At 36.5% G+C, this 461373-nt stretch carries 403 protein-coding genes, 5 tRNA genes, 12 pseudogenes and 2 riboswitches (2 of these 422 only partly in view); of the genes and pseudogenes, 225 read left to right on the top strand and 195 right to left on the bottom strand.

Going from position 1 to position 461373, the window contains the following annotated elements:
* The 7 genes from KBP46_RS12920 to KBP46_RS12950 all read left to right on the top strand — a co-directional run.
* Nucleotides 1-155, top strand: partial view of a hypothetical protein gene (locus tag KBP46_RS12920; RefSeq protein WP_034694584.1) — the final stretch only. Its footprint begins 166 nt before the window's first position; 155 of the gene's 321 nt are visible here — the last part of the coding sequence; its start codon lies off the left edge, out of view; it ends in the stop codon at nt 153-155.
* Between the two features lie 66 nt (nt 156-221).
* Nucleotides 222-476 (top strand): 30S ribosomal protein S20, encoded by a 255-nt coding sequence (gene rpsT, locus KBP46_RS12925; RefSeq protein ID WP_002983073.1) that lies wholly within the window; start codon nt 222-224, stop codon nt 474-476.
* A 10-nt stretch (nt 477-486) separates the two neighbouring features.
* Nucleotides 487-558 (top strand) — tRNA-Glu (locus KBP46_RS12930).
* 82 nt (nt 559-640) lie between these two features.
* Nucleotides 641-712 (top strand) — tRNA-Glu (locus KBP46_RS12935).
* A 63-nt stretch (nt 713-775) separates the two neighbouring features.
* A tRNA-Glu gene (locus tag KBP46_RS12940) sits at nt 776-847 on the top strand.
* A gap of 297 nt (nt 848-1144) precedes the next feature.
* Nucleotides 1145-1918 (top strand): T9SS type A sorting domain-containing protein, encoded by a 774-nt coding sequence (locus KBP46_RS12945; RefSeq protein ID WP_216443427.1) that lies wholly within the window; start codon nt 1145-1147, stop codon nt 1916-1918.
* A gap of 224 nt (nt 1919-2142) precedes the next feature.
* Nucleotides 2143-2931, top strand: coding sequence for a T9SS type A sorting domain-containing protein (locus KBP46_RS12950; RefSeq protein ID WP_082798770.1), 789 nt, complete (start codon nt 2143-2145; stop codon nt 2929-2931).
* 165 nt (nt 2932-3096) lie between these two features.
* Here the strand turns inward: KBP46_RS12950 and KBP46_RS12955 are convergent, their stop codons facing one another.
* The 19 genes and pseudogenes from KBP46_RS12955 to KBP46_RS13045 all read right to left on the bottom strand — a co-directional run bounded on the left by KBP46_RS12955 (nt 3097) and on the right by KBP46_RS13045 (nt 26866).
* A complete protein-coding gene (locus KBP46_RS12955) occupies nt 3097-5355 on the bottom strand; it encodes a DUF5074 domain-containing protein (RefSeq protein WP_062673509.1) in 2259 nt (752 codons plus the stop codon).
* A 28-nt stretch (nt 5356-5383) separates the two neighbouring features.
* Nucleotides 5384-6577 (bottom strand): hypothetical protein, encoded by a 1194-nt coding sequence (locus KBP46_RS12960; protein ID WP_062673507.1) that lies wholly within the window; start codon nt 6575-6577, stop codon nt 5384-5386.
* Nucleotides 6578-6591: 14 nt separating this feature from the next.
* Nucleotides 6592-7725, bottom strand: coding sequence for a YncE family protein (locus tag KBP46_RS12965; RefSeq protein ID WP_216443428.1), 1134 nt, complete (start codon nt 7723-7725; stop codon nt 6592-6594).
* Nucleotides 7722-9755, bottom strand: coding sequence for a TonB-dependent siderophore receptor (locus tag KBP46_RS12970; RefSeq protein ID WP_123278536.1), 2034 nt, complete (start codon nt 9753-9755; stop codon nt 7722-7724). Before KBP46_RS12970 ends, KBP46_RS12965 begins: the two co-directional genes overlap by 4 nt.
* A gap of 109 nt (nt 9756-9864) precedes the next feature.
* Nucleotides 9865-10050: riboswitch (cobalamin riboswitch) on the bottom strand.
* A 91-nt stretch (nt 10051-10141) separates the two neighbouring features.
* Nucleotides 10142-11089, bottom strand: a complete 948-nt coding sequence (locus KBP46_RS12975) for a transporter (RefSeq protein ID WP_216443429.1) — start codon at nt 11087-11089, stop codon at nt 10142-10144.
* Between the two features lie 12 nt (nt 11090-11101).
* Nucleotides 11102-12151 (bottom strand): cytochrome-c peroxidase, encoded by a 1050-nt coding sequence (locus KBP46_RS12980; RefSeq protein ID WP_062673498.1) that lies wholly within the window; start codon nt 12149-12151, stop codon nt 11102-11104.
* Nucleotides 12144-12974: an MbnP family protein gene (locus KBP46_RS12985; protein ID WP_216443430.1), complete on the bottom strand. Its 831-nt coding sequence runs from the start codon at nt 12972-12974 to the stop codon at nt 12144-12146. The genes KBP46_RS12980 and KBP46_RS12985 overlap by 8 nt, the downstream gene beginning before the upstream one ends.
* 200 nt (nt 12975-13174) lie before the next feature.
* A complete protein-coding gene (locus tag KBP46_RS12990) occupies nt 13175-13543 on the bottom strand; it encodes a hypothetical protein (protein WP_065119602.1) in 369 nt (122 codons plus the stop codon).
* Nucleotides 13544-13547: 4 nt separating this feature from the next.
* A complete protein-coding gene (locus KBP46_RS12995) occupies nt 13548-14222 on the bottom strand; it encodes a superoxide dismutase (RefSeq protein WP_120232558.1) in 675 nt (224 codons plus the stop codon).
* A 190-nt stretch (nt 14223-14412) separates the two neighbouring features.
* Nucleotides 14413-15090, bottom strand: coding sequence for an SCO family protein (locus KBP46_RS13000; RefSeq protein WP_216443431.1), 678 nt, complete (start codon nt 15088-15090; stop codon nt 14413-14415).
* Nucleotides 15077-15352 carry a YHS domain-containing protein gene (locus KBP46_RS13005; RefSeq protein WP_216443432.1) on the bottom strand — a complete coding sequence of 92 codons (276 nt, stop codon included), beginning with the start codon at nt 15350-15352 and terminating at the stop codon, nt 15077-15079. The genes KBP46_RS13000 and KBP46_RS13005 overlap by 14 nt, the downstream gene beginning before the upstream one ends.
* A 211-nt stretch (nt 15353-15563) precedes the next feature.
* Nucleotides 15564-15926, bottom strand: a complete 363-nt coding sequence (locus KBP46_RS13010) for a hypothetical protein (protein ID WP_062673489.1) — start codon at nt 15924-15926, stop codon at nt 15564-15566.
* Between the two features lie 405 nt (nt 15927-16331).
* Nucleotides 16332-18314 carry a heavy metal translocating P-type ATPase gene (locus KBP46_RS13015; protein ID WP_216443433.1) on the bottom strand — a complete coding sequence of 661 codons (1983 nt, stop codon included), beginning with the start codon at nt 18312-18314 and terminating at the stop codon, nt 16332-16334.
* A gap of 45 nt (nt 18315-18359) precedes the next feature.
* Nucleotides 18360-18779, bottom strand: a complete 420-nt coding sequence (locus tag KBP46_RS13020) for a Fur family transcriptional regulator (RefSeq protein ID WP_216443434.1) — start codon at nt 18777-18779, stop codon at nt 18360-18362.
* 17 nt (nt 18780-18796) lie between these two features.
* On the bottom strand, nt 18797-19693 hold the full coding sequence (locus tag KBP46_RS13025; protein ID WP_120232556.1) for a cation diffusion facilitator family transporter: 897 nt from the start codon (nt 19691-19693) through the stop codon (nt 18797-18799).
* A gap of 16 nt (nt 19694-19709) precedes the next feature.
* Nucleotides 19710-20591, bottom strand: coding sequence for a bestrophin family protein (locus tag KBP46_RS13030; protein WP_216443435.1), 882 nt, complete (start codon nt 20589-20591; stop codon nt 19710-19712).
* A gap of 131 nt (nt 20592-20722) precedes the next feature.
* Nucleotides 20723-21952, bottom strand: a complete 1230-nt coding sequence (locus KBP46_RS13035) for an efflux RND transporter periplasmic adaptor subunit (protein ID WP_062673799.1) — start codon at nt 21950-21952, stop codon at nt 20723-20725.
* Between the two features lie 82 nt (nt 21953-22034).
* A pseudogene (locus tag KBP46_RS13040) lies at nt 22035-26395 on the bottom strand (CusA/CzcA family heavy metal efflux RND transporter).
* A gap of 147 nt (nt 26396-26542) precedes the next feature.
* Nucleotides 26543-26866 carry a DUF6660 family protein gene (locus KBP46_RS13045; protein ID WP_216443436.1) on the bottom strand — a complete coding sequence of 108 codons (324 nt, stop codon included), beginning with the start codon at nt 26864-26866 and terminating at the stop codon, nt 26543-26545.
* 358 nt (nt 26867-27224) lie between these two features.
* Here KBP46_RS13045 and KBP46_RS23760 point away from each other — a divergent pair, with 358 nt between their 5' ends.
* From KBP46_RS23760 to KBP46_RS13070, 5 genes are read left to right on the top strand one after another with little or no spacing between them, the layout of a single operon-like run.
* Nucleotides 27225-28235 (top strand): hypothetical protein, encoded by a 1011-nt coding sequence (locus tag KBP46_RS23760; protein ID WP_253297036.1) that lies wholly within the window; start codon nt 27225-27227, stop codon nt 28233-28235.
* A 6-nt stretch (nt 28236-28241) separates the two neighbouring features.
* Nucleotides 28242-28709, top strand: a complete 468-nt coding sequence (locus tag KBP46_RS13055; protein WP_216443437.1) for a hypothetical protein — start codon at nt 28242-28244, stop codon at nt 28707-28709.
* A 6-nt stretch (nt 28710-28715) separates the two neighbouring features.
* Nucleotides 28716-35627 carry a SpvB/TcaC N-terminal domain-containing protein gene (locus KBP46_RS13060; RefSeq protein WP_216443438.1) on the top strand — a complete coding sequence of 2304 codons (6912 nt, stop codon included), beginning with the start codon at nt 28716-28718 and terminating at the stop codon, nt 35625-35627.
* Nucleotides 35618-36229 (top strand): hypothetical protein, encoded by a 612-nt coding sequence (locus KBP46_RS13065; protein ID WP_216443439.1) that lies wholly within the window; start codon nt 35618-35620, stop codon nt 36227-36229. The genes KBP46_RS13060 and KBP46_RS13065 overlap by 10 nt, the downstream gene beginning before the upstream one ends.
* 21 nt (nt 36230-36250) lie before the next feature.
* Nucleotides 36251-36463, top strand: a complete 213-nt coding sequence (locus KBP46_RS13070) for a hypothetical protein (protein WP_216443440.1) — start codon at nt 36251-36253, stop codon at nt 36461-36463.
* 295 nt (nt 36464-36758) lie between these two features.
* Here KBP46_RS13070 and KBP46_RS23765 read toward each other — a convergent pair whose 3' ends face one another.
* Genes KBP46_RS23765 through KBP46_RS13080 form a run of 3 tightly spaced genes read right to left on the bottom strand, consistent with a single transcriptional unit; the run spans nt 36759 to nt 41203 of the window.
* Entirely contained in the window at nt 36759-37280 is a 522-nt protein-coding gene (locus tag KBP46_RS23765) for a RagB/SusD family nutrient uptake outer membrane protein (protein ID WP_253297037.1), read from the bottom strand.
* Nucleotides 37238-38251, bottom strand: coding sequence for a RagB/SusD family nutrient uptake outer membrane protein (locus tag KBP46_RS13075; RefSeq protein ID WP_253297038.1), 1014 nt, complete (start codon nt 38249-38251; stop codon nt 37238-37240). The genes KBP46_RS23765 and KBP46_RS13075 overlap by 43 nt, the downstream gene beginning before the upstream one ends.
* 18 nt (nt 38252-38269) lie before the next feature.
* Complete coding sequence (locus tag KBP46_RS13080; RefSeq protein ID WP_216443441.1) at nt 38270-41203, bottom strand: TonB-dependent receptor; 2934 nt, start codon at nt 41201-41203, stop codon at nt 38270-38272.
* 83 nt (nt 41204-41286) lie between these two features.
* Nucleotides 41287-41385: riboswitch (SAM riboswitch) on the bottom strand.
* A gap of 243 nt (nt 41386-41628) precedes the next feature.
* Between KBP46_RS13080 and KBP46_RS13085 the strand changes: the two genes are divergently transcribed.
* Nucleotides 41629-42036, top strand: a complete 408-nt coding sequence (locus tag KBP46_RS13085; protein WP_120232549.1) for a type II 3-dehydroquinate dehydratase — start codon at nt 41629-41631, stop codon at nt 42034-42036.
* A 74-nt stretch (nt 42037-42110) separates the two neighbouring features.
* Nucleotides 42111-42551 (top strand): hypothetical protein, encoded by a 441-nt coding sequence (locus KBP46_RS13090; protein ID WP_062673466.1) that lies wholly within the window; start codon nt 42111-42113, stop codon nt 42549-42551.
* 50 nt (nt 42552-42601) lie between these two features.
* Here KBP46_RS13090 and pckA read toward each other — a convergent pair whose 3' ends face one another.
* The 11 genes and pseudogenes from pckA to rimP form a co-directional block, all read right to left on the bottom strand.
* The gene (pckA, locus tag KBP46_RS13095) at nt 42602-44218 is read right to left on the bottom strand and encodes a phosphoenolpyruvate carboxykinase (ATP) (protein ID WP_062673465.1); all 1617 of its coding nucleotides are present in this window, start codon (nt 44216-44218) and stop codon (nt 42602-42604) included.
* Nucleotides 44219-44344: 126 nt separating this feature from the next.
* Nucleotides 44345-45249: pseudogene (locus KBP46_RS13100) on the bottom strand (GYDIA family GHMP kinase).
* Nucleotides 45250-45258: 9 nt separating this feature from the next.
* On the bottom strand, nt 45259-46134 hold the full coding sequence (gene fabD, locus KBP46_RS13105) for an ACP S-malonyltransferase (RefSeq protein WP_079240177.1): 876 nt from the start codon (nt 46132-46134) through the stop codon (nt 45259-45261).
* Nucleotides 46135-46204: 70 nt separating this feature from the next.
* Nucleotides 46205-48178, bottom strand: coding sequence for a LysM peptidoglycan-binding domain-containing protein (locus KBP46_RS13110; RefSeq protein ID WP_253297039.1), 1974 nt, complete (start codon nt 48176-48178; stop codon nt 46205-46207).
* 38 nt (nt 48179-48216) lie between these two features.
* A complete protein-coding gene (gene bshC / locus KBP46_RS13115) occupies nt 48217-49803 on the bottom strand; it encodes a bacillithiol biosynthesis cysteine-adding enzyme BshC (RefSeq protein WP_120232545.1) in 1587 nt (528 codons plus the stop codon).
* Between the two features lie 12 nt (nt 49804-49815).
* Nucleotides 49816-51753 carry a putative porin gene (locus tag KBP46_RS13120; RefSeq protein WP_123278552.1) on the bottom strand — a complete coding sequence of 646 codons (1938 nt, stop codon included), beginning with the start codon at nt 51751-51753 and terminating at the stop codon, nt 49816-49818.
* A 289-nt stretch (nt 51754-52042) separates the two neighbouring features.
* Nucleotides 52043-53506, bottom strand: coding sequence for a RagB/SusD family nutrient uptake outer membrane protein (locus tag KBP46_RS13125; RefSeq protein ID WP_216443442.1), 1464 nt, complete (start codon nt 53504-53506; stop codon nt 52043-52045).
* Between the two features lie 12 nt (nt 53507-53518).
* Nucleotides 53519-56353: a SusC/RagA family TonB-linked outer membrane protein gene (locus KBP46_RS13130; protein WP_216443443.1), complete on the bottom strand. Its 2835-nt coding sequence runs from the start codon at nt 56351-56353 to the stop codon at nt 53519-53521.
* A gap of 304 nt (nt 56354-56657) precedes the next feature.
* The gene (gene infB, locus KBP46_RS13135; RefSeq protein ID WP_062673450.1) at nt 56658-59645 is read right to left on the bottom strand and encodes a translation initiation factor IF-2; all 2988 of its coding nucleotides are present in this window, start codon (nt 59643-59645) and stop codon (nt 56658-56660) included.
* A 76-nt stretch (nt 59646-59721) separates the two neighbouring features.
* Nucleotides 59722-60957, bottom strand: coding sequence for a transcription termination factor NusA (gene nusA, locus KBP46_RS13140; protein WP_002982960.1), 1236 nt, complete (start codon nt 60955-60957; stop codon nt 59722-59724).
* A 16-nt stretch (nt 60958-60973) separates the two neighbouring features.
* Complete coding sequence (rimP, locus tag KBP46_RS13145; protein WP_034691441.1) at nt 60974-61441, bottom strand: ribosome assembly cofactor RimP; 468 nt, start codon at nt 61439-61441, stop codon at nt 60974-60976.
* A gap of 214 nt (nt 61442-61655) precedes the next feature.
* Here rimP and KBP46_RS13150 point away from each other — a divergent pair, with 214 nt between their 5' ends.
* The 21 genes from KBP46_RS13150 (at nt 61656) to KBP46_RS13250 (ending at nt 82515) form a co-directional block, all read left to right on the top strand.
* The gene (locus tag KBP46_RS13150) at nt 61656-62969 is read left to right on the top strand and encodes a UDP-glucose/GDP-mannose dehydrogenase family protein (RefSeq protein ID WP_216443444.1); all 1314 of its coding nucleotides are present in this window, start codon (nt 61656-61658) and stop codon (nt 62967-62969) included.
* 4 nt (nt 62970-62973) lie between these two features.
* Nucleotides 62974-64053, top strand: a complete 1080-nt coding sequence (gene rfbB / locus KBP46_RS13155; protein WP_216443445.1) for a dTDP-glucose 4,6-dehydratase — start codon at nt 62974-62976, stop codon at nt 64051-64053.
* Between the two features lie 127 nt (nt 64054-64180).
* Nucleotides 64181-65044 (top strand): glucose-1-phosphate thymidylyltransferase RfbA, encoded by an 864-nt coding sequence (gene rfbA / locus KBP46_RS13160; protein WP_216443446.1) that lies wholly within the window; start codon nt 64181-64183, stop codon nt 65042-65044.
* A gap of 174 nt (nt 65045-65218) precedes the next feature.
* Nucleotides 65219-66067: an ABC transporter permease gene (locus KBP46_RS13165; RefSeq protein ID WP_062673443.1), complete on the top strand. Its 849-nt coding sequence runs from the start codon at nt 65219-65221 to the stop codon at nt 66065-66067.
* A 44-nt stretch (nt 66068-66111) separates the two neighbouring features.
* Nucleotides 66112-67371 carry a polysaccharide ABC transporter ATP-binding protein gene (locus tag KBP46_RS13170; protein ID WP_062673440.1) on the top strand — a complete coding sequence of 420 codons (1260 nt, stop codon included), beginning with the start codon at nt 66112-66114 and terminating at the stop codon, nt 67369-67371.
* Complete coding sequence (locus KBP46_RS13175; RefSeq protein ID WP_062673439.1) at nt 67368-67769, top strand: FdtA/QdtA family cupin domain-containing protein; 402 nt, start codon at nt 67368-67370, stop codon at nt 67767-67769. The genes KBP46_RS13170 and KBP46_RS13175 overlap by 4 nt, the downstream gene beginning before the upstream one ends.
* Nucleotides 67759-68625, top strand: a complete 867-nt coding sequence (locus KBP46_RS24130) for a GNAT family N-acetyltransferase (RefSeq protein ID WP_123278559.1) — start codon at nt 67759-67761, stop codon at nt 68623-68625. The genes KBP46_RS13175 and KBP46_RS24130 overlap by 11 nt, the downstream gene beginning before the upstream one ends.
* A gap of 1 nt (nt 68626) precedes the next feature.
* A complete protein-coding gene (locus tag KBP46_RS13185) occupies nt 68627-69559 on the top strand; it encodes a hypothetical protein (RefSeq protein ID WP_062673437.1) in 933 nt (310 codons plus the stop codon).
* Nucleotides 69560-69562: 3 nt separating this feature from the next.
* Nucleotides 69563-70666, top strand: a complete 1104-nt coding sequence (locus KBP46_RS13190; RefSeq protein ID WP_062673435.1) for a DegT/DnrJ/EryC1/StrS aminotransferase family protein — start codon at nt 69563-69565, stop codon at nt 70664-70666.
* A gap of 159 nt (nt 70667-70825) precedes the next feature.
* Complete coding sequence (locus KBP46_RS13195) at nt 70826-72163, top strand: glycosyltransferase family 4 protein (RefSeq protein ID WP_216443447.1); 1338 nt, start codon at nt 70826-70828, stop codon at nt 72161-72163.
* The gene (locus KBP46_RS13200; protein ID WP_216443448.1) at nt 72160-72765 is read left to right on the top strand and encodes a DapH/DapD/GlmU-related protein; all 606 of its coding nucleotides are present in this window, start codon (nt 72160-72162) and stop codon (nt 72763-72765) included. Before KBP46_RS13195 ends, KBP46_RS13200 begins: the two co-directional genes overlap by 4 nt.
* A 9-nt stretch (nt 72766-72774) precedes the next feature.
* Nucleotides 72775-73875 (top strand): glycoside hydrolase family 99-like domain-containing protein, encoded by a 1101-nt coding sequence (locus KBP46_RS13205; RefSeq protein WP_216443449.1) that lies wholly within the window; start codon nt 72775-72777, stop codon nt 73873-73875.
* Between the two features lie 15 nt (nt 73876-73890).
* Nucleotides 73891-74736 (top strand): glycosyltransferase, encoded by an 846-nt coding sequence (locus KBP46_RS13210; RefSeq protein ID WP_120232530.1) that lies wholly within the window; start codon nt 73891-73893, stop codon nt 74734-74736.
* Between the two features lie 66 nt (nt 74737-74802).
* Nucleotides 74803-75471 carry an NAD-dependent epimerase/dehydratase family protein gene (locus KBP46_RS13215; protein ID WP_123278562.1) on the top strand — a complete coding sequence of 223 codons (669 nt, stop codon included), beginning with the start codon at nt 74803-74805 and terminating at the stop codon, nt 75469-75471.
* Between the two features lie 126 nt (nt 75472-75597).
* Complete coding sequence (locus KBP46_RS13220) at nt 75598-76506, top strand: glycosyltransferase family 2 protein (RefSeq protein WP_228432333.1); 909 nt, start codon at nt 75598-75600, stop codon at nt 76504-76506.
* Between the two features lie 113 nt (nt 76507-76619).
* The gene (locus tag KBP46_RS13225) at nt 76620-77651 is read left to right on the top strand and encodes a hypothetical protein (RefSeq protein ID WP_062673419.1); all 1032 of its coding nucleotides are present in this window, start codon (nt 76620-76622) and stop codon (nt 77649-77651) included.
* Nucleotides 77635-78561, top strand: coding sequence for a GDP-L-fucose synthase (locus KBP46_RS13230; RefSeq protein ID WP_062673417.1), 927 nt, complete (start codon nt 77635-77637; stop codon nt 78559-78561). The genes KBP46_RS13225 and KBP46_RS13230 overlap by 17 nt, the downstream gene beginning before the upstream one ends.
* Nucleotides 78561-79634, top strand: coding sequence for a GDP-mannose 4,6-dehydratase (gene gmd / locus KBP46_RS13235; protein ID WP_062673796.1), 1074 nt, complete (start codon nt 78561-78563; stop codon nt 79632-79634). Before KBP46_RS13230 ends, gmd begins: the two co-directional genes overlap by 1 nt.
* A gap of 77 nt (nt 79635-79711) precedes the next feature.
* Entirely contained in the window at nt 79712-80536 is an 825-nt protein-coding gene (locus KBP46_RS13240) for a glycosyltransferase family 2 protein (protein WP_062673415.1), read from the top strand.
* A 31-nt stretch (nt 80537-80567) separates the two neighbouring features.
* The gene (locus KBP46_RS13245; protein WP_216443450.1) at nt 80568-81566 is read left to right on the top strand and encodes an acyltransferase; all 999 of its coding nucleotides are present in this window, start codon (nt 80568-80570) and stop codon (nt 81564-81566) included.
* Between the two features lie 10 nt (nt 81567-81576).
* Entirely contained in the window at nt 81577-82515 is a 939-nt protein-coding gene (locus KBP46_RS13250) for a glycosyltransferase family 2 protein (protein WP_062673411.1), read from the top strand.
* A gap of 46 nt (nt 82516-82561) precedes the next feature.
* Here the strand turns inward: KBP46_RS13250 and KBP46_RS13255 are convergent, their stop codons facing one another.
* Entirely contained in the window at nt 82562-83596 is a 1035-nt protein-coding gene (locus KBP46_RS13255; RefSeq protein ID WP_131797503.1) for an acyltransferase, read from the bottom strand.
* A gap of 148 nt (nt 83597-83744) precedes the next feature.
* On the opposite strand from KBP46_RS13255, the gene KBP46_RS13260 reads away from it, so the two are divergent.
* Genes KBP46_RS13260 through KBP46_RS13270 form a run of 3 tightly spaced genes read left to right on the top strand, consistent with a single transcriptional unit; the run spans nt 83745 to nt 86298 of the window.
* On the top strand, nt 83745-84305 hold the full coding sequence (locus KBP46_RS13260) for an acyltransferase (RefSeq protein WP_228432335.1): 561 nt from the start codon (nt 83745-83747) through the stop codon (nt 84303-84305).
* The gene (locus KBP46_RS13265) at nt 84305-85144 is read left to right on the top strand and encodes a glycosyltransferase (RefSeq protein ID WP_216443451.1); all 840 of its coding nucleotides are present in this window, start codon (nt 84305-84307) and stop codon (nt 85142-85144) included. Before KBP46_RS13260 ends, KBP46_RS13265 begins: the two co-directional genes overlap by 1 nt.
* Nucleotides 85144-86298 carry a glycosyltransferase gene (locus KBP46_RS13270; protein ID WP_216443452.1) on the top strand — a complete coding sequence of 385 codons (1155 nt, stop codon included), beginning with the start codon at nt 85144-85146 and terminating at the stop codon, nt 86296-86298. Before KBP46_RS13265 ends, KBP46_RS13270 begins: the two co-directional genes overlap by 1 nt.
* Before the next feature lies 1 nt (nt 86299).
* On the opposite strand, the gene KBP46_RS13275 is transcribed toward KBP46_RS13270, so the two are convergent.
* From KBP46_RS13275 to KBP46_RS13285, 3 genes are read right to left on the bottom strand one after another with little or no spacing between them, the layout of a single operon-like run.
* Entirely contained in the window at nt 86300-87058 is a 759-nt protein-coding gene (locus KBP46_RS13275) for an SDR family NAD(P)-dependent oxidoreductase (protein WP_123278569.1), read from the bottom strand.
* The gene (locus tag KBP46_RS13280) at nt 87058-87291 is read right to left on the bottom strand and encodes a phosphopantetheine-binding protein (protein WP_047380387.1); all 234 of its coding nucleotides are present in this window, start codon (nt 87289-87291) and stop codon (nt 87058-87060) included. Before KBP46_RS13280 ends, KBP46_RS13275 begins: the two co-directional genes overlap by 1 nt.
* 28 nt (nt 87292-87319) lie before the next feature.
* Nucleotides 87320-88291, bottom strand: a complete 972-nt coding sequence (locus KBP46_RS13285; RefSeq protein ID WP_216443453.1) for a 3-oxoacyl-ACP synthase III family protein — start codon at nt 88289-88291, stop codon at nt 87320-87322.
* Nucleotides 88292-88344: 53 nt separating this feature from the next.
* Here KBP46_RS13285 and KBP46_RS13290 point away from each other — a divergent pair, with 53 nt between their 5' ends.
* From KBP46_RS13290 to KBP46_RS13310, 5 genes are all read left to right on the top strand, one after another.
* Nucleotides 88345-88914, top strand: coding sequence for a DapH/DapD/GlmU-related protein (locus tag KBP46_RS13290; protein ID WP_062673399.1), 570 nt, complete (start codon nt 88345-88347; stop codon nt 88912-88914).
* Between the two features lie 37 nt (nt 88915-88951).
* Nucleotides 88952-90100: a glycosyltransferase gene (locus KBP46_RS13295; RefSeq protein WP_062673397.1), complete on the top strand. Its 1149-nt coding sequence runs from the start codon at nt 88952-88954 to the stop codon at nt 90098-90100.
* Nucleotides 90101-90111: 11 nt separating this feature from the next.
* Entirely contained in the window at nt 90112-90666 is a 555-nt protein-coding gene (locus KBP46_RS13300) for a serine O-acetyltransferase (RefSeq protein WP_123278571.1), read from the top strand.
* A gap of 504 nt (nt 90667-91170) precedes the next feature.
* Nucleotides 91171-91593 (top strand): hypothetical protein, encoded by a 423-nt coding sequence (locus KBP46_RS13305; RefSeq protein WP_216443454.1) that lies wholly within the window; start codon nt 91171-91173, stop codon nt 91591-91593.
* Between the two features lie 104 nt (nt 91594-91697).
* Nucleotides 91698-92663 (top strand): phosphoethanolamine transferase, encoded by a 966-nt coding sequence (locus KBP46_RS13310; protein ID WP_216443455.1) that lies wholly within the window; start codon nt 91698-91700, stop codon nt 92661-92663.
* Nucleotides 92664-92674: 11 nt separating this feature from the next.
* On the opposite strand, the gene KBP46_RS13315 is transcribed toward KBP46_RS13310, so the two are convergent.
* Nucleotides 92675-93259, bottom strand: a complete 585-nt coding sequence (locus KBP46_RS13315; RefSeq protein WP_216443456.1) for a DUF2306 domain-containing protein — start codon at nt 93257-93259, stop codon at nt 92675-92677.
* A gap of 140 nt (nt 93260-93399) precedes the next feature.
* The gene (locus KBP46_RS13320; protein WP_216443457.1) at nt 93400-94533 is read right to left on the bottom strand and encodes a helix-turn-helix domain-containing protein; all 1134 of its coding nucleotides are present in this window, start codon (nt 94531-94533) and stop codon (nt 93400-93402) included.
* 377 nt (nt 94534-94910) lie between these two features.
* On the opposite strand from KBP46_RS13320, the gene KBP46_RS13325 reads away from it, so the two are divergent.
* From KBP46_RS13325 to KBP46_RS13345, 5 genes are all read left to right on the top strand, one after another.
* Nucleotides 94911-95579 (top strand): carbonic anhydrase, encoded by a 669-nt coding sequence (locus KBP46_RS13325; protein ID WP_216443458.1) that lies wholly within the window; start codon nt 94911-94913, stop codon nt 95577-95579.
* Nucleotides 95580-95600: 21 nt separating this feature from the next.
* Nucleotides 95601-95900: a hypothetical protein gene (locus KBP46_RS13330; protein ID WP_062673384.1), complete on the top strand. Its 300-nt coding sequence runs from the start codon at nt 95601-95603 to the stop codon at nt 95898-95900.
* Nucleotides 95901-96048: 148 nt separating this feature from the next.
* Nucleotides 96049-97641 carry a SulP family inorganic anion transporter gene (locus tag KBP46_RS13335; RefSeq protein WP_062673382.1) on the top strand — a complete coding sequence of 531 codons (1593 nt, stop codon included), beginning with the start codon at nt 96049-96051 and terminating at the stop codon, nt 97639-97641.
* Nucleotides 97642-97692: 51 nt separating this feature from the next.
* Nucleotides 97693-98328, top strand: coding sequence for a carbonic anhydrase (locus tag KBP46_RS13340; RefSeq protein WP_034691487.1), 636 nt, complete (start codon nt 97693-97695; stop codon nt 98326-98328).
* A 245-nt stretch (nt 98329-98573) separates the two neighbouring features.
* Nucleotides 98574-99497: a hypothetical protein gene (locus KBP46_RS13345; protein WP_216443459.1), complete on the top strand. Its 924-nt coding sequence runs from the start codon at nt 98574-98576 to the stop codon at nt 99495-99497.
* 96 nt (nt 99498-99593) lie between these two features.
* Here the strand turns inward: KBP46_RS13345 and pth are convergent, their stop codons facing one another.
* The 7 genes from pth to mfd all read right to left on the bottom strand — a co-directional run bounded on the left by pth (nt 99594) and on the right by mfd (nt 108439).
* On the bottom strand, nt 99594-100157 hold the full coding sequence (pth, locus tag KBP46_RS13350) for an aminoacyl-tRNA hydrolase (RefSeq protein WP_062673378.1): 564 nt from the start codon (nt 100155-100157) through the stop codon (nt 99594-99596).
* Nucleotides 100158-100245: 88 nt separating this feature from the next.
* Nucleotides 100246-101178, bottom strand: coding sequence for a hypothetical protein (locus KBP46_RS13355; RefSeq protein WP_216443460.1), 933 nt, complete (start codon nt 101176-101178; stop codon nt 100246-100248).
* 99 nt (nt 101179-101277) lie between these two features.
* Nucleotides 101278-102153 carry a hypothetical protein gene (locus tag KBP46_RS13360; protein ID WP_120232514.1) on the bottom strand — a complete coding sequence of 292 codons (876 nt, stop codon included), beginning with the start codon at nt 102151-102153 and terminating at the stop codon, nt 101278-101280.
* Between the two features lie 151 nt (nt 102154-102304).
* Nucleotides 102305-103042 carry a hypothetical protein gene (locus KBP46_RS13365; RefSeq protein WP_062673372.1) on the bottom strand — a complete coding sequence of 246 codons (738 nt, stop codon included), beginning with the start codon at nt 103040-103042 and terminating at the stop codon, nt 102305-102307.
* Nucleotides 103043-103050: 8 nt separating this feature from the next.
* Nucleotides 103051-103878, bottom strand: a complete 828-nt coding sequence (locus KBP46_RS13370; RefSeq protein WP_062673370.1) for a hypothetical protein — start codon at nt 103876-103878, stop codon at nt 103051-103053.
* On the bottom strand, nt 103878-104699 hold the full coding sequence (locus KBP46_RS13375) for a hypothetical protein (RefSeq protein ID WP_062673368.1): 822 nt from the start codon (nt 104697-104699) through the stop codon (nt 103878-103880). The genes KBP46_RS13370 and KBP46_RS13375 overlap by 1 nt, the downstream gene beginning before the upstream one ends.
* Nucleotides 104700-105070: 371 nt before the next feature.
* On the bottom strand, nt 105071-108439 hold the full coding sequence (mfd, locus tag KBP46_RS13380) for a transcription-repair coupling factor (protein ID WP_216443461.1): 3369 nt from the start codon (nt 108437-108439) through the stop codon (nt 105071-105073).
* A 250-nt stretch (nt 108440-108689) separates the two neighbouring features.
* Between mfd and KBP46_RS13385 the strand changes: the two genes are divergently transcribed.
* The 19 genes and pseudogenes from KBP46_RS13385 (at nt 108690) to KBP46_RS13475 (ending at nt 134147) form a co-directional block, all read left to right on the top strand.
* A complete protein-coding gene (locus KBP46_RS13385) occupies nt 108690-109085 on the top strand; it encodes a hypothetical protein (protein ID WP_062673364.1) in 396 nt (131 codons plus the stop codon).
* Nucleotides 109086-109266: 181 nt separating this feature from the next.
* Nucleotides 109267-109563, top strand: a complete 297-nt coding sequence (locus KBP46_RS13390; RefSeq protein WP_034691510.1) for a hypothetical protein — start codon at nt 109267-109269, stop codon at nt 109561-109563.
* 134 nt (nt 109564-109697) lie between these two features.
* Nucleotides 109698-111197, top strand: coding sequence for a GH3 auxin-responsive promoter family protein (locus tag KBP46_RS13395; RefSeq protein ID WP_216443462.1), 1500 nt, complete (start codon nt 109698-109700; stop codon nt 111195-111197).
* A 69-nt stretch (nt 111198-111266) separates the two neighbouring features.
* Complete coding sequence (locus KBP46_RS13400) at nt 111267-111629, top strand: hypothetical protein (protein WP_216443463.1); 363 nt, start codon at nt 111267-111269, stop codon at nt 111627-111629.
* A 92-nt stretch (nt 111630-111721) separates the two neighbouring features.
* A complete protein-coding gene (locus KBP46_RS13405; protein WP_216443464.1) occupies nt 111722-112957 on the top strand; it encodes an MFS transporter in 1236 nt (411 codons plus the stop codon).
* Between the two features lie 303 nt (nt 112958-113260).
* Complete coding sequence (locus KBP46_RS13410; RefSeq protein WP_216443465.1) at nt 113261-113866, top strand: M48 family metallopeptidase; 606 nt, start codon at nt 113261-113263, stop codon at nt 113864-113866.
* Nucleotides 113867-114033: 167 nt separating this feature from the next.
* Nucleotides 114034-116106: a T9SS type B sorting domain-containing protein gene (locus KBP46_RS13415; protein ID WP_062673354.1), complete on the top strand. Its 2073-nt coding sequence runs from the start codon at nt 114034-114036 to the stop codon at nt 116104-116106.
* 99 nt (nt 116107-116205) lie between these two features.
* On the top strand, nt 116206-118353 hold the full coding sequence (locus tag KBP46_RS13420) for a T9SS type B sorting domain-containing protein (protein ID WP_228432337.1): 2148 nt from the start codon (nt 116206-116208) through the stop codon (nt 118351-118353).
* A gap of 154 nt (nt 118354-118507) precedes the next feature.
* A complete protein-coding gene (dnaB, locus tag KBP46_RS13425) occupies nt 118508-120097 on the top strand; it encodes a replicative DNA helicase (RefSeq protein WP_062673350.1) in 1590 nt (529 codons plus the stop codon).
* Between the two features lie 69 nt (nt 120098-120166).
* Complete coding sequence (gene rnhA / locus KBP46_RS13430; RefSeq protein WP_062673348.1) at nt 120167-120643, top strand: ribonuclease HI; 477 nt, start codon at nt 120167-120169, stop codon at nt 120641-120643.
* 165 nt (nt 120644-120808) lie between these two features.
* Nucleotides 120809-123067: a T9SS type B sorting domain-containing protein gene (locus tag KBP46_RS13435; RefSeq protein WP_216443466.1), complete on the top strand. Its 2259-nt coding sequence runs from the start codon at nt 120809-120811 to the stop codon at nt 123065-123067.
* Nucleotides 123068-123222: 155 nt separating this feature from the next.
* Nucleotides 123223-125481, top strand: a complete 2259-nt coding sequence (locus KBP46_RS13440; protein WP_062673343.1) for a T9SS type B sorting domain-containing protein — start codon at nt 123223-123225, stop codon at nt 125479-125481.
* A gap of 122 nt (nt 125482-125603) precedes the next feature.
* A complete protein-coding gene (locus KBP46_RS13445; RefSeq protein ID WP_034691525.1) occupies nt 125604-126230 on the top strand; it encodes an NAD(P)H-dependent oxidoreductase in 627 nt (208 codons plus the stop codon).
* A gap of 29 nt (nt 126231-126259) precedes the next feature.
* The gene (gene nadB / locus KBP46_RS13450; RefSeq protein WP_062673341.1) at nt 126260-127831 is read left to right on the top strand and encodes an L-aspartate oxidase; all 1572 of its coding nucleotides are present in this window, start codon (nt 126260-126262) and stop codon (nt 127829-127831) included.
* Between the two features lie 12 nt (nt 127832-127843).
* Nucleotides 127844-128704, top strand: a complete 861-nt coding sequence (gene nadC, locus KBP46_RS13455; protein WP_216443467.1) for a carboxylating nicotinate-nucleotide diphosphorylase — start codon at nt 127844-127846, stop codon at nt 128702-128704.
* 208 nt (nt 128705-128912) lie between these two features.
* On the top strand, nt 128913-131504 hold the full coding sequence (locus KBP46_RS13460) for a TonB-dependent receptor (RefSeq protein ID WP_216443468.1): 2592 nt from the start codon (nt 128913-128915) through the stop codon (nt 131502-131504).
* An 86-nt stretch (nt 131505-131590) separates the two neighbouring features.
* On the top strand, nt 131591-132022 hold the full coding sequence (locus KBP46_RS13465) for a hypothetical protein (protein ID WP_034691532.1): 432 nt from the start codon (nt 131591-131593) through the stop codon (nt 132020-132022).
* 67 nt (nt 132023-132089) lie between these two features.
* Nucleotides 132090-133082 carry an aspartate-semialdehyde dehydrogenase gene (locus KBP46_RS13470; protein ID WP_062673335.1) on the top strand — a complete coding sequence of 331 codons (993 nt, stop codon included), beginning with the start codon at nt 132090-132092 and terminating at the stop codon, nt 133080-133082.
* Between the two features lie 58 nt (nt 133083-133140).
* A pseudogene (locus KBP46_RS13475) lies at nt 133141-134147 on the top strand (cation diffusion facilitator family transporter).
* Nucleotides 134148-134165: 18 nt separating this feature from the next.
* On the opposite strand, the pseudogene KBP46_RS13480 reads toward KBP46_RS13475, so the two are convergent.
* Together KBP46_RS13480 and xrtF are read right to left on the bottom strand one after the other, a co-directional pair.
* Nucleotides 134166-134602 (bottom strand): annotated as a pseudogene (locus KBP46_RS13480) (exosortase F system-associated protein).
* The gene (gene xrtF / locus KBP46_RS13485) at nt 134589-135119 is read right to left on the bottom strand and encodes an exosortase family protein XrtF (protein WP_062673329.1); all 531 of its coding nucleotides are present in this window, start codon (nt 135117-135119) and stop codon (nt 134589-134591) included. The pseudogene KBP46_RS13480 and the gene xrtF overlap by 14 nt, the downstream one beginning before the upstream one ends.
* A gap of 229 nt (nt 135120-135348) precedes the next feature.
* Here xrtF and KBP46_RS13490 point away from each other — a divergent pair, with 229 nt between their 5' ends.
* The 7 genes from KBP46_RS13490 (at nt 135349) to KBP46_RS13515 (ending at nt 139800) form a co-directional block, all read left to right on the top strand.
* Nucleotides 135349-136368: an aminoglycoside phosphotransferase family protein gene (locus KBP46_RS13490; protein WP_216443469.1), complete on the top strand. Its 1020-nt coding sequence runs from the start codon at nt 135349-135351 to the stop codon at nt 136366-136368.
* A 101-nt stretch (nt 136369-136469) separates the two neighbouring features.
* Nucleotides 136470-136877 (top strand): RNase adapter RapZ, encoded by a 408-nt coding sequence (locus KBP46_RS13495; RefSeq protein ID WP_062673324.1) that lies wholly within the window; start codon nt 136470-136472, stop codon nt 136875-136877.
* 92 nt (nt 136878-136969) lie between these two features.
* Nucleotides 136970-137683, top strand: coding sequence for a nucleotidyltransferase family protein (locus tag KBP46_RS13500; protein WP_062673322.1), 714 nt, complete (start codon nt 136970-136972; stop codon nt 137681-137683).
* A 9-nt stretch (nt 137684-137692) separates the two neighbouring features.
* Nucleotides 137693-138445, top strand: coding sequence for a TIGR00730 family Rossman fold protein (locus KBP46_RS13505; RefSeq protein ID WP_062673320.1), 753 nt, complete (start codon nt 137693-137695; stop codon nt 138443-138445).
* 58 nt (nt 138446-138503) lie between these two features.
* Nucleotides 138504-138719, top strand: a complete 216-nt coding sequence (locus KBP46_RS23785; RefSeq protein WP_253297042.1) for a hypothetical protein — start codon at nt 138504-138506, stop codon at nt 138717-138719.
* The gene (locus KBP46_RS23790; RefSeq protein WP_253297043.1) at nt 138716-138973 is read left to right on the top strand and encodes a DUF6702 family protein; all 258 of its coding nucleotides are present in this window, start codon (nt 138716-138718) and stop codon (nt 138971-138973) included. Before KBP46_RS23785 ends, KBP46_RS23790 begins: the two co-directional genes overlap by 4 nt.
* 275 nt (nt 138974-139248) lie before the next feature.
* Nucleotides 139249-139800, top strand: a complete 552-nt coding sequence (locus KBP46_RS13515; RefSeq protein ID WP_034691547.1) for an inclusion body family protein — start codon at nt 139249-139251, stop codon at nt 139798-139800.
* A gap of 93 nt (nt 139801-139893) precedes the next feature.
* On the opposite strand, the gene KBP46_RS13520 is transcribed toward KBP46_RS13515, so the two are convergent.
* Both KBP46_RS13520 and KBP46_RS13525 read right to left on the bottom strand, forming a co-directional pair.
* Complete coding sequence (locus KBP46_RS13520; protein WP_216443470.1) at nt 139894-141300, bottom strand: DUF5689 domain-containing protein; 1407 nt, start codon at nt 141298-141300, stop codon at nt 139894-139896.
* A 25-nt stretch (nt 141301-141325) separates the two neighbouring features.
* A complete protein-coding gene (locus tag KBP46_RS13525) occupies nt 141326-144205 on the bottom strand; it encodes a carboxypeptidase-like regulatory domain-containing protein (protein WP_062673315.1) in 2880 nt (959 codons plus the stop codon).
* A gap of 246 nt (nt 144206-144451) precedes the next feature.
* On the opposite strand from KBP46_RS13525, the gene KBP46_RS13530 reads away from it, so the two are divergent.
* Both KBP46_RS13530 and KBP46_RS13535 read left to right on the top strand, forming a co-directional pair.
* Nucleotides 144452-145642: an endonuclease gene (locus KBP46_RS13530; RefSeq protein WP_216443471.1), complete on the top strand. Its 1191-nt coding sequence runs from the start codon at nt 144452-144454 to the stop codon at nt 145640-145642.
* Between the two features lie 50 nt (nt 145643-145692).
* The gene (locus tag KBP46_RS13535) at nt 145693-146112 is read left to right on the top strand and encodes a DUF6146 family protein (protein WP_062673311.1); all 420 of its coding nucleotides are present in this window, start codon (nt 145693-145695) and stop codon (nt 146110-146112) included.
* A gap of 70 nt (nt 146113-146182) precedes the next feature.
* Here KBP46_RS13535 and KBP46_RS13540 read toward each other — a convergent pair whose 3' ends face one another.
* Together KBP46_RS13540 and rho are read right to left on the bottom strand one after the other, a co-directional pair.
* Nucleotides 146183-146779, bottom strand: coding sequence for a superoxide dismutase (locus tag KBP46_RS13540; protein WP_062673307.1), 597 nt, complete (start codon nt 146777-146779; stop codon nt 146183-146185).
* Between the two features lie 195 nt (nt 146780-146974).
* Nucleotides 146975-148810: a transcription termination factor Rho gene (gene rho / locus KBP46_RS13545; RefSeq protein WP_216443472.1), complete on the bottom strand. Its 1836-nt coding sequence runs from the start codon at nt 148808-148810 to the stop codon at nt 146975-146977.
* A gap of 144 nt (nt 148811-148954) precedes the next feature.
* Between rho and KBP46_RS13550 the strand changes: the two genes are divergently transcribed.
* The 4 genes from KBP46_RS13550 (at nt 148955) to KBP46_RS13565 (ending at nt 152847) form a co-directional block, all read left to right on the top strand.
* Nucleotides 148955-149344 (top strand): DUF4293 family protein, encoded by a 390-nt coding sequence (locus tag KBP46_RS13550; protein ID WP_216443473.1) that lies wholly within the window; start codon nt 148955-148957, stop codon nt 149342-149344.
* A gap of 142 nt (nt 149345-149486) precedes the next feature.
* Nucleotides 149487-150407, top strand: a complete 921-nt coding sequence (locus tag KBP46_RS13555) for a M28 family peptidase (RefSeq protein ID WP_216443474.1) — start codon at nt 149487-149489, stop codon at nt 150405-150407.
* Nucleotides 150408-150642: 235 nt separating this feature from the next.
* Nucleotides 150643-152481, top strand: a complete 1839-nt coding sequence (locus KBP46_RS13560) for an ABC transporter ATP-binding protein (protein WP_120232495.1) — start codon at nt 150643-150645, stop codon at nt 152479-152481.
* 18 nt (nt 152482-152499) lie between these two features.
* Nucleotides 152500-152847 (top strand): DUF1801 domain-containing protein, encoded by a 348-nt coding sequence (locus tag KBP46_RS13565; protein WP_062673297.1) that lies wholly within the window; start codon nt 152500-152502, stop codon nt 152845-152847.
* A 49-nt stretch (nt 152848-152896) separates the two neighbouring features.
* Here KBP46_RS13565 and KBP46_RS13570 read toward each other — a convergent pair whose 3' ends face one another.
* The 9 genes from KBP46_RS13570 to rsfS all read right to left on the bottom strand — a co-directional run bounded on the left by KBP46_RS13570 (nt 152897) and on the right by rsfS (nt 161888).
* Complete coding sequence (locus KBP46_RS13570) at nt 152897-154699, bottom strand: hypothetical protein (protein ID WP_120232493.1); 1803 nt, start codon at nt 154697-154699, stop codon at nt 152897-152899.
* Between the two features lie 292 nt (nt 154700-154991).
* A complete protein-coding gene (locus KBP46_RS13575) occupies nt 154992-155312 on the bottom strand; it encodes a helix-turn-helix domain-containing protein (RefSeq protein WP_216443475.1) in 321 nt (106 codons plus the stop codon).
* A 1-nt stretch (nt 155313) separates the two neighbouring features.
* Nucleotides 155314-155727: a transposase gene (locus KBP46_RS13580; protein WP_120232491.1), complete on the bottom strand. Its 414-nt coding sequence runs from the start codon at nt 155725-155727 to the stop codon at nt 155314-155316.
* A 97-nt stretch (nt 155728-155824) separates the two neighbouring features.
* Nucleotides 155825-156817: a hypothetical protein gene (locus KBP46_RS13585; RefSeq protein ID WP_062673288.1), complete on the bottom strand. Its 993-nt coding sequence runs from the start codon at nt 156815-156817 to the stop codon at nt 155825-155827.
* A gap of 387 nt (nt 156818-157204) precedes the next feature.
* Nucleotides 157205-157861, bottom strand: a complete 657-nt coding sequence (locus KBP46_RS13590; protein ID WP_062673286.1) for a phosphatidylserine decarboxylase family protein — start codon at nt 157859-157861, stop codon at nt 157205-157207.
* Between the two features lie 4 nt (nt 157862-157865).
* Nucleotides 157866-158738 (bottom strand): phosphatidate cytidylyltransferase, encoded by an 873-nt coding sequence (locus KBP46_RS13595; RefSeq protein ID WP_062673285.1) that lies wholly within the window; start codon nt 158736-158738, stop codon nt 157866-157868.
* Nucleotides 158739-158762: 24 nt separating this feature from the next.
* A complete protein-coding gene (locus tag KBP46_RS13600; RefSeq protein WP_034691583.1) occupies nt 158763-159344 on the bottom strand; it encodes an LUD domain-containing protein in 582 nt (193 codons plus the stop codon).
* A 135-nt stretch (nt 159345-159479) separates the two neighbouring features.
* Nucleotides 159480-161501, bottom strand: a complete 2022-nt coding sequence (gene ftsH / locus KBP46_RS13605) for an ATP-dependent zinc metalloprotease FtsH (protein ID WP_216443476.1) — start codon at nt 161499-161501, stop codon at nt 159480-159482.
* A gap of 21 nt (nt 161502-161522) precedes the next feature.
* Complete coding sequence (rsfS, locus tag KBP46_RS13610; RefSeq protein WP_047097448.1) at nt 161523-161888, bottom strand: ribosome silencing factor; 366 nt, start codon at nt 161886-161888, stop codon at nt 161523-161525.
* An 87-nt stretch (nt 161889-161975) separates the two neighbouring features.
* Here rsfS and KBP46_RS13615 point away from each other — a divergent pair, with 87 nt between their 5' ends.
* Nucleotides 161976-162689, top strand: a complete 714-nt coding sequence (locus KBP46_RS13615) for a biotin--[acetyl-CoA-carboxylase] ligase (protein ID WP_216443477.1) — start codon at nt 161976-161978, stop codon at nt 162687-162689.
* Here the strand turns inward: KBP46_RS13615 and KBP46_RS13620 are convergent.
* The 4 genes from KBP46_RS13620 to KBP46_RS13635 form a co-directional block, all read right to left on the bottom strand.
* Entirely contained in the window at nt 162683-163795 is a 1113-nt protein-coding gene (locus tag KBP46_RS13620; RefSeq protein WP_034691587.1) for an LptF/LptG family permease, read from the bottom strand. The two genes, KBP46_RS13615 and KBP46_RS13620, sit on opposite strands and share 7 nt — an antisense overlap.
* Before the next feature lie 6 nt (nt 163796-163801).
* Nucleotides 163802-164932, bottom strand: a complete 1131-nt coding sequence (gene tgt, locus KBP46_RS13625) for a tRNA guanosine(34) transglycosylase Tgt (protein WP_047427159.1) — start codon at nt 164930-164932, stop codon at nt 163802-163804.
* Nucleotides 164933-164998: 66 nt separating this feature from the next.
* Nucleotides 164999-165367, bottom strand: coding sequence for a DUF4296 domain-containing protein (locus KBP46_RS13630; RefSeq protein WP_228432339.1), 369 nt, complete (start codon nt 165365-165367; stop codon nt 164999-165001).
* 5 nt (nt 165368-165372) lie between these two features.
* Complete coding sequence (locus KBP46_RS13635; protein ID WP_034691591.1) at nt 165373-166089, bottom strand: polyprenol monophosphomannose synthase; 717 nt, start codon at nt 166087-166089, stop codon at nt 165373-165375.
* A gap of 243 nt (nt 166090-166332) precedes the next feature.
* On the opposite strand from KBP46_RS13635, the gene KBP46_RS13640 reads away from it, so the two are divergent.
* The 5 genes from KBP46_RS13640 to KBP46_RS13660 all read left to right on the top strand — a co-directional run bounded on the left by KBP46_RS13640 (nt 166333) and on the right by KBP46_RS13660 (nt 170721).
* A complete protein-coding gene (locus tag KBP46_RS13640) occupies nt 166333-167001 on the top strand; it encodes a DUF4271 domain-containing protein (protein ID WP_051934165.1) in 669 nt (222 codons plus the stop codon).
* Between the two features lie 12 nt (nt 167002-167013).
* Nucleotides 167014-167754: a uroporphyrinogen-III synthase gene (locus tag KBP46_RS13645; protein ID WP_034691594.1), complete on the top strand. Its 741-nt coding sequence runs from the start codon at nt 167014-167016 to the stop codon at nt 167752-167754.
* A gap of 171 nt (nt 167755-167925) precedes the next feature.
* A complete protein-coding gene (locus KBP46_RS13650) occupies nt 167926-169971 on the top strand; it encodes a S9 family peptidase (protein ID WP_216443478.1) in 2046 nt (681 codons plus the stop codon).
* Nucleotides 169972-169978: 7 nt separating this feature from the next.
* On the top strand, nt 169979-170341 hold the full coding sequence (locus KBP46_RS13655; protein WP_228432341.1) for a four helix bundle protein: 363 nt from the start codon (nt 169979-169981) through the stop codon (nt 170339-170341).
* A gap of 41 nt (nt 170342-170382) precedes the next feature.
* Complete coding sequence (locus tag KBP46_RS13660; protein WP_120232485.1) at nt 170383-170721, top strand: hypothetical protein; 339 nt, start codon at nt 170383-170385, stop codon at nt 170719-170721.
* 103 nt (nt 170722-170824) lie between these two features.
* Here KBP46_RS13660 and KBP46_RS13665 read toward each other — a convergent pair whose 3' ends face one another.
* Nucleotides 170825-171316 carry an SRPBCC domain-containing protein gene (locus KBP46_RS13665; protein WP_216443479.1) on the bottom strand — a complete coding sequence of 164 codons (492 nt, stop codon included), beginning with the start codon at nt 171314-171316 and terminating at the stop codon, nt 170825-170827.
* Between the two features lie 200 nt (nt 171317-171516).
* On the opposite strand from KBP46_RS13665, the pseudogene KBP46_RS13670 reads away from it, so the two are divergent.
* From KBP46_RS13670 to KBP46_RS13720, 12 genes and pseudogenes are all read left to right on the top strand, one after another.
* Nucleotides 171517-173054: pseudogene (locus KBP46_RS13670) on the top strand (sensor histidine kinase).
* A gap of 167 nt (nt 173055-173221) precedes the next feature.
* Nucleotides 173222-173908: a response regulator transcription factor gene (locus tag KBP46_RS13675; protein WP_002982671.1), complete on the top strand. Its 687-nt coding sequence runs from the start codon at nt 173222-173224 to the stop codon at nt 173906-173908.
* A 78-nt stretch (nt 173909-173986) separates the two neighbouring features.
* On the top strand, nt 173987-174631 hold the full coding sequence (locus tag KBP46_RS13680) for a hypothetical protein (RefSeq protein ID WP_253297044.1): 645 nt from the start codon (nt 173987-173989) through the stop codon (nt 174629-174631).
* Between the two features lie 733 nt (nt 174632-175364).
* A complete protein-coding gene (locus KBP46_RS13685) occupies nt 175365-175877 on the top strand; it encodes a cysteine peptidase family C39 domain-containing protein (protein WP_216443481.1) in 513 nt (170 codons plus the stop codon).
* 56 nt (nt 175878-175933) lie between these two features.
* A complete protein-coding gene (locus KBP46_RS13690; protein WP_216443482.1) occupies nt 175934-177016 on the top strand; it encodes a vitamin K epoxide reductase family protein in 1083 nt (360 codons plus the stop codon).
* Nucleotides 177017-177242: 226 nt separating this feature from the next.
* On the top strand, nt 177243-177368 hold the full coding sequence (locus tag KBP46_RS24045) for a hypothetical protein (RefSeq protein ID WP_301285795.1): 126 nt from the start codon (nt 177243-177245) through the stop codon (nt 177366-177368).
* A gap of 59 nt (nt 177369-177427) precedes the next feature.
* Entirely contained in the window at nt 177428-178534 is a 1107-nt protein-coding gene (locus tag KBP46_RS13695; RefSeq protein ID WP_216443483.1) for a TlpA disulfide reductase family protein, read from the top strand.
* A 25-nt stretch (nt 178535-178559) separates the two neighbouring features.
* Nucleotides 178560-179939 (top strand): hypothetical protein, encoded by a 1380-nt coding sequence (locus tag KBP46_RS13700; protein WP_216443484.1) that lies wholly within the window; start codon nt 178560-178562, stop codon nt 179937-179939.
* On the top strand, nt 179936-180787 hold the full coding sequence (locus tag KBP46_RS13705) for a hypothetical protein (RefSeq protein ID WP_216443485.1): 852 nt from the start codon (nt 179936-179938) through the stop codon (nt 180785-180787). Before KBP46_RS13700 ends, KBP46_RS13705 begins: the two co-directional genes overlap by 4 nt.
* Before the next feature lie 14 nt (nt 180788-180801).
* Nucleotides 180802-181581: a glycosyltransferase family 2 protein gene (locus tag KBP46_RS13710; RefSeq protein WP_216443486.1), complete on the top strand. Its 780-nt coding sequence runs from the start codon at nt 180802-180804 to the stop codon at nt 181579-181581.
* A gap of 119 nt (nt 181582-181700) precedes the next feature.
* Nucleotides 181701-182063 (top strand): hypothetical protein, encoded by a 363-nt coding sequence (locus KBP46_RS13715; protein WP_183037425.1) that lies wholly within the window; start codon nt 181701-181703, stop codon nt 182061-182063.
* Between the two features lie 69 nt (nt 182064-182132).
* Nucleotides 182133-184838: a TonB-dependent receptor gene (locus tag KBP46_RS13720; RefSeq protein ID WP_216443487.1), complete on the top strand. Its 2706-nt coding sequence runs from the start codon at nt 182133-182135 to the stop codon at nt 184836-184838.
* Nucleotides 184839-185000: 162 nt separating this feature from the next.
* On the opposite strand, the gene KBP46_RS13725 is transcribed toward KBP46_RS13720, so the two are convergent.
* The 12 genes and pseudogenes from KBP46_RS13725 to KBP46_RS13780 all read right to left on the bottom strand — a co-directional run bounded on the left by KBP46_RS13725 (nt 185001) and on the right by KBP46_RS13780 (nt 205708).
* A complete protein-coding gene (locus KBP46_RS13725) occupies nt 185001-185498 on the bottom strand; it encodes a phosphoheptose isomerase (protein WP_062673259.1) in 498 nt (165 codons plus the stop codon).
* Between the two features lie 24 nt (nt 185499-185522).
* Nucleotides 185523-187805, bottom strand: a complete 2283-nt coding sequence (locus tag KBP46_RS13730; RefSeq protein ID WP_216443488.1) for a GH92 family glycosyl hydrolase — start codon at nt 187803-187805, stop codon at nt 185523-185525.
* A gap of 21 nt (nt 187806-187826) precedes the next feature.
* Nucleotides 187827-188687: an ROK family protein gene (locus tag KBP46_RS13735; RefSeq protein ID WP_216443489.1), complete on the bottom strand. Its 861-nt coding sequence runs from the start codon at nt 188685-188687 to the stop codon at nt 187827-187829.
* A gap of 132 nt (nt 188688-188819) precedes the next feature.
* Nucleotides 188820-191228 carry an endo-beta-N-acetylglucosaminidase H gene (locus tag KBP46_RS13740; protein WP_216443490.1) on the bottom strand — a complete coding sequence of 803 codons (2409 nt, stop codon included), beginning with the start codon at nt 191226-191228 and terminating at the stop codon, nt 188820-188822.
* A gap of 58 nt (nt 191229-191286) precedes the next feature.
* On the bottom strand, nt 191287-193437 hold the full coding sequence (locus tag KBP46_RS13745; RefSeq protein WP_216443491.1) for an endo-beta-N-acetylglucosaminidase H: 2151 nt from the start codon (nt 193435-193437) through the stop codon (nt 191287-191289).
* 109 nt (nt 193438-193546) lie between these two features.
* Nucleotides 193547-194973: pseudogene (locus tag KBP46_RS13750) on the bottom strand (glycoside hydrolase family 125 protein).
* Between the two features lie 31 nt (nt 194974-195004).
* Complete coding sequence (locus KBP46_RS13755) at nt 195005-197236, bottom strand: GH92 family glycosyl hydrolase (RefSeq protein ID WP_216443492.1); 2232 nt, start codon at nt 197234-197236, stop codon at nt 195005-195007.
* Nucleotides 197237-197363: 127 nt separating this feature from the next.
* Complete coding sequence (locus tag KBP46_RS13760; RefSeq protein ID WP_047376309.1) at nt 197364-198335, bottom strand: glycoside hydrolase family 130 protein; 972 nt, start codon at nt 198333-198335, stop codon at nt 197364-197366.
* A 30-nt stretch (nt 198336-198365) separates the two neighbouring features.
* Nucleotides 198366-199667 (bottom strand): MFS transporter, encoded by a 1302-nt coding sequence (locus tag KBP46_RS13765; RefSeq protein WP_216443493.1) that lies wholly within the window; start codon nt 199665-199667, stop codon nt 198366-198368.
* A 172-nt stretch (nt 199668-199839) separates the two neighbouring features.
* The gene (locus KBP46_RS13770; RefSeq protein WP_216443494.1) at nt 199840-201465 is read right to left on the bottom strand and encodes a SusD/RagB family nutrient-binding outer membrane lipoprotein; all 1626 of its coding nucleotides are present in this window, start codon (nt 201463-201465) and stop codon (nt 199840-199842) included.
* Nucleotides 201466-201482: 17 nt separating this feature from the next.
* Nucleotides 201483-204443, bottom strand: coding sequence for a SusC/RagA family TonB-linked outer membrane protein (locus KBP46_RS13775; protein WP_082798760.1), 2961 nt, complete (start codon nt 204441-204443; stop codon nt 201483-201485).
* Between the two features lie 386 nt (nt 204444-204829).
* Nucleotides 204830-205708 carry an AraC family transcriptional regulator gene (locus KBP46_RS13780; protein ID WP_062673244.1) on the bottom strand — a complete coding sequence of 293 codons (879 nt, stop codon included), beginning with the start codon at nt 205706-205708 and terminating at the stop codon, nt 204830-204832.
* A gap of 201 nt (nt 205709-205909) precedes the next feature.
* Here KBP46_RS13780 and KBP46_RS13785 point away from each other — a divergent pair, with 201 nt between their 5' ends.
* From KBP46_RS13785 to KBP46_RS13815, 7 genes are all read left to right on the top strand, one after another.
* On the top strand, nt 205910-206776 hold the full coding sequence (locus tag KBP46_RS13785) for an AraC family transcriptional regulator (protein WP_062673242.1): 867 nt from the start codon (nt 205910-205912) through the stop codon (nt 206774-206776).
* A gap of 89 nt (nt 206777-206865) precedes the next feature.
* Nucleotides 206866-207285, top strand: coding sequence for an OsmC family protein (locus KBP46_RS13790; protein ID WP_002982623.1), 420 nt, complete (start codon nt 206866-206868; stop codon nt 207283-207285).
* A gap of 178 nt (nt 207286-207463) precedes the next feature.
* Nucleotides 207464-208069, top strand: a complete 606-nt coding sequence (locus tag KBP46_RS13795; protein ID WP_062673240.1) for a TetR/AcrR family transcriptional regulator — start codon at nt 207464-207466, stop codon at nt 208067-208069.
* 10 nt (nt 208070-208079) lie between these two features.
* The gene (locus KBP46_RS13800; RefSeq protein WP_216443495.1) at nt 208080-209348 is read left to right on the top strand and encodes an acetyl-CoA C-acetyltransferase; all 1269 of its coding nucleotides are present in this window, start codon (nt 208080-208082) and stop codon (nt 209346-209348) included.
* A gap of 10 nt (nt 209349-209358) precedes the next feature.
* Nucleotides 209359-209784, top strand: a complete 426-nt coding sequence (locus KBP46_RS13805) for a PaaI family thioesterase (protein ID WP_062673236.1) — start codon at nt 209359-209361, stop codon at nt 209782-209784.
* A 2-nt stretch (nt 209785-209786) separates the two neighbouring features.
* Nucleotides 209787-211028, top strand: coding sequence for a beta-ketoacyl-ACP synthase II (fabF, locus tag KBP46_RS13810; protein ID WP_062673235.1), 1242 nt, complete (start codon nt 209787-209789; stop codon nt 211026-211028).
* A gap of 179 nt (nt 211029-211207) precedes the next feature.
* Nucleotides 211208-212332 (top strand): TlpA disulfide reductase family protein, encoded by a 1125-nt coding sequence (locus KBP46_RS13815; protein WP_216443496.1) that lies wholly within the window; start codon nt 211208-211210, stop codon nt 212330-212332.
* Nucleotides 212333-212415: 83 nt separating this feature from the next.
* Here the strand turns inward: KBP46_RS13815 and KBP46_RS13820 are convergent, their stop codons facing one another.
* From KBP46_RS13820 to KBP46_RS13830, 3 genes are all read right to left on the bottom strand, one after another.
* The gene (locus KBP46_RS13820) at nt 212416-212895 is read right to left on the bottom strand and encodes a hypothetical protein (protein ID WP_253297045.1); all 480 of its coding nucleotides are present in this window, start codon (nt 212893-212895) and stop codon (nt 212416-212418) included.
* 21 nt (nt 212896-212916) lie between these two features.
* On the bottom strand, nt 212917-213222 hold the full coding sequence (locus KBP46_RS13825) for a Dabb family protein (RefSeq protein WP_216443497.1): 306 nt from the start codon (nt 213220-213222) through the stop codon (nt 212917-212919).
* Nucleotides 213223-213346: 124 nt separating this feature from the next.
* Complete coding sequence (locus tag KBP46_RS13830) at nt 213347-214675, bottom strand: porin (protein WP_216443498.1); 1329 nt, start codon at nt 214673-214675, stop codon at nt 213347-213349.
* 239 nt (nt 214676-214914) lie between these two features.
* On the opposite strand from KBP46_RS13830, the gene KBP46_RS13835 reads away from it, so the two are divergent.
* Genes KBP46_RS13835 through KBP46_RS13845 form a run of 3 tightly spaced genes read left to right on the top strand, consistent with a single transcriptional unit; the run spans nt 214915 to nt 216970 of the window.
* Nucleotides 214915-215601 (top strand): response regulator transcription factor, encoded by a 687-nt coding sequence (locus KBP46_RS13835; protein ID WP_062673226.1) that lies wholly within the window; start codon nt 214915-214917, stop codon nt 215599-215601.
* A complete protein-coding gene (locus KBP46_RS13840; protein WP_216443499.1) occupies nt 215598-215915 on the top strand; it encodes a hypothetical protein in 318 nt (105 codons plus the stop codon). The genes KBP46_RS13835 and KBP46_RS13840 overlap by 4 nt, the downstream gene beginning before the upstream one ends.
* Complete coding sequence (locus tag KBP46_RS13845) at nt 215912-216970, top strand: HAMP domain-containing sensor histidine kinase (RefSeq protein WP_216443500.1); 1059 nt, start codon at nt 215912-215914, stop codon at nt 216968-216970. Before KBP46_RS13840 ends, KBP46_RS13845 begins: the two co-directional genes overlap by 4 nt.
* A 31-nt stretch (nt 216971-217001) precedes the next feature.
* On the opposite strand, the gene KBP46_RS13850 is transcribed toward KBP46_RS13845, so the two are convergent.
* Together KBP46_RS13850 and msrB are read right to left on the bottom strand one after the other, a co-directional pair.
* Nucleotides 217002-217757: a murein L,D-transpeptidase catalytic domain family protein gene (locus KBP46_RS13850; RefSeq protein WP_120232464.1), complete on the bottom strand. Its 756-nt coding sequence runs from the start codon at nt 217755-217757 to the stop codon at nt 217002-217004.
* Nucleotides 217758-217884: 127 nt separating this feature from the next.
* Nucleotides 217885-218331, bottom strand: a complete 447-nt coding sequence (msrB, locus tag KBP46_RS13855) for a peptide-methionine (R)-S-oxide reductase MsrB (RefSeq protein WP_228432348.1) — start codon at nt 218329-218331, stop codon at nt 217885-217887.
* A gap of 142 nt (nt 218332-218473) precedes the next feature.
* Here msrB and KBP46_RS13860 point away from each other — a divergent pair, with 142 nt between their 5' ends.
* The 3 genes from KBP46_RS13860 to KBP46_RS13870 are packed head-to-tail and all read left to right on the top strand — an operon-like array spanning nt 218474 to nt 220636.
* On the top strand, nt 218474-219718 hold the full coding sequence (locus KBP46_RS13860) for a DUF445 domain-containing protein (protein ID WP_123278613.1): 1245 nt from the start codon (nt 218474-218476) through the stop codon (nt 219716-219718).
* Between the two features lie 28 nt (nt 219719-219746).
* The gene (locus KBP46_RS13865; protein WP_216443501.1) at nt 219747-220319 is read left to right on the top strand and encodes a hypothetical protein; all 573 of its coding nucleotides are present in this window, start codon (nt 219747-219749) and stop codon (nt 220317-220319) included.
* Nucleotides 220320-220357: 38 nt separating this feature from the next.
* A complete protein-coding gene (locus KBP46_RS13870) occupies nt 220358-220636 on the top strand; it encodes a hypothetical protein (protein ID WP_216443502.1) in 279 nt (92 codons plus the stop codon).
* Nucleotides 220637-220666: 30 nt separating this feature from the next.
* Here the strand turns inward: KBP46_RS13870 and KBP46_RS13875 are convergent, their stop codons facing one another.
* Nucleotides 220667-221704, bottom strand: coding sequence for a quinone-dependent dihydroorotate dehydrogenase (locus KBP46_RS13875; RefSeq protein WP_123278614.1), 1038 nt, complete (start codon nt 221702-221704; stop codon nt 220667-220669).
* A 332-nt stretch (nt 221705-222036) separates the two neighbouring features.
* On the bottom strand, nt 222037-222744 hold the full coding sequence (locus KBP46_RS13880) for a pseudouridine synthase (protein ID WP_062673214.1): 708 nt from the start codon (nt 222742-222744) through the stop codon (nt 222037-222039).
* Between the two features lie 285 nt (nt 222745-223029).
* On the opposite strand from KBP46_RS13880, the gene KBP46_RS13885 reads away from it, so the two are divergent.
* The 3 genes from KBP46_RS13885 (at nt 223030) to KBP46_RS13895 (ending at nt 227151) form a co-directional block, all read left to right on the top strand.
* Nucleotides 223030-224571, top strand: a complete 1542-nt coding sequence (locus KBP46_RS13885) for a glycine--tRNA ligase (RefSeq protein ID WP_062673212.1) — start codon at nt 223030-223032, stop codon at nt 224569-224571.
* Between the two features lie 108 nt (nt 224572-224679).
* A complete protein-coding gene (locus KBP46_RS13890) occupies nt 224680-225513 on the top strand; it encodes a hypothetical protein (protein WP_216443503.1) in 834 nt (277 codons plus the stop codon).
* Nucleotides 225514-225621: 108 nt separating this feature from the next.
* Nucleotides 225622-227151 carry a hypothetical protein gene (locus tag KBP46_RS13895; RefSeq protein WP_120232460.1) on the top strand — a complete coding sequence of 510 codons (1530 nt, stop codon included), beginning with the start codon at nt 225622-225624 and terminating at the stop codon, nt 227149-227151.
* Nucleotides 227152-227241: 90 nt separating this feature from the next.
* Here KBP46_RS13895 and KBP46_RS13900 read toward each other — a convergent pair whose 3' ends face one another.
* Together KBP46_RS13900 and KBP46_RS13905 are read right to left on the bottom strand one after the other, a co-directional pair.
* Nucleotides 227242-227877: a hypothetical protein gene (locus KBP46_RS13900; protein ID WP_062673206.1), complete on the bottom strand. Its 636-nt coding sequence runs from the start codon at nt 227875-227877 to the stop codon at nt 227242-227244.
* Between the two features lie 201 nt (nt 227878-228078).
* Entirely contained in the window at nt 228079-229407 is a 1329-nt protein-coding gene (locus tag KBP46_RS13905; protein WP_216443504.1) for a M48 family metalloprotease, read from the bottom strand.
* A 99-nt stretch (nt 229408-229506) separates the two neighbouring features.
* Between KBP46_RS13905 and KBP46_RS13910 the strand changes: the two genes are divergently transcribed.
* Nucleotides 229507-230640 (top strand): serine hydrolase, encoded by a 1134-nt coding sequence (locus KBP46_RS13910; protein ID WP_216443505.1) that lies wholly within the window; start codon nt 229507-229509, stop codon nt 230638-230640.
* A gap of 5 nt (nt 230641-230645) precedes the next feature.
* Nucleotides 230646-231257, top strand: a complete 612-nt coding sequence (locus tag KBP46_RS13915; protein ID WP_216443506.1) for a YdeI family protein — start codon at nt 230646-230648, stop codon at nt 231255-231257.
* Nucleotides 231258-231278: 21 nt separating this feature from the next.
* On the opposite strand, the gene KBP46_RS13920 is transcribed toward KBP46_RS13915, so the two are convergent.
* The 3 genes from KBP46_RS13920 to dinB form a co-directional block, all read right to left on the bottom strand.
* Nucleotides 231279-231554, bottom strand: a complete 276-nt coding sequence (locus KBP46_RS13920; RefSeq protein WP_062673200.1) for a hypothetical protein — start codon at nt 231552-231554, stop codon at nt 231279-231281.
* A gap of 87 nt (nt 231555-231641) precedes the next feature.
* Complete coding sequence (locus tag KBP46_RS13925) at nt 231642-234698, bottom strand: DNA polymerase III subunit alpha (protein WP_216443507.1); 3057 nt, start codon at nt 234696-234698, stop codon at nt 231642-231644.
* 18 nt (nt 234699-234716) lie between these two features.
* Nucleotides 234717-235865 (bottom strand): DNA polymerase IV, encoded by a 1149-nt coding sequence (gene dinB / locus KBP46_RS13930; protein WP_062673196.1) that lies wholly within the window; start codon nt 235863-235865, stop codon nt 234717-234719.
* Nucleotides 235866-235926: 61 nt separating this feature from the next.
* Here dinB and KBP46_RS13935 point away from each other — a divergent pair, with 61 nt between their 5' ends.
* Nucleotides 235927-236715 (top strand): LexA family transcriptional regulator, encoded by a 789-nt coding sequence (locus tag KBP46_RS13935; RefSeq protein WP_120232454.1) that lies wholly within the window; start codon nt 235927-235929, stop codon nt 236713-236715.
* Nucleotides 236716-236806: 91 nt separating this feature from the next.
* Here the strand turns inward: KBP46_RS13935 and KBP46_RS13940 are convergent, their stop codons facing one another.
* On the bottom strand, nt 236807-238390 hold the full coding sequence (locus KBP46_RS13940; RefSeq protein ID WP_123278622.1) for a Na+/H+ antiporter: 1584 nt from the start codon (nt 238388-238390) through the stop codon (nt 236807-236809).
* A gap of 225 nt (nt 238391-238615) precedes the next feature.
* Between KBP46_RS13940 and KBP46_RS13945 the strand changes: the two genes are divergently transcribed.
* The 11 genes from KBP46_RS13945 to KBP46_RS13995 all read left to right on the top strand — a co-directional run bounded on the left by KBP46_RS13945 (nt 238616) and on the right by KBP46_RS13995 (nt 253229).
* Nucleotides 238616-239116, top strand: a complete 501-nt coding sequence (locus tag KBP46_RS13945; RefSeq protein WP_062673190.1) for a M15 family metallopeptidase — start codon at nt 238616-238618, stop codon at nt 239114-239116.
* A 190-nt stretch (nt 239117-239306) separates the two neighbouring features.
* Nucleotides 239307-240344 (top strand): patatin-like phospholipase family protein, encoded by a 1038-nt coding sequence (locus KBP46_RS13950; RefSeq protein WP_062673188.1) that lies wholly within the window; start codon nt 239307-239309, stop codon nt 240342-240344.
* A 231-nt stretch (nt 240345-240575) separates the two neighbouring features.
* Nucleotides 240576-240746 carry a hypothetical protein gene (locus KBP46_RS13955; RefSeq protein ID WP_157885767.1) on the top strand — a complete coding sequence of 57 codons (171 nt, stop codon included), beginning with the start codon at nt 240576-240578 and terminating at the stop codon, nt 240744-240746.
* A gap of 226 nt (nt 240747-240972) precedes the next feature.
* On the top strand, nt 240973-241731 hold the full coding sequence (locus tag KBP46_RS13960) for a leucine-rich repeat domain-containing protein (RefSeq protein ID WP_120232451.1): 759 nt from the start codon (nt 240973-240975) through the stop codon (nt 241729-241731).
* 13 nt (nt 241732-241744) lie between these two features.
* Nucleotides 241745-243928: a hypothetical protein gene (locus KBP46_RS13965; RefSeq protein WP_216443508.1), complete on the top strand. Its 2184-nt coding sequence runs from the start codon at nt 241745-241747 to the stop codon at nt 243926-243928.
* A 7-nt stretch (nt 243929-243935) separates the two neighbouring features.
* Complete coding sequence (locus KBP46_RS23795) at nt 243936-247745, top strand: hypothetical protein (RefSeq protein ID WP_253297046.1); 3810 nt, start codon at nt 243936-243938, stop codon at nt 247743-247745.
* A 62-nt stretch (nt 247746-247807) separates the two neighbouring features.
* Nucleotides 247808-250540, top strand: coding sequence for a hypothetical protein (locus KBP46_RS13975; protein WP_216443509.1), 2733 nt, complete (start codon nt 247808-247810; stop codon nt 250538-250540).
* A 9-nt stretch (nt 250541-250549) separates the two neighbouring features.
* Nucleotides 250550-251092, top strand: a complete 543-nt coding sequence (locus KBP46_RS13980; protein WP_216443510.1) for a hypothetical protein — start codon at nt 250550-250552, stop codon at nt 251090-251092.
* Nucleotides 251093-251206: 114 nt separating this feature from the next.
* Nucleotides 251207-252127: a YafY family protein gene (locus tag KBP46_RS13985; protein WP_123278802.1), complete on the top strand. Its 921-nt coding sequence runs from the start codon at nt 251207-251209 to the stop codon at nt 252125-252127.
* 53 nt (nt 252128-252180) lie between these two features.
* Nucleotides 252181-252798 carry a hypothetical protein gene (locus KBP46_RS13990; RefSeq protein ID WP_227941181.1) on the top strand — a complete coding sequence of 206 codons (618 nt, stop codon included), beginning with the start codon at nt 252181-252183 and terminating at the stop codon, nt 252796-252798.
* Nucleotides 252798-253229, top strand: a complete 432-nt coding sequence (locus KBP46_RS13995; protein WP_216443511.1) for a nucleoside deaminase — start codon at nt 252798-252800, stop codon at nt 253227-253229. Before KBP46_RS13990 ends, KBP46_RS13995 begins: the two co-directional genes overlap by 1 nt.
* Nucleotides 253230-253298: 69 nt before the next feature.
* Here the strand turns inward: KBP46_RS13995 and KBP46_RS14000 are convergent, their stop codons facing one another.
* The gene (locus KBP46_RS14000) at nt 253299-253826 is read right to left on the bottom strand and encodes a GNAT family N-acetyltransferase (protein ID WP_216443512.1); all 528 of its coding nucleotides are present in this window, start codon (nt 253824-253826) and stop codon (nt 253299-253301) included.
* A gap of 68 nt (nt 253827-253894) precedes the next feature.
* Complete coding sequence (locus KBP46_RS14005; RefSeq protein WP_120232445.1) at nt 253895-254653, bottom strand: type III pantothenate kinase; 759 nt, start codon at nt 254651-254653, stop codon at nt 253895-253897.
* Nucleotides 254654-254844: 191 nt separating this feature from the next.
* Here KBP46_RS14005 and KBP46_RS14010 point away from each other — a divergent pair, with 191 nt between their 5' ends.
* Complete coding sequence (locus KBP46_RS14010; protein WP_148045371.1) at nt 254845-255447, top strand: hypothetical protein; 603 nt, start codon at nt 254845-254847, stop codon at nt 255445-255447.
* A gap of 48 nt (nt 255448-255495) precedes the next feature.
* On the opposite strand, the gene KBP46_RS14015 is transcribed toward KBP46_RS14010, so the two are convergent.
* The 3 genes from KBP46_RS14015 to KBP46_RS14025 form a co-directional block, all read right to left on the bottom strand.
* Complete coding sequence (locus KBP46_RS14015; RefSeq protein ID WP_216443513.1) at nt 255496-257334, bottom strand: M1 family metallopeptidase; 1839 nt, start codon at nt 257332-257334, stop codon at nt 255496-255498.
* 177 nt (nt 257335-257511) lie between these two features.
* On the bottom strand, nt 257512-257982 hold the full coding sequence (locus KBP46_RS14020) for a DinB family protein (protein ID WP_123278628.1): 471 nt from the start codon (nt 257980-257982) through the stop codon (nt 257512-257514).
* Nucleotides 257983-258175: 193 nt separating this feature from the next.
* The gene (locus tag KBP46_RS14025; protein WP_062673162.1) at nt 258176-259867 is read right to left on the bottom strand and encodes a hypothetical protein; all 1692 of its coding nucleotides are present in this window, start codon (nt 259865-259867) and stop codon (nt 258176-258178) included.
* Nucleotides 259868-260170: 303 nt separating this feature from the next.
* Here KBP46_RS14025 and KBP46_RS14030 point away from each other — a divergent pair, with 303 nt between their 5' ends.
* Together KBP46_RS14030 and KBP46_RS14035 are read left to right on the top strand one after the other, a co-directional pair.
* A complete protein-coding gene (locus KBP46_RS14030; RefSeq protein ID WP_062673160.1) occupies nt 260171-262366 on the top strand; it encodes a glutamine synthetase III in 2196 nt (731 codons plus the stop codon).
* Between the two features lie 339 nt (nt 262367-262705).
* Entirely contained in the window at nt 262706-263416 is a 711-nt protein-coding gene (locus KBP46_RS14035) for a C40 family peptidase (RefSeq protein ID WP_062673158.1), read from the top strand.
* A 187-nt stretch (nt 263417-263603) separates the two neighbouring features.
* Here KBP46_RS14035 and KBP46_RS14040 read toward each other — a convergent pair whose 3' ends face one another.
* The 6 genes from KBP46_RS14040 to KBP46_RS14065 form a co-directional block, all read right to left on the bottom strand.
* A complete protein-coding gene (locus KBP46_RS14040; RefSeq protein ID WP_123278630.1) occupies nt 263604-264185 on the bottom strand; it encodes a pentapeptide repeat-containing protein in 582 nt (193 codons plus the stop codon).
* A gap of 89 nt (nt 264186-264274) precedes the next feature.
* On the bottom strand, nt 264275-265504 hold the full coding sequence (gene rodA, locus KBP46_RS14045; RefSeq protein WP_062673155.1) for a rod shape-determining protein RodA: 1230 nt from the start codon (nt 265502-265504) through the stop codon (nt 264275-264277).
* On the bottom strand, nt 265501-267546 hold the full coding sequence (locus KBP46_RS14050) for a penicillin-binding protein 2 (RefSeq protein ID WP_062673153.1): 2046 nt from the start codon (nt 267544-267546) through the stop codon (nt 265501-265503). The genes rodA and KBP46_RS14050 overlap by 4 nt, the downstream gene beginning before the upstream one ends.
* Nucleotides 267543-268049 (bottom strand): hypothetical protein, encoded by a 507-nt coding sequence (locus KBP46_RS14055; protein WP_002982456.1) that lies wholly within the window; start codon nt 268047-268049, stop codon nt 267543-267545. The genes KBP46_RS14050 and KBP46_RS14055 overlap by 4 nt, the downstream gene beginning before the upstream one ends.
* Nucleotides 268042-268896, bottom strand: coding sequence for a rod shape-determining protein MreC (mreC, locus tag KBP46_RS14060; RefSeq protein WP_062673151.1), 855 nt, complete (start codon nt 268894-268896; stop codon nt 268042-268044). Before mreC ends, KBP46_RS14055 begins: the two co-directional genes overlap by 8 nt.
* Nucleotides 268897-268924: 28 nt before the next feature.
* Nucleotides 268925-269950: a rod shape-determining protein gene (locus KBP46_RS14065; protein ID WP_002982450.1), complete on the bottom strand. Its 1026-nt coding sequence runs from the start codon at nt 269948-269950 to the stop codon at nt 268925-268927.
* A 403-nt stretch (nt 269951-270353) separates the two neighbouring features.
* Between KBP46_RS14065 and hemA the strand changes: the two are divergent.
* From hemA to hemE, 4 genes and pseudogenes are all read left to right on the top strand, one after another.
* Nucleotides 270354-271627 (top strand): annotated as a pseudogene (gene hemA, locus KBP46_RS14070) (glutamyl-tRNA reductase).
* Complete coding sequence (gene hemC / locus KBP46_RS14075) at nt 271614-272522, top strand: hydroxymethylbilane synthase (RefSeq protein ID WP_062673145.1); 909 nt, start codon at nt 271614-271616, stop codon at nt 272520-272522. The pseudogene hemA and the gene hemC overlap by 14 nt, the downstream one beginning before the upstream one ends.
* A gap of 64 nt (nt 272523-272586) precedes the next feature.
* Nucleotides 272587-273270, top strand: coding sequence for a uroporphyrinogen-III synthase (locus KBP46_RS14080; RefSeq protein WP_216443514.1), 684 nt, complete (start codon nt 272587-272589; stop codon nt 273268-273270).
* Nucleotides 273271-273315: 45 nt separating this feature from the next.
* A complete protein-coding gene (gene hemE, locus KBP46_RS14085) occupies nt 273316-274347 on the top strand; it encodes a uroporphyrinogen decarboxylase (RefSeq protein ID WP_047376227.1) in 1032 nt (343 codons plus the stop codon).
* A gap of 295 nt (nt 274348-274642) precedes the next feature.
* Here hemE and KBP46_RS14090 read toward each other — a convergent pair whose 3' ends face one another.
* The 5 genes from KBP46_RS14090 to KBP46_RS14110 form a co-directional block, all read right to left on the bottom strand.
* Nucleotides 274643-275863 (bottom strand): aminotransferase class V-fold PLP-dependent enzyme, encoded by a 1221-nt coding sequence (locus KBP46_RS14090; RefSeq protein WP_216443515.1) that lies wholly within the window; start codon nt 275861-275863, stop codon nt 274643-274645.
* Between the two features lie 266 nt (nt 275864-276129).
* Nucleotides 276130-276777 (bottom strand): 50S ribosomal protein L25/general stress protein Ctc, encoded by a 648-nt coding sequence (locus KBP46_RS14095; protein WP_062673138.1) that lies wholly within the window; start codon nt 276775-276777, stop codon nt 276130-276132.
* 56 nt (nt 276778-276833) lie between these two features.
* Nucleotides 276834-277772 (bottom strand): ribose-phosphate pyrophosphokinase, encoded by a 939-nt coding sequence (locus KBP46_RS14100; RefSeq protein WP_062673136.1) that lies wholly within the window; start codon nt 277770-277772, stop codon nt 276834-276836.
* A gap of 85 nt (nt 277773-277857) precedes the next feature.
* Nucleotides 277858-279318 (bottom strand): G-D-S-L family lipolytic protein, encoded by a 1461-nt coding sequence (locus KBP46_RS14105; protein WP_120232431.1) that lies wholly within the window; start codon nt 279316-279318, stop codon nt 277858-277860.
* A 12-nt stretch (nt 279319-279330) separates the two neighbouring features.
* Nucleotides 279331-280539 carry an OmpP1/FadL family transporter gene (locus KBP46_RS14110; protein WP_253297047.1) on the bottom strand — a complete coding sequence of 403 codons (1209 nt, stop codon included), beginning with the start codon at nt 280537-280539 and terminating at the stop codon, nt 279331-279333.
* Between the two features lie 485 nt (nt 280540-281024).
* Here KBP46_RS14110 and KBP46_RS14115 point away from each other — a divergent pair.
* The 6 genes and pseudogenes from KBP46_RS14115 (at nt 281025) to KBP46_RS14140 (ending at nt 289145) form a co-directional block, all read left to right on the top strand.
* Nucleotides 281025-282433, top strand: a pseudogene (locus tag KBP46_RS14115) (stage 0 sporulation family protein).
* A complete protein-coding gene (locus KBP46_RS14120) occupies nt 282426-282890 on the top strand; it encodes a gliding motility lipoprotein GldH (RefSeq protein ID WP_062673130.1) in 465 nt (154 codons plus the stop codon). Before KBP46_RS14115 ends, KBP46_RS14120 begins: the two are co-directional and overlap by 8 nt.
* Before the next feature lie 6 nt (nt 282891-282896).
* Nucleotides 282897-285274 (top strand): annotated as a pseudogene (locus KBP46_RS14125) (transglycosylase domain-containing protein).
* 75 nt (nt 285275-285349) lie between these two features.
* Nucleotides 285350-286891, top strand: a complete 1542-nt coding sequence (locus tag KBP46_RS14130; protein ID WP_216443516.1) for a YdiU family protein — start codon at nt 285350-285352, stop codon at nt 286889-286891.
* 86 nt (nt 286892-286977) lie between these two features.
* Nucleotides 286978-287793: a T9SS type A sorting domain-containing protein gene (locus tag KBP46_RS14135; protein WP_123278636.1), complete on the top strand. Its 816-nt coding sequence runs from the start codon at nt 286978-286980 to the stop codon at nt 287791-287793.
* Nucleotides 287794-287867: 74 nt separating this feature from the next.
* Entirely contained in the window at nt 287868-289145 is a 1278-nt protein-coding gene (locus tag KBP46_RS14140; RefSeq protein WP_253297048.1) for a DUF6080 domain-containing protein, read from the top strand.
* A gap of 54 nt (nt 289146-289199) precedes the next feature.
* Here the strand turns inward: KBP46_RS14140 and KBP46_RS14145 are convergent, their stop codons facing one another.
* Complete coding sequence (locus KBP46_RS14145) at nt 289200-289757, bottom strand: hypothetical protein (RefSeq protein ID WP_062673122.1); 558 nt, start codon at nt 289755-289757, stop codon at nt 289200-289202.
* 184 nt (nt 289758-289941) lie between these two features.
* Between KBP46_RS14145 and KBP46_RS14150 the strand changes: the two genes are divergently transcribed.
* The 13 genes from KBP46_RS14150 (at nt 289942) to KBP46_RS14210 (ending at nt 305970) form a co-directional block, all read left to right on the top strand.
* Nucleotides 289942-291300: a c-type cytochrome gene (locus KBP46_RS14150; protein WP_047426932.1), complete on the top strand. Its 1359-nt coding sequence runs from the start codon at nt 289942-289944 to the stop codon at nt 291298-291300.
* Between the two features lie 23 nt (nt 291301-291323).
* Entirely contained in the window at nt 291324-294386 is a 3063-nt protein-coding gene (locus tag KBP46_RS14155; protein WP_123278637.1) for a TAT-variant-translocated molybdopterin oxidoreductase, read from the top strand.
* Nucleotides 294387-294411: 25 nt separating this feature from the next.
* Nucleotides 294412-295809 carry an NrfD/PsrC family molybdoenzyme membrane anchor subunit gene (gene nrfD, locus KBP46_RS14160; RefSeq protein WP_034691792.1) on the top strand — a complete coding sequence of 466 codons (1398 nt, stop codon included), beginning with the start codon at nt 294412-294414 and terminating at the stop codon, nt 295807-295809.
* A complete protein-coding gene (locus KBP46_RS14165; protein ID WP_027371993.1) occupies nt 295796-296317 on the top strand; it encodes a DUF3341 domain-containing protein in 522 nt (173 codons plus the stop codon). The genes nrfD and KBP46_RS14165 overlap by 14 nt, the downstream gene beginning before the upstream one ends.
* A 1-nt stretch (nt 296318) precedes the next feature.
* On the top strand, nt 296319-297008 hold the full coding sequence (locus KBP46_RS14170) for a cytochrome c (RefSeq protein WP_034691797.1): 690 nt from the start codon (nt 296319-296321) through the stop codon (nt 297006-297008).
* A gap of 8 nt (nt 297009-297016) precedes the next feature.
* Complete coding sequence (locus KBP46_RS14175; RefSeq protein ID WP_034691800.1) at nt 297017-298348, top strand: hypothetical protein; 1332 nt, start codon at nt 297017-297019, stop codon at nt 298346-298348.
* 87 nt (nt 298349-298435) lie between these two features.
* Nucleotides 298436-299479 (top strand): hypothetical protein, encoded by a 1044-nt coding sequence (locus KBP46_RS14180; RefSeq protein WP_216443517.1) that lies wholly within the window; start codon nt 298436-298438, stop codon nt 299477-299479.
* 116 nt (nt 299480-299595) lie between these two features.
* Entirely contained in the window at nt 299596-300795 is a 1200-nt protein-coding gene (locus tag KBP46_RS14185; protein WP_062673114.1) for an NTF2-like N-terminal transpeptidase, read from the top strand.
* 3 nt (nt 300796-300798) lie between these two features.
* Entirely contained in the window at nt 300799-301335 is a 537-nt protein-coding gene (locus KBP46_RS14190) for an adenine phosphoribosyltransferase (RefSeq protein WP_216443518.1), read from the top strand.
* Between the two features lie 229 nt (nt 301336-301564).
* The gene (locus KBP46_RS14195; protein WP_062673110.1) at nt 301565-302272 is read left to right on the top strand and encodes a hypothetical protein; all 708 of its coding nucleotides are present in this window, start codon (nt 301565-301567) and stop codon (nt 302270-302272) included.
* A gap of 3 nt (nt 302273-302275) precedes the next feature.
* Nucleotides 302276-302794, top strand: coding sequence for a 6,7-dimethyl-8-ribityllumazine synthase (gene ribH, locus KBP46_RS14200; protein ID WP_034691815.1), 519 nt, complete (start codon nt 302276-302278; stop codon nt 302792-302794).
* 168 nt (nt 302795-302962) lie between these two features.
* Nucleotides 302963-305041, top strand: a complete 2079-nt coding sequence (locus KBP46_RS14205; protein WP_216445489.1) for an alkaline phosphatase family protein — start codon at nt 302963-302965, stop codon at nt 305039-305041.
* A gap of 65 nt (nt 305042-305106) precedes the next feature.
* The gene (locus KBP46_RS14210) at nt 305107-305970 is read left to right on the top strand and encodes a neutral zinc metallopeptidase (RefSeq protein ID WP_216443519.1); all 864 of its coding nucleotides are present in this window, start codon (nt 305107-305109) and stop codon (nt 305968-305970) included.
* Between the two features lie 60 nt (nt 305971-306030).
* Here KBP46_RS14210 and KBP46_RS14215 read toward each other — a convergent pair whose 3' ends face one another.
* Entirely contained in the window at nt 306031-306891 is an 861-nt protein-coding gene (locus KBP46_RS14215; protein ID WP_120232422.1) for a GLPGLI family protein, read from the bottom strand.
* Nucleotides 306892-307187: 296 nt separating this feature from the next.
* Here KBP46_RS14215 and KBP46_RS14220 point away from each other — a divergent pair, with 296 nt between their 5' ends.
* The 4 genes from KBP46_RS14220 to sufD all read left to right on the top strand — a co-directional run bounded on the left by KBP46_RS14220 (nt 307188) and on the right by sufD (nt 311506).
* The gene (locus KBP46_RS14220; protein WP_062673099.1) at nt 307188-307517 is read left to right on the top strand and encodes an iron-sulfur cluster assembly accessory protein; all 330 of its coding nucleotides are present in this window, start codon (nt 307188-307190) and stop codon (nt 307515-307517) included.
* Between the two features lie 83 nt (nt 307518-307600).
* Entirely contained in the window at nt 307601-309049 is a 1449-nt protein-coding gene (sufB, locus tag KBP46_RS14225) for a Fe-S cluster assembly protein SufB (protein WP_062673097.1), read from the top strand.
* Between the two features lie 241 nt (nt 309050-309290).
* The gene (gene sufC / locus KBP46_RS14230) at nt 309291-310034 is read left to right on the top strand and encodes a Fe-S cluster assembly ATPase SufC (RefSeq protein WP_034691829.1); all 744 of its coding nucleotides are present in this window, start codon (nt 309291-309293) and stop codon (nt 310032-310034) included.
* A gap of 164 nt (nt 310035-310198) precedes the next feature.
* Nucleotides 310199-311506 carry a Fe-S cluster assembly protein SufD gene (gene sufD, locus KBP46_RS14235; RefSeq protein WP_123278805.1) on the top strand — a complete coding sequence of 436 codons (1308 nt, stop codon included), beginning with the start codon at nt 310199-310201 and terminating at the stop codon, nt 311504-311506.
* A gap of 73 nt (nt 311507-311579) precedes the next feature.
* Here sufD and KBP46_RS14240 read toward each other — a convergent pair whose 3' ends face one another.
* Together KBP46_RS14240 and KBP46_RS14245 are read right to left on the bottom strand one after the other, a co-directional pair.
* A complete protein-coding gene (locus tag KBP46_RS14240) occupies nt 311580-312503 on the bottom strand; it encodes a DUF3078 domain-containing protein (RefSeq protein ID WP_062673095.1) in 924 nt (307 codons plus the stop codon).
* 228 nt (nt 312504-312731) lie between these two features.
* On the bottom strand, nt 312732-313658 hold the full coding sequence (locus KBP46_RS14245) for a DUF3078 domain-containing protein (protein ID WP_062673093.1): 927 nt from the start codon (nt 313656-313658) through the stop codon (nt 312732-312734).
* A 249-nt stretch (nt 313659-313907) separates the two neighbouring features.
* On the opposite strand from KBP46_RS14245, the gene KBP46_RS14250 reads away from it, so the two are divergent.
* From KBP46_RS14250 to KBP46_RS14265, 4 genes are all read left to right on the top strand, one after another.
* On the top strand, nt 313908-314675 hold the full coding sequence (locus KBP46_RS14250; protein ID WP_062673091.1) for a rhomboid family intramembrane serine protease: 768 nt from the start codon (nt 313908-313910) through the stop codon (nt 314673-314675).
* A gap of 33 nt (nt 314676-314708) precedes the next feature.
* Nucleotides 314709-315818 carry a DNA-processing protein DprA gene (gene dprA / locus KBP46_RS14255; protein WP_062673089.1) on the top strand — a complete coding sequence of 370 codons (1110 nt, stop codon included), beginning with the start codon at nt 314709-314711 and terminating at the stop codon, nt 315816-315818.
* A gap of 190 nt (nt 315819-316008) precedes the next feature.
* A complete protein-coding gene (gene gdhA / locus KBP46_RS14260) occupies nt 316009-317367 on the top strand; it encodes an NADP-specific glutamate dehydrogenase (RefSeq protein WP_062673086.1) in 1359 nt (452 codons plus the stop codon).
* 101 nt (nt 317368-317468) lie between these two features.
* Nucleotides 317469-317864 carry an iron chaperone gene (locus KBP46_RS14265; protein WP_253297049.1) on the top strand — a complete coding sequence of 132 codons (396 nt, stop codon included), beginning with the start codon at nt 317469-317471 and terminating at the stop codon, nt 317862-317864.
* A 42-nt stretch (nt 317865-317906) separates the two neighbouring features.
* Here KBP46_RS14265 and KBP46_RS14270 read toward each other — a convergent pair whose 3' ends face one another.
* From KBP46_RS14270 to KBP46_RS14290, 6 genes and pseudogenes are all read right to left on the bottom strand, one after another.
* Nucleotides 317907-318209: a hypothetical protein gene (locus KBP46_RS14270; RefSeq protein ID WP_216443520.1), complete on the bottom strand. Its 303-nt coding sequence runs from the start codon at nt 318207-318209 to the stop codon at nt 317907-317909.
* A 237-nt stretch (nt 318210-318446) separates the two neighbouring features.
* Complete coding sequence (locus tag KBP46_RS14275; RefSeq protein ID WP_216445491.1) at nt 318447-318905, bottom strand: YkgJ family cysteine cluster protein; 459 nt, start codon at nt 318903-318905, stop codon at nt 318447-318449.
* Between the two features lie 29 nt (nt 318906-318934).
* On the bottom strand, nt 318935-319906 hold the full coding sequence (locus KBP46_RS14280; RefSeq protein WP_216443521.1) for an ion channel: 972 nt from the start codon (nt 319904-319906) through the stop codon (nt 318935-318937).
* A 347-nt stretch (nt 319907-320253) separates the two neighbouring features.
* Nucleotides 320254-323373, bottom strand: a complete 3120-nt coding sequence (locus KBP46_RS14285) for a M60 family metallopeptidase (RefSeq protein ID WP_216443522.1) — start codon at nt 323371-323373, stop codon at nt 320254-320256.
* A gap of 17 nt (nt 323374-323390) precedes the next feature.
* Nucleotides 323391-323522: pseudogene (locus tag KBP46_RS23800) on the bottom strand (IS5 family transposase); the annotation flags it as partial.
* A gap of 293 nt (nt 323523-323815) precedes the next feature.
* Nucleotides 323816-324808 carry a hypothetical protein gene (locus KBP46_RS14290; protein ID WP_216443523.1) on the bottom strand — a complete coding sequence of 331 codons (993 nt, stop codon included), beginning with the start codon at nt 324806-324808 and terminating at the stop codon, nt 323816-323818.
* A 200-nt stretch (nt 324809-325008) separates the two neighbouring features.
* On the opposite strand from KBP46_RS14290, the gene KBP46_RS14295 reads away from it, so the two are divergent.
* A complete protein-coding gene (locus tag KBP46_RS14295) occupies nt 325009-325389 on the top strand; it encodes a group III truncated hemoglobin (protein ID WP_216443524.1) in 381 nt (126 codons plus the stop codon).
* Between the two features lie 97 nt (nt 325390-325486).
* Here the strand turns inward: KBP46_RS14295 and KBP46_RS14300 are convergent, their stop codons facing one another.
* The 9 genes from KBP46_RS14300 to hflX all read right to left on the bottom strand — a co-directional run bounded on the left by KBP46_RS14300 (nt 325487) and on the right by hflX (nt 334954).
* The gene (locus KBP46_RS14300) at nt 325487-326557 is read right to left on the bottom strand and encodes a calcium:proton antiporter (RefSeq protein ID WP_062673070.1); all 1071 of its coding nucleotides are present in this window, start codon (nt 326555-326557) and stop codon (nt 325487-325489) included.
* 66 nt (nt 326558-326623) lie between these two features.
* Nucleotides 326624-326962 carry a DUF6122 family protein gene (locus tag KBP46_RS14305; protein WP_062673068.1) on the bottom strand — a complete coding sequence of 113 codons (339 nt, stop codon included), beginning with the start codon at nt 326960-326962 and terminating at the stop codon, nt 326624-326626.
* 27 nt (nt 326963-326989) lie between these two features.
* Nucleotides 326990-328228 carry a hypothetical protein gene (locus KBP46_RS14310; RefSeq protein ID WP_216443525.1) on the bottom strand — a complete coding sequence of 413 codons (1239 nt, stop codon included), beginning with the start codon at nt 328226-328228 and terminating at the stop codon, nt 326990-326992.
* 134 nt (nt 328229-328362) lie between these two features.
* Nucleotides 328363-330246, bottom strand: coding sequence for a hypothetical protein (locus tag KBP46_RS14315; protein ID WP_253297050.1), 1884 nt, complete (start codon nt 330244-330246; stop codon nt 328363-328365).
* Nucleotides 330247-330263: 17 nt separating this feature from the next.
* On the bottom strand, nt 330264-330932 hold the full coding sequence (locus tag KBP46_RS14320; RefSeq protein WP_216443526.1) for a hypothetical protein: 669 nt from the start codon (nt 330930-330932) through the stop codon (nt 330264-330266).
* 133 nt (nt 330933-331065) lie between these two features.
* A complete protein-coding gene (locus KBP46_RS14325) occupies nt 331066-331782 on the bottom strand; it encodes a DNA alkylation repair protein (RefSeq protein ID WP_216443527.1) in 717 nt (238 codons plus the stop codon).
* Nucleotides 331783-331788: 6 nt separating this feature from the next.
* Entirely contained in the window at nt 331789-333075 is a 1287-nt protein-coding gene (locus KBP46_RS14330) for a sodium:proton antiporter (protein ID WP_062673058.1), read from the bottom strand.
* 20 nt (nt 333076-333095) lie between these two features.
* Nucleotides 333096-333731 (bottom strand): DUF4919 domain-containing protein, encoded by a 636-nt coding sequence (locus KBP46_RS14335; protein WP_216443528.1) that lies wholly within the window; start codon nt 333729-333731, stop codon nt 333096-333098.
* Complete coding sequence (gene hflX, locus KBP46_RS14340) at nt 333731-334954, bottom strand: GTPase HflX (RefSeq protein ID WP_062673053.1); 1224 nt, start codon at nt 334952-334954, stop codon at nt 333731-333733. The genes KBP46_RS14335 and hflX overlap by 1 nt, the downstream gene beginning before the upstream one ends.
* Nucleotides 334955-335185: 231 nt before the next feature.
* Here hflX and KBP46_RS14345 point away from each other — a divergent pair, with 231 nt between their 5' ends.
* The 4 genes from KBP46_RS14345 (at nt 335186) to KBP46_RS14360 (ending at nt 339469) form a co-directional block, all read left to right on the top strand.
* Nucleotides 335186-335893: a LytTR family DNA-binding domain-containing protein gene (locus KBP46_RS14345; RefSeq protein ID WP_253297051.1), complete on the top strand. Its 708-nt coding sequence runs from the start codon at nt 335186-335188 to the stop codon at nt 335891-335893.
* 147 nt (nt 335894-336040) lie between these two features.
* Complete coding sequence (locus tag KBP46_RS14350; protein ID WP_062673051.1) at nt 336041-336514, top strand: T9SS type A sorting domain-containing protein; 474 nt, start codon at nt 336041-336043, stop codon at nt 336512-336514.
* Nucleotides 336515-336520: 6 nt separating this feature from the next.
* The gene (locus tag KBP46_RS14355) at nt 336521-339043 is read left to right on the top strand and encodes a collagen-like protein (protein WP_216443529.1); all 2523 of its coding nucleotides are present in this window, start codon (nt 336521-336523) and stop codon (nt 339041-339043) included.
* 6 nt (nt 339044-339049) lie between these two features.
* Nucleotides 339050-339469, top strand: coding sequence for a hypothetical protein (locus tag KBP46_RS14360; RefSeq protein ID WP_062673047.1), 420 nt, complete (start codon nt 339050-339052; stop codon nt 339467-339469).
* Nucleotides 339470-339580: 111 nt separating this feature from the next.
* Here the strand turns inward: KBP46_RS14360 and KBP46_RS14365 are convergent, their stop codons facing one another.
* The gene (locus KBP46_RS14365; RefSeq protein ID WP_253297052.1) at nt 339581-339949 is read right to left on the bottom strand and encodes an META domain-containing protein; all 369 of its coding nucleotides are present in this window, start codon (nt 339947-339949) and stop codon (nt 339581-339583) included.
* A gap of 152 nt (nt 339950-340101) precedes the next feature.
* On the opposite strand from KBP46_RS14365, the gene KBP46_RS14370 reads away from it, so the two are divergent.
* From KBP46_RS14370 to KBP46_RS14380, 3 genes are all read left to right on the top strand, one after another.
* Nucleotides 340102-342306 carry a S46 family peptidase gene (locus KBP46_RS14370; RefSeq protein WP_216443530.1) on the top strand — a complete coding sequence of 735 codons (2205 nt, stop codon included), beginning with the start codon at nt 340102-340104 and terminating at the stop codon, nt 342304-342306.
* 79 nt (nt 342307-342385) lie between these two features.
* Nucleotides 342386-342862: a YdeI/OmpD-associated family protein gene (locus tag KBP46_RS14375; protein WP_216443531.1), complete on the top strand. Its 477-nt coding sequence runs from the start codon at nt 342386-342388 to the stop codon at nt 342860-342862.
* Nucleotides 342863-342995: 133 nt separating this feature from the next.
* Nucleotides 342996-344219 (top strand): spondin domain-containing protein, encoded by a 1224-nt coding sequence (locus tag KBP46_RS14380; RefSeq protein ID WP_216443532.1) that lies wholly within the window; start codon nt 342996-342998, stop codon nt 344217-344219.
* 82 nt (nt 344220-344301) lie between these two features.
* On the opposite strand, the gene KBP46_RS14385 is transcribed toward KBP46_RS14380, so the two are convergent.
* On the bottom strand, nt 344302-344592 hold the full coding sequence (locus KBP46_RS14385) for a hypothetical protein (RefSeq protein WP_120232405.1): 291 nt from the start codon (nt 344590-344592) through the stop codon (nt 344302-344304).
* Nucleotides 344593-344751: 159 nt separating this feature from the next.
* Nucleotides 344752-347859 (bottom strand): non-ribosomal peptide synthetase, encoded by a 3108-nt coding sequence (locus tag KBP46_RS14390; protein WP_216443533.1) that lies wholly within the window; start codon nt 347857-347859, stop codon nt 344752-344754.
* 551 nt (nt 347860-348410) lie between these two features.
* Between KBP46_RS14390 and KBP46_RS14395 the strand changes: the two genes are divergently transcribed.
* On the top strand, nt 348411-349343 hold the full coding sequence (locus KBP46_RS14395) for an MBL fold metallo-hydrolase (protein WP_216443534.1): 933 nt from the start codon (nt 348411-348413) through the stop codon (nt 349341-349343).
* A 29-nt stretch (nt 349344-349372) separates the two neighbouring features.
* Here the strand turns inward: KBP46_RS14395 and KBP46_RS14400 are convergent, their stop codons facing one another.
* From KBP46_RS14400 to KBP46_RS14465, 14 genes are all read right to left on the bottom strand, one after another.
* On the bottom strand, nt 349373-350908 hold the full coding sequence (locus tag KBP46_RS14400) for a YifB family Mg chelatase-like AAA ATPase (RefSeq protein ID WP_216443535.1): 1536 nt from the start codon (nt 350906-350908) through the stop codon (nt 349373-349375).
* Nucleotides 350909-351590: 682 nt separating this feature from the next.
* Entirely contained in the window at nt 351591-353873 is a 2283-nt protein-coding gene (locus KBP46_RS14405) for a multicopper oxidase family protein (RefSeq protein WP_216443536.1), read from the bottom strand.
* 10 nt (nt 353874-353883) lie between these two features.
* Nucleotides 353884-354345 (bottom strand): heme-binding domain-containing protein, encoded by a 462-nt coding sequence (locus tag KBP46_RS14410; RefSeq protein WP_216443537.1) that lies wholly within the window; start codon nt 354343-354345, stop codon nt 353884-353886.
* Nucleotides 354346-354347: 2 nt separating this feature from the next.
* Nucleotides 354348-354989 carry a DUF3347 domain-containing protein gene (locus tag KBP46_RS14415; RefSeq protein WP_216443538.1) on the bottom strand — a complete coding sequence of 214 codons (642 nt, stop codon included), beginning with the start codon at nt 354987-354989 and terminating at the stop codon, nt 354348-354350.
* Between the two features lie 31 nt (nt 354990-355020).
* Nucleotides 355021-355905, bottom strand: a complete 885-nt coding sequence (locus KBP46_RS14420; RefSeq protein WP_062673027.1) for a DUF3347 domain-containing protein — start codon at nt 355903-355905, stop codon at nt 355021-355023.
* Nucleotides 355906-356857: 952 nt separating this feature from the next.
* Nucleotides 356858-357820: a T9SS type A sorting domain-containing protein gene (locus KBP46_RS14425; protein WP_123278662.1), complete on the bottom strand. Its 963-nt coding sequence runs from the start codon at nt 357818-357820 to the stop codon at nt 356858-356860.
* A gap of 42 nt (nt 357821-357862) precedes the next feature.
* Complete coding sequence (locus tag KBP46_RS14430; protein WP_216443539.1) at nt 357863-359260, bottom strand: outer membrane beta-barrel protein; 1398 nt, start codon at nt 359258-359260, stop codon at nt 357863-357865.
* Nucleotides 359253-359819, bottom strand: coding sequence for an RNA polymerase sigma factor (locus KBP46_RS14435; protein WP_216443540.1), 567 nt, complete (start codon nt 359817-359819; stop codon nt 359253-359255). The genes KBP46_RS14430 and KBP46_RS14435 overlap by 8 nt, the downstream gene beginning before the upstream one ends.
* A 106-nt stretch (nt 359820-359925) precedes the next feature.
* The gene (locus KBP46_RS14440) at nt 359926-360504 is read right to left on the bottom strand and encodes a DUF4840 domain-containing protein (RefSeq protein ID WP_062673018.1); all 579 of its coding nucleotides are present in this window, start codon (nt 360502-360504) and stop codon (nt 359926-359928) included.
* 254 nt (nt 360505-360758) lie between these two features.
* Nucleotides 360759-362174, bottom strand: coding sequence for an efflux transporter outer membrane subunit (locus tag KBP46_RS14445; RefSeq protein WP_062673016.1), 1416 nt, complete (start codon nt 362172-362174; stop codon nt 360759-360761).
* On the bottom strand, nt 362161-365319 hold the full coding sequence (locus KBP46_RS14450; protein ID WP_216443541.1) for an efflux RND transporter permease subunit: 3159 nt from the start codon (nt 365317-365319) through the stop codon (nt 362161-362163). Before KBP46_RS14450 ends, KBP46_RS14445 begins: the two co-directional genes overlap by 14 nt.
* A gap of 29 nt (nt 365320-365348) precedes the next feature.
* Nucleotides 365349-366470: an efflux RND transporter periplasmic adaptor subunit gene (locus KBP46_RS14455; protein WP_216443542.1), complete on the bottom strand. Its 1122-nt coding sequence runs from the start codon at nt 366468-366470 to the stop codon at nt 365349-365351.
* 270 nt (nt 366471-366740) lie between these two features.
* Entirely contained in the window at nt 366741-367505 is a 765-nt protein-coding gene (locus KBP46_RS14460) for a LytTR family DNA-binding domain-containing protein (protein ID WP_216443543.1), read from the bottom strand.
* The gene (locus tag KBP46_RS14465; RefSeq protein WP_216443544.1) at nt 367502-368620 is read right to left on the bottom strand and encodes a sensor histidine kinase; all 1119 of its coding nucleotides are present in this window, start codon (nt 368618-368620) and stop codon (nt 367502-367504) included. Before KBP46_RS14465 ends, KBP46_RS14460 begins: the two co-directional genes overlap by 4 nt.
* Nucleotides 368621-368849: 229 nt before the next feature.
* On the opposite strand from KBP46_RS14465, the gene KBP46_RS14470 reads away from it, so the two are divergent.
* Complete coding sequence (locus KBP46_RS14470) at nt 368850-369674, top strand: universal stress protein (RefSeq protein ID WP_216443545.1); 825 nt, start codon at nt 368850-368852, stop codon at nt 369672-369674.
* A gap of 114 nt (nt 369675-369788) precedes the next feature.
* On the opposite strand, the gene KBP46_RS14475 is transcribed toward KBP46_RS14470, so the two are convergent.
* Nucleotides 369789-370736: an NADP-dependent oxidoreductase gene (locus KBP46_RS14475; RefSeq protein WP_216443546.1), complete on the bottom strand. Its 948-nt coding sequence runs from the start codon at nt 370734-370736 to the stop codon at nt 369789-369791.
* A gap of 120 nt (nt 370737-370856) precedes the next feature.
* Here KBP46_RS14475 and KBP46_RS14480 point away from each other — a divergent pair, with 120 nt between their 5' ends.
* The 9 genes from KBP46_RS14480 to KBP46_RS14520 all read left to right on the top strand — a co-directional run bounded on the left by KBP46_RS14480 (nt 370857) and on the right by KBP46_RS14520 (nt 376903).
* Nucleotides 370857-371204: a helix-turn-helix domain-containing protein gene (locus KBP46_RS14480; RefSeq protein ID WP_062673001.1), complete on the top strand. Its 348-nt coding sequence runs from the start codon at nt 370857-370859 to the stop codon at nt 371202-371204.
* Between the two features lie 217 nt (nt 371205-371421).
* Entirely contained in the window at nt 371422-371967 is a 546-nt protein-coding gene (locus KBP46_RS14485) for a hypothetical protein (protein ID WP_216443547.1), read from the top strand.
* Between the two features lie 13 nt (nt 371968-371980).
* A complete protein-coding gene (locus KBP46_RS14490; RefSeq protein ID WP_123278671.1) occupies nt 371981-372619 on the top strand; it encodes a hypothetical protein in 639 nt (212 codons plus the stop codon).
* An 18-nt stretch (nt 372620-372637) separates the two neighbouring features.
* Entirely contained in the window at nt 372638-372802 is a 165-nt protein-coding gene (locus KBP46_RS14495) for a hypothetical protein (protein ID WP_216443548.1), read from the top strand.
* A 2-nt stretch (nt 372803-372804) separates the two neighbouring features.
* Complete coding sequence (locus KBP46_RS14500; RefSeq protein ID WP_216443549.1) at nt 372805-373407, top strand: sensor histidine kinase; 603 nt, start codon at nt 372805-372807, stop codon at nt 373405-373407.
* Nucleotides 373404-374048 (top strand): response regulator transcription factor, encoded by a 645-nt coding sequence (locus KBP46_RS14505; RefSeq protein ID WP_216443550.1) that lies wholly within the window; start codon nt 373404-373406, stop codon nt 374046-374048. Before KBP46_RS14500 ends, KBP46_RS14505 begins: the two co-directional genes overlap by 4 nt.
* Nucleotides 374049-374313: 265 nt before the next feature.
* Nucleotides 374314-375159 carry a caspase family protein gene (locus KBP46_RS14510; protein ID WP_123278674.1) on the top strand — a complete coding sequence of 282 codons (846 nt, stop codon included), beginning with the start codon at nt 374314-374316 and terminating at the stop codon, nt 375157-375159.
* Between the two features lie 73 nt (nt 375160-375232).
* The gene (locus tag KBP46_RS14515) at nt 375233-376243 is read left to right on the top strand and encodes a serine protease (protein WP_216443551.1); all 1011 of its coding nucleotides are present in this window, start codon (nt 375233-375235) and stop codon (nt 376241-376243) included.
* A 225-nt stretch (nt 376244-376468) separates the two neighbouring features.
* Entirely contained in the window at nt 376469-376903 is a 435-nt protein-coding gene (locus KBP46_RS14520; RefSeq protein ID WP_110009055.1) for a hypothetical protein, read from the top strand.
* 127 nt (nt 376904-377030) lie between these two features.
* Here KBP46_RS14520 and KBP46_RS14525 read toward each other — a convergent pair whose 3' ends face one another.
* The 13 genes from KBP46_RS14525 to KBP46_RS14585 all read right to left on the bottom strand — a co-directional run bounded on the left by KBP46_RS14525 (nt 377031) and on the right by KBP46_RS14585 (nt 392986).
* Nucleotides 377031-377474, bottom strand: a complete 444-nt coding sequence (locus KBP46_RS14525) for a hypothetical protein (protein WP_216443552.1) — start codon at nt 377472-377474, stop codon at nt 377031-377033.
* A gap of 1 nt (nt 377475) precedes the next feature.
* On the bottom strand, nt 377476-377820 hold the full coding sequence (locus KBP46_RS14530) for a hypothetical protein (protein ID WP_216443553.1): 345 nt from the start codon (nt 377818-377820) through the stop codon (nt 377476-377478).
* Nucleotides 377821-378001: 181 nt separating this feature from the next.
* Complete coding sequence (locus tag KBP46_RS14535; RefSeq protein WP_123278677.1) at nt 378002-378532, bottom strand: hypothetical protein; 531 nt, start codon at nt 378530-378532, stop codon at nt 378002-378004.
* A 77-nt stretch (nt 378533-378609) separates the two neighbouring features.
* Nucleotides 378610-378999, bottom strand: coding sequence for a hypothetical protein (locus KBP46_RS14540; protein WP_216443554.1), 390 nt, complete (start codon nt 378997-378999; stop codon nt 378610-378612).
* A 142-nt stretch (nt 379000-379141) separates the two neighbouring features.
* Nucleotides 379142-379675, bottom strand: a complete 534-nt coding sequence (locus KBP46_RS14545) for a hypothetical protein (protein WP_216443555.1) — start codon at nt 379673-379675, stop codon at nt 379142-379144.
* A gap of 5 nt (nt 379676-379680) precedes the next feature.
* Entirely contained in the window at nt 379681-382071 is a 2391-nt protein-coding gene (locus tag KBP46_RS14550; protein ID WP_216443556.1) for a hypothetical protein, read from the bottom strand.
* 84 nt (nt 382072-382155) lie between these two features.
* Nucleotides 382156-382662 carry a hypothetical protein gene (locus KBP46_RS14555; RefSeq protein ID WP_123278680.1) on the bottom strand — a complete coding sequence of 169 codons (507 nt, stop codon included), beginning with the start codon at nt 382660-382662 and terminating at the stop codon, nt 382156-382158.
* A 122-nt stretch (nt 382663-382784) separates the two neighbouring features.
* The gene (locus KBP46_RS14560) at nt 382785-384362 is read right to left on the bottom strand and encodes a hypothetical protein (RefSeq protein ID WP_216443557.1); all 1578 of its coding nucleotides are present in this window, start codon (nt 384360-384362) and stop codon (nt 382785-382787) included.
* A gap of 29 nt (nt 384363-384391) precedes the next feature.
* Nucleotides 384392-388312, bottom strand: a complete 3921-nt coding sequence (locus KBP46_RS14565) for a hypothetical protein (RefSeq protein WP_216443558.1) — start codon at nt 388310-388312, stop codon at nt 384392-384394.
* A gap of 408 nt (nt 388313-388720) precedes the next feature.
* Nucleotides 388721-389329, bottom strand: a complete 609-nt coding sequence (locus KBP46_RS14570; protein ID WP_216443559.1) for a hypothetical protein — start codon at nt 389327-389329, stop codon at nt 388721-388723.
* A 141-nt stretch (nt 389330-389470) separates the two neighbouring features.
* Nucleotides 389471-389839, bottom strand: coding sequence for a hypothetical protein (locus KBP46_RS14575; protein ID WP_216443560.1), 369 nt, complete (start codon nt 389837-389839; stop codon nt 389471-389473).
* 77 nt (nt 389840-389916) lie between these two features.
* Nucleotides 389917-390477, bottom strand: a complete 561-nt coding sequence (locus tag KBP46_RS14580; protein WP_216443561.1) for a hypothetical protein — start codon at nt 390475-390477, stop codon at nt 389917-389919.
* Between the two features lie 10 nt (nt 390478-390487).
* Nucleotides 390488-392986: a hypothetical protein gene (locus tag KBP46_RS14585; protein WP_216443562.1), complete on the bottom strand. Its 2499-nt coding sequence runs from the start codon at nt 392984-392986 to the stop codon at nt 390488-390490.
* Between the two features lie 473 nt (nt 392987-393459).
* Between KBP46_RS14585 and KBP46_RS14590 the strand changes: the two genes are divergently transcribed.
* The 4 genes from KBP46_RS14590 to KBP46_RS14605 are packed head-to-tail and all read left to right on the top strand — an operon-like array spanning nt 393460 to nt 395363.
* Nucleotides 393460-393969: a hypothetical protein gene (locus KBP46_RS14590; RefSeq protein WP_123278683.1), complete on the top strand. Its 510-nt coding sequence runs from the start codon at nt 393460-393462 to the stop codon at nt 393967-393969.
* A complete protein-coding gene (locus KBP46_RS14595; protein WP_123278684.1) occupies nt 393966-394313 on the top strand; it encodes a tRNA-binding protein in 348 nt (115 codons plus the stop codon). The genes KBP46_RS14590 and KBP46_RS14595 overlap by 4 nt, the downstream gene beginning before the upstream one ends.
* Nucleotides 394314-394331: 18 nt before the next feature.
* The gene (locus KBP46_RS14600; protein WP_123278685.1) at nt 394332-395033 is read left to right on the top strand and encodes a 3'-5' exonuclease; all 702 of its coding nucleotides are present in this window, start codon (nt 394332-394334) and stop codon (nt 395031-395033) included.
* A gap of 3 nt (nt 395034-395036) precedes the next feature.
* On the top strand, nt 395037-395363 hold the full coding sequence (locus KBP46_RS14605; RefSeq protein ID WP_047422116.1) for an SUF system Fe-S cluster assembly protein: 327 nt from the start codon (nt 395037-395039) through the stop codon (nt 395361-395363).
* 52 nt (nt 395364-395415) lie between these two features.
* Here the strand turns inward: KBP46_RS14605 and KBP46_RS14610 are convergent, their stop codons facing one another.
* Together KBP46_RS14610 and KBP46_RS14615 are read right to left on the bottom strand one after the other, a co-directional pair.
* Nucleotides 395416-396252 (bottom strand): sulfurtransferase, encoded by an 837-nt coding sequence (locus KBP46_RS14610; RefSeq protein ID WP_216443563.1) that lies wholly within the window; start codon nt 396250-396252, stop codon nt 395416-395418.
* Nucleotides 396253-396427: 175 nt separating this feature from the next.
* On the bottom strand, nt 396428-397276 hold the full coding sequence (locus KBP46_RS14615) for a hydroxymethylglutaryl-CoA lyase (RefSeq protein ID WP_062672973.1): 849 nt from the start codon (nt 397274-397276) through the stop codon (nt 396428-396430).
* Nucleotides 397277-397463: 187 nt separating this feature from the next.
* On the opposite strand from KBP46_RS14615, the gene pepT reads away from it, so the two are divergent.
* From pepT to KBP46_RS14650, 7 genes are all read left to right on the top strand, one after another.
* Nucleotides 397464-398711, top strand: a complete 1248-nt coding sequence (gene pepT / locus KBP46_RS14620; protein ID WP_216443564.1) for a peptidase T — start codon at nt 397464-397466, stop codon at nt 398709-398711.
* A gap of 5 nt (nt 398712-398716) precedes the next feature.
* Complete coding sequence (locus KBP46_RS14625) at nt 398717-399283, top strand: hypothetical protein (protein WP_062672969.1); 567 nt, start codon at nt 398717-398719, stop codon at nt 399281-399283.
* 155 nt (nt 399284-399438) lie between these two features.
* Nucleotides 399439-400746 (top strand): hypothetical protein, encoded by a 1308-nt coding sequence (locus KBP46_RS14630; protein ID WP_216443565.1) that lies wholly within the window; start codon nt 399439-399441, stop codon nt 400744-400746.
* Between the two features lie 156 nt (nt 400747-400902).
* Nucleotides 400903-401145, top strand: a complete 243-nt coding sequence (locus KBP46_RS14635) for a hypothetical protein (protein WP_047426682.1) — start codon at nt 400903-400905, stop codon at nt 401143-401145.
* A gap of 157 nt (nt 401146-401302) precedes the next feature.
* Nucleotides 401303-401896, top strand: coding sequence for a porin family protein (locus tag KBP46_RS14640; protein WP_123278688.1), 594 nt, complete (start codon nt 401303-401305; stop codon nt 401894-401896).
* Between the two features lie 78 nt (nt 401897-401974).
* Nucleotides 401975-403036, top strand: a complete 1062-nt coding sequence (locus KBP46_RS14645; protein ID WP_123278689.1) for a sensor histidine kinase — start codon at nt 401975-401977, stop codon at nt 403034-403036.
* Complete coding sequence (locus KBP46_RS14650; protein ID WP_120232368.1) at nt 403026-403760, top strand: LytTR family DNA-binding domain-containing protein; 735 nt, start codon at nt 403026-403028, stop codon at nt 403758-403760. Before KBP46_RS14645 ends, KBP46_RS14650 begins: the two co-directional genes overlap by 11 nt.
* Before the next feature lie 51 nt (nt 403761-403811).
* On the opposite strand, the gene KBP46_RS14655 is transcribed toward KBP46_RS14650, so the two are convergent.
* The 5 genes from KBP46_RS14655 to KBP46_RS14675 all read right to left on the bottom strand — a co-directional run bounded on the left by KBP46_RS14655 (nt 403812) and on the right by KBP46_RS14675 (nt 408756).
* Nucleotides 403812-404720 (bottom strand): DUF6268 family outer membrane beta-barrel protein, encoded by a 909-nt coding sequence (locus KBP46_RS14655; protein ID WP_062672958.1) that lies wholly within the window; start codon nt 404718-404720, stop codon nt 403812-403814.
* An 84-nt stretch (nt 404721-404804) separates the two neighbouring features.
* Nucleotides 404805-406040 carry a multidrug effflux MFS transporter gene (locus KBP46_RS14660; protein WP_216443566.1) on the bottom strand — a complete coding sequence of 412 codons (1236 nt, stop codon included), beginning with the start codon at nt 406038-406040 and terminating at the stop codon, nt 404805-404807.
* A gap of 169 nt (nt 406041-406209) precedes the next feature.
* Complete coding sequence (locus KBP46_RS14665; protein WP_062672954.1) at nt 406210-407028, bottom strand: helix-turn-helix domain-containing protein; 819 nt, start codon at nt 407026-407028, stop codon at nt 406210-406212.
* Between the two features lie 92 nt (nt 407029-407120).
* Entirely contained in the window at nt 407121-408173 is a 1053-nt protein-coding gene (thiL, locus tag KBP46_RS14670) for a thiamine-phosphate kinase (protein ID WP_062672952.1), read from the bottom strand.
* 88 nt (nt 408174-408261) lie between these two features.
* Nucleotides 408262-408756, bottom strand: a complete 495-nt coding sequence (locus tag KBP46_RS14675) for a thioesterase family protein (protein WP_062673764.1) — start codon at nt 408754-408756, stop codon at nt 408262-408264.
* Between the two features lie 114 nt (nt 408757-408870).
* On the opposite strand from KBP46_RS14675, the gene KBP46_RS14680 reads away from it, so the two are divergent.
* The 5 genes from KBP46_RS14680 to KBP46_RS14700 are packed head-to-tail and all read left to right on the top strand — an operon-like array spanning nt 408871 to nt 413395.
* Nucleotides 408871-410073 carry an NAD(P)/FAD-dependent oxidoreductase gene (locus KBP46_RS14680; RefSeq protein WP_216443567.1) on the top strand — a complete coding sequence of 401 codons (1203 nt, stop codon included), beginning with the start codon at nt 408871-408873 and terminating at the stop codon, nt 410071-410073.
* 31 nt (nt 410074-410104) lie between these two features.
* The gene (locus KBP46_RS14685; protein WP_216443568.1) at nt 410105-411403 is read left to right on the top strand and encodes an alpha/beta fold hydrolase; all 1299 of its coding nucleotides are present in this window, start codon (nt 410105-410107) and stop codon (nt 411401-411403) included.
* A gap of 19 nt (nt 411404-411422) precedes the next feature.
* Nucleotides 411423-411833: an energy transducer TonB gene (locus KBP46_RS14690; protein WP_216443569.1), complete on the top strand. Its 411-nt coding sequence runs from the start codon at nt 411423-411425 to the stop codon at nt 411831-411833.
* A gap of 6 nt (nt 411834-411839) precedes the next feature.
* Complete coding sequence (locus KBP46_RS14695; RefSeq protein WP_123278692.1) at nt 411840-412478, top strand: DUF2306 domain-containing protein; 639 nt, start codon at nt 411840-411842, stop codon at nt 412476-412478.
* Nucleotides 412475-413395, top strand: a complete 921-nt coding sequence (locus tag KBP46_RS14700; RefSeq protein ID WP_062672941.1) for a YARHG domain-containing protein — start codon at nt 412475-412477, stop codon at nt 413393-413395. The genes KBP46_RS14695 and KBP46_RS14700 overlap by 4 nt, the downstream gene beginning before the upstream one ends.
* 25 nt (nt 413396-413420) lie before the next feature.
* Here the strand turns inward: KBP46_RS14700 and KBP46_RS14705 are convergent, their stop codons facing one another.
* The 3 genes from KBP46_RS14705 to KBP46_RS14715 all read right to left on the bottom strand — a co-directional run bounded on the left by KBP46_RS14705 (nt 413421) and on the right by KBP46_RS14715 (nt 415048).
* Nucleotides 413421-413816 carry a DUF2809 domain-containing protein gene (locus tag KBP46_RS14705; RefSeq protein WP_216443570.1) on the bottom strand — a complete coding sequence of 132 codons (396 nt, stop codon included), beginning with the start codon at nt 413814-413816 and terminating at the stop codon, nt 413421-413423.
* A gap of 75 nt (nt 413817-413891) precedes the next feature.
* Nucleotides 413892-414548, bottom strand: coding sequence for a thioredoxin family protein (locus tag KBP46_RS14710; protein WP_216443571.1), 657 nt, complete (start codon nt 414546-414548; stop codon nt 413892-413894).
* A gap of 11 nt (nt 414549-414559) precedes the next feature.
* Nucleotides 414560-415048 carry a TlpA disulfide reductase family protein gene (locus tag KBP46_RS14715; protein WP_216443572.1) on the bottom strand — a complete coding sequence of 163 codons (489 nt, stop codon included), beginning with the start codon at nt 415046-415048 and terminating at the stop codon, nt 414560-414562.
* A 135-nt stretch (nt 415049-415183) separates the two neighbouring features.
* Between KBP46_RS14715 and KBP46_RS14720 the strand changes: the two genes are divergently transcribed.
* From KBP46_RS14720 to KBP46_RS14735, 4 genes are all read left to right on the top strand, one after another.
* The gene (locus KBP46_RS14720) at nt 415184-416032 is read left to right on the top strand and encodes a hypothetical protein (protein ID WP_120232358.1); all 849 of its coding nucleotides are present in this window, start codon (nt 415184-415186) and stop codon (nt 416030-416032) included.
* Nucleotides 416033-416145: 113 nt separating this feature from the next.
* The gene (locus KBP46_RS14725; protein ID WP_117753098.1) at nt 416146-416307 is read left to right on the top strand and encodes a bacteriocin; all 162 of its coding nucleotides are present in this window, start codon (nt 416146-416148) and stop codon (nt 416305-416307) included.
* A 38-nt stretch (nt 416308-416345) separates the two neighbouring features.
* Complete coding sequence (locus KBP46_RS14730; protein ID WP_156106405.1) at nt 416346-416501, top strand: hypothetical protein; 156 nt, start codon at nt 416346-416348, stop codon at nt 416499-416501.
* A gap of 156 nt (nt 416502-416657) precedes the next feature.
* Complete coding sequence (locus KBP46_RS14735) at nt 416658-416825, top strand: hypothetical protein (protein WP_157885766.1); 168 nt, start codon at nt 416658-416660, stop codon at nt 416823-416825.
* Nucleotides 416826-416854: 29 nt separating this feature from the next.
* Here the strand turns inward: KBP46_RS14735 and mutS are convergent, their stop codons facing one another.
* Entirely contained in the window at nt 416855-419446 is a 2592-nt protein-coding gene (mutS, locus tag KBP46_RS14740) for a DNA mismatch repair protein MutS (protein WP_216443573.1), read from the bottom strand.
* 126 nt (nt 419447-419572) lie between these two features.
* Here mutS and KBP46_RS14745 point away from each other — a divergent pair, with 126 nt between their 5' ends.
* Nucleotides 419573-420103: a GNAT family N-acetyltransferase gene (locus KBP46_RS14745; protein WP_216443574.1), complete on the top strand. Its 531-nt coding sequence runs from the start codon at nt 419573-419575 to the stop codon at nt 420101-420103.
* 188 nt (nt 420104-420291) lie between these two features.
* Here the strand turns inward: KBP46_RS14745 and KBP46_RS14750 are convergent, their stop codons facing one another.
* Complete coding sequence (locus tag KBP46_RS14750) at nt 420292-421164, bottom strand: cupin-like domain-containing protein (protein ID WP_216443575.1); 873 nt, start codon at nt 421162-421164, stop codon at nt 420292-420294.
* 264 nt (nt 421165-421428) lie between these two features.
* Here KBP46_RS14750 and KBP46_RS14755 point away from each other — a divergent pair, with 264 nt between their 5' ends.
* Nucleotides 421429-422307, top strand: coding sequence for a bestrophin family protein (locus tag KBP46_RS14755; protein ID WP_062672924.1), 879 nt, complete (start codon nt 421429-421431; stop codon nt 422305-422307).
* A gap of 12 nt (nt 422308-422319) precedes the next feature.
* Here the strand turns inward: KBP46_RS14755 and KBP46_RS14760 are convergent, their stop codons facing one another.
* Nucleotides 422320-422919 carry a hypothetical protein gene (locus KBP46_RS14760; protein WP_238590600.1) on the bottom strand — a complete coding sequence of 200 codons (600 nt, stop codon included), beginning with the start codon at nt 422917-422919 and terminating at the stop codon, nt 422320-422322.
* A gap of 55 nt (nt 422920-422974) precedes the next feature.
* Between KBP46_RS14760 and KBP46_RS14765 the strand changes: the two genes are divergently transcribed.
* From KBP46_RS14765 to KBP46_RS14805, 9 genes are all read left to right on the top strand, one after another.
* On the top strand, nt 422975-423595 hold the full coding sequence (locus tag KBP46_RS14765) for a toxin-antitoxin system YwqK family antitoxin (RefSeq protein WP_062672921.1): 621 nt from the start codon (nt 422975-422977) through the stop codon (nt 423593-423595).
* A gap of 5 nt (nt 423596-423600) precedes the next feature.
* Entirely contained in the window at nt 423601-424131 is a 531-nt protein-coding gene (locus KBP46_RS14770; protein WP_062672919.1) for an RNA methyltransferase, read from the top strand.
* A 187-nt stretch (nt 424132-424318) separates the two neighbouring features.
* Entirely contained in the window at nt 424319-424972 is a 654-nt protein-coding gene (locus tag KBP46_RS14775; RefSeq protein ID WP_062672917.1) for a CBS domain-containing protein, read from the top strand.
* Nucleotide 424973: 1 nt separating this feature from the next.
* Nucleotides 424974-425840 (top strand): NAD kinase, encoded by an 867-nt coding sequence (locus tag KBP46_RS14780; RefSeq protein ID WP_062672914.1) that lies wholly within the window; start codon nt 424974-424976, stop codon nt 425838-425840.
* Between the two features lie 70 nt (nt 425841-425910).
* Complete coding sequence (gene fbaA, locus KBP46_RS14785; protein ID WP_062672913.1) at nt 425911-426981, top strand: class II fructose-bisphosphate aldolase; 1071 nt, start codon at nt 425911-425913, stop codon at nt 426979-426981.
* Nucleotides 426982-427070: 89 nt separating this feature from the next.
* Nucleotides 427071-427925, top strand: a complete 855-nt coding sequence (accD, locus tag KBP46_RS14790; protein WP_002982142.1) for an acetyl-CoA carboxylase, carboxyltransferase subunit beta — start codon at nt 427071-427073, stop codon at nt 427923-427925.
* Nucleotides 427926-427979: 54 nt separating this feature from the next.
* A complete protein-coding gene (locus tag KBP46_RS14795) occupies nt 427980-428489 on the top strand; it encodes a hypothetical protein (RefSeq protein WP_123278701.1) in 510 nt (169 codons plus the stop codon).
* Between the two features lie 308 nt (nt 428490-428797).
* Entirely contained in the window at nt 428798-430201 is a 1404-nt protein-coding gene (locus tag KBP46_RS14800; RefSeq protein WP_216443576.1) for a nucleoside recognition domain-containing protein, read from the top strand.
* A 65-nt stretch (nt 430202-430266) separates the two neighbouring features.
* Nucleotides 430267-430659: a hypothetical protein gene (locus KBP46_RS14805; protein ID WP_062672909.1), complete on the top strand. Its 393-nt coding sequence runs from the start codon at nt 430267-430269 to the stop codon at nt 430657-430659.
* A gap of 15 nt (nt 430660-430674) precedes the next feature.
* On the opposite strand, the gene KBP46_RS14810 is transcribed toward KBP46_RS14805, so the two are convergent.
* The 4 genes from KBP46_RS14810 to KBP46_RS14825 all read right to left on the bottom strand — a co-directional run bounded on the left by KBP46_RS14810 (nt 430675) and on the right by KBP46_RS14825 (nt 433351).
* Complete coding sequence (locus KBP46_RS14810) at nt 430675-431565, bottom strand: ferric siderophore ABC transporter substrate-binding protein (RefSeq protein ID WP_216443577.1); 891 nt, start codon at nt 431563-431565, stop codon at nt 430675-430677.
* Between the two features lie 35 nt (nt 431566-431600).
* Nucleotides 431601-431999 (bottom strand): biopolymer transporter ExbD, encoded by a 399-nt coding sequence (locus KBP46_RS14815; protein ID WP_062672905.1) that lies wholly within the window; start codon nt 431997-431999, stop codon nt 431601-431603.
* Nucleotides 432000-432011: 12 nt separating this feature from the next.
* On the bottom strand, nt 432012-432716 hold the full coding sequence (locus KBP46_RS14820; RefSeq protein ID WP_047426580.1) for a MotA/TolQ/ExbB proton channel family protein: 705 nt from the start codon (nt 432714-432716) through the stop codon (nt 432012-432014).
* 173 nt (nt 432717-432889) lie between these two features.
* Nucleotides 432890-433351 carry a hypothetical protein gene (locus KBP46_RS14825; protein ID WP_062672903.1) on the bottom strand — a complete coding sequence of 154 codons (462 nt, stop codon included), beginning with the start codon at nt 433349-433351 and terminating at the stop codon, nt 432890-432892.
* Nucleotides 433352-433520: 169 nt separating this feature from the next.
* Between KBP46_RS14825 and KBP46_RS14830 the strand changes: the two genes are divergently transcribed.
* The 3 genes and pseudogenes from KBP46_RS14830 to KBP46_RS14840 all read left to right on the top strand — a co-directional run bounded on the left by KBP46_RS14830 (nt 433521) and on the right by KBP46_RS14840 (nt 436337).
* Nucleotides 433521-435317: a DUF885 family protein gene (locus KBP46_RS14830; RefSeq protein ID WP_062672901.1), complete on the top strand. Its 1797-nt coding sequence runs from the start codon at nt 433521-433523 to the stop codon at nt 435315-435317.
* 8 nt (nt 435318-435325) lie between these two features.
* A complete protein-coding gene (locus tag KBP46_RS14835) occupies nt 435326-435883 on the top strand; it encodes a hypothetical protein (RefSeq protein WP_062672900.1) in 558 nt (185 codons plus the stop codon).
* An 8-nt stretch (nt 435884-435891) separates the two neighbouring features.
* A pseudogene (locus tag KBP46_RS14840) lies at nt 435892-436337 on the top strand (DinB family protein).
* A 224-nt stretch (nt 436338-436561) separates the two neighbouring features.
* Here KBP46_RS14840 and nth read toward each other — a convergent pair.
* A complete protein-coding gene (gene nth / locus KBP46_RS14845) occupies nt 436562-437182 on the bottom strand; it encodes an endonuclease III (RefSeq protein WP_062672899.1) in 621 nt (206 codons plus the stop codon).
* Nucleotides 437183-437215: 33 nt separating this feature from the next.
* Between nth and bcp the strand changes: the two are divergent.
* A pseudogene (gene bcp, locus KBP46_RS14850) lies at nt 437216-437664 on the top strand (thioredoxin-dependent thiol peroxidase).
* 90 nt (nt 437665-437754) lie between these two features.
* Here bcp and KBP46_RS14855 read toward each other — a convergent pair.
* The 5 genes from KBP46_RS14855 to KBP46_RS14875 are packed head-to-tail and all read right to left on the bottom strand — an operon-like array spanning nt 437755 to nt 441951.
* The gene (locus tag KBP46_RS14855; RefSeq protein ID WP_120232348.1) at nt 437755-438288 is read right to left on the bottom strand and encodes a GNAT family N-acetyltransferase; all 534 of its coding nucleotides are present in this window, start codon (nt 438286-438288) and stop codon (nt 437755-437757) included.
* Nucleotides 438257-438919, bottom strand: coding sequence for a hypothetical protein (locus tag KBP46_RS14860; protein ID WP_216443578.1), 663 nt, complete (start codon nt 438917-438919; stop codon nt 438257-438259). The genes KBP46_RS14855 and KBP46_RS14860 overlap by 32 nt, the downstream gene beginning before the upstream one ends.
* Nucleotides 438920-438951: 32 nt before the next feature.
* Complete coding sequence (locus tag KBP46_RS14865) at nt 438952-440034, bottom strand: mannose-1-phosphate guanylyltransferase (protein WP_228432360.1); 1083 nt, start codon at nt 440032-440034, stop codon at nt 438952-438954.
* 2 nt (nt 440035-440036) lie between these two features.
* Complete coding sequence (locus tag KBP46_RS14870; RefSeq protein ID WP_062672894.1) at nt 440037-440627, bottom strand: SprT-like domain-containing protein; 591 nt, start codon at nt 440625-440627, stop codon at nt 440037-440039.
* A 1-nt stretch (nt 440628) separates the two neighbouring features.
* A complete protein-coding gene (locus KBP46_RS14875; protein ID WP_062672892.1) occupies nt 440629-441951 on the bottom strand; it encodes a TolC family protein in 1323 nt (440 codons plus the stop codon).
* A gap of 182 nt (nt 441952-442133) precedes the next feature.
* Between KBP46_RS14875 and KBP46_RS14880 the strand changes: the two genes are divergently transcribed.
* From KBP46_RS14880 to KBP46_RS14895, 4 genes are all read left to right on the top strand, one after another.
* The gene (locus KBP46_RS14880) at nt 442134-443378 is read left to right on the top strand and encodes a folylpolyglutamate synthase/dihydrofolate synthase family protein (protein ID WP_216443579.1); all 1245 of its coding nucleotides are present in this window, start codon (nt 442134-442136) and stop codon (nt 443376-443378) included.
* Between the two features lie 42 nt (nt 443379-443420).
* A tRNA-Val gene (locus KBP46_RS14885) sits at nt 443421-443495 on the top strand.
* A 33-nt stretch (nt 443496-443528) separates the two neighbouring features.
* Nucleotides 443529-443603: transfer RNA gene (locus KBP46_RS14890), tRNA-Val, on the top strand.
* A gap of 120 nt (nt 443604-443723) precedes the next feature.
* Entirely contained in the window at nt 443724-444845 is a 1122-nt protein-coding gene (locus KBP46_RS14895; RefSeq protein WP_216443580.1) for a hypothetical protein, read from the top strand.
* On the opposite strand, the gene KBP46_RS14900 is transcribed toward KBP46_RS14895, so the two are convergent.
* The 4 genes from KBP46_RS14900 to KBP46_RS23805 are packed head-to-tail and all read right to left on the bottom strand — an operon-like array spanning nt 444835 to nt 447594.
* On the bottom strand, nt 444835-445806 hold the full coding sequence (locus tag KBP46_RS14900) for a glycosyltransferase family 9 protein (RefSeq protein ID WP_228436783.1): 972 nt from the start codon (nt 445804-445806) through the stop codon (nt 444835-444837). The genes KBP46_RS14895 and KBP46_RS14900 overlap by 11 nt on opposite strands.
* 2 nt (nt 445807-445808) lie before the next feature.
* Nucleotides 445809-446228, bottom strand: a complete 420-nt coding sequence (locus KBP46_RS14905) for a SufE family protein (protein WP_062672886.1) — start codon at nt 446226-446228, stop codon at nt 445809-445811.
* A gap of 44 nt (nt 446229-446272) precedes the next feature.
* Complete coding sequence (locus tag KBP46_RS14910; RefSeq protein WP_216443581.1) at nt 446273-447370, bottom strand: glycosyltransferase; 1098 nt, start codon at nt 447368-447370, stop codon at nt 446273-446275.
* Nucleotides 447370-447594, bottom strand: coding sequence for a hypothetical protein (locus KBP46_RS23805; protein ID WP_062672881.1), 225 nt, complete (start codon nt 447592-447594; stop codon nt 447370-447372). The genes KBP46_RS14910 and KBP46_RS23805 overlap by 1 nt, the downstream gene beginning before the upstream one ends.
* A gap of 150 nt (nt 447595-447744) precedes the next feature.
* On the opposite strand from KBP46_RS23805, the gene KBP46_RS14915 reads away from it, so the two are divergent.
* Entirely contained in the window at nt 447745-450279 is a 2535-nt protein-coding gene (locus tag KBP46_RS14915; protein ID WP_216443582.1) for an ATP-dependent Clp protease ATP-binding subunit, read from the top strand.
* 137 nt (nt 450280-450416) lie between these two features.
* Here KBP46_RS14915 and KBP46_RS14920 read toward each other — a convergent pair whose 3' ends face one another.
* A complete protein-coding gene (locus KBP46_RS14920; RefSeq protein WP_216443583.1) occupies nt 450417-450944 on the bottom strand; it encodes a hypothetical protein in 528 nt (175 codons plus the stop codon).
* 189 nt (nt 450945-451133) lie between these two features.
* Here KBP46_RS14920 and mnmA point away from each other — a divergent pair, with 189 nt between their 5' ends.
* Nucleotides 451134-452321, top strand: a complete 1188-nt coding sequence (gene mnmA, locus KBP46_RS14925; RefSeq protein WP_120232343.1) for a tRNA 2-thiouridine(34) synthase MnmA — start codon at nt 451134-451136, stop codon at nt 452319-452321.
* A 125-nt stretch (nt 452322-452446) separates the two neighbouring features.
* A complete protein-coding gene (locus tag KBP46_RS14930; RefSeq protein WP_062672875.1) occupies nt 452447-452656 on the top strand; it encodes a hypothetical protein in 210 nt (69 codons plus the stop codon).
* Nucleotides 452657-452719: 63 nt separating this feature from the next.
* Here KBP46_RS14930 and KBP46_RS14935 read toward each other — a convergent pair whose 3' ends face one another.
* Together KBP46_RS14935 and KBP46_RS14940 are read right to left on the bottom strand one after the other, a co-directional pair.
* Nucleotides 452720-453070, bottom strand: coding sequence for a hypothetical protein (locus tag KBP46_RS14935; protein WP_062672873.1), 351 nt, complete (start codon nt 453068-453070; stop codon nt 452720-452722).
* 14 nt (nt 453071-453084) lie between these two features.
* The gene (locus KBP46_RS14940; RefSeq protein WP_216443584.1) at nt 453085-453822 is read right to left on the bottom strand and encodes a hypothetical protein; all 738 of its coding nucleotides are present in this window, start codon (nt 453820-453822) and stop codon (nt 453085-453087) included.
* A gap of 114 nt (nt 453823-453936) precedes the next feature.
* Here KBP46_RS14940 and KBP46_RS14945 point away from each other — a divergent pair, with 114 nt between their 5' ends.
* Complete coding sequence (locus KBP46_RS14945; RefSeq protein ID WP_216443585.1) at nt 453937-454833, top strand: hypothetical protein; 897 nt, start codon at nt 453937-453939, stop codon at nt 454831-454833.
* A 209-nt stretch (nt 454834-455042) separates the two neighbouring features.
* Nucleotides 455043-456269, top strand: coding sequence for a DUF6051 family protein (locus tag KBP46_RS14950; RefSeq protein ID WP_216443586.1), 1227 nt, complete (start codon nt 455043-455045; stop codon nt 456267-456269).
* A 91-nt stretch (nt 456270-456360) separates the two neighbouring features.
* Here the strand turns inward: KBP46_RS14950 and KBP46_RS14955 are convergent, their stop codons facing one another.
* From KBP46_RS14955 to KBP46_RS14990, 8 genes are all read right to left on the bottom strand, one after another.
* Nucleotides 456361-457104, bottom strand: a complete 744-nt coding sequence (locus tag KBP46_RS14955) for a LytTR family DNA-binding domain-containing protein (protein ID WP_120232338.1) — start codon at nt 457102-457104, stop codon at nt 456361-456363.
* A 60-nt stretch (nt 457105-457164) separates the two neighbouring features.
* Entirely contained in the window at nt 457165-457440 is a 276-nt protein-coding gene (locus KBP46_RS14960; RefSeq protein WP_216443587.1) for a 2TM domain-containing protein, read from the bottom strand.
* A 26-nt stretch (nt 457441-457466) separates the two neighbouring features.
* Nucleotides 457467-457763, bottom strand: a complete 297-nt coding sequence (locus KBP46_RS14965) for a 2TM domain-containing protein (RefSeq protein WP_216443588.1) — start codon at nt 457761-457763, stop codon at nt 457467-457469.
* 121 nt (nt 457764-457884) lie between these two features.
* Nucleotides 457885-458454: an isoprenylcysteine carboxylmethyltransferase family protein gene (locus KBP46_RS14970; protein ID WP_216443589.1), complete on the bottom strand. Its 570-nt coding sequence runs from the start codon at nt 458452-458454 to the stop codon at nt 457885-457887.
* A gap of 46 nt (nt 458455-458500) precedes the next feature.
* Nucleotides 458501-458806, bottom strand: coding sequence for a 2TM domain-containing protein (locus tag KBP46_RS14975; RefSeq protein ID WP_123278714.1), 306 nt, complete (start codon nt 458804-458806; stop codon nt 458501-458503).
* Between the two features lie 4 nt (nt 458807-458810).
* Nucleotides 458811-460124, bottom strand: coding sequence for a 2TM domain-containing protein (locus tag KBP46_RS14980; protein ID WP_123278715.1), 1314 nt, complete (start codon nt 460122-460124; stop codon nt 458811-458813).
* Between the two features lie 139 nt (nt 460125-460263).
* A complete protein-coding gene (locus KBP46_RS14985) occupies nt 460264-460923 on the bottom strand; it encodes a hypothetical protein (protein ID WP_123278716.1) in 660 nt (219 codons plus the stop codon).
* A 47-nt stretch (nt 460924-460970) separates the two neighbouring features.
* A protein-coding gene (locus KBP46_RS14990; protein ID WP_123278717.1) for a TonB-dependent receptor crosses the window boundary here: on the bottom strand, nt 460971-461373 show its 3' end. Its footprint extends 1844 nt past the window's final position; the window shows 403 of its 2247 coding nt (coding positions 1845-2247); its start codon lies off the right edge, out of view — the gene reads right to left on this strand; its stop codon occupies nt 460971-460973.

Consider the following 461373-nt stretch of genomic DNA (forward strand, 5'->3'; position numbering starts at 1 on the left):
TTGACGAACTTACTTTCACCAATACCACTGGAGAATGGAATAATGCACTGATCATGCTGGGAAATACGATCAAAAAAATAGAGAAAGAACAAGAAAATTTAAAAATAGAACAAGCAATAAATAAACTGAGAAAGTACCTATCAGAAGAAAATTAAAATTTTTAAAAATAAATTTGGTAGTTTAAAAAAAAGTTTATAGTTTTGCACTCACATTTAAACGATATGGCAAATCATAAATCAGCACTAAAGAGAATCAGACAAAACGAAACTAGAAGACTTCGTAACAGATATTACCACAAGACTGCTAGAACAGCTTTAAAAGCTTTAAGAAATGAAGAGAACAAAGCTGCTGCTACAGAACAATTGCCAAAAGTTATCGCTTTATTGGATAAATTAGCTAAGAAAAACATTATCCACAAAAACAAAGCAGCTAACTTGAAAAGCAAATTAACAAAGCACGTTAATAAATTAGCGTAACAATATAGCTGGCCCGTTCGTCTATCGGTTAGGACCTCAGATTTTCATTCTGGTAAGAGGGGTTCGATTCCCCTACGGGCTACTTACATCTTATAAGACCACTGTAATAACGGTGGTTTTATAAAGATCGACTTAGAAAAAGCTATATTTAAATAAATCTAACCGGCCCGTTCGTCTATCGGTTAGGACCTCAGATTTTCATTCTGGTAAGAGGGGTTCGATTCCCCTACGGGCTACAATAAGAGTTGATACTTATAAAAACAAAAGCTAACACATTACTTCAGTAATGGAAGATAGAAGGCCCGTTCGTCTATCGGTTAGGACCTCAGATTTTCATTCTGGTAAGAGGGGTTCGATTCCCCTACGGGCTACAAAAGGACTTTTTCGAAAGTCCTTTTTTCGTTTCTATATACATTACTATTTCAGCAATTTCTTCCCAAAAGAATCAACAGGTTTAAGCTTTCTATAGTTATTACACCTACTCTATCGAGCGAAAACGTTTTTTTCAGTCAACATATCTCACCGACAAAACTTCTTATGTCATTCATCACAGCCAGTGAAGTCATATTAAATTTTATTAAAAATATCACCAATAATGGAAATATTATTTCATACTTCTTTATTAATCCTTAAATTTGAATAAAACTATTCATTCTAAAATATATAACATGAAATTCAATTTATTTTCGGGAAGTTCTTCTTCTTTAAAAGCCGGATTGATGGCTTTATTTTTATTTTCTGCCAGCGCCATGTCATTGGCACAAAACAGAATTTATGCCCATGCACAAAGCTCAGGGGTATTCGGTGTAGCCTGCCTTGGATGTCGTATAGATAATCCGCTTAATGCAGTAGGAGACAATGAAGACGACTATTCAACAATGGTATTGGGCACAGTACTATTGGGAGGAATCCATCAAACGTTGATTTTCCCAGATCTGAGATCAGATACTAGGCTGGTAGTAGGAATCGGAACAGATAATATCCCATTATCAGTACAGTTATTAAGCGGAGTAACGCTTGAAACCATGAATGGAGGCACTTCTAATGACGACCGAAGAACAATTGATGTAAGTCTTCTTAAACTGGGTGCAACTCCTAACAGAGGTACGGTAGAATTCAAACCTACAAAACCTTATGATGGGATAAGAATCGGATTAACAGGTGGCGTTCTCAGCCTTGGTGGTGGTTTCAGAATCTATTACGCTTACCAGGATCCCTTAATGAACATTATGGCTCATAGTCAAAACGGCCAGATTATTCTTGGCGGGAATGTTCCTCTAGATGGTTCGGAAATTACTTTGTTCAACACTTCGGGAAAAGAAGTATTCCGTTCCACATTGAGATCAAATACATTTGAGTCAAAACAACCGGAGGGTGTTTATATTATGAATATACAAACCAAAGAAGGGAAAACGTATTCCAGAAAAATTTTAATCAAATAATATTCAGTAAGCGATACAAGAAATACGGTAGACTTTTAAAGCTGCCGTATTTTTTTAATTCATTCTCAGACAAATACAACCTGTAATTAGTAAATAAAATTAAATCCATAATTACAAATATCAATAAATTATTAACAAATCACATAATTATGAAATAAAATAATCAACATAATCATTTTATTTATAAATTTACAAAAAAGCTAAAACCCAAAATTTTTCTACATATGAAAACTTATTTATTATTTGGCCAACGCACAATGAAAGCTGCAATCCTGGCATCATTCCTATTTTTAACAAGCGCAATGTCTTCTGCACAAATTGTAAAAACTTATGCAAGCAGCCAAACCAATCAGGTTCTTGGAGTATGCCTGGGTTGTGGTGTATTAAATCCTCAAAATGCTGTAGGAAGCAACGAGAATGACTACTCTACTTTACAGGTTTCAGTGGGTCTTCTTGCAAGAACAGAACAGACATTGATTTTCCCTACAACCAATATTGCGAACAATACCAATAAACTTGTTCTTGCGATAGGTTCAAATGGAACTCCTCTATCTGCACAGCTATTGGGCGGGGTATCTATTGAAACATTTAATGGAGATGTTTCCAATAATGATTACACAAGTCTTGCTACAAAACTGATCAATCTTGGAGCGGGCGATCCTAGCAAAGGTGAAATTGAGATGACCATGAACATTCCTTTTGACCGTATCAAAATTAATGTTAACTCAGGATTATTGAATATTGGTGGAGAGCTTAGAGTATACTATGCTTACCAATACAAAGATCCTTTCATCAATTTCATGGCTCATAGCAAGGATGGACAATTTACTTTGGATAAAAATGTTTCTGCTGAAGGTTCAGAGGTTACTCTTACCAATACTTCAGGAAAAGAAGTATTCCGTTCTAAACTGACATCCAATTCTTTTGAAACCAAACAACCACAGGGAGTATATATTATGAAACTTCAGACAAAAGAAGGAAAAACATACTCTAAAAAAGTGATTATCAAATAAAAAAGATACATAAGAGAACGAACCCGGCAAGCTTTCCAAGCTTGCCGGGTTTTTATATCCCATTAATGAACCTATCCCATATAAAATCATACTGAAGGACAAATAAAAACCTCTGATCAACATTGACCAGAGGTTTATTTAACAAGATTACGATCTAAACTCTTATTAGTTTTTAATTAATTTTTGCTGATAAACGGCTTTATCCGTCGTAGCTTTTAAAATATAAATACCTTTTGGAAGTGCGCTTACATTGATCTGTCCGTTGTTCAACTGAGCATTAACAATTCTTCCTGATGCATCATAAATAGAAACATTTTGGATTTTCTCCTTGGTTTTAATAGTAAGAATATCAGTAACCGGATTTGGATAAATACCAAATTCAAGTTTCTTCACCTCAGCGGTTGCCAAAGTGGAAGCTGTGCTGTTTACTGTAAGTGTTTTTTCCACAAGCTTACCATTTGAGTTAAAACTGATCACAATGTCAGATGTGCCTGAAACAAGCGGCGTCAAAACCAGCTCATCATTATCATTAATTACAGCAGAAACTGTTGTAGGATTGCTGTTTGATTTGATTGACTTTACTACTGACACAGCCAAATTATCAGCATCAGAAACGATTGCTTTCAGATCAATTGTTGTTGTGTTTCCGGCAGTAACCTGTGAAGGGAAAACACTACTAACAACAGGAACTGAATTGTTGGTAAATACCGTCAATGAAGGGAACCAATAATAGTCATTAAGTGTTTTTGTATTGATAAGCGAACCGGTCATATCATACGTATGAATCCAGTTTTTCTGGTAGTGTGCACCATATCCGCTTTCTGTGGTATTCAGAACCAATTCTCCGGTAACAGGGTTTACACGAAGAGCTGCTCCGTACGGAATTTGTTTAAACTGACCTGTTTGTCCAGGAATGGCAGCAAAATTTTCATTAAATGTTTTCGTAGTTACATCGAATCTTACGATCTGTGTTCCTGAGCTCCAGCTGCTTATTGAATTGATCCAGTATAAAGCATTCTCTTTATTACTTGCTGTGAATCTTCCGGCATTCCATGCGCCCCAGTCTCCGATATACTTTGTAGTTGGGATATTGTAAGCTTGTGTTGCAAAAGTGGTAGGATTGATGCTGATCAGCTTCTGATCCTGAATTCCCCATACGCTTCCGTCTTTAGCCTGAGTAACTGAATAGAAACCTCCGGCAACAGTACTCACAATCGTATCAGTATTAGGATTAATCACTAAAATTCCTACTCCTTGCTTCACAGCAAAAACATATTGTGAAGTACGGATCATATTTCCGATCTGCCCGTTTCCACCTGTACCGGTAATTAGAGAACCTACCTGTAAATTATCAATATTAAAAGTAACAATTCCAGTGGAAGTTCCGATATATCCTTTATGTTCATTTACTCCGACAAATGATCTACCATCACCACCTCCGATATTATTGAAACCGGCAAGTTTCTGCATGGTCTGCGCATTGGCTACGACCAATCTACCTCCAGGAGTATATTGAGTATCTCCTCCATCAGCAGCTTGTTTTGAAACGAAATAGAATTTATCACCATAGATCGTTCCGTATTGTGTAGTTGCACCGAAAGCCTGATTATTGTTTGCATTACTGTAGACACGGTAATTAATCTGGCCGTTATTATCAATGAAGTTTACGGAACCGTTGGTGTGTCCGTACCATTCTTCATTTACCATGAAATATCCATTGGTAAAGTTATTGGAAGCAACATACGGAGAAACAGGAGTAATAGTGGAAGAAACCGGAGTTTGATTAAATCCTACGTTGAAATTCCAGACATCCCAGGAACCGTTTTCCAATACACGTGAAGAAGCTCCAACACTGGAATACCCGAAATCAGCATCTGCAGGATTCTTTACCCAATATGACCAATACCCGTTAACCGTCCATCCGGACTGCCAGTGATCATTAGCCGCATCTACAATCGTGTAGCTGTCAAAATCATAAGCAGTTGTATTCACAAAACCATTTACCGGATATAAAGGATAAGTGGTATTTCCGCTTTTGATCAGTGCATTAGTTCCCTGACCGTTCAGATCAAATCCAATTCCTCCAACTGCTGATCCAAACTGTGTTCCCTGATACAACAAAGTGTATAATCTATGATCTGCTTTAGCAATAGCTTTCAGCATATCTTCTCCAGTAGCATTCCCGTTCCATTTGAATCCCCAAACCATGGCATCAGGATTCTTACTGTCATTCCACTGTACTACAAAAGCAGCCTGATTGGTTCCTGATCCTACCCAATACTGAATATCAGAAAAACTAATGGTAGTGGTATTAAGCTTGCTGATCCCTGAAATATCATTTCTGGGTACACCCTGAACTTTTATCTGTGCATTCGATACGCATGCGAACAGAAAAAGCATCATAAAAAGATAAAACTTTTTCATTTTTTATTAATTTAAATAGATTGTATTATTATTTGAAATGTAAATCGTAAGCTCCTGCCACTTCTGTAGAAACTTCTCCCAGCCATCCTGCTTCCTGATTAACTCCCGTATATATTTTCATAAAGTCTACTCCCGGAAGTTTCACGTATTTCCCACTTCTGTCTACCGCCCAGGAAATATCGATATTGGAGGCTTCATCATTATTCGGAGCATTGTCTGCATATCCGAACTCATATGATTTTCCTACCCAATAGGATCCGTCCCCGTTCTGATCGTAGAAATTATTTGCCAGTCTTGTTCCAGAAAACCCGTAAGAACTTTCGGTAAACCATAAAGGATAATAGCTTTGCGCATGGAACGTATTTTTTGTTTTAAAGCCCTGATTCCCCAGATTGTCACTCCATTTTATATATTCCACGTCGGTCTGCCAGAATTCAGTTCCGGGTACAGGTATTTTATTTTCGTTAGGTTTATGATAGGTTATGCTGTAGTCTTTCACTGTAGCATTTTTGAAATATTCACTGCCAGCAATTTCGTACCATTCATCATTATCAGGCTTCCCATTTTTATTTCTGTCGTAGGCCACCATAATAATTCCCGGTTCACAAGATCCTGAACGTTGATCCGCAGCATCATTTCCAAAGAATGCATTTCCCAGTACTTTAAAATCACGTCCATTCAGATTGGGAATCGTATGATCAAAACCAAACACTACATATCCGCCATAGCCACCAAGACTGATCATGGTGGAATTACCTCCTACCAACGATTCGTTGGCTTTCTGAAGCATATTCGCGGTAGTATTTCCTGGTAGATATTCCGGAATTTCGTTCATGAACTGCCCTACGGCAGGACGGAACTCCAATACTTTAGAAATATATTTACTGTAAGGTGTTTTTTCTTTGGTAACGATTATTTTAGAATGAAAAACCTGCTCGTTTCCTTTATTGTTAATCTTCAAAGTCAAAGGATAAGCATCTGCAGTAGGACTGATGAATTCAAGTTCTGAATTCTGAGAGATAATAGAGTCATTAATACTCCATGTAACCGATCCTGAAGCATTGGTAGGAATACTCAAAACCTTTAAACGTTCAATGGTATAGGAATCATCAAGTCCATTAAATGTAAATTCATTTTCATCATCATGTTTACAGGCTATCACTCCTACAAGGAAGCAGGATAGAAATCCGATTTTCAAATAAGTAAAGCTATTTCTGTTCATTTTTTAAAGTTTGGTTATTTGTATAAAAAAGCGAAGTGGGCAGGGATATTTCCCCCTTCCGTTTTCCATTTAAAGTGTCCGTTTTTATCAAAGCAATACAAAAATCCCATGGATACATAATTTCTGGCATCTGTCATGTAGATATCTTCTGTGATGGGATTTACGGCAATGCCGTAAGGGGTTTTAATGGCATCTTCATATTCTTTATCAAAAATTCTGTTGGCAATGATCTGTTCTGTTTTTACATCAATGATTCCAAATGTCTTTTTATAGCTGTGGGTGTTGTAATTGAATTCATTTCCATAGAAATAGAGTTTATCATTTACGATTGTCATTTCACTCACAGAGAGATGGAAATCTTTCTTGACTGTTCCCGTGGCTGCATCTATGAGATAAAGACTGGAAGGAACATTATAATAATCTCCTCTTGAGGTTACATAGAGATCACCGTAATTATCTTTTTTAATGTGATGAAGATTGATGGCAACATTTATTTTTTTGAGTTCGGTAAAAGTATTCAGATCAATTACCGAAACAGTATTGTCATAATCGGGAGCTTTATATCCTCCGGAGTTGGCCACAAACAACTGATTACCCACAATTTCCATTTCTTCCGGCTGATATCCTACCACTACCTCACGCTGGATGGAAAGAGAAGCCGTATCAATTTCCACTACTTTCCCCTTCGGTGCTTTCGGGTTAATCGCTACAGGTCCGGCGTAGCTGCTGGCATAAGCTTTTCCGTTTTTGAAAGCAAGGTATCGGCAGTTTTGTAATGGAATAGAAGTAATACGTTTGGCCGTTTTAGCATCCAGCACTTCAATTTTATTGGAAACATTGACAACGATATAGAGCTTGCTTCCATAAACTTTGATATCATTTCCTACATCCCCCAACTCTTTTACGACATTGGGATTGATTTCTGCGTAGATATTCCGGTAATAGGTCCCTTTGATGTAATCAAAAAAATCAAGGGTACATTTATTACTCCCCATATTCCCTTCATTGAGCATATAGAAGCCTTTTATTGCTGTATTTTCTGAAGGAAGCCCTTCTACCACTTCCTGACGGACAATAATTTCATCTGTACGGCATGAAGTAAGAAAAGCTAATACAAGAAATAAAAAATAAAAGTTTAGTTTTCTCATAGGGTGAAGTTTAGAATAAGTTTAAAGTTTCTTCCGGGCATCGGATAATTGAGGACAACATCATAGTATTGATTGAAAATATTATTCATCTCAAGGCTTATTTTAAACTGATGATTCGCCCAGTTGAATTTTTTCTGAACAGACAAATCGTGCGTATACCAGGGCTGCACATAATTGTATTGAATGTTATCCTGATTCACGTCATATCTTTCTCCTACGTACATTGCACTGTAATTGAAACTCCAGTCTTTATAATCTGCCATAAGACTGAAAGATCCACTATGCCATGGGGTATAAGGAATCTGATTGCGATAAAACGTGTCTTCCGGATCACTTATATCTCTCGCGCTTTGATAGGTGTAGGAAAGCAAAGGTCGGAGGGTTACTTTTCCAAGCTGCATTTCAGTCTGTACATTCACATCTGCACCAATGATTTCAACCAGTCCAAGGTTCATCATCAGCCAGCGGAACATGCTTCCGTTCGGAGCTGCCACAATTTTATCCTGTACTTTATTGTAGTAACCGTCTACTTTAGCATAAAATGTTTTAAAGAAACGGTTGTTATAATTCTTCTGATAAGTAAATCCTAAATCATATTGATTGGTGAATTCCGGTTTCAGATAGGTATTTCCGATATTGGTATAATACAAATCATTGAAGGTCGGAAGTCTGAAAATTCTTTTATAGAAAGCCCTTAGAGTAATCTCCGGAATTTTTTCCGGCTGATAGCTCATAAACACCGCAGGTGTCCACTCTCTGGCATCTCCCGGTCTTTTATTTTTTCTTACTTCTTCAAAAGTAAAGGTTCCTAAAAGGCTTCCCAAAATTTTGAATCTGTTCCACTGATAGGTTGTTGCCAATGCTACCAAGGTAGTGTAACGTGTAGGATAAGAAAAATTATCCAGATTGGCATCCAGGTTATTATACTGAAAATCTCCACTCAGGCTGACATCCCAATTGGGAGTGATTGAGTAAATATTGGAAGAGGAAAGATAAAGTTCCCTTTGGATGTAGGTATTATCGGTATAAATAATAGACTGCGAACGAACTGTGTCCATGAAATGGGTGTAATCGTAAGCAAATTTTGCTTTAAGCTGTGTTTCAAATTTCGGGAACAGTTTTTTTCTCAGATTAGCCTGTACAAAATAATTCTCATCGGAAAGCCTCGCTCCTCTTCCTTCAAAGCGCCCGTTAACAATAGGTGCCGGCATTCCGCGGTTTGAAATATAACCGTAGCCACGGATATTCCAACTTCCGTTATTTAAAGTTCCGTTGAGAGAAGTTTCAAAACGTTTTGCTTTGATATCTGAGTCCTGTCTTTTTGCAATGGTATCATAGGCTTGTTGCCCATCAGGATATTTCTTGGCATAACGAAATCTGTAAATTCCGTCACTCTGCATAAATTCGCCACTGAAACTGGCAGAAACCCTGTCTGAAATTTTCTGTTCCAATCGGAATGAAGGATTAAAGAGATCAATAGATGCACTTTTTGCTCTTATCACCAAATTGGTTTTTCTATTTCCTTTAAATACGGGTGTTTTAGGCTGTAAATAGATAGACCCAGAAGAGCCAAAGTCCTTTGCTGGCTGAAAAATTTCACTTTTCTGTCCGTTATACAACGATATTTCTTCCAGATCATCCAAAGAGTACCTTCCCAGATCCACCAGTCCGTTTTGAGCATTTCCTAATTGAATTCCATCATAAAAAACCCCTACATGCTGGCTTCCCATGCTTCGGATGTTGATGGTTTTCAAACCACCCAATCCTCCGTAATCTTTAATCTGAACGCCTGAAAAATACCGCAGTGCATCTGCAACGGAATGACTGTTTAGTCTTTCCAGCTGTTCTCCCTGCAGCGTTTGTGCCGGAAGGATTTCTTTAAAATTCTTTTTGTAAAGATTAATTCCTTTAATCGTCTCTTCCTGAAGACTGTCCTTCTTCTTGGTTTGAGAAGATAAAAGTTGAGATGTAATCACCAATATTGTGAAAACAGCTTTATGAATTGCAGAAGTAATTAGTTTTGCTGCCATTAGCTCATTTAGGGTAATGAAGACGCTAATGGGGTATAAGAATACAACGACAAAGCACAGCTGTCACTGCACAGAATCATTGATGTCCTAAGCTTTATTCCACGAAAGCGTCAAACGATTATTGTCTGGCAGGTCTTCTGACTTACTCCATTTTTGAAATCCTTCCCATTAAAAAACAGTGGATATATTCTTCAAAAACTTTGGTGCGGAGCTTACAGCAGCGGGTCTGTCCCGGATTTTCACCGGATTCCCTTTTAAGAGCTTTTTACGGCTCACCAAATTCCGGCAAAGATAAATAATTATTCCTAATCCCCAACTAAAATCATGATTTATAAACAATTAAAGCTCCCGAAGGAGCTTTAACATCATTTATTGGGGGTTTCGCTTTAAATGCCAATATTCAGGAAAACACTGAATCTCGATTTGGCTTCAATATCTCCTCCCGCCAGATGCGTGTACATGGGAAGCATGATTTCACTTCCCAGGCTCAGCTTTTTGTAAGAGGCTTCAAATCCCAGTTTTCCGTACAAAGCACTACCAGCAGTATTCGGCAGTGCCTCATCAAACTGTTTGTTCTGGGCGTAGACTTCACCCTGAACTCCAGTTTTTACAGAGAATATAGATTTTTCATTTCCTGCAACCTGATAAAAACCTGTTGCTGCATAGTTCCATTGGTTTCCAAAACGGTAATTTTTCCTGTTCTCTGTTTTAATGGTGTAATCTGTATTAACCAGTACGGCTACTTTATTTTTCTGAAACTTATAATTCAAAGCCGCCTGATAATCCCAGCTTCCGGTTCCCAGCTGAAAGCTTGGGTTGACACCGGATGCCCCTTTTTCATCAAACTTCCCGAGTGGAATTTTCAAGCCCAAACCTCCGCTCAGATGATGGAAATTATCTTTAGAGCTCATCAGCTGGTAAATTCCCATCAGGTTTAAATCTCCTATTCCATTGATTCTGATATCTCCCTGCATCGTTTTCTTTTCATGGAAATGGAAGGGCAGACTTGCATAAACACTTAGTTTTTTAGTCAGTGGAATCTTCCCCCACAGCTGCAACGTATTGAAATACTGATCCTGCGTGAGGTCTTTTACAAATAAGTTTTCCTTGGCTTTGTAATGCTGTGCAAAGTATTTGATTCCGATAAACTGTGGATTCAGCAAAGATTCAAAGCCGGAAGATCCATTTCCTGCTGCACAGCCACAGGCATCACAATCATCATCAAAATCGAATCTGTTAAGCGCTTCGGGAGCAACATAAGCACTGTCTCTGATGGTTTTTGCCTGATACTGATTCAACAGGATCAAACTTACTATCAATATAATCTTCTTCATGTTTTTTATAAATTATTCTGCAAATTTTGGATTGGATATAAAACTTTTATCCGATAATGTTTTCAGGAACGCAATGATGGATTGTTTTTCCTGGCTGTTCATAGCAATTCCTATGTGACCATTCTGTTTAAGCTGTGGATCAAGATTAACATTATCTTCCACCTGATCCGAATAGAAATTGAGTACCGCATCTAATGTATAAAACCTTCCGTCATGCATATAAGGTGCGGTATATTCTACATTTCTCAGACTCGGAACACGGAATTTCATCCAATCTACCTGATTCAGGCTCACTCTGTATCTACCTGCATCCTTGAATTCTGTATTGTAATACATTCCGGTATTTCTGAAACTCTCATCCGTAAACAGCTCTCCGCTATGACAGGAAGCACATTTCTGATTGAATAATGTCATTCCCTGGGATTCTATTGAAGTCAACTGTTCTTTTCCCTGTCTGAACCGGTCATATTTTGAATCTGCAGAAATTAAAGAAGCCATAAACTGTGATAATGCTTTTAAAATTCTTTCGCCGGTAATGGTTTCGTCTCCATAAGCTTCTCTGAACAGTTTTTTATACTTCTGATCATCTTTTATTTTCGAAATAGCTTCCGGTATGGAGCTGTCCATTTCATTCACATCAGTAATCGGGCTGATGGGCTGCTCATTCAGATTGTGAATCACTCCGTCCCACATATATCTTTTCAAAAAAGCCATATTCTGGATGGGCGGTGCATTCCTGATTCCGATTCTGTCGTCTACCCCATGGCTTACCGTATGACCGTGATGGGTAAAAGCATTTTCCTGTATATGGCAGAAACCGCATGAAATGGTATTATTTCTTGAAAGTCTGCCTTCATAGAATAATTTTCGTCCCAGCTCCACTCCATTTTTGGTCACCGGATTAATGGATGTATCAAAAGTCATTTCCGGAAAATAAGAAGGAAACTCAAGATTGTAGGCTTCATCTTTTTCCAATGGCTGAATCACCTCATCAGAACATGAAATGCAACTCAATACAAATACAAGCAGAACCAGTATCGTTTTAACAAAAAAATTAATCATTGTGAACGTGGTCTACTTTAAACATTTTTGTAAGATTATTGGTAACATCTACCAGGTGCTGGTTTGAACCCATCAGCATATCATTGGCTGTGCTAAGTGTAAGTGTCCTATCTCCGCTCAAAAATTGGTTCAGGTCTGCAAGAATATGGACAGAAGGACGAATTTTTGCCGTTACCCTTGCTGTTGTCGGAAGATTCAGTGTAATTTCGCAATACAGATCAGGTGTATTGTTGGCTGCAGTATTTCCCATATTTCCTGTGTGATTCATAAATTCTTTTGAAGGAGAATCTGTACCGTATTTCCCTTCCAGTTTTACAAATACATAACCGGCAGCCCATGACCAGGACATTCCCTTCTGCTTGGCTTTTGTCCAGAATTCAGCCTGTCCGTCCTGTCCCAGCAAATACGCTTTTTGACTCACACCTAATCCAAATCTTATTTTTTTGTAATTGTTTTTCGGAACGCCATCCAGATTAAGATAAACAATTCCGGCTACCGCATCTGCCTGATCTACGATAAAAGCACCTTTGTCAGGATTATTTTCGTTGTATTTAAATTCGTTTCCGTTCTCGTCTATCAATGCGATATTACTGATGACGTATTTCAAAGCAGAAAAGTTATGTTTCTGTCCGTTAGCAGAAGTCTGAACCGTCTGATTTAGAACGATATCTCCCACATTGTTAAATCCGTTTTCAAATTTGATCTGAAGTTTTCCAGGCGTAGTATCCTGTGGGTTCTCATCATCCCTGCTGCTTTCGCAGGCTGTAAAAGAGAATACAGTAAAGGCAATAAAGAATAGTGATAAAAATTGAGAAATTTTCATTGTTGATTTTTTAAGTTAAATTAATTTGAATGGCTGTAACAGCATTGTTTTTTTACCACAAAAAGCACAAAAGTTCTTACACTTAAGTTTATTAAGTGATACGTATTATGTTCAGAAGAGCACTTAAACTTTTTAAAAATCTTTGATTTTTAATTGAGTAAGCTTTTGTGACTTTTTTGGTTGAATAGTGATAGTTTAACTTAAAAAACCGGTGGTTTGAAAATATGGGTAAGAAACAGAAAAGAATAAGCTGTTTCGTAAGTGAAATTGAAACTGAAAAACTGACGTCTTTCCGTAGTGTTGACCGTTGTAGTTTCAGGAAGAATATAGGTATCAAGAATTTTCTGTCCTGAGTTTTTTATTTTTTGAAAAGGTGAAGATTCTGAATCATTGGCTTTGGCGAGCTCTTTACTCAGGTAACATTTTCCGTTACAGTGAACCTCCGGCCTGGTTTTATTGATACAGAGAACTTTAACGATATAATCATAATTTACAGCATACTCTACCACGGGCACTAAAGGTCTTAGCACCATATAGAAGGTAAAAAGTATGCTGTACAATATTTTCATCAGATTATTTCTTGCTTATCGCTTCATCATATCTTCTGCTGATTTCTTTCCAGTTGGTAACATTCCAGATCGCGGTAAGATAATCTGCTCTTTTATTCTGATATTTTAAATAATAAGCATGCTCCCATACATCAATGCCGAAGATTGGAGTTCCTTTTTCTTCTACAACATCCATCAAAGGATTGTCCTGATTAGGAGTAGAGGAAACAAACAGTTTTCCATCTTTCCCTACAGAAAGCCAGGCCCATCCTGAACCAAAACGGTCTGCACCTGCCTTAGACATTTTTTCCTTAAAAGCATCCATACTTCCGAAAGTTTCAGTGATAGCTTTTGCTAATTTTGCTGAAGGCTGTGTATTTTTCTGAGGTGTAAGGACCGTCCAGAACAATTCGTGGTTGTAGTGTCCTCCTGCATTATTTCTTACTGCAGCAGGCAATTTTGAAACATTGGAAAGAATCTGAAACAAAGTTTCTTTTTCCTGTGGAGTTCCAGCAATGGCTTTATTCAAGTTAGCAGCATATGCTGCACCGTGTTTTGAATAATGAATTTCCATCGTTTGGGCATCAATATTTCCTTCCAAAGCATTATAAGCATAAGGAAGAGGCGTCTGCTTAAACTGAGCCATTGTAAATTGGGCTGCGAAAACTGCAGTTAGAGCAGCTATTTTCAAAATCTTCATAATTTTTTTGTTTATGGTTGAACAATGTTTTCTTTTTAAGTGGGAGGATGGGTGATCGATGCTGGAAGTAATTGATGTTATAGCCTAACTTCTTCAACTTCTATTTCCTTTTACAGCCATCTCAAAAAACTGCTAGAGCTTCATAGTCTGGAATAACTTCCAGTTTCAGACATCCGGCTTCCCCCCTTCCCTATTTCAATAATTTTTTAATATCCTCAATAAGAATTTCTCTGTCTGGGTGATATTTTCCTGTCAGCATAGGTGTTTTACCTTCCGGATCTCCATAATTCAGTCCTGAATAATAGAGAATAGGCATATTTTCCTTGTTGTATCTGCATCGGATATTTCCTTCCTGATCTACCAGCGCAATCATTCCGCTGTGGTTCAGGCTTTCTCCTTCATCTTCTTTATCACCTACGTAGATATTAAACTGATCCGCAAGTTTTCCAATATAGGTACGGTCTCCGGTCAGGAAATGCCAGTTCGGAGATTTTGCACCAATTCTTTGCGCATGTTCTTTCAAAGCTTCAGGCGTGTCATTTTCCGGATCAATACTGATGGAGATAATGCCGAAGTTGGGATCATTAATCTGGTTCTGAATCGCTTTCATATTGGTATTCATCACCGGGCATATCGTAGGACATTTGCTGAAGAAAAATTCTACGAGATATACCTTTCCCAGCATATCTTTATTGGTAACTTTTTTACTGTTCTGATCTGTCAGTTCAAAGTCCGGAACTTTCATCACAGTATAAAGGTTCTTTTTAAAATACCCCATTCCCACACCTATTCCCAGGAAAAGCAATGCAAATACCGCAATGGGTATGATCACTTTACTTTTATTTGCGGTCTTTTTATTTTTGGGCATATCTTTCAGGACTTTTTTTGAATTCACCTTTGCAGGAGACACTGCAAAAACCGTACGTTTTATTTTTATACACAGCAGTATCTTTTATAGATCCGGCAGTTTTCATGTGGCAGACAGGATCTTCTTCGTTCACTATCTGTACATTTTCTATTTTCTTCCCCGAGGAGTCCATGTGGCTTGCATGCTTTACCTGAGGAGTTTCCTTGGCACACGACAGTAATGATACTGACAGCAAGGCAGTCAAAATTATAGGAGATTTCATTTTAATGTTAAATTGAAATTAATAATGTTAAATAAAGTTATGATACCATATACAAGTCTGAAAAAAGCACAACAATTCTCAAGAAGAACTGATGTATTTCTTATTGCTTACAATGGTTCATTTGAATTATAGAATGCATCTTTAATGGTTTACTAATGAAAGCTTTATAAACTTCCATCTTACAAACTAAAAATATAGTTTATAATAAAAATTAAACCAACGGAGGATGGAAAATCCTTGAAAAGTATTCTGAAGAATGAGAATTAAAATAACTTGAATCGGGAATTTCAGAAAGTGATTCCGAATTCAAATGAGCGGAGAAGGAAAGGATATCGTGAGAAATAAAAACATCTAATCCAGCAATCTTTATGGTTTGGGAGCTATTGGACTGTTTTTCTGTTTTAGCCAGCTCTTTTTCCACGTAGCATTTTCCTTTACAGGTTGACTGTGGTACATTTCTCTTCTCACAAAGGTTTTTCACAATATAATCATAATTCACGGCATAATTTACCAATGGCAAAACAGGACGTAATGCAACGGTAAAAATGATGAATATGGAAATGAATAACCTCAACGATTTTGTTCTCTGTTACAAATATACTACTTCAAAACTGTTTTATAACAGATTTATGATGAATGTCATTATGCTTATCTACTGTTACCTATAAAAATCACAAAACTGTGCCTGTCACCGGAATAATTTTATCCCGAACTTTGAGTAAGACTTTAGACCTAAATAAAAATTTAGTTCTTTATATACAATTTAATCTTGTTGATAAAAGCTTTGCTGATGTTTTTGGCAGAGCTTTTTTATATTCTTTGTTTTGTTGGAAATCGCCAAGTCTCAAGTTCTTTTTAAAATGCTTACTGTTTTAAGACGCAAGGATTTTATCTCCGATAAAGTTTAAAAACAAAAGCCCTACTGAGATTCAGCAGAGCTTTTATTGAATATAATTGAGTTGTGTTTATTATTTGCTTGTTAAAATTTCATTCTTTGGATTCTCACCGCATTTAAAATAGCCAGCAATGCTACTCCTACATCGGCAAACACAGCTTCCCACATGGTTGCCAATCCACCGGCTCCCAGGATGAGAACAACAGCTTTTACAGCAAAGGCAAGGACAATATTCTGCCAAACGATCTTTTTAGTTTGTTTTCCGATATTGATGGCCATTGGGATCTTACTTGGTTTATCATCCTGAATTACTACATCTGCAGTTTCAATGGTGGCATCACTTCCCAAACCTCCCATTGCAATTCCAACATCGCTTAAAGCCACTACAGGCGCATCATTCACTCCGTCTCCTACGAAAGCTACCGTCTGGTTTCTGGCTTTGATTTCTTTAACCTTGTTTACTTTGTCTTCAGGTAACAGGTCCCCGAATGCATTGTCGATACCCAGTTGATCTGCTACATATTTCACAACGGTACTTTTGTCACCGCTCAGCATTGTTGCCTTCACATTCATTTTATGCAGCTTGTCTACGGTTTCCTTAGCATCTTCTTTGATGCTGTCTGCAATAGTGATATAGCCTGCAAACTTTTTATCATAAGCCACCGCAATTACCGTATATACAATATTGGAGTGGTTAAGATCATAACGAATGTTGAACTTATCCATCAGCTTAAAGTTCCCAACCAGAAGTTCTTTTCCGTTAATAGTCGCTTTCAATCCGTGACCAGCTATCTCTTCTACATTTTCCAAAGGAATGCTGTGATTGATTTCTCCAACATAATTGTGAATTGCTGTTGCCACCGGATGGGTACTTTTACTTTCAAGAACATTAACCAGCTGAAGAATTTCTTCTTTATTAAATTCAGGGCTCATACTTACTTCCTGAACTTTGAATACGCCTTCCGTCATGGTTCCTGTTTTATCCATTACCACATTCTGAATCTCTGCAATACTGTCCAGGAAATTACTTCCTTTGAATAAGATTCCGTTTCGGCTAGCAGCACCAATTCCTCCGAAATATCCTAATGGAATGGAAATAACAAGGGCGCAAGGACAGGAAATCACAAGGAATATCAATGCTCTGTACAGCCAGTCTCTAAACTGATAATCGCTCACGAAGAAATAGGGCAGTAAACAGATTCCAATGGCAAGAAATACCACGATGGGCGTGTATACTTTCGCAAATTTTCTGATGAACAATTCTGTCGGTGCTTTTTGGGCTGTGGCATTCTGAACCAATTCCAGGATTTTACTCAGTTTACTGTCTTCATATGCGGTATTTACTTTTACCAGAGCAATACTGTTCATATTGATCATTCCGGCAAGGACTATTTCTCCTTTATTTTTGGTATCGGGTTTACTTTCTCCCGTTAAAGCTGCCGTGTTGAATGAAGCCGAATCTGAAAGCAATTCCCCATCCAGCGCCAGTTTTTCACCGGGTTTCAGCTGTATGACGTCTCCAATTTTAGCTTCTTTAGCCTTCATAGTCTTGGGCTGATTATTTTCCATAACCGTTACCTCATCAGGACGCTGATCCAATAATGCTTTTATATTTCCTTTGGCTCTGGTAACCGCCATAGACTGAAATACTTCTCCTACCGCATAAAAAAGCATTACTGCTACTCCTTCAGGATATTCTCCGATGGCAAAAGCACCAATGGTTGCAATGCTCATCAGAAAGAATTCTGAAAACACATCTCCCTTAATGATACTTTTATAAGCATCTTTCAATACCGGAAATCCTACAGGAATATAAGCTGCCAGGAACCATACTAACCGTACCCAGCCTGTAAACCATGCAGGTTTTATATAGTTATCAAAGGCAATTCCCAATAATAAGATGATAAAGGATATAATGGCCGGCAGAAACATCTGAAAGACCGTCTGATCTCCGGAGTCATGAGAGTGACCATGTCCGTCATGGTCATGTCCGTCTCCTTCTGCATGGTTATGTTTGTGTCCTTTTGTATCTGGTTTTTCCGGGGTTGTACTACAGCATTTTTCCATAACTGAATATTTTTATACAAATGTAAAGATGAGACTGATGCAATGCTATTGCAAACTTTCAAGACAGTTTTCGCAGATTCCTTTGGCAAAGAGTCTTATTTCGTCAATCCTGAAATTGGTCTGGATATTTTCAGGGAAAGAAATATCTTCTTTGCAGGTAGTCTGCTTGCATATTTTACAGTAAAAATGCAGATGCCAGTCTTTGTGTCTTTTTTCATCACAATCGTCTTCGCAGAGTTTGTATTTTGTGGTTGTATTTTCCTGAATGCTGTGAACAATTCCTTTTTCTTCAAAGGTTTTCAAGGTTCTGTAGATGGTGATTCTGTCAGCATTATCAAAATGATTTTCTATTTCAGAAAGGGATAAAGCAGCTTCCTGAGAACTTAAAAAATCATATACCAAAATCCTCATACTGGTGGGTTTGGTATTTTTATCAATGAGTTTGTGTTCTATATCTTTTTTCATTGTAAGCTTTTAAATGGTTACAGATGGGCTTCAGTTTCTTCATAGCCTTCTTCTTCAATCTGAAAAGTGGTATGACTGATTTTAAAGTTACTAACCGTAGTATCTGTCAATGTTTTTAATAATTGATTCTGGGAATATCCATTCTCTTTTACAACATGCGCGCTCATCGCATTGACACTGGATGTTAGCGACCAGACATGCAGATCATGAACATCTTTCACTCCGGGAGTGCTCTCCAATGATTGGCGAAGTGCATGAATATCCACATCTTTAGGTGTTCCTTCCAGCAAAACATTAATGGCTTCTTTCAACAGCCTCCATGTTCTTGGAAAGATTAATAATCCGATGGCAGCTGAGATTAACGGGTCGGCATAGTACCAGCCTGTTGTCAGCATAATTACTCCGGCTATCATTACTCCTACTGAAGTTAGCATGTCTGAAAGTACTTCAAAGTATGCACCTTTCATATTGAGACTACCTTCTGAATCTTTTCTGAGAATCATCATTCCGACAATATTAACGATCAATCCGATTCCGGCTACAATCAGCATTGATTTACTTTGTACTTCCGGCGGATTCTGAAAACGCTGATAGGCTTCAAACAAAACATAGATCGAAATGGCCAATAACACCACTGCATTGATTACGGCTGCTAATATTTCTGTCCGATAATAACCATATGTTCTGGAAGGATCTGCTTTTCTTTCTCCTATTTTAATGGCAATATATGCCAGCAATAATCCTACCACGTCGGTCAGCATATGAGCTGCATCAGCCAACAATGCAAGACTGTTGGTAATGATTCCTCCTATTACCTCAGCAATGAGATAGGTTCCGCTAAGGCAGAGAACAATCAGAAGGTTCTTTTTATGTCTGCTTCCTGCAGAAACGGTTTGTGTTGGTTTACTTTCCATATTGTGTATGGTTTAATTACATTTCATAATAAGATGTATTTTCTTTTTTTGGGGGAACATTCTGCTCACCGATCATCTGTCTGATATTGATCTCTATGGTCTGTGCCAGAGAAGTCATGGGTGTATCTACAGGACTATTTTCAAACGGATCCTGCATAATGATGGATGTTTTTTCAATGGCAATGAATGTCACCGGAACCAGGAAAGTAATGGCAATTTCTACCAACAGCTGCGAATCATCGAGTCCAAACGGAAGGATGGCGGCAAAAACATAGATCAGAATATGAACTAAAACACTGTATGAGCGTGGAAAGACTGTATTCTTCAGTCTTTCACATTTTCCCATACTGTCGCATAGTCTTGTAATGATATCATTGAGTTGCATCTGTTGAAAATCGGTAAGTCCTTTGGAAGCTGCAATTTCTTTCAGCTGTCTGGAGTGTTCGTCCAGAATTGCGTTGGGAATGTTGGCTGCTTTGATCTGATGTTGATCCAGATACTGCTGAACTTTTTCAGAAAATGGAAGTTTTCTCAGTGATTCTCCAAGTGCATAAGTCCAGATGATCTGTCTTTCGGCAAACTTTTTTATTACTTTATTTTCTCCTGCCGGCATAAACTGAATGATCAGTCTCACAAAAGTTCTGGAATCGTTGACAACAGCACCCCAAACTGTTCTTGCCTCCCACCATCTTTCGTAGGATTGGGAAGTACGGAAGGCCAGCAGTAATGATACTGCTGTTCCCAGGAGTGCCGGAATATTTAAAGGCAGTGAGATCTTGCGAAACCATGGCAATTCGTCCAAAAGACCAATAGTGACGGAAAATATTCCGATGAACAGAATTTGGGTTTTTATTTCACGGATGAAATACCAGACTGATATTTTTTTGTTTAATAACATAATCGGGTTATTTATTAAAATTCGGTGAGATCATTTTCACTTTTCCAGCCGTTTTCATTCAATAAAAAATTACGTAAACAGCTCTAATGTAAGGATTAAAATCGACAATTTACTGGTTCCGGTAACTTTCATTAATGTTCGTGTTCGCCGGAATTTACCAGTTTTGCATTCACAAAAAATGCTCCTTTCACTACTATTTTTGCATTGTCAGGAATATTTCCTACCGGAGTTATCGCGGTATATCCCATATCGGAAGTTCCTTTTACCACTTCTATTTTCTCAAAGTTTAAGGTTTTCGGATGAGGTTTTCCTTTTTCTTTGTGTTCTTCCTCCGCTTTTTTATCGGTCTGGACAAATACAAAATATTTCCCATCTGCTTCTACAATGGCCTCTGTAGGAACTGCAGGAGTTGTGCTTTTATCAAGGCTTACAATTCCGGTGATATTCATTCCATCAATCAGACCGGATTTGTTTCCGATTACTTCACAATGCATAGAGATGGTTTTACTTTCGTTTTCAAAAGAAGATCCTATGCTGTAAATTCTTGCATCATATTCGGTTTCCGGATTGTTCGTCAGTTTAAAATGAACAATCTGCCCTACTCTCATTTTAGGAAGATCTTTTTCAAAAACCTGAAGATCGAGATGAATAGAACCGTTATCGATCACTGTAGCAACGGGAGAAGAGATATCCACATAACTTCCGATCTGTGCGGTAATACTGCTGATTGTTCCGCTGATGGGTGCTGTAATCACCAAACCGGATTTCATATTTCCATTGCTGACTTTTCCAGGGCTTATTCCCATCATCTGAAGCTGTTTCAAAAGAGATGCTCTTTTTGTTCTTAAGGTTTTAAGTTCCGCATCGGCACTCTGAAGATTTTTCTTCGCCCCAGCATCATTATCAAAAAGCTCTCTCTGTCTTCTGTATTCCTGTTCTGCATAGGTTATTCTACTGTTGGTAGTCAGATAATCTTCCTGAAGCTGGATATATTCCGGATTGGCAATGGTGGCAATGACCTGTCCTTTCTTTACGATACTTCCCACCTGAATATTGATGGTTTTGATGATTCCTCCATACAGAGAAGTGATGGTTGCTTTATTGCTGTTGGGTACACTCAGCAAACCATTAGCTTTTATGGTAGATGTCAACTCTTTCATTTCTACATTTCCTAAAGCCACTCCTACAGACTTCATCTGCTCTTCTGTAAGGGAAGCTATTGTTTGTGGAGCTTCTTCGTGAGCCTGTTCTTTCTGTTCTGTTTTTTCAGGAGCTTTTTCTTCCGAAGCTTCTTTTTTTCCACAGCTTGTTAGTAAGATTGAGATCAGGGCGAGAGGGATGATATTATATTTGAGTTTCATAAGTAAAAATGTATTTTGTCTGATGCTGTATACCATTGTTTTTATTGATACGGTATAAAGTTTTATAAGCAGCGACTTCATATTATTTGTTTATAATGGAGTTAATAGTAACTACAGATTGGTTCACCTGCTGGATGGATTCCAGATATTTCAGCTGGATATTTGTGGCAGTCTGCAGGGCAAAAAGATATTCCACATAGGAAATTTCTCCTGTTTTATATCCTAGCTGAGCTGCTTTTACAATTTTCTCTGCGTTAGGCAATGCCTGGCTTGTATAGTAATCATACTGCTGTAAATCCTGCTGATACTGGCTGAAGGCATTTTCCAACTGAGCAGAAAGCTGTTTCTGCTGCATTTTAGCATTGGTTTCAGCGACCTGTTTTTCATATTCGAGCGCCTGAATTCTTGCTTTCGTCGCTCCAAATGTTAACGGTATTGCTACTCCTACTGTTGCTGACTGAAAACGTTTTCCTGAATTATAAAAATTCTCCTGTCCGTTAATGGTATGCAGACCTATCAAAGACTGATTGGTGTATCCCAAACTGAAATCTGGCAGCCCCAGTGATTTTTCAACTTTCTTGTTTTTTTCGGCGATTTCCATTTCCTGGTAAAAAGCTTTTACCGTAGGATTGTTGGCAACCACAGCACTGTCGAGGACATTTTCTGCTTTTAAAGGAGCATAATCTTTGTTAAACGGAACCTCAATATCTTCCGAAGTATTCATCAGAGTTTTTAAATTCTTATAGGCATTATTCAGATAGACTTCATTTTGTCTGAGCAGCAGATCAATTTCCCCTTTCTGGGTTTCTGCAGTACTGATCTCAATTTTCTTGATATCCCCTGCTTTAAATCTCACGGTTGCAATTCTGATAAACTCTTCATAATATTGATCAAGACTGGTCAGCTGGGCTTTATTATACTGAAGATATTCAATCTGGTAATAATAGGTACGAACCTGCTTTATCAGCTCATTGGCTGTAATTTCCTTATCAATCTGCTTGCTTTTGATATTCTCACTGATTAAATCTTTTCTTGCTTTAAAAAGTGTTGGAAAAGGAATACTCTGTGAGATCGCAAACGATTGGTCAAACTTTGGGCTGTTGTACTGACCAAGCTGAGCTTCAAAACTTAATTTCGGGAGTTCTTTTGCAGTTGCCCTTAATGCTTCAGCGGATTTAATGCTTAAGTCTTTTGACTGCAGGGTTAAATTATTGTTCACTGCCTGTTCTACCGCCTGTTCTATGGAAATTGGTCTGGACTGTGCGTTAAAAGTCTGTCCCACCATCATGAATCCTACCACCAAAACGGCAGTAATCATTCCCGTATTATTATTCTTTCTTTTCAAAATCTTTGTGTTAAAAATAATGTACAGCATCGGCAAAACGAATAATGTTAGGAATGTTGCAGTTACCAAACCACCAATCACTACCGTAGCTAAAGGTTTCTGTACCTCAGCTCCGGCTCCGGTGGAAATAGCCATTGGTAAAAATCCTAGTGAAGCTACAGTAGCCGTCATCAATACAGGCCTTAATCTGGTTTTTGTTCCTTCAAATACTCTTTCCAGAATATCCGTTTCGCCTTCTTTTTCTAACTGATTGAATGTTCCGATCAAAACAATTCCGTTAAGAACTGCTACTCCAAAAAGGGCAATAAATCCGATTCCGGCACTGATACTGAAAGGCATATCTCTTACCAGAAGGGCAAATACACCACCAATCGCACTCATAGGAATAGCTGTAAAGATCAATGCAGCCTGCTTGAATGAGCGGAAAGTAAAATACAGAAGCATAAAAATCAGAAGCAATGATACCGGAACAGCGATCATCAGACGTTGGCTTGCTTCCTGCAGGTTTTCAAACTGACCTCCGTAGGTAAAGTAGTATCCTGAAGGCAGTTTCACTTTCTCCAGTTTTGCCTGAATATCTTTCACTACACTTTCCACGTCACGGTCTTTCACATTGAAGCCAATAACGATTCTACGTTTTCCCTGTTCACGGCTGATCTGTGCCGGCCCTAATTTGTAGCTTATATTCGCCACCTGCGAGAGTGGAATCTGGGCTCCGGTAGCAGAAGTGATCATCAGATTATTCACATCTGAAATATCTGTTCTGTGAAGACTGTCCAGGCGGACAACCAGATCAAAACGTCTTTCATTTTCAAATACCTGTCCGGCAGCTTTTCCTGCAAAGGCTGTACTTACTGCATTGTTGACATCTTCGATATTCAATCCGTAATTGGCTATTCTTGTTCTGTCATACTGAACATTGATTTGTGGAAGACCACTTACTCTTTCAATCTGAGGCGTCGTAGCTCCATCTACCGTCTGAATGATTTTTCCTACTTTATCAGCATACACTGCCAAAGAATCCAGATTTTCTCCAAAGATTTTTACCGCCACATCCTGTCTGATCCCGGTCATCAACTCATTGAAACGCATCTGAATAGGCTGGTTTTTCTCAAAAAATACTCCTGGAATGGTTTCCAGTTTTTCACTGATCTCATCCGCGAGTTCGTTGTAGGATTTCTTGGTTTTCCATTCACTTTGCGGTTTTAATACTACGATCATATCGGTTGCTTCAGGAGGCATAGGATCTGTAGGAACCTCAGCAGAACCGGTTTTCCCAACTACCATTTTCACCTCATCAAACTGTTTGATAATTCTTGATGCCTGCATGGAGGTTTCTATACTCTGACTCAGTGAGCTTCCCTGCGGTAAAATACAATGGAATGCAAAATCTCCTTCCTGCAGCTGCGGGATAAACTCCCCACCCATATTTTTAAAGATAAAAGCAGAGATAAGGAACACTACAGCCGTTGCTGACACGATAATATATTTTACTTTGATAGCTTTCTGCAATAAGGGCTGATATACCTTTTGCAGACGGTTCATCATTTTATCAGAGAAGGTTTCTTTGTGGGATATTTTCTTAGATAAAAACAAAGCGCTGATCATCGGAATATAAGTCAGAGAAAGAATCAATGCTCCCAGAATGGCGAATCCTACTGTTTTTGCCATTGGAGTAAACATTTTTCCTTCTACGCCTGCAAGAGTAAGAATCGGGATGTATACGATAAGAATGATGATTTCTCCGAAGGCCGCACTGCTTCTGATCTTTGAGGCAGAAAGAAATACTTCTTCATCCATTTCAGACTGTGTCAAAGCACGGGTAGATTTCCTTACGCCTAAATGATGCAGGGTTGCTTCTACAATAATCACGGCACCATCTACAATCAACCCGAAGTCTATGGCTCCAAGGCTCATCAGATTGGCGCTTACCCCGAAAACATTCATCATTCCTAAAGCAAATAACAAAGAAAGCGGAATGGCCGAAGCCACGATAAGTCCCGCTCTCAGGTTTCCAAGAAAATCACAAGAACGAAAATAACGATCAGAGCTCCTTCGATGAGGTTTTTCTCAACAGTATTGATCGCTCTGTCCACAAGATCTGTTCTGTCGAGAAATGGCTCTATAATGACATCATCCGGAAGGGATTTCTGTATTGTCGGAATTTTTGCTTTGATATTGCTGACCACTTCATTACTATTGGCCCCTTTCAGCATCATGACTACTCCACCTACAGCATCTACTTTTCCGTCATAGGTTAATGCCCCGTAGCGAACGGCACTTCCTAAACGAACATCAGCAACATCTTTTATAAAAATCGGAACGCTTCCTGTTTCATTTTTAACCGCAATGTTTTTAATGTCTTCCAAAGAGGTAACCAGACCAATTCCACGGATGAAATAGGCGTTGGGTTTTTTATCAATATAAGCTCCTCCTGTATTCTGATTGTTTTTTTCAAGCGCTGTAAAAATTTCGGTGATGCTTGTTCCCATTGCCTTTAAGCGATTGGGATCAATAGCCACTTCATATTGTTTTAATTCACCACCAAAACTGTTGATCTCCGCTACTCCCGGTGTTCCGTTCAGTTGTCTGCGAACGATCCAGTCCTGCATGGTACGGAGCTCTTTGGCATTGTATTTCTTTTCGCTTCCTTTTTTAGGGTGAAGAATATACTGATAGACTTCTCCAAGACCCGTACTTACAGGAGCCAGCTCGGGAGTTCCTACGCCTTTGGGAATTTCTTCTACAGCATTTTTAAGCTGTTCATTGATAAGCTGTCTCGCAAAGTAAACATCTACATTTTCTTTGAACACTACTGTAATCACAGAAAGCCCAAATCTTGAAATACTTCTTGTTTCCTGAATATCGGGAACATTGGCAATACTCTGTTCAATAGGAAAGGTCACCAGCTGTTCCACTTCCTGTCCTGCCAATGTAGGACATACGGTAATAATCTGTACCTGGTTATTGGTGATATCCGGTACAGCATCTATCGGTAATCTGGTGGCACTCCATGTTCCCCAGATGATCAGCACCAACGTCATCAATCCAATGATCACCTTGTTTTTGATACTGAATTTTATAATTTTATCTAACACGATTTGTATTTAATTTTTATTGAAAAGTGAATGCACACAGTATAAAATACTGCAGCAAAAATATCCTGAAAAACTCTGCAATGGTATTGCAAAGTTTCAAGCACGAATAAGTATTAGAAAGCATAACTTTCTGAAAATCAATAAAAATTAAATTTTAGGAGGCTGCCAGATAGGATCGTAAACCTGATAAGCAAAGTCGTTTTTGTGGAATAAAATCTTCTTTGAAAAGTAAGCAGGAGCCTGCTCAGGAATTTCCAATAAAGGATCCATTTTAAATGCTGAAACCGTTATCTGACAACAACTGCATGCACACAGCGGAGAACAGATATCTCCTTTTTCTTTTGAATGGTTTTCCTGAACACTCAGGGAAACTATTTTATTCCCGGAATTCTGTGGATGAGACACATCAGCACATGGCATCAATGATAGCGCCATGAAATAAATTGCCAGTATCCATCTTAAGAGGTTCATGGTACAAAGGTAGAGATTTTTTGTAAAATTGAGATCCGTCTTCATATAACTTGCCTATAAAACCATAATTTTTAGCTTCATTTCCATTTTCAATAAGGAATTTCAGCTAAAAAAATTCATCAAATAAGTAATTACTATAACAAAAAACAACAAAACAGAATTCACACCAAACAAAACACAAAATTAAACACTTTTTATTAAAAAATATTAATATTAAAAAATATAACCAAAACAAGATTGCTTTTTTTATAAATTTGCAAATAACAAATAGCTTTTTTTTGAAAACAATAAAACTATTATTAAACACGACGCAATTTGTCGCTTCCTGATTATAGTTTTACTAAAAATAAATTTAATTATGAAAACAAAATTATTCTCATTAGCCATATTGGCTTCATCTTTTGCATTTGCACAGCAACAGCAAACATTTTCTGAGGTGACTATACAGGCCTACTCACCTACCTTATACTTAAAAAGAAGCATCAATGATGGTGGTTTTATAAGAGGTATTCAAACACAAGCTCTTAACGGAGAAAATGGATGGTTTTTTGGAGACGTGCATGGCAGCCAATGGGTCGTTTCTAAAGGAGACTATACAGGTCGAAAGCTTGTTATTAATGATAGTAACGGATATGTTGGAATCGGGACAGACTCTCCTTTAGCTAAACTTGATGTAGCTGGAAATATTATAACTGGAGCAGGGGATTCTGTAGTAGGAATTAATGCTTTTTCGATACGATATGCTGATGGTTCTATGAACAATTGGGGAGCTTTGCGAAGTTCCAATTCAACTTATATGAGTTTCGGTGTAAAAGCAAATGATGTAAGTCCCGGATGGCTATCTAGTACAGGATTACTAAATTTAGAAAAAAGTGCAATTACTTTAGATGAGACTGGATTTAGCTTTCTTGCTACTCCAAAGCAGAAAGTAGCATTAAATTCACCTGTTACTATGAATGAAATAATGAAGATTTCCCTTACAGGAAATGCATTATTACAGGGTAAATTTGAGGCAAAAGAAGTAAAAGTGACATTAACTCCTACTGCCGATTTTGTATTTGATGAAAAATACGATCTCCCAAAATTAGAAGAAGTTGAAAAACACATCAAAGAGAAGAAACACCTTCCTGAAATTGCTTCTGCTAAAGTAATGGAAAAGGAGGGTGTAAATGTAGGCGAATTCCAGATCAAACTATTACAAAAAATAGAAGAACTTACATTATACTCAATTGATCAGAATAAACAAATAAAGCAACAGTCAGATCAACTGAAACATCTTAAGGATGAAAATGAAGCTTTAAAAGCCCAATCTGCTAAAATTGAAAAACTTGAGCAGCAGGTTCAGCAACTCTTATCAACACAAAAATAACCATAAATGAAAAGAAAATTACTCTCACTATCATCGCTGATGATAGGATTCTTCGGCTTTTCCCAAACCGAAGTGTATTTCAAATATGATGAGGCCGGAAACCAGCGATACAGGGGAATCGACGCTGCTGGCAAACAAGCCGAAGGAATGGTTTTAAAAGAGTCAAAGGTAGCAGCTGTTACCCGACAAACTCCTGTTATTGATGAAAAAACATTCCTAAAACAAATACGCCTGTACCCGGTTCCTGTTAATGACTATCTTACCATAGACTGGACAGAGGAAGTGGATGGGCTTATAGAATCCGTTTCATTGTATCAGCACAGTACAATTCACTGGAAATTCCAGCAACAGAATATCCCGGACTTAAACCGTCAGGTTAAAATCAATATGACTGGTTATGACTGGGGAGTGTATGTTGTGCGCTTTACCCTAAAAGACGGCAGAGTTTTTAGTAAAAACATCACCAAACGATAGATAACCATGAAACTTTACGATAAGAAAATACAAGTATTTTCATCATTCATACTGTCCTTATGTTCGGTATTGGGCTTTTCACAGACCATACTGTATCAGGCAGAGAGTACCTCAAGAACGGTTCAGGATCCACAAACAGTGGTACTGGCACCAGGATTTCGAGCCTCTTCCAGCTCATCAAATCCATTTATAGCTAAAATTGGTCCAGCAACGGAGAATCCGGGCGGTGGTCCTACCGATTCAAATGCAGGAGCAACTAATCCATCGGGAACGACAGCACCGGATGGAAAGAGTTTTCATGATACAAAGGGGAATATTGAAGTTAACGGAGCTGGACAATTACAATTTACTTTACCTATTGCTTTACCTCCCGGGGTGAAAAGCATTGCTCCACAAATTAATTTGATGTATACCAGCGGTTCTTCCAATGGAATTGCAGGTTATGGCTGGAATATTTCAGGTCTTACCTCTATTTCAAGAACCGGAAAAACAATTGATAAAGATGCAGAAGCTAAAGGAATACAAATGGATTATTCTGATTATTACAGCTTTAATGGTCAAAGATTAATTTTAAAATCAGGTGAATATGGTAAAGATGGAGCTGAATATATAACGGAGAAGTATTCCAATATTAAGATAAAATCTTTTGGTTCCATATCAGGACAAGCATGGAAAGGGCCTGAATATTGGGAGGTAACTTTTGAGGATGGTTCTCAGTCATGGTATGGGACAATCGCTTCCGGAAATGGTACAGCAAGAACGCCATTGGAATATAATATTGTAAAATGGAAAGATGCGCAGGGAAATTATATTACCTATAATTACACTCAGAACAACTCTAATAATGTGGCAGTAATTTCAAGTATTACTTGGGGTGGAAATGAAACTTTGAATAAACCTCATTTCAATACCATTGAATTTACTTATTTACCAAGAAAGATTATCGAAACATCTTATTTGAAAGGAATATTATTCAAACAAGATAAAATATTAGATCAAATAAAAGTTAAAGCTAACGGTTCTCCGTTTAAAAGTTATTCAATTCAATATTCCGAAACACAAAATATAGTTAATAATGATTCTAATAATAAAGTTAATTATAATTTTGTTGAAAAGATTATTGAATATAACTCAGAAGGGAAAGAAGCCAATCCTATAGTTTTTTCTTCAGCCACAATGGGTACAAGCTCTAATGAATATGATTTTGGGGATTATAATAATGTTATTACAACAGGGGATTATAATGGAGACGGTTTAGTGGATTTCATTGTAATGCAACCTGCACAAAATGGAAGACCTGAAGGATATTATATTTATTTTGATGCTATCAACAACAGCAGCCCTTCTTTTGTTTATTTGGGGCCATCAAGCACTTATTGGCCAGGCAGTAGCTTTACAACATTTAACATAAAATCGGCAGACAATTACATTAAAACAAAGCAGGGGCTTATAATTTCAAAAAATAATGCAGGATATAACCCTCCTTCTTCAGGGGATATAGAACTTAAATATTATTCAATCAAAACTGACGGATCAGTTCTCAATACTTATAATAATCCTCTTGTTTTAGAATATGCTAAAACAATACAATCAGGAAGCTATGGGTATGCTGATTCTTTATATCCACCTGAAACTGACCCCGAATATATAGGGGGAATGAATGTCGCTCATCCTTCAAATATGAGGGAAGTGGATATTGATTCTGATGGAGTGTCTGAATTACTTTTGTCATTAAACGATAAAAAATGTAAATATGTGGTCATTGTACCTGACCCACCTAAAGGAAGATGGCAATGTAAGACATTGGGTTATAGATATGTAGTTATAGATAATAATAATATACAAAATAATACAATCAGCATTATTCCGGAGACAACTCCTAAAAATATTTTAAGTAAAGGGGGAATTGTAGATTTTGATAATGATGGAAAACAGGATGTGATGTTTGTTGATCCAGTCAATACCAATGTTAGTGTTAGCTATTATACAAAAGACTATACGCAACCTTCTCCTGTTGTCAAGACCGTTGACACTCCACTCAATAATTTACATCAGTATGAATTAAAGAAAGTAAATAATAATTATACGCTCAATTTAAAAAAGACATATTCCATAAAGGGAATAATTGATGGGATTCAATTTGGGGATTTAAATGGTGATAAGAATATTGAAGTATTATTACCAGTACATAATTTTGTCGGAGTTACTGTTCTTGCGGGGTGGTCAATTTACTTGAATACAGGAAATGCCTTGGAAGAAAGTATTCAGGGGCTTATGTTTTACAGACCCTTTGATGTAACTGCTGTTGGGGCCAATTCTTTTTCTACCCCGAAATTGCTTGATTTAGACAATGATGGAAAAAGTGAGATTGTTAACTCTGTTGTAACTTTCTATCCAAATAATCAACCTTATACAAACTGGTATGTTCAAAGTTATAATGAAGCCAAATATGATCCTAATAATACACAATTCAAATGGTCATTTACGGAAAAAACACTTTATAATTCTACAAGAAATGAGGCTATAATTAGTCCTATATTTGGAGATTTTAGGATTAATAGTACTTCTTCCAAAATATTATTTCTTGTAAAGGGAATTAATGGTAATTATGAGAGAAAAATCATAAGTTATAAACATTATAGTCTCAATCCTGATAAAAATGTTTCATTAATATCACAGGGATCGCAAGATTATTATATAGATTATAAAGAACTTGATCCTTCTGTTAATTCTAGTATTTATGCTCCGGTAAAAAAAGAACAATATCCATTTGTCGAAATGGACAGGTTATCCCAGGCTTTTGGTGTTTCCCAAATTCGTCAAACTGATGGGCAGACTGTTCGAAAACAAGATTTCAGATACAGGGGATATATAGCTAATTTACACGGAAAGGGAGTAATCGGTTTTCGTCAAGCTGCCCGATCTTCATGGTATGCCGATGGGTTTGAGAAGACCAAAATATGGTCAGGAACAGAAATGGATCCTTTAAAGGAAGGAGCTCCGGTAAAAGAATGGTCTATCAGAACGAATAATGAAAACCAGATATTTCCTGCGGATATTTCAGAGAATAATACCCAGTTGTTAAGTTTTAAATCTACTAACTATCAAATAGATAAATTACTAAATGGTCAGGTGGTGAGCACAGTTGCTGATTCAGATAAGCCTAAAGTGGTAACTGTTGTTGCTCCTAAGATCAGTAGAGTTAAAGACTTTTTAACAGGTACAATTACCGAAAGTACTATAACTTATGGAAATTATTATCTTCCATCACAAAGTGTATCGAACGTCAATAATGGATATGCTATTACAACTTCAACATCTGAATACATCCACAACCCTTCAGGAATTGGGTCAGATTATTATATTGGGCGACCAAAATCAAAGATTAATGTAGTACAGGCATATGGCGATACCAAATCATCGAAGGAAGAATATATTTATGAAAATAACCTTGTAAAAACTCTAAAAACCTGGAATCGTGATAACACCCGATACTTGCTTGAAACATATAATTATGATGGATTTGGAAATGTTACCGGAAAAGTAATAAGCAACAGTATTGATTCTCAAACTCAGACTACCACGAGTAGTTATGATCCTAAAGGAAGATTTGTAGTGAAAAAAACTGATAACTTAGGGTTAGAGACCAATATTACTTATAATGATTGGGGGCAGATTTTAACTCAAACTGATCCATTAGGAAATGTTCTTACCAATACATATGATGGGTGGGGCAAAATATTAACTTCTAAAACTAATTTATCAGGAACAATTACTTACCAGTACGAAAAAGATAATAATTCCAATATTATTGTTACTCAAAATGACCCTGATGGAGATATTTCGAAAAAGTTTACCAATAAATTGGGACAAGAATATAAAACATCCACTAAAGCTTTTGGACAAGGGCAATATATTACCAAAACTATTTTATATGATGCTTTGGGAAGAAAAACCTCTGAATCCGAATTTACCTTTAGTCCTGATGGCTTAGGTGGTCCGTGGAATCTCATTGCTTATGACGACACAGTATTCCCTACAAAAGTGACTGCCACATCATTCAATGGAAAGAAAATGGAAACTTCTGTTTCTGGGTTTACTACAAACATAAAGGAATTAAACGGTTATGGAAGAACCTTCTCCAAGACCACCGATGCTTTAGGTAATGTAGTTTCTTCAACAGATAAAGGAGGAACAATTCAGTTTACTTATAATGCGGCAGGCGAACAAATAAAAGCGCAATATGGTGAGAATATTGTAACCAACAAGTATGACTCTTGGGGTAGAAAATCAGAGTTTAATGATCCATCCAATGGTACGTATAAGTATGAATATGATGGCTTTGGACAAGCAAAGAAAATTACAAGCCCTAAAGGAACTAAAGAATATACCTACAATAATTTAGGACAGTTAATTTCCCAAAAAGAAATTTCAACGGCAGACGGAGGACAGGCAACTAACAAATTGATTTCATATTCATACGATAATAAAGGTAGACTTATTTCTAAATCAGGAACTTCCAAAGGACAGGCTTACAGCTCTAATATTTCTTATGATCTACAAGGAAGATTATTATCATCTTCAGAAAGCAGCAACGGAAAATATTTTATCCAAAATGGAATCAGCTATGATGATAAAGCCAGAGTAACCTCTTATGAAAAGCAACTCTATTCTTCCGGAGTTCTTACTAAAGTTCAGATTGAGAATATTTACAGCGCATGGAGTGGTGAGTTATATCAGGTTAAAGATAAGTCATCAGGCAAGATATTGTGGGAACTTAAAGAAACCAATGCTAAAGGGCAGGTACTTAAATCTAAATTAGGGGCAGCAGATATTAACAATATCTATGATGTCAATGGTTTCCTGACAAATGTGAATCATTCATCGGCTATAAAGCCTTCTATTCTGCAACTCTCCTATTCATTCGATGCGATCAAAAACGAACTGAAAAACAGAACTACAGGAGGAGATTTCAATATTGTAGAGTCTTTTGATTATGATGATAATAATCGTTTGGTCAACTGGACAAATCCGGTTACCGGAATCAAACCTACAACCAACAGAAATGTTTATGACGTTAAAGGAAGAATTACTCAAAACGATCAGGTAGGAACGATCAAGTTTGAGAATTCAACCAAAATCTACCAACCGACAGGAATGACGTTGAATGCTGCCGGAGAACAGAACTATAATAATGATTTAATACAAAGCATTATCTATAATGAGAACAACGACCCTGTTTTCATCGACGGAATGAAAGGAGATGTGGCCTTCCAGTATGGCTTAACGAGTATGAGACAAAGAGTAACCTATGGAGGTAATTTTAGTAATGATGGTGAAGGAAAGTTCACGAAATATTACAGTGAAGATGGGAGTTATGAAGTAATAAAAGATAATACAACCGGAAAGGAAAAACACATTCTTTATATTGGAGGTACTCCTTATGAATCAAATATTGTATATTTAAAAAACTTTACAGAGAATAGCGGTTCTTACAAATTTTTGCATAAAGATTATATTGGAAGCATTTTAGCAATCAGTGATGAAGCCGGAAATAAGCTGGAACAAAGGCATTTTGATGCATGGGGTAATTTCACCCATCTTCAAATAGGAAACGGAGCCATTATCACCGATAAAAATATAATTGACAATGCCTCGTTATTATTAGAAAGAGGCTATACAAGTCATGAGCATTTTGCAGAAGTAGGAATTATTCATATGAACGGAAGACTGTATGATCCGTTATTAAGAAGGTTCTTAAATGCAGATGAGAATATTCAGGATCCGACAAATACCCAAAACTACAACAAGTATGGATATGTGATGAATAATCCGCTAATGTATAGCGATCCGAATGGAGAGGTTTTTGTTTTTGCATTTGTTGCAGCGTGGGGAGTAAGTCTTTTCTGGGGAGGAGTAATTACAGCAGCAATTATTGGTACAGCTGTTGGTTTGGCAGCCTATTCTTTAGGAGTCGCTATAAGTGGTGGTAAATGGCAGTTGGGTGGAGCGTTGAAATCTATGTTCTGGGGAGGTGTAAGCGGAGCGGTCACCTTTGGAATAGGTAGTGCATTTACCCCTGCCGCAGGAACTGTACTCACTTTAACAGATAAAGTGGCAAATGCGATGGCTCAGGGATTAGTACATGGTTTTGCACAAGGTACTTTATCTTTAATGCAGGGAGCAAACTTTGCTCATGGTTTTGCGAGTGGAGCATCAGGAAGTTGGGGAGCTTCTTTGTTTGGAGGGCTTGCAGGTAGTTTTGCTAATAGTGCCGCAGGAACAGTAGTATCAGGTATGGTGTTGGGAGGTGTAGCTTCTGAATTGACTGGAGGAAACTTCTGGGAAGGAGTTGCTATTGGAGGTTTTGTCGCCGGGTTAAACCACGGGATGCACTTGATGGGTGACCCTACAAAGAAAACTTATACAATAAATGGTAAAACTTATGATTACGAGGGAATGCAAGAATATTACGCTACTGTCATAGGAGAATCTTCAAATAATGTTTCTGAAGCTCAAGGAATTGGCGAAGTCATTTTGAATAGACTTGATCATAAAGGAGCAGATTTGACAGGCGGGTTCATTGATAATGTTGGAGGCGCAGATCAGTATGATGCTATAGGAGGAAGTATTTATAATAAAATAATGGATATGAAATTTTCCGATCTACTTCATATGAAATCTGATAATATTTATTATTCTCGATTTTTAGGAGCTTCTAAGGCACTTTCTAATTGGTGGCATTTAAGACCAGGTATAACAAATGGTGCTTATATGTGGAACGCAACTTGGCAAAAAGACAGGAGTGATATTGGTTATAATTGGCGACAATACAACCGTGGCATATATGTAATTGCGGCTGAGATTGGACAAACAACTTTTTTTAAATACGCAAATCCTAATAAAAAATGGCCTTAAAAAAAATAATCTTAATAATCTTTGTGTATTCATTTATTAATAGTTGTAAAACCACTTCTACAGGATATAATTTTTACACTAAATTCGATGAATTAAATAGAAAATCAACATTATTTCTAACTAAAAATGATGTGATTATTGATAGTATCAAGAATATCGGAAGTTATTATGGCAAAGATAGCATTGTAAAAAAAAATGAAAATCAATGGGATTACTTTTACAATGGACGGTGTGGAACAGGATGTTCCGTTGTATATTATATGAATGTTTCTCCAATTAATAATAAAATTAAAGTTAAACTTAATATTTTATACAAATCTAAAGAATCAAACTATGGCAATCAAACTACTTTGACTAAAGAGTATGTTCCATATTTTTCTTCTGAAAAAAACTATATTTCAAAGATCACTAAAAAAAATGGAGTTCTGAAAAATAAAATTATTTGTCAAATTAATTATGATAAAAAAAATGATATTTACTATAATGAAGTTTTTGAAAACAACAAAGGGATTAAAACAGATTCTCTTGAGTATATATTAATAGATGGAAATAATTGGAAATTCTATGATTCAAAATCAAAAAAAATAAATGACTTACAATAGTTGCCGGGTTTTAATCATGCAATGAATAACAATAATGAGTATTATGATATTACAGATTTCGCAAAAATTAATCAAAAGGCAAAGTCTGAAACTTTAAAATATTTGGAAAAAGGAGCTAATTTAAATGATATTAATTATATGTCTAAACTTCAAGAGATTTATAGGAATGGAATTGGAGTTGAAAAAGATGTTAGGAAGGTAGATGAAATTAAGAAAAAAATAGGAAAAATGTGAACCTATACAGTTGATAATTAAATCATTCTTAATAGATATTTATTGTTTGGAATTGATACTTTTTTGAGACAAAAGTTTATACTTTATATTATATGCTAATTTTAATATTTCTTAAAATCCTGTGTCCATTGACACAGGATTTTTTTATTGTATTTGGGGGGTATAAGTGATTATAACATTCCGAAATGCTTTTGAAATTATGATTTATGGAGATAATATTTTTTGAAAAAAATACTGAAAAAAAACCACCGCAAAAGCAGTGGCTTAAAAAATCAATCTAATTATGGACTATATCTCATAAATTCGGATTATTCTCAAATTCCCTTTGTGGAATATTGAATAAGTAATAATTGCTGTTCGGTACAAAAGCAGATTTATCCGGGAAATCAAGAACAGAATGCCCTTTACCGTCTACTGTTTTCACAGTTCCGTCCGGTGTAGTAATCTGAACTTTTATAGGTTTTCCATCAGCATCTACAAACGGTTTTCTTACTACTGTACCCTGCGTTCTGATAATATCTGAAAGAGAGAAACCTTCTCCAAACAATTCTTTTCTTCTTTCAATCAACACTGCATCTACCACGGCATTCTGTGCTAATGAACCATTATAAACATTGGCATTTCTTGCTGATTTCAACTGATTCAGCGCTGCTACAGCCTGGGAGACATTTCCGTTTCTGGCTTCAGCTTCAGCTTCAATCAGATACATTTCCGCAGCTCTCATGTAGACGATATCAGCAATAAGAGTTGGTTTAAACTTAAACTTTGCATACCTCAGCAATCCTTCTCTTCCTTTCTGTCCATCCCATGAAAACAATTGAGATCTGATATCATTAGTATCAAAAAGTCTTTAAAATAAGGATCCGCCATAAAGCTATAATAATAACTTCCTGATGAATATACATCAAGATAGTGGAAGGCATAGCTCGCATCAGATTGCTCCTGAGTCTGACCGTGTCCCCAGATCCATTCTGCATTGTTGATATCATTGAATCCATCCTTATATTTTTCCGGAGCCATCAAAGGGAAACCTTCTCTTGCAATTTTCGCAGATGCTGAAGCTTTACTCCACTCACCTGTATTCAGGTAAGTTCTTGCTAAAAGCCCGTTCACTACAGCACGGTTGATCTTATCCTTATTATTTCTTGTATAATTTTTCAACAGGTTATCGGCGTCGGTAAGATCACTTTTAATCAAAGTATAAATTTCTTCAAGGCTTGCTCTCTTCTTCCCTACTGTGCTTGTTGTGGAAGGTTCTGTATAAATCGGGGCTGTCAACGCTGATTTGTCTTTAAGATAGCTGAACTGATAAAAGCTCGCCAGATTCAGGTAACAGAAAGCACGTAAGGCTTTTGCCTGTCCTTTCACCTGATCCTTTTTCTCTTGGCTGCCTTCCGTTCCATCAATTCTTGTAATCACATTATTCATATTATTGATAGTAGAATACAACATCGTCCAGATAAATAGCGGGCGGCTTGCTGTACTGTTCACCATTTCTGTAAAGGCATAGGTAGAAGCGAAACCATATTTGTTGGTCAATACTGCCACATCACTTCCCATGGCATCACTGGCTCTCAACACAGTGGAATACCCGATATTGGCATAGGTTGTTCCGTCATTATTAAATTTTGCCCAGGTACCGTTCACTACCGTCTCAGCACTTTCGGCTGTTTTGAAAACTTCTACACTACTGGCCTGATCAGTAGGAGCTGTATCCAGCTCGCTTTCGCAGCTTGCCAACGACAAAAATCCGATAAGTACAAATGATATGTATTTTAATTTTTTCATTGTTTCAATTTTAAAAGGTTAAAGAGTTGCCTGAAGACCAAAAGTGATGGTTCTCATGGCAGGATATCTGTAATACGTGGTTCCGTCCAAAGCCTGCTCAGGATCCATTCCTTTATGTTTATAGAAGGTCAGAAGGTTTTCTGCCTGAATATAAATTCTGAATTTTTTCAATCCTATTTTCTCAAAATAATCCTCAGGAAGTGTATATCCCAAGCTTACATTTTTAAGTCTTGCATAAGTACCTGAATACAGGAATCTTGAAGACGTTGAAGTCCAGTTATTCGTTGTTGTGCTCAATGCGGGAACATCTGTATATGGATTATCCGGTGTCCATCTGTTCAGTATTTCAGAACTCCACGCACGTCCTCCCGCACTTCCGTTATGCATGATGGAAGTATAATCTGTATCTAAAATTTTACCCCCGATTTTGAATGTCAGTAATCCTGAAAAGTCAAAATTCTTATAGGTAATGCTTGTACTGATTCCTCCTGTCAGTTTCGGCAATGCGGAACCTTGTAATAGTTTTGTTGCTTTTGAGTATTCCGAAGTAGTTCCTTCCACTGAATTTCCACTAGCATCGGTAGAAACTGTTTTCCACAATGGCTTTCCATTGCCTGGATCTACACCCACCCATTCCGGAATAAAGAAATCATATACAGAACCTCCTACCGTTAATAACTTTGTTCCCACCACAAGAGAACCTCCCGGTAATTTGGTTACTTTGTTGTTTAAAGTGCTTAGGTTAACATCAACATTCCATTGGAAATCCTCAGTTTTAACAGGGGTTGTGAATAGTGAAAATTCAAATCCTGTATTCTGAATGGTTCCGATATTGGCAGGATAATCACTGATACCCAACGATGGTGCCACCGGCATATTAAACAGAAGATCCTGGCTTTTTCTTTTGAAGTATTCGATATTCCCTTTAACTCTGTTATTCAAAATAGCGAATTCCAATCCTACGTTTAAATTAAGGTTGGTTTCCCATTTCACATTATTAGTGGAAGTCTTTTCAAGAGTTGTACCCGGTTCTCCGCCAAGGCTGATAAATCTGTACAGCTCCTGATAAGCATAATAAAGCGGTTGTCCGTTAGGTCTAAGTAATTTATCATTTCCTTGTCCTCCATAGCTGGCACGCAATGTCAATTGATTGAATACATTCAGGCTTTTAATAAATTCCTCATTGGATATTTTCCATGAACCTCCTACTGACCAGAATCTCCCCCATCTGTTATCTTTTTCAAATCTCGAAGAGCTGTCTGCTCTTCCCGATGCAGATAAAAAGTAAGTATTATTGTAGTCATACTCTACTTTTCCAAGGAAACTCAATAAGCTTAATTTATTACTGTTTCCACTGAAACTTCCCAGCAGAGAAGCAGCATCCGGCTCATAGTAATAAGGCAGTGAAAACTGACTTCTTGTTCCTGAAATCGTCTGATAATCGTATTTGTAGAATTCGTGTCCTGCCAGTGCATTAACGTGATGCTTTCCAAACTTTTTATCGTACGTAAGGATATTACTGGTTGTATAAGATAGTGTTCTGGTATTGGTTTTCGTCACTGAACCTCCAATTTCCGCTCCTTGCCCAAGTAATGGATTTGAATAATAATGACCGTTATAATTCACCAAATCAACTGAGAAGCTTGTTTTGAATTTCAGTTCCGGCAGGAAAGTGAATTCCATGAATCCTTTTCCTGAAAAGTTATCTTCTTTATTTTCGTTTTTGTCTAATGGTAAAGTTGCAGCCGCATTCTGATTTTGAAGTGCATTTGTGGGCCTGTACTTTCCAAAATCATAAATCGGATTTCCGTCAGCATCTAAAACGTAAGTTCCGTCAGCATTTCTTTCATAATAAGGATAGAAAGAAGGAATAAACCTTGCGGCATTGATGATATTGCTCGCCTTGGAATCTGAAGAAGTTGGTGCCTGCTGAATACTGTTGGTATAGCTTAAGTTGACTCCAACATTTAACCATTTCTTCACTTCCGAATTGATTTTTAATCTGGTATTATATCTTTTAAAACCGGATTCAATCGCCATCCCTTTATCATCCAGATACCCTAGTGAAAAGAAGTAATTACTTTTATCACTACCTCCGCTGATATCAAGATCCATCTGGTTTCTTGATGCCACTCTCTGTAAAACATCTCTCCAATCGTCATTCCAGAGTGGCGATGCACCAGGCAATAGTTTTCCATCTGTTCCCACCGGTTTTGGATAAGCAGTTCCATATGGATTAATTCCAAGGGTAGAAACAAGATTATCCGTTGCCATCTGAGCAGCCTGCTGAGAGGAAACTTTGCCGGATTGATATCCGTTTCTTAATGCTTCCCAATATAATTGAAAGTATTGATCTGTGTTTACCTGTTCATAATCTTTGACAGCTCTTCCTGAGAATCCCTGGCTGATATTAAAATTAACTCTGGCTTCTCCTTTTTTTCCTGATTTTGTAGTGATGATAATAATCCCGTTTGCTCCTCTTGAACCATACAAAGCACTTGCTGTAGCGTCTTTCAAAACACTTATAGATTCAATATCGCTTGGGCTGATGGAGTTCAGGTTTCCATCAAAAGGAATTCCGTCCACTACGTATAAAGGATCACTGGAAGCACTGATGGAACCAATACCTCTGATTCTGATGGTAGAAACCGCACCTGGCTGTCCTGACGCACTGGTGGTCTGAATCCCTGCAACCTGCCCTTCCAATGCTTTGGTGATATTGGTTACAGGTCTGTTATTAATCTTATCACTTGAAATGGTAGCTACAGAGCCGGTATAGCTGTTTCTTTTAGCTTTTCCGTAAGCCACCACTACTACTTCATCAATCTCCTTTTCATGAAGGCTATCTTTTTTCGGTCTGGAATTCTGTGCACTTACACTGGTTACTCCCAGAAAAAAAGCGGCAACCGGAGGTATCCAGGCTTTAGAATTGAATAAATTTTTGCTAATCATAATCAATTTTATTTATCATATATTAAAATTTAGCCCTTTGCAGAAAAACCAGCAAAGGGCATCGATAAATACGATAAACCAAATGCTTATTTTTCCTTAAAAGGCTGAACGTAACACCTTGCCCCACGGGTAGGTTGTCAAGACTTCACAGGGTCAGTTCCCTCCATCTTTCTTTATAAGCCGATCGAAATATGGTTGCAAAGCTAAAAACTTTTAGTCTACAAAACAAGTAGACTTATTTATTTTTCATGATAAATTTTCAAAAATTAACGTAATTTTTTAATAAAATCCATCACAGTAAAGAGTTACAAGCTTTACCACTTTCTTAAACATGACAAATATCATTATCAATAATTCAATACAACAAATTAAATCTGTCCAGAAATTTTTAATCTTTAATTGAAAAAAGTTTTTAATTTTATGGTATGAAAGTTTTGATCATCAACGGCCCTAACCTCAATCTGTTAGGCACAAGAGAACCGGAAATCTATGGAAATGTTTCTATGGAAAGCTATTTGGAAAATTTAAGATCCGAGTTCCAGACCCATGAATTAAAATATTACCAGTCTAATATTGAAGGAGAACTTATCAACAGACTTCAGGAGGATGATTTTGATGCCTTAGTAATTAACCCCGGAGCTTTTACTCATTATTCTTATGCTATTGCTGATTGCTTGAAAAACATTCGCAAGCCAAAAGTAGAAGTACATATCAGTAACATTTATAAAAGAGAGGAATTCCGACAGAAATCTGTAACGGCAGCCAATACAGATGCCGTTTTATCAGGCTTTGGAATGGATGGATATAGGCTGGCTTTATTAAGCTTGAAGTAATTTTGTTACTTATCCTTTTCCCATGAATTGCACAGATTTCTACAGATAATTATGGATAAGTATCAGAGTAATTTATGAAGATAAAAGATAAGGTTTATTGCAAAGACATTGGAATATATTCCGGGCAATTGACGAAAAGAAAAAACTATATCGTTGAAGAAAAAAATGCGGAAAATATAAGAATCTGGAATGACGAAGGAAGACTGAGGTGGTATTCTGATTTTTATTTTAGTTTAAACAATGAACCGGAAATAACTTCTATTCATATTGATGATGAAATTGAAAATATTAAATCTGATGCTATAGAAGTAACCATTGAATTTTCCGACAAAACAAAATATTGGATGACCTTCACTACCCCTCAGTATTTAGATAAAATATTGGACAAAGAGTCTTACTTTTCTTCAAAACACTTTATGATTATAAAATACCTCACTGAAGAATCAATCAAATCAACCGTTCTAAAACTGGATGAACAGAACGAGCTGATTGAAAACTGTAAAAAATATGAATAAAAAAAAAGCCTCATCACTGATGAGGCTTTTTGTATGTTGATTGGTAACTATTAGATAGTTTGTTCCTGCAATTGAGGTCCTGAAGCTACTAATTTTTTACCTTCTTCAGTATCACAATACTGCTCAAAGTTCTTGATATATCTTGAAGCAAGATCTTTTGCTTTTTCTTCCCATTCTGAAGCGCTCTCATAAGTATCTCTAGGATCTAGAATACCTGTAGAAACGTTTGGCAATTCAGTAGGAATTTCAAGGTTCATAATTGGAACCTGAGTTTTAGGAGCATTATCAATAGAACCGTCAATGATGGCATCAATGATTGCTCTGGTATCTTTAAGAGAAATTCTCTTTCCGGTACCATTCCAACCTGTGTTTACCAAATAAGCCTTAGCTCCGTGCTCTTTCATTTTGCCGATTAATGTTTTAGAATACATTGTCGGGTGTAAGGTAAGGAATGCTTCACCAAATGCAGGTGAGAAAGATGGTTGAGGTTCTGTAATTCCTCTTTCAGTTCCTGCCAATTTTGAGGTATAACCGCAAAGGAAGTGGTACTGCGCCTGATCTTCATTCAGGATAGAAACCGGAGGAAGTACTCCGAATGCATCTGCTGAAAGATAAACGATCTTTTTCGCATGACCTGCTTTAGACGGCAATACAATTTTGTTGATATGATAGATTGGATAAGAAACTCTTGTGTTCTCAGTGATAGATCCGTCTGTATAATCTGCTACTCCATTGTTAACAACAACGTTTTCAAGAAGAGCATCTCTCTTGATGGCAGCGAAGATATCCGGTTCTTTTTCTGCAGATAAGTCGATAACTTTAGCGTAGCATCCACCTTCATAGTTGAATACTCCGTTGTTATCCCATCCGTGCTCATCGTCACCGATAAGGTATCTTTTAGGATCTGCCGATAAAGTTGTTTTACCAGTTCCTGAAAGACCAAAGAATAAAGCTACATCACCTTTTTCTCCTACGTTAGCAGAACAGTGCATAGAAGCCATACCTTTTAATGGAAGATAGTAGTTCATCATAGCAAACATCCCTTTCTTCATTTCACCTCCGTACCATGTACCTCCGATAATCTGTAGTTTTTCAGTAAGGTTGAACATAATGAAGTTTTCAGAGTTTAATCCCTGAGCTTCCCAATTCGGGTTGGTAGTCTTTGATCCGTTGATTACTGTGAAATCCGGCTCACCGAAGTTTTCAAGTTCGTAATGAGAAGGACGAATAAACATATTAGTAACAAAATGCGCCTGCCATGCCACTTCAACGATAAATCTTACTTTAAGTCTCGTATCCGCATTCGTTCCGCAGAATGTATCTACTACATAAATCTTTTTAGATTCTGCAAGCTGGTTCAGCACTAGTTCTTTACAAGACCCGAAAATTTCTGCTGTTGTAGGTAAGTTTACTTTACCATCCCAGAAAATTGTGTCTCTTGTAACATCATCCTGAACAATATATCTGTCTTTAGGTGAACGACCTGTGAAAATTCCTGTTTTTACTGATACTGCGCCTGATTCTGTAAGCTCAGCTTTCTCAAACCCCTGATTTTCAGGAGAAACTTCAGCCTGATATAATTCTTCATAAGAAGGATTATACACTACTTCATAGTTTCCTTTAATCCCTAATTTCTCTAAATCCTGGATGATTTTAGTGTTTTTCATTTTACTTATATTTTCTATTTCTTTATTGCTTTCAACAAAATAATATTAATTATTTGTTAAAGGTGGTTTAAATATACTGATATAAGTCAGAATGGCAAATAAAAAAACAGGATTATAACTACCTGATTACAAATCAATTATATTTTCCCATTCAAAAATTGTTGTAAAACCTTTCTCCCAAAAATAGTTCTTATAGTCCCCAAATTTGGCACTCATTACAAAATCTCCCCCCCATGCGCCTAAACTTTTGACAAATGAAGGGCAATCTGAGAATAACCTTTCCTTAACTGTGAGAATTTCAAGAAAATCGGCAATTTTATATTCATGAGTCATCATTAATTCGGAAAAATTTTCCAATTCATGACATAACAATATTTTTTTGTAAGATCTGAAAATTCGTCAACCAATTTCGGAGACTTCTTTTTGGACTTGTAAAAATTGATTCCCTCTCTGCTATCCTGCTTCTGATTTAAATGAATAAAAATCAGTTCATTTTTAAAGGACGGACTAAAATCTACTTTCTCATATTTTATCTCAGGCTTACTTTGGAAAAGCACTGCGGACTTTTCTTTTGCAACTGCAATGTCATATCCACTTCCTCCCAAGCTGATAGAGTTAAGATGGAAAGGATTAATCTCTGCCCATTCCGCAAGATTATTCATCAGCGTAGAACTGCTTCCAAGCCCATAATCCGCTGGAAACTGAAGATTGGTTTTTAAATGGTAAGTAAGATCAGTTTTGAATTTACTATTAGAAAGCAGCTGAACATTCTGTAATGTTTTGGTAATAAATTCAGCACTTGATGGAATATTGGTTTCTAAGACCTGCCAGGTTTTATAATCAATGACAGCCTTCAACCATAGTTTATTCTGATGATAGGCTTCCCAAAGAACAAGGGATTTTCCATCTTGTTTTTCTTCAAAGAAAAACTCTTGTCCCAGCCTGGTAGGTACCGCTAAGACAAGAGCTCCATCTATTGCGAAATATTCTGAAGTAAGCATAAGCTTGCCCGGTGAAAATATCGCGTTCATATTTTTTGTTTAGATTGCAGAAGTAGCTTCTACTGATCCGTCAATTTTTTTGATCAATCCCTGAAGGGTTTTTCCCGGTCCTACTTCCACGAAGTTAGAGGCACCATCTTTAATCATATTCTGAACAGACTGTGTCCATTTTACTGGACCGGTAAGCTGAGCGATCAGGTTTTGTTTGATCTCATCAGGATTGGTTACCGCTGTTGTCGTGATATTCTGGTATACAGGAATAGTTGCTTTTCTAAATTTTGTCTTTTCGATAGCTGCGGCCAGTCTTTCCTGTGCAGGCTGCATCAATGGTGAGTGGAAAGCTCCGTTTACTGGCAATAGCAACGCTCTTTTAGCTCCTGCTTCTTTCAGTTTTGCGCAAGCTTCTTCTACTGCAGGAGTTTCTCCTGAAATAACCAATTGCCCCGGGCAGTTATAATTTGCAGGAACAACAATTCCGCTGATCTGTGCACAGATTTCTTCAACCTTAGCATCGTCTAATCCTAAGATAGCTGCCATAGAACTTGGATTTGCATCACAAGCTTCCTGCATTGCTTTCGCTCTTTCAGAAACTAATTTCAAACCATCATCGAAGGATAAAACTCCGTTGGCAACCAAAGCTGAAAACTCTCCTAAAGAGTGTCCTGCTACCATTTCGGCACCAAGACCATTTACTGCTTTTAATGCTGCTACTGAATGTATAAATATTGAAGGCTGGGTAACCTCTGTTTTCTTAAGATCCGCATCCGTACCGTTAAACATAATGGAAAGAATGTCGAAACCTAAAATTTCATTGGCAGATTCCATCAGATCTTTAATATCTTTTCTAGAATCATACAATTCTTTTCCCATTCCTACGAACTGAGAACCCTGCCCTGGAAATACAAGTGCTTTCATGTATTGAATTAAATATTATGCAAATATAACTATAATGTTAACAATATTCGTTCTAAGTGCTATAAATCATTTATGGTACTAACCTGATTACTCTGTAACCCGTATTTACATATGCACCGTTAGCTTTAGATTTTACAAACTCAAATTTGGTAGCAAGCTGAGTCTGAACTTTATTCATCTGCTTAAAGATTTCTCCTTTTTTATTCTCTCTGGTCAACATGTCATTTACCACATCAAACCCTACAATAGCATATTTTGGTGGGGTTTTGCAGTATTTAGTTTTATAAGCTGCCAGAATTTCTTTCTCAAAGCTACCGTCTGTGTTAATCTTTCTATCCATCAGATATACAAGACTTGCCTGGCTCAGCTCATCCACTTTCTTCTCAAAAACAGGAGAATAGAACATACTGAACGCTTTGATACCCTGTACTTCTTTAGAAATAGCAATCATTCTGTTGGCAAAAGCATCTCCTGCAGCATTATCATCATTCGCTAAAATGGCAATAACCGGTGCAGACTGCCCTGTCATCATATTCTGATCCGGCTGAATATCTGCCGGGGAATTAACAATAATAATATTAGGGTTTTTTACTGCTTTTTCAAGTCCTGCTTTGATATAGTTGGCATCTTCTTTTTTAGCATCCGCCACTATATATATCTTCTGATCTGAGTACACACCTTTTACTTCTTCTACAATCTTATCAGCATAGGTCTGATTATTGGTTTCGACAATAATCAAGTTGCTGTAGTTATAGAGTTCCGGAGAGTTAGCAAATGGTGCTACAACCGGGATTTTCTGATTTTTGGTAAAATCAAGAACATCAATTACATTGGACTTAAAGAAAGGTCCGATAATAAGATCTGTATTATCAGGATTAATCTGTGTCAAAGAGTTTTTGAATGAAGCTTCATTTCCTGAATCTACAACTTTGATATCCAGTTTTTGTCCTCCTCTTGCATTTCTTTCAATAGCAAGCTTAGCTCCTGTCAAAAAGTCAAGTGCCATTGCTCTATACTGAGTTTCATTGGTACTGTATCCGAAAGGAAGCATCAGGATAACGCTTAAAGCATCACCATTTTTCTTTATATAAGCTGCATCCTGCTTTTTGATCTTTAGAACCATTCCGGTTTTCAAACCGTGTGAAAGATCCGGGTTGAGAGCGATAAGCTCATCAATAGAAACACCGAATTTATTAACGATAGAGAATACTGTATCTCCCTGCTGCACTGTATAGGTTACATAATCATCACCAACTGCAACATTGGAAGCAGCTGTTGATTTTTCGTTCCCTGAATCCATTTTTGCTTTTGGATTTGTAGTTTCTGCAACGGTATCAGTATTGGCAGTCGTATTTGTTCTTTTTATTTTAATGGTATCCCCAGGTTTCAGTCCTTTTTCTTCCAATCCTGGATTTAAAGCATAAAGGTCCTGCTGGCTAATGCCAAACTGTTTTGTAATTCTGTAATAATTATCTTTAGCCTGAATCACATAAGATTCTCCTTCTGCTGCTGGAGTGGTAGCAGATGTAGATGTAGCAGCTGTTGCAGTTGCTTTTTCTACAGGAGTTTCAACGTGTTTTTCCGGTGTTACAGCCTGTTGAGCACCACCATACTTCTTAATACTGGCAAGAGGCAAAGTAATTTCATCTCCGATCTTCATATGAGAGTCCAGTTCAGGATTCAGTTTTCTCAGATCAGTTTCAGAAATTCTGTATTGTTTTGTGATGCCATAAATCGTTTGTTTTGGCAGTAAAACAATTTTACCTAGAGAAGAAGTACTTGCTGTTGAAGTTACTTTTTCTGCAGGAGTCGTTTTTGTCACAACCGGAGTGGCTGCTTTATCTGATTTTATAGTTAAAACATCACCGATCGCCAGTTTGCCATCTTTATGTTTTGGGTTTAGCTTCAGCAATTCATCTACAGTCATTCCATACTTTTTGGCAATGTTGTAAGGATTGTCACCTTGCACAACCGTATGTGATTTCTGAGCTGAAACTCCCAAAACCATACATAAACTGGATAGAATAAAAAACCTCTTTATCATATTCGATAATTATAATTTACAAAAATACTTCTTTAAAATTAAATGGCAACAATTATTAATTTTGAATCTTGAACCACCATTTCTTCCAAACAATTTTCAAGCCACGAATAGCCATAATCTGAAAAGAATACGCTAAAGTTATACACTCTTTCCTGCCATGTTTTTGCGGGATGAACATCTAAAAACAGATTTTCAAGTCTTTCCAGCAACTCATTCTGTTTTATTTTTTCAGCATGAAGCAGACGTTTTTTCATTCTTTTGAATGACTTTAATTGTCGTACTTCTTCTGCCTTTACCATATTCCCGAAGGATTTCTCAGTAGTTTCTGCTGAAGCTCTCAATGCAGAAAAATTACTAATCAATAATTCTTCTTTCTCTTCAAGTAATTCTACAATGGGATTATCTTTTAAAATCTTCTGATTGGTAAGTACCGAGAAGTTCTGGAAAAAATCTTCTATTTTAAGATCTAGTTTCTCAATTTTTCCCAATGTTTTTTCTTTCAGGAAAAGCATAGAGTTTCTTGGAATCAGAATTGGGAAAGGAATATTAATTTTTGAGAAATAATCTTTCAATTCCAGCCAGTACATGATTTCGGCATTTCCTCCGATATAGGATAAATTAGGAAGTACATTTTCCTGATATACCGGACGCATTAGCGCATTCGGACTGAATTTTTCAGGATGGTTTTCCAATTCGACAAGAATTTCTTCTTCTGTAAACTGGATAGGCTTATCTACAATATTATACTTGTGTCCGTTAAATTCTATTCTGTCTCTCGTTTCAGAAAGGTAGAAAAGATTTATTTCACGAGGGTTTACCTGAACCTTCCCATATTTCTCTGTCAGAAACTTGACTTTATCTTCAGAAGTTTTCTGTAAGCTGAAATGAAGAAGTTCATCTTCAAAAATCTCCTTCATCTGTTTTTTAAGTTCCTTAGAATCTCCATCCAGAATCAAAAGTCCGAATTCTGAGAAAAGACGGTTGACAAGAATTTTAATAGCTTCCGTTAAAGTGTTTCCAGCTTTATAAGCTTCCTTCATCATTAAAATCAGCTCTGTACCGAAAATGGAATCTTTGAATTCTTTTTCAAATTCCGAAATAAAATAGGTGTCACTGATTTCAATTCTTCCTACCGGACCTCCGGATTTCTCATTGGTTTCGTAATAATTATTTTCGGTTTTAAAATGATTGATCTCTGCAAAATCATGATCCTCCGAAGCCATCCAATACACCGGAACAAAATTAAAATCTGGGAAATTTTCTTTCAGATAAGTACATGTTTTTATGGTCTGAAGAATTTTATACACAAAGAAAACAGGTCCTGAAAACAGATTCAACTGATGCCCTGTTGTTATCGTAAACGTGTTGGGCTGTTTAAGATTCTCAAGATTTTCTTTCTGCTCTGAAGATAGAGAAAGAGTTTCTAACTGTGCTTCAAACACATCAGCTAAAATGCTTCTTTTTTCAGAGGTAAAAGAATCTTTCTTCAGATGAATCTGCTGCCTGAAATGATCTAAGGAAAATGTATTATTTTCAAACCCCTCAATCTTCTGATTTAAAAAATCTTTTACCAGCTGAGGAATACTTTCTATATCGTTAAATGATATTTTATTAATTGTTTTCAACCTGTATCGTTTTTAGTTGAACAAATACCACACAATTCCGATATTCAATCTGAAATCATACACCGGATAATGTGGAAATGCATATGCTTTGTTATTGGAAATAACAGTTCCTATCTGCTGTCCTTCTATGAAAAAGAACATTTTTTTCACTTTCATATTAATATAAATATCGGCGATAGGCTGCCCTCCAATTGAAAATGAATCTGCTCTTGGAAGAATATATTCATTAAGAACAGGGAAATATTCTCTTGAAGCGAATTTAGAGAAGTAATATACTTTAACCCCTGCCTGAATTTCTGCTGCTTTTTTGAAAGCCTGGGTCTGATAGAAGAAATTGGCTCTACCGATGAAGCCCGGCATTGGAAGTAGTTCTTTATTCGTTAAGGTATTCTGGAAATGCACTCTTGTATTCAGGTGGAATTTGTTGAAGCTGAAAGTAGCATCTCCTCCAATCTGAGATATATTTACTGAATTGTCACTTTGTTTCGGACTTCCGTTGCTGTCAAAATAAGTATAGTTATCGATTCTGAAATAATTGGCGAAAATCTCTGTTTTAAACCATTTCAGATTGATGCTTCCTCCTACTTCCATTACAGACTGATTCTTCGCATTTTCAAGATAATAATTGAAGTTATTATAAACAGAAGTATTCAATAGATAATTGAATGAAGGATAGGCACTCTGGAAGTTTACTTTGGCATTAACGAAATAATCTTTGATAGGTTCAAACTTCAGATTATTGGTTGTCTTCAGATAACTTTTAAACTGGCTTCCGTTTGAAAATTCCAGAAACGAATTCAACTGAATTTTGTCCCAAAGTTTTACCTGCAGGTTTCCTACAGCTCCGATTCTGTTTTCTTTCAGCTCACCAGGAAAAGGCACGTTGTTAAGTGCAACAACATCTCTTATCCCGAATTTAATCATCTGATAACGTACCCCGGCATCCAGTTTGAATTTTTCATTATTAAAAATCAGACTTACGGTATTGCTGAAATTCTCAGAATATTTTTTGGTTGTCAATGGAAAGCCATTTACTAAATCTGTAGGAGCGTCATACCAATACGGCTCCAAAGCAGTTTGGTTATAGTAATATTTGTTTCCCTGATGAGAAATAATATGTCTTATGCTGAAAGGAAATTTCTCAGAATTGAATGGAGTAAACTGATGGCTCAGATAATATCTTCTGTAAGAAAACTGTGAACTTGAAGAGGCCAGATTTACCTGTGCGTTTTGTCTGTTACTGTAATTGCTGTCTCCACTCTGAAACAGGTTATCTTCAGTAATCCCTCCACTTTCCTGATTATTTACATTCTGGTGAAGATAATGGGCAAAAAGCTCATAGTTTCCATTTTTTGAAACATAGTGTCCTGAAAATAAAGTATTGTTGTTAGCTGACAAGGAGTTTCTGTAAAGTCCCTGTGAACGAAGCCCCATATATTCAAGCGCAAAATTGAATCTTTTTCCGATATTCTGAGTATAGGTGGATTTTAGAGCCGCCCCGTTTCGCATAGCATTATGATATAAGAATGTAGCTGTAGGTGTTTTTACGTCATAATATTTCACATCATTTGCTCCAATAATCATGTAAGATTTGTTGGATGGCAATAAAGAAAGATTTTGTTCATCATTAACTTCAAATATAAGAGGATTAAATCCTGAACCAATGTTGGCAGGCTGTACTCTTCCGAAGTTATCTTTATTATTGTGTTGCGAAAAGATGTAGGTCTTATCAAAAGTCATTACCGTATCAAAAACTTTCTTTTCAGAAAACTGGGTCTGATACTGATAATCATTTATAGTAGGTTTGAAAATTTTCAGAGAATCTTTTTTCCCGGAATCTATTACAAGAGTGTCTTCTTTTTTAGGCTGAGGTTTTGTTTCTGCTTTATTAACGACCTGAGCCTTGGCTACAAAACCTAAAGAGAAGAGTATGAAAAGGATGTACTTCATTATTCATTATTGTACAGCAAAAATAAGAAATAAAAGGACATAAAATTGTTTGATTCTTTCATAGCTATTTGAAACTATAATAACATTCCCAATGAATATTATATTGATGATAGCAACCTTCCTGAAAAAAATCTTAAAAGTTTTCGAATTGATGTGCAAAAACTATAATACAGCCCAAAAATCAATATAATTAATTTTATAAAGAGTTTACTTAAATCCTAAAATGATTTTGTCCATAAAAAAAGCCACCTATAAAAGGCGGCTCTTATTTATTTATCTGATTTGATAATTAGTTATCGTAACCAGGGTTTGATTTTACCAAAGTTCCAGCAACGTTAGTTTCTGCCAAAGGAATTGGGAATGCCAATTTGTTATCTCCAATTGCAATGTTAGCTGTTACGTTACCGTTAGTAGCATTTTTAGGAATAGGTCCTCCCCATCTTAGTAAATCCCACATTCTGAAACCTTCACCAACAAGCTCTTTTCTTCTTTCAGATTTAAGCTTAGTCATATCAATTGGTCCTAAAGCTGCAATTTGCGCTGCAACACTTGTTACTACATTACCATTAGCATCAAGAATATCAGTTAATCTATTTTTCAAAATCATTTCCCAATATGTCTGAGCTTTAGCAGCGCTACCTCCGTTAAGTTCTGCTTCAATACCATTAAGGATGATCTCTTCATATCTAGAAACTCTGATATTATCTTCTCCATTATCATTAGGATACTTTGCTGCAATATAAGTTCCAGCAGCGTTCTGACTTGCACTAAATATAGAACGTCTGATATCCTGAGCAGAAATAGATGATACAACAGCTGACTTAACTGGCATGTTTACATATGAGTTAGCCGGTGCAATTTTGTAGTGAATACTTGTAGAACCTAAAGCAGCAATTGGTCCAACAGCTAATTCAAATACTGAGTTAGATGCTGCATTATTAAGTGTCCAGCTTGTTAAATATGAATCACGAGGAATTACACTATATTTTCCAGATGCTACTACATCGTTTACTAACGAACGTACCTTAGCATAATCTCCTTTATATAGATAATATCTGGACATCAAAGCCTTAACTGAGAATTCATTCAATACAGTTTTATCACTATAAACCTGATTAGCATTTCCCGTAAGATTAGCTAATGCACTATTAAAATCTGCTTCAATTTGAGCCTGAGTCTGTTGAACAGAAGAACGAGCCATATTTGCAGAAGGATTATACTGAAGAGGAACAACAACTCCGGTAGTTCCACCAGAATATTGCTGCCCAAATAATCTTAAAGCATCAAACAAAGCCTGAGCTCTTACTGCATAAGCCTGTCCTTTAAGTTGCTTTATTTTCAGAGCAATCTGTGCTGGATCAACTGTTTCTCCCCAAGTTAGGTTATTTGAAGTTCCAAGAATAATGTTTGCTTTAGCAATAGTTGTATACATTGCAGAATATGGACCTGATGCGTATGCATCACCAGAAAGCATTGTATAGTTTGAAACTGTACTATAATATCCTGAACGGTTATTAGAATACATTGCATCACTTCTTAATTCAGGAATTGTTACAAAATCACATCCATAATAAGAAGCACCTCTCATAGTACCATAAGCTCCGAATACAAAAGACTGAAGTTCTTCTATTGTTTTAATATCTTCCTGAGGTTTACTTTGGAAAAATTCAGTATCTACAAAGTCCTCACCACACGAAGTAACCGCAGTAGAAGTAAGGGCAATAACTGAAAATGCTATTAAGTATTTTTTCATTTTTTTCAATTTTTAAAATTCAACATTAAATCCAACTAAATAAGATTTCAAAGGAGGCAAGTTCAGGTTTGTTGTTCCTGCAAGTGCAATATCCGGATCATATCTTAAATTTTTATCATAAGCATGTGTCCAAAGGTTGTTACCCATAACGTAAACTGTTACTTTATTAAGGTTTGAACCTTTTAAGAAGCTAGAATCAAAAGTATAAGCTATTTTTAAGTTAGCTAATCTCAAATAATCCGCTTTATATAAGAATCTTGTTGACGTTCTGTTTGCAAGTTTATTTCCACCATAAATTGGTTTTGGGTTCAATGCATTAGTATTGTTTGGAGTCCAATAATCTAGCTGATCCTCATATCCAGGATAGAATAAACTGTACTGACCATCACTCATTGTATAGATTGCCCAGTCATCATATACTTTACCTCCAAAGCTATATGTTCCTTGTGCAGATACTGTGAAGTTTTGATAAGACATTTTAATACCAACACCTCCAAAGTATTTCGCTAAACGATTACCTTGAATAGCTCTTTGAGCTTTGTTGTAGTCGTTGGTTGTTTCACCATCAACTCCATTTAGGTACCATAATGGATCTCCATTATTAGGATCTACACCAGCCCATTTTCTCATGTACCAGCTGTTGATAGATTCTCCTTCTCTTAAGATTGTAGCTCCTGAAATGATATCTTTTCCTCCATAGATTTTAGTCAACTCATTATTAAGCGTTGATAAGTTAGCATCCATGCTAAGAGCAAAACCTTTTGGATTTTCAGGTTTTAGGATATCTGCATTGATACTGAATTCAAATCCTTTGTTAACCAATGTACCGATATTATCTGTGTAACCTGAAATACCTTGAGCAAGAGATAATGGAACAGTAAAGATCAGATCTTCAGTTTGTTTGTTATAGTATTCAGCTGTTAACGATATACGATCTTTTAATAGTCCTATATCAAATCCTACGTTGAAAGGTTTAACAGTTTCCCACTTAAGTCCTGGATTATAAAAACCTCCATAACTTGCACCAGCATTGTTATTATAATTGATACCGTAGCTGTATGTAGCATAAGGAGACGCTGAAATCTGATTTCCTAATTTACCATAAGAAGATCTAAGTTTCAACAATGTTAAATAATCATTATCAGGGATAAAGATTCTTGCTAAGTCAACACTCGCTCCCGCAGAATAGAAGTTACCTCCTTTTTGACCTGGGAAGAAGTTTGACATTGCATCTCTTCTGTAAGATAAATCTAAGTTAACAATATTGTCATAGTTATAGTTTACCTGTCCTGCATAACCAGATCTTGAAGTAATCGTTTTTGTTCCACCAGCTGCAACAGGCTTAACAAAACTATCTAAAGTCTGAAGAGAAGAAAGAGCAACAACTTGTCCTTCAGCATTAACAGCTCTCATATCAGACTTATAAGCTTCCTGAATTGCTCTTGCAACGAATTTATTTTTATCTCCAATTCTGAAAGAATATTCTAAGATATTCTGTATGTTGAAGTTAAAAAATCTTCTTGCATTGGATGTCAAATCACCTTTCGCTGAGTATCCATCACCATGAAGAGGAGATAAGTAAACATCTTCTTCTACGTTGATATATTCAGGTGCGAAATTCATTCTATAAACTAGCCCATCAAGAATTTTATAATTTACTCCCAAGTTGGCAAATACTCTGCTTGTGTTTGCTTTTCTAGAGTTAATATCCTGTAGTGCTGCTACGTTAAAGTTCCCAGAAGGCAATGAGTTATTAACTCCATAATACCAGCTACCATCAGGGTTTCTTACCGGATCAACAGGAAGGTTAAAGTACTGTGCGATCAATGGGTTAGCAAAATCTCCACCATTGTTCAAAGTACGCATTTTACTGTTTGAAAACTGGAAATCTGTATTAATTGTTAATCTATCAGTTGCTTTATATTCAATTTTAGTGGAAGCATTCACTCTTTTGAAATCACTCCCTTTATAGATACTCTCCTGGTTGAACATACCGATAGAAGAGTAATATTTGAATTTATCACTTCCTCCGCTAACTGAGAAGTTTGTTTCACTTTGGTTAGCACTATTTCTAGTTAATTCCTTTTGCCAATTAGTATTTACATTACTATAAGCTGCATATCCTAGTGGATCCTGGTCTGGATCAAATAAGGCATCATAAGCTTCCTGATAAGATCCATAACCAAATACAGATGGTGTATTGGCCATTGTTTGAGCTGCTAAGCCATGCCATTGATCTTTTGTCAATGAATTTGGTAATTTAAAAGCTGTTTTATTTACCCCATAATTACTTGAGAACTGAAATCTTGGTTTACCAGATTTACCAGACTTTGTAGTAATAATGATTACCCCGGCACCAGCATCTGCTCCATATAATGACGTTGAAACTGCATCCTTAAGTACAGTCATTGATTCAATATCATCAGAACTTAAATTCGCCAAGATATTTGACGTTGTGTTTAAGCTTGTAAGATCTCCTGAAGCAATTCTTACTCCATCAACAATAAAGATCGGGCTATTATTTCCATTAACAGAAGTATTACCTCTAACACGGATGTTTACAATTCCCCCTGGCTGTCCTGAAGCAGCTCCAGTCTGTACCCCGGTAACTCTACCCATTAGGGCCTTATCAGGAGATGAAACTGGCAGATCATTAAGTTTGTCACCTTTAACTGTACTCACAGAACCAGTAACTTCTTTAACAGATTTTTTCTGTCCGAACCCGACCATTACTACCTCATCAATCTCAGTAGCTCTAGCTGTATCCTTCTTTGCTTTTTGCGCATAAGCTACTTGTCCTAGGAAAAACAGAGCTCCGGCGCTTAATACACGTAGTTTAACATTCATATTAACAAATTTTAATATATTTAATGGGCAAATATGTTAATAAATATTAACATCCACAAATTAAACTAACGTTTAAACGACTATTTTTTTACTGTTTCATTTAAAATTTACACAAAACAAATAAGATTCAATAATAATAGACAGTTTTTATTCAATAAAAAATAATTTTTTTACAGACCTTATTCATTTTAACAAATTATTAATAATTCAAAAAAAATTATTTAGAATGATTACAAATTAAACGAGTTTGAAAAATAAAAAAACCACTTTATAAAAAAGTGGTTTTCACATATTTAGGATATATTTATTTTAGTTTTTTCTTGACCGCTACTTCTTCGTATACTTCAAGGATATCTCCGATTTCGATGTCATTATAACCTTTCAGATTCAGACCACATTCGTAACCTTTCGTTACTTCTTTAACATCATCTTTGAAACGTTTCAAACTTTCAAGTTCTCCATCGAATTTAACAATACCGTCTCTTAATAAACGTACTTTAGACTGTCTCGTTACTTTTCCGGTAAGAACCATACAACCTGCAATTGTTCCTACTTTAGAAATCTTGAAAACCTCACGGATTTCAACATTACCAATCACCTGCTCTTGAATTTCCGGAGAAAGCATTCCCTCCATCGCTTCTTTTACCTCATCAATTGCTTTATAGATTACAGAATACGTTCTGATTTCAATTTCCTCACGATCTGCAAGTTCTTTAGCATTAGCACCTGCTCTCACGTTAAATCCAATAATAATAGCATCGGATGCTGCGGCTAAGTTGATATCAGATTCTGTAATCTGTCCAACACCTGAGTGAAGAATTTTAACACTGATTTCTTCTGTTGATAATCTTTGTAACTGATCAGAAAGAGCTTCTACAGAACCATCCACGTCTCCTTTAAGGATAATGTTCAATTCTTTGAATTCTCCTAAAGCAATACGTCTACCCAATTCTTCAAGGGTTGTATGCTTCTTGGTTCTGATTGATAATTCTCTCTGTAGCTGCTCTCTCTTATTGGCAATTGCTTTACCTTCACTTTCATCAGCATACACACGGAATTTATCACCTGCAGTAGGCGCTCCATCCAAACCTAAGATTGTTGCAGGAATTGATGGCCCTGCTTCTTTTAGATTTTTTCCTCTTTCATCAAGCAAAGCTTTTACTTTACCGTGATTTTTACCTGCTACTACATAATCACCTACTCTTAAAGTTCCGGTCTGTACCAACATTGTTGCTACATAACCTCTACCTTTATCTAAAGATGCTTCAATAACAACTCCGTTTGCTGCACGGTCAGGATTCGCTTTCAACTCAAGCATTTCAGCCTGTAATAAAACTTTTTCCAACAATACATCTACGTTATTACCGAATTTAGCCGAGATCTCCTGTGCCTGAACATTTCCACCCCATTCTTCTACTAAAACCGGCGGATTTAATCCTGATAACTGCTGACGGATGTTGTCCGGGTTTGCATTCGGCTTATCTACTTTGTTGATAGCAATAATCATTGGTACTCCTGCAGCCTGTGCGTGAGCAATTGCTTCTTTTGTTTGTGGCATTACATCATCATCGGCCGCAATTACGATAATTGCAATATCCGTAATCTGTGCACCTCTCGCTCTCATTGCAGTAAAGGCTTCGTGACCTGGTGTATCTAAGAAAGTAATTCTCTGACCGTTCTCCAGTTTCACGTTATAAGCACCAATGTGCTGAGTAATTCCTCCGGATTCACCGGCAATTACGTTTGTTTTTCTAATGTAGTCCAACAATGAAGTTTTACCATGGTCAACGTGTCCCATTACAGTAACTACAGGAGCTCTTTGTAATAGGCTTTCCTCGGTGTCTACTTCATCTTCTGCATCCGTATCTTCAAGATCAGCATCTGAGAATTCAATTTTATAACCGAATTCATCTGCTACTAATAATAAGGTATCGGCTTCAAGTCTTTGGTTCATGGTAACCATTACACCTAATGAGAAACAAGCAGAAATTACTTCAGTTGGGGAAACATTCATCAAACTTGCCAATTCACCTACTGTGATGAATTCTGTTACTTTAAGAGTTCTGTCTTGTGCTTCAAGCTCCTGCTGACGCTCATCCTGCTCTCTACGGAAAGTTCTCTTGTCTTTTCTGTGTTTTGCAGATTTAGATTTCCCTCCTTTATTAGTAAGTTTTTCTAATGTTTCTTTGATCTGGTTTTTAACTTGCTCATCAGTTAGCTCAACTGGCATAACTCTTTGTCCAGGTCTGTTGTTCTGACCGCCTTTTTTGAAGCCACCACCTTGACCTTGACGATTTCCACCACCCTGGTTATTTCCAAAACGGTTTCCACCTTGGCCACCTTGACCTTGAGGACGATTTCCCTGGCCTCCCTGACCACCCTGGCGGTTTCCACCTTGTCCCTGTCCACCGTTATTATTATGCTGACGGTTTCCTTGACCTTGTCCACCTTGGTTGTTGTTATTTCCTGAGTTTTGATTATTCCCCTGACCTTGTTGGTTATTCTGGCCACCAGGTTTTTCAATTCTCTTTCTTTTCTTTTTTGCTCCAGCACCTGGTTTTGGTGCAAACTGAGTTAAGTCAATCTTTTCCCCAACGATCTTAGGACCGTCAAGTTTCTGATATACTGTCTCAATTTTTTGTGGTTCCTGAGATTCAGGTTCAGCTTCAACTTTTGGAGTTTCTACTTTTTTCTCCTCTACAACCGCTGGTTTTGGAGTTTCCTTTACTGTTTCCACAGGTTTAACTTCTTCTTTTTTCTCCTCCATTTTTGGTTTGTCTTTTTTCACAGGTCTGTTTCTAGATTCTATTTGAGACAAATCAATTTTATCCAAAACTTTAAATTCCTGTTTTTCAGGCGCTGCTTTAACTTCCGGTTGTTCTTCTTTCACGATTTCTTCTTTCTTTTCTTCAACCGGTGTCGCAACAGGAGCCACAGGAACTGCAGGAGCTGCAGGAATCTCTTCAGCTTCAGGCTTCTTAGGTTCCAAATCTATTTTACCTAAAATTCTAGTTTCTGGTTTATTTGCTTTAGCTCTTATCACTTCAGGGGTTTTCTTTTCTTCAATTTCCAGTTTTTCTTCCGGAACTTTTGTGATCACCACCTCATGGGAAGCCTTTCTTTGTTCGCCGTCTTTAGCAAACTCAGCCTCCAATGCAGAATATGCCGCTTCTTCCAATTGAGCGTTAGGATTGCTTTCAACCTCGAAACCCCTTGACTGTAAAAACTCTACTAATCTGGACATCGAAATGTTGAATTCCTTAACCGCTTTATTTAATCTAATTTTTGGCATTTATATTATTTACTGTTTTTAATTTTTAAAATTAAAGTATTTCTTTTTTACTGTTTATTAAAATTTATTTAAAATCTTAATCTTCAAATTCTTCTCTCAGAATACGTTTAACCTCTTCGATGGTTTCTTCTTCAAGGTCTACCATATTTAAAAGACTTTCAGTTTCTTTATCCAATACTGATTTTGCAGTCGTAAGTCCTACTTTCTTAAACTCATCCAAAATCCATTGCTCGATATCATCGTTAAATTCTTTCAATTCAACATCATCATCCTCGCTGGACTCTCTGTATACATCAATCTCATATCCTGTCAACCAAGAAGCCAGTCTGATATTCTGACCTTGTTTTCCGATCACTTTAGAAATTTCCTCAACTGGAGTATATACCAATGCATAATTGGTCTCTTCATTGATTTCAATTTTGTTAATAGTAACGTTTCCTAATGCTCTCTTCACCAAAATTTCAGGGTTTTTAGACCACTGAATAACATCGATGTTTTCATTTCTCAACTCTCTCACAACGCCATGAATTCTGGATCCTTTCACTCCAACACAAGCTCCTACCGGATCAATTCTGTCATCATAAGCATCTACTGCAATCTTCGCCTTTTCACCAGGAATTCTCACTACCTTTTTAAGGATAATTGTTCCGTCCTGGATTTCAGGAATTTCCAGCTCTAATAACTTCTCAAGGAATTTAGGTGCAGTTCTGGAAATAATAATCTGTGGTTTAGAACCTTTAAAATCTACTGTCTCAACAATAGCTCTGATATTCTCACCCTTTTTAAAGAAATCGGATGGGATCTGGTTTTCTTTTGGTAAAATAAATTCATTTCCTTCATCATCCAGCAAAATCACGTGCTTATGACGGATGTGGTGGATTTCCCCTACAACGATTTCACCAATTTTATCTCTAAACTGTTCGTACAGCATTGCATTATTGTGTTCCTGAAGTTTTGTAGCAAGGATTTGCTTAAGGGTAAGAATATTTCTTCTTCCCAATTGTGCAACAGGAATTTCCATTGTAAAGTCCTCACCTACTTCGAAGGTAGGGTCAATCTTCTTTGCTTCAGAAATTTCTATCTCCAAATCATCATCTTCAGACATTTCGTCCTCTACAATTGTTTTATTCAAAAATATCTGAAAATCTCCTTTATCCGGGTTTACAATCACATCAAAATGATCATCTGAATCAAATCTCTTTCTTAAAAGAGTTTTCAGTGAATCTTCAATAATTGCCATAAGATCAATCTTACTGATCCCTTTTTCGTCTTTAAAATCACCAAAGGATTCAATCAACGCTATATTATCCATCTATTCTTTTTTCTTTTTAAAATTTAATTACTACTAATGCTTTTTTGATCTCAGGATAAGAAATTTCTTTCTCCTCCTCCACATCTACTTTTCCTTTTCCGATATCTTTCGGCTTTCGGTAACGTAGAACAAGTGTGATCTTCTCATCGTCTACTTTTGACAATTCTCCTTCAATTTTAGAAGAATCCTCCAGCATCACCTCAATCTCTCTTCCAATGTTTTTACTGAACTGTCTTGGTGTGGATAATGGCTCGCTCAATCCCGCAGACATCACCTGAAGGCTGAAGTCATGCTCTTCACGATCCATATTAAATTCAATCGCACGGCTTGCATCAAGGCAGTCCTGCAAAGAAACTCCGTTATCACCATCCAAAATCACTGTAATATCATCCCCTGCAGAAATTTTAAGATCAATAAGAAACAGATCTTTTCTGGTCTCAAGGAATTCATTTAATAATTCTTCAATTCTTTTTCTAAACTCCATATATTTTTATCTTGATTTACAGTACGAAAAAAGGCTTTCTTCCGAAGCCTTCCCATTTTTTCCGTAAATCCATTGCAAATATAAGCTTTTTTTCTAAAAATGCAAAATTATCTTAAGTATCAAGCAAATAGCGTAAGATTCATTTACAATAAATTAAAAGAGTATGTCACAGGATTTTTATTACTTTTGTCTTTAGAATTTTAAAACAGATATTTTGAATATAACGATTGTAGGAACAGGTTATGTAGGTTTGGTTACAGGAACTACTCTGGCAGAACTTGGCAATTCAGTATACTGTGTTGATATTGATGAAAAAAAAGTAGAAGGTATGAAAAACGGCATTGTTCCCATCTATGAGCCGAACCTTGAAGAAATGTTTTTAAGAAACATCCAGTCCGAAAGATTATTTTTCACTACCAATCTTAAAGAAGCTTTAGACAAAAGCGAAGTTATATATCTGGCATTGCCTACTCCTCCGGGAGAAGACGGTTCTGCAGATTTGTCTTATGTACTTCAGGTAGCCGATAATATTGGCGAGATGATGACTGAATACAAAGTCATTGTCAATAAAAGTACTGTTCCCGTAGGAACTGCGGATAGAGTAAGAGAAACAATTTCTTCTAAAACAGGCATTCCTTTTGATGTAGTTTCAAATCCTGAATTCCTGAGAGAAGGATTTGCTGTTGAAGACTCTATGAATCCCTCAAGAGTCGTTGTAGGGGCAAGCTCAGAAAAAGCTAAAGATATTATGTCTAAAATATATCAGCCTTTTACCAATACCGGAATTCCCATCATTTTTATGGATGAGAAGTCTTCGGAACTTACCAAATATGCAGCGAATTCATTTTTAGCAGTAAAAATTACCTTCATGAATGAAATTGCCAACTATTGTGAAAAGGTAGGTGCAGATGTGGATAAGGTAAGACTGGGAATGGGTAGTGATGACAGAATCGGGCACAGATTTTTATTCCCTGGAATCGGATATGGAGGAAGCTGCTTCCCTAAAGACGTAAAAGCACTTATAAAATCCGGGAAACAGGAAGATTTTAATTTCCAGATCCTGGAAGCTACCGAAAATGTAAATACCACCCAGAAAGTTATTTTAGTATCTGAAATTGAAAAATACTTCGGAGGAAATATTGAAGGGAAGAAAATCGCCATGTGGGGACTTGCCTTTAAAGCAAATACAGATGACATCAGAGAAGCTTCATCTTTAGACAATATTGCCCTTTTATTGGAGAAAGGCGCGGAAATTGTAGCATATGATGCTGTTGCAGAAAGCAATGTTCAAAAACTTCTTGGCAACAAAATACAATACGCCAAAGGAATGTATGATGCACTGGAAGATGTGGACGCACTATTTATTGCTACAGAATGGCCTGAATTCAAAAACCCTAATTTTGAACTGATGGCTAAAAAAATGAAAAACAAAGTCATTTTTGACGGCAGAAATATGTATCCATTGGAAGTCCCTGAGCAAAACGGATTTTATTATAAAAGTATAGGAAGAAAGACCATCTCAAAATAAATCAATGAAAAACATTATCATTACAGGAGGTGCCGGGTTTATCGGTTCCCATGTTGTAAGAGAATTTGTAAAAAACAATCCGGATACTACAATCATCAACCTTGATGCTCTTACATACGCCGGAAATCTGGAAAACTTAAAGGACATTGAAAATGAACCTAATTATGTTTTCGAAAAAGCAGATATTACAAAACCGGAAGAACTTAGAAGAGTTTTCGAAAAATACAATCCGGATGCGGTTGTACATTTAGCAGCAGAAAGTCATGTAGACAGAAGTATTACAGATCCAATGGCATTTATCAACACAAATGTAAACGGAACCGCTAATCTTCTGAATCTTTGTAAAGAGTTCTGGACGTTAAATCCTGATCATACCCACGGCAGATTCCCGGATGAAAAAAGAAATAATCTTTTCTATCATATTTCTACCGACGAAGTATATGGAAGTTTAGGCGAAACAGGATTCTTTTTAGAAACGACATCCTACGACCCTCAATCTCCGTATTCCGCATCCAAAGCAGCTTCTGACCATTTTGTAAGAGCTTACGGAAATACTTATGGAATGCCTTTCATCGTTTCGAACTGTTCCAACAACTACGGCCCGAATCATTTCCCTGAAAAGCTCATTCCCCTTTGTATTTCGAATATCATCAACGAGAAACCGCTTCCTATTTACGGTGATGGAAAATATACCAGAGACTGGTTGTTTGTCATTGACCATGCCAAGGCGATTCATCAGATATTTAAAGAAGCAAAAACCGGTGAGACTTACAATATCGGAGGATTCAACGAGTGGCAGAATATTGATCTTGTCAAAGAACTGATCAAACAAATGGATGCCAAGCTGGAAAGACCGGAAGGCTATTCAGAAAAACTGATCACTTTTGTAAAAGACAGACCGGGTCACGACAAACGTTACGCTATTGATGCAACAAAACTGAATAAAGATTTAGGCTGGAAACCTTCAGTTACCTTTGAAGAAGGATTAGCAAAAACCATCGACTGGTATCTTGAAAATAAAGAATGGCTTGAAAATGTGACTTCAGGAAATTATCAGGATTACTACAGCAAGCAATACAGCTAAATCTCCAGCTATTAAAGGAACAGGTATAGAATCTGACATCATTCATTTCAGTCTTTTATAACACACCAGAAGTAGCAAAATAAATCGATTTATAACACAAACGAAATAGCGTAATACGCACCAAAACATGAAAGGAATAATATTAGCCGGAGGCTCCGGAACAAGACTTTACCCTCTAACTATTGCCGTAAGCAAGCAGCTGATGCCTGTTTACGACAAACCCATGATCTACTATCCGCTTTCCACACTTCTTTTAGCAGGAATCAAAGATATTCTGATCATCACAACTCCACACGACAAGGCAGGTTTCATCAAACTTTTAGGCGACGGTTCGCAAATCGGCTGTAATATAGAATATGTTGTACAGCCAAGCCCGGACGGTTTAGCACAAGCTTTTATTCTGGGCGAGCAATTTATTGGTAACGACCCTGCAGCACTGGTATTGGGAGATAATATCTTCTATGGTTCTGAAATGGGAACCTTACTGAAAAATAAAACCAATCCTGAAGGAGGAGTTGTTTTTGCCTACCACGTAGCAGATCCGGAAAGATATGGTGTAGTGGAATTCGACAAAAATCTGAAAGCTGTCTCTATTGAAGAAAAGCCTTTAAACCCTAAGTCAAACTATGCCGTTCCAGGTCTTTATTTTTACGATAACAATGTAGTGGAAATCGCTAAAAATATTAAACCTTCAGCAAGAGGTGAGCTGGAAATCACAGATATCAACAATGTTTATTTAAGCAATGGAAAGCTTGAGGTAGCTGTTCTGAACAGAGGAACGGCATGGCTGGATACAGGAACTTTTGATTCTCTTCACGACGCTTCAGAATTTGTAAGTGTCATCGAAAAAAGACAAGGGTTTAAAATTGGCTGTATAGAAGAAATTGCCTTCAGAAATAAATTCATTGGTGAAGAAAAACTGCTTGAAACGGCTACCAAATATGGCAAAAGCGGATACGGCGAATACCTGAAACAACTTATCGGAAAATAACAAATATAATTTATAAAATTCATAGACTATTGGCTTTATGGCCAATAGTTTTTGTTCATACCGACAAATATCAATATATTAGTTGTTGATTTTTAGTTTTATTGACTATGAAAATTTATAAACTAATATACACGGTAATAATTAATTATTATAAATTTGCAAAAACTTACACAGATGAATGAACCACAACAAAAGTGGACAGAAACGATTGATGCCGATCATTCGTTATTTGACTTGAAGCTAAAGGAAGTCTGGAGATACAAAGATCTTGTTTATATGTTTGTAAAAAGAGATTTTGTATCCAGCTTTAAGCAGACTATTTTAGGCCCTATCTGGTTTTTTATCAATCCCATTTTAACGACCATTGTCTATCTGGTTATTTTTGGAAGAATTGCCAAATTACCTACAGATGGAGCTCCACCGCTCCTTTTTTATCTGGCTGGTGTTACTCTTTGGAATTACTTTTCTTCCTCATTACTGGCTACCTCCTCTACTTTTACCGGGAATGCCGGCATCTTCGGAAAAGTCTATTTTCCAAGACTGGTTACTCCGTTATCCATTGTTATCTCTAATCTCATGCGGTTTGGAGTACAGCTTATTTTATTCATTCTTGCCTGGGCATATTATTACAGTAAAGGAGAAGTTCATCCTAATATCTGGATTCTTGCAACTCCTTTCCTAATATTCTTAATGGCACTTTTTGCCTTGGGAGTTGGGATGATCTTTTCTTCACTGACTACAAAGTATAAAGATCTTGCAATGCTACTGGGCTTTGGTGTAAGTTTATATATGTATGCAACTCCGGTTATTTATCCTGTTTCCTCATTACCGGGATTTTTTAAAAAACTGGCTTATTATAATCCTTTAACCGGTATTTTTGAATGTTTTAAATATGCTTGGATAGGTGTTGGAGACTTTTCTCCCGCCATGCTGGGAATGAGTACTATTATTATTCTTATCCTTTTAGTGATAGGAATTGTTGTTTTCAACAAGGTTGAAAAAACCTTTATGGATACCGTATAACCTTTGTTGGTAAACTTTTTTATTAATTTAAATCATTTAAGAATATGCTGTCTTTAAAAGCAGAAAATATATCCAAACAATATCGTCTAGGACAAGTCGGGACAGGGACTCTATCTCATGACCTTAACAGGTTTTGGCATAAAGTGAGAGGAAAAGAAGATCCTTATCTGAAAATTGGTGAAGCCAATGATAGAACAACAAAAGGATTATCCGACTATGTGTGGTCTCTTCGCGATATTAATTTTGAAATCGAACAAGGAGACGCTGTTGGAATTATCGGCAGAAACGGTGCTGGAAAATCAACTCTGCTTAAGGTTTTAAGTAAAGTTACAAAACCTACAACAGGAAGAATATTTACAAACGGAAGAATAGCATCTCTGCTTGAGGTAGGAACAGGATTCCACCCTGAAATGACAGGAAGAGAGAATGTCTTTCTTAATGGAGCCATTTTAGGTATGACCCGCAAGGAAATCAAAAGAAAATTTGATGAAATTGTAGATTTCTCAGGTGTTGAAAGATATATAGACACTCCTGTGAAGAGATATTCTTCGGGGATGTACGTTCGCCTTGCTTTTGCTGTAGCCGCCCATTTAGAATCTGAAATTCTTATTGTAGATGAAGTACTCGCAGTAGGAGATGCAGAATTTCAGAAAAAGTGTCTTGGTAAAATGAATGATGTAACGAGAGGAGAAGGCCGAACCATACTTTTTGTCAGCCATAATATGACAGCTATTAAAGAGCTTTGCACAAAAGGAATTCTTTTGAATCAAGGACAAATTGGCTATCAAGGCGACATTCTCAATACGATCATAGAATATCAAAAAAGCAGCGCAAGAGAAAGCTCTTACCAATATAATGGTAATCTGAACGAAGCTATAGGTAACGAAAATATCAGAATAAAAGAATTTTCAGTAACTCCTATTAATGGAGATTTATTAGATATTGATTCTGGAGCTCATGTAAAACTTGTTTTTCATAATTTCTGTCCGGATATCACTCTTGACACAACTTTTGAACTAAAAAATTATGAAGAATTGGTGATTTTCCATGTTGGAAAATGTGTTTCCGAAAATAACAATTCAAAAATAGGCGAATATACTGTAGAATTTGATATTCCTGCAGGGCTTTTGAATGCTGGAAATTACTATTTTAAACTTTACTTCGGGAAGGATCAAAAAATACTTTTATACGGAATTGATGAATTTATTGGATTTGAAGTAGAAAATGTAAAAGTGGGAACAATGATGCACATTTACCCAGGAGTTACCAGACCATTTTTTGAATACAAAGTACAAACACCATGATCCCACAAATAATAGAACTCCCCAAAATATATGATAAAAGAGGGAACTTATCCTTTTTTGAATATCCTAATCAACTTCCTTTTGAGATACAAAGAACATATTGGATATATGATGTCCCTGGAGGAGAAGTAAGAGGAAGCCATGCTTTCAAAGAACAGCAAGAATTTATTATTGCCCTTTCAGGAAGTTTTGATATTGTAATCCATGATGGAAAAGAAGAACAAAGGTTTTCTTTAAACAGGTCCTATTACGGATTATATATTCCCAGAATGTTTTGGCGAAGATTAGAAAATTTTTCTACCAATTCATTAGCACTCATTGTCTCTGATAGACAGTACAATGAAAATGATTATATAAGAGATTTTGAAGAATTTAAAATACTGGCTGATGAAAAATAATATTTCTGTATTTGACTGTAATGTTATTGATTTAGGTAAAATCAGTTTTGATGAAGGCAACCTTACAGTAGTTGAAAATAACGCCGCATTTCCATTCAATGTTAAAAGAATTTTCTACCTTTATGATATTGCAGGAGGAGAAAGCAGAGGTGCTCATTCACATAAAGAATGTCATCAATTTCTGATTGCAGCAAGTGGCAGTTTTGAAGTTTCTCTGGATGATGGCAAGTTCAAAAGACAGGTATTTTTGAATCGTCCTGATTTAGGATTACATATTCCTCCTGGGATATGGGCTTCTGAAATTAATTTTTCTTCAGGAGCAATTTGTTTGGTCCTTGCATCTCATACTTATAACGAAAATGATTATATCCGAAATTATGAAGATTTTTTGAATTTTAATAAACTCCAATTAGTTGATTATACAAAAAATATTCTAGAAAAATCATGGAATTGGTTAAATGACCCGGAAATAAAATATCTTACCAATACACCTGATTTCTCAAAAGAAGATCAGCAAAAATGGTTTGCAGGTTTAGAAAACAATAAAACGTATTGGGTTAAAGGTATCCAGCATAATCATAAAATCATTGGTGTAGTTGGCTTAAAAAAAATTGATCTCACCAATAAAACCGCAGAGTATTTTGTTTACATCGGGGAAAAAGAATATTGGGGAAAGGGTTTAAGCGCTGATTTATTTAAACTTATTTTTAAAGTTGCCAAAGACCAGTTGAATTTAGAAAGTTTATATTTAAATGTTATTCCTGGAAATACCAGAGCTGTAAAAGCTTATGAAAAAGCAGGTTTTTCAATATCTGATAATTCAGACTCCTATATAACCATGTCCTTAAGGCTATAACATGAATTTTGAAATAAAAAAATATACGCAAAAAGATTATACTGACTGGAATCTGTTTATAAAAGAAAGTAAAAATGGACTTTTCTTTTATGACAGAGACTTTATGGATTATCATTCTGATCGCTTCAAAGATCATTCTCTGTTTATTTTAAAAAACAATAAAGTTGTAGCAGTATTTCCAGCCAATGAATCAGGAAAAGAAATTATTTCTCATGGAGGTCTTACCTTTGGATCATTGATTCTCTCCTATCATGTAAAGGCTAGTGAAGTTTTGAATATTTTTGAGGAAATAAAAAAATATTATCAAGAATATTCTTTTAATGAAATAATTTATAAAGCCGTTCCTCATATTTTTCACAAATATCCTTCAGAAGAAGACTTATATGCTCTTTTTCGTAACCAAGCTAAACTTTTCCGAAGAGATATATCATCTGTAATTGATCTTTCATCCCCTATTCGTTTCTCTGAAACAAAAAGACAATTAGTGAGAAAATGTGAAGGAAATGAAGTCACTATAAGTGAAAATAAAAATTTTAAGGAATATTGGACTTTACTTTCAGATGTTCTTAAAAAATTTGATACAAAACCTGTACATACTGAAGAAGAAATCAAATTATTAAATAAAAAATTTCCTGAAAACATCAGACTATTTGAAGCAAGAAAAGATAATTTTCTTTTAGCAGGGATTGTTATTTTTGATTTTGGAAATGTCGTTCACACACAATATATGGCAGCATCACAAGAAGGAAGAAAAATAGGGGCATTAGATTTTATAAACTATTTTCTTATAAGTGAATTTCAAAACAAAAAATATTATAGTTTCGGAATTTCAACAGAAAACCAAGGAAAAATATTAAACGAAGGATTGATCCAGCAAAAAGAAAACATGGGAGCAAGAGGGATCACATTAGATTTTTACTCTATAAAACTTTAAATTATGATTAAATTTCTTGATTTACAAAAAATCAATTTACAGTACCAAGAAGAAATTGAAACTAAAATTTTGGAAGTTTTTCGTTCTGGATGGTATCTCATGGGAACTGAATTGTCTAGTTTTGAAAAAAACCTGTCAAATTATATAGGCTCTAAACACGCTATTGGAGTTGCTAATGGACTGGATGCACTGCGTTTAATACTCCGTGCTTATATTGAACTAGGATTTATGAGCCCGGGAGATGAAATAATTGTTCCATCAAATACATATATTGCCTCAATTCTTGCAATTTCGGATAACAAATTAATTCCAGTACTAGTAGAACCTGATATTAATACTTACAATATTGATATTAGTAAAATAGAAGAAAAAATTACCCCTAAAACAAAAGGAATTCTTATCGTACACTTACAGGGAAGAGTGGTTTTCTCTGAAGAACTGAAGAAAACGGCAGAAAGACATAACTTAAAAATCATTGAAGACAATGCTCAAGCAATTGGGGCTGAATGGCAAGGTTTAAAATCAGGTAATCTCGGAGATTCCGCAGGCTTCAGTTTTTATCCAGGAAAGAATCTAGGTGCATTAGGAGATGCAGGAGCCATTACTACCAATAATGATGATCTTGCTAAAGCCATCAGAACTTTAGCAAATTACGGTTCTAATCAAAAATATGTCAATATTTACAAAGGCCTAAATTCCAGGCTCGATGAAATTCAGGCTGCAGTATTAGATATAAAATTAAAATACATTGATACTGAAAACAAAATCAGAAGAACTATTGCTAAACATTTTATAAATAGCATCACAAACCCTGAGATTATACTTCCCGAATACCCTGAAAATGAAAAAGAACATGTATGGCACGTCTTTGTTATAAGAAGTAAAAAAAGACAAGCCCTTCAGGATTACCTAAGCAATAAAGGTATACAAACAATTATACACTATCCTATACCGCCTCATCAACAGGAAGCTTATAAAGAATGGAACCATCTTTCATTTCCCATTAGTGAAAAGATTCATGAAGAAGTTTTAAGCCTACCCATAAGCCCTGTAATGACAAACGAAGATATAGAAAAAATAATCTCAGAATTAAATGATTTCAAATAAAAAGCTTATTCATATTGATAAAATTCTGAAAAAGAATTTAAAACAAGCCATAAACAAAAAAATTATGACTTCGCTTTACGATTAATAGAGTTATCAGCACATCTAAAATACAATTATGCGTTTGATGACACCCTATATGATGAAGAATTAGAAAACTCATTGAAACAAATTTCTAACTCTCTTTTTAAATCAGAAAAGATAGTCCCTAACGAAGATGTTGTTTTATTCTATGATTACTTTGGTTATGATAACAGAGGCTTAACCCAGCAATATCTAAGGGCATTATTAAGACTTAATAAGCGAATCATTCTTGTCTTTGAAAGTAAAAACAGGCATTATAAAAATGAAGCAATTCTAGCAGAAATTGAGCATTATAATAATAAAGAAATTTATTATTTGGAAGGAAACGACAGAATAGAACTATGTAAAAGTCTCATTAATATTATTTTAGCAGAAAAACCAAAACATATTTTAATGCATTTAGTTCCTTGGGATACTATTGCTTATATCGCTTTCTATAAAATACAAGGAATTATAAGATACCAAATAAATTTAACGGATCATGCATTTTGGCTTGGGGTGGACATTACAGATATAAATATTGAATTTCGTTCATTTGGACAAAATTTATCTGAGCAATTAAGAAAGATTCCTAGTCATAAAAACAAAATATTACCATATTATCCTATTTTGTCGGAAACTCCATTTCAAGGTTTTGATTTTGATACTAAAAACAAAAAAATACTATTTTCTGGGAGTACATTTTATAAAATTCTGGGAAATAATTTAGAATTTCTTGAAACAATACATAAGATTTTACAATTAGATGATAATTTAATTTTTGTATTTGCTGGGAGTGGTAATGGTACATCCATTAATAAATTTATTGATGATCATAAATTAAACAACAGAATATTCTTAATTGGCGACCGTTATGATTTATATGAAATTATGAAAAACGTAGATTATTATATTTCTACTTTTCCCTATATAGGTGCCTTAATGACACAAATTGCTGTTGCTTCAGGATTACCTGTTTTTGCTTATGTACATCCCAAAAACTTGGTAAGTGATATAAAAGATTTATTTTACAAATCTGATAGATTTAAAAGCTTTGACAATTTAGATACATTAGTAAAGGAATTTTCCATTGAATACAAAAAAAATACTCCAAAATCACTTTATAATAATCTGATGATTACTGAAAAAGAATTTTCTGAGAATTTAGAAAAAATATTTAATGGAGAAAACCCAATGTCATTTTTGGAAAAGAAGTATGATGTACTTGAATCTTATCAAACATTTAATAGCTTAATGATTGAAGCTGAAAACTTATATAATCCTGTCTTTGAAAATACCATTAATAAATTTTTAACGAGTGGTGAAAGATTCAAAATGTTTCAGGATTATAAATTAAGATATTATAAAAAAGTTTTTAAAGAAAACAAAATACTATTTTTAAAAACATTGTATTATCAATTAACAGGTAAAATATGAATTTTTTAAAAAAATATATTGTTAATTTTTTGTTCGATGTTCTGAATTCGAATGCTTATAAAACCCATACTCAAAATAAAATTAATGAGTGGGCTAGGAAAAGTTTTAAAAACTTTGGAACGAATTCTAATTTGCCGGAAGAACATTGTATAGAAAATCCTAAATATATCTCCATAGGTAAAAACTTCAGTTCCCTGTTTCATCTCAGGTTGGAAGCATGGGATCATTTTCAGGGGGAAAGCTTTACTCCTGAGATCACAATTGGAGATGACGTCATTTGTAATTCCGATATCCACATTGGTGCTATCAATAAGATTATTATAGGAAATAATGTACTTATGGCCAGCAGAATATACATTTCTGATCATTCCCACGGAAATGTAAGTATTGAAGATCTGGAACATGTCCCTGCAATGAGGCCACTATACTCCAAAGGGCCGGTAATTATTGAGGATAACGTATGGATTGGCGAAGGTGTATGCATCCTTCCGGGAGTTACCATTGGTGAGAACTGTATCATAGGAGCCAACTCTGTAGTGAATAAGAGTTTCCCTAAAAATTCAGTTATTGCAGGAATTCCCGCCAGATTAATAAAACATTAGAAAACTGAAATGAAAAAAATAAAACCTCTAGCATTTTATCTCCCTCAATATCACCCCGTTCCTGAAAATGACGAATGGTGGGGAAAAGGATTTACAGAATGGACGAATGTAGGAAAAGCCAAGCCTCTATTTGAAGGACACGAACAACCTATATATCCTGGAGATCTGGGGTATTATGACCTGCGTGTTCCTGAAGTAAGAGAACAGCAGGCTCAGATGGCAAAAGACTATGGAGTACATGGATTTATCTATTATCACTACTGGTTTGGCAACGGCAAACAATTGCTGGAACGCGTGGCAAATGATGTATTACAATCAGGAAAACCAGATTTCCCTTTTTGTTTCTGCTGGGCCAACGAAACATGGTCAGGAATATGGCATGGGTTATCAGAAAAAATACTTGCTGAACAAATCTATCCTAATGAACAAGACTTAATTTCCCATTTCGAATATCTTCTGCCTTTCTTCAAAGATGAAAGATATATCAAAGTAGACAAAAAGCCTCTTTTCATTATCTATGATCCGAATCATTTAAATGACGGGGATCCCCACTATATTACAAAATTCAGAGAGCTCGCCAGGAAAAACGGATTTGATGATCTATACATCATGGCATCCAATAAGCTCCGTGATGACCTGGATTTTAAATCTATGGGATATGACAGTAAGATCTCCAATGCATTTCAAAAGGCCTGGATACCTCATATTGCGAAGAAAGAATATATTTCTCACTCTCAATATTATAAAAACAGGATAAAAGGATTAATAGGAATTAAGAAAAAAGAACAGCCTAAAGTTAACATTCAGGATGCTAAGGCAGTAGTAAACGACTTAAAGTTTGAAGAAAGCAATATTCCTACCTATCCATGTATCCTGCCCAATTGGGATAATACTCCAAGAAGCGGCTACAGAGGAATCATTTTGGCTAACAATTCCCCGGAACTGTTTGAACAGCAAGTAGAAAAGGCTATAGGATATCTTGAAGATAAAAAGGATTATCCGGAACAGTTTTTAATTATAAAATCCTGGAACGAATGGGCAGAAGGGAACATTCTGGAACCAGATAGAAAACACGGTTTTGGGTATTTGAATGCATTAAAAAAATCTTGAACAAACACAGTCGAAATGAGTAAATTCAGTGTACTTATCGCCAACTATAATAATGGTCATTTTTTTTTAAAATGCTACCAAAGCTTAGTTGCTCAGACAGAAACAGACTGGGAAGCGGTAATTTTGGATGATGGCTCTACTGATGATTCTCTTGAAGTCATAAAAAAAATCATAGGTGATGATTCCCGGTTTAAAATCAATCAGAATGACCAAAACAAGGGAATCGGTTATACAAAAAGAAGATTAATAGAACTTGCAGAATCTGAAATATGTGGTTTTCTAGATCCTGATGATGGGTTAACGACTCATGCTTTGGAAGTTATTCTAAAGGCATATTCTGAATATCCGGAAGTGGGTATGGTATATTCCAATTTTGTATTTTGCGATGAGCATCTTAATCCTAAATCGGTCCATAAAGCGAAACAGATTACTGAGCTGAATTACTCTTACTATAATTTTAACGGTGAGATTTCACATTTTGCTACTTTTAAGAAAAAGATATACGAAAAGACTTCCGGCATTGATCCGTTTCTAAAAATTGCTGAAGATAAAGACTGGTACATGAAAATGTGCGAAACAGCTCCTGTAAAATATATTGATGAAGATCTATACTTATACAGAATCCATGATAGTGGTATTTCTACGACTAAAAATGCTGAGAAAGCACTGTTCTGGCATTGGGTAGCGCTGATAAAAATGGCAGAAAGAAGGAACATCAGTGTTGAAGATCTTTTTCTTCAAAGCTATGTTCCGAAAAATAAATATGAACAGGTACTCAACCAATTAAACCATGTAAAAAATTCAAGATGGGCAAAACTGGGAAATAAAATTGGGTTATTTAAAATCTTTAAAAAGCTCTAAAATCTATTGATCAACATGAAAGATTTAAAAGACATACAACTAACATCTTAAGTATACAAGAAGCATATGATTATTGGTAACGGAATGCTGGCAAATGCCGTAAGATTTTATGACAAAGATGAGGTTATCTTTTTCGCATCGGGAGTTTCCAATTCTCTTGAAAAGGATCCCTCAGCATTCGAAAGAGAAATACGCCTTCTCCATTCCTGTATTGAGGAAAATCCACATAAAAAACTTATTTATTTTTCTACCTGCAGTGTTTATGATCCCTCCAAAACGGAAAGTCCTTATGTAAAGCATAAACTTAATGCAGAAAAGATCATTACAGAAAACTTTGTCAGCTATATTATCTTCCGTGTAGGAAATGCAGTGGGACATGGTGGTAACCCCAATACACTGATCAATTTCCTAAGTAATGCTGTTATCTCGGAAAAAAGATTTACTCTTCATCGAAATGCAGGAAGAATCCTGATCGGAATAGATGATATTGGCTCTTTTGTAGGAAGTAATATGATGGACCTTAACAATACGATCATCAATCTTGCTTATCCTTATCAGTATTCATTGTCAGAAATACTGTGCCAGCTCGAGAGTCATCTCGGTAAAGAGGCTGTGTATGATGATAGTGATGAAGGTTCGTTTTATACTATTGAATTCAATGAACTTACTGAAAGCTTTTTTACAGGAATATCTCCAACGGAATACTTGAAAAAGCTATACTCAACCTACTTATAACATGATTATTCCTGAAAAAATAATTTTGTACCTTGTACCAAGTGTCAGAAATCATTATCAAAAAAGATAGTGACCACTATATATCTAAAAAAACACATTGTAAAAAATAATTGATTAAAAATGAAAATGAATCCCAAAATATCTGTCATTGTCCCCTGTTATAATCAAGCACGTTTTCTGGATGAATCCCTGCAGTCTATTCAGGATCAGACCTATGAAAATTGGGAATGTATCATTGTTGATGACGGATCTCCTGATAATACAGCAGAGACAGCCGATAAATGGGTAAAAAAAGATAGCCGTTTTAAATATCTTCACAAAGAAAACGGAGGTTTATCTTCTGCAAGAAATGCTGCTCTGGAAGTCACAACCGGAGATTATATTCAGTTTTTAGATGCAGATGATATCTTAGCTCAGACCAAGTTTTCAGATTCATTCAATCTGATACAAGACAAAGAAGCAATAATAGTGTCAAATTTTTGTTTATTTGACGATTCTAATAAGCAAGAATTATTGCCTCCCTTTTGCAAGCTATCTCAGGATTTACTGAATTTTGAATCTATCCTGTATCAATGGGACTTCACATTTACAATTCCCATTCATTGTGGTTTGTTTCCAAAGTCTATTTTTGAAACTATTCGTTTTAATGAAAATCTAAAGGCGAAAGAAGATTGGCTTTTGTGGATTCAAATTGCACAAAAAAACATCGATTTCATTTTTTTAAATGCTCCTCTGGCTTTGTATAGGAAGCATGCAACGAGTATGTCACGGGACAGGAAACATATGATTTTATATCAGATGCTTTTCTATAATGAAGCTGAAAAAGTGATTTCCAACTCTGACTTCAATAAATTACTTTTAAAACACTTAGACATTAACTATAACAAAGTGAATGAATTAACCATTGAAATAAGAAATTTAAAAGAATCAAAAACTTTTAAACTCCTTTTGGCTTTAAAAAAAATGACTGAAGATCTGGGGCTATTAGATTTATCTAAAAAATTATTTCGTTTAATATCGAAGCTTAGGAAATAAATTCATTTCAGAAGTCTTACAAAATTAAAAATAGAAAAATATCAAACTCCAGAAAGTAAATTATTTTTTACAATATACAAAGACATTTCAACAACTTTTACTTCCAAAATCCTATGAATATAGCTTTCACAATCTGCTCCAATAACTATTTAGCACAAGCTAAAGTTTTAAAAAATTCTATTAATAAATATGGTGAAAACTTCAAATTTGTAATAGGATTATGCGATGAAAAATCTAGCGAAATAGATTATGATTCTTTCCAATGTGAAATTGTAGAAATGAAAGATATTGGAATAAAGAATTTTGATGAATTATGGATGAAATATGACATTATAGAATTTAACACCTCTGTAAAAGCATCATTTTTCAAGTACTTATTAGCAAAAAATCCCAATACGGAATTTATATATTACTTCGATCCGGATATTGAAATATTTGATCAGTTATCAATCCTGAATGCAGAATTTGAAGATAACGCAGATATCTTGCTCACCCCTCATATTCTGAGTTCTATTCCTTTAGATGGCTATAAACCTGTAGAAAACACTTTTCTTAATTTTGGTATATATAATCTGGGATTTATAGGATTAAGAGGCCATTCTGAAAATGCCAAAAAACTTCTTGATTGGTGGGAAGAAAGATTGTTATCTCTTTGCTATAATCAACCGGAAAAAGGGTTATTTGTAGATCAGATCTGGATGAATTTTTCCCCTGTTTTCTTCAAAAATGTAAAAATTCTCAGTAAAATGGGGTATAATGCCGCTCCATGGAATCTGCATGAAAGAATAGGATTGGTAGCTACAGAAGACAATAAATACCGCATGCCGGATAATTCTCCTCTGGTATTTTATCATTTTTCAAATTTTAAATATAAAAATCCCGAAACCTTAGCAAAATACTATGACAGATATTCTTTGGAAAATTCAGATTCCTTGAAAAAGCTATATCAAAATTATCATCAAAAAATCATTGAAAACGATATTGAAAGAATCTCAAAAATAGATTGTAAATATGTAATTTTAAAAAATAGTTTACCTAAAAAAAATAAATCTTTTCCTGAAATTTTGAAATCAAGCTTCAATAATTTATTAAAAATAATTTATTATAAAATTCGTTACAACTACAATTATGAACCCAAACTCTAAAATATATATTGCCGGACACCGAGGTATGGTAGGAAGTGCCATTTTAAGAAACTTAACTTCGAACGGTTTTAATAATATTATTACCAAAACTTCCAGTGAATTAGACCTTACAGATCAAAAAAGTGTACAAACATTTTTTGAAACCGAAAAGCCAGAATATGTCTTTCTTGCTGCAGCCAAAGTAGGAGGAATCCACGCCAACAACACGTACCGAGCTGATTTTCTTTACGATAACCTTATGATTGAGTCTAATGTAATTCATCAGAGTTATTTACACGGAGTAACGAAATTACTTTTTTTAGGCTCCAGTTGTATATACCCCAAGCTTGCACCTCAACCTTTAAAAGAGGAATACCTATTAAGTGGATTTTTAGAACAAACCAATGAACCTTATGCCATAGCAAAAATTGCAGGAATAAAAATGTGTGATGCATACAGGGATCAATATAATTGTAACTTCATTTCCGCAATGCCAACTAATCTTTATGGGCCTAATGATAACTATGACCTAAATAATTCTCATGTTTTGCCGGCTATGCTCAGAAAGTTTTTTGAAGCCAAACAAAACAATGTAAAGGAAGTGGTTTTGTGGGGAGATGGAAGCCCTTTTAGAGAATTTTTACATGTAGATGACCTTGCAAAAGCATGTGTATTTTTGATGAATAATTACAATGAAAGCGGTCACCTGAATATAGGTTCATCCAGGGAAATCTCTATATCAGAACTGGCCAAGCAGATTAAAGATATTGCCCAATATGAAGGAAATATAGTTTGGGATACAGAGAAACCCAATGGTACTCCCAGAAAGCTAATGGATTCCTCTAAAATTAATTCTATGGGTTGGTCTCCTGATATATCTCTGGAAGATGGAATAAAACAAGTTTATCAAGAAAAATTTTTAAACAAATGATGAAAAAAGCACTTATAACAGGAATCACAGGACAAGATGGTTCTTATCTGGCAGAACTCCTATTAGAAAAAGGCTATGAAGTTCATGGCGTAAAACGAAGAGCTTCCTCTTTTAACACTCAAAGAATTGATCATCTGTATTTGGATCAGCATGAAAATAACGTGCATTTCAAATTACATTACGGAGATCTTACAGACTCTACCAATATCATCAGAATCATACAAGAGGTACAACCGGACGAAATCTATAATCTTGGTGCCATGAGCCATGTGAAAGTAAGTTTTGATATGCCCGAATATGTTGCAAACGTAGATGGGTTAGGTACACTGCGTTTATTAGAAGCAATCAGGATTTTAGGATTAACCCATAAGACGAAAATTTATCAGGCTTCTACCTCAGAATTATACGGCGGGATGCCATCCAATAAAAATGAAAAGGGTTTTTATGATGAAAACTCTCCTTTCTATCCACGTTCTCCCTATGGTGCAGCAAAAATTTATGGTTTTTGGATAACAAAAAATTACAGGGAGGCCTATGGAATGTATGCCTGCAATGGTATTTTATTTAATCATGAATCTCCCAGAAGAGGGGAAACTTTTGTTACCAGAAAAATAACTATGGCAGTAGCTAACATAGCAAAAAACAAACAGGATTGCTTATATCTGGGGAATTTAAATGCTCAAAGAGATTGGGGACATGCTAAAGATTATGTGGAAGGAATGTGGAGAATGTTGCAGCAGGAGAAACCTGACGATTTCGTTTTAGCAACAGGAGAAACTACCATGGTAAGAGATTTTCTCATTATGGCTTTTGAAGAAGTAGGAATAGAACTGGTTTTTGAAGGAAGTCAGGAAAATGAAATTGCCAAGGTATTACGCTGTAATAACCCGAATTATCAACTCCCATTAGGTAAAACAGTTGTAAAAGTTGATCCTAATTATTATCGTCCAACAGAAGTCGACCTGCTGATTGGTGACCCTACAAAGGCAAAAACTATTCTCGGCTGGCAACCACAATACACTGTAAAATCTCTTTGCAAAGAAATGATTGAATGTGATTTAAAAACAATATAATTTAAAAAAATCATATTCAATATAGAATCCTTTATTTCGCAATAACAAACAGATTTTACAAAAAAACACTCAAAAATATGCTCAATAAATCCATTACAATCATAACGATAAACTTCAACAACCGAAATGGTTTACAAAAAACTCTGGATAGTGTATTTCGGCAAACCGGTAAAGATTTTCAATATATAGTAATTGATGGTGGAAGTTCTGACGGAAGCAAAGAACTTATAGAAAGTAATCAATCCAAAATAAACTATTGGGTAAGTGAACCTGATAAAGGGATTTATCATGCGATGAACAAAGGAATTGCAAAAGCGACTGGAGAATATCTTCTTTTTCTGAACAGTGGAGACGAACTGCTAAATGAATCAGTTATAGAAAAAGTAACTCCATTACTGCACACAGATGATATTATCTCCGGTAATCTAATTGTAGATGATGAAAATCAAGATGTTCTTAGGCCTACTAAAGAAAATATTTCGTTTTTAGATTTAATTGAAGAAACAATTTGGCATCCCAGTACATTTATAAAAAGAAGTGCCTTTGAAAAAGTAGGTCTCTATGATGAAAATTTGAGAATTTGTTCAGATTGGAAATGGTTTTTAATTTCTATTTTCAAATACAATTGTACTTATAGACCTATTGAACAATCTATATCCCGCTTTTATAAGGATGGTATCAGCTCCGATCCCAAATCACAGTCTTTAAGAAAAGAAGAAAGAAGAAAAACACTTGTAGAAAATTTTCATTTTTCTGAATTCCAGACGGAAGAATTAATCGATAAAATTAATTTATATTTCAGTGCAAAGAACTCTTTAGACAAAATAGACAAATTGAAAAAATCAAGGTTATTAAAATTTTTATATCAAATAGGCCTATTTAAAAACTATAAATACCTTTAAAAAATTCTTAAAAGATAGGATTTTCTCTGTTATGAAGCTTAATAATATCCAGATTTTAAGAGGAATTTCAGCATTATTGGTATGCTGCTTTCATTTCCGTGAAACGATAAACTTACCCGGGCTGAATCTTGGTGATATTCTTTTTAATAAAGGAAGTATCGGTGTTCCCGTGTTTTTTATTATCAGTGGATTTATCATGGCTTTCACAACGCAAAGAATAAATTTCAGTAGAGATTCTTTTCAGCAGATCACTTTATTTTACAAAAGAAGGGTGATCAGAATTGTCCCCTTATATTATCTTTTGACCTTTGCTATAATGATACCCGGAGGCAGTTTTTTCCTCTATTTTCATGGCGCAGGACTTTATGAGCTTATCCATTCATTGTTATTCCTTCCCACAAAGAAGGAATTTCCCGTGCTTTTCCTGGGTTGGTCTTTAAATTTTGAGATGTTTTTTTATCTCATATTCGGGCTATCATTATTTTTTAAAGAAAAAAGGTATTATTTCATCGTAGGATTTTTCATTCTGGCTACTATGTTGGGATATTGTGTACATTTTGACAGTCCATATCTGAAAATGGTAACCCATTCTCTCAATCTTTATTTTGTTGTAGGAATTCTCTTTGCTCTCTTACTGAACCAATATACAGTTCCAAAGAAATGGGCAGCAATAGTTTCTGTAATAGGAATAACCTCATTTATACTCGTTTTACTCAGCATCATTCCTATTGGCAATGATTGGGTAAAACTGGCAATTATCTCCACGTTTGTTTTTTCTTTCCTGACTTTTGATTATATTTTCCATTTTGAAGGAAACAAATTTTTAATATTTCTGGGAAATATTTCCTATTCATTATACCTATCACATCCTTTTGTAGAAATTATTTTAAAAAGATTCAAAGTTGAAGGTTATCTAAACATTGCTTTTTTTCTTCTTAAAATTGTTTTAGTTATTATTGTAGCCTCTCTTCTGTACTATTTTGTAGAGAAAAGGGTTACCCATTATTTAAAAATTAAATTAAAAGCATAATCCGAAAAAAATGAAAATTTCAGTCATCATTCCCGTTTACAATGCTGAAAAATATGTCGCTCAGGCTGTAGATTCCGCGCTTCAGTTCGAAGAGGTATATGAAGTGGTACTGGTAGAAGACAAGTCTCCGGACAATGCCCTGCAGGTTTGCCGGGAACTCGCTGAAAAATATGACAGGGTAAAACTTTATCAGCATCCTGATAAAGGAAACCATGGAGCAGGTGCCAGCAGAAATTTAGGAATGGAAAAGGCAGAAGGAGATTTCATTGCTTTCCTTGATGCAGATGATTACTATCTTCCTAACCGTTTTGATGCCGAAAAAAAGCTTTTTCTCAATCACGAGGTAGATGGAGTTTATGGGGCTATAGGAGTTCATTATTATTCTGAAAAAGCCAGAGAACAGTATTATAAGGTTTTTGGAGACCGCCTCACTACAGTGTATAAAGAACATCCTCCTAAAGATGTATTCCCGGGCCAACTGAATATGAGAGGAACTTTTGGACTTTTCAGTATTGATGCCCTGACGATCCGTAAAAGTTCTCTACAAAATATGGAGTATTTTTTTAAAACCCATTTAAAGCTTCATCAGGACACCGAATTTTTATTCCGACTCTCCTACTATCTGAATCTGTATCCGGGAATTCTTGACAAAGCTGTAGCGGTGAGAGGAGTTCATGAGAACAACAGAATTACCAAAGTAGATTCCAGAGAAGTAAAACCGGCTTCAACCCGCGTTGTATTATGGAAGGAAGTGAACCAGTGGGCAGAAAATGAAAATACCATTCCTGAAGATATTAAACTTCATATCAAACGTGTTTACAGAAGCTTTCAGATTGCTAATGCTCCCCTTCTGAAAAAATGGGGGATGATCACAAAGTATTTGTTTACGGATTATAAAAGCATCCGTTCAGGGCTGTACAATATCAATTTCAGAAATGACTTGTTCTGACACTACATTTAACTAAATATTTAGTTAAAAAAAAATTATTTGAAAACTAACGCTTTGAAAAATGAATCTTTCTTAACAGGTTTCGCATCGGCTTTTCTATTAACTGGTAAAAGACCGCGGAACTCAACAGCATAACGATAATGTAAATCAAAAATACCATATCAATGCTGAGCGTACACTTCTGCCATTGTAAAAATTCCCTTACAAGGTAAAGCACAGGAATATGAGTGATGTATATTCCATAACTAATTTCCCCCAGATACTCCAGCGGCTTTAATGAAAATATCCTGCTTACTTTCCCGTTATTTGCCGAAATCAAAAGAATGGCAGGTACAAAGAGTAAAGCCATCAAACCATTATGATAGAATAGCGGGACAAACATCAGTGACAGAAGAATCAGAAAAAAGACTGCGATAACGTGGTAATCATAATTTTTCTGCCTGTAATTTTTCACAAAATATATACCTGCAAGATTTCCAATCAGGAATTCATTCAGATGCCAGAAAGGGAAATAGTAAAGAAACTCATGGCTTTTCGTATGAGGTCCTTCATAAGCTCCATACACCGGATAAAGATTAGAAAACACCTGTGTAATCAGCCAGAGACCAATGGCAAACACCCAGATCATTTTGTTTTTCCTTGCATAAAAATAATTATATAAAAACGGAAAAAGCAGGTAAAAGAAGAACTCTACGGAAATAGACCACCCCGGAAAATTCAGGATCATCGCCTCACCCGGAATCCAGCTCTGGATACCCAAACCATATAAGATCAGTTTATACCAATCGAACATCTCATATCTTGTCATAAAATAGAGCAAAAGTCCGAGCATATAAAGCGGATAGATCCTGGCAAACCTGTTTTTGTAAAATTCCAGGTAATCAATTTTATCTTTCCTGTGATAAGCAATAATCATGATAAACCCCGAAAGAATAAAAAAATAGCTTACTCCTACATTAGCCCTTAAAAAAAGATTGGAAATATAATCTATCTTGTATAAGAACAGATCTTTATTGAAATGAGAAATAACAATTGCCATTGCGGCAACAAATCGGGTAAATGTAATCTGACTTATTTTCACAGAACACCAAATGATTTACTTTATCAAAACTTAGCAACCTCAACCTGAAAAGTTGTTTTATTTGGTATAAAGTATTAATTTTTAAGGCACAAAAATAAGATTTATTATTATAATTATTTAAAACAAATTATATTTGTAAACTACAAATGTGAAAATAAATCCAGGTATGCTTGATGAAATTTTAGCAAAAATTCAACGGAAAAGCCAGATTTCTCGTCTCAAAAAACACCCTAATGTTTCTTTTAAAGGGATAAAGCTTGGGATCAGTAATCATTTTGTTCTGCACGACAATTTAAAAAATGTTACACTCGGGAATTCCATGAGTTTCAGAAATTATGTACATATTCTTGTGCAGCAGAATGCCGTTTTAGAAATCGGAGATCATTTTTTTATGAATAATTTTTGTTCCATCAATTGTCTTGACAGCATTTCAATAGGTGACAACACCTTGTTTGGAGAAAATGTTAAGCTTTACGACCACAATCATGCTTATCAGACTCATCCGGAATTTAAGCTGTTCTCATCTGAGTTCACCACCGCTCCTATCAAGATCGGTAGTAACTGTTGGCTCGGAAGTAATGTAACCGTCTTAAAAGGAGTTACCATCGGAGATAACTGTATTATTGGAGCCGGATGTACTATTTACAAAGACATTCCATCAAATACGACTGTAATTAATCATCAAGATTTAATATTCAAGGAACAATAATGAAGTTTTCTATTCTTATTGCACACTATAACAATGCCATTTTTTTTAAAGACTGTTTTGAAAGTATACTTCAACAAACATATACAGACTGGGAAGCGGTAATTTTAGATGATGCTTCTTCTGAAAACGAGAAGAAAATAATCCGGGAAATGATTTCAGATGACAAAAGATTCAGGTTTTTTGAAAATGAAAAAAATTCCGGTGTAGGTGTAACAAAAAGTAAGTTGATTGAAATGGCTGAAGGTGAAATCTGTGGCTTTGTAGATCCTGATGATGCCATTGCTCCAACCGCTATTCAAAAATGTATGGAGATTTTTCAGACTAAAAAAAATACAGTACTTACCTATTCAAGGTTTATGACATGTGACCAGAACCTGAATCCAATAGCTCCGTTCAGATCTGCGATGCAGGTACCGAGTGGAGATCCTTATTTTTTCAATTTCCCGATTCAGATTGCTCATTTTGTAACCTTCAGAAAAGCAGTTTATGAACAGACGGAAAAAATGAATCCCAATCTGAAAATAGGGGAAGATCAGGATTTATATCTTAAAATGTATGAAAAAGGAAACGTTCAGTTTATTAATGAAACGAACTATCTTTACAGAACGCATCAGGGCGGAATTTCACAGAATGACAATAAAAAGAAATCCCACGAATATTTTGCCCAGGTGATTTTTAATACCATGAAACGAAGAGGGCTCAGCTCTATCAATGGAAAGAAAGTTCCTGAACATTATACCGGTGCAGATGAAATATTCGATCTGCTTCAGTATCAGCATCAGCTGCCTTTCCGTATTAAGAAAAAAATAAAAATTACGTTACAATCAATCTTCGGATAATGTTAGAAAAAAAAATAAAAATTTTGTTCAGGCACCGTTCCATGGAAATGGGAGGCGTGGAAAAAGTATTACTGGGACTTCTCAACAATCTTAATCCTGACAAATTTGAAATGACGGTATGCCTCACCCTCAACCAGGGAAAACTGCGTGATGAACTTCCGAAGCACATCAGAAAAATATACCTTACTGACGGAAAAGAAGATTTTTCCAACAATTCTATTTTACAGAAACTTCAGCTTGTTAAAAGAAGAATAAAGCTGAGAAAACTGAAAAATACTCCGGCCATTGCAGACCGTCTTATCAATGATACTTTTGATATTGAGATCGGGATGGATTACAGAGACTATGATGCCATTCTGAACTCAACCAATAAGAATTCAAAAAAAATAGGATGGTTTCACTCTGAAATTAATGTTCCGAAATTTCAGCCTTTAGTACCAAACATTTTAAAGAGCTTTCCGCAATTTGACCACATGGTGTACTGTTCCCACAAGATCAAAGATATGATGCACCAGCATTATCCTAATCTAAATTATCCTCCTGAAAGTGTGATCATCAATCCTATTCCTATCGAAGAAATTAAGCGTAAGGCAGAAGGAAAGCTTGAAAATTTTCCTGAAGGACCTGTTTTCGCATCTATAGGAAGACTTCATTCTAGAAAAGGATATCATAAACTTATTGACGCTCATACGAAGCTTATCAATGACGGGTTTCATCACAGCATCATTGTTATTGGTGAGGGTGATGAAATGAATAACCTCAATGCACAGGTAGCTAAAAATAATGTTGAAAAAACATTTATTCTGGTTGGCAACCAAATGAATCCTTATCCTTATATCAAAAAAGCGGATTATTTTGTTCTGCCTTCGGAATCTGAAGCATGGCCATTGGTCATTGCTGAAGCTTTAATTCTTCAGAAACCTATTATAGCAACAGAAGTAGGAGATGTAGGATTGATGATCAAAGACCGTGAGACAGGATACCTCATCAGTTATGAAGTAGATGAAATGTATTCAGCCATGAAAACATTCCTTACCGATCCCGACCTTGTTCTCCACATCAGAGAGAACCTTAAAACAATTGAAAGTCAGTTTGACAATAAGAAAATATTTGACAGCGTAGAAAATATTATAGAAACTCTACACAAAAAGTAAGTTACTGTGCTGAATATCCTCCGTCTATCACAAGGTTGCTGCCTGTGACCCATCTGGAGGCATCAGACAACAGAAAAATACAGGCATTCGCTACATCTTTAGGTTCACCTATTCCAAGCGGATGCTTTTTTATAATTTCTGATGAAGCTTCTTCTCCGATATTTTCAAACATTTTCTCTAAAATCGGAGTATTGACCATTGCCGGACTTATACTGTTGACCCTAATATTACTTCTTGAAAGCTCCATAGCCAAAGAACGGGCTCCGGAAATTACAGCGCCTTTGCTGGCAGAATAAGCGGCCTTCCCTGCCTCTCCTATCATCCCTGCCACAGAAGAAATAAATACAAAACTGGAGTTTTCGTCTTTGTATTTTTTTAAAGATAAAATTTTTGCAATTTCAAGTCCTGCAATGACATTGACAGCAAATATGTCCTGATATAGCTGAGCATTGTGTTTTTTTAATGGTAACGTTTTTTCGATACCGGCACAGTGTATAAATCCTGATATTTTACCTAAAATTGAAACTTTATCTGCAATAATTGCTTCAAGATTTTCAGATTGAGTAATATCTTCAGTGATAATTTCAACTTTTGTTTCCGGATTGAGCATAGAAACGGTTTTCATCAGTTCTTCCTGGTTTCTTCCTACAAGAATCAGATCAGCACCGCTTTTGCTGCATTCTACAGAACAGCTTCTCCCGATCCCGGAAGAAGCGCCTGTAATGAGAATAATTTTATTTTTTAATGAGAAAGCATCCATTAATCTTCAAAATTTTCTTTTCCAATAACATTCATCAGATCTGAAACAGTTTCAATATCTTTAAAATGCTTGGTATCAATTTTTTTGCTGAAATTTTCGTCTACAAACGCAATAACAGAAAGTAAACTGATAGAATCATAGCTTTCTAAAGATTTCAGGTTCGTTTCAGTAGTCAATGTTTCATCTTCTTCTAATTCCTCCTGTAGTTTTTCTAAAAAAACGGATGTTTTCATATTTTATAATTTTAAATGTTTGTTTTCTTTAAATTTCCATTATGGTGGCTCCCCATGAATATCCAACTCCAAATCCTGCCATTAAAACCTTATCTCCTTGTTTCAGCATTCCTTTATCCATCATATTTTTAAGAGCAATCGGAATCGTTGCAGAAACAGTATTCCCGGTTTTTTCCATGTCAATATAAAACTTTTCTGCGGGTATTTTTGTTTTCTTTCTTAAATAATTCAGCATAAAGGAATTGGCCTGGTGAAAAACAAAATGATCGATATCATCCATGGTCATACTGTTAACTTCCAATGTTTCTTTTACCAGTCCCGGAATATTTTCAATCGTAAAATTAAAAATTTCAGGGCCATTCATATAAATATTTTCGGGGCCGAATTCGTGTTCCGGATTCAGTTCGAAGTCTTTTTTAAAAGCTCCTTTTTTCACCATAAGATTTTCGGCACCACTTCCGTCTGTTCCCAGACAGAACTGATAATCGTTACCTTCAGATTTTTTAATAATAGCAGAGGCGGAGGCATCTCCAAATATACTTCGGTTTCCTTTATCATCAGGATGAATATGCTTGGTATACGTTTCTGAAGTAACCAAAAGAATACTCTTTGCAATTCCACCGGCAATCAGTCCTTTTGCAAAAGCTAACCCATATACGAATCCTGAACAGCCAAGGTTAAAATCTATAGCTCCGATATTTTTCCTAAGCCCCAATCTGTCCTGCAAAATACAGGCCGTTGTAGGAAGGAAATACTCCGGACTCTGGGTACAGAATAAAATAAAATCTACTTTGTTCCTGTCATAGTTCTCGAAAATTTTTTCTGAAGATTGCACAGCCATATCCAGTACGGTTTCGCTGTCAGAAGAAATGTGGCGTTGGGAAATACCTACTTTCTCCTGGATACGTTCGGAGCTCCATTCAGGGAACTGCTTTTCAAGGTCCTCATTAGTTAGTACCTGCTGGGGCAGATAATATTCTATTTTTGAAATTTTCATCATATTAATAAATTCTCTTTCTTTGCAAAAGTAACGAAAACAAATTTACACTTGTGATGATTTTTATATTCAGAATCCTATTAAAAATAGACTCCCTCTATCATACTTTTTTGAACAGAGGCAGTCTTGAAGTGGCTAAATATAGAGGGATGAAAGTAGGAAAAAACTTTAATATGCCCGATAAAGTGTATTTCGGAACTGAACCGTACCTTATCGAAATTGGCGATAATGTGAACATTGCTGGAGATGTACGGTTTGTCAACCACGGTGGAACAACTACTCTGCTCAGAAAACTTCCTGGGTATGAAGATGCAAGAATACTGGGAAGAATAAAAATAGGAAACAACTGCACCATCGGGCTTAATTGTGTGATTATGCAGGATGTCCAGATTGGAAACAACTGTATTTTAGGGGCGAACTCTGTGTTGTCACAATCGATGCCGGATAACACAGTTTTTATTGGAAACCCGGCCCAGTTCTTATGCACGATTGAAGATTATGGTGATATTGTTCTTAAAAATAACCCGGAATATCCCCGTGAACTGGAGAAAGACAGAAAAAAACTGGATGCCTATATCAAAGAAAATCTTCCTCACAAGTATAAAAAAGCAAGAAAAATTAAATAAATTTATCTTGTAAAATCATAAAATAGAAAAAAACAAATTGAAAAAGAAAAAACTCCTCATTCGTATAGGTTCATTGCGTCATGGTGGTGCCGAGAAAGTATTAATCAACTTTTTGAAGAATCTGCCTGCCGATAAGTATGAAGTTGATCTTCTGGTAAATCTCTATTCAGGATTATACATTAAAGAAGTTCCGTCATGGGTAACACTGTACTATTTGACGAAAGGAGAAATGATTACCACCAACAGGCTGCAGGACATTCCTGTGAAAGCCTACAGGGTTCTTTATCAGAAAATGTTTCTTTGGTTCCCTTCCCTTCTCTATAAATTTATTTTAAAGAATAAAAAATATGATGTAGAGATTGCTGCCATCCATGCGATGCACCAGGAAATTCTCTCCAGCCCTCAAAAAGATTCGAAAAAGATTATCTGGGTACAGAATGATATTTTCAATTTAAAAGAATACACTCCGGAAGTGATCAGACAGTTTTTCAGGTTTGATAGAATTCTGGTCATTTCCAATAAACTTCAGGAAGGAATGCATGATTTGGCTAAAAACGAAGCTGAAAAAGCATCTGTGATTAAAATTTTCAATCCGATTGACAAAGATGATACATTAAGAAAGGCAGACAGTGAAGTAAATGACTATCCTTTCAACAATGATCTTCCCACTTTTGTAACCGTAGGAACCGTATACCCTCAGAAAGGATACGACAGATTGCTTAATGTGCATAAAAAACTTATTGATGAAGGGTTGAAACATCAGCTTTTGATCATTGGTGACGGGTATGATTTTAATAATATTCAGGATCAGCTCAATAAACTTGGTCTTCAGAATACTGCAAAAATGCTTGGTTTCAGCAGTAATCCTTACCCTTATATGAAAAAGGCGGATTTCTATATTATGTCTTCACGACATGAAGGATTTCCCACCATCATTGCTGAAGCACTTATCCTCAATAAACCTATTTCTGCAACAGATATTTCCGGCATCAGGGATCTTCTGCAGGATGGAAAACTGGGCAATATCACTGCCAATTCCGAAGAAGGGATTTATGATGGAATGAAAAAGTTTCTTATTGATAAAGATATCACTGAAGAATACAAAAAACGAATTTCGGAAACCGAGCTTCCGTTTGTTCTGGAAAAATCTGTGGAACATCTTCAGAAAATAATTGACGAAGTATAAAAATATTGACGATGGCTGATTATTCAATCATTCAAAAAGACTTTTACCGGGAAAGCGGAAAATGGCTTTCCACTTTTCAGATATGGAAAAAGTGCATTAATCCTAATCTGCATTTTGTATACATTCTGAGAAAAGCACAGAAGTATCAGAAAACCCCTCTTCTGAATACTTTCTGGAGGATTGTCCTGAGACATTATCAGATCAAATATGGTTTTCAGATTTATCCTGAGACTCAGATTGGTGAAGGTTTTTATTTGGGGCATTTTGGAAGCCTTGTGATCAATCCTAAAACAGTGATCGGAAAAAACTGCAACATCGCCCATGGCGTTACGATAGGACAACAAAACCGTGGAAAAAATGAAGGATATCCGGTTATTGGTGATGAAGTATGGATTGGTACCAATGCCGTTATTGTAGGAGGAATCACTATTGGAAATAATGTACTGATTGTTCCCAATTCTTATGTCAATTTTGATGTTCCTTCCAATTCTATTGTCATAGGCAACCCTGCTAAAATTATCCCTACCGCCAATGCTACGATGGATTATATCAACCGTAAAGTATAGGAACTCCAATAGTTATCATAAAAATTCTACTTGTATTTATCGGTAATTTCGTGTACATTTGAAAAAATTGTATTGTTTGATTATAAAACGGATACACCATCATCCAATTTCATGTAAAATATCCCATTTTATTATCCGGATGACATCTATCCTTCGATACAACTTGTTTTGAAAAAAATCGCTTAATATTAAAAACACAACTCCAGTTTATTACTAATTAAAAAAATAATTTTTGATGAAAAAAATGCAAATTCAATTCTCTCCATTCCTACCTATACAGTCAACTCTATAATACGGAAAAACGACCGCTACAAACTGTAACAACTTAACTTCAAAAGTTTCTTTTTGAGTTGACAATACCTGCAATATATAAGAATTATTATCTGATATTAATTCTTTTCATGCACTCCATGATTCTGATATTCCGCAGGCTCGTATTCAGAAAAACTTTAAAGAAGATGATATAAAAATTTATTTTAACTGCACAGAAACATATATACACCCATGTTCAAAAAGATAGTTCCCATTCTTCTCATTATAATATACCTGACAGGTTTTTTGATCTCATTCCCTTACATCTTTGATAATCTTTTCGGAGCTGAAAAAATGGACAGTATCCGGAATATTTTTGAGTATGGAATTATGTTTTGTTCGTTTCTGGTATTTAATGCATTGCTTTTTAAGAATAAGTATACGTCTGTAATTGCTTTTATTCTCTGTTTATTATTAAGCATTAACTTTCTGATATCGGTATCCTGTTTTCTTATTTATCATTCCGGATTTAATGTAGGAATGGCTATCAGTATTCTGGAATCTAATCCGGATGAAGCGATGAGCATGTCTTATATGTTTATTCTTCCGGGCATTTTGTTTTTCGTTTTTCTGGGAATGGTAATGTACTCGGTGGATTATCTTAAAAAAATATAGTTAAGGTTAATGCTAAATTTATCATTATAGCATTACTGTGGCTTGTTTTACCATTCGGATATCACCTTAAACATACCTATATAAGTAATAAAGGAGGAGGCAGGATGATTAAGAATGTATACTATCATTTATCTGATTTCAATACCGCTTTGAATATACAGAGAGATATCAACGCAATAAAAAAGAATGTTCCGGTTTTTAATATCAAAAAAATACAGCCAGGAATAGAAAATGTAATTCTCATCATTGGAGAGTCTGAGAGAAAGCAGAACATGTCATTATATGGCTATAACAAGAAAACAACTCCTTACACGGATGAGCAGGCAGGAAATATGATGATTTTTGACCATGCTATTTCTCCTGCCGGCATCACCAACCTGAGTGTCCCGCTGATGTTGTCCAGTATCCATCCTGATGAATTCAGATATCGTTATGATAAACTATCCTATAATATCATCAATATGGCGAATCAAAGCGGATACAATTCTTTCTGGCTGAGTACACAGGCAAGCGCAAGAGGAATTACAGCCATCGCTTCCATGTCTAAAAATAAAAAGTGGGTAAACGGCTATGATGAAGTAATTGTTCCTGAGCTTCAAAAAGTTATTCAGAAGAAGGAAGATAAATTTGTAGTTCTTCATATTATGGGAAGTCACCCTAATCCATGCAACAGACTTCCTTCTAACTGGAACTCCGGTGATCTGAATTGTTATGACAGCTCTATCAAATACACGGACTACGTTTTCAAAAATATATTCAGTACGCTGAAAAATACCAATTCCGTAATCATCTATACTTCAGATCATGGGCTTAAAATACAAGGGGACAAATTATTGCACGTAGACTCTAAGGAATCTACTCAGGTACCGTTTTTTGTTTGGTTTGGAGATAAAGTACCTGCCAACTATAGAATTACAGGACATGAAACCAAGCAGACCCAAACCACTTATATCTACCCTCTGATTATGAAATATATGGGTCTTGAAATGCCCCTACATTATAAGAATGAAGGAAATAAATACCTGAACCTGGAAATGAAAAGTATGGATTATAACACACTGCCAGAGTAAAGCCTATTCTCTTATATTGCAACTGTTTTTTTATTGATAAAATAAGCAACTAACAAATTTGGAATCCAGCACAGCCATGCTACGACAAGATAAGACAGCATGGGATCTCCTGTAATATTTTTTAGTAAGGGAAGCCATAATCTCAATGTTACTGCAGCAAAGGTACAGGCGTAACTATAAGTCATCAGTTGCTGATGTCTGATAATATTTCCTTTCCTTATTTCTGCTAAGGCAGCAAGAGTTGTTAGTAACCAGATCAATCCTAAACAGATAAACCCCATCGCTGAAACCAGCCCTCCATTGGCATAAAATCCCATATAAATAGCTGAAACAGAACTTAGTGTCACGGCAACTACATAAAACATTCCGATATTCCGGTGGATTCTCATGTATTGAGTCCGAAATGAACGACCAAACTGACGCCAGCCTACAAAAAGAGCCAGCCCTCCGAAAGTAATATGGATGAAAAATGCTGTTTTCCAGATTATACTGTGGAGTAATTCAGGAGATTTCGAACCCAGAAAAGTATATTTAGATTCAACGAAGGCATAAATAAGAGGATAAGCTCCGATCAGTAATGCCAGTACTCCCATCATCACAAATAATATTTTTTCATAATACCCGATTATTTTTCTGTAAAAATGAGGATTATAAAAGGTCCAATTGTTCCAAAATGAAAGGTGGAACATGTTTATAAATCATTATAAATAAACCTCTTGCCCAATTTACCAGCAAATCATTCCATATTAATCTCTATGCTTTGGCTTTTTAGAAATTCTCTGGGTGGGCAGTTCATATATTTTTTAAAATTACGGTTAAATGACGTTTTAGAATTAAAGCCACTCTCAAAAGCTAGTGAAAGAATAGTATACTTTCCGTTGTCGGGAAGTACTGCAATCCTTTTAAACTCTTCAATCCTCTGACGATTGATATAATCATAAAAATTTTTATTTTCAATGGAATTAATTGCCTGAGAAAGGATATTAGGATGAACCTCCAGTAAGGCAGCAGTATAATTCAGATTCAGTTCGGGATCTTTATATAATTTTTCTTTCTCCATCTTCTTCACAAGCTTTTCGTAAACAGCCATGATAACATCTTCTCCGGGAGAATTCTTCTGATATTTTACCGTTTCTTCGTTTGTTTCTTTATCATTTACTATACCTTCTGCTACAGGCAAGTTCAGAATTCCAACACGACTGATGCCAAAATATGCAGCAGCTACGATAAACAGAACAACTATGAAAAAAATAAGTATATCATTTCTAATGATCACTGCAACCCATATCAAAGCTAATCCAGCAATAAGATAATAGAGCCAGCTGAGATTTATCTTCTCTGTATTTGAATATTGGTCAGAAATCTCTTGCGTATATTTTCTGACAGCAAAAAAACTTAATGCAATATATAATACTCCTGATAATATCATCATGTATTTGATAACATTGCTTATTAATTGATATTGTTTGCCTCCGCTTTGATAAATGGCAAGTCTTTCCGATGGTGACAACATCAATAGTTTAAATAGCATGAAAAAGACAATCAGAACAGGAACAAAATGTAGCAGCCAGGTCTTTTTTCCCGGTGCTTTCCCTGTAACACAGAGAACATAAATATATAACATTGGGCCATGAATAAAGGGAAAAATAACTTCATAGCCCAGAAAATAAGGAAACTTTATATAGCCTCCGGAAAAAAATAGAATAAATAAGATAAGATGTATTCCTATCACTAGAAACCAGGCTGCCAGAACATAATCAGCTGTTATCTTTTTACGTTTTCCAACAATCAGAAATGAAGAGAAACAGGCGATAAAGACTCCTGCCAGATAGAATACCGATGGTAAAGATTGCAGACCAAAATCAGGCATCAGATAGAGGGATTAATAAGAGCTTTAAATTATTCATTTTTTAGCATACACAAAGTCTTTTTATTAAGTATTTCAAAAGAAACAATGGAGGCTACCTAAATAATTAAGAATATTTTAATTCACAAACCATAAATTTTAATTTATACTTCGTAATTTTATCCTGGTTTTTTAAACGTTTGGATTTCCTTATAGATCCCAATAGCTGTAAGATAAAGCATATCGGAATATTAGATATGATTTTAAGCATATTTTAATATTAAACTTTGTTAAAAGTGATTTATTATTTAACAAAAATTATATTTTTGCATAATTATTGATTTAGTCTATTGATTTTGGAAATAATTTAAACGAAATAAATAATTATACACTTTAAAATTATGGCACAATCGTACGAGGTTATTTTCGAAAACAATAAAAAATGGGTAGAATCCAAACTTGCCGAAGATCCGGATTTCTTCCATGAACTTGCCAAAACTCAGCATCCCGATTATCTTTATATAGGATGTTCAGATAGCAGAGCTACCGCAGAAGAGTTGATGGGAGCCAAACCTGGAGAGGTATTTGTTTACAGAAACATTGCCAATGTTGTTAATACTTTAGATATGAGTTCCACAGCAGTTATTCAATACGCTGTAGAACATCTGAAAGTGAAACACATTATTGTCTGTGGCCATTACAACTGTGGCGGTGTAAAAGCAGCGATGACTCCTCAGGATCTGGGATTATTGAATCCATGGTTGAGAACCATCCGTGATGTTTACAGATTACATCAGGCAGAACTGGATTCTATTCAGGACGAAAACAAGCGTTATGACAGACTTGTAGAACTTAATGTTCAGGAGCAGTGCATCAACGTAATCAAAATGGCCTGTGTACAGGAAAGATACATTTTAGAAGAGTATCCTATTGTTCACGGCTGGGTATTTGACCTTAGAACAGGTAAAATCATTGATCTGGAGATTGATTTTGAGAAAATCTTAAAAGACATTCAAAAGATCTATAATCTTACAGGTTCGGATTGGGTGATGAGCAGAAAGACTAAATAGTTTTTCTAAAAAGAATGTAAAATGAAATTCTGGAGTATTATTGTATTAACGTTTTTTCTGAATTTTACAGCGCTGCCAAGCATTGCTGCTGTTGCGGGCTGGGATATTGCGAGAACGAATATAATAATCAATGAAGAAGAGCCTCATTCTCACCCATCCTCATTCATTGTTTACGAAAAGACCATTCCGAAACCTTTAGATGTATTCGATTATCTGAAGTTTTCAGAAACAGATGTTCAGGGTGTGTCTTTTGTTCTGATTGATGATTCTTTTCATCTTTCTCCTTTACTTACTATATTTTCCCCTCCTCCGGAAGCGTAAACTCCTATAGTTAGATTTTTTTGATACCATTTCCATATCATTTTGTGATATCGGATACACATGTACTTTAAAAATTATTTTTTCTCAACTTTTTATAATTGACTTATTTAAAAACAAATAAGCCGGTTATACTTTACAGCTTCACATTATGAAAAAGACATCATTAATAGGAGGAATCAAGGAAAATTTTCCTTCAGGACTCGTGGTATTTTTAGTAGCACTTCCGTTGTGTTTAGGAATTGCTTTAGCATCAGGTGCTCCTCCATTATCCGGTATTATTTCCGGTATCGTTGGCGGCCTGGTAGTAGGAATCATCAGTAATTCAAATATTTCAGTTTCAGGGCCTGCTGCAGGTCTCACAGCTATCGTTTTAACAGCAATAACAGATCTTGGCGCCTTTGAGCTTTTCCTTTGCGCAGGGATTATTGCTGGACTTATTCAATTGGTTTTAGGGTTTGTAAGAGCCGGAAGTATTTCCAACTATTTCCCGAATAACGTCATTGAAGGAATGCTGGCTGCCATAGGAATCATTATTATTTTAAAACAGATTCCACATGCGTTAGGATTTGACAAAGATTATGAAGGCCATGAATCTATTTTTGATAATGGTCTGAACTTCGGATATTTTACTGAACTATTTGGAGCGATCCATCCGGGTGCCATTGTTATTACTTTAATTTCTGTAGCGATCCTTATCGCATGGGACAAAATCCATGTACTGAAAAGGATGAAAATGCTTCCGGGTGCATTGGTTGCCGTAATTGTAAGTATTCTTTTAAATCAGCTCTTTAAGATGTCCGGAAGTTCTCTCGCTATCGAAACTCAACATTTGGTTTCTTTACCGGTTCCACAGTCTTTTGATGATTTTAAAAATCTGATCACTACTCCGGATTTTAATGGTTTCACTAATCCAAAAGTATGGATCGTAGGAGCAACAATTGCCATTGTAGCATCTATTGAAACTTTACTTTGTATTGAGGCTTCGGACCGATTAGACAGACAAAGAAGAATTACAGATACCAATCTTGAGCTTAAGGCTCAGGGAATCGGAAACCTTGTAAGTTCTTTTATAGGTGGTCTTCCCATGACTTCCGTGGTAGTAAGAAGTTCTGCCAATGCTAATGCGGGAGCAACCTCTAAAATGTCTACTATTATCCACGGGGTATTCCTATTAATTTGTGTACTTTCTATTCCTGTTATTTTAAATTTAATTCCATTGGCAACATTAGCTGCGGTATTAATCCTAGTAGGGTATAAATTGGCAAAGCCGGCAACATTCAAACATTTCTGGCACTTAGGAAAATTCCAGTTCATTCCATTTGTGGCAACTGTTGTAGCAGTAGTGGCAACAGACCTGTTAAAAGGTGTAGGAATTGGTCTTATGATCTCCGTTTTCTATATTCTGCAAGGAAATATGAAAAGAGCTTATTATTTAAGCAGAGAAAGACTGGATGATGCAGATGGGATCAATATTAAACTTGCTGAAGAAGTATCATTTTTAAATAAGGCAGCCATCAAAAAAACACTTAAAAATATAAAACCCAACTCTACAGTTATTATTGATGCGAAGAGCACTTCCTACATTGCAACCGATGTACTGGAAATGATTCAGGACTTTGCCAATATCCGTGCAAAGGAACAAGACATCAATGTAGAACTGATAGGCTTTAAAACTTCATACAGAGATTACGAGAGAAGTGAGGATTCCCACATTTTGGTTACTCACAAAAGAGCCATGTAATCCCAATAATTAATTAATTTTTTTAACTTTAAATTCGAAAACAATAAAAATATGAAAGCACATACATACGAAACACAGTCAACTATTACTCCTGAGAAAGCATTAGAATTCTTAAAAGAGGGAAATCAGAGATTTGTAAACAACCTTAAGGCAAACAGAGACCTTCTTGAGCAAGTGAATGCAACACGTGAAGGACAATGGCCTTTTGCAGTAGTTTTAAGCTGTATAGACAGCCGTACTTCTGCAGAACTTATCTTTGATCAGGGATTAGGAGATGTTTTCAGTATCAGAATTGCCGGTAACTTTGTGAACCAGGATATTCTGGGATCTATGGAATTCGGTTGTAATGTTGCGGGTTCTAAGCTTATTGTAGTCTTAGGACACACCAAGTGCGGGGCTTTAAAAGGAGGTCTTGACGCTGCACAAATTGAAGGACTGGGAATGGATAACCTGAACCACCTGATCAATCACTTCAACCCTATCATCAATGAGATCATTGAAGAGAATGAAGAACGTTCATCAAAAAACAGCTCACTTCTTGAAAGGCTTAATCATCAAAACGTAAAAAGTGCGATTGAAGATATCCGCAAGCAAAGTTCAACACTTAAAAACCTTGAAGCTGAGGGTAAAATTAAAATCGTTGGAGCCAACTATGATGTTGAAACAGGTGCAGTAACTTGGTTATAAGAAGTAAAACTCTTTAAAATTCAATTATAATTTACACAAAATGCCATCGGAATCCGGTGGCATTTATGTTTTATTATATATCATCATAAAATAAGATAATTATAAACCTATTTTGTCAATAAACTAGGTAAAACCGTAATATATTTCATTTTTAAAAGGGTTTGTTTTAATTATCTAAAAATAATTATATATTCGTGCTCTCGAGAAAACACCTCAATAAACCATGACTACCAAGTCAAAAAAGTATGATTTTTCCCAAAGCAAAAAAAATAGCCAGAGACCTAGGATGGCATAAAACAAGCCATAAGGTATTCGGACTTTACAAAGGCTATTTTTTCAATGTTTCAGACGCAAGTATAATACATACTCCTCAATACAAATATGTTTCAGTAACAACTGGGAATTTAACAGAGGAACAAAGACAACAAATCAAAACAGAGTTAACGGGAAACAGAAAAAAATTAAGATTTACCCTCTTTGAAATTAGAGAAAATACTATTTTTTTCAAATTCACAGAAAATATAATGCCTACTAAAATCAGCACTATTTATGCTTTGTTTGACTTTGTGGTTGGTTTGTTAAAAAAACTCAATGTGCCGGAGCAAAACCATTGTCATAGCTGTGAAACAAATGAAAGTATTCGCTATTACGACCTTAACCATACTGGTATACTCCTTTGTGATCATTGTTTTCAACAGACAGATGATAAATTCTATGAAATAGAAAAGACAAGAATTTCAAAAGAGAAAAATTATCTGACAGGATTTTTAGGAGCCATTGTTTTTTCAATTCCTGCCATTATACTTTGGGTCATACTTGCTGTATATTTAGGAGAAATTTCCTCAGGAATGGCATTTGTTATTGCTCTTCTGGGTTTTTTAGGCTATGATTATTTCAAAGGATTTCGTGGAAAACTGACAAGATATATTATCTTCTTCACAAATATTGTAAGCATATTTATAGCCAATGTTATTACTGTAATTGCTTTATTGGTAAAACAAGGGCTCACCATTAATCAAGCGATATTTGAGTTTCAAAACAACCCTTCAGCAAATGAAATATTTATGCAGAATAGTATTGTATCTTTTTTATTATCATTCATTCCTTGGATGTGGGTATTTATCAGGAAAGAAGATAAATTAATTATAAAACCAGCAGAAAAATTTTAAAAAACATATAAACAAATGACTGCCTTACAAACAAGCCAGTCATTCAATTTTATAAGCTATATTCTAATTTCAGTTCTCTTGTATCACTTTGTGGAATTATTTTCCGTTAAATGCAGACATTGTGTTATTCAATCCCGCAAATACGAATGAAAGACTAGCCTTAGAAAAGGTTTCAATTCTCTCTTGAAGCTTTTCTGATTCTTCGTCATTCCATGTTCCTAAAACATAATCTACCTGTCTTCCTGCCGTAAAATCTGCAGAGATTCCGAAGCGCAGCCTTGCATAATTTTGAGTCTGCAATACTTCATTAATATTTTTAAGCCCGTTATGTCCGGCATCAGATCCTTTTCCTTTCATTCTTAAAGTCCCAAAAGGCAAAGCCAGATCATCGGTAATGATCAGTACATTTTCCAAGGGAATATTTTCTTTCTGCATCCAGTACTTCACTGCATTACCGGAAAGATTCATATAAGTATCCGGTTTCAGAACAAAAACTTTTCTGCCTTTGTGCTTTCCTTCTGCCAGCCAGCCAAAGTTGGAGGTATTGAATGATACTTCAAGGGTTTCCGCTATTTTCTCAGCTACTTTAAATCCTATATTATGTCGTGTATTTTCATATTCAGAGCCTTTGTTACCAAGCCCGACAATTAAATATTTCATCAGAAATTTTTTGCAAAATTAAGGTATAAAAAATAAAAAACTCAATCTTAGGAAAGATTGAGTTTGAATATTGTTAAAAAAAATTCTTCTATTGTGGTTTATAGATGTAATTAACGCCATATCCTTTTGTCATGTAAGTCTGAGGATCGTAAACGTAATTGGTACTCTTCACAATCGGTGTTGGAATCGGTGGCGTAAGATCTGTTACAGACCATCTCTTAGGGTTGTTTGGAGATAAGATAAGACTTTCTTTATCATTGATTATCGTAGATAATAATCTTGAAATTTTATATACGTGTGGCAGCAATGTGAATGGGCTTACCTGCTCATCATAGGCATAGTATTCGTAGCTGTATTTTCCGGTAACAGCACCAAACGATCCACCAGTCATTGTTCCGTAGTATCTTACTACTTTAGATACATTGTCTCCTACATAAGTATAACCTGTTTTAGAATAATCTGTGAAGTTAAGCGGAGCTCCCGGAACATCCGGTCCGTTTCTCATAATAATTGAATCCAGTTTTCCTGTAGCAATACTGTATTTAACCTGATAAGCAGTTTTCTCTTTTTTCAATAATGTCTGTGGTCCTACAGGTCCTCCAGGTATTACAGGCGGAGTTCTTCTGAAGGTTGAACGGTTTTCAGAAATCAGCTGAAGTTTGTTATTGTTTGCATAAGTGAACAATTGAGTGTATGATACACTGTCTTTATCTAGTTTTCCGTTTCCGTCAAGATCAAGGAAACCGTTAAAATTAATCTGACTGATTTTATCACCACTGTACATAATATCAGTGATGGAAGCACTGTCTGTGATAACTTTAGTCACAAGAAGTCCGCTGTACTGATATTCTGCGATAGTATCTTTATCTGTAATTTCTCTGTATAATGCTCTGGGGCCGCTTAAGCCTCCTGTATTGTTAAGATCCAATAATGGATTTCCATCCTCATCCAGCATATCCTTGCAGGAATGTATTGAGGAAAAACCTGCGATGAGTAAAATAAAATAGAAAATTTGCTTCATTTCCTTGTAATTGATTATTTTTTTGACAAATATAATTTTTTTTTGCCTAAAAATTATATTATTATTTATATTCTGGTAAGATTAATAACTATATTTCTTCTATAAGTTTTTATAGGTAAAAGTTACATTCTGATTTTTTTCAACAACTACATACCCTTGATTATCATAAGAATAACTTTGAGAGGTATTAACAGGAGTAGCTGGTGATGGCAATTCTATAAACATAGATGTAGGATTGTTCGGAGATATTTTATAGAATTGAGCAGGATCGATCAGACTTCGTGTGATGAAATACACGGACGGCAGTGTATAATACGGGCTTTTCTGAGCGTCATAGTTCTGAAAACTAAACTTGCTTATTACTGCTGTACTCATATTCGGGTTTCCGTTGATATCCAACAGACCTTTGGAGCGAACAACCTGAATCAGATTTTCTCCATTATATACAAAAGAATAATCAATAAATTTGTTATAGGCACTGATTCCTCCTTCTTTTCTCTTCTCAAGAATTTTAGTAAGTCTGCTGTTAACCGGATCATAGGTAAATGTATAGTCGCTTACAACAGAAGCAGATGGAGTTGCCCCCGTTGCTGTAGAAGTAGCATTATAAATCTTTTTACCTGTAGCGTCAGGAACAATATTAAATTCATAAGTAAGGCTGGATGCTGCTGAACTTACATATTTAATTTTTGTGATATTTTTGTTGGTATATGTTACTGTTCCCGTATAGTAAGCACTTCCTGTAAAAGATTCATCTTTAGATACTGCGGTCTGCAGATCTCCGGTTACCGCTGTTGTAACATATTCTTCCTGAGAAACATTATTCGAGCTAACCTTTGTTAAAATCTTTTTAGGAGGAGTTCCTTCATCAGGATTCGGGATGGATTCTGTGGGATCTGAGGTTGTATTACATGCTGTCAGCAGCCCAAGAAAAGCAATACCGGCAAATATTTTAAAAAAATAGTTTTTTACCATATAGAATTTTTTTAGCTTGTCCAAATATAATTCAATTTTCGATAATACACTTTACTTTATCCGAACAAATTCACAAGAAATAGAGTTAATAAACAAAAAAATCTAAAAACATAACGTTTTTAGATTTCCTATTATTGTATGATGATGAAAATTAATAAGGTTGCAATATGGATGTTGTCAAAACAGACTGTGACATATCGCTGTTGAGAAAGGCAGTATCAACAGCTCTTCCTATCCCAAGAGTTGTTCCGGAAATAGCTCTTTTTATACAGGCTACTTTAACAGAATACTGATTCTTAGGAGTAAGATTAGTAAGAGTAGCATTAAGATTAAAAATCTTATAAGCACCGCTGTCTCCCAATAACACATCTGTTCTCACTGCTCTAAGGGCGTTATCAACAAAAACTCCACAGGCAAAACTCGCAGAATTTGTTCCTGTTTTCTGAATCGTCGTCTGAAATGAGAAGGTAGCCTTATTCGTACCATTGGTTACGGAGAATGTATCCACAGTTCCAGGAATTACAGTCCAGCCTCCAGTCAGGGCTTCCCCGTCAGTATAAGGGTTGGTTGCCCCGCTACTTCCAGAAAAACTCACTCCAACTTTATCAGAAACTGTATTGATGGAAAACACAGACATACTACCCTGTCCATCTGCAATTTTAATGGCTTTCCAGTCGTTGGCACCTAAATCAGTATTATTGTGAAATATATCACCAGCCGCTCCGGCAGACCCTTTTAATACATCAGTTCCTCCTGTTCTTAATTCTTTTCTGATATTAAGATCTCCGTTTACATCCAGCATGTTAGTCGGATTAGGAGTATTAATACCCACTTGGGCATTTGTTGCAACAGCTAATAAAAATGATGTTACAAATAATATTTTTTTCATAATCCGTCTTAGTTTATAATGGTATTAAATACTTCCGGAACTTCATATACGTCAACTTTAAGAGAAGACTGTGATATAAAGCTATTGATATTGCTATACACATTAGTACCTATAGTAAGGGTATTTCCTGCACCCGAAGCACCATAAGAACCCAGTCTTGTACAGGCAACGTAAACCGAATGATTTCCCTGGGAAAGATTATCTACAATTCCGATCTGGGTATGAGTAAGGAAAGGATATGAAGTGGTAATAGCCTTTAGGTTTCTCTGTCTCAGGTTGACCAGTTTATCATCCACAAAGATACCGCATGCATAATCTATGGAATTGTCTGTACTTCCTGCTCCCCCAAAATCTGCCTGTACCACAGTTTCAAACTGAAAATAAGCCTTACTTTGTGTACTGTAAACGGTGATGGTTTGTGAAAGTCCGTTTATTTTCTTAAAATTTGTAAGTGTACTATACTGCTTTCCCTTCGTAAAAGTACCTCCTCTTGAGTCCATGCTTACCGAAGAGTTTTCTGAAGAAGAGAAAGTAATCCCTACTTTATCTGAAAAGGAATTATTGTATATAAGGTAAAATTTATTGGGTTCGTATTCAGGAATACGGAGTGATTTCCAGATAGGAGCAAAGCCTTCTCCCTGCGAAACTAACAGCTGATCATTATTTCCTTGAAATAATGAATTATCAGTAGCATTCTGGACAGCAATTTTATTTCTGAAATTAACGTCTCCGTTTACATCAAGTGTTGCTTTTGGGGCTTCTGTTTTTATTCCTACCTGAGCCGTTGCCAAAAGACCTATGCTAAGAAGCAGCGTTGATAATAGTTTTTTCATCATTAGTTGTTTTTATAACTCACGTATTCGATAACATCCATTTTCATCGTAGATTCCAATGTAAAAGCACTGGAAGCACCATTGGAGGCTTCTACATTTCGTCCAATTGTAAATTGTGAAGTAGAACTTGATGTATCAATCTTTCTGCATGCAATTTCAATATTATGAACCCCTACAGGAACGTTCTGCTCCGTATAATTAAGAGTAAAGATATAATCCTGAAGACCCGCTTTTCCACTGTTGTTGTTGGAAGCAATTCTATCCGGACGTACCGCTACCAATGCACCGTTTCTGAAAACGCCACAAGCAAATCTTACATTCTGTATTGTTGTAGAAGAAGCTGCTTTCATTTCAATACCTGTCTGGAACTGATAGGTAAGTCTGTTCTTTCCATTTTTGATGGTAAAAGTATTGTCGAGTCCGCCTATTTTTTTCCAGTTGCCTTTTGTGATATCATTAATGTTATCTCCAACATTGTTGGTGTAGACACCATCACCAGCGATACCATCCGTAAGTGAATTAATACCCGTTTGATCCGATGACAGATAAGAATTAATCAGCTTATACTGTCCCTCTTCCATAAAGGAAACATTCAAAGATTTCCACACAGGAGGCAAACCCTCACCCTGAGAAACCAAAACCTGGCCATTCAACCCGGCATCTCCAGCCTGAGTTGAACTACCGCCTACTCTAAGTTCTTTTCTTAAGGTGGTTTTTCCGTTCACATCAAGAACAGATTTGGGTTTTGCAGTACCTATTCCCACCTGTGCGTTAGCGTAGAACGAAAAAAGTCCAGCCACGCAGCAATGTATAATTGTTTTCATAATTAAGGACTGCAAAGTTAAGCAACGAAGTCCAAAAAATTCCAGTTATACATCTATAAACCTATAGAAATAAACACATTAGAACATAGAATTAATAATACTAAAAAGTAGAATTATTACTACATAACTCTACTTTCCAAGTATAAAAACAGCTAGACAACATCTCAAACCCTTACTGTACGGGGATTTACAGGATTTTTTTTATCATTGGAGAGTGATTTCACCCCCTCAAAAACAGCCTTAATTCTCTTCAACAGGAATATTACAAAAGAAAAACATGATAACAATCACAAAAAAAACGTGTAAAAATTAATCTTTTTACACGTTTCTAATAATATTATGATACTATTTCCAGTAAAGGAAAAATAAATTTAGCCATGTTCGATAATTGCTTTCAACAATAGATTGACTTCATCTACATTTTTCACTCTTTCTTTTCTCATCATCAACTGATTACCTTCTTTTCCTGACTTCTCCTTAAGCTGGGCTTCAGTCGGATTTCGGGTCAAATAATTAATAATATGTCGGAATCTGTCTGTCTGGTAAAACTTATCCTGAGGATTCCCTGGGAAGTACCCTAAAAACACTCCGTTTTTCATAACAATCTTTTCAAAACCTATATCAGAAGCAAGCCACTTCAAAGAAACACTCTTCAAAAGATTGACAGCTTCTTTCGGCAATGCTCCGAAACGGTCAATCAGCTCCAGTTCAAACTGATGAAGATCTGCTTCATTAGTGATTTCAGCAATTTTCTGGTAGAGCAACAACCTTTCTTCTGTGTTCGAAATATACGAATCCGGCAACATCAGCTCTAAATCCGTATCAATATTAACGTCCTTTACAGATTTGAAAAGTTTTTGCCTGTCTTCTTCATTTTCAAAAAGGCTTTCAAAATCAGCATCATCTTTTAGTTCTTCCAAAGCTTCCTGCATTAGTTTCTGATACGTTTCAAAACCCATTTCATTGATAAACCCACTTTGTTCAGCACCCAAAAGATCTCCGGCACCACGGATCTCCAGATCTTTCATCGCAATCTGGAAACCGCTTCCCAGATCTGAAAACTGTTCAATAGCTTCCAGACGTTTTCTGGCATCGGAGGTCATCATGTCATAAGGAGGAGTGATCAGATAACAGAATGCTTTTCTGTTGCTTCGCCCTACCCTTCCTCTCATCTGGTGCAGATCCGCCATCCCAAACCGATGTGCATCATTGATAAAAATAGTATTGGCATTCGGAACATCTACCCCACTTTCTACAATGGTAGTAGACACAAGAACGTCGTATTTCCCTTCCATAAAATCCAGTACATTCTTTTCAAGCTGTTTTCCTTCCATCTGCCCATGTCCTGTAATTACTCTCGCATCCGGAACCAGCCTCTGAATAAGCCCTGCAATATCCTTCAGGTTTTCAATTCTGTTATTGATAAAATATACCTGACCGTCTCTTTGAAGCTCATAAGAAACCGCATCACGAAGCGTTTCCTCATTGAATCCGATTAACTGCGTATCTACAGGCTGTCTGTTCGGCGGTGGCGTTTTGATAACGGATAAATCCCTTGCAGCCATTAACGAGAATTGTAACGTCCTCGGAATAGGAGTCGCCGTAAGCGTCAGGGTATCCACATTATTCTTCAAGGTTTTCAATTTATCCTTTACTGAAACCCCGAACTTATGTTCTTCATCAATAATCAATAAACCAAGATCTTTAAACTTCACCGAACTGCTTACCAATTGATGCGTTCCAATGATAATATCTACTTTTCCGTTCTTTAAAGCCTCTAAAGTTTCTGATTTCTGCTTAGCTGTTCTGAATCTGTTGACATAAGCAACATTTACCGGAAAATCTTTTAGCCTTTCTTTAAAACTTCTGTAATGCTGAAAAGCAAGAATGGTTGTAGGCACTAATACTGCAACCTGCTTTCCATCTGTAGCGGCTTTAAATGCAGCCCTGATTGCAACTTCCGTTTTACCGAAACCTACGTCACCACATACAAGCCTGTCCATTACCGTATCCGCTTCCATATCTCTCTTTACATCTACAGTAGCTTTTTCCTGATCCGGAGTATCTTCATAAATAAAGCTGGCCTCCAACTCGTTCTGCAGGTAGGAATCTGGAGTATAAGCAAAACCTTTCGCCGTTTTCCTCTGGGCATATAATTGAATAAGGTCAAAAGCAATCTGTTTAACCTTCGCTTTGGTTTTCTGTTTTAAAGATTTCCATGTTGGAGATCCAAGTTTACTCAAAACGATCTCTCTTCCATCCGGACCGTTATATTTCGAAATCTTATGCAAAGAATGAATGCTTACATATAATAAGTCTCCGTTTTTATAGGTCAGTTTGAAACATTCCTGAATCTTTCCGTCATTATTCACTTTCACCAACCCCATAAATTTCCCGATTCCATGGTCAATGTGAGCGATATAGTCTCCTATTTTCAGAGACATCAGGTCTTTCAGGGTAAGCTGCTCAGATTTTGCAAAAGTATTTTTCGCTTTATATCTCTGATAACGGTCAAAGATCTGATGATCTGTATAGACCAGCAGTTTGTGTCCATTATCTACAAATCCTTCATGAAGTTCAGACTTAAAACTTTTAAATGGAAGCTCATGTTCAAGCTCTTCAAAGATAGACTCCAGCCTTTCTTTCTGTTTTTCTGTTGAAAAAGAAATCCAGGTATCAAATCCTCCATTCTGCTTTTCTTCAATATCTTCAATCAGTAGTTCAAAGTTTTTATGAAAAGAAGGCTGTGGAAGCTGTTCCATTTTAACTTCGGTTACTTCTTTCAATCCTTCAATGATTATTCCTCCAAAATCAACTGTTTTAAATTTTTTATAATCAAACAGAAACTCCTGATCAGAAATAAAAAGTTCCTGCGGAGTCCTGTGGGCAATATCTTTACTTAATGTATCATATTTTTCCAAAGACTTTTCGTAGAATGTTCTGATCTTCTGCATTCCCACCATTCCGTTTTTGGAAACTACAAAACTTTCTTTAGGCAATAATTGCAACAGAGATACCCTTGTTCCCGTTACAGAAAAATTCATATTGGAAACCAGCTGGAAATCTTTTACTTTATCTACCGAAAGCTGTGTTTCGATATCAAAAGTTTTAATACTTTCCACTTCATTACCGAAGAAGGTAATTCTATATGGTTTTTCGTGTGAATAGGAAAACACGTCTACAATTCCTCCTCTCACAGAAAACTCTCCCGGTTCGGAAACGAAATCAGCCTGCTGGAAATGATAATGATTAAGCAGTTCATCTACAAAATCAAAATCCAGCTGATCTCCCACTTTAATATGATGGGAAATTGCTTTAAAATCTTCTTTTTTCAAAACCTTTTCAGATAAAGCACCGGCATAAGCCACAATCACTTTTGGAGATCTTCCGGAATTAATTTTATTAAGAACCTCAGTCCTTAACACCAGGTTGGCATTTTGAGTCTTTTCCACCTGATAAGGTTCAAGATGGGTGGCCGGAAAATACAGCACTTTATCCTTACCCAGAAGATCTTCCATCTCTGTATTGGCGTACAATGCATCTTCCTTATCATCTACCAGATAAAGGATATTCTTCTTCTGAACCAAAAACAGCTCAGCCACAAAAATAGAAACTGAAGATCCTGCACTTCCTTTTACAGCTATATGCTGGCTGTTTTCTAAATGGGTAAAAATTTCTTTCCCAAACTCTTTCTGCATAAGGTCTGGAAGGAACTTTTCATTGATGGATTTTAACTGCATAAATACTAATGGTATAAACGACAAAAGCGATTTCGGGAGTTTTCCGAAACCGTTGATGATGTACAAAGGTACGGATATTTTTTCTCTTCCTTAGAAAAAGAGAAAGACTGAAGGTTTGAAATGAAGGACTTAGCCTCATAAATCTTAATTTTTTACAATTTTATTTAATAACCTGTTAAAAAAATTCAACTACTCACCCATGGCATAGTGTTTGGGATTTCCAGACTAACCAAACATTAAGAATAATATTATGAAAAAAGCAATTAAAATCTTAGGAGTTATGATGCTGTTGGTATTCACAGCATTATCTTTTTCATCATGTAGCAAAGATGACGACCCTGTAAACAATGAATTTTTTGCAGGAACCTACAAAGGAAAGGTTTCTTACAATGATGGTGGTTCTACCAACATCAGCACAGATGACGGAAGTGTATTTGTAACAAAGATTGCCAGCGGCACCAAATACAATTTCGCGTTCTCCAACAGTATCCCGGATCTCAACGGAATAGAGTTTAATCAGGAAGGAGATCATACTCTGGTGATGATTGGTTCTACAGCAACCTCTTATATCAGAATTGATAATAATGTTTTAAAAATTCTGTATGTCAAGGATGGCAAAACGTGGACAGCAAATTGTACTCGCTAGCCATGTCTATTTATATATTAATCAAGCCTGTCTTTATCTTTGAAGACAGGCTTTTTCATTGTAAATGAAGTGTTTTAATTTTTTTTTAAGCTGTAATAAACTTTAGTTAAGTTTAAAAATCTCAATTTTCTAGCCTGCTTTTTGTATATCTTTATTCAACAAAAAACAAACAATAATTCTTATGAAAAAATTCTTATCTGCAATGTCTTTGATCCTTGGATTAGGACTTGCCACTGCTCAGCAGACTGCTCCCGCTACAGGTGCTACGGCGCACCCGCCTGTAAAAGCAACTACAGCAAAAGCTGTTAAACCAGCTGAAGTAAAAGCTGCAAAACCGGCAATGGATGCAAAAGCAGCGAAGCCTGCACAACCGGCTGCCAAAATGAAAAAAGACGGCACTCCGGATAAGAGATATAAAGAAAACAAACACCTGAAAAAAGACGGTACTCCCGACAAAAGGTATAAGGCAAACAAATAAGCATAACATTAACATATAGTTGTTATTTTCATAATCAAATTTCGAAAAGCCGGTGGAACAAGTTCCATCGGTTTTTTTATGTGAACCTTCGTAAAAATGATTCCAGATTCTTTACTTATTTATAAATTTGACCCATGTTAAACTTCTTCAAGAAAAATGCAGCGCTGATCTGGGCAAAAAAACATGTTCAGAAAGCGGAGGATTTCAAAAAAAATGCTGAGAAAAACCAGGAGGACTTGCTGCTTTCTCTAGTGAAAACAGCTCAAAAAACACTTTTTGGGAGGGAACATGATTTTGAAAACATTCATTCTGTAAAGGAATTTCAGGACAGAGTTCCTGTGGCCGATTATGAAGATCTGAAACCTTATATTGAAAGAGTAAAAAAAGGACAGTCTAATATTCTATGGACGGAAACGCCGGAGTATTTTGCCAAGACTTCTGGAACCACTTCAGGTTCCAAGTACATTCCGATTTCCAAAGAAGGAATGCCTTTTCAGATTGCCGGAGCTCAAAGTGCTTTATTTCATTATATCTGTAAAAAGAATAACGCTGATTTTGTGAATGGAAAAATGATTTTCCTTCAGGGCAGTCCGGAACTGGAAGAAGTATTTGGGATAAAAACAGGAAGGCTTTCCGGTATTGTAGCCCATCATATTCCTAATTATCTACAGAAAAACCGTCTGCCGAGCTGGGAAACCAATATTATGGAAGACTGGGAAACCAAAGTAGATAAAATTATTGAGGAAACGGAACATGAAAATATGACGCTGATCTCAGGAATTCCACCATGGCTGATCATGTATTTTGAGAAGCTGACAGAAAAACATGGTAAAAAGATCAAACAGCTGTTCCCCAATCTTCAGCTTATTGTAACAGGAGGTGTCAACTATGAACCTTATCGTGATAAAATGGAAGAGTTATTGGGAGGCAAAGTAGACATTGTTCAGACTTTCCCTGCTTCTGAAGGTTTTTTTGCTTTTCAGGATGATTACACCAAAGAAGGACTACTGCTATTGACCAATCATGGAATTTTCTACGAATTCATTCCTTTGGAAGAATATGGCAAGCCTGGAGCAAGAAGATTAACTTTAAAAGAAATCGAACTTCATAAAGATTATGCATTGATTCTTACGACCAATTCCGGGTTATGGGCTTATTCTATTGGGGACGTTGTAAGATTCATCAGCAAAGACCCATACAGGGTTTTGGTAAGCGGGAGAACCAAACATTTCACCTCTGCATTTGGAGAACATGTGATAGCATTCGAGGTAGAAGAAGCTATGAAAGCGACTCTTGAAAAGCATCCTGCACAGATTACAGAATTCCATCTGGCTCCACAGGTAAATCCGGCTGAAGGACTCCCTTATCACGAATGGCTGATTGAATTTGAAAAAGAACCTGAGCATTTAGAAGCATTCAGAGATGAATTGGATCAACAGCTTCGGGCAAGAAACACTTACTATGATGATTTGATTTCGGGAAATATTTTACAGAAATTACAAATCACCAGGCTTGCAAAAAATGCCTTTCATGAATATGCGAAATCCCAGGGAAAACTAGGAGGTCAAAACAAGACTCCAAGATTGGCTAATGACAGAAAGATTGCAAATCTCTTAGAAATTTACAAACTTTAATCATATTTTTTCAATTCCAAAAACGTATATTCGAAAAAAATTATAAATTTGAAAAACTAAAAGAAAATAATGAAAGCATCTGTACTGTTGAAATCGTCTTTACTAACATCTTTATTTGTTATTACATCTTGTGCTACTACAAAATACAGCGAAGATATTTCAAAAAACAACTACTCTAATCTTGAAGCCGGAAAAATATATAAAGTAACTATGAGAGACGGCTCTCCGAAGCAGACCATCTTATTCAGAAATGTCGTTGGGGAAAATATTGTAGGAACTGCCGGTAAAAAAGATAGTACAGAAGTGATTATTCCTAAATCCAATATAGCTACTGTGAAAGACAGAAGAAAAGCAAGAATTGCCGCAGGAGCTACGATTATTGGAGCAGCAGGTGTTGCAGCGATCGTATTGAGTTCTTCCAGAGCGGACTAAAATAGATTTTATCTTTTGAGATATATTTAATATATCTTTTAAAAATTGTCATATGGATAGCCCTAAATAAATTTTTAGGGCTATTTTTGTTCATGATTTCCTTTACCCCGTTACAAACATTACAAAATGTTGAGTTCAGAAATCTTCTCACCGGGAGATTTTTTATTGTTTTAGCTTTCAGAATGCTTGCCACTTTACTTGGATGGTGGGTATATCAATTAACAAAAGATCCTTTTTCAATAGGCCTTATCGGACTTTCAGAGGTGATTCCTGCGGTAAGTTGCGCGCTGTATGCAGGACATGTTATTGATATGAATGAAAAAAAGAGACTGCTACTCATTTGTAATTATGCATATATTTTTCTGATTGGCCTTTTGTTGATTCCCGCATTTCTTGATGTGGAAATGCACTTTACGGGTCATCAGATTACCTATTATATTTATGGTGTTATCTTTTTCACAGGGATAGCAAGAGCCTTTATCGGTCCTATTGTTCCTTCCATGATTCCTAAAATTGTAAAGAAGGAAAATCTTCCGAATGCCGTAACGCTGAACCAGGCTACTTTCCTGATATCTTCTGTTTGCGGACATGCTATCGGAGGTGTTCTGATTGGATTTATTGGTGTAAAATGGACTCTCGTTACTATTTTAACACTTATATTTGTTGCTTCATTATTTTTCTGGCAACTGCACAAACAGCATTCAGAATACAAAAAAGAAACAGTAAATGTAGTAGAAAGCATGCGTGAAGGAATTTCTTATATTTTTAAGACCAAGGAGATTCTGGGAGCTCTATGTCTTGATATGTTTGCAGTACTTTTTGGCGGAGCAGTAGCTATGATCCCTGTATTTGCAACAGACATCCTGAATTCAGGAGCTGAAGGTTTCGGTTTACTGAATGCAGCTTCAGACATTGGTTCAATGTGTATTATTACTATTTTATCTATTGTTCCGCTTCGCAAAAATCAGGGAAAAATACTTCTTGCTGTGGTTACAGGATTCGGGCTATGCATTATTGGATTCGGGCTCTCAAAATTATACTGGCTGTCTTTTATGTTCCTGGTGATGAGCGGGATGCTGGATGGAATTTCCGTGGTTATCCGGGGCACCATTGTACAGTTAAAAACACCGGATCATATCAGAGGTCGTGTTCTGAGTGTGAATTCAATTTTCATCATGTCAAGCAATGAAATGGGACAGTTCGAAAGTGGACTTATGGCCAAACTCCTGGGCGTTGTGCGCTCTGTGGTATTCGGAGGCTGTATGACCGTTTTAGTGGCCCTTGTTGTTGGAAGCACCAATCCTAAATTGAGAAAGATGCAATATTAACTTATTGTTTATCAAATCATTTAAAATCTGATACAAAAAAAATAAGAATTCGAAATACTTAAAATCAGAATAGAACGTTTTCTATTCTGATTTTTGTTTTATAGCTGTTTTTTTAAAATTTATAAAAGAATTAAACCAGAAATATTCATCAAAACTATATATATCTTTACGATCTTCATATAATTTAATCAACAGAATAAAATACCACATTTAAAACCAATATGTTACTTTCATTAAATATATCTCAAAATCTTTAATTTAACGTTAATAATTTTTTATATTTGCTTCATAAAATATCCCCCTATGACTAAACTTTTACTAATTTTGAGCTTTCTCATAACAGGTTCTCTGATGAATGCTCAATTCTTTTCAGACCAAACCTTACAACAATCTGTTTTACAATTCAATAATGCTAAAACAGAAAATGACTATGATATGCTTTTTTCTAAGTTTTCACAAGCTAAAACTTCAGAAAAATGGCAGGCTAATTACTATGCAGCAGCAGCATTGTATCTTAAAACCAATTTCCTTTTAAAGAATAGTCCGAACAGCCCTCTTGGAGAACCTAATGAATCTGCCAGAAAACTTGCAATGCAGGCTCTTGCTTCGGAAAAAAATAATGGAGAGGTCAATCTTCTTCTTGCTCTTATTCATTTTCAGAAAATAAGAATAAAAACAGCTGCAGATCCTCAAAAGGAACTAAAAACGGCTACAGGCTTTATGGCTAAAGCGGAAACAACTTTAAAGAATAATCCAAGACTTTCTTTTTTAAAAGCGGAAATAGCTGAAAAACAAGGGAACAAGACAGAAGCTATAAAGTTCTATCAAAAAGCAGCCAAAGAATTTGAAATGTCAGACGCCTCATCAAGTTCACCTACTTGGGGAAAACAGCTGATCGGAACAAATTAACAGAAAAAAAATGTATGATCTCCCGAGTAAATTGGGACGATCAGTTTTTTTTAATACGAAAACCTGAAAATTCATTGAATATTTTGATAAACAGTATTTTGTATCAGATAAAACAGCATTTTTTAATAATTAAACACATTTAATATTTGTTTTAAAAATTAATTCTCATGAAAAAAACATTACTTGTTTTATTACTCATATTTTCACATATTTTATTTGCACAATCAGATTGTGGCACTGCAATGGCAGTCTGCGGTAACTCTGACATTTCATATACACCAGGCGGGCATGGAGACATTGCAGAAAACCTGGGTGGATGTTTAACTTCTAACGAGAAGTACTCCGTATGGTATTCTTTTACCATCGCTACAGGAGGAACCCTTACTTTCGAAATCATCCCTAACGACCAGGGAGATGATTATGACTTTGGAGTATATGGACCCAACAAATCTTGCGGAAACCTAGGAACTCCTATACGTTGTTCTTATTCCGGACTAAGTGGAAATACAGGTCTTAATATGACCGCTACTGACCTTAGTGAGGATGCAACAGGAGATAAATGGGTAAAATACATGGATGTACTGCCTGGTCAGACTTACTATATCATTGTAAATAACCACAGAGAAACAGCTAACGGATTCAAATTATCATGGGGTGGAACAGCTACTTTGTCTTCTCCGTTCACTGATCCGAATATACAACCTCATCCATTTATCCCACCGGGAATTCCAGGAGCTAATCCTGCTGACCCAAGAGAAGTAGTGATCTGCTCAAATCCGGCGACTTTTGATTTCGCATCATTATCCGCAGGAATTCTTAATGGTAACCCTAACTTCAACATTAGCTACCACACAAGTCAGAATGATGCTTTAACAGGTAACAACCCTCTTGTTGGACCTCAAACAGTTACTCCTGTTGGAGTTTATTTCTACAGTATCAACTATACTGACCCGACTAACCCCAACAGCCCTATTAATAAATGTAGACAGACTGGTAAATTTAAATTTAAAGATGGTACAATCACCGCTACCGATGTAACGCTGACAAGCTGTAATAACAACAATGCAGGTACGGCAACGTATGATCTTACCACTGCTGCAGTTTTTGCTGATCCAACGGCAACTAAAAAATACTATTACACATTATATGATCTGAATAACTCAATCAATGAGATCACCAACATCTATCAGTTTGTTTCTGCTGAAGGTAAAATATATGTAAAAGTAACTTCTGCATTTGGATGTAGTGATATTGCAGAAATTACCCTTAAATTCTATCCGCAAATCATTGCAAAAGATGCTGAATTGAGATCATGCTTTATTGAAGCCAATCCTTCAACAGCTTTATTCAACTTGGATAATGCTGCTGTAATTACACCACAGGCAGGGATCACTAAAAAATACTTCCCTTCACTAACAGACGCAATAGATGAAACCAACCAAATTTTAAATGCTAATTATATTGCACCAAGCGGCTTAGTATATGTAAGAGTATCCGACACCAGAGGATGTTATGTAGTGGTAAAAATTGGTTTAACTGTAATTGCTCCAGTAACATCCAGTGTTCTGAAAGACAAAATTATCTGCATGGAAGACACGACCACTTTAGATGCCGGACCTGGATTCAAAAGCTACGAATGGAGCACAGGAGCAACAACACAGTCTATTAAAGATGTAGGAGTAGGCGTTTACTGGGTAAAATTGAAAACAGGTGAATGTGTTGCCACTCAAAAGGTAACCGTTTATCCTTCTGAGCAACCAGTTGTAACAAATATCGACATTAACAATACTACATTGACAATCAATGTTATTGGAGGAACACCGGATTATCAGTATTCTATGGATAAGATTCTATGGCAACCTTCTAATGTATTCTCCAATGTAGCAAGAGGAACTTACAAAGTCTATGTAAAAGATGCTTATGACTGCGAGCCAATTGAAGTTGCAGTAGTGGTTCCTAACCTTATCAATATGATTACTCCAAACGGAGATGGTGTGAATGACGTAGTGGATTATTCTGCTATGGCTGATAAACAGAATCTTATTTTGAGTATCTTTGACAGATATGGAACAAAAATCCACCAGGGAGACAAATCCAATGGTTATAAATGGGATGGTAAAATTGGTGGCAAGAACATACCAACAGGTACCTACTGGTATTCTGTAACATGGAACGAGAATGACAAAAAGAATACTCCTTTCAAGTTTTCAGGTTGGATTGTTGTAAAAAACAGAGAATAAAACACCACAATATAAAAAGCCGCTTTGGCGGCTTTTTCTTTTACAAATAATGATAAAAATTTATTGATTTCAAGTTTGTTTAACAAAAAAGTTTTAACAATGAAAAAAATATTACTTCTTTTTATTTTATTGATAGCGCAAATGGCCTATTCACAGTCAGATTGTGTCACAGCAATTCCCATCTGTGGTAATTCTGACATTTCATACACCCCTTCGGGCCCGGGGAATATAATAGAAATTCTTAACCAAAACGGTGGATGCCTCAGTACCAATGAAAGATATACAGTTTGGTACACTTTTACAGTATCCACACCAGGAACACTGGCATTTACAATAAAACCTAACGATCAGGATGATGATTATGATTTTGCAGTTTACGGACCAACAGCTAACGGCTGTGCTTCGTTACAGAATGCGGATCACGTTTTCATACAACCCATAAGATGTAACTATAGCGGCACTTCAGGAGATACAGGTCTCGATCTGACTCTTGCTCCACCAGCCGTATTCCCTACCAATCCACCAGGTGTTACATCCAGTATGAACAATGGTAAATGGAGTCCCTATATGGATGTATTGGTTGGCCAGACTTATTATCTGGTTATTGACAACTTCAGTAGATCCGTTAATGGTTTTTCTTTAGAATGGACAGGAACGGCAAGCTTAAGTTCTGCATTTAACGATCCTGTTCTTTCGCCTAACCCATTTATCGCGCCTGGAATTCCGGGAGCAGCTCCTAATGATCCTAATCAGGTAATGGTTTGTGCGCTGCCTACCCAGTTTGATTTCACAACGTTATCTGCAGCAATTATTAATGGTAACAGCCCGAACTTCAAGGTTACTTATCACAAAACAACCAACGATGCCCTTACAGGACAAAATCCACTTACGGTAGCCACTGTAGACGGAGTTACAACATATTATTACAGAATTGTGTATCAGGATCCCACCAATCCGAGCAACCCTATCAACGGATGTTTCATAACCGGAAAGTTCAAGTTTGTGAATGTGGGTATTTCTGCCAATTCGGCTACTTTATACTCCTGTAACAACAACGGAGCAGGTACTGCAAAATATAACTTAACAACAGCCAATGTATTTGGAGGAGCCGGAGCAACCATTAAGTATTATGCTACGGTTGCGGATATGAATGCTGAAATTAATGAAATTACAGATCCTACCAACTACGTTTCTGCTGAATCAACCGTATATGTAAAAGTAATTTCTTCTTTCGGATGTATCGCAACTACTACTATCAGATTATTATTCTACCCATCAGTTGTACTGAAAGATGCTGTACTTCAAAACTGTTATATTGATAATGACGTTACCCGTTCAACATTTGATCTTTCCAAGGCTGACATCGGAGTAGCTGTTCCAACACCTACCGGAACTACCATTAAATATTATACAACTGTAGCTGATGCTAAAGCACAGACAAACCCTATTATAGCAGCATTAAACTATCTTTCAGAAAGCAAAACAGTATATGCAAGAGTAGATAATGACAAACAGTGTTATTCAATTGCTAAAATAGAACTGATTGTATTGCCTCCGGTAAAATCAGCGGTATTAAAAGATAAGACAATTTGTGCTGAAGCCAAAACCTCTTTGGACGCAGGACCTGGATTTGTAAGCTACGAATGGAGCACAGGTGAAACTACACAATCTATCAACAACGTAGGAGTTGGGGTTTATTGGGTAAAACTTCAGACCGGAAAATGCTTCACACTTCAGGAAGTACGTGTACATCCAAGCCTTCAGCCAGTGGTTTCAGGAATCGAAATTACCAACAACAACATCACAGTAACAGCTTCAGGGGGAGTTCCTCCTTATAAATATTCTATTGATGGTGTTAACTGGCAGGACTCCAATGTATTCACAGGACTTCCTAGAGGAGAAAATACGATATATGTAAAAGATACTTATAACTGTACGCCTATTCAGGTAACCGTGACTGTCCCTAATCTTATCAACGCGATTACTCCGAACGGAGATAATGTAAATGATGTTATTGATTACTCAGCATTAGCTTACAAGAAAAACCTTATCTTCATTGTATATGACAGATATGGAAACAAACTTCATGAAGCTAACAAAATGAATAACTTCACTTGGGACGGAACAGCATTTGGTAAGAAAATCCTAACCGGAACTTACTGGTACACGATCTCGTGGAACGAAAACAATAAAGACAATACCGAAACCAAATATTCAGGATGGGTATTGGTAAAAAATAAAGAATAAGTTTTACTTCATCTTTTTGAAAAATCACCTCAGACTGAGGTGATTTTTTTTATCAACAAGTCCAACCTCCTGTTTACAGCATTTTACGAAAGACTGCTAATAATTTGTTGAATACTATTTTTTTATTATTTTTTAAATAAACTATCTTTGCATCATGGCGCAGAAAGAAACATTATCATCCCTGACACACGGAAACTTTGCAAAAGAATTGTCTATTGCGGATGGAAAAATGCCTCCCAATGCAGTGGACTTTGAAAGACTGGTTATCGGAACTTTTTTGATTGACAAAAAAGGTCTTGACCATTCCATTGACCTTCTTACTCCGGAGGTGTTTTATGATCCCAGACATCAGGTCATCTTTTCTACTATCTTAAAATTGTATGAAGGCAACCACCCGGTAGACTTAATGACGATTATTCAGGATTTAAAAAAAGAAGACAAACTGAGTCAGGCAGGTGGTGATCACTACATCATTGATCTTACAATGGGAGTAAGTTCATCTGCCCATATCGAATATCACGTACGTGTTATTCTTGAAAAGTATATTTTAAGAAGTCTTATTAATGTTTCTGCTAATGTTATTGATTCTTCTTACAAGGAATCGACAGATGTTTTTGAACTTCTGGACAAGGCAGAGCAGTCTTTCTTCGAGATTACCAACGGAACGATTAAGAAAGGATTCGATACTGCCAACTCATTGGTAAAACAAGCCATTGATACCATTAAATCTTTAAAAGATAAACAAGGACTTTCCGGAGTTCCTTCAGGATTCAGAGATGTGGATAAGGAAACCGGTGGTTGGCAGAATTCTGACCTTATCATTATTGCAGCCCGTCCCGCGATGGGTAAAACAGCATTCCTGCTTTCCATGGCAAGAAATATTGCAGTAGGGCACAAAATTCCTATGGCTCTGTTCTCTCTCGAGATGGCCTCGGTACAGCTTATCACCAGAATGATTGCTTCCGAAACGAGAATCTCTTCAGAAAAGTTAAGAAAAGGAACCCTGGATGATGAAGAATGGCAAAGGCTATTCTCAAATGTATCTGAATTGGAAAACGCTCCTTTATATATTGACGAAACCCCTTCCCTTTCCATATTCGACTTCCGTGCAAAATGCAGAAGACTGGTAATGCAGCATGGAGTAAGACTTATCATGGTCGACTACCTTCAGCTGATGACCGCAGGGAGTAGCAGCGGAAAAGGAGTTGGAAACCGTGAACAGGAGATTTCCATGATTTCACGTTCATTAAAAGCGATTGCAAAAGAACTTAACGTACCTGTAATTGCCCTGTCACAGCTTTCAAGAAGTGTGGAAGCCCGACCTGGAAAAAGACCTCAGCTTTCAGACCTGAGGGAATCCGGAGCAATTGAGCAGGATGCAGATATCGTATCTTTCATCTTCAGACCGGAGTATTATAAAATTACGGTTTGGGATAATGACGAGGAAGGACAGGAAACTTCTACAGAAAACCAGGCCGAACTGATCATTGCAAAACACAGAAATGGTGCTACAGCAGATGTAAGATTATCATTCCTGAAACATTTTGCAAAATTCGGTGATATTGAAGCAGCGTTTGACAGTGGTGCCGGAGGAGGATATCCTTCCAACTTCGGAGAGCCAAGCGGATTTGACAAGATCAAAACAACGATCCAGCCAGGAGCAGCATTTGATCTTCCGGATAGTTCAAAACTTTCAGGGTCTTCCATGAATGACTTTGATGACGATGATGACTTCCCTTTTTAAGCAAAGATTAAAATTCAGATCAATTCAGTTTAATTTTACAGTCAATACATCAATTATTAAAAAGCAGATTTGAGAATCGAAATTTATACGGACGGAGCTTGCAGCGGAAACCCGGGAAAAGGCGGATATGGAATTCTTATGCGCGTTCCTGAAAAAAATTACCAGAAAACATTTTCCAAAGGTTTTAGAAAAACCACCAACAACAGAATGGAGCTTCTGGCGGTCATCACTGCATTGGAAAAACTGAAATCTACAGAAAATGACATCCATGTGTATACCGACAGTAAATATGTATCTGACGCTATCAACCAAAACTGGATTGCCGGATGGATCAAGAGAGGCTGGAAGAATGTAAAAAACCCTGATCTCTGGAAAAAATTCATTGAACTCTACAACAAACACAACCCGAAAATGCATTGGGTAAAAGGTCATGCCGGACATTTTGAAAACGAACTTTGCGATAAATTAGCCGTAGCAGCAGCCAGTTCCTCAGATCTCGAAATTGATACCTATTTTGAGAGTTTAGATAACAATTCCTTATTTTAATTTAATTAATACAAATACGTATTAGCTACTGCAATATTCAGCATTATATCATAATTTATAGTATTTTTTTAAAATATTATTAAAATTTAAGCAAGATTAACATTAAATACATATTATTTAATTGGGATTTAATATCTTTACATATTAATCTAAGTCCCATTATAAATGAATAAAAATCTATTATTGTATTTATCTGTTTTCTTACTCTGTATAGCTGGAAAGTCCTTCGCTCAAACTTATCAGCTTATCGGAAATCCAGTGAATACTACCGGATGGACGATGGTCTCCCCTACTCAGGTAAACACAGATTTTATTCAGCTGACCCCGGATACCAACAACCAATCCGGTTCTATCAGGCTGAATGACCCCATTAATTTAAAATATTGCGACAAATGGAGAGTGGAATTTGATTTCAGGATGGATTCCAACCAAACCTCCAATGGAGATGGAATTGCCTTCTGGTACCTTGCCAACCCTCCGGTAGCCAGTGTATTAGGCTCAGGACTTGGAGTATCTCAAAATGCTGTAGGACTTGTTGTAGGACTTGACACTTATAACAATACCACCACTGCTACCATGAGTAAGGTACACGTTGGTTATGGACTTGTTCAAAACACCACTGACAGCAATAACGTCGAATTTTTCAATGTTCCCGGAAGTTCTTTCCACTCTCCGGATCTGAATACTACACAGCCTTTTCAGGGAACAACTTTTAAACACGTTGAAGTAACGGCACAGGTAGATCCTGCAGCTCCTACCAGCTGGATTATAAAAATAACAATAGACGGTAATGTAATTTGCAATCAGTCTTTTGCGCCTTCAGGTGCTGCTGCTGCAATGACTGTAGGATATTTTGGTTTTTCAGCTTCTACAGGAGGTGCAAGATCCAGACATTCCATTAAAAATGTAAAAATTTATACGGATAAGGTTCCTATTTTACAGAATTCGGCAACACAGTCATTCTGTCCTAATCCTACAACCGGATACGGATCCGTAAACCTGACTTCTTTCAATTCACAGTTTGTCAGCAATCCTTCCAATTATACATTTACCTATTATCCATTTGGAAGCTCCACACCTATTGCGAATCCTACCAATTATCAATTCAATGCTAACTCAACAGTAACAGTTGTTATTAAAGATAATGCAGGACTACTTTGTGATAACCCGGATGGTAAAATTTTATTGGTTCTTGCTCCTTTCAAAGCGGAAGACAAAACGATTACGGTATGTAATAATAACAAAGCAGGAACAGCAGCTTTCAATCTGAATACAGCAGCGGTGACCAATGTTCCGGGAGTTACAAAAAAATATTATAAAACGTTAGCAGACCTCAACGCCGATACGAATGAGATTCAAAATCCTGACAACTATCTATCTGCTCCCGGAGCTGTTTATGTAAAAGTAACAACTCCTCAGGGATGTACAGGTTCAGCAAAAATTACCCTTGCATTCTATCCGGACACCCCTGTGAAAGAAGCTACTCTAAGATCATGTTTCATTGAAAATAACATTACGAGTGCTATCTTTAACTTGACAACCGCAGATGTTACTACTTTAGGAGCAGGCACTGCAAAAAAATACTACACATCCATCGCCAATGCTTTAGACGGTACCAACGAAATTATGAATCCTCTCCAGTATTTATCTACAAGTACTGCAGTGTACGCTAAAGTGACAGACGCCACCGGATGCTTTAATATTGCTAAAATCAACCTTATTGTATTACCACCTGTAACCTCTTCTGTTCTGAAAGACAAAATCATTTGTATCGGAGAAAAAACAGATCTGGATGCAGGACCTGGATTTGACGGCTATGAATGGAGCACCGGAGCAACAACTTCATCTATCAAAGATGTAGGCGTTGGTAGTTATTGGGTAAAATTGAAAACCGGCAACTGTATCACTACGCAGACTGTCAATGTAAAAGCATCTGCAAATCCGGTGATTTCCAGCATTGATATTGACAACAACACCATAACAGTAAATGTAGCAGGCGGAACTCCTCCGTATCAGTTTTCTCTGGATGGAATGAACTGGCAGCCTGGCAACATATTCACAGGTTTAGCAAGGGGCGAAGTAAGAGTTTATGTAAAAGATTTTTACAATTGCACACCTGTTGAAGTTCAGATTACTGTTCCTAACCTGATCAATGCTATCACTCCAAACGGCGACAACGTGAATGATTTCATTGATTACTCAGCACTGGCTTACAAGAAAAATCTGATATTTATTGTTTACGACAGATATGGCAACAAATTGTATGAAGCCGGAAAAATGAGAAACTTTACATGGGACGGAACTGCTTCCGGTAAAAAAGTTCTTACAGGAACTTACTGGTACACCATTTCATGGAACGAAAACAACAAAGACAATACTGAAACTAAATACTCAGGCTGGGTATTGGTTAAAAACAGAGAATAAAATTACTATCAGAAACTACCTCATTTGGGGTAGTTTCGGTATTAAAAAACAGGATTTGCCCAACCAGATTGAGGCCGGACGCTGCTTATCATCAACAATGTAAACACAAAAACAATTTTATATCAAAAAAACAATAACATCATAATCCATCCACTATGAAAAAAGATATACTCATTTTTTTACTGACTATCTTATTATGCCTGCCGGGAAGATTTCTTTCGCAAACCTATCAACTTACCGGAAATCCTGTCAATACGACAGGCTGGGATCTGGTCTCTGACGCTATAGTAAGCGGAGACTTTGTAAGACTTACCACTGATCAAACCAGCAGATATGGAGCTGTAAAATTATCCACTCCTATTACCTTAAGCTATTGTGATAAATGGAAAGTGGAATTCGATTTCAGAATTGACGGAAACGGAACCACTCAGTTTGGAAAAGGAGACGGCTTTACTTTCTGGTATCTTGCCAATCCGCCAACAGGATTTGTATCAGGAGGAGGTCTGGGAATTCCTGCCAATGCTTCAGGGCTCATGGTTGGTTTTGATATTTTCAACAATACCACTGAAGGCCAGATGAGTAAAGTTCACATTCTTTATGGTACCAATAACACAGCAGGTAATAATATCGAATTCAACACCACTCCGGGAAGCACATTCCACTCTCCGGACCTTATTGCTACCCAGCCGTTTGTAGGAGACACCTACAGACACGTTGAAGTAAATGGCGAAACAGACCTTACCAACCCTACAAACTGGATTATCAAAGTAAGAATAAACGGAGTTCTTATCGTAGATCAGTCTTTTGCTCCTTCCGGAGGAGCAGTGGGAATGTCACAGGGATATTTTGGTTTCTCTGCAGCAACCGGAGGTGCCAGTGCAAGACATTCTATTAAAGACGTTAAAGTATATGTAGATAAAGTTCCTATTTTAAGCAATACCATAACTCCATTTGTTTGTACAAATCCAGCTACCGGAAATGGTACAGTAGACCTTACTTCTTATAATTCTCAATTTGTAAATAATCCCGGAAATTATATTTTCACTTATTATGTATTGGGAAGTTCTACTCCTATTGCCAATCCTACAAGTTTCCAGTATTCCGGAAATACAACGATTAAGGTGGTGGTAAAAGATCCTACGTCTACTCTTTGTGATAATGGTGATGGTGTTATTCAGCTTAACCCTACGCCATTCGCAGCAACAGATGCTACTCTTAGCGGATGTAATAACAACAATGCAGGAACAGCAACCTTTGACCTCAATACTGCTGCTGTAACAACTGTTGCCGGAGTTACCAAAGAATTCTATCCTACTTTATACGACCTGAATAACGGTACGAACCAGATAACAAATCCTTCTGCCTATGCTTCTGCTGCAGCAACAATATATGTAAAAGTAACCACACCTCAGGGTTGTGTCAGTACTTCTAAAATTACACTGAATATTTACCCTGTAGTAGTTGTTAATGACGTTGAACTCAAATCATGTTTCATTGAAACCAATCCATCTATGGCTTCTTTTAACCTTACAGGAGCTGTTGTTTCCCAGGGCGGACTGACAAAAGAATATTATCCATCGTTGACAGATGCTATCAGTGGAACTAATGCCATCTCAACTCCGGCAGCATACATTGCTCCTAATGGAGTTGTTTATATTAAAGTTTTTAATGGAAATGGATGCTATTCTATTGCTAAAGTTACTTTAACTGTAATACCTCCTGTTTATTCAAGAACTTTACTTGACAAGACAATTTGTATTGAAAACACCACAACATTAGATGCGGGAGCCGGATTCAAAAGCTATGAATGGAGCACAGGAGCAACCACACAATCCATCAAGAATGTAGGAGTAGGTACTTACTGGGTTAAACTGAAAACCGGAGATTGTATTGCCACACAAAAAGTAACAGTATATCCTTCCGACAATCCTGTTATTACCACGGTTGACATTTCTGGAAGTACGGTAACAGTATATGCTAACGGTGGAACTCCTCCTTATCAGTATTCTATGGATAATATCAACTGGCAGGATTCCAATGTGTTTACCAATATTGCAAGAGGAGAAGCTAAAGTATATGTAAGAGATGCCTATAATTGCGTTCCTGTTGAAGTTAATATTACAGTACCGAATCTTATTAATATAATTACACCTAATGATGATGGAATCAATGATTTTGTCGATTACTCCGCATTAGCCAATAAACAAAATCTGGAAATTGCCATCTTCGACAGATATGGTTATAAAATGTTCCAGGCCGATAAAACCAATGGCTACAAATGGGCAGGAACTACCAATGGACATAAAAAAGTCCCTACAGGAAACTATTGGTATTCTGTTTCATGGAATGAAAATAATAAAAACAGTACTCCGATAAAATTCTCAGGCTGGATTGTTGTAAAAAACAGAGAATAATTACACGTTCCACTACATCAAAAGAATCACCCCGCCGGTCGGGGTGATTTTTTTGTATGAACAGGCAGGAGATATTTCATTTTAAAGACTCTTTATTCATATTCAATTCTTAAATTTGTCGTATGAATTATTTGGAAGCTTTAAGCAGAAGATATTCTGTAAAAAAATTCAATCATCAGATTATTCCTCAGGAAACTCTTCACAACATTCTTGAGTCAGGAAAGCTGTCTGCCAGTTCGCTGGGACTTCAGCCTTATAAAATTGTGGTTGTTGAAAGTGAAGAGATGAAACAGAAATTAATTCCTGCTTTTTATAATCCATCTCAGATTTCCACCTGTTCTCATCTTATTGTTATTATTTCAAAAAAAGTGATAGAAGAGAACTATATCCGAGGGTATTTTAATCATATTTCTGAAGTAAGAAATACTCCTATGGAAACACTGGACCCTTTCAGAAACAGCATTAATCAGCATATCAACCAGAAAACACATGATGAAATTTTCAACTGGGCAGAAAAACAGTCTTATATAGTATTGGCCAATCTTATGTATGCCGCCGCTATTGAAAATATAGATTCCTGTCCGATGGAAGGCTTCCGTCAGGATCTTATAGAAGAAATTCTGAATACCGACCCTGAAACAGAAAAAGTAACTGTTACCCTCGCTTTAGGTTACCGTTCTGAAGAAGATCACTTCCAGCACATGAAAAAAGTAAGAAAACCAAACGAAAAATTGTTTAAATTTATTTAATCTTAAACGATTGTACCTAAAGCCAGCATATGATAAAAGCGGATGTATTAGTAATTGGTTCCGGCATTTCCGGACTTTCCTATGCCATTAAAGTTTCTGAACAGCACCCTGATGCCAAAATCATTATTGTAACCAAGTCTGACGAAGACGAAAGCAATACCAAATATGCACAAGGCGGTCTCGCTGTCGTTACAGATTTTCAAAATGACAATTTTCAAAAACATATTGACGACACGATGCGTGCCGGTGACGGAGAAAATAAACGTGATGTCGTAGAGATGGTGGTAAGAGAAGCTCCTGCACGATTCAATGAAATTGTAGAATGGGGAGCACAGTTCGATATGAAGAACGGCAAATTCGCTTTAGGAAGAGAAGGCGGTCATACTGAAAACAGAATCGTCCATCATAAAGATATCACAGGTTTTGAAATCGAAAGAGCTTTGCTGGAAACAGCCAATAACAGCCCGAATATTGAAATTCTTGATCATCATTATGTCATTGACATCATTACTCAGCACCACGTTCCGGGAAAAGAACTTAATGAAGGAGACATCCACTGCTACGGGGCTTATATTCTGGATGAGAAATCCAAAACCATCAAAAAAATTACTTCTAAAATAACACTGGTTGCTACAGGAGGTGCCGGACATGTTTATAAAAATACTACCAATCCTACAATTGCAACCGGAGACGGAATTGCTTTCGTTGCCCGTGCCAAAGGAAAGGTTTCCAATATGCAATATTACCAGTTCCACCCAACCGCTCTTTACAGCAAAATGGATGGAATGTTGTTTTTAATTTCAGAAGCCGTTCGTGGAGATGGAGCAAAATTAAGAACCAAAAGAGGTGAAAAATTCATGCATAAATATGATGAACGTGAAGAATTGGCCTCAAGAGATATTGTTGCAAGAGCCATCGATGCCGAAATGAAAATTACCGGAGACGAATTTGTTGGCTTGGATTGCAAGGAAATGAACCATGAAAAATTCTTAGAACATTTCCCGAATATTTATAAAAAATGCAAAGACGAAGGAATTGATCCTTTCACTCAATTGATTCCTGTCGTTCCAGCCTGCCATTATCTGATGGGTGGAATTGAAGTAGACAGGGACGGACAGTCTTCCATCAGAAATCTTTTTGCAGTAGGAGAATGTACCAACTCAGGACTTCATGGCGCCAACAGGCTTGCTTCAAACTCACTTCTTGAAGGCTTGGTTTTCGGTCATAATGCAGCTATGAAAACGGTAGATCTTCTTAATGAAAACAATTTCAACTTTGATGATCTGAAAGCCGTTCCGGAATGGAATGAAGAAGGTATGAAGATCATGGACGAAATGGTTATCGTCAGCTATCTGAGAAAACAACTTCAGGAAATGATGAGTGATCTTGTTGGTATTGTAAGAAGTAACAGACGTCTGAATATGGCACTTCAAAAACACCAGGAAATTGCAGCCGCTGTGGATGAAATCTACCACTATTCCATTCTTTCACCACAACTTTCGGAATTAAGAAACTTAACAACTGTTGCGCACCTCATCATTACCCAGTCTATGGAAATGACAGAGAATAAAGGAGCATTTTATAATAAAGATTTAGCTTAAAAGCATAATATAATGAAAAGACCAGCATACGTTACAGATAAAGCATTAAAAACATTCATAAAAAACGCACTTGAAGAAGATATTCAGGATGGAGACCACTCTACCCTATCTACTATTCCACAGGACCTTGTACAAAGTGCTAAGCTTTTAGTGAAACAGGACTGTATTCTTGCAGGTGTTGAATTGGCAGAAATCATTTTCAAGACATTTGACAAAAATCTTAAAGTGGAAGTTTTCATTAAAGATGGAACTCCCTGTAAATTCGGAGACGTTGCCCTTACTGTTACAGGAAGTGCAAGATCCATCCTTTCTACTGAAAGATTTGTTCTTAACTGTATGCAGAGAATGAGTGGGATTGCCACCCTTACCCATGAATGGGATTCCAGATTAGTAGGTACAAAAACTAAACTTTTAGATACAAGAAAAACAACTCCCAACTTCAGAATGTGCGAAAAATGGGCGGTAGCTATTGGCGGCGGAACCAATCACAGATATGGTCTTTATGATATGATTATGCTGAAAGATAATCATATTGATTACAACGGAAGCATTACCAATGCCGTGGCAATGGCAAAAGATTACGTTAAAAAGAATAAGAAAAAGTTAAAAATAGAGGTTGAGACCAGAAACCTTGAAGAAGTTCAGGAAGCCATTAACGCAAACGTCGACAGAATCATGCTCGATAATATGGATGTAAAAACAATGAAGGAGGCTGTAAAAATGATCAATGGCTCTTGTGAATCTGAAGCCTCGGGAGGAATTACCCGCGATATGCTGAAAGAAATTGCATCCACAGGCGTTACCTATATCTCTGTAGGAGCCCTTACACACTCTGCTGAGAATATAGATCTGAGTCTCAAAGCAGTGAAATAGCGTTGAATTTTTAACAAAAACACCCCCACTTTGTTAAAAATTCAATAACATGACTTTTTTCATACAAAAATTCAATTTTTAGCCATAATATTGATTTTTAACACTTTAACATTATTAAGACTTATTAAAAATTAACATTGAGTTAATAATAGTTAAATTTTATTTTGCGAATTTTGCAGAAAATTAAATCTAATTATTACTAACGATTATGAAATTAATCAACAAATCGATACTAACTGCGGTTATTACATTATCTACAGCTAGTGTTTATTACGCTCAAGAAGTTCAGGATTCTACGAAAACTAAATCTAAGGACATTGAGGAGGTAATCTTAAGAGGTGTTACAGATATCGCTAAAGATAGAAAAACGCCTGTTGCAGTATCTACTATTAAAGCTGCACAGATTTTAGAAAGACAAGGAAACCAAGAACTTGTCGAAATACTAAACACAACACCTTCTGTATATGCTACAAAAGGAGGTGGTGGTTTCGGAGACTCTCAAATTGTTATGCGTGGGTTTGAGTCCAGAAACATTGCAGTAATGGTAAATGGTATGCCTGTAAACGATATGGAGGGCGGTACTGTTTATTTCTCAAACTGGACTGGATTATCTGACGTAACAAGTACATTGCAGGTTCAAAGAGGTTTAGGATCATCTAAATTAGCGATTGCTTCTGTAGGAGGTACAATGAACTTCATTACCAAGTCCGCAGACATGAAAAGAGGTGGGGTTATTAGATTAGGAGTTGGTAACAATGACTATTTAAAAACATCTTTTGCTTATAATACCGGAAAATCTAAGGATGGTGTTTCCGCATCATTCTTAATGAGCAGACAAGCCGGAGGTACTTATATTGAAAATACTGATTATGAATCTTATGCATATTTCTTTGCATTAGGTTATGAAATCAACAAAAAACATAACTTACAGTTCTCAATTACTTCTGCACCTCAGTGGCACGATCAAAGAACTTTTGCACCGACTATCCAAAACTATATTAACTATAACCCAGATCATGACGGGACTCCATATAGAAGATATAATTCAGATTTTGGTTATTACACAGATTCCAACGGAAATAAAGTAGCTTTAGCAAACAGAGCCAACTACTATTCTAAGCCGGTGATGATGCTAAACTGGGACTGGACAATGAATGAAAAGTCTAAATTAAGTACAGTTTTATACATGTCTAACGGTAGAGGTGGTGGAACAGGTGATTTAGGACGACTAGGAAATAAAAGTATCAATGATGCCAGCTTTACAGATGCTTCAGGACACATTAACTATGATGCTCTTTTTGCAGCTAACGCAGCGGTTAATTTAAATACTGCAGGTGCAGGAAGCACAATTGTTCGTCGATCAAGTATCAATTCACACAACTGGTATGGTATTTTAGCAAACTTCCAACATAAAGTTAATGATAACTGGAATTTCTCAATCGGTACTGACGACAGATACTACTACGGTTACCATTATCAGGTGCTTACAAACCTTTACGGAGCTAAAGGATATAAAGATGCGGCTAACAAAAACATCGCTACACCTAGAATAGTAAATGCACTTTATGATTACAAAAAACTTTCGTGGAATCCTTTCGGAGGAAAATTAGCTCCAGCTGAAGATCAGGTAGGGTATAGCAATGACGGAGAAGTTATTTGGTACAGTGGATTTGCACAAGTAGAATATACTAAAAATAATCTATCTGCATTCTTACAAGGTTCCGTATCTAATCAAGGTTACCAGAGAATTGATAACTATGTAGTAGACGGAAGCACATTAAGAGGTCAAACCATCAACACGAAAACAGGATTTAAAAATATTTTCGGATATAATATTAAAGGGGGTGCTAACTATAACATTAATGAGCAGCATAACGTATTTGCTAACTTAGGTTATTATAGCAAGCAACCATTCCTTAACACAGTTTATCCAAGTAACCAACAGCTTGTTAACCCTTATTTAACGAACGAGAAAATTTCTTCAGCAGAAGTTGGTTATGGGTTCAGGTCTGCAAAATTCACTGCTAATGTAAACGTGTACAGAACACAGTGGAAAGACAGATGGTTGAGAAAAACTAGCCAGACTTTCACTTTAGCTGATGGTACAACGACTACAGGTTATTCTGAAATCAATGGTATTACAGAAGTTCACCAGGGAGTAGAATTCGATGGAGTTTACAAACCAAACCGTTTCTTAGAAATTCAGGGGATGTTCTCTTGGGGAGATTACTATTATAAAGGAAATGCTAATGTAGCTTCATTCGACGATAATAATAATCCTGTTACTTTAGCAGGTTCAGCAGGAAACGAACTATACTTAGATAAAGTAAAAGTAGGAGGTTCAAGTAACAACAGTATTCCTCAGATGACTGCATCATTAGGACTTACTGTAAAACCAGTAAAAGATCTTAATATTTTCGGAACATGGAGATATGTAGGTAAACTTTATTCTACTATTGACGCCGGAACATTCACCAATGTTGCAGCTCAGGACAGAGGAGTATTGAAATTACCTGACTTCAACTTATTTGATGTAGGTTTCTCTTACAAAATCAGATTACAAAACGAAGCTCAGTACTTCACAATCGGAGCTAACGTTTATAACTTGTTTGATAAAATTTATATTTCTGATTCTGCAACAAGTATATTTGGAACGGATAAAATTACAGCAAACAATGATCCTGATAAAGGAAAAACTTATGAAGAAGCTGGTAGAATGTACAATGGTATTGCAACGGGTAACCGTGCTTATTTCGGTTTCGGAACTACTTGGGCAGCAACCTTATCATTCAACTTCTAATAAAATCATAATATTAGATTTTCTCAATATCAATCCCGGCTTTGAGCCGGGATTTTTGTTATCTTTGTGTACAAAAAAATAGGATTATGGATTTTTACAACATTTTACTTAATGCCCACAAAGGTTTCGGGTATCTTGAAATTCTTTTGGTAACATTATTTGTCATTGCACTTTTAGCTACCATGTTCGGTTTCAGTGGAAAAGTGAACAAATTTTTGAAGAAAACAACGCTTTTCACGATGATTTTCTTCCACGTTCAGTTTTTATTGGGAATCATTATGTTGATCACCACGTTCAGCAAAGGATTAAATATGGGAGAAGTAATGAAAAATGCGGCATTGAGATTCCAATATGTTGAACATCCATTCTCTATGCTTATTGCGGCAGTTTTGATGACTATTGTCAACAAAAAAGTAAAATCCAATGATACTATTTCTTTAGGAGTAGTAATTATGGGATTGATTGCAGTAGGTTTATTTGCATTTGCATTCCCTTGGACAAGAGTCTTCGGGGCTTAAAACAGACAAAAAAATTATATGCGTTATAATTTATAAATAGTTTAATCTTAAATTTTTATTTAAATCAATGAAAGTAGCTGTAGTAGGTTCAACAGGAATGGTTGGACAAGTTATGCTTAAAGTTTTGGAGGAGAGAAACTTCCCTGTAACAGAATTAATCCCGGTAGCATCCGAAAGATCTGTAGGCAAGAAGGTGAAGTATAAACAGAAGGAATTTACCATCGTAAGCATGAAGGACGCTATAGCTGCCAAACCGGATATTGCTATTTTTTCTGCAGGTGGATCTACTTCTCTTGAATTCGCTCCTTTATTTGCAGAAGCAGGAACAACAGTAATTGATAATTCTTCTGCATGGAGAATGGATCCTGACAAAAAATTAGTCGTTCCTGAGATCAATGCTGATGTTTTAACAAAAGAAGATAAAATCATCGCAAATCCGAATTGTTCTACCATTCAATTGGTAATGGTTCTTGGGCCATTGAACAAAAAATATGATTTAAAAAGAGTAATCGTTTCTACTTACCAGTCTGTAACAGGAACAGGTAAAGCTGCTGTAGACCAGTTAAACGGTGAAATCAGCGGAGATGAAACTACTGAAAAAGTATATCCATATCAGATCTTCAAAAATGCATTGCCACACTGTGATGTATTTGCTGATGATGATTACACAAAAGAAGAGATCAAACTGATGAAGGAACCTAAGAAAATTTTAGGAGACGATACCTTTAACTTAACAGCAACTGCTGTAAGAGTTCCGGTTCAGGGAGGACATTCTGAAAGTGTAAACATCGAATTCGAAAATGAATTTGAACTGGACGAAGTAAGAAAAATCTTATCTGAAACTCCTGGAGTAATCGTAATGGATGATGTAAAAAACAACCACTACCCGATGCCTCTTTATTCAGAAGGAAAAGATGAAGTTTTCGTTGGAAGGATCAGAAGGGATCTGTCCCAGCCCAAAACGCTCAACCTCTGGATCGTTGCAGACAATCTGAGGAAAGGAGCAGCAACAAACGCTGTACAAATTGCAGAATACCTGGTAGCAAACAACTTAGTATAAACTAACAAAAATAAAAAGAGTCTCAGAATTGAGATTCTTTTTTTTATCAAACACTTATATGAATACCCAGAAAAATACCCACAAAGAGAAAATAGGATTTCAAAAGCTTATTGCCACATTTGGAATTATCCTTTTTATCGGAAAGATCATTGCCTGGAAACTGACTAATTCTGATGCTGTTTTTTCTGATGCCATGGAAAGCATCGTTAATGTCATCAGTGCATTTATGGGATTGTATTCTCTTCATCTTGCAGCGAAACCTAAAGATGAGGATCACCCGTATGGCCATGGGAAAGTAGAATTCGTGACTTCCGGAATTGAAGGAGCTTTGATTGCCATAGCCGGTGTTATGATTATCTACGAAGGAATTCACAGCCTTATTGTAGGAAAAACACTCAGTAAAATTGATCTTGGGATATGGATTATTGCAGCCACTGCAGTTGTTAATTACCTGCTGGGATATATCTCTATAAAAAAGGGGAAAGAGAGAATTCTCTGGTTCTTATTTCGTCCGGTAAACACCTTCAGTCCGATACCATTACCACCCTTGGCGTAGTGGTCAGTTTAATCATTGTTTATTTCACCAAAATCTATTGGCTGGATTCTGTAGTAGCATTAAGTTTTGGACTTTATATCATATTTGTAGGCTATAAAATCGTCCGAAAATCTTTAAGCGGAATTATGGATGAACAGGATCCTGAAATATTAAATCAGGTGATTAAAATCCTTGAAGGCAGCAGACATGTAGAATGGATTGATGTACACAATATGAAAATACAGCAGTTTGGTGCTTCCCTTCACATTGATGCGCATATTACCCTTCCCTGGTATTATGACCTTCGCGATGCACACAATGAAATGGAAAAAGTAATTCTCCTTCTTGCTAAAAATATAAAACGCAATATTGAATTCAATTTCCATATGGACGACTGTAAACCAATTTCATGTCCGGTTTGTCAGATCAAGGAATGTCCTGTCCGCGAAAAAAAATTCGTTAAACGTGTAGAATGGACTCCGGAAAATGTAACGAGTGTGGATAAACACACAATTGTTGAGGGAGAATAAAAATTCGGATTCTCTTTTCTAGCCTTGTTCACCGCCCATCTTCTTCCTATAATAGAACATCGGTACTATCAATAGTATAATCAAAGGCTGGATGACAAATCTTCTCATATAAAAAGAAAAAGATATCCTATTTCAAATTTGTTATGAATACAGTACAGGTAAATCGGGAATGTAATAGCAAAAACGACAATCATCATTACAGCTCCCTGTATGGTCCAGTTCTTATTTTTGAATAACCCGTAAATAATCAGGCAGGAAAAAAGAAGATTTAAAATAAACCTGAATACATGTCCTGCAATCAGTTTTCCCCATTCAAAGGCAGGGAACTCAATATGTTTATTGGCTTCGTGAAAGTAGTCTAAAAATGGGTCATAAAAAAGAGTACCTTCCAAAGCTCTTACCCCTATCAATCCGCATATACCTGCGATAACCAGAAACCAGCTAAGAATTTTCATGTTTTAAGGCAAAAAATTTAATCCAGATCAGCCAAAGGGCAACCACACTTCCATAAATAATGGAAGGGAAAATAAAATCGTGAAACATCTTTCCGTATTCTTTATGATCTGACATGACAATATTCAATCCTATAATTCTTAAAAGATTGATAACATACAATAATACCAGTCCCGCTCCCACAAAAACAAAAGTTTTCGTTCCTTTATAAAAAGCAAAAACAAAAGACACAAATAAAATGATAACAGAAATCGCATTACAACCCTCCACCATTCTCGTCACATAATTCTGTTTAACATAAAACCAAACCTGTTCGTTCTTTAGATCGTCATAAAGTTCTGTAGGGTAACCTATCGAATTCTGAACAGCTGTCACCTGATTGGCTATCATCTTTGAAAAAGAATCCAATCCGGAGTCTTTCCCACTATTCAGATAGAACTGATAGGCAAAGAGCAGCACCAGATAAATAATAATAAAACGCAATAAGATACCCAAAACAGGTTTAAAGTCTTTCAGCATAGTACAAAGATAAAAATTAGTGTGTAATATCCTGAATTTGAATAAAGAAAGTTAAAAACAAGAGTTCAAACCATATAATTACCAGACTTACATTGAAAATTTTTCACAAAAACAATTAATAAAACCAAAATTCTACATCTCCATGATAATAACTCTTTGATCTTCATCCATCACTTCTTAAATCTATCATTTCCAACTCATGTTAATTTAGTATATTTGTTTCCATATTATGACTTCTGAAAACGCAAAACGATTTTTTGAAAACCATATAGGTAAAAAATCTTCCGAATTCGTCACATTAGCTCAAAGCGGCTCTGCGAGGGTAAATTTTCTGGCCACTGCCGGTACTGAGAAATACATTATCACGTACAATGAAAATATTCCGGAAAATGAAAGTTTTCTTTACTATTCCGAAGTATTCGCTGACCTGAGTCTTAATACTCCTTCCATCCTCGCTGTTTCAGATGACAGGAAGATGTATATCCAGGAATTTTTAGGGCAACAAACACTTTCCGAGGTGATTACAAAAGAACAATTATCTCCCAATATAAAATCTTTGGTTCAGCAGACTTTACAAAAGCTTTACCAATTGCAGCTACAGACTCAGGGGAAAATTGATTTTTCAAAAAACTTTGAATATGAAAGTTATGATGAGCTTCCTGTGATTCATGATCTTTATTATTTTAAAAACTTTGTCGCCGATTTTCTGGAACTCGAATACAACAAGTCTACTCTTCTTAAAGAATTTAAAAAAATTGCAGTGCTCATTGAGAACCTTGAACCTAAAGGAATTATGATCCGCGATTTTCAGGCAAGAAATATTATGGTGAATGAAAAGAATGAAATCTCTTTCATCGATTACCAATCGGCTATGAAAGGCCCGTTGATGTATGATGTCATCTCTTTTCTTTTTCAGGCTAAAGCTAATTTCCCGGAAAATTTCAAACAGGAAATGCTCGAATATTATATTCAACAGTTTGAAGATCCTGAAACAAGAATCCAACTGAAAAATGCAGTAATGCCTATTCAGATGATGAGATTTTTACAGGTTTTGGGAGCCTATGGATTCCGAGGATTGATTCAGAGAAAGCAGCATTTCATGGCCAGCCTTGAGAAAGGGATACAAAATATTACCCAATTTGCAGACTCATGGGAACAGATGAATAATTATCCGGAACTGAAAAAAGTAATTCAGCAGTTAACGTCTGATAAGGCAAAGCAAAAAATTGAAGAAATAATAAATAAATAAGTCTTCGGCTCCGCTCAGACTGATAGATTGAAAATATTTGAGCAAGCATAAAGCAACTTCAACATAACTAAATAAACCTTAATGGTTTAAAAATAAAAAATATGCTACACATCGAGATACACAGTTTTTCATACAAAAAAGGAGGAATTCCCAAAGATAATTCCGGAAATGGCGGAGGTTTCGCTTTTGACTGCCGTGGAATCTTAAATCCCGGAAGAATTGAAGAATATAAAATCCAGACCGGAAATGACATCGGAGTTCAGGAATATCTGGAAACCAAAACAGAAATGCCAAAGTTTTTAGAACTTATAAAATCTCTGGTTTCCATCAATATTGACGATTATCTTGCAAGAGGCTTTGAACATCTTCAAATCAACTTCGGATGTACAGGCGGACAGCACAGATCAGTATATTCCGCTATAAAAATTGCAGAATTTATCAGAGAAAAATATCCTGAAGGAACTCAGGTAACTCTTCACCACGATGAACAACCGCAACTGAATAAATAAATGATAAGTGATCATTGATAAATGATTTAATTTCATTTATCGATGATACAAAGTATTATCATTCATCAATTACCATTTATCAATTATAAAAAATGAAAGCTTTAATTTTCGCAGCTGGAAAAGGTACCAGGCTTAAGCCATTTACAGATCATCACCCAAAAGCACTCGCCAAGGTAAATGAAATTCCGCTTCTGGAAAGAAATATTAATTACCTGAAAAGTTTCGGAATAAAGGATTTTGTTATCAACATTCATCATTTTGGAGAACAGATTGTTGATTTCCTGAATAAAAACAATAATTTCGGGTGCAAGATTGAAATCTCTGATGAAACCAATGAACTTCTGGAAACTGGTGGCGGCTTGATATTTGCAAGAAAATTCCTAGATCATGGAGAAGATTTTTTAATCCTGAACGCTGATATTCTAACAGACCTGAACATCAATGCATTGGTAGAATACCACAAAAAGATAAAAGATTTTGCTACTTTAGCGGTTTCGGACAGAGAAAGTTCGAGAAAACTCCTTTTCAATGATGATATGGTTTTGAGAGGCTGGCTGAATGTACAGACTGGTGAACAAAGGTTGGCAGAATTCAATAAAGGTTTTAGAGCCCTTGCATTCAGCGGAATTCATTGTATCAATCCTGTCATCTTCGAAAAAATAAAAAGAACAGGCAAATTCTCTGTTATGGAAGAATATCTGGATCTGATGCAGACCGAGCATATACATGGTTTTGTACACGACAGTATTCTTATTGATGTCGGAAGACCATCCTCCATAATAGAAGCCGAAAAACATTTTAAATAAATTTTTGCAATGGAAATTGATGGAACCAGGGATGAAAGTTTAGTAAATCCAGAATTTGATAGTAACGAAACAAAACTGCATAACAGTTTCAGACAGAAAACCTGGGACGAAACAATCACCAAAGACAGCTGGATGGTCTTCAAGGTCATGGCTGAATTTGTAGACGGCTATGAAAAACTGGCTAAAATTGGCCCATGCGTTTCTATATTTGGCTCTGCCCGACTGAAGCCGGAGAACAAATATTATGAAATGGCGGTAGATATCGCTGAAAAGATCACCAAACTAGGTTTCGGAATTATTACCGGAGGCGGCCCGGGGATCATGGAAGCAGGAAATAAAGGAGCTTTTAATGCCAAAGGGAAATCTATAGGACTTAATATTGATCTTCCTTTTGAACAGCATTTCAATCCTTACATCAACAAATCTTATTCTATGAACTTTGATTACTTTTTCGTGAGAAAAGTGATGTTTGTAAAATACTCTCAAGGTTTCGTAGTAATGCCTGGAGGATTCGGAACACTGGATGAGCTGACTGAAGCGATGACCTTGATTCAAACCAACAAAATTGGAAAATTCCCCATTGTTTTGGTAGGAAGTGAATTCTGGGGTGGATTACTGGATTGGTTTAAAGCAACTCTGTTAAAAGAGGGAATGATTGCGGAAGATGATCTTGATCTTTATCGTGTGGTAGATACGGCTGATGAGGCTGTAGCGCATATTAAAGCCTTTTATGATAAATATTCTGTAAATGTAAATTTCTAATTGGCATATTATTTGTGACTTATAACTAGCAAGTATGATTGTAAATCTATTAATTAAGATGAAAAAACTTTTATATATATCAGGAATTTTAACATTTTTTGTGTTAATGAGTTTTATGTATGTAGACTTTTTCTCTTCAATGACCAAAGTTGACTATATTGATGGAAGCAAGACATTGAAGTTTACCACAAAAATGAATACAAGCCATATCTCTGATGCTATTAAAATCAACCCTAACACGGCAGGATTTGAAGCAGAGGTAAAAAATATGTGAACAATAATTTTGATGTTTTTGTCAATGGGTCTCCCAAAACGATTACCTTCACAGGAAGTCAGGTCAGTGGAGAAACTGTATGGGTATATTTTGAAACCGGAGGTGTTTCGGATATCAATACCTTAAAGATTAAAAATACGATCCTTTTAAGCGCTTTTCCTAAGCAGATCAACCTGGTAAACATTGCCTACAAAGGCAGCCAGAAAACAATGAACTTCCAAAGAGGAAAAGAAGTGAATGAGGTTTCTTTTTAAACGAAAATTAGATTTAACCATTATAAAATGGGTGCCCTGTAAAGTTGAACTTTTCAGGGTATTTTTTTGAAGCTTTAAAAAGTCACTAAAAAGAGATTAATTAAGTACAAATACGTAATCAAAAATTTCAGCATTTCCACTCTAATATTTTCATTTTCAGCCATGTACATTTGTATTGTAATTACAACTCAATCAGTGAAGCCGTATCACTTTAATAACGGGGCGGAATCTGAAAAGCCCAATGAGTAAGAAAACACCAAACAAAACTAAATATCATGGAAGATATAGAACTAAAATCATCCAGTCAGGAAATTGATGTCCTGATCGTTATTGACACGGATTATGTAAGAGGAACGTATAAAAATCCAAGTACAGACCCTAATAATCCTACCGGAATTGATCATAACAGCCAACATATGATTGTTTCCAATGCCAACGCTATTTCCGGACAAGGTACAGCTGATCTGAATTTCAGTGCAAGAGCCGGAGATACTGTTTCTTTCAGGGGAACATCAATATACCAAAACTCCGATGATGCAGTAATCATCTATAATATTAAGTACTGGTCAGGCGATCAGGTTTTTAACAGCTTTATATACAATTCTGTGGAAAGAAAGAAGGCTGCCGTACCCAATTTGAATTCTCAAAATGGCCTTCCTGCCGCCAGCGCCGATATCACTTTTGCGAGTATCGACTCCAAAGTAAAAGCTACAGGAACAGAGAATTTCTATGTACAGTTTGGACTTTATATTTTAGATCCTAACGACAGTAACAAACAGATTCTGTACGGTTACTTTTACTGGGATCCAACAATTACGGTTAAATAAACGCAAGTAAAATCTCGTATAAATAAAAATCGGGCAGCTTTCAAGCTGCCCGATTTTTATAAAGTGTATTAGAATATATTTTATCCTAATGAATTACTCAATTTTGATGTTATCAATCTGAACATCATATATACCACCATTTCCTGTTTTAATCGCAAACATATCTTTTCCGGCTGTAGTGTTAATATCTGCAATTCCTGTAAGGGTAAGCTCAACTAATCTCCACTGTCCATTTGTATTGATAGAACCGTTGTAAGAGTTAGCACTTTCTACTCCTAAAGTAGCACCGGTAGAAAATGTTCCTAAGTTGAATACGTAGAAGCCTCCACCTGCTTTATATACGTTGAAAGAAAGACTTTTCCCTGTTGCAGTACCTTTGATATACATAGTAATTCTCTTTGGCACCGCTGGGATTCCTGTAGTAGCCACGGAGGTAAATACATAATCGTTAGCTGTAGGAGTTCCTTTGATCTGAAGTGAATTTGTACCATTATACCCAAGACCAACACCTTGTGTAGCGTAAGGCTTAAGACCGAAAGTATTTACACTTGATAAGAAAGATGTCCAGTTTTCAAAGTCAGAACCTGCGAAAAGGTTTACAGCAGAAGCAGACGGAGCATCAGGTTCACCCGGATTGAATCTGTCGTTAGGGAAGTTAATATCATCAAGATTTCTGATATAAGCCTGATCTGTGAAAATCGTTGCATTACTTGAGCTGGTAAAACGGCTTAGTAGAAGAACGATATCACCACTTTTTGCATATTTAGGAGAGATCGGCGATTTCGCAAAAGTTGCATAGTTACTGAAACGAAGATCTAATCTACCAGCCTTTTTATCAGTGATATAACGGTCTCCTGTTCCTGATTCATCAGCAAAAGTTTTTGTCAATTCAGGATCTTCGAACTGAACATTTTTAATTTTTACAAGCTGATTGATGTGAGCACCATTTTTAAGAGCATCAGCGATAGAATTAAACTCTAATGGCTTTATTGCAGTTACAACAGCCTTTTGTCCGTCACAAACTCTTGCCATGTAATTGGATAGTTTATTTGGGTTGATTCTACCGATAGGATAATTAGGATCAAAAGAACCTACTTTAATATTCCCATTAATACCTTGAACTATCAATCCTTTAAGATTGATTCTTACTAAAGATCCGGTAGGATAATCAAGATACTGATTTCCACCATCGATGTCAATTTCAATCCCTTGCGTCGGGTTTTCAGGTTTATCCTGAAGGAACATCATTTTATAGATATTTCCTGATTCATCACTTGAAGAAACATAAGCTTCAACAATGTAATCTTCTTTAATGATATCAGCTTCAGTTGGTTTTGCTTTTGCAATGGTAGCAAGATCAGTTAACGGGTGATTAGCTGCTGCAAATTTGTTGGTACATTTAATTTCCGGTAATTCATAATCATCAGTTTTTACACAAGACGAGAATGCAAGTATTGAAATAGCACTAAAGATCGCCGCTTTAAAATATATATTTTTCATTGTTTTCGATTTTTAATTTTAGTTTTTAGAATCTGAATTGAAGATTAACAAAATAAGATCTACCCTGATTATACCAATACTTTGGTGCAAATACCATATTGCCACTGTCATAATCATTAGCGTAATCAATATAGTTAACGTTTCTGGTCTGTTCAAATCCTCCTGTAATATAATTTCTGTTATTAAGGATGTTATTTACCGATGCAGACACCAATACATAATACTTACCAATCATCCAGGACTTCCCTGCATTGACATTGAAGAAGAATGCTGAAGGAAGCTTTGTAGGCGTAAGAACTCTTGCTAGTTCTTCATCATTTACCTGGTCATAAGGCACTCCTGGTGTGCCAGGATTGGTATAGAATCTGTCTGTTCTGGTCACCGGAGACGGGTCTAAGAATGAATGCCCAAAATAGTTCCAAGTTGCTCCTACCCACCAGTAGTTTTTAGTGCTGCTGTAACGAAGACCTAGTGTATATGCTTCCTGAGGAGTACCCCCTTGTCTGTAATTTTTAAGAGTAGCCTCACCCATGTTGGTATAAGATCTTGATACGATATTTCCATTTCCGTCAAGCTCTCTGAACGTTCCAACAGCGTCAGATGCAAAATAAACAGTAGGATTATTGGTATAAGTGTATTGTCCTAAGCTTAATAACCCACTGGCAGTTAAGTTAGGAGTTACTTTCACTTGTCCACCAAGCTCAATTCCCATATTTCTTTTATTTGCACCTGCCAGTACCTGCGTAATGAAAGCTCCATCCTGAACCGGAGCCTGATCACCACTTTCAGTAAGGTTTGTTAGTTTAACTCCCTGTGCAAAATATCTTTGTACACTTGTTTCGTTTTGAGTATTAACAAGGTAACCGGTCAATCTAAGTTTAACAATCGGAGTAGAGATTACATAACTCAGATCGTTGGCATCAACAACAACATTTTTGATACCAGGAGTGGTAACACCACTTACTCTGGTATTAAAGTAAATATCATTCAGGAAAGGAGACTGCGAGAAGTAAGCTCCGTTATAAACCAGGAAGTTTCTACCATTGATTTTATAAGTAACCTGTCCTTTAACACCAGCATTCCAAAAGTTTTGGTCTGCTCCTTTTCCGTAAGAAGACTCATACAGGTAGTGTTGGAATAATCCTTCTCTGCTGTTTGATGTATAACCAAATAATCCGGAAATAAAAACATCAAATTTTCCGGTGGAGAATTTGAAAGCAGGATTTATTTTGAATTCCTGTCTTCTGAAAATATAGCTGTACCCGATTTTATCCCCTTCTCTTTTGGCAACATCAGTATCGCTTTCTCTTGTATTGAATTTTCCCCAAACACTTCCTGCCGTGGTATTGGATGCAAATGGATCCATATTTAGGGCAAAATCAGCTCCTAACAGGTCATTCACTTCTCTGTACTGCTCAGATCTGTAGTTCTGGTAAGATAAGTTTAAAATAAAACGGGAAGTATCGGTGAAGTTATAAGTATAGTGGGTAGATACATTCCATACTTTATCATCTTTTACGTCATCCACAAGATAATAAGCGGCTCTTCTTCCTCCCAATAATGCATTGTATTCTACATTTCGGTTGGCATTATAAAGATTATCCCAGTTGATCTGTGTGTGTGACTGGTCATCATTGGTCCACCAGTCTCTTGTGATTCCGATGTTGGCAGCCTGCTCCGGAGACGGATCTTTATAGTTTAACCAATAGCTTGGCAGATTACGGTAATAAGTTGGAGACGGGTTATTAGCTCTGTACCAATCCAATCTTGAACTGTATTCTTTCCCAAACTGGTAAGAAACAGACGTCCATAACTGAGAGTTTTTATTGATTTTCCAGAAATCCTGTAATTGGATCATCGGCTGGAAACCTCTTTTCACTCTTTCATTTCTTTTATCTCCGTTTTGCCATCCCCAGTAAGAGTTGTAATGAACACCTCTGAAGTCATATACTTCCTGAGTACTTGGACTTGAAGAGCTTCTGGCATATTTAGAACCAATGGCATTTAAGGTCATGGTATGGCTGTCGCTGAATTTCTTCTCAATACCGACATATCCACTGTATGCATCATAAGCGGTACCATCCTGAATCCCTTCCTGTGCCCATCTCCTTGCGATCATTCCTGTAAATGCCCATCCGTTCTTATTCATTCCGGATGAAAATCTGTAGGATAATCTGTTGGTATAATTTCTGTTGGTCAGAGAGTATGTCAACTGGCTCCCTTTTCTGTACTCGCTGGCTTTTGTATTTTTATAAAATACTCCCGTAGTTCCTCCGAAGGCATATTCTGAAGGGGCATGGTTAGCTGCAATTTCCGGGTAACGGGTAATTTCGTTCAACCCTCCCCAGGTACTGAAGTCTACATCTCCATTATCAGCTGCAGCCATAGAAACCCCATTGATCATGTTCTCACCTGTTCTGCTATCAATTCCTCTTGGACGGAACCAGTAGGGGCCTAAATCAAAACTTGCAATTCTGCTGAAAACATCCTGAGAAGATTGCAATAAACCTACCGTGGCCGTTTGCTGTGCACCACCGCCATCACTTTCTCCAGAATCTTCTATGATAGCTAACCCTTGATCAGCACCATTCAGTGCAGAATAAAGAGTAATTACTCCAAGATCTTTTCTTTTCTCATCACTGGTTACGTCAAATTCAAAAATTTTAGTTTCAAAATTGGGTTTTGTAACCATAATCTGATAATGTCCAGGCATCAAATCTTTAAATTGGAAATATCCGATTTTGTCTGCCTTTGCATCATTTCCTGCTCCTTTTAAATCTACACTTGCTTGCTCAACAGGCTTGCCATCCGCATCCTTAAGATACGCAAACACAGTTGTCTGCGCATAATAATAAGACGCAGGCAGCAAAGTAAATAAAGAGATCAATGATAATTTTTTAATCATGAGTATATTTATTTTTTAATACTTTTATTGTTAATTTTCAACAGTTTAAAAGTTGGGGGCACAAAATTAATCAAATTTTGCAATTCAGAACTTTTTTAACGTTATTTTTCCTTAACATTGCAATCTTTTAAGAATCATTATAAAAGAGAGCTTCAAATTACTGCTTTTAAATTTACAAATATTTAAAACGCAGCAAGTTAAAAAAAAGTAAATTTGTAATTAATAGTATAATAAAACTCCAAAGAGATGAAGAGATTTTCGAGTCTGTTTGCCCTGTTTATTTCGATCGTGGCATTCTCCCAACAACAAGGAAAACTGAGAAAAGTAGCAACCGTAGGTTTCTTAAATGTAGAAAACCTTTGGGATACTATCCGCTCAGCTGATTATATTGATGGAACCAAAGACATTAAAAACCCTGCTTTCCACAGAAGTATCCCTATGGATTCTATTCAGTTTCTGGAAGCAGAAAAATACGACGGACCCTGGAGTGACGGTGCATTAAAAGGGAAAAAAGCAGTAAGAATTCAAAGTGGTTCTGAAGAATTTACTCCTAAAAGTGCTAAGAACTACGGATCTAAAATTTATAAGGCAAAACTGGCTAACGAAGCAAAGGTGATTTCTGAAATGGGAGCACAATATACCAAAACAGCTCCGGCAGTAGTAGGCTTAATCGAGGTTGAAAACAGACAGGTCATCCAGGACCTTGTGAACGAACCTGCTTTAAAGAAATATGACTACGGAATTATTCATTACAACTCTTATGACTATAGAGGAATTGATGTGGCATTGATCTATCAGAAAAGAAGATTTACCCCTACCAATTCATTAAAAAAAGAACTGGTAATTTACGGTGACAACGGAAAAAGAGAATACACAAGAGATATCCTTGTCGTAACAGGATTTCTGGACAATGAAAAAGTAGCATTTTTTATGAACCACTGGCCTTCAAGAAGAGGTGGTGAAGCAATTTCTTTACCTAAAAGAAATGCTGCGGCTGCCTTATTAAAACAGCAGATGGACAGCGTAAGGACTGCAGACCCTACTACCAAACTTTTTGCTATGGGTGACTTTAACGACGATCCTGTAAGCCCAAGTTTAAAAAACCATTTGAAAGCCCAGGCCAATCCAAAAGATTTAAGCGAGGAAACTCCTTATCTTAACCTGATGTATCCTTTATATAAGAAAGGAGTTGCTTCTTTGGCTTATCAGGATGCTCCCAACCTGTTTGACCAGATTATTGTTTCTAAAAACGTAATTTCAGATCAGGTAACTAAAGAATATTCTGTGTACAAAGCAGAAATTTTCGCTCCAGCTTATCTTGTCAATAAAGAAGGAAATTACAAAGGATATCCTTTCAGATCATGGAATGGAGATCAGTTTACAGGAGGCTACAGTGACCACTTTCCTGCATTTGTAGTTCTTCAGAAAGAACCATAAAAAAGTTAGGCACTCTTATTGGAGTGCTTTTTTATATAAATACCTATATCATGAAAAGTATTATTTTATTAGTAATGATTGCATTGGTACCTTTCAGCTGTTTTTCTCAGGAAACACCAAAGAAAGATAAAGAGCAACATGAAATGAAGCCTTCTAAAAATGAAGACGGAGAATGGGACCTTACGGTTATCGATACCCAATTCGATTATTTTCTGAGCGCTGTTGCCAGACCTATCAGCCAGTACACAGAATCTTATCTGAAGACAAAAAACACATTTTTGGTCAATGAGTGGAACAGCTATTATCATTCCGGCAGATACAGAAATATTATTGAATCCGGAATCGATTATGATCCTAAGGAAAATTATGGAATCAAGTTTGAATATAAATTATACCAGGTTTTCGCCTATGTAAACTGGAAGTATAAGCTAAGATTGAATGGATTATCCGGAAGCGATGCAATAAGATAAATTTAAAACAATCCTCAATAAAAAAGGTTCAGAGTAATCTGAACCTTTTCATTTTTATAATAGCTGAAAATTATTTATTGAATAATTCTTCTACTTTATCCCAGTTTACTACATCAAAGAATGCAGAAACATAGTCAGGTCTTCTGTTTTGGTAGTTTAAATAATAAGCATGCTCCCAAACGTCTAATCCCAAAACAGGAGTTCCTTTAACGTCTGCTACAGGCATTAATGGGTTGTCCTGGTTGGGTGTAGAAGAAACAGATACAGAACCGTCAGCATTTTTAACTAACCAAGCCCATCCTGAACCGAATCTTGTTTTAGCAGCCTCAGAAAAATCAGTTTTGAATTTATCAAGACCTCCGTAATTTTCGATAGCTGCCTTTACATTTCCTACAGGCTCTTTGCTTCCTCCAGGAGTTAAAATTTCCCAGAATAGAGTGTGGTTGAAGTGACCTCCTCCGTTATTTCTTACTGCTGGCTTGTCAGTTCCTGTCTGGCAGATTTCTTCAATAGTTTTTCCTGCTAATTCAGTTCCTTCAATTGCTTTATTTAAATTGTCAATATATGCCTGGTGGTGTTTTGTATGGTGGATTTCCATAGTTCTTGCATCGATCGTTGGCTCTAATGCATCATATGCATATCCTAGTTTTGGTAATTCAAATGACATAATCTTTATTTTTAATGTTATACTTCAAAATTAGCCAATATTTAAGGTATTATCAAGGATTGTGGATTACTTTAATAAATCTTTAACATTGATATATTGATTTAGAATGAATTAAGTTTTAATTTTTTTATCATATTAATAAAAAGCACGAACCCCAATGATCCGTGCTTTCTATTTAACAATATTAAATTAAATTTATTTATTCATAGACATCAGGAATTCCTCATTATTCAGAGTTCCTTTGATGTTTTTATTAACAAATTCCATAGCTTCTACAGGATTCATTTCAGAAAGATATTTTCTGAAGATCCACATTCTCTGAGAAGTTACTTCATCCAGAAGCAGATCATCTCTACGGGTACTGGAAGAAATAAGATCAATAGCAGGATAAATTCTTCTGTTGGCAATTTTTCTGTCCAGCTGAAGTTCCATGTTACCCGTACCTTTGAATTCTTCAAAGATAACTTCATCCATTTTAGATCCTGTATCAATTAATGCAGTCGCAATGATTGTCAGAGATCCTCCTCCTTCAATTTTTCTTGCCGCACCGAAGAATCTTTTTGGCTTGTGAAGAGCATTGGCATCTACTCCACCGGAAAGTACTTTACCAGATGCAGGCGTTACGGTGTTGTAAGCTCTTGCTAATCTTGTAATAGAATCCAGTAAGATCACTACATCATGTCCGCATTCTACCATTCTTTGTGCTTTTGCAAGAACAAGGTTGGCTACTTTCACATGTTTTTCTGCTGCTTCATCAAATGTAGAGGCAATTACTTCTGCATTTACGCTTCTTTCCATATCAGTAACCTCTTCCGGACGTTCATCAATCAGAAGAACCATCATATATACTTCCGGGTGATTGGCTGCAATAGAATTAGCAATATCTTTCAGTAACATCGTCTTACCTGTTTTAGGCTGTGCAACGATCATTGCTCTCTGACCTTTTCCAATAGGTGCAAATAAATCTACAATTCTGGTAGAAATGGTAGAATTGCTTCCTGCCAAATTGAATTTTTCTTCCGGGAAAAGCGGAGTAAGATATTCAAAAGCTACACGGTCTTTGATGAATGCAAGATCACGTCCGTTTACTTCTGTAGGTTTTAATAATGAAAAGTATTTCTCTCCTTCTTTTGGAAGTCTTACAATTCCTTTCACTGTATCTCCGGTTTTTAGCCCATAATTCCTGATCTGTGCTGTAGATACATACACATCATCCGGAGAAGAGATATAGCTGAAATCTGAGGAACGTAAAAATCCGTAGTTATCAGGTAAGATTTCCAAAACACCTTCAATACTTACCAATCCATCGAAATTGAATTCTTTTTTATGCTCGTTCTGCTCCTCTGCCTTTTCAGAATGTCTGTTTTGATTCTGATTTTGGTTTTGATGCTGCTGATGCTGATGTTGTTGGTTTTGATTTTTATGTTGGTTTCCACTGTTCTGTGGATGGTTGTGTCCTTTTTGGGGTCTGTTTGCCTGTGGTTGTTGAGGATTAGTAGGCTTTTCTTCGGCCTGAACAGGCTCTTGAGGTTCTGTGTTTTTTGGAGTTTCAGTTCTTTCCTGAGATACTTCTACATTTCCTGAATTGGTAGAAACTCTTTTTCTTTTCTTTTTTGCCTGAGCAGTTGCTGCTGATTCTTCTGTTACTGTTGCTACAGTGGTTTCAGCTTTTGGTTCTTCCGGTTTTATGTCTTCAGAAGCAGCTACCTTTTCTTCTACTATTTCCTCTGTTTTAGTTTCTACCGGAGCTTTTGCTGGTGCTTTTGGCTTGGCTGCTGTTTTTTTCGGGGCAGCTTTTTTTGCCGGGGCTTTGGCAGGTTTTTCTGCTGGAGCCTCTTCAGTATTTACACTGGCGGTTTCTGTGGCGTTGAAATAATCTTTTGCAACTTTAGGGTTAGAAGCCTGAAAGTCAAGAATAGCAAAGATCTTGTCATTTTCATTGCTGGTTCTTGCAACTTTAACGCCCAAATCTTTTAAGATTTTAGTCAGTTCCGTTACGGATTTTGACCTTAACGTTTCTATGTTAAACATATTTAATGTAAAAATGTAATTAATTGTGAGTAAGAAAAGTAAGTCCGGTGACTTTTGTTTTCAAGTACATTGTATAATGCAAATCTACACTTATTTTTGAATTGTGCAAAATTTATATTATTTTTGCCAAGAATTTAATATTCAATGCTACAGAGAATACAAACCATATGGACTTTATTAGCAGTTTTAGCTGCTGTTTTCCTTTTTATAACAGGACAGGATGTTGTCATTTCAGACAGTATTCCTTTACTTAATATAAGCTGTATAGTACTTGTTATTATTGGAGCATTAAGTATTTTCAGTTTCAAAAACAGAAAAAGACAAATTTTGCTGAATACCATCAGCATCATTATAAACGCTTTGTTGATTGGTGTATTGGCGTACTGGTTACTAAACTTATCCGGAGGAATTCAGATTCCTGAGAAGGGTATTGAGCCGATTTTCCCATTGATTGCGGTAATCTGTCTGCTTATAGCAAACATTTACATCCGTAAAGATGAGAGGCTCGTAAAATCTGTAGACAGACTTCGATAGCCTTACAACGATTTTTTGAGTGAGAACAGCTTCTTTTTAGGAGCTGTTTTTTTTTGTTATCCATTCTTAAATTAATTTATGTAAATTCATTGCAACTTTTTGATTAAAAACACGACAGATCATATAATTTTAACAAAAGACAATGAAAAAGCTAACGTATCTTATTTTATCCCTGTTCTCAATATTTTCCTTTGCACAGGAAGTTTCCAAAGAAAGAGTAAAAACAGTTCTTTCCACTCTCGCTTCAGATGAAATGAAAGGCCGTGAAATCGGAACTCAGGAAAATGAAAATGCAGCTAATTATATCGCGAAACTTTTCAAAGAAAATAATCTGGAATACTGTACCGGAAAATCGTATCTGGTGCCTTTTGACTACAATGGAAAGACTGTATACAATGTTTGCGGAATCAAAAAAGGAAAGTCAGATCAGTATCTGGGTTTTTCAGGGCATTTTGATCATATCGGAACCAGTGATAAAAGTGGAGACAATATTTATAACGGAGCAGATGATGACGCCAGTGGAATCACTACTCTGGTGGGTATTGCTGATTATTTTAAAAATAAAAAACCGGAATTCTCTATGGTGTTCATGGCATTCAATGGAGAAGAAAAAGGAATGCTGGGTTCAAGAGCGATTTCAACAGATAAAAATCTGGATCACATTTATAATAAAATGACTGCTCTTTTCAATTTTGAAATGGTTGCTACAGAATCTCAATGGGGAAAAAATGCATTATATATGACAGGTGACGGATTCTCAGATCTTGATGAGCTTTTCAATCAGAATGCAGTAAACGGATTAAAAATCAATGCTGATCCCTATGCAAAACAGCAGCTATTCTACCGTTCAGACAATGTAAGCTTTGTCAAAAAGAAAATCATTGCCCATTCATTTTCTACTGTTGATATGACCAAAGCGTCTCATTATCACCATGAAAATGATGACATCAACGTTGTAGATTTTGATAATATGACTCAGATCATCAATAATTTGGGAAAAACACTTGACAAACTGAGTCCTAAAAATTTTGCTCCGAAGTACAATGATCAGGTGAAATTTTAAGTAAAATCATTATAAAAAACTGCTCTTTCAGCAGTTTTTTTTATTATACAGCAAGACCTTACGATCTCCTGTTCTTAAGCCAAGTTCAGGCTTATTTACGCAAAAAAATAATGCTTAATAGTGCTGAGTTGTAACAAAAAGACACTTTTTGAAACTTATCCAGTAAAGTAAAACAGGATTATGAACGTCTTATCTTTTAATTTTACGTAATTTTGCTATCCAATTTTTTCATTGAATGAACCAATATATTAAAATACTAAAGTTCGCAAGACCCCACCAAAAATACATCTACGGAAGTTTGTTTTTCAATCTTATGTATTCTGTATTTCAGATTGCTTCCTTAGGGACTATTCTACCTGTTTTGGGAATGCTTTTCGGAACCATTGAGGCTAAAAAATACAGCCATCCACCTGTGTATTCGGGAGAAATTTTAGATTTTTTCTCCTACGCAAAAGAATATGCCAATTACTATGTTCAGAGTTTAGTAACCCAGTATGGAGCACTTAACGTTTTGGCGTGGCTTTGTGTGGTAACAGCGTTTATGTTTTTACTGAGAAACCTTTTCAGATATTTAGGTTCATTTTTATTGATCAATTACCGTGTAGGGGTTACTAAAGACCTTCGTGGAGCAATGTACAGAAAGATTCTTGCTTTACCTGTTTCCTTTTTTACAGAAAGCAGAAAGGGAGATCTGATGTCTCGTATGTCCAATGATGTGGGTGAAGTTGAAGGGAATATTTTAGGAAGTTTAGTTGAATTAATCAATGCACCTTTCATGCTGATCAGTACACTGGTAACGCTTTTCTTTTTAAGTACAGAGATGACGCTTTTTTCTCTTTTAGTATTGCCTGTCATGGGAACCATGATTGCTTTAATAGGAAAAAGTCTGAAAAAAGATTCTCATCAGGCTCAAAATGAGATGGGGAATATTTTCTCAATCGTAGATGAAACACTAAAATCTACAAAGGTAATTAAGATTTTCAGCGCAGAAAAAATAATGGACAACCGTTTTATGCAGTCTATGCAGAAATGGATCAACAGCTCCATAAATTTAGGAAGAAAAAAAGAACTGGCCTCTCCTATGAGCGAATTTTTAGGATCAGTGACGTTCTTGATTATCGCCTGGTACGGTGGAAAGCAAATCATTGTAGAACAAAGTATTTCACCTGCAGATTTTTTGGTTTTCCTGGGTATTTTCTTCCAGATTTTACCTCCTGTGAAAAGTTTATCTCAATCTATTTCGAATGTTCAGAAGGGTGAAGCTTCTCTTGAAAGAGTTTTAGCTATTCTTGATGCTGATGTGAAAATTGACGAAGTACCCAATCCTGTTTCTATCTCAACATTAAAGCATTCTATCGAATTTAATAATATTGGTTTTTATTACGATAAAGATCATACGATTCTTAAAAACTTCTCCCTTTCTATTCCAAAAGGAAAAACTGTTGCTCTTGTTGGGCAAAGTGGAAGTGGTAAAACAACTATTGCTAATCTTTTAGCAAGATTTTATGATGTTTCGGAAGGAGAAATTCTGATTGACGGAACAGATATCAAACATTTAAAGCTACAAGAATACCGTAAGCTATTGGGAATGGTAACCCAGGAATCTGTATTATTCAATGATTCCGTTTACAATAATATTCTGATGGGTAAACCTGATGCCACCAGAGAAGAAGTGATTGCAGCCGCTAAAATTGCCAATGCTGATGCATTTATCAACACACTTCCTGAAGGATATGATTCCAATATCGGGGATGACGGAGGTAAACTTTCCGGTGGTCAGAAACAAAGGGTTTCTATTGCCAGAGCAGTATTGAAAAACCCACCTATCATGATTCTGGATGAAGCTACCTCTGCACTGGATACGGAATCTGAAAGATTCGTACAGGATGCTCTGGAGAAAATGATGGAAAACAGAACTTCTTTAGTCATTGCCCACCGTCTTTCCACCATTCAGAAAGCAGATTGGATTGTAGTGATGGAAAAAGGTGATATCGTGGAACAGGGAACCCACCACGACCTGATTGCAAAAAGAGGAATGTATCACAAACTTGTTGAACTTCAAAACTTCGACTAATCTTTTAATTGAATTAAAATGAACCCTATACAAGAGTATTTCTACAGAATCGAAGAGCCTGAAAGAAGTACTCTTTTATTTTTACGTGACACGATCTTAGCTTCAGATCCGGAAAACATTACAGAAACATTTAGTTTCGGTCTTCCGTTTATCAAATACAAAAAGAAAATGCTGTGCTATTTCTACTACAGCAAAAAATACAAAAAGCACTACCTGAGCTTTTATCATGGTGACAGACTTGATTATCCAGAACTGATCCAGGACGGCAGAAAGAAGTTTAAAATCCTTCTTATTGATACGGAAGACGATATTCCCGTAGAATTCATATTAAACCTTGTACAGGAAGTTAAAAGACATATAAAATAAAAACTCCGGCACGAATAATCGTGCCGGAGTCATCTTTAAAAACCTTTTATCATTGTGTGTTTATTCCGTTAAATTCCGCCTGCTTTATTGCCCAGGCAATCATATTGGCAAAAAGGATTGAATTCTGAACCTGCATTCCTCCAGTTGTATATCCGTTTCCAGCATAGCCATAAGAAGACTTCTGAACTGGGAAATATCCTCCTGTACTTGGTGCTACAAAAGGTTCTATTGTATTACTCGGATATTGATTTCCATTGGCATTTTCATTACTTAGAAAGCCGCCATCCCCAAACCATACAAAGTTTAAACTTGTATTTCTTAATCCTGAAATTCCTGTTCTGGCAGTTGTGCTGTTGATAGGCTGCGCATAACTGTATGGAACAAATCCACTTGTCAGGCCTGAAATATTTACTGTGGTAGAAGCATCTTCACCCCAGTTTTTCCCTCTTACATCTCCAAAAGGCCCGTTAAGGATAGGATCATCATTATTGGTAAGAGCATACACAGATCCAGCACCGCCTCCATAAGATGCTGAAATGGTAGGATCAGAGAATATTCCTCTGAATAGATTCTGTGCTGTGCCCGTATCATCCGTCATCGCAATGACAACTCCTCTTTTATTAAGATAAGAAGCAATATAACCTGCATCTGTAGCATTAGGTGTGTAGTTGTAGCCAATGACAACAATATCCGGCTTATTGTTAAGCGCTGTCTGAAGGGCAGTTGATGAAGGGGAATTTCCCAAAGAAGTATGGGTAAAACCTTCATATTTAACAATACTGGAAGCAGCAGTACCAAAATTTGTGGGAGAATCCATCAGACTTCTTGAGGGACCGGTATAGGCGCTATAACCGTACGCTGTTTCTAATCCGATATGGAGAACTGTTTTTTTAGGAATTACAACCACTACATTTACAGAACATGTTGTAGATACTCCCCCCTGACTGTCAGAAGTAATTGTAATTGTTTTCACCGATGTGGAGGTTGGCGTTCCTGTTCCTCCTAACGTAATATTCTGATTTCCTGTAGACGTAAATGTACCTGAACCACTGAAGGAAATTCCGTCAACGGTATTGGTAGTAATCGTGTAACTTCCCAACGCTGAAACATTCACAGGTAAGGTAATTGTATTCGAAGCTGTTAGGGCTGTCCCCACTTTGTATACTCCATTTACTGTTGCAGTACCACAGCTCATGGTATATGTACCTGCAGGACTTAGCACCGTAATAGAAATAGCTGGAGTACAAGTTACTTCAGTTCCGTTGGCTTCAAGAACTACATTATCCGTCTGAATATTCTGGGGAGTTCCCTGTCCCGGAATCTGTATGGTTTGTGTTCCGGCATTTAAAAATACACCTGTTCCATAAAAATTGTATCCGTTTGTGGTAGTTCCTGAAATGGTATAATTACCCGGTTTGGTTACATTCACGGCAATGCTTAGATAATTTGAGTTGGTAAGCTCTTTTCCTTTTACATAGCTACCCATGGCTTTGGACGTGGAGCAATCTATGGTAAAAACAGCTTTTCCCATCTGTCCGCAGACACTTTTCCATTCGTTATCCGCACGGCTCCAGTAATTGAAACAGTCTTCTGTGGTGTTGTAAATCGTCAGACCATCATCATTGGATTGATTGATTACAATTGCATTTCGCTGTGCTTCAGTTAAACGAGGAATAAGGACTCCTTTGTTATTATTTCCTGAAACAACATCCAAAACGGAATTAGCGTTCGGGGTTGTAGTATTAATCCCTACTGCACCATTATTGGTTTGAGAAAAAGATTTTCCAAAAACAAAGAGCATTGCGATGAACAAGGCTTTGATTGAAGGCATTGTAAATTTTGTTTCCATCATTGTAATAAGTTATAGTTGTTTGATAATTAAAATTTTAACCTGAACATTTAACTTCCACAAAATTATCAAGCACAGACGATTACAAATTAATTCCCGCTACGCAATACTACTCACGCGTAGTAAAACTCACAAATGCCAATAACTTATCATCACATTCAATACAAATAAAAAGTTGAGTTATAAAAAACTCAACCATAAATTTAAAAACAAATTCAAAACAGCATAAAATCAATTCTTTCTAATGTAATAGAAAAAAAATAAAACAATTAGATTAAACAGAATACAATACTTTTTATAATTTAAAAATGGTTTTCCATCTGGCAATTGTATTTCGGCTTATCTTAAAATGATGACTCACCTGAAGATTAGTCAGTCCATTTCTTTTTTGGTAAGTGAGAATCCTAAGAATAGATTCCTGATCATAAGACCGAAGCTTCTGATTATTAAGGCTAACCGTATATTCAGCCTCGCCAAAAATCAGCTGGTTAAATTTCAGAATATCAAAAGCTGAATGCAATGAATTCAGCTTGAGCCTGATGGTGGCATCTGATAATTTTTCGGGAAATTTTTCTTCAAGAATGTCGGTATAAATCTGCTTATAATCTGGTATCATATTATATCTTTTTCATCCATTTAAATAAAGTGGTTCTGGGTATTTTATACCTTTCAACCACATCATTGGCCGTCATTTTTCCTGTATTTATTCTTTCCAGCACAAAATCCTTCACTTCCTGTGTATAGATACTCTTTCTGAAAACCATGGTTTCTCCTTTATGCCGGAATGTATTATCAACTCTTGAACCTGGCGAGTATAAAATCAGATGTCCTGTATAGAACCTAAAAAAATCGAATTTTAAAAGCTTACACCATTTCAGAAGAACATCGGTATCCATACTTTTGGCATGATACATCCTCTCTACTTCGTCTTCCGGCCTGTTTAAAAACCTGGAAATTCTTTCTATTGGAATCTGACACTCTTCCACTTTTGTCTGGATAAGGTTTCCAATATGAATGTTCTTAATATTCATCACAATGCTTTTAAGTAAAAATATTGATAAGAAAATAAAAAAACACCATCGGAAGCTACTCAACACTACGTACGAGTAATAAAAATCAGAATTCTGTTTAAATTTTTATAAGAAAGCTATTGATATTAATCTCCGAGGAAATATTTAATTTTTTCCGGATTCTGTACTTTTTACTTTCCACAGCCCGAATACTGTTTTTGGTGCACTGTGCAATTTTTTTTGTATCAAAATCCAGCTTCATCAATGCACAGAAATAGAGTTCAGAATGGATGAGATTAGGATTTATTCTTAAAATTTCAGGAATAAAATGAGGAAAAAACACCTGAAATTTTTCAAAGAACATTGGTGAATTATTTTCTGCCAGGCTTAAAATCTCCTGGACATTTTCTTCTGAAAGATGATTGATGAGCATCTGATGCTTCATCAGTTCTGTATTCGTTTTTACAAGATCCTTAATGGTAGAGTCTTTTTCTTTTTTATCGGAAATCAGTCCATGAATCAATGCATCTTTCTGAGTGATAAAAACAATATCCATGAAAAAATAGGCGATAGAAAACAAGATATTTAACAATTTTAAGGTTTTAAAATCATCTTTTTCTAAAAATCTACTTCTGGGAAGAAAATTAAAATCATAGTAAAGGCATGCAATAAAGTTAATGCTGATAATGAGAGTAATAAAAATGATACAAAACGGATCCTTCTTATAATTGAGAAAAAATGGAACTGCAAATAAAAGGCAAAAATAGAAATATTCTACACCGCCACTCTTATAGGTATAAATATAAAAAAAACTTACTATAAAAGTCAGTAAAACAAAAACAAGGATAATAAAAGGCTTCAAAATCTTTTTAAATCTTCTTGTTTTACCTTTTATAGCCATCAGAAGCAGCCAGAAAAAAGTAATAGAAGTAAGGAATATTGAAATCAGCATGTCTCCAAAAAAAGCAATGATAAAAACAGAATAAAACAAGAATATGAAAAACAATGAAAACAGATACCTGTTAATAATATTCAGATAATTACGGTCAGCATTAGCTTCCATTTTGTCTGACTCGCCATTAAGCATTTTAAATAAAAAATTATAAATCATCTTATTGTTGTTTTATAAAGAACAAATAGGGATTCGAACAAAGCTAGAAAAAAATCCTCTATATTCTTAATCAAATAAAATACAAAGTGCCTTTTAGTAATTTCCTGTTAAAAAAATTAAGTGATTTTCTTTATACAATTTACTAAAATTCCAATATTGAAATATTGAAACTAAGCAAAATCATATGACAAAAACATTAACAGTTATCAACTTACCTAATTAATGTGTCTTATTTTTAAGCCGGCAAAATTATTGTTCTCTATAAAAGAAAACCTATATATCAATACGCAATACTACTCTTGAGTAGCTAAACTCACCTATCAGTAGTACCCATCAAATGAAAAAGAGGACCCAATGGCCCTCTTATATATTTATATTGTAATAATTTTAATTTTCTTTCAGTTTGGCGATAACATCCTCACCTCCTTTTGTAATATCTCCGATCTTACAGATAATCTCTGTGTCTAAAGGCAGGAATACATCCATTCTGGAACCGAATTTAATAAATCCGAATTCATGCCCGGCCTTTGCTTTATCCCCTTCATTACAATAGAAAACGATTCTTCTCGCAACATATCCGGCAATCTGTCTGAAGACTACTTTATGATTAGTCATCGTCTGAATAGCTACCGTAGTTCTTTCGTTTTCTGTAGAAGACTTTTCATGCCATGCTACCAGATATTTTCCCGGGTGATATTTTTTGTAAATCACTTCTCCTGACACCGGGTATCTGCAGATATGAACATTGAGTGGAGACATAAAAATAGAAACCTGGATGGCTTTTCCTTTTATAAATTCATCCTCTTCCACTTCTTTGATCATTACCACTTTTCCGTCAACCGGAGCAATAACATTTTCTTTGTGATCAAGAATATTACGATCCGGAACTCTGAAGAACCAGAAAACTAAACCGTAAATAACCAACAAAGGCATAATGATCACCAGTGACCATATTTCAAGGAAATAAATTGCTAAAGCACCCAGAATAATAAAAAGCAGGGTTGCAACGGTAATCGTTCCTTTTGATTCTCTATGTAATTTCATGAGATTAAATAAATTTTTCTAAAATAAAGTACAAATATACGACAGGAACGCAGATAATAAAACTATCCAGTCTGTCTAAAACTCCTCCATGCCCGGGAATGATGTTTCCACTGTCCTTTACACCGAAGTTTCTCTTCAATTGACTCTCCACCAGATCTCCTAAAGGAGCAAAGGCAGCAATCAAAAATCCTACAACCATCCAGTTGCCTCTCAGCTCAGGCTGATAGTGTTCAATAAAGTAGGATAAAACCAATGTTAAAACAACACCTCCGGCATATCCTTCCCAAGTTTTTTTAGGGGATATTTTAGGGGCCATTTTATGTTTACCGAAGAATTTTCCTACCAGATACGCAAAGGTATCGCTGCTCCAGATCAGAATAAACAGGAACAGAACCTCCAGAGAGAAACTGTCACTATAACTGGAGAATTTGGGTAACCCCAATGCAAAACTGAAGGGCAGGGCTACGTAGATTACGGTAAAAATAAGTTTTCCGCTGTCGAAGTAGAGTTCGTTGGGATATTTGAATAATGTAACCACAGCAATCCCAATAAGTACCAGTGCCAGTATTTCACTAAGCCTGAAATCAAAAAAGAAATCGTGATTAAAATATCTTTTGGAGAACATATAGAATATAAAAATGACCAATGGATATACCACCCATTTTTCATAGCCGTTTCCAAACTTCATGATTTTGACACATTCCCAGGTTCCTACAACCAGCAGCAAACTCATTAATCCATGATAGAGATACTGTTGCTTGATAAGACCAGGTGCAATATTGTTCAGCAGCTGTGCTCCCAGCGGAGTAGAACAAAGAATAATGATAGCTACATAAACGATACCTGACAGGGTTCTTTGAATGAGATTTTTGTCCAAAATTTAAAATTTAGAAGTGGTTGCTTAATCTTCAAGCAGCAATAAAAACAGTTTTGTATTGGAATTGGAAGAACTGTCCATTTTCGATTGGCTTCCGCTTATGGAAGTAAGGTTCTTGATATTTCCGTTTCTTTTTATTTTCCCCATAGCGTCATTCAGGTTGTTTACAATCTGAGAAACATTGGCAATAATGATAATTCTATCGGGAAGCCTTGAAGAATGGTAGTGAAGAATATTATTATGTGAAAGCATGATTCTGCCGTCATAAGCAATCAGATATTCACAGGTGATGAATGCGGCGTCATTAGACGGCTGTAATTCTGAAGTATACGAAGACTTCACAACGTTCAAAAAATTCTGAAGTTCTTTATCCCAACAAAAAAGATTATGTATCCCTTCTATTTTGATAATTTGATTTAAAGTTTGTAGAGCCTCCGCTTCATCTGCACAATAATTAAAAAATCCCCCTGAATGCGTAAATAATTGCGCAAACTTATAGTCAAGATCCGCATTTTTCAGCGAATCCCCAAGCTTCTCCAGGCTCTGTTTGTCCTCTTCTTCAGGCTGGTTGGTAAGTTTGCTTACAATCCTCTTGAATAAATTCAACTTAATCTATTTTTAGTCAACTTTATACAAAAATAGAAAATTAATTACAATAGTATCCAAAATATCTCCTTAAATATGAAAAAACCTGACAACTTGAAGTCGTCAGGTTTTTATGAATTCTATTTTTTAAGAGTCTTAAAGCTGTGTTGGGCTTTCTGGAGCCTGTATTTCGCTTTCTTCTTCTTTTTCTTTGATCTGAGGTTTTTCCACTACTACCGGCTGCTCTTTTTCAGGAATAGTATTGGTTACAGGTTTCTCTGTCAATTCAGGATCCCATGCTCTTTTTCCGAATATTTCTTCTAAGTCTTCACGGAAGATCACTTCTTTTTCCAACAGTTTGCTGGCTAAAGCATCAAGCTTGTCTTTATTATCAGCAAGAATTCTTACTGCTCTCTCGTATTGGTTTTCGATGATGGATTTGATCTCTGCATCAATCTTAGTAGCTGTTTCTTCAGAATATGGTTTTCCGAAATTATACTCAGACTGGCCTGAACTGTCATAGTAAGAAATATTACCGATATTCGGGCTTAATCCGTAGATCGTTACCATAGCCTGAGCTCTCTTCGTTACTGTTTCCAGGTCAGAAAGTGCTCCTGTAGAAATGTTATTGAAAATAACCTGCTCTGCTGCTCTACCTCCTAATGTTGCACACATTTCATCCAACATCTGTTCAGTTGTGGTAAGCTGTCTTTCTTCAGGAAGGTACCATGCTGCTCCTAGTGAACGTCCTCTGGGAACGATCGTCACCTTTAAAAGTGGAGATGCGTGTTCTACCAACCATGATATCGTAGCGTGACCTGCTTCGTGGTAAGCCACTCTTCTTTTTTCAGAAGGTTTGATTGCTTTATTTTTCTTTTCAAGACCACCGATGATTCTGTCTACAGCATCAAGGAAATCCTGTTTTGTTACGGAAGTATGGTTATTTCTTGCTGCGATAAGCGCCGCTTCGTTACAAACGTTGGCAATATCCGCTCCACTGAATCCTGGAGTCTGTTTTGCAAGAAATTCTCTGTCTACATTATCATCAAGTTTGATCTTTTTCAAGTGAACATCAAAGATCTGTCTTCTTTCATGAAGCTCCGGAAGGTCTACATAGATAGATCGGTCAAAACGTCCGGCTCTCATCAAAGCTTTATCAAGGATATCCGCTCTGTTGGTTGCTGCCATTACGATAACGTTAGTGTCTGTTCCGAAACCATCCATTTCAGTAAGAAGCTGGTTCAAGGTATTTTCTCTTTCGTCGTTTCCGCCGGAGAAATTATTTTTTCCTCTTGCACGTCCGATAGCATCAATCTCATCAATGAAGATAATGGCCGGAGATTTTGCTTTTGCCTGAGCAAAAAGGTCTCTTACTCTGGAAGCTCCTACCCCAACAAACATTTCAACGAAATCAGAACCTGAAAGTGAGAAAAACGGAACTTTAGCTTCCCCTGCAACAGCTTTCGCCAATAGGGTTTTACCAGTTCCCGGAGGCCCTACTAAAAGAACTCCTTTAGGAATTTTACCTCCCAGTTTTGTATATTTCTCGGAGTTTTTCAAGAAGTCTACTACTTCCTGAACTTCTTCTTTAGCACCTTCCAATCCTGCAACATCCTTGAATGTTACCTGAATTCTTTCTTTTTCGTCGAAAAGCTTCGCTTTAGATTTTCCGATAGAGAAAATTTGTCCACCAGGACCTCCGCCACCGCCCATCTTTCTGAAAAGAAGGAAGTAGAATAATCCTAAAATTGAAATCCAAACCAGCGCAGGGATTAAGATATCCATTAATGCGCTCTTCCCTGTACCGTAATCTTTGGTTGTTTTAATAACCGGATTGCTGGCTTTGACCTGTTCAAATTTCTGAAGGAAAAGTTGAAGATCTCCGTATTTCACAGAAAAATCTGCTTTTGGAGCCATTTCGAAGGCAGAAAGAGGGTTGTTTTCTTTTCCGGCTTTGGAAACCATTGCCGATTTTGCTTCTTTTGTTAGGAAAACATCAGCTTTCTCTATGTCTTTGTATATAATTATATTCTGGACTTTGCCCGCCTGCATTTCTCTAAAGAAACCATCTTCATCAATAGATTTTGCTGCATCACCTCCAAGGAAGTTGGAGCCAAAGAATAGCAAAAGAGCTACGATTGCAATAGGAAAGAACCAGTTGAATCCTTTATTATTCATTTAGACTTTTTAAAATTTTTATTATTCATTTTCAATTCTGGTAATGACTGCGTCACCCCAAAGCTCTTCTATATCGTAGTACTCACGTACCTGTTTCTGGAATATATGAACCACCACTGAAACGTAATCCACCAATACCCACATCGCATTCTCAGTACCTTCTACGTGCCAAGGTCTGTCCTGCAGTTCGTTTCTTACTTTCTTCTCTACACTTCCTGCCAATGCAGCTACCTGTGTATTTGAGTTTCCACTACATATCACGAACGTTTCTGCTACGGAGTTTTCGATGTTTGAAAGATCGAAGATCATAATGTCTTCTCCTTTTACATCCTGGATAGCTTCAACGATTTTATCTATTAACGCTTGTTTTTCTGCTGTTTTATTCATTAAAAAAATACTATAATCTGCAAATTTATTGTTTTTTCTTTACTTTAACCTTACTTTTACCCTCTTAATCTCTTAAAGTTTTCTTAAATGAGCCAACTCTTCTACCTGAAAGAATGTTCTTCTACTAATGACGAAATATCAAAGTTTTTACTTTACGGAGATTCAAATTTTATAGGGCTTCATACTTTTAATCAAACTAAAGGCCGTGGTCAGTATGGAAATATCTGGACTCAGACCGCCGGAAAAAATCTGGCTTATACGCTGGCAGTGAATACTCAGAACATCCTGTGCTCCGACTTTATGTTCAATTATTATACCGCAATGGTGATCCGGGATTTCATTGCCAAATTGTCTGACTCTGAGGTAAAAATCAAATGGCCGAATGATATTATCCTTAAAGGTAAAAAAATCGTTGGAATTTTAATAGAAAAGAAAAAAATTAATCAAAATAATTATTTCATTATCGGAGCCGGGATCAATATTCTTCAGGAAAGTTTTGATGAAATATCCAATGCAGGATCACTTCTGACGCAGACAGGGATCCGATTTGATCTGGAAGAACTTGCATTCAACCTTCATGAATATTTGTCTGAAAGGCTTAAAAGCATACCTTCAGATCAGGAAATTCTGGATGGATTTAATAAAAATCTTTTCAGAAAGGATCAGATCTCAGTTTTTGAAATTGAAAAAGAGCGACAAAATGGCATCATCCGACATGCAGACGAAAAAGGTGAACTCTGGATCGAACTGGAAGACGGAATGCATTCCTTTTATCACAAAGAAGTAAAATTACTTTACTGATTAGCTCTCTTGATATACAAATAAAGGGTAAGCGGCAAAAACACCATATTAGGCAGCCACATGGCTACAGCCGGAGACAAACTTTTATTTTCCGAAACCACTTTTAAGGCTTCGAATGAAAACACGAAAATGAAGGCCAATGAAATCCCGATGGCTAGATTGACTCCTAATCCTCCTCTTTTCTTCTGTGATGACAGGGAAAGCGCCAGAAATGTCAGAATAATGATTGAAACAGGCATGGAAGTTCTCTGGTGAAGTTCATTCAGATAAGAGTTCAGGTTACTGTTTCCTCTTTCTTTTTCTCTTTCAATGAATTTCAAAAGTTCGGGAGTGGTTTTATTTTGTCCCAAAAGCTCATTCGGGAAAAGTTCTTCCGGAGAATGCCCGTAATTTTTTCTTAATTCTATTCCGTTTCCGAGTTTTTCGGTATTGTCTTTATTGATTGTTTTTTCCAGATAGTTATTTAAGACAAACTGTTTTTTGGCTTTATCCCAATACACTTCACTTGCCTTCAGCTCGTAGGTCATTTTTCTGTCTTTATCATATTTCTGATAGACAAAACTCGACCCTCTTTTTTCTCTTTTATTCCAAGAATCAACGAAAATATATTCCGTCTTACTCAGCTGTGAAGAAGCAGGAGCGGTTCCTAAAATCTTTTCTTTATTGGCTGCATTATAAGTATAGGCTTCCAGCTCATTTTTCTTGATATTGGCCCATGGCAGCACCATATGGTACACTACAAGGGCGATCAATCCAATAAAAATGGAAGTAACCAGATAGGGCTTGGAAAACCTGTGAAAACTGGCTCCACTACTGATAATAGCAACAATTTCAGTATTATTTGCCATTCTGGAGGTAAAATAGATCACCGAAATAAATACCAGAATGGAAAGGAAAGTCACCACAAGATTGATGATCCAGAAAGGATAAAAATGGATAAGAAAATAGGTCAGATCCAGTTTCGGATCAATGGCCTTGGCATTTTCTATCCTTGGAATCTTTTGCTGAACATCGATTACCAATACGACTATAGACAATAATACCAACATGAAACTGAAAGTTCCAAGGTATTTTTTAATGATATATCTGTCTACAATTTTAAGCATATTCTCTTACAGTCTTTGTCTAAGAACCGGTACTACAGAGTTTTTCCATTCATAGAAATCACCTGCCATAATATGTTCTCTGGCTACTTTTACTAAATCAAGGTAGAATGCCAGATTATGAATCGAAGCAATCTGTTTTGCCAGATATTCTTTAGATACAAACAAGTGACGAAGATACGCTTTTGAATATTCACGATCTACAAAACTGGTCCCAAATTCATCCAAAGGCGAAAAATCGCGTTTCCATTTTTCATTTTTAAGGTTCATCACCCCTTGCCATGTGAAAAGCATTGCATTTCTTGCATTTCTCGTTGGCATCACACAATCCATCATATCAATTCCCAACCCGATCGATTCAAGGATATTCCACGGAGTTCCTACTCCCATCAGGTATCTTGGTTTCTCTTTTGGAAGGATATCTGTTACTTCGTCAGTGATTCTGTACATTTCTTCTTCAGGCTCTCCGACCGAAAGTCCTCCGATAGCATTTCCTTCTGCTCCTGCTTCAGAAATTACTTCTGCAGAAATTTTTCGAAGGTCAGAATAAGTAGATCCCTGAACAATCGGGAAAAGTCTTTGTTTATGTCCGTATAATTCAGGATTATCGTTAGTCCAGTCAATACATCTTTTCAGCCAACGGTGGGTAAGCTCCATCGATGATTTCGCCTGGTTGTAATCACAAGGGTAAGGTGTACATTCATCAAAAGCCATGAAAATGTCAGCTCCGATCTGTCTTTGAATCTCCATTGATCTTTCCGGAGAGAACATATGATAACTTCCGTCGATGTGAGATTTGAATCTCGCACCTTCTTCTGTCATTTTTCTGTTACTTGCCAGTGAAAATACCTGAAAACCTCCTGAATCGGTAAGAATAGGAAGATCCCAGTTCATGAATTTGTGTAAACCACCTGCATCCTGCATCGTTTCCATGCCCGGACGAAGGTATAGGTGATAAGTATTTCCCAGAATAATCTGAGCTTTAATGTCTTCTTTTAATTCTCTCTGATGAACTGTCTTTACACTTGCTACAGTTCCCACAGGCATAAAAATAGGAGTTTGAATCTTCCCGTGATCTGTGGTAATTTCCCCTGCTCTTGCTTTTCCTTCAGAGGTTTTTTCTATATTAAAAAATTTCATCTCTATACTTTTTTAAATGCACTGTTTTGACCAGTGATTTTGTGTGACAGAAACTTCCAGCCTTATTTACCTTACTACAGGCATTACAGGACCATTCTGTTTCAGTCTTTCCTTTACATATTTATCTGCTTTGGGATCTTTTTTCAGCAATATTTCCTGCGCATCACTGGTAATCCCATCCATTTCTTCTTTAATCACATAGTATTTGAAACTATCTACAAAATCATCAGGCTTTACCTTATGTGATTTCAAAACAGCTCTGGTTCCTGCTTCCATATTTTTGTCAGGATATACAAAAATAGCCTGATCGTTGATGGCAAGATCGGCAATGATTTCAGCCATCAAACCTTTATCGACCAGATTTTTGGGCTTATCAATATAATCGCTGCACGAAAACAAGCCCAACAAAACGAAAATAAAGATTAACTTTTTCATCAGTTTCATAATCTGTTGATGATTGATTTCCATTTTAAATTCAATACCCCGAAAACTGCTTCATGGATAATTCCACCATTCATTTTGCTTTCTCCTAAAATTCTGTTGGTAAATATAATAGGAACTTCTACAATTCTGAAACCTTTTTTAAATGCTCTGAATTTCATTTCAATCTGAAATCCATATCCCTTCAGTTTCACATTATCCAATCCTATTTCTTCCAATACTTTTCTTGAAAAGCAGACAAATCCCGCTGTCGTATCATGAATTGGAAGGCCTAATACAAACCTTACATATTTGGATGCAAAATAAGAAAGCAGCACTCTTCCCATAGGCCAGTTCACTACATTCACTCCTTTTGAGTAACGGGAACCGATCGCCATATCTGCATTTTTACATGCTTCAAAAAGCTTCGGCAGATCATTAGGATTGTGGGAAAAATCGGCATCCATCTCAAAAATATAATCGTATTTATTTTCGATGGCCCATTTAAACCCGTGGATATATGCCTTTCCCAATCCGTCTTTTACATGCCTTATGGACAGGTGCAGATAATGCGGATGTTTCTTTTGCAGTTCTTTTACAATTTCTGCAGTTCCGTCAGGAGAAGAATCATCTACTACTAAGATATGAAAGTCATCCTCCAATGCAAAAACTGCGGAAATAATATTTTCAATATTTTCCTTTTCGTTATAGGTCGGGATGATGACGAGTTTTTTCATTTCAGTTTGCAAAGATAGTTTATTTAACCTTTTTATTTTATACAAAATAATCTATAATTTTGCAAAAATATTTCTCGGGGATTAAGCGGATGAAACAGAAACTTTTATTCAACAGATCTGAACAATACGTAAAATCGATGAGAGCAAATATTTTAACTGCAGGTTCATGGACCTGGTGACAGGAAAACCTGTGCCGGACTGTGTCATCCTGAAGTTAAATAATAAATAAAAAAAACTTAAATTTTGCCATCATCACAACACTTCATCAATCATGTAAGAATACCTGAAAATAATGATTGGGTAATCTTTATCCTTGTGGGCTGTATATTTTTATATGTTTTTATGATGAACGTCATAGAAAGGGATGCCAGTCTCAAAGATTTTCTGCTTCAGAAATATTTTGATGCAAGCAACAACCTTCCCAGCTGGATTATCACGTCCTGTGTAACGACACTTACCCTGTCTGTATTAATTTCACAGTACGTTCCTATAGTACCGAAATATATTGCAGATCTTCAGCTTCTGGGATATCAGCTTAATAAATTTGGATATACATTGCTGGCGGTGCTGCTTTTTTATTTAACAAAATCAACATTAGGATTTCTATTTTACCAAAGTATAGGGGACGGAAAAAAATGGACTATTTTCTATTTTACCTCCACAAAATTTTATTTCATTCTTTCATTTTTGCTAATAATTCTTTGTGTAGCCCATTATTACTTCCCGATAGACAGAAATAAAATGTTTTTATATTATTTCTGCTTCTTCGCTTTTGTATTCATTTTCAAAGTCTTTTTCTATTTATTTCACAAGAACAAGATTCTTCCCGAGAAATGGTATTATAAATTTTTGTATATTTGCACCCTCCAAATCGCACCATTATTATTGCTTTGGAAGTTGTTATTTTTTTAATAAAAGTCAATGATGAGAATAAAGTCTATATTGGTTTCTCAACCAGCGCCTAGTGAGTCTTCTCCATATTTGGATATAGCGAAGAAGGAAAAAATAAAGATTGATTTCCGTCCATTTATCCACGTCGAAGGGGTTGACAATAAAGAGCTCAGAACACAGAAAATAGATCTGACGCAGTATACCGGTATTATTTTTACCAGTAAAAATGCGATTGACCATTACTTCAGACTCGCGGAGGAATTGCGTTTTGCTGTTCCGGATACAATGAGATACATCTGCCAGTCGGAAGCAATTGCCAACTACCTTCAAAAGCATATTGTGTACAGAAAAAGAAAAATCAGCTTTGGGGAGAAAAACTTCTCAGATCTGCTTCCTCTTTTCAAAAAATTCCCAACTGAAAAATATCTGTTGCCATCTTCAGATGTTTTGAGTCCGGATATTGTAAAAACCATGGATGCATCTAATGTAGACTGGACAAGAGCAATTATGTACCGTACCGTATGCAGCGACCTTACAGATATCAATGTCAAAGATTATGACATGCTGATTTTCTTCAGTCCGCAGGGAATAAAATCGCTACAACAAAATTTCCCTGACTTCAAGCAAGATGAAACAAAGATCGGAGTTTTTGGAAACACGACTTTGGCAGCTGCAGAAGAAGCAGGATTAAAAGTAGATTTAATGGCACCTACGAAGGAAACTCCTTCTATGACAATGGCCCTTGAAAAGTATATTAAAGCACTTCACAAATAGTCTTTAATTATAAAAATACAATGAACCATCTTTTCAATAAAGGAAAGATGGTTTTTTTTTACCTAAATTTGAACAAAAATTAATATTGAAAGGATTTCTGCTTAAATTACTTACTTTCAGAAGAAAAAAGTATAAGAACATTCTATTCAATAAAAAAATAAAATACCCCGGATGAAAGCTCCACAGGCAAAAAAAATTGAAAAAATACTAGAAACCCACGGCGATATAAGAACCGATAATTACTTTTGGCTGAACGAAAGGGAAAACCCTGAAGTGATCAAATACATTGAGGAAGAAAATGCCTACGAAGAATTCATCATGAAAGATACGGAAGCCCTTCAGGAAGAGCTTTTCGAAGAGATGAAAGCCCGCTACAAAAAGGACGATGAGTCTCTTCCTTATTTCTTTAATGAGTACTGGTATATTGTACGTTATGAAGAAGGCAAAGAATATCCTATCTTCTGCAGAAAATATAAAAGCCTTGAGAATGATGAGGAAATTGTACTCGACGTTAATATTCTGGCAGAAGGTAAAGAGTTTTTTGAAGTAGGAAGTGTTGCCGTAAGCCCCAGCAACGAACTGACTTCTTTTTCTTCCGATGATGTAGGAAGAAGAATTTATACACTAAATTTTAAAAACTTAAAAACCGGAGAAATCCTGCCGGACACTATTCCTAATACGACAGGAAAAGCTGTTTGGGCAAATGATAACCAACATATATTTTACATCAGAAAAGATAAAAGTCTTCGTGCATTTCAGGTGTACAGACACAAGCTGGGAACAGATTCAGCGGAAGATGTACTGATCTTCCATGAAGAAGATGAGACTTTTGATGTCAATGTATTTAAGACAAAATCATTAGAGTATATTTTCATTGCAAGCTCAAGCACTATTTCTGATGAACATCGTTTTATTCCTTCTGACAATGTATTTGCAGAATGGACTGTGATCCAGCCAAGGATAGATGACCTTGAATATTCAGTAGAGCATTATGAAGACGAATTTTATATCATTACCAATGCCGATGATGCCATCAATTTCAAGATTGTAAAGGCAAAGATTGATAGCTGCAGCATGGAAAACTGGGTGGATGTGATTCCGCACCGTGCAGAAGTTTTACTGGAAGGTTTTGAGATCTTTAAAGATTATCTGGTTCTCGAGGAAAGAGAAAGAGGATTGCTTCAGATCAAAATCATTGACGAGAAAACACAGGAATCTTACTACTTACCTTTCTCAGATCCTACTTATACAGCTTATATCGGGATCAATCTGGAATTTGATACGGAAATTTTACGCTATGGATATACTTCCCTTACACAGCCTAGTTCCACGTATGAGTACAACATGAAGGAAAAGACGACAAAACTTCTGAAACAACAGGAAGTTTTGGGTGGAAAGTTTGCTCCTGAAAATTATATTTCGGAGAGAATCTGGGCAGATTCAAGAGATGGAAAGACAAAAGTTCCTATTTCCCTGGTTTATCATAAAGACACTAAGAAATCACCTGACACTCCCCTTCTTTTATATGGATATGGAAGCTACGGACATACTGTTGATGCCAGCTTTTCCAATGTAAGATTGTCTTTGCTGGATAGAGGATTTATTTATGCTATTGCTCACATCCGTGGTGGAGAATATCTGGGAAGAGAATGGTATGAAGACGGAAAGATGTTGTTTAAGAAAAATACATTCTTTGATTTTATTGACGCAGGAAAATACCTGATCAGAGAAAATTATACTTCATCCAAACATATGTATGCCATGGGAGGAAGTGCCGGCGGATTGCTGGTAGGCGCTGTGGTAAATTATGAACCTCAGTTATTCAACGGAATTGTGGCACAGGTACCTTTTGTAGATGTTGTTACAACAATGCTGGATGATACAATTCCTTTGACAACCGGAGAATATGATGAGTGGGGAAATCCTAATGATAAGGAATACTATCATTATATGAAAGACTATTCTCCTTATGATAATGTAGAAGCGAAAGATTATCCGCATATGCTGATCACGACAGGATTTCATGATTCTCAGGTACAGTATTGGGAACCTGCAAAATGGACGGCAAAACTGAGAGAATTAAAAACAGATAATAATATTTTAGTCTTCAAAACCGACATGAGCTCCGGACACGGAGGGGCAAGCGGAAGATTTGAATCTCTGAAAGAAGATGCATTAGAATATGCATTCCTGTTGAAAATAAATGATAATTCATAAATGATAAATGATGGATAGCCCGGATTATAATACAATTTTTGCTCTTAAAACAAAGCAGCTAGCCATCATGATCATTAAAGAATTTTCTAAACTTCCACCTAATGAAGCCTTTTCTGTGATCAGAAAACAAATATTCCGGTCTTCTACTTCTATGGCTGCTAATTATAGAGCTATGTGCAGAGCAAGATCAAAAGCTGAGCGGTTTTCTAAAATATCTATCGTGATTGAAGAAACTGATGAAACTTTGTTTTGGCTTGAAACGTTAGAGGAACTGGAATATATTCAAAAAGAAATTATAGCAGATATAAAAACAAAAACTGAAGAAATACTGAAAGTAACTTCTTCCTATAGAAAAATGCTAAAGAACTAACTTTATCATTGATCAACTATCATTTATCATTTAAATATATTATGAACGAAGCTGAATACTGGAAAAAAATAGAACAATTCTTTGAAGACAATTTCCAGACTGAAAAGAACCCACCCATTGAAACCCTTTTATTTCTGATAGGATTACAGGAGTTGGGAAGCGGCCAGCAAAAATATACAAAAGAAGACAAGGTAAACCTGATTCATATTGCAGTCTGCAGATTGCTCGAGCCTTTTGGATATTATAAATTTACCCACTATGAAGACGGATGGCCCCACTTTGAAACTGTGGAAGAACTTCCGGAACTCAAACCTAATGAGCAGACTTTGCTTATGAAAAAGGCGATTATCCAGTACTTTCAGGAAGAAGAGCTTTTGTAAAGGCTGGAGTCTTGAAAAATAAAGCAGGAAGTTAATTCCTGTTGATAAATAAAAAGAGGGTTTTCCAATGGAAAATCCTCTTTTATAATTTTTATATTCACATTTATCCAATCAATTCTTCCAGTTGATTCAGTCCCATTTTAAATCCTTCTTCAAATCCCATATCCATAAGCTTTTTCATCACTTCAGGAGAATGGTAATGGATATTGATTGTTACTTTAGTTCCTTCCTCCACTCCGGTAAAGCCAATCAGCCATTTTGACCTTGGGAAGTCTTCATTGACATTGCCTTTTTCATCACAGAAAGCACTCAACCAGTCAAGACTTCTGTGTTCTGTAATTTCTCCATATTGAGTCTGAGAATACATAGGCCCTTTTTCTCCGTTTGGTCCTACCATCGTATACATCCAGATCCCTCCTTCTTTGAAATCCTGACTTACCGTTTCACATTTCCACGGTTTAGGTCCCCACCATTGATCCAGTAATTCGGCTTCTGTAAAATACTTCCACACTGTTGAAACATCAGCCTTATAAATCTTCATGACATAAGTGCTGGAAGCATCAAAATCTTTGTTGAAAATGATATTAGATTCCATAAATATTTATTTTTAATAAAGTTAACACTTTATTTATTGAAAGGGACTTTTCATATGACAACTAAAAGATAATTCATAAATAATTGTTAAAAAACACTCTTTTAAGAAAAAAAAACAATTTTTTGGCTCGTTTTTTGTTTAGGTACTCTTAAAACAATTAATTTTAACATTCATTTTTCCAAAACCTATATAATTAAATAATGAATAACAAATTCATCCCAATAATTTCAGTGTTTATGACAATCTCACTGATTGTCTTTGTGACGCTCCAATTTTATTGGTTGAAAGGCTATTACGGCGTACTGGAACAGGATTTTTCAAATAAAGTGTATGCGGTTTTGGAAAGTACTTCAAAAAGTATTGAAGAGATTGAAGCTGACAAATACCTGAATCAGGATTATAAAGATTTCAGAAAAAACATTCTTGCGAATAGCAAACAGCCGTCTTTAACTACCATTCAGCAAGTAGAAGACTCCGGTACTCAAAGACAGATTATTTATTCCAAAAATATCATTGAAAAAACGCAGCTGCCTATTTCTCAAAAAGGAGATTCTATCAAGCTGACTACATTGTATACAGACGAAGCTGCTTATAAAATAAAAAGAGATACCACCAATCGCGAACTTTTAACGCAAGATATCAATCAGGAGATTGAGACGGGAGATTATTCCATGAAAGAGTTTGTGAAAGTATATGGAAACAACCTTCCTATTACTAAAAGAGTAGATCCGAAAACACTTGACTCCGTTATTGCCAAAGAACTGAAAATAAGAGGTATCACTGCCAAGTTCGGATATGGAGTTCTGGATCGTAATAATAAGCTTACAAGCATTGCCAATAAGGCTTATAAAGAAAAGAAGGACAGTAATACCTACAGCTTTCCTCTTTTTGCGGATAAGAAAATACATTATACAGCCTTGCCCTGGTATTTCCTAAAAAAGAATATTCCCTGGCGATGAATAACTGGCCGATGCTTTTGGGAACATTCCTTTCTCTCCTTACCATTCTTGGGATTTATATTATTTCCATCAATTATATGATGAGGCAGAAAAAACTTGCTGAAGTGAAAACAGACTTCATCAACAACATGTCTCACGAGTTTAAGACACCATTGGCAACCATTTCTGTAGCCACGGATTCTTTGGCTAATGACAAAATTGCCACCAATCCGGATAAGGTAAAATACTATTCCGAACTGATCAAGCAGGAGAACTTAAGGATGAAAAAGCAGGTGGAAAATGTACTTAACATGTCCAAGCTTGAGCGAAATGAAGTGGAATTATTTTTAAAAGAGACCAACGTAAGAGAGCTGATCAAAAAAACTACAGAATCTTTCAACCTGATTGTACAACAAAGGAATGGAACCCTTACGCAGAAGTTTACGGCCACTCAGTATAATTTTAAAATAGATGAATTCCACATCTCCAATATGCTGGTCAACTTACTGGATAATGCCAATAAATATTCTCCTGAAGCACCGGAAATACATGTAGAAACAAGAAATGAAGGACACTGGTATGTAATTGAAATTTCCGATAAAGGAATGGGGATGGATACGCAGAATAAAACCAAAATTTTCGAAAAATTCTTTAGAGAAGAAACCGGAAATATTCACAACGTAAAAGGCCAGGGATTAGGTCTTTCTTACGTGAAGAAAATTGTAGAACTGCACAAAGGACAGATTATCGTAGAATCTCATAAAGGAAAAGGAAGTACCTTCACGATAAACTACCGATGAGCTAGAAAAATAAGTGATAGATGATAATCGATAAATGATAAAACTTCTCCATCACATCAATTATCAATGATCATTCATCAATTATAAAAAGTGTAACCAAATATCAAAATATAGAAGATAGAGTGAGGAAGTTCATTCTTAATTGTTAATTTTTAATTATTAAAATTATGAGCAACAGAATATTATTAGTAGAGGACGATCAGAGTTTCGGGGCGGTGCTTAAAGATTATTTGACCATCAATAATTTTGAAGTAACTCTTGCCACTGACGGGGAGCAGGGACTTAAAGAATTTACGGAAAATGAATTCGATATCTGCATATTTGACGTAATGATGCCTAAAAAAGACGGATTTTCATTAGCGGAAGACGTAAAAAAGATTGATAAAAATACACCGATCATTTTCCTTACTGCAAGAAACATGAGAGAAGATATCCTGAAGGGATATCAGTTAGGTGCTGATGATTATATTACAAAACCTTTTGATACTGAGCTTCTATTATACAAAATAAAAGCAATTCTTCAGAGAAGTTCTACCCTGGAAAATGAAGAACAGGAGCAGTTCAAGATCAGCAATATATTCTTTGATTCTATGCTGAGACAGCTGAAAGTAGGTGATAAAGAATACAAACTTTCGCCTAAAGAAAATGAATTATTAAAACTTCTTTGCATCCACAGAAATGATTTCATGCCGAGAGACCTTGCTTTAAGAAAGATCTGGAAAAAGGAAAATTACTTTACAGCAAGAAGTATGGACGTTTATATTGCCAAGCTTCGTAAGTTATTAAAAGACGACGAAGGATTAGAAATCATCAACGTTCACGGAGAAGGATTTAGACTTTTGGTAAAAAATTAATCCAAAAATCAAATTATAAGTATAAAATTAGCAAAACAATTGAAAATGTTTTGCTAATTTTGTTTCATACCCATGGATATGAAGAATACATTTATAGGTTTGATCGCCGTATCAATCTTAGCTGCATCCTGTAAAAAGGATGAGAGAGCTACTTACTTAAAAGAAGAAGCCAACGCTGGCCAGCCCAACGTAGCCCTAAATACAACCTCAAAAACCGCTCTGATGGAACAGGCAGGCATCCAGTCTAACGTTGCTCCTGCTCCTATGGCTACCGTTCCGGGAATGAATCCTCCACACGGACAACCTGGACACCGATGCGATATTCCGGTAGGACAACCTTTAAATGGTCAACCTGCTGCAGCTACTCCAGCTACGCAAAATGTAAACGTGAACGGAGGCAATACCATCCAGATTGATCCGAATGCTCTCTCACCAGGGAAAATTTCCCTTGATAACAATGGAAAACAGGTAAAAACCGCTCCAGGAATGAATCCTCCCCACGGGCAGCCTGGACACCGATGTGATATTCCGGTAGGCCAGCCATTAAACAGTAAGCCCGCACCCACACCACAGCCAGCACAAAATGTAGTTCAGCCTTCTCCAAGTCCGGCTCCTGCACCTGCTGCACAGAATCTGGCGATGGGTGAAAAACCAAAACTGAATCCGGCACACGGAGAACCTTGGCACAGCTGTTCTCTAAAAGTTGGTGATCCTTTGCCATAAATTTTTGCTTTCACAACCCCCTTCGGCAATAAAAGATAAAAGCAAACTATGAAATATCAGGCTCAATAGTCAAAAATTAGTTGTAAAATTCTTTGCAGAGCCAATCATTAATGATGTTATATAAAGTTTATTGAACTTTGGTTTCAATAAACTTTTTTATGACTGAAAAATTCAAAAAAAAGAATCGTTGTTGGAATTGTAGAAGTGCGGATTTAATTGTCTGGTAGTTTTAAGGGACACTATTTCTAAACAAACTCAACTTTGCAGAATTACAGACGTGGGGCATTCTGAAGAGATGAAAGAGGATTTGGAGAATATCCTGAATTCAGAAATAAAAATCGTAGAGACTATGCAAAACATTACTCAAAGCCATCCGTAAAATCTGTACAAAAGTCCCTGTTCAGAGGTATCTGGCTCATCTTTAGAGAATGTATAAACTATAACATTCTTCCTATCCGAAATCGGATGTAGATTTCTCGTCTGGTCAAATTGCCTGTACCCTTCATCATTGATAAATGAATCTAAAAAAAAAATACTGCAATTGTATTAAAGAGTTTTTGGACCGGTTTGAAAGCATAAAAATTTTTAACCAAAAACAATAAAATAACGAATCCATAAATCATTGTATATCAACAACTAGAATAAATAAACACAAAGTTTCATAATTTTCAATATCTTATATCACATTACTTGGAAATATTAAATATTTTTTTACATTTACAAAAAACAAATGATGATGAGATTTATCACTAAATTAAGACAAAGTGAAGAAAATCTGTATACAGTCTGCAATATTTTATTACAGTTATTACAGATTAAAGTAACTTCTAAGTCTTTAAAAAAATCCGTTGATCAGCATATCTATTTTCCCAGCCTACTCACAATAAAGGATGTACTAAAAGAATATGGGGTTGAAAGTGCAGCACTGTATCGAAATGAAAACTCCTTTGCAGATTTTGAAACACCTTATATTGCCTCTATCCAGAAACCTGAATGGGGAAACCGTTATTTTACAATTATCCGGAATGCACAGAACAATCTTATCGAATTTTATGATCCAGTGAATCTGAACTGGAAAACCGAAAAAACAGAAGCATTTCAACAGTGGGATAAAAACATCATTCTACTTATTGAAAAACAAGACATTAATGGTGAAAAAGACTATATAAATAAGAGAAAAGAAGAGCGAAAAGAATATCTTGTAAAAAATATTCCTGAATTTTTTTATTTTTTACAGTACTGTTAGCGATTGGATTTTTTTTAAAAAACAGTTGGCCACAGATTCCTGTTTATGAACTGCTAATGCTTGTTTTGTATGCATCAGGTATAATCCTTTCTTTTTTACTTACCTGGTACGAGGTGGACAACCAAAATCCTTTTCTGAAAGAAGTTTGTTCCGGAGGAAAAAAAATTAATTGCAATGCCGTACTTCAGGCCAAAGGCGCTAACTTTTATGGGATAGAATGGTCTATTATAGGGTTGTCTTATTTTACAAGCGGTTTATTAACTATCCTGATACTAGGTTTTAATAATCCTCTCATATTACAGGTACTGGGAATTTTGTCTTTGTTCGCAACTTGCTATATTATCTATTCTCTATATTACCAATATAAAATTGTTAAAGAATGGTGTATATTATGCCTTGGGGTACAAGGCGTACTATTGGCGCAGGCAATAGCCGTATTATTTTATTTCAACAAAGACAAGAATTGGCTTACAGTAGTTGATCTAGAATATGCAATTCCTGTTGTATTACTTTTTGCTTTAGTTACGATGGGCATCATTTATATTTTTCCTTTTGTCAAAAAAGCAAAGCTTGGACGTCTGTATGAAATAAGATGGAAACATATGAAAACAAACCCCAATGTTTTTTTCGGATTACTGGCTCAACAACCTAAGATTCAGAATTACCCTGATGATATAGGCATTGTTTTGGGAAACCCTGAGGCTGAAAACGAAATTATAAAAGTATGCAATCCTTATTGTCAGCCCTGTGCAAAGGCACATCCTATTTTGGAGGATATTGTAAAAAAGAACAGGCAGGTGAAGCTCCGCATCATCTTCTCTGCAGATGATAGTGAGCAAGATATAAAGGCCAAACCGGTAAGACATTTTATGGCATTAGCCGAATTCAAATCCCCACAGGAAATACAGCATATTTTGGATGATTGGTATATTTCCAAAGAGATCGGCACGGATTACGAAACATTTGCCAATAAATATCCTTTGAATGAGGGACTTTCCAGGCAAGGGCATAAACTAAACGATATGAAAATATGGTGCGATGAAATGAAAATACAGGCAACCCCTACTTTCTTCATTAATGGATATGAAATGATGGATAGCTACTCCGTCAGCGAACTAAAAGATATTTTTATTTACTAAAAAAAATTATATAAACCTAAGCCAGCTTAGAACCGGTTTAGTAGCCTAAGGCAGCTTGGCTCAAACAGCTGCCAATATAAAAAAACAATTTTTATTATGAAAAAAATTTCTTTAAAGCATTTAGACCACAATGCAACAGAATTGCTTACCAAAGAACAATTGAAAAATGTTTTGGGAGGATACTCACCCTCTTCAAGCAGGGCATGCAAACAAGGTCCATGTACTGTTGCAGTACAAGAAAGCAGCGGCATGTGGCGAGAGTATTCTGGCAGCTGTGTTTACAAAGCCGGGAACACCAACGGAGGAACAGGTTATCCACAGGGAAGTTGCCATTGTTCCACACCTGAACTGAGCTATAATCCATATATCACATCTAATGATGGTGTAAGTAGATGTACAAACTGAGAAATAATGAACAAAGGAATAACATTCTTATGCCTGTGCTGCATAGCATTATTTTTTCTTTCCTGTTCAAAAAAAGATTCTATCAGGATTATTGGGGATCTCCCCAATCTTCCTGACGGAACAATATATTTGTTTCAGGACACGGAAGACCATATTATTGACAGTGCACAAACTAAAAAAGGAAAGTTTGAGATTAGTCACCTGTTTGATGAAAATCAATTGGGATATTTAGGGGTTTATCATAAAGACCAAAAAAAAATAACACGCTACTTTTCCTACCTTACCTATATAAAATACAGAGGCTCTGGTTCCTATGTCAGTAGGTTTATAAAAGATTCACTGATTATTATGTCAGGTGAAATAAAATATTATGACCTTCCAAAAGGTTTTGTTGTCAATGAAAATATAAAGTTAACGGATATGCCACTAAAAAAAGTAGGCAGACAGACCAAAGCTTTCTACAGCACAAGCTTGGATTTATTTAATAAAATCGATCCTGATAAAATAAAAAAACAAATCAAAAAGTACCCTTATTCGTATTACTTGTTAAATAAACTAAATGAGAATAGAAACAGATGTACACCTGCCCAGCTTGAGGAGTTCCTCCTATTATTTGATGATGAAGTGAAAAGAACTGAACCCTATGAAGAATTACTCAACTATAATGACAAAAGAGGGAAAAACAGAAAAAAGCTTTCTATTCCTTTACTAGAAAACCCACAGGCTCATAAAGCCGATATACTTGATATGAAATACAATAAACATCTTATCGTATTCTGGGCTAGCTGGTGTGGGCCATGCAGGAAAGAGATCCCATTGCTCAAAAAAGTGTATCAGACAAAAGACAAAGATACAGAATTTATCTCCATATCTATAGATGCTGATAAGACACTATGGAAAGAGGCTCTGGAAAAAGAACAAATGCCATGGAAACAGTTCGTCGTAAAAAAGGGGGAAATGGCTTATGATGATCTGGAAATATTGCTTAGATTTAATAGTGCAGTTCCTTATACAGTTTTAATTGATAATGATCTAAAAGTTTTAAAATCATCTACCGGATTATCTTCAGAAACAGAATTGATGGAATTAGCTAGACAGGGAAAAGTTAAATAAGAACATATTTTAAGTAAAAGAAAACATGATTTTTCTCTCTGCCCAACCTGATGACATCTATTTTATCTGGCAACTAGAACTTTTAATAAGAAACCTTAATGAGCTGGGAGTAGCTAATAATAATATTCATCTTATTATTGGCTATCACCCTATTGTTGGACTTAAGAAAGAATTTCAGCAATTCATAGAAAAATATCATGATCAGGCTCATTTTTTCATCTATCCGGATACCCGCTCTGAGCAAAAATATACTTCTTCAATACGTCCCCATTTACTTTCCAAACATTGGAAAGCCTTTCCTTACTTAAATGACCAAGTTATTTTTTACCATGATTCGGATATTCTTTTTGGTAGAATTCCTCTTATTGATTCTGTAGCAGCAAACCAGATCAACTACGTTTCTGACACAAGATCTTATCTGGACTCCCATTATATTATTAATTTCTCTACTATAGCAATTCTAGAAAAAATGTGTGCCATAGTAGGAATTTCTAAAGAGGTTGTTCTAAAAAATGATATTAATGCAGGAGGAGCTCAATACATCCTAAAAAAGATTCCCTCAAAGTTTTGGAACAAAGTATATTCCGATTCTGAAGCTATCTTCTCTTTGTTGGAAGACTTTAACAATACCGAACAACAAAAGGTTTTAAATGATCCTTATTATACTCCAAAGAAAATACAATCCTGGTGTACTGATATGTGGGCAGTATTATGGAATTTATGGGTTTTAGAGAAGGAGGTCAAAATACATTCAGAACTTGATTTTTGTTGGCCTACAGATCCAATTGAATTATATCAGAAGAAAGCTATATTACATTATTCAGGTAGCCAAACTGAAAAAGATCAATATTTTTATAAAAGAGATTATTTCCATCATGCTCCATGGTATGATGATCATTTAACCACAATTCCCAGTAATAATTGCAGTTATCCCATTGTGCAGCACATACAAAATATAAAATCAGATTTAGACTATGAAAGAATTAAACTAATCGATTGGGTATTTATCATTGAGAATAATACCCATCAATTAAAAGCATTTCCAGATATAATCAAAAAATATTTACTCAAATATTTTGATACAGAGATTATTAAAGGTATTTCTACTTATGATCATAAAAAGAGAGTGATTAGAGTTCCGGATCACATACTTATACCTATTCATAGTGTTATGAAAATAATAAATACTTCATACTCTATTTATCAGTTTTCCCATTACTATCAAGTGGATCAGCTTTTTAGTACCGTTTTTACTAAAGTTTTAGATAGTGAATTACTGGTTCAGAATGCAGGAAAATTTTCTATATCCAATCAGCTTTCCATTATTTATAAAGCTCAACCTGCTGGTGATCTCACTGCTGATCAGGTTTTCCAATTAAATGACCCTATATTTTCACTTGTATGAATTCAGGATTCACAAATAATGGATTATCAATAAAGGCCTTAAGGATATTTCTAAGTAATGAAATGTCCCGATTTACAGAGGGTGAAGAAATTCTTACTATTATTGCTGAAAAAGTTATATCAGAGACGGATAATTATGGTTTTGAAGAGGGTATTACAGGCTTTGGATGGCTGATTGCCTATTTACATTATTGTCATTATATCACTATTAATAGTGATGAGATACTTGAAGATGTTGATGACCAGGTATACAAGTATACTATTTATACTATTTCCAATCAAAAAGAAGATATACATACCTTACTAGGCCTTGTCGACTATTTTACAATCCGACATCTCAATAAAAACCCTCAAGAGATTTTGTATCGGAAATTAATACATTATGAATGTATTAATCTGATTTTTGATCTTTTTAAAGTATACCTGGAAAAATGTTTGAATAAGAAAAAACTTACCTTACAGGAACTTACAAATTGTTGTAGAATTCTCCTAAAATTTAGTTTTTGTTTACAACATATAAAGCAACACCAATGGAATAATATTCTTATAAAATACCTGGTATATTTAATCTCCTTCATTAAAGAGAAATATAATAAAAAAACAATTCCTTATGAAGAACTCTACATCCTCTTATTGATTACTAAACAAGGAGGCTATACTCTAGCTGAGAATATAATTATAGAAATGATTTTGCTAAATCACCCTGATAATACCAATCACTTTATATTAAATCTTATAAAGAATACTTATCAAAAACCAGAAAATCTGAGTGATAATGAACTCTTATTTACTTTAACAAATTATAACTTCCTACAGCTTACATCTTCTGAACAAATTCCTCACGTTTAAAAAATTAAGAAACTATGCATGATATATTGGTTCAACATAAAATTATTATCCTTATTCCTTACAGAAATCCAGGGGATTATATCGTAGATTGTGTAAATTCTATTCTGATACAAAAATATGCTAATTATGAAGTTTATTTATTAGATGATGCTTCTGACGATAATTCGTATGAACAAATTGAAGAATTCACAAAAAACGTGTCAAATTTTCACTATTTAAAGAATGAAAAAAGGATTGGGGCTTTGGCTAATCTGCACAAATGGCTAATAAAGCTTTCTGCCCATAAGAACGATATTATTGCTATAGTAGATGGTGATGATCAACTATTTGGAGAATATTCTTTACAGATTGTAAATTATACATATAATCATTACAACTCTTTACTTACATACGGACAGTTTATTGATTCATATGGAAATATTTCGGGTATTTCTTCTTATACTCAGGAAGAGTTTAGTAAATTAAGAAAATCTTCATGGAAAGCAACACACCTTAAAACCTTTAAATATAGCTTATTCAAAAACTTTCTGCAAAAAGATCCCACATGTGATAGTTTTAGAAACAATGATGGAAACTTCTATCTCTCAACATACGATATGGCTCTTATGTTTCCATTGATGGAAATTGCCGGATATAAGAAATGTGCCTTTATTCCGAATATTCTGTATTGCTACCGTCTACACCCTCATAATGATCACGCTACAACAGAAGGAAGAATGCTTCAAATAGAGGCAGAACAACATATCCGCTCAAGACTTTCTATCATAAAAAAATTTTCAAAGGACAATAAATAAAGATGAGTTTAATCAAACATTATATATTTGCAATTAAGCTCACTCCCACAGGAAGTCTTTTCACAGCTGTTCTCTAAAAGTTGGTGATCCTTTGCCATAAATTTTGTATTTTTGCAGAGATGAAGCTGTTTCACATACTTACCATAGTGTTTTGCCTGGGAGTCTTTCTGATTCCCAAGGATAATTTCTATGCGCAAGAGGCACAGGAAACATGCTGTAAAGCAGAGTCTTCAAAAAAAATGGATTGCTGTAAAAATCATTCTTCAAAAAAAGACAGCAACCATGATAAAACAAAATCATGTAAAGATGACTGCTGCTCATCATGCATTGCCTGCTATACTTTTATTGAAACCCCTTTTTCAAAAAATCTACGTCTGGAACTGTCTTATTATAAATCGAATAAGAATCCTCAGTTTCAGTATGCTGATCCTTATCTTTCAGACCGTTTAAAGGAAATCTGGCAACCGCCCAAGATAGGTTAATTAAAATATCCAGGGTTCATTATGTCTTATAGTGAACTGTTTTTTAATTAATTTAAACTTTTAAACAAAATGAAATTATATATTTCCAGGTTGATACTTGGTGGATTATTCCTATTTACACAATTTATAGCTGCTCAAACACTTTCAAAAAATCAGTTCAAGGTAAAAGGGAACTGTGAAATGTGCAAAACAAGAATTGAAAGTGCCGCTAAAAAAGCTGGCGCAAAAACAGCAGTATACTCTATTGATCTTCAAACCTTAACCTTTGAAACAGACAAAGCATCCGCCGATGATATTCTGAAAAAAGTAGCAGAAGCAGGTCATGATAACGAAAAATTCAAAGCTCCTGACACAACCTATGAAGGACTTCCGGGATGTTGTCATTACGACAGAGATGCAAAGCCTTCACAGGCAGAAACCAATCATGAGCATCATGCAGAGGCTACTATTTCCACTAAAAAAGAGAATGAATTCTATGTAAGAGGAAACTGTGCTTCTTGTAAAGCCAGAATTGAAAAAGCATCAAAAGATGCCGGAGCCAATAGTGCGGAATGGAATGCGGAGAAACAAATGGTTACTTTGAATTTTGATCCTTCAAAAACCTCATCAGAAAAGATTTTAAAGGCTATTGCTGATGCAGGTCATGATAATGAAAAATACAAAGCTTCTGATGCTGTTTACAACGGACTTCCGGGATGCTGCCTGTATGACAGAGAGTTTACTTTTGGGCAGCCTAATCCAAAGGTTCATTACGAAGAAGCAACAAAGCATGAAGATCATAAAGACAATGAGGCTTCATCAGCTAAAGAGGATCATTCTCAACATGAAAAAAGTATTGATGGAGTTGTTGTAACGGGTTCCAAGGCAGCAACAGCTTTAAGTAAAAAAGAAGCCGGACTTGTTTTTAATATTGATAAAAAAGAACTTTTAAAGGCTGCTTGTTGTAATTTATCTGAAAGTTTCGAAACCAATGCAACGGTAGATGTTTCTTTCAGCAATGCAGTTACGGGAACAAAACAGCTGAAAATGCTTGGACTGGATCAGAAATATACCAGCTTAACGAAGGAACAACTCCCTGAAATCAGAGGATTGGCTTCTGCTTATGGATTAAATTTTATCCCGGGAAGATGGATCGAAAGTATTCAGCTTACCAAAGGAGGAAGTACGGTAACCAACGGCTACGAAAGTATCACGGGTCAAATCAATACTGAACTTTTAAAGAATGCCAAGACGCCTGAAACGTCACTGAACCTTTTTTCTGACTTTAATGGAAGAGCGGAAATCAATATCACCAATGTTTCTCCTATCAATGATAAATGGTCGCAAACTTTCCTTCTTCACGGAAACGGAACGTTTGGAAATACGGATATGAACCATGATGGTTTTCTGGATAGACCGAAAGGAACACAGATTAATGCAGCATATTTGCTGAACTATAACGATCTTGAAAAGTCGGGGTTCGGGTCTCATTTTGGAATTAATTTTATCAGAGATGAAAGAACGGCAGGACAGATTGGTTTTGATAAAAAACTGGGTCAGGACAAACAGCCTTTTTATGGGGTTGGAATCGATATTTCAAGATTCCAGGTCTGGAATAAAACTGGGTATGTTTTTAAAGGAAAACCTTACCAGAGTATCGGATGGATGAACCAGTATGTTTACCATCAGCAGGACAGCTTTTTTGGACTGAGAAATTATGCGGGACAGCAGCATACATACTATTCCAATTTAATTTTTGAAAGCATCATCGGAAATACCAACCACAAGTACAAGGCTGGTGCAAGTTTCTTATATGATGGTTATAAAGAAACGTATTTGCTGGATGATATGAGAAGAAATGAAATTGTACCGGGCATTTTTGCTGAATATACTTTAACTGGTTTAAAATATACTTTAGTAGCAGGTTCAAGAGTTGATTTCCACAACCTGGCAGGAACACAGTTTACGCCAAGATTGAACTTTAAATATGACTTCACACCTCAGACAATTTTAAGACTTTCTGCGGGAAGAGGTTTCAGAACAGCAAATGTATTTGCGGAAAGCCAGCAGTATTTTGCATCAAACAGAGCGATTAATATTCTACCTAATGGAGGAAATATTTATGGATTAAGACCTGAAATCGCATGGAATTATGGAGCCAGTTTACAACAGGAATTTAAGTTATTCGGAAGAAAATCAAGCATTATTGCTGACTTCTTCAGAACAGATTTCCAGGATCAGGTATTGGTAGATCTGGACAGATCTCCTCAACAGCTGACATTCTATAATCTGGATGGTAAATCTTTTGCCAATTCATTCCAGACTCAATGGGATTTCATGCCTGTAAAAAATCTTGAAGTAAGATTGGCATATAAATATTATGATGTGCAGGCTGATTATATCGGTGGAAGAAGAGAAGTTCCATTTATGGCAAAGCACAGAGGATTCGTGAATCTGGCCTATTCGACCAATAAAAGTGATAAAGGAGGATTCTGGAGTTTTGATACGACTTTAAACTGGGTCGGAAAGCAAAGACTTCCTGATACTTCAACGAATCCGGCAGAATTTCAGCTCCCAACTTATTCGGAATCATATGCAGTTCTTAATGCTCAGATCTCAAGAAATTTCAATAAAAAGATCAGAGCTTATGTAGGAGGAGAAAACCTGACTTCTTATTATCAGAAAAATGCGATTGTAGATTTTAAAAATCCTTTCGGAAGCTATTTTGACGGAGGAATGGTATATGCTCCGATTATGAAGGCCAACTTCTATTTGGGACTGGATGTGACGTTTTAAAAGCAGGAAGTTGGAGGAATGAAGCTGGAGTACTGCTAGTAAAATTCACCGGTAATAACGAAGTAAATCCAACAGCTTTAAAAACCTCCAGTAACTCCCCTCTTACAGCCTCAGGCTTCCTTTCAATAAAAAATCCGCTTCAATGAAGCGGATTCTTTTTATTTATCTTCCAAAGTCATCCTGTACTCTTACGATATCATCTTCATCTGAAGGATTGGAAGCATCGGTATGCTGCCAGATTTCGGCAACGATTCCCCAGCCTGCAAGACCAATTAATCTGTGTCTTTCCCCCTGCTGAAGTTTCACCTGATCTTTCGGACCATATTCTTTCAATTCTCCCTCTTCATCGGTATTGCTTCTTTTGATGCCTACAGTTCCTTCTACTACCTGCCAGATTTCGGCTCTTCTGTGGTGATACTGCCAGCTTAATCTTGCTTCCGGAGCCACGATAAGAATTTTAGGGCTTAGCTTCCCTCCTATTCTCAGGCTGTCTACATCAATCCCGTCAAAATACTGGTTGGCAAAATCTTGTGCCTGTGTTTCATCAATCACAAAAAATCCTCCCCATGGTCTTGTATCATCTTTTGCAGCAATAGTAAAACCTTGTGTCTGCAGCATATTCTCTACTCTCTCGAATATTTCTTTTTTTTCTGTACTCATGCAGCTATATTTTTAATTTAAAAATTATTTATTTGATTCTTCTTTTGACATTGAATATGGGAAATCTTTTTCCTGTGTACCTCTTTCTTTATTAGGTTTGCTATCCATTTTAAAGTCTAACACGGCACCTTTCATCAATTCCTTGTGGCTTAGCCAGTTTTTGGAATAAAGCTGTTGGTTTACATTCAAAGATTTTACATATAAATTTTCCGCATTGTTTTCAGGAGCTTTTATTTCAATTTTCTTACCATTTTCAAGGTGAATGGTGGCTTCTTTAAATAATGGTGCTCCCAATACGTATTGATCTGTCGCCGGTGTTACCGGATAAAAACCTAGAGCTGAGAAAATATACCACGCAGAAGTCTGTCCATTATCTTCATCACCACAATATCCGTCCGGAGTTGCATGATACAATTTATTCATCACCTGTCTTGCCCAATATTGAGTTTTGTAAGGTGCTCCTGCATAATTATATAGATAGATCATGTGCTGAATAGGCTGGTTTCCGTGAGCGTACTGTCCCATGTTCATGATCTGCATTTCTCTGATCTCGTGGATCACGCCTCCATAATAACTGTCATCAAAAACAGGAGGCAGAGAAAAGACTTCATCCAATTTGGCTTCAAACTTCTTCTTTCCACCCATCAGTTCTGCCAGACCGTCGATATCCTGGAAAACGGACCATGTGTAATGCCAGCTGTTTCCTTCTGTGAAAGCATCTCCCCATTTGAAAGGATTGAAAGGTTTCTGGAAGTTACCATCTTTATTTTTACCACGCATAAGGCCCGTCTCCTTGTCGAATACATTTTTGTAATTGTAAGCTCTTTTCTTATAAATATCAATTTCTGAAGCAGGTTTACCTAGTGCTTTTCCTAATTGATAGATTGAAAAATCATCATAAGCATACTCCAATGTTCTTGCTGCATTTTCATTGATCTTTACATCGTAAGGAACATACCCCAGTTCATTATAATACTTTACTCCTGCGCGGCCTACAGCTTCTATAGGACCTTCATTGTTTGCTCCGTGTTTTACAGCCTGCCACAGCGCTTCTGTGTCATATCCGCGAAGTCCTTTGATGTAAGCATCTGCTACTACGGATGCGGAATTGTTTCCAATCATAATATCAGAATATCCCGGACTGCTCCACTCTGGTAAGAAACCTCCTTCTTTGTAAGCATTGGCCAGTCCCTCCTGCATTTCCACATTAATGCTTGGATACACCAGATTCAGGAAAGGATATAGAGCACGGAAAGTATCCCAAAAACCGGTTCCTGCAAACATTCTTCCGTCTACAATTTTGCCATTGTATGGACTCCAATGTTTTATTTTATTTTGAGCATCAATCTCATATAACTTTTGCGGGAAGAATAAAGTCCTGTATAAAGAGGAATAAAAGGTTCTCATCTGCTGTTCTGTTCCTCCTTTTACTTCTATTTTTCCTAATGTCTTATTCCAGATATTTTTAGCGTCGGTCTTGACCTGTTCAAAATTTCTGTTTCCGATTTCTCTTTTAAGATTCAGTTCTGCCTGTTCAAAGCTGATGAATGAAGAAGCTACTTTTGCGTAAACCGTTTCTTTATTTTTAAGCTTAAATCCTACCACAGCTCCGGTGTGATCACTGGTAATTTCTAACTGATCATTCACCAGTTTATCATCTTTCCAGGTTTTTGTGAGTTCAAAATCTTTATCAAACTGAATAACAAAGTAGTTTTTAAAGTTTTCGTATTTCCCGGTAGAATATCTTGTAGTATATCCGAGGATTTTTCTTTCTTTTGGTAAAATTTTGATATAAGATCCTTTGTTCAAAGCATCAACCACTACGTAAGCGCTGTCTGTCTTTGGAAAATCAAATTTAAAATAAGAGGCTCTTTCAGTAGGTGTAAATTCTGTTGTGACATTGATATCAGCAAGATAAGCGCTATAGAAATAAGGTGTGGTAACCTCAGCTTTATGGCTGAACCAGCTTGCTCTTTCGTCTTCTTTAAACTTCACTTTTCCAACTCCAGGCATGATGGCAAATGCGCCATAATCGTTCATCCAGGGAGACGGCTGGTGGGTTTGTTTAAATCCTTTTATTTTATCTGCATCGTAGGTATAGGCCCATCCGTCGCCCATTTTACCGGTCTGTGGTGTCCAGATATTCATTCCCCAAGGAAGTCCGACAGCCGGATAGGTATTTCCATTGGATAATGAAGGTTTGGATTGGGTTCCCATCAAAGGATTCACATAGTCTACGGGAGATACATTCTGACCTAAAGCCCAGGCCTGTAATAACAGTAAGCAAGTAGAAAATATAAACTTCATTGTATCTTTTCGTTTGTTAATTTATATACGCTTTTTTAATGCATAGCTGGCAGCTCCAAGAATGGCCGCATCTTCAAATATAGCAGAAATTTTAACCTGCAAGTTAATATTATTCTTGGTTAAGTTCTGAATAAATCTTTGCTCAAAATGAGGATAAGCCTTGGCAATATTTCCTCCTATAACTAAAACCTCCGGTTTGTAATGATCTACATATCTGACAATAAACTCAGAAAAGGAGTCTGCATAATCGTTAAACATTTGAGTCTGTATCTCTGTAGGTTTATCCAGAAGATCTTTCGTTCCTGAGATTTCTTCTCCGGTCAGTTCTTTATAATGATTCACAAACCAGCGTGTCGCCAGATAGTCTTCACTGATGGAATCTCTGAAGGGAGCATCCCATAAATCTTCATCGGCAGCAAATTTTCCATTGAAGAAAGTAGTTCCCAATCCTGTTCCAAGAGTCACTCCAAAAGCACTGCTGAAACCTTGGGCACATCCTCCGAATACTTCTCCTTCCATAAACGCAGCCGCATCATTTACAAAATGAATCTGCTTCTGAGAAATGGCCAGCCTTTTTGCCAGTTCTTCTTTAATATTGACCTGATAGATATCTATAAATTTTCCCTGCCGCATAAGAGATATTCCATTTTCATAATCGAAAGGTCCCGGCATTGCGATACCGATTAAAAGATCTTCTTTTACCAGATCATGAGCCACCTTATTAATGGCTGAAATCCAAGCTTTGAAAATAACTTCTTTGTTTTCGAAAGCATCTACATGTTCTCTTACATAGGTTGCTGAAATGATTTCACGTTTTCCAGCATCTACCTGAGCCAGCGTAATGTGCGACCCTCCGATATCAATTCCTACTATATTCTGCATTATTTTTTATTTTAAATTCAAGGTCCTTCCTGTGACTGAAAAAACAGACAAACAGAAGTACACTTCTGTCTGTCTGCTTTGTATTTCAGACGCTATTTTATTAGTTCCGATAACTATTTCATTATCTGAATTTTACTTCACAATAATTTTACCGGTTGATATTACTTTACTGTTCGCAGATGTAATCTTGTAAATATAAGTACCACTGATTAAATCCTGCGTATTGACTGCGTTATTATTTTGATTAATATTCTGTTTTTTGATCAATTTTCCTGAAGCATCATACAATGCCACTTCACTTGCAGAGTTGTCACTGATAGCAAACTGAAGATCATTTCCTCGTTTCACAGGGTTCGGATAGACTGCGCTGTTGTCTTTCACAGATTCAACATCTTTCACTGCAAGATTAGAAGCACAGGCAACATCTGTTCTCCAGTTGGCATCTGTCATATTGATCAGGGTTGCAAAATGAGTGTTGGCCGTAGCATCCAAAGCTCCCATTCCACTTCCTTCATCCATTTTCCAGTTCGCTTCAAGACCTGTAGAATTGGCAGGAACATTACAGCTGTTACTTAAAATTTCCTGTGGTGTTAATGCCTTTTTCCAAACTCTGAATTCATCAAGAAAGCCGTTGAGTGTACGGGAATTGTCATAGTTTCTTCCCAGATAAAGAATTCCGTTTGCCGTAAAGTTACCCGTTACTGCAAAAGTAGCATCAAGATTACCATTGACATAAATTTTCATGGCTGTTCCATCATAAGTAGCTGCTATATGATACCATGTATTGGTGTTGAATGAAGTATTCGTATTCAATTTCACCTGTGACGAACCAAAACTTAATATAAACTGCAGCTTATTATTCGCAAGGTTTCCGTCTCCGAAACGAAGCATCGCCGAGTTATTATCTCCTACTTCAACGCCCATTACCGATGAGATGTAAGGGAAAGCAGATTTAAATGAGTTTACTTTTACCCAACCTTCAAAGGTCACCGCGTTTCCACTCAGGTTAAATTGTCCTGCGTTAAGATAATGCGTGCTTCCGTTGAAAGCAAGAGATCTTGCACCCGGACTTGTAACCGGAGCGAAACCACTGTTGAATGATCCTTCTCCTGAATAAGTACTTGTAGTTCCTCCGGCACATGAAGCCTGTACTTTCCATACATAACTTGTATTAGGTGTCAGGTTTTGTAATGAGTAAGAATTGGTGGTAATATTTGGAATTTCAGACCACGTTGTTGCTGAAGCCGTTTTATATTGCAGTGTATATGAAGTGGCGTTGCCTGCATCCCATGAAAGTTGGGTAGTATTACCAAGGAAACTTCCGGAAGTCAATCCTGATGGCGTAGTGCAGCCACTTCCGGAGTTAAACCTTGGTGCAAAAATATAAGTACTTGTTAATGTCGGTGAGCAGTTAGACTGGATTCTCCAATCGTAATTGGTATTCAGGGTAAGGTTGCTGATGACAATATTATTTCCTGAATAATTGCTGGCAACGTTCGTCCATACTGTTGAATTAGCTGGTTTATAATCAATATTGTAAGACTGAGAAGCATTGGAAGTCCAGTTCAGTTGAGCTGAAGTTCCTGTCACGTTGGAAACATCAAGTCCCAATGGCGGATCACAAGCCTGTCCCTGTGACCATGAATACAACTGACCGCTTAAGAGTGTATTTTCATTATAAAGAATATTGGATCCTGTACTCAGGTAGCTGGCTACATTGGTTCCCGGCAGATCGTACCACATAAACACGCCGTATTGATCATTCTTTGTACTGTTCGCTAAGCTTGCCAGTGTAGTGGCAGAAGTTGAACTTGGATTCGAGTTCTGTATCCAGGTTGCCGCTGCAGAGATTTTAGATTTATCAAGAGGTGGAACAACAGGCGCATTGTACGTACTGTACATAGCGTTCCAGGTGTAATTGATATAATTTCCTGCTAAATCTCCATTATACGTTTGTCTGGTTGTAGCCGGACCGTAGTAGTAGAATGTAATCAGTTTATCCGGCATTGCAGCTTTAAGCTCCTGTAATAACATAACAAAAGAACTGTTATTAGGCTGTCCTGTTCCGTTATTTCCGTATCCTGCATATTCATCATCAAGGTCTACTCCATCCAGACCGTAGGTGTAAACGGTATGAGCAACCTGCAAGGCGAAATCTTTAGCCGCTTCACGGTTAGGGAAATTGGAAATTCCAGCTCCCTGGTGATTTCCTAAAAGATCCAGTAATACTTTTATTCCTTTTTGCTGTAAAGGTTTTACGTAGGTATTGACATCATTAAGAACTTTGGTAACGTTGTTATTGTTTGAAATGTAAGCACGGTTTTTAGAAACATCATAGTTGATATTGGCTGCAAAAATAATGGCCACATCAAAAAGCTGTCTGTTGGTATTCTGCAGAGTATACGAGCCTGCATTCAGCATATTGTTGTTGTTCACTTCCACATAACAGACTCCCAAAGGATTAAGCTGCTGTGCCTTGAGTGCCGGAGCTGATTGAAGCATCAAGGCCATTAAGGGAATAAAAAAGGATTTTTTTCTCATAGTATATCAATTTTGTAGTAGAAAAAATCATTGGGCCTAAGCCCAATGACGGGGGTTATTATTTTACAATTAGTTTTTCGGATTGTTTCAGGCTTCCATCATGAGATTCAAACTGAACAATGTAGTTTCCTGCCGGAATTCTGCTCAATTCATATTGATTATCTCCTGAGTTCAGTGATTTTGTGTCTACGATTCTTCCGTTAAAATCATAAATTGTCAATTTTCCTTTGCTGTATTCATCAGGAACAGAAACTGTCAGTAATGAAGATTTGCTTGCCGGATTAGGATATAATTTGATTTGATTTTTAATGCTTGTCTCTCCGACATTGACCGCCTTTTGCCCTGCAGTTCTTGCTAATGCTGAACTTCCTGTTGTACATGACAGATCTGTTCCCCAGTTAGAAGAATCAACTCCCGTTAACGTTAAAGTCACACCATTTCCTGAAGTATCCTGAACTGTAGAACCACTTCCTTCGTTAAACTTCCAATACGCAGCCAGTGAAGTTGCTGGAACGGATACATTACACATATTCTGACTGATTTCGGTTTGGCTCAATGCGCGCTTCCAAACTCTTACTTCATCTATTTTACCATTGAAATTTCTGGAAGTATTATATAAATATCCTACGTTGAATGCACCAGTTGAATTCACACTTCCTGTTTGTGCTTTAGTGGCATCCAGAACACCGTTGATATAAATTTTCATATTGGATCCATCGTAAGTAGCTGCTACATGATACCAGGTATTGGCATTCAAAGCAGTAGCAGAAGCCAGTTTTTGCTGTACATTATTAATACTTACCACAAACTGGAGTTTATTATTCGCCAGACTGGCATCTCCTAATCGTAAGAATGCAGAATTGCTGTCGCTTACTTCTGTTCCCATGATAGAAGAAATATATGGTGACGCAGATTTGAATGATGAAGGTTTTATCCATCCTTCAAAAGATAGTGCAGACCCACTTAGATTCATACTTCCGGCCGCTCCTGATTCAGTACTTCCATCCAAAGACAGAGCATAGGATCCTGTAGGAGTTGTTCCTGAAGTGCTTGTAAATCTTGGAGCAAACATATAGGCGCTTTTCACACTGCAGTTGGTTCTGATTCTCCAGTCATATTCAGTATTGGCTGTTAATCCGGAAATGGTTACGGAAGTGGAGCTCGTTGCTGTTACTGCATTCGTCCATGTTGTTGAAGAAGCTGGTTTATAATCAATATCATAAGTATTGGTTCCTACGGCTGACCAGTTTAGTTTTGCGCTTGTTCCTGTAAGATTGCTTGTGTACAATCCGATAGGGGCATCACAATTGGTTCCTTGTGTCCAGGATTGTAAAGTACCGCTTAAAACAGTTGGTTCTCCATATAATGTCTGAGTTCCTGCTGAAAGCTGTGATGTTTCATTCGTTCCATGTAAATCATACCACATGAATACTCCATAACCGCCATTTTTTGTTTGAGTTGCCAGGCTGGTGGTGGTAGAATTGGAAGTATTTCCCATCCATACGGCAGCAGGAGAGATTTGTGCTTTGGTAAGAGGTGGTACATTTGGAGCAGAAAATGTTCCGTACATGGCATTCCAGCTGTAGTTGACATTATCTCCTACTCTGGCTCCGTTCCAGGAAAGTCTTGAAGCAGCAGGGCCGTAGTAATAGAATGAAATAATCTTATTCGGCAATAACGCTCTAAGCTCCTGAACAAGCATTACAAAAGAGCTGTCATTAGGCTGTCCTGTTCCGTTATTTCCGTATTCAGAATATTCATCATCAAAATCAATTCCATCAAGACCGTAGGTATTCACTGTATTGGCAAGCTGCAGAGCAAAGTCTTTTGCGGCTTCACGGGTAGGAAAATTACAGATCCCGGCCCCTTGGTGATTCCCTAAAATAGTCAGTACTACTTTCATTCCCTTTTGCTGAAGTGGCTTTATGTAAGTATCTGCATTAGTAAGAACCTTGGTTACGTTATTATTGGAATACAGATATGCTCTACCACGGCTGGTATCATAATTAATATTGGCCGCAAAAATATTCACCACATTAAACAGGTAGCTGTTCGATGTCTGCAGTTTATACGCTCCCGCATTCAGGAGGTTGTTATTATTCACTTCCACATAGCATATTCCGGTAGGATTAAGCTGTTGTGCGTTAATCAGAGAACCAGACTGAAGCATCATGGCAATCAGTGCGGTAAAGATGGATTTTTTTTTCATTGTATAATTTTTTTAAGGTGTTTTGGTGTCTGAATTTTATATAGCAATCCCCTTATTCCTTCTTTTTCGGGAAGGAATCAATGATAAAAAAGCCATATAAAAGGGTGTGCTATGTCAGTAGCTCTGGGTTTTCGTTAAAGGTTTTCCATAACAATTCTCCAAATAAGGTATTGGCCCATGCAAACCATTCTCTGGTGAACTTTTTAGAGTCGTCTTTATGGAAGGATTCATGCATAAAGCCAGTTCCTCCATGCGTTTTCTGTAAGGTATCTATGCACCATCTGATCTCACTTTTGTCTTTGGTAGTGAGTGCCTTCATTATGATACTCATTGGCCAGATCATGTCAAGTCCGATATGCGGACCTCCTATTCCTTCTGCCAGCTTACCTTTGAAGAAGAACGGGTTGTTTTCTGACCACACAAATTTTCTTGTATTCAAATACACAGGGTCATCAGCTTTCACCGCATCCAGATAAGGCAGTCCCAGCAAGCTTGGACAGTTCGCATCATCCATCAGGTTGTAGCTTCCAAAGCCATTTACTTCAAAAGCATATATTTTTCCAAATTCAGGATGATTGTAAATTCCGTATTTTTTGATGGCTGTTTCTACCTCATCAGCAAGGCTGTTCAATTGTTGAGCCAACGTTTTTTCATTTTTAATCTGAGTAACCATTTCCGCAGCCTGGCGTAAGCTTACCACCGCAAATAAGTTGGAAGGGATCAGGAATCCGTAGATGGTAGCATCATCACTTGGACGGAACATAGAGCTGATCAATCCTACAGGTTTCGTTGGATAACCATATCCCCCATAGGAACTCCGTCTGTTGCCCAAGCCGTTGTACGCTCGAATTTGTAAGGACCCAGATCATTTTTTCTCTGCTGTTCTGTGAAAGTCTGCAGGGTAAGTTTGATTCCTTTCAGCCAGTTCGCATCAAAAGGTTTTGTATCTCCTGTAGTTTTCCAGAAGTGGTAGGCCAAACGGATAGGATAGCAAAGCGAGTCGATTTCCCATTTTCTTTCATGGGTGCCCGGCTTCATATCGGTATGGTCATATTCTTTCCATTTACTGATCTTCTGATCATCGTTATAGAAAGCATTCGCATAAGGATCTTTCAGGATGAAAGTAGTCTGTTTATGGATTACTCCTGAAATCAGCTTATGCAGTTTTTCGTCTTTTTTCGAAAACTGCAGATAAGGGAAAACCTGTGCGGAACTGTCACGAAGCCACATGGCGTCAATATCCCCGGTGATCACATAGGTATCCGGTATTCCTCCGGTTTCCGTATAATAAACAGTAGTATCCAATGTATTCGGGAAGCAGTTTTCAAAAAGCCAGCTCAGCTCTTTGTTTTTCACTTTCTTTTTAAACGCGGCAATAGCACTTTCTACGGATTCGCTGGTAAAATGTCTTTTATCTTTAGGAACACGGACAACAGGAAGATCGTCCAGCACTAAATTTTTAGCAAAAACATTTTGAGTAAACAGCAATCCGGCTCCTGCCAATGCACTTGTTTTAATAAAATTTCTCCTTTCCATTGATATTTTGTTTCGTTTATTTTTATGAGTCTTATTTTACTGGTTTGCTTCCCATTACGAATCTCAATTCACCACCGTTCATGATATCACTGTGATTCAGCTCCCAGCTTTTGTATTCTTTACCGTTCAGGAACATTTTCTGTACATAGATATTCTTGTCGGATATCTTGTCAGCGATCACGGTAAAAGTTTTTCCATTTTCTAATTTTAATGATGCTTTCGGGAATTGTGGTGCACCGATGGCATAAACAGGTTTCCCCGGTGTCACAGGATAGAATCCTAATGATGAGAAGATATACCATGCTGACATCTGGCCGCAGTCTTCATTATTGACAATTCCGTCTGGTTTCGCCGCGTACATATTGTCGCGGATATATTTTACCATTTTCTGAGTCTTGTAAGGACTTCCTGCATAGTTGTACAGGTATGGAACATGATGACCAGGCTCATCCCCGAATCCTAAAGATCCGATGAATCCTGAGATATCAACATGTTGTTCTCCTTCCATATGAAGTGTTTCTGTGAAGGTTTTATCCAGTTTTTCTTCAAATCCTTTTTTCCCTCCGTACAGATTCATCATTTCATCAATCTGATGAGGAACAAAGAAGTCGTACGCCCAGATGTTTCCGGAAACCCAGTGTGGCTGAAGTTTTTTCCAATCGTTAAGAGTAAAATCTGCTAAGAATTTACCGTCTTTTTGTCTTGGCCAGAAGTGATTATTTTCTTTATTGAAGGTATTCAGGAAGTTCATAGAACGTTTTTTATATACTTCCGATTCTTCTTTTTTACCTAATTTTTCTGCAAGCTGCTGAATACACCAGTCATCATATGAATATTCTAATGTTGCAGAAACTGAAGCTCCGTTTTCTGATGGAGTATAGCCTAATTTGATATAATCATTAAGACCGCCACCACCATCGCTGCTGCTCATTTTATCTGTTAAAGAAGCATCTTTCATCGCGGCAAATGCTTTTTCTGCATCAATACCCGGAACTCCTTTTGAAATGGCATCCCAGATTACCGAGGCACTGTGATATCCTAACATACAGAAGTTATCATATCCGCAAAGCTCCCAGATCGGCATGTGATCTTTACGATCTGTATATCTGCTGATCAGGGAATTGGCAAATTCTTTTGTATGTTTTTGATCCATAATAGTCAATAATGGATGTGTTGCTCTGAATCCATCCCAGTAAGAATACGTACTGTAGTTGGTGAACCATTTGGTATTCATGTTTTCCTGAGCGGCCACATAATCTCCATTCACGTCCATGTATAAATTTGGGGCAATGAAGGTATGGTAAACTCCCGTGTAGAAAATTTTTCTCTGGCTCTCTGTACCTCCTGTCACCTGGAATCTTCCTATCAGGTCTCTCCAGGTCTTTTGAGCGGCTTCTTTTGCTTTGGCAAAATCAACATTTGTTGCTTCTGTATCAAAATTTTCCTGTGCATTTTCTGTACTCACCGGAGATAATGATACTTTTACTTCAATGCTTTCCTGATCTTCTGTGGAAAATCTCACAAAAGCTTTAGCATCTTTGGCAAGGGCAATTTTTTCATCATTTTTAATTTTTCCGTCAGCATAAACACCGTAAGACTTAAACGGTTTGGAAAACTCCATCACGAAGTAAGCAAACCGTTTACCTCCCCAGCCGTTGCTGTAACAGTATCCTTTGATTTTATTATTACCTTCCACACTCACCAAAGTATGGTAGATATTTCCGAAGATTTTGTTGGTAGGATCAATAATGATATTAGCTTCACTACTCTTCGGAAAAGTATATTTATGAAATCCTACTCTTGGAGAAGCAGTAAGCTCTGCTTTAATTCCATAGCTGTCCAGCATTACAGAGTAATATCCCGGAGATGCAATTTCTTTATCATGGGTAAATTTTGAACGGTAACCCGTTTCCGGCTTGTCTTCAGATCCTGGAACCATTTTAACCTGTCCTACTGTAGGCATTACCAGAATATCTCCAAGGTCTGCCCATCCCGTTCCGCTCAAATGGTTATGACTGAATCCCATGATCGTTTTGCTGCTGTAGTGGTATCCTGAGCACCAGTCCCAGTCGCCACTTTTTGTATTCTGATCCGGACTCAGCTGTATCATTCCAAATGGCGTGGTTGCCCCAGGAAAAGTATGCCCATGTCCTCCTGTGCCTATGAAAGGATCTACCCAGGATAAAACATCGTTTTTATTTTGCTGGGCACTAGCTACAGAAATCAGGGTGGTAAAAAAGCAGATTAACAGTTCTTTTTTCATGATAAGAGAGGTATCGGAGATTTTTTATTTAAAAGTTGGTTTAAAAATAGGAAAACCATTATAAAATTCCCAGCAAACGGAAAAATTAAGATGATTAACCTATTTTCCTAAACTTTATATTACTGTATTAAATTGAATTCTTTTTCATAAAATCAATGATTTCTGAGATATATCCAAAGGCAATCGCAACTACGGTATCAGCAGCACCATAATATACTGTTACTTTGTCTCCTTCAGTCAATGCTGCACAAGGGAAAACCACATTGGGTACATCTCCTGTCAGTTCATACAATTCAGCCGGAGCCAATAAATAAGGCTTCGTTCTGTACAACACTTTTGTAGGATCTTCAAGATCAAGCAAAGCAGCTCCCATTGAATATCTGAATCCTCTGCAGGTATTGATCACGCCATGATAGAAAAGCAGCCATCCTTCTTCTGTTTTGATAGGAACCGGCCCTCCTCCGATTTTAGTACACTGCCATGCACTGTCTTCGAAAGGCGTTACTTTCATCACGCAACGGTGTTCACCCCAGTATTTCATATCAGGGCTATAGCTGATATAAATATCTCCGAAAGGTGTATGTCCATTATCACTCGGACGGCTCAACATGGCATATTTACCATTGATTTTCTCAGGGAATAAAACACCATTTCTGTTGAATGGAAGAAAGGCATTTTCACACTGAAAAAATTCTTTAAAATCAAAAGTATACCCAATTCCGATGGTAGGTCCATTGTATCCGTTGCACCAGGTGATCCAGTAGCGGTCTTCAATAAAAGTTACACGTGGATCGTATTTGTAATCGGATTCAATCATATCCGTATTTCCTGCCTGCATTTCAATAGGGTCATGATTGATATCCCAATTGATTCCGTCTTTACTGAAACCAGCAAAAATATTCATCTGTACTGCCTTGTTGTCGCAACGGAACACTCCGGCAAATCCGTCCTCAAAGGGAATTACGGCACTATTGAATATACTGTTGGATGTTGGTATAGCGTATCTGTTAATGATCGGGTTTTCGGAAAACCTCCACATGATATCATTACAACCTTCCGGGCGATCCTGCCAAGGGATCATTACTGATTGAGCTGTCATAAAGTATTTTTTACTTTTTATTTTTTATTATTATGAATTGATTTGTTGTTCTTTCTGATTTTCAGGGTAAGGGAAAGGAACGAATACAGTGGCCAAAAATGCAGGAATGGTAGCAATCAGTACCCAGATAAAGAACATTTTGTATCCGATCCAGTCACTGATCATTCCACTGAACATTCCGGGAATCATTACGCCAAGATTCATAATCCCTGTTGCAAATGCGTAATGTGCCGTTTTGTGTTTTCCGGGTGCAATCTGCTGCATCATGTAGAGCATTAGTCCCACAAAACCAAATCCGTAACCGAAATATTCCACTACCACCGCAATTCCTACCGGTAAAAGATCTGCCGGCTGATAATAAGCCAGTAATGCATAGACCACAAATGGAATATTGAATGCACAGCATAGCCATATCAAAGATCTTTTCAATCCGCGGGCTGAGATAAAATACCCTGCCAGTACGGATCCCAGGATGAATGCTGCAGAACCATATGTCCCATAAATAAGCCCGATATCGGAAGTAGATAATCCTAATCCTCCTAATGTTCTTGGAGCTTTAAAAAATAAAGGCGCAATTTTGATCGCAAATCCTTCTGCAAAACGGTACAGAATTATAAAGAGGATACACCATAGAATTTTCTTTTTGGTGAAGAAAGAGGTAATCACTTCCAATAGTTCTTGACGAACATTTCCGGCAGTCTTTCCATCTTTCCGTTCTTCTTTGTTTTCCTTCGGCAGAATGAAATAGTGGTAAATAGCCAGTACAAAAAAGAGTAATGCATAGATCACCATAATGATCATCCAGGCATGGGTTACGCCTTTTGTCTTTTCTAATACCCCGGCAAAATAAACGAGTGCTCCACTGCTGATAATCTTCGCCAGGTTGTAAAAAGCACCTTGCCATCCAATATACTTTGCCTGCTCTTTATTGGTCAAAAACCCAATATACGTTCCGTCTGCTACCACATCATGGGTAGCTCCGCAAAATGCAACTATCGCAAAAAGGGCAATACTGTATTTGAAAAAATCATGCATTGGCAGGCTTAAGGCCACTAATGCAAACAGAATTCCTATCGCAAACTGAGTAAAAACAACGAAGAATTTTTTGGTTTTATAGATCTCCAGAAAAGGGCTCCAAAGAGGTTTTAATGTCCAGGAGAACATGATAAGGGCAGTCCAGAAAGTAATGTGCGAGTCCGAAACCCCCATATCTTTATACATGATTCCTGAAACCGCATTAATGGTTACAAAGGGCACTCCCATTGCAAAATATAATGTTGAAATCCAAAGAATCGGCTGAATCCGACGGGTTCCGGAGTTGTTTTTTCCCATATTTAAAATAAGATTCTAAATAAAAGAGAACATCTCAAAAATACATTCAGGCTAAAAAACGAAACTATAAATTTTTTGGAGATTCTACTCTATTCTCCCGCCTTAATGAATGCATCAAATAAAAATCTGATCTTGAGATGTCTCTTTATTAATGAGTGATTCTGAATATTTTTTATTTCTTATCCCACCAAAGTTTTGTACCTCCGGTGTCAGGCCCATTAAGCATCTGTGCAGCCTGCTGATAGTTATATAATGATGTTTTTGTATCAATAGTGAAAGGAATTCTTCTGATCATTCCTTCTGTACTGATCGCTCCGCCGCTATCATTTTTTCTTACCTTGAAAAGAACCGGATATCCTGTTCTTCTCTGTTCAGCCCATGCTTCCGGTCCGTTTGGATAAAGGGATAGCCATTTTTGGGTAATAATTCTTTCTAATTTTCTTTCGTTGGTATCACCGTTATTCCACGCAATCGTAATGGTACTTAACTGGGGGTTTCCAACAAGTACGTTATTGTCTGCATTTTTCGGATCAATATAAGGTGCTTCAGTAGAAGTATTATCGGCAAGATAAGCAGCAACATTAGCACTTTTCCCCCATTCCCCGAAAGACTGCTGAACTCCGGTTGTATAGTTGGTTTGAATATCTCCTGCTCCTGCATATCCTCTCAAAGCAGCTTCAGCTCTAAGGAACCATGTTTCTGCAGCGGTGAATAATTTCATTTTACCATCGGTACCGGAAAAATAATCTCCGCTGGCAGATTTTGCCTGTGGCTGCGAGAACCCTCCGTACGTTGATTTACCATTTAATAAATCAATACCCTGACGTATTCCTATATATTTTCCCTGTAAGCTTGGATCAGATGCAGGAATAGCATATGCCGGAAGTCTTGGGTCATTGTATCCGTTCATATATGCCATCAAAGGGGCTCCGATTAAACAATCTCCCCATGAGTAAATAATAAAACTCAATTCTGACTGTCCTACACTGATCAACGCATTATCTGCATTGTCAGTAATCAATCCTGCAGGTGAAGCCAATGCTTCTTCTGCATATTGTTTAGATTTTGCAGGATCAGCGTAGCTCATTCTCATGGATAACCTCAGCTTTAGAGAATTGGCAAACTTTGCCCATTGCGCCATATTTCCTCCATATACTAAGTCTGCACTTTTCAGTGAAGTTTTATCTTCAACATTCTGTGTTGCTGGCATCGCAATTACTTTCTGTAAATCTGTAATGGCTGCAGTAAGATCAGCAATAAAATAGTTGTAGGCTTCCTGTTGGGAGTCAAAATCAGTCACTCCGTTAGGATTGGGTTTTTCATATTTGCTGTAAACTACAGGGCCATGACTGTCTGAAACTCTTGCGGCTGTAATGACTTTCAAAATCTTTTTTACAGCAAGTGTTCCGGTAAAATCTACACCTGGATAGTTCCCTTTCGCAGCATTATCAATAATGATAGAATAATTGAAGATATCCTGTTGTCTGGCAATAATTCTGTTATTCCATCCATCCATCATAGAGTACGTAAGATTATTTACTCCTCCGTTAAATGGTGTTGCTGTACTGAACATTCCGCTATACATATCTGCACTAAGGTTTGGATATAACTGATAATCTGCCTGCAAACCTCTCTGAATAGATTTCATAGGGTTTACTATAGCGATAAAATCTGCATAAAAATTTTCAGGCCCTCCTAATTTCTCCTGATTATATTGGTCAAAGTCATTCGTACATCCCGAAGCAGAAAAAAGTACTGCAGCTCCAAACACCAATGTTTTAATAGTATTGATTTTCATTGTCTTAATTGTAAAAGTTAGAAGTTAGCTTTTAAAGATAATCCGATAGATCTGGTAACCGGTAGACCGAATGAATCTACTCCTACCCCACCAGGTGTATTTCCTGATACCTGCTCTGGATCAAACGGTGCTTTTTTGTAGAAGAAAAACAAATTGGTTCCTACTAAACTTACCGTTGCATTTTTCAGATATTTTGAGTTGATATCAAACATATATGAAACAGATGCCTGGCGTAAACGGATTGTTGTAGCACTATATAAATACGCTTCATCAACTCCTTTCCCGAATCCTTCGGTTGTTCCTACTGCTTTATAATAATCTTTTGCATTCGTCAACCCTGTATAAGCCTGTCCTGCGTTTGGAGTTCCTGGTGCATACACTGCGTTTGGAATAGATACGCCTCCGGCATCTCTTGCATCGGCTGTGGTTTGGCTTACTCCATATAGATCATTGGCTTTTTCTGTAAGAGATAATACTTTACCTCCAAATTTACCATCAATAAGGAAAGAGATTCCCAGTTTACCAATAGTAAAGGAGTTATTGAATCCCATAATAAACTTAGGGTTCGGATTACCCAGATAAGAAGGAGTACTCTCTGCCAAAGGAACACCTTTTTCATTCACAAGAATACGGCCCTGATCATCTCTTTTAAATTTGATTCCGTAAAGGTCTCCAAAAGAACCTCCAAGTTTTAATCTTGTATAATCACCACCACCTGTTAGTGAAAAGGTCAGATCTTTGGAAACATTGATACTTGTTGGTAATAATTCAACAATCTTGTTTTTATTTGCTGATGCATTCAAAGTGGCCGTCCATCCGAATTTTGACGAATCAAAAATCTTGTAGGATAGTGAAGATTCAAAACCTGTATTTCGGATTTTTCCTGCGTTGATGTAGTATGATCCTGGAGCTAATCCTCCTAAATAGGAAGGAATTGTTGTTTCCAGTAATTGGTTGCTCGTATTTGAGTTATAATAAGTAATATCAAAATTTAATTTATTCCCCAACATTCTCAACTCAGTTCCGGCTTCAAATGTTTTGTTAAGTTCCGGCTTTGGAAGCAATGCCTCAAAACCTGCTCCAGTAGCAAAAGAACTCTTTGGATATACAATGGTTCCTGCATCTACTCCATAAACATACCCTTTGCTATATTCCACCATTGCATTGGTAATATTGGTAGGTAATCCCAAACCAACCGTTGCATAAGATCCTCTTACTTTCCAGAAATTAATTACTTCCGGAAGTTTGAAAATAGAAGACAATATAGCGTTTGCTCCTACAGATTCATAATCAAACCCGGTTCTTCCTGTTAATGCTAAAGTAGAATCCCAGTCGTTTCTGAAAGTCATATCTACATAGAACATATTTTTATAACCTACGGAAGCACTTGCAAAAACAGACTGTACCTGTTTTTTCATATTCGTATAAGTATTATGATATCCATCTCCAGGCGCTCTGTTTACATTCCACTGAAGGTTATTCAAAGTGAAAAGATTTGGATTGGCCAGATAAGCATTATCAATTTGTCCTATTTTATTTCTTGTAGTATTGATACTTCCTCCTACAGTAAAATCCAATGAAATAGATTCACTTATTTTGGGACTACCGATTAATAGGACATCACCGTAAGTAGAAGAATTTTCATATGTATTTTTAAGCATTCTGCCATTAATACCATTAGCTAGTAAGCTAGGAGCTGAGAAAGCCGCAATATCACGCTGGCTGTCTGAAATATTCCAGCTATAGTTTCCTCTTACTCTCGCAGTCAACCATGGATTGATCTGATAAGACAATGAAAGGGCTCCATAAGTATTTTTGTTGCTTACTGTCACGGGATTTCTGTTTAAGATCCAGTAAGGATTCTGTGTCACCGGATTTCCTTTGAAGCTTCCGTCCGGATTGACTTCCCACCAATTTTGAGCCGGCAAAAATCTTGTTTTATTGATGTAAGAATAATTATTTCCTCCGTATTGGTCAAAATCTACGCCTCTTGGCAGCCAGTACAAACTCGTCAAAGGAGAAAAAGAAGCTCCCGGAGTCTGTCTGTTCTTACTTTCCTGTAATGACCCGATGAAGTTGGCATCTAACGTCAGTTTATCATCCAAAAACTTACTTGAATTTCTGAAGGATACATTATACTGATCAAAATATGACATGGGAACTACTCCTTTGTTGGTAGTATTTCCGATTGAGAAATAACTTGTTGATCTCTCATTTCCTGACTGGAAAGAAAGGCTATTTACCCAAGTTGTTCCTGTCTGAAGGAAGTCTTTAAGATAATCTTTAGAAGATCCTTTTGCACCCCAGCTGTCTACTGCCTGTCCCGGCTGTGATCCCGATACAGAAGGGTCATAAGACAGATAACTGTGCTGTAGTTTTGGAAGACTATAAGCCCTGTCCACTGTAAGGCTGGAGCTGTAAGTAATTGAACTTTTCCCTGCACGTCCTTTTTTAGTCGTAATCAGGATAGCCCCGTTACCTCCGGCAGAACCGTACAATGCAGAAGCAGAAGCTCCTTTCAGGAAGTTGATGCTTTCGATATCATCAGGATTGATGGAGCTTAGTACATCTCCGGGATCCGGCATATTGGAATACTGTCCGATATCTGCTGATTTTCCTGTTCCGTTGATAATAGGAATTCCGTCAATTACATATAATGGCTGTGTATTGTTGACAGACTTGTTCCCCCTCATAATCACCCTTACGGAGCTACCTACACCATTGGTTCTGTTGATCTGCACATTGGAAACTTTTCCGTTGATCGAATTTAATAGATTGGGAGTTTTCACTTCTGTAAGCTCATCCCCGCCAATCTGTTGACTGGAATACGTCAAAGAGCGGGCCTGCCTTTTTATCCCCAAAGAGGTGACCACGACCTCCTCAATACTGGTTGTCTTCGTAGTGTCGGCTGTTTTTTTCTCCTGTGCATTCGCAGTAAGTGAAAAAACGAACAGAACGGGTATAACTGCTTTTCTCATAAGGTATAGATTCGTTAGATTTAATTGAGAATCAGTGACATTACTTTATTTTTTAATACAAAAAAATTATTGTTTTTTCAACAAAATTTTGCCGTTTAAGTATTAAATAATTTAAAGTTTTGTTAAGATTTAATTCACATTCACAAATCTAAATTTTGTTGCCAGTCTGATATAATACTATTTTATCATAAAACGATATTATTTTTTCAGCAATCAAAATCAAAAGCCATTAACACTTTAAATATCAACAAAATACAACACTTCCCGAACAATTAAAAAAAGGGGATTTATTCTGATATTTGGACAAAATATAAGTAGATTTCTGGACGGAATTGCAGGATGTCAGATAAGATATAAAACAGAAAGCTGTACATTTTTAATACATATTATTCAATCTTTTTAACTCCTTTAAATTGTTCTTTAAATTCGGTTGGAGTTGTCTTTTTGATGGATTTAAATACCTTATTGAAGTTCGCAATATTATTAAAACCTGCCTCAAAGGCAATTTCAAAAACAGTAAGATTTTTTTCCATCAACCAGCGCGCAGCATAACTTATTCTAATTTCATTAAGATAATTAACAAAAGTTTTCCCTGTTCTTTTTTTGATAAATCTGTTAAACGTCACATTGCTCATATTCACCAATGATGCTACATTATCCAGCGTTATTTTGTTCTCAAAATTTTTATGAACAAAATCATGAACAATCTTCATTTTATCATTATCTGCAAAAGACTCAAGCTCAATACTATATGAGGATAAAAGTGTTTTATTATCTGCAACGGCAAGTTCATTCAGAATTTTCATAATTTCTATAAAAGATTCAAAGCTGTTCATCTTTGAAAGATTGAGAAACGAATCTTTTAGTTTCTCAGCCGTTTCTGTAGAAAAAAGAATTCCTCTGATGGAGTCTTTCATCAGATTATTGATAGGTTTCAGGATATTTTTCTCCATCAGTGACTGTTGAAAGAAATCCTGATTAAATTGTATGGTGATTTCGTGGGTTTTTCTGTTCTTACATCTGTAATTTGCCCAACAGTGTGGTAAATTGGGTCCTACCAGCACCAACTCTATATTTCCGATCTCTCCGGTATGGTCTCCGATCATTCTTCGGTAGCCTTTCCCCTTATAAATAAAGTTGATTTCAATTTCCGGATGATAGTGATAAGGAAAGTCAAATGAGGCTTTAATCCTGTCAAACACGAGAAAACTATCCTCAGGAGATAGTGGAGTTATTTCTCTCAGAATATTTTCTAATTCGCTCATACAGGCAGTTATGAAAAAAGGTTAATACTTTTAGGTTACAATACAAATCTTTGTAAAAATGATAAAATAATATCAATGTAAAAACATATTTTGAATTTATTTTATTTCAATTTTATATATCCAACATAAGAAATCATAGGTTAAGTAATTTAATACAGTTCAAATCATGCTTTTTTTTTATCTTTAAACTAAAGTTAAAGTATGCCGCAACAGCTTATTTTTGAAGATCACTATAAAAGACTCGGACTGGAAGTATTTTCAGAAGAAAATCTGGAGAATTTCAACGGAAGTCGGTTCTCTTCAGATATTAAAGTATTTTTTATTCCTTCAGGATATGAACTTACAGTAGATTTTAATCATTATAAAACAAAGAAACCTTCACTTTTCTTCCTCACCAACCAACATTTGAGTATCCAAAAAGGCAAAGATGAATCTATTCTTCTTTTCTACAACCGGGATTTCTACTGTATTCAGATCCATGATAAGGAAGTGGCTTGTGACGGCCTTCTCTTTCATAATGTATTTGAAATTCCTTTTGTAGAACTTGATGATTCAGAAACTTCTCTTATAAAAAGTTTGTTTCAGAATATTCGGGATGAACTTAAAGGGAAGGATTCTTCCGCAGAGGAAATGATTAGAACCTATGTAAAACAGATCATCATACGAGCTACCCGCAAATGGAAGAAACAAAACTTAGACAATGATACCATCAGAATTCCTGGCAGTGAGCTTGATATTTTCAGAGATTTCAGCAGACATCTGGAAATTCATTTCAGAGAAAAACATAATGTTGCTGATTATGCAGAGCTTCTTCACATCGCTCCGAAAACTTTAACTCATAAATTTAAAAACTTAAAGCTGGAGTCTCCCAACCAGTTTATTATTAACAGAATTTTATTAGAAGCAAAAAGGTTACTTTTTTATACGGATAAACCTGTCAAAGAAATTGCTTATGATCTGGGTTATGAAGATCCCGCCTATTTCAACCGCCTTTTCACGAATAAAACGGGAAGCACACCGGTAAATTTTAAAAAAAATTACATCACGGGAAAAAAGTACAATAGTTAAGTCATTTTATCTATTGAATACTCCCCGCCATAGATATACCTTTGTAACATCAAAATCAAACAACATTACTAAATACAAAAACAAACATTATGAGACGTAACGCAACAGCCGTTTGGAACGGTACCATTAAAGAAGGAAAAGGACATTTAACAACTCAGAGTACAACTTTAAACCAGACTCAATATTCTTTCAACAGCCGTTTTGCGGATGGTGTAGGTACCAACCCTGAAGAATTGCTGGCAGCAGCCCACGCAGGATGTTTCACCATGAAACTGGATGCAGAATTATCTCAGGCAGGCTATAATCCTGAAGAATTAAAGACGACTTCTGTAATTACCCTTGATCCCAATATTGGTAAGATTACAAAATCTGAACTGACTCTTACTGCTAAAGTTCCGGGAATCTCAGAAGAAGAATTCCAGAAATTTGCTAAGATTGCTGAAGAAGGATGCCCTGTAAGTGCAGCATTCAACTTTGAAATCACATTGAATGCTACGTTGGAAAACTAATTTAAGTAATCATTCAATATCAATAGAAACGGGCTTTTAGTCCGTTTTTTAATTTAAAAAGAATCCATTAGCCTCAGCCAAAACTTAAAAGTTAGAATATTACCTGATTAAACTTTTTAAAATAAAATATACCGAGTGGTATATTTTTGTATATTTGCATCATATTTAAACATTTATAATGTCGAAGGCAGAAAAGACGAAACAGCATATTATCGAGAAAACAGCAAACCTTTTTAATACCAAGGGTTATATTTCCACATCGCTGTCTGACATTACTCAGGCAACCGGACTGACGAAAGGCAGCATCTATGGAAATTTTGAAAACAAGGATGAAGTAGCCATTGAGGTTTATAAATACAATGCGGGATTACTGGGCAAAACACTTAGCCGCTCTTTTGGTAATGAGTATCCAACTTCATTGGATAAACTGCATGCTTTTGTAGATTTTTACCGGAAAAACTGGAAGTTTGTCTTTGCCAACGGCGGCTGTCCGTTAATGAATGCTGCTACGGAAGCTGACGATTCTTTTCCTGCCTTAAAAGCACAGGTGCAAAGGTCTTTTGAACAATGGATGACAAAAATATCAAATGCCATTGCTGAAGGACAAAGTAAAGGGGAAATTAATAAAAAAGTGAATGCTGAGCAATATGCATCCTTATTCATCATGCTTATTGAAGGTGGAATTCTACTTTCAAAAACAATGGGTGACCAAAGTTTTCTCAACCACGCTTTAGATAAAGTCAGTCATATGATTGATCATGAACTCAATATTCTTCCATCATAAATAATACCATATGGAAACAAAAAAAGTGGCTATTGTAGGATACAACAGAATTCCCTTTGCCAGAATGAATACCGCTTATTCAGAGCAGGGCAATCAGGATCTTCTTCTTGCTTCTCTCAACGGATTAATAGATCGTTATCATTTAAAAGGAAAACGACTCGGAGAAGTTGCGGGTGGTGCAGTTATTAAACATATTTCTGAGAGCAACCTCATCAGAGAAACAGTGATGAATACCACTCTTGACCCTGCAACACCTGCATGTGATCTACAGCAGGCATGTGATACAGGAATTGAAGCTGCTATTTATATCGGAAATAAAATTGCTCTGGGTCAGATAGACTGTGGTATTGCATGCGGTGTGGAAGCCATGAGCAACATTCCATTTGAGTCTTCACCAAGGTTAAGAAAAGCCCTGTTAAAAGCCAATAAAGAGAAATCAGCGTTTGGAAAAATAAAACAACTGCTAAGCCCGAAGCTCAAAGACTGGATGCCCATTCCTTATAAAGGGCAGGAACCCAAAACAGGTCTTGTCATGGGTGAACACACAGAAATTACCGCCAAATATTACAAGATTTCCAGAGAAGAACAGGATGAACTAGCCTTAAAAAGCCACCAGAATATGGCAAAAGCTTATGATGAAGGATTTTTTGATGATATGATTACTCCTGCTTTTGGTTTAGAGAAAGATAATAACTTAAGACGCGATAGCAGTATTGAAAAGCTCTCACAACTGAAACCCGCTTTTGATAAACAGAACGGAACTTTAACGGCAGGAAATTCAACGCCATTTACGGATGGTGCTTCCGCAGTTTTGCTGGCCAGTGAAGAATGGGCAAAAGCCAATAACCTTCCTGTCTTAGCTTATATCACTTTTTCAGAACTGGCAGGAATAGAATATGTTGAAAATAAACAGGATTTACTTCTTGCTCCTGTTTTTGCAGCAGAGAGAATGCTTAAAAAAGCAGGCATGAATTTATCTGATTTTGATTATTATGAAATTCACGAAGCATTTGCAGCACAGGTTTTAGCCACAATAAAAATCTGGGAAAATGATGAGCTGGCCAAAAAATTCGGATTGGAAAAAGCTCTTGGGAAAATAGACAGAAGTAAACTGAATATAAAAGGAGGAAGTCTCGCCGCCGCCCACCCTTTTGCAGCAACGGGAGGAAGAATTATCGCAACACTGGCAAAACTTCTCCATGAAAAAGGCAGTGGAAAAGGATTTATATCCATTTGCGCAGCACGTGGACAGGGAGTAACGATGATTTTAGAAAAATAAAAACGCACGTATGGATAGATTAGCACAATTAAAACAATTCATCGGAAAAGAATTTGACCAGTCACCTTCTCCTTTTATGAAATGGCTCAATCCTGTTGTTCTTTCTGCAGAAGAAGGTCAGCTGGAATTTCAATATACCATAAGACCGGAATGGCTGAATCCTATCGGAAACCTCCACGGTGGAGTTACCGCTGCCATTATAGACGATATCATTGGCGCTACTATGTTTTCTTTAAATGAAAATTCTTTCATTACCACGATAAATAATGTCATCGATTATTTTTCAACTGCAAAAGAAAATGATAATATTGTAGCCGAAACTAAAATCATTAAAAGAGGTAAACAATTCGTAAATGCACAATGCGAGATATGGAACGCAGACAAAACACGATTGATCGCAAGAGGAACCTCTAATTTATTCAAAATCAATAACTAAGTATGAAGAGAGTTGTCATTACAGGTCTGGGCGCAGTGACGCCTTTGGGAAATAATGTCGAAGAATTTTGGCAAAACAGTATTAAAGGAGTCAGCGGAGCAGGACTCATTACCCATTTCGATACGGAAAAGTTTAAAGTTCATTTTGCCTGTGAGGTAAAAGACTTTGATCCTAAAGTATATCTGAATCATAACGAAATCAAGAGAAGTGATTTGTTTACACAATATGCCATGTATGCCTCATCAGAAGCCATTCAGGATTCCGGCCTTGAACTTGAAAAGATGGATCCTTTTGATACAGGAGTGATCTGGGGAACAGGACAGGGCGGAATGTGGACTTTTGAAAAAGAAGTAATGGATTTCGCTGCTGGAGATGGAACACCACGTTTCAATCCGTTCTTTGTACCGAAGTTTATTGCCAATATGGCTTCAGGAATGATTTCTATGAAATATGGGCTTCAGGGAATCAATTATACTACAGTTTCTGCCTGTGCTACGGGAAATACAGCATTGATGGATGCTTTCAATTATATCCGTCTCGGGAAAGCAAAAGTAATTGTCAGTGGAGGTTCCGAAGCTGCTATCACTCCGGCATCCATCGGAGGATTCTCTATTATGAAAGCCATGTCTACAAGGAATGATGACTTTGCTAGCGCGAGCCGTCCTTATGATGCAGACAGAGATGGTTTTGTAATGGGTGAAGGTGCAGGAGCACTGGTGCTTGAAGAATACGAACATGCTGTTGCCAGAGGAGCAAAAATTTATGCAGAATTAGCCGGAGCCGCCATGACGGCAGATGCTTATCATATGACAGCACCCCATCCGGAAGGAGCAGGAGCCATCAAAGCAATGCAACTGGCCGTGAAAGAAGCAGGAGCTAACATGGAAGACATTGATTATATTAATCCTCATGCTACTTCCACTCCATTAGGAGATATGGTTGAATTAACAGCCATCAATAAAGCATTTAAGGGAAGTAAAAACCTTGATATCAGTGCCACAAAGTCCATGACCGGGCATTTGCTGGGTGCTGCCGGAGCGGTAGAAGCCATTCTTTCAATCAAGGCTATTCAGAATGGAATTATTCCTCCAACAATCAATCTTCACAGTATTGATGAGAATATTCCTCAGGATATCAATATTGTTTTCGGAGAAGCAAAAGAAAAAAACATCAATTTTGCGTTGAGTAATGCCTTTGGATTCGGAGGACATAATGCAACTGTTGTTTTTAAGAAATTCTCTTAATTATCATAAACTTACGACAGATTTTCATATCTGAAATTGAATTATACATTCTTCCTTAGTCAGAAGAATAAAATTCTGAAAATATTTAACGGAAATAATTACAATCCTTGTGTTTTTAAAGCGCAGGGATTTTTTATATATAAAAGTTTTTGTAAGTTCGTTCCGTCACAAAATATTTTATGAAGAAACTTTTCTATGCATTATTAATTCTTATTTCGAATTTTCTTTATTCTCAGAATAATTTTGAAATTGATCTCAGTTCAGATTCATACATTAATGATAGCCTTATGTTAGGAGCTCCAGCCACCAGAAACGGGTTCGGAGAGCTTTATACATTCAAAATACAAACCAACAACAACATTTCTGATTTTGGAAAAAAGATCAGGATGAAACATTCTATTTATTATTTTAAGATTCAAAAGAAAAATATTGCCAGTGGTTTTACAGAATACCCTCAACCAGTAGCGTTTGGTTATATGGGAAAGAACGGTAAAGCGGGTTATAGTACAAAAGTATTTTTCTTAGAAGGAGGAAAATATAAAATTGATTTACCCAAAGACTTTAATAATGTAGAACTTAATATAGACTCCCCTACCAACAGAGAATATAAGATTTTACAAAAATCATTGGAACCGTTTTATATAAAATCAAAAAATCCCTATCAAGGTGATAGCTTGATCAATATAGACAAAAAACAGGAATTTTTAGGAGAATACATCAGGAAAAATCCCAATTCGTATGTTGCATTATGGGAAATTGTGAATGATTATACTCTTAACGATTACCATCCTGCTTATTTGAAAAACTTAAATTTATTTTCCGCAAAATTTAAACAAAACGCATTATACAAAGGTGTTGAAGCCCGTTTAAACGCAGAACAATCTACATCCATTGGACAAAAAATACCTGACATTTATTTTGAAAAGGGGAATAAACTGACTTCGGAAGATTTTAAGAAATATAAATTAACCTTTATTGATTATTGGTCAACGACTTGCGCCCCTTGCATAAAAAGTATGCCTGAAATTGTGAATCTGTATCATGAATATAAAGGTCAAAATGTAAACTTCATTACAATTACAGACGAGCAAAAACCCAATAGAATGGAGGTTGCCAGGAATATTTTAAAGAAAAATAATGCGGATTGGATAAACTTTTTTGATGTAAACAAAGACTTCCAAAAAAAAGTGAATGCTACAAGCTATCCTCTTCATTTCATCATCGATGAAAACGGAAAAATAATTGCCCGAATCAGCAATAGCATTGAGGAAGCCAGAGCTGTTATTAAAGAATTTCTACAATAATTCTTCAAAAGAAAAAAGCAGTCAAAACTGACTGCTTCAAACATAACGAATTATATACCCCTTATAAAGAGATTGACTTGTAACTATTGAGCATCCGGGATAAAAAAATCCTCGGCATTTTCAGCAATCGGAATATAGAGTCTCTCCCATTCTTTGCTTTTCACCATATCCCAGCTGTGACCGGTTCCTTTAAGATCTTCAGCAAGAAGAACTACTCCCGGTTTAATCATAAAAGTAGAACCATCTGTTACTTTAAATCTTATATTGCCCTTGATGGTAATCACATATTGTCTTCTGGGAGCCGGATGAGCATTTTTTTCCCACTCCTCCGTTTTATTGCTCATCCAGAATGTTGTGGTATTCATGTGTTTAAGAGTGGGGATTTTCCCTTTCTCAAAAGTACATGATCCGTCAGGATTGTTGATTAATCTTATAGCAGGAATAAACTCAGTGGAGGTCTCCGAAGTGACACTTACATTTTTATGGTTTTTGTGTTGTGCATTCATAAATCCTACAGTACTTACTAGTAAAACAAGGCTTAAGCCCTTAATGATATTTTTCATTATAAATTTAATTTTTTATTTTTAATTATAAACAGTATCATAAACCAGCATTCTTTCAAAGAATGGTTTATATTTCTGAACCAAAGCAAGATGCTCAGGAAGTTTTCCATAAGCTTCAAGTTCTTCCAGGCTATCGAACTCCATAGAAGCATTATAAGTAAATGTGCTGTCTAAAACACTTCTCGGGCTGGAAGCTGCCGGTTTTCCGTAACGGAGATTCTTCTGATAAGGAAGCTTTTTAAGGCCTTCAAAAAAATTTTCAAATTCTTTTACCTCAGGCCCGGAAAGGTCTTTTCTAAGCCAGAACAACAAATAATGGAAGTACACTTTTTTCTTTTTTTAGGATTAAACATGGGTAAAGCAGACGCAAACATATTTCCTGAGATCAGCAGCAAAGCAGAAGCCTGGACTGAGCGGAATAAAAATTTTCTTCTTTCCATTGTCATTTATTTTAATTAAAATCTATTCTGTATTTAAGGACAAACTGCCATTTCCGGTCTGAAACTACGGCATTGTTTGAAGGGTCATTGGTATAAACAGGTCTGTTCTGAGCGTCAAAGGTTAAACGGGAAGACATTCCGTTCATCAGCAGAGATATTCCTGCATCATAGATCACAGCATTATCATGAAGTCCTTTCAGATCTGACAGCTGCATTCCTACGGCAGGCTGAAGCTGAAGACTTTTCTTTTCTTTGTCCAGATAAGGCAGGGTTCCTCCCAGTTGTACATAATATGTATTTCCGGTTCCGATAACAGGCATTGCATTTCCTGCTCCATTCAGACTCGCTTGTGTAACATCTACAGAAGTTGCAGGATTATTGGTACCAACATACCGGATATAATTGGGTCCGTAGTCGTTATGCATCGCCATCCCATAAGCGCTTATTGACGTTCCTTTTTCTTTATTCAGTGGTGCATCATAAAATAAATCTACTGCAAAGCTTTTCATATCATCATTCACTGTATTCTTACCGGCATCCAGATGCCATAATGCATTGTGAATATAATCAAACCCGGCTCCCAGACTCAGTACATTCTTCTTCCCTACATAAGTTCCTGCATTAAAGGGAGTGGAAATATTTTCCTTGTCCAAAAAAGCATATCTGAAATATCCTGAGAAGTCTTTTCCGGGGGAGTTTTTACTAAAGGAAGCTACATTCAGTTTCGGATCAGAAGTTGCCATGGTATAAGGATCAGCCACTACCAGACGGTAATCAAATCTTCCGAGCTGTCCTTTAATATAGGCACTCAATTCCCTTACGGTATAATCTGTTGTTCCCGCATTGGAGGTTGCGTAAGCTGGAAGGTCGTATAACAGCGTATTCAAAGGTCCTGTAGTAAATCTTGAGAGGCCGCGCCATGTAGAACGTCCTGCACCAAGAGCAATTTTATCATTAAAAGCATATTCAGCGTAGGCATCCAGAAGGTCAAAATAATTACTTCCTTTTGCATTGACATTCACGTTGGTAGTTCCACCCTGCAATACAAACATCAGCTTTTCTGTTGGCTTATAAGTCATTTTTACACGAACCCTTCTAAGCGAAAGGTCAGACAGGTCTGATTTTGCTTCGTTATTGACAAGGCTTCCCGGATTAAGCTGGGTATATCTGGCCCACAATTCTGCATATCCGCTAAGAGAAATATATCGTGAGTGTTCTTCATTGAAATAATGAGTTAATCCGGGATTATTAAAATCATTTTTTTTCTGGGCTTCTAATTTCCCCATGAGTCCCAATAAGGAAAACAACGCGATTGCTGTTTTGAAAGAGGTAGTCTTCATATTTTTCTATTCTTATCTTTTGTTGATTTCAACGGGACAAAATTAGATTGCTACAAGCCCGACAGGTATTAGAAATCTATTAGAAACCTTATAGAAAACTATTAAAAGGGGGAATGTTTTCTGATAAAAGAAAAATATAAAATACCTTTGTACAGTGCTTTGGGAATAAATGAAAGTCAGGCTTTTAAAATCAAAAAAAACGTTTGAAAAACCAACACACCTATTCATCGTATTTCTTTATGAAAATTTTAATTGTAGAAGATAATTCACGCGTTTCAAGCCTTTTGAAAAGAGGGCTGGAAAGCCAGCAATATCAGGTTTATATTTCGGAAGATGCAGAAGATGCGATTGTCCTGCTGAATAAAATAACATTTGATCTGGCCATTACGGATATTATGCTTCCGAAAATGAGTGGTATTGATCTGTCCAAACTGATCAAACAGCAATATCCTGACCTTCCCATCATCATGCTTACCGCTCTTGGAACCATTGATGAAAAAATTGAAGGATTTGACGCCGGAGCAGATGACTATATGGTGAAACCTTTTGAGATTAGGGAGCTCTATGTGAGAATCAAAGCTATTCTGCAGAGGAGATCAAATAAAAATAAAGAAGCTTATCTGACCGAACTCGAATATCATGACCTGAAGATCGATAAGAAATTCAACAGAGTTTTCAGAAACGGAGCGGAAATAGAACTTACTCCCAAAGAATTTAAACTCCTGGTATTTCTGGTAAGCAATGCCGAAAGAATTCTTACCCGTGAAGAAATTGCCGAAAATGTATGGGGGAATCATTTCGACACCGGAACCAATTATATTGATGTCTATATTGCTTATTTACGGAAAAAGATTGATAAAAATTTTGATCATAAACTGATTCACACCAAACCCGGAGTAGGATTTATTTTTGCTTCACAATTATGAAAATAGCAACCCGAACAGCACTCATTTATTCCATCCTTACGGCAGGCATCTTATTTTTGTTTGCTTACGTTCTTTATTTTGTTTCTGAAAAAAACAGAGAAGATGAATTCAATGACCGGCTGGGATACAAAGTGATCTGGCGTTCAGAATTTATATTTGATGCCAGAATCAGTGATGAAAAAATCCGTGAACTCCACCAGCGTAACCAAAAACTTCTGAATGAAGCAGACATCAGCGTTTATAACAGCAAAAAAGAACTTACCTTCACAGATCTTCCTCCTCTCAAAAGCAATGAAAATATCTGGATAAAATGATCAGATCCGATAAAAACAGAATATTCTGGCAGCGGGGTGATCGTCAGTATATTGCCATTCAGCTCTCCTCCAACGGAGAAAAATATTATATTATTGGAAGTGCGGTAGACGTCACGGGAAAGGCCCATATTTCTGAGTTTAAAAAAGATATCATCATCATCTACATCAGTTCGATTGTTATCATTTTTATTATAGGATTTCTTTTTTCCTATTATACGCTTAAGCCTTTAAAGGATATCATTCTCCAGATCCGTGATATTTCAGAGCACAACCTTAATAAACGGCTGGATATTCCCAAGGCAAAAGATGAGATTTATGAACTCACGGAAACTTTTAATTCTACCTTCAACAGGCTTGAAAAATCCTTCAACAATCATAAGCAATTCGTGACCACTATTTCTCATGAATTCCGGACTCCTCTTTCTACCTTAATTGCAGAACTTGAGCTTGCCAAGGAACTTAACGTTACCTTAGATGACTATAAGCTTTCTATTGACAATGCTCTGCAGGATGCCAATGACGCTTCGGAGTTGTCATCTGCCTTGTTAGATTTTGCCAGAGCCAGCTATGATGTATCACAGATCAGTTTTACCAATCTACGTCTGGATGAGATTTTAGCAGAAGCTAAGCTTGCATTGCTGCAGAAAAATGCCGGCTTCAAAATCGGGATCAATTATATGAGCAATGCCTCAGATGATGATGAAAACAATTATGATTTTTATGGTAATCCTTACCTGCTGCAGGTTGCTTTTTCGAACTTAATAGAGAATGCCTGTAAATATTCGGCAGACAAAAGCTGTCATATTGAGATAGAAACCCAACAGGAACATATCAAAATCCATTTTATTGATCATGGGATCGGTATTTCAGAAAAGGATCTTTCAAAAATTTTTGATCTTTTTTACCGCGGTTCCAATAAAAGTTTCGAAAAAGGAAACGGAATCGGTCTTTCCATTGTAAAAAGAATTGTAGAAATACACGAAGGAAAATTGACTATCAATTCTGAAGTATCCAAAGGAAGTGTATTTACTGTGGAATTTCCTTCCAAAAATTAAAAAGCAGTCAAAAATGACTGCTTTTTTAATCTTACGCTTTCAACCATTCTGAGGAAGAAAGATAATTCTGATCAGGATAATAGATGAACAGACAGTTTTTTCCTTTAATCGTGTTGATTATAGACTGCGTCAGTTCTCTTGGGACGGCAGGGCATCCCCAGCTTCTTCCAATTCTTTTGTGCATTGCAGCAAATGCATCACTCACATAATCCGCACCATGCATTACAATTGCTCTTCTGTATGCAGCATCATTAAAGCCCTTATCCATTCCCAATAATTTCAGAGAGTATCCGTTATCACCCTGATAGGTTGCATCCGTGATATAAAATCCCAGGCTGCTCTGCAGCGAACTTTCCTTGTTAGAAAAATTCGTCGCAAATTCTTCGCCGGTATTTTTTCCGTGTGCTACCAATGAGTTGAACAGAACTTTTTTGTCTTCGAGGTCAATGATCCAAAGTCTTTTTGTGTTAGAAGACATAGAAAAATCGCAGATAGTTAATAAATGCGAATCCTGGGTAAGCAATCCTGCTTTTTTTAAATTTTCATAGCCCGTCAATGCTTTTGAGAACACTTCATAATTCAGTTCATGCCCCGGCTCAAATGCAATAGATTGGTACAGTGCTTCTGATGAAGACACTGCTGCAGTGTTCTTCTCAGATTTCGTTTCAGCTACTTTTTCAGTTTTCGTTGTTTTCACATTCTCACTTTTCACCACCACTTTTGGGGAAATGTAGAATGAAGTCGTCACCATGTAAACAAGGCCTAATACGCTATAAAATCCTTTCATTCAATACTATATAAATCCAAATTAGTGGAGCAAAATTATAAAAACATAATTACCAAGGGGTTATAACTCTACAAAGTTTAACGCTATTTAAGAAACTTTAACGTCCTGATTTTGTGAATTAAAGTGGTTATTTTTGAGAATCCGGAACAAATTCCAGACTTATAGAATTCATACAATATCTTAATCCTGTAGGCTTCGGACCGTCATCAAAAACATGTCCCAGATGGGAATCACATCTTTTACAAAGTACCTCTACTCTATCCATACCGTACGACTGATCTCTTACATAATAGACTCCTTCTTTATCAGCTTCAAAGAAACTCGGCCAGCCACAGCTGCTGGAAAATTTTGATGTCGAACGGAACAGATGATTTCCACATACCGCACAATAATATTCTCCTACCTCATCAAATTCGTTATATTTTCCTGTAAAAGCTCTTTCTGTTGCCGCTTCTCTGGCTATTGCGTATAGATCCGGAGCAAGGATTTTTTTCCATTCTTCATTGGAAACATTGAGTTTTGAAGTATCTGTTCTGGAATAGTATGGATTGTTTTTTGCTTCTGTATTTTCCATAGGAGTTTTTTTAATAGGTTTATATTTCTGCGTACATGCCTGCAGAATAATTAACAGGGTTATTGAAATTAAAAATTTCATAGTAAATTTTAATTCTTTAACCACGAATGGTTTCATAACCAAATTTAGTAAATTTGAGAACATGAATGACGAAGCAAAAAGAAAACAACTTAGAAAATATAAAGCATTTGCCACCGGATTATTTGTCCTGATGGCTGTTATTTTCATTGTTACCACTATTTTACAGAAGTCTGATAACTCTCACTGGATTGGCTATGTCCGGGCCTTTTCCGAAGCGGCAATGGTGGGTGCTCTAGCAGACTGGTTTGCTGTAACGGCATTATTTCGTCATCCTCTGGGGCTTCCCATTCCTCATACCAATCTGATTGAAAACAGTAAACAGAGATTGGGAGACAACCTTGGAAGTTTTGTAGTGGGTAACTTTCTTTCTCCTCAAAATATACGTCCTTATATCCAAAAACTTAAAGTTTCCAACTTTGTCGGTGAATGGCTGGGTAAGGAAAAGAGCCAGGAGATTTTGATTAAAAACCTGTCAGATATCGTTCTTGATATCCTCAATAAACTGGATGATTCTACGGTAAGCCAGTTTATCAGCAAAAAGGTTTCTGAAATGACCGATGATATCAAGCTTAACAAAGTGGTGGGAAACGGAATTGGCTACATATTGGAAAAAAATGACCATCAGAGAATCATCACCAATCTTTCAAAACAGATCAAAGAATACATCATTGAAAACGATGAAATGATTCAGGAGCGGGTAAAAAAAGGCAGTTATTCGTTCATTCCATCTTTTGTAGATAATAAAATCGCTGATAAAATTGCCGATGGGCTTTCTGAGTTTTTCAAAGAAATAGAAGAAGATCCCCAACATGAAGTAAGAGCATTGATAACCCAAAAAATTCATGAATTCTCAGTTGACCTGAAAGAAGATCCAAAGTGGGATGAAGAGTTTAAAACCATTAAAAACGGTCTTCTCAAAAATGATAAATTGGATGAATATTCCAATGATATCTGGGTTTCCATAAAAAAAACATTGATGAAAGAACTTCAGGAGGAAAACTCGGCTTTGAAAAACTATCTTACTAAAAATTTGAATGAGTTTGCCCAGAATTTAAAAACAGATGAAAATCTTCAGAACAAAATTGATCATTGGGTTCGGGTGACAGCTTATAAATATATTCTGAAAAACACTCATCAATTCGGGAATCTCATCAGTACTACCGTTGGAAACTGGCAGGGAAAAGAACTCAGTGAAAAGCTGGAACTGGAAGTGGGAAAAGATCTGCAGTTTATCAGAGTGAACGGGACGCTGGTCGGTGGGCTGGTAGGATTGATCATCTATACCATCGCACACTTCTTCATTTAAAAAAACTAAAATCCACGACAACTCAACCATGAAAAAAATTTTCAGTGTCTTCTTTTTCTTTTTCCTCACTTTTTTTATCGGTCAAAAAGTTGAATTAAAGAAAGTAACAGATTCTTCCCAGACTTTTACCGGGGAAATCGGAGGAATACCAATTACTGTTGAACTTAGCTACACAGGCATTGTCGATTGTGATCAATACCAGCATTATGTGGATGGATGGTATTATTATGACAAATACAAAAAGAAAATCCCGCTTACCGGAATATATGACTATTATGGAAATTTGTCGCTGTATAATTTTGGGACGAAACAAAAACAGAAATCAAAGCTTCTGAAAGAGCAGATCACCTCGCTGCAGAAAGTTGAAAAAACGGATGAGATGGCACAAAAGCTTTCGCCGCAGGAATATCTTATATTTGAAAAGATCAATACGGATAAAAATCCGGTGACGGGGTCTTTTTATTTTGGGAAAAAAGTTCTGCCTGCAAAATTATTTACGGGCAATGCTATGATCTACCGCCTCAACAATTATCTGTACTTACCGAATAATAAAAAATCAACACCTATGATTTTATCAATAAAGCAGGCGGAAACGAGCTAATTTCCTATTCTTCAGGAGAAAACGGGAACCGGGTTTTATTGTACTTTGAGCAGACATCGAATTTTAATGCCTGTGGACAGTGCGGGGCAAGTGAAGGAGAAAAAGGCTATAGAGTACTATACTTCACAAAAGACTGGAATTATAAAAACTATGAAGAATTCCTTACTGAGAGCTGCCGGGAGAATATATATGACGTTACCAAAACGAAATCCAAAGACAAACAAACAATTACCTATAAAATAGGCAAATCCGAAAGCACTCCGCCCCATACGCTTACAGTAAATATTAAAAACGCATCTGTTGTAAAGTCAAAATAAAAAAGAGAGTCATATCAACTCTCTTTTATTTTATCTCGGTAATCTGCTGGCTCTTTTTAGTAATTCCTGATTGATGTCGTTGATCAGTTGCGGGCCTTCATAAATAAATCCGGTGTACAACTGAACCAATACAGCTCCTGCATCCAGCTTCTCCATCGCATCTTTAGCAGAATGAATTCCTCCTACACCAATGATTGGAAATGCCCTGTTGCTTTTATCAGAAAGGTATTTGATCATTTTTGTACTTCTTTCACGAATGGGCTTTCCACTTAATCCACCATTTCCTATCTGTTCTAAAACTTCGGGGGAGGTTTTCAGCCCTTCTCTGTTCACAGAAGTATTGGACACTACAATTCCATCGATTTTTGTTTCTGCAATCAGTTCAATAATTTCATCCAATTGATTATTATTCAAATCCGGTGCAATTTTCAGTAATATAGGTTTCTGTACAGATTTTGACTGGTTTATCTTTTTCACTTCCGTAATCAGCTCTTTCAGATAGTCTACGTCTTCCAGCTTGGCGTGGCTTCCAACATTCGGGCAGCTTACATTTAGGACAAAGTAATCTACATGAGGATGAAGACCTTCAAAACAGTCCAGATAATCCTGGGTATAATTTTCCGGGCTTGTATCTGTATTTTTCCCGATGTTTCCACCGATGATTATTTTTCCTTTGTTAGATTTCAGCTTTTCAATAGCAGCTTCAAGACCATCGTTGTTGAATCCCATTCTGTTGATGATCCCACCATCTTCAATCAAACGGAACAATCTTTTCTTAGGATTTCCGGCCTGAGCTCTTGGAGTTACCGTTCCGATTTCTACAAATCCGAAACCAAGATCTCCCAATTCGTTAAATAACACTGCATTCTTATCAAAACCCGCAGCCAGTCCTACAGGATTTTTAAATTTTAATCCGAAAACTTCTCTTTCCAGACGCTTGTCTTCAATAGGTTTTGGTAAAAACAGTTTGGTAAGAAATCCAAAATTTTTAAGCATTGAAAATGTAAAATGATGAACTTCTTCAGGATCAAATTTGAAAAGGATCGGACGAATGAGCGATTTGTACATTGAAAAAAAGTTTTACAAAATTACTCATTTTAAAATTAATGCTAGATTGATGTATGATATTTTATCGAAATGGCTCATCTATAGTATCTATAAACTGGAAAACAACTGTATACTCAACAACTCAGTGGGATTTTTTTAATGCGGCGACCGCAAAGAAAGATGATTATCCTGAAAACATTTTGGTTCGCAAGGGGGAACGAAGTGCTCTTGCGATCGGAAATAAAAAGCAGACATAATTAAACTTTGCGAACATTGCTTTAAAACAATGGGCACAGGGAAAAGTACTATTAAATACCTTTTGAGATACTTAGAAACACCATGCTTGTGATAAGTCAAGGTTTTAATGAAGAGTACTCACTCAGATCGAATTTCAGAATATCCCCTACTCTTTTGAACTCTTCATCTATAGTAGCATTTACTGTAATTCTTTCGTTAGAAATGGGATGATTAAAAATCAGCTGGTGTGCGTGAAGCGTCATTTTGTTGATGTCAAATGTCTGAAGCCACAACTTATTTTGTTTGTTGCAACCATGTTTCCGGCAACCTAAAATAGGATGGAGAATATGTTTAAAATGTTTTCTCAGCTGATGAAATCTTCCCGTTTCAGGAATGGCTTCTACCAAAGAATATCTCGAAGTCTGATGCTTTAGAAAAGGTAAATCTATTTCTGAAGTCTGCAAACGGCGATAGTTTGTAACGGCATTTTGCTTAACTTCATTTTCATTAACCAAGTCATAATCAATCGTTTCTTCTTCTTTTGTCCAACCCCGAAGAATGGCCAGATATTTCTTCTCTACATCGCGTGATGCAAACTGCTCGCTCATGATTCTAAGAGTATCTTTATCCAGAGTAAAAAGCAGAACCCCCGAAGTTTTCCGGTCTAACCGATGTACGGGATACACTTTTTGCCCGATCTGTTTCTTCAACTCCTGAATAGCATAGGTATCAGCTTCTCCGGCATAAAAAGATTTATGAACCAGTAATCCGCTGGGTTTGTTGATGGCAATAAGATGCTCGTCATGATAAAGAATTTCTAACATCCGGCAAAAGTAAAGATTTTTCGATTGATATTATATGCTACCATCTTTGTAAACCTAACAGGGTTAGACATTCCTTTATCAATAGCCCCGATCTGAGAGAAAATCCCGCAGCGAGGCGGCGGCGCGAAGCAGAGCCGCCGAGCGAGGAATTGCAACGGAGAGCGGGTTCCCGGCTCCTGAAAAATTAAATTGTCAATATTTGTCTGTTTATTAACTGCTTTTTTTATTGAATCTCATGATTTTGGATCCAAATTGCTATTTTTGCATTTCAGACGTAAAAAAATTATGGCAAAGCAAGAAGATGTTTTCAAGAAAGTGATTTCTCACGCTAAAGAATATGGTTTTATTTTCCCATCGAGTGAGATCTATGATGGTTTATCCGCTGTTTATGATTATGGACAGAACGGTGCCGAACTAAAAAATAATATCAAACAATATTGGTGGAAAGCTATGGTACAGCTTAACGAAAATATTGTCGGCATTGATTCGGCGATCCTTATGCACCCAACAACCTGGAAGGCATCGGGCCACGTAGACGCTTTCAACGATCCATTGATTGATAATAAAGATTCTAAGAAACGTTTCAGAGCAGACGTTTTGGTGGAAGATTATTGTGCTAAAATTGAAGATAAAGAGAATAAAGAAATCGAAAAAGCAGCGAAAAGATTCGGGGATGCTTTCGATAAAGATCAGTTTGTTGCTACCAATCCAAAAATTATTGAATACAGAGCAAAAAGAGAGGCTATTCTTTCAAGACTGGCAAAATCTCTGGAAAATGAAGACCTTGCTGATGTAAAAGCTTTGATTGAGGAGCTTGAAATTGCAGATCCTGATACAGGTTCTAAAAACTGGACTGAAGTAAGACAGTTCAACCTGATGTTCGGGACAAAGCTGGGAGCTTCTGCTGACAGTGCTATGGATCTTTATCTGAGACCTGAAACGGCTCAGGGTATTTTCGTTAACTTCTTAAACGTACAGAAAACTTCACGTCACAAGCTTCCTTTCGGTATTGCGCAGATCGGTAAAGCATTCAGAAATGAGATTGTTGCGAGACAGTTCATTTTCAGAATGCGTGAGTTCGAACAAATGGAAATGCAGTTTTTCGTAGCTCCGGGAACAGAACTTGAATTCTACGAACAGTGGAAGCAGAAACGTCTGAACTGGCACAGAGCTTTAGGTCTGGGGAATGAGAACTACAGATTCCACGATCATGAAAAGCTTGCTCACTATGCGAATGCTGCGGCTGATATTGAGTTTAACTTCCCATTCGGATTTAAAGAGCTGGAAGGTATTCACTCAAGAACGGATTTCGACTTAAAAGCGCATGAAGAATTCTCAGGAAGAAAACTTCAGTTCTTTGATCCTGAGAGAAACGAAAACTATGTTCCTTATGTAGTGGAAACTTCTGTAGGTTTAGACAGATTATTCCTTTCCATATTCTCTCATTGTTTAAGAGATGAAACGTTAGAAGACGGTTCAGAAAGAACAGTTTTATCGTTACCTCCGGCATTGGCACCCATTAAAGCAGCTATTCTTCCATTGATGAAGAAAGATGGTTTAGCAGAATATGCAGAAAAGATTTTCAATGATCTGAAATATGATTTCAACCTGTTCTACGAAGAGAAAGATGCGATCGGAAAACGTTACAGAAGACAGGATGCCATTGGTACTCCATACTGTATCACTGTGGATCACGATTCTCTTACAGATCACACGGTAACCATCAGAGACAGAGATACGATGCAGCAGGAAAGAGTTCCTGTTTCAGAGCTGAGAAGAATCATTGATGAAAAAACGAACTTCAGAAATTTACTTTCTCAATTATAGTTTAAAAGCCCTGTTTTTTCAGGGCTTTTTTATTTTTCATACATTCCGGAACAACCTACCACAAAAATGATTATTTTTAGCGGACTAAAAACTAAACTAATAATAACCATGAAAAAACTGATGTTTTCATCACTTGCTGTGGCATTGCTCTCAAGTTGTGTCTCTAATGATAATCCGGCCGACCACAGAGACAACAGCAATAATTCTCAGAACAATAATAACGGGCCTTTTCATCTCTTAAAAAAAGCAACAGACGTCAACCCGGGTGGTCAGCCCTATGTGGTGGAATTCAAATATAATGGAGATAAACTTGTAGAAACATATAATGCACTGGATGATGATCGAGTTGTTTATACTTACAGTGGAGATTATATTGCTAAAACAGAAGAGTTCATTGGTGGCACTCTGGTTCTGATGAGAGAATTCACCTATTCTAATGGAAGGCTTTCAACGGAGAAAATTACTGATAAAGAACAGGGAACGCTTACCTATACCAAAATCTATCAGTATCTCAGTGATACCCATGTTCAGTTTGATGAGTATAAAAGCGGAACTTATAATCCTGCAACAGGAACATATTCCAATCTTGTATTTGCACAGGTGGATGTCAATTTAACCAATGCCGGAAATGTGGCCTCAGCTAAATATACTTATAACGGAGTTACCTACAATATCACCAATACTTATGACACTTTCAATAATCCTATGAAAGGGATTAAAGGTTTTGTTAAGATCAATTTATTTGACGTGAGTGATGGTCAAATAGGTTATAATAATTTATTGAATCAAACCGAGAGTTATTCCGGTTCATCTAACGGAACCAATAAAATTACAGCCGTTTACACGCTTAACGGAGATAACTATCCTACCAAAGCCGTTACTACTTATGAAAGCTCGGGTTATGGAACAAGCACTCATAACTGGCTTTACGAATACTATTAGTAATTGTTCTGCCTTTTTAGATCATAAGCTTTGGAAATATTTCCAGGGCTTTTTTATTTTTCGCAACATATGGGTTAATTTATTACTTTTATCGCTCAAATTTTAACCATGAAAAAAATAACGCTGATGATGTTTGGACTGATCCAGACATTTGCATTTTCTCAAACTCAGGACCTGACAACTCTCGCTGCAGGTGATCACGTGGGAATGAATGCTCTATTCGATGATAAAGACAATCTTTACGGCTACGTTTCTCTATACTCTTACGGTAAATCCGGTGATAAGACCAAGAAGTTTGAGTATGTTATCCTCGATAAAAACCTCAACCCTGTTGCCAATAAAGAGTTTGAGGGAGATATTACGGCTGCTTCTTATTTGGGATATGTTGATTTTAAAGGTCAGATTATTTTAAAGCCTTCCATGATGGATTATTCTCTTGTGAAGAGCAAAGAAGTCTTTACTCCGGTTTCTATGGTAATCGATCCGAAAACCAACTCTATTACCCGAAAAATATATTATGATTATCTGGAAAACGGCACTTTCAAAGAGATCAACGAACCGAAGAGCTGGAAGGAACAACGTAAGGAAAACCGTGATGAGAAAAAAGAGAAAGGCTATAACTACGTTTCTGCGGTAGGAGAACTGAAAGAAGGTGGCTATTTTGCTGTTGAATACAAAGATTATGGGAAGTATGAAAACAGCAACAGCCTCATGAGGTTTGATGACAACAAAAAGGAAATCTGGAGATACAAATACAACACTGACGGAAGTAAAAAACTGTACACTACTTTATCCGTTCTGGAAAGAGACGAAAATTATATGTACTGTATCCTGAAGAAAGTGAATGACAAACAGAAGACATTCAATCTGATGGTTCTTGACATGAAAACCGGAAAAGAAACATCCAACAAACCGATTACCGGATTATCTGATGATACAATAGACAATATTGAATCCTTCTACTCCAACTACAGAAAGCTTGATAATGATAAAACTTTTGATGATAAAATAGTTCTGCTGGGAAGAAACTATGATGATTCAGAATCAGTAGGATTTGCAAGAATGATCCTCAACAAATCTGATTTTTCGGTAGATATGAAAGCGATCAATTATGAACCCAATATTTCTGCTTTTCTTCCCAAGGTCAACAAATATGGAATGGTAGAAAGCGGTTATATGCTTCAGACCAAAGATATGTACTTTATGAACGATGGAAGTGTGGGTATTTTATCCGAAAAATATAAACCGGCAGGGCAATACAACGCTCCAAAGACTACAGATCTTGTGTATATCTACACAGATAAAGATTTCAAAGTGAAAAATGTTCAGGTTTTTGAAAAGGAAAAATCAAAATGGGTCAACAGTGATTATCTCTTCTCACAATACCTCAACGGTGGAAAAGACGTAGTGTTTTTCTATCGTGACTATCAAAAAGACGAAGTAACCAGGCAGAAAAGATGGAATTTGTTTATCAATACCATTATTGATGGAAAATTCAAACAGGAGATTATTCCGATCTCTGAAAAAGATAATTATGCAGTAACGCCATACGTTGGAAAAGAAGGCTACATTCTGCTTCGGGAGTATAATGAAAAAGAAAAGTTTAACAAGATCCGTCTGGAGAAATTAAATTATTAATACAAAAAGAACCCTGACTAAACATCAGGGTTTTTCTTTGACTTTTGAATACAGCACTAATAATATTTCCTTTACTCTAAATTCTTTTATTTAAAATTCGGTTTTAATTTTATCTAGGTAGGTATAATCTTCTTTAACCTTTGCTACATAAGGATCTCTTCCTTCTGGCCTGTTCAGAAAATTTGAGTGGAAAACCTCCGTTTTTGAGTTGAAAACAATTTGGGATGCAAGCGTTTCCGATAACGGTGCATATTCCGTAGAATTCAAGGTTAATAATGTATTATATAGAAGGCAATATCCAGGATACTTTGTATTGACCAATTCCTGAGCATATTGTGCTATTAATTTAGCTTGATCTGTAGTGGGTGCAGTATTTTGAATACCCAGTAAATCTTTTTTCGCAAATAATATATAAATCAGATATTGTTTTGAAGCCGTACTTAAATCTGCACTATAAAGTGCATTGATGGTTTTCCAGTCAACTTTGGGGTCATTCATCTTATGGGCAAGATCATTTTCAACATTGAAAACCATAAAATCTGTATGAGCATCAAGATAAGGCAATTGCTGCGTATACTCTTTTCCGGCTGTCTTTCCAGATGAATTGTTGTTATTTAAAATGGATGATTTGGATAATACTTTATCATTTTCTGTTGTACCTTCTTCTTTAGAACAACTTGTTACAACTGAAGATAAGACTATGATAGTTAAAATGAATTTTTTCATGGTATTTTACTTTATTATTAAAAATTTATTTTTTTTATTTCATGGGAATCAATTTACTTCAGTATTTACAATAGGGTTTGAACTCCGATCTTTTGGAATATTCCATTTATATCGACGCCATAATCACCAGAAAACACGTAATAACTTGATGTATTTAAGGTTTAACAGCTAAAACTGTAATTAGTTTTTTAATCTGCTTAATCAATCTATTTTAGCGATTGTCTCATTCGTCTGATAAAAATCTGCGATATTCTTTATTTCATCAAGGCTTAAGTTCCACATAAAGTTCAGAAACTGCTGATAACTTTCACTTTGATTTTTAGGTTCTATTCTATCCAGATACCGGTTCAGATTATAATTTTTTCTTGCTTCATATATTTTGGTAAAGCATCTTCCCAACCAGCTTTTATAGTACTTTTCCTCCTCTTCATCCTGTAAAAACTGCATGGCAGCATAGATTCCAAGTCCATAATCTTCTGAATGGAAATAATTGGGTAAAATCTCCATTCTCGCCGTTTTTCTTAATGTTAAAAACAGATCTGAGGGTTTTTCCGGACTAACAGGAGTTTTAAGCTCTGTAAATGTCTTTTTAAGCACTTCTAATCTTCTGGAAACTTCAGGATGAGAAGCAAGAGAGTCTTTGTTCAGCTTTTCTTTATAGAAATTATAATTGTACAGAGAGAAATCTTCCTTCTTCATCCATTTTTCATTGAATGCCTGCTTGGGAAGATTAAATAGTTTTTTATATGTTTCTACCTTCAGCTCTCTTGGTGAAATGGTATCAAAATCCTGCAATCTCTGAAGAGCATTGATGAATTCTGCTTTCTTGAAATCACTGTTTTTAAAGATAACATATCCCAAAGAATCTGCCTGCATTTCGCTTTGCCTTCTTTCTACTCCTTTCTTGTAGGCTGTATTTTTAAAAATATCGAAAGCCTTTTGGTTCTGGTCCTGACTTCTGCTTGTTGTAGTAGATTTTATGTTCTGCACCACCACTTTATCCTGTTTATCCTGTTCGATAATTTTCAAAAAAGTCTTCAGGGAATGCTCCTGGATTTTATGTCCCAGCTCATGGGCAATCACCGCGGCAATCTGTTCCTCATTATTCAGCCAGCTGTAAAGCCCCATGTTGATGACAAAGGTTCCATCAGCAAGACAATAAGCATTGGGTGTGTTGTCTTTTGCAATCAGAATTTTCAGGTCCTGAGGAATTGTAGGATTATTCTTTTTAAGACGTAGAATCATAGACTGTATACTGGTTTCAAATTCAGATTTAAAGATAAAATCCTTATTCTTCACCTGCTTTTCAAAATCAGTTCCGAATTCTTTATAAATTTTGGATAATTCAGAACCTGTTTTTCCGGAATATTGGGACTTTAATCTCTTTACAGTGGCTTCATTATTTCCTTCAAAACTCTTTAAAAACGCTTTTCTCTGTATATAATCTGCGGTATCTATTGGTTTATAAATCTGGGCTATTCCCATAATTGAAAATAGGAAGTACCCCAATACAAAAAGTTTTCTGGTCATAGTTTTCTTCAATAAGAACAAAAATAACTTATTTGCTGATTCATTTTAAATTTTATAACCAAATTATTCTAAATTTGTTAAAGACCCATTCGTGAAAAAATGAGAATACTAAAGTATATGATAGGTGGAGCTGTAGCAGGTGCAGCAGCGGCTTATTTTTTTGGATATGATTACTTATTTAGTGGTATTTCCAAAACCTACCTTAAAGGAAAATCAAGTGCATACATCGACGACGGAGATCTTTTCCCCAGCAACCCTATTGCGACGGAAGAGCCCAGGCTATGGGAAGAAGATCCTGACTACAACAAAAAAGATTTACCTAAATACTTAGTTGAAAACTTAAAACACTCCAGAACAGCAGCTTTGGTAGTGATAAGAAATGGAAGAATTCTTCATGAACAATACTGGGAAGGCTATAACCAGCTATCCCAAACCAATTCTTTTTCTATGGCAAAAGCAGTGACTGTGATGCTTTTGGGTAAAGCACTGGAAGAAGGAATTATTCCATCTATTGATGAAAAGTTTTCAGATTTTTATTCTGAATTTAAAAACAAACCCTTTGGAAATAAGGTTACCCTTAAAAATTTAGCTCAAATGGAATCCGGACTGGACTGGAATGAAGACTACAACAATCCTTTTCTGCCCAATGCTAAAGCCTATTATGGAAAAAGCCTTGTAAAAGCTGTATTCACAAGAAAATTCAAAGAAGAACCAGGAGTCAGATTTGAATATCAAAGCGGTTCTACACAACTTCTTGGTTTTGCTCTTCGAAAAGCACTGGATAAACCATTGGCAAATTATTTATCAGAAAAGTTCTGGGCTCCTTTGGGAATGGAGCAAAATGCTAAATGGACTACGGATAATCATGGTATGGAAAAAGCCTATTGCTGTATTCATTCCAATGCAAGAGATTTTGCCAAGCTGGGACAGTTATTTCTGGATGATGGAAAAGCGGGAGACCTGCAAATCCTCAATCAAGATTTCATTGAACAGATGAGAACTCCTACTGAAAAGTCTGAAAACATTTATGGAATGGGACTTTGGATTAATCATGACAACCCCATCAAACATTATTATTTCCTGGGATTACAGGGTCAATATATCATTATGGTTCCGGAGCACAATATGGTTATTGTAAAAACCGGAAGCTATTCCAACAACCCTAAAAATGACAGAGGAAGACCTGATCAGGTAAAATTTCTTGTTAATGAAATTGTACAATTATTCCAATAAAAACGATGGAGAAATACAGTCCCAAAATTGATGCCTATATTGAAAAATCACAGGATTTTGCGAAACCTATCCTGCATTATATCCGTGAAACCGTTCATGAATTCTGCCCTGATGCTGAAGAAACCATGAAGTGGAGCTTTCCCCATTTTATCTATAAAGGGAAAAATCTTTGTGCTATGGCTTCTTTCAAACAGCACTGTACTTTTGGGTTCTGGCTGGAAAAAGAAATGAAAACCATGCAGGAGATCACTCAGAATATTGAGAAAAACTCGATGTTCAGTTTAGGAAAAATTACGCAGGTCGGAGATCTTCCTTCCAAACCACAGCTGAAAAAAGCAATTAAAGAAGCGATGGAGCTTACTGATATGGGCGTTACCATGAAAAAAGCGGCTCCTTCCAAAACAGAAATGGAAATTCCTGATTATTTTCAGAATGCATTAAATGCCAATCAGAAAGCTCTTGACCTATTTTTAAAGGCTTCTCCGTCCTTTAGAAAAGAATATATTACATGGATTGCAGAAGCTAAAACAGAAACTACCCGAAATAAAAGAATGGATCAGGCTCTGGAATGGATTGCTGAAGGTAAAGGAAGAAACTGGAAGTATGAAAGGAAATAAATACACCCAATTAAGAAAAAATTATTTCAAAAAATATAGAAGATCATTAATAAGTTCATGGTATGATCTCTTGTACTCTGATTTCAATATTATTCCTGTTTCAAATTCCTCCATAATCACATCATAGCCATTGGTTTTAGAATAGTCATATGCAGAAATATAGATGAGAACATTCCCCTTCTTCATTCCTACAGCCATAGTATCTGCATCCCAGTAGTCTACAAATTCATATCCGGAAAAGCCTTCCAGAGATAGTTTTTCTAATAAATTATTGATATCAGTACATTTATTTTCCATTCGGCAAGAAATCGTGAAAAGGGAAAAATAAGCAGAATTTTTGAATTAAAATAACATCAATGAAATCTAAAGTTAATATAAAAAATACTATTTTACTATCCGATGTCTGGGCAGTCCAATCTCATGGGCCTGTGGATAAGGCTTCCTATGAGTCATGCTTACATCTTCCTTAATCTGTTGATGGATATCATATTGTCTTTCTTTATCATAAGAGTACCGCGGATCAGGAATCATCGGCATTTTGGCCATTTTATGGATAGTAATTGTGGGAAAATGATAATCTACTTCTACTGTTCCCAAAAGTAAATAGCATCCTCCTCCCTGAAAACCATATTGTTTCAGACTGTCCGGAAAATGTGCGGTATCAAAATAATCTCCATTTGCATCAATCCACGTCCCGAAATACATTTCTCCTTTCTTCGTTGGGACATGTTTTCTGGCAATCAGATAAGCCAACATTTTCACTTGCTTTTTATGAAATTTCAATAAATCTTTTACAAACACAGAGCCTCTATATTGGGTCTGTAACAAGTCGAAGGGGCTACATGAAACAGGAAAGCCAATGAGTTCAATTTCGTCAAAAGCATCTTCAAACTGTTCTCTTTTTAACTGCGGAAGTTTAAACTCATGAACGGGTTCTTCAATCAGCATAAGCCCTCTTTGTTCCGGTTTAAAATTGACCAATAACAGCCTGGCTTCCACCAGCAATTCATTTTTAGGTTTCCCCGTAAACCTGAATGCTCCAATAAAAATTAATATCTGTATTGTTTCAATACCAATGGGAATTCGTCTGATAAAATCTTCCAGAGATTTGTAATCTCCATTTCTTTCGCGTTCTTCCACAATTCCGTGGGCAATTCTTGTTTCTAATCCTTCCAAAAGCATTAATCCCAAAAAGATATCTTTCCCTTTTAACGTAGTCTGGAATTCACTTGAATTCACACAAGGAACCTGAACGTTTCCACCTGACATTTTTGTTTCATGAATATAGACTTCGGTGCGGTAAAATCCTCCCTGATTATTAATCACAGAAACCATAAACTCCAATGGATAATATACTTTCAGATAAAGACTTTGGTAGCTTTCCACCGCATATGAAGCTGAATGTGCTTTACAGAAAGAATACCCTGCAAAAGACTCAATCTGACGAAAAGCCTCAGCAGTAAGCGCTTCAGAATGCCCCTGCTCTTGACAGGATTTAAAGAAGTTGGCCTTTACTTCATTCAATTTTTCAATTGATCGCTCTTTTCCACTCATCGCACGACGCAGAATATCACCGTCAGCATGAGTAAGTCCTCCGAAATATTGTGCAATTTTAATTACATCTTCCTGATATACCATAATGCCATACGTTTCTTTTAGATTTTCCTCAAAAACAGAATGAAAATATTCAAACTGATCCGGATGATTATGCCTGAAAATGTATTCCCGCATCATACCACTTTGTGCTACTCCAGGTCTGATAATAGAAGAAGCAGCAACGAGGATTCTGTAATTGTCACATTGTAATCTTCTTAAAAGCCCACGCATGGCGGGAGATTCTATGTAAAAGCAGCCGATCGTTTTTCCTATGGCCAGATATTCATTGGCTTTTTCTTCATCTTTGGAAATGCTTGTATCACGGATATCAACATCAATTCCTCTTGTTTTTTTAATAAGATCTACGGTATCCTTTATTGTTCCCAGACCTCTTTGAGACAGAATATCAAATTTCTCTAATTTAACATCTTCTGCCACATTCATATCAAATTGAACAATTGGAAATCCCTTCGGTGGCATTTCAAGGGCAGAATAGTTTGTAATAGGTTCTTCCGAGATTAAAATTCCGCAGGCGTGCATACTCCTTTGATTGGGAAACCTTTCCATCAGCCTGACATATTTATGGATCGTTTGTACGACAGAATTCGTTTCATGAACTTCCATTGGCTTTTTCGTCAGTTCATCCAACTCATCTTTAGGCAATCCAAAAGCTTTCCCGACCTCTCTGAATCTCGATTTGTATTTGAATTCAACGTTTGTTCCACAAAAAGCAACGTGATCTTTCCCATATCTGTTAAAAATATATTCCAAGATTACATCTCTGTTCTGCCAGCTCCAGTCGATATCAAAATCTGGAGGACTTTTCCTGTTAAGGTTGAGAAATCTTTCAAAATAAAGGTCAAGCTCCAAAGGACATATATCTGTAATACCGATACAATAACTGACAATGGAGTTAGCTCCGCTTCCACGTCCTACATGCATAAACCCCATTCTGTTACTGTATCGTACAATATCCCAGGTAATGAGGAAATAAGAACAAAAGTTGAGTTCATCAATTACTTTCAGTTCTTTTTCCACTCTTATTTTTGCTATTTCATGATCTTTACCATAACGCTTTTCAAGTCCTAAATAGGCTAACCTTTTTAAAAGTTTAACGTCAGATTCTTTGGACTTAGTATAGTATTGTTTGTTCTTAACTTTTTCAAAATCAAATTCAAAACTGCAGGCTTCCAGCAAATTTCTGGTATTCTTTATCATCTCAGGATACCTTTGAAAAGTACTGATGATTAAATCTTCGGATTTAAAATATTCCGATTTCCCACAAATATCCTGTTCATTCAGTTTCGACAACAGGGTATTTTTGTCAATAGCCCTTAATATTTTATGAAGATTATATTCTTTTTTAGTGCTGAATGTAACCGGATGAAGAACCACCATTTTCGGAACCAACCTTTTAAATTCAGGACGGATCAATAAGTTCAGTTCTTCTTCCCGGATTCCAATAAACTCATTTTCTTTTAGCTTTGAAGGAATGTTATCTATCGGATAAACAATAAAAACATTTTTAAATACAGGAGCTGCTTCAGAAAGTTCACCTCCATAACAATTATGATCTGTCAACATTTTATTGACTTCACCAATCCCGGAGAACTCTTTTGCCACAGCAATATAAAGCAGCCTGTCTTCTTTTCTGACCTCAATTCCGGCAATAGGTTTAATGCCTGCCTTTTCACATTCTTTCTTAAAATCATAAATAGCAGTAATCGTATTGATATCTGTTAATGCCAACTCTTTAATACCCAAAGAATGTGCCTGCCGTACCAATTCTTCTACCGATAAGGTACCGTAACGAAGACTGTGGAAAGAATGACAATTCAGAAACATGATCAAAAGTTTTATATATTATTTTCCAAAATCAAAACCGGATGCCCTGCCAACTGCATCAACACCAAACCGGTTCTTCAGATAATCCATTGTCTGGTATAGGCTCATCTGTTCTTCTGTATCTTCAAACAGATTCATCTGATGGTTGCCATGCACGAGTCCGGTAAACCGTAATCCTACCAATCTCAGTCTCATTCTTCTTGTATATACCTGGTTGAATAGTTCCAATGCCACTCTTGAAAGTGTATGGTCAGCTGAAGTATAAGCTACTTTGTACTGTTTAGTTTCCGTATCGAAATTGGCATATCGGATTTTTACTACCACAGTTGAAGTAAGCCATTTTTCTTGTCTCAGTTGATAAGCCAATTGCTCTGCCATTCCCGATATCAGCCGTTTTAATTCTATAATATCCATAGTATCGTTGGTAAAGGTTCTCTCGGTTGAGATAGACTTTCTTTCAGAATAAGGAACCACAGGATTCTCATCAATTCCATTGGCTTTTTTCCAAAGTTCTTTTCCGTTGAGTCCGATCATTTGCTGCAGAACAAGTACCGGCATTTCAGATAAGGTATGAATGGTCCGGATTCCGATTCTTGATAACAACTGGAAAGTCTTTTCACCTACCATTGGAATTTTTTTGATGGATAAAGGATTTAAAAATGGCTGTACTTCCAGTTCCTTGATTTCCATTCTCCCTAAAGGTTTAGCTTCTCCCGTACCAATTTTTGAAACGGTCTTATTCGTTGACAGTGCAAAGCTTATAGGAAGGCCTGTCTCTTTAGTAACAGTTTCAGCAATTTCTTTGGTCCATTGATAGCAGCCAAAAAACTTATCCATCCCTGATAAGTCCAAATAAAATTCATCAATACTTGCTTTCTCCATCACCGGAACTTTTCCTTGTATAATTTCGGTTACAGTATGAGATAAATTTGAATACATTTCATGATCACCCCGGATTACTTTTGCATCAGGACAAAGTCTCAGTGCCATACGAATAGGCATTGCAGAGCGAACCCCAAATTTTCTGGCTTCATAAGAACATGAGGCTACCACTCCACGGTCTCCACCTCCTATGATGAGAGGAATACCCTGAAGCTGCGAGTTATTACGTCTCTCGCAGGACACAAAAAATGTATCCAAATCCATATGTACAATTGCACGATTCACGCTACAAATTTAGTTACGTTTTTAAACAAAATTTGTATTTTTGTTGTTACAATTTATAACAATGTCAATTTTTTCAGACAACATACGCTTTTTAAGAGGCAAGAGAGAAAAAACTCAACAGGAGTTAGCGAATACTTTGAAACTCACCCGTTCCAGATACGTTTCTTATGAAGATGGCAGATCAGAGCCGCCTATCGAAATATTAATCAAAATCTCTAAGTTTTTCAATCTTAGTATTGACCTTCTTGTATCTGTTGACATCAGGAAGTATCCGCTGGAGGATATTCTGAAGCTTCCCGACAATCGAATTGTCTTACCTGTTATTGTGGATCAACTAGGAAACAACAGTATAGAAATCGTTCCGCAAAAAGCATCAATGGGTTATTTATCCGGCTACAGTGATCCGGAATATATTGAAAGTCTGCAAAGAATCTCACTTCCTTTTTTAACCAATGGAAAGTACCGTGCCTTTCCGGCCCAGGGAGATTCAATGCCGCCTTTTAAAGATGGCTCTTATATTATCGGGAAATATGTTGAAAATATTGATGATCTGAAACCGAATAAAAGTTATGTTTTTGTGACTTTGAATGATGGCATTTCTTATAAACGATTCATATCCGGAAACAAAAAATCAATAACTGTTGCTGCCGATAATTCATTTTACCAACCTTATGATATTCCATTGGGAGAAGTTGTAGAAATATGGCAATATGCATCAGGAATTTTTCCTGAAGATTTTGATTCAACCAATTTTGAAAATTATAATCTTAAAGATATGTTTTCAGAATTGAGAAATACTATTACGGAATTAGAAAATAAAGTGTTTATTATAAAAAATCAAACAATGTAGTTGATTCTTAATGAATAAAATTTAATAATACGACATATTTTGTCGCATTAGCGCTGTAATTTTGTTTTCAAAAAACAAATTATGATATAGATTAAATCATTCTTAACCGTTCTTCCTCAAGGTCGAGCTGATAGAGCTGATGGCGGATAATTTCTTCATTAACGGAAATATCTTTATTCAATTCTGAAAGAAACTGTCTCTGGCTTTCCAGCATTTCAAAAAAGATATCTTTGGTCTTTTCATTCATCCATTCAGTATTATTGTTCTGGATCTTTTCCTCCCATTGTTTCAGCATTCTTTCTAATCCTGCATGGCTGTTCAGTTCAGTTTCATGTTTGGTTTTAAGAAAATGATAAACATGCTGTTTCAGTTGATGTTTTATTTCTTCCCTTGCCTTTTTATCTTTCTCTTCATCTGTAAAATCATCAAATACATGTCCATATTTGATGAAGTATGGCAAGGTAAGTCCTTGTACGAGTAATGTAAGAAGAATCACCACGAAAGTAATGAAAAGGATAAGGTTTCTGTTGGGAAAAGGAAGTCCGTTTTCAAGGGTAATCGGAATGGCAAGTGCAGCAGCCAATGAAACAACTCCTCTCATTCCGGTCCATCCAAGCATCAAAGGCATCAACAGGCGTCTTCTTGCCGAAGAAGCACGGGGAGCGACACTTGGCCGGAAAATCAATGTAGCCAGCATGGCGGCATAAGAACTTATGATTCTGGCGGCAATCAGAACACCGGTCACCAACACTCCATATTGGATAGCAATTCTCAAAGGAATTCCTTCTGACCGCAACCCTCCAACAATTTCAGGAAGCTCGAGCCCGATGATTAAGAAGACGATACCATTCAGAATAAATACAAAACTCTGCCATACACTATAGCCCATAATTCGGCTAGTACTGTTGAGAAATATCAATCGTTTGCCTGACATATACAAACCTCCGCAAACCACAGCTAAAACTCCGGAAGCATGAAACTGTTCTGCTATCCAATACATCAGATAAGGTTCAATAATCGTTAAAGCAATATCCGAAGAAGCTTCTGTAGGGAGTCTTTTGTGAACCTGTACAAAGATCCATGCTAAGAGTAAGCCAATTCCGGCACCTCCGATGATCATCCATACAAAGTCTAATGAGGCTTCCTGCCATATAAATTGTCCGGTTCCTACAGCAATCAAAGCAAAACGGAATATAATTAATGAAGAAGCATCATTCAATAAACTTTCTCCTTCCAGAATAGCAGAAGTAGTGGACGGGATTTTTACAAATTTCATGATCGCTCCTGTACTTACTGCATCAGGTGGAGATACGATACCTCCCAGCAAAAACCCGAGAGCAAGTGTAAATCCGGGAATAAAATAATTGGCAGTCACTGCCACTGCCAGTGCCGTAAAAAAGACCACTAAAAAAGCAAAGCTTCCGATAATACGCCACCATCGTTTCATTTCTTTAAAGGAAATAGACCACGCAGCTTCAAATAAAAGAGGAGGTAAAAATATAAAAAAGATAAGATCCGGATTGATCTTTACAACCGGAAGACCTGGTACAAAACTAACAAGCAGCCCGAATACAACGAGCAAAACAGGATAAGCAATTTTTAATTTTGTAGCCCACATATTGAGCAGCACAATGGCAGCCACCATGGCTAATAAAAAAGGTAGGATCGTATGCATTTACTATTGTGTTTTATCCATCATATTTACTACTTCTATTTGATTTTTAAAAATTTAAAAGCAATTTTTTCTCATTTTTTGGATGTACAGATGAGCTACTTGTTGCTAAATCTCTTTTCATATTATGTTTTTTATCTAAGGTTGAATATTATAAAAATTTAAATAAAACACGTCAAGTTTCGTCGCCTCTGCGCTATACTTTTGTTTTATAACAAAATAAAAAATATGGACAAAGTAACCTTAGAAAGGATTCAGAAACTTCACCCGTTGGTAAGAGATGAAGTGAAGCAGATTATACAGGAATGTGATGAAGCTCTTACCGGAAGAGCTAAGATACGAATCACTCAGGGATTAAGATCTTTTGAAGAGCAGGAAAAGCTTTATGCCATCGGAAGAATTACTTCAGGAAAAAAGGTAACCAATGCGAAGGCAGGGCAAAGCATCCACAATTATGGACTTGCCGTAGATATCTGCCTGATGATCGACGGGAAAACAGCAAGTTGGGATACCGCAAAGGACTGGGATAATGACAAAGTTGCAGATTGGTACGAATGTGTGAAAATTTTTGCCCGTCACGGCTGGGACTGGGGTGGAAACTGGAAAACATTTAAAGACCTTCCCCACTTCGAAAAAAAGAATATTCCCTCTAAAAAAGGTCCTGTAAAAACCAGTTGGAGAACGCTCTTGAAGATGCCAAAAGACCAACAGAATTACGTTATTTTTTAGTATCATTTATTTGAAATTAAATATAATACGACACGTTCTGTCGCCTCCTCAAGTTACCTTTGCTTTATAAGAAAACAACAAAAAAGCAATGAAATCTCAATATGGAATCTCAACATTTTCTGACCAGTCAATAAGGTTCTGTAGATTTAAGATTGCATGTGTCCTTTTAACAAACCATTAAAAATATCACATGAAAAAGACAACCATTCTTTCTTTGGACGGAGGTGGAATAAGGGGAATTGTAACCTGCATTATTCTGCGTTACATAGAAGAACAGCTCCAGTATTATGATAAGCCTTCCGCCAAGCTGGGAGATTATTTTGATCTGGTAGCTGGCAGCAGCACCGGAGGTCTGATTGCTTCTATTATTCTCTCTCCTGATGAAACCCGAAAAGCAAAATATTCTATTCAGAAAGGATTGGAATTATATGCTGAAAAGGGGGGCGACATCTTCCAGGTTTCCTTTTGGGAAAAACTGGTTAATCCATTCGGATTATTGAATGAAAAAATTTCCCAGGAAGCTCTGGAAAAAAATTTACATGATTTCTTTGGAAATTTAGAATTAAAAGAATTAATAAAACCATGTTTAATAACAAGTTATGACATAGAGAACAGAAGGGCAAAACTTTTCAACTCGTGGAAAGCAAACCTCAGCACAGATAATTTCTATGTAAGAGATATCTGCAGAGCGACTTCAGCGGCTCCTACGTATTTTAGCCCTGTTCAGATTAAATCCATGTATGGCCAGATTTTCAGTTTGATTGATGGAGGAATGTTTGCTAATAATCCCGCGCTTTGTGCTTATGCCGAAGCAAGGAAGATTCCTTTCGCAGAAGTTTTAAAAAACCATCAGAAAGCTAATCACCCAAGCGTAAACGACATGATCATTGTCTCTATCGGAACAGGAATTGAAGCAAGACCTTATTCTTTTAAAAGATTGGAAAAGGCTGGAAAAATTGGCTGGGTAAGCCCAATCGTCGACATTTTGATGTCTGCCAACGCAGAAACAGTGGATTATCAGCTGGAACAAATGTTTCAGACGCTGGGACTTAGAAATCAAAAAAACTATTACCGATTGAATCCTTCACTGAAAAATGCTTCTCCCGCAATGGATAATGTAAGAAGATCCAATATCGAAAATCTGATACAAGCCGGATTGAGCTATATTGATGATCACAGAGAAACTTTGAACCAGATTGTTCAGAAACTCATCAAAAATAAAATATAAGCTTTTTACCTTATAACAGTATCATATAAGCTATTAAGATTATATTTAAAAATTAAAAAATCTTTTTAAAAACACGTCAAGTTTTGTCGCTTTGCCCCATTACCTTTGGAGTATTAAAAAGACACAACAACAATTCTTAAAAACTTTTAAAAGCCTTTGAATTCAACATTTTCTCATGCTGAACAGTCTAAAATATGTTCAAAATATAACCAACACCTTACAACACAAAACATGGAAACACCAGATCACAATACCGATGTACTCTTCAATGAAGATCTCTATACAATAGAATGGAGTGATATCGAAAATGCTGAGATGGACTATGAAAACTATCTCATTGACATTGAAAACTTCTTCAGGGAAGATTTTGAAAAAGGATTACTCGAAGAAGATATTTTTTAAATAAAAATTAATACACGACAAGTTCTGGCGCTGTTCAACATTACTTTTGAAATCTCTATAATAACCGTACAGCAAACTCATTAAACATTCTCAATTCCTTTGAATTCACCATTCACAAAATGCTGAACAGCCAGAACTATGTCTGAAAATATAGCACAAAAGTGAGCATGCTTTATAAAAGAACAGATCACAGCAATCAACTTATTAATCAATCACACAACGTTTTATGAAAACAAAAGAAGAATTAAAGCTCTATTTTGAAAATGGAGATATCCCAAAACAGGAAGATTTTTGGGAATGGCAGGACGCTTACTGGCATAAGGATGAGAAAATTGACATGCGCAAGATCGCAGGTCTGGAGAATGGTACATTCAACATACTCTATGCTGAAATGGATGCTGATAAAAATGCTTCACTGGCTTTCTTTTCAAAAAGAAAAATTGTGATAAAAGAAGGAACACTCACTATTCCCAAAAATTTCACCGCAGGTCTGCAGGTAACTGACGTAGAAATCCCTGACTCTGTAACAACTATCCAGGAAAGCGCATTTAGTAACGGCGGCTTAACGACCTTTACAATTCCTCCAAAGGTAACCGAAATCCCCAATTGGGCTTTTTACAATAACAGATTAACGTCTTTATTTATTCCGGACAGCGTTATCAATATTGGAATACAGGCATTTACAGCCAATCAACTGAAAGAACTTCGTCTTCCCAAAGGAATAACGATTATCTCACAAGGAGCCTTCTCTGCCAATAAGCTGACATCTGTTGAGATTCCCGATGGAGTAACAGAAATTCACTCGGATGCTTTTGTCAGCAATCAACTCACCTCAGTAACCATTCCGGCCAGTGTACTCAAAATTGAAAACAATGCTTTCAGAGTTAACCAGCTTACAAAAGTAACATTAGGCCCTGAAACGACCTATTTACCTTATTCTTTTGACAGCACAGTGGAAATCGTGGGAGGAAAACTCATCAATTAAAATTTTTAAGCAAATGAAAACAAAACAAGAATTAAAAAAATATTTCGAAAACGGAGATATCCCAGTACAGGAAGAATTCTGGGAGTGGCATGATTCCTATTGGCACAAAGATGAAAAGATTCCTGCAGATCAATTAGATTATGATCTCTCTCAAAAAGCAGATGTAAATGCATCCAATCTTAGCCCACAGAATGCTCAGCTTTGGAAAGAAAAAATTGAAACGCAGACAGCTATTCAGGTTCCGCAATTAAATGGAAATATCTTAACGGTATTTTATACGGGTGAGAATGGGGTTCAGCAAAGTAAATCTGTAGATTTAAGCAGTCTGGTAACCCGTGATATCAGTATTGAAAATGCAGCATATGATGCCTCTCAAAATATGATTACCATTACCCAGAATGACGGTTCTGCCTTTCATATCAATCTTTCTGAATTCAGCATTATTCCTACTACCAATGCTGATGGAAGTGTAACATTATCACAGGAAGGACAGGAAAAAATCACTGTAAAAAAAGTAGCTTTAACAGGAAGTTATAATGACCTTTCTGACAAACCCACTTTTAGCGGGAATGATAATTTACAGAATGTCATAGACAGAGGTAACGGAACAACCAAACCTATTATTTTTCAGCCAAGCCAGGGCAGAGCAGGTGAAATCAATTTCAGCCCTACAACGTATTCCTTCTGGTTTGGAAATTTGAATACGGATCACACCGGAGCTTACGGACTGGGAATTGGTTATAACACATTATCAAAGTTAACCACCGGAGCAAATAACGTAGCTCTAGGTTCTTACGCTTTAAATGAAACCACCACAGGAAGATGGAATACCGCAACAGGTGTTTCAAGCGGAGCTAAACTTACAACGGGTAATTTCAATGCTTTTTTCGGAACACAAGCGGGAACTGAAACAACAACAGGAAACGGAAATACGTATATCGGAGATGAAGCAGGAAACAAAAATATTGCCGGAACCAATAACACCGCGCTTGGTCTGGGAGCCGCTTATTCCTTAACTAATGGTACTCAGAATACTTTTTTAGGTGCTTTTGCCGGAAATATTCATGGAAAAGCGACAACTTCAGGAGCATGGGGATCCAATACTTTTGTCGGATATAATGCCGCCTCCACTACGCATGCTATGGGTGTTTGGGGTGATAACAATGTCGTTATCGGCTGTAATGCCCCATTAGGAGGTTCAACCTTCAACAAACTGGTGATTGAATCCAATCCGGTAGCAAGACGCCATGATTTTGTAACGCCTTTAATTGGTGGAGACTTTGCTGCAAGAACATTGGATTTTGACGCCGTGATTTCTGCAAAAAGAACACCTTTAGCAGATAACACTTATACAAAAGTTGCGGTTCTTAATGCCGGTAATGTATTGGGATATAAAAACCTTTCCGATTTTCAAAACTACATTCCTATCACAGGAACAGAAGCAAACAATCCTGTTTCCGGTCATATCCAGTTTGAAAATGCCGAAGCTCCGGAAATTGAATCTCTTCTCTATAAAATCAATACTCAGGACGGAATTAAAAACCAGGTAGGTTTCTTTCCAAGCGGAGTTTTGATCACATCAGGCAGTGTAGATAATTCTATACAATCAAATTTAGATGTCAGTAAAGATTACGGTGTATTGGCTAGAGCTTATGGTGCAAAACTTAGTTTAAGTAATGCCGGAGCCTCTTTAACGAGTTTTACCGATCATTCTGACGGTAAAGGAATTATGGTAAGCAATTATCCTGATGAGCCTGTTATGGTAGAACATCAGGTATCAAATGCCAGAGGATTAAGTTCTAAAACTTATTTTGGAGACAACGCACAGGAAAATGATTACATCCAGAAACAATATGCAGACAAACAGCATTCCTACAGTACCAAAGAAGAGCTGACGGGTGGAAAATGGATCAACGGTAAGCCTGTCTACAAAAAAACCTTGTATCTGGATCAAATTCCGAGAACAGGTGAAATTGACTTAAGACCTGAATTCCCGGATCTCGAAACCATTATCTCCAACGAAATGTTTACAGAATGGGATGATCTTAAAGCGGCATTTGCAGGTAATCAGTGGCGAACAAAAGTCTACATCACTATTGAAAGAGAAAGAGCAATTATTGAACTGTTGAATACACCTGATTATGATTATTCTCTTATCAACTCGTTTACTCTAACACTTGAATACACCAAAAAATAAGAACAAAATGCCAACAAATAATACATCAACAGTAAAATCCGCATTTACTGTCGGAAAATCCTTAATAGGAGAAGGAATTATTAACTATAAAGAAACAAACCCTATGAATACCAATAACGCATCACAATCACTTTTCAGATTTGTAAGTCTGAGAAACCCTCAATTAACAGAAATTAAAGACAAAAACTTAGGATTTATCCACAGACCTAAAGGAGTAACCGGTGTTTTTGACACAGCGGTCGTTGGAAGACCTGCCAAAACTTTAAAATTTACAGCCATGAAAAGGGCTGCCGGAGAGTTTAACAATTCCGGATTCGAAAGCGAAAAGAAAATCGAAGAAGGAGCATTTAGAGACCTTCTGATGATCGGAAGAAAGCTTTCTAAAAAAGAAACATTAGAAAGCGCTGACTGGACGTTCGTTACGGATTATTACAAAAGCCTTATTAATACCAACAGACAGCTGAACGCAGAAGGAATTGCTATATTTTCCCAACTTTGGAATAATTATATTTATCAGATTGTTACCCAGGGAGATTTCTATATTAAAGAAGCAATCAGCCACATTTTAATGGCTATTCAGCTTGGTTTTGCCAGCAATCAGGACCTTACAGATCAGGAAATCATCAAAATTAATGGAGAAAAACCATTGGAAAAAGCAATGGATGGAAAAATCATACTTCCTACCATCCTATTTTCAGAAGATACGGAAACGGCTTCTTTAGTTTCATCTGCAAACGCTGAAAGTTCCGAACCGGTTTTGGCAGCAAGAACAGTTCAGAGATTAGAATCTGAAGCAAGAACTTCTTTTGTATCCAGTAAAGCCATCCACAGAAAAGAATCCCTGAACACACTGAATTCCGAACTGGAAAAGCTTCAGAAAAAATTCCATAAATCCAGACATCAGGCCTACCAGGATGAGTATTCCAGATATATGACAGAAAACAAAGAACGTTTGGAACTGTATGACAGAAAGCTGGCCGAAGTAGACAGTAAAATCACTCCGGACATGTCCGAAGAAGAAAAAGAACGCCTTTACAGCACTTTGAAAGAATATGAAGTTGCGCCTTTCGTATTTACGTACAAAAATGAAATCAATTTGGAGGATTTGCAAGCAAAGCTTTCACCGGAATCTTTCGACCTTTTTGTAGAACTTTTCGGTGAATCCACAACCAGCTTAACTTCTGTGGCAGAAGATACAGACAGCCTTCAGATCCTTTCCCACGACACCTTGAGAATGGGTGCGCAAACTATTGTTCTTGATGATGAGATTGAAAGCTATGCTGATGCTTTACTTGTTGTAAGAAACAATATCTCTGCTTCCATGGAGACGGCACTTCAAAACAGTCCTCTTCCGGAACAGCAGTATGCCAATATCGGCGGAGCTTCAATACCTCTTATTCAGAATACCGCCAGAACACCGATGGCATACAGCTTATATGCTCACAGTGCTTACGTAGTAGCAGGCAGCAGAGGATTTGTTAATTTTTCTTTTGAAGTTGAAGATGTTTCGTGGAGTGTTGCCAATGCTAAAATTACGGCTACAACAGATGCTGCCGGAACTTTCGAAGAAAATTACAGCAATATTTCTGTAGTTGATAATAAAATTACCTTACCTGCGGCTTTGGTAAACAGATTCAGAACCAGCTTTAGTTTCAAAATAGAAATTATTTTTGATAACGGAAGCCAGGCTTATGGAGAGATTGCCACACAATATCTGAAAGAAGACTTAAACCTTACCGGAATGCTGACTCTGAAGCGTGCAGCAGTTGAAAATCCGGGTACACCTGAACCAGGTACAACCCAAAAACGAAAAAATTTCGGGATCAAAAGATTGGGTGTAGCAGATTATATGAAAGTCGTGCAAAGTGTTCATGCTTATGTTCCGGGAGAAGTGTCCAATATTGAGAACGTTATGGCAAGCGAACTGAGACATAAGTCTTCCGTTTCCAGAGAGTACTCTGAAATTATGGATACAACTTCCAAATCTCAGGAAACGGAGAAGATGTCAGACACTTCCAAAACTTCCAGAACGGATATGCAGACCGAAGTTGCGAAAGAAATTGAAAAGCAGCAGAGTATTTCTGCGTACACAAGATTCAGCTATGGAAATGACAGTGCCATGAAGTTTGAAATCGGAGCTGACTATGCCAATAATACGGCACAGCACGACAGTACAAGACAAGCTGTAATGAAATCTCAGGAAATTACAGAAAGAGCAATGGAAAGAGTTCTTACTAAAATTTCAGAAGAAAGAGTACAGAAAATCATCAAGGAATATACGGAAACCAATGTTCATGAATATGATAACAGAGGAAAGGTAACCAACACTGATAATGCTGAAGCGGCACAGCCTAAACACATTACCGGAGTTTACAGATGGATCGACAAGAAAATGAAAAACCAGATCTACAACTATGGTAAGCGTACGATGTTTGAATTTATGGTTCCTGAACCTTCAAGATTACACCGTCTGGCTCTTACTGTTGCCAAGGCTCAGGTGCTTAAAGCTCCTGTAGATCCAAGAAAAGCACCGGAACCATGGTTAATGGCAGATCCAAAATCTGCAACGATTGTACAGATCCAGCATTGGGCTCAGGAATACGGAGTAACTTTAGAGGCATTCCCGGAAGCAACCAAACAAGTAATTCATACTGCTTCCAGCGTTCCTCAGACAAATGATGATTTTGGAATTGATCATACACAATTTACCATCCCAGACAATTATGCTGGTAAAAATGCAAGTTTCGCGTGCAGGTCAACAAGAAACAGAGGTGGTGGATGGTCAGGATCACGTTATTCTGAAGTGATGTTCTCAAACTTAAAAGGAGATATGATTGGCCGTTCTGAACGTGGTGGAGACCTTAATTTTGACGATGGATCATCTGGTTTCAATATCACAGGTAATGTATCTTTCCAGGTGAAGGGCCACAACGTAAGAAGTTATACCATCAAAGTCGTTGTGAACTGTGAGCTGAGCGATGCCTTTATCAGCAAGTGGAAAACAGACAGTTTTAATGATATTATTAAAGCCTATGAAGCTGCTTATGCCAAATTCCAGGAAGATCAGGCAAGATTAGACGCAGAGCAAAAAGAAAAAGAAGCTCAGCTTAAAGAAAGACAGGATACTTTCTACCGTTATATGGAACATGACGTGTTAAAGCACAACTGTATTGCTTATTTATTACAGGATTACCTTTATACATTAGGCCAGGAAACAACCAATGGTGCTGATGAGAAAACAACCATGGATAATTTCCAGGTATACCTGAATGAAAATCTGGACAGATATACAGCCCTTGCCAAGTTTATGGAACAGGCATTCGAATGGGAAATTATGGATTACACCTTCTACCCATACTATTGGGCTAACCGTAAGAGCTGGCAGGAATTCTACATCAGCGAAAGTATGGACCCATTGTTCAGAAGTTTCCTGCAGGCAGGTATGGCAAGGATTATCGTTACCGTAAAACCAGGTTTCGAAGCAGCTGTTCAGTTCTTCCTTGAAACAGGATTGATCTGGAATGGCGGTTCTGTTCCGGTAATCGGCGACCCAATGTACATGAGTATCGTAGACGAAATGAGACAGCCTACCGGAGAACCTCAGGGTAAATACTGGATTACCAGAATCCCTACTACCTTAACGATCCTTCAGGACAAATCCACAGGACTTCCGGTAAATCAGCCATTACCGATTTTCCCGGAAAATACCCCGGAAAATTGTGAAAACCCATCAGAATTGGAATTTGAAACAAGCTTCAGATTGGATGAAGATGCACAATTACAGCATGGAGATAAGGAAACAAGCACCTTAGATTAAACTATTCAATGAAATGGTGGCATAAAGCCGCCATTTCTTTTTAAACACTTAACACTTATAAAATGAAATCAATAAAAGCATTAGGAACTCATGACATAGCTTCATTAAAGATGCCTAAAATCACCAAAATAAGTGGCTTGGGACTTTCGCCTGAAAATAAATATGGCCATTTAAATGGAAGTGGCCTTACCTATTACCACAAATTTTTAGCTTATGGAGATATAAATAAATTGGTGGAAGAATATAACGATCCCAAATTTCTAAAAGCTCATACCGATACTGATCTATTAATATTTTACTTACTTGGAAGCAAAAATGAATTATATATTACCATTACCGGGAGATCAAAAGATTACAATAAATTATTAAGCTCTCAACAAGAATTTAAATATGAAGGATTTAAGGATGATATAACGTTTAAAGAATATGTTATCAATAATATCATTAATGACAGACAACAAGGATTTTCTTTTTCTCACGATGAAATTTCAACAGCTATTGATGATGCGATATCAGATTATCAATTTATTATAAGCGAACAAAATACTAAGCAGGAATCCAGATTTGCCATTCCAAGCCAGGTTTTAAAAAACAAAGTAAATTTAAAAGAGCAAGGTACTATAAAGGCTTTACAGGAAGTAAACAGAACCATTGCCAAAATGAGAGCGGAAGAAAAACATGCCTATAATGAGTGGATCATTTCTAAAGCAGATCCCTACAATTATTTTGGAATTCACTTGAACAATAATAAAGATATTTCTCTAAAAGACCTGAAACAGCTCATTGCCCAACTGAAAGATTATAAAAAGAATATGGGGGAGCTTAAAGACGGAAGAATCACCAATATTGAAGATATGAATTCCTTTGTAGAGCAAAATCTTACTGCTGGAGGAAGTATGTTCAAATGGTTCATTGATACTCCTTTCTTCAGTTTGGATATGGAAACCAGGAAAAAATACATCGAAATGTATTGTGGAGAAGAATCTGCTTTCCCAAGATTCAGTATTTCAGGAGGAATCTCTAATGGAGATATTGTTGCTGCATTATTTAAAACCTGTTCTAATAAGCAGGAGCTTTTTGATATTATAATCTGTTTAGAGCAAGATGGAAAACTCTTTCATTTGCTTAATAACTTAAAATTTCAGGCATTTTCCCAAGTATGTACTATTATCACAGGAGTTTATATGACCTACATTAAAAAGGGAGAAATGAACAAAAAGTATGCGGATTCCCTTGAATTTGGCAGACAGATTTTATTCGATAACAGAACTTTTGGGAATCGTAATATTGAAGAATTTGATATAAAACACAACAAATTAAAATTCACAACAGATCTCAATCTTTTTGTAAAAGTTGGAAAAATGAGTCTTGTTGCTCCTTTTCTATCAAATATGACAAGAGAAGATCTGCAAAAACCTATTTCCTGTAATCCTCTTGACATCATAAGTGTAACTCCTGTAGAAGATATTGAAAAATATAAACTGAAAAAAGGTGAAATCTATTTACTTCCTGCTTGCTTTGTCTATCTCCTATATAATGAAGAAACATGGGAAACCAATATACTTGCCGCAGAAGTTACGATACAGCTAGCCTTCTGCCTTCTTGGTGTGGGTGAAATAATGGCAGCTGTAGAGGCAGGAAGTACAATTGGTGTGGCTTATTCCGCAACCGGTGTCGTAATAGATGCTGGTTTTGGAGCTACATTGTTTAAAGAATTTAAAAAAGACCATCCTGTAATTACAAAGTACATTCATTATGCAATGTGGGCACGTTTAGCAACCGATTTCATTAATGTAAAAGGGTTGTCACAAGAGCTCAGAGCCTCTATGAATGCAAAGAAAATTAATTTTGAACCCTATGAAGCAACAATAGATGGAGTAAGAGTTATAAAAGGAACAAAAAAGATATATCGTCCGCTTTCTATTGGATTGCTTAGTGTTATTCCACCTGCCATCCCGGCACTTTATGCAGCACAAGGAGGACGGAAGCTGTTATTTTATTTACAAGGAATAAAAGAATCAATAACAGATGTTACCATTTTCTTTAAAGGAGCTGAAATTTTTTCAGGTAGTAAATCTGCAGCTAAGGAATTTATGGATGCAGCAGTAGTAGTTTACAAAAATGAAGGGCAAGCAGCCATGGAAAATTTCTTCTTTGCGAAACAAGCTTCCGAAAGAACAAGAATTTTACATTCACAACTACCACCAGGAGATATACATGTAGGGAATTTAATTAAAAAGAAAAATGGAGAAGGATATTTCTATGAACTTCACGAATTAAATCAGACATTGCATTACAAGAAAAATTGGACTGTATATGATAAAATAAAAGAAGATCAATTTTTATGCAATGTATATGTAGTAAAAGATAATGGTAAAAACTTATATTCAGGTGATTTTTTTATTCCTCCAGCTTTAAACGCAACTTTAAGGGCTAATAAAGCAGATCTTTCTGACATCAGTCTGGGGAAAACTATGTATGATGACGGTTTTGTCTCACTTCAGATGGACCTTGGAAAGGAATTTGACGGAATCTATGGTCTTTACCAAAAGAGCTCAGCATATGTTGCATATGGAGGAGAATCTGTAAATTTAACCCGATTTAAAAAAGCCATGCAAGGAAAACCTATTACAAAAGATAATATCATAGAAGCAGTAAAACAAATTGCTCCCTATAGTTGGGCAAAAGAAAAAGGCTTTGATAAAATTGAATTGAAAACTCCTATGAATGAATTCAATGATCTTTTAGGAGATATTAATAAATTAGAAGAACTAAAAGTAATATATCACAAATAACTAATTATTATGAAAGAAGAAAAAATAGATAAAATCATAATCTCATTAACAGATGTAAAAAAAAATGGGTTGCATAACCCAGATGGTACCTATGTAGGCTTTGATGTACGCACAGAGGACTATAAAGAAAATCCTGAATGGAATGAATTTGATTTCAAAAAAGAAGTTTTTGAAGAACTTTTAGGAGATGACTTTGGGAAGAAAGACTTTTACTATGAACCCAACACATGGGAGTTTGTTGTTGATGCACTGGAAAATAAAATTAGAGATGTACTGAAAACAATGAAAAAAGTACCGGAAGAGCATACCAAAAATCCTATGGAATATTTGAAAACTTACAAAAATGAACATTTTGATCCTATTACAAATCGTTCTATTTTTTATGAAGATGTTAAAGAATTTCTTGGTGAATTATATCATTATAATATTCGGGAAAATGTCAGAGATAAAAACTTATATTATTTTCAACTTTTTTACAATCATCTAAAAAGTAGTTTCAAAGAAGGTTTCCCTTTGTATATTACGGCAGCCACTATTGAAGACCAAAAATAAATGTCTATTTAAAACAAAAATAAAACACGACACGTTTTGTCGCATGAACCGCATATATTTGTCTTATAAAACTTTACCATGAACGCAGCGTTGCTGCACCCTAAAAATAGAGAAATGAAGAAAGATTTTTATCTGACAAGATATGCCTTAATAATTAAAAGATTAGAAAGTTCTCCGGCTACCTATTCACAGCTGGAGGACTATCTTTTAAACTCTTTTGAATTCCAGGATGCGGGAATCAAGAGCTACTCTATCCGTACCCTGCAGAGGGATATCCGGGAGATTTCCGATCTTTTCAATCTCTCCATTCATAACAAAAAGAAGGGAGACAACCGGTATTATATCGAGAGCCGCCCGATTATGGAAGTGGATGAATACAATCAAAAACTTCTTGAGTCCTTCCAGGTGAGCAACGCCCTGAATCTTCATCCGGACTTTTCAGATTTTATCTTTTTTGAAAGCCGTAAACCCACCGGTGTAGAACATTTTTATGATCTGTTCTTCGCCATCAGAAATAAAAGAGTGGTAAGTTTTGAGCACTACAATTACAAGAACAAACTGATGACCTCCAGAAAAGTGCACCCTTTGGCTTTAAAAGAATCTAAAGACCGATGGTATCTTATTGCTATTGATACCAAAGACAAAGTTTTAAAATCATTCGGACTGGACAGGATCAATTATCTGGATGTAGCCAAAAATCAGTTCAGGGAAAAGTACAAATACAACTTCAGGGAGCATTTCAAAAATGCATTCGGAGTGATGAACCTTGCAGAACAAAAACCACAGAACATTGTATTGAAATGCAGCCGACATCAGGGAGAATACATCAGAAGTTTCCCTCTTCATCAATCTCAGAAAGAAACCAAAGAAACACCGGAAGAGATCTATTTTGAGTTCTTCCTCCACCCTACTTATGATTTCATGCAGGAGATTCTTTCTTACGGAAAAGAAGTAACCGTTCTGGAACCGAAAGGTTTAGTTGATGACATCCGCAATCATTTACAGGAATCTTTGAACCGTTATCTTGAAAGCTGATCATCAGGAATATATTTCATATTTTTTGTTATATTTACATAAATAAACCTTTATTGAAAACTTTATTCATTGGCATCAGCTGCTTTATTTCTTCCTTTTTTCTCGCACAGCAGAAAGAAGAGTTCAGACTCGTAAAGAGTTATTATAATCAGCACAGAAATATGCTGAATAAAGAGTTCAAAAAGAAATTTGATGCAGAATCCAATACGGTAAAAAAAGCTGCCATAAAGGGAGACTTCCTTTTTTTCATGAAAAAAATGGATAGCATTGAAAACAATGCCCTGATCGGAGCTTTATTAAAAGTCAGGAATCTGGAAGACCTTCAAACCATTAAAAACCCCAGACTCACCTCATCTGAAAAGTTTGCAGATGCTGAAAAGATTGCGGATTATCCCGGAGGTATCAATTCTTTGAGGCAGGAAGTCGCCAATCTGCTGTATGTTGACGGAGTATATTCTAAAGAGAAGATGATAAAAACGGATGTGGATTTTATTGTTGAAAAAGATGGAACAGTCAGTAATGTTCATGCACAGGGAGATAATTTTACCTTTAATAGACAGGCAGAAATTGCTTTATATTCTCTGGCGGAAAAATTTTCCCCGGCAATGCTGAAGGGCGACCCTACTATTTACCGCTTTAAACTTCCTTTAACTTTAACGATAACAGATTAATGTTTACCGACGAATATTACATGAAAATGGCGCTGCAGGAGGCAGAGGCCGCTTTAGAAAAAGATGAGGTTCCTATCGGATGTGTAGTAGTTTCCAACAACAGAATTATTGCAAGAGCTCACAATCTCACTGAAACATTAAATGACGTGACCGCCCATGCCGAAATGCAGGCCATCACCTCTGCTGCTAACTTCCAGGGAGGAAAATACCTGAAAGACTGTACGCTTTACGTAACGATGGAACCTTGTGTGATGTGCTCAGGCGCACTTTCCTGGTCTCAGATCTCGAAAGTAGTGATTGGAGCGCGGGATGAACAAAGAGGTTTTATCAATAAACATCTTTCTCTCCACCCTAAAACAGAAGTTATTACGGGAATCATGGAAGCGGAATGCTCTTCTATTGTTAAAGAATTTTTTAAAAGTAAAAGATAATTAAAGACAAAAGCCGGAGGATATTGATATTCTCCGGCTTTTAATTTTATAAATAGTAAGACGATCTGTTTAGTCTTTTAAGATACAATATCTCACCAGATCAAAATATTCTCCGTCCTTTTTCATTTCTTTTATCAGAACAGCCTCCTGCTCCATTCCTGCTTTCTCCATAATTCTTCCGGAAGCAGGATTGTGGGGAAAATGAGTAGCAAAAATTTTATTCAGCTTCAATTCATTAAAGCCAAAATCTATTATTGCTTTTGCAGCCTCGGTTACATACCCTTTGTTCCAGTAAGGAATTCCTATCCAGTAGCCAAGTTCAGCTTTATCATCATCTCTGTCATGCAGCCCGATAGCTCCTATGATTTGACCTTCTTTATTCCGGATAGCAAACGTATACCCTGTATTATTTTCAAAAGCTTCTTTCGACATTTTCACCCAGGATCTGGCATCATTTTCCACGTATGGATAAGGAATATTGGAGGTAAGGTCAGAAAAAATCCTATGCTGAAGAAGTTCAACGATAAAAGGGATATCCTTTTCTTCCAGCTGTGAAAGGATCAGTCTTTCGGTTTGTAGTACGGGAAATTTTTCCATTATATTAATTGTAAGATTGAGGAACTAAAGTATCAGCTGGATTCAACCTAAACCTTAATCATTTAAATTTATAAATCTTTTCCGAGGAAATAAAGACCTTTCAAGGTATGGAGCCTGTCCATCACATGAATCTTATCCGTCAGAGGTTTATAGACATGGGAAACTCCTCCTGTTGCCACTACAAAACAATCATCGTTCACTTCCTCATTGATACGGGTTACAAAACCTTCTACCATACCGAGAAAACCATATACCATACCACTTTGCATACAGGTTACCGTATCCAGTCCCAAAACAGATTTTGGTTTCTTCAGCTCGATATCCGGAAGCTGTGCGGTCTGGTTAATCAGTGAATTCAGAGACGTAACAATTCCCGGAGCAATAATTACCCCTAAAGTTTCTCCTGTTTCAGCTACGCAACTTGCTGTAAGGGCTGTTCCGAAATCTATGACAATTTTCTTTCTGTTCGGGTACAGATTATGTGCAGCCACCAGGTTTGCATAGATATCGGTTCCCATCTGCTTAGATTTAGCCTGTACTCCGGAAGGTGTATTTCTGTCAACAATCACAGGATTTGTTCCATGAATTTTTTTGATCCCGGAGCTCATTACTTTGGTAAGCTGAGGTACTACGGATCCGATAATTACCTTATCAATCTCTTTCGGATCAATTTTATAGGTTTGATAGAGCATCAGCATCTGTACATAAAGTTCATCTGCTGTTCTGTAAGGTTTTGTATTGATGACCCACGAAATATCACAATTATCGCCATTGAAAAGACCGAATCTGATATTGCTGTTTCCTACGTTTATTACAATTGAATTCATTGACATATTTTTCAGAAGAAATTCATGATATATAATTGAAATTTCCGCTTGATTTTGAGGCAATAAATTTAATAATTTTAAGAAAAAGAACCTGTCATTATCAAACTAAATTACAATGACACACTTATTTTTTCTTTCCTGAGAACAAATCACTATATTTAATAACACATTATAATTATTCTGACTAACTCATGAAAAAACTGATCCTCGGTACTTTACTATGCCTCAGCGTCACCATTTTTGCGCAATCCGGCAATTCAATGGCAAGCATTTTACAAAAAATAAAGAGTCAGTCGAAAATTGATACTCAGGATAAAACAGTTTATGATCTGATGGATGAGTTTTATCAAAAAAATCTTCAGGCTGACAATGATGAAATGACTCCCGAGTTTACCCACAAACTTCAAAGAGCAGTTTCTGATTCAAATACCAAGAATATACACCTGCTTTATCTTTTTTTGATGTATCAGCAGCATATCAGCCAGGCCGTAGCAGAAGGAAAAAGCCCCAATCCGGTGTTTCAGATAGAAACTATGCATCTTCTGGAAAGCGAAACAAAGGAAGTATATGGAAAGCTCCCGGCAATCATTTACATTTTTAAAGCAGAGGCTTTAGATAGCGGCTCAAAAAAAGAAGAAGCACAAATGACGGTGGCCAGCGGCTTAAAAGAATATCCGGATTCTGTTCCTTTAAAGGTATACAGTTATTTAAATACCAAAGATGAAAATTTGCGGAAGGATCTTACTCAAAATCATCCCAATCACTGGATGGTACAGCAATTTGGAATAAAATAAAAAAAACCACAGATTCATCTGTGGTTTTTTCGTTGTATATGTCTATTGTTATTTCACTTCAACAAAGTTATTTTCCATATTCACATCTGCAATTCTCTGGCTGAAATCAATTCCCAGGACAGATAATTGAGATTTTGTGTAAGGAATGGTAAGCGTATATTCTTTCTGAGTCCAAGGCCAGTAAGGCATTGTTTTAAACTCACCATACGCATCCTTTTCTTTCCATGTATGAGTCATATTCATTGGAATCTGATACGTAACGATCTTCTTATCGGTTGTCATTACGCCAAAATCAATTGGCATTGGAACCTGGCCATTATTGACTAAGGTAATGGTAGTAGATTTTGCATCGTATTTTACATCCTTAATTCCGTAATCGATAGTTTTTGTAGTATTGATCCAGTAGTTATGGAACCATTTCAGATCCATCCCCGAAACTTTCTGTGCAATGTGAAGGAAGTCCCTGTCTGAAGGATGCTTCATACTCCACTGGTCATAATATTGCTTTAAGGTTTCGGCAAGATTCTGCTCTCCCATAATATATCCAAGCTGCACCAGGTATAACTCACCTTTTACATAAGATGCAAATGTGTAAGACGTCCCGTTATCATGGTGATCACCTAACCAAACAGCTGGCTCTTCAATTCCTTTCTTAACAAATTTTCTGTAGGCATCCAATCTTTCAACAAAAGGATTCGGAAGATCTTCAGGGAATAACTGATACATGGTATAGCCTTCCGCATAGCTTGTAAAACCTTCATCCATCCACGGACGTACAGATTCGTTAGTGGCAAGCATCTGCTGATACCATGAGTGAGATCCTTCGTGAGCCATTAATCCCATTAAATCTTTAACACTTTTAGCTTCTCCTAAAATCATGGTACACATCCCGTACTCCATTCCGCCGTCTCCCCCTTGAATAAAGGCATAGGTAGGATATACATATTTTCCGAAATGAGCATTCATGATCTGGAAATACTTCGTGATATACGGCTGAGATTCACCCCACGCTTTCGTTTTATCATTTTTCTGATACACCAGATATACTTTCGGACCTTCCGGAACATTGAAGCTTTCTACAGAATAATCTCTGTCTGCACTCCATGCGAAATCAAGGATGTTTTTTGCCGTCCATTTCCAGATTGCCTTTTTATCTTTTTCCGTTTTTATTTTTGCATTGGCATCATAGCCTTTCACTTCTGAAGGGTTCTCCAGAATTCCTCCTGCTCCAACTACATAATCTTTATTAATCTTAATAGTAACATCAAAATCGGAGAACGGCGCATGAAATTCTCTTCCCAGATAATCGAAAGTTGCCCAGCCATCATAATCGTATTCAGCAATTTTCGGATACCACTGCGTCATGGTCATGTCTACTCCTTCTCTGTTGTTTCTTCCGCTTCTTCTGATCTGCATAGGAATCACAGCATCCCAATCCATTGTAAAGGTAGTCGTAGAATTAGGTTTGATAGGTTCTTCCAGATACACTTTCATAATGGTTTCCTGAACTTCAAATTTCAGCTCTTTCCCATTTTGTTTAATCCAGTGAATGTTCTGAGCTCCTTCCTGGTCTTTTGGAATGAAAGCGAGTCTTGAAATACCGTCTTTCTGAAGTCTCCCATCACCATTTTTTCCCTGTGAAGCTACTCTCTGATCCATCATGGAATTAGGTTTGAAGGCATTCCAGTATAAATGGAAATAAACCACATTCAGCTCATCCGGCGAATTGTTGGTGTATTCTAAAGTTTGTTTTCCCTGATAGGTAAATTTTTCAGCATTAACATCAATATCCATCTTGTACTTCGCAGTCTGCTGATAATAAGCTCCTTGCTGAGCCTGAAATTGTGAAATGATAAACGCAAAAATGATTGCAGCCGATTTTCTCATTTAAAATTTTATTTTTTCTAAAGGTAGGTAATTTAACTAAGAACCTCAAATAGGAGTTATTCTGAGGTTTTATTCTGTTTGTTATGGTTTTAGATGGATTTTATTTCGGGTGGTTAAATTCTTTTTTTAACCTTATTTGTGATCCTTGTCAAGGTTTTAGACCTTGACAAGGATACTTTATCGGCTTTTCAACAGTTTTTTAATTAAAGTAATCTGGCCCAGGTGATAGTAGCTATGCTCAATCATTCCGTCGATATTTCTTCGGTAAGTTCCATATTTTTCATCAACGAAAACCTCATCAAGTTGGGAATCCGGCATTTGTTCCAATAATGCGGCAAACCTTTCAGAATCCGTCCAGAGTTTACTCAACAAGGCTTCCCATTGTTGCTGAGATTCTATGGAAGGAATATCAAAACTGAATTTATCTTTAATCTCAAGATCTCCTCCTTCAAAGACATTGACAATTCCTGCAATATAATAATCAATGTGAAAAGTGAGCATCGCAATAGTATTTAAAGCATCTACTTTTGTTACCGCCTGTTCCCAGCTCACCTCTGAAAGCTGATCTTTAAAATTGGTATTGGCGATCCAGAAACCGTCAAGCAGTACTTCTCTGAATCTTTTGGCAAGTTGTGAAACTGAGCTCATGGATATTTTATTTATGTTTCCTAAAGATAAGTTTTTATTTAAACACAAATGTTACCAATAAAAACCACTATTTTAAACACAATAAAATAGTGCAATTTGTGCAAATACATTTGTGACATTCGTGTTTAACTAATTACAAAAAAACCTCAAATACAAAAGTATCTGAGGTTGATATTATAATATTGAATTACAATTATTTTTTAGCAGAAGCTTCTTTTTTACCACTTCTTAAAATCTTTTCAAGGATTCTTAAAGTAATCAGATACGTTGGTTTCACCCCTGTAAGACCCAACCCTCCTGAAGATAATGTACTTCCTGTTTCCAACGGATTATCAGATGCATAATAAGCATACATTACAAAAAGATCCGGTGAAATATGATGTCTGATTTTAGATGCTACCTGAATGGCTTTCTGATAGTGAGCGCCTTCCATTTCAAGACCAATAGCTTTCCATGAAGTATTCATAAAATATGATAAAATATCTTTATTCTGAAGGGAAGTTCCCAAAACGGTAATCATTGGCCCTTCAAAAGCTTTTAATTCATCATCTTTAAAGTCTTCCAGTTTTAAGGCATTTTCAAAAGGATAATTATCTGCTGTTCCTTCAAAGATATGGGAAGTAGGAATCATGATATCACCTTTCTCTCCGGTAAGAATACCTGCTTTACCCATAATGGAAACAGATTTTACATGCATCATATACACTTCTCCTTTATGCTCAAAAGGTCTAAGTAATTCATCCATTACTTCAAAAGCCTGCTCTCCGAATGCGTAGTCAAAAACCATTACCACATCATCTCCTCCGAACTTGCAGTCTGCAAATGGCGTATTTTTCAGGTCTGTTTTGCTGAGGTCTATGATCTGTACATCAATATTACTTCCACTCTTATCTGCAATATGAATCATCCCTTCATCCAAAGCATATTTTAAAACTTTATCACGAAGTTCTTTCTTGTTGGAGATCTCTTCATACAGTTTATAATCCACCTCGTGGTGCTGCTTCTTTTTAAGGGCATTATTGGCATACAGCATATTTTTCACCGAGTGCATGTTGGCTGAAATAATATGTAACGGACGCATATGAAGATCATTTTCAAATAAAACCTCTTTCACTTTGTTCGCCCATTTTTCTCCAAAATAGTGGTGACCTACTCTTTCTTTTAATATAGAACTGAAATGAATCTCTCTTTCTCTGCTTCCTTTTGCATCATCAAGACTTACTTTTGCTAAGTTGTAAATGATTTTAAACAGACGGTCAGGATTATGATCGTCACCAAAAGTATTATAAGCTCTTAAAGTCTCATCAAAAGATCTTCCTATTAAAGAAGAAAGATGAATAAGTGCTACTTCTTTTTCTTTTCTACTGTATTTCTTTTCACCTTTTACCACTTCTTCAATAATTTTGAAGGCACGTGTCGGCTTCCAGTTTTCATCCTGGATAAATGCCAGATTACGGACTTTGTCAGCTTCTATAAAAAGGAAGGTAAGGTGGGTAAGAATATCATAAATTTCGGAACGGCCCAAAAGAACCTCAATATTCATCTGGTGTTCGTCTATTCTATAACAGTTTCTTCTTCTTTTCTTCGGAACAATGGGTTCGAAACTTCCTTTATCAAACCCTTCATCAGATGTAAGATGAATAAAAGCACATTCTTCAATTCCTTCCGGAAGTCTGTCCAGTACATACATCAAACCGTCAAGTTCCAATTTACTTGGAATATTCATGGTTCCATAAATTTCGGGATTGATGGTCTTCAACAAACTTCTGATACTTTCTCCTGAAACTCCGCCCGGCTTGAAAAATCCTCTATAAAATAGGTGTCTCATAGAGATATATAGTCTTTCAATAGCCTCTGTGGTTTCTCTTGCTCTAGAATTTGTCATAAAATAAATTTCACACAAATATACAAAATCTTTGCCCACTTTATTTTAACTGTCTTTTAACAAGTCGTTTAATCCCATCGTATTATTTTAATTTGCACAATATACAGTATATTTACATTGACATCTATAAAACAGGCGCGAATTCTCACATCTTAAACATTAAATCACAAACACCCCTGTTAAAAAACACCAAACAATTGTTTAAATTATATAAATTTTCAGATCACCCCTAAAATTTTTAGGGTTAAAATATTTTTGATTCATTTTTTTTGTAAATTTGCGCTGTAAAAAATCAACCCAATTATGTCAACCTTAAGATTCAAAGCATTAGAAACCCTTCCATTTAAGGATTTCAGAAAAGACAACTCTGTTGAGATCCCTGCGAAATTATCAGAGCTATTCTGTAAAAATGTTTTCTCAGAAGAAACCATGAGAGAATATTTAACAAAAGAAGCATTCGGTTCTATCATGGATGCGATTAAAAAAGGAACTAAGATCCAGAGACATATTGCAGATCAGGTAGCTGTAGCGATGAAAGACTGGGCAATGAGCAAAGGGGTAACCCACTACACGCACTGGTTCCAGCCTTTAACAGGTACTACTGCAGAAAAGCACGATTCTTTCTTTACACCCATTGAAGGAGGAAGAGCAATTGAAAGATTCAGCGGAAACATGCTTATCCAACAGGAACCAGACGCATCGTCTTTCCCTAACGGAGGTATCAGAAATACTTTTGAAGCAAGAGGTTATACAGCCTGGGATCCTACGTCTCCGGCATTCATTATGGGAACTACATTATGTATTCCTTCCATCTTTATCTCTTATACAGGAGAAACACTAGATTACAAAGCACCTCTTTTGAGAGCTTTGAATGCTGTAGATGAGGCTGCGACTAACGTAATGCAGTATTTTGACAAAAACGTAACGAAGGTAACTCCTACTTTGGGTTGGGAGCAGGAATATTTCCTTGTTGATTCAGCATTATACCAATCTCGTCCTGACCTTGTATTAACAGGTAAGACCTTATTAGGACATTCTCCTGCAAAGGGGCAGCAATTGGACGACCACTATTTCGGTTCTATTCCTACAAGAGTAATGAACTTCATGAAAGAGCTGGAAATCGAATGTATGAAGTTAGGAATTCCTGCAACAACAAGACACAACGAGGTTGCCCCTAACCAGTTTGAGCTTGCTCCAATGTTTGAAGAAGTAAACGTTGCGGTAGACCACAACTCTCTGTTGATGGACATCATGGCAAGAGTAGCTCACAAACACCACTTCCACATTCTTTTCCACGAAAAACCATTCGCGGGAGTAAACGGAAGCGGAAAACACAACAACTGGTCATTAGCAACAGATACTGGTGAAAACCTTTTAAGCCCTGGAAAGAATCCAAAGAAAAACTTACAGTTCTTAACATTCTTTGTTAACACGATTAAAGCTGTTCACGAATATGCAGACCTTTTAAGAGCAAGTATTGCTTCTGCAAGCAATGACCACAGACTTGGTGCCAACGAAGCTCCTCCTGCAATTATTTCCGTATTTATCGGAACCCAGTTGTTCAGTGTATTGGAAGAACTTGAAAAAGTAACCAACGGAAAACTATCTCCGGAAGAAAAAACAGAATTAAAATTAAATGTAGTCGGAAAGATTCCAGAAATCCTGTTAGATAACACAGACAGAAACAGAACTTCTCCATTTGCATTTACAGGAAATAAATTTGAAATCAGAGCGGTAGGTTCTTCTGCAAACTGCGCAGAGTCCATGACCGTAATGAATACTATTGCTGCAAAACAGCTTAATGATTTCAAGAAAGAAGTGGATGCTTTAATTGAAACAGGTCTTAAGAAAGACGAAGCCATCTTCAACGTATTGAGAGAATACATCAAGCAGTGTAAAAACATTATGTTTGAAGGAGACGGATATTCTGATGACTGGGCGAAAGAAGCTAAGAAAAGAGGATTAAACAACCTTAAAACCACTCCTGAAGCTTTGAAACAGGAAATGGATAAGAAGTTCTTAGATCTGTATGAAGAAATGGGAATTTTCAACCACAGAGAAGTGGAAGCAAGAAACGAAATCAAGCTAGAGAAATATTCTACAGTAATTGATATCGAATCAAGAGTATTAGGAGATATCGCAAGAAACCACATCATTCCTTCCGCATTAAATTATCAGAACAGATTAATTGAAAATGTAAAAGGTCTTAAAGAAATCTTTGGTGATAAAGAGTTCAAATCTTTGGCAAAAGAACAAATGAGTTTAATTACAAGCATTTCTGAAAATGTTTCTAAAATTAAACTTGGGGTTGAAGAACTTCTAAAAGCGAGAGAAACTGCCAAAGGTATTTCAGACAGCCAAAAACAGGCAGAAAGCTATTGTAATAAAGTAAAACCATTATTCGATCCGATCAGAGAAGCTTCTGACGCACTGGAAATGATGGTGGACGATGAGCTTTGGCCGATGACAAAATACAGAGAAATGTTGTTTACAAAATAACGTCCTGTAAAGTTCCATATTAGTTTAAATTCCTCGGTTTTCCGGGGAATTTTTTTGTTTTATTAACAACCCTTAAAATTAGAGTTTTATGTCACAAAACCTGATTTCTAGAAGAAAGTCGATTAGGTTTGTTAAAGAATCTTAATAAAAAAAACCGCACACTTACCAAAAACAGGCTGTTGCGGTTTATTTTTCTTTAACATATGTAAATTATATGTTAAAATGTGTTAAAATAAGATCCTGACAATTATCATATCAGGGGTCTTTTGCTCGGAATCTCTACTTTTGTAATGCTTTTGAAAATAAATATTCCTTTTTAACACGGATAATCAAATATATATGAAGAAAAGAGTTTTGTTTTATTTAGTTGCTTTAGTTACTACAGTTTCATTGCAATCGTGTGCTACAAATTATGTGGTTTCAAAACCAGCAACTTACACAAAAGAATACAAAACAGATGCCAAACTAGCTTCTATAGATAACAAAAAAATGGAGCAGGATAAGCAAAAACTTATCGACTCTTTCCTTGCAGAAAAGGCGGCATCTATCGCTAGTGCTAAAAAAGCAGTTAAGAATTCTGAAATTGCAAAAGCAATCAAACATAATAAAACCATTGACGGTATCCTTGAAGAAGCTGAAACATACCTTGGAACTCCTTACAGATATGGAGGAACAACCAGAAACGGTATCGATTGTTCAGCTTTTGTTCTTTCTGTATTCGGAGCAGCAGCAGGGCTTAGCTTACCTAGAGTAGCGGCTTCTCAGGCTCAGGAAGGAGAGAGAGTTGAAAAAGGAGAGCTACAGAAAGGAGACTTAATTTTCTTTTCTCACGGAAGAAGAATTTCTCACGTAGGTATTGTAGAAAGTGTTTCTGAAGAGGGTGAGATTAAATTTATCCACGCAGCAACATCAAAAGGGGTAATGATTTCTTCACTGAATGATTCTTATTGGGGACCTAAGTTCAGATTCGCAAAAAGAGTGATCAACGAAGAAGGAGAAGCTTACAATAACTTAGCTGCTACTACTCTTGCTACACCTGCAAATTTTTAATTTTATAAATAATTGATTTAAATAATGAAGCCGTCAGAAATCTGACGGCTTTTTTATGTGCTCATTTTTGGCAAGTTTTCGCTAAAACCAATATGGGAATAACAGTTAAAGAGAAAAGCGGTTAAAATCCGCTCCTATTGATTTAATTTTGAAATTTTAATATAGCAGTTATACACGGCTGAAGATATCAACTGTTCTTGTCAATTTCAATATCTAATTTATACAGTAGTCCATAGATTTCAGAAAGTGAAAATCTAGCCTTTTTAAGCTTATTTAAAGCCGGATCTATCGAATAGTTTACCGATGTCCGGAAATCAGCCTTTTCGAGGTTTGTAGCATCAAAAACAGCGCCTGACAGATCACAATTACTAAAGACGGCATTTGATAAATCACATTCACTAAAATCGACCTCAATTAACTTGGTATTTTTGAAAACTGTTTTCTTAATGGATGTCTGATAAAAAACGGAATTATGTAAAGCACTTCCATCAAATCTGAAAGAGAGTCCGAATGCATTACATTCATTGAACTGAAGCCCGAACATTTTACATTCTTTGAAGATCACGTTATGGAATGCTGTTTTTATCAATTTTGCCATGCTGAGGTTACACTCGATAAACTCACAGTCCGTAAAGCTGAAGCCAGATAGGTTTCCATACTCAAAATTACAGTTTCTGAATGTGCAGTTTTCATACTCACTTTTTTCTAAAGGAAGTTGCGTGAAATCTTTGCTCTCGAAATCTTCGTCTGAGAAATAGGATTGTTTCATAAAAATGTGTTGATGAAGTTGATTTTGAAAACGAATTGGTCAGCAGAACAATGATAAACTTCCATCATTCAGCTTCCAACCTCCCTTTTTTACACCAAACTATTCTTATCCGAATAATTAAGCTTAAAGAAGATAAAAGTCATCATCGAGAAAGCCAATAAAGAACTTCCTCCGTAACTGAAATACGGAAGCGGAATCCCAACGGTTGGAAAAAGCCCCATAACCATCCCTAAATTGATTGAAAAGTGCATCAGCAGAATCGAGGCAAAGCAATATCCAAATACCCGGTTAAAAGTAGACTTCTGCTGTTCTGCCAGATAGTAGATTCTTCCGATATAAACCATATAACACAGGATAAGAACTGCACTTCCAACAAAGCCCCATTCTTCTCCTACGGTACAAAAGATATAATCTGTTTCCTGTTCGGGAACGAATTTCCCTTGGGTAACGGATCCTTCACGGTATCCTTTTCCCCAGATCCCACCTGATCCGATGGCTGTTTTTGAATATAATAAGTTGTACCCGGAAGTATCTCTGAATGCCTTTTCACCCTTATAAAGAACCTCAATTCTTTCTCTCTGGTGTTTCGGCAGTTTTTCTAAAATATAAGGTGATCCGAAAGCCAGTCCGCACAATATAAGAATAGAACCTGCAATTCCTGAAATAGAAATGACGTCCCATGACATTCTATGATAATTCATCGCGATCAAAACACCGGCAATCACTAAAACTGCTACTGCAACATAAATGGGAGGAATAGCCAGTGAGATCAGAAAAACTCCGGCGAAAATAAATCCTATCCCGAATAAAAGACCACTCAATCCTTCTCTATATAAGGCGATGAAAAAGGCGATGAACACAAGCATAGAACCTACATCCGGAATAGCCAGAACAACTGCTGCCGGAATTCCTATAATAGCAAGGGCAGTCCAGATAGATTTTTTATTTTTAATATTAAAATCCGGGCTTGAAACAAAATTAGCCAGCATCAAAGCAGTGCCTATCTTTGCAAACTCAACGGGCTGCATGGTAAAACTTCCAAACTTATACCAGTTTTTCTGGCCCAGAATTTCTTTACCAAAAGGGAAAAGACCTATCAACAGTAAAACTCCTCCAATGTAAATAATACCAGCCATATTCTCAAAGAATTTGCTTCTTCCTACGAATATAACCAGCCCTACAAATACAGAAATACAGAAAAAAACCAATTGCTTCTCTCCTAGTTTCTGGTCAACACTGTAAATATTTGCAATGGCAAAAATGCAAAGCAGGAAATACAGCCCAAGGCCAAGTTTATCTATTCCTTCTGTCCATTTCATTGCTTTACAGGTTTTTTAGCAGTGTTATTCTTTTTAGCGTCCTCTTCTATTTTCTTTTGCAGCTTAGCCTTTTGTTGTTTTACCAATTCCAGACTATCCTTTATTCTTTTTTGTTTGATGGAATCAGGTTTAGGATCAACATATAGTCCTTTACGCTTCAAATCTGCAATCCATTGTCTTTTATATTCAGGCATGAAACTCGAGGTAATCATTTTTTTGTAAAGATTTTCTCTTTTCAAATCACCGGTAATATATTTTTCAGCAATCACTGTACAGGCTGGCCCTGCCCATGTAGCACCAAATCCCGCATGCTCCATTACAGCTACTACAACAATTTTAGGCTTATCAGCAGGAGCAATAAGTACAAAAATGGAATTATCCTTCCCTTGCGGCACCTGTGCTGTTCCTGTTTTTGCTAATTGTGTAAAGTCATTGGATTTCAATCCTCTTGCCGTTCCTCTCAACACTACGGCTTCCATTCCTTTCAATACCGGTTCAAAATGCTTCGGATCAACTAATGTTTTATGTTTAACCTTAAATCTTGGATCCGGATTGGGTTTCCCATCAATTCCTTTTACAATATGAGGAGTATAATACCATCCTCTATTAGCAATAGCCGCCACATAATTGGCCAGCTGAATAGGAGTTACCAAAACATCGCCCTGCCCCATTCCGTTATAAATAGCACCAGTGGACATTTCATCCCAGTTTTTAAAATCAGTTCTCTGAGAACCGCTTGCCTTCATGATGGCTTTAAATCTTTTTTCGTAAAAATCTCCTGAAGGTATTCTACCCCTTGCCCCAACGGCAAAGTCATTATTTAAAAATTCACCGACTCCGAAGCTGCTCATGATTTTTTTCCACTCATCAACACCTTTTGAAGGATTTCCCGGATATTTCTTGATAATAGCAATAAAGGCGTAGGTGAAAAAACAGTTACTGGAAACCTGAATGGAAGGAATAAGCGGATCTGCTCCACCATGGCCTTTAATTCTTTTCCCTTTATAGAAAAATCCTCCTCCACAAGGAAAAATAGTTTTCTCGTCCATCACACCCATCTGCATTGCTGCTAAAGCAGTCAGTAATTTGAATGTTGATCCCGGAGGATATCCGGCCTGTAGTGCACGATCAAAAGTTGGCTTATTTTCATAAAGGGTATCTTTTGAAAGGGCATATAAGTTTTTTGATTTATTAGGTCCGGTAAAAAGGTTTGGGTCAATATCCGGTCCGGTTGCAGCTACTAAAACTTCTCCGTTATTAGGATCTAAAGCTACAATTGCGCCGTGTTTGTTAACCAGCATTTCTTCTGCCGTCCTCTGAAGGTCGTAATCAATGGTTAAAGTAATATCTTTACCTGTAATCACATCTTTATCCAAAGATCCGTTTTTATAGGAGCCGATATTTCTGAGTCTGATATCTTTCTGGATGTATTTCACTCCTTTTACTCCGCGCAGCTCTTTTTCGTAGGATTTTTCAACCCCTGTTTTTCCAATGAAATCTCCCGGTAAGTAGTATAGTGAATCTTTTTTAATATCTCTTTCATTCACCTCACTGGTATAACCGAGAAGGTTTCCGGATGTGGAAACTTCATACTGACGCTGAGGTCTTGATACAATATTAAATGCGGGATACTTAAAAATAATTTCCTGAACTCTTGCAATATCTTCTCTGCTGAGGTCTTTAATAAAAGTCATCGGGGTCAGCTTAGAATAATATTTTTCCTTTTTGATCACATTGATTTTATTGATAAAATCCTGTTTTGTAATTTTCATTAAACTACAAAACGCCAGTGTATCAAAGTCAGGTTTCATCAACGCCTGGGTAAACGAAATTTCATAAGCAGGCTGGTTACCCACCATGATTTTCCCATTTCTATCAAAAATGACTCCACGCTGTGGAATAACATATTCTGTTTTGATGGAGGTATTAGCCGCATTTAAGGCATAGCGGTCTGTAAACAACTGCAAATAAGCAAGCCTCGCCACAAAAATAAGGGCGATGATAACGAGGATGGAAAAAATTTTTAAATAACGTGTGTTCAAACTTTTTGTTTGATTTTAAATATTAATGCGTAGATGACTATAAAGATAAATGAAATTACACTTGTCACCAACACATTAAATAATATTTCAAAAAACCTGCTAAACTTAAAGAACTCAATATACTGTACTAAAAGCTGATGCAGGAAAATACTTGAAAATAAAAACAGCAAAAACTGCGCCCATTGAAGGGACTGGAATGAGAAAAAGTCCGTAGACGTATCTGTGGAAGTCCTGAAGATCAACGTTCTGAAATAAGCGATTAACGTTGTTGCAAATGCATTGATCCCCCATGAATAGAGGAAACCGTCAATAGACAGCCCTATTAAAAAGCTCAATGCCAGGAACTGAAATTTGTTTCTGAAAAATGGATAGAACATGACAAACACAGGATATAATACCGGAGTATATTTCCCGAAAAGTGTAATCCTGTTCAATACAAATATTTGTAATGCAACCAGAAAGATCATGATCAATATATCGGTAAATAAAGTCCTGCTAATCATTTTCTTTTTTTATTACAGCCTGCATAGTATCCTGAATCTTCTGCACTTCTGCTTTCTTAAGATTCTTCACTACATACACTTTATTCAACGCTCCCATTTTTTCACTCAGCTCTACGGAAATGTCCCAGAAGCCGGTTTTATTGTCCACAGAGTATCCTGCAATAGTACCAATGGTTACTCCCTTAGGGAAAATAGCAGATTTACCATCTGTAACAACAGTATCACCTACTTTCAATGCAACATATTTCGGAATATCTGCCAGGTGCATCACCCTTGAGTTATCTCCATTCCATGTTAAAGTACCAAAATACCCTGAGTTTTTAAGAGCTGCATTAATTCTGATCTTGTTAACACTTAACACGGATTGAACCAATGCATAACTATCTGTAGAATTGATTACAATTCCCGCAATACCTCTCGGCGCCATTACTCCCATTTGAGGAAAGACTCCGTCTCTACGGCCACGGTTGATTGTAAAATAATTGTTTCTTCTGTTGATACTGTTGAAAACAATTTCTCCATCAACAAAGGTATAGATCTGCCCGCCACCAATGGTATCGTGTACTCTTTTAAAAACAGGATTTTTCTCTCCGTCTTTTCCATAGAGTTCAGTCATAAGGGCTTTATTCTGAACCACAAGATCTTCGTTGATCTGTTTTAGCTTCAGATAAGAAACTCCTTCATCAATATATCCGGAAACCCAGGAATTGAACGCAGCCGTTTGGCCTGCAATCCAGGATCTCTGCATGGCATTTCTTGAGAATATCAAAACCAGAGCAATAATTTGCAGGAATATAAAGAAGACGAAAAGAGTATTCTTCGAAAATAATCTCAGCAAAAATCCCATTCAGATATAAAGTCGTAAAAAGTTAAAATTATTTAATTAAGAAATTGAACTTATCCATATTCTTAAGGGCAATACCTGTTCCGCGAACTACAGCTCTCAACGGATCTTCAGCTACAAATACAGGAAGACCTGTTTTCTTGTGAATTCTGTCCGCAAGACCTCTTAATAACGCTCCTCCTCCAGCAAGATAAATACCTGTTTTGTAAATATCAGCAGCCAATTCCGGTGGTGTAAGAGATAATGTTTCCATTACGGCATCTTCAATTCTGATGATTGATTTATCTAATGCACGTGCAATTTCTTTGTATCCAACCATAATTTCTTTTGGCTTACCTGTAATAAGGTCTCTACCCTGTACCGGGATGTCTTCGATATCTACATCAAGATCTTCTACCGCAGAACCTACTTCAATTTTGATTCTTTCAGCAGTTCTTTCTCCGATATAAAGGTTATGGTGAGTTCTTAAGTAATAAGCAATATCATTGGTAAATACGTCTCCTGCAATCTTAACAGATTTATCACAAACGATACCTCCTAACGCTACAACAGCAATTTCCGTAGTACCACCACCTATATCGATGATCATATTTCCTTCAGGCTTTTGAACGTCAATCCCAACCCCAATTGCAGCTGCCATTGGTTCGTAGATCAATCTTACTTCTTTTGCGTTTACTTTCTGAGCAGAGTCTCTTACCGCTCTTTTTTCAACTTCAGTGATACCAGAAGGGATACAGATTACAATTCGTAATGCCGGTTGAATGAATTTACCTTTGATTCCAGGAATTTTCTTGATAAATTCCTTGATCATATGTTCAGAAGCGTGGAAATCAGCAATAACCCCGTCTTTCAAAGGACGGATTGTTTTGATATCCTCGTGAGTTTTACCCTGCATATGCTTGGCCTGCTCTCCGACGGCAATCGGCTTACCCGATGAACGTTCAATTGCAACAATTGAAGGTTGATCTATAACAATTTTATTATTATGGATGATTAGGGTATTAGCAGTTCCAAGGTCTATCGCAATTTCTTGCGTAAACATATCAAATAAACTCATATTTTTCTTCTGATTTTAAGTTTACAAAGATATAAATTTAAGACTACTAAAGAAATTTCCCACCAACTTAATTTGGTTAAAATTTTATTAAAATTTATAATTCTTTATTAACTTTCAATTTAGACATTTACAGAGTTTGATTTCAACTAAAATTAATAGGATGTTAAAAGAGCAAAAAAGGTAATTACAAAAGGGTAAAAAACCAAGAAAACACAGTATTGAAGAACAAAACAAAAATTCAGAAACGTCAACAATTCTTTTCTAACACGGAATTTTATCATTTTATCATTTTGTCTTCCCTGCCAGAAACACCTTTTCTTCCCTTTTATAGTTTTTTACGATAATTATCATATACACTATCTGAGAGAGGTTAATTAAAAAAATCGTAAATTTGCGACTGCTTATGTTACAGTATTCCAACATTCATCGAACGTCAAATTTTGCCGTGCTTTCAATAAGCTACGAAAAAGCCGACGTAGAAACGAGAGGAAAGTTTGCATTCTTTGATGAGAACATCAAAAACTTTGTTTCCAGAGTTCATCAGGAAGACCTGGGTGATGCATTTGTGGTTTCCACCTGTAACAGGACCGAAATTTACACCACATCTCCCAATTATCTTTTAGTAGCTGAAGAGTACTGCAAAACCATTGGAGTACAACTTACAGATTTTCTTCAGTTTGCTAATATTCTTACCAAAGAGGAAGCATTGATTCATCTTTTCAGGGTAGCAGCTGGTCTTGAAAGTCAGATTATCGGAGATTTTGAAATTATCGGGCAGATAAAAAAAGCATACAGCCGTTTCAAAAAAGAAAGACAAAATTCTAATCCTTATCTGGAGAGAGCCATCAATGCGGCTATTCAAATTTCGAAAAGAATAAAAAATGAAACCGGCATTTCCAATGGTGCGGCTTCTGTTTCTTATGCGGCGGTTCATTATATTCTAAACAACCAGAAGAGAATCACTGAAAAAATATTCTTCTTTTGGGAGTAGGTGAAATTGGACAGAATACCGTTGAAAATCTGGTAAAACATGTCTATCAGCCGAAAATTAAAATTGCCAACAGAACTCAGGAGAAAGCGGAAAAGATTTCCCAGAAATATAATATTCCTCACGTTGATTATTCTGATTTTGACCAGGAATTAAAAAATACAGATATTCTTATTGTGGCAACAGGAGCCAAGCATCCTATTGTCAACCAGTCTCACTTCCCGAACGGAAAAGAAACACTGATCATTGATCTTTCTATTCCTCATAACGTTGAAAAGAATGTTACAGAAAATAAAAATGTAACCCTGATTGACGTAGATGAGCTTTCAAAACAGATTCAGGAAACGATTCAACAGCGAGAAAGAGAAATCCCGAAAGCTGAAAAAATCATTAAGGAACTGATGAAAGACTTTATTGAATGGGAGAAAAAAAGAAAGCTGGCACCCAATATTCATCATTTCAAAGCAGTTCTAAAGAACATGGAACGTAATGAAATGCATAATTTTTATAAAAAGAATAAATACATAAACATCACGGACATGGAACTTTCTGACAAAATGATCCAGAAAATCACCAACCGTTTTGCAAAATATATCATCGATAATCCTTTAAAAGCCGAAGAAATTAGTAAATTAATGCACGAAATATTAGTTGAACAACCAAACAACGAATTCAATGAAAAGCATTAGAATCGGAACGAGAAATTCCGCACTTGCACTTTGGCAGGCTAGAGAGGTTGCGAGGCACCTTCAGAACAACAATTATTTAACGGAAATTGTTCCTATCGTTTCTTCTGGCGATAAGAACCTTAATCAGCCGCTTTATTCTTTAGGAATTACCGGGGTTTTCACAAGAGATCTTGATATTGCTCTATTGAATGACGAGATTGATATTGCCGTACATTCTTTAAAAGATGTTCCCACTCAATTGCCTCAAAATATTGAGATGATCGCTTATCTGGAAAGAGATTATCCACAGGATATTCTGATCAGAAAAGAATCTTCAAGGAATAAAGAATTCCATGAACTTAAACTCGCTACAAGCAGTTTGAGAAGAAGAGCTTTCTGGTTGAGAAATTATCCGACTACTGATTTTTCAGATATCCGAGGAAATATTCAAACCAGACTTCAAAAACTTGAAGACGGAGATTTCGATGCTACGATCTTATCTTTGGCAGGTATCAAAAGAATGAAAATGGAAATTGATTACGAAATGCTTCCATTAATGATCTCTGCGCCTTCACAAGGGGTAATCTCTGTAGCCGGACATACTGACAAACCGGAAATTAACGAAATTGTAAGCCAGATCAATCATCAACAGACTCAGATCTGTGTAGAGATTGAAAGAAACTTCCTGAGCACTTTAGAAGGAGGCTGTACTGCACCTATCGGAGCATTTGCGGAAATCATCGGTGATCAGATCCGTTTCAAAGCGGCACTTTGCTCTCTGGATGGGAAAAACTGCATTTCTGTGGATGAAAACTTTGTGTATACTCCAACCGAGAATTTTGGAGAAAAGTTTGCAAAAGTTGTTCTTGAAAACGGAGGAAAAGAATTAATGGCAGAAATCAAAAGCCAGATCTGATAGCTCAGATTTACATTTTTACCTTCCTTTAGCCACTCTTTTTCATCTTCTTAATTTTACAGACATGAAAATCTTATTTACCAAAAATATAGACCCATCAATTATATCCAAAGAATTAGGAGAGGATATTTTGGTCGACTGTGTTGAGGTAATTAAGACTAAACCCATTATGATCAGTCCTTTTGAGCTGAAAAACTATTCTCTGATTTTCACCAGTGTCAATGGAGTTGCTTCTTTTTTTAAAAACAGATTCAAACCCAATGAGAATTTTACAGCCAAAAACTATAACAAAATCTATTGTGTAGGTGAAAAGACCAAAAGAGAGCTTAGAAAGCATGGTTTTGGAACATTTAAGGTACTGAAAAATGCTGAAACTCTTTCGCGATTCATTATCGGAAAATGCCAGCACGAGCAGTTCCTGCACTTTTGTGGTAATCTTGCCATCAATGTTCTGGACAAAGACCTTCCTTTACAAAACATTAAGTACAAAAAAGTTACAATTTATAATACTGAGGAAATCAATCCTATAATAACTGAAAAATATCATGCTGTGGTATTTTTTAGTCCGAGCGGAGTTCGTAGTTTTGCAAGGCGAAATTCTCTGGAAGGCATGAAGCTTTTTTCCATTGGCGAAACCACTTCCGGTGAGCTGAGAAATTATACGCAGGAAGAAATTTTTACTTCTGAAGAAAATACACTGACATCCATATTTGCATTGATCAGAAAAGAAATCGGAAGTAGGATTTAGAATATCTGTTACCGGATATTGCGGTAATATTAGTTACAATAGATTATGATAAAAAACGACCTATATTTAAAAGCACTTCGCGGAGAAACCGTTGAAAGACCTCCTGTCTGGATGATGAGGCAGGCTGGAAGATATCTGCCGGAATTCATTGCTTTAAGAGATCAGTATGATTTCTTTACAAGATGTCAGACTCCAGAGCTTGCTGCTGAGATCACTTTACAGCCTATCCGCAGATTTCCTTTGGATGCCGCGATTCTGTTTTCTGATATCCTGGTAGTTCCGCAGGCAATGGGAATTGATTTCAAAATGAAAGAATCTGTTGGACCATGGTTAGATACTCCAATCAGAACAATGGAACAGGTTCAGAATATTGAAACTCCGGATGTGAATGATACTTTAGGGTACGTTTTTGATGCTATTGAACTTACCTTACAGAAGTTGGATAACGATATTCCATTGATCGGTTTTGCCGGTTCTCCATGGACCATTCTTTGTTACTGTGTAGAAGGAAAAGGAAGTAAAGCTTTTGATATTGCAAAATCCTTCTGCTTCCAACAGCCTGAAGCAGCACATTTATTATTACAAAAAATTACAGATACTACAATCGCTTATCTGAAGAGAAAAGTAGAAAAAGGAGTTTCTGCAGTACAGGTTTTCGATTCCTGGGGAGGAATGCTTTCTCCTACAGATTATCAGGAGTTCTCATGGCAGTACATCAACCAGATTGTTGAAGCATTAAGCCCCCTTACTCATGTTGTAGTATTTGGAAAAGGATGCTGGTTTGCTCTGGAAGATATGACAATGTCTAAGGCTTCTGCTCTTGGAGTTGACTGGACTATTAAACCGGAATTCGCAAGAACTTTAACGAACCATACAATGACGCTACAGGGGAACTTTGATCCTGCAAGACTTCACTCAACACCTGAAACGATTAAGAAGATGGTGAATGAAATGATCAACCGTTTCGGAAAAGACAGATACATTGCTAATTTAGGCCACGGAATTCTACCGAATGTTCCTGTCGAAAATGCTGAAGCTTTCATCAGAGCAGTAGTAGACTGGAAACCGAATTTGTAAGATTATTCTCTTAAAAATACAATAGCCTTGTTATCCGTTAACAGGGCTTTTTTATTGTAATTAATTTTCCGGAGGTTTTTACATTTGATTATTACCCCTTTAAATCACATCATATGAAAAAGCTAAACAAAGTAAAGATGAAAAGTATTATAGTAGAAGGACAAATCTGCCTGGAATGTGCTACCGGCAATTATCCGGTCATTACTGAGGGCCTGTGTTATTGTATACCAATAGACTAATAAAAAAAGCAGCTCAAAGGCTGCTTTAATTCTATATCGTAGAGATTCTTTATTAATTAACTCAACATTCTCTGTGCTTTTCTAACACCTTCCACCAGGGCATCAATTTCTTCGAAAGTATTATAAACAGCGAAACTTGCCCTTACTGTTCCGGCAATATTAAAGAAGTTCATGATAGGCTGTGTACAGTGGTGTCCTGTTCTTACAGCGATTCCCATTTTATCAAGGATCATCCCTACATCAGAGGCAATACCCACTCCTTCCAGATTAAAGGATACAACACCTGTTCTTTTTGCTTTCTCACCATATACTTTCAGACCCTCAATTTCTAAAAGATGTCTTTGAGCATATTCCAACAAAGCATTTTCATGGTTTTGAATATTCTCACGACCTACCCTGTTCATGAAATCAACGGCAGCACCTAAAGCGATATTTCCTCCTACATTCGGTGTTCCTGCTTCATATTTGAATGGAAGACCTGCATAGGTAGTTCCTTCGAAAGAACACGTCGCAATCATCTCCCCTCCTCCATGAAACGGCGGTAAAGCTTCCAATATTTCTTGTTTTCCATATAAAATACCTGTTCCCATCGGAGCATACATTTTATGACCTGAGAACACAAAGAAATCACAATCCATCTTCTGTACATCAATATTGAAATGCGGAGCAGACTGAGCTCCGTCTATCACAACATAAGCATCGGTATTTTTTCTTGTTTTAGCAATAATTTCCTCAATTGGATTTACAATCCCCAAAGCATTAGAAACCTGATTTACAGAAACAACCTTCGTTTTTTCACTCAAAAACTGATCAAAATAATCCATCTGAAGGATTCCGTTCTCATCAATCGGAATTACGCGAAGTTTCGCTCCGGTTCTTTCACACAGCATTTGCCATGGAACAATATTGGAATGGTGCTCCAGATAAGAAATAATGATTTCATCATCTTTCTGCAGTTTCTGTGTTAAAATATAAGCGATAAGGTTCAACCCTTCTGTTGTTCCCTTTGTAAAAATTACTTCAAAGTCATGTTCAGCATTGATGAATTTCTGAATCTTTCTTCTTGAAAGCTCCATTTCTTCTGTTGCCAGCTGGCTCAGTGTATGAATTCCTCTGTGAACGTTGGCATTAAGTTCTGTATAATATGCGTGACAGACTTCCAAAACTGAATTTGGTTTTTGGGATGTAGCTGCATTATCCAGATAAACCAAAGGTTTACCGTTCACTTCTTTGTCCAATATAGAAAACTGGCTTCTTATTTCCTGAATGTCAAACATTTATTTATTTTTTAAATTAAAACGTCCTTATTTAGAACTCTTCAAATTTACGGCTTTTTTTCCGAAAGGAAGCATGGGGTTGGCTCCTGATCATTGTCAGTTGATAGAAATATTCGATAGTGTAAGGTGAAGAAAGACAATAAAGCAAAAAGATGAAATTGAAACCAAACCTTTTAAGTTTGCTCAGTTCTTTCAGCTGAGACTGGCTATCAAATAAAAAACCCGCCATAACTGACGGGTTCTTATATTGTTTAAATAAGCAATTCTTATTCTGCTGCAGTTTCTGCTGCTGCTTCAGGAGCTGCACCTTCTTCAGTTGCAACTTCTTCCTCATCATCATCATCCATTGCAGCTGCACCACCTTTCATTGCATTTCTAGACATCTTAACAGCAACTACTACTGCATTGTCAGGGTGCATGAAAGAATATCCTTCTGTTTTGATACCACCGATGTAAAGTTTGTTACCAATTCTTAATGGAGTAACATCAACTACTACTTCGTCAGGTAGGTTAGCAGGGATAGCTTTTACTTTTAGTTTTCTGAAAGACTGACGTAAAACACCACCAGCTACAACACCTTTTGAACGTCCTGTAATTCTTACCGGAACTTCCATGATCACTGGCTTATCATCAGATAACTGATAGAAGTCAACGTGAAGAATTTTGTCAGTAATCGGGTGGAACTGAATATCCTGAAGAACAGCTGGAATTGTTTTTCCGTCAACCTCAATAGATACCGTGTGTGCTTCAGGAGTGTATACTAATCCTTTGAAAGCTCTCTCTTCAGCAGAGAAGTTCAAAGGTGCTTCACCTCCATAAACAACACAAGGAACTAATTCAGCATCACGTAAAGCTTTTGTAGACTTTTTGCCCACGCTTTCTCTTTTTGTACCTTGAATTGTAATAGATTTCATTTATAAAAAATTTAAAAAATTGTTCTTATTTTAATTTGCAACTTATTTAAAATCAATTAAATAACAAACTTGCTGCTAATTGATTTGTGCTCATGAACCATTGTCATAACGTCTGCAAATAACGGGGCGCAAGATAGCACTTTTATTTTAGATGACAAATTATTTTTAACAGGAATTGAGTCAGTTACAATAACTTCCAGCAGTTGCGAGTTCTCAATATTCTCGTAAGCCTTTCCTGAAAGCACTCCGTGAGTAGCCATAGCTCTTACTGTTTTTGCTCCTTTTTCAATTAAGATATCTGCAGCTTTGCAAAGTGTACCTGCAGTATCAATCATATCATCAATAAGGATTACATTTTTACCTGTAACATCCCCGATAAGGAACATTTCTTCTACAACGTTTGCTTTTTTTCTTTCCTTATAAGCAATTACTACTTCAGCACCTAGGTGACCGGCATAGTTTTTCGCTCTTTTTGCACCTCCCATATCAGGAGAAGCAATGGTAAGGTTATCAAGATTCAAAGATCTGATGTGGTCTACGAAAATAGTAGAAGCATACAGATGATCTACCGGAATCTCGAAGAATCCCTGAATCTGATCTGCGTGAAGATCCATTGTCATGATTCTTGTCGCTCCTGCTGCAGTAAGAAGGTTAGCAACTAATTTTGCACCGATCGGCGCTCTTGGTTTGTCTTTTCTGTCCTGTCTGGCAAGTCCGAAGTAAGGAATTACTACGGTGATGCTCTTTGCAGAAGCTCTTTTTGCTGCATCAATCATTAGAAGAAGTTCCAAAAGATTGTCTGCAGGAGGGAATGTAGATCCAATCAGGAAAACTCTTCCTCCTCTTACAGATTCGTCCAAAACAGGCTCAAATTCCCCGTCGCTGAACTCCTGAAAGTTGATTTTTCCTAATTCTTTCCCATAACTCTGGGCAATTTTCTCTGCCAAGTCCCTGCTGGTTCTTGTACAAAATAGATAACTTAACTGATCGGCCATTTTTACTTTTTAAAAGATTTTGCAAATTTAAAAAAAAACCACAAGATTTACTCTTGTGGTTTCTAAGTTTTTATTTTATCAATTATTAAGGGAATTTAACTCCTGAATATTTGTTCGGATCTACCTGCGGAAGTGTAGACTTATATTTAGCATTGATAGACTTGATAAATTCATTAGCAACAATACCGTATCCGCGTCCTGTCAGATGAACTCCGTCTAAAGAGAAAGCTCCGCCGGTTACAAATGTCGCCGTATATTTTACTCCATCCCAAATAATTCCTGATTTAGAATTCAATTCCATCATTTTAGCGTCCATATCCACAAAGGCAAGACCTTTGTCTGTTGCTGCTTTTTTTATCGCTGTGTTATATCCTGCAGTAGCAGCAAGGACTTTTGCAGTCTCAGCTTCAGTAAGGACAAGCTTATCTTCTAATGGTACGGAAGTACCTCCTCCAGCCTGTGGAGTAAGAACTTTACTAGCTGGTAAAAGAATTAAATCCTTCGCTGTTGTTTGTCTGTATTTTGGAAGCCCCGGAACAGTTGACAGATCTTTATCTACAATTACAGCTCCGTTGACTGCCGCTCCAGCAGTAAATTTAATTAACCTTCTCTGATATTCAGCATCGCTGATCGCTCCTAAGGTTTTAGCCTGCAGCAATCCTGCGTTATACTGAGCATATCCTGTATTCAGCTGAGTTACCTGAGCATCTGTCAAACCTGTAAGAGGCATAGCAGGAATTCTCGTAAAGTAAGGGACATTGGTAACTGTAGGAATATTAGCAATAACACCTTTTCTTTTTGTACCGGCAGGGAATAGTTTATCTACTAAATAAGCATAGGTATTACTGAACCCTACCCCTACAGCACCATCTACTGGCGTAATCGGAACATTCGGATCAGCTCCTCCTGAAGTTGCATATAATAAAACATCATTATTTCCTATCCATAAAGAAATGAAGGTTGGGTCTTGTTTTAGGGCATCTTCTACTACTGAAGTTGTTGTTGATGACGCAAACCTTACGAAATATGGATTTGCAGTAGCAGGCGTAGAGATTAATCCGGCTGGATTCCCATATCCCGGAGCCAGTAAATGCGCTACTCTTGCTCCCGGAACTCCCATATTCTGGTAAGGACCACCAGCAGAAACATTATCTAATGCTGCTCCTGGAGCTGTTGGACCGGGAGTTAATGCTCCGTTCACCACACTTAACACATATTTACCTGCAAAATCTCCTGTTGCTGGGTTAAATAAATTGGTAAACCCTCCTGTGTCATTAGGCATCATTGGCTGTTTAAAAGCGCCTCCACCTGCTAATTGCATTTGCGCTGCAATCATGCTTGGATAAGATTCACTCTGTCCACTGCTGTAAAGAGCTCCATCTCTATAACCAGCAGTTAATGAGTTTCCTAATGAGATATATTTTGAAAAGTCTGCGTCTCCTTTTGTTACCGGGATATCTTTCACATCCGTATCGAAATCCGTATTACAGCTTACTGTAAAAAGAAGTGCAGAAACTGCAATTGTCGATATTATAATTTTTTTCATAGTCTTCTAAAATTAAAATGGATTATAGGATAAACCTAGACCTAAGTAAAATGCTGTTGCTTTCGACTGTCCGTAGAAACCTAGATTAGCATTATTTACATTTCTGTATTGAGGCATTGCATATCCTCCTGCAATATCAATTCCGAATTGTTTCAGCTTAAAGCCAATCCCTCCTGTAATAACATACGTATCATATGAAGGTGTTTCCGGGATAAAGTTTTCTGTAGTGTAAGGTGCTTCATCATAATAAGCTCCCAAACGTCCGTAAATCATATTGGTAAATGCATACTGAGTTCCCAGTCTGAATGTTTTAGAATTTTTAAAGTTTTTAGGACTTGTAAGAACAGTTGGATCTGATGGGTTGTTTCCAATAGGAGCATTCTCGAAATCTAAAGTAAGCTTACTGTATCTTTCCCATCCGTGATAGTTAAAGTCAGCAGAAACCTGCCATTTTGGTGTCACTTTATAAGTTAAACCAATGGTGTATTCTTCCACTAACGGAAGTGTTGCAGAGAACCCATCCTGTCCGGCAGCATTTAATTTCAGCTGATTATAGATAGATTGAGAAGGGAACTGGAAAGTAGCTGTACCATTTTTAGCTTTCATATCTATTGCTGAACGGTAAGCAATACTTACATCTAATTTCGGATCAGGTCTGAAGTAGAAACCAAAACCATATCCGTGTCCGCTTGCTTTTTTATCGTTGATATTTACCTGTCCTCCAAATTGTGTTACTGCTTTATCCCAGTCTACAACTCCTTTTGCATAGATATAGCTGGCACCAAAAGATACCCATGGAGCTAGTTTTACAGAAACCATTGGCTGGAAGTAGAAACTTTTCAGTTCTAATTTTTGAACCATTTCTTTACCTTCCCAGTCATTCGGCCACTTAATTGTACTTCCAAAAGGTGTTGTTACACTTAGACCTACGGTAAGCTTTTCTATCGGTCTATAAGTAATTGCGGCATAGAAAGGAGTTCCTACAGGGTTATCTGTCTCTGTACTTTGTAAAGTATTGAAGTTTTGAAAAGTAACCTTGTTACTTGCTGCAAACCCTCCTGCCACTACACTCAGCTTGGAAGGGATAAATGACATACCCGCCGGGTTAAAGAATGTCACACTCGCGTCTTCGGCATGAGCACTAGTATGCGCCATTGCCAATTGTTTTACCCCCTGCAGGGAAACTCTGAAGCCTCCTGCGTAAGATAGAACTCCCGCCAATAAAGCAGTTGATACTAATATTTTTTCATAGACTATTATTATATATATAAGCCAAATATAAAATTATTTTGAATACGTCTGTTAATATTTCCTAATATTTTAAACAATATTACAAAAGAAAACTATGTTTAAAATAACACCTCAAAGAAAATAAAATACAAAACAATCATTATTAAACACTTAAAATAGTTTAAAAACCAAGTCATATTCATTGTTTAATTTTAAACGATCGTTTAAAATTAAACAATAATGCACTAAAAAAGCAATCCAGGAAAGGAAAAAGATAATAAATGTTAAAGAAAAAAAAATAGAATAAATTAAAAATCAGCATTTTTATTCCCTTATAAAGCCTCTGACTACATCTACAGACATCATTCTTAGTTAAAATAGGGAAATCTTTTATACCGAATTCACCTTATTTAAGTATTTTAGAATCGCATAAAGATAAAAATACATAAATTTGCAGATTATAAATAATAGAAAATATGAGTTGTGGATGTAAAACATCCGGCGATTCTGCACATTCTTGCGGTCCTAAAAAAACCGCAAATGGCTGTGAAAATGTAAATACCTGCGGGAATAGTTATAAATTAAGTGTTTTTGACTGGCTTTCTAACATCAACAATCCGGCACCAAACAGGTGTGATTTTGTAGAAGTTAGGTTTAAAAATGACAGAAAATCTTTTTATAAGAATGTAAATAATATTCCTTTACATATAGGTAGCGTAATTACAGTAGAATCAAGTCCGGGACACGATGTAGGCGTAGTAAGCCTTACGGGAGAATTAGTAAAGATTCAGATGAAAAAGAAAAAATTTTCGGAAGAATCAGCACTCAAAATATACAGACAGGCCAACCAAAAAGATCTTGAGGTATGGCAGGAAGCAAGAAAAAAAGAAGACGGCGTAAAGCTTGAAGCAAGAAAAATTGCACAAAGATTAGGCCTTGAAATGAAAGTTACCGATGTGGAATATCAGGGTGACTCTTCAAAAATAACCTTTTATTATACTGCTGATAACAGAATAGATTTCAGACAGCTGATCAAAGATTACGCTAGTGCATTCCGTACCAAGATCGATATGAAACAAATCGGTTTTAGACAGGAAGCCGCCAAAGTGGGCGGAATCGGGTCTTGCGGACGTGAACTTTGCTGCTCAACATGGCTTACAGATTTCAGGTCTGTAAACACCAATGTTGCAAGATATCAACAGCTGAGTATCAATCCTCAGAAACTGGCAGGACAATGTGGTAAGCTGAAATGCTGCCTTAACTATGAGCTTGACAGCTACCTGGACGCATTAAGCAACTTCCCTTCTTCTTCAACTACTTTGGAAACAGAGAAAGGAAAGCATTCTGTATTAAAATCGACGTTTTCAAAAAGAAAATGTGGTTTGCTTATGTAGACAGCTCAATTGCATGGTATGATTTTGATATTGACCTTGTTAAAAAATTGATTTCAAAGAATAAAAGAGGAGAAAAAACACTTCCTCTTGAAGACCTGAAACAGCCTGAAACCTCTACTCACACGATCGATTTGATACAGGAAAACAATGTGGACCGTTTCGAAAAGAAAAACAGAGGAAACAACAGGAACAGAAACAACCAGAGCAACCAGAATAAGCAAAACAACAACCAGCAAAGTCAGGGTCAGGGCCAAGGACAAAAAAGAAACAGACAGGAAAGACAAGAGAGACCGGAAAGATCTGAAAAAACCGAAAACCCAAATGCTCAATCTGCCAATCAGCCTAGACCTCAAAAGCAGCACCCACAGCAAAAAACACCTGTGGAAAAAGCAGTGAATAATTCTGACGCTGATAAAAAACCACAGAGCAACAATCCGAACAAGAAAAAATTCAAAAAGAAATATCCTCCAAAAAAAGATAACAATGCATAAAATTTTAGGATTACTTTCATTTATCCTTTTCTTTAGCTGCAACTCTTCCTCAGGAGGAGATGTCATCATGAATTCCGTTGATAACAAATGGAATAAGAAAAGTGAACAAAAATTTAATCTTGAAGTTTCAGATCCGCAGAATCCTAAAAATATTATATTTGTCGTAAGAAATAACAACACTTATCCTTACAGCAATATAAGGTTTATAGTGAATTTCACCAATCTACAGAACAAAAAAAAGGAAACAGACACTTTAAATTATGTTCTGGCTAAACCAAACGGAGAATGGCTTGGTACAGGGTTTGGTGATACGAAAGAAACTTTGTTTCAGTATAAAGTAAATTACCAGTTTCCGGGAAAAGGAAAATATGAAATCGGTCTTACTCAGGCGATGAGAAATGATAACCTTCCGGGAATTGAGGATATTGGGGTAAAAATAGAAACGGCTAAACCGTAACCATAAATGGAAGAAAACAAAAAAAATACAGGAAATAAGGGGAAAACATTTCCTCTGCCTCCCAAGAAAAAGAAAGATACCTCCTGGAGAAAATGGGTTTCATTTATCTGGATCGGACTCATTGCGGTAGTTCTGGGAATTTCAGGGCTTTTCTTTTCGGTTTCTCAAGGATTCCTTGGGGAAATGCCTGATGTAAAAGAACTTGAAAATCCGGATATCTTTGTTGCTTCTGAGATCATTTCTTCAGACGGAGTAACTTTGGGTAAATTCGAAAAAGAAAAGACTCAACCAATTGTTTATAAGGATCTCCCTCCTTATCTTATTTATGCTCTACAGGCTAAAGAAGATGAGCGTTTTAAAGAACACTCAGGAATCGATTTATACTCCGTTGCCAGAGCCGTAGCATATGGTGGTGGACGTGGTGGAGGTTCTACCATTACTCAACAGCTTGCCAAACTTCTTTTCACAGGAAATGCTTCTCAGAATAAAGTTCAGAGAGCATTCCAGAAACTGAAAGAATGGGTAGTAGCAGTAAGTCTTGAGAAAAGATACACCAAAGAAGAAATTATCACTCTTTATTTCAACAAGTTCGACTTCCTTTTCAATGCTAATGGTATTGAAATGGCTTCCCGAGTTTACTTTAACAAGAAAACGTCTGAACTTACATTACCGGAAGCTGCAACATTTGTAGCAATGCTTGAAAATCCAAGAAAAACAATCCTTACAGATACCCTGAAAAGGCTAAAGAAAGAAGGAATGTTGTATTGGATCAAATGCAGAAAACCGGATACATTGATGCTGCAACTTATGAAAAAGCAGCCAGTACCCCGATTGAAGTAGACTTCCATCCTATCAAGAGTATCACTGATGGATATTCTGCTTATTACAAGTTCTATCTGAGAAAAGAGATTGACAAATATCTTGAAGCTCATGAAAAAGAAACCGGTAAAAAGCTTAACCTTTACAAGGACGGTCTAAAAATATATGTTACTCTTGATTCTAAAATGCAGAAATATGCTGAAGAGTCAATCAAAGAACACTTAACAGATCTTCAGAAGAGATTTGATGCAGAACAGAGAGGAAGAAAGAATAGACCTTTCTACTATCTTAATGATAAACAAATCAAGGACGTAATGGTTCAGGCGATGAAAAGAACCGGCCGTTACAAATTACTGAAAGCTGATGGAATGCCTGAGGATTCTATCATGATGGAGTTCAAAAAACCTATTAAAACTTCGCGATTCACATGGGCAGGAGAAGAAGAGGTGGAAATGTCTCCATGGGATTCTATCAGATACCACAAACAAATTGCACAGGCAGGTTTGATGTCTATGGTTCCGGGAACCGGAGAAATCAAAGCTTGGGTAGGTGGTATAGACTGGCAGCACTTCCAATATGACCATATCAAGCAAGGTAAGAGACAAGTAGGATCTACATTCAAGCCTTTCGTATATGCTACTGCTATTATGAAACTTGGAATGACACCTTGTTCTGCTGTTTCTAACGGAACTTATGATCATAACGGATGGCATGTACCGGGAAGAGGTGGAATGCTTACTTTAAAAGATGCATTGGCACACTCTCAAAACCCTGTTGCTGCAAGACTTATTGAAATGACAGGAGTAGACGCTGTAATCCAGACGGCAAGAGATCTGGGAGTAACAGAAGATATTCCTAGAAACAATACCATTGCTTTAGGTTCATCAGACATCACGATTTACGAAATGCTAGGTGCTTACAGTACTTTTGCCAATTATGGTAATTACAACAAACCAGAGATGATCTGGAGAATTGAAGATGCCAACAGTAGAGTAATCAAAGAAGTAAACGTAGAGCCTAAAGAAGTAATGAACCCAATGTATGCCTACACTATGATTGAACTTATGAAAGGTGTTGCACAATACGGAACTGCTTCCGGAGAATTAGGAAGAAGAGGAATTTCAAAAGCTGTGGAAATTGCGGCTAAAACAGGAACAACTCAGAATAACTCCGATGGATGGTTTATGGGAATCACACCAAAACTGGCAACCGGAGCATGGGTTGGATGGGAAGACAGAGCAACCCACTTCTTTGGAACAGGTGAAGGTCAGGGTGCGAGAATGGCACTACCAATCTGGGCAATTTTCATGAAAAAAGTATGGGCTGATAAGAGCTTAGGAGTAACTCCTGATGACAAGTTTGTTAAGCCTTCAGACTGGAAAGACGGATGTTCAAACCTTAAAGGACTAAGCGGAGGATATGGAGATGAAGGAAGTCTTCAGACGATCGATGAGATCAAAAATCCAAGGCCGGCAGATCCAACTCCTAAAAAACCAACAGAAAAGAAAGAGGACAACATCAATGAAAACCTTCATTCTAATGATGAAGTAGATTTCAATAAATAAATTCTCTTTTAGAAATACACAAGACCTTTCAATAATTTGAAAGGTCTTTTCTTTTTTAATTAATACCTTTGAAGGATGAATATCGAACGTATCAGACAGCCATTTATTGAAACTTTTCCTGGTGATTTTTCCAATAACCCTATGCAGAGAAACACTCCAAAAGTCTTATTTGCTACTATTAAGCCTGCAGGTTTTGATAAACCCGAATTGATTGCTTTTAACGAAGCTTTATCAGAAGAAATTGGCCTGGGAAAATATGAAGATGAAGACCTGAATTTTTTGGTTGGAAATAACCTTCCGGAAAACGTTCGAACATACGCCACAGCTTATGCAGGACATCAGTTCGGAAACTGGGCAGGACAGCTTGGAGATGGAAGAGCCATCCTTGCTGGTGAAATTACCAATGAGGCAGGAAAAAAGACCGAAATACAATGGAAAGGAGCCGGTGCTACTCCATATTCCAGACATGCTGATGGAAGAGCCGTATTAAGGTCTTCTGTACGCGAATATCTTATGAGTGAGGCCATGCATCATTTAGGTGTACCTACAACAAGAGCGCTTAGCCTTGCTTTTACGGGTGAAGATGTGATGCGCGACATCATGTACAGTGGAAATCCACAGCTTGAAAAAGGTGCAGTGGTCATCAGAACTGCTGAAAGCTTTTTACGTTTCGGACATTTTGAACTTATGTCTGCCCAAAGAGAATACAACAATCTTCAGGAACTTGCCGATTTTACCATGGAAAATTATTATCCGGAAATTACAGCTACTGACAGTACGAAATACAAAGATTTCTTTGAAAATATCTGCACCCGAACGGCTAACTTAATGGTTGAATGGTTCAGAGTCGGTTTTGTACACGGAGTAATGAATACAGATAACATGTCAATTCTCGGATTAACCATTGATTACGGTCCCTATTCCATGATGGATGAATATGATTTGAATTTCACACCCAACACAACAGACCTTCCGGGAAGAAGATATGCATTCGGAAAACAGGGACAAATTGCTCAATGGAATCTTTGGCAGCTTGCCAATGCTCTTCATCCGTTAATCAAAGATGAAAAGTTTTTAGAAGATACTTTAAATAATTTCGGAACTTATTTTTGGGAAGCTCATGACCAGATGCTTTGTAAAAAGTTCGGTTTTGATCAGCTTCAAAAGGATGATGAAGAGTTTTTCACCAGCTGGCAGGGTATTATGCAAGAACTTCAGTTAGATTACACTTTGTTTTTCAATCAACTGAAAAAAATAACCCAAGCCACAAATATATCAGAACATTTTAAAGATGTCTCTTATATTATTCTGAATGAAGAAAAGCTGGAAAAGCTAAATAGTTTCATCAAAAGATATGAAGCAAGAAAAGCTTTAAACTCTATTTCAGAAGAAGACTCTTTAGCTATAATGGAAAAGGCAAATCCAACATTTATACTCCGAAATTATCTTCTCTACGAATGCATTGAAGAGATCAGCAATGGCAAAAAAGAGATGCTGGAAAAGCTCATGAAAGCACTCGGAAATCCATATCAGGAAATATACCCCGAGTTCTCCGCCAAAAGACCGTCTGGATATGATGATACTGCCGGATGTTCCACACTTTCATGCAGTTCGTAATTAACAAATATTCATAAAAAATCAAAAAACATGTAATTATTTTCATTTTTTTATTACATTTACTAACAACTTTAAACGTAAACCAAATGAAAACAAAATTACTATTCATTTCCCTAATCTCTTTTGTATTTGGGAATGCACAGATTCTCACAGAAACTTTTCAGGGTACGACATTTCCTCCAACAGGATGGACAACCGGAACAAATGTGGCTTCAAGACCTTGGGGATTTACCACTACCATATTTAATGCAACCGGACAAGCAACATTCAATATCAATGGTGGAAAATCTGCCGCTATAGGATGGATTGCCCAGGCACAGGACGCTCATTTAACAAGCCCCTCCTTCAGTTTGGTAGGAACAACAAGTCCGGTACTAAAGTTCAATGCTAAAATTGGATACGAATACATGGTTGATCCAAATCCTAACGGAGATTTAAAAGTAGAGGTCTCCACAGATGGAGGAACTACCTGGAATCAGGTATGGGTTGAAGAAAACTACGGAGTATATACGGATTATGAAACATTAGCAATTACCGTGAGCTTAGCTTCCTATGCAGGGCAGGCGAATGTAAAATTCAGATTCCACTATGTTGCCAATGATGCAGATAGTCTTTCCATAGATGATGTTCAGGTTTTAGCAAGTGCTACATTAGCGACTCAGGAATCCAATGCTAAAGTTAAAGAGTTCACAAACATCTATCCAAACCCTACAAAAGGAGAAATCAATATAAAAACAGACAAAAAAATCAAATCTACTACAGTAATTGATGCAAGCGGAAAATCTCTACTCAACAATACTTCAGAAAGATTGGATATTTCTTCGCTTCCAAAAGGAGTTTATCTATTAAAAGTAGACTTCTCAGACGGAACTTCCAAAACCGAGAAAGTAATCAAACAATAACAACGTTTATACAAACTTTTATAACCACCAATTTTGGTGGTTTTTTTATTTTACTTTTGCAAAAAATTTGACCCGTGTCTTTTATCAAAACAAAATTTATCAATTTTCTTAAACTGGTTTTCCCATCCACTTATACCGAACTGGCAGTATTTCTGTTTTTCACTGTCTGCTATGGAATTCTGGGATCTTATATTGCCCTTCATTACAGGATTATTTTTGACAGCAGAATTCCATGGGATGCCTATTTCAGCTTTGACAACAAATCTATCCTTATGACAGGAGGCAGCTTTGAGAGACACCCTTTATCTTACTATTTTTTTAACTGGATAAGAGAATTTTCGTTATTTATTTCAGGAGGAAAAATGGATGCTAATTTCAGGCTTACTCTGGCATGGCTCAGTAATATCATCATCACATTGAACATTGTTCAGGTATTTAAATATGTAAAGAATATCATTCAGCTTCCTTTATGGTTAAGCCTTTTAATCGTATTATTCTTTGGAGCTTTTGCCACTAATATCATCTTGTCTTTCACACCGGAAAACTTTACCTACACTTTATTTTTACTATCGCTATACAACTACTATGCGGCAATCAAACTAAGGAAAGAAGAGAAAATACCAGCAACAGCCTTATCATTGGCTGGGATTACTATCGGAGGACTTACTATTACCAACTTTGTAAAAGTTTTCATTCCTCTTATTTTTGAGAAAGGCATTTTTACAAGCTGGAAGAAGTTCGGAAATGCAACATTAAGGGCAATAATTGCGGTTATTTGTTTTATCCTGCTTTATCTGAACAGAATCGATTTTAAATATCAGAATATCTTTTCAAAAACCAATCAGCAATATGAAAAGTTTTCCAATGTAGAATCTATGCCGACATGGGATATGATTCTTTCATTTTTCTTTGGCGGGAATATTCTTTTCCCCAGCTTCATCATGTCGGACAAGCACAATATGAAAGGGTTCAATTTCAAAGGACTTTATATGGATCTTTATTCATCTGCCATTCCTTACTTTTTCGTAGCAATATTATTAATCCTGATAAGTTGGAGTTATTTTAAAAATTTCAAGAATAAATGGGTCCAGATCATTACTATTTCATTTGCAGTTGATATCATCATCCATTGCGTGATGAGATTTGGTCTTCATACTTCCTACATCTACGGAGGACATTTTGTTTTTGTCTATCCTTTGCTTGTAGGATGGCTCTTTTTTGCGTACAGATCATCACCGAAAATGATGTCATTTTTAACATTCATTGTGGCAATATTATTTACTTATCTGCTGATCAACAATATCTTTAGAATGGCAGAATTCTTCTGGTTTATGGAAAATTATTATCAATAAAAAAAGCTGAGAAATTTCTCAGCTTTTTGTTCTTTATATTGAAATAAATTCTTCTTATTTCGCCTCGGCACAGAAAATTCTATACTGTACTGCAACTGCAGATTTAAAGTATTCTCTGATTTTCGAAAGATCACTGGCGGCACTTTGTTTTGTGAAATAACTTCCAGCTAAAATCTTATAATTTGGTCTTAAAGAAGCATCGGTCTCCACTTTCAGATTCGGGAATCTTTTTCTGAAATAAGACTTCACCTCATTAGCCTCCTCATTACTTTTTACCGTTGTAATCTGGATTTTGAACCCTAAAATTCTAGGATTTTTCTTACAGATTTCAGCATTGGTAAGCTCTCTGCTCGGTACAAAGATCTTAGGTGGTTTTGTATTGATTCCTGTAGAAATTCCACTATCATTATTACCGAAATCTTTAGGAGAATTTGTTGGAGTAACTTTCGCACACTTTCCTTCAATTCCTTCCAAAGCAGCATTTATTTTGGAATCCATTGTCATAATAAGCTCTGTTCCTGACAGGGTATCCTTTTTAACAACTTGTTGTGCTTCAATATTATAAAATCCAAATAATGATAATATCGAAAATATTTTGATTAGATTTCTCATTTAAACTTGTTTCCGCAAATTTATACAAATTAAAAAACTATACCAAACTGGTTATTTAGAATCAATACAAATTAAACGTAAATGATATTTTCCCTTTTCGATATACCGTTAAATTCCTGTTAAAAATATTATTTTTGCGGAATTGATTGAATGTTCAATAATTTACTAACATAAGATAATTTAAATGATTAGTTGGAGAAAGCATTATAAAAAAACGTTGATCGCAATAGGCTTATTGCTATCAACCAGTGCTTCATTTTACGGGCAAGACGGCGATCCTAAAAACGGAGAGAAACTTTTCAAAGCGAATTGTACTGCATGTCACGCGCTGGACAAACAAGTTGTAGGACCACCTCTAAAAGGGGTTGTAGAACGTGTAAAGACAGAAGGTGGTGTAGACAAAGATTGGCTTCACAAGTGGATCAAAGACAACAAAGCTCTAAGAGCTTCTGGGGATAAATACGCCAATGAGATTTTTGAAAAGTTTAACAAGACTGAAATGCAGGTCTTTCCAAATCTTACAGATAAGGATATTGACGACATTTTAGCTTTCACAACTAACCCTCCTGCTCCGGAGGAGAAAAAACCGGAAGCAACTCCTGCAACTGACGCTACTGCGGCAGCTCCTGCAGACAAAACTACAACAAACGTTGTCATCATTTCACTTTTAGCGATCGCAGGTTTACTGGTTTGGATCTTGGTTAAGCTAAGACAATTGGTAAAACTAGGTCAGTCTGAAGATTTAGCTGGACTTAATGAAACAAGAGTTCGTTCTTTCAGTGAAATGTATGAGAAGTTCCACTTCATTGGTAAAGGTTTATTGGCAATCCTTGCTATTTTAGCCGCTTACGGAGTATGGAACTGGTTAATGTGGATCGGGGTTTACAAAGGGTACAAACCTGAGCAACCTATCTACTTCTCTCACAAAATTCACGCCGGAGAACAGAAAATTGACTGTCAGTTATGTCACTCTAGTGCTAAATACGGAAAAGTATCTGAGATTCCTTCTATGAACGTTTGTATGAACTGTCACAGAACGATTTCTGAATACAACGCAGATCACTACATGGAGCCAGGAAAAGACAAGGCATTCTATGACGGAGAAATTCAGAAGATCTACGCTGCAACAGGTTGGGATCCTGCAAAACAACAGTATACAGGAAAAACACAACCGGTTGAATGGACAAGAATCCACAACATGCCAGACTTCGTTTACTTCAACCACTCACAGCACGTAATTGCTGGAGAACAAGCGATCATCAATTCTTTCAACAAAAAGAATCCTAACAACAAAATTGATGTTGTATGTAAAGCTTGTCACGGTAAAATTGATACAATGAATGTTGTTCAGATGGCAAACGACTTTACTATGGGATGGTGTATCGAGTGCCACAGAACGACTGAAGTTGATATGAACAACGGTTATAATAAAGAGTACTTCAAAAATCTACATGACAAGTTGAAAAAACAATATCCTCAAGATGGAGGTAAGATCACTGTAGATGCAATTGGAGGTCTTGAGTGTGGTAAATGTCATTATTAATAACTAAAAAATTAGAAGTATAAATGGCTTCAAACAAAATACAATTCAGAAGTATTCATGAACTTAAAGATCCAGCTTTGAATAATAAGCTGGCTCAGAAAGAGTTTCAGGAAGAAATTCCGGTAGAAGATTTCCTTGGAGATGCTGAGAAAAACGGATCTAGTACTTCAAGAAGAGATTTCCTTAAATTACTAGGGTTCTCTACAGCAGCAGTAACATTAGCTGCCTGCGAAGCTCCGGTAATCAAAACGATTCCTTATGTGGTAAAGCCGCATGATATTATTCCGGGAATCCCTAATTATTACGCTTCAACTTATTTTGACGGTTTCGACTTTGCTAGTGTTTTAGTAAAAACCCGTGAAGGTAGACCTATCAAAATTGAACCCAACCCGGCTGGTGGTGATTTAGGTAAAACTAACGCAAGAGCTCAGGCAAGTGTACTTTCTCTTTATGATAACGATAAAGTAAAGCAGCCTAAACTAGACGGTAAAGATGAAACTTTCGATAAAGTAGACAGTTTCGTTATCAAAGGGTTGGAAGAAGCTAAAGCGTCAGGCAAAAAGATTGTGGTTTTATCACACTCTTTTCCTTCACCAACTTTCAAAAAGTTATTCGCTGAATTCAAAGCTAAATATCCTACAGCGGAATTAGTAACTTATGATGCATTCCCTTACTCTGCAGGATTAGATGCAGCACAGGAAGTATTCGGACAAAGAGCATTACCTGTTTATGACCTTAACGGTTCTGAATTGGTAGTTTCTTTCCAGGCTGATTTCTTAGGAGATTATAACGCTTCAAGCTTAGAGACTTCTTATGCAGCAGCTAGAAAACCAGGAGCAAGCATGTTGAGACACATTCAGGTGGAGTCTAACATGTCATTAACTGGAGCTAACGCTGACTCGAGATACAGATTAAAACCAAGTGCTGTAAACAAAACTTTAGTGGAAGTTTACAATGCAATCGTAGGTGGTGGTACTACTGATAAGACTGCAACTGAAATTGCTAATGAATTGAAAGCAAAAGGAAGCAAAGCTGTTGTTTTCGCTGACGGTTCTAAAGGAGCACAGGTTTTAGCACACTTAATCAACCAAAAATTAGGCTCAGTAGCTTTCACAGGTAAGGCAAACTTCCTTAAAGAATTCAACGCTGCTAAATACCAGGAATTCTTAGGATGGGTAAACGGTGGACAAGTTGGTGTATTGATTACAAACAACGTGGACCCTATCTACTCTCATCCAAAAGGAGAAGATTTCAAAAAATCGTTATCAAAAGTTCCTTACGTAGTTGCTGTAGCAGATAAGAAAAATGAAATGTACAAAGCAGCGAAAGCTGTCATTCCGGTAGCGAACTGGCTAGAGTCTTGGGGAGATATCGAACCACAGACTGGTGTATATTCATTAATGCAGCCAACAATTCAGAAAATCTACAAATCAAGACAGATTGAAGAATCTTTATTGGTTTGGAAGAATGGTAAAAACAATGCAGCAAACAACTACTACGATTATTTAAAAGCAAGCTCTGCTTCTCTTTTAGGTGGTACTTCTTTCAACAAAGCATTGTACAACGGTATCAACGCTTCTACCAACGCAACTACTTTAGCTTATGCAGGAGGAAACGCTGCTCAGGCTGTTGCTGAACTAGGAAACTTTAAAGCTTCTGAATTAGAATTAGTATTATACACTAAGACTTCAATGGGAGACGGTACTCAGGCAAACAACCCTTGGTTACAAGAGTTACCTGACCCAATCACAAGAATGTCTTGGGATAACTACCTTACAATTTCTCCTAAAGATGCAGAGAAATTTGCAATTGACAACGATCTTAACGCGAGAATGCAGTTAGATGGTTCTATTGTAAACCTTACTGTAAACGGAGTTAAAATAGAAAACGTTCCTGTATTCGTACAACCAGGACAAGCCGAAGGATCTGTAGGTCTTGCACTTGGTTATGGTAAGAAAAACTCAGGAGCAACTGCTGATACTGGAGTAAATGCTTATCCTTTATTTGACGGTTCTAACCTTGTGCTTTCAGGTGTTAAAATTGAGAAAACAGGAGAAGATCACGAGTTCGCAGGTATCCAGCTTCAAAATACATTGATGGGTCGTTATGAAATCGCGAAGGAAGTTCCTTTGGCAGATTTCATCAACGTAGCTTTCGATGATGAACACAAAGGATGGAACAAACCTTTGGAATACCACACGATCAGCGGAGCACTTCCAGCGAGAAAAATCGACCTTTGGGATGCTTTTGATGATACAGATGGTCCTCACTTTAACTTATCTATCGACCTGAACTCTTGTACTGGTTGTGGAGCATGTATTATTGCTTGTCAGGCAGAAAACAACGTTCCTGTAGTAGGGAAAGAAGAAGTAAGAATGTCCAGAGATATGTACTGGTTAAGAATTGACCGTTACTATTCTTCAAGACAAACGGTAGAAGTATACGAAGGATTGAAAGAAGGAATGGCTGTACCAGAATTATACGGTACTGCATTCAACAAAGAAGGAGGTGCATTAAACCACCCAGCAGACAACCCGGATGTAATCTTCCAGCCAGTAATGTGTCAGCACTGTAACCACGCTCCATGTGAAACTGTATGTCCGGTAGCGGCTACTTCACACGGTAAGCAAGGTCAAAACCATATGGCTTACAACAGATGTATCGGTACCAGATATTGTGCAAACAACTGTCCGTACAAAGTAAGACGTTTCAACTGGTTTACTTATAACCTAAATGACAAGTTCGATTTCAACATGAACAACGATTTAGGAAGAATGGTACTTAACCCGGATGTAGTTGTAAGAACTAGAGGGGTAATGGAGAAATGTTCAATGTGTATCCAAATGACTCAGAATACTATTCTTGAGGCTAAGAAAGAAGGAAGAAGAGTGAAGGATGGAGAATTCCAGACTGCTTGTTCTAAAGCTTGTTCTACTGGAGCAATGACATTTGGAGACATGAATGATAAAGATTCTTCAATTAGAAAGCAGTATGCATCTAACAGAAGATATTATTTACTAGAGGAGATCGGAACAAAACCAAACGTGTTCTATCACACTAAAGTAAGAAACAGAGTAGAAAAATAAAGTTTAAATAATAAATAGGTAAAAAATGTCAGGACATTACGAAGCTCCGATAAGGGAACCTCTAATTATTGGTCACAAAACTTATCACGATATTACAGAAGATATCGCACGACCTATCGAAGAAAGAGCAGGTAAATTATGGTGGATCTCATTATATGCTGCACTAGTTCTATTCCTCTATGGATTCGGCTGTATCGCTTACACTATCGGGACAGGTATTGGAGCATGGGGGCTTAACAGAACTATTAACTGGGGTTGGGATATTACCAACTTCGTATGGTGGGTAGGTATCGGTCACGCCGGGACCCTAATCTCCGCAGTATTATTATTATTTAGACAGAGATGGAGAATGTCTGTAAACAGATCAGCAGAGGCGATGACGATCTTTGCGGTTGTACAGGCAGCAATCTTCCCTGTAATCCACATGGGTAGAGTTTGGGTTGGATACTGGGTATTCCCTTTACCAAACCAATTCGGTTCTCTTTGGGGGAACTTCAACTCTCCTCTACTTTGGGACGTATTTGCGATCTCTACGTATTTCTCAGTATCAACTGTATTCTGGTTTATGGGACTTATCCCTGACTTTGCAATGATCAGAGATAGAGCTAAAACTCCTTGGACTAAGAAAATTTATACATTCCTTGCATTCGGTTGGGGTGGTAAAGCAAAACACTGGCAAAGATTTGAAGAACTTTCTTTGGTTCTTGCAGGTTTGGCAACTCCACTTGTATTCTCAGTACACACTACCGTATCATTTGACTTCGCAACTTCAGTAATTAAAGGATGGCACTCAACAATCTATCCTCCTTACTTCGTTGCTGGTGCAATATTCTCAGGATTTGCAATGGTACAGACCCTATTGTTGGTTGCAAGAAAAGTGTGTCACTTAGAAGAGTATATTACAATGTATCATATCGAAATTATGAACATCGTAATCATCTTAACCGGTGGTATGGTAACTGTAGCTTACGCAACTGAATATTTCATCGGATGGTACTCAGGATCTAGATTCGAAGATTTCACATATCTTTCTCCGGGTGCTGCTGTAGGACCTTACTGGTGGGCATTCTGGTCATTGATCATCTGTAACCTTGTTATTCCTGCTTCTTTCTGGTTCAAGAGACTAAGAACGAACATTATCTGGACATTCATCGTTGCATTGATCATCAACATCGGTATGTGGTTCGAGCGTTTTGATATCATCGTTATCAACCTTTCAAGAGACTACTTACCAGGATCATGGACAATGTTTAAGCCAACGATCATTGATGTGGGTGTATACTTAGGAACGATCGGATTCTTCTCTGTATTATTCTTATTATATGCAAGAACATTCCCTGTAATTGCACAGGCTGAATTAAAATCGATTTTGAAAATCTCAGGTGAAACTTATAAAGCAAAAGAAGGAGATGAGCACCACTAAAATTGTATACGGACTTTATGCTGACGACGACGATTTAATGAACGGCGTTAAAGCATTCAACGATAAAGGAATCGCAATTAACGAAGTTTATACTCCGTTTCCGGTTCACGGACTAGACAAAGCTTTAGGTTTAAAGAAAACTAGAATTTCTGATGCCGCTTTCATCTATGCTTGTTATGGTGTAACTATTGGTGCTACTCTTACCTGGTACGTGATGAATCACGACTGGCCTCAGAATATCGGTGGTAAACCAGCTTTTGACTGGGGACACAACATGCCGGCATTCGTAGTTCCAATGTTCGAATTAATGGTATTCTGTGCTGCTCACATGATGTCTTTAACTTTCCTAGTTAGAAACAAAATGTATCCAGGAGCTCCTGCTCAGAACCCGGATCCAAGAACGACTGATGATAAATTCATGATGGAATTCGTAACTGAAGATGTAGAATCTGTAAAACAGTTGCTTATTGAAACTGGAGTTGAAGAAATAACTGTTAAAGACGCTTAAAATGAAAAAGAATGTATTAAAAATTACAGCGGTTTTAGGTTTAACAACAGTTTTACTTAACTCTTGCGGACCAAAGGAGAATACTCCGTTGGTATATTTCCCGGACATGTATTTTCCGGTAGCTTATGATCCATTGATGAAAGCTCAGGATGCTTATTCAGATCATGAAAATGAAATTCCTGCTTTTGTTAAAAATAATGGTGCAACAGGTCTTTCTCCGGTTGAAGGATCAGTTCCTCAGAATAAAGACGGAGTTTTTGAAGAAAGCTTATTACCTAAGAATGTTGACGAGTACAACGCAGGGTATGAAGCATCTAAAAAACTTACAGCATCTCCTTTGAACCCAGCTAATGCAGCTAAGGATCTTGAAAGAGGTAAAATACTGTTTGATCACACTTGTGCTGCATGTCACGGTACAGGAGGTGATGGACAAGGACCTATCGTTCAAAGTGGAGCATTCTCTGGAGTACCCAACTATGCTGACAGAGAAATTACTGTAGGATCTGTTCATTATGTATTAACAAACGGTAGAAATGCCATGGGATCTTATGCGGGACAATTGAACGCAGGAGACAGATGGAGAGTAGCAATGTATGTGATGAGTGCTTTCAAAAAAGGAGCAGCAGCACCGGCAGCAGCTACAGCGGCGGCACCAGCAACAACTGAAACGACTACCGAAACTAAAAAATAAGAAAAGAAATGTATAGTTTTTCACCAAAATTAAAATCAACTTCTATAATACTTCTTGTTGTAGGTTTAGTTCTTTTCGGTATTGGTTTCTTTTTGAACAAAGGAATATCTACTGAGAAAATAGAACAAATGATGGAAGCTGTTCATGCTTCAGGTCATACTGCTCCTACACACTCAAGTGAAATGGTTGGACCTCAGGATCACGCGGCTCACCTTGAGCACGCTACATTGCAGGTACACAACCAGCCTTTAGCAGCAATACATTTTGTAGCTGTATTTTTCTTTGGAGTAAGCTGCTGCGTATTATTCTTCTATTCTATTCAGCACGCTGCCCATGCAGGATGGCCAATCATCATTACAAGAGTAATGGAAGCTATTGCTTCTTATATTCCTTACGGTGGTGCAATCCTGGTAATCCTGATGATCTTAAACATCACTCATAATGGTCACTTATTCCACTGGATGGACCCTGAATTGACAAACCCGGATTCTCCGCATTTTGATGTGATCTTATTTGAAAAGAAAAAATTCTTAAATATTCCTTTCTATGCAGTAAGAACTTTAATCTATGTGATTGGTGCTTCTTTCTTCGCTTGGAAATTGAAAGCTCAGTCTAAGAAAGTAGATGAAACGAAATCTAAAGTAGAGTATCAAATGCTTTACAGATGGGCAGTAGGATATATTGCATTCTTCGGATTTGCTTCTGCAGCTTGGGCTTGGGACTGGTTAATGTCTATTGACCCTCACTGGTATTCTACAATGTATATCTGGTATTCAATGGTTAGTTGCCTTTCAAGTGGTATTGCTGTAATCATCCTATTAAGTGTTTACCTTAAGAAAAATGGTTTCTTACCACAGTTCAATGATAACCACTTACACGATTTAGGAGTATTCCTTTTCGCTACAAGTATGCTTTGGACATATACATGGTTCGCTCAGTTCATGTTGTACTGGTATGCCAACGTTCCGGAAGAGGTTAACTACTTCTTCGGTAGATTCCAGCACTATTCTCCTACTTTCTTACCGATGTTGATCATCAACTTCTTATTACCACTATTGGTATTAGTAAGCAGCAGCATCAAGAGAAACTACAAAGTAGTTACTACAATGGCAGTAGTAGTAATCTTAGGACACATCTTAGATTACTTCAACATGGTAATGCCAGGAACAGTAGGACCATACTGGAACACTCCTGAAGTATTCCTGTTAATCCTAGGAGCAATCCTGTTCGTAGCTGGATTATTTATGTTTACTGTACTTTCAGCTTTATCTAAACTGAAGTTGATTCCTACAGGAAACCCATTCTTACACGAATCTGAAATTTATGAGTATCCTTTCTAAGGACTTGTAACAAAATAAAATTATAAAAGACTGATTGTTAAAACAATCAGTCTTTTTTTATGTATATCAGGTAACTCGTCGCCATTGATGGGATCAACAATTAAAAAAACTTACTATGAAAACCAAACTTTTCCTTTACACATTCTTTCTTTTTTATATAGTTTTATTTCTGCACAGACCATCACTTTCGTTTCTGAAAAAAGTAATGCTCCCCTTCCCAGGGTTTCAGTGTTTGGGAAAGATGGAACTATTCTGGCATACTCAGATATTGAAGGCAAGATTGACAAACAATCATTATCTCCCTCGCAGGAAAAGTTTCAGCTTGTCTATAATAATTTTCCTGTTGCCACCTTATCATATTCCGATTTTGACCAGCCCATTATTAAAATCAATGATCAGGTAAAAGAGATTGAAACCGTAGTTATCAAAAATAACAAACCTGCCAAATACATTTTTATCAAAGGAAATTTTAATGCTTACGTGACCGTAAATAATAAACTGAATAGTTATACCGATGGAATTGTAACCTATATTTTTGACAACAAAACAAAAAAGCTAAAAAGTACAAACGTGGAACAATACAGGGTTTTCAGATTGACAGAACCTAAAAACGAGAAGAAAGAAACTTCATCATGGGATTATGGAAATTCTCTACAGATTCCAAAACTTAAAAATGTAGGAAATCCGGAAGAATATAAAACAAAAAGAAATATCATCAGAGAATTGAAAGGCGATCGTAAAGATCAGATTGAGGTGACAGGCGGAGCACTTCAGGAAAAAGAATTTTCATTTTTCGGATATCGATTTTATGATATCAGAACCATATTGAATATGTCTTTTGAAAAGGGATCAGAAAAGACATTGAAAGATTTTCTTGAATACAATGAACTTGTTTTTGTTAAGCTTAAACACAAAAGCGAACCCGAATACAATCAGATTGCCGTTTACACAAATTTCTATCCTACAGAACTTAGCTTTAACAACGACAATGATATTGAAAAAGTAAAATTTGATAAAGAAAACAGTAATTACAAAACTTCTTACTGGCAGGATTCTTCATTCCCGAATATGCAGACCATCTTCAGCAATTTTTTCAAAGGAGACTTAAAAGAACAACCCCAAAAAAAGTAAAAATATAGGATTATGGCTATTATGAAAAAGAAATAAAACAAGCCATAAAACATAAAGTGAAAATAAAATCCAGTATTAATAAAGGTTTTATTAAATTTGCAACAAACCAAATAAAAATGAAAAAGTTTTCTTTTCTACTTGTTTTCAGTCTGTTGCTTTTTACAGCATGTAAGAAAGATCATGTAGATGCTACGAATACTAAAACACTGCAGTCAAGTATCAATGATATGACTTCCAGTTTACCTACCATTAAGCAGATTAAGTTTAATGAAGCTCTTTATATCCTTAAAACATTTGGAGTAGAGGCAGACGGTGATATCAATGAGCTAAAAGCCCTTGGAAAACTGATTAACGGGAAGAAAGTTCCTGAAATCATGTCTTTGGCTGACGAAGTGGCTCAGAAAAACGGAATAGAATGGGCAAGTACTGCCCCACCATCACTTGGAGAGATGAATATCTTCGGGGATGATAAAGCTAAAGAAAGCGATCCTAATGATGTGAAAGCAGGATCACTAAGCCTTGTGACAAGACCTACGGGAGATGACGGAACCGGAGCACCTACAGCAATCCAGATTGTTCCAAGACTTGTAGATGCAGCCGGAAACCCTGTATCTTTCACAGGAGCTGGCCTTGAAGCCACTCTTGAAGTCTTCAGTAACGGTGTAAGATTGGCTACTGCTAAAAACCTTATGCAGGATAATAACTTTAAAGGATTCAATTTAAAGTTCTCTTCTATCCCTGCTTCAAAAGTAGTAGATAATAAAATTGATATCACGGTTTCTGTAAAAACAACTGCCAAGACTTTCAAAATGTCTAAAATCGGGCTTGATGTCAATGCAGCAGCTCTAAAAGTTCCTGCCATCCCAAAAACTGATTCGACAGCGGTGACAGAGCAACCAAGCGCAGTGATAGATCCAAACAATCCAACAGCAACTCCTGGAGCAACTACGGATCCTGCAACAGCTACTCCAGCAACACCAGCTGCACCAAAGCAGCCTACTGCAGACCCTAAAAATACAGTAAGTAAGTTCCTGAACAGTGTGAGTTCTCAAAACTTAAAAGCAGCATACGAAACAGCCAGTAATCCAAGCTGGGGAAGTTATGAATCTTTCTCAAATCCTACTTCAGGCTTTGGATCTGTAAAAAATGTAAATGTAAAAAACATTACGACAAGTGGAGCTAATGCTAATAGTGCGAGCGTAAACGCTACTTATGATGTAACGGATAAAAGTGGGAAGACAACTTCTTTAAAAGTAACTTTCGGGCTTAAAAATGTAAATGGAGACTGGAAAATTTCCAGCTATAAAATTAATTAATAAATGGCTTCAGCAGAACTGATCAAAAGATTAGAAGAAACAATTGAAAATATCCCTGATTTTCCGATTCCGGGAATCCAGTTTAAGGATATTTCACCTATCTTTTTAGACCCAAAACTTTACGAAGATGTCATTGCAGACCTTGTTGCATTCAGTAAAGGAAAAATAGATGCAGTCTGCGGAATTGAAAGCCGCGGTTACCTTTTTGGAATCGCTATCGCTGTGGCATTGGAAGTACCATTTATTCTAATCAGAAAAGCAGGAAAACTTCCCCCGCCAATTATTTCAGAAAAGTATGATCTGGAATATGGAAGTGCCATTATTGAAACCCGTGAAGGCCAGATAAAACCTGGACAAAGAGTTTTAATCCATGATGATCTTTTAGCCACGGGAGGAACTACTGAAGCTGCAGCAAAATTGGTAGAAAAGCAAGGAGCAATTGTTTCACAGTTTAGTTTCCTTATCGGTTTGCAAGGCTTGAAGGGTGATGAAAAACTGAAAAAATTCGGTGCAGAGATCTACCATATTTTAGGATACTAAGATTTAATATATATGCTTCGACAGGTTCAGCATGACAACGCTAATCATTTACTGTGAGATTAGAACAGGCAGTATCAGAAGTGTCATGCTGAGCATCTCGAAGCATCTTTTTTTTAATAAATTCATCATTCACCATTAACAATTCACAAGATTTCGTCAATAATACTCACAAAGTATTTTGTAAATCTCTCAGAAACAATTAAATTTGCATTTCAATTTTTAAAAACTTATGGCAAAATTGGGAAAGAGTGCTCAGAACGAGCAAGAAGGTAAAGAAACAGTTGAGTTCTTTAAAGACCTTGACAGAGAGGCTTTAAACACTGAAAGATTTGTTGAAAAATATTCAAAGCCGCTTGGTTTTGTATTTGGAGCTTTGATTTTAGGAGTTTTAGGATTCTTTGCTTATAAGCAATTTGTAATTGCTCCAAAGAACACTGAGGCTGTAAAAAGTTTCCTTGCTGCTCAAAAAAATCTTACGGAAGGTAAAGATAAAGATGCCTTAGGTGGAAAATCTGCAGCTAATCCTGGTTTTATAGGTACAGCTAATGAATATTCTTCTACTGAAATTGGTAAACTTTCTGCTTACAATGCTGGTTTATTAAAATTCAAAGAAGGAAAATTCCAGGAAGCATATGATCTTTTGGATAAATTCTCTTCCAAAAACAAAACCTTGATGGCAATGAAGTATGGAGCAATGGCTGATGCAAAATCAGGTCTTAACAAAAATGATGAAGCTCTCTCTTTATTAGATCAGGCTGCTACAGCATCTGATGATCCTTATACAACGTATTATTTTACAAGAAAAGCAGGTATTGTTGCTTTAGGATTAAAGAAAAATGCAGAAGCTAAAAAATACTTCTCTGCAATTGACGAGAAATATCAGGACTACGACAACGGAATGTCTGATTCTTATATCGAAATGACTAAATATTATTAAAAAATGGCAACAGTTAATCTATCCGATTACAAGCCACTTCATATAACTAATGCCGAAGATTTTTCTATCGGCATTGTTTTTTCTGAGTGGAATGATTTTGTAACTTACAATCTTCGTGATGCAGCTTTGGAAATCCTTGAAAAAGAAGGGGTAAAACCTGAAAATATCAAACTTTTCCCTGTACCAGGAGCTTTCGAATTAAGCTATGCTAGTATGCAGCTTTGCAAAGAGAGAAAATATGATGCAGTAATTTCTATAGGATGTGTGATCCGTGGGGAAACTCCACATTTTGACTATGTATGCTCTGCAGTAGCGCAGGGAATCAAAGACTGTAACATCATGACGGATACTCCTACAATCTTCTGTGTATTAACAGATGATAACAAAGAACAATCTATTGCAAGAAGCGGTGGAGATCTTGGAAACAAAGGGGTGGAAGCAGCCGTTACAGCGCTAAGAATGATTGACTTCAAAAAGAAATTATCTGATAAAAAGGGGAATATCGGTTTTGGACATTCTTAACTTTTTATTCACTTTAACAATATAAAGGGGCTATTTTTAATAGTCCCTTTTTTATTAGTATATAAATAATTCATAAATCTTATTAATAAAAAGGATGTTTTTCTTTTTTTCCGTCAAAAGTTCCCTACAAAAACTATCTTTGTGAAAATTAATAAAGACAGACAATACATGTTTTTAAAAAAAATAAAACCCTTCCTGTATTTAGGAATTTTCTATCTTATTATTTCGTTGATAATAAGAACCGTATTCTTTTTTCATCCTATTACTACTGCTAGTTTTGGATTTTTCGAAGTTGTAAAAGTTTTGCTGATAGGTCTGGTGAATGACATTTTTGTTTTCATACTGGCCAGTTCCATTCTCGCTCTTTACTTCCTCTTTCTTTCCAATTCAAAATATAAAAAACCTTACGGACACATTATTCTGAGTGCTCTGGTTCTATTCTTCCTTTATATATGGCTTGTGCCGAACAATATTTTCAAGCAGTATGGAGGTTCCATCATGGAAATAGCCCTTGTTTTCGTAGGGATAAAAACTCTTTTCTTTGGATTGATGCTTTTCCTTCCTACTCAAAGGATAAAAATACGTAACACATTATATTTCATCACATTATTATTATACGTTCTTCTGATCATTTTCAACGGAGTCAGTGAATACTTCTTCTATAATGAATTTGGAGTTCGTTATAATTTTATTGCTGTAGACTATCTTATTTATACCAATGAAGTGATTGGGAATATCATGGAAAGTTACCCTGTAATTCCATTGTTTTCTGCCATCATGCTTGTTACCCTTACCATCACGTGGTTCATTTATAAGAAAACAAAAGATGAATTGCTGGAACTTCCGGACTTTAAACAAAAAATGTTTCTTCTGGCTAGTTTTATGGTACTTTGCGCGTTAAGTGCGCTGGCAATACCGTCTTTGATGCAAATCAAATCTGACAATGTTTTCGCAGACGAAATTGAAGCCAACGGACTTCCTAAGTTCTACTGGGCGTTTACCCATAATGAACTGGATTACTTCCAGTTCTACTCGCAGATTAACCAGCAGCAGGCCGAAAAGAATTTCTTAAGCCAATATGCACAAAACACTTTATCAAGAGCTGTCGTTGCGGAGCAGCCTGAAGTTAAGAAAAATGTAGTATTAATCTCCATTGAAAGTCTTTCTGCAGATTTCATGGAACATTATGGCAATACCCAAAAAATCACTCCTTTCCTGGACAGTCTTGCTGATAAATCTCTCATGTTTACCAATCTGTATGCAACCGGAAACAGAACAGTACGCGGCTTGGAAGCTTTAACATTGTGTATTCCCCCAACTGCAGGGGAAAGTATCATCAAGAGAGATGACAATAAAAATAAATTCACAACCGGAAGTGTTTTCAAGTCTAAAGGATATGATGTCAAGTTTTTATACGGCGGATACAGCTATTTTGATAATATGCAGGACTTCTTCGAAGGGAACGGCTATGGAATTGTAGACAGAAACAACTTTAAACCTGAAGAAATCACTTTTGCCAATGTTTGGGGTGTTGCTGATGAAGATATGGCAAGAAAAGCTATTCAGGTGATGAATGCCGAAGCCAAATCAGGAAAACCGTTTTTCAATCACTGGATGACGGTTTCCAACCACAGACCTTTTACTTATCCTGACGGAAGAATTGATATTCCGGGAACGGCAAAATCCCGTGAAGGCGGTGTAAAATATACGGATTACTCTCTTAAGCTGTTCTTTGATATGGCTAAGAAACAGGATTGGTACAAGAATACGGTTTTTGTTATTATTGCAGACCATTGTGCATCCAGCGCCGGGAAAACAGAACTTCCAATGGATAAATACAGAATTCCTGCCATGATTTTCTCTGAAGGATTTATTCAGCCTCAGAAATTTGATGCACTGATGTCTCAGATAGATGTAATGCCTACTCTTATGGGATTATTAAATTTCAACTATCAATCTAAATTCCTGGGTCAGGATGTGTTTAAACCTGAATTCCAGCCTAAAGCTTATGTGGCAACCTATCAGGATCTTGGATTTATCAAAGGTGAACGTTTGACTATTATTTCGCCGGTTAAAAAGGTAAAACAGTATTCTTTGGAACTGGAAAAAAGTGATCTGAAACCGGAATTTAAACTGTATTACGACGAAAAATTATTAAAAGATCCAGATCAGAAACTGGTTGATGATGCTGTATCAGCCTATCAATCTACTTCTTACTGGCTCAAAACAAAACAACTCAACAGATAAATATCTAAATATTTTCGCTCATAATCTGGCGTAAAATATTTAAATTAACCCATAAATTTATTAGTATGAAATGGACAGACGACAGAGGCGGAAACGTTGATGACCGCCGTGGTTCAGGAGGCGGAAGTGGCGGTATGATTGTAGGAGGCGGACTCGGAACTTTAATTATAGCAGCCATCGTATTCTTTTTGGGAGGTGACCCATCCGGCATTTTGAATTCTGGCGGCATGCAGTCTTCAGGAAATTCCGGGGAACAGAGAGAGCTTACAGCCGATGAAAAACAAGTTGGAGAAATGGTTGATATGATGGCCAAATGGAATATTCTTACCTGGGATCAGATTTTTAAGGAAAATGGAATGACTTACAATGCTCCTCAGGTAGTTCTTTTCGAAAATACAACATCTTCAGCATGTGGTACTGCTCAATCTGCTATGGGACCATTCTATTGTCCGGCAGATCAGAAAGTCTATATGGATATGAGTTTTTTTGGTGAACTTCAGCAAAAATTCGGAGCTAAAGTAACAGAATTTACAGTAGCTTATGTTCTTGCGCATGAAGTAGGACACCATGTTCAGACCCTTTTGGGAACTACACAGAAAGTAGATGCGTTAAGAAGAAGCGGAAGATATTCCGAAGAGCAGATGAACAGAGTATCCGTAGCTACAGAATTACAGGCTGATTTCTATGCCGGAGTATGGGCAAAAAGAACCAATGACAGCAAACATATTCTGGAACCAGGAGATATTGAGTCTGCCATAGATGCTGCCGAAGCGGTTGGCGATGATAATATTCAGAAAAGAGCACAGGGATATGTGAATCAGGAAAGTTTTACTCACGGCTCTTCTGCACAGCGTAAAGAATGGTTTATGAAAGGTTACAACACCGGAGATATCAGACAGGGTGATACTTTCAACCAGCTATTAAAATAGTTTTTATCAAAAATTATAATGATATAAAAAAGCGGTCTTGACTTAAGACCGCTTTTTTATTTATTGCAATTCGATCGGATTTGAATTTTTCTTAGCCTCTTCTTTCACCCTTTCTTCCATTCTTTTTCTCATATCGGCAGGATTTTGATTTCCGCCGCCGGGACCTCTTCCGCCTCCGCCTATTCTTATTGTATTAGAAAATCCACCTTGTCCACCTCCACTTTGGCTCATAAACGACATTGGATCAGCTTTAAATTTTTGCTGCTGCTTGATATAATCTGTTCTTTTTACTTTCAAAGTATTTCCAAACTGGTTCAAAGCCGGAAACTCAGCAATTTTATAATTTTTCATTAAATCAAAAGAATAATCTCCTTTATCATCTTCCACTTTTACAATCAGTCCCGGAAGTCCACCGAACTTATAAGGTCCGTCCTGATAAGGTAGGTCAGTTGTAAACCACGCCGTCCATTTTCTTCCACCAAAATCAGTTTCAGCTTTCTGAACTTTATACTCGCCTATTTTTCTCGTTTCTGACTCTATTTTCCAGTTCAGTGGTCTGTCTTCTTCATATGAATAAATATCACGCCCAATTCTGTCTTTGAAATAGGTCTTTTGATTTGTTTTATCTTTTTCAATGGAATAGCTGATATTCGTTCTCAATCCTTCCATCTGATCTCTGTTGATGCTTGCTCTTCCGCCTCCGCTCTGAAATGCTTTTTGCATAATAGAATCTCTTTTGATTCTGTTTTCAGAATAAAACACTGATTTCTCCGGAGAAATATCCAGATAAGCATTTTCAGTCTTGATATCTGTTTTATTTTCCGCATCAGGCTTCATCGTCACCTGATATACGAATCTGTTGGTTTGTGCAGAAACATTCTGTATAAAGAACGCCAATGCGATAATACCTATTTTTTTCATTTATATTTTTATTTATTGAGCATTATCAAAAGAAAGACTTATTGTATCTATTTTTTGACAAGTTTTCTCCTTTATTGCTTCATTATAGATCTTCTTTATAGATTCAAAATATGATTCAAGGTTAAAATTATAAATAAAACCTTAACAGTAAACGGCTTAGTTTATCTTTTTTTAACATAATTTATCCTCGCAGAAATAGCTATTAATATCAGAATCATTAAAATAGATATCTTCGATTTGAGATTGCGGAAATTAGTTCGTATTTTTGCATCATTAAATCATTCTAAATAAATACAATGATAAAAGTATCAGACCATGCAAAGGAGAAAGCCATCCAGTTAATGACGGAAGATGGTTTTAACCCTGCTGAAGATTACATAAGAGTAGGGGTAAAAAGCGGCGGATGCTCTGGTTTAGAGTATGTTTTAAAGTTTGACAACGAAAAAACAGACACAGATCAGATTTTTGAAGATAATAACATTAAAATTATTATAGATAAAAAATCCATCCTTTATTTAGCAGGAACAACTCTTGAGTATTCAGGAGGATTGAACGGAAAAGGGTTTGTTTTTAACAACCCGAATGCATCCAGAACATGTGGATGCGGGGAATCATTTAGTCTTTAGAGAAAAGACATTAGATCCTAGATTTCAGACCTCAGAGCTACTCTGGATTTTGAAATCTAAAATCTGAAATCTAAAAAAAAGTAATGAGTAAATATACAGAAGACGATCTAAGAGTCGATCTAGAAAATAAAAAATATGAATTCGGTTGGGAGACGAAGATTGATTATGAAGACTTCCCGACTGGTTTAAACGAGGACATCATCCGTGCGATCTCTGCTAAAAAAGAAGAGCCGGAATGGATGACTGAATGGCGATTGGAATCTTTCAAAATCTGGCAGAAAATGGTAGAGCCTGAGTGGGCTAATATCAAATATGAAAAACCAGATTTTCAGGCAATCCGTTACTATGCTGCTCCAAAAGTAAAGCCTGAACTGGCAAGCCTTGACGAAGTAGATCCTGAACTATTGAAAACATTCGAAAAGCTAGGGATTAATATCGAAGAGCAAAAAAGACTTTCAGGAGTTGCTGTAGATATCGTAATGGACTCAGTTTCTGTGAAAACTACTTTCCAGGATACACTGGCAGAAAAAGGAATTATTTTCTGTTCGATCTCTGAGGCTATTAAAAACCACCCTGATTTGGTAAGAAAATATCTTGGAAAAGTAGTTCCGAGAGGGGATAACTTTTATGCAGCATTGAATTCCGCAGTATTTTCTGACGGAAGTTTCTGTTATATTCCTAAAGGAGTAAAATGCCCGATGGAACTTTCTACTTATTTCCGTATCAACCAGGCAGGAACAGGACAGTTTGAAAGAACGCTTCTTGTAGCTGATGAAGGAAGTTATGTCTCTTATCTTGAAGGATGTACAGCACCGTCAAGAGATGAAAACCAGCTTCACGCAGCGGTTGTAGAGCTTATCGCTTTAGACAATGCTGAAATTAAATATTCAACAGTACAGAACTGGTATCCTGGTAATGAAGAAGGTAAAGGAGGTGTATTCAACTTTGTAACAAAAAGAGGACTTTGCGAAAGAAATGCAAAAATCTCCTGGACACAGGTTGAAACAGGTTCAGCAGTAACGTGGAAATATCCATCTTGTATCCTTAAAGGAGACAATTCTATCGGAGAGTTCTACTCTATTGCGGTTACCAACAACCACCAGTATGCAGATACAGGTACAAAGATGATCCACATCGGAAAGAATACCAAATCAACGATTATTTCAAAAGGTATTTCTGCCGGAAAATCACAAAACTCATACAGAGGACAGGTAAAAGTAATGCCTTCTGCAAAAGGAGCAAGAAACTTTTCACAATGTGACTCTTTATTGATGGGTAATGAATGTGGAGCTCATACTTTCCCTTATATTGAAATCAAAGACCCTACGGCACAGTTGGAGCACGAGGCTACGACTTCAAAAATCGGGGAAGATCAGATTTTCTACTGTAACCAGAGAGGTATTGATACAGAAAGAGCCATTGCTCTGATTGTAAATGGTTTCAGCAAAGAAGTTTTGAACAAGCTTCCAATGGAGTTTGCTATTGAAGCTCAGAAATTACTTGAGATTTCATTAGAAGGTTCAGTAGGATAATATTATCAAAAAGAACCCTTCAGATAAAAACAAATTGATTTAAAGGCAAGGTTTTCAGAGTTTTTATCCGATGATCAACCGCTAAAACGGAAATATAAGTTATAGTCTTTATTGAAGATTATTATAAACATAAAATATAAAAAGCTTCTCTCCGTCTATTGAGGAAATATCCTAATATAAAGACGATGTGTATATAAAGGAAAGAAGCTCATACAATTATAAAAAGCAAAAGTTAGCAAGAATGTTACAAATTAAAGACCTTCACGCCAAAATTGAAGATGGCGCAGAAATATTAAAAGGTATTAATCTTGAAATAAAGCCGGGCGAAGTTCACGCGATCATGGGACCAAACGGAGCTGGTAAATCTACCCTATCTTCTGTAATCGCAGGAAAAGAAGATTACGAAGTAACTGGTGGAGAGATTCTTTTCGAAGGACAGGACATCAGTGAAGAAGCTCCTGAAGATAGAGCTCACAAAGGGATTTTCCTTTCTTTCCAGTATCCAGTGGAAATTCCGGGAGTTTCTGTAACGAACTTTATCAAAGCTGCTTTGAACGAGACGAGAAAAGCAAACGGACTGGAAGAAATGCCGGCAAAAGAAATGCTTGCATTAATTCGTGAGAAGTCTGAAAAACTGGGAATTAAAAAAGATTTCCTTTCAAGATCATTGAACGAAGGATTCTCCGGAGGTGAAAAGAAAAGAAATGAAATTTTCCAGATGATGATGCTTAATCCTAAGCTGGCAATTCTTGATGAAACTGATTCAGGATTGGATATCGATGCTTTAAGAATCGTAGCAGATGGAGTAAATCATTTTAAAAATGAAGGAAATGCAGTTCTTTTGATTACGCATTATCAAAGATTACTAAACTATATTCAGCCTGATTTTGTTCACGTTTTAGCAGATGGAAAAATCATCAAAACAGGTGATAAGTCTTTAGCATTAGAACTTGAAGAAAAAGGTTACGACTGGCTTCTTAACTAAGAAGAATATATATTATTTCAGAGATTAACCTTTCCTGTAATCATTCATACAATGTGGCAGAAAAGAATCTCTACTATTAAAAATTGGTTTTCCTATTCCTCGGAATAACAATATTTTAGTTAATAAAAAAAGAAAAAATGGTGCAAACCACAGATATACCAGTAATGGCATTAAAAGAACAAATTATAGAGAACCATAATGAATTTTTGGAGAGTCTTCGTCACAGATTTCTGGATGAGGAAAGAAAAACAGCGCTTCAGAAATTTGCAAACCTTGGTTTTCCTACTAAAAAAGACGAAGAATATAAATATACCAATCTAAAGGAGATCACGGAAAAAAGCTACAACTTCTTCCCGAAAGAGCACCACAATATCACTAAAGAGCAGTTTGATGAACTACACCTTGGAGAAGAAAATTTTGATTGGATTGTTTTTGTAAACGGTAAGCTTCACAAAGAGTTATCTAAAGTTTCTATTGAAAATGTAGAATTCCTTTCATTCAATTATGCATTGAATGATGAGAAGCATAAAGAGGTTTTTGAAAAGTATTTCAATACGATTGCTTCCAAAGAACAGGCTTTTACGAACCTGAACCTTGCTTACTGCAAATATGGCTTCTTCCTTAAAGTTCCTAAAAATGTAGTGATTGAAAAGCCAATCCACGTTTTTTACATTTCTCAGAATCAGGAGGAAAACACATTCTACAATACCAGAAACCTTTTGATCGTAGAAGAAGGAGCAAAAGTAGAAGTGATTGAAAGCCACCATAATTTTGACAGCACTTACGTACTGACAAACTCTGTGACGGAAATCTTTACCTATCCGAATGCAAAAGCTGACTGGCACAAGCTTCAGAACGATAACAACACAACCTATCTTATCGACAATACTTTCGCAAGACAGGAGAAAGACAGTTTAACAACGGTAAACACATTCTCTTTCGGAGGTAAACTGGTAAGAAACAACCTTGATTTTATTCATAATGGATCTAATATCAATTCATTCATGAACGGAATTACCATTATCGGGAAAGATCAGTTGGTAGACCACCATACAGCAGTTCACCACAACTTCCCGAATTGTGAAAGTTACCAGAACTACAAAGGAATCTTTGATGGGAATGCTCACGGAGTTTTCAACGGAAAAGTTTTTGTGGACAAAATTGCTCAGAAAACAAATGCTTATCAGCAGAATAACAATGTATTGCTAAGTGAAGGGGCAAGTATTGATACAAAACCTCAGTTAGAAATTTTTGCAGACGATGTAAAATGTTCTCATGGATGTACCGTAGGACAATTGAATGAAGATGCTTTATTCTACCTTAGAGCAAGAGGAATTTCTAAAAAAGAAGCTCAGGCATTACTTTTATATGCTTTTGCGAATGATGCAATGCAAAACATTGATATAGAGCCTCTAAAAGAGAAAATTTCAAAGCTTTTAGCTGAGAAATTAGGAGTTGATATAGAATTCTAAGACTTATATATTGATAAACAAAAGCACTTCAAAATGAAGTGCTTTTTTATTGTATCATATAGTATGTTTCTACTTATTTTTTCAACCAGCTTTGGTTATCTTTATTTTCTGAACGTTTCTTACCATTATCAAAATTATAAGCCAATCCTACGCCTAAAGTCTGCTTCAACTGAGTCTTCCATATCTGATTATGATCATACAAAAGATCCAAAGTAACGTTGGTAGAAATATATTTATTGATTTTCATGCTTAAAACTCCGCTATATCCAAGGACAAGCCTGTCCGGATGATCAAGGTAGTTTGAGAATACAGAAGCCGTATTCAGTAAGGTTATGTTCTCCATAATTTTCAGCTTGTACATTGCCGTTCCCAGAAAACCGAATTGGAAAAGAGAAGAATCTCCATCGTTTTTAAGACCGTAAGTTCCTGCCTTCTGAAGATCTTCGTCTAAAACGAAAGTCCATCTGGCATTTGCAGGCCGTAAAGTAACTGTAAGATTATCATTGGGACGGTATGTAACCCCTGCTCCTACACTCAGATATCCGGGAGCCATAAAATTGGAAATCTTTTTTGCATCAGGATTATTTCCATCTTCATAACCCGGAGCAAACTGAGTCTGAAGCCCTGCTCCTGCAGACAAATACCAATGTTTGGCAAATTCTCTACCATAGTTTGTAGAAAGATTAATGACATCCTGTGTTTTTCTAACTCCGGTTCCCTGTGTGTTATTTTGCCCGTATCCCAGAATAATAATATTTTCCCAAAGATCTTTCCCTTTTTCATACGTCAGGTTGTAATTAACACCAGCAAGCCAGCCAACGTTGTTAGCTCCACCTCCTACCCAGTTTGAAAAGGCAGCCTGGTTAAGCATTAATGTATTTTGCCCCTGAATAGACCATGCTTTAATGGTGTCTGATGCCGGAGCTTCTGTCTTAGCCTCCTGAGCGAATGCTACAGCTCCCAAAGAGATAGAACTGATCAATAAAAGTTTTTTCATAATGTTGATTTATTACAAATGTATAAATAATAATTTATGCCATCATAAAATTCACTTTAAAATGAATTTAACATAACTAAAAATACGCGCATAAACAACTGAAATTAAACGACTTGTAAATAAAACAATTCCTAATCAAACTTAAGTCAACTTAAAATTACAGAATTTTATAAAGAAAAAACACCTCATTTCTGAAGTGTTTTTTAACTATAATATAAATTTTCCAAACTATTTTTTGATCCACCACTGGCTGTCTTTGCGATCAGAACGTTTTACACCATTTGCGAGCGTATAGGCAAATCCGATTCCAAGAGTTTGTTTCAGCTGTGTTTTCTCTATCTGATTATGATCGTATAGCAAGTCTACGGTCACATTGGAGGATATGTATTTATTCACTTTCAGGTTCAGCAAAGCTCCATAGGCAAGAACTAATCTGTCCGGGTGATCAAGGTAATTCGAGAAGACAGAAGCCGTATTGGTTAAATAAATATCTTCCATTATTTTCAATTTATATATTGCTGTTCCCAGAAAACCGAATTGTAATAACGAAGTATCTCCATCATTTTTTAAACCATAGCTGCCTGCTGTCTGAAGGTCTTTATCCAGTACAAATGTCCATCTGGCGTTGGTAGGACGTAACGTTACAGTGAGATCATCATTGGGTCTGTATGTGATACCCATCCCGACGTTCAGGTAGCCCGGCGCCATAAAATTGGATATCTTTTTCGCATCAGGGTTATTTCCGTCTTCATATCCTGCAGCAAACTGTGATTGAAATCCTGCTCCCATAGAGAAATACCAGCTTTTTGAGAATTTTCGTCCATAATTGGTAGAAACATTGATAACGTCCTGTGTTTTTCTGATACCCTGGCCTTTTGTATCATTCTGCCCATATCCAAGAATAATGATATTTTCCCAAAGGTCTTTATCTTTTTCATACGTCAGATTATAATTCAATCCGGCAAGCCATCCAACGTTATTGGCACCACCGCCTACCCAGTTTGAAAAGGCAGCCTGATTAATCATTAATGTGTTTTTTCCTAAAACCGACCAGTATTTTATGGTATCTACCACTGCGGAATCTTTTTTCAATTCTTCTTGTGCACTTGCATATATTCCTATAAAACAGGAAAGAATCAATAAAAACTTCTTCATTACTCTAAATAATTTTCAATGCAAAAATATTAATATAATTTTTTTAAAAGCTAAAATCAGCTTTAAAAGAACCAATTTCTATAAAGTTGAATTACCTCATAACAAGATATTTCTATAAAATCAATGCCCAATAATGAGTTCAAAAGTTAAATTTAACACCTTTTGTCTTAAAATCAGGACGGTAGAAACTTATTCATCGACAAATTTTCCGAAATTTATCATTGGCTTTTGATTTGACGTAAAACCCACATGTTCAAAAATGTAATTTCCAAAAGAGCGGTTATATACCCATTGCTGATGCTTTCAACGATGTGGTTCGGGTATTTTTTACAAATGCAGGGCTTTTTTCAAAGCTGTTTTGGAGCCATTATTCCTCTCTTGCCTGAGGGATTGCTTGGTGTAGTTACCTCTCCCCTTTTACATGGAAATATCGATCATATTATAGGAAATTCCATTCCCATAGCAGCACTTATGTTTTTGCTGTATCAGTTTTATCCATTGGTTGCCAACAAAGTTTTTATCATCGGCTGGCTGGCAACGGGACTTTTGGTATGGCTTCTTCCTCCTATTGATATTCTTACCGGTGAATATATGTACACCTGTACCATCGGAGCAAGTGGCGTGGTTTATGTACTCGCTTTTTTCCTATTCTTCAGCGGGGTATTTAAATGGAATACGAAGCTTCTCACAATTTCAATGCTTGTTGTGCTTTATTATGGCAGTTTGATATGGGGGATGCTTCCTGAAGAACTGTTTTACAACATGCAGGAGCCGAGCAAAATTTCTTGGCAGGCCCATCTTTCAGGAGCTGTAGTAGGCAGTATTATTGCATTTGCTTTTAAAAATGTTGGCGAAAAGAAGAAAAAATTTATCTGGGAGTTTCCAAATTATTACAGCGAAAAAGATGATAAATTGTGGCAGGAATACAAGGAAAATCATCCTGAAGACTTTATGGAACTTCCATACAAGAAAAAAGATGATATCTGGGACCATTTGGATGAATTGAGAAAAAGATAAAACTTATTTCATTACATTTGAAAAAAAACACACATGACCTCAGAAGAATACTTTTATGCCATCGCCCTCCGCGAATGCAGCCAGATTGGCGATATCCATTTTCATAAACTTGTCCGTACTTTCGGAAGCGCTCAGGAAGCCTGGAAAAGAGCCAAAAAAGAATATAAAAAGCTGGAAGGAATAGGACAAAGAACAGTTTCAGATATTGGAAATAAGTCTCATTTGGAATTCGCAGAAGAAGAATTAAATTTTTGCGAAAAAAATAATATTCAAATCAGGTTAAAACACCTCAAAGAAATCCCGTCTCTACTTAATGAATGTAATGATACTCCCGCTATTCTTTATCAAAAAGGGAATATTGAGGATGCACAGCCAAAAATAAGTATTGTAGGAACCCGAAATATGACCGCTTATGGAAAACAGTTTATTGAAAACTTTTTTGAAGCAACACGATCCTCAAAATATACATCCATAAGCGGTCTCGCTTTAGGCGTCGATAAAGAAGTTCATGAACAGTCTATTTGTCATCAAAAGCCTACTGTAGCTGTTCTTGCACATGGTTTTCAATATCTATATCCGGCAAAAAACAGAAAACTTTCTGAAAAAATTTTACAGGAAGGAGGAGCATTAATAACGGAGTTCAGCTCTTCCAGAAAACCTGACCGGGAAAACTTTATCCAGAGAAACAGAATTGTGGCAGGAATATCCCCTGCAACGATTGTAGTGGAAACCGGTTTCGGAGGAGGCTCTGTGAGCACAGCAGCCTTTGCCAATGATTATAACCGTGATGTTTTTGCACTGCCTGGAAAAATTACAGACAGTTCTAGCCAGGGATGTAATCAGCTGATTTTCCATAATAAAGCAACGGCAATTTCTACCATAAAAGATCTTATAGAACTCCTTGGATTAAATGATCCTAAAGAAAAAATGGAAGAGTTATTTCCTTATAGCGAGACCAAACTACAATTATCTGACAATCAGAACTTAATATATCAATCTATTCAATCTTATCCTCAAATCTGTTTAGACGATCTCTCCATGAGAATTGATCTTCCTACTCATAAAATCTTACCAATAATTTTAGAATTGGAACTTTTAGGGAAAGTAAAATCATTTTCCGGGAGGCAATTCATCGCAATTTAAGATTTAATGATTTCTTAATATTGCATTATTTCATATATAACATTTCATTTTTAATAAAATTTAAACACAAATTATCAATTTAATAATATTACGAAACATTATTATTTAATTTTTAACAATGTTAAAATATAGTGTTGTGAATCTTGAAAAAAAAATTAAATTTGTTGACAATAATATTCAACCTTAATATATGGAACAATATAATATTGACCAGAAAATCCAAGAGTTTATTGCAAAAATTGAAGCAAAAAATCCTAACGAACCGGAATTTTTACAGGCTGTAAAAGAAGTTGCCGTAACCGTAATTCCATTCATTGCTACTAAAAAAGAATATACCGGAATGAAGCTGCTTGAAAGAATGGCTGAAGCTGAAAGAATTATTATTTTCAGAGTTCCATGGGTTGATGACAAAGGAGAAATTCAGGTTAACAGAGGTTTCAGAATTCAAATGAACTCTGCTATTGGACCATACAAAGGAGGAATCCGTTTCCACCCTACTGTAAACTTATCAGTTCTTAAATTCCTGGCGTTCGAACAAGTATTCAAAAACTCTTTGACAACTCTTCCAATGGGAGGTGGTAAAGGAGGTTCAGATTTCGATCCACAAGGAAAATCTGATATGGAAGTAATGCGTTTCTGCCAGGCTTTCATGACAGAATTATGCAAACACATCGGTCCTGAAACAGACGTACCTGCAGGAGATATTGGTGTTGGAGCAAGAGAAATCGGATATTTATTCGGACAGTACAAGAAAATCAGAAATGAGTTTACCGGAGTTCTTACAGGAAAAGGTCTTGCTTACGGAGGTTCATTAATCCGTCCTGAAGCTACAGGATATGGTGTAGTATACTTCGCAGAGCAGATGCTTAAAACGATCGGACAGGATTTCAAAGATAAAATTGTAACAGTATCAGGTTTCGGAAACGTAGCGTGGGGAGTTATTAAAAAAGCAACTGAACTAGGTGCTAAAGTTGTAACAATCTCTGGTCCTGACGGATATATCTACGATAAAGATGGTATCAGCGGAGAAAAGATCGATTATTTATTAGAACTTAGATCTTCTGGTAATAACAGAGCGGAAGACTATGCTAAAAAATATCCATCAGCTGAGTTCCACGCTGGAAAACGTCCTTGGGATGTGAAGTGTGACGTAGCTTTCCCTTCTGCAACTCAAAACGAACTGGATTTAGATGATGCAAGAAAATTAGTTGAAAACGGATGTATCTGTGTAACTGAAGCGGCTAATATGCCTTCTACACTTGATGCTATCAACTATTTCTTAGATAATAAAGTATTATTCTCTCCTGGTAAGGCTTCCAACGCTGGAGGTGTTGCTACATCAGGATTAGAAATGACTCAGAACTCTATTCGTCTTAACTGGACTTCTGAAGAAGTTGATGCAAGATTAAAGGAAATCATGATCGGTATCCACAAAGCTTGTAGAGACTACGGAAAAGACGAAGACGGTTATGTAAACTACGTAAAAGGTGCAAATATTGCCGGCTTCGTAAAAGTAGCAGAAGCAATGTTGGCTCAAGGAGTTGTGTAACAAAAAACAAAGGTTGGGAAAAACTCCCGACCTTTTTTGATATAGCCTGTTCCCGGGATAATGGGAAAAAAGTAAAAAGTGAAAGGAGAAAGCGCTGCTATATGCAGCGCTTTTTTTATTTTTATATGATGCAAAACACCTTTAAAAATATTGATGAATATATTCTTCTGTTTCCGATAGATGTACAGAAAAAATTACTGGAACTTAGAAAAGTAATTCATTTACAGGTTCCGGATTTGGAAGAATATATTGGATATCAGATGCCGGCCTTCCGGTACAAAGGAAAACCGTTGATTTATTTTGCAGTATATAAAAAGCATATCGGATTCTATCCCGGAGCTGAGGGTATTTATAATTTTAAAAAAGATTTTGAGGAAAGAAAGTATAAATTTTCAAAAGGAGCTGTTCAATTTCCCATCACTGAAAATCTGCCGCTGGATCTGGTCACCAAGATTTTATTGTTCAAAGTGGAAGAAATTGAACAAAAAAAATCCTGAAATACAAGATTTCAGGATTCCGACTAGTGTTTGCTAAGTGCTTTACTTTTTCTTCTTTTTGTCTTTCTTCTCTTCTTTAGGAGCATCTGCAGGCTTAGTAGCCTCAGTAGGCGTTGTACTTACTGATGGATCCGTTGCAGGTGCAGTTTCCATTGTAGTTGCAGGTGATTTTTCCTGTTGATTCTTTGGATCCGAAGGACTTGTAGTCTGTGTATTCGGTTGTTGAGTCTGAGTTGTCGTAGTGTTATTAGTAGAAGTATCGGCCGGCTTTTGTGGTGTTGATTGTGCTGATACTGCTATTACTCCGACTAATGTAAACGCTGCCGTTAAAAATAACTTTTTCATAATGTAATATTTAAATGATTGTTTAACTTAAACGAGACATCATTTATAAAATTATGTGTAAAAGACTTATTTAACGTACTTTATAATTATTTAAGAGGAATTTGCAAAAATGAGTTAGAGTGATTTGGCTGGAAGAGGGATGTTGGAAGCAGGAAGTTTATTAGATTAGAAGTCGCAGTTTTTCTGATCAAAGATGAGAGCTCCCAATCCCCATCTCCCCTCTTCCTGCTTACAAAGCTATTTTCCTATATTCTTCATCATTTTTTCTACAAATTCAAATGCTGCAGGGCAGATAACTGTATTTTTCAGCATCAAATTATTGATCTGATAAATCTTTTTACGGTCTGTATGAGGATATTCACGGCAGGCTTTTGGTCTTACGTCGTAGATAGAGCATGTATTATCGTCGTTCAGAAAAAAACAGGGAAGATTCTGCAATACCTTATCATTATCTTCATCTACTCTCAAAAATTTTGCTTCAAAGTCTGCAGACTTTATTCGGAGATGTTTGGAAATTCTCTCAATATCTTTTTCGGTATAGAGAGGTCCCGTTGTTTTGCAACAATTGGCACACTGCAGACAATCTATTTCTTCAAAAACTTCATCATGTGTCTCCTGCACTATATAATCGAGATTCTTGGGCGGTTTTTTCTTTAATCCGTCCAGAAATTTCTTGTGTTCTTTCTGCTTTTGTATCGCCTGTTTTTATAAAAATCTAAATCCATTTATTCTTTGTTTCTCACGGACTCCGGAAGTTCTTCTTTTTTATACTCGTTAATTTTATCCAGATCCAGTACCGTTGAGAGATTTTCTTTATTTGGATAATACATCGGAACAAATTTGGCTCCATATACAATTTCTCCAGTAGTGTATGAAGATCTTTGAACCACCGTATTTGAAAATACTTCATCAAATGCGCGTACCTGTACGATGAGCTCAAGATCTGTATTTTTAAAATCCTCTTCAGAAAAACCGTAAAACGGAGAGTTTTCATCAATTTTATGCACTACAGTCCAGTTGAGAGCCAACGTATTGATCTTACTCATCTGCGTGGTAAGTCGGTAAAAATTACTTTTGGCAACCCCATTTTCCACAACTTCAATAGCTACCGATAAAATTACGTCGGCATCCGTCAATGCATTATTTTTATAGGGAGCAAGCCTGAACATCAATGCTGAAGATTCCTGAAAAGGAGCAATAACTGCTATATCAGAAAATCTAAGATATGCCCGTGGTCTTGAAAATCTTCCGTAAAAAAGCCCTGTTGCAATGGCAAAGGTAAGCAATCCCAGAAAAGCTTCAAAAGTTGCTACAAGACTTGCCAAAAATCCTACCGGAGCTATCCTCCCATATCCAACTGTGGTGAATGTCTGGGAACTAAAGAAAAAGACATCAATAAATTCATTGAGTGGATCACTTTTATCTATTCCTGTAAGATGCTCTACCCCAATCAGATAATAGATCATTGCAAACAGTAGATTAATGAGAATATAAGCGATAACCAGATAAGAAATAAAACGAAATGAGGACAAATTCAGCATAGTGTGATACCAGCTTAACCTGTTAAAAACATTAACGCCTCTTCGCTGAACATTCGGGAGACCATCTTTATTGATGAACCTTCCTGAGGCATTGTTTCCGAAACCACTGTTCTCCGCATTTTTCTGACGGATCTTTTTTCTGAATCCTCCTGTCATTTTTTAATCATTTTGACTTTGTTATATTATGATTTTCCTCTACAATAAGCCAGTTGATGATTAGCTCTTTCTTTCAGCATACAGATATTTTAAAAGGCAAAGTTAAGCATAGAACACATTATGATGCTTAATTTTTTAAGTAATCATTTTTTTAAATTACTCCCTTCAGATGATAGATGATTTTACCATGGACTCTCTATAAAGCTATTTACTTAAAATGAATAAAAAAACAGCAGAAATTCAAATTTTTCTGCTGTTTATATCATTTATTAAATCCCAATTACACAATAGCGTTTCATGCGGGGGCAATTGGGCAATCTCAAATTCCGGCGAATTAATTACTAATATTATTCTTTAATAATTTTAGACTGATATTTATTGGTCCCGTTACTTATTGAAATAATATAAATTCCCGTTTTCAGATCTTTTATTTTATCGTTAATTTCCTTATTGATGTCACTTAGAGAGCCTTTTGCTGAAATCAATAACGTCCCTGTCATATCAGATAATTCAGCGTTCAGATTTTCTCTTGAATTTTTAATATGGATAACCAGTTTTTGTCCATTCTTTAAGGGATTCGGATAAATAATAAAGTCATTATTATTTGTCTTACTATCCTTAACAGCTAAAGTATTTGCGGGATAAACGAGAATTTTTTGCCCGTTATATCCTACTGCATATACTTTCAAAGCATTGGAAGGGAAATCAACATATGTATTGGCCAATGTAGTATCTCCAGTTCCTACGATAGAAACACTGATGAGCTGGTCACCTGCATCATAAGTTTCAAATGCAACAGCATTATTCCACTTAGAATTATTTACCAATAAAAACTGACCTTGCGCATTGTTCACAATCTGGGCCCCAATTCCTGTAATTCCTGAGACAGGAAGAAGATTTTTATAGGCATTCACGCTATTTGCCGAAAGATAATTAATCACAGGAGATACTGGTTTTGCATACCCCTTCATTAAAACATAGGCTTTCACATCATCAATCATACTTTGTGTAATCGTAAGCTGACCGTTTGAGTAATCTGAAATTGTAGCATTAATAGGTTTTAAAAAACCTGTATTGGTAAAGAAATCTGTAAGGTCTTCCTGCACAGCGTCACAGGTATTTTTCACAAAATTCATGACCATTTGTCCATTGGTAAGCTGGGTTTCGTTTGTGTTTCTTACTTTTTCAGCTACTGTAGCAAACCAATGTGCATAATCTATTCCCGGAACAGCAGGTATAACCGGAGGCGTATCTTCATCTGACATATCCGAATCAAATGCAAGCGTAGATGCACTTTTTGAAGCACCCGCCAATTGATAATACAATTCTAATTGCCAAAACGGAATAAGGCTTCTGAAATTTGCATCTGCAGGATTCACATAATCTGTTCTGAACTGATCCATAATACTCTTCCCGTTAATTTGGGTTTGAATAATAATTTCTCCAAATCTGTTTCCTGCCACTTTAGGGAAAGCCGTTTTATCAGCAATTTCACCTTCCAGTCTTGTAAATCTGTTAGCTCCTGTTGGTGAATACAAATTGTAATATGCCCAAAGCGAGTACATATTATTTGTAATTTCTGTCGTTCCGATCCATCTTAGCCCAGGTCTAATCTGATTGACATGCCCTAATTCATGAGCGACTCCCCAAAAGTCCAGACCAGTTGCTGAAGCAGAATTTGAAAGCCCCCAAGTGAGATCTAAATGAGCACCCAGGCCTCCTGCATACCAGCCTCCAGAAGATTCTGTATAAACAAGCTGTCTGTTTTTAAGATTTTTATTAAACTTAAAAAAGCCCATCATTTCTCTTTCAGATTTAACAATTGCATCGTATTTATCAATTAAAGGCTGAGCGGTGGTGAAATGGAAATTGCTTATCACAGACTTATCCATCATCAATTTCGTGTAATAACCTTCTATATCAATTTTTGGATAGACATCATTAGTCAGCATTTCAATCCATTCTGCAGACGCTGTACCCTTTTTATATATACCATTTACAATCCCTGCTGTAATATTTGCCGATACAGGTAATGCATTTACATCATCAGTGTAATATGAAATGTATCCCAGTCCGGCATTTGTAATATTAAGAATATTCAGTCCATTTTTCAATTCATAAGATTTTTCAGGAGAAGCTCCTTCAGTAGCGAAATCTCTTATTTTTAAATAAACTTTGTTTGCCTCCGTAATATCTTTGGCAAAAACAATAGCAGTAGTATTAGCCTGAAATGCTAACCCTGTCGGATTTTCATAGCCATTATAATTCCCTAGCTTATACTGGTTGTTTATGGATTCAATTGTTTTATATGCCGTAAAAGTCTGAACTCTGTATTTTCTATTATAGGTATTATTAAATAAACACTGAGCTAACCCTTTAATGAAAGGTGAGGGAATTGCATCAATATCCTGCTGGGTTATTGTTGGTTTTAAAGTACTGAAAAGAGTATCATTAAAAATATTTGAATAAGCTGAAAGATTAAAACTATTAGGGCTGTTCTGAAAAAATTCCATTTCAGCACAACTGGCAAAATTGTTTTTACCATCAAGAACCTCAATCTTTATATTTAAAGGAGTAATGGCAGAAGGAAAAACTACCGTTTTAATAGTACTCGTTTGTCCAAAATTTTGAGTAGCAATATCAACATAAGCAGGGTTAGAAATGGTATTATAACTTATTTTTACATTTCCGAAAAGACCATTAGGCCCGCCATCTTGTCTTGGGGTGTACCTTAAATAATTCATAGATGTCTGCCCATCAAACTTATAAATCAGAGAAATAGGAAAAGTGGCTGCTGTAGCATTCCAGCTGCAATGATAAAGCGTACTTACATTACCATCAAAGGATTTCTCTATATTTTCTCCCGATTGGAAACTTGAAGCCGAAGATCCTGCCACCTGAGGCAACACAGGAATATCCGCATACCCTGAAAACTCATTGGTGGGAAGTGTACATTCTGTTTGTATAGGGTCCATCTGTTCTTCAGAATAAAACTCCATCTCTGCACAACTTGAAAAATTATTTTGAGCACTTAGAACATCAATCCTAATAACATCAGGATGAACAATTGCTGTTGGCAAATCTATTGTTTTTGCCGTATTATCAGATGCCCAGGAAATAACTCCGGTTGCTGCTATAAAAACAGAAGGATCGGATTGCGTAGAATAGGAAACCTTCACACTTGTCCATATTCCATTAGGACCTGTTGTTCTAGGCTTGTACACCAACTTTTTTACACTTTTTACCCGACTGGAAAATTTGAAATTTAACTGATCCGGAAGTGCAGTACTCAAATTATACCGCGAATGATAAAGTGTATTCACATTATTATCATTACACATTCCTGCCTCCTGCCCGGGCTGTGGTGGTTGTAACGAACTTACATAAGCTATAGGCATTTTATATTGCTGAGCAAAAACTATCTGTAAGAAGAACAGAAATAAAAGGATAAAATAATTTTTTTTCATCTTGTTGTAATTTTTGATTAATAAAATTTATTCAGAGCTACTGCTATAAAGGCGATATAATTGAAAGATTTCCAATTTGATACTATTGTGTCAAAATGGTTGATTAAAGAACGAAAGCTGTTCAGCCATGCATTAGATCTTTCTATAGCCATCTATTCCTGTAAAAAATTCATCAAAATAGCTCTCAGTGAAAACCATCTTGAGAACAAAAATTAGGAGCCAGATTATTTTTCTATCATAGCTTTGCCAAATACATGTACATCAACCTAAAAGTTTTATTTCTAAAATTAAGAATTAAAATAATTGCAAAAACTTATACCTACCTGTTTTTAATAATACACCACCAGTTGAATTATATTATTACAATCCCGCTTTACATTAAACTGCTGAAAAAATGAAAAAAACAATACTCCACTTTTACCCTTTTTTAATAAGAGAAATTCTATATCTTTTGTGCCGGTGATTCCAGTACGGTAACACTTACATTGCTGACAGATTTTACGATTCCTGACTCTCCGTGTATATTGGTAAGAAAATCAGGGAAGCTTTCGATAGGAAAAGCCCAATAGTAATGTCCATCTACGGGAGAGGGAAAGTTCGCCTGTAATCTTCCTTTTAATTTCATCGGTACAAAGTATTCAACGGATGATCCCTTCAATTTTGTAAGGACAGAAATTGTTTTTTTAGAATGAGCGGGCACAATGGTTTTGTAGCTGCTGGTTTCAGTAACTTCTTCAGAATTTTCTGTACCTTCAGTAGTATCTCCTCCTACAACAACTTTTGTACTTGCTGAAGCTTTTGCAACTAACGGAATATCAACGGATACTGAAGCTGCCACTTCAAATGAACCTGAAACGGTCCGTTTCCAGGAAGTAGAATATCCTTTTTTATAAGAATAGGTTACCGTAATTTCACTTTCTCTGTCGCCATTGTTAATTGCCTCCGTAGTGTAAGCATTGTCCGGTAGATCTGCACCGTCCGTTTTTATTGTCACCTGAGGAGTTCCCAAAACAATGGAAACATTAGGATTTGGAGCTGTATTCCGGGCATCTCCATCTACAGAAAGGTCTGGATTAAATATAATTCCATCCGGAACCTGGCCGGAATAAGCAAAAACGTTTTTCAACCGTGTTCTTTCTCCTGAATAACTGACATCATATCCCATATCTTTCAGGTGATTTGCCTTGAAAGGGATTTCACGCTCTTCATTTGGCGAACTATAGCTGGCACCCAAACTATTATTGCCTGATAATTTAAACTCATCTACAATTTTCCAGCCCTGCTGAAGCATCTCTTCCTCAGTCAACTGTGATTTCTTTACTTCAGAATAATGTACTTTTTCTGAATCATCATTCATAGCACTCACTTCATCCCTTGAACATGATACTGAAAACATCAATAAGAGAATACAAACAGAATTGATTTTTTTGATCATTTTAATAATTTTTCAGTGTTTAATAATTAAATTTACAAAAAATGAATTCTTTTAAGGTCATTTTTTGCGAATTAATCAAATTTTAATCTTTCCCAATTTTCCATTGTTTTATAATATGTTGTTCTCTAAAATACTGTTTACATGAAATTTATCAATTTCGCGACTGAAATTTTTAATACGAATTATACTAACTTTGAAGTATGAAAAAGCTTGAATCAAGAGAAGATATTGAACACCTTGTCAATTCATTTTACAACAAAGTTGTTAAAGATGAAACCATTGAATTCTTTTTTAATGATATTGCTAAAGTAGATTGGGATAAACATCTTCCTAAAATGTATTCTTTCTGGGAATCTATTCTTTTTGGGCAGATGAGCTATAAAGGAAATCCAATGGGTGTCCACTTCCCGGTTAATGAGATACAAGCTATGGAACAGAAGCACTTTGACAGATGGCTGCTGCTTTGGCGTACGACTATTGAGGAAAATTTCGTAGGCGAAAATGCCGACATGGCGATTTACAAGTCAGAGAATATAGCAAAACTGATGGCTTTCAAAATGGAGCTGGCGAGAAGGTTGTAGTGATACGGGATTCGGGGTACGGGATATCGATGTAGAGGTTAACTTCCTGGATTTATTTTACAGATAAAAAAGATTTATAATTTTTTATTTTTTCTTTCTAAGGAACAATTACTGTAAAGATATAGGCTGCCAGATTCACCAGCAGAACAGTCCCGTACAGGACGTTTGTTTTTCCACGACTTAAAGATAGCATCACAATAAATACGGATAAAGAAAGCAGAATAATGTCTTTTTTATCCAATCCCAATACAAGTGGAATATCATACATAATACATACCGCTGAAACCGCAGGAATAGTCAGTCCGATACTTGCCAGTGCAGAACCCAATGCCAGATTTAAGCTGGACTGGATTTGATTGGCTCTTGCTGCACGGATTGCAGCAACGCCTTCAGGAAGAAGAACCACGGCAGCAATAATTACCCCAACCAGGGATTTTGGAGCTCCAAGGCTCTGTACCATTCCTTCTATTGTATCGGACAATCCTTTGGCCATCAGTACAACAATAACAAGACAGATTACCAGAAAGACAAAGCTGATAAGTGTTTTTGGTAATGAAGGAATATAATGTTCTTCAGGATGCTCATCAGGAACAATAAAATAACTTCTGTGGCGCACAGTCTGTACCATCAGGAAAACCCCATAAATGGCAAGACATGCGATAGATATAAAAATAAGCTGAGCTTCGTTATAGAATGGTCCGTTGACACTTGAAGTAAAATTGGGAAGAACAAGGGTAAGTACCAGAATGGAAACAATACTCACCAGATAAGTAGTTGCTGAAGTTCTTGCAAAGAACTGTTCATGATATTTAACGCCACCTACCAAAATACATATTCCAAGAATTCCGTTGAGAATAAGCATTACGGCAGCAAAAACGGTATCTCTGGCCAGCGTGATCGCCTGATCTCCGCCGGCAACCATCAGCGAGATGATAAGCGCTACTTCAATAATGGTGATACAAAGCGCCAGGATGATTGTTCCGAAAGGCTCCCCTACTTTATGAGCTACAACTTCAGCATGATGTACTGCTGATAAAACACTTCCGATCAATAAAACACCGGCCAGAATATCATAAAGGACACCATTTCCCATCAAACCGGAAAAGTAGTATCCTACCGCCAGAATAGGAAAAATATAGGTATAATGTAAAAGTTCTTTTAGTCTCATATCGTGACTACAAAATACAAAAAATCTATAATAATTTCAATATTAAAAGAAAATATTAATAATATTTTAATGAGGCCAGAAGTTAAAATCCTGATAATCTGTGAACATATGGAACAGAAGCCCGATTCCTATAAGCCTGATATTTCCTTTAAAGAACAACAGCAAAAAATACACCGCAATGGCATAATAAGAATGTAAAAAATGAAAACCTATACTTTCTCTTGACGGATCAAAAACAGGATTGGCAAAAAGATGGTCCAGATCTACCAGCATGGTAGCGAGAAGAATAAAATATGCTTTTTTCCAATTTTTACGATAAAAAACCAATGCGATAAATATTGGAAAAACGAAATGCAAAAAGTAATGAGTAAAAGTTTTGAGCAATGTGATGTCTGATGGAGCCATTAATGAAAATTTTATCGGTTTCTATGCTTACCACCGTAAAATTAAGGGTAATTCTCCTTTATTCGCTTTTATTTTTATCCAATAATTCTGAGCCTTGTTCCCATACAACACGTAATCAATGTCAGAAATGATCTTCTTTTCAGTGTTATTCAATGTTTTCAAAGAAGAATACAGCAAAGCATTATTTCTGATCAGCATATAATTTTCTTTGAGCTGGGGAGATAATGATACTGGTTTTCGGGTAGATTTTATGACAACTCCTTTATTATTCCTTTTGATTTCATTGGGTTGAAAAGGAATAGCCGTGAATTGATTTTCAGCATTGATCCACATTTTAGACTGAAAGTACTTCCAGGTTTTTTCAGGATTATTACTCTGAATATTGATCATATAACTGGGCTGGGTAATCTTTTGAACTGTCTTTTTTTCAACTTCATTGAAATTATCATCATATTCATAAGTGACAATGGTATCATTGATCTGCTGGAGATTGGCCGTAGCTTTTAAAGACACAACCTGTGATGAATCTGCAATACTCTTATTAAAAAAACGGGTAAAATTTTTGATGTTTTCCTTATCAAGCTCCAATTCCAGAAATTGATTTCCTTTCTGAAGTTTTGAAGCAATTGTATTAAAAATCTCCGGATTTGAATTATTATTGATTTCAATTTCATCCTCATTTAGCTCAATGGAAAAGTTTCGGATTTTCTGCCCTGAAATGAATGAAATGCTTCCCACTGTATTTTGAATAAAACGGTCTGCCTCCCAAACAGGATGTCCGGATTGGTGGAGAAGTTTTTTCTGAATAGTTCCAAAAGCGAGGTCAGAAGTTCCTGCAATACAATGGTTCCCGTTGATCATAAAGAAAAACTGATCTTTCTGAAAAACGTTATTTCCTTTGGCCACAAAGTCTTGTTTCTTTAAACAGGTAATGAATTTTTGCGAATCTTTAAGCTCTAAAACACTGTACCATTCTGAAAATTTAGTGTCTTTAATATGAAATATCTGCAGAAAATCCGGAATTCTGATTCCTGCATCTTTCAGTGAACCGGAGGTTTTACTCTTTGCTTTGCTTCCGGACCATTTTGAAGGATGGGTTGCTAAACTGAAGAGGTATTGTCCCGTTAATTTCTTCGTGTCGATTAAGATCACGGTATCTGCGTTATCAGGAATATACTGAAGGCTTTTATCTTTGTGAAAAGCCACAAAATATACTGAAACAGCAAGCAATAAAAATAACGGGACAATAATCTTCTTTTTGTTCATCTATAAAATTTGAGGCTTCTTTTCTGTTTCTTTAGCTTTAAAAACCTGATCGAATATATCAAAGAAATACATTAAGCTGTTTTCTGAAGAATCTTTGATGTTATAATTCATCTCAGTCTGGATGCTTTCTCCTTTTACTTCCGTTTTATAATACAGTTCTCCTGCATTTTTTTGATCGCCTCTAACGTTTTTCTCTCTTTCGGGCTTTTGAATTCTTTGTCTAGTCCTGTTAATAGCTTCTGAATATCCAGTCTGCCGGACAGTGGATATTTAGCGGAGTCTTTTGCCCATTTTCTGGAAACATCAGATTGGTTTACTGGTAAATTATTATCTGCAGCACTCATAAGGTACACAACCCCATCTTTCACAGTAAAAAACAACTGATCTACATATCCTCCGTTTTTCTCTTCTTTAAAGGTATAAAGGTTTCCTTTTTTAGAGAATCTCTTAGACATTTTTTTGTTGGTTGTAAGCAAATCAAAAATACGGTTCCAGTACCCTTCATTCTCTGTTGCAAAAGCGAAAGTGAAGTTAGGAACAGCAATTTCTTTTGTTTTCTTTACTTCTTTTTCATTGAAATCAGCATCGTATTCATAATCGGTGTATTCTACGGTTTTGGATTTTAATTCATTCAAAACAAAGATTCCGTTTCCAGGTGCAATTTTGGCAATGGCTTCTTCATCCAGTACTATCTTCATAGTTTCCATGATCAGCTCCATTTCTTTTTTGTACTCGTTTTCTCCTGAGTTCTGAAGAAGACTGTACATCATGTCAAAGCATTTTGCGCCATTCACATTCATTGCATAGTAGCCGACACTTTTTTCATTGATCAGCTCCAGCAGTTTTTTGTTTTTCTTCCCTTTATAAATGGCAGAAATATTCTTTTGAATGTCACCATTTTTGTGCTGATAATTATTAACCAGCCTTACTTTGTCTTTATCAAAATACAGATTGTATGCATAGTTGGAATTGTACATGTTTTTGAAAAACTGTCCATAGCCGTAATACTTTGTCATTTTTCCGTAGATGCCTTCATTTACAATTCTTCCGTAGTCTGTATACACAAAAACATCGGAATTGGAATCTCTGAACGAAAGCATTTCTTTAGGCACTTCAATTTCTAAATTTGAACTGAAATATTGGTCAAAACGATCTTCTGCGTTCTTTTTAACAACCCTGAAGTTTTCTCTACGGATAGAATCCTGCTCTTTCTGGAAAGCCTTTTCTTCTTCCTCATCATAAGCATCTTCCGGCATTTCTTCTCCGTTTTCAGAATTTTCAGCAGTTTCTTTATCTGCAGGATATTTATGATGTTTCTCCAGGTATTTGATATCTTTCTGGATTCTTGCAATCTCGTTGTTGTTATCTTTTATACTTTCTTTCAGATACTTAATATCATCATTGAGACTTTTGATCTCTTCTTTATAATCAAACGGCTTTTCCGGTTCTTCGGTATACACTGTATCTCCCGGCTCTGCGTAAGCGGAGTCCACCACTGCAACTGCTGTACTGTCTGCAACTGCTTCCTCTGCCCAAAGATCCTTATAAGGTTTTGTATAGCTGATCATACTGAGAACAGCACGGCTCCCGTTCCATGCTACAAAAACATCATCATTGATATCTACGTAAGAATAGTTCTTTCTGCTGGAAACTTCCTGTCCTTTTTTCTTTACAGAATTAATAAACTCCTGAAACTTTTCCTTATTATCAATGATAAAATGGGTATTATATGCTTTAATGGAGTCATTAAAGCTCGCATAATGGTATTGAACAGCGTCGTATTTGATTCCTGTTTTGGAATAATCTGTCCATGAAAGATTTTCTTTACTCTTTTTGCTGAGCTCATGCAGCAAAGGATTCAGTTTATTCCAGTTGATTTTATTATTAAGCTGCTTTCCGTTGACTTCCATATAAAATACGGCATCGGAAGGAATTTTCATGCTGTTTTGGGCTAAAATCAATGTAAAGCCAAAGAGGACGAAAATAATGGTTTGTGTTTTTAAAAAGATAGATTTCATGACTATAGTTTAGAAATTTATTGAAAAAGGATGGTATTTTGTATTTGTTTTTTCTGAAGGATTACATCCAGAATATCTGCTTCCAGTTTAAGAGCCTTTTTGTTGGGAGAAAGCACGTAAGTAGTATTCGATTGTGATTTCACTGGAGTTTCAAACTGCATGATGGAAGTATATTTCGCATCAGTAAAAACCTCTTTGTCTGCCTTACTCATCTTGTCATAATCAGCCTTGAAAGTATTGACTTTATTCCTTATCAATGTCTTTTTTTCAAGATTCTGACTGTAAACCTGAGTCGGAACCATTTTACCCAATATTTTCTGGGCTTTCAGTTTTTCCAGACCTGCATTAATGTTTTCAATCTTTTTGAAATTACAGCTCAGCTTGATGATGTAATTATCAAAATCCATGGAGGTTTTCACATTGCTGATTCCGGGAGTTCCTTTAAAAATTCTGGCAGCCTCATTAATTTTATTTTCAATTTCTGACTTTTTAGGAACTTTTTTTCCGTTGATGGTTTCCATTTTAGAAATTGAAGCAAGTCTTGTTTTGCTCTTGCTTGCGTTAAGAATAATGGTATATTCTCCTGTTCCGTCAGCTTTTACATTCACTTTATCCAGAATATCAAAACAGCTTGTCAGGAACAGCAAAGGAATACATAGAAGAAATAATCTGAGAAAATTTTTCATGATCAGGGTTAAAAGCACAAAATTACTTAATTCTGGCCTTACATCCTTATAATCTTTGATTTTTTGGGCATAAATAGCTGTTTCCCGGTACTTTTTCAGGGGAAAATACGGTATTGCTTCCGTATATTATTTTTTAAACACGCCCTTTAAGATAATCCTGGCGAAGATCTTCATCCAGCTTTTCAATAGCATACCGAAGACAGGTTCTGGGCATTTCTTTATAATATTGGTTCAGATAACCGATCAGCTCGTCTTCATTTTTATTTCCCATTTCTCTTAGCAGCCATCCGTTTGCTTTGTGCATCAGGTCATGGGAATGTTTCAGATTTCTGGTGACGAATTCTTTGGTCAGATCAAATGATCCTTTTTTTATATAATGCATTGTTCCGACAACAGCAATCCTTTTATGCCACATCTCATCAGATTCCGAAAGTTGCTTAAGAAGGCTTTCTTTCTGATTTTCAAAAGCATATCTGCCTAAAATCTTATAGCAGGTAGAATCTACCAGATCCCAGTTATTGATATAAGGAAGATGATCCAGATAAAAAGCGACCACTTCTTCTTTTACTGCCTTATCTTTTGTTTTCTCAAACTTTGAAATCAGCATAAAAAGAGCTGTCAGCCTGTGCTCGTGATATGTTGAAGAAAGTAATGTACTGAGTTCCTTTAAATTTATTTTCGAATAATATTCTTTGGCCACAGAGCGTTGATCCGGAACTTTTACGCCCAGAAACAAGTCGCCTTCACCATATTCTCCTTTTCCTGTTTTGAAAAATCTTGGAAAAAACTCCGCCTTTTCAGGAATGGATAAAACAGCAAGTGCTTCCTGTATTTCTTTAACAATGCTCATATGATTTTAAGCGTTTTCTTCTACAGCAATATTTTCCTGCTCCTCTTCTTCTTTGGCAATCTTATTCGGATTGGCCACTTTAGCAATGGTAAGACCCTGAACAATGATTGAGAATACGACGACACAATAGGTAATACTTAAAATAATTTCACTGTATTCACTTTTAGGAACAGACATCGCCAATGCAATGGAAACTCCGCCACGAATTCCTCCCCAAACAAGCACTTTCACCGTTTGTGGACTGAAACTTCTTCTCAGGGAAGTAAATTTTGTAGGTCCCCAGATCGAAATAAATCTTGCCAGCAAAACGACCACAATGGCCACTAAGCCCGGAATCATGAAATGTCTGAGATCTTTAATCATCAAAAGTTCAAATCCGATGAACAGAAATAGTACTGCGTTCAGGATTTCATCAATCAATTCCCAGAATTTGATCAGATAATCCTGAGTAACGGACTTCATTTTGAAACTTCTGTTGAAATTTCCCATAAATAATCCTGCCGCCACCATAGTCAATGGTCCTGAGATATGCATCTGACGGGCAATAAGATAACCTCCCATTACCACTGAAAGCGTTACTAATACGGAAATAATATAATCGTCCACTTCACGCATCAATCTTGAAGTAACCCATCCTAAAAGCACCCCGAGTAAAAGACCTCCGCCCGCTTCCTTAAGGAGAAGCAATCCTATCGTTTCAACACTCAGATCCACTTCTTTTCCGATCGCCAGCTGCAAAATCACTGTAAAGACCACAACTGCCATACCGTCATTGAAAAGAGACTCTCCGGCCACTTTTGTTTCCAGAGATTTGGATACATTCGCCTGTTTCAGTACACTCAGAACCGCTACCGGATCGGTAGGAGAAATCAAAGCACCGAAAACAAGACAGTAGATAAAAGGAAGTTTAACCCCCACATAAGGAAGCAGATAAAACATTCCAAATCCTACAACAAAAGTAGAAATCACAACCCCTACTGTGGAAAATATTACTACAGGTCTGAACTGTTCTTTCAGGTCATTAATATTAATATGAATTCCTCCTGCAAAGAGCAGAAAATTAAGCATGGCACCCATCAGAACTTCTGTAAAATCTATTCCGTTCATCAGGTTATGAAGATGTCCGAAAGTTCTGGGAAGAACCGTTTCTCCGAACAGGACCAGAAAAATAGAAACCACAATGGCAATGACCATAATTCCGATGGTACTCGGAAGTTTTAAAAACCTATAGTTAAGATAGGCAAATATTGATGCTAATACGATTAATGCTGAAAATGAATAATATAATTCCACTAAGTGTTTTTATTTTAAGATTAATTGGTGAGTTCCAAATAGAGTATTTTGATATAAATCTGCTTCCCGTCCTTTTCCCATATATCAAACATCGCATCTTTAGAAGCTTTTGAACTCCTGGTATAATCCTGTCCTATATTCAGAATGTTGAGCAGAATATACTCATCTCCTACCGAATTGACGATATAGGCCGTTTTCTCGGATTTTCCGTCCCCCGAACTTCTTATCCCTTCAGTAAGTGCACGGAATTGGTTCAGATGATGGATAAAGTTATTTCCATCCTTTACAGAATCGTAAGCCCTGAGAAGAATCAGCAGCACATCCAGGTTGGTAGGATCTTTATCATACAAAGCTTTTCCCTGTTTGATACAATCTGCAAAATTGTTTTGTTTAAAGGCTTCTACCAGACTTTTAAAGCTATCATCTGATGTGTTTATTTTATCGTTTCTAAAATTTCTTCCGTAGTACAGATATTGAGATTCTATACTGTCCAGAGATTTAGGGTATCCTTTAAATTTGAAAATAAGCTTATCGTAATTATACGGAGAGTCGGAAGTCCTGAGACTTTTCTCAATAGCTTTTATATCAATTTTTGATTTCTGGCTGAACCCAAAAACCGAAAACATGATGAATAAAAGGAAAAAGTGATACTTCATTAATTGTTGCTTTCTTCTTCGTCGTTGTCGAAATATTCGAAAAGAAAATCGTTGTATGGAAATCTGGAAATATGAATCTTCATGACCTCATCATAAATCATTTTCTTCATTTCCGGGAAGTTTTCTTTCGTTAACGCAGAGATGAAAACCGTTGGATATTTAGATTTTGCCATCCAGGTCTTTTTCCATTCTTCCAGAGAAATATTTTTACGGGTTGAAGGGGTAAGATCATCTTCATCCTTTTTCTCATAGCTGAAATCGTCAATTTTATTGAAAACCATGATCATCGGCTTCTGATGAGCGTTGATTTCCATCAGGATATGGTTAACAGATTCTATATGATCTTCAAAGCTTTCGTGAGAAATATCTACCACATGGATCAAAAGATCGGCTTCACGAACCTCATCCAATGTAGATTTAAAAGATTCTACCAGCTGAGTAGGAAGTTTTCTGATAAATCCTACGGTGTCTGTCAACAGAAACGGTAAATTTCCAATTACCACTTTTCTTACCGTGGTATCCAGTGTAGCGAATAATTTATTTTCCGCAAAAACTTCAGATTTTGAAATGGAATTCATCAGGGTAGATTTCCCTACGTTGGTATATCCTACCAAAGCAGCACGAACCACTTTCCCACGATTGTTACGCTGGGTAGCCATCTGCTTGTCTATCGTCTTCAGTTTCTCTTTCAGCAAGGTAATTCTGTCACGGATTATACGACGGTCAGTTTCAATTTCCGTTTCTCCGGGACCTCTCATCCCGATTCCCCCTTTCTGACGCTCAAGGTGGGTCCACATTCTTGTCAGTCGTGGTAAAAGATACTGGTATTGTGCCAGTTCCACCTGAGTTCTCGCATATGAAGTCTGGGCTCTCTGGGCAAAAATATCAAGAATAAGATTGGTACGGTCCAGGATTTTAACCTCCATTTCCCTTTCCAGGTTTTTAAGTTGTGAAGGAGAGAGTTCATCATCGAAAATTACGGTTCCGATCTCATTTTCTTTTACATATTCTTTTATCTCGATGGCTTTTCCGCTACCGATAAAGGTTTTGGAATCAGGCTGAGTTAATTTTTGGGTAAAGCGTTTTTGTACGGTTGCTCCTGCTGTGAAAGCTAAAAACTCAAGTTCATCCAAATACTCCGTCAGTTTTTCTTCATCCTGATTCTGGGTAATAACACCCACCAGGACAGCTTTCTCATAGTTATGTTCTTTCTTTTCTAACATTAAGTTCTGTCTATGTTTATGATTTTTACAAGTTAATATTTTTCAGAAAAAAAACAAAATCAATTTTTATTTAATAACATATTTTAATATAAATTTAAGTTTACTGATGAATGATTTATAAAAAATCAATAACTTTATATAATAAATTTCTGATTTATAAAAAATCAATAACTTTATATAATAAATTTCTGATTTTTAATTATTTAAATCAAAAACTAATCTCCGGAAATCATGATTACCCATATCAGATGTATGATTATTGATGATGATGAACTGGACAGGCTGGTTCTTCAGCATTATATCAGGCAATATGAAAACATTGAAATTGTTGCCACTTTCGACTCTGCTGAAAAGGCAGTTCCCTATCTTGACATTCCTGTTGATCTCCTGATTACCGAAACCAATTTAAGGGGGATGAACGGTCTTGAGTTCAGAAAGCTGGCCCATAAGATCCCTGCCTGTATTTTCGTAAGCTCTCATCCCGAACTGGCTGCCGGAGCTTTTGAGATGAATACTTTAGATTTTATTACCAAACCGCTTACCGCAGAACGCTTTCATTATTCGATGGAAAAGCTTTTTGATTTTTTTGAAGTAAAAGAAAAATGTGAATGCTATGATGCCATGGTGGGAGAAAACTGCATTAAAATAAAAGAAGGTGGTCATGTTTTTCAGATTAAAATGAAAGATATTCTCTACCTGGAAGCTCTGAAAGATTACACCAGAATCATCACACTTGAAAAAAATCATTGTATTTTAAATTCACTGGGAAATCTTCTGCAAAAAAGTTTTTTTAATTCTTTTGTCAGAATACACAGAAGCTATGCTGTCCCACGTCATCTTATCCGCGGAAAAAGCTGTCACGAAATAGAACTTCCACATCGTATAAAACTTCCTATTGGCCGAACTTACAAGGACAATCTTTCCTTTTTTAATCCTTAAAAATACATCATAACAATTCACCAGTGCCATTGGTCGATTATTTCTGCCGTTGGTCTATTTTCCTGTCATTCAATGGAGATAGGTGGTAATTTAGTCTTCCCAAATTCCCCGACAAAACACATCTATTAATCACCAAAACTGTTATCCATGGAAAGAATATCTATTTATTGTATTATTCTGTCTGTCTTTTCCATCTCCATACTACACGCTCAGGCTGTAGTTTTAGCAGCGGGATTGGATGCATCAGCAGCTAATGGTTTTGTTTCTTACAGTGTAGGTCAGACAACCTACCTCGAAAAAGGAACAGGACAAGTTCTCGAAGGCGTTCAACAGCCTTACGAAATCATCACTCTTACCACTTTTGAAAACTCCTCTGAACTGACTGGTATTTTACTTTACCCTAATCCTTTCAGAGATTATTTGTATTTAGATTTTACGTCAAATAATTTTAAAGGCTCAGAATATCAGTTATTCGATGCCCAGGGCAAGCTGGTAAAAAAAGATAAGATCTCACAATCAAAATCTGAGCTTAATTTCTCCTCAATTCCTTCCGCGATGTACATCATACGGATTACCCAAAATGGAGAAAATATCAAAACTTTCAAAATCATAAAAAAATAAAACGCCATGAAAAAAATATTATCACTGTTTTGGATCCTGACAGGTTTCTTTATGGGACTGTCCCAGGCTCCGGAAAAAATGAGCTATCAAGCTGTCATGAGAAATGGTTCCGGACAACTCTTAGCCAACCAAGGAATTGCTATAAGAGTAAGCATATTGCAGGGATCTCCTGCCGGAGCAGCAGTCTATTCTGAAAGACTCACCGGAAATACCAATGCCAACGGACTCGTTAGTCTCGAAATAGGAACAGGAACAATCCTTACCGGAACATTCGCCACTATCGATTGGTCCTCAGCAAGCTACTATTTAAAAACAGAAACAGATCCAGCTGGTGGAACCAACTATACCATAGTAGGAACAAGCCAGTTACTAAGTGTACCCTATGCTTTATATGCTAAATCTGCCGGAGTGAGCGGAGGAAGCTTTACGATCCCCTACTCCAATACGGTAAATAATGCCTCCACTTTATTTTCATTAATCAATAATGGTGATGGAACTTCTGTGGAAGGAGCCAACAGCACAACCACATCCAGTATTGCTGCTGTAAGAGGAATTGTAAGCAATACAGCCCCCGGAGGATTTTCTTCTGCAGTACGCGGTATCAATAACGGAACCGGCGGACTGGGAATTGGAGTCTGGGGAAGCCAGGCTGGAAGCGGCTGGGGCGTATATGGCGTTACTCCCAACGGTTTAGGAGTTTACGGAAATGCCAGTGGAAACGGATATGGTGTTTACGCAAACAGTAATACAGGAACAGGATTAAATGCCACAAGTAACAATGGTATTGCTGCCAATATTTCTATCGTCAATAATGCTAACGCCAATAGTGTTCTTACGGCATCTACTGTAGGGAACGGAACAGTTATCAATGTTTCCACCACAGGTACTGGAGCCGGAATACTAAGTTCTACTGCGGGAGGATTTGGTGCCCACGGGATCACCTCTTCCCAATCATCTGCTGGGATTATAGGAGACAATACCGGTGCAGGTGAAGCAGTTGTGGGTAGAACGACCAGTGATATTGCCGGAGCGGTTGTGGGCCGTAATGATGGAGGAGGATATGGAGTGAGAGGATTTGTTGCGACCAATACATCCGGAACGGGTATTGGTGTTTACGGTCAGGTAGGTTTAAATAACAGTACCGGACGTGCGGGAAGGTTTGAAAATTTCAACAATACAAATACTGATGCTAATACTTTTGAAGTGGCATCTAACGGAAATGGAAACATCCCTGATAATACCAAAGGCAATGCTGCTTCTTTTGTACTCAATAATACCAATAGTGTAGGAGCTGCGGTAAGAGGGGAGGTCAATACTATTTTTGGAAATTTTGGTGCTGCTGCTATTTTTGGTGTCTCATCCGGAACCGGAGGACGAGCCGGACTATTCTACGCTTCCAATCCTGCCGGAAACGGAGCATCATTGATCGCTTTGACAGACGGTAACGGTAATGCCATTACAGCCAATGCAGGTAAAGACGGCAATGGGGTTGAGACCAATATTGATGGTGCCGGAAATGCGCTTTATGCATGGGTTCCTTCTTTTGCTACCGGACGTGCCGGACGATTTAATATTTTCAATGAATCAAACACCAGCGATGTTATCACTGTAACCACTGTTGGAAACGGTATTGCAGGTAATTTCAAGGTAGATAAAGTGACCGGAACCTCTCCTGCAGTAAGAGGAGAAGTCAATTCACAGTTTGCCAACTTTGGCACAGCAGGAATTTATGGAGTATCTTCCGGAACCGGAGGATACGCAGGCCTTTTCCACGCATCCAATCCTGCAGGAAACGGCCCTGCCTTGATTGCTATTGCAGATGGTAATGGTAATGGTATCACCGCTAATGCATCCAACACCGGAGATGGTGTAGAAACCACTGTAGACGGAACAGGAAGTGCAATCTATGCATGGGTTCCTAATTTCAGTAACGGACGAGCTGCCAGGTTTGTTAATTTTAATACATCTAATACCAATGCAGCACTTACTGTAGAAACTCATAGTGCAGGATCTCTGGCTTTGTTTAAATCAGGAAACCCGGGAACCGTAAACGTTGCCCGTATTGATAATACCGGAAAAGGATTTTTCAATGGCGGCACACAAAACAGTGGTGCTGACGTTGCGGAAGCTTTTGATGTCAACGGAAACATCTCTGAATATGAACCTGGTGATATTCTGGTTATCTCAACAAAAGCAGATAGAACGGTTGAAAAATCATCAACTCCCTACTCTACTCTTGTTGCCGGAGTGTATGCTACTAAACCTGGTGTACTGCTTACAGAAGAACATATCGATATTGATATATCCAATAAAGCGCCAATGGGTGTCATTGGTGTTATTCCTACCAAAGTATGCCTTGAGAACGGAAAAATAAAAAGAGGAGATCTTCTGGTGACTTCATCTAAAGCGGGAGTTGCCATGAAAGCCAATCTCAAAAAGGTAAAAATAGGCCAGGTCATCGGAAAAGCACTTCAGGATTATGACCAAAAAGAAGTTGGAAAAATTCAAGTATTAGTCAATATAAAATAAACCGTCATGAAAATAGCATATATCATCCCATTATTATTTCTAAGCACTCTTATTTATGCTCAGGAAAGTAAAAAAACGACTGCTGTAGAAGAAGATCAGGCACTGGTTGTAAAACAGGCAAAAGAACAACAGGCAGTCCAAATTCAGGCTGATAAGGAAAGAGCTGAAAAAAATCCGGTAAGTACCGGGTTGGCATCTGATCGAGGCCTGGAAGTTAAAAAACAGGAATCCAAGCCCAAAGCAGCTGCAGACAATTCAGGAAAGCTTCTTCCTAATACAGCAAGTCTTGAAGATATTAAAAAAACGATCCCAAACAGACAAGCATATCACAATAGTATAAATTCCAGGAACACAAAAACGACAGTTACCGGGCTGCCTAACACGGCAACTCTGGAAGAAATAAAAAAAACAATCCCCAAAAACTAATGACTCTCAAAAACTGATAACCTCAAAAAGCTGATAACCAAACTAGATTTTTCAAACAAAGAAGTCCGCTATTATGCGGACTTTTGTTTTGTATAGGGAGAAATGGTATGATTAATCCCAATCAGCAGCTACAAATTTCATAGTATTTCCATGATCATCTGTTAGAGTAAGAAAATGCCCTTCAATAGAATAATGAGTCATCGTTTCTATTTTCTTCTGAAAAGAGTTTTCAAGATTCATATCCTGACAGGCTTTCATTGTACTTATTCCTTTTGAAAATTTCACTTTTCCTTCTTTTTTAAATTCAGAAGCAAAAGACATCCGGTTACATCCCATATAAACACTTGCCTGAATTTTACCCTTTACCCTATTGGCTGTCAGATTCATTTCGGCTTTATTGGCTATTAATTGATCTTTTGAAAAGCCATCAAAAGAAATGAGCATCCATTGCCTTTGAAGAAAAGGATCTTTGGTGGGCACTGAGGAACAATTTAAAACGAGTCCTAACAGTAAAACTGCAAAAAGTGGTAATAGTATCTTTTTCATGCAGATTATCATCCCATTTTCATACCATTCCGGGACAGAATCTCGTAAAAATTAGTAAATTAGCGACACAAAAATTATTTTATAAAATGAAAAGACTATTTCTACTATTCACTTTCTTACTGGGCTTTGCTCAGATGAGGGCGGATGAGGGGATGTGGCTGCTAATGCTCATCAAAAGACTTAACGGTGTTGATATGCAAAAAGAGGGTCTGCATCTTACGCCTGAAGAAATTTATTCTGTGAACAATTCAAGCTTAAAAGATGCTATCGTAAGTTTCGGTGGTTTCTGTACTGGTGAGATCGTTTCGGATAAAGGACTTATATTTACCAACCACCACTGTGGTTACGGTGCTGTTGCTGCGGCTTCTACACCAGAAAAAGATTATTTGAAGAACGGTTTCTGGGCAATGAAACAGAAAGACGAATTCAATGCAAAGGATCTTTATGTAAGATTTTTAGTGAGAATGGATGATGCTACGCAAAGAATCAATTCTAAACTAAACAACAATATGACCGGAGCAGAGAGAAAAGCTGTGATTGATGCTGAAACTAAAGCAATCCAGACTGAAAACTCTGAAAACGGAAAATATACGGTAGTCGTAAAAGATTTCTTCAACGGAAATGAATTCTACTATTTCGTATACCAGGATTATAAAGATATCAGATTGGTAGGTGCTCCACCTTCATCATTAGGAAAATTCGGAGGAGATACAGACAACTGGGAATGGCCAAGACACACTGCAGATTTTACAGTTTTCAGAGTATATGCTGATGCTGCAGGAAACCCTGCTGAATATTCTCCAAGCAACACGCCTTTGAAGCCTAAGCACTTCCTTCCGGTTTCTCTTAAAGGAATTAAGCCTGGTGACTTCTCAATGATCTTAGGATATCCTGGAAGAACAAACCGTTACCTAACTTCTTACGGAATTCAGCAGATGGTAACTAAAGATTACCCGGCATGGGTTGAAGCTTCTAAACTGGCCATGGATGTTATGAAAAAGTATATGGACAAGGATAAGGCAACTCAGCTTAACTATGCTTCTCAATATGCTTCTGTAGCTAACTACTGGAAAAACAGACAGGGAACTATCGATGCTGTAGAGAAAAACGGAACTATTTCTGACAAACAAAAGATTGAGGAAACTTACAATAAGTGGGCTGCAATGCCAGGAAATGATCAATACAATGGCGTTTTAGAAGATATTGGTATCTACTACAAGCAAGTATCTGATAGAAATGTTGAAAGAAACTATGCGACTCAGTTTACAAGAAATGCAAAATATATTACCCTTGCTGCTCAGCTAGGATCTGCTCTTAAAGCGTATGCTGCTCAGGATATGCAGGGAAGATTAGCGATGAAAGCTAAAACAGAAGCTGCTATCAAAGCTGCTTATGAAAACTTCAATCCAGCTTTGGAAGGAGAAATGCTTGCCGCTATGACCAGCCTTTACCAGGCAAGAGTTAAAAACCCAGACGTTGCTTCTGCTACTATTTTAGGATTGGATGCGAAGACTGTTTCTAATTTAGCATATTCTTCAATCTTCGCTAATAAGACTTCTGCAACCAACTTCTTATTGAATCCGGATGCATTGAAACTTGATGCTGATCCACTTTGGAAAGCAGCTAACGGAATTGTTGCTGATCAAAAAATAAGCATGGAAAGATTTGTAAAAATAGATGATAATTTTGCGAAAAATAACCGTCTGTTCCTAGCTGGTTTAATGAAAGCTATGCCTGAGAAGAAATTCTACCCGGATGCTAACTCTACAATGAGATTAACTTACGGAACTGTAGATAAATTACCTATCAGAAATGACAGAAACTATTTTGGTATTACGGATAACTATTATACAGATATGACTGGTCTTGTTGGAAAATACAAGAAAGGTGATGAAGAATTTGATCTTCCTCAAAGAGTAATTGATCTTTACAACCTTAAAGATTTCGGTCAGTATGCTGATGCTGCAGGTTATATGCCTGTAAACTTCCTTTCTAACAACGATATTACAGGGGGTAACTCCGGTTCTCCGGTAATTGACGGAGACGGTAACCTTATCGGTATTGCTTTTGACGGGAACAGCGAAGCATTAAGTGGTGATATCGTATTCGAACCTGAATGGCAGAAAACCATCAACGTAGACGTTCGTTTTGTTCTTTGGACAATCGATAAGTTTGCGGGGGCAAGAAGATTAGTTGACGAGCTGAAGCTTGTAAGAGATGCAAACACTCCGGCTGATACAAAAACTAAAAACTCAGGGACTACAACAATGCCTAAGAAAGTTAAAAAATAATCATCTTATCTGATATATTTTTGAAACCGTGAAAGTAAATTTCACGGTTTTTTTATTTTTGATTATTAAAATATTGATCATGAATCCTGAACGTATCGAATTTACAGCCATTATTCAGCAGAAGGGAGCAATGAATGCTGCGTTTGTAGAATTTCCATTTTCTACGGAGGAATTGTTTCACAAAAAAGGACAGGTAAAGATAAAAGCTGTGTTTGATGATAAAGTTGAATACCGCGGAAGTCTTGCCAAAATGAAATCAGACTGTCATATTTTAGGTTTGACTCAGGAGATCAGAAAGAAACTTGGTAAAACCTTCGGAGATGAGGTTTCCGTCTCCCTTATTGAAGATAAGGAGGAAAGAGTGGTTGAAATTGCAGATGATATTGCCCTTGTTTTTAAAGAAAATCCGGGAGCAAAAGCTTTATTTGATGCAATGAGCTACACCCACAGAAAGGAATACATCCGCTGGATTGAAGAAGCCAGGAAACCTGAAACCAGAGAAAACAGAAAAATAAAAATGATCCAGATGATTCTGGATGGGAAAAAGGGAATATAGACCGCTTTAATTTTCCCTCTCAAAAACGATACATTTAAAAAAAATTGAATTACGAAAATATTTTTTGTCAGGATCTCAAAAAGTAGCCGACTATAGTTGCAGATATCATTTATAACTATAAAAATTTACTTTTATGAACAAGTTTATTTTCAGAACATCAGTTTTAGCAGCTACTCTAGCTGCATTTTCTCTAACTTCATGTAGCGATTCTAATAACGACATGATGATGGACATGGGTTTTCAAAGATCCATTACTTTTGAAAACGTTGTAACTCCCAAAGATTTTGTAGAAAGCGGAAGTTTTCAGGGAGTAGGAACGCCTCCTATTATTTTGCCCGGTCAATCTGTTTCTGTTAAATTCAGTGCAGGAAAAGCACAGGCTTTAATGTTTGCTACGATGTACGGAGCTTCAAAAGACTGGTTTTTTGCGTCCCAACAGCCGGGTATCAAATTGTTTGACGCTAATGGAAATGCTATTACCGGAGATGTTTCTTCAAGTGTACGACTATGGGATAACGGAAGCAAAGATGACACCACAGGACAGGTTGAAAGCAAACCCATTATGCAGGTTCCTAATGTCAATGCTTCACAACTTATGAAGCTTAATCTTGCTTACAATGATGTAACTTCAGAATTTACCCTGACCATTACCAATACCTCCGGCGGAACAGCCAACGAAACTCCTTTTTCTCCCGGTGTATGGGCTGTTTCCAACTACAATGGATCTCAGCTGCTGAACAGTGCTCCATTTTTTACACCTAATGCTTTATCCAATCCTGAAATCACAGATATTGCTCAAATGGGAAATATCAGTAAAATGATGACAAAACTGAATGCCAACACAGGAATTATGACGGGACTTTCTCCTGCCTTGGTGGTTGTTTATCGTGGTGATAAAAATCCAATTTATGAATTAGGCAAATTAGACAGCGGAATGGGACTGAAAGATATTGCACAGTTTGGAAATGTAGCCAAGCTTCAAAACAGTTTAAAATCTTTACCTAATGTAAAAGGAGTATACGTTGCAGGAAATGCTCCTGTAACTCCGGGAAGTAAGGTAACCACAAACTTTAATGCTGAGCCTGGTGATAAAATTGCTTACGCAACCATGTTTGGTTTTTCCAATGACTGGTTCTATGCCAACGAACAAAGCATTGATGCCAATAGTAAGGGTGACCTCAGCCTAAAAACTTCATTATTTGATTCGGGGACAGGTATTGACCAATATCCGGGTGCGGGAAATCATCAGGCATTGTTTGGCGGAACCCCACAAAGTGAAAATAAGGTTATTTCCAAATTAGGAACCCCATATCCTGTTCCTGCTGTACAGAATGTGATTAAAGTAACCATCAACTAATCTTCAGATAAGAAAAGGTCAGACAATACTGTTTGACCTTTTTTATTATGCTGTTCGGATAATAAAAATACATCCGTTTTTATTATTGTTTCAGTGCTCCTTCCAGATACTGTTTCCCTCCTCCATTGGTAACGGTTATAGAGCCTTCATAATGGCTTACCTTCACTCCCAGGTCATTATTTATTTCTTTAAAATACCCAGCATTTTCTCTGCTATAAAGCGCATCTCCCTGCCAGAGAAATTGTGCAGACTGCCCTGTTTTGTTTTGAAATGTAAGAACTCCCAATGGATTTACCAATCCCCGGGATTTAATATCCACCACTGCACTTTCATTAGCCGCGAAATCCTTTGACAATACAATAACGTTATTCATCTATCCTGTTTGGTTTTCAGTTAATTAAAAAATGGGATAAGATTTTTTCATTACCCTGATCCAAATATCCTGGTCCACTGCGACAAAATCTGACGTATTTGCTGAATAAAAATTAAAAGCCCAAGCAGGATCTGTCTGGGCTTTTTCAATTATCAAATTCTATTCAACCGGAATTCCAAGATATTGTAAATAGGAATCCAATATTTTTTTATCAAATACAGGTTCGTGAATGCCTGACCCTTCCAGATACTGAATAACATTGGAGCAATCCCATACATAAGTATTCTGGTAAAGTTCTACTGTGGATAATCCTTCATGCATATTATCACTGAAAAGACTCGTTAATGGATACAAACGGTTTTTGCTGTCATCTTCCCATTGTTTTCTCCATTCTTTATAAGGAAGGTCTTTAAGTGTGAAAGGATAATATTTTTTCATGAGTCCGAAGAAATCTTCCAAAGTAAGATTGGTTTCCGGACGGGCAATCAGGTTGAATTTCTTCCCTATTGCCTCTTTATTTTTGGTGATATGAGCCATCGCTTTGGTCATATAATCTACCGTAATAAGTCCTTCTCTAAGCTCAGTGAGCGCGGGATGCGATTTGAGCTCTATACAATTTTTCACCAATCCAGACCACCATTGATAAGAGGCACTTGCCCCTGTTTCGCTGTGGCACATGGCATACCCAAGACGGTACGTAATTAATGGTAGCCCTTCTTTTGCCGCTAAATCAGCAATGGCTTCCATCACCCATTTACTTCTTACATAACCAATATCTTTACTTACGGACATCAGATTCTGTTCAATATCATCAGATTCAAACATTACTGTTTTTCCTGTGAATAGATGTCCCCAGCTATATACGGAAATGGTTGACAGCAAGGCGAGGCATTTTGTTCTTTCCGCTCCTGCCAGTTTTATAATTTCCCTTAGCCCTTCTACATTCGGTGCTTTCATATAAGAGTAGGGTTCGATGAAGTTGACTGAGCTTCCGGAGTGATAAATCAAATCGGTTTGTTTTGCCAGTTTTGTAAATGTTTCTTCTGAAAGTCCTAAAGACGGTAAAGCCAGATCTCCGATAACAGGAATAATTCTAGATTTCTGTTCTACATTTTGAGGAATATGATATTGTTTAAAACATCTGTCAATTTTTTCCATTGCATAAAACTCATCCTGAGCTCTTACAAGACAGTAAATATCAGCATTTGTAGTATCAAGAAGCTCCTGTAACAGGTGAATTCCTACAAAACCTGTGACACCAGTTAAAAATATTGTTGTTGGATTTTCCACCTGTTGAGGATCAAATCCACCTGCAAAAACAGTTCCCGCAGCAAGATAAACATCTTTCTGAAGCTCAACATATGGTTCTACATCTTCCATGGGGATTGCTTCCCTTGTCTCTCCTAATCTTTTAATAAGAACTTCTGAAAGTTGCTGTAATACGGGATACTGATATATATCCCGCAGATACACTTTTACATCCAGTTTCCTCTGCAAAGCAACCGCTACCGTTGCAACCAACAGAGAGTTTCCTCCAATATCAAAGAAATTATCTGTGATATTGATGACAGGACGCTCCAATGCAGACGACCAGACATCTGCAATAATTCTTTCGGTTTCGTTGGTTGGAGGCTCAAATGAAATCAATTCTTTTGCTTCTTTATCGGCAAGATCTTTTAAGACCTGCGTATCTGTTTTTCCATTTGCTGTTAACGGAATTTTATCTATAAAAATAATTTGTGCTGGAATCATATAGCCCGGAAGTTCTTTTTTCAATGCATTTCGGACTGACGAAATATCTGCTACTGCTCCAGGAGCTAATACAACAAAAGCAATAAGATATTTGGTACTTCCTTCCGTTTCTTTACCAATAACCATAGCTTCTTTAATATTTTCCTGCTGGATCAGTGAACGTTCTATCTCTCCCAGTTCCACTCTGAAGCCACGAATTTTCACCTGATTATCAATTCTTCCTAAGAATTCAATATCACCATCCGCGTTCCATTTGGCAAGGTCTCCAGTTCGATACAGCTTTTCTTTTTCATTGAATGGACTGATAATAAATTTAGCTTCCGTAAGTTCTTTATTATTAAGATATCCTTTTGCTAAAAGATTTCCTCCAATACAGAGTTCTCCTACAGCTCCTACGGGCAGCAATTCCTTATTTTCTCCCAAGATATATGCTTTTGCATTGGCAATGGGTCTGCCTATAGATGAAACATATTTTCCATTAATATCTTTCACTTTTTTATAAGTAGCGTATACGGTACATTCTGTGGGACCATAATAATCCACCAGCTCATAGCTTAATTCTGAAGTAAGTACCGGCTTTAGCTTCTCACCTGCTGTAAAGAGATATTTGAGCTTCAGATCATTATAATTGCGGGTAATATCCACTACAGAAGGAGCCAGAACAGTAGGCACAAAGCCATGGGTAATACTATTTTTTCTGTAGTAATCTACCAATGCCTGAGCTTCTGTTCTATCCTCATTATCTGCAATAAAAACCGTTGCGCCTGAAGTAAGAGCCGACCACGTTTCCCACACAGAAATGTCAAATGCCAATCCCGCCACAAGAGTTAATTTTGAGCTATGATCCACATGAAAATGATGATTATGCCATGTTACCAGATGCTGTATAGCCTGATGGCTTACCATTACACCTTTGGGTTTCCCCGTCGAGCCAGAAGTATAAATTGTGTATGCAAGGGCATTCTGGTGGATATTAATTCCTGGATATTCTGATGATAAATGATTAAGATTCTCCATATTGCTCATATCAAATACTTTTACCTTTTCGGTTTCTGATAAAAGTTCTCCAAGAATTTGATTGGTAATGATAAGATCAGCAGTGGTGTCGGAAAGAATATATTCTACTCTTTTGACAGGATAAGCAGGGTCTATCGGAACATAGGCCGCACCTGTTTTGATAACTCCAAGTACAGCAATGATCCATTCTAAAGAGCGGTCCAGCCAGATGGGAACATATTTTCCTTCTTTAATACCATGGCTCAGTAATAAATTGGCTACCTGATTGCTTCTCTGATCCAACTCTCCATACGTAATCTTCCGATTCTGATAAACCGCAGCAGTCTTATCAGGATGAAGGATTGCCTGTTTCCGGAAAAGAGATTCCAGGGTTTCTTCATGATGATAATCCCAACCGGTTTTATTAAATCCGTTGAGCAATTTTTCTCTGTCTTCAGAAGACAGTAATACCGCTGAACCTATCGATAAGGTTCCTGATGAGGGAATTGTGTTTGACATAATAATTTGATTTGGATTAAAAATTTGTAATTGGCAGCTTAATGCTTCGATAAGTTCATTTTAAACTCCTTGAAATGAGAAAAAAGGACGTAAAGCATAACCACAGCTTATTTTACTCAATGTGTTTTCATAATAGTTTTAAAAACCGAATGATACAGAGTTTCACTCGACCCTGTCAGTGAGCAGACCGGTAAACAGTGTTCAAACGATGTTTATTGCAGTCGAAAAGAAGAAAGAATACATTGCAGATATTCTTCAGGAATTAGAGACAAGACTCTATTCAGAATTTAAAGATTTAATTTTCATAATGTAATATTTTTAAAAATTTGGTAATCAAACTTATCATAATATTTCAAACTATGCGTTACATAATTACGATCATCTACCACATCCCGAAATAGATATTGTGGAAGAGATGAAAATAAAAAAACTGGATTACAATACATTACGTAACCTAGAGTAAAACTTTTCTATATCTATACTTAACAGGATCAATGTATGGGAATATTCTCTACATTTGTAAAACAAAATAAAATACACTTCATTCTAGTATGGATCAAAAACTGAAGAGAGACCATGGATTTATACACATTCCATGCAATGAACTGGATATTTTTATACTTTCTGACGGATATTTTGGTATTGGATATCACCAGCCTATCTTAGCACCAGGCATCCCTCAAAATCTTGTAAAAGATGAACTTCGTAATCTTTATCTATCTGAATCTTATTATGAAGCACCTATTAATGTTATGCTTATTAAAAAAGGTGACCGCAACATTTTAGTGGACACAGGAGAAGGGTTTTATGATGAAGAAAACGCGGGAAAATTGGTTTACAGCCTTACTGCAGCAGGATTTACGCCTGAGTCTGTTACTGATATTCTGATTACACACGCTCACCGGGATCATATCGGAGGAATTCTTTCTAAAAACGGGGATTTCGTATTTCCGAATGCCCATTATTATATTTCCAGTCAGGAATTTGAGTTCTGGACAAGTGATGAACCGGATTTTCAGAAAAGTAAAAACCCGGAAGGAGGAAAGCCAAGCATACCTTTGGTAAGAAAAGTTCTTTCTGCCATAAACAGCCGGCTTACAAAGTTTGAAATGGGTGATCAATTATTCTCATGCATTCAAACAGAAGCTGCTCCCGGACATACTCCGGGTCATATTATTTATACAGTAAATGATGGGGATTTATCAATAACCAATGTGGTAGATCTTTTTCACTCTCCCCTGCTTATCGCAAAACCGCATTGGGGAACACAATGGGATATTGACTTTGCAACAGGTGTTGAAACCCGCAAGAAAGTTCTTGAAAACTGCTATCAAAACAGAACACTTATCTGCTCTGCCCATCTTCCATGGCCGGGAATAGGATATATTAATAAAGTGAATGATCAGTTTCAATGGATTCCTAAAGTATATAACAATCCTTTTTCGATCAATCTTAAAATTGACCAGAAGGCAGGTACAGTATAAATTTTTCTAAGAAAAAGAGGTCGGATCGTTTATCCATTCCAGAATTCACGATCCAGACTTCGGTATTGTATGGCTTCGGAAATATGATGAGACAGAATCTTTTCAGATTCTTCAAGGTCGGCTATTGTTCTGGCAACTTTAAGAATTCTGTCATAAGCTCTTGCCGAAAGATTAAGTTTTTCCATAGCTAATTTGATGAGACCGAAAGACGTTTCATCCAGTTCACAATAGGCCTCAATTTCCTTAGGTCCTATTTGAGCATTACTGCTGATATTGAGGTTTTGATATCTTTTATTCTGAATATCTCTTGCTTTCAAAACCCGCTCTCTGATATCTTTGCTCTTCTCTCCTTTTCTTTTCTCGGAAAGCTGCTCAAATTCTACCTTTTGAACTTCAATATGAATGTCTATTCTATCTAAAAGCGGCCCGGAAAGTTTACTCATGTACCGCTGCATTTCGTAAACAGATGAAGTATTATTAGGATCATCGGGAAAGAATCCGCTTGGACTGGGGTTCATAGAAGCTACCAGCATAAAACTTGCCGGATAGTTTACAGTAAATCTGGCTCTTGAAATCGTTACTTCACGATCTTCCAAAGGCTGTCTCATGACTTCCAGCACAGTTCTCTTAAATTCGGGCATTTCGTCCAGAAACAAAACTCCGTTATGAGCAAGAGAGATTTCTCCTGGTTGTGGATAACTTCCTCCTCCTACTAGAGCAACATCTGAAATAGTATGATGTGGAGATCTGAAGGGACGAACAGTCATCAATGATGTTTCCGTTCCTATTTTCCCGGCTACAGAGTGAATTTTTGTTGTTTCCAAAGCTTCTTTCAATGTCAATGGAGGCAAAATACTGGGAACCCTTTTGGCCAGCATTGTCTTTCCGCTTCCGGGCGGTCCGATCAGAATAATATTGTGTCCGCCTGCTGCTGCCACTTCCATCGCCCTTTTAGCGGTTTCCTGACCTTTAACTTCGGAGAAATCGAAAGGGAAATCATTGATTTTTTCATGAAATTCTTTTCTGGTATCCAATGTTACTTTTTCAAGCGCTTTTCCTTCATTAAAAAAATCAATAACCTCTCTGATATTTTCAACTCCGTATACTTCAAGATCGTTGACAATGGCTGCTTCTCTGGCATTTTGTTTAGGAAGGATGATTCCTTTAAAGCCTTCTTCTCTGGCTTGAATTGCAATGGGTAAAACGCCTTTGATAGGTTGTAAACTTCCGTCCAGTGACAGCTCTCCCATAATAATATAATCTTTAACGTTCTCTGCCAGTATTTGATCGGAAGCAATTAAAATACCAATAGCAATGCTGAGATCGTAAGCAGAGCCCTCTTTTCTAAGATCTGCAGGAGCCATATTAATGGTAATTTTCTTCCCAGGAATTTTAAATCCGACATTTTTCAGGGCTGCAGAAATTCTATAGCTGCTTTCCTTAATAGCGTTATCAGGAAGCCCAACGAGATGGTATCCTACTCCTCCGGTATCTACATTCACTTCAATAGTAATGGTCTGTGCAGCCACTCCATGAATGGCACTTCCATAAATTTTGATCAGCATGATGTGTTTTTGAAGTAAAAATAAACAATATAGTATTTTGAAAATCTGAATGTTACATTAATGATTTTCTATAAGAATAAGGATATCTAAAAAGATTTCAACAAAAGGGCATTGAGAGAGGTTCTTCAAAAACTATTAAGATTTTCATGTGGCTCAGATAGCTTCCCCTTACATACAACAGAAATTAATCATTCTTTTTTCAAGAGTTATAAAAGTTCTCTATATGAAAAGCTTAATATTTTTGGTTTTACGAAAGGAAAATTCCACTTAAAAATTATCATAGAAAGAGAAAAGGGAATAAAATCCGCTAAAGTATTCCAGCACAGTGGATTTTTTGTTTAACAAGTATGTTAATGTAATATATCCGGATCAATTATCAAGGTTATAGATAAAGAAATACATAAAGAATTCCTTCATTCTGAACAAATTTTACTCAAAAATGAATATTTACAATGAAGAAACAATACTAAAATTTGGTATTGAAAAAGACTATGAAACTATATACTAAATTTTATCTGCATGAAGAAGCCATGTGGAGAGCAAAACATATCACTAAGGCATATTCTTCCTATAGATCCAAAAGAAAGAAGACCTGTCTCCTACATTTGACTTTGCAAACATAAGAGACAGCCAGCCTCCTCTTGTATCAGAATAGTGTGAGTATATTCTTCTTAATTATCATTTAGTAAGCTAAAGAAATTCCTGCTCCCCACCCCATATCACTGTCATAGTGGGCACGAATACTTACATTTTTATTAAGAATATACTTCAATTCGGTCATGTATTCTTTGTCGGTATTGACCATAAAGCCTCCTCTCAAACGTTTTGATATTGGAATATCTTCTCTCATCAGCTGTAAACGAATGATACCGTCATGATATACTTCTGCCTGAAAGTTGATCAGCATCGGAAGGGTATACACGAAACCTAAACTGATTGCTCTTCGGGTATCTTTTTCGTTCTTTTGCCCGAAGATATTTTTCTCCTGTTCATCTATTCCCATTTTTCTATAGCGGAAGTCAAATCCTACAAACGGCATAAACCACTGCATCTTCCCGATGTATCTTCCCAAATGCGTTTCCACCTCATATCCGTGCATATTATTATATCCTAAACGCCATTCTGCAGAGAGGTTCCATCTTGCGGTCTGAAGCATTGCATCCCCGTCATTTCCATTGGTTGCAAAGTCATTCTGAATCATAAAATGAGGCATATTGCTTTCTCTCTGAAGCATGTTATAGGCTTCTTTTTTGTCTGGTAAATAAGGGTTTTTATAATCATCTACTGCAAAAACCCTGTTCATTCCTGCCATCATATGATAAAGGATATGGCAGTGGAAGAACCAGTCGCCTTCTTCATTAGCCTGAAATTCAATTGTATCGGTTTCCATTGGCATCACATCCAGTACATTTTTCAGGGGAGACTTTTCTCCTTTGCCATTAATTACCCTGAAATCAAAACCATGTAAATGCATCGGATGCCTCATCATGGAATTATTATAAATGGTAATTCTTAATATTTCTCCTTTTTTTACAGGGATTTTATCGGTTTCAGATAAGATTTTATTATCCATGCTCCACACATAGCGGTTCATATTTCCGGTGAGGGTAAATTTTAATTCCTTTACCGGAGCATCTTTAGGAAGTTCTGTGTTATAAGGAGATTGCAACATGGCATAATTCAGGGTTTTAATATGTCCTAGAGCATTGGCATTATATCTGTTACTATCCATATTCATTTCCTGATCTGCATTCATATTGTGTTGGCTGTGATCCTGTTTCTGCTTTCCATCACCTGTAATCTCAGGGTACATCACCACATTCATATCCATTTGGTTAAGGCTCATTTTCATTCCCATATCATTAAGATCTCCGTTCATTTTCATCATGTCATTCATCATTTTCATTCCTTCAAAGTATTTAAGTTTGGGAAGAGGAGAAATAAGCTGTTTGATGCCATTACCTACAAAGTAACTTGCAGATTGGGTTCTGTCTTCTGTGGTAGCTAAAAATTCATAGGAAACGCCATCCTGAGGAATGGTTACTACGATATCATAGGTTTCAGAAACAGCAATAATCAGTCTGTCTACTTCTATCGGTTCCACATCATTACCATCATTAGCCACAACGGTAATTTTACCTCCTGCATAACGTAACCAGAAATAGGAAGAGGCTCCTCCGTTTGAGATCCTTAAACGTACTTTATCTCCTGCTTTTAGCTTTTGCCCATCAACGGTTGTTAAATCAGTACTGTTATTTCCATTGATTAATACTTTATCATAATATACATCACTTACATCCATGGCCAGCATGCGTTTCCACTCATTGGTCAGTTTTGTTTTAAAGTGACCTTCTTTAATGGCTTCCACGTAAGACTGTGTGGCATTTTTTTTAATGGCCGCCCAGTCGTTGGCATTGTGAAGCATTCTGTTGATATTATCAGGATTCAGGTTCGTCCATTCACTTAGGATAATAGGAACTGTCGGCAGGTCATCAATTCCTTTTCTGAAAGTTTTGTCATCCTCTCTTTTTTTCATGACGAAGCTTCCATACATTCCAATCTGTTCCTGAAGTCCGGAATGGGAATGATACCAGTGTGTTCCGTGTTGAATAATCGGGAAACGATAGGTATAGGTAGCTCCAGGCTTTATAGGTTTTTGCGTCAGCCATGGTACACCGTCTTCTTTATTGGGTAAAAATACGCCATGCCAATGCAGTGATGTACTCTCTTTCAACTGATTATGGACTACAATTTCTGCGGTATCTCCTTCTGTAAAGGTAAGAGTAGGCATTGGTATCTGTCCGTTAACAGCGATGGCTCTTTTTTCTTTCCCGGCGTAGCTGACCAGGGTATCTTTTACATATAGCTCATATCGTACTACTTTCTGTGCCAAAACACCTTGCCAGCAGAAGAAAATCAAAACTGCCTGAAGTAATCTTATGGCGATATTCTGAGGTATATTCATTGTATTATTTTTATTCATAAACTTTGCTCTGCTCTTTTAACCATTCGGTCATTGTTTTAATTTCGTCATCACTCAGTTTTGCTTTTCTGTGCATCAGAGTGTAAGACGACAATGGCATTTGCCTGTTTACAATCTGTTCTTTTATTGAATTCAGCAATCTTTCCTGTTTTCGGTTGGAATAGGTTTCCCATTCATTGAAATTCAGGTCATTTTTCGCCTCTTTAATGTGGCTTTCTACAACTGATCTTACAGGCTGTATGTAATCGTACCACACATAATCGGTATTGTTACTGTGACAGTCATAACAGGAATTCCGAAACAGAGTTTGTACTTCAGCCGGCATTTTATATACTCTTGTAAAATCTTTTGTAGCAGCCTTGCCTTTATCTATATTAAAGGCGGGCTGATACATTTGTATTGCAATAAAAAGAAACAGAACAAATACCAAAATTCTTTTCAGTATTTGTTTCATTCTCAGAACTCTTTTTTCACAGAACCACAGTTTAACATCTGATTTCCATAGTAAGGATTTTTGATGTCTTTGGTTTCACTGATCCATACTGCTCCTTTACCGTCATTATACATTGGGCAATGATCCTGATACAGTTTTTGTGAACTACCAAATAAGGCGATAAGATCCGAAACATCTTTACTTAAAGAAGCCAGATGCTCACGCTGATGATCAATTTTCCCTGCATTATCACCAATATGTTCTGCATTCTCCTTTATGTTGTCTGCTATTTCTTGATACTCTTTTTGTTTACTGGAAGGAATACTTTTCACATCCACATTCTTGAGGGTCGACAGTAATTTTTTTCCTGCATTGGCTGCTCCCTTGTCATTGTCTGCAACAAGTGCATTTTTAAGGGCTAAATAATCTTTAACAATAGGTTCAATGCTAAAGTTTTGGGGTTGAGTCTCTGTTTTAACCGTTTCAGTTTTCTGATCATGAGCAATTACTGGTTCAGCAGAAACAGCTGAATCATGTGATGGTGATGTCTTTGTCTCAGATATAGATGTACTGTCCTGTATTTTTACCTCACTGTTTTTATTTGGAGACTGTTTGCAGGAGATTGCGGCTGTTAATATGATGATTGATACTATTATATGTTTCATTGTATTGATATTTACTTATTAAAGTTTTTTATTATTGATGGTTGATGGTTTCCTGAACACTCCCGCAGGTAAGCATTTTAGAACCGTAAAATGGATTTTTGATGGATTCTTCTTTGCTAAGCCAATTCGCTCCTTTTCCATTATTAAACATTGGGCAATGTTGGTAATACACTGTTTCGCTATGTTTTGAAACTTTGGTAAGGGCATAGATATTTTCAGACAGAAGCGCAAAAGTACCTCTCTGCTTTTCGATGTCTTTAGTAGTTGCTATCTTTTCTGCCTGTGCTGTCAGTTCTTTTAAAACTTTCATCCAAACAGTATGTTCTTCATTGGAAAGCTTACCCATTTCAACATTCCGAATCGCTTTTACCAAAGAGGCTGCCCTTGCCGATGAAGTCCCTGCATCAGTATTTACCAGTGCATCTTTTAAAGAAAAATAATTGTCAAAAACTGCTTTAAGCTGAAATTCGTTTTTATTTTCAGAGTTGTTAGCCTGGGTCATTTTGCTGTGATCATGATTAGCGTGTTCGTTATTCATATTCATTCCCTGATCTTTATTCATGTTGGCAGGTTTTAATTCTCTTTTGTACTGGCAGCAGCCCGGCAGCTTACTGTAAACATCGTCCGGAGCTAAGAACTTTTCACTGTCATAACCCGCTAAAGCAATACGCTTAAGTATTTCTTCCTGATTTGTTTTTTGGGCATCATAATTCAGGGTAGCCATTTTTGTATCTTCATTCCACTCTACGGATGAGATATTCTTTAGATTCCCGGCTTTTTCGATATTGGCTTTACACATTTCACAGTTGCCATATATTTTTACTGTCTCTGTCTTTGCATTTTTGATCTGTGCAAAGCTTATAGTATATGATAGTAATACAATGATTACCATCAATATTTTTGATAATGATTTCATTTTTTGATTTTTAAAATTGATAATTGGAATACGACCGTGTGTCCGAAAACAAAAGTTTGCCTTCGACAAGACCTATTTCTGGCTGTATAGCCAGATAATTATCCTATTTTGGGAGGTTGCCAGATAGAAGAAAACCCTGAAGAATAATAGGTTTGACTGAAACTAAATTTAAGTTTCGTTTCCTCAATGAAATGATTTTTGATTTTCAGACCGTCCATAACAGGAAGTCCTGTTAATGAGATGACAGTTCCGCATCGGCAGGAATTGTGTTTACATTTGCCATTGCAATCATTATGGTCTTTATCTTTTTTACAAAAACCAGTTTTACAGCAGAATTTATCTGATAAACTACTAGTTTGACACTTATAACCTAAAGTTTGATCCTTTTTTATATCTTTTTTTGTGCACGCAAAGCTTAAGTTCGGTACTAAGAAAAGCACCAGACACAGGATAAGGATGCGGCCGATATGTTTGTTATAAGTTTTCAACCAAACAAAGTTACAATATTTATCATTTATATCTTTTTTTATGAAATTATTTTTGTGAATTTTTCTGCGGGTTGATGTTATTTACAAAAAAATCAATGTATTTCTGAATAGAAAATTTTTCAGACAAAGCTCGTAGCAAAGGAATTTATCTCTTCATAGAATAAAAAACCGGTACAAAAAAATTTGTACCGACTCAACCATTATTAAAAACTAACGAAAAAGATTATTGGTCTGAATACCGGAAAAAATTAGTGTGAGTCAGGAAGCCGGATGCCGGAAAGAGAAAGCTCCTTTGGGGGTAATTATGACCGTCATTAGATTAACAAGGATGAAAATGTATCTATGAGCGTAAAGTATTAAAATAAATCACTTTAGTTCTTCTTCAATACAAGGAACATCCCCCTCTGACATCCATTCTTCCTTCCCACAATCAATTTTTAACCTCTTCAGATTGTATAATCCTATTATTTTTTTATCAATCTATTTTTATATTCTGTTCCATCTGTGCTTTTAGACACAATGATATAATTTCCTGGTACCAGACTGCTTACATCAATCGCCTGGTTATATCTGTGATCTACTTTCTTCAGGACAAGTTTTCCGGACATATCAATGATGATAACTTCCTTATAGACTTTATCCGATTCTTTCCCGATATAAAGGTGCTGCGCGGTAGGATTAGGATAAATTCTCAGATTATTATCTTTAATTTTTGTCTCTCCAGTTCCCAGATTGCTGCAGAATTCCCAATCTCCGAAAGTCACCTCAACAAATGCAAACGGGTCTAACATCTCACATTGATCCGGACAATATTCAGTACAGGCATAAAATCCGTATTTCCCTGAGTTGGTTGCAACGTAGGTGTCTCCTACTACACCTGCAATAATACAAGGATCTCCTGCTACCGGCGGATTGCTCCCTGGTACACATTTGAACCAGGTATGTTTGCCATATACTAAAGGAAATATATTGTCAAACTGTACAGAAGCTCCATTGCAGACCTTCACGGTGCCCATATTTTCTTCATAGGTGCCCGGTGTATAAGTAGTCATCATTGCCGGCAGACCATATACAAACCCATCTGCAAATGCGGTAGGACTCTCTGCTGTACAGTCGCCCTCAGAAACCACTACTTTAAAATAATTCAACTGATCGTTACCACTAATGGTTAGCTGCTGAGATGTTGCTCCCGGAATAGCTACCCATGGATTGTTATTAGGTGTCTGCCAGGTCCATTCCTGTTTGTACCACTGATACGTTGTGTACGTCTGTGTAGTGGAAAGAATTTCATCTTCCGTACTACAGAATAAAATCGTTCCCGGATACTTTTGCCCAAGTCTCGCGCTGGTAATTGTGGGTGTACATTGTGCTTTAATATTCAGAATACTAAATAGTACAACCGCTAAAAAAATTAGTTTTGTTTTCATATATATAGATTATTAAGTTTGGTGTTGTAAAAATGGTCTGCCTTAATCCAGCAGTACTCGTATTCCGAATTTCATATTAAATTGAAAAGGCTTTTCCTTATAAATGGTATTAGGAGCACTTTCTTCTTTAAAATGGTACCCTATTCCCGGCTCTGCATAAATTCCGACTTTATCAATAAGTTTCAACTGAAGCCCTACTGCTGTATTGACAGAAAACTGCAAAGGTTTAGGCTCCACACGTTCTTTTGAGGAATCCTTAATTTGATCATCGACAACATAAGTTGTTGTAATACTGCCCGCTATTGGTTTTTCTACCAACGCTCCAGCTGTAATATATCCTGTAAATTTTCCTTTTTGAATGACATTATAATTAACCTGAACAGGAATTCCTATATAATGAACTGTCTGATCTCCTTTAATATAATTATTATCACTTCCGGAATGCAGCTCAGAAGAAAGCTTGGTATAATTCAGTCCTGTTCCTATTCCCCATCTTTTCCCCAAATTATAGTAAACAGAAAGCCCGAATGTCACCGGTACTTTATGTCTGATTCTAGCTTCTACCGGCTGACTTTGATTGGCCAGTAATATGGCCGTCAGAGGATCATCATGATATTCGGCTGTAGCCCATACCTGATCTATATTCATCGCTTTTCCAGTGATTGAAGCATAGCCCGGAAACTGCTGTTCTGCAGAATTGGAACCCATATTTCCTGTAAGCATACCTAACATCCATGATTTTTTATCTCTGGATCTCGTGGCTTTACGCTGTGTATTTTCAGCATAGACTTCTTTTACTTTTTCCTGATTAAAAAGAACCTCATCAGAAGCCTGTTCTTTTACAGTTTCTTTCACTGTATCATCAATAACTGATGTTTTCTGAGCGATCTTACTTTCCTGCTGAAAAGACTCAGATGCTGTCGGAAGCTTGAAGACATCCTGGATCTTCTGATGGCTTCCAGCCTGATTTTCTGCTCCATTATCAGCATATCTTGGTGTCAATGTTTTCTCCGAAGCACCGGTGTTCAATATATTTTCAGATAAAAAAACATCTGTTTTTGATTTTACTTTACTGCCTGAAAGATTCTCAGTTTCTATAGTTTTTATATAATTTTTCTCCTTTTCTCCTTTCATATCTGCCGGTTTCTGAGACAGCGTTTTTTCGGTATCATTCTGGGGCAGTATTCTGGTCAGCAAAAACAATAATGCAATGGCCGCTGCAATCCCTCCTACGCGATAAAATATGGATCTGTTTCCTGTATTTGTTCTCTTTTCTTTGTTTGCTTCACCTTCATGAACCTCAGGAATAAATCCGGGAATACTGTTATTTTCTTCTCCGGAAAATAATTCATCTTTAATGTCATTCCACAATCCTTCCGGAACGTCCTCTTCATGGTCATCCATTCTGCTTCGCAGATTATTTAGCCATTCGTTATTCATATTGTGCTTTTTTTGACATTTTAAATTCTTTTATTTTCTGAGCAAGCAGTCCTTTTGCCCTGTGAAACTGTGATGCAGAAGAATTCTCTGCAATCCCCAGCAGCCCGGCAATCTCTTTATGGCTTTTTTTCTCAAATACAAACAAGTTAAAAACAGTTCTGTACCCTTCAGGAAGAGTTCTGATCATCATCATAATATCATCACGGGGAATTTCTTCAAAATCCGGTTCTTCTTCATTAGGAATATCTGGAAGATCATCTACTTCTATGGCAGATTTAAAGTCTCCTTTCTGCTTAATATGCTTCAAGGATTCATTGACTGTGATACGGGTCATCCAGGCTTTTAAAGAACCATTTCCTCTGTACTCAAAAGATTCTATCGAACGGAACATTTTAATAAAACTGTTTTGGAGGACATCATGAACATCTTCTTTTTCTGCCAGATAACGAGAGCATACATAGGACAGATTTCTGGAATAAGCTCCAAAAAGCTCTTTCCAGGCAGCTTCCTCCTTTTTCAGAAGGTGCTTTACCAAAATCTGTTCTTTACTTTCTTCCATATAATGCTGCTGCCTCCGTATCCGCCGGGATATTATAAAACTGTCAAGCAAAAATAGATTGCATCTTTTTAATAAGGCGCAATCCATTGATGATACTATCTATTAATTAATTTTTTATACAGAATGGAAAATTATAATCAATCACCTCATAAGGAGTAACCACTGTACCATCTACTGTAATTTTTTCTGCTGTAAGAGCATATCTAAGCGTTTGGTCTAACCCTACATAATATCCTTTCTGCTTAGAAACGAATTCTACCACTGTCTTTTTATTCACTCCGTCTACAGGAATCTGAAGTTCCATTGTTTTAGGGGTCAAAGTAAGCTCTATCACATTATTCGCGGTATTGATTACTGCAGCATATTTAACATCATATTTCACTTTTCCCAGTGTTTTTATGGCATTTTCTGCTTTCACAGGATCTTTCACCACAGTCTTTACAATTTCACTTATCGGAAATTCTGCAAATGAGATCGTATCTTTCTTTACTTTGAAATCTTTTACGCCTTCTCTTTTGATATTTCCCTGTACAATAATCAGTTTTCCTTTATAGTTACCTGGTAAGTTTTCTATTTTTACAGGCGGAATATCCGGTCCTTCATTATCATTACATGAGTATAGGGTAAATCCTACCAAAACCATTAAAACTGTTATAAAAAATCGGGGTACTGTCAATTTTTTCATTGCATTACATTTTCGTTAAACATTAATTATTTTCGAGTACTCATCTATATAAATCATGTTTTCTGAAAATCTTGCATCCTTTTCTAAAAAAAGAATAAAAAAATTATAACCAATTGATTTTGTGAATATAAAATTTCATCATCTCATTGCAAATTCCGTACCTGTTATAAAAACAAAGCTCTATTTATCTTTTATAAACAGCAAAAAGGAAACTACATGACATAGCTTCCTTTTTATTATTTACCAGTTGTATTTTATTGTACTCCGCCTCCAAGTGCTCTGTAAAGATCTACCTCAGCATTTAATTTTTCAAGGGTCACATTGATGGCTTCCAGATCATTCTGAAGTTTATTGTTCTGAGCAGTGATCACTTCCAGATAGGTAGCCATCCCACTTTTATATAACTTCAATGCATCATTGATTCCTTTGTCCAGAATAGCTGTTCTCTGTTCTAAAAGCTGTAATCTTTCTGAAGAACCTTTAGACTTTGCCATAGCATCGGAAACTTCTCCCACCGCAGTCATTACAGATTGTTTAAAATTGATGGCTGCTTTTTCCTGTTCAATTAAAGCAGTTTCATAAGATGTTTTCAGTTGTTTTTTCTGAAAAATAGGGGCAGCAAGATTGGCCGCAATTGCTTTGGTAATAGATCCGGGAATATCAAACCATGAGCTGAATTTATTGGAATTTACTCCTATCTGTGGGCTCAGACTGATACTTGGATACATAGCAGCTTTTGCCAATCCGGTTTTGGAATTTAAACTGATAACGTTAAACTCTGCCATCTTCAGATCTGGTCTTCGGCTCAGCAGTTGTGCGGGTAATCCTTCTGACAGCTTATTTTCAGGAATCATTGTTTTCAGATTTCCTTCTCTTTCTACTTTGTCCGGATATTCTCCACAAAGAATACTCAGTGCATTTTCCTGGATAGAAATATTCTGTTTTGCCAAAGGAATCAGCAGCTCAGCGGTTTTCTTCTGTGCTTCCGATTGCTGAACCGCCAATGAATTAATTTGTCCTGCCGCAAACTGAAGATTCATCATTTTAAGGGTATTGTCACTCAACTCAATATTCTGTTCGGCTATTTTCAGCTGTTCATCTAGACTGATCAGATTATAATAAGCCTGAGCTACCTGAACGACGATTCTGCTTTTGATGGCATTTAAATTTTCTTTTTGTCCAAAATATTCTGCAGCAGCAGATTCTTTCTGCATTTTAGCTTTTCCCCAAATGTCTACTTCCCAGGAAAGCCTCAGTGCGGCACTGAAATCATCCATGTATTTTGTACCAACAAACTGTTCATTCAGAGAGCCGTTAAGCGTATTGGTAGAAGCCCAGCTTCTGTTGGCACCTGCTGTAAGATCTAATGTTGGCATCAGACCCAGTTTAGCTTGTTTATAAATCAGATCCAGCTGTTCTATATTTTTCAAAGCGACATTCACTTCATTATTTCTTGAAAGGGCTTTATCTATTAGGCCTATCAATTTTGGATCTTTGAAGAATGTCTTCCAGGGAAGAATTACTGTATCTCCTGTCACCTGCATGGATTCTTTGTAGGTCTCGGGAATCTGAAGGTCTGTTCTTGTATATTTTTTCCCTACGGCACAAGACATCAGTAGTGATGCCATTGCGCCTGAAATAAGGAAATTCTTTATATTAAATATGCTCATTTGTCAATTGATTTTCTGTTGTAGTATACTTCTTTTTGGTAGAGAATTTCTCATCCAGATACTGAAAGAACATGTAGAGTACAGGAATGACGAAAACTCCTAAAACCACTCCACTTAGCATTCCCATGGCCGCACTTGTACTGATGGATTTGTTTCCTGATGCCATTCCTCCTGAAGAAATCATCAGTGGAACCATTCCCACAATAAAGGCTAATGAAGTCATGATAATAGGACGTAACCTCGCCTTTGCTCCTTCCAGTGCGGAGTCCAGAATCGAAAGACCTGCTTTTCGCCTTTGTATGGCAAATTCTACAATCAGGATCGCGTTTTTGGCCAGAAGCCCGATAAGCATGATGAGTCCCACCTGTACATAAATATTATTATCCAGCCCGATGGCTTTTATTCCTAAGAATGCTCCTACAATTCCTGTTGGGATGGAAAGCATTACCGCCAGAGGAAGAATATAACTTTCATATTGAGCTGCCAGTAGCAGGTACACAAAAAGCAAGCACAGTCCAAAAATGGCAATCGTTTGATTTCCTGCTGATTTCTCTTCCAAACTTAATCCTGTCCACTCGTAGCTGTAGTCGGATGGTAGCTTGCTTAAAGTCTGTTCCAGTTTATCCATCAATTCTCCATTACTTACGCCTGGTTTTGGAGACACGTTGATGTTTAATGAATTGTAAAGGTTATATCGCTGAACGGATTCCGGACCGTAGACTTTTTTCAAAGTAATCAGTGTATTCACCGGAACCATATCTCCTTTTTCATTCTTTACGAAAATATCGTTGAAGGCCTGCTCGTCCATTCGGAAAACACCATCTGCTTTAATATTCACTCTATAGAACTTCCCGAATCTTGAAAAATTCTGAGACTGATCTCCTGAGAAATAGGTCTGAACAGTTCCCAACAGATTGGAAATGCTTACTCCCAGCTGCTTTGCTTTATCTTCATTTACTTCAAGTTCCATCTGAGGATAATCTGCCCTGAACATCGTGTAGGCAAATGCTACTTCCGGAACCTGCATCAACTGACCGATCAGTTCATCTGCTTTGGCCTTAAGAACCTGAGGATCTCTTCCCATACGGTCCTGAAGTACAATTTCGGCATCATTCGTCATTCCGTAACCTTCTACAGGAGGCATTCTGAAGGTCATTACACTTCCTTCTTTGATCACTCCCAATTTTGCACTTGCCATGTCTACCACTTCCTGGATATCCTGAACTTCACCTCTTTCTTTTTTAGGCTTCAGTTTAACAAATCCCATTGCATAAGCCGGCCCTGCACTGTTACTAAGAAGGTTGTATCCGGTAATGGAAGTATTTTCCTGCACCGCTTCCACTCCTTTTAAGATATCATTGATCTTGTTGGAAACCTCTGTCGTTTTGGTCAATGCTGTCCCGGGAGGCATGCTTAAAGTGTACATGAAGAATCCGTCATCTTCCATTGGTACAAAACTTTTTGGCGTACTTGACATCAGCCAGCCTGCAACCCCGATAACAACTACGATTAATCCTCCTGCAATCCATTTTCTCCCTATTAAAAAGCGTACTCCTTTTGCATAACGGTTGGTCATATTATTGAATCCAGCATTGAATGCCACAGCAAACCTCTGCCCGAATCCTTTTGGTTTTTTACCTTCTCCCGAGTGATTGTTTTTCAAAAACACGGCACATAAAGCAGGAGTTAAAGTCAATGCGTTAACTGCTGAAATAATGATCGCTATGGCCAATGTATAGGCAAACTGCTTATAGAATAATCCTGCAGAACCGGACATAAATCCGATGGGAATAAATACGGCCGACATCACCAATGTAATAGAGATAACCGCTCCTGTAATCTCACTCATTGCTTTGTGAGTAGCTTCTCTTCCTGAAAGGTTTGTTCCTTCCATATTACTGTGAACAGCTTCTACCACTACAATGGCGTCATCTACTACAATCCCGATGGCCAGTACAAGAGCAAAAAGCGTCAGTACATTGATGGTAAATCCCAAGACCAGAAGGAAGAAGAAGGTACCGATAATCGCCACCGGAACCGCCACTGCCGGAATAATCGTAGATCTGAAATCCTGCAGGAATATAAACACCACTATAAATACGAGGATAAATGCCTCTATCAGGGTAGATTTCACCTGTCCTGTAGCTTCATCCAATCTTTCTTTGGTACTCATTACCTTCGTGTATTTGATACCAGGAGGGAATGATTTTGATAATTGGTCAAGAGCTTTATTCACTCCTATTTCAATCTGATTCGCGTTGGATCCTGTAGTCTGCATAATCGCTACAGTCACTGCATTTTTCCCATTGGAAAGGTTATCTCCGGTATTTGAAATGGCTCCGAATTCTACACGGGCAACATCTTTTAACCTAATAACCTGGCTTCCTGTATTTTTAACAATAATATTTTCATATTGTTCCGGCTTGTTCTTTTTTCCTTTATAGCGGATTACATATTCTAAGGCTGCATCAGATTCCTCCCCAAGTTTTCCCGGAGCAGATTCCAAACTGTGGTCTGCGATCGCTCTGGAAACATCTGCCGGCTCGAGTCCGTAAGATGACATTTTCTGAGGATTAAGCCATATTCTCATGGAATAATCTTTCAACCCGAAAACCATGGCCTGCCCTACTCCTTTTACTCTTTTAACCTGTGGAATAAGGTTGATATTCGCATAGTTCTGAAGGAAAGTTTCATCATATTGTTTATTATCTTCCGTATAAATATTGAAAATCAATACCATACTGTTCTGCTGCTTGGAGGTGGTCAATCCCATTCTCACTACCTCCTGCGGTAGTATCGGGGTGGCCTGCTGTACTCTGTTTTGCACGTTTACGGCTGCCTGATCAGCATTCACTCCCTGTTTGAATATAATGGATATCGAGAATGTACCATCATTACTTGCCGTAGACTTCATGTATTCCATATCTTCCACTCCGTTGATCTGCTCTTCCAGCGGTGTTACCACAGAACGGATCACGGTTTCACTGTTTCCTCCGGGATATGATCCTGAAACGGTAATCGTGGGCGGAGAGATGTCCGGAAATCTGGTCACTGCCAGCTGGTTTAATCCTATGATCCCTAAAATAACAATGATAAGGGATATTACCGTCGCCAGTACAGGACGGTCTATTATCTTTTTTAACATTTTTGAATTTTCTAAGAAAGGTTATACAACTATTTCAAAGGAACAGTGTGTGCCACCACCTGTGCTCCGTCTGTAAGGGCATCAATTCTGTTAATGGCAATCTTATCTCCTGCATTCACGCCTTCTTTGATAAAGTAATCCTGGGAGGTACTTCCTGAAACGGTAATCTGTGTCATTTTCACTTTATCCTTACCATTCAGTTTATAAACAAAGAATCTGTCCTGAATATCTTTTACAGAGGTTTTCGGAAGTTTAATCACACCATTAAGGGCATTATGAATCATCACTCTGGCTGTTCCTCCGGCTCTTAATAATTTGTCCGGATTCTGGAAAACAGCTTTCATCTGAATACTTCCGGTATTTCTGTCGAAATTTCCGCTTGCATTTTCCAGTTTTCCTTTAAGAGAATAAGTGGAACCGTCTGCCAGGATAAGCTCTACATTTTCTGCTGTATTTCCTGATGCCGCAGCCTTGCTGTGTGCAATAAAATCAGCTTCGTTCATTGAAAAGTATACATTCACACTGTTGATGCTTGAAAGCGTGGTTAGTGGTGATGGATCAGACGGGCTGATAAGATTTCCTACTCTGTTCGGAATTCTGCCTATGTATCCGCTCACTGGCGCTTTGATATACGTAAAATTGGCGTTAATCTTTGAGGATCCCAATGATGACTGTGCCTGTGCAACCTGTGCTGATGCCGCTTTATAACTCGCCTGAGCGGTTTTCAGCTGCATATCGGAAACTACTTTTCCTTCTACAAGAGGTTTCAGTTTCTCCACTTCAAGTCTTGCTGTTTCCTGTGCCGCCAGCGCTGATTTCAAGGCTGCTTCATTGGTATTGACCTGCTCATTGTACACAGATGGATTTATTCTGAAAAGGGTCTGTCCTTTGCTTACATACTGTCCTTCTTTGATATATACTGCCTCCAGATATCCTGTTACCTGTGCTTTAATATCTACATTATCCTGTCCTTCTATGCTTCCGGGATATCCTGTAGACACGTCAGCATCTCCGGACTTTACCTGGATAAAATCTGTAGGCAATGCCTGCTGCATCTGCTGAGTATTTTCCTGGCCGTTCCCGGAACCGCATGAGTACAATATCGCTGCAGCTGTAAGTGAAAGTACCAGATATCCTTTTCTGTAATTCATAACATTGGTTTTTAAATTTTACAGGAGCAAAATAACTTCATCTTACAGTGATATTCATTCAGAAGTTGGGTGAAGTGTCATTAATCGCAGATGAAACGTATGATAGGAAAAATGAAGGGAAAGCAGCTATTTTCGTTTATAAATGTGATAAAAAAGAATATTTCGGATGAAAATATAAGTAAAATTGTCAAATACAAATTTGTGGACGATATAAGTGAAGCAAAAAAAGACTGCTTTTATAGAAGCAGTCTTGTCTGTATTTTTCCAGGATTAATAATCCATCCAGGATTTGAAAACGGAAGCTTTTTCCCGGCTCACAATAACCTCCATATCAGGCTGTTTCCTTAGTTCCAGCTTCAGTTTCCCATTAAAATGATTTAAAATCTGCTTAACGGAATTGATATGAATGATAAATTGTCTGTTGGCACGGAAAAAGAATTTAGGATCCAATTGTTTTTCAAGTTCTTCCAGGGTTTGGGGAACATTTTCTACCACTCCCGTATTCAGCATGGCTTTGCTGATTCCCAATTCGGTATAAAAGTAAAGGATATCTTCTGCCAGCACGGTTTTATATCCGTCTCTGTGGGCGATCAGAAAACGTTTTCTATAGTCTTTTGGCTGGATATAATTCAACAGTCCTTCAATGGCTGTTCCTACTACCGGGACGGCTTCCATAAAGGTTTCATAGCGTTTTAAAGCAGCATCCAGTTCTTCTTCTTCAACAGGTTTCAGAAGATAATCTACACTGTTGTATTTGAATGCCTGTACTGCATATTCATCATATGCTGTGGTAAATATGACGGCACTCTTAACTTCATGTTTGTTAAATATTTCAAAGCTGAGACCATCTGCAAGGCGTACATCCATCATAATGACATCCGGGACAACATTATTTTCCAGCCAGTGTACTGTTGAGGTGATCGAGTCTTCCACGGACAATATTTCAATATGGGGTCTTAACTTCAACAACAGTCTTTTTAACCTGTCTGCATTGGGTCTTTCGTCTTCAACAATTAAAACTTTATTAATCTTCATATCAATGGGAGTTTTACAATAAATTTATCTACAGTTTTTTCAATTACAGGTTTAGGATATCCTAAGATTTCATATCGTGCAACGATATTGGTAAGCCCTACTCCTGAGGAATCCGGTTTGTTGATTAAAGGCAGAAATGTGTTGGAGACTACCAGCTCTCCTTCAGGGTTTGTATAAACGTGAATTTCCAGAGGGTTTACTTTGGATGTCTGATTATGCTTAATAGCATTTTCAACCAGCAACTGTAAAGACAGCGGAAGGGTAAATCTGGATCTGCACTCTTCCTGAATATCTATTTTGAATATAACGCCTTCCCCTATTCTTTTTTCAATCAGAAAGATATAGGACTCTAAAAATTTGAGTTCCTCTTCTACGGCGATAATGTCTTTTTTGGAATTGACCAATAAGTATCTGTATACTCTCGCAAATTTCTCGGAATACTCATACCCCAACTGCTGATCTTCGAGGATGAGTTCTGACAACACACTTAAGTTATTGAAAATAAAATGCGGGTCAATCTGAAGCTTAAGTGCCTGAAGTTCTGCCGCCATTGCAGCCTGCTTGTGTTTTGATGCCCTCAGTTTGTGTTGGGCAGCTTCTACTGCTGTTTTTTTCCAGTTTTCCAATAAATAATCAACAGTATTAAAAGCACTGATAATCAACGATATGACAATATTAGTAGCGATCCATTGTCCAAGAAGTGTATATTCTTTGCGGGAATCCATTTCAGGTAATGTTACTGAAGTACCATCCACGATTGCATTGATAATAATCACAATCAAAACACTTCCCACGATCTGAAGCAAACACTGAATGAATAATCGCTTTACGGTTCTGTTTCTCCAGGGAAGCCACTTATTAAGTGTTCTGTCTATAAATATACTTACCTCAGAAATAATGATTGAAAAAAAGATAATCCATGTGGCATCTTCGAGAATCATTTTTAAAGGAGCATCAAGGTAGCCTTTCCAAACGGGATCAAAAGGATCAATAAGGTAGGAAAAAACGCAGAAAGTGACCACTGCTAAGGCCCAGATCACCAGCCTTCTTTTCATGGTGGAAAGAATCTTCTTATTCCGTACTATTTTTTTCCTGATGGCAGAAATCCTGTTCATATCCGGGACTTTATGAATGTAAATATAGAAATAGATTTTATATGAGTATCTTCTATTTTGGACGAGACCGCCAAAACAATACCTGAAACGTAAAATAGCAGAGTTAAAATGAATGTGACGGTTCATCACCTGAAAAAGACATTTCATCATCATTTTATGCAACATCACAGTATTTTTATAATCAGGGAATAGCTGTCTATCATAGTTTTGTGGTATTAAATCCGGTACAATGAAAACAATAATTGTCTGCACAGATTTTTCCCACGAAGCTGAAAATGCCACTCATTATGCAGCATCTATGGCTAAAGAAAACAAATACAGGATTGTACTTTTCAATCTTCAGTCCGTTTCCATCCATGCCCTGAATGCACAGGCTTCAGCTGATTTTTTCTACACTCAAACGCTTAAAAATCAGAAAAAAATGGAGGATAAGGCAGCGGAACTTAAAAGATTATATACTGTTGAAACCCAGCATCATCTGGCTTCCGGCAATTTTATTGAAGAGCTTGAAAACTGTATGCAGATTCACGATTGTGATTTTATTGTGATGGGAATGGCTGAAAAAACTCTGGAACAGAAGCTTTTGGGAAACAGCGTAACAAGAGCTATCCACAGAATTAAAAAACCGATACTCATTGTTCCAGCTCACATAGAATATACAGGAATCAGAAAAATTCTTTTTGCTTATGATACGCACAAAAGCATGACCTGGTCTGCCATGAATGATATTTACCACTTTATTAATGAGTTCAATGCTGAGATTGAGGTCTTCAATGTAAGTGAAAGATTAGAAGATTTTGCTGAGGTTATTCATGATATTGACCTGAATTCCGGGTATGATCTGGATGATATTAAGTACAGCTTTAAAATGATTCAGTCCATTGAAGTCATCAAAGCGATTGAGGAGGAAATAAAACTGACCAGCCCGGACCTTTTAACCATGATTCCTTATAAATACAATCTTGTAGAATCTCTTTTCCATCGAAGCAAAACAGCCATAATGGCCTACAAGAATAAATTACCATTACTATCAATTCCCTTAAACATAGATTAAGAATCAATAAAAATCTGTTCACATTTGAATTATCCTTTTTGCCTGTAAAGGCTAAATTTTACACTTAATCTTGTTTAACAGGACCGGGAATAGATTTCCGGTCCTGTTTTTATTTTACAGATTTACTATTACTTTTCCTGCAACGCGGCTGGTCTCAACCTCCAGGTGTGCCAGTGCTATGTCTTCAAACGGGAAAGTTTTATAAACAAATGGTTTCAATGCTTCCTGCTTCAATAAGCCCGCAATTGCTTCTGCAGTTTCTTTTTTAGACTGTACCATCATAAACTCAATATTCACCTTTTTCTGCCTGGCTCTCAATGCAATATCCTCAGGAATCTCAGGCGTCGGAAGTGTTATGATAATACCATTCTCTTTTACAATATCTACCGAATCCGACAAAGCTTTTCCCTGAAGGGTATCAATGACGATATCTGCATCCTGCACCTTTTCATAAAAGTTTTCCGTTGTATAATCAATATGTTCATCAGCCCCCAGCGACAAAACAAATTCTTTATTTTTACCGGATGATATGCCGATAACATATGCACCAAAATACTTCGCAATCTGAACAGCAAAATGACCGACACCACCTGAAGCGGCATGGATCAGAACCTTGCTTCCTTTTTTAATTCCGGCAACATCCACTAATGCCTGATATGCTGTTGAAGCAGCCATTGAGGCTGCGGCAGCCTGCTGATGGGTAATATTCTGGGGCTTTAATGCCAGATGAGCCGCCGGGGCAGCCACATATTCTGCATAGACATTTCCTTTTCCAAAAAAATTGACCATTCCGAAGACTTCATCTCCAGATTTAAAATCAATTACACTTTTCCCGGTTTCTACGACTTCTCCCGAGATATCCCATCCTAAAATAACGGGCCTCTTTTCTTCAAAAATCCAGTTCAGAACTCCTTCATATGCTCTGGACTTTACATCTACAGGATTAATGCTTACCGATACTACTTTTACCAATACTTCATCATTTCCTATGACAGGCTTATCTATTTCCGTAAATTGAAGATTTTCAACGCCTCCTGCTTCGTTTACAATAACAGCTTTCATTTTTTTTGATTTTAATTATCGGACAAATGTAGTCTCATCATATCTTTGCAGCAAGTATGTACTTTTTAGTAATCTACATACTAAAAACATACTAATACTGATTATCAAACCATTGAAAAAATGTTAAAAATAAAAAAAGTTACCAATGAGCCATCCTGTCCTGTTGACTATGCCTTTAAACGGATTGGAGGAAAGTACAAAGGCCGTATTTTATGGTATCTTCATCTGAAGACAGTTATGCGGTATGGCGAACTTCGTAAAACCCTTTCTGATATTACCCCTAAAATGCTTACCCAGACTGTCCGGGAACTGGAAGATGATGGGCTTATCCATAGGGAAGTGTATCACGAAGTTCCTCCTAAGGTAGAATATTCTCTAACGGAAACCGGCGCCGAACTCATTCCTTTTATTGATTATCTGAGAATTTGGGGTGAAAACCAGATTGAAAAAGAGAGGATAAAAAGGTAAACCTTTCCTGCAAAGCCATGAATGTTCATCATGGTTTTAATTTTATTATTGAAGGAATACCATTGGATATTTTTAATTAAAAAAACAAACCTCGTAATTCCTATTCAACTGAATATCAAAAAGTCGTAAATTTAATAAAGGATAAAAACAGTGTTTTCACCCTTTTTTATAGTTGTGCCGTTCGCTAATTTTGTTCCATAAAATTAAAACCATAAAAATGAAAACTTCCTTTTTTACTAAGATTTCACCTCTGCTTTGTGCAGCTCTTATTCTGGCTCTTTGTCTGCTTAGCTGCACCGAACCTCCTAAAGAACCTGTAAGCAACAGTTATAAAAAGAAACTGATCAGCTACCGTGAAGGGCGCGTTCTTTTTGATGAATACACCAGAACCAATCATGAAATTCTCATGAAGTACAGAAACGGCGAACCCGATTCGCGATGGTACTGGTTTTCGCTTGAAGATATGGAAGGCTATATTAAATATGTAAAAGAAAATGCCAGAAAACAAAAATTAAAAAATCCGGGAATCAGGATCTACATGGGAAAATACCCAATGAACCACCCTAAAAACAGAATGGCAAAACCTGAATATGCAGGTTACCAAACTATATTTTTAGTACCTACCGCCCAAAAAAGAGAAAGAGAGAAGGCCATGGCCAGATCAGCCACCACCGAAGAAAACACAGACGTTACTTCAATAGAATCTATGAACATGACCAATCTGGCGCCTCCACCAAAAGCATTATCAGAAACAATGCCTTAAAAAACACAGCATTATGAACTGGAATATTGAAACAGGGAAACAGATATCGATGGCCATTTCCATTGTAGTGATGATTCTAATGGTCATAAAATACAGAAAAACCGGAAAGGAGAATTTATTTTTTATTATAGGATATCTGTTGTTTTCCCTGATTGATATTTCCTGTTATTTCTATTTCAAGCTGACCAATCTGCCTACGGACATCTTCTATGTAATTGGTTTTTTAATGATTGTATTTTTTTTGTATTTATTGTATTATTACCAATTACTGTATGTTCCGATGCTCAAAAAGATACAGACCATCATCCTGATTCTTTTTGTCCTCAATATTGTTGTGATGTTTTATACAGAAGATGATCTGCTTCATCATTTTTCTTTTAATATGCTCTATGCAGATATTCTTCTGTTGCTGTTTTCAATCATTTTGTTCCTGTACCAAACCTTTAATTCTGATAAAGTATTGGAAATCAAAAACTATTTACCTTTCTGGATATCAGTATCTTTAATGATATTTTTTATTGGAAGCATTCCGATACTTTTTTTCAGGACTACTGTTTCGGAGACGATTTATTTCTTCATTTTATTTATGCTGAATCTGATCAGTAACGGGATACTGATATTAGGTTTAATCTGGAACAAACAGGAAAGATAAGATAAAAGCTTTGCAGATATGGAAGAGAATAATCTGGTCATCATCTTTACGATTACTTTATTCATCGTTGTTTTGACAATGGTCTTCATTTATGCGGTTTTTATCAGGAAAAAAACAACCCTGCTGATTGAGCAGAAGGAAAAGATCTACGGTTTGAAAAGGAACTGGCGACTTCCCAGGTAGAAATGAAAGAACAGACTCTGAATTATATCGGGCAGGAATTACATGATGATCTGGGTCAAAAACTATCCGTAGTCCGCTTACGCCAGAACCAATTGATTACCAAACTCCAAAATACAGAAAAAGAAGATCTCATCGAACTCAATGAATTATTGGGAGAATGTATACAAGATATCAGAAACCTGTCTAAAACATTGATTACTGAACAGATCATTCATTTCGGACTGGCAGAATCCATTGAAAGAGAAGTGAAAAGGATCAAAAAACTAAAATTATTGAAAATAGAATTTATTACTCAAAAACAGGATATTGATATTTCGCCTAAACACGGACTGATCCTTTTCAGAATTATCCAGGAAAGTATCAATAATATTCTGAAACATTCCAAAGCCAAAAATGTTTCCATACACATGGAAGATGACTGTGAAAAATTACATATCAGTATCTCGGACAACGGAAGAGGCTTTGATATCAATAGTAATCAGGACGGCTCAGGATTAAAAAATATGGAACTGAGAGCCAAGCTGATTCATGCTGAACTGTCTATACAATCAGAACTGAATAAAGGAACACAAACTTTGATAACCTATCATAAAAATTTATTATGAAAAAAATTCCCATAGCAATCGTTGATGATCATACCTTAATCTCCAAAGCACTGGAGAATATGATCACAGAAAACACTCAATATCGGGTCATTATGAATCATCCCAACGGAGAAGAATTTATTGCTGGTGTGGAAAAGGCTTCAGAATTACCTGCTGTAGTTCTGATGGATGTTAATATGCCTTATAAAAATGGTATAGAAACTACAGAATGGCTTACAGAGCATTATCCTGATATTAAAGTCATTGCCCTTACCATGGATGATGATGAAAGAATATTAATTAAAATGTTAAAGGCCGGCGCTAAAGGCTATCTGCTGAAAGATATGCAGCCTTCCATTCTTTTCCAGGCCATTGAAACGGTATTTGAAAAAGGCAGCTTTTATACTGATTTTGTGGCTCAAAAACTATTGAAAGTAAAAACAGAAGAAGCCAAAAATGCGTCTTTGCTTTCAGAGCTGAAAGACCGGGAAAAAGAGTTTATCAAATGGGCCTGCAGTGAACTCACATACAAAGAAATAGCGGATAAAATGTGCCTGAGTCCCAAAACCATTGATGGCTACAGAGATTCGGTTTTTGTGAAACTGGATATAAAAAACAGAGCGGGTCTGGTACTTTTTGCTTTGAAGCATGATTTGTGCTGACTTAATTTTTAATCCTATTTATTCCCTGAAAAAATAAACATCTTTACATTCTATAGACGTATCCGGCAGCTTTTCAAGCTGCCGGATTTTTATTTCATAACCCACTCATACACAAACAAAAAAGGTGTTTTTCCTTTTTCAAAACGCGGTTTTCTCCTCTGTTTTTGCTCTTCTGAAAGATGGAATTTTGTCATAGAAAAAAACACAAAAAGGCAGCCCCCGAAAAGCCGGAACAGAGTAGGGAATATTTTTTAAAACTAATACAATGAAAAAAGCACTTATCGTAGGTATTAATGATTATGCACCCATCGGATACGGAGGTCCGGATCTTAATGGCTGTGTAAATGACGCTAGAGACATGGCAAATACATTGGTGATCTGTGGTTTTAGTCCCGCAAAGATTAAAATCCTGACCAATCAGAATGCTACAAGAGCGAATATATTGAACTATCTGAAATCCATGATCAGCACAAGCGTAAAAGGAGACTCTCTCGTTTTTTATTATTCAGGACACGGAACCAGAGTGGCCAATATCGGATCGGATCTTGAACTGGATGGTTTGGACGAAGCTATTTGTCCGCATGATTACGCCAATAACGGTGTCATTCGGGATGATGATTTTAAAACTGTTCTCAGCAAGCTAAAAGCCGGAGTAAATATGGAAGTTATCTTCGACTGCTGTTATTCGGGAACAGGAACCAGAAAAATGGATCTGGGACTGGAAGCTGATCTTCTCAACGAAACAGCCCGCTATATCCCTCCAATGCTTGAGGATGAGTTTTATCTCACTTACGCCAGCGAAATGGAGACCTCTAAAAATTCAAAAAAATCAACCATTCTCACTAAAGCGCTTGTGCCTGTTGCCGGAATGAATCATACGTTATGGGCTGCAGCAAAAGACAATCAGGTATCCATGGAAGGAAATATCAGCGGACAGATACGAGGCTATTTTACGTATCATTTCTGTAAAATATTGCGTGCTACCAACGGTAATATTGTAAGAAAAACTCTTGATAAACAGGTTGCCATTGCCTTAGCGGCTATGGGAGCTGCCCAGATCAACCAGACAGAAAGTATCACTGCAGAATTTTCACAAAAAATATTCACTTAACTAATAACCATTACCGGCGGAATCCGAAAAGCCATCAAAAGAGTAGGAATTTACCAGATTAAAAATAATAATCATGTCTAAAACCGAAAACAACAATCCAATGACCGCTGAAGAAGTTCTAAGACTTAGAACTGTTAAAGCAAAATCAACTGAAAAACCGTCAGCCATCGAAAAATTATTCAGCCAGGCTCCGGCTATGGAAACCATTAACGGAAGAACTTTTCCTAAAGGAATGAAAACAATAGGAATGCCTATGGATGAAAAAACAGCAGAAAACCGGGCACTGGAAACTGACCATTTCTACCCTACTCATGCTGATTTTGAGTACAATCCGAAACTTGAACCGAAAAGAGACCGTAAACCTAAATTTATCGACAGGGATTCTTTCCTGACTCCTGAAAATGCAAGAACCATTTTTGGAGTCGATCAGAGAAAAGTATACAATTCTACAGCCTATCCGTGGAGATGTGTCGGCAGAGTAGAAAGTTCTCTGGGGTCTGGAAGCGGTGTGATGATCGGGCCTAGACACCTTCTTACCTGCTCTCACATTGTAGACTGGCAGCCTAATAATACAACAGGATGGCTGAAATTCACCCCGATGTATTACAACGGAAGCGCTCCTTACGGAACTGCCTGGGGTACTTTAACGTATTACAAGTATAAAGTTGCAGGACCTTCTATTGATTCTACAGAAATTCAATACGATTATGTTGTGATTGTATTGGACAGACCAATCGGAAACAGCACAGGCTGGTTAGGTTCAAAATCCTATTCCGATTCATGGGACGGAGGTGCTTACTGGACTCACGCAGGCTATCCGGGAGATCTTACAGGAACGCAAAGACCTACCTACCAGACAGGTATCGCACTGGATGGAGATTTCTGGAGTGCTGATGACAACGAGAGCATGAGCCATAAGGCAGATATATGGCCTGGACAAAGCGGAGGCCCTTTCTGGGGATATTGGGATGGTTCTCCGTATGCTGTGGCTACTCAAAGCGCGCATAATCCAAGCGATAATTTTGCAAGTGGCGGCTCGGATTTAGTCAATCTGGTCATCAGAGCGAGAAATGAACATCCTTAATTTATTTTTTTAGTTTAAATAGCCCGGCCGCCTTTAAAGACGGCCGGGGTTTATTTCAGTTTAAAATGTTTCTAAAACTATTCCAAGTCATTATAAATTTGGCTTTGGACTTGGCTTTGCTACCTGACTGATTAATTTTAACCTATTGAGCATATTTTAAAAATCTAAAATGAAAAGTTTTTCTGAATAAAAATTATTACTTTTGAATTAACACAAATTTATTATATGAAAAATTTATTTATACTTTGTTCTATTTTTACTTTTTTGTCATTGTCCGGACAGGAAGAAAAGGTTATGAATCCTCCCCCTCCAAAAAATTACAAAGAAATACCAGAAAATTACAATATAGATGATAATTTAGTATATTTTAAAATTGAAAAACTATCTAAATCCTTTAATTTTGCGATTTTTGATAATGATATTTTGCCCGTTGAAAATACTTTTATTTTTTCTTTTATTGTAGAAGAAAATAGAACTATATCTAATATAAAAATTGAAAAGGGGAAAAACGAAAAAATACAAAATGAGTTAAAACACCTTATTTTTTCAGCTAAACTTCCTGCAACTTTTATTAACGATAAGGTAACATCAAAACGTTTCTATAGATTAAAATTTATTTTTGATTATAAAAAGAAAATTCTTAAAACAATTCTTTTATAAAAGTAGTTAATAATAATTACCATTATATATTAGACAAACTAGGAAGCTCGTTATTCAAATTCAAGTAAAAGAATTATAATTTTATTAACAAATTAAACCACTCAAAACTGAGCGGTTTAAAAATTACTTATTCTTCCTCATATATACTTAAACATAGAGGCTTATCTTCTTCCAGACACTCTCTTATAATATCGTGAAGACGTAATAAATCTCGTAAAGCCTTATCATTGTCATTGATATCAATAGGCCGGATATCAAGTTCTATAGTTTCTCCTTTATAAGTTACAGTATCTGTTCCTTCTTTTATAGGAATATGCACTCTTAATGATAACCAGTATTCGATTTGTCTTTCCAAAGCCTCATTAAAAGCCATTGTTTCTTCTTTCGTAAGAGGTGAATCTTTATAATCTGAAGATTCCAATCTATTAGGAATAGATTTACGAATTATTTGCAAATAATCCTCATCAGAATACATATATTTTGAACCATGTACATATCTATTCGCTCTATTGGCAATAAAATCAAAATGATCTTGATTATGTTTTGCTGTATTACTAAAAGTTATTTCCATATTATTTCTTTAAAAAATTAATTATTACCTCATTTTCTGTGATGTATTGAAGTCCATATCTTACTTTACCGAATCCTTTTGCTTTCATTTTAGAACCTGTAAAAGTTGATAATGCGGCTTCTTCGATACTTTTTCCAGCAGCTCCTGCTTCCCAGAATTTAGTTAGGTTAATAGATTGGCCTCCATAATCTTCATACATTGTTGCTTTTTTCCACCATCCTATAACTCCATCCAGTTGACCAAACTTCTTATTCGTCTGATAAAAAGCCATTGCATCAGAAAGAACTAAATCGCCTAATCCTGAATACTTATCAGTAATTGCTTTCGGAATATTAAAATCTCCCATAAGCATCCTTTCGTTACCATAAACAGGTAAACGATTTGCTTGAGCACTTTTCTCATCTAATAATCGAGTAAACAGATATCTAATTTAAATTGCAATCAAAAAAAGTTAACCGTTCAAAAATTGAACGGTTAACTTTTTAACTAGTCTTATTATCCGTATAAATTAGAATGATCAAAAATCATTATAAATTTGACATCGGACTTGGCTTTGCTCCTTGACTTATTAATCGTGTTTTCATATCTCGGAAATATTTTATGTCTCCAAATGTTCCATCTGAAAATTCTTCCTTATAATCTCCATTTCTTAATGTATCATGTAGAAACATTGGAAATACTTTATCCAAGTTTTGTTTATTTTTAGAAGAAACTCCCGGATCATTTTTATACAAACTAATACTATCTATACCTATCCAGTTATATAAAAAACGAATGTCTTCAAAATAGGGTCCGTCATCAATATATAATCGGTAGTTTGTAGGACGGTCAACTTTTCGAATAATATACATCCAATCATCCAGATTAAAATCTTTCCATAATTCAGGAATAATAACAAAAAGGCTTCTTATATTTTTATACCTAAAATCCTCAGAATTAAGCAGCTTAATTATTAAATCTTTAGAATTATAAGCTAATAATTCATTTTTTAAAGGCTTATAAGAATCCCAACCACTTTGTTTTATTCCATGATGTAATTTCTGTATAATCTGTTCCATTATTTTATATTTTATATGTATAGTATTTAAACAAAATACGGCAACTCATGGCTGCCGTTATATAATTATTTTTCAATTTAATCTAGTCCTTCATAAAAATCACTGTTGCTATTTCTTTTTAAAATACCATTTTCCCTTTTTTCAAAGATATAATCTCCATTAAAAATTAAATAATAGTCTTCGTTAGGATAAATTTCATTAGTGATTTTATGAACCATTTGTAATACAGATTTTCTTAATAATATTGAAACTGCATGTTTTTTTATAACATCAAATGAAACATAAGAAGCCCCTGCAAATTCCAAATCAATCAACTCACCATCAAAATCTCCGTTCACACTACCGAAAATAGAATCATAGAGTTTAGATATTAAGAAAAGTGAATTATCATGTGCTTTAATAAGGCCTGTTAATTCCTGTTTTTGTTCTAATTTTCTTTTAAAGCATATATTATAGGTTAGCCCCATTGTATTTTTTAATGATTAATTTTATCAGCTTTTGTTATATAGATAACCTCTTCCAGACCTTCAATAGTCCAATTTAAATGCTTCATATTCAAATGTTTTTTGAAATGAATCCTGCACTCGGGATTACCATTCTATAAAGTCATTATAAATTTGGCATTGGACTTGGCTTTGCTCCTTGACTTATTAATCGCGTTTTCATATCTCGGAAATATTTTATGTCTCCAAAAGTTCCATCTTGAAAGTCTTCTTTATATAATTCACCTTCCCTCATAGGATCTGTCAAAAGCACTGGAAATACACGGTCTAAACTTTTTTTACTTTTCTCAGGAATACCTGATCCGTTTTGGTATAATTTAATACTATCAACTCCAATCCAATTATATAAAAACCGTATATCTTCAAAGCAAGGCTCATTATCAATTAATACTCTATAGTTGGCTGAACGATCAACTTTCCGAATAATATACATCCAGTCATCCATATTAAAATCTTTCCATAGTTCTGGGATAACTAAAAGAAGTGCTTTTACATCAGTATCTCTAAATCGACTTTCATTTAAAATTTGAACAATAAGATTTTTAGTATCTACACTTAATAATTCATTTTTCAAACTTTTATAACTTTCCCAGTCATTAAATTTTAAAAAGCCTAATAGTTTTATAATAATTTGTTCCATTTTTATTATTTTAAATTTTCTATAAATATTCTCTTATTTATTTTCATACCTGTAACAAAACCTTCTTCATTAGCATGTATTATATAAATATCATATCTTGCTTTTTTTATAGGTATTCCAAGTTCCTGTAAAATCTTTTCCAATCTCATTGCTTCTTCAATTGTTGGTCTGTAATGACCAGATAGGTTATGTAATTCTGAAATTCTCCCATTTTTAAAACTCATACTTCCTGCTGCTAAAACATTCTCACGATTACCTAAAAGATGATGCTTATTCCCTATTCTTAATTCACCAGATTTTGTAATTACAAAATCATATTCTCGTGATTTAAAAATATTACCTGTAGACTGCTTGAAAATGCCATTAGAATCAAAAGTATATGAAAGAATAAAACCTTCTTCAGGCAATGATTCCAAAGGAAATTTATTTGCAATTTTCGGTATTCTTTCACAAAAAGCAATTATCCTATATTCTTCTAATATCTTTCCAACCTTTTCAGCATCATAGCTTACTTTTCTTATTTCCTGTAGGACTTTCTGATATGCTTTGTCATAACGGCTTCCCTGAGCAATAATCTCTCCTTTATACACTAAAGCAAATTTTCTGTTACTGCTTATTGAGCCGATGGCAGCAGGATTAACACCTCCCTTTTTTCCAATACTCTCCATAATGGCAGCAGCATCAAGCTCCATAAAGAATGCTCCATTCTGTATCAATGCATCACATTCCGATGTTTTTGAAATGAAACCTGCGCTTGGGATTACCCATTCTGTTGGATTAAACATACGGAGATCTTTCCTTTGATAAACTCCGCTGTTCAAATCCAAAAATACGGAAATTGCACTTGCACGCAACCCCTGCCTCACATTTTCTGCAACATTCACAGATGCTTTCAATAAGCTTAAGCAACTTCTGTAAAAAGCGACAGTAAGCTGTGCTAAACCAACAGCAAGCTGTGGTACTGCTACAGCAGATCCCAATACGTTATAAATAAGATCCCATTGCCGCAGAAACTCATCTCCTCCGGGAAGCTTGGCAATTTCTGCCCGGAATGCCTGTATGGTAAGATCCGGTAATGCCAAACTAAGATCTGCTGCCGCTGCTAATAAGAGATACGGGTTTCCGGATAATGCTAATGTTCCGATTCCAAAAACGACTCCTACCATATCGGCCACAATCCGGATCGTTTCATTAATATCTTCCCATTTTTCTGCATCAGCCAGCGCTTTTACATAAATAGCCGGAACCATCATGACAGTACCCCGCTGTTCCCCTTCTTCATTGGTTTCTGATGTATGCTGCTCAATGAAATAAACCATATCGAGAGGATAAAACTCTGCTCCTTCATCCAGATCTTCTGTTACCTGTTCTGTTGCATTAGGATCCCCTTCTTTGGGTACAATGAAAACTCTCTTTGTTACTTCTTTCTGCTGCTGAAGAAAAAAAGTTTTTTCATCTGATTTTCCAAAACCCAATAGATCTCCCGCCAGCCCGAAAACTTCAGTATTGACTTTATACTCATTTCCTATCCTGAAAGTAGGAGCTCCTGCTTTTGGACGGTTATCAGAAAACAGGCAATACTCCATAAGAATAGTAGCAAAAATGATACGGTTGGATTTCATTTCTCCATTAAACTCACTTACCCCATCCAGGTTGAAATAAATCCTGTTGCAGAGTTCAGGACTTTTTTTGAACTTGTCCACTAAAAAAAAACGATCGGAAAATGCTTTTAAGACATTGACTAAAGCAGAACTTCCATCCTTCCATCCGCTGAAAATCCCAGTATCATCAAGTTTTGTCAAGGCAAGAAGATGCCCAAATAACGTTTCATTTTCAAGAGCCATTCCCCGAAGAACAAACTCAGGAGTATTGGTATAAAGGAATTTAAGCTCCTCTGCACTCTTTGCTTTAAGAAAACTTGATTTAAAGATTTCTGTGAAGTAGTTTTTGTACTCGGAATAATTTTCAAAATCATCAAATCCTACATGCATGACCAATCTCCTGAATTCCTCATAAGAAAAGGTTTCCAGTACAATTGCTTTTTTTCTCCTAAGCTCTTCCCGATTAGCATCTCTGTGATAAAAATAAATAAGCTGGCAGGAGATCTTCTCTTGTGCAGCATTAATCACAAATTTGATTTCACACTCTGGTTGTGCCAGGTCAACAATCTCAGCATTCTTATTGAGATATGTTTTTAAGTATATAATGTTCTCTTTATCATCCTTAATGTATTTTTCTTCGGCAGTTCCATCATAATCATTGATGTTATAATTCAGCATAAACCGCTGATTAAACTGATTACTGTATTTTAATTTATTACATAACAGCTGTTTTCTTATATAATCATCAGTACGCCATTCTTTACTGATAATTTCTCTAAGCTCAAGTGTTTCCATAATTTTTCTTTTTTGAAAAAGGCAGAGCTTTAAGGCCCTGCCAGTAAAATGGTTATTGAATTCATCTAAACAAACTCTTGGTATTTAAGACAGTTTATTTAGCTCATTGCTTTTCAACTCAACAAATTCCTGTAAATAGCTTTTCAGAAGATCCAGAAAACCTACTTTATTGTTCTTCACAAGCCAAAGCATGTAATGGTGAGTATTCACTTTAACAATAGATGTTTTAGGATTTCCTTCTTCATCCAGAACAGGGTTCTGCGTTTCTTCATCTACTACAGGAACAAGTATTCTGTTAAAACTTTCGTCTCTCAGACTTGACCATTCCTCTTCCCCAATCAGCCATTCCGGAGTCGGAAGGTTGGAAGGTTCAATTTCATTGGTTTCTTTATTCCTTAAAACCTGCTGATAAAAAAGATAGGTTCTTGGAAGTTCTGTGTCTACTACCATTTTATTGATTCGGATAAATCTGTTAAAGGATGGAAGCATAGGATGTTCAGATATCTGGATTTCACCCAGGTTGAGATCTGTTGTATTGATTTCGTTTAAAAGCTGCTGTACCTGTTCTGGTAGTAATAATTTTTCTTTCATTGTTTTAAAATTTTGTTGGTTAAATATCAGTGTCTATCAATTCATAGACACTGCTTGATGAAAAGGCAGAATTTTCAGGCTCTGCCTTTTTATAGTAAGTTTATCTTAAAGTTTGTTACTTGTTACAATTTGTACAGTTCAACGATATTGGCACTTACGCCTGTATTTCCGCCTGTATTCATGTTATACATTCCGAAGGCAACCGGGCCTGTATACCCTGTTTTGGTATAGGTAACCGTTTTGTTATTGAAATTGACAATGACGGTCCAGCTTCCTCCACGTCTTATAAATGTTGCACTAAGAGCATAGGTAGGCTCCGCAGTGGTTACTGCCTCTGCTGAATTGTCAGGGAATATTTTACACATAGGATACCAGTAGGACTGAACCAGTCTGATATTCGCAACCGTTTGATTTAAGAGATCTACTCCATTGGCGGCATTTACTAATCCTACAAAATGGGTCATCGTTCCAAAACCGTTTGGTCCACTTATCGTTGCTGTTTTACCTGTAATTTCAACATTCATGTAAAAATCTTCATCTGCACCAATCAATTGATTGGTCTTTCTGGCTGCGATGAAACTTGAATCATCGGCAGGAGTCTTTACATTACTGTCGGAACTGTAACTTACGGCTGCTCCTGCCTGTGTAATGGCGGATGATACAGCATTATTGTATATTTTCTGTTCCCAAACAATATTATTGAGAGGAACACGCTGGATCTGGCTTGCCACACGGATGGTAAAACTTGTTAAGTACCATGCTACCCCATTCCACAGTCTTATTTTATATTCTCCTGCCGGAATATTTTTGAAATTGTAGTAGAAGGTCAGATCAATTCCATTGGTATACAACTGAACCTGTGAACCAGGGATGGCCGCAACAACAGTAGCCGTATCAGCAGAAATGCTGTCCTGAGTACATAACTCGACTTTAAAGCTTGTGGAAGGAAGATTTAAGTTGGCTCCTTTCAGATTAATCCAGAACGGACGATCTGTTTTATCCACCACCGGAGGGGATATAACAGCCACACTCATTGTTCCTGTGCTCCATCCTCCGTTCATTTTAGTTTTCCATGCGGCTCTCTCAGCTTCTGTCATTTGATTGGGCATTTCCAACAGTAGATTTTTACTGTCAACAATAGCGTTTAAGCCATCGGTATTTTGAACTACAACTTTTTGAAAATTAACGGTGTCAGAATTCTTATTGGGCAGCCCGGATAACACATAAGGGTTTCCTAAGGTATTGATCGAAAATGAGGCGTTAAGAGTATGGCTTCTTGCTGCACTGTTGGAAAGGTTTGCATTCATCATATTCTTCCCCAGATCACCTGCAGGAAGTTTGGCAACATTTCCGTTATCATTCATTCCTATGATTTTAGGATAATCCTGCGCATTTCCATCTGTCACAGGAATTTCCAGTTTCTTAGCTAATTTCTCTTTTGTCTTGATATTATACTGAGCCTGACTTGCGATTCCTTCTGCTAAAAGATCCGCATTTGAAATACTGACATGATTATCAGCTAATTCCAGGGGAATAGTTCCATCAACAACGGCATGGGTTTTTAAATCACCGTTTTCATCAACGGCATAATCTGTATAAGACAGGGAACCTGGAGCTGCTACCTGATAGATGGCGTTCACTTCTCTTTCTCCAATGGGAGGCAATTCATTGACACGTATAATTTTTCCTATAATTGGCATTTTTTTATTTTTTAAGGTTAATAATTATGTTATTTCCAGTCTCCCAAAATCACTTTCTGTCCTTCCAGCGATTCCACTCCAAGAAGATTGTCATTGGGTTCAAAATTGGTTCCGCAGATTTCTCCCAATTCATCATCAAACTTCACTCCCGGCTCACAGTTGCAAGGCAAAGCTTTTTCAACTTTCAGTCCAATAGATCCTGCCTGAAGAATGGTAAGGGAAGTCGGAATTTTCTCTCTCCACGGCTCTCCTTCTTTTGTCGCTTTTGGTGAGCGTAATTCATCCACAATGGATAAGAATAAAGGATCATCAATAACAGGGACTTCACCTCCGTTCCAGATTTGTCCTGTAGCCAGGAAATGTCTCACTGCTTCTTCAAATCCTGGTCTTACCGTAACAATAACTCTTGCCATACCTGACTGCATAAATGCTCTGAACGTAGGATCATTATCATCAAACTGATATAAATCTGCCCATGATTTTCTTTCACCCCAATAATAGGGGTAGAAATAATAACTCATGATTTCCCATTCAAACGCCTGCTCCATAAATTTGATAAATGCAGCATATTGATCCAGTTTTTCATCCACCTTAATGTCTGTATTCTGAAAAGTTTCTGTAGAAGCATTATCATTGGTATAATATCTTTTTTTACCGAAAGTGAGTAATGCATCAGGATTCTGATTCAGCATATAGGAAATACAGTTTCTTCTTAAAATGGTATTTTCAATTTTTCTGTAGAATCCTGGATTAGATCCTTTGATCTGAGCTCCTACAGCTTTTGCATCTGCCAAAGCAGCTTCATATTTGCTCAATTCAATTTTATAGGCTTCAATAATTTTATTGAATGCTTTCTGCAGCCAGCCATTTTTATATTCTTCCTGCAACACACATTTGATATTAACCGTTGCGTGGAAATAATGGGCATTTGTTGTTGCAATAGTGATAGGAACCTCTCTAACGAATTTCAAAAATGCATTAGACGAACTATCTCCTCCTACTAATAAGCTGGCCCCACTTCCCCAACCATTGTAACCAGGGAAAGAATTACTGCTTTTAACAACATAAGATTCAGTGATATAATGTTCCGGGATCGCAATAAGGTCAGATTTTGAAGACGCTTGTTTTGATTCCGTGGATGAGTAATCAATGGATTTTCCTACATACACAACTGGTTCCAGTCTTTCATCAACTTCAACATTGTAATAACCCAGCCAATATTTTAGTTTTGTGGAATCTGCCAGAGCACTCCAATCTTTGATCTGCATCCCGGCAGATTCTCTCGGATCAATAGGCTTTACCAATTGATTTTCAACAACATTACTTACCTTCATTCCTAGTGAATGTAATTTGGCAGGTTCCGGAATCATAAACTCAAACATCATTCTCTTTCCATAGTTAAAGATCTGGTTTTTGACTACTTTATCCACCCAGCGATATACCCCTACGACATGGTTGCTGCCTTTGGTGTTATCAAAACCATGTTTGTTGTTTTCCTCATATTCCTCAAGGATTTTATCAATTCGTTCTTCTTTCACTTTGGTGACAATCCTTTCCAGGGCTCTGGCGGTAACATCTTTAGCCTCGGTAACGGCCTGTCTGTTACTTTCCTCTTTGGAACTATGAGTAGCATAGTTGGCAGCAGTATTTAGCATATACTTTGCTCCCGCTCCCCATGATGCATTAAATCCTGCCTGCGCTGCAAAATCCTTAGATTCCTGAAGTACTTTAGAAATTTCGCTTTGCATCTCATTTCTTTCCGTAGAAGTAGTATCCGTCAATTTCTCTTTTTCAGATTCCGTAGATTTGGTAGTTTGGGATTCACTTCTTTTTAATCTTCGCGAAGATTTTTCTCTATACTCCCTTGCCATGACGTTTTCAATATGTGAAACATCTCCTTCTACATAACAGTAAGTGCTTTGCTCTACCTTTCGATAATCTGCAATCCCAATATTTTTCATTCCAAAGCCTGACGGGATGAATGTCTGATCATCCTCAGGTGTTGTCGGAGTATCTTTAATTTTCAGACAAATACTTCCTTCACCTGTCAGATTATAGGTTTTTGTTACTGAATCTATTCCTCCTGCAGTATATATTGTCATCGGAATTTTACAGGTATATACTTTTCCGTCATCAAGGGTAAGCTCTGCTTCAAGCTGGCAGCCATTCTTTATAGCATCTGTAATTTGTAATTGAGGAAAAACACCATCGCTAAACAGGGATAAGTAATCTCCCCCACCGGCAACTTGTAATTGATTTGAGGTTTGAACTACATTCCCATTATTATCCAATATTTTGATTATTCCTGAAGCTGATGAAAATAACGATGTAGTCTCTTTAGGTGTCATACTTAGCAACCATCTGTCCGAATAGTTCTGAAAAGATCTGGTTCTTAACAAAACAGGCAGACAGTTACTTGCCCCTCCATCACCTCCGGTACTTTTATTTTTTAATGTAAATGTTCCTGGTCCTTCAAATCTGTACATTCTATTTGCCGTCCACAATAACTTCGCTTTCATCGTATAGGCAAGTCCATCATTAAGAATAACTTCTCCTTCCAATAGCAAAACTTCATTTTTATCTATAACAGCAGCGGGAATTTTTTCCGGAGTATTGAATAAAGATGTTACGTTGGGAGCATCAAATGTATAAGCCAGGGTTCCACCTGCTAAAAGTTGATCATCATATGACTTTATATTGTAATTTCCACTTACAATGTGCTTAGGAGCATTGATATCAGTTGTTAGAATCATGGTATGATCCCCCAATCCCATATTACCACTCATTGTTCTTGCAAAAAAAGGAATCTCCTGAGTATTTACAGATTGCGTTACAGGAATAACAACACCTCCTACTGTTGTAGAAACCTGTGGAGTAAGATTTGTATTATTTAATATCGTTTGCTGCAGCTGCTGGCTGTTTTGTTCAATGGTCTGAAAAAGCTCTGTAAAGGTTGAAACATCATTTAATGAGTTTGATGTCCCAAAAATTCGTTGTAAAGATTCGTTATTTTCTTGGCTTAATTTTCTTTGCAGATCATCTGCCTGAATTTCAGGACGAAAATTAAATGTAAAAGTCTTTACTTCCGGAACCGGAATATATTTTAAACTTGATAGTCCTTCACGATTATCTGCTGCCAGGAAAATTTCCTTCTGATATTCCTGTTCTTTGACAAGAGCATCATATCTGGACTGCTCAGGTCTTACCTCTTCTTGATATTGTTTGTAGGCAAAATCATAAGCCGCTCCGTATTCTTTTTTATAATTCTTCTCAAGCTGTTCTAAAGTTCTTTTAAGCTCCTTATTTCCTTTTAAGTTAACTGTAGCTTCTGCAAACTTCAAGGCACTATCACTCAAAGGATAACTTTGCATACTCCCCTCTCTTGAAACAGCTGTATTTGAAGAAGCAGTCTTAGCACTAAAAAGCTCCTTAGGAAGAACAACTTTGGCTTTAATAACATCTTCATACTGCGTTTGAGTAGTTCCATCATAATTGGAAAGAATATGATCCAGATGTAAAAATTGCATTAAAGTTTCCTTTGCGTAAAAATCTTTTTGAGTGACCACCTGATAAATAAGATTATCCCAAATGTTAGAGTCAATTTCAACGATAGGTTTTGGAGTCTCTTTATAAGTTTTGATTTTAGCATCAAACTCCTCTTTGGTTGCTTTTGCTTTATTCTTTGCAACCCAAACTGACAATTCATAAAATTGTACACTTTTAGCTTTTAATGATGCTTCTGTTTCTATGGTTAACCCTGTGATCTTTTCACAGACGTTTTTCAAAGATTCCCCAGCTTCTACTCGTGGATCAATTACTCCCTTTTGTCTTAGATAGTTTCTGAAAATAAATCTTTTCTCCCTATTCTTTGGATCAGACAATTCTGCGCTGCGCATCGTCGCAAATCTGAATAAAGTTTGTGAGCTATTATTTTGATTAATTGCTTCCATTTTTTAATTTTGTTTTGGTTTTTATAAAGGTTGAGATCTGAAGCTCTTTTTAGTAGATTGTCTTCAGGTTTTAGCCTTATTTTTTTAGGTGGTTTCCGGCAAAAGATGTCCACCTGGAATTTTTAAGTCAAGTTTCATATTCTGTGTTTTTTCTTGAAGCAAAGATCACCCCCAGAAGCGACAGAACTCGTCGTATAAAAATATTTTAATATTTTTTTCAACAATAAAAAAACCACCCAATTGGTGGCTTGAAATGTATGTTGCATATTATTACTTGCTGAAGATAACATCAGTAAAAAATTTGAGATTACTCATATATTCTATCCTCTCTTTTTAACAGAAACAAATTTCAACTTACATTTTATCTTTTTTGACACAAAAAGAGAGCATATAAATGCCCTCTATAATTTATTCTTCTTTTCTAAACACTCTGTTTTTAAACTCTTCTGGTAATTCATTTTTAAATGATATCAATTTTTCTTCTATAAACTGTAAAGCCTTATTATGAATTGAATTCTCTCTATTATGACGATATCCAGGCGGATGACTGTAAAAATCTTTTCTTAAAGTCTTATACAGCCATTTGTATGTTTGAGAATCTACACAATAAACTACATGACGCTTTTTGACATGAGAACTTTTACCGCCTAAATCATCAAGATCATATTCAAAATCAAGGTTAAAGTTTTTTCCGGTTCTTTCATTATCTTCAAAAAATATAACAGATGCTTCTGTAAAAGCTTTTATCCTTCTCTTCGTTCCTCGATCATCTATTTTTGGACCAATATAGTCCATTTCTTCATTTAAGGGTGGAAAAGGATATTTAGTCGTATTATAATGAGGGATTAACAAAATAGAATCTCTTTCGTAAAATTGAATCAATACCATATTTTTAGAATAAGGTTTCCCTAAATTGTTCCCAAACATTGCTATTAACTTATAATTATAAAATCCGTGTTCACTCATATTTTTCATCTTTCCTAAAAACCCTATTGCTAAACTCTTCAGGTAACTCATTTTTAAATGATATCAATTTTTCTTCTATAAACTGTAAAGCTTCATTATGAATAGAGTTTTCCCTATTAAAACGATGCCCACTAGGATACTCAAAAAAATCTTTTCTTAAAGTCTGATATAATCTTTTGTACATTTCTGAATCTACACAAAAATTATGTGAAAATATTTATTGTGATATATTTTTCCACTGAAACCCTCTTTATCATATTCAAATTCAAGCTTAAAATGCTTCCCAGCTCTTTCATTGTCTTCAAAAAATATAACAGGCGCTTCCGTAAAAGCTTTTATCCTTCTCTTTGTTCCTCTGTCTTCTATTTTGGGACCAATATAATTCATCTCCTCATTTAAAGGAGGAAAAGGGTATTTACTGGTATCATAAGAAGGGATAAAAATAATAGAGTCCCTTTCATAAAATCTAATCATTATCATATTTTTAGAATAAAGCCCTTTTCCGAAATTATTCCCAAACAATACTACCATTTTATAATTGTAAAATTTATTTTCATTCATGTTTTAAAATTTAGTAGATAAACTCAGATTTATGCTTTTCCGACATAAAAAGAGAGCATAAAAATGCCCTCTATAATTTATTCTTCTTTTCTAAAAATTTTATCCCTAAATCTATCCGGTAACTCATCTTTTAGTAATACCAATTTTTCTTCTATAAACTGTAAAGCTTTATTATGAATCGAGTTTTCCCTATTATGACGATATCCAGGCGGATGACTGTAAAAATCTTTTCTTAAAGTCTGATACAGCCATTTGTATGTTTGCGAATTTACACAGTAAAGAACATGGCGCTTTTTGATATGTGAAATTCTACCATCTAAGTTATCTAGATCATATTCAAAATCAAGGTTGAAATTTTTTCCGGCTCTTTCATTGTCTTCAAAAAATATAACAGGTGCTTCGGTAAAAGCATTTATCCTTCTCTTTGTTCCTCTGTCTTCTATTTTCGGGCCCACGTAATCCATCTCTTCGTTCAAAGGTGGAAAAGGGTATTTACTGGTATCATAAGAAGGAATAAAAATAATAGAGTCTCTCTCATAAAATCTAATCAGCATCATATTTTTAGAATAAAGTCCTTTTCCGAAATTATTTCCAAACATTACTATCAATTTGTAGTTGTAAAATTCATTTCCATTCATGTTTTAAAATTTAGTAAATAAAGTTATTAAAATCAAACTCATTAAAATCAGGAAAATGTTTTTTTTGCCATTCATTATATTTTAATTTATCACCAATATATTTTGGTTTGGAATCTTCAAAAGTTTTATAAGCATCTTTTAACCCTTCCAAATGTTCTTTTATAAGTTCTTTTGGTGCTCCGCTTGCTTTTAGTCTGAGCACTTCTTTTACACGGACTTCATATTCCAAAAAGTTTCGTTCAACGCTTATTAAATATCCTAATTTTGGCATATCTTGTGGAACTTCTACGCCTGGTCTTCTAATAATTTCCGTTGTTGTCGCATATTTTCCTTGCAAGTTTCTCTCTAGCTGTATAATATGGTCAATCTCATGTTCAAGATCAAGGAAACGCATTTCGGGATGCCATTCTATAATTTTATCTATTCTCACCAATTCCAGCTGTCGGGTAAATACAAACTTTTCAGTATATCCCACATCTTTCGTAATATCTGCAATTTCTATTATTTTAATATTTCTTTCTTTTAAAAACTGCATCATCTCATCAAACTTTGGATGCAGCTTCATTTTTACGGTTCCCCATTGTATCGTTTCAGTTGTGCCCTTCTCACCTATTCTGGCAGATGTGTTGACCATAGTTTTGCTTTTCTTTACTATTAAAAGCAGCTTTTTAATTTGGTCTGCAAGGATATCTCCCTTATTATTCCAGATATTTTTGGTTTTATCGATGAGCCTTTTAAAGGCTTCCTTTGAAGATTTTGAAACTTCAGCCGCTATTTCTTCGCCTTTATAAAGTACTGTATAACCTGTTTCTGTAGTATTTCCTGTTTTTACAATAAGTAATTCATCTCTCTGCAGGTTTTGTATGTACCGGGTATAACCTCCCAATCCATTTTTTGAGAGTTCTTTTGCCACATCATCAATAAAAACAATGCTTTCTTCTACAGAAATAAAATAGCTATATAAAACTCTTTCAAAGTTTTTTGAAGAAACAAAATACAGTTTCTGTAATAATTTTCCCAAAGATTGGCTGGAACCTACTTTTAGTTTTTCCCCATTATAAAATACTTCATATGATTCCTCAGCAATTTTTTTCAGTGAAATTCCTTTAAACTGGAGTTCTCTTACTACCTGCTCAAGATACTTTTCCTGAGAAGAGGAAAGATTAAGAATCTTTCTCCATAATGCATATCTGTCTCCTTTTATTACTACTTCATCTATTTCATTAGTAACAATAGCGGCCTGTCTTGCTTCATAGGCTTCCAGTTCTTTAATAAGCTTTTCTAAATCTCTTTTAAAGAGAACCCAATTTCTGGGAATATTCTTTGCATTTCTTAAAGACTCTAATAAGGCTGGACCTTTAGTAAGAATGCCGTTAATTATTACTTTACTTAAAAAGCCTAAACCCGCCATCAGGTAAATAGTATCCCAATTTTCCACAAACCATTCTGCTCCGTTTTCCGATAGGAATTTACGTATCCCTTCATCCATCATCATAATATTCGTAAGAGCTAATCCAGCTTCTGTAAATCTTATTAATACGGAAGAGGTTCCTCCTGAATAGGCTGCTGCCAAAACAGCCGCCACATCTAATGTAATACGGACCATTTTTACTAATTCCTCATGATTTGCATGATCTGCCATATAATAAAGCATAATAGCGGCATTGGGTGCTGTTTTTACAGGCTTTATTAAAGACGTTTTTATATCAGTATCTTCAATGATCACCAAATCACAGGGGTTGAGGTTTGCATCTTCTACAGTTACAAAGTTTTGCGAGGTAACAGCCCCCATATTAGAAGCTATGACCCTTGTGGAAACTAATTTTTGGCTTGTAATTCTAAAAAGTTTATTCTCTGCCGTAGGTGTAAACTTATCAAGACTATATAAACTACCTTTCAAAAAAACGGGTTTATGAAGATTATTCCCTTCCAATATGATGAATGCATTGACAATAGTTGCAAAAGCAGATTTGGTTTCATAATCACTTATTGTATTATAAACCTCCAGCAAAGTCTCCTGATTAGCTTTAAGTTTATCAATAATCCATTTTATATCACTGAAGTTTTGGGCAATATTCATAATTGCAGAGCCTGTATCTACAAACCATTTTTCTCCATCATATCGGGAAAGTCTTAACAAATCATTCCAAAGCTGCTCATCTTTCCTATCCTTTATAGCAGATGGATATGCATTTTCATAAAGCCAGCTAAGTTTACTATCACTTGATTCCACTCTTGAAAAACCCTTCCGGAATTCATCATTGATAAACGTTTCATTCGCTGGTTTTATATTAATATATTTTAAGAGATTAATAAAATCAAAGACATTATAAGTTTTGAGAACTAAAGCAACATCCGTTTTCTTTGTAAGACTTTGTGTGTAATGGTATGTTAATATATATTCAATTTCTTCACCTTGAGTATCTATTCTTATATCATAGTTGATTTCTTTTCCTGGCTGTATCGTAATATAACCTGTTTCAGAACCGAGTACTGCAGTAATTTTCAATTCTTTCTCTTTCAAACTTAAAGGCAGTCTTACTTTGAACGGAATATCAATATCACCAACATAGCCTGAAGAGAAAGGAGAATAAAAATAATTGTTGCTCGCTTCTTTGGTTTCATAATTCTTAGGATCGAACCAAAGTTCCTTAACTCCTTTATATACTAAATCATTTACTAATTTTTTATATCACTCATGTTTTTGAAAATTTGTGTTTGTCTTAAAATAGGTTAAGATCTGAAGCTCTTTTTAGTAGATTGTCTTCAGGTTTTAGCCTTATTTTTTTAGGTGGTTTCCGGCGAAAGATGTCCACCTGGAATTTTTAAGTCAAGTTTCATATTGTGTTTTTTCTTGAAGCAAAGGTCACCCCCAGAAGCGACAGAACTTGACGTATAAAAAGATTATTTTATATTAATCCTTTCAAGTAAAAACTTTAGTATTCTCAATATTTTAATACATTTGTTTAAAACATACTTCAGATGAATTTCGAGCAGATCAACTTACACCTTGAGGCTTACAAAGAACACAACCAGATTCTGGATGCAGCAAAATATCTGATCCACTCTTTTGACTTGGAACATGAGAACTTTGCTGGATTTGGTTTCAGGGAAGAGCTATCTCCTACTTCAATGCTTCTTACGGCAGAAGGAGACCTGGGAGGACCCCAAACCGTAATGATCCCACGAAATTTATTTGATTTTGACCTGAACCTTGTTCTGAATATGGTTGCCCACGAAATGCTTCATGTAAGACAAAAAGCACCCGGACAAGTTATTGAAGACAAAAATGAAAGGGAATTTCAGGCGTATTATGAAATGCTTTTTCACAAAGTTTTCCCGCAGATCCCGGAAGTTTCGGATTTTCATAAAAAATTCTTTGGAGGAAAAGCATTGGAATACTACAAAAGAATGGGTGAAGGCTCAGTATTGCAGCAAAAGTATGCAGAACAGAAAACAGAAGTAGAACATTTAATAAACGAATTACCATGACAGTAAAACCAGAGATCACCTGGGCAGATTTTGAAAAAATAGACATCAGATGCGGAACGATAATTTCTGTGAATGATTTTGAAAAAGCAAGAAATCCATCGTATCAGCTGGAAATAGATTTTGGAGACCTGGGAATCAGAAAATCATCTGCTCAAATTACCTCTCTTTATAAAAAAGAAGAACTTGTAGGAAAACAAATTTTAGCGGTTGTCAATTTCCCTAAAAAGCAGATTGCCAATTTCTTCAGCGAATGTCTTGTGTTAGGCTTATATGGAGAGGACAAAAAAGATGTTACACTTTTGGCTCCTTCATTGCCAACAAAAAATGGAATGCAGGTAGGATAGATACCCAACAAAACACATATGATACAGAACATACCCTTAGAAAGAGTTTTATTCCTTGACATTGAGACTGTTCCACAGGCAGGATCATGGGACGAATTATCTGAAACCGAGCAATATCTTTGGGATAAAAAAACCAAATTTCAGAGAAAAGACGATATCTCCGCAGAAGAATTTTATGACAGAGCCGGTATTATGGCCGAATTTGGAAAAATCATCTGCATCACCATCGGAATGGTCGAAAAGAATGAAACGTTAAAAATAAAAAGCTTTTCCGGACATGATGAAAAGAAAATGCTTCAGGAATTTGGAGAAATCTTCAACAGTCCAAGGCTTTACAATGTGATTCTCTGTGCACATAACGGAAAAGAATTTGATTTTCCTTGGATTGCCAGAAGATATCTAATCAATGGAATGCAGCCACCGGCACCGTTCCAGATGTTTGGAAAAAAACCATGGGAGGTTCCCCACATAGATACAATGGAGCTTTGGAAATTCGGAGACTATAAGAGTTTTGTATCGCTGGAACTACTGGCGCATGTCTTTGGTATTCCTACTCCGAAAGATGATATTGACGGCTCAATGGTTTCATCAATTTACTACATAGAAAAAGACTTGCAGAGAATTGTTGACTATTGTGAAAAAGATGTCTTAACTTTGGCAAATATTTTCCGGCGCATGCGTCAGGAAGATTTGTTGAAAAGGAATATCAATCTAGATTAAAAAATGAAATTTACAGACGATCAAATTGCTGACATTGGTGAGGAAATCATTGGTGTATTAAAAACCGTATATGACCCTGAAATTCCGGTAGATATTTACGAATTAGGGCTGATTTACGATGTCCAGATCTCCGATGATGCTGACGTAAAAATTATCATGACACTTACTACTCCCAACTGTCCGGTTGCAGAAACACTTCCTCAGGAAGTAAAAGATAAAGTGGCTGAAGTAGAGCATGTAAACAGTGTAGATTTAGAGCTTACTTTCGAACCGAGCTGGAATAAGGATATGATGAGCGAAGAGGCGAAGTTTGAGCTGGGAATGCTTTAATCACTCTTAACAAATATAAAACCCCGAAGAAGTATTTTCGGGGTTTTTATTTTTAAATATCTTTTGCGATTTCCTTGCCTTCTCTCCTGCTCCATTCACTCCATGAACCTACATACAGATCCGGAATGGGAAATCCTGCATAATCCAGGGCTAAAATTGTATGACAAGCTGTAACACCTGATCCACAATGAATAATAAGGTGTTCAGGTTTATCTTTTAAGAATTGGCTGTATTTTTCTTTTAAGATTTCCGGGCTCAGAAAATTTCCGCTTTCATCAAGGTTTTCAGAAAAAGGAATATTAATCGCTCCCGGAATATGCCCCGCGACCAAATCAATAGGCTCAGATTCTCCTTTATAACGATAAGCATCTCTTACATCAATAACTGTAGAAGAATCGTTTGTTAATTCATTTTCAACCACTTCCAGACTCGAAACCGGAAGACTCCAGTGATTTTTTTTAATTAAAGCTGCTTTATCAAATTTCTCTTCCCCGGAAGAAAATTCTAATCCTGCTTTTTCCGCTGCCTGCATTCCGCCATCAAGAACCTGAACTTTTTCCAACCCGAAAGATCTCAGCATCCACCATGCTCTTGCTGCTGCATTGGAAGCACTTTTGTCGTCATAGACAACAATATGGGCCTCTTCTGATATCCCCAGATCAGAAAGCGTTTCAGCAAACTTTTCTACCGACGGAAGCGGATGTCTGCCTCCAAAAGCTGCATTTTCTCCTATTTCAGCCAGATCTTTATCCAGATCAATGAATCTTGCTCCGCGAATATGTTTTTCAAGATAATTTTGCTTTACATCTTTTCCGGTTCTAGCATCAAGAATAATAAGATTTTCAGCAGGGATATTTTTGAGTTCAGATGACGAAATTATTGGAGTCATTTTGTTGATTTTTGGGTTAATTTAATTATGTTTTGGCTAAAGCCATATGTATTTTAATATAGTAAAGCGGGCTAAAGCCCGCTCCTATTGATAGTTTTCTCGCAGATTCTGCTGATTAAGCAGATCTTCTTTTCTATCTGTGGGATCTGCAGAATCTGCGAGAAATTTATTCTTCTTAAAAATGAAAAATATCCTTCGCCTTGTTATAAGAACTTTCAAAGTTCAGAAGGTTCAGCTTATGTTCAGCTTTTTCCACACTCATAAAATTGATCACCTGTTCTGTAGGCATATTTCCCACAAGATCATCTTTAGCCATTGGACATCCTCCGATTCCTTTGATGGCACTATCAAATCTTCGGCAGCCTTGATCGTAAGCCGCTTTTAATTTTGAATAAGAATCTTCATAACGGTTATGAAAGTGTCCCCCGAAATTAATTTCAGGATATTTTGAAGGTATTTTTTCAAACAAAAGAGCAATCGTTTCAGGAGTTGCCACTCCGGTAGTATCTGATAATAAAATATCTTTTACTCCGATGTCCGAAAACTTTTGTGCCCATTGGTCAACATCCTCCCACTTCCACATTTCGCCATATGGATTTCCAAAAGCCATCGAGAAATAGATATTAAGCTGTTTCCCTTCACTTTTTACCAGCTCAAGCATTTTAATGATTTCATCGAAAGCTTCTTCCTGACTTTTATTCGTATTTCTGTGCTGAAAAGTTTCAGAAATAGAGAACGGAAAGCCCAGAATATCTACTGACTCGTGTTTTAATGCTTTTTCGGCTCCTCTGTAATTACCAATAATAGCAGAAACTTTGGTCTTGGAACGTGATTTGTCGATATTTTTTGCCACCTCATCAGAGTCAGCCATCTGCGGAATCGCTTTAGGAGAAACAAAACTCAGGCAGTCCAATACATCAAAGCCAACATCCATCAAGGAGTTGATATAATCTATTTTTTTATCGGTAGGGATAAATTCTCCCCATCCCTGCATTGCATCTCTAGGACATTCGGTAAGAAACATTTTTACTTTTTGATTTTCTCAAATATAATAAAACTAAACTACTTGGTACACTATATATACAAAGCTAACACTATTTTGATTTTCAAAGATTTATATCTGATTCATAATTTCAATAATTGATATTAAATCGCAAATAACGTATTCTCAGCATCAAATTTGCTAACTTTGTTAAAATTTATGATATCTGATGAGTACAATAGAATTCAACCCTTTGTGGAAAGAAAAATTACTGAACCGTTTTCTTAGCTATGTAAAAATATATTCAACCAGTGATGCAGAAAGTGAAACTACACCTTCTACTGAACGTCAGTGGGATATTGCCAACTATATTACTGAAGAACTTAAGACCATCGGTCTGGAAGATGTTTCTATAGACAGCAATGGTTATATTATGGGCTATGTTCCTTCTAACCTTGAAAATGATGACAGACCTACCATCGGATTTATTTCACATTATGATACTTCACCTGATTTCAGCGGAGAAAATGTAAAACCTCAGGTTTGGGAAAACTATGATGGAAACGATCTTATTTTGAACCAGGCAACAGGATTCACACTATCTCCTTCAAGATTTGAAAGCTTAAAAAAATATGTTGGTCAGACATTAATTACTACTGACGGAAATACGCTTCTTGGTGCTGATGATAAAGCAGGCTGTGCAGAGATTGTAACAGCTGCTGAATATCTTATCGCGCATCCGGAAATCAAACATGGAAGAATTGCTATTGGCTTTACTCCTGACGAAGAAATCGGAAGAGGAGCTCATAAGTTTGATGTTGCTAAATTTGGTGCAGAATGGGCTTATACAATGGATGGCGGAGAAGTTGGAGAACTTGAATATGAGAACTTTAACGCGGCCGGAGCCGTGGTGAAAATCCACGGATTAAGTGTTCACCCCGGTTATGCTTACGGAAAAATGATCAATGCTGCTCTATTAGCGGCTGAATTTGCTCAAATGCTTCCTGCTAATGAAACACCTGCCACAACAAAAGGCTTTGACGGGTTCTATCACTTAATGGATATTACGGCTGATATTTCAGAGGCTAAACTTCAATATATTATCCGTGATCATGATGCAGATAAATTTGAAGCCAGAAAGAAATTCATGGAAGAAAAAGTAGCTGAATTCAATCAAAAACATGGAGAAGGAACTGCTGAAGTAGAGATTAAAGAGCAGTACAGAAACATGAAACAGCAGTTTGAAGGTAAAATGCACATTGTAGACCTCGCTGCAAAAGCAATGACTGAAGCAGGTATAGAACCTAAGATCAAAGCGATCAGAGGAGGTACAGACGGTGCTCAGCTTTCTTATATGGGACTTCCCTGCCCGAATATCTTTGCAGGAGGAATCAACTTCCACGGACCCTACGAATATGTAGCTTTGGAGAGCATGGAAAAAGCAACTGAAGTCATTATTAATATTGTAAAAGCTTAATAATCATGAAAAAGGTCTTAGCATCAGCATTCATTTTCACTTTTATTTTCAGCAGTGCCCAGGTTTCTGAATTTCAGAGGGCAGACTCACGCTATGAAAGAAAGAAAACGGCTCTGTATAATAAATATCCTAAGCCTAATGATTTAAGAACCAAGAAAGAATGGCTTTTGACAGAGGATAAAATAACAGCTTACAAGACCGCTTTGGATAAAGCTTCTCTTGAGGATCAGAAAATGATCAACGCAGATCCTCCTGTAAAAACAAAAGTGAGTAAGGAAGCAGAATACGATAAAGGAAAAACCGCTTTTCAAAAACTTTTATATGAAGCTGTAAATCTTGATTTTCTTAACTTTTCTTCGGAAACCTACAAGGCAACGATAAGTTTTGTTGTAGATTCCAAAGGGAATGCTCTTGATCCCAAGGTAAAAGGAAACAATGAAGATGTAAACGCATTCATTGAAGCCGCTTTCTACCGGATTAAAGATAAGGGCAAGTGGAAACCTGCAGAAGACAAAGGGAAACCGGTCTCTTCAAATGTTTCCGTTCCTTTAACAATGTCCTTTAAAAAATAATATATAGAACCCGCTATGATGATAGCGGGTTTTTATTTTTCATATAATAAAAACATAATCAAAGATCATTATGTTGTTGATATTAATTTAACACAATTCTTTTGTAAGTTTTAAATAATTCACTTAATTTTGATTAAACCTTAAAATCACTTTATATGAAAATGAAATCCAACCACTTTAAAATCAACAGAAATTTTTACTTTTCCTTTCTATTTTCTTTTTTCTGTTTGTTTCTTTTAACGTCTTGTTCTCAGGATGATCCGGCGGATGCTCCTGTTGAAAAACCTGCAGAGTCTACCCCTATGAAGACTTTGGGAAATCTGACTTTACAGAAGAATGTTATTATTCTGAATGATGAATCAGTAAATGCCATTTCAACTCACAATGAAGGAGAAATTACATTTAGCCGTATGACACCGCAAACGGATAGCATCTCCGTGGGAACAGTTATTGTAGGGACTAAAATAGAAGGAGATCAAGTGAACACCATTCTTTCAAAAGTAAGTTCTGTCTCAAAATTGAACAACCAATTTACAGTACAGACTTCCAGTGCGAAGCTTGAAGAATTTATCTACAGCGGAACCCTGAGCGGTGTGTATGATCCATCCGGTAAAGCTCCCGTCAATATTGATGGAAGAATGGTGAATTATATTCCTGTAGAAGGGATGGTTTCTGAGCAGATCAATCAAAGAATACATTCTATTGAAGCTAAAAACCTTCAAAATCAGAAATTAATTACTTTCAACCGTTATAATTTTAATAAAACGTATTCCTTTCCTCTAACTTCAGCTGGAACATCCAGTGTAAATGTACAAGGAGGATTTACACCAAAGATTGATTATAATATCACATTCTCATGGGGACATTTGTCTAACTTCTATGTTAACCTCATCATGGATGATATCAGACTTCAGAGTACGGCAACTATTGTAGGAAGCCTGGGCTACACCGCAAGTACTACAGACTATCTAAATATTCCTATCGTTCCTATTGTTTTGGGACCTACAGGACTGATCTTAAGCCCTACCCTATCTGCCGGACCTTTTCTGGGAGTACAGGCTACAGGAAAAGTACAGGCAAAGCTTTTGGATCTTGAAGGAAATGCTAACTTTTTAGTAAGCAAAACTCCGGAGATTAACATTAATCTTCAAAAGAAATCAGAACCTGCTATTACTCTTGCAGAGGGAAATTTATCTGCTGAAGGTGGTTTAGAAGCAAAAGGAGCTGTAGGATTAATGTTCCTTACCATTCCTATTGCTAACTCAGGGTTGAAAGGAAGAGCCTCTGCCCTTTCATCTTTAGGATTAACTCTTGTTCCTGCAAGAAAAGGAGTGATTACAGTAAAAGGTAAAATCCAGGCGGATATGTTCTACGGCTTTGGAATTGCTCCTTTACGATATGAAGGAACCATTCCTCTTTTCCAAAAAGAACGTGTGCTGTACCAGAAGGAATTTAATTTCTAAATACTACTTTTCTTATTCATCATAAAAAGCCACTTTCAGAGTGGCTTTTCTTTACATAAAAGCTCCACATAAAATTCATTTACAACACATTAAGACAATTTTATTATATTTACAAGGATGTACAATTGTAAACAATAACATTTAATACCAATTATCATGAAAACAATGAAAAAACTTTTGAGAAAAGACTTATCTGCAATTCTGGGCAGCGGCATAGATGGCTGTCATATGGGAGGCAACTCTTACAATTGTCAGGACGACTGTCAATGCGCATGGGGATACGCTTGTGAAATGTATGAAGACGGAAATCCGGGACAATGCATTGCAGTAGGTGGCGGTGGAAATCCTGGCGGAGGTGGATGTACTCCTCCTTCTATTTGTGAGGAACAGCCTTATTAAAATGAACTAATAAAAACCGGAAGTATTTCTGCTTCCGGTTTTATTTTTCACCTTAAAAAAGATCCTTATCAAAGCATCTCTGCCATTCATCAAATAAAATTTAATTTCATCCGCCATAGTTGTTGTTTTGCATCAGATTTTTAACAATAATTAAATTATGAAGCAGCAATTTTTCGCTTTAACTGCATTGCTATTATGCATTTTTTGCAGCATGGAAACTAAAGCACAACAGACTCCGGCTTTTCACATTGGGGTAAAGGGAGGGGTAAACTTTACAAAAACCTCCACGGAATCTTCTTTAGAAGGGAAATACGGATTCGGTTATCAGGCAGGTGTAATGACAAGAATGGATATCGGAAAACTGTATGTGCAGGGAGAAGCTCTGTTCAACAAAAGAAAAACATCATACCAATCCCAAGACGGAAGCTCTTCAAAACTTTCATGGAACGCTATTGATATTCCTGTGGTAGTAGGATATAAACTGATTAAAGCAGATGACTTTAATGTGAGAGTATTTGCCGGAGGTGTTTACAGCTATGCTTTCAACAATAAAGTATCTGCCTCTCAGGCCATTCAGGAAGGGTTTAAAAAGTTTGACAAATCCAATATTGGCGTTACAGGAGGTGTAGGATTAGATTATAAGAACTTCACGGTAGATCTGAGATATGAGACGGGTCTTACGAGCATCAGTAAAGAGTTTAAGTCCAAACCCCACAGTTTTTCCCTTGGGATAGGTTATTTCCTGTTCTAAGAAACTTAAATTATCTTTACCATTAGAAACTGTTTTCCCTGCAGTTTCTAATTTTTTTATCAACCTATTTCCAATTCCATGACAAAATCTTTTATTGTAAAAGAATATATATTCACTTTTATTTTCTGGCTTGTATTAGCGATTGTATTGTGGTTTAATTTCCAGAGTACAACAGAAAGTTATCTTGCGATGACCCAGGCTGCGATCATTGCGGCATTTTCGTTTACATTTACTCACTTTTTAACCAATAAGCTTCTTCCGAAAGCACTTCGGGAAAAGAAAATGAAACTGTTCCTGGTACAGCTGGTAATGGTTATTTTCATGCTTAGTTTGGTTTTCTCCGTTATATTCACGTATCTTGAAGTGGAGCCCAAAGATCAGCTTCCTGAAAACTTCACAGATCAGCTACCTTTTTTGTGGAAGGGGTTTTATATGTCTCTGCCTGCCTCATTTCTTATCAACGGAGCAGCGTGTGGTGTAAAATTTTATAATGAACACGGAAGAATAGAGCGGGATCATATTCTCCTTCAGCAGGCGCATCTGGAAAACCAGCTCAAGCTTTTACAGGACCAGATCAATCCTCATGTGGTATTTAATATCCTGAATCATATTCATATTCTGATGAAAACGGACACCCAGCTTGCTGATTTTTTGCTTATGAAATTTTCGGATATTCTCCGGTATCAGCTGTACCATTGCAATCAGCCACTGGTACCTTTGGATAAAGAGATTGAGTATCTCCAAAACCTTGTTGAGGTAGAAAAACTGAGGTGGGGAAATGAGCTGGACGTAAAAGCCCAATGGCAGATCAATAACAGAAAAGCTTCTATTGCTCCTTTACTTTTGGTTCCTTTCATAGAAAATGCATTTAAATACGTTTGCAGGCTACCAGGACATAAAGGTTATGTGAAAATCTCCTGCAAAGAAAAGAATAACAGTCTTTATTTTTATGTCGAAAATTCCTATTCGGATATGGCAACCTATAAAAAGAAAGACGGAACGGGTGGAATTGGTCTTCAAAATGTAAAAAAACGGTTGAAATTACAATATCCGGACGCCCATGATCTGAATATCGAATCCGATAATCACATCTTTAGAATAACATTAACACTAACACTATCTGACAGTTATGAGCTCTAATATTCCTAAAATGAAATGCCTTATTATTGATGATGAGCCTCTCGCTAGATTCCATCTTAAAGAACTGGCCGGTCAGATTGATTTTGTATCGGTTGAAGGAACGTGTGCAACAGCATTGGAAGCCGACGCAAAGGTAAAGGAGAGTGAAATAGACCTTCTCTTCCTGGATATCAACATGCCTTATCTTACGGGCCTTGAATTTCTGGAACAGCTTGAGAATCCTCCTTTATGTATTCTCACTACTGCTTATTCTGAATATGCGCTGGAAGGATTTCGTCTTCAGGTGGTAGATTATCTGTTAAAACCCATTGCCTTCAACCGGTTTTATCAGGCGGTAAATAAGGCTCAGCAGCAATTTATCATCAGTGAAAAGCTGAAAAAAAATACTTCGCTTGATGATCCTTTTCTGTATGTAAGGCAATCTGATACTTTCATTAAAATTTCTTGGGTAGACATTCTCTACATTGAAAGTATGCAAAACTACACCAAGCTTCATTTTAAAGATAAATCACTGATTATTCATCAGACTATGAAAGCTATTGAAGAATCCCTTCCTTCAGATCATTTTTTCAGGATTCATAAATCCTACCTCATCAATATTACCCATATTGATATGATTTCGGGAGGACGTCTTTTCATTAATAAAATTGAGCTTCCGATATCCCGTACCCGAAAGGAAGAACTGCTTAATCAGGTTGTTTATAAGAAATTAATCAGTAAATAGAAGAAAAAGCAGGAAGCAGGGAATTTAATAACTCCAGGCTTCCGGTATTTTTTATGGAAGATTCCAGCGTAGTGATAATGCTGCATAAAATGTGCTTGAAAATCTGGGATCTGCTATCTTCTTGTCTCTGAAAATACTGCTGATTTTGCGGTCATTTTCGCTGAAGCTCCTCAATATGGCAGTTCCGCCGGTGAGGCGCAAAGTAAGCCGGTCGTTAATTTTTAATTCCGGTCTGAGTCCTGCAGTGATCTGCTGATATCCTAGCAACATCGATTTTCCGTTTATATTTCTTTCGGCAGTCATTCCATTCAGTTCTACAACAGCCTTTAAAGTAAATTTATCTGAAAAAAGATATCCGGCTTCCATCCCTTCCGGGAAATTGATCTTAAACTTAACTTTTCCGTTTGTTTTCCAATCGAAATAAATCCAGGGCAAAATCATAGGAACACCAAAAGCAGTAGTAAGCACCGGACCGGCTCCCAACGAAAGGTTAGGATTAAAATGTCTGATAAATAAAATTCCACCCTGTCCAAGTACATCATCGAAATCTATTTTCTCAAGGTCGGTATATACTCCTACCGATGCCGTCATCATCATACTCCACTTTTTACCTAAAGGTCTCATATGCTGTATTCCGGCCTGTGCATTCAGCATCTGATCAGGAAACAACTGAGTTTCGTAATTTTTATGCGTCATCTTTGCATAAGAGCCACTTAATAGCATAGACCACGACCTTACCTTCCCGTCAGTATCTTTTTTTACAGATAACGGAATACTTAGATTCAGATCGACTCTTTTAAAATCACTTTTAGAACTGGTCTTTGTACTATCTTCCGGACGGATGTAATTGGATGCAGGAATATATTCGGTTTTAAGCTCTGCGGAAAGCCCAGACTGTGCACTTACCCCATATCCTAATGGCAATATACAGCATAAAGCTGTCGAAAGGGTTCTTTTCATATTTAAATTTTATGCAAAGAGAACCCTTTGACTATTTTTTACAAAAATTACTTGATTAAGTGCCCGGATTGTATGACAACCGGATTAAATAACAGGATCAATTTCCGGATTAGAACTGGTGTTTAAGCTTTCTCTTTTTTGAGTTTTAAAAATCCGGTATCCGAACCACACTGCAATCAATGCCATTGCTGAACGTGTTACCACCATAGGAATGATAGAATCTGCTTCTAAGAATCCTATCAAACCTGATAGTAAGAAAGTTACCATCAACTGCATAAAACCAAGCAGTGCCGCAGCTGTTCCTCTGCCTTCTTTGAATGGAGACAAAGCATGAGCTGATGTAATAGGAAACAAAATACCAATAGCCAGTAATGACAGATACAACATAGCAATTTCTAAGGCTACAGAAAGATTTTCAGCTGCAATCAGAATATGAAGGGTACATACCACCAATAAAACAATTGTAGCAGCAAATAAAAGTGTTGAATTGCTTATTCTTTTGATCAGTTTAGGCGTAATATAAGCGGCTGTTATCAATGCCAGTGAGTTAAAAGCAAATATAAAGCTAAATGTACCACTCGAAAATCCATGGATCTCCATGAATAAAAACGGTGCATTGGAGATATAAATAATCAAAGAAGCAAAGGCAATACTTCCTACCAGGGTGCTGTTGATAAAGTCTCTGTTGGAAATGATCATTTTCAGCTGATCTTTTAGTCCTTTTTCATTCAACATCTCATCATCGGAAAGATGAATTCTGGTATTGGTTTCCGGCACATACTTGTAGACCATGAAAAAGGTAATCAGCCCCATGATGCATAAAAAGGCAAAAGAACTGTTCCATCCCCAGAATTTAAGGAATACACTTCCCAGTAACGGAGCTACAATCGGGGCAATACCACTGATCTGCGACTGCTGTGAAAAGATAGTGACAGCCTTATGCTTATCATAGAGATCAATAATAATTGCCCTTCCGATAACAATTCCGGCACTTCCTCCGAATGCCTGTAGGAAACGCATGCCCCATAATACATAAATATCGGAGGTAAAGTAGATAGCTGTAGCTCCTATGATAAAAAGCAAAAGTCCGCAATACAACATGGGTTTTCTTCCTTTTTTGTCTGATAAAGGTCCCCATAACAGCTGCCCGAAAGCAAATCCGGCAAAAAACACAGAAATGGATACCTGAATGTGTCCGATATCGGTATTAAAAATCTTCGCCATACTTGGGAAAGCGGGAAGATAAAGGTCTATACTTAACGACTCTAACGTGTTGAGTAGTGCGAGAATAAACACTACGATGTTCAAATTCTTCTTCATAAATAACAATAAGCCTTCTCAGGCGATTTTTTCAGCTGCAAAATTGCTGTAAAAAGTATCGTTTTTCAATAAAAGAACTGAAGGAAGGATAGCACAAACTGAGGATTACTCTATCTGATTACCCCCGGATTATTTATTTAAAATAAAAAACAAAGGAACATTCTGAGGATTAACCTTTTCCAGGCCTGAATCCTTCCGGATTCTGCCGGGTATGCTTTTTAAAAAACCGGGAAAAGTAAGAAGCATCGCTAAAACCTAGTTTAAAAGCAATCTCCTTTACCGTTAAAGCGCCAAAACTAAGCTCTCTTTTGGCTTCCAGAATAAGTCTCTGCGCAATCATTTTTTTCACTGTCGTTCCTCTTGAAAGCCGGACAATGTCATTGAGGTGATGGGCACTTATTTTGAGCTGTTCAGCATAAAAGTCTGTATTTTTCTCTGTGATATAATACTCTTCTATCAAGGCTGCAAGTTGCTGAATCCTCGGTTTTTCATCTTCAGCAGTATTCTGCATCGTAATCTGATCTGTAATGATCAGGCAGAAGGCTCTCAGATAAGCTTTTAAAATTTCAACACGCCCGGATCCCAGATATTCTCTTTTAATCATTGAAATAAGCATATTTCCGGTTTCACTGCTTTCTGCATCCAAAAAGAAAGGTCTTGCTCCGTTGGCCAAGACCACTTCCGTATCACAGGCTTCTTTGAAAATTTCTTTGCTTATGGCCAGCACATAGCCTTTTTCATCACGGAGTTTCATATTAAAAACCTGACCGGGAACGATAATACAGAGCTGATTATTTTTTACGGTATAGCTTTCAAAATCCAGTTCAAGACGGCTATCTGTATGTACTTCTTTGAACCAGATAATCTCAAAAAAATTATGCCGATGAATATCCTCGAAGTTCTCCGGATGTCCATTTTCTAAAGTGTTGACCTGAAATTCTTCAGACATCAGATTATGAACAGGAATATTTTTTTCAGATGAATTCATTGCTAATGTATTTGATCAGAGAAAGCGAAAACCGCAGCAAAAAATACTACGGTTTTCTTACAATATTTAAAATTAAATATAATTTTTCGATTTTATTGGCTTAAAAAAGCATCCCATCCCTGAGCGGTCAGAGCAACCAATTGGTTTGATCCTCTGGCTACCATAAAGTTTCCTTCTTCTTTTTCTACGGCATGCCCTATAATGGTAAAGTCAGGGTGATTTTTAATTTTATCAAAGTCTCCCGATGAGATCGTGAATAACAATTCATAATCTTCACCACCACTTAAAGCTGTCATTACAGGATTTAAGTTCATTTCATCTGCTGTAGAGATCGTAAGATTGTCTAACGGAATTTTTTCCTCGTACAATCTGAATCCAACATTGGATTGATCTGAAAGGTGAAGGATTTCGGAAGCCAGACCATCTGAAATATCAATCATAGAAGTTGGTTTAATATCCAGTTCTTCCAGAATCTTTTTAACGTCTGTTCTTGCTTCAGGCTTCAGCTGTCTTTCAAGGATATAATCATAGCCCTCCATTTCTGGCTGCATATTCGGATTAGCAAGGTACACAGCATGTTCTCTTTCCAGAATCTGTAAGCCCATATAGGCTCCACCTAAATCTCCTGTTACAACAAGAAGATCATTTGGTTTTGCACCACTTCTTTTTACGATGTTTTCTTCATTTTCAATTCCTACAGCGGTAATACTCATTACAAGACCCGAATTAGAACTTGTTGTATCTCCTCCGATAAGGTCAACCTTATATCTTCCACATGCTGCCTGAATTCCTGAATAGATTTCTTCTAATGCTTCCACTGGAAAACGATTGGACACCGCAAGGGAAACCAATATCTGTGTAGGTGTTGCATTCATTGCTGCAATATCGCTCAGGTTTACCACTACCGCTTTATAGCCTAAATGCTTTAAGGGAACATATCCTAAATTAAAGTGTACACCCTCCGCCAATACATCTGTTGTAAGAACTACTTTTTTGTTATCAGGATTAATAACTGCTGCATCATCTCCTACTCCAAGCTCTGAAGATTCATTGGATAACGGAAAATACTCTGTCAAATGTTTAATAAGACCAAATTCTCCTAATTTTGAAATGGGCGTCAGCTCCTGTGATTTATCTTCAAACATAAATTTCTTTTTATAAGTGATGGTTGATAAATGATAATTGATATTCCTGAATACAGATTTTCATTCTGTATCAACCATCATTCATCATTTATATATTAATTTCAGCCGGGTCAATATTGTGTGGGTGGAAAGGAAACTTTTTGAAATCTTCTTTCGATAATACAACAGTGTCCGCGGTTTTATATTTATTCATTGCTTCCACTACATCATCCGGCGGAGTGGTCATTTTTCTAAGCATCATATCAATCCATACGCCTGTAGCTTCTGCCGTAGCACAGTGCATTCCGTCCGGTGTATAGAATTTGTGTACGAAACGATAGATGGAAGAGTCTTCTGCACATCCGTCTATTTCCACACTTACGATTACCGTCTGATCTGCATAGATCTCTTTGAAGAAAGAATATCTTTCATGCAGGATCACCGGGCCGATTCCCCATCTGCTCAGCTGGGTAACCCCCATTTTCTCTTTAGTCATAAAAGCCATTCTGGCCTGTGCACAATATTGCACATATGATGAATTGGCCAGGTGCTTATTGGCATCAAGGTCGCTCCATCTTACTTCAAATTTATGGTAGAAAATCATATGAAAATCGTTTTTGATATAATTAAAATTATAATCTTCAAAAATACTCAAATAAGATGGTTTATAAAAATTGTACTTTTGAAAAAATAATCTTCCGCATAGGATTACCCATACATGAAACAGATCATTATTATCGGAGGCGGTGCTGCAGGCTTTTTCTGCGCATCTAATCTTGACGAAAAGAAATATACAATTACAATTTTAGAACAGAACTCAGATGTCCTTCAGAAAGTTAAAATTTCCGGAGGCGGACGCTGCAATGTTACTCACGCATGCTTTGATCCAAGAGAACTGGTGCAGTTTTATCCCCGTGGAAACAAGGAATTACTAAGTGTATTTACTAAATTTCAGCCTGGTGATACAATGGAATGGTTTGACCAGCGTAATGTTCCTTTAAAAATTGAAAATGATAACAGAACTTTTCCTGAAAGCAACTCTTCCCAGACCATCATCAATACTTTTCTGAATGAAACTCAAAAGAAAAATGTCACGGTGCGGACAAAATGTACGGTAAAAGAGATTGAAAAACAGGACGAAAAATATATTGTAAAGACCAATTCTGGAGATTTTGAAGCAGATTATATCGTTTATACGACCGGAAGTTCTCCAAAATCATTGAAAATTGTCGAAAATCTGGGGCATAAGATTGTAGACCTTGTGCCTTCCCTTTTCACCTTCAATATTAAAGATGAATTGCTGAAAGACCTTCCTGGAACAAGCTTTGAAAATGCCGGAATTTCTATTCCTAAACTTAAAACGGAAGAAAGCGGGCCTTTGCTTATTACGCACTGGGGACTTTCCGGACCTGCTGTTCTGAAAATATCTGCGTGGGAAGCCATCAGTCTGGCAAAACTTAAATACAACTTTGAAATTGAAGTGAATTTCATTTCCATAGAAATGGATGAAGCAGAAGAAGTATTCCATAATTTCAAGCAAAGCAACCCTAAAAAAACCATCGGACAATCAAAGATCTTTGATATTACCAACAGATTCTGGCAGAAAATCTTAGAAATTTCAAAGGTCGATCTCAACAAACAGGTGGCTAATATTTCCGGAAAAGAGATGCAGAAAATCCTAGAAAACCTTTGCCGAAAAAAGTTTCAGGTGACCGGAAAATCTACTTTCAAAGATGAGTTTGTAACAGCTGGAGGTGTTGATTTAAAGGAAATTAACTTTAAAAACATGTCTTCCAAATTACTTCCTAATTTCTATATTGCCGGAGAAGTTCTGAATATTGACGCCGTGACCGGAGGATTCAATTTCCAGGCATGCTGGAGTGAAGGATGGCTGATTGCACAGGATCTTAACAGCTTGTAAAAAATGATTACTTTTAATAAAAACTAAATACATGAAAAAAAATTTCGGTTTCTTTCTTTTACTATGGTTCTTTTTAGGACACAGCCAGGAAAAAACAATCGTCTCTGACTGGACATCATTCACACAAGCTGTCAATATAGAGCATAAACAGAATTGGAATTTCCGTATAACGGCAAAAATCAGAAAAGAGAATGAGGATAATGGCTCCAATTGTGGGTTATGGTGCAGAATAAATAATAAAGATGAGTCTACCAGTTTCTTTGAAAATCAATATTATGGAATCCAGGTAACCCGTGAATGGAAAACCTACGAAATAAAAGGAACCATCAATCCATCTGCGAAGACCATGACTATCGGAGCATTTGCTCAAAACAACGGGGATTTTTATTTTGACGATTTTAAGCTGGAAGTCAATGATGGAAAGTCAAAAAAGTGGATTGAAATCCCTTTGGAAAATTCAGGTTTTGAGAAAGATATTACATCAGGTGGCTGGTTTGAAGGAATCCATTCTCAGAAAATAAAGCACGTAAAGCATTTTACCATTGAAACTTCGGATTATCAACCATTCAGTGGTAACAAATCTTTGTTGATTAAAGGTCGTGGTATTATCGGAACAATGCCGGAAGGAAAATTTATGGATGTTAACGGCATCAAATTATATTATGAAACCTATGGAGAAGGTGAGCCGGTTCTTATGCTTCATGGTAATGGCCAATCTATCAGTGCCTTTATGAACCAAAAAGACACCTTTGCTAAAAAATACAAAGTGATCATTATAGATTGCCGTGAAAGAGGAAGATCTACTTATGACAAAACGAAGGAACTTACCTTCGATATTCAGACAGAGGATATTAAGCAGTTTTTAGAAAAGCTGAACATCAAAAAAACAAAAATTCTGGGCTGGAGTGACGGAGGAATTCTAGCACTGTCTATGGCCATGAAATATCCGGAAATGGTAGACAAAATTGCCTGTTCAGGAGCCAATATTTTTCCGGAAGGAGTCAAAGATCATGATTTAAAATCCATGAAAGAAATGCTTGTAAGCCTTACTAAAGAGAACAAAGACCATAAAAATGACATCTTTATTGATCTTCTGAATCTGGATTTGAAGTACCCTCAATGGAAGTATGAAGACCTGAATAAAATTCAGTGTCCATCATTAATCATTGCTGGTGATAATGATCTTATAAAAACAGAACATACGGTAAAAATCGCAGAATCTATCCCCAAAGGACAATTAGCCATTATCCCCAATGCCAATCATTATGTTCCCGAAGAAAAACCGGAATTATTCAATGAATTAGTCATTGATTTCTTTGAAAATAAATAATCTGAATAAAAAATAAACCATGAAAAAAATAGTAACCTTCGCGTTGTGCCTTGGATTTGGGCTCGCATTTTCTCAGGTAAAGGAAACTGAAATTTTACCAGCTAAAGATCAGTCTGAAGAGCCTGTTTTGTCAAAAGACATAAAATCTGCAGAATATCCCGGAGGACTGATGGCACTTCGAAAAGATATTGCTGACAGAATAAGGACGAGAAAAATAAAAGGGAAAGGTATAATCACTGCGAGGGCAAAGTTTACAGTTAATGTTGAAGGTAAAATAGATGACATCATAGTAACCGGAGATAATGCCGATTTCAATAAAGAAACAGAAAGAGCTTTAAAGTCTTTGAAAGCCCAATGGAAACCAGCAAAATCTAATGGCATAATTGTCCGCAGCTATTATACTTTTCCTCTTAATATAAACTTTGAATAACGGACAATGTTATCCGCCAAAAGAAATACTGCAGTTTTCTTTAAAATCCTTTTAGTTCTTGGATTTGCATATTTCTTTTGGCTGATGCTGAAAATCACCTTAGAATATATTCCTTTTAATCCTGAAGTCAGCTTTCTGATGATTAAACAGACAGAAGTATCGGAAAGACCGGAATATCTTTATTTTTTCTATACCCATGTTTATACGAGCATCTTTGTGCTTTTTTCAGGTTTTCTGGCTCTACTCAGAAGGAATTTTGGCGTCAATAATTTCCACAGGAATATGGGAAAACTATATACTTTTCTCATCCTGATTTTTGCAGCGCCTTCAGGAATTTATATGGGAATTTTTGCCAACGGAGGCCTTTTTTCAAAGATTTCCTTTATTATTTTAGGCTTTTTATGGTGGTTTTCAACATTGAAAGCCTATCAGCTGGCAAGACAGAAAAGGTTTAAAGAACACAAACAATGGATGTGGCGTAGCTTTGCTTTTACTTTATCTGCTATTACCCTGAGAATGTGGAAGGTAATTATTGTATATTTATTTCATCCCAATCCTATGGATGTCTATCAGATCATTGCATGGCTGGGCTGGATTCCCAACATCCTTATTATTGAATATTTAATCACAAAAAAACATCTATGAAAATTGTAAATTACACACTGATTTCCCTGCTTACAGTTGCTATGTTAAGCTGCAAAAAAGAAGGAAAGATTACTGAATCAGGAAAAGATTCTCTGGCTGCAAAGAAGGATTCTGCGGTAGTCCCTGAAGTTCACCAGGAATATTACGGAATTTATACCGGCGAATTTGCCGGAATGGAAAAGGTAGTTGATCAGACAGATGGCTCAGAATATGATGTCAGTAACTACAAAAGAATTTCTTTAAAGATCAACAGGATCACCAAAGACAGTGTTTACGGACAAAGTATCGTGAATGGGAATCAGCGCCCGTTCAGAGGTGTTTTCAATGAGGCTACAACGTCTTTTGTGCTTGATGAACCGGGCAATGACAAAACAGACGGAAGATTTGAAGTAAAATTAAAGGGAGACAGCTTAACCGGAAAGTGGAATGCTTTTGATAAAACAATGGTTAAAGCACCTTCAAAAACGCTTAAACTTATTAAAAAAGAGTTTGTCTATAACCCGAATTTTATGCTGGATAAGGATTCTGACCTTGTAGACTGGTCAAATCCAAAAGAATTTACTGAAAAATACACCGATGAAGAAACCGGAAAAACAGAAAGCTATAAAACCTCTAAAAACCGTATCGCATCTGAAGCCATTTTCAAACTGAATGCTTCCAAGCAGAAACTGACAGAAAAGGATCTTAAAAACTTAAGAAAACTGGATCTTGAGATCATCAAAAATTCAGTATTTGCAAGACATGGCTATTCCTTCAAAAAAGAAACTTACAGAAATTTCTTTGAGCAAACAGACTGGTATATTCCTGTTTCGAGCAATGTAGATAATGATCTTTCGCCTATGGAAAAGGAAAATGTGGCTTTACTGAACCGTTTTACCAAATATGCGGAAGATAAATATGACAGTTTTGGAAGATAGAGAAAAGATTTTTAGGTGGCAGGGATTAAGGAGTAGAGGTTAAACCATCACGGTTTGTCATTTTTACGAAAACATAGAGCAACAGACAGCCTACAGCATAGCAAAGATTATCTATCCATGAGAAAGAATTTCCAATGACAATATACATCAGGCTTCCAGGACGGAAGCCTAGTTTTTCTGCAATATTGAAATACTGTGCAAATTCTACCATCCATGAAAAAATAAGAATTCCCATAATCAGTTTCTGATCATTTACTTTTACGAAACTTTTTACAAACGTGTAAAGAAGCATAACCACAATTACATCCCCAAGATAAGCTCTCACAAAGAAAATATCACTTAGTTTGGTGGCAATCAACACTTCTGCAAGAAATATAAATACGGAGAGAAGCAGATACTTCAGGCTGAACTGGAATTTCATTTTAAATTGAGTTTAAGGCATAAAAAATCGGCATTCTAAGAACACCGATCTTATCATTTTATAAAGACAAATATATTATTTCTTTACTTTGATTGTACATCCGATGGCTACTGTTTTAGTCATTTTTACAGGTTCTCCTTTGATCAGAGCATTTACGGCATCCTGAGCATAGTATTCTGAGACATCATTCGGATTATCATAATTGTTGTCGATAGCACCAATGTATTTTACGATGTTCTTTCCGTTTTCTTTTTTCAGCACAAAAACATGCGGAGTCTTTTTAGCACCGTATTGAGGATAAATTTTCTGCCCTTCATCTACAAGATAAGGAAAAGTAAATCCTTTCTGCTTTGCTCTTTCGATCATCTGCTGATAGCCATCTTCGGGCTGTACGTTGGGATCATTAGGATTAATGGCAATGACCGGATAGCCTTGAGTTTTATATTTTTTATCCAGTTCAATGATTCTGTCCTCATATTTTTTAGCATAAGGACAGTGATTACAAGTAAATACTACTATGAATCCCTTTGCGCTTTTAAAATCACTTAGGGAAACCATTTTCCCGTCGATATTTTTAAGCTTAAAATCGGTAGCTTCGTCCCCTACTTCATAGCCTTTTACAAATAAAATATTCTCTTTCTGTCTTATATTTTTATCATCATCTTTCGCTGTAAAACTTAGTAATCCTAGCCCAACGATGAATGCAGTCATTACAATTTTCAGATTTTTCATAATTTAATTATTTATTGTAGATTTTCTTTAATTGTTTTTTCCAGATCTTCTTTGCTCATCTCACCGTCATTGAAATGGATTTTTGATCCGTTTTTGTAGAACAATGTTACCGGAATATTTCCATCCCAGTCTTTTTCAAATCTTGGAATCCAGGTGTTCATCCTTTTAATATCATCTAACAAAAGTACTTCAGCAGTCAGATTTTTATTTTTAATAAATTTCAAGACTCTTTCTTGATCCGCCAGTCTGTCCAACGAGACCAGAATCATCTTATACTTCTCATTATCTGCATATTTAGTATTTACCTCCATAAAATGGGGAAGTTCTTTTACGCATGGACCACAGGTTGTAGACCAGAAGTTGACCACAAGCAATTTATCTTTTTCCTGCTGAATACGCCTTTCCAGGTCTTCATATTTTACGACAGAAACTTCCGTCTGCTGGGCTTTGAAAACAGAGCAGCATACAAACAGGATTAATATTTTTATTATATTTTTCATTATCAAAATATAAACAACTACAATACAACAATATACAAAAATAAAATTCATCAATTCCGTAAATCTTTTACAAATAAACATTTTTTTGGTCATTGATTCATTTTTTTGATATTTTTACAGCCTTAAATGATAATCATGAAAAAAACTTATTTACTTCTGCCAATTTTCTTTTTGGCATCATGCACAAGCAGCAATGACGATGATACTTCATCTAACAACAACGGAAATAATACTAATAATGACAGCCCGGTTCTAGTAACAAAGATGGTTTCTGACGGAGAGACCTCAACCTATACTTACAGTGGTTCTAAAATTTCCCAGATTAAAAATATTACCAATGGTGAAATTACTCTCTTCAGTTATTCTGGAGATCTCATTACTCAACAGGTAACTACTGGTTTAAGCACAAGTTATAAAACAACGTATAGTTACGACGGAAGCAGCAGATTAAGCAAAAAAATATATAGTGAGACTTCCCTTTCTTCCGGAACGACTTCTACAGTAGAAACCAATTATAGCTATCTTTCCAGTAATAGTGTGAAAATTACTTATACCGCAAGCTTTACCGGATCTTCAGCCATAAGAACAGGCAGCAAAACAGCAACATTAAATGCTGATGGTTCGCTTAGCAGCTGGACAGAAACAGCATCCGTACCTAATAATACAGGAGGTTTTCATAGTGCCACAGGTACTTTACAGCCGATTGTGTACGATACCAAGAATATTCCTTTTAAAAATGTAACAGGTTTTTTAAAAATTATTGATAGTGAAGATGAAAACGGATCTGTACACAATATCATAAGCTATAACCATGTCCTTAATTATAACAATGGAGCTGGAAGTGGAGAATGGGGAATCTTTAAATCCACTTACGAATATAATAACAGCGGATACCCAACAAAAAATGTCAAAACATACTATAATAAGACAGGAACGGGGGTAACGAATAGTGAATTGATTACCTATGAATACAATCATTTATAATAAAGAGAGCCGACAAGGCTCTTTTTTTTTGCAGATATGTTAATTTTTTCACAAGCATTAGAATTATATAGATGATTTTTATATATTTGATTTGAATCAAACTAAAAAATACCATGAAAAAATCAAACAATCAGAAAAAACTGACTAAAAAGGCATTGAAAAACATTACAGGAGGAAATGGACCAGGAATATGCTGGGAAGGCCTTTGCAGGGTAAGAGGAACAGATGATGAATATACCATAGGACCTTTAGACAGCACCGGATTTTGCTGCTAATCCAATACACTAAAAACAATAACCAAAATCAAATCATCATGAAAAAATCAAACATTCAAAAAAGAAAACTGACAAAAAGTGAGTTAAAAGAAATTACAGGAAGTGGCAGAGTATGCTGGGATGGATTCTGCCGCAGAGGAGAATTTGAAGAATGGCAGCTAGGTGCTGGTGACAAAAATGGCTATTGCTGTTAGGATCACATACACTTTGTTAGATCAATAAGGATTGAGGTAGCCCTCAATCTTTTTTATAAAATAGATTTTCGATTTGAAAAGTTAACAATTTGACTCACAATATTTTGAACATAATAAAATAACTTGTAAATTAGCTTTTACCAAATTAAAATTATTATGAAAAATTTAAAAAATCAGAAAAGAAAATTGAGTAAAATTGAGCTGAAAGAAATCAGCGGCGGAGCAAACAGACCAGTATGCCCAAGAGTAATCAGCTGTACAGATCCTCATACCGGAGAAGAACGATATGGTGTTCCCGGGATGCAGGATGGATTCTGCTGCTAACACAAAACAACTGTAAAAAAATGATTGGATTACCCTCCAATCATTTTTTTTATCGCATTCAGCTTCATCAAAGCTTCAATAGGTGTTAAAGTATTGATATCTATTTTCGTCAGTTCTTCCCGGATATTCTCAAGAACAGGATCATCCAATTGGAAGAAAGAAAGCTGCATATTTTCTTCTGTCACTCTTTTGATACTTTCAGAAGTACTTCCACTTCCCTGCGTTCTGCTTGCTTCAAGGGTTTTAAGAATCTCATTCGCTCTGTTGACCACTTTGACAGGCATTCCGGCCAGTTTTGCCACGTGAATACCGAAACTGTGCTCACTACCGCCCGGAACAAGCTTTCTCAGGAAAATAATATTCCCTTTGTTTTCCTGGATAGAAACATGGAAATTTTTCACTCTTTCAAAATTCACGGTCATTTCGTTCAACTCATGATAATGCGTTGCAAATAAAGTTTTTGCCTGCGTTGGGTGCTGATGAAGATATTCTGCAATAGCCCATGCAATGGAAACTCCGTCATATGTTGAAGTTCCACGACCGATTTCGTCCAGTAAAATCAGGCTTCGTTCTGAAATATTGTTCAGAATATTGGCTGCCTCGTTCATCTCTACCATGAAAGTAGATTCTCCGGCAGAAATATTATCGGTAGCTCCTACCCTTGTAAAGATTTTATCCAGCAATCCGATCTCCGCATGTTTTGCGGGCACAAAACTTCCTATCTGTGCCAGAAGGCATACAATCGCTGTCTGACGCAGAATTGCCGATTTACCGGCCATGTTAGGCCCTGTTACCATAATAATCTGCTGCGAATCCTTATCCAGGAAGATATCATTCGGGATGTATTTTTCTCCTAACGGAAGTGCATTTTCAATGATCGGGTGTCTTGCTTCTTTTAAATCGATAGCATAACCGTCATTCAAAACGGGCTTTGTATAACTCTCAGATACAGCAAGTTCAGACAATCCTGCAGCCACATCAAGCTGGGCAATGATATTGGAATTCCCCTGGATCTGATCAATATAAACCATTGTTTCCCCACATACATTTCTGTACAGGGATGTTTCCAGAACGCCTATTTTTTCTTCGGCGCCAAGGATTTGGTTTTCGTATTCTTTCAGCTCTTCGGTAATGTATCTTTCAGCATTCACTAAGGTTTGCTTTCTTACCCAGTCATCCGGAACTTTATCTTTATGGGTATTTCGGACTTCAATATAATATCCGAAAACGTTGTTAAAATCAATTTTAAGGCTGGTAATCCCAGTTCTTTCAATTTCCCTCTGGCACATTTCGTCCAGAAAACCGCGCCCTTTGCTCTGAAGATTTCTCAGTCTGTCAAGCTCTTCTGAAACTCCTTCTTTAATGATATTTCCTTTCGCAATACTTACCGGCAGTTCTTCATTAAGGTGATTTTGCAAAAATTTAATCAGTTCATCCAGGTCAAATAAAGGCTCTAACCACGACAGCACATCTGCATGAGGGTGTAATAAAGCTTTGATTTTATGGATATTAATTAAACTCTGACGTAAATATCCCAGTTCTTTAGGTGAAATTTTTTCAGCAGCCAGTTTTCCCATCAACCGGTCAAGATCAGAAATGGATTTCAGAAGCTGGCAGATTTCATATTTCAAATGATCATTTTCGTTTAAGAAGTCAATCAGAGAAAGCCTTCTCATGATCTCATCCACAGATTTTAAAGGAAGAATAATTCTCCTTCTCAAAAGCCTTCCTCCCATCGGAGTGGACGTTTTGTCAATGATATCCAGTAGTGACTTCCCCTGTGGATTACTTGGATAAACAATTTCTAAGTTTCTCAGAGTAAAATTATCCATCATCAGATAATCTTCCTGCGGAATAATCTGCAGTTTTGTAATATGTGCCAGCAGATTATGATGGGTATCTTCTACAAGATAAGCAAAAATAGCTCCTGCTGCTGTAATGGCCAGCGGAAGACCTTCCACTCCAAAACCTTTTAAAGAATTGGTTTTAAAGTGATTTGTTAATTTTTCATAGGCAAAATTATATTGGAAGGCCCAGTCTTCAAGCTTAAAGGCATTTTTATTTTTGATCTGTTCTGGAATCTGTGTACTTCTCTGGAAAATAATCTCACTCGGATCAAAGGTATTTACAATGTGTAAAAGCTTTTCCAGGTTTCCTTCGCTTACCAGAAACTCTCCTGTGGAAATATCCACTAAAGCAATTCCGTACTTCTCTTTTTCCTTATGCAATGAAAGAAGGAAGTTGTTCTTTTTGGAATTCAAAACCTGGTCATTGAAAGTAACACCAGGTGTAACCAATTCAGTAACACCACGTTTTACAATTCCTTTCACCATTTTCGGATCTTCCAGCTGATCACAGATCGCAACTCTCATTCCCGCTCTTACCAGTTTTGGAAGATAAGAGTCTATTGAATGGTGTGGAAATCCTGCAAGTTCTACACTGCCTTCTCCATTATTTCTTTTGGTAAGGACAATTCCTAAGATCTGGGATGTTTTCACAGCATCCTGCCCAAAAGTTTCATAAAAGTCCCCTACCCTGAAAAGCAATAGCGCATCCGGATATTTACCCTTGATGGTATTGTACTGAGTCATTAATGGAGTTTCCTTCTTCGTTTTTGCCATAGTAAAAAATGAGCCCCAAATTTAAAAAAATAAATTCAGGGTAAGAGAATTGTTTAGGGGTTAATCTTCTATACTTTTCTTTATCAGTAATTAATCGTATTTTTCAGCCATCAAATCACATTATTCATGGAATTTCCTGTTTTAGAGACTGAAAGGCTTATTTTGCGTCAGCTTACTTTTAATGATACCCAAGATCTTTATGAATACTTTTCTCTGGATGAAGTTATGGAATATTATGATCTGGATACCTTCAAGACGGAAGACGACTCGCGTCGCATTATCCAGCATTTTAACAGTGAATTCGAAAAGGGAAAAGGCTTCAGATGGGCTCTGGAACTGAAATCCACCGCAAAAGTTATTGGAACCTGCGGCTATCACAACTGGTACAGGGAACATTTCAGAGCAGAAATCGGCTATGAACTCAATCCCAAATTCTGGCAGCAATCCTATATGAAAGAAGCCATTCTTCCTATTTTAACCTACGGATTTGAAACAATGAGGCTTCACCGTGTAGATGCTTTCATAGACCCTTCCAATATTTCTTCTGAAAGACTGTTGACTTCTTTAAATTTCAGCAAAGAAGGGACGTTGAAAGATTATTTCTTTGAAAAAGGGAAATTCGTAGATGCAACCATCTTCGGGCTTATCAATAAATAAGTTCAAAAATTTAACGCTAGGAAGCAAAGAAAATTGATATTGATGCTTCTTATTTTCGTTCGCAAAGGCGTTCATTTAGCAATTGAATTGCTTTTCTCGCTGAATGAAACGCCTTTGCGAACCTTTATAAACAGATAAGCATTAAACTAGCGTTCAATGCGTTAAAATTACCTAAACTCTAATTCTTATCATTTAGAAAGATGCTTTTCCAAAGCTTCGGAACTTTTCTTGTAAGCCCATTTCTGCTTATAATTCACCCATTTGGCTTTGAAAAGCTTACGCATTAGTTTATCCGTGTACCTCATAATGAAAACATGATAGAGCATACTGGCAAAGACATTGGGTTTATTGGGAAGAGCTCTCAGTGAAAGAGAAAAACCTGGTTCCAGATATCTGTTGAAGTGCCAGAATGCCCCGGGAATAAAAAGGGCATCACCATGCTCCATGAAGATTTCGTATCCTTTGGCATATTTCAGCGCCGGAAACTTCTCATAATCCGGATTTTCATAATCAACCTCGTAAATGGTATGAACGGATAAAGGAACTTTATATAAAAAGGGCGACTGCTTCTGATCAAATAACAGAATTCTTTTCTTTCCTACGAAATGGATATGCATAAAATCACCCAGATCCACATCATAATGCATTAAAACATGGGCCTCACTTCCACCGAAGAATAACGTGGGCAGTCTTTTAAAAAATTTTATTCCAAGATCAGGGTAAGTAAAGTTTTTCAGCAGCTCAGGAAGCCTGTCTGTAATGATATAGAAAAAAATTCGCAGATCAGAAGGCTTGCTTTTGATGGTGTCAATATAGTCCTTCATTTTCATACGGGTAACCGGAGCATCAGAACTTTTGGCGGCATCAGCCGGTTTGTTATCATATAAAGGAACTTCCTGATCTCCTGCCTTTTCTTTGATGTAGGCAAGATTCCATTTGTCAAAAGCCTCCCACCGGCTGGCAAAATTCTTAATCAAAAGAGGTTTTTGCTTTTTAAAATAATTTTTCTGAAAATCTTCTTTACTGATATCATTTACAACATCTACGTTTTCGAGGATCATGTATTTTGTATTTAATGCGAACTAAAAATAGTGTTTTTTTGAAACGTGAGAAAATTAAGATTAAAAAGGCTGGAAGCTGGAAGATCGATGCCGGAAGTTAATATTTGTCTGCAAACCTTTATACATCATTGCTTAAAAGATTTTTTATGGAAAACTCAAACTTCTTCTTTGGCTTCCATAACTTCTCACTTCCGTCTCCAGACTTCCTTACTTAATTAGCAGAGCTCAGATGAAAAAATTATATTTGTAGTAATAAGCGAGTTTATGAGAGTCTATAATACCAAACATTTCATTAAAATCCTTTTCAGTTTACACAAAAGTGATACTTTAAAAATTCTTTTCCCGAGTATGATTCTTGTAGGATTATATTCCTGGGGAATTCAGTATCTGGAAGTTGAATATCTGCACCTTACCACAAAATCAGGAGTGAGTAATGTAGGCATGATTCATTCTCTGCTGGGTTTTGTGCTTTCACTTTTGCTGGTTTTCAGAACGAATACTGCCTATGACAGATGGTGGGAAGGTCGAAAACTTTGGGGAAAACTGGTGAATGATACCAGAAACTTTGCCATAAAAATCAATACTATTCTTGGCGATAACCGCCAGGATGCTGAGCAGATTGCTAGATATTTAAAATATTTCCCGCACTTTTTAGCCAAACACCTTTCCAAGGAATCTACAAGGCTGGCTTTGGATGAAGATTATTCTGAAATTGAAAATTCGTTGAAAAACCATGGACCAAGTGAAATTGTTATTCTATTAAGCCATAAACTGAATCAGTTAAAAAAAGAAGGAAAAGTTTCTGAAGTTGAAATGCTGTATTTAGATACCCAGCTTTCCGGCTTTCTGGATGTATGTGGAGGTTGTGAAAGAATCAAAAACACACCCATTCCTTATTCCTATTCTTCTTTCATCAAGAAATTTATTATTCTGTATGTTTTTGCGCTTCCTATTGCTTACGTTATTACAATAGGGCTTTTTATGATTCCGCTTACTGTTTTTGTGTATTATGTATTGATGAGCCTTGAACTTATTGCAGAAGAAATTGAAGACCCGTTCAATAATGATGAAAATGATATTCCTATGGAAACCTTAGCTCAGAACATTGAGAAAAATGTACAGCAGATTATGATCAGAAAATAAAAAATCAAGCTTTTAAAGCTTGATTTCTTTAAGTTCGCCATCCTGTTTTATCTCTACAAATTTGCTTTCCCTGTTGGCAGCAGAATATCCGTAGAAAAAGGTGCTGTATATAGGAGTGGAATACAGATAAGCTCCATAGCCGTTATAAGCATCTGAGGTTCCTGTCTGCTGCTGATAACTTGCCGTTGCAGTAAAGTTGACAATGGTTTCAAGATAATATTTCCCGGGTTTGAGTTTTTCAAATTTAAATCTCCCATGGTCATCGGTTAAAGCTTCCACTCTGTATTTAAAAGCCTCTTCTGACATATATACGGTGGTCTTTTTATTTTCGTATTTTCTTCTCATGTCATAAAATTCCTGGAAATAAGGAGTAACAGGAAAAAGCATAACAACCGTACCTTTGGGAGCATAATGCTTTTCTCCAAGTAACGGTTTGATTCCCCAGTTGTTTTTTTGTTTGGTAGAAGCCACTCCTTCAATGGTAGAGTTTCCAAATCCAAGCATGTCTCTTGCGAGCTTTTTATCAAAAAAAGCTTGAGGATAATAAGTATTTTGTGCTTCCAGGTAAATAAATCCCCATATTAATATGAATAATGTGAATAATTTTTTCATAGTATATTTTTGAGTCAAATATAAGTATTTTACTATTTTTGAATTAAAAATAGCTATGAAGTACATGTTTCTATTGTTTTTTTCCACTGCTGTCCTGATCACGGCACAGAAACCTTGTGGATATAAAGACGGATTACAGGAAGGAGCCTGTAAAGAATTTTATGACAATGGCCAGGTAAAAAATACTGTGGAATGGAAAAAAGGGAAACTGGATGGCGATGCTGTTTTTTATTATGATAACGGAAAAGTGCAGTCGAAAGGAGAATATAAAAAAGGATACAAAGTAAAAGAATGGTCGTATTTTGATAAAAATGGAGTTCTTACTTCCAAGGAAGTTTTCAGAAATGGAGAGAAGAATATTTATGATAACAGCCTTACCGCTACTTTTTATTCTCCTGCAGGTAAAATAACTGAAATTTCCAATTACAAATTCAATAAATTACAGGGAGAAAGCAAGACCTTTCATGAAGATGGAAAATCAATAAAAGATATTGGCCAGTATGACAACGGGCTGGCTACAGGAAAATGGAAAGTCTTTTATCCATCTGGAAAATTACAGCGTGAAACTGAACTTGCCAACGATAAAAGAAACGGCAACAGAGTTCATTACCGTGAAGACGGAAGCATAGAAAAAACAGAGGTCTATAAAGACGGAAAATTAATCTCAACAAAATAATACAATTGGTACAGAAACTAAAACTGGAAGAACTTAACAGAATAGATGTAGAAACATTTAAGAAGGTTGAAAAAATTCCGTTGGTCATCATTTTAGATAATATCAGAAGTATGCACAATGTAGGTGCAGCCTTCAGAACGGCAGATGCCTTCTTAATTGAAAAAATAATCCTTTGCGGAATCACCCCGCAGCCACCTCACCGAGAGATTCATAAAGCGGCATTGGGAGCAACGGAAAGTGTAGACTGGTCTCATGACGCAGATACCAATAACGCGATTGCTGATCTGAAAAGCAAAGGATACGAAATCATCGGGATCGAGCAGACTACCGACAGTCAGCTTATTACAGATTTCACCATCGACAGATCAAAAAAATATGCCTTAATTTTAGGAAACGAAGTAGAAGGAATCAGCGATGAAGTACTTCCGAATATTGACGTATTTTTAGAAATTCCACAACTTGGAACCAAGCATTCTCTTAATGTAAGTGTGTGCGCCGGAATTGTGATGTGGGAATTTGCAAAAGCATTAAAATAAAAAAACTGCATATGTCCTTAGTAGACAGTGCAGTTTGAAATAAATCTAATAAAAAGTAAAAATGAAAGGCGACAAAGGTACTTTATTTTTTTTTACAAACAAATTTTGACGGCATTTTTTTTGTTTCATCTTAAAAAAAGTAAGGTTTTCAGAAAAAGTTTCGTTTAATTTTTTATAAATTAGCACAATGTTTATCAAGGACTATATCTCAAAAGACTTTCCATGTTTTAGCCTGTCTGACTCCATAGAGTCGGCCAGAAACCTGTTGGAAGACTTCGGATATTCTCATGTTTTCATCAAAAAATCTCATCACTTCTTCGGAGCCATTGCCATGGACTTCCTGTATGAAGAAGATGGAGGAATACTGAAGGATCTGGAACACCAGATTGAACGGTTTGCAATTCTGGAGGACAACAATGTCATGGACAGCATCCGCCTGTTTTATACTTTCAGCTCCAATGTGATTCCGGTGATTAATAAAAATGAAAAATATCTGGGGTATATTACCTGTGAAGATGTTTTTCAGGACCTTTCCCGTTATCCTTTATTTTCAGAAACAGGAGCTATTCTTACCGTAGAAACTCCGGCCAGAAAATATTCAATGACGGAAATTACCAACATCGTCGAAAGCAACAATTCGAAGTTTTACGGAGGATTTATAAGCTTTATGTCTGAAGAGGTAGTTCAGGTCACCATAAAGATCAGCAATGAAAATCTGGCCTCGATAGACGCTACTTTTGACCGGTATGACTACAGAATCGTTGAAAAATATTATTCTGATGAGAAAACCGATCTGTTTAAAGACCGTTATGGTTTTTTACAAAAATTCATAGAAATATAACATGAAGGCAGCCATATATTCTCAGAAAAAAGATCTTGATACTTTTTTATATTTAAGCAAGTTTATCTCTGAACTTGAAGCAAGAGGTGTAAAATCTGTTCTGTATGATGAAATGGCTGAAGCACTTCAGTTTTCAAAAATATTCGAAACTTTCAATTCCAAACAGGATCTTCTGGATAAAGAAGTGGATCTGTTTTTCACTTTTGGTGGAGACGGAACCATTGTCAACTCTCTGACATTTATTGAAGATCTTGAAATTCCGGTGGTTGGAGTGAATACAGGAAGGCTTGGATTTTTAGCTTTTTTCACGAAAGAAGAAGCCTTTAAGGAACTGGATTCCATCTTAAAAGGAAATGTAAAAACAAGCCGCCGTTCTGTAATTGAAGTGGTTTCTCCAAAACTGGAGGGAGTTTTTCCTTACGCATTAAACGACGTTACCGTTTCCCGAAAAGAAACCACCTCCATGATTACCGTTGACTCTTATATCAATGACGAATTTTTGAATGTATTCTGGGGTGACGGCGTGATCATTTCAACACCTACAGGTTCTACCGCCTACTCTCTGAGCTGCGGAGGCCCTATCATTTCTCCCAATAACGAAAATTTTGTCATTACTCCAATTGCTCCTCACAATCTGAATGTGAGGCCGCTGGTTGTGAATGATAAAGTAGAAATAAAATTCAGGGTGGAAAGCCGCGTACCGCAATACTCTCTTTCCTTAGATTCCCGACTGATACATATAGAAACCGACAAGGAAATCATCATTAAAAAGGCAAAATTCCAGCTTCTTCTGGTGCAGCCCAACAGTTTGAGTTTCTATGAAACCATCCGTCAGAAGCTCCTTTGGGGCAGAGATAAAAGAAACTAGTAATTTCTTAAAAATGATTACCTTTACACGAAATTAAAACACCTAATAAATTTATAATAAAAAGTAAAACATGAGCAGAATTTTTCCGGCAGGAGTTGCCACAGGTCAGTTAGTTACTGATATCTTTCAGTATGCTAAAGAAAACAAATTTGCATTACCTGCAGTAAACGTAATTGGATCAAGCAACGTAAACGCTACAATGGAAACTGCAGCGAAATTAAACGCTCCTGTAATTATTCAGTTTTCAAATGGAGGAGCTGCTTTCAATGCAGGGAAAGGATTAAGCAATGACGGACAAAAGTCTGCAATCTTAGGAGCAATTGCTGGAGCAAAACATATTCACACTCTTGCAGAAGCTTACGGAGCAACGGTAATTCTACACACAGACCACTGTGCAAAGAAATTACTTCCTTGGATCGACGGATTGATGGATGCTAACGAAGAATTCTTCAAGCAGACAGGAAAATCTCTTTACTCTTCTCACATGTTAGACCTTTCTGAAGAGTCTTTAGAAGAAAACCTTGAAATTTCTGCTAAATATTTCGAAAGAATGGCTAAGCTTCAGATGACTCTTGAAGTAGAAATCGGGGTAACAGGAGGTGAAGAAGATGGTGTTGACAACTCAGACGTTGATAACTCAAAATTATATACTCAGCCTGAAGACGTAGCTTATACTTATGAAAAATTAAAAGCTATTTCTGATAACTTCACAATCGCGGCTGCTTTCGGTAACGTTCACGGAGTTTACAAGCCAGGTAACGTAGTTCTTACGCCAAAAATCCTTGACAATTCTCAGAAATATGTTCAGGAAAAATTCGGAACAGCTGCAAAACCTATCAACTTTGTATTCCACGGAGGTTCAGGATCTACTTTAGAAGAGATCAGAGAGGCTATCGACTACGGAGTTATCAAAATGAACATCGATACTGACCTTCAGTTTGCATACACAGAAGGCATCAGAGATTATATGATCAACAATATTGATTATTTAAGAGCTCAGATCGGAAACCCTGAAGGAGAAGAAAAACCTAACAAAAAATTCTATGACCCAAGAGTTTGGGTAAGAAAAGGTGAGGACACATTCTCTGCAAGATTGGTAAAAGCATTTGAAGATTTAAATAACGTAGATACTTTAAAATAAGAACTGTACATTTGTACCAATGTAAAAAGTATTCATAGGAATGCATTTACATTGGTACATTTTACATTTATACATTAATACAAGCAAAAATGGCATTCGACTGGTTTAAAAGAAAAGCAAAAAACATTACCACTTCTACTGATGAGAAAAAAGACGTTCCCAAAGGCCTTTGGCATCAGACTCCATCCGGAAAAGTAGTGGAACATGATGAACTAAAGAGAAATAACTATGTTTCTCCCGAAGACGGATTTCATGTAAGAATAGGAAGTGCAGAATTTTTTGACATCCTTTTTGACGGTGGTAAATTTACCGAACTGGATGCCAATGTTGAAAGTATTGATATCTTAAACTTCAAAGATACAAAGCCTTACAAAGACCGTTTGAAAGAAGTAAAAGCTAAAACAAAGCTTACAGATTCTATCAGAAACGCTGTAGGAACTGTAAAAGGAACTGAAATGGTAGTTTCTTGTATGGATTTTGCTTTCATTGGTGGATCTTTGGGTTCTGTAATGGGAGAAAAGATCAGAAGAGCAGTAGATTACTGTATTGCACACAAACTTCCGTATATGATTATCTGTCAGTCCGGAGGAGCAAGAATGCAGGAGGCTACTTACTCTTTGATGCAGCTGGCAAAAGTTCAGGCTAAATTAGCTCAGCTTTCTGAAGCTGGACTTTTATACATCGCTTATCTTTGTGATCCTACATTCGGAGGAATCACTGCTTCTTTCGCAATGACTGCTGATATCATTATGGCAGAACCGGGAGCACTGATTGGTTTCGCAGGACCAAGAGTAATCCGTGAAACAATCGGTAGAGACTTACCGGAAGGATTCCAGACATCAGAATTCTTACAGGAAAAAGGATTTGTAGATTTCATCGTAAAAAGAACTGAAATTCAGGATACTGTTGCCAAAACAGTTAATTTATTAGCTGTAAAAGCATAGTATCTGTAACAAAAACAATACAATCTCTCTCTAATTAGGGAGAGATTTTTATTTATGAGGACTTTTAAGATATTTTTCAATACCATCCGAAGCATGAGTTTTAAAAAGATTATCCGTCTTTTATCACTTGTCCTTCCTCATCCTCTTTTCGCTTTACTGAGTTTTTATGCAACAGTAAAAGCGTTTACCATTGCACAGAAAAAATTCCCTGCAACGGCCTCCAACAATGGAATTGGAAATGCTTTCAGACACGCGCTGTGGTGCTGCTTCATTATGATGTATTGCTGCAAGATCTCTTCCCCTAAAAAAGCGCTGGATTTTTGTAAAAGAATCACAGATATGCATGAAGAACTCTTCCCTAATGAGCCTTTGGAAACCAAAATGGATCTCCATAACAACAAAATCGGAATGGATTATTTTATGGAAATTTTACCCGGAATTCATCGCCAGTTCTTTGAAAAAAGCTTCTTTGTAGATGCTTTGATCAAAAAAATGGATGAAGCCAAAATTCTGAAGAATCTTGATGATGATTTTGAAGGACATCTTGTTTATCTGGAAGAGTAAATCATTTTAGTTTTAAACGCTAGAGAGCGTAAGGAAAATCTAAAAACTTAATGCATATTTTTTGTTCGCAAGGGCATTTCATTCAGCAATGCTCTTTAACTTAAATTCTCTTTGCTTAGTGCTAACGCCTTTGCGAACGAGAAAAATCATTTTCCCATTATTTAGGAACTTTGTGAAAAATGCGTTAACAATAAGCTTTAAGATTAGAGACCATCATTAGTTTTCTTTCACACCGGAATTACAAAAGACTTTAGTTATTTTTGTGGTTTGAAGTATTTTCGATAAGTTTAAACAATTAAATCAATCAGATGGTTCTCAGCAGAATTTGGTCGGCTTTCATTATCATTGCCATTGCCATTGCCAGTATAAAATACGTTTCGTCAGGTAACTACAAAACCATTTTCAATGATATGGTGGTGGGAAAAGGAGGTGATACAGTAAAGATTGCATCTCAACCTATGAACAGCCTATCTCCTATTGTCAGAGACAGCCTGATGAAAAAAAATGATTTTGCAGACAGCAGAATTCACTATAAAACAGATTCTTTAAAACAAAATGTAAATGTTTATCGCGTTCAGGAAGCCGATGGAGTTATCGGAACCTCTGAAACTGCCGTAAAAATCTGTCTTGGTCTTATCGGAATCATGACCTTGTTTATGGGATTCATGAGTATTGCTGAAAAAGCAGGAGGAATTAACCTTCTAAGCCGTTTGATTCAGCCATTTTTTTCAAAATTATTTCCGGAAATTCCTAAAAACCATCCTGCATTCGGACATATGCTAATGAATTTCAGTGCCAATCTTCTGGGATTGGATAATGCTGCCACTCCTTTTGGGTTAAAAGCGATGGAAAGTCTCCAGACTTTAAATCCCAATAAAGATACTGCCAGCAATTCGCAGATTATGTTTCTGTGTCTTCATGCCGGAGGAATGACATTGATCCCGGTCTCGATTATTGCCATCAGAGCCTCTATGGGATCAAAGACCCCTACAGATATTTTCCTTCCTTGCATGATCGCCACTTTTGCGGCAACTTTAGCTGCGATGATTATTGTTTCTTTATACCAGAAAATCAATCTTCTTCGTCCGGTGGTAATAGCTTATGTAGGAGGAATTTCAGCAATTATTGCTTTATTGGTAGTATACCTTGTACAATTGAGTAAGGATGAACTGGATGACTTCAGTAAAGTATTAAGCAATGGTTTAATTCTGTTTATCTTCCTTGCGATTGTATTGGGAGCTGTTTATAAAAAAATTAACGTCTTTGATGCCTTTATTGAAGGCGCAAAAGAAGGCTTCACCACCTGTGTTAAAATTATTCCTTATCTGGTTGGAATGCTGATTGCGATTTCATTACTAAGAACTTCCGGTGTATTTGATGTGATTATTGACGGGATGAAATGGGTAGCCAACGTTGCCAATATGGATCCGAGATTTGTGGATGGACTTCCAACTGCATTGATCAAACCTTTATCCGGTTCAGGAGCCAGAGGAATGATGGTGGATACGATGGCCACATTTGGAGCAGATAGCTTCCAGGGAAAATTAGCGGCAGTACTTCAGGGAAGCTCAGATACGACGTTCTATGTAATTGCAGTATATTTTGGTGCCGTAGCCATTAAGAATACAAGATACACGGTAATTGCCATGCTTCTGGCCGATTTAATCGGCGTTATCACTGCCATTGCATTGGCCTATTTATTTTTCGCATAATGAAAAGATTCTGGTTGAACAATGCTATTAACTTTAAACATTAAACTTAAAACTTTAAATCCATTATGATCACAGATAAAGAATTCACCTTAAGACTCATCCGCCAATTAACTCAGGCATTAGAAAAATTGATTCTCGACAAACCTGAAGAAAGCTTAATGCAGAAAGAACTGGATTTTGATACGTTGATGAGAGACATTTTCAAGATGAGCTTCACAGAGGTTGCTTCTAAAACCAAGGAAGAAATGATCGCGATTGTGAATGAAAGACAGGAAAGAGATCACAAAGATTATTATGAAATGCTGGGAAATCTATTTTATTTCAATAGCAGACATGATCAGAACAAAGATTTTCAGGATAAAGCCAAGACATTCTACGAGCTTTATCTTCAGACCAGTGGTATTTTTGCACTACCCATTATCAACAGAATAAATGAATTAAAAAAAGCACTTGAATAAAGTGCTTTTGTATTTTTAGAATGTAATTTTATAAGTTCCGGTGGAAGAAGTATTGGCTTTTTCTGCTTTTACATATTTCTTAACCCAGGCCACAGACGTGGATGAGACACAAGGATCTGAAATCCCGCCGGCTCTTCTTGCGGATACTACATTCCCTGCTTTATCTACCGTATAAGCAATAGTAATTGATCCACTTGCTGTACAGCTGTGAGAAGGCTGTGCTCCTCCTCTTCCCATTGTTCCCGGAATATAACCGACTAATTTTCTGTCGATTCCTACTTTACTGTCTCCGTTTCCATCACCGCCTAAAGGATCTCCCGCGTTTCCGATACCATCACCAGTTCCCTGGCTTCCGGCTTTAGTTCCTCTTCCTTTAATCAGGTTGCCTATGGCTGCGGTTCCTTTTCCGTCACCATTTCCTGTTTTTGAATTGGCAGTGGCCGCTCCAGATTTTTTAGTATTTTTTGAAGCACTTGTACTCGTAGCTTCTTTTTTCTCAGCTTTTTTGGATTCCTCTTTTTTAGGAACAGTAGCTTTTGAATTATTTCCTGTAATAACTTTTTCCTTAACCTCTGTTTTCTTTGGTTCGGGAGTAGGAACTGGTTCTGGCTTTATAACTGTTTTTGTTTCCGGAACCGGAGTTTCTGCGGGCTCTGGTGTAACTTCTTCCGTTGCAGCGGCAAGACTTCCAGGCTGTTCAGCTGGTTCTTCAATCCCCTTTCCATTTCTGTTATCACCAAAATTAACCAGCATAGTAGTAACCACTTCAGGATCTTTATCCAGTTCAGGTTTTAATTTATATAGAAAAACAAAAAGCAGAATAGCAGCCCAGATCAGAATAGAAAGCAGTGCGCTCTTTACTCTGTCTTTATTTTCTTCGTTTCTGTTTGCTGTATAGCTTTTCATCTTAAAACGTAATTCTTTCCGGAAATCCGGATATGTTATTTGTCTTTAACGGTTGCAATAGCAATATTAAATTTATGTTTCTCAGCAATTTCCATCACAAAAACAACATCTTTATGCAATGTGTTTTCATCAGCTCTGATCGTAAATGATTTATTGGTCTGGCTGGCTAATTTATCTACAATAATTTGCTCCAGTTCTCCTTTATTGGCAGGATTATCATCTACAAAGAACGAGCCGTCCGGTTTGATGCTTACCGTTAAAGGATTGGGAATATTATCGTCAACTGCTCCGGCTTTCGGCAGATTCACATCAATAGCGCTTTGATTGGCAGCTGAAGAAGTGATCATAAAGAAAATCAGCATCAACAGGATAACGTCTGTCATCGCTGCTAAACTGAATTCCGGATTTGCTTTATTTCTTCTTTGAATTTTCATCGTAAGAAAGATTTATAAAGGTTTGTTGATAAGGTCTAAAAATTCTCCTGACATATTCTGAGCTTTCAGGACAAATTTATCAATCCTTGTCAATAGAATATTATAACAGAAGTTAGCAGGAATTGCTACAGCCAAACCTACAGCGGTCTGCCCTAAAGCGGTATAGATCCCCTCTGAAAGTGTTTTCGGCGAGAAAGATCCTGTTGCGTGGGAAAGATTAAAGAAAGCAATAATCATCCCGATTACCGTACCTAAAAGTCCCAACATGGGTGCAATACTTGGTACTACAGCCAAAAGGTTCAGGTTTTTTTCCATATTGGCAACCTCTACCTGTGCCTGAGATTCCATAGCACTTACAATATCAGAAACAGGACGTCCTAATCTTGAAATTCCTTTTTCTAAAATTCTTCCTTCCGGAGAGTTCTGGGTTTTGCAGTAATCTGCTGCCGCCTCTATTTTTCCTGCCTTGATGAAGTCTTCGATATTGTTCATGAAGTTGGAATCTGTTTTTGATGTAAGCCTTTTGATAAAGAAAAATCTTTCAAAAAACAGGTATAGAGAAAACACTCCCAATAGTAATACAGTGACCATCACTATTTTAGCGAAAGCTCCTCCATGGAACATAATTTTCCAGAATGAGAACTCTAAGTTGTCTGCAGCAACTGCAGGGGTAGCGATTTGTGCAAATAAAATCTGAGAAAGTTCCGTTAACAGCATTAAATGTAAATTTTATTAAATTTCAACGACAAATGTAGGAGAATATTATGAATTGAACTCTTAAAAATTGCTTAAAAACAACTTAAATTTTGTTACAATTTTACAAATAGCAAATTTCTTTCCAAAAAAAAATTTTGAAAAGAAATCTGGTACGAAAAAGATAGAAGCCTATGTTAGTCTTCTCCTACCTCAATTTCATCTTGCTTAAATTCGCATTTTAATCTAAAGGGGATCGGTGTATCTGATCCGGTATAGAAATCATCAATGGTCCCTTTCCAGATGACCTGAAGCTCCCCTTCTTCATTTTTTTCAAAAAGAAGCTCATTATCATAGATGTAGGCATCTTCGTCATCGAAAAGGTCTACTTCTGTATAGGTTTCTTCATCAGAGTCATTGATGATGATGGTTTTTCCTTCTATTTCCGCCGATTCAATAGGAAAATCAAAAACTTCAAGTGAAAGCTGCGGAAAGTTGTACTGTAATGAATCATCATCCACGTGATCCAAACTGTCATCCGTAATCACTTCAACCTCTAAAAAATGTTGCTGGTTGCTGTAAACTGCCTTACAATAAGTATTTCTGATATTGTATTTTAGCGTTTCGTCCGGATGGTAAATTTTTAAAATCCCTTTCATTTTTTCTTAAAAAAGAGCTGTAATAATATGATTGTTAAACGTTTTAGACAAAGATAAAAAATTGATTCAAAGTTGAAAGGATTTTGAAAATAATTTTTTAAAATCAATGCAAACAATAAGTCTGAATCTCCCAATAATACTTATTTTTGTTTTCATAAAGATTCTGAAAATGAAAAACATTTTATCAAAAAGTATTCTAGGATTAGGGTTGGTGATTGGGCTTACTTCCTGCAAAAAATCGGATTCTCCCCTTACAAAAGTGACTCCCAGCAATCTGGATTCTATCGCTTCCAACTATTATGAGCAGTATCTTAAACTATATCCTTTAGATGCTACCGCACAAGGAGATACAAGATATAATGATCAGCTTCCTATCAATATTGATAAAGATTTTATCTCAGGAGAAATTGCTTTCTACAATTCTGTGCAAAAACAACTGGAACATGTAGATTATAAAACCCTTTCTGACGAAGACAAAGTGGTCTATGATGTTTTGGATTATACTTTAAAAGATAAAACTGAGGCCTACGCCTATCATCCGGAATATATTCCTTTTACTCAATTTGGAGGACTTCCGTTAACGTTCCCATTGTATGGAAGCGGGCAGGGTAATCAACCTTTTAAAACAGAAAAAGACTATAGCGACTGGCTGAAAAGAATGGAAAAATTCCCGGAGTGGATGAATGCAGCGGCAGACAACTTCCGTGAGGGAATCAACAATAAGATAGTATTACCTAAAAAACTGGTTATCAAAATGATTCCTCAGATGAAAGCAGAGGAAATTACCACTTCTGACATGGAAAAGAATATTTTCTATGGTCCGATAAGAAATTTTCCGAAAAGCTTCTCTCAGGCTCAGAAAGAAAAATTTTCAGCACTTTATAAAGATGCTATTACCAAAAAGATCATTCCGGCTTATATTAAAATGGGAACATTTTTAGAAAAAGAGTACCTTCCGAAAGCAAGGGATACAGACGGATACAACAGTCTTCCTAACGGAAATGAGATCTACAACTATTATGTAAAAAGCTGGACAACCACTAAGAAATCTCCTGAAGAAATTAATAAGATCGGACTTCAGCAGGTAGCTATGCTTCGTGCAGAAATGGAAAAAGTAAAACAACAGGTAGGTTTTACGGGCACTCTTGAAGAATTTATCACTTTTGTAAAAACGGATCCAAAGGCAATGCCTTATAAAACATCTAAAGAGGTTTTAAATGCATTCAACGGAATCTTAACTAAAATCACTCCGAAGCTGAAAACAATGTTTAATGTAACGCCAAAAACGAAGTTTGAGATCAGACAGACGGAGAAATTCAGAGAGGCAAGTGCCAGCGCAGAATATATGCCGGGAACTCCGGATGGAAAAAGAGCAGGTATATTCTATGTTCCGCTTCCTGACCCTACTAAATTCAATGTTACTTCAGGAATGGAATCTCTTTTCCTTCATGAAGCCATCCCAGGGCATCATTATCAGGTTTCTTTGCAACAGGAGAACACAAAGCTTCCTAAATTTATGAGATTCGGATGGTTAGGAGCTTATGGTGAAGGGTGGGCCCATTATTGTGAGACATTAGGACCTGAATTTGGGTTATACACAGATCCTTATCAAAAAATGGGTTACCTGAGTGATCAGATGCTGAGAGCTGTAAGACTGGTAGTAGATACAGGGCTTCATACAGGAAAAATGTCACGTGAAGAGGCTATCAAATACTTCTTAAGCAATATTTCTTACGACGAGGGATCTGCCACTGCAGAAGTAGAAAGATATATGGCAATGCCGGGACAGGCTTTAGGCTACAAAATAGGATCCTTAAGAATCCGTGAGCTAAGAGAAAAGTATCAGAAAGAACTTGGGAACAAATTCAAGCTGGCAAGCTTCCATGATGAAGTATTAAGCCAGGGATGTCTTCCTTTGGATGTTCTGAACAGAAAAATGGAGCTTTGGGCTAAAAAACAAAAATAGTTTCTTTTATGAGACTATTTTTATTTTTTACCGGTATTTTATTAGTGTTATTGAGCTGTCAAAAGAAGCACAATTTTGAAAATTTTACGGTTGACAAGAGCTTACCTGGCAATGATACTATTCTCCTTCTTTCCAAATATCCGGAACTGAAGCTTTATAACAGTGAAATTGTTGAAAGTGAAACAAGGACAGCACATATTGTTCAGGCTGCAAGTTACTCAGATGGCTTTCGTAAAGGAACATTTTTATTCGATGATTATAAATGCAAAGCTCAGTATCAGAATGATACTCTTACCATCAAACTGAATAACAATAACGGATATTTTGGAAACGGAATTTTGATTAAGGTGTTTAAAAACCACTTTTACATCAAGGATATTGATCCAAAAACCTTAAAAGGTGAGGAAAAATTCATAAAATCTAAAGTTTTTAGTCAGAAACTGATTCTAAATAGTAAACAATTCACCAAAAATGACAGCATTTATGGCTTTATAGATTATAAATGCAGTATTGACAGTTTGGTTGATAAACACTTTAAAGGATATTTTAAAACCATAATACAATAAAAATTGATATGATCACAGAAAGCCTCAAATCTCTTTACAACAGAGATTTAAATAAATTAAAACAGAGCTAGAAGCCTATCAAAACGAAGAAAATCTTTGGAAAGTTGATAAAAACATAGCCAATTCTGCGGGCAACCTGGTTCTTCATCTGGTTGGAAACCTCAACCATTTTATAGGAACGCACCTTGGAAACACAGGATATGTAAGACAGCGTGACCTGGAGTTTTCATTAAAAGATGTTCCAAGAGCTGAACTTATTGAAAAAATAGAGGCAACTACAACAATGATAGATTCTACTCTTTCTCAATTATCAGAAGACGACCTGAAAAAAGAATACCCACTGGTTGTTTTTGAAAATAAAATGACTACAGATTACTTCCTGATTCATCTGATTGCTCATCTGGACTATCATTTGGGACAGATTAATTACCACAGAAGGTTGTTGGAATATTAAATCATGTCCTTTATCTCACATGATGTTTTTAAACCATGTCAAGGTTCAGAACCTTGACATGGTTTATTTAGCGACCACAAAGTAATTGTTGCGTTTTCTATCAGTTCGCATAGATCTTTCACTCAGTCAGGGCAATATTGCTTTTGCTAAACGAAGTGTCTTCGCGAGCTATTTCAACGTGGTTTTTATAAAGCCTTAGCGGACATAGTGGCAAAATAATTGAATTATTTTTCAAACATCATTTTCGTAATAAAATCCTTCTCTCCTTTTCCTCTTGCCGGAGAATATTCTCTTCCATAGAAAATAATCTGAAGGTGAAGTTTATTCCATACTTCTTCAGGGAATAATTTTTTGGCGTCACGTTCTGTTTCCACCACATTTTTTCCGGAAGTAAGTTTCCACTGCGTCATCAGACGGTGAATATGGGTATCCACAGGAAAAGCAGGAAATCCGAAACCCTGACTCATTACTACTGATGCCGTTTTGTGCCCTACGCCCGGAAGAGCTTCCAATTCTTCATAAGTCTGGGGAACAATACCATTATGTCTTTCTAACAGAAGTTCGGCCATTTTCTTCAGGTTTTTGGCTTTCGTATTAGATAATCCTATTTCTTTGATTAGTTCTTTGATTTCAAATTCTTCCAGCTTAGCCATTCTTTGCGGTGTTCCTGCTACCGCAAAAAGTTCGGGAGTAACCTGATTTACTTTTTTATCTGTAGTTTGTGCAGAAAGTGCTACGGCAACCATCAATGTATAGGGATCAGTGTGATCTAACGGAATAGGTGTAGTGGGATATAATTTTTCCAGTTCTATCTGAACGAGCTCAGCTCTTTGTTTTTTTGTCATGTATGCCTTAAATTTGAACAAAATTAAATCATTATGCTGAAAGTTGGAGATAAATTACCTGAATTTGAAGGATTCAATCAAGACGGAGAAACAGTAACCTCATCAAAATTAATTGGAAAAAAACTGGTCGTTTTCTTCTATCCGCAAGCGAATACACCAACCTGTACAGTGGAAGCCTGCAACCTTAGTGATAATTATACTAAGCTTAAAAAAGCAGGATTTCAATTATTGGGAATAAGCGGTGACTCTGTAAAAAGCAAAAGAATTTCCACAGCAAGTTTGCTTTTCCTTATGATCTTATTGCAGATGAAAACCGTAATATCATTGAAAAATTCGGGGTATGGCAGGAGAAAAAAACGTTTGGAAAAACCTATATGGGAATTGTAAGAACCACTTTTATTTTCGATGAAAATGGTATTTGTACAAGAGTGATTGAAAAAGTAACTTCAAAGACTGCTGCTGAACAGATTCTGGAGGGATAACTTTCTTAAAACACAGATATCACAAATATTTTCACAAATAACCCAGATACATTATTGTGCTATTTGTGAAAATATTTTTTTATAGATTTATTATTCGGTTTCGTAATAGTTGAGTTCTTCGGTTTCGCCTGGAAGTATGACGTGTTTTTTAAACCTCAAACCTAATTTTTCAATCAGCTTTTGGGAAGAAATATTATCCTTTGAAATAATGGCTGATATTTTTGTTAATCCGAAATCATCCATTCCGATCGATTTAACCTTCTGAGCTGCCTCAAAAGCATAGCCCTTACCTTCGAACTCTTCCAACAGAGAATATCCGATATCCACAATATCAAGTCCTTCCCTTTCGAAGATTCCTACCGCACCTACTTTTTCATTTCCATCTTTGGTTATTAAAATATAATTTCCAAATCCCAGCCTTTCAATCTGTGGGGCAAATCTGTTTAAGATGTAATTTTCAGCATCTTCAATGGAATTTACATTGCGGTTGCCAATATGTTGAATGAATTTTGGCCTGTTATAAAGTTCAAAGACAAAATCTTTGTCTTCACGGGACATAGGGCGAAGGATCAATCGTTCAGTCTCATAGGTATTATTTGCGCTTGGGTGTTTTTTTGGGCTCATCTTTCTTTGGTTCTTCTTTTTTTTCGATTTTTAAAAGTCTCGGGTTATTAGCACATTTTTTATTGTAAAGCTCAATATAAGTTCCATTGTCTTTAACATTGTTTACAGCACCTGTAGATTTATTGAGTGTTACTGTATAATGTGTTTTCTGGTATGGACATTCCTTTGAGGTGAGCTTTCCAAGGTCCAGATAGTAATTCGACTTATCTTCATGATAATTACCCGCAAGGTCCTTAAACTCTTCATCTATCATATATCCGTCAGCGGCTAATACAACAGCTGCTTCCTGAGCATTATCAATTCTATCTACAAACTTCTTCAATCCTTCGACATCCGTAACGTAATTTACTTTACCTCCTTCCGAATAAGCGATATAATAAAAGCTGTCTTCACTAGGGAAAAGATTGAATCCTGAGAATTGAGGAGTATAATTTACCTTACCCGAAATCTTTATTTCCTGACCTTTCCCATAGCTGTTGTACACCAACACCCATGAATCCACCCTATTACCGGGGTTGATCTGCTGTAAAATAGCAGGAATGCTTGAAAACTTTTTCTTCTCCTGAGCAAATCCTAAGACTCCCAAAAGTGAAAATATAACAATTGTAAATCGGGTTGCAGTTTTAATCATAATTTAAAAATCAGCAGAAAATATACCAAATATTACATAAACTTCTCGCCCTTTTTAAAGTTTTTTAAGTCAAGAACATAATCTTTAATGAGCTGATCATTATCCCTTGGGCAGATAAGAAGCGCTTTATCTGTATCTACAACAATGTAGTTTTCAAGGCCGTCAATAATCACTGCCTTGTTATTATTCTTTAAGCGGATGATATTCCCTTTTGAATTATAAGAAAGTAAATGTTTCAGTTTTACAGCGTTTCCGTTTTTATCTTTTTCTGTATTTTCATAGACGGAAGTCCATGTACCTAGATCACTCCATCCTAAATCTGAAGGAATCACGTAAACATTCTTTGCCTTTTCTAAAATCCCGTTATCAATGGAGATTTTCTGAACCTTCGGATAAATGGTTTCAATACAGCTGTTTTCTTTTTCGGAGTTATACTCACAAGCCATAAAATGCTGCATCATCTCAGGAAGATAGAGATCAAAAGCATGGTGAATACTTTTCACATTCCATACAAAAATTCCTGCATTCCAAAGGAAATCACCACTTTCCAAAAAGCTTTGGGCGATTTCAAGAATAGGTTTTTCTGTGAATGTTTTTACTTTAAAATATTCTGATCCTTTTTTCTCTACAAACTGAATATAGCCATAACCGGTGTCGGGTCTTGTTGGAGTTATTCCTAATGTTACCAGATAATCATGCTGTGAAGCCACCTCAAATGCCAGCTCTACTTTTTCCAGAAATACGTCCTCTTTAAGGATCAGATGATCTGCCGGCAATACAATCATTGTTGCATCCGGATTGATCTCAGCAATTTTGTTAGCCATATACAGATTACAAGCTGCTGTATTCTTCATCAACGGCTCACCCACAATATTCTCTTCAGGAATTTCCGGAAGCTGCTGATGGGAAACAGGAACATATTCCTTATTCGTAATCACGAATATCTGCTCTTTAGGAATTACCTTGCTGATTCGGTCATAGGTCTGCTGAATCATTGTGCGTCCGGTTCCTAAAATATCCTGAAACTGTTTTGGAAATTTCTGCGTGCTCATAGGCCAGAACCGACTCCCGATTCCCCCGGCCATTATAACGCAGTATCTATCTGATTTTAACATTCTTAGCTACATTTTTCTACCCTCGCTAAAGGCTTGAAAGAATACTTCCTTCCAGTAGCCAGGTTCTTACAAAGATAGTTTTTTTTAACCAGACCTTCTAATAAATACTTTTCGTTGCGATAGATAAAAAATTCTCCCTTTTTAAGTTCCTCGATAAATAGAAGAGTATCATCCTGTTTTTCAGTATGGAAATACCTTACCAGATCAGGGCTTGCCATGAAATTGGCTTTTGGCGATTTTGAAAATTTTATAATGATAGGTTTGAGTTCTTCATCATAAATTTCAAGGCTTTCCAGAAGCATATTTCTGAAAGTTTCTTTCCATTCATTACCGTGGGGAGAGATTCTTCGCCCATATTTTTCGAAAGCAATCAGATGAGCAAGCTCATGAGTGAGTACAAAGAAAAAAAGCTGTGGGGTAAGGGTAGAATTTACCGTAATTTCATGAGAATTATCCGGAAGTTTTCTGTAATCTCCCAGCTTTGAATTTCTGTTTCTTGTTACTTTTATATGTATATAGTAATCTGCAAACCAGACTCTTAAATATCTAAGTGTATTTTGAGGTAAGTATTTTTCTAATGATTGAATTGGCATTTTACAAACTTAATGGAATTCCTGCATAGAAATTCAATAGTTTAAGACTAAAAAGATAATTATATTTTGCTTGCGCTACTGATCCTTGTGCATTTGCATAATTATTTCTCGCCACATTAACGTCGTAGATAGTGGTTCTTCCGGCAGCATAACTTTTATCGGCAAAATCAAGAGCCAGTTTTGAGCTTTTTTCAGCTTCCACTGCAGCCAGATAGGTTTCATAATTGGCATCAGCATCAAACTGAGCTTTCTGTACGTTTTGTCTTACCGTCTGTTTCTGTTGTTCCAAGGAATTCTTGGCTAAACTTTCATTTATTTTAGACTGTTCTACCTGAAGTTTTGTTTTCCCTTTATTGAAAATAGGAATATTCAGTGATAGCCCCACGTTTTGTCCGAACTGATCTTTATATTGTTCAAAAAAAGTTCCCTGTACAGTACCTGGCATAGGATCAAATTGTCTGTTATAGAAAGTATTAAGACCAGCGCTCGCTGTTAATGTAGGCCAGTATGCAGTTTTGCTTACTTCCGTTTGTGCCTCGGCAGATCTTATACGGCTTTCCGCTGCTTTTATCTGAGGCTGTATCTCATACGCAGTGGTAAGCACTTCATCCGCGGTAGTAAGCTGTAAATCAAGCTTTTCAGGAATATTTACATCTTCCACATCAAAACCTTTATAATCTGAAAGCTGTAAAAGCTGAACGATGGCAAACAAAGCACGTCCAACGTTTACTTCTGCAGTTTTAAGGTTTTGTTTTTCTCTTGCCAATGCAGCTTCAGCCTCTGCCAGAACCGTCTGGGCTGTTGTTCCAACCTGAGTTGTGATTTTAGCTCTGTCAAACTGTTTCTGCGCATTATCCACGGCACTCTGAGAGATTTTAACAATCTCTTTATTCAACAAAGTAGTCAGATATTGCTGAGCGATCTGAAGAGAAATATCATTTTTAATGGTTTCAATGTCATATTGGCTTGCTTCTACATCAAACTGGGCTTTTCTTACATTTTTCTCTAACCTTCCATTATTATAGAGCAAAATATCAGCACCCAGACCAATACTGTTATTGAATCTATCGTTTCTAAAGCTTCCTGCTCCTAATGAGCCTTGCCCGAAACTTACCCCATTCGTCATACTCCCCGATACTGATGGTAAATATTCTTTTTGGGCTGCTTTAAGATTATATTCCTGGTTTTGTTTGTTATACTGATTTTGGATAACCTGAAGATTATGCTCCACTGCATAGCTTACACATTCTTTTAAGGACCATTTTTTCTGAGCGCTTAAACCCAGATAACCTAATCCAAAAACGATGATCCAAACTTTTTTCATATTCTATATGTTTATTTGTTTTTAATGGTCATATGGAATCGTGTTATCTTCATAAGTACTATACCATGTAAATCACAACGATTTCATATTAAGATTTTTCAATATTAGACGAATTAAATATAAAAAGTTACAGATTGAAAAATTATATTTTATTTTAAAAAAACTTTTGGGAATTTTGCACCATGACAAATGAACAATATCAGGAAGCTATCGACTGGCTTTTCGTACAGATGCCCAACTATCAGATAGATGGACAGAAGGCTTATAAACCTGGGCTTGATAACATTACAAAGCTTTGTGCTTTCTTTGGAAATCCTCAGGATAAAATAAAATGTATTCACATTGGCGGTACCAATGGAAAAGGTTCTTCAAGCAATATGCTGGCATCGGTTCTTCACGAAGCCGGTTATAAAACAGGATTATACAATTCTCCACACCTTATAGACTTCACAGAGCGCATAAAGGTGAATGGAAAAAATTGTAATAAAGAATTTGTCTTTGATTTTATTCAAAAACTGAAAACGATTCCGGAAGACATCCGTCCCTCTTTCTTCGAGTTTACGACCATCATGGCTTTTGAATATTTTTATCAGCAGCAGGTAGATTTTGCCATTATTGAAGTAGGATTGGGAGGAAGACTGGATTCAACAAATATTATCAAACCGTTGATTTCGGCCATTACTAATGTTCAGCTGGATCATCAGAATATTCTTGGAGATACCATCGAAGAAATTGCATCAGAGAAGGCTGGAATTATTAAACAATATATCCCGATTATTTCCGGTGACGAGAATGAAGCCGTTAGAAATATCATTCAGGATAAAGCAACGAAAGAAAATGCTCCATTTATAGATGCTACTCTTATAAATACCAACCTTGAATCTGATCTCAAAGGGAATTACCAGAAGAAAAATATCAGAATTGTATTGGCCGCTGTAGAAGAATTAAGAAAGCTTAAAGTAAATATTTCTGATGAAGCATTGGAAAAAGGACTTCTCCATGTTCACCAAAATACAGGATTTATTGGCCGTTGGTTCGAGTTTTCACAACATCCACTTACGATTTGTGACACGGGTCACAATCAGGCAGGTCTGGAGTATGTTTTTTCACAATTAAATTCAATTAACAGACACAAGCATGTTATTTTGGGGTTTGTGAATGACAAAAAAATAGATGATGTAATGAAATTACTTCCTGAAAATTCTGAGTTCTATTTTGCAAAACCATCCATCAACAGGGGAAGACATCCCGAAGATTACGAAAATCTGCTCCAGGAGGCGAAAATTTTTTATAAAATTTTTGATTCCGTGCAGGAAGCGTATCTCTCTGCAAAAGAACGATGTACAAAAGAAGAAATGATTTTTATTGGCGGAAGCAACTTTGTAGTGGGAGATTTTTTAGAAAAAAATTTGGAGATTAAAGAATAAGTCGTATATTTGCACCACTCTAAACAAGAGAACAAGTCTAGAGGGTTCTTAGCTCAGTTGGTTCAGAGCATCTGGTTTACACCCAGAGGGTCGGGGGTTCGAATCCCTCAGGACCCACAGAAAAGGAAACGAAACCTTTCAAAAAAATTCGGGTTCTTAGCTCAGTTGGTTCAGAGCATCTGGTTTACACCCAGAGGGTCGGGGGTTCGAATCCCTCAGGACCCACAAAAAATCTCTCAGATTTCTGGGAGATTTTTTTATTTTACCCCTAAGCAATTTATAAAGCTTCTCCTCCACTTTTCCTTATATTTATCTACCTTTGCCTTCACTTGAATTTCGCTTGCTGTGAATAAACTTCATCTTATATCATTTAATTATCCCTACCCTCCTTCCTATGGTGGAATTATTGATGTGTATTATAAAGTTAAGGCATTATCTGATCTGGGAATAAAGATTCACCTACATTGTTTTGTAGATCAAATACCTCATAAGATTGATCCGGAAGTCAAAGAGATGACAGAAAATGTGTTTTTTTATCAAAAGAAAAAGAATCCACTTCTCTATTTCTCCGGAACACCTTTCGCTGCTGCCATCAGAGATTCTGAAACCCTACTTAAAAATCTGGAGAAGCACAAAGCTCCTATCTTGTTCGAAGGCTTGCAAACAACCCATATTATACGGTTTTTGAAGGATAACAGACACCAACTCTACCTCCGTCATCACAATAACGAATCAGAGTATTATAAAGGCCTCTCTGTGTCTGAGAAGAACCCATTTAAAAAGATTATTTACAAAATTGAAGCTGTGAAGTATTCCGGATATCAGAAAAAACTTTTAAAGAAATTTGAAGCTGTATTCTGCTTATCTGAAAAGGAATATAATGAAGTACAAACTTATTCGGAAAATGCACACCTGATTCATATCTTTCACGGTAATGAATCGGTAAAGGAACTGGATCAAAAAGGAAAGTATTTTCTATTTCATGGAGATCTCACCACTGCAGACAATAAAAGAGCATTAAATGAGACTATCGGTTTATTTAAAACGCTTCCGCAATATAAACTGATTGTTGCTTCCGATCGTGCCAATGAAGAGATTAAAAACAAAATCTCAGAAGTTGAAAATATCAGCCTTACTCCTATACAAACCACAGAAAATCTTTACCGCCTTCTGAAAGATGCTCATGCCAATATTTTGATTTCTTACCAGAATTCCGGAACAAAGGTGAAACTTTTTAATACGCTTTACAACAGCCGTTTCGTGATTATTAACGGGAATATTACAGATGATCCGGTTTTAACAAATTTATGCCTGTATGGCGATGATATGAGCCAAATCCGTCAACAGATTATCTCCTCAGCTGGAAAGGACTATCATGATACTGAAAAGAGAAAGGAAGTCTTAGAAAAAAACCATTCTGATAAAGCCAAAGCTAATGAGATAGTTAGGATTATTTTTAAAAATTAATCCTGTCCACCACTTTCTGAATATTAAACTCTTCAAGGCAAGCCCAGTCACCTCTGTAGCATTCTTTATCTCCAAAGACAGAACATGGTCTGCAGCTCAGGTCTTCCACCTGAACAACATCTTCTTCGCTTTGCCCGAATCCTAAAAAGCCGGCATAAGGATGAGTAGCACCCCAAATAGAAACACATCGCGTTCCTACAAGACTTGCGAGGTGCATATTGGCAGAATCCATGGATATCATCAGTTCAAGCCCGGCAATATAATTGAGTTCTTCCGTAAGATTTAATGTTCCGGCAAGGTTTTTTGTATTAGGAATCTCTTCTGCCCATTTTTCGAGAGTTTCCGTTTCTTTTTTACCTCCTCCAAAGAAATATACAGTATGTTTCTGAGCCAAAATTCTTACCAACTCATAGGATTTTTCCAAAGGGAGCATTTTTCCTTTATGCTGGGCAAAAGGAGCAAATCCAATTCCAGATTTTTGTTCTGAAACCGGTCTTAATTGATGAGAAAGTTCAACTTTGAATCCCATTTCACGAAAAACGTCAGCGTAACGTTCCACTGTTTTTTTCAGCTGCATCTTTTCCAGATTCCAGACATCCGTAAGATGTTCTTTTTCCTCTTTACCTTTATTAATTTTAAAGACCTTAAGTCCCTTTCTTCTATATATTCTGTCTAAAACTTTGGTTCGGATTACATCATGGAGGTTGGCAATACAATCAGGATTAAACTCACGAATCAGTTCATTACTTAGTTTTCTCAATCCAAAAAGACCTTTGTAGTCATCCAGATCAATCCCCTTAAAAGTTACATTGGAAATTCCAGCAAACAACGCCTCAAAATTTTTCCTGGAGACCATAATAATTTCCACACCGGGGTTCTGCTCCAGAAATTCTCTGAAAACAGGTACGGTCATCGCAACATCTCCGAATGCGGAAAAACGATATGCTAAAATTCTGGTCACGGTTATGATTTCAGTTGGTAAGCAACTGCATAAAACTTGATCTGCTTTGTCATCGCCATAAGCCCGTTAGCTCTGGAAGGTGAAAGAAATTCCTGTAGTCCTATTTCTCCGATAAAATCAAAATCAGAATCCAGGATTTCCTGAGTGGAATGTCCACTGTAAATACTTACTAAAAGAGAAACGATCCCTTTTGGTAGAATACCATCAGAATCTGCATTAAAGAAAAGTTTCCCGTCTTTAAATTCAGCATCAATCCAAACTTTGCTCTGGCAGCCTTTAATCAGATTTTCTTCTGTTTTCTTATCTTCAGCCAAGCCTTTCAGTTCTTTTCCAAGATCAATGATGTACTCATACTTTTGCTCCCAATCTTCAAGAAAAGCGAATTCATCTATTATTTCCTGCTGTTTTTCTTTAATGGTCATTTTAAATCAAATTTCTTTTGCAAAGATAACCAATTTTGTAAAAATTATTTACAGGATGCTTTTTCAAAAAGTTGGAGGATTTTTGTCTCTTCATTCTCCCAGCAAAATACATCTGCTGCCTTATTTAATTCGCTCTGATAATACTGTCTTCCTCTCTGAAGAACAAGATTGATTGCTTTTTCAATGGTTTCAGGCTGATGATCCGGAATAACTTCTCCTACATTAAATTGATTTTTTATCCTTTGCATTTCCGGAAAATTAATCATCACAAGCGGTACTCTCGATTGGATATAGTCACAAACCTTATTAGGAAGTGAATAATAGTAGCTTACTCCATTATTTTCTTCGAGACTGAATCCTGCATCAGCGGTTTTTGTTATTTCCCTGAGATTTTCCGGTTTCAGCTTACCCAGAAAAAAGACTTTATCCTGAAGTTTCTCCTGAATAACAAGTTCTTCGTATTCTTTTTTCTTCGGTCCGTCACCAGCAATTTTCAGAACAGCACCTTTAATGTGGTGCATGGCAAGAATCATCTTTTCTATTCCTCTGGATTGATTGATGGCCCCCTGATACAAAATAATTTTAGGATGATTTTCCGGAATTTCGGGAGCAGAAAGAATTTTTCTCGGAATATTTCTAACCACTACCGGATTGACATTATACTGTTCATGAAACCATTCGGCATAGCTTTCACTTTCTGTCATCATCAGTTCCATATGAGGCACCAGCTTTCTTTCAAGTACTCTCCAGAACTTCTGAGAAAACCTGTTTTGAACCGATGGCATTTCTGTGAAAATTTCATGACTGTCAAAGACTAACGGAATATTCAGTTTTCTGGCAATGAGATAATTTGGCAGAAGTGCATCAATGTCATTGGCATGGAGAATCGTATCTTTGTCCGCTTTTTTCTTCAGTTCTTTGTATAATTTCCAGTTGAATTCAAAATAAGCGGTCTTAAGGCTTTTAGACTTCAATCCTATTCTGGAAAAGGGATAAGGGCGTTCCATTTTTTCATTTCCTTCCCAGTCGTTACCAATCAGATCTATGGAATACCCGTTATCAAAAAGGGTTTTGCACACCTTCTCTATCCGTTGGTCAGTATACAGATTACTAAAAGCAGAAGTAATAATTTTTTTCCTCATCAATCTTTCTTGTCTAGTATTAAATAATAGATTTGAATGAAACAAATAAGCCCGTTTGGTATGATAACCGGCCAAAGCATTCCATTAAAGATACCATAAATGACAAAACAAATACAGCCAATCATGTTAACCACTCTGATTTTTTTTACATCTTTCAGTATGAAACTCAATACGATAAAAAGAGAAGCAGAATAGCCAATGTAAGTGGTAAGTTCAGAATTCATGGGGAAAATTTAAGGTTACAAACTTAATCATTTTCAATAAGATAATAAATTTTTTTCTGCCATAAAGTCATTAATTGATTTTTGGTAAAATATTTGTAATTTAGATAATGAATAAAAGGTAATGTTGCCTTTGTTCTAATGAGATATATTATGGATTATAAGTTTTCACAAGGTTTGAGCCAGGTGTTCAAACAAAGCAAAAGCGAAGCTAAAAGGCTCAAAAGTGAATTTCTTAATACAGAACATCTACTTTTAGGTATTATAAAAACGGAAAACTCTGCAAAAGAAATCCTTCAAAACCTTAATGCGGATTTAACACAAATCAGAAGAAAAATTGAAACTTTAAATACAGCAAGTCTTAATCCTATTTCTGAAGAGGTTACCAATATTTCTTTCACTAAGATGGCAGACCATGCTATTAAACGTGCAGAGTTAGAATGCCGACAGTATAAAAGCAATGAAATTAATACCGTTCACCTGCTTTTAGGTATTCTTTATAAATATGAAGATCCTACTTCAAATATTCTGGGAGCTTATGACATCGACTATGAAGGAGTTTCAAGAGAATACCAGACTATGCTTAAAAATTCAGGACAGTCTCCTCAGATGAGTGCTTACGATGATGATGATGAGAGAGAAGAATTTGAGCAAATGAGAAAGCCTACAGGAAATCTAGGTTCTGCAAAAAGTAAAACGCCTACATTGGACAACTTTGGTAGAGACCTTACTTCTTTGGCAAGGGATGGAAAACTGGACCCGGTGATTGGCCGTGAAAAAGAAATTGAGAGAGTTTCTCAGATTTTATCACGTAGAAAGAAAAACAACCCTCTTCTTATCGGGGAGCCTGGAGTTGGTAAATCTGCCATTGCTGAAGGGTTAGCACTAAGAATTCAACAGAAAAAAGTGTCGAGAGTTCTTTACGGAAAACGTGTGATCACTTTAGATCTGGCAAGTTTAGTTGCCGGAACTAAATACCGTGGTCAGTTTGAGGAAAGAATGAAGGCCATCATGACAGAGCTGGAGAAAAACAGAGATGTCATCCTATTTATTGATGAGCTTCATACGATTGTAGGAGCTGGAAGTTCTACAGGAAGTTTAGATGCTTCCAATATGTTCAAACCGGCTTTGGCAAGAGGTGAAATTCAATGCATCGGGGCAACTACCCTGGATGAATACCGTCAGTATATTGAAAAAGACGGAGCTTTAGAAAGAAGATTCCAGAAAGTAATGGTGGAACCTACTTCTATTGATGAAACCGTACAGATCTTGAATCAGATCAAAGATAAATATGAGGAACATCATAATGTAATCTATACTCCGGAAGCGATTCTGGCTTGTGTCAATCTGACATCGAGATATATTACAGACCGTTTCTTACCAGACAAAGCTATTGATGCGATGGACGAAGCCGGATCACGTGTTTATATCAAAAACATGAAAGTTCCTACAGAAATCATTGATTTTGAAAAGAAGATCGAAGATATCAAAGAACTGAAACAGAAGGCTGTAAAAGCTCAGGATTACCTTGAAGCAAGAAAGCTGAAAGATGAAGAGGAACGTCTTCAGATGGAACTTAACTCGGCTCAGGAAAAATGGGATAAAGATGTAAAAGAGAAAAAAGAAACCGTAACAGAAGAAAATGTAGCGGAAGTGGTTTCTATGATGAGCGGAGTTCCTGTGACGAAAGTTGGTAAGAACGAGCTTGACAAACTTGCCCAAATGGATGAGAAACTGAACGGAAAAGTAATCGGTCAGGAAGATGCTGTGAAGAAAGTTGTTAAAGCTATTCAAAGAAACAGAGCAGGTCTTAAAGATCCTAACCGCCCTATCGGTACCTTTATTTTCCTTGGAACAACCGGGGTTGGTAAAACCGAATTGGCAAAAGTAATGGCAAGAGAGCTATTCGAATCCGATGAATCTCTGATCAGAATTGACATGAGTGAATACATGGAGAAATTCGCTGTTTCAAGACTAGTAGGTGCGCCTCCGGGATATGTAGGATACGAAGAAGGTGGTCAGTTAACGGAAGCTGTAAGAAGAAAACCTTATGCAGTAGTTCTTTTGGATGAGATTGAAAAAGCTCACCCGGATGTATTCAATATTCTGTTGCAGATTTTGGATGAAGGACACGTTACAGACAGTTTAGGAAGAAAAATTGATTTTAGAAATACCATCATTATTCTGACTTCAAACATCGGAACAAGAGATCTTAAAGACTTTGGAGACGGTGTAGGATTCGGAACTTCTGCGAAGAAAACAACTTCAGATTCAAGAGCAAGAAGCACGATTGAAAATGCCCTTAAAAAAGCATTTGCACCGGAATTCTTAAACAGAATTGATGATATTGTGATCTTCAACTCTCTTGTACAGGATGATATCAAGAAAATCATTGATATTGAACTGAACAAGCTTTATGGCAGACTTGAAAAATTAGGATATAAAGTAGATCTTACTGAAGAAGCAAAAGACTTTATTTCTGAAAAAGGATGGGATAAAGATTTCGGAGCAAGACCATTGAAACGTGCCATCCAGAAATATATTGAGGACTTATTGGCAGAAATGCTGGTAAACAAGCAATTGAGCGAAGGAGAAACTGTAGTTCTTGATCTTAATGAAGCAAAAGACGGGCTGATCGGGAAAACACAGAAAGCGAAAAAATCGGCTGAAAAGTCTTCTCAATCTTAAATAAATAATTTAATTTCAAATAGAAAATCCCCGGGAAGTTTCCCGGGGATTTTTGTTTTATAAGCTTGGCTAAAGCCGAATGAATTTTGGTTTCTGACTAAACGGGCTAAAGCCCTTTCCTATTGATGACTGAACTCTTAAAGTCCCACCACAAAACCAATGTTCGGGATCAGACCGCTGGAAAACACACTGGAATTCTGTTTCCAAAGCACGTTATACATTAAACCCAGCTGCATGAAGGAATTGTTTCCGATCCGCTGCATATATCCTCCTCCAAGGTATAATGCATTCTCTTCCGTATTGTATTTATAATCGTAATATTTATCCTTGTAATCAACAAAATAATGCTGATAGTTAGCTCCCACGTAAAATGATCTGGCAAAATAATAGTTGACAAAAGGACCTACTCCAAACATGGTAGATTTATAATAATCAGAAGTCTGCCACGAAACACTTCCTACCACACCGCCTTCAAAATCATTAGTAAATCTGTAACCTACTCTTGGCGATGCAGACAGATTAAAAGCGCTGTTACTTCCAAATCCTAATCCAATGCCTCCTCCAAAAGTCCACTTGCTGTTTTCCTGTACGGGTGCTCCTACTGAAATTTGGGAAAAAACTGATCCTGAAACTATCAGCATCATAGAAATAATAAACTTTTTCATATGTTATATTTTTGGTCTTACAATTATATTCTCATCTGTTTCCATTTGCAGAGATGGATAAAAAGATGACATATAGCTCTATCGTTTTTATCAATGTTTAAAATTATGGTTTTTTTACGAATTTTTTAATTGTATTTTTGCCACATCAAACTAAGAACTCCCGTTAAGAGTTTCGTAAAATTGAATACAATGAAAGTAGTAGTAGGCCTCTCCGGAGGTGTAGATTCTAGTGTTACAGCTTATTTGCTGCAGCAACAAGGCCATGAAGTAGTGGCTTTATTTATGAGAAACTGGAACGATGCTTCCGTAACATTAGAAGATGAGTGTCCCTGGATTGAGGACAGTAATGATGCCCTTATGGTGGCACAAAAGCTTGGAATTCCTTTCCAGGTGATAGACATGAGTGAACTTTACAAGGAACGTATCGTTGACTATATGTTTGCCGAATATGAAAAAGGCAGAACTCCCAACCCTGATGTATTATGTAACAGAGAAGTAAAATTTGATGTTTTTATGAAGACCGCAATGTCTTTGGGTGCCGATAAGGTAGCAACAGGACATTATGCAAGGGTAAATTCTACTTTTGATGAAAACGGTAAAGAAATTTTCCACCTTCTTGCAGGAAAAGACAATAATAAGGATCAGTCTTATTTCCTTTGCCAGCTAAGTCAGGATCAGCTTTCAAAAGCGTTATTCCCAATTGGAGAACTTACAAAGCCTCAGGTAAGAGAAATTGCAAAAGAAATCGGACTGGTAACGGCAGATAAAAAAGATTCTCAGGGATTATGTTTTATCGGAAAAGTAAGTCTTCCCCAGTTTTTACAACAGCAATTAAAACCTAATGAAGGGGAAATTGTAGAAATTTTCAAAGATTCTCCTTTATTTTCAGAAGAAAAACCTGAATTCTCCTCCAAAGAAGAGGAACTTGAGTTCTTATCACGAAAAATCAATTATAAAAAATCTGACGGAAAAGTAATCGGGAAACATCAGGGTGCCCAGTTTTTCACGATCGGACAAAGTAAAGGCCTTGGTATAGGCGGACACAAAGAAAGCTGTTTTATCATCTCCAGAGATATGGAAAACAACATTCTTTTCGTAGGAGAAGGAAGCCATTTCCCGGGACTTCATAAAAAAGCTCTGAAAATTGATAATTCTGAACTGCACTGGGTACGTGAAGATTTGAGGCTTCAGAACGGAGGATCTATGGAAGTAATGGCCAGATTCAGATACAGACAGCCTTTGCAGAAAGCAACCCTGTATCAGTTTGAAAATGCTTTTTATATTGAATTTGATGAACTTCAGTCTGCTATTGCTGAAGGACAGTTTGCTTCATGGTATATTGATGAGGAGCTGATCGGCAGTGGTGTGATTTCGTAAGAGTTTCGGGTACGGGATTCGGGTGATTGAGATTGTTTTTTTAAGAAAATATTTTTTTGAAATTTTTCTGTAACGTTTTTTAAGTTATCATACTTACGGAGTAAATAACAATAAAAAATACTACTATGAAAACATCTACAAAAAACCAGTATGCTTATGTAAACAATATTCTGATTGCAGTTGTATCCTCTATTTTCGGTTATAATCTTTATCAGGCCATTGTACATCCGGAAAACTCCAATATCGCGATCAGTCTTATTTTGGTAGTCCTGACTTCCGTTATGGTTCGAAAATATGGCTATCAGCCCGCAAAAGAAGAAAAGAAAGATATTTAATATCAACAACACATAATAAAGCCCGGAACATTTTTGTTTCGGGTTTGTTTTTAATAATAAATTTTATTTTATCTTTTCATTTACATAACCTGAGATAAAAACCAATGTAACAATACCTTCTGCTATTAATATCACAACAAGAAATCCAACAGGTTTTCCCAATATGACACCTCTGATAAGCTTGATAATTCCCAACAAGAAAATAAATCCTGCGAAATAAAATGCCGTTCCCGAAATGGTTTCTTTCAAAGAATTCAGCAAAAAAAACGAAGCGTAAAATCCTAGAACCAGAATGACATAGAACTTCAAAAAGTCAGGTCCTTTAAGAATAACCGGATTAAATGTCTGATGGACTGCCATAAGCCATATAAAGCCTATCACAACCGGAACTGAATGAATGATGAGTTTTTTCATAATGATGAGTTTTATTATCCTCCACAGCCTCCGCAGCCACCGCAACCACCGCAGCCTCCTCCACAACCACCTCCTCCGCTGCAGCTTGAGCCACCACAACTTCCTCCATCATTATTTTGCTTATCTTTTCTGTTAGGGTCAGAAACCTCCTGATCTCCTATGATTGAAACGATCGTTCCCAGAATGAAAATAATCCCGAATACAACTCCAGTAACCATTAACCCTGAAAAGCTATCTCCTTCTGTACACGAAAATAAAAGCAGTAACACAAATATGGGAGCAAAGAAGGCCATTTTTCTAAGCCAAAATTGTACTTTTGACTTTTTCTTACGCTCTCTCCAGATTTCTTCTGGTGCTTCCTGCCGGAATATCTGCCGATAACTTGTTAAAGTATCTTCAAACCAGTTCTGATGTCTTTCTTTTTCCGCAGAGCCTCCTTCGGAAGGATGATGATGAAGCGGTCTTTTTAAGATATGGGGACAGAATTCCTCCCAATAATTCTGCGTATAAATCAGATGCATATGCCAAACCTTGTCAACGATGTTACTGGGAGAAGCTCCGTGGGGAAGAATACAGCAGAGATACACGAACTTTTTGTATTCTTCAATTGCTTTTCTTGCGAAATCAAGACTCCAGCGTTCTTCTTTGGCCAGCTTTTTTGAAAAAGGGAAATCAACTCCCGGAGCATCCAGAGAAAATTCCTGTATCCTGTTCCAAAGAGACTCATCTTGTAATAGCATTTTTGTTTCCATTGTTTTGATTTTTGTTTTTCTACTCAAATATCAATGGATTATAAAATATAAAAGTCTTTCAAAAATCTTTTTTAGTTTGATAAAAATCTTAAATTAGTCTTATAAATAAACACCATGAAAAAGGAAGATATCTTGCATATTGAGAAACTGATGAATTTCTTAAGCCGGCAATTTTTAAAGAAAAACCATTGGGAAGATGTGACCAAAACCGAATGGTCTTATATAAGCGCTGAACTAAATGAACTGATTATCAATGATCATTCAGAAAAAGAGATCAAAAAAGAACCTGATATTCTGGGAACAAATTATCTGTATGAGCATCTGATCATCAATAAACTGAAAAAATTTAAACAGAACGAGAATGCGGTTTTAAGCAGACCCAACCTTGCTAAACTGAGTTTAATTGTCAAAGTTTTGGGATATTCCAATTACATAGATTTCATAAATTCAAATACGGAAGCATTCAATTTTAATGATCTAAGGATTGATATGAATAATACCAATATGAATGCCGCTCTTTTAGACCGTTTAGTAGGGTGCTGGTATTCTTATAACAGAAATCTGCCCGATAATCCTTTGATGGCAAAAGAAGACCGCATATGGCGTTCTGCCATGGAAATTTATAAGTCGGAAACCACAGGAGAATATTTTATTGAAAGAAGCGGTGGTGATCATCACAAATATTTTGGAAAAGTAACAGCCTATTCTGATTATGTTTTCATCATCATGAACAGCAATACTTTTATTCGTCAGAGACATTTCATTTCAAGGATAAAGGATATTAAAGAAAAACTTAAGAATCCGGACTATAAACTCCACGAAATCCACTTTATAAGCACCTGCATTAGTTTCAATCAGGAGCCGATTGCTTTATTTGAAATCTTCAGAAAAGCGGACAGAAAAAACTTCATTTCTGATTCCATCAGTTTTCCCATTGACAGTGACGAAATACCTGAATCAATTGTTAAACAACTTGAAGATACCGAATCTAACAGAATAGATTACAGATAGTTAAAAAAATAAAGATTATCGGACAAAAAAATAATTTAACAATAAACATCATCATCAATCTCTATATCATGGCCCCGGAATAAGACTATTTCGGGGTTTATTGTATTTCTCTTATGCCTGGAATATATTTAAACCTTAAAAATCAATTCATTACCGCAATAATTCTCTAACTTGATGGTTCTAAATATAAACCCTTCAATCGTCTTGCTATGGAATATTATGAATTGTATGAAGTTTTGAAAAATCATTTTGATTCCGGAAAAGACAGGGCAGAAATTCAGGAACTGAATGTAAGCATTGAATCAATTCCTTTTGAATCCAAGGTATGTGATCTGCTTTATGGCTCAAAGAAACAACAGTGCAACAAACATCAGCAAACCCTCGAAATCAACAAAAATGGTTATCTCTTGTACAACCAACCTGCTGTAGACATCAAAGATTTTGATATTGAATGCAATAAAAGATTTGAATATCATATCCTGAAGCGGGCAGATATAGAAACAGCCGAAGGAGTTTTGTTTTTTTTCCATGGACTGAATGAAAAGAAATGGGATAAATACCTGCCATGGGCGTATGAATTGGCCCAAAAAACACAAAAGGCCATCATACTGTTCCCTATTGCGTTTCATATGGATCGAGCAGAACCTATCTGGAGTGACCGCCGTCACATGATGGAAGTGGTTAATTTTAGGAAAAAAAAGTATCCGGAAAACATGAATTATTCCTATGTAAATGCTGCGATAAGTTCCAGACTGGAAGCGCATCCGCAAAGAATATTCTGGTCCGGGCTACAGACTTATTCTGATATTACAGAAGTGGTAAAAGATATTAAAAAGGGTAAAATCAAGGGTATTTCTCCAGAAGCAGATCTGGATTTATTTGGGTATTCTATAGGATCATTTCTTGCTTTAATTATCAAAATGGCTGATCCTCATCATTATTTTACCCGATCAAAAGTGTTTTGCTTTTGTGGTGGAATGACGATTGACAGGATGTTTCCGATATCCAAATACATCATGGATACTCAGGCAACAGTTAAAATGCAGTCTGTTTTTACGGAATTGTTGAGCTCTGATTTTAAGTCAGATTCACGTCTGAAACATTATCAGAATGAAGCATTGCATCCACAGGAAAGCTGGTTCAAAAAAATGCTCCGCTACAATTATTTCCAGAAGGAAAGAGAAGAAAGAATTCAGGAAATCCAATCTCAGATCAAGGCTTATGTATTAGAGAAAGACAGTGTTGCTCCTCCGATAGAAGCACTCAATACGCTGCAGGGTGGCTACAGGAACATCAATGTAGATATTGAAATCAAAGATTTCCCGTTTGAATATTCCCATATGGTTCCATTTCCGCTTACCCACAAGCATTCAAAAGAAGTTACCGACGCATTCCACCAGTTTGTACAATCTGCCAGTGATTTCTATAATGCCTGATGATTAATTTTTCAGGGATAAAATAGAGAGAGAAATAGTTTAAAAATAAATAGAATAAGATCCATGGTGTTTGTTTTTAAGTTAATCTTTATCAACTGACCAACCAGTCTTTAAAATCTTTCACACGGTCTCTGCTGACCGTTATTTCTTCTTCAGGCTGAAACTCAAGGTCCACTTTATAGTAAGGCGAAGTATGGATGTTTTTGATATAATCCGAACTGATAATAAATTGCCTGTTCACCCGGAAAAACTTTTTCTCATCGAGTACATCTTCCAGCTCATCAAGTGTAAAATCTGATGGATAGGTACGGTCTTCCGTCTGAAGATAAACGATTTTATTCTCACTGAAAAAACAGCTTATTTCATGAGTCTGTATAATCTTAAGGTTGTATCCTATTTTCACCAGAACTCTGGAAAGCGTAGACTTTTCTTTTCGGATTAACTGTTTGATATCCTGAGAACCATTAGTGTCATTGGCTGGAATAAATGATTTAAATTTCTCCACTGCTCCTTCCAGGTCTTCATCAAGAATGGGTTTTAAAAGATAATCAATGCTGTTCAGTTTAAAAGCTTTCAGCGTATATTGGTCAAAGGCTGTTGTATAGATAATGAAACCTTTTGTAGGTACTTTTTCAAAGATATCAAAAGACAATCCATCCCCTAAAACAATATCTGAAAAGATCAGCTGCGGATGTTCGTTTTCAGAAAACCAGGCAACACCTTCTTCCACCGATTCTATTTTAGCAACGATCTCTATATCAGGAAAGTTATTCAGCATTCTTTCTAATTTCCTTGAAGCAGGTTTTTCATCTTCTATAATAACAGTTTTGATCATTGAGTTTAAGTTTTAGTTTTCAGATTTTAGGAAATAAATTTATATAAAAGTGGACAGATTTTAATAGTGTATCGTTTTTTTCTCTTTTCTGAGTTCTTTTTCAATCATATCTTTTTCCCATTCGGAATCAAAGAGAAATAGTTTTGCAGCTTTTACCAGAATAATAAATCCCCAGATTCCAAGGATGATATATCGGTCAAACCAATGAAAGCTAATCATCTTTTCTCCAAAAATATCATCAGGAATGATTAGAACGGCAAATAAGGCAAATATAAAAAGGCTTTTATAGAATTTTCTGATATTGTTGGTTCTTGTGTGGGCAGTATCGTAATCCATGATATTATAAGTTTTTAAGTTATTGTTTAAAGTGTTTTTATTTTCTGTTTTTCATCCTTCTCCATCAGTTCTCTGATTTTTCTTTCTTCCCAGCTTTTACCAATTCCGAATACGCTTAAGGCATGAAATGCAATTCCTACTCCCCATCCCAGTGCAGGCCATAGAAACCATAAATATCCGGGAGCAGTTACAATGTTCAGTATTGCTAAAAAAGGAATAACGATACAGTACGAGGTAAGGTTTCCATAAAATTCTTTCAGGTCTTTCACTCTTCTTGAAGCTTTTCTGTAAGCAATTGTTTCTTTGTCAGGTAAAATTTCCATAATGATTTGTTTAAAGGTTGATTTGTTTTTTCTTGAATCAAAGGTAGCTCAGGAAAGTACCACGAATCAATTTTATGTTACCGAATGGTAGATTATGCTGTCTGAACTGTAAAACCTCTCATTAATAGATAAAAGGGATCAGTTTCTTTGTTCCTTTACTGTATTCAATATACTCATCCCCAAACTCTTCTATCAAGGCCTGTTCTTCAATTTTTATTCTGTAGGCAAAGGCTAAAAACGGAGGAACAAAAGCAAAGACTAATGAAAGCCAGTTATTGAGATACAAACCGAGGCCAAAAGAAGTTAACAGGGAAAAAGCATAGGAAGGATGTCTCAGATATTTATAAAATCCTTCTTTTTTGATTTTATGATCCTGTCTGATGGTTACATCTACTGTAAAATATTTTCCCAAAGATCTGATGATGATGTATCTGACAATGATACCAACAAGAATAAAAAGCTCGCCCAGATAAAGTATCCAGACGCCATCAGCCATTGGAAAATGAAAATTATAAGACATGAATATTGCACTAACAATAGAAAAAGGAATGACCATCCATAAAATATTCAGAGTGGATTTATCCTTGTTTTTTTGATCTTCTTTGCCGGATTTCAACATGTTTTTGTAAAGGAATTCTGTAAGAAACCAGGCTGCCATTGAAATATAAAACAAAGTTGATAAAGCATTCATTTTCAATAAAATTAAGATTAAAAGTATTTTTAAAAAGATAGTTTCTCTAATGCTCTTTCTGTTTATCCATCAGTTCCTTGATCTTCTTATCTTCCCATTTCTTGATAAAATTAACACGGGGCAGAAAAACGGTAACTGCATGTGCTGCAAGTCCTATTCCCCAAAAAGTTGCCGTGAAAAAGTTTTTAAACTGAAAATAACTTTCACCAGGTTTCAGGTGCATACAATTATAGACAACAATCAGAGCATTTACTGCTATATAAGCGAATACATGTCCGTAAAACCCACGCAGTCTTTCTACCTGTCTTCTTGCTTGTTGATATTCAATATTGTTTTCGTCAAATGTTCTCATGGTTCTATTTTTTTTGTTTGTTCATAATTTCACGAATCTTCTTTTCCTGCCAGGATTCACCTACTCCAAACACCTGAAATGCATGAGAAGCAACGCCTATTCCCCATCCCAGTACAGGAAACCAGAACCAATGATTTCTGCTGCTCGTAAAAAGATTAATAAAGATTAAAAAGGCACTTACCGTACAGTAAGAAATAAGGTTCATATAAAAACTCTTAATCTCTTTTACTCTTTTTTGTGCCCGTTGGTAAGCTGCAGAATCATCTTCAGGTTTTGATATGGAAACTTGTGGTTTAGCCACGAGCATTGGAAGTTTTACTTTAAAATGATCTTCAGATTTTTCGATGAAGACATTTCGCTCTGTAATAAGGGAATAACGCTGTACAATATTGGCCAGACCAATTCCTGAGCTTTCTTTGATTTGTTCTCTTACCTGAAGATTATTTTCAATGCAGAGCATATTTCCGTCTGAAAAAATTCTGATGATCAGAGGTTTTGATGATGTGGCAAAATTGTGTTTGATACAATTTTCCAGCAAGAGCTGCAAAGCCAGTGGAACTACATATTTCTGATAATCCTCTTTAGCAACATCAAAGGTAAAATCCACACTGTCTTCAAATCTTGTTTTCAAAAGTTCACAATAGGTTTTTGCAAATTCTATCTCGTCTTCTACTGTTACCAGTTCTTTATCTTTTTGTTCAAGTACATATCGGTAAATCTTTGACATTGAAGCAGTAAACTTTTGTGCCTGACGAGGATTTTCATCAATCAACGAGCTTAAAACATTCAATGAGTTGAAAAGGAAATGTGGATCCAGCTGGTTCTTTAAACTTTCAAACTGGGCATTTGCAGATTTGGCGATAAGCTTCTGTTCCACCACTTCTTTTCGGGAAGTTTTCTTCAGCTCTTCCATGAAACTTCTGGCATGAAGGAAAGCGGATATCAACAATGCTATATTGATGGTAAACCAATTGAGGAAATTATATTTTCCAAGGAAAAACTCTTCTGTAGTAGCTGCTTTTTGAATAAGTACAAAATTGACATAATTGCAGAAATAGACCAGTACAAAATTGGCGACAATAATTGAAATAATACTGATAACCGCTCTTTTGGTTGTAGCCTCAGACCATGGGACCTTTTTATTCAGAAAACTGTTCAATAGCCCGTTTCCTCCTCCCAATACAAAAGAATAAATAAAAGAGATAAGCAGGGTATATAAAAAGTTTTCAAGATTCTTCTCTTCTGTAAAGACAAAAAAGAAAAACATGGAGACTGCAAGCGATACCCAGAATAGTACGATAAAGTTTTTCCGTTTCATGATCTGTTTTCTTGACTCAAAATTAGTTTTTATTAAAGGTATCAAAAATTAATTGTTACCGAAGGGCTGATTTTTCGTTCTGAACGGTACAAAAAAACCTTCACGAGTGAAGGTTGATTGATTTGAAATACAGAGAAAACTACTTTGCTTTTTCTGCCGGTAAGCTTAAGAAATAGTCTGCTTCTCCTTTTCCCCAGTTAGGGTCCAAAGCTGTTTTGGGTTTGTAGGCTTTAAACTTTGCCTGAGCATCTTTAAACATTTCCAATCCTTTGGTTTTGCTTCCTCCGTACTGTTCGGGAGTAAAATAGACATCTTCTGCTTTGATAAGTGCAATTCTTGGGTTTGCCGGGTCTAATTTTTCTGCAATATTAAGTTCATCAGCAGCTCTTGCCCCGTCTGTCATATAACGCTGGGCAGGATTCACCATCATTCTTAAGGAATAAGACATTTTTTTCAACAGATGAATTTCCGCATTATCTGCTCCTGCAAGGTTCTGAGCCAATGAAAGACTTTTCTCTGCCTGATCTGCAATACCATCCAGTTCCTGCATTTTTCCGTCCCTCATCAGGGTTCTTCCTTTTTGGATATAAGAAAATGCGGCATAGTAAGCAGGTAACCACTTTGAGCTTTCCTTACTTCCTATTCTCTGGAAATCATTTGCAAGAGCCTGGAAATCTTCTGAGGTTTTGCAGGTTTCAATTCTGGCTATTTTTTCAGACATTGTTTTGTCATAATCTGCCTGTGCAAAAGCTGTTAAGCTCACAAAAGCTAAAGCAAAACTTAAAAGGTATTTTTTCATGATATCAAATTTTAAAAGTGAGTTATGTTTGTTCTAAGATATGTTTTTTATAAATTATTATTGATGGCATCATCTGTTTTGTCTACTCCAAAGCTTATAAACGCTCCTATGAAAACAAAAGTATTGACAGGCGGAACAATTGCAGAGCTTCTGGAGCCATTGGCTGAAAAATTATAGCCATAAATATTCTTTGATCCTAAAATATTGCTAATACTCAATACAAATACCGGAAAAGCTTTTGCATCTTTTTTACCGATATTCGGAAGATAATTGACGCTGAAATTCAATGCGTTGTAATCCTTAAGTGTTCCTTCATTCCGGATAAAATTTACAGCTTTTCCATCTTTAAATGTGGAGGCAATGTCATAATAAGGCCGTCCTTTGGCGTAAGTATATGATAAATTGACCCCAAGCTTCCATTCAGGAATAAATCTTTTTGCGACTGCTGAA

This window comes from Chryseobacterium sp. PCH239, from assembly GCF_018924625.1.
GTDB lineage: Bacteria > Bacteroidota > Bacteroidia > Flavobacteriales > Weeksellaceae > Chryseobacterium > Chryseobacterium cucumeris.

Bases quoted from the DNA above. Each gene is read 5' to 3' on its own strand.
- KBP46_RS14015 (WP_216443513.1), bottom strand. From the start codon at position 257,334: ATGAGAAAATCGGCTGCAATCATTTTTGCGTTTATCATTTCACAATTT.
- KBP46_RS13935 (WP_120232454.1), top strand. From the start codon at position 235,927: ATGTCAATTTTTTCAGACAACATACGCTTTTTAAGAGGCAAGAGAGAA.
- KBP46_RS14280 (WP_216443521.1), bottom strand. From the start codon at position 319,906: ATGACAGGAGGATTCAGAAAAAAGATCCGTCAGAAAAATGCGGAGAAC.
- KBP46_RS14595 (WP_123278684.1), top strand. From the start codon at position 393,966: ATGACAGTAAAACCAGAGATCACCTGGGCAGATTTTGAAAAAATAGAC.
- mreC (WP_062673151.1), bottom strand. From the start codon at position 268,896: ATGGGATTTTTGCTGAGATTATTTTCGAAGAATACTCTTTTCGTCTTC.
- rfbB (WP_216443445.1), top strand. From the start codon at position 62,974: ATGAAAAACATTATCATTACAGGAGGTGCCGGGTTTATCGGTTCCCAT.
- KBP46_RS14190 (WP_216443518.1), top strand. From the start codon at position 300,799: ATGGCTTCAGCAGAACTGATCAAAAGATTAGAAGAAACAATTGAAAAT.
- KBP46_RS13835 (WP_062673226.1), top strand. From the start codon at position 214,915: ATGAAAATTTTAATTGTAGAAGATAATTCACGCGTTTCAAGCCTTTTG.
- KBP46_RS23785 (WP_253297042.1), top strand. From the start codon at position 138,504: ATGAAAAAACTTTTATATATATCAGGAATTTTAACATTTTTTGTGTTA.
- KBP46_RS14095 (WP_062673138.1), bottom strand. From the start codon at position 276,777: ATGAAATCTATTACAATTCAAGGTACAAAAAGAGAAAGCGTGGGCAAA.
- KBP46_RS13660 (WP_120232485.1), top strand. From the start codon at position 170,383: ATGAACGAAGCTGAATACTGGAAAAAAATAGAACAATTCTTTGAAGAC.
- KBP46_RS14555 (WP_123278680.1), bottom strand. From the start codon at position 382,662: ATGAAAGAAAAATTATTACTACCAGAACAGGTACAGCAGCTTTTAAAC.
- tgt (WP_047427159.1), bottom strand. From the start codon at position 164,932: ATGAAATTTTTTAATATAGAAAAAACCTCTGAAGGAAAAGCAAGAGCA.
- KBP46_RS13795 (WP_062673240.1), top strand. From the start codon at position 207,464: ATGTCGAAGGCAGAAAAGACGAAACAGCATATTATCGAGAAAACAGCA.
- KBP46_RS13535 (WP_062673311.1), top strand. From the start codon at position 145,693: ATGAAAAGTATTATTTTATTAGTAATGATTGCATTGGTACCTTTCAGC.
- KBP46_RS14960 (WP_216443587.1), bottom strand. From the start codon at position 457,440: ATGGATTACGATACTGCCCACACAAGAACCAACAATATCAGAAAATTC.
- KBP46_RS12995 (WP_120232558.1), bottom strand. From the start codon at position 14,222: ATGAAGATTTTGAAAATAGCTGCTCTAACTGCAGTTTTCGCAGCCCAA.
- KBP46_RS14545 (WP_216443555.1), bottom strand. From the start codon at position 379,675: ATGGAACAAATTATTATAAAACTATTAGGCTTTTTAAAATTTAATGAC.
- KBP46_RS13245 (WP_216443450.1), top strand. From the start codon at position 80,568: ATGAAGCTTAATAATATCCAGATTTTAAGAGGAATTTCAGCATTATTG.
- msrB (WP_228432348.1), bottom strand. From the start codon at position 218,331: ATGGAAAATACAGAAGCAAAAAACAATCCATACTATTCCAGAACAGAT.
- KBP46_RS14310 (WP_216443525.1), bottom strand. From the start codon at position 328,228: ATGAACAAAAAGAAGATTATTGTCCCGTTATTTTTATTGCTTGCTGTT.
- KBP46_RS14265 (WP_253297049.1), top strand. From the start codon at position 317,469: ATGCAGCGCTTTTTTTATTTTTATATGATGCAAAACACCTTTAAAAAT.
- KBP46_RS13205 (WP_216443449.1), top strand. From the start codon at position 72,775: ATGAAAAAAATAAAACCTCTAGCATTTTATCTCCCTCAATATCACCCC.
- KBP46_RS13615 (WP_216443477.1), top strand. From the start codon at position 161,976: ATGAGCCAACTCTTCTACCTGAAAGAATGTTCTTCTACTAATGACGAA.
- KBP46_RS12975 (WP_216443429.1), bottom strand. From the start codon at position 11,089: ATGAAGAAGATTATATTGATAGTAAGTTTGATCCTGTTGAATCAGTAT.
- KBP46_RS14350 (WP_062673051.1), top strand. From the start codon at position 336,041: ATGGAAAGAATATCTATTTATTGTATTATTCTGTCTGTCTTTTCCATC.
- KBP46_RS13210 (WP_120232530.1), top strand. From the start codon at position 73,891: ATGAGTAAATTCAGTGTACTTATCGCCAACTATAATAATGGTCATTTT.
- KBP46_RS13620 (WP_034691587.1), bottom strand. From the start codon at position 163,795: ATGCTTAAAATTGTAGACAGATATATCATTAAAAAATACCTTGGAACT.
- KBP46_RS14725 (WP_117753098.1), top strand. From the start codon at position 416,146: ATGAAAAAATCAAACAATCAGAAAAAACTGACTAAAAAGGCATTGAAA.
- KBP46_RS13635 (WP_034691591.1), bottom strand. From the start codon at position 166,089: ATGAAAAAACTCGTCATCATCCCGACCTATAACGAAAAGGAAAATATT.
- KBP46_RS13415 (WP_062673354.1), top strand. From the start codon at position 114,034: ATGAAAAAAACATTACTTGTTTTATTACTCATATTTTCACATATTTTA.
- KBP46_RS14970 (WP_216443589.1), bottom strand. From the start codon at position 458,454: ATGAATGCTTTATCAACTTTGTTTTATATTTCAATGGCAGCCTGGTTT.
- KBP46_RS13185 (WP_062673437.1), top strand. From the start codon at position 68,627: ATGAATTTTGAAATAAAAAAATATACGCAAAAAGATTATACTGACTGG.
- KBP46_RS13490 (WP_216443469.1), top strand. From the start codon at position 135,349: ATGACTTCTGAAAACGCAAAACGATTTTTTGAAAACCATATAGGTAAA.
- KBP46_RS14175 (WP_034691800.1), top strand. From the start codon at position 297,017: ATGTATAGTTTTTCACCAAAATTAAAATCAACTTCTATAATACTTCTT.
- fabF (WP_062673235.1), top strand. From the start codon at position 209,787: ATGAAGAGAGTTGTCATTACAGGTCTGGGCGCAGTGACGCCTTTGGGA.
- KBP46_RS14205 (WP_216445489.1), top strand. From the start codon at position 302,963: ATGTTTTTAAAAAAAATAAAACCCTTCCTGTATTTAGGAATTTTCTAT.
- KBP46_RS14775 (WP_062672917.1), top strand. From the start codon at position 424,319: ATGTTTATCAAGGACTATATCTCAAAAGACTTTCCATGTTTTAGCCTG.
- rodA (WP_062673155.1), bottom strand. From the start codon at position 265,504: ATGAAATGGACAGAAGGAATAGATAAACTTGGCCTTGGGCTGTATTTC.
- KBP46_RS14905 (WP_062672886.1), bottom strand. From the start codon at position 446,228: ATGACCATTAAAGAAAAACAGCAGGAAATAATAGATGAATTCGCTTTT.
- KBP46_RS13310 (WP_216443455.1), top strand. From the start codon at position 91,698: ATGATTAAGAATGTATACTATCATTTATCTGATTTCAATACCGCTTTG.
- KBP46_RS13565 (WP_062673297.1), top strand. From the start codon at position 152,500: ATGAACCCTATACAAGAGTATTTCTACAGAATCGAAGAGCCTGAAAGA.
- KBP46_RS13285 (WP_216443453.1), bottom strand. From the start codon at position 88,291: ATGATGAAAATTTCAAAAATAGAATATTATCTGCCCCAGCAGGTACTA.
- KBP46_RS13860 (WP_123278613.1), top strand. From the start codon at position 218,474: ATGAATGACGAAGCAAAAAGAAAACAACTTAGAAAATATAAAGCATTT.
- KBP46_RS14395 (WP_216443534.1), top strand. From the start codon at position 348,411: ATGGATCAAAAACTGAAGAGAGACCATGGATTTATACACATTCCATGC.
- KBP46_RS12955 (WP_062673509.1), bottom strand. From the start codon at position 5,355: ATGAAAAAGTTTTATCTTTTTATGATGCTTTTTCTGTTCGCATGCGTA.
- KBP46_RS14780 (WP_062672914.1), top strand. From the start codon at position 424,974: ATGAAGGCAGCCATATATTCTCAGAAAAAAGATCTTGATACTTTTTTA.
- KBP46_RS13550 (WP_216443473.1), top strand. From the start codon at position 148,955: ATGCTACAGAGAATACAAACCATATGGACTTTATTAGCAGTTTTAGCT.
- KBP46_RS13905 (WP_216443504.1), bottom strand. From the start codon at position 229,407: ATGACCAGAAAACTTTTTGTATTGGGGTACTTCCTATTTTCAATTATG.
- KBP46_RS14975 (WP_123278714.1), bottom strand. From the start codon at position 458,806: ATGAGAACATTTGACGAAAACAATATTGAATATCAACAAGCAAGAAGA.
- KBP46_RS14755 (WP_062672924.1), top strand. From the start codon at position 421,429: ATGAGAGTCTATAATACCAAACATTTCATTAAAATCCTTTTCAGTTTA.
- KBP46_RS12950 (WP_082798770.1), top strand. From the start codon at position 2,143: ATGAAAACTTATTTATTATTTGGCCAACGCACAATGAAAGCTGCAATC.
- KBP46_RS14565 (WP_216443558.1), bottom strand. From the start codon at position 388,312: ATGGAAGCAATTAATCAAAATAATAGCTCACAAACTTTATTCAGATTT.
- KBP46_RS14040 (WP_123278630.1), bottom strand. From the start codon at position 264,185: ATGAAACAATCCTATTTCTCAGACGAAGATTTCGAGAGCAAAGATTTC.
- KBP46_RS13225 (WP_062673419.1), top strand. From the start codon at position 76,620: ATGAATATAGCTTTCACAATCTGCTCCAATAACTATTTAGCACAAGCT.
- KBP46_RS14065 (WP_002982450.1), bottom strand. From the start codon at position 269,950: ATGAGTTTATTTGATATGTTTACGCAAGAAATTGCGATAGACCTTGGA.
- KBP46_RS13965 (WP_216443508.1), top strand. From the start codon at position 241,745: ATGAAAACAAAACAAGAATTAAAAAAATATTTCGAAAACGGAGATATC.
- KBP46_RS13035 (WP_062673799.1), bottom strand. From the start codon at position 21,952: ATGAAACTCAAATATAATATCATCCCTCTCGCCCTGATCTCAATCTTA.
- KBP46_RS12985 (WP_216443430.1), bottom strand. From the start codon at position 12,974: ATGAAAATTTCTCAATTTTTATCACTATTCTTTATTGCCTTTACTGTA.
- KBP46_RS13730 (WP_216443488.1), bottom strand. From the start codon at position 187,805: ATGAAGTTTATATTTTCTACTTGCTTACTGTTATTACAGGCCTGGGCT.
- KBP46_RS14610 (WP_216443563.1), bottom strand. From the start codon at position 396,252: ATGACTCCAATAATTTCGTCATCTGAACTCAAAAATATCCCTGCTGAA.
- KBP46_RS13060 (WP_216443438.1), top strand. From the start codon at position 28,716: ATGAAACTTTACGATAAGAAAATACAAGTATTTTCATCATTCATACTG.
- KBP46_RS14560 (WP_216443557.1), bottom strand. From the start codon at position 384,362: ATGCCAATTATAGGAAAAATTATACGTGTCAATGAATTGCCTCCCATT.
- KBP46_RS13500 (WP_062673322.1), top strand. From the start codon at position 136,970: ATGAAAGCTTTAATTTTCGCAGCTGGAAAAGGTACCAGGCTTAAGCCA.
- KBP46_RS13005 (WP_216443432.1), bottom strand. From the start codon at position 15,352: ATGAAATCTCCTATAATTTTGACTGCCTTGCTGTCAGTATCATTACTG.
- KBP46_RS13580 (WP_120232491.1), bottom strand. From the start codon at position 155,727: ATGAATATTAAGAACATTCATATTGGAAACCTTATCCAGACAAAAGTG.
- KBP46_RS14940 (WP_216443584.1), bottom strand. From the start codon at position 453,822: ATGGAAACAAAAATGCTATTACAAGATGAGTCTCTTTGGAACAGGATA.
- KBP46_RS14650 (WP_120232368.1), top strand. From the start codon at position 403,026: ATGAGCTCTAATATTCCTAAAATGAAATGCCTTATTATTGATGATGAG.
- KBP46_RS13265 (WP_216443451.1), top strand. From the start codon at position 84,305: ATGAAGTTTTCTATTCTTATTGCACACTATAACAATGCCATTTTTTTT.
- KBP46_RS14600 (WP_123278685.1), top strand. From the start codon at position 394,332: ATGATACAGAACATACCCTTAGAAAGAGTTTTATTCCTTGACATTGAG.
- KBP46_RS14320 (WP_216443526.1), bottom strand. From the start codon at position 330,932: ATGAAAAATTTTCTCAGATTATTTCTTCTATGTATTCCTTTGCTGTTC.
- KBP46_RS14540 (WP_216443554.1), bottom strand. From the start codon at position 378,999: ATGGGGCTAACCTATAATATATGCTTTAAAAGAAAATTAGAACAAAAA.
- rsfS (WP_047097448.1), bottom strand. From the start codon at position 161,888: ATGAATAAAACAGCAGAAAAACAAGCGTTAATAGATAAAATCGTTGAA.
- KBP46_RS14435 (WP_216443540.1), bottom strand. From the start codon at position 359,819: ATGGAAGAAAGTAAAGAACAGATTTTGGTAAAGCACCTTCTGAAAAAG.
- KBP46_RS13075 (WP_253297038.1), bottom strand. From the start codon at position 38,251: ATGAAAAAATTAAAATACATATCATTTGTACTTATCGGATTTTTGTCG.
- KBP46_RS14135 (WP_123278636.1), top strand. From the start codon at position 286,978: ATGAAAACAAAATTACTATTCATTTCCCTAATCTCTTTTGTATTTGGG.
- KBP46_RS14800 (WP_216443576.1), top strand. From the start codon at position 428,798: ATGGTTCTCAGCAGAATTTGGTCGGCTTTCATTATCATTGCCATTGCC.
- KBP46_RS14360 (WP_062673047.1), top strand. From the start codon at position 339,050: ATGAAAATAGCATATATCATCCCATTATTATTTCTAAGCACTCTTATT.
- KBP46_RS13845 (WP_216443500.1), top strand. From the start codon at position 215,912: ATGATCAGATCCGATAAAAACAGAATATTCTGGCAGCGGGGTGATCGT.
- KBP46_RS13555 (WP_216443474.1), top strand. From the start codon at position 149,487: ATGAAAAAGCTAACGTATCTTATTTTATCCCTGTTCTCAATATTTTCC.
- KBP46_RS13685 (WP_216443481.1), top strand. From the start codon at position 175,365: ATGATGAGATTTATCACTAAATTAAGACAAAGTGAAGAAAATCTGTAT.
- KBP46_RS13390 (WP_034691510.1), top strand. From the start codon at position 109,267: ATGAAAAAATTCTTATCTGCAATGTCTTTGATCCTTGGATTAGGACTT.
- KBP46_RS13015 (WP_216443433.1), bottom strand. From the start codon at position 18,314: ATGGAAAAATGCTGTAGTACAACCCCGGAAAAACCAGATACAAAAGGA.
- KBP46_RS13080 (WP_216443441.1), bottom strand. From the start codon at position 41,203: ATGATTAGCAAAAATTTATTCAATTCTAAAGCCTGGATACCTCCGGTT.
- KBP46_RS13665 (WP_216443479.1), bottom strand. From the start codon at position 171,316: ATGGAATCTAATATCATTTTCAACAAAGATTTTGATGCTTCCAGCACT.
- KBP46_RS14250 (WP_062673091.1), top strand. From the start codon at position 313,908: ATGTTCAAAAATGTAATTTCCAAAAGAGCGGTTATATACCCATTGCTG.
- KBP46_RS13940 (WP_123278622.1), bottom strand. From the start codon at position 238,390: ATGCATACGATCCTACCTTTTTTATTAGCCATGGTGGCTGCCATTGTG.
- KBP46_RS14460 (WP_216443543.1), bottom strand. From the start codon at position 367,505: ATGAAGATTAATAAAGTTTTAATTGTTGAAGACGAAAGACCCAATGCA.
- KBP46_RS14220 (WP_062673099.1), top strand. From the start codon at position 307,188: ATGATAAAAGTATCAGACCATGCAAAGGAGAAAGCCATCCAGTTAATG.
- KBP46_RS13325 (WP_216443458.1), top strand. From the start codon at position 94,911: ATGGCACAATCGTACGAGGTTATTTTCGAAAACAATAAAAAATGGGTA.
- KBP46_RS14920 (WP_216443583.1), bottom strand. From the start codon at position 450,944: ATGAAAAAGTTTATTATTTCTATGATGCTGATAGTTTCAGGATCAGTT.
- KBP46_RS14420 (WP_062673027.1), bottom strand. From the start codon at position 355,905: ATGAAATCATTATCAAAAATATTGATGGTAATCATTGTATTACTATCA.
- KBP46_RS13420 (WP_228432337.1), top strand. From the start codon at position 116,206: ATGAAAAAAATATTACTTCTTTTTATTTTATTGATAGCGCAAATGGCC.
- KBP46_RS13175 (WP_062673439.1), top strand. From the start codon at position 67,368: ATGATCCCACAAATAATAGAACTCCCCAAAATATATGATAAAAGAGGG.
- KBP46_RS14795 (WP_123278701.1), top strand. From the start codon at position 427,980: ATGAGGACTTTTAAGATATTTTTCAATACCATCCGAAGCATGAGTTTT.
- KBP46_RS13695 (WP_216443483.1), top strand. From the start codon at position 177,428: ATGAACAAAGGAATAACATTCTTATGCCTGTGCTGCATAGCATTATTT.
- KBP46_RS14370 (WP_216443530.1), top strand. From the start codon at position 340,102: ATGAAAAGACTATTTCTACTATTCACTTTCTTACTGGGCTTTGCTCAG.
- KBP46_RS14375 (WP_216443531.1), top strand. From the start codon at position 342,386: ATGAATCCTGAACGTATCGAATTTACAGCCATTATTCAGCAGAAGGGA.
- KBP46_RS14660 (WP_216443566.1), bottom strand. From the start codon at position 406,040: ATGAAGAAGAATTTGAACATCGTAGTGTTTATTCTCGCACTACTCAAC.
- KBP46_RS13215 (WP_123278562.1), top strand. From the start codon at position 74,803: ATGATTATTGGTAACGGAATGCTGGCAAATGCCGTAAGATTTTATGAC.
- KBP46_RS14700 (WP_062672941.1), top strand. From the start codon at position 412,475: ATGAAAATTGTAAATTACACACTGATTTCCCTGCTTACAGTTGCTATG.
- KBP46_RS14675 (WP_062673764.1), bottom strand. From the start codon at position 408,756: ATGATTTTCTACCATAAATTTGAAGTAAGATGGAGCGACCTTGATGCC.
- KBP46_RS14625 (WP_062672969.1), top strand. From the start codon at position 398,717: ATGAAAAAGGTCTTAGCATCAGCATTCATTTTCACTTTTATTTTCAGC.
- KBP46_RS14155 (WP_123278637.1), top strand. From the start codon at position 291,324: ATGGCTTCAAACAAAATACAATTCAGAAGTATTCATGAACTTAAAGAT.
- KBP46_RS13190 (WP_062673435.1), top strand. From the start codon at position 69,563: ATGATTAAATTTCTTGATTTACAAAAAATCAATTTACAGTACCAAGAA.
- KBP46_RS14470 (WP_216443545.1), top strand. From the start codon at position 368,850: ATGAAAACAATAATTGTCTGCACAGATTTTTCCCACGAAGCTGAAAAT.
- KBP46_RS14180 (WP_216443517.1), top strand. From the start codon at position 298,436: ATGGGATCAACAATTAAAAAAACTTACTATGAAAACCAAACTTTTCCT.
- KBP46_RS14145 (WP_062673122.1), bottom strand. From the start codon at position 289,757: ATGAGAAATCTAATCAAAATATTTTCGATATTATCATTATTTGGATTT.
- KBP46_RS24130 (WP_123278559.1), top strand. From the start codon at position 67,759: ATGAAAAATAATATTTCTGTATTTGACTGTAATGTTATTGATTTAGGT.
- KBP46_RS13520 (WP_216443470.1), bottom strand. From the start codon at position 141,300: ATGAAAAATATATATTTTAAAGCGGCGATCTTTAGTGCTATTTCAATA.
- KBP46_RS14055 (WP_002982456.1), bottom strand. From the start codon at position 268,049: ATGATTAGCAGGACTTTATTTACCGATATATTGATCATGATCTTTCTG.
- KBP46_RS14465 (WP_216443544.1), bottom strand. From the start codon at position 368,620: ATGAACAGGATTTCTGCCATCAGGAAAAAAATAGTACGGAATAAGAAG.
- KBP46_RS14170 (WP_034691797.1), top strand. From the start codon at position 296,319: ATGAAAAAGAATGTATTAAAAATTACAGCGGTTTTAGGTTTAACAACA.
- KBP46_RS13410 (WP_216443465.1), top strand. From the start codon at position 113,261: ATGACTAAACTTTTACTAATTTTGAGCTTTCTCATAACAGGTTCTCTG.
- KBP46_RS13680 (WP_253297044.1), top strand. From the start codon at position 173,987: ATGAAGAATACATTTATAGGTTTGATCGCCGTATCAATCTTAGCTGCA.
- KBP46_RS14300 (WP_062673070.1), bottom strand. From the start codon at position 326,557: ATGAGACTAAAAGAACTTTTACATTATACCTATATTTTTCCTATTCTG.
- KBP46_RS13770 (WP_216443494.1), bottom strand. From the start codon at position 201,465: ATGAAAATCAATACTATTAAAACATTGGTGTTTGGAGCTGCAGTACTT.
- KBP46_RS13365 (WP_062673372.1), bottom strand. From the start codon at position 103,042: ATGAAAAAAATATTATTTGTAACATCATTTTTATTAGCTGTTGCAACA.
- KBP46_RS13130 (WP_216443443.1), bottom strand. From the start codon at position 56,353: ATGAATGTTAAACTACGTGTATTAAGCGCCGGAGCTCTGTTTTTCCTA.
- KBP46_RS14705 (WP_216443570.1), bottom strand. From the start codon at position 413,816: ATGAAATTCCAGTTCAGCCTGAAGTATCTGCTTCTCTCCGTATTTATA.
- KBP46_RS13705 (WP_216443485.1), top strand. From the start codon at position 179,936: ATGAATTCAGGATTCACAAATAATGGATTATCAATAAAGGCCTTAAGG.
- KBP46_RS14105 (WP_120232431.1), bottom strand. From the start codon at position 279,318: ATGAAAAAAATTATAATATCGACAATTGCAGTTTCTGCACTTCTTTTT.
- KBP46_RS14680 (WP_216443567.1), top strand. From the start codon at position 408,871: ATGAAACAGATCATTATTATCGGAGGCGGTGCTGCAGGCTTTTTCTGC.
- KBP46_RS13890 (WP_216443503.1), top strand. From the start codon at position 224,680: ATGAAAAAACTGATGTTTTCATCACTTGCTGTGGCATTGCTCTCAAGT.
- ribH (WP_034691815.1), top strand. From the start codon at position 302,276: ATGGCAACAGTTAATCTATCCGATTACAAGCCACTTCATATAACTAAT.
- KBP46_RS14425 (WP_123278662.1), bottom strand. From the start codon at position 357,820: ATGAAAACAAAACTAATTTTTTTAGCGGTTGTACTATTTAGTATTCTG.
- KBP46_RS14450 (WP_216443541.1), bottom strand. From the start codon at position 365,319: ATGTTAAAAAAGATAATAGACCGTCCTGTACTGGCGACGGTAATATCC.
- KBP46_RS13910 (WP_216443505.1), top strand. From the start codon at position 229,507: ATGAGAATACTAAAGTATATGATAGGTGGAGCTGTAGCAGGTGCAGCA.
- KBP46_RS14025 (WP_062673162.1), bottom strand. From the start codon at position 259,867: ATGACAAATTCTAGAGCAAGAGAAACCACAGAGGCTATTGAAAGACTA.
- KBP46_RS13460 (WP_216443468.1), top strand. From the start codon at position 128,913: ATGAAATTAATCAACAAATCGATACTAACTGCGGTTATTACATTATCT.
- KBP46_RS14820 (WP_047426580.1), bottom strand. From the start codon at position 432,716: ATGCTGTTAACGGAACTTTCTCAGATTTTATTTGCACAAATCGCTACC.
- KBP46_RS13830 (WP_216443498.1), bottom strand. From the start codon at position 214,675: ATGAAGACTACCTCTTTCAAAACAGCAATCGCGTTGTTTTCCTTATTG.
- KBP46_RS13630 (WP_228432339.1), bottom strand. From the start codon at position 165,367: ATGAAAAAGTTAATCTTTATTTTCGTTTTGTTGGGCTTGTTTTCGTGC.
- KBP46_RS13230 (WP_062673417.1), top strand. From the start codon at position 77,635: ATGAACCCAAACTCTAAAATATATATTGCCGGACACCGAGGTATGGTA.
- KBP46_RS13435 (WP_216443466.1), top strand. From the start codon at position 120,809: ATGAATAAAAATCTATTATTGTATTTATCTGTTTTCTTACTCTGTATA.
- rpsT (WP_002983073.1), top strand. From the start codon at position 222: ATGGCAAATCATAAATCAGCACTAAAGAGAATCAGACAAAACGAAACT.
- sufB (WP_062673097.1), top strand. From the start codon at position 307,601: ATGAGTAAATATACAGAAGACGATCTAAGAGTCGATCTAGAAAATAAA.
- KBP46_RS14865 (WP_228432360.1), bottom strand. From the start codon at position 440,034: ATGTTAAAATCAGATAGATACTGCGTTATAATGGCCGGGGGAATCGGG.
- KBP46_RS23795 (WP_253297046.1), top strand. From the start codon at position 243,936: ATGCCAACAAATAATACATCAACAGTAAAATCCGCATTTACTGTCGGA.
- KBP46_RS14185 (WP_062673114.1), top strand. From the start codon at position 299,596: ATGAAAAAGTTTTCTTTTCTACTTGTTTTCAGTCTGTTGCTTTTTACA.
- KBP46_RS13715 (WP_183037425.1), top strand. From the start codon at position 181,701: ATGAAGCTGTTTCACATACTTACCATAGTGTTTTGCCTGGGAGTCTTT.
- KBP46_RS13790 (WP_002982623.1), top strand. From the start codon at position 206,866: ATGAGACGTAACGCAACAGCCGTTTGGAACGGTACCATTAAAGAAGGA.
- KBP46_RS13405 (WP_216443464.1), top strand. From the start codon at position 111,722: ATGATTTCCTTTACCCCGTTACAAACATTACAAAATGTTGAGTTCAGA.
- xrtF (WP_062673329.1), bottom strand. From the start codon at position 135,119: ATGCTGAAAGACTTTAAACCTGTTTTGGGTATCTTATTGCGTTTTATT.
- KBP46_RS14640 (WP_123278688.1), top strand. From the start codon at position 401,303: ATGAAGCAGCAATTTTTCGCTTTAACTGCATTGCTATTATGCATTTTT.
- KBP46_RS12980 (WP_062673498.1), bottom strand. From the start codon at position 12,151: ATGATTAATTTTTTTGTTAAAACGATACTGGTTCTGCTTGTATTTGTA.
- KBP46_RS13575 (WP_216443475.1), bottom strand. From the start codon at position 155,312: ATGATACCAGATTATAAGCAGATTTATACCGACATTCTTGAAGAAAAA.
- KBP46_RS14495 (WP_216443548.1), top strand. From the start codon at position 372,638: ATGGAAGAGAATAATCTGGTCATCATCTTTACGATTACTTTATTCATC.
- KBP46_RS14305 (WP_062673068.1), bottom strand. From the start codon at position 326,962: ATGGCTCCATCAGACATCACATTGCTCAAAACTTTTACTCATTACTTT.
- KBP46_RS14380 (WP_216443532.1), top strand. From the start codon at position 342,996: ATGAACAAGTTTATTTTCAGAACATCAGTTTTAGCAGCTACTCTAGCT.
- rfbA (WP_216443446.1), top strand. From the start codon at position 64,181: ATGAAAGGAATAATATTAGCCGGAGGCTCCGGAACAAGACTTTACCCT.
- KBP46_RS13200 (WP_216443448.1), top strand. From the start codon at position 72,160: ATGAATTTTTTAAAAAAATATATTGTTAATTTTTTGTTCGATGTTCTG.
- KBP46_RS13240 (WP_062673415.1), top strand. From the start codon at position 79,712: ATGCTCAATAAATCCATTACAATCATAACGATAAACTTCAACAACCGA.
- KBP46_RS13300 (WP_123278571.1), top strand. From the start codon at position 90,112: ATGGCTGATTATTCAATCATTCAAAAAGACTTTTACCGGGAAAGCGGA.
- KBP46_RS14490 (WP_123278671.1), top strand. From the start codon at position 371,981: ATGAACTGGAATATTGAAACAGGGAAACAGATATCGATGGCCATTTCC.
- pckA (WP_062673465.1), bottom strand. From the start codon at position 44,218: ATGAAAAACACTAAAATCATCCAGGATTTAGAGAAATTAGGGATTAAA.
- KBP46_RS13850 (WP_120232464.1), bottom strand. From the start codon at position 217,757: ATGAAAGGATTTTATAGCGTATTAGGCCTTGTTTACATGGTGACGACT.
- KBP46_RS14010 (WP_148045371.1), top strand. From the start codon at position 254,845: ATGAAAAAACTGATCCTCGGTACTTTACTATGCCTCAGCGTCACCATT.
- nusA (WP_002982960.1), bottom strand. From the start codon at position 60,957: ATGGATAATATAGCGTTGATTGAATCCTTTGGTGATTTTAAAGACGAA.
- KBP46_RS14385 (WP_120232405.1), bottom strand. From the start codon at position 344,592: ATGAATAACGTTATTGTATTGTCAAAGGATTTCGCGGCTAATGAAAGT.
- KBP46_RS14985 (WP_123278716.1), bottom strand. From the start codon at position 460,923: ATGAAAAAATACCTTTTAAGTTTTGCTTTAGCTTTTGTGAGCTTAACA.
- KBP46_RS13525 (WP_062673315.1), bottom strand. From the start codon at position 144,205: ATGATTAAAAAATTATCATTGATCTCTTTATTTACTTTGCTGCCTGCG.
- KBP46_RS14765 (WP_062672921.1), top strand. From the start codon at position 422,975: ATGAAGTACATGTTTCTATTGTTTTTTTCCACTGCTGTCCTGATCACG.
- KBP46_RS13805 (WP_062673236.1), top strand. From the start codon at position 209,359: ATGGATAGATTAGCACAATTAAAACAATTCATCGGAAAAGAATTTGAC.
- KBP46_RS23805 (WP_062672881.1), bottom strand. From the start codon at position 447,594: ATGAATTCTGAACTTACCACTTACATTGGCTATTCTGCTTCTCTTTTT.
- KBP46_RS13780 (WP_062673244.1), bottom strand. From the start codon at position 205,708: ATGAGCGAATTAGAAAATATTCTGAGAGAAATAACTCCACTATCTCCT.
- KBP46_RS13030 (WP_216443435.1), bottom strand. From the start codon at position 20,591: ATGTTATTAAACAAAAAAATATCAGTCTGGTATTTCATCCGTGAAATA.
- KBP46_RS13880 (WP_062673214.1), bottom strand. From the start codon at position 222,744: ATGTTAGAAATTCTTTATCATGACGAGCATCTTATTGCCATCAACAAA.
- KBP46_RS14515 (WP_216443551.1), top strand. From the start codon at position 375,233: ATGTCTAAAACCGAAAACAACAATCCAATGACCGCTGAAGAAGTTCTA.
- mutS (WP_216443573.1), bottom strand. From the start codon at position 419,446: ATGGCAAAAACGAAGAAGGAAACTCCATTAATGACTCAGTACAATACC.
- KBP46_RS13920 (WP_062673200.1), bottom strand. From the start codon at position 231,554: ATGGAAAATAAATGTACTGATATCAATAATTTATTAGAAAAACTATCT.
- KBP46_RS14505 (WP_216443550.1), top strand. From the start codon at position 373,404: ATGAAAAAAATTCCCATAGCAATCGTTGATGATCATACCTTAATCTCC.
- KBP46_RS14980 (WP_123278715.1), bottom strand. From the start codon at position 460,124: ATGAAACGGAAAAACTTTATCGTACTATTCTGGGTATCGCTTGCAGTC.
- KBP46_RS14570 (WP_216443559.1), bottom strand. From the start codon at position 389,329: ATGAGTTACCTGAAGAGTTTAGCAATAGGGTTTTTAGGAAAGATGAAA.
- KBP46_RS13765 (WP_216443493.1), bottom strand. From the start codon at position 199,667: ATGGGAAAAAACAACTCCGGAACCCGTCGGATTCAGCCGATTCTTTGG.
- KBP46_RS14150 (WP_047426932.1), top strand. From the start codon at position 289,942: ATGATTAGTTGGAGAAAGCATTATAAAAAAACGTTGATCGCAATAGGC.
- KBP46_RS14815 (WP_062672905.1), bottom strand. From the start codon at position 431,999: ATGAAAATTCAAAGAAGAAATAAAGCAAATCCGGAATTCAGTTTAGCA.
- KBP46_RS13585 (WP_062673288.1), bottom strand. From the start codon at position 156,817: ATGATTTATAATTTTTTATTTAAAATGCTTAATGGCGAGTCAGACAAA.
- KBP46_RS13560 (WP_120232495.1), top strand. From the start codon at position 150,643: ATGAACCAATATATTAAAATACTAAAGTTCGCAAGACCCCACCAAAAA.
- KBP46_RS14325 (WP_216443527.1), bottom strand. From the start codon at position 331,782: ATGAGCATTGTTAAAGAAATACAGGAAGCACTTGCTGTTTTATCCATT.
- KBP46_RS14590 (WP_123278683.1), top strand. From the start codon at position 393,460: ATGAATTTCGAGCAGATCAACTTACACCTTGAGGCTTACAAAGAACAC.
- KBP46_RS14520 (WP_110009055.1), top strand. From the start codon at position 376,469: ATGAAAAATTTATTTATACTTTGTTCTATTTTTACTTTTTTGTCATTG.
- KBP46_RS13000 (WP_216443431.1), bottom strand. From the start codon at position 15,090: ATGCCCAAAAATAAAAAGACCGCAAATAAAAGTAAAGTGATCATACCC.
- KBP46_RS14000 (WP_216443512.1), bottom strand. From the start codon at position 253,826: ATGGAAAAATTTCCCGTACTACAAACCGAAAGACTGATCCTTTCACAG.
- KBP46_RS13815 (WP_216443496.1), top strand. From the start codon at position 211,208: ATGAAGAAACTTTTCTATGCATTATTAATTCTTATTTCGAATTTTCTT.
- nth (WP_062672899.1), bottom strand. From the start codon at position 437,182: ATGACAAAAAAACAAAGAGCTGAGCTCGTTCAGATAGAACTGGAAAAA.
- gmd (WP_062673796.1), top strand. From the start codon at position 78,561: ATGAAAAAAGCACTTATAACAGGAATCACAGGACAAGATGGTTCTTAT.
- KBP46_RS13655 (WP_228432341.1), top strand. From the start codon at position 169,979: ATGATGGATAGCCCGGATTATAATACAATTTTTGCTCTTAAAACAAAG.
- KBP46_RS13785 (WP_062673242.1), top strand. From the start codon at position 205,910: ATGCCGCAACAGCTTATTTTTGAAGATCACTATAAAAGACTCGGACTG.
- KBP46_RS14410 (WP_216443537.1), bottom strand. From the start codon at position 354,345: ATGAAACAAATACTGAAAAGAATTTTGGTATTTGTTCTGTTTCTTTTT.
- KBP46_RS14935 (WP_062672873.1), bottom strand. From the start codon at position 453,070: ATGAAAAAACTCATCATTCATTCAGTTCCGGTTGTGATAGGCTTTATA.
- hemE (WP_047376227.1), top strand. From the start codon at position 273,316: ATGATAAAAAACGACCTATATTTAAAAGCACTTCGCGGAGAAACCGTT.
- rho (WP_216443472.1), bottom strand. From the start codon at position 148,810: ATGTTTAACATAGAAACGTTAAGGTCAAAATCCGTAACGGAACTGACT.
- KBP46_RS13465 (WP_034691532.1), top strand. From the start codon at position 131,591: ATGGATTTTTACAACATTTTACTTAATGCCCACAAAGGTTTCGGGTAT.
- KBP46_RS14535 (WP_123278677.1), bottom strand. From the start codon at position 378,532: ATGGAACAGATTATACAGAAATTACATCATGGAATAAAACAAAGTGGT.
- KBP46_RS13960 (WP_120232451.1), top strand. From the start codon at position 240,973: ATGAAAACAAAAGAAGAATTAAAGCTCTATTTTGAAAATGGAGATATC.
- KBP46_RS14500 (WP_216443549.1), top strand. From the start codon at position 372,805: ATGAAAGAACAGACTCTGAATTATATCGGGCAGGAATTACATGATGAT.
- KBP46_RS13445 (WP_034691525.1), top strand. From the start codon at position 125,604: ATGAATTATTTGGAAGCTTTAAGCAGAAGATATTCTGTAAAAAAATTC.
- KBP46_RS14355 (WP_216443529.1), top strand. From the start codon at position 336,521: ATGAAAAAAATATTATCACTGTTTTGGATCCTGACAGGTTTCTTTATG.
- KBP46_RS13945 (WP_062673190.1), top strand. From the start codon at position 238,616: ATGGACAAAGTAACCTTAGAAAGGATTCAGAAACTTCACCCGTTGGTA.
- KBP46_RS14510 (WP_123278674.1), top strand. From the start codon at position 374,314: ATGAAAAAAGCACTTATCGTAGGTATTAATGATTATGCACCCATCGGA.
- KBP46_RS23760 (WP_253297036.1), top strand. From the start codon at position 27,225: ATGAAAACAAAATTATTCTCATTAGCCATATTGGCTTCATCTTTTGCA.
- KBP46_RS14315 (WP_253297050.1), bottom strand. From the start codon at position 330,246: ATGAAATCTATCTTTTTAAAAACACAAACCATTATTTTCGTCCTCTTT.
- KBP46_RS13975 (WP_216443509.1), top strand. From the start codon at position 247,808: ATGAAATCAATAAAAGCATTAGGAACTCATGACATAGCTTCATTAAAG.
- KBP46_RS14880 (WP_216443579.1), top strand. From the start codon at position 442,134: ATGACAAATGAACAATATCAGGAAGCTATCGACTGGCTTTTCGTACAG.
- KBP46_RS14805 (WP_062672909.1), top strand. From the start codon at position 430,267: ATGATCACAGATAAAGAATTCACCTTAAGACTCATCCGCCAATTAACT.
- KBP46_RS13400 (WP_216443463.1), top strand. From the start codon at position 111,267: ATGAAAGCATCTGTACTGTTGAAATCGTCTTTACTAACATCTTTATTT.
- KBP46_RS14735 (WP_157885766.1), top strand. From the start codon at position 416,658: ATGAAAAATTTAAAAAATCAGAAAAGAAAATTGAGTAAAATTGAGCTG.
- KBP46_RS13025 (WP_120232556.1), bottom strand. From the start codon at position 19,693: ATGGAAAGTAAACCAACACAAACCGTTTCTGCAGGAAGCAGACATAAA.
- KBP46_RS13645 (WP_034691594.1), top strand. From the start codon at position 167,014: ATGAGAATAAAGTCTATATTGGTTTCTCAACCAGCGCCTAGTGAGTCT.
- KBP46_RS14485 (WP_216443547.1), top strand. From the start codon at position 371,422: ATGAAAACTTCCTTTTTTACTAAGATTTCACCTCTGCTTTGTGCAGCT.
- KBP46_RS14665 (WP_062672954.1), bottom strand. From the start codon at position 407,028: ATGAATTCATCTGAAAAAAATATTCCTGTTCATAATCTGATGTCTGAA.
- KBP46_RS14550 (WP_216443556.1), bottom strand. From the start codon at position 382,071: ATGGAAACACTTGAGCTTAGAGAAATTATCAGTAAAGAATGGCGTACT.
- KBP46_RS12945 (WP_216443427.1), top strand. From the start codon at position 1,145: ATGAAATTCAATTTATTTTCGGGAAGTTCTTCTTCTTTAAAAGCCGGA.
- KBP46_RS14720 (WP_120232358.1), top strand. From the start codon at position 415,184: ATGAAAAAAACTTATTTACTTCTGCCAATTTTCTTTTTGGCATCATGC.
- KBP46_RS13985 (WP_123278802.1), top strand. From the start codon at position 251,207: ATGAAGAAAGATTTTTATCTGACAAGATATGCCTTAATAATTAAAAGA.
- fabD (WP_079240177.1), bottom strand. From the start codon at position 46,134: ATGAAAGCACTTGTATTTCCAGGGCAGGGTTCTCAGTTCGTAGGAATG.
- nadB (WP_062673341.1), top strand. From the start codon at position 126,260: ATGATAAAAGCGGATGTATTAGTAATTGGTTCCGGCATTTCCGGACTT.
- rimP (WP_034691441.1), bottom strand. From the start codon at position 61,441: ATGGAGTTTAGAAAAAGAATTGAAGAATTATTAAATGAATTCCTTGAG.
- KBP46_RS14295 (WP_216443524.1), top strand. From the start codon at position 325,009: ATGAAAAAGCTTGAATCAAGAGAAGATATTGAACACCTTGTCAATTCA.
- KBP46_RS13700 (WP_216443484.1), top strand. From the start codon at position 178,560: ATGATTTTTCTCTCTGCCCAACCTGATGACATCTATTTTATCTGGCAA.
- KBP46_RS12970 (WP_123278536.1), bottom strand. From the start codon at position 9,755: ATGGCAGCAAAACTAATTACTTCTGCAATTCATAAAGCTGTTTTCACA.
- KBP46_RS14830 (WP_062672901.1), top strand. From the start codon at position 433,521: ATGAAAAACATTTTATCAAAAAGTATTCTAGGATTAGGGTTGGTGATT.
- KBP46_RS14965 (WP_216443588.1), bottom strand. From the start codon at position 457,763: ATGGAAATTTTACCTGACAAAGAAACAATTGCTTACAGAAAAGCTTCA.
- KBP46_RS13330 (WP_062673384.1), top strand. From the start codon at position 95,601: ATGAAATTCTGGAGTATTATTGTATTAACGTTTTTTCTGAATTTTACA.
- KBP46_RS13735 (WP_216443489.1), bottom strand. From the start codon at position 188,687: ATGCAGAATATAGTAGGAATTGATATCGGAGGGTCGCACATTACGCTG.
- KBP46_RS14635 (WP_047426682.1), top strand. From the start codon at position 400,903: ATGAAAACAATGAAAAAACTTTTGAGAAAAGACTTATCTGCAATTCTG.
- KBP46_RS13065 (WP_216443439.1), top strand. From the start codon at position 35,618: ATGGCCTTAAAAAAAATAATCTTAATAATCTTTGTGTATTCATTTATT.
- KBP46_RS14390 (WP_216443533.1), bottom strand. From the start codon at position 347,859: ATGTCAAACACAATTCCCTCATCAGGAACCTTATCGATAGGTTCAGCG.
- KBP46_RS13440 (WP_062673343.1), top strand. From the start codon at position 123,223: ATGAAAAAAGATATACTCATTTTTTTACTGACTATCTTATTATGCCTG.
- KBP46_RS14400 (WP_216443535.1), bottom strand. From the start codon at position 350,908: ATGCTGATCAAAATTTATGGAAGTGCCATTCATGGAGTGGCTGCACAG.
- KBP46_RS13250 (WP_062673411.1), top strand. From the start codon at position 81,577: ATGAAAATTTCAGTCATCATTCCCGTTTACAATGCTGAAAAATATGTC.
- KBP46_RS13840 (WP_216443499.1), top strand. From the start codon at position 215,598: ATGAAAATAGCAACCCGAACAGCACTCATTTATTCCATCCTTACGGCA.
- KBP46_RS14445 (WP_062673016.1), bottom strand. From the start codon at position 362,174: ATGAGCATATTTAATATAAAGAATTTCCTTATTTCAGGCGCAATGGCA.
- KBP46_RS14480 (WP_062673001.1), top strand. From the start codon at position 370,857: ATGTTAAAAATAAAAAAAGTTACCAATGAGCCATCCTGTCCTGTTGAC.
- KBP46_RS14955 (WP_120232338.1), bottom strand. From the start codon at position 457,104: ATGATCAAAACTGTTATTATAGAAGATGAAAAACCTGCTTCAAGGAAA.
- KBP46_RS14645 (WP_123278689.1), top strand. From the start codon at position 401,975: ATGACAAAATCTTTTATTGTAAAAGAATATATATTCACTTTTATTTTC.
- pepT (WP_216443564.1), top strand. From the start codon at position 397,464: ATGAGTACAATAGAATTCAACCCTTTGTGGAAAGAAAAATTACTGAAC.
- KBP46_RS13995 (WP_216443511.1), top strand. From the start codon at position 252,798: ATGTTTACCGACGAATATTACATGAAAATGGCGCTGCAGGAGGCAGAG.
- KBP46_RS13800 (WP_216443495.1), top strand. From the start codon at position 208,080: ATGGAAACAAAAAAAGTGGCTATTGTAGGATACAACAGAATTCCCTTT.
- KBP46_RS13690 (WP_216443482.1), top strand. From the start codon at position 175,934: ATGCTTGTTTTGTATGCATCAGGTATAATCCTTTCTTTTTTACTTACC.
- KBP46_RS13395 (WP_216443462.1), top strand. From the start codon at position 109,698: ATGTTAAACTTCTTCAAGAAAAATGCAGCGCTGATCTGGGCAAAAAAA.
- KBP46_RS14290 (WP_216443523.1), bottom strand. From the start codon at position 324,808: ATGATCAAAAAAATCAATTCTGTTTGTATTCTCTTATTGATGTTTTCA.
- KBP46_RS14750 (WP_216443575.1), bottom strand. From the start codon at position 421,164: ATGATCCTCGAAAACGTAGATGTTGTAAATGATATCAGTAAAGAAGAT.
- KBP46_RS13220 (WP_228432333.1), top strand. From the start codon at position 75,598: ATGAATCCCAAAATATCTGTCATTGTCCCCTGTTATAATCAAGCACGT.
- KBP46_RS14005 (WP_120232445.1), bottom strand. From the start codon at position 254,653: ATGAATTCAATTGTAATAAACGTAGGAAACAGCAATATCAGATTCGGT.
- KBP46_RS13090 (WP_062673466.1), top strand. From the start codon at position 42,111: ATGAAGATAAAAGATAAGGTTTATTGCAAAGACATTGGAATATATTCC.
- sufD (WP_123278805.1), top strand. From the start codon at position 310,199: ATGGCATTAAAAGAACAAATTATAGAGAACCATAATGAATTTTTGGAG.
- KBP46_RS13515 (WP_034691547.1), top strand. From the start codon at position 139,249: ATGGAAGATATAGAACTAAAATCATCCAGTCAGGAAATTGATGTCCTG.
- KBP46_RS13120 (WP_123278552.1), bottom strand. From the start codon at position 51,753: ATGAAGTACATCCTTTTCATACTCTTCTCTTTAGGTTTTGTAGCCAAG.
- KBP46_RS14825 (WP_062672903.1), bottom strand. From the start codon at position 433,351: ATGAAAGGGATTTTAAAAATTTACCATCCGGACGAAACGCTAAAATAC.
- KBP46_RS14945 (WP_216443585.1), top strand. From the start codon at position 453,937: ATGAAAAAGGAAGATATCTTGCATATTGAGAAACTGATGAATTTCTTA.
- KBP46_RS13165 (WP_062673443.1), top strand. From the start codon at position 65,219: ATGAATGAACCACAACAAAAGTGGACAGAAACGATTGATGCCGATCAT.
- KBP46_RS14745 (WP_216443574.1), top strand. From the start codon at position 419,573: ATGGAATTTCCTGTTTTAGAGACTGAAAGGCTTATTTTGCGTCAGCTT.
- KBP46_RS14860 (WP_216443578.1), bottom strand. From the start codon at position 438,919: ATGATTAAAACTGCAACCCGATTTACAATTGTTATATTTTCACTTTTG.
- KBP46_RS14090 (WP_216443515.1), bottom strand. From the start codon at position 275,863: ATGTTTGACATTCAGGAAATAAGAAGCCAGTTTTCTATATTGGACAAA.
- KBP46_RS13540 (WP_062673307.1), bottom strand. From the start codon at position 146,779: ATGTCATTTGAATTACCAAAACTAGGATATGCATATGATGCATTAGAG.
- KBP46_RS14455 (WP_216443542.1), bottom strand. From the start codon at position 366,470: ATGAATTACAGAAAAGGATATCTGGTACTTTCACTTACAGCTGCAGCG.
- KBP46_RS14130 (WP_216443516.1), top strand. From the start codon at position 285,350: ATGAATATCGAACGTATCAGACAGCCATTTATTGAAACTTTTCCTGGT.
- nrfD (WP_034691792.1), top strand. From the start codon at position 294,412: ATGTCAGGACATTACGAAGCTCCGATAAGGGAACCTCTAATTATTGGT.
- KBP46_RS13385 (WP_062673364.1), top strand. From the start codon at position 108,690: ATGAAAAAAGCAATTAAAATCTTAGGAGTTATGATGCTGTTGGTATTC.
- KBP46_RS13590 (WP_062673286.1), bottom strand. From the start codon at position 157,861: ATGAAATTACATAGAGAATCAAAAGGAACGATTACCGTTGCAACCCTG.
- KBP46_RS14335 (WP_216443528.1), bottom strand. From the start codon at position 333,731: ATGAAGTATCACTTTTTCCTTTTATTCATCATGTTTTCGGTTTTTGGG.
- KBP46_RS13280 (WP_047380387.1), bottom strand. From the start codon at position 87,291: ATGAAAACATCCGTTTTTTTAGAAAAACTACAGGAGGAATTAGAAGAA.
- mnmA (WP_120232343.1), top strand. From the start codon at position 451,134: ATGAAAGTAGTAGTAGGCCTCTCCGGAGGTGTAGATTCTAGTGTTACA.
- KBP46_RS13470 (WP_062673335.1), top strand. From the start codon at position 132,090: ATGAAAGTAGCTGTAGTAGGTTCAACAGGAATGGTTGGACAAGTTATG.
- KBP46_RS13275 (WP_123278569.1), bottom strand. From the start codon at position 87,058: ATGGATGCTTTCTCATTAAAAAATAAAATTATTCTCATTACAGGCGCT.
- KBP46_RS13505 (WP_062673320.1), top strand. From the start codon at position 137,693: ATGGAAATTGATGGAACCAGGGATGAAAGTTTAGTAAATCCAGAATTT.
- KBP46_RS14245 (WP_062673093.1), bottom strand. From the start codon at position 313,658: ATGAAGAAGTTTTTATTGATTCTTTCCTGTTTTATAGGAATATATGCA.
- dnaB (WP_062673350.1), top strand. From the start codon at position 118,508: ATGGCGCAGAAAGAAACATTATCATCCCTGACACACGGAAACTTTGCA.
- KBP46_RS14580 (WP_216443561.1), bottom strand. From the start codon at position 390,477: ATGAATGGAAATGAATTTTACAACTACAAATTGATAGTAATGTTTGGA.
- KBP46_RS12965 (WP_216443428.1), bottom strand. From the start codon at position 7,725: ATGAGAAAACTAAACTTTTATTTTTTATTTCTTGTATTAGCTTTTCTT.
- mfd (WP_216443461.1), bottom strand. From the start codon at position 108,439: ATGCAGTTAAAATCCATCAATGAAAAGTTCCTTCCAGACCTTATGCAG.
- KBP46_RS13710 (WP_216443486.1), top strand. From the start codon at position 180,802: ATGCATGATATATTGGTTCAACATAAAATTATTATCCTTATTCCTTAC.
- KBP46_RS13370 (WP_062673370.1), bottom strand. From the start codon at position 103,878: ATGATGAAAAAACTATTATCAACGCTGCTTCTTAGCATAGGTCTTTTG.
- KBP46_RS13900 (WP_062673206.1), bottom strand. From the start codon at position 227,877: ATGAAAAAATTCATTTTAACTATCATAGTCTTATCTTCAGTTGTAACA.
- KBP46_RS13345 (WP_216443459.1), top strand. From the start codon at position 98,574: ATGATTTTTCCCAAAGCAAAAAAAATAGCCAGAGACCTAGGATGGCAT.
- KBP46_RS14195 (WP_062673110.1), top strand. From the start codon at position 301,565: ATGGCAAAATTGGGAAAGAGTGCTCAGAACGAGCAAGAAGGTAAAGAA.
- KBP46_RS14630 (WP_216443565.1), top strand. From the start codon at position 399,439: ATGAAAATGAAATCCAACCACTTTAAAATCAACAGAAATTTTTACTTT.
- KBP46_RS14035 (WP_062673158.1), top strand. From the start codon at position 262,706: ATGAAGAAAAGAGTTTTGTTTTATTTAGTTGCTTTAGTTACTACAGTT.
- KBP46_RS14690 (WP_216443569.1), top strand. From the start codon at position 411,423: ATGAAAAAAATAGTAACCTTCGCGTTGTGCCTTGGATTTGGGCTCGCA.
- KBP46_RS14575 (WP_216443560.1), bottom strand. From the start codon at position 389,839: ATGAATGAAAATAAATTTTACAATTATAAAATGGTAGTATTGTTTGGG.
- KBP46_RS14695 (WP_123278692.1), top strand. From the start codon at position 411,840: ATGTTATCCGCCAAAAGAAATACTGCAGTTTTCTTTAAAATCCTTTTA.
- KBP46_RS14240 (WP_062673095.1), bottom strand. From the start codon at position 312,503: ATGAAAAAACTTTTATTGATCAGTTCTATCTCTTTGGGAGCTGTAGCA.
- KBP46_RS13950 (WP_062673188.1), top strand. From the start codon at position 239,307: ATGAAAAAGACAACCATTCTTTCTTTGGACGGAGGTGGAATAAGGGGA.
- KBP46_RS13820 (WP_253297045.1), bottom strand. From the start codon at position 212,895: ATGAAAAATATCATTAAGGGCTTAAGCCTTGTTTTACTAGTAAGTACT.
- KBP46_RS14855 (WP_120232348.1), bottom strand. From the start codon at position 438,288: ATGAGCCCAAAAAAACACCCAAGCGCAAATAATACCTATGAGACTGAA.
- KBP46_RS13355 (WP_216443460.1), bottom strand. From the start codon at position 101,178: ATGAAGCAAATTTTCTATTTTATTTTACTCATCGCAGGTTTTTCCTCA.
- KBP46_RS13875 (WP_123278614.1), bottom strand. From the start codon at position 221,704: ATGTACAAATCGCTCATTCGTCCGATCCTTTTCAAATTTGATCCTGAA.
- KBP46_RS14655 (WP_062672958.1), bottom strand. From the start codon at position 404,720: ATGAAAAGAACCCTTTCGACAGCTTTATGCTGTATATTGCCATTAGGA.
- KBP46_RS14530 (WP_216443553.1), bottom strand. From the start codon at position 377,820: ATGGGAGATTTTAATATTCCGAAAGCAATTACTGATAAGTATTCAGGA.
- KBP46_RS14030 (WP_062673160.1), top strand. From the start codon at position 260,171: ATGTCAACCTTAAGATTCAAAGCATTAGAAACCCTTCCATTTAAGGAT.
- KBP46_RS14430 (WP_216443539.1), bottom strand. From the start codon at position 359,260: ATGAATAACGAATGGCTAAATAATCTGCGAAGCAGAATGGATGACCAT.
- KBP46_RS14165 (WP_027371993.1), top strand. From the start codon at position 295,796: ATGAGCACCACTAAAATTGTATACGGACTTTATGCTGACGACGACGAT.
- KBP46_RS13110 (WP_253297039.1), bottom strand. From the start codon at position 48,178: ATGATAAAGAGGTTTTTTATTCTATCCAGTTTATGTATGGTTTTGGGA.
- KBP46_RS13270 (WP_216443452.1), top strand. From the start codon at position 85,144: ATGTTAGAAAAAAAAATAAAAATTTTGTTCAGGCACCGTTCCATGGAA.
- KBP46_RS13885 (WP_062673212.1), top strand. From the start codon at position 223,030: ATGGCAAAGCAAGAAGATGTTTTCAAGAAAGTGATTTCTCACGCTAAA.
- KBP46_RS13725 (WP_062673259.1), bottom strand. From the start codon at position 185,498: ATGAGTACAGAAAAAAAAGAAATATTCGAGAGAGTAGAGAATATGCTG.
- KBP46_RS14120 (WP_062673130.1), top strand. From the start codon at position 282,426: ATGCATAAAATTTTAGGATTACTTTCATTTATCCTTTTCTTTAGCTGC.
- KBP46_RS13650 (WP_216443478.1), top strand. From the start codon at position 167,926: ATGAAAGCTCCACAGGCAAAAAAAATTGAAAAAATACTAGAAACCCAC.
- KBP46_RS13085 (WP_120232549.1), top strand. From the start codon at position 41,629: ATGAAAGTTTTGATCATCAACGGCCCTAACCTCAATCTGTTAGGCACA.
- KBP46_RS13865 (WP_216443501.1), top strand. From the start codon at position 219,747: ATGAAAAAAATTTTCAGTGTCTTCTTTTTCTTTTTCCTCACTTTTTTT.
- KBP46_RS13360 (WP_120232514.1), bottom strand. From the start codon at position 102,153: ATGGTAAAAAACTATTTTTTTAAAATATTTGCCGGTATTGCTTTTCTT.
- KBP46_RS13925 (WP_216443507.1), bottom strand. From the start codon at position 234,698: ATGTTTCTGAATTGTCATTCTTTCCACAGTCTTCGTTACGGTACCTTA.
- KBP46_RS14915 (WP_216443582.1), top strand. From the start codon at position 447,745: ATGGATTATAAGTTTTCACAAGGTTTGAGCCAGGTGTTCAAACAAAGC.
- KBP46_RS14870 (WP_062672894.1), bottom strand. From the start codon at position 440,627: ATGCCAATTCAATCATTAGAAAAATACTTACCTCAAAATACACTTAGA.
- hemC (WP_062673145.1), top strand. From the start codon at position 271,614: ATGAAAAGCATTAGAATCGGAACGAGAAATTCCGCACTTGCACTTTGG.
- nadC (WP_216443467.1), top strand. From the start codon at position 127,844: ATGAAAAGACCAGCATACGTTACAGATAAAGCATTAAAAACATTCATA.
- KBP46_RS13335 (WP_062673382.1), top strand. From the start codon at position 96,049: ATGAAAAAGACATCATTAATAGGAGGAATCAAGGAAAATTTTCCTTCA.
- KBP46_RS14345 (WP_253297051.1), top strand. From the start codon at position 335,186: ATGATTACCCATATCAGATGTATGATTATTGATGATGATGAACTGGAC.
- KBP46_RS14525 (WP_216443552.1), bottom strand. From the start codon at position 377,474: ATGGAAATAACTTTTAGTAATACAGCAAAACATAATCAAGATCATTTT.
- KBP46_RS14020 (WP_123278628.1), bottom strand. From the start codon at position 257,982: ATGAGCTCAGTTTCACAACTTGCCAAAAGATTCAGAGAAGTACTGCTT.
- KBP46_RS14950 (WP_216443586.1), top strand. From the start codon at position 455,043: ATGGAATATTATGAATTGTATGAAGTTTTGAAAAATCATTTTGATTCC.
- KBP46_RS14100 (WP_062673136.1), bottom strand. From the start codon at position 277,772: ATGGCCGATCAGTTAAGTTATCTATTTTGTACAAGAACCAGCAGGGAC.
- KBP46_RS14910 (WP_216443581.1), bottom strand. From the start codon at position 447,370: ATGAGGAAAAAAATTATTACTTCTGCTTTTAGTAATCTGTATACTGAC.
- KBP46_RS13740 (WP_216443490.1), bottom strand. From the start codon at position 191,228: ATGAGAAAAAAATCCTTTTTTATTCCCTTAATGGCCTTGATGCTTCAA.
- sufC (WP_034691829.1), top strand. From the start codon at position 309,291: ATGTTACAAATTAAAGACCTTCACGCCAAAATTGAAGATGGCGCAGAA.
- KBP46_RS13760 (WP_047376309.1), bottom strand. From the start codon at position 198,335: ATGACAGCTCAATCAGTAATGATCCCTTGGCAGGATCGCCCGGAAGGT.
- fbaA (WP_062672913.1), top strand. From the start codon at position 425,911: ATGAGCAGAATTTTTCCGGCAGGAGTTGCCACAGGTCAGTTAGTTACT.
- KBP46_RS13170 (WP_062673440.1), top strand. From the start codon at position 66,112: ATGCTGTCTTTAAAAGCAGAAAATATATCCAAACAATATCGTCTAGGA.
- KBP46_RS13915 (WP_216443506.1), top strand. From the start codon at position 230,646: ATGGAGAAATACAGTCCCAAAATTGATGCCTATATTGAAAAATCACAG.
- KBP46_RS13020 (WP_216443434.1), bottom strand. From the start codon at position 18,779: ATGAAAAAAGATATAGAACACAAACTCATTGATAAAAATACCAAACCC.
- KBP46_RS13305 (WP_216443454.1), top strand. From the start codon at position 91,171: ATGTTCAAAAAGATAGTTCCCATTCTTCTCATTATAATATACCTGACA.
- KBP46_RS14285 (WP_216443522.1), bottom strand. From the start codon at position 323,373: ATGAAAAAAAATTATTTTATCCTTTTATTTCTGTTCTTCTTACAGATA.
- KBP46_RS13070 (WP_216443440.1), top strand. From the start codon at position 36,251: ATGAATAACAATAATGAGTATTATGATATTACAGATTTCGCAAAAATT.
- KBP46_RS14270 (WP_216443520.1), bottom strand. From the start codon at position 318,209: ATGAAAAAGTTATTTTTAACGGCAGCGTTTACATTAGTCGGAGTAATA.
- KBP46_RS13315 (WP_216443456.1), bottom strand. From the start codon at position 93,259: ATGATGGGAGTACTGGCATTACTGATCGGAGCTTATCCTCTTATTTAT.
- KBP46_RS14810 (WP_216443577.1), bottom strand. From the start codon at position 431,565: ATGAAAAGCTATACAGCAAACAGAAACGAAGAAAATAAAGACAGAGTA.
- KBP46_RS14405 (WP_216443536.1), bottom strand. From the start codon at position 353,873: ATGAATATACCTCAGAATATCGCCATAAGATTACTTCAGGCAGTTTTG.
- KBP46_RS14875 (WP_062672892.1), bottom strand. From the start codon at position 441,951: ATGAAAAAAGTTTGGATCATCGTTTTTGGATTAGGTTATCTGGGTTTA.
- ftsH (WP_216443476.1), bottom strand. From the start codon at position 161,501: ATGAATAATAAAGGATTCAACTGGTTCTTTCCTATTGCAATCGTAGCT.
- KBP46_RS13570 (WP_120232493.1), bottom strand. From the start codon at position 154,699: ATGATGGAAACAAAATTTACAATGCCTTCAATCAAAGCCTTGTTCATC.
- KBP46_RS13895 (WP_120232460.1), top strand. From the start codon at position 225,622: ATGAAAAAAATAACGCTGATGATGTTTGGACTGATCCAGACATTTGCA.
- KBP46_RS13125 (WP_216443442.1), bottom strand. From the start codon at position 53,506: ATGAAAAAATACTTAATAGCATTTTCAGTTATTGCCCTTACTTCTACT.
- KBP46_RS12990 (WP_065119602.1), bottom strand. From the start codon at position 13,543: ATGAAAATATTGTACAGCATACTTTTTACCTTCTATATGGTGCTAAGA.
- KBP46_RS12960 (WP_062673507.1), bottom strand. From the start codon at position 6,577: ATGAACAGAAATAGCTTTACTTATTTGAAAATCGGATTTCTATCCTGC.
- KBP46_RS14605 (WP_047422116.1), top strand. From the start codon at position 395,037: ATGAAATTTACAGACGATCAAATTGCTGACATTGGTGAGGAAATCATT.
- KBP46_RS13675 (WP_002982671.1), top strand. From the start codon at position 173,222: ATGAGCAACAGAATATTATTAGTAGAGGACGATCAGAGTTTCGGGGCG.
- KBP46_RS13340 (WP_034691487.1), top strand. From the start codon at position 97,693: ATGAAAGCACATACATACGAAACACAGTCAACTATTACTCCTGAGAAA.
- thiL (WP_062672952.1), bottom strand. From the start codon at position 408,173: ATGTTTGAAGATAAATCACAGGAGCTGACGCCCATTTCAAAATTAGGA.
- KBP46_RS14080 (WP_216443514.1), top strand. From the start codon at position 272,587: ATGAAAATCTTATTTACCAAAAATATAGACCCATCAATTATATCCAAA.
- KBP46_RS14415 (WP_216443538.1), bottom strand. From the start codon at position 354,989: ATGAAACATATAATAGTATCAATCATCATATTAACAGCCGCAATCTCC.
- KBP46_RS13055 (WP_216443437.1), top strand. From the start codon at position 28,242: ATGAAAAGAAAATTACTCTCACTATCATCGCTGATGATAGGATTCTTC.
- KBP46_RS13045 (WP_216443436.1), bottom strand. From the start codon at position 26,866: ATGAACCTCTTAAGATGGATACTGGCAATTTATTTCATGGCGCTATCA.
- pth (WP_062673378.1), bottom strand. From the start codon at position 100,157: ATGAAATATTTAATTGTCGGGCTTGGTAACAAAGGCTCTGAATATGAA.
- KBP46_RS13745 (WP_216443491.1), bottom strand. From the start codon at position 193,437: ATGAAAAAAAAATCCATCTTTACCGCACTGATTGCCATGATGCTTCAG.
- KBP46_RS14930 (WP_062672875.1), top strand. From the start codon at position 452,447: ATGAAAACATCTACAAAAAACCAGTATGCTTATGTAAACAATATTCTG.
- KBP46_RS14835 (WP_062672900.1), top strand. From the start codon at position 435,326: ATGAGACTATTTTTATTTTTTACCGGTATTTTATTAGTGTTATTGAGC.
- gdhA (WP_062673086.1), top strand. From the start codon at position 316,009: ATGGAACAATATAATATTGACCAGAAAATCCAAGAGTTTATTGCAAAA.
- KBP46_RS13720 (WP_216443487.1), top strand. From the start codon at position 182,133: ATGAAATTATATATTTCCAGGTTGATACTTGGTGGATTATTCCTATTT.
- KBP46_RS13755 (WP_216443492.1), bottom strand. From the start codon at position 197,236: ATGAAAAAAGAACTGTTAATCTGCTTTTTTACCACCCTGATTTCTGTA.
- KBP46_RS13980 (WP_216443510.1), top strand. From the start codon at position 250,550: ATGAAAGAAGAAAAAATAGATAAAATCATAATCTCATTAACAGATGTA.
- KBP46_RS14475 (WP_216443546.1), bottom strand. From the start codon at position 370,736: ATGAAAGCTGTTATTGTAAACGAAGCAGGAGGCGTTGAAAATCTTCAA.
- KBP46_RS13955 (WP_157885767.1), top strand. From the start codon at position 240,576: ATGGAAACACCAGATCACAATACCGATGTACTCTTCAATGAAGATCTC.
- KBP46_RS14730 (WP_156106405.1), top strand. From the start codon at position 416,346: ATGAAAAAATCAAACATTCAAAAAAGAAAACTGACAAAAAGTGAGTTA.
- KBP46_RS14440 (WP_062673018.1), bottom strand. From the start codon at position 360,504: ATGAAAAAATTGACAGTACCCCGATTTTTTATAACAGTTTTAATGGTT.
- KBP46_RS14210 (WP_216443519.1), top strand. From the start codon at position 305,107: ATGAAATGGACAGACGACAGAGGCGGAAACGTTGATGACCGCCGTGGT.
- KBP46_RS14715 (WP_216443572.1), bottom strand. From the start codon at position 415,048: ATGAAAAATATAATAAAAATATTAATCCTGTTTGTATGCTGCTCTGTT.
- dprA (WP_062673089.1), top strand. From the start codon at position 314,709: ATGACCTCAGAAGAATACTTTTATGCCATCGCCCTCCGCGAATGCAGC.
- KBP46_RS13375 (WP_062673368.1), bottom strand. From the start codon at position 104,699: ATGAAAACAATTATACATTGCTGCGTGGCTGGACTTTTTTCGTTCTAC.
- KBP46_RS13290 (WP_062673399.1), top strand. From the start codon at position 88,345: ATGATTTTTATATTCAGAATCCTATTAAAAATAGACTCCCTCTATCAT.
- hflX (WP_062673053.1), bottom strand. From the start codon at position 334,954: ATGTTAGAAAAGAAAGAACATAACTATGAGAAAGCTGTCCTGGTGGGT.
- KBP46_RS14760 (WP_238590600.1), bottom strand. From the start codon at position 422,919: ATGAAAAAATTATTCACATTATTCATATTAATATGGGGATTTATTTAC.
- infB (WP_062673450.1), bottom strand. From the start codon at position 59,645: ATGCCAAAAATTAGATTAAATAAAGCGGTTAAGGAATTCAACATTTCG.
- KBP46_RS14615 (WP_062672973.1), bottom strand. From the start codon at position 397,276: ATGTTTCTTACCGAATGTCCTAGAGATGCAATGCAGGGATGGGGAGAA.
- KBP46_RS13495 (WP_062673324.1), top strand. From the start codon at position 136,470: ATGCTACACATCGAGATACACAGTTTTTCATACAAAAAAGGAGGAATT.
- KBP46_RS14710 (WP_216443571.1), bottom strand. From the start codon at position 414,548: ATGAAAAATCTGAAAATTGTAATGACTGCATTCATCGTTGGGCTAGGA.
- accD (WP_002982142.1), top strand. From the start codon at position 427,071: ATGGCATTCGACTGGTTTAAAAGAAAAGCAAAAAACATTACCACTTCT.
- KBP46_RS14685 (WP_216443568.1), top strand. From the start codon at position 410,105: ATGAAAAAAAATTTCGGTTTCTTTCTTTTACTATGGTTCTTTTTAGGA.
- KBP46_RS14215 (WP_120232422.1), bottom strand. From the start codon at position 306,891: ATGAAAAAAATAGGTATTATCGCATTGGCGTTCTTTATACAGAATGTT.
- KBP46_RS13530 (WP_216443471.1), top strand. From the start codon at position 144,452: ATGAAGAGATTTTCGAGTCTGTTTGCCCTGTTTATTTCGATCGTGGCA.
- KBP46_RS13775 (WP_082798760.1), bottom strand. From the start codon at position 204,443: ATGAGAAAAGCAGTTATACCCGTTCTGTTCGTTTTTTCACTTACTGCG.
- KBP46_RS13320 (WP_216443457.1), bottom strand. From the start codon at position 94,533: ATGCCTGATTTTGGTCTGCAATCTTTACCATCGGTATTCTATCTGGCA.